Raw genomic sequence first — 461,373 nt, forward strand, 5'->3', positions numbered from 1 at the left:
CATACCTGCAATCATAAAGAGCATAATAGGTTCAATTGCTTCACTTAGACCATCAATAATAGCATCAAAGCGCATTTTATAGTATTCAGCTACTTTTTTAATCATAGAATCCAGTGTACCACTATCCTCACCTGCTCTAACCATTTGGATAATCATATTTTCAAATAGACCAGTTTCTTCAAGTCCCTTATTTAATGCACCACCTTTTTCAACTGTTACTCTGACTGATAAAAGTTTGTGTTTAAGTGGAAGATTATCAATCATGCTAATTGCAGTATCGAGCGCTTCAGCAATAGGAATTCCAGCACGTACTAGTTCAGAAAAAACAAGTGTAAATCTACTTAATGTTGAAAACATAATAAGGTTTTTAACTAAATATGTTCGGAGTAAAAACTTATGCCACTTAAATCGAATATGTTCATAGTTATTAATCATATATTTAAAAATAATAAATCCGATAAAGAGACCGAGTAAAATATAAGGACCATAAGTGTTGAATAAATGCTCTAAAGTTAATAAGATCTTTGTTGGTAAAGGGAGTTCTGCATTTAGCTTTTCAAACATATCTTTAAATTTGGGAACAACATAAGTGATAAGTATTGTAAAAGCAATAGCCATGGCAATCATAACATTTCTTGGATATGCCATTGCCTTTTTAAATTTTACAACGTTAGAACGGATCTCTTCTAACATATCGGCGAGTGAATATAATGCTTCATCTAAGTTACCTGTTTTTTCACCGAGTTGTACCATCGCAATAGTAAGGTTTCCTACTTCAAAGCGGAAGTTTTGCATCGAATTAGATAGAGATTGTCCAGAGTTAATATCATCAGCTACTTTTGAAAAAACTGTTTCTAATGCTTCATCAGCAGTAGCATTGGCAATCTCTGAAAGAGAATCGTGGATAGAGATACCGGCATTTGTCATAACTGCTAGTTGACGAATTGCTGCTATTAAAGAATCTGGTTTGATTTTCTTTTTTCTATAATTTTTTAAAAAGTCATGTTTAAGTCTTTTAAACTTATCTTCAAAAGGTTCGTCTGCTTCTGCAATCTTTATAATGATACCGGTAAATTTTAATTTAGCGTAGTTCATAGCCTCTTTTTTATCTGCAGCGTATAATCCTACTGTCTCTTTTTTCCCATGTTTTAATACTGTTGCTTCAAAGTACTTCATTCTTTTGCCACCTTTAATACTTCTTCAATACTTGTAATGCCATCAATAGCTTTTTGTATACCATTTTGGAAGATATTAACAAATCCCTCTTTTTTCGCTTGTTCAAGTATAGCATCTTTTGACGCTCCTTTTGCAATAAGTGTTGAAATTTCTTCTGATACATTTAATACTTCAGCAATCATCTCCCTACCTATATAACCGGAGTCATTACACTCTCTACAACCCTTTCCTTTATAAAACTTTGTCCCTGGAGGTACAATTCCATCGATCTCTTCAAATACTGAAGCGGAGAGCTCATCTTCAATTTTACAATGAGGACAAATTTTTCTTACAAGCCTTTGTGCTTGAATAGCAACTAAAGCCCCACTAATAAGATAATGCTCAATTCCCATATCTGCCATACGTGGAATGGCACTAATAGCGTCATTTGTATGGAGAGTCGAGATAACTAAGTGTCCTGTAAGTGCAGCTTTAATAGCAATCTCTAGTGTTTCTTGGTCACGAATCTCCCCGATCATGATTTTATCAGGGTCTTGACGAAGAATTGAACGAAGTGCATCTGCAAAACTAAGACCAACTTTAGCATTTACTTGAACTTGTTGGATCAGGTTCATTCTATACTCAACCGGGTCTTCAACAGTAATAACTTTATCCTCTACATTTCTTAACTCATTTAAGGCCCCATAGAGTGTTGTCGTTTTACCGGAACCTGTTGGACCAGTGACCAGAATAATTCCATATGGAGCTTTAAGGCCTTTAATCAGTTTATTATAACTTACTGGATCCATACCGGCATCTTCAAGTCTAACAAGAGCTTTTTGTTTATCTAAAACCCTCATAACAATCGATTCACCATATAAAATCGGTAAGGTTGATATACGAAAATCGTATTCTCTTGAACCGACAGTAGTAGAGAAACGACCATCCTGTGGTTTACGTTTTTCTGCAATATCTAAATTTGAAAGAAGTTTTAACCTTGATGCTAATGGTGGATAGATATCTTTTTCAAAGATAAACATCTCCGAAAGTCTACCATCTACACGACCTCGAACAACACAGTTTTTTTCAGTCGGTTCAATGTGAATATCACTAGCACGACCACTTATACATGTTTTTAAAATAACATCAATAAGTTGTAATATTGAAGATGCTTCTTGTTGTTCCTCTAAAGAGCTAATAGAGTTTAACTCCTCACGAATTCTTTTAACAAGCCCTTTAACACTGTCTTTTAGGCCGATTTTATAAAGGTATGATGAGACCTGTTTTTTTGTAGCAAGGGCAATTTTAAGAACTTTTCGAGGAAAAAGTCTTTGCATTGCTTCTTGTGCTTCAATATTTAAAGGGTCATTAATAGCAATTGTTACACTCATATCATCTTGTGAAATTGGTATAGCATTATGTTTTTGCAATTGTGAAAGTGAAACTTGTTCTGTAAGATAATAATCCATATCGATTGAATCAAGATCTACAAACATAAGATCAAGTTCATGCGCTAGTTTTTCCAGGACAACAGATTCAGGTATATAATCATAGTTATCTATAATTGAGAGATCATAAACTCCATCTCTTACCTGTTGGACAATAAAACGAACAAGTCTATCCATTGTCATAAAACCTGAAAGGGTAATATCTCTAAGGACTAGATTTTCACTAACACCTTTTGCAAGTAATCTATCTACTTGCCCTTTCATTATTGAACCGTTGGCAAGTAAATCGGTTGTTATTCTATCCATATTAAACCTCTACCAATATATATGACGCTTTATCAGCATTGTGTCATAATACTCTTCTATTACCATTTTTGATGTCTTATAATCTTTTTGCAAATAAAGTTTATAAGAAACTTTATTGTTATCAGGATCATCAAAAATATAGAGTGTTCTTCTATCATGTTTACCAAGTTCTGTATAAAATTCAAAAACTTTCGAAAGAATATAATCTGTTGAAGGTAAATTCAGTTCTGAAAGATCATAATCATCTACAAGTGCATGGTATAATAGTTTTTTTTGCATTAATATTATTGAAAAGTAAGCAGAATTAGATCTTGATTCTGGCGAAAACTTTAATTTAGCAATAGGTAAAGCCAGTCTGTCAATATAATCTGCTTTTAAACATGAAAAAGCATAAAGAGATAAAAACTCTTCATCTTTATTGTAGTGTCTAAAGTTATTAAAACCAATATTACAGGCAGACTCAAACTTTTTATTTTGATATAGATTTAGAATATCTTGCTTAACACTTGCAAATAAATTAATAGACAAAAGAATGACTAAAAGTGTTTTCATCGAAATTCTCCTGTTGTAATATCATCTAATAAAAGTTCAGCATTGCTGGAATGTGAAAATTTAATATATTCCTCTAAAGCTTTTTGAGCTAATTGTTTTTTACCAAGTTTTACCAGTGATTTTGAAAATAGAATCCAGCTATCTTCATTTTCTTTATCAAGTTGATTTGTTACAAGTGCATAGTTATAAGCTTTTGAATAATCACCAAGAGAATAATACTGTTTTGCTAAAAACAGACTCAAAGCAGGACTGTTATTCTTTTTAAATCTCATTTCAGCATCTTTGATGTCTTGTAAACTGGTCTTTCTAGCTATAACAATTTTGTTGTGATCTTTAGAAACAGTATCACTCTCTTCAACATCCATTTTTTCAACTTCTACAGTTGTTGATACTTTAGGTGTCTCAACATGTTTTTTCTTCGGAGCCTCACTTACATAAGATGTATTGAATGTTTGTTCTTGAGGAGTACTTTTGTAGTATCCATCAGTTGATTCTTGCATACTCTTCATAAAGTCCAAAGATGGTTGAAGTACAACTTTTCTGTTCTCTTTAGGAAGCACTTGTATAACAGGCTCTATTTTTGTATCTACTATATTGGCTATTGTAGGTATATGTGGTTGCTGTACTTTGTTTATAGATGTAGTTGTAGTTTCACTTGCAATCATAGTTGTGTTTTTTTTCTCTTTTGAAACTAATTTTTCTTGATCATCAGAAGAAAGATATACACTAACTGAAATAGAAATAATTATAACACTCACTGTAATTACGGCATGAGGTAAAAAAGATTTGATTTTATATCTTAACCATCTTCTTTCTAAATCTCTTGTATTAAGCATCTATTAGTCCTGTGTGAATTGCAGCCATTTCAATGAGTTTATTAGAAATTTGATCTGTTTTTACATCTTGAAGTTGATTGTTTTTTTCATAAGTGCTATATATATCAAATAGAGCATAAATAAGCTTATTTGTATCTCTATAGTTACCATGAGTTAAAGAACTGATTTTATTTACTGCTTTTTGCGTAAACATATTTGCACTGTCAAAACAGTTTGCTTTCATCAGTTTTTTTTGAATATAAATTTTGAGTTCTACATTTGAAGCATTTTCAAGCTCAATAGTTTCCCATATTCTAGTTTGAAAATGCTCCTTTGCTATTATATCTTCTTTCTCTGTCTTATGTAGTGTAATCACAAACTTTATAGTTCTACTATCGGAAAGAAGCCTTATTTTTTCCATGAGAGTCTCAGAGTAAAGTTGAGCCTCATCCAATAAAACAACAGGAACATGTTTCATCTCTTTTGTACTTACAATTTTCATAAACTGTGTGAAATTAAGTTCACCATTATATTTTGTATCAAAAATATCTTGAGCAAGAGTTTTATAAAATTCACTTTCATCTATGATAGGTGTTTGGTATAAATAGATATCTTGTGTTTCAAGTAAGTCTTTATAAAGTTTTGTTAAGAACATACTCTTACCGGTACCAGGTTTACCAAATAGTAAAATCATTTTGAGAGGTTTTTTGATAGAGTCTTTTAGTGACTGGTATATTGTCGAGACTCTATCTAACTGTATGTAATCGTTTGCATTGACAGTATCTAGAAAAACATTTCTGGACTTAACATAGATACTACTCATATATCTAAAATCCTAATTATTTTGCATCATCTGATGATGTAGTTTTTTTTGCAGAGTCTTTTTTAGAAATACTTGAACTTCTAGGAGCTGTTAAAAGCTCATTACTTAAACCTTCATATCCTAAATCAGATAAAGATACATTATTTTTATCTTTGTGAATAATATGTGGTTCAATAATAATAACCAGTTCTTGAATCTGTTTGATTTTCTCTTCATATTTAAAAAGATAGTTAATAACTGGAATATCACCTAAAATAGGTACTTTATTTGATTCCTGAGTATTCTTTGTATTTATAAGTCCACCAAGGATAATTCTATTTCCATCTTTTACGGTTACTACTGAAGAGAGTTGACGACGATTTAAATCAGGTGGAATGTCTCTACCAGTACTCGGTGCAGTAGAAATGTCCTGTGCTGTTTCAGATAAAGACGGATTGATTTTTAATGTTATAGTATTATCATTAGAAATTTCTGGAGTGATTGTTAATAATACACCAGCAAAAACAGAATTAATCTCTTCATTTTGCGCAGTTGTAGTAGAAGAAGTTGTTGTACTCGTTGATGATGTTATTTTATAAAAATATTCAGTTCCGGCAGTAATAAGTGCAGGTTGATTATTCAATGTTAAAACTTTAGGATTTGAAATCGAACTAACATCTCCTTGTGTTTGTAAAAATTTTACTACTTCATTTAACGTTCCACCAGCTTTAATACTTACTAAGCTAGCTGCACCGTTGATTGTGTCTGCAACACCTGGACCAGGGACTGCTGACTCAGTAATATTGATCTTTGTACCATCTACACTATCCCATTCTGTTACATTTTTATTATTTAAGTGATGTACACCTAATTCAATGTTTTGGAGTGCATAGAGTTGTTTCCAGTCAATACCTGTAGTTTTTCCTTCACTCATTGTAACTGCTAAGAGTTGTACATCAATAAGTACTTGAAGCTGAACTTTTTCTTGAAGCTTTTTGAGATATGATTCAAATCGTTTCATCTGCTTATTTGTCGCAGTAACGGTAATTAAACCAGCATTTTTATTAATAATAGGATGCGATGCTTTATATACATCGTGTGGACGATTAAGAACTTTTACAAACTCTTCATCTAATTGATCCCAGAATTTTACTTCATCAGTACTTTCAATTTTTATACCCGTATCAGAAGTTGATGAAGTTGCTGAATTACTAGTTCCAGAACCACTACTACTAGTCGTTGTAGTTCCTGTTGTAGTTGATATATTTGAGGTACCTGCAGATGAACTTAATGTAACATCAGTACTTCCTGTACTTTTTCGTTGAGATAAAATATAATCAATGTTATAAACTTTTGTCGTAAGATATGAAATTTTTAACAGATTATTCTCTAACGTGTATGTAAGGTTGTTCTCACTGAGTATTAGATTAAGAACTTCATCAATTGTTAGGTTTTTTAGATTAGTTTTATTTAGTTTCGTATCTAAAAACTTTTCCGCATAAGGATCAGTTACGACTATACTAAATCCACACTCATCACTTAATTGTTCAACAAAATCTATGATTTTTGTATTTTTAGCTGAACTAATACTAAAAAGTTCATACGAACAATCAGCAAAACTACTTGTTGATAATGCTGCAGTTAATAAAGCTGCGCAAATTGATGTTTTTATATGTTTCATATCCAATCCCTAGTTGTTGTTAAATTTTAGACTTTTATGTTGACTTTTTGTTGATAAAACGATGAGTTTTTTGTTTCTCTTCAAAAAAACCGTTTTACTACCCACTTTCTCTATCTTATAGCCTTGGACACTCTGACCCTCTTTATACCATCTACCATCAATTAAAACCGATTTATTAATAATCGCTTCAAGTGATAACTTCCCTTTAGATGATTTTGCATCTGAACCTCCTGTAAGATTTTGTGAAGAACTTTTCACTTTTCTTGAAGAAGTATAAGAACGAGAGCTTTTACCTTTTGTATTTTTTGTCTTATCTAAAAAAATAAATGGATCACTCATTGTTCCTAAATAAGAGTTTTTAGCTCCAACACGAGCAGGTTTGATAGCTTCAACTTGCTCATCAACCCACGATAATTCACTTGTGTTTACCATGACATTATCTGCTACAAGTCCAGTTGATACAAACAATGAGATGACTGTAATTATTGACTTTTTCATTAGTATGCAATCCCCCAAACTGATATATTTAGATCTGAATTGAGTTTTCTGTCTTTAGCAGTTATACTAAAATCATGAAGGTCAACTACTAATTCACTTTGTTCTAGTGCATTAATGAACTTCAAGGTGTTTGTATAGTTTCCAGTCCCTTTTACAGATATATCTAATACATGACCAAAAGATTTGTCTTTTTTAGCATATCTATTAGTAAACTCACTCAGTTTCATATTGTACTTTTGAGCATTTGTTGTGATAGAATCAAGATACTCACCCCAACTTTGTTCATCGTATATTAACGATGAGATAGTCTCAATTTTACTTTTAATATAGCTGTTACTCTCTTTTTTGAGTGCTGTTTTTTGATCAATATTTCTAATCTCATTATTAAGATTTGTAATTATCGATTCTGGATTTCTTTGCAAATACATCTCATCCGTATTTATTTTATTTTGCAAACTCACAACATTTGCTCGCGTTCTTTCAAAACTTTCAAAAGAACTGTCCCAAAATAAAAGATAAGAAAAAGCGAATATACCAGCTACTATAAGAATATAGATCATCTGTACATCTCTTTTTGGCTTATCTTTAAAAGCAGTGTCTATTTTATGTAAGTAATCTTCAATATTTATCTTCATTGCAGTTTCACCTTTAGTTCACTAAGATACATTTTAGAATTAGTATTTAAGAGAATTTTTTCTAATTCAAATGTATATTTGCCCTCATAGACTTTTGTTAGATGTTCAACAAGTCTAGTGATCTGTCTGTCTGTTTTAGCAGCCAACTTAATAACTAAAGTTTGTTGAGAATCTTTTTCATGATAATGAGTTTTAGTTGCTTTAACGTAAAATTTAGACATCTCTTTTGTAAATATAGCTAAAAGCTTTGCTTTCATAGGATAATCAACTTTTACCTGATGTATTTTAATTAAAGTATTCTTCTTCTCATCATACTCTTTTTCCTCTTTTGTTAAGAGTTTTAAAGACTTCTCTTTATCGGCTTGTCTGTTTTTTATAGTTGCTTCCCTTGTAACTCTTGTATTGTGCAACTCATTATATTTTTGTTGTAAAAGATCTTGTTGTAAAGTTTGAGCATAAGTTAAAACCCAATAAGTAATAGGATATGCAAAAGCTAATGCTAAAGAGGCAGCTACAACAGTAATAAGTCTACCACTATCTCTTTGGATAAAACGAGGAGGACGTTTATAGTCCGTAAAGTTACACTTATATCTGTCTTCATTTGAAAGGTTTGAGTAAAGATGCATTAATGCATGAAGCTGATCTATATATACATCATTGTTTTCAAAGCCGTAGTCAAAGTCAAATTGACTTGATTGGATATTTAGTTCAGCTTCAATCATCTCATCAAGTTGTGTAACCGTTTGAGTTTGTGAACCTATATATATATGATCAATTTTATCAATTTCAAAAGCTCTTTTTGTATATGTCAGAATATCATTAATATTCGCAAAAAGTTCTTTATATAGTTTGATAATGTAGTTTTTATATTCACTATCTGTCTCTTTAAGGTTTGTATGTGTAAAAAACTTTAAGAATTCATCATAGTCAATTCTCTCACCATAAAGTTCACAAAATCTTTCATGCATATCTATAAAAGAGTACTTTATAGATTTTGTATATAAAAACTCTTTTTCAGAATATAATGTTACAAAAGCATCATTTTCTTGAAAGTAAATATAACAATGAACACCAGAATTCTCAACGATCTCTTTTGCATACAAAGATTTGATTAAAAGAGGAACAGGGATAATTACATCAATGTATTTAACTGTCTCGACTACATGTGAAAATGTGTTTGTTATATCTAAAGGATCAACAATGAAAACATGAAAGTGACGATTCTCTTCATCTAAATTACTAAAAGTTTCAATATACTGAATTTTATACTCAACCGCTTGATCAAGTGCTAACTCATCATAAGCTTTATTGCTTAAAGCATCATATAAATCTTCATCGGGTATATTTTTACTAATTTCAATTTGAGCATTGATGAACTCTTTCGTATTTAAGTAAGAGATTACCAACTGTTCTTTAGAATATTCTGGTGCTTTCTCTTCACTTAGAAAACTAGAAACTCCTTTAAAGTAAGTTTCCTTATACGGATTAGCTGATAGTACACTTGAAAAAGTGTGTTGTTCTGATTTACTCATAAACTATAATCCTATTTAAATTCTGCCATAATCATGGCACAAAATTCATCTTTTTTATAAAACTCTATCCTGTATATATTATTACTTTTGTCGATAGAATAAAGTTTATTCATATCTTCTTTAGTAATAGTTACATTAGTTTCATCCTTTTGCTTATTAGATGAATAACCAATAATATTTACACGATATCCTTTTATATCTACAACCTTAAAATCGTCAGATACAAAAAATTTTGAAGTTTTTTTAATAAAGGATGATTTTCCATCTATTATAACTTCAAAACTTTCCGGACTTTCTTGACAGACCTTAAAGTACTGTGGTTTAAGTTTAGTGATAAGCTTGTTGCCTATATAAACTTTATAAACCCCCTTAGAGCTTTTAATTTTTCCCAATGGATGTGAAAAACTAAAATCGTTACTCCTTGATTTTATCGGAATAAACCTTAAAATTTTTTTTATATTATTTAAATCTAACAAAAAGTTGTTATTTATTGCTAAAACACCATAGTTTTGGATGGTTTTTTCTATATTTTTTATAGTGAGCTCAAAATCTCTTTTATAGCTAATACCCACAATTTTCATATATTCTTCAATTGCTAAGAGTTGATAAAATACTTTTTGTGCCAGAGAAGATAAGTTTTTACTTGTCTCAATAGCAAATGCAGGTTTGTTATGTGTTACGGCAAAATATGTAAGAGAAAGTTGCATAGCTTCATCTTCATATTTTGTTTTTGTGTTTTTAACATCAAATCTATGGTGTTTTGCTAATAACTTTTGGTTAACGTTGTTTTTTACTTCCATAGCAATTTGATTGAGATTACCAAAAGCTTGATTTTGTTTAAGTTGACACTGATCTATAACACATGTTTGTCCCCAGGCGTTAGGATTAAAGATACTTCCGTTATCCTCTTTTCTATAAAATCCATGCCCGTCATGTAAATTTAATACTAAACTTACATTCGGTGATAAGATAACTTCCTTTATCTCTTTTATTATCTCAGTATCTTTGTCATGTGGACGAATATAGGAAAATTTTCTATTCATATCTCCATTAATACCACGTGAATTATTGATAATACTCTCTTCATTTAGATTTGGTACAATCCATAAGTTTTGAGAAGTGATTTTATAGTGTGTAGCAAGTATAGAAGCTGCAAAGTATCCACCCGGTTCATTTCCATGGATACCGCCGATTACTAAAAGTGTTGTATTAGAGTCTGGATTTTCTTTTTTTATGAGTTGGATGTTTGAGCCAAAAAGAAAAGAAAAGCTCAGAAGATAGATGATAAAAAGCTGTTTCATCTATCTCTCTGTAATAATAGATATTTTTTGATCTTGTAGTTTAATAATTAATGTTTTATCCCCAATAAAAGAGAAAGAGTTTGATTGGTAGTCTTCTTTAAATGTTATTTGGTAGATATTTGGTGTATCAGGGTAGGGGATAACATTTAAGTTTGAAAAAATAATGGTTTTATCTTCTTGTTTATTAAATATTCTTGTTTTATACGTTGTGAATCTTTCTTTATCCATTCCGTCAAAACGTTTAAAAGTAGGATCATAGAAGTTAAGATAACTTTCTAAGTCATTATATATCCATGCTAGTCTCCATGCATAGAGCTGCGATAATATGATTGCTAAGTTCTTTTTTTGTATATCTGTCTTTACATTTGACTCATCAATAAGTAAAAGTGTTTTTTTGATATCTATATGTTTATCTAAACATTCAATATTTTGATTGTTTATTGCAATACAACCTTTTGTAAACTCATCACGTTCCTGATCAATCGGTAAACCGTGAATCCATATCCCTTGACCGGTTTTATTTCGATATTTATCATATGTGTTTGGATATGAGGTAACAAATGCTAATGGACCGTAAAAAGGGTCCACTTTATCTATTTTTTTTGTAAGTTCATAAATCCCTACAGGAGTTCGTAAATCTCCCTCTTTAACTTTATCGCCTTTTGCTTTACCTGTAAAAGCACTATACTCTTTCATAAGTTTATATGTAGAAGAGTTTTGATCTTTCATATATATATAAAGTTTTGAGTTCTTCTTATCGCAAGTAAGTATGTTACAGTATGATTCCAGGTAACCGAATTTTGTATCTTTATTTTCTAAAAACTCTTTCCAGTATTCTGTTGTAGCAAGTTTCTCATCGAGTCTTTTTTGTATATCTTGAATTCCGTGGATTCTATAGTTAGTGACTATATCCATATCAGATGAAAAAGCATTAATAGAAAGTATTAATAGTACAATAGCACTAAAAAAAGATCTATTTTTCATTATCATAACCTATCTCTTTTAGAAAGTTCTTGTTTTTAGACCATCCCTTTTTCACGACAACTTGGAGGTTTAGGTAGGCTTGTTGACCGCTAAGTTTTTCAATCTTCGCGCGTGCTGATTTACCGATACGCTTGATAGCTTCCCCACCTTTACCTATAATAATCCCTTTTTGGGAATTTTTTTCTAAAATGATTGTTGCATAGATTTTATCGATACCTTCATTTTCATAGATCTTGTCTATAATTACATCTGATTCATAAGGAACTTCATCACTGATGTTCTCAAAAATGGCTTCACGAACAAAACCGGCATAGATATCACGAACCAATTCGCTTGTTAAATCTTCCGGATCAAACAAAAAAGGTGATTCAGGTAGGTTTTTACTAATTGTGTCTAGTAGATCTTTATGACCCACTTGGCGAGGAATTGCTACAGGGATTAGCGCTTCAAATTTGTCTGCATATTGATTGTATTGTGCAATTTTTTTGAATAGTTTCTCTTGAGATACCTGATCGATTTTACTTAGTGCAACAATATGTTTAATATTCTTTTTATTGAGTGTTAAAAACTTTTCATAATGTTCTAAGGAATCAGTTACCGGTGCAAGGTAAACTATTAAGTCACAATCTCCCATCGCTTTTAGTGCTTCATCAAGCATAAACTGGTTTAATACCTTCTCTTTTTCGTGTAAACCCGGTGTGTCTATAAAAATAATCTGCGTGTCATTATGCATAACTATAGCATTAGAACGCTTTCTTGTAGCGTTGGCTTTTTGACTCACCATCGCAATTTTTTCACCTAATAGTGAGTTCATTAAGGTACTTTTACCCGCATTCGGTCTACCAATAAGTGAAACGAAGCCCGCTTTTGTCATTTAGTTCCTTTAAAGAATGTATCGAGAGAGATCATCATCTTCTACAACGATGTCAAGTTTTTCGTGTACTAAGTCACTTGTGACTCTAAACTCTTTTCCTGCATATTCATCTGCTTCAAAACTAATATCTTCTAGAATTCTTTCTAGAACAGTATGAAGACGTCTTGCTCCGATATCTTCTGCAGTTTCATTAGCACGATGTGCAAGTTTTGCCATTGCTCTGATCGCTTCATCCTCAAAAATCAATTCCATATCTTCTACACTTAGAAGTGCCTGGTATTGTTTAAGAAGAGAGTTCTGTGTCTGTGTAAGGATTTGATAGAGAGTATCCTCATCTAAACTCTCTAACTCAACTCTTAGTGGAAATCTTCCTTGAAGTTCAGGGATAAGATCACTCGGTTTGCTTACGTGAAAAGCTCCTGCTGCAATAAACAGAATATGATCAGTATTAATAGTTCCATATTTCGTAGAAACACTGCTTCCCTCTACGATTGGAAGCAGGTCACGCTGAACACCCTCTTTAGAAGGATCGTTTCTTCCTTGCGATTTTTCATTCAGAGCAATTTTATCGATCTCATCTAAAAAGATAATACCGCCGTTTTCTGCACGACGCAGAGCTTCACCGTTAATGGCATTCATATCTAAAAGCTTTGAAGAAGCTTCCTGACGAAGTAAAATTTTTGCATCTTTTACTTTGAGCTCTTTTTTCTTATCTTCTTTATTAATCGATGTAAAAAGTTTAGTAATTGATTCTTGTGCTTTAATCATCTCCGGTGGAAGGTTCGTATCTGCAAACTCTACCTGCAGTGAAGCACTGTCAAGTTCGATTTCAATTGTTTTGTCATCCATCTCACCTGATTCAACTCTTTTTTCCATAGCTTCTAAGAGTCTTTGGTAATCATCTTTTTTTGATTCGCTTGCACCCTCTGGAAGTGGTGGTAAAAGTTTTTCAACTATACGGTTAAGGATATAGTTTTCAATTTTTTCTTTATTTTCTGATTCTTGTTCTGCTTTCACAATACTAATCGAGTTTACTACCAGATCTCTGATCATCGATTCAACGTCACGACCGACAAAACCAACTTCAGTATATTTTGAAGCTTCCACTTTGATAAAAGGAACTTTCATCATCTTTGCAAGTCTACGGGAAATTTCAGTTTTCCCAACACCGGTTGAACCGATCATCAGAATGTTTTTCGGTTTGATCTCTTGACGCATCTCATTATCAAGTTGCATTCTTCTATATCTTGTACGAAGCGCTAAAGCTATAGTTTTTTTCGCATTTTTTTGACCAATGACATAATTGTCAAGATATTCGACTATCTGTTTAGGAGTCATATCCATTATTTATTATCCTCTAAAATGAGTGTTTTAATATTGTGGTTTGTATAGATACATAGATCTGCAGCGATTGACAAAGATTCTTTCACTAATTCCTCTTCATCAAGATTTGCATGTTTTTTTAGTGCACGAGCAGCTGAGATAGCATAGTTGCCACCACTTCCGATAGAGGCAATTTCACCATCTTCAGGCTCAACAACATCACCGTTTCCTGTTAAAATAAAGATATGCTCAGTGTTTAAAACGATCATCATCGCTTCTAGACGACGTAAAACTTTGTCTTTTCTCCAAGCTTTAGAGAACTCGATAACAGATTTTAAAATATCACCTTTTTTATTCTCTAAAAACTCTTCAAACATATCAAAAAGGTTGAAAGCATCAGCAGTACTTCCGGCAAAACCTGCAAGGATTTTACCATGGTGAAGTGTACGGATTTTCGTAGCATTCCCTTTTAATACACTGTCGCCAAAAGTTACTTGACCGTCACCACCGATTACAGCTTTATTTTTCCCTTTATAGGCAAGTATTGTTGTAGCGTCAAACATTGTTTACTTATTCCCCTTGAACATCTACATGTAATGTAGCATGAATACCGTGACCAAGTTTTAAATCAAGTGTGTGTTCACCAACACTTTTGATCGCAGTTTTGTCTGTAATATGTTTTTTATCAATTTCGATAGAGTGCTGTTTAACAAGTGCATCAGCGATCTCATCTTTTGTAACGGCTCCAAAAAGGTGACCGTTTTCACCCATTTTTTTTGTTATGATGATCTCTGCTTTATCAAGTTTTACAGCCATCTCTTTAAGTTTTGCAATCTCTGCAGCTTCTTCTGCTGCCAATCTTTTTTGTTCAGCTTCATGTTCAGCTAAGATCTCAGGTGTAGCAGGTTTAGCAAACCCTTTCCCTACAAGAAAGTTTTTACCGTAACCGTCTTTTACTTCTTTTACTTCACCCGCTTTTCCTAGGCTTTTTACATCCTTGATAAGTAATACTTTCATCCGATTATCTTTCTATATCACCAGGGTATGAAACGATACCGTGTGTTAAGTTTCCGATTTTTGTATATCCCATGTCTGTTAAAATTCTAGCAACGTGAGCAGAACGGCTACCAACATGGCAGTAAAGGATGATATTTTCGTTTTTATCAAGTTTTGCTTCATCTAAAGTTTGGAAAAAGCTACTTGTAGGAACAAGTTTATCCGCACCTTTGATGTGACCCATTTGCCACTCCATATGTTCACGAACGTCAACAATTTTAAAATTAACCATACCAAGATCACGTGCTTCAAGAAGTGCAACTAACTCGTCACCGTCTAGTTCACTTTTGTTTACTAAAGCTTCGCACTCTTCGTGAGTTAATCCTCTTGAGTGAGTGTGGGCAGCTTCCTCCATTCCCAGCTCAATTCTTTGTTTCGCTGCAAATTCAGGTGTACAGAAAATTCCACAGTGACATTTTCCGTCTTCAGGAATCTCTTTTTCAATTGCCGGTTTACAAGGACAGATACGATCATCTACACTTCTTGCTTTTCCGTCAACCTCTTCAACCATAAAACATGGACAAAATCTTTTGCCATACATCATTTTATTACGTGCAAGACCCATTTGCACGCCTTCGTTTACTTCTTCTTGAGGGTTATAAACCCAACCAAACTGTGCATTTACCTTGTCAGTAAATTTAATAGTTTTTTCCATCTCCGCGATAAATTCCGGAGAGTTCATATCGATTCTAACTATACTCATGTTTTTCCCTTTCTTAAGTTGTCGTTATTTGTTTCTTCTTGCTTTACCTTCAATGATAAAACGAAGTGCATTTAATCTGATGAAACCTTCTGCATCTTTTTGGTTATAAACATCATCAGCTTCAAATGTTGAGTGTGCTTCTGAGAATAAAGTTTTTGGAGAAGTACGACCCACTACCATTACATTCCCTTTGTAAAGTTTCAATCTTACATCACCTTCAACATGTTTTTGTGTATTGTCAATAAGTGCTTGTAGTGCTTCACGCTCTGGAGAGAACCACATACCGTTATAGATAAGTTTTGCATATTTTGGCATGATCTCATCTTTAAGGTGTGCAGCTTCACGATCTACTGTAATAGACTCGATTGCACGGTGTGCTTTTAACATAATTGTTCCACCCGGAGTCTCATAACATCCACGAGCTTTCATACCAACGTATCTGTTTTCAACAATATCGATACGACCAATACCGTGTTTATTACCGTAATCATTTAATGTTTTAAGAATTGTTGCTGGAGACATCTCTTCACCGTTAATTGCAATCGGATCACCGTTTTTGTAGCTGATTGTAATATACTCTGCTTCATCTGGAGCTTCTTCTGGTGAATTTGTCCATAACCACATAGAATCTTCAGGTTCTGCATTTGGGTTTTCTAAGTGAAGACCTTCGTAAGAGATGTGAAGTAAGTTAGCATCCATTGAATATGGACTTACTTGTGGATTACCATTTTCATCCATATGCTTTTGTGCGATCTCAATACCGTGCTCTTTAGCATATGCTAAAAGTTTTTCACGAGAGTTTAGATCCCATTCTCTCCAAGGTGCAATAACTGTAATGTCAGGATTTAACCCTAAGTAACCAAGCTCAAATCTTACTTGATCGTTTCCTTTACCTGTCGCACCGTGGCTAACTGCATCCGCACCCATTTTTTCTGCAATTTCAATCTGTTTTTTTGAAATTAACGGTCTTGCAATTGAAGTTCCTAAAAGGTACTCACCTTCATAAATTGTATTTGCTCTAAACATTGGGAAAACGAAATCTTTTACAAACTCTTCTCTAATATCAAGAATGAAAATATTTTCCGGTTTAATACCCATTTTAAGTGCTTTTTCACGTGCAGGTTCAACCTCTTCACCCTGCCCAAGATCAGCTGTAAAAGTAATAACCTCTGCATTATATTCATCTTGAAGCCATTTTAAAATAATACTCGTATCAAGCCCACCAGAGTAAGCTAAAACAACTTTGTTCACACTTTTTTTCATGTAAAAAACCTTTTGGTGATAAAATAATAGTGCAGATTGTATCTAATTGTAAGTGAGAATTTGCTTATAGTAAAAAAATAGATAGAACGGTTCAATGAAGCAGGCAAGAAGGAGGGAGAATTTTATCCTTTAGAATCGAATAAAATTCCATTTACTTCTTGCATTTTTGGTAAAACTATCTGTGCATCTTCAGCCGGAAATCTTCGTATCATTTTATTGCTTTTTGCTTCTATAACTGAAACATAAAATATATCTTGAGAATCAACTCCAAATTTGATATTTGTACTAATCGGCGCTAATGCTTCATTCAGTTGTTTTACAAGTCTTTCAACATCTTCTTTTGAGTTGAGTTTTTTTACTGAATCTACATTATTCTGTTGTACCTCTTTGACAATATCTTGTTGTTGTAATTGTGTTGACTGGTTTTGTTCTATACTTCGTCCCTGAAGCTCTTGCGCACCCATCTGAGTTTGTTGTTGTTTAGCAACATTTGCTATGCCATCCATGCCTTACTCCTTTTGTATTCACAATTAATATAGTAGCAACTAGATCGACTACATAAAAAAAATGTTTAGAAAAAAAACAAAAAATTTATAATTTATATGATAATCTTCCATTTATGAATAGCTATATACAACTTTTAAAGCAGGAAAAAATCTTACGTAGACTCTCCTTTATCCAGCTGATCTCTTATTTCGGTGCGTGGTTTAGCAATGTCGCTATCTACACACTTTTGCTTAAAATGGAAGTTTCTGCCGAAGTTGTTTCATTCGTGGCAATGCTTCATTTCTTGGCCGGTGTTGTTCAGGCTCCGTTTTCGGGTGCAATTATCGATATGGTAAAGCCAAAAAACTTAATGCTCTCTCTTATAGCTTTGGAGATAGTTGCTACTGCATCTTTGGTAATGGTAACGACCCACAATCATTTGTTATTATTATATGTATTGATCTTTGTGAAGATGGCGGCTGCATCGTTTTATTTTACGACAGAGATGTCACTACTGCCTAAAATTCTTGATGAAAAAGTATTACAAAAGGCAAATGAATTACACTCTATTATCTGGTCGCTTTCTTATACTTTAGGGATGGCTGTCAGTGGATTTGTAGTTTATCTTTTAGGGATTAAAATCGCGTTTATACTCGATGCACTTTTTTTCGTTGTTGCCTTTTACCTTCTTAGCGGTTTAAAAATCGAAGTAGATCTGCTTACTCAAAAAGAGAAACTTTCAGAGATGATGCGAGATACTTTCAGATATCTCAAACGCACACCTAAAGCATTTCACCTTATGGTTGTACACGCTTTTGTAGGACTTACCGCTTTTGATGCACTTGTAGCATTAATGGTAGATAAGTATTATGCCGGGATTATTGCAACTTCTTTAGCTCTGGGACTCCTTCACTCCGCCCGTGCAGTCGGTTTAGTAGTGGGACCGGTAGTTCTTGGAAAATTTGTAAATAACAAACGCCTTATTTACATTTTTATAGCACAAGCATTTGCCGTATTCTTATGGTCGTATGTGATGGAATATTTTTATCTTAGTTTAGTTGCAAGTGTAGTGGTGGGCTTTTTTACAACGACACTTTGGTCATACTCTTATACTCTGCTGCAAAAGAATATTGAGCAGAAGTATTATGGTAGAATAGTTGCCTATAACGATATGCTTTTTTTAAGCTCGGCGGCATTTACTTCGTATATGATCGGGTATCTGGCAACGGCAGATATATCGCTTGAAAATATAGCCAATATTATGGGGGCAGGATTTATTGTCGGAGCTCTCTATTATGGTTATGTGATTAAGACAAAAAAGATTAAAGAGATAAGTATATGAGTTTTGCAGTTTTAGGTGGTATTTTTTTAAATATAGGTGCATTCCTGACTTTTAAAGGAAAAATTTTTCAAGCTGTCATAGTGTATCTATTTGCTGATTTGTGCTGGGTGATTATGGCATATGAAAGAGATGATTTTTGGGGAATTATCTCTATAACAATTGGAGTTATCTTCGGGCTTTTAGCCTTTTATAAAATGAAAATCGGAGTACTGAGAAAAACATTAGAGAAGGAAGAGGATTGATATATAAGTCAAAAGAGGGTGATATAGACCTTGCACAATTAGTTAGACTTTACCCGGCAGTTGTTGTGGATATGCAAGGTGAAGTTGCCGAGATGAGTTTGGAGTGGATCGAGCTTTACGGCGATAAAGTAAAAGTTGTACATTATGTACTCGTATTTGATTCTACGCAAACGGGTGATGAAGAGAAGAACAGAGTAGTTTTAACTTACGAGACAAAAGATGAACTGATCCAAGAGATGCAAGAGGTAGCAAAATTATTCAACTAATTTCACAAGATACGAAAAAAGTATTTTCACTTGCCATTCCGGCAGCCTTAAAACATTTAGTAGATATACTGCAAGTTCTTATAGATATGCTGATGGTAGGTGCTGTGAGTACGGCTGCACTTGCAGCTGTTGGGATCAGTATGCAGTTTATGATGCTTATTAATGCGATCATAACACTTTACGTAGTGGGTGGAAATGCACTTATATCACGATTTATCGGAAGCGGTAGAAAAAATCGGGCTTCCTCTTTACTCTACGGGCTTGTTATCTTTGCCACAATACTCGGTTTTTTTGTTACGCTTATCGGCTATTTTGGAAGTGCAACTTTTTACAGTGCAATGGGTTCAACGCCTGATGTAATTCAAGCAGGGGAGGAGTACTTTAGCATTCTCTCTTTGGGGATTATTTTAATCTTTATAGATAATCTTCTTTACAATGCCCTTTCGGCTGCGGGAGATACGAAAAGTTCACTTTACATAAAACTGCTCTCGGCAGCACTCAACGCTTTTTTAAACTATGTATTGATCTTCGGGCATTTTGGTGCACCGGAACTTGGAGTACAAGGGGCAGCAATTGCAACTGTAATCGCATATCTGTTTAACGTTATAGCTTACTATATACTTATCAAAAAACTCAATGCCAAACTAGATTTTATTCCGATTGTGCGAAAAACAGATATTGTCCGTGCTATTAAGGTTGGGTATTCAGCCTTTTTAGATCGCGGAATTTCAAGTGCAAGTTTTTTGATCTTTGTCTCAATCATTACGGCATACGGTACGGCAGAGTTAGCAGGGTATCAAGTGGGTCTTAGAATTGAGGGGATCGCATTTATGCCAGGATTTGGTTTTGCGATCGCAGCTATGGCACTTGTCGGACAAAACATCGGAGCAAGAGATTTTGACAAAGCGTACAACATGGGGATAATTTCCGGACGTATAGCGTATGTTTTTATGGGTAGTGTAGGGGTTGTGATGATCCTTTTTCCTGAGTTTTTGGTTTCATTTTTTACAAAAGATACGCTTACGATCGTAGTAGCATCACAGTATCTTATTTTAGTGGGACTTGCACAAATCCCACTGGCACTTATGTTTGTCTACTCATCTGCATTAAGGGGAGCCGGAGCTACAAAAATAACTATGCGGGTGAATGTCGCATCGCTTTGGTTCTTACGTGTTGTCCCTTCCTATATAGCGTATGCGATGGGATATGGGATTATTGCTATTTTTATTATTATGAATATTGAAACGCTGATCAAAGGTGTTGTCTTCTGGTATATCTACTCCAGACGTACTTGGTTACATACGAAAATTTAATAAGGTAACGGTGAAAACGGTGCAGGTCGAAGACTTGCATAAATTGCAATACGTTGTGCTCCTGTTTTCGCTTCTCCTCTACAATGAAAACCTCGGGTGTCTGCAATAACTAAAGTATTTGCCTTTGGAGCAAAAGAGGTAGTATCGCTAAATCCCATATCTAAAAGTTCTTCTTTAGAAAGTCTAAATGCACCACCTTTAATGCTATGGTTAGGCTGAGAGATAGTTATACTTTTTGCATATTCCCATTTTAAACGTTTTAAGTTTATTTTATGGCTGCCTATACTGTACTTAAGTCCCTCTTCATCTTTAACATCTTCTAAAATAATCCACAATTTTATTGTTGAATGAAAAGTATCTTTGTGTATCTCTTTTTGAAGATCGTGTATAGTCTCTGAATCACCATGAACCATTTGATAAATTTTGAATTTATGAGGTTTATAATAATAGCTGGAAGATTTTTGACAAATATTTTTTAACTCAGGATTGTTGTAAATGTAGTCGTATAAGTGTGGTGTATCTATTTTATTTATGTCAATAAAACGGTTTAATGTTCCTCCGTCATATCGATCAAATCCACCTTTAAAGGGAGTTGGCTGTTGAAACCCAGGTATATCACCTAATTGTATCGGCTGTTGTTGTTCAAGCTCTTTTATTCTGTTTTGTACTTCTTTGCTAATAAGGGAAAAAGTTTCATTAGATATAAAGTTTGGTACGGTTAATACACCATCTTTAAATAAGGTTTTTAGTTGATGTTTGTTTTTGAAGTTAAAAAAAAACATTTTCCTTGTAGTGTAAAAAAGATCGGCAAGCTTAATTCTAAAAATATGTAATCCTATTTTGTTTAGCAAAGGATGTCCTATCCAATAAGCATCAAAACCTTTATAGGCAGTGAAGATTTTCAAAAAGCTGTTTTTGTTCATAGTATATTTCCAGATAAAAAATAATAAATTGTTTCGATAATTATACTGGAATTTATGGAGCTATGATAATATATTTTAATCTCAATCTGCTAAAATATCATCATGAATAATCAAGAGTATAAGCAAGCAGTAAAATTATTAAACAAATGGGCATACCATTACTATGTTTTAGATGATCCTATCATGACTGATGAGGGCTACGATAAACTTTACCATGAAGTTTTAGAGTATGAAGAAAATCATCAAGATGAAGTTTTAAAAGATTCTCCGACTCAAAGAGTGGGTGATATTGTAAGTGACGGTTTTACAAAAGAGAAACATCTTTCTCGTATGTGGTCATTAGAAGATATTTTCAATGAAGAAGATCTAGAGAAATGGCTAACAAAAACCTATAAATTAGACAGTAGAATTAGCTTTTACTGTGAGCCGAAATATGACGGGGCATCACTTGACCTTGTTTATGAAAACGGTGAACTGATTAAGGGAATTACTCGCGGGGACGGTGTAGAAGGTGAGCTTATTACCCAAAACGTAAAAACTATCCGTTCGGTCCCTTTAACTATTGAGCATAAGGGTCTGATCGAGATTCGCGGCGAGGTTGTTATCTTTAAAGATGAGTTTGATAAGATTAACCAAGAGCGTCTTAAAAACGGAGAAGCGGTTTTTGCAAACCCTAGAAATGCGGCAGCGGGAAGTCTGCGTCAGCTTGATCCGAGCATTACGGCTGCAAGAAATCTTGTTTTCTTACCTTACGGGCTTGGGGAGAATGAACTTCCTCAAAAACTGCTCCATGACAAGATGGATTATATCTACTCTTTAGGATTTAGAAAAGCCCCAGTAAGAGCAGTTTGCAAAAACAAAGACGATATCCAGGAGATATACAAAGAGATGGTTGCAAACAGGGACAGCTACTCTATGATGCTTGATGGGATGGTAATAAAAGTAGATGAGATCTCAAGCCAGATCGATATGGGGTATACCGTAAAAGTACCCCGCTGGGCTGTAGCGTATAAGTTTCCTGCGGTTGAGAAAATTACTACCGTTAAAGATATTTTGCTTCAAGTTGGACGTACCGGAGCTGTGACACCGGTTGCCGTTGTTGAGCCGACAGATATTGACGGGGTAGTGGTAGAGCGTGCAACGCTGCATAACTTTGATGAGATCGAGCGTAAAGATATCCGTTTGGGTGACAAGGTTATCATCCTTCGTAGCGGAGATGTTATTCCTAAAATCATCAAAGTGTTGACAAATGAGCGAACGGGTAGTGAAGTTGAAGTACATCGTCCAACTGATTGTCCCGTATGTGGCAGTGAACTTTTACAAGAAGATGTCCTTATCAAGTGTCAAAATCTTGAGTGTAATGCACGGGTAGTTAACTCTATTATCTATTTTGCTTCAAAACCGTGTTTAAATATTGACGGACTTGGAAATAAAATAGTTGAACAGCTTTTCAATGAACATCTTGTAAAGTCTGTCCTGGATCTTTTCTCTTTAACAAAAGAGCAACTCTTAGAACTTGAAGGGTTTAAAGAGAAAAAAGCGCAAAACCTTTTAGATGCTGTTGCAAATGCTAAAGGGAGTGAATTATGGCGTTTTATAAACTCTCTTGGAATCGAGCATATAGGTGAAGTCGCTTCAAAGATGATTGCAGAGAAATTTGGTTTTTCATTTTTAAATGCTACAAAAGAGCAGCTTTTGGAGATCGACGGTATCGGTGAAGAGATGGCGGAGAGCTTTTTAGAGTTCTTGCGTGTGAACGAGGAGACAGTTAAAGAGTTACTAGAGGTGATCGAACCGCTTGAACCGGAACTAAGAGAAGAAGCAGAAGAGAATCCTTTTAAAGCAAAAACGGTAGTTCTTACAGGAACTATGAGCGAATCTCGCGGGGCAATTAAAGAGATGCTGGAAAATCTCGGGGCTAAAGTTTCAGGCTCGGTAAGTAAAAAGACCGACTATGTGATCTACGGTGAAGATGCCGGTTCTAAGTATGACAAAGCTGTAAGTTTGGGTGTTGCTACACTTACAGAAGATGAGATGAGAGCACTCCTTTGAGACTCGATAGTTATTTAGTTGAACAGGGACTTGCAGAAACCCGTAATAAAGCACAGTCGATCATAAAAGAGGGACTGGTTTTAGTTGATGACAAAGAGATAAAAAAGCCCGCTTTTAAAGTTGAGGGTTCAATGAATGTGATTGTGAAAGAGCATAAAGCATATGTTTCCCGTGCTGCACATAAACTGGGAGATTTTATTGATGAGATCCATTATGATCCAAGCGGAAAATCGGCACTTGATATCGGTTCCTCTACGGGTGGCTTTACACAAGTACTGCTAGAAGCGGGAGCAAAAGAGGTAACTTGTGTAGATGTGGGAAGCGATCAGCTCCATCACTCTCTGCGCAATGATGAAAGAGTAAAAGTTTACGAGAACTGCGACATAAGAAAATTTGAGAGTGAGAAGCAGTTTGAGCTGATTGTAAGTGATGTGGCATTTATCTCGCTGCTGTATATTTTAGATGATGTCCAGCGGTTGGCAAGTAAAGATATTATCTTGCTTTTCAAACCACAGTTTGAGGTCGGACGTGAAGCAAAACGTGATAAAAACGGAGTGGTGTTAGATAAAAAAGCTATAGAAAATGGTATGATTAGATTTGAAGATGCATGTAAATTAAAAGGTTGGACTTTGCAGAGTAAAGCACCTTCAAAAACAACAGGAAAAGAGGGGAATCTTGAATACTGCTACTATTTTACAAAATAGCACAAGTATAGCTATAGGTGGATTTGACGGGATGCATATTGGGCATCAGGAACTTTTTCATCACTTAGATAAAAACGGTGTAATTGTCGTTATAAATACAGGATATGCAAATCTTACACCCTCCCATTTTAGAGAACAACATACAGACAAACATCTTTACTATTACAATCTAGAAGATATACGTCATCTAGACGGAGCGGGGTTTATAGCACTTTTAAAGAAAGATTTCCCAAAACTGCAAAAAATAGTAGTTGGATACGACTTCCATTTCGGAAAAGACAGAAGATACTCTTATGAAGATCTCAAAGAGCTTTTTCTCAAAGAGAATGAAAACGGAGAAGTTGTAATCGTAAAGGAAGTAAAACACCATAATGATGCGGTCCATTCCCATAAAATTCGCCATAAACTCTCGATCGGAGATATCAAAGGGGCAAATGAATTTCTTGGATATAACTACACGATTTGCGGGAACAAGATCACGGGACAGGGGATCGGAGCAAAAGAGTTGGTTGCAACGATTAACTTGCAGGCTAAAGAGTTCCTTGTTCCAAAAGAGGGTGTGTATGTAACAACTACACGCATAGATAATGAAGAACATTTCCATCCATCGGTTAGTTTTGTCGGGCATCGTGTAAGTACCGATGGAAGCTTTGCTATAGAGACCCATATACTTGACGGGATGGTAAAGTGTGATGAAAAAGCGGAGATCAGTTTCATAGCTTACATTAGAGAGAATCAAAAGTTTGAAACGATGGATGAGTTGCGTGAAGCGATCAATAAAGATATAGCTATAGCAAATAAAGAGCTAAAACATTTAGCATTATGAAAGAGAAACAAATGCAAAGAGAATATTTAGAAGATAAAGAGACCCTTTATTTTAAATTTGAACAAAATAAAGAGGACTTTATCGTAGATGAGATAGGGATAGATTTTAAAGGAAAAGGAAATTTTTTAATACTTCGTGTAAAAAAAGTGGAGCTTACAACGTGGGATATGATCGCAGAGTTTGCAAAATTTCTAGGAATTGAGGCACAAAAGATAGGCTACGCTGGTTTGAAAGATAAGCATGCGACTACGACACAGTATATTTCGATTGAAGCAAAGTATGAAAAAGCACTTAAAAAGTTTAAGCATCCTCAAATTACGATCATAGGTTCTACACATCATACACACTCGATTCGTATGGGTGATCTTAAAGGGAACAGTTTTACGATCAATCTTTTTGGTGTCAGTCAGATAGAAGCAGGGCAGATAGAAAAACGTGCGAGCAAAATTGCGAAAAACGGTTTGCCGAACTATTTCGGATATCAAAGATTTGGACGTGATGAAGACTCGCTGGACCAAGCTAAAGCGATGATCGCCGGAGAGCTGCATATCAACGATGCAAAACTCAAAAACTTTTTAATCTCTGTTTATCAGAGTCAGTTTTTTAACGACTGGTTGAAAGAGAGAGTTCTTTTTAGCAGAGAAAACAATAACGGTGAATTTGCTCTTTTAGAGGGTGATGTATATATGGATGATAAAGGGAAATTCTTTACCCCTAAAACAACCCAAGAGAAAGATTTTAAATCTCATAAAATAGTTCCTACAGGGCTTTTATGCGGTCGTGATGTATTTCGTGCACGAAGTGATGCAAGAAAGATCGAGGAAAAATATGATGATCAGTTTTTATATGAGAAAGGGTATCGTAGAGAAGCGGTAGTTTTTCCTAAAAAGATAGAGCTTGATTATAAAAATAATTTTGATATTTTAAATATCAGTTTTTCACTTCCTAAAGGTTCTTACGCTACGGTATTTTTAGAAGCGATTGCAAATAGAAACTACAAAGCTAAAAAGGTAAAGTAGGGGTTTTTACCACTGCTCTTCATCTTCATTGATCTCCGAATCATCATACGGATCCATATGTGTCAGCACATGTACTTTTTTATCTGGAAAAAGTGCAAGGATTTTGGCTTCTACCTTATCTGCTACAAGGTGCGCATCGTATAAAGAGATACTTACGTTAAATACAGCGTGATAAGAGATAAAGATGTGTGAACCAGACTCTCTTGTTTTTAAATAGTGGTAGTTTGTAATAGTTGGTTCACTTTTGATCGCTTGATCGATTTTCTCAATATCTTCTGTCGGTAAAGCGATATCAAGAAGCATTAAAATACCCTCTTTAATGATAGGAAATGCAGAATAGATCATATACCCTGCAATTGCGATACCTAAAATTGGATCGATAAGTTGTTCCCCCGTATAGCTAACTGCTGCTAATGCAAAAAGTACAGCACCGTTAGAAAGAAGGTCTGTTTTATAGTGCAGTGCATCGGCACGTATTACCATGTTTTTCGTTTTTTTAGCTACATGGATTAAAAACGCAACAAGCAGGGCGGTAATGATGATTGAAGCAAGCATAACGTAGAACGATTCCATCATATAGAGCATCTCATGTGGATGGATAATTTTTTCCAAAGCTTCATAAAGGATGAAAAATGCTGAAAAAGAGATCACACTTCCCTCTATAACAGCTGCAAGCGGTTCTATTTTACTTCTTCCAAAGTGAAAACTGTCATCGGGATTTTTCTCTGCATTGTGCAGAGCAAAATAGTTAAAGAGTGAAACCGTTAGATCTAAAAAGCTATCGATTGCCGATGCAAGAACAGCGATAGAACCGCTTAGAACTCCAACTGTCATTTTTAGTAGTACGAGTAGTCCTGCAACGGAAGTTGAAACAACTGTAGCCTTTTTCTCTAAAGTCATATAAAACCGATCCTTTTTTAGTTACAATTATATAAAAATTTTAAACTATTGAGCTTAAATGGACATACAAAAGATTAAAGAAGATAGAAAAAAGTGGATGAGTTGGAAAAATATTGCACCTCTTAGGGATGCTTTGGCTCAACTTGATGATGTACCTTGCGATGTCACTCTTGGAGATGTGGTTAAGATCAGCGGCGATTTTGACGAAGAGGCTATATACAACACTGCAAAAATGTTGATGCCTTGGAGAAAAGGACCTTTTGCAGTTGGTGAGACTTTTATCGACTCTGAGTGGAAGAGTAATATCAAATACAACCTTATTCGTAAACATTTTGATTTAAAAGGGAAGAAAGTTGCCGATATAGGGTGTAACAATGGCTACTACATGTTTAAGATGTTGGAAGAGGAGCCTAAGTTACTTGTAGGGTTTGATCCTTCACCGCTTTATAAAACACAATTTGATTTTATAAACCATTTTGTAAAGAGCGAGATTGTTTATGAACTTTTAGGTGTTGAGCACTTAGAGTTTTATGAAGAGAAGTTTGACACTATTTTTTGTTTGGGTGTTTTGTACCATAGAAGTGATCCAGTGGCGATGTTAAAGTCTTTGTATCGCGGACTTGAAAAAACAGGTGAGGTGATACTAGATACTTTCTATATAGACGGGGAAGATGAGATGGCGCTGTGTCCGGAGTCTAGTTACTCCAAAATACCGAATATCTACTTTGTTCCTACGATCAAGGCACTTAAAAACTGGTGTTTAAGAGCCGGTTTTTCCGAGTTTGAAGTATTAGAAACTTCGATCACCGATGAGGGTGAACAAAGAAAAACAGAATGGATCGAAGGGCAGTCTCTAGAGGACTTTTTAGACCCTGAAGATAAAACAAAGACCGTTGAAGGTTACCCTGCACCGCAAAGAGTATACGTACGATTAATAAAGGATAAAAAATAATGGCTGAAGAACTACTAGAACACGAAACAGATTTAGAGATAGAAGATTATAGGGATGACCAGGTTGTTGCAAAAACACATGACAGAATCAATGAAGATCTAAGTGGTGAGGTTACTAAACTTGAAGACGGTTATGTTGAGGTAAGACTTACAACAACAATCGATATGTTGGCTGATAACGTTGGTCTGATTCACGGCGGTTTTATTTTTTCTGCTGCCGATTATGCAGCTATGCTTGCCGTAAATGAAAGAAATGTAGTGTTAGTAGCATCTGATTGTCAATTTTTATCTCCTGTAAAACTACACGATGAAGTGAATATCGTAGCGCGTGTAAGACATAAAGAGGGACGAAAAAGAAATGTGTATGTAACGGGACATGTATTAGATGTAAAAGTATTTGAAGGGGAGTTTAAAACGGTTATTACCGAGAAACACGTTTTAAAGTTAAAGCTCCTTCATGACGAAGAAGCGTTAAACAGTGGAACTACACCACCTCCACCTGAAGGGAGTGTAGAATAGCTCTACACCTCTGCACTCAGCAGAAAGACTCCGAAATCTCTATGTGGTTTATTGATTGTATTAATATTTTCAAACGATACATTTTTAAAACCGCAATCCTCTACAATTTTACAAAGAGCCTCTTGTTCAAATCCAAAGTGATATACTCCGGTATTGTCTGAATGGAATGTACCGTCTTCACTCTCTAAATCTGCAATCGCTAAAAAACCGCCTTCATGTAAGTTACCTTTGATAGTTTGGAAAAACTTTGTAAGATCCTCAACATGGTGGAGTGTCATTGAACTGATAAGTCCGTGAAATTTCATATCTAACGGTGTTTCAACTATATCTTGATGGATTGCATCAATTGTAAGTTCCGGAGTGTTTTTCTCCTCTAACTTTTCAAGCATCCCTTTTGAAGTATCAACACCATACACTTTTTTTACTTTTTTTGCGATCTCAAAACCAAGCAGTCCCGTACCAACTCCAAAGTCCATTAAAACCATCTCGTTTGATAGATCAAATTTATTTTCAATAGCATCTGCTATAACCTTGGCACCATTAACTCTGATGTCGCCTTTATCCCAGTTTTGGGCACGTTTATCAAATTGACTCATAATATACTTATCCAATAATCTGAATTTTTTTGTTCCTGTTTTATAGTTGTTGTTCCGCCATGACCAGGATATACTGTTTTGTCATAATCTATCTGTTTAAATTTTTCCAGTGATTTTTTCATATCCTCGGGAGATGAATATGGGAAATCGGTTCTTCCGATACTGCGTTCAAAGATAAAATCTCCGCTAAACATAGCATCACCGATCTCAATTGTACTACATCCTGGACAATGACCGGGAAAGTGACGAAATTTTACTTTAACACCGTCAAAATCAAGCTCCTCATCACCTACTATCTCTACATCGGGAGTTGAAGGTGGAAGGTCAGGCATCCAACCGCTTCCCTGTAATAACATCACATCACCTTGCGGCGTGTAAAGTTTAACTCCCAGCTCTTTTTGCAGCTGGGCATTGCTCCATACATGATCAAAATGTCCATGAGTATTTAAGATCGCAACGGGATTAGTGACATTTTCTTTTACCCACTGTGTAGCATCCACACCAGGATCGATAATAAAATCTTTTCCATCAACCGTAACAATATAACAGTTTGTTTGATACGGTCCCATAGGTTGTACTTTTATTGTCATTTTTGCTCCAATTTAGAATATATAATGGTGTTACTATTCTTCTCTTTATGGGAGGAATTGTATAGTAATGATACTAATCAAACTCTTAATTATTTGTTCTTAACACAAATGTAAGATAGAAAAAGTATAATCTCCTCTTTTAAAAAATTATAAGGAGAAATTATATGGAAATCATGGTAGCTGTTTACGGTACTGCTTTAACGATCGCTTCAGGAATGTACGTATATTTTAATACAGGTGATCGTGCTCACTAAGCACTAACGGGTATGATACTTTTGTATCATGCTTTTTATCTACAAAACTTTTCTTTTAACAAAAAAATTACTACTAACTTCGTTTACTGTTTAAGAACAATCTTCTAAAAATAAATTCTCTTTTTTAAGAAAAGTTATACCATTATTCTTTTATGAATTTTTATAATGAACTTGAAGTGATATTGGAGATAAAAACTCCAAAAGAAAAACTGGAAAAATTTAGGGAATTTTACAAAGAATTTCAAAAACAAGAAATCGATTTTAATGCAACAGAAACGCCAAAAATATTTATCCAACCTGCTTATGAAGGTTTCTGTAAAGTTGTACCGCCTCAAAAAGTGCCTAAACGCTCAAACCTGACTACAAAAGAGGGACAGATTAATCTACTCCATGCCGTAGCACATATAGAATACTCTGCAATTGATTTAGCCCTTGATGCAGCATATAGATTTCGCGGACTTCCCGGAAAATATTACGAAGACTGGCTAGAGGTTGCCGATGATGAGGTTCGCCATTTTGAAATGCTTGAAACCCTGTTACATGAACTTGGAAGCGGATATGGAGAGATCGAAGTGCACAATTCGCTGTTTGAAGCGAGTTATAAAACACAAACACTGATCGAGCGGATGGCAGTTGTCCCTAGATATCTGGAAGCTAACGGACTTGATGCAACTCCCATGATTTTGGAAAAATTAAAAAAATATCCTAAAAACGAGATATTAGAAAAGATCAAATCTGTATTGACTATAATCTTGCAAGAAGAGATAGACCACGTAAAAAAAGGGGATGTCTGGTTTACATATGCTTGTGAATTGGAAAATCAAGATACTGGTATATTTTTCGAAATTATCAAAAAGTATTATCCAAGAGGTTTTTTACGTCCGGATGATCTCAATATTGACGCAAGAAAAGAGGCAGGGTTTAGTTGTAATGAACTGAAAATTATGGCAAATAAAGAGGTTTGTTAATTTTAAAAAGATATAATTTAAATAGTTAATATTTTTTAAAGGTTTAGTGTATAATTATGAGTAAGTATTCACAAATAACTGATTATCTCGTAAGTTTTTTGGATGAAGAAGTCAGAAAAACAGGGATAAAAAAAGTGGTAGTTGGTTTGAGTGGCGGACTTGATTCTGCTGTCGTTGCCGTACTTGCTCAAAAAGCATTCGGAGATGACCTTTTATGCGTCAAGATGCCCTCACAATACTCTTCACAAAGTTCACTTGATGATGCTGACGAGTTGTGTAAAGATTTTTCTTTGAGAAATGAGACGGTATCGATTGAGCCGATGTTACGTGCATATGAAGAGATGAATCCAAATCTTAACAATTTAAGAAAAGGGAACTTCTCCTCTCGTATGAGAATGTCGACACTTTTTGATATTTCGGCTCGTGAAGGAGCCTTGGTACTTGGTACGAGTAACAAAAGTGAACTGATGCTCGGTTACGGAACGCTTTACGGGGATTTAGCAAGTGCTATCAACCCGATAGGCGATCTTTATAAGAGTGAAGTTTTTGAACTGGCAGCCTATCTTGGTGTTACAAAAAGCATCATTGAAAAGCCGCCATCTGCTGATCTATGGGCAGGGCAGAGTGATGAAGCCGACTTAGGTTATACTTATGAACAACTTGACGGTGCAATGAAGCTCTATGTAGACCAAAGACTTTCAAAAGAGGAAGTGGTAAAACAAGGTGTGGATGAGAAGATGTTAGAGATGATCATTAAACGTATCTTTGCAAACCATTTTAAGCGTAAGATGCCTGTGATTGCAAAACTGACATCTAGGACGCTAAATCACGATTTTAATTATCCAAGAGATATAACTTTATAAAGGAAACAGTATGGAAATACCATTTAGCAAATATGAAAGTTCTCGTGCGGCACACTCGTATGTAAGTGATGCATTAGATGGTGAAGAGATCAATCAGGTTGAAGAGTTAGAAAATGAGTTTGCAAGTTATGTAGGAGCTCAGTATGCCCTTGCAACTTCGCATGGTACTTCAGCACTTCATTTAGCGATGTTGGCACTTGATCTAAAACGTGGTGATAAAGTTGTATGTTCTGTAAATGCGCATCCAAATGTACCCGAAGTAGTTCGCCACTTTGATGCTGAACCGGTATTTATAGATATCTGTGAAGATAATTATAATATCAACCTTGATAAACTTGAAAACTATTTAGAGGATAACAAGTCAAAAAAACTAAAAGCTGTAATTATCACACATATTGCAGGGACTACGGTTGATCTTGAACGTGTATACTCAATGGGTAAAATCTATAACGTCAAAATTGTAGAGGATGCATGTGATGCGTTAGGTGCTACATATAAAGGGCAAAAAATCGGTTCTACGGGAGCTGATATTGTTTGTTTTAACTTCTCTCCACATTTGAGAAAAAATATCTGTAACGGCGGTATGTTGGTAACGGATGATGATGAGATCATTGAGCGTGCAAGACTTTTAGCTAACCATGCCATCGTACGTGATGAAGATGCTTTAGAGTATATTTATGATGTTGTAGATATTGGAAACGATTACTCTTTAAGTCAGTTAAATGCAGCATATATCCGTGCGCAGATTGAAGAGCAAGATAACAACATTGCAAGACAACAAGAGATCGCACGTATTTACAGCGAAAAACTTGACGGTGTTGATCATATTACAATCCCGGATATGAGTAATGATGAACATCCGTTTAGTTTATATGTTATCAAGATAGATAAAAACCGTGACTCGTTTGCCGTAGAGTTAAGAGAGGAAGGGATCACTGCAGGACTGCACTATATTCCTCTGCACCTTTTAACATACTATAAATCAAAATACTCACTAAGAGTAAATGATTTTCCTGTAGCACTTCGTTCATATCAGCAGGTATTGTCACTCCCGATCTATGCAAATATGAGTGATGAAGATGTTGAAAATGTGATCGCAACAGTGAAAAAGATCGCAAAAACAAGAGTTTAATTCACTTGAAAAGAACGTTAGTATTTTGGGTTGAGGGGTATCTCTACAACCCAAATGTTTTCCAAAAACTTCTCTCCTATATTTTTCTTCCTTTATCGTTTTTATACTGTTTTATCATGTGGATACGTTTTCGTATTGCACAAGCGGAAGATTTCGGTATAGATATCATTAGTGTAGGAAACCTGGTAGTAGGGGGAAGCGGGAAAACCCCCTTTGTCACGGCTCTGGCACAGGATAAAAAAGATGTTGCGATCATATTACGCGGATACGGAAGAGACTCAAGTGGAATGATTGTGGTTAAAGACAGAGAAAATATCTTGGTAGATGTCTCTGTTAGCGGTGATGAAGCGATGATCTATGCAAAAAAACTCCCTTTTGCAATTGTAATCGTAAGTGAAGATCGAAAAATAGCAATAGACAAAGCAAAAGAGATGGGTGTAAAACAGATCTTTTTAGATGATGCTTATTCAAAACACTCCATTAAAAAAAGAGATATTCTCATCGATGTAAAAACAAAAAATAGTTTTTGCTTGCCTAGCGGTCCATATAGAGAAAAACTTTGGAGTGCTAAGGATGCACTGGTTGTAGAAGAGGAGAAAGATTTTAGCCGAAAAACAACTTTAAAAGATCCAACTGCCAAGATGTCTTTAGTGACTGCAATTGCAAGACCCCAAAGGCTTGATAAATATCTGCCTGAAGTTGTTGCAAAGCACTATTTTGAGGACCATCACAGTTTCACGAAAGAGGAACTTGAAACAATTTTGGAACAAGACAAAAGTGAGAGTTTGCTTGTGACTTTTAAAGATTATGTGAAGATTGAAAAGTTTGGACTCCCTTTGTCGTTGTTAGACTTGGAACTAAAGCTGAATTCTGCTAAAATTTCAAGATTATAATTTTAGGAAAAAATATTGAAAGCTAAAATAGAAACAGTAAAAACACTTCTTGATGCACTTCCGTTTATTCGGGAGTTTAGAAAAGAGATAGTTGTTATAAAATATGGCGGTTCAGCACAAACTTCCCCTGAACTAAAAGAGAAGTTTGCAGAAGATATTTTACTTATGTATTTAGTGGGAATCAAGCCTGTTATTATTCACGGTGGCGGGAAGAAGATCACAGATATGTTATCTGCACTCAATATTGGGACTGAGTTTATCGAAGGGCAGCGTGTAACTACACCTGATGTTATGCGTATTGTTGAGATGATACTCAGCGGTGAGATCAATAAAGAGATAGTTTCACTTTTAAATTCTCATGGTGCAAAAGCGATCGGTATAAGTGGTAAAGATGCTCATTTCATCAAAGCCAAACCAAAAGATTTTGAAAAATGGGGTCTCACAGGAAACATTACCGATGTAAATGCAGATGTTGTAAAAAACCTGATCGCTGAGAATTTTATTCCGGTAATCGCTCCGATTGCTGCTGGTGAAGAGATGGGACATCCTGGGTATAACATTAATGCAGACCTTTGTGCATCGCAAGTTGCAAAGGCGATTGGTGCAAATAAAATCATCTTTTTAACAGATACAGAGGGTGTATTAGACAAAGATAAAAACCTGATATCTAGCTTAACAAAAGCAGATGTAGAAAATTTAAAAGCAGATGAAACGATACATGGTGGTATGGTTCCAAAAGTCGATGCTTGTTTAGAAGCAATAGATGGCGGTGTACATAAAGCACATATTATTGATGGAAGGTTAGAGCATTCTATGCTGCTTGAGCTTTTCACATCAGAGGGTGTTGGTACACAGATTATAGAGAAAAAGGAAGAAGAATAATGAAATACGAAGCTTTATTTGAAGATGAAGATAATGTATTTGGTGGTTCACCAAAATCAAAATTTATGGATGTAGTGTTTACTGCTAATAATGACGTTGTAAGATACGACCTTGAGCAAATTATTCAAAAAATGGCAGCGATGGAATTGATGTTAGAGAAACATGTCGGTGAAGATATTGACAGAGCAGTTGAGCAGTTTGCATTTGAATACAGTGCAGAATGTGATATGAAAACAAAATCTTTATTCGTTGAGTTAACAGGTTCTATCGTTTCAAAAAGCGAATAAAACAACTTGAAAGTATTTTTACAGGTTTTTATCACACTAATATTATTTTTTAGTGTCTCTTTTGCCGATCAATACAAGGAAGTTCGCAAAATTTCCTTAAAAAAGGATCAGCAAAAGAAAATTCTTGTAAAATACGAAAACAAAGTCAAGCTCTTTACATTTAGATGGACGCTTTATGTAAACGGTGGTTTAGTTGTACTACGTTCTTACGATAAACAAGTTGCGCAAAACGTGCTAGAACTAAATCATAAAAATCAAAGCTTTCGAGTTACTGTCAAACCTCGAGGCGCTAGTAATTATAATGTTCCATATTTATTAGTAAAATTTAAAGAGTTTGATTATGAAAAAGATGAAGCAACTTTTGAACTTTATAATTTTAATAACAAAGTTCAAGTCACTTTAGAAGAGTTAAAAAACAGTTAAAGACGAGAGTAATGCATAGAGTAGAAGCCCAGATTGAGAGATTGATTCAAGAGATAAATTATGATGAGGTGAGTCGTTTATTTTCCATGCTTAGCGGTGGAAAACGTCTTCGTGCAAAGTTAGTACTAAAAATTGCAAATGAGCATGAAGATGCACCTTTATTAGCTGCCATTGTAGAGTTGATTCACGGTGCTTCACTTCTTCACGATGATGTGATAGATGAAGCGATGACTCGTCGTGGAAAAGCTTCGGTAAATGCAACAGAGGGGAGTAAAACAGCTGTAATGCTGGGTGATATTCTTTACTCAAAAGCGTTTACGGAACTTGTTCATTTTGACAAACTGGTCGCACAAACTATCTCAGCTTCTGTTACTGATCTGAGTAAGGGTGAGATGATGGATGTGAAGATGGCTGAATCATTCAACTCCGACGAAAAAAAATATCTTGATATGCTTTATTTAAAAACGGCAACACTCATAGAAGCTGCTGCAAAAGCGAGTGCGATTTTAGCGGGTAAAAATGCTGCAACACACGCTTTGTATGGAAGAAACCTTGGATTGTCATTTCAGATAATTGATGATATCTTAGATATCACGTCAGATGAAGCTACACTTGGAAAACCTGCTATGAATGACTTTGTAGAGGGAAAATGTACATTGCCTTATATCTATCTCTATCATGCTTTAGACGAACAAGATAAACACAGACTTGTCTCTTCACATGCTAAAGAGATATCAAGCGAAGAGAGTGCTTGGATTAAAGAGAATATGCAAAAGTACAACACTATTGAAAAATCTTTTGAATTAGCACTTAAACTTTCAAATGAAGCGCAAGAGGCAATGGCAGAGGATCCGGAACTTGTTGCCATTTTAGAAACCATGATAAAGAGAAGTTATTAACGATGCATTATTTAACAGTCAGTCTTTCACATAAAAATAGTGATGTAGCCCTCCGAGAGAAGTTTACTTATACGGATGAGCAAAAAGAGAACTGTTTACAAAATCTTTTACAATCTGAAGCGATCAGTGAAGCAATGATACTTGCTACTTGTAACCGTGTTGAACTTTACGGTTGTTGTAGTGATATAGACAGTGCACTTGAACATATGTTATATCTTTTAACTTCTAAGTCAGGTCTTACTAAAGAGTTCATTAAAGAAACAGCAGAGATTGTGGACGATAGTAGTGCTATTCATCACCTTTTTGCAGTTGCTAGCTCAATTGACTCTATGGTAGTGGGTGAAACGCAAATAGCAGGACAGCTAAAAGATGCTTTTAAATTTTCTCAGGAAAAAGGGTTCTCGTCACAAAAAATGTCTCGGGCAGTTGAGCATGCTTTCAAAACCGCTGCAAAGGTAAGAAACTTTACAGAGATATCTTCTAAACCTGTTTCAGTTGCTTCTGTAGCGATTGCACAAGTGAAAGAGAAGGTTTCAAACTTAGCAGGTAAAAAAGCTCTTGTAATCGGTGTAGGTGAGATGAGTGAGATATGTGCAAAGCATCTTATATCTGACGGTGTTGAAACATATATTACAAACAGAACAAAAGAGAAAGCAACGCATTTAGCAAATGCTTGCGGGGCTAAAGTGTATGAGTTTGGTGACCTTCACAAGGCAGTAAATGAGTTTGATATTATCTTTACAGCTACAAGTGCACAGTACCCTATCATTACAGATGATATGGTTGAGGATGTTGAGTTTGAGCGTTTTTGGTTTGACTTGGCGATTCCTAGAGATATAGAGATGACTCATAAAGAGAGTATCTATCTTTTTAGTATTGATGATATTAAAGATGTTGTAGATGCTAACCGTGCACAACGTGAACAAGATGTAAGAAAAGCACATGGAATTGTTGGACGTAGTGTAGTCGCTTTTTATGAGTGGTTGGATGCACTAAACGTAGAACCGATGATCAAAGAGATCTATCTTAAAGCGAACAAAGCGGTAGAAGCGGAGATGGCTAGAGCACTTAAAAAAGGTTTTATCCCTGAAGAGTGTGCTTATGAAGCCCAAAAAATGGCAAATCAGGCAATAAAAAGATTTTTACACGATATGACTAAAAAGATGAGAGCAGTCTCAACTGAGGCCAAAAGTGACAGCATGACAGGTGCAATGCAGTATATGCTTAACAGTGAAAATGATAATATTCCAGATAAATACAAACATTACATAAAAAAGGATTAATTTTTGAGACGAAGTAAAGCGTTTATACCTACATCTAAGGAAGTGCCAAACGAGGCGACACTCCCTAGTCATATATTTTTATCTCGTGCAGGCTTTATCTCTCAAGTTGCAGCCGGTCTTTATAACTATATGCCGCTTGCTAAAAAAGTGATCAAAAAGATCGAAAATGTAATCAATGAAGAGATGGAAGCTATCTCGGCACAAGAGGTTGAACTAAGTTTTGTTACGCCTGCTGATCTTTGGGCTGAAAGTGGACGTATAGAGAAGTTCGGAAAAGAGCTTTTACGTTTTCGCGATCGTAAAGAGAACCTTTTTGTATTAGGTCCGACTCATGAAGAGATGATGGTTGATCTAGTACGTAACCGTGTAACATCTTATAAAAACTTACCGTTAAATCTTTATCAGATTAAAACGAAATTCCGTGATGAAGCAAGACCGAGATTCGGTCTTATGCGTGGACGTGAATTTATCATGAAAGACGGATACAGTTTTCATAGCTCTTTTGAAGATTTAGATCGTGAATTTGATGCTGTTGAAGCTGCATACAAAAAGATACTTACTCGTTTAGGACTTGATTTTAGAGTGGTTGAAGCAGATAGCGGTGCTATCGGTGGAAGCGGTTCAAAAGAGCTGATGGTCCTTGCTGACAGTGGTGAGGATACGATCGCTGTATGTTCAAAATGTGAATACGGTGCAAATATCGAAGCGGCAAAAAGAAGTAAAAGAGGATCTATTCCTGAAGCTCCTGAAGCGGATTTTAACAAGTTCCAAACACCAGATACTAAGACAATTGAAGATTTAGCACAATTCTTCAAAGTCGATCCGTACTACACGATCAAATGTGTAGCAAAAAGAGTTATCTATGAAGATTCAAGCGAGATCGTACTTTTCTTTGTAAGAGGGTGTGACAATCTTCAAGAGGTAAAAGCTGTAAATGCTACAGATGCACTTGATATCGTAGATGTGACAGAGGAAGAGCTACAAGAGATTGGGCTAGTACCTGGATTTATTGGACCGTTAGACCAAGATAAAGCAAAACATGTTATCGATACTGATCTTAAAAATGCGGCAAATATGATTTGTGGAGCTAATGAAGTTGATTATCACTTTGTTGGCGTTGACTTAAGCGTAATTAGTGAAGTGGCTTATTTTGCAGATATCGCAGAGGTAAACGAGGGTGATACTTGTCCATATTGTGATGGTGAACTTTCGTTCACTAAAGGGATCGAAGTTGGACATATCTTTAAACTGGGAACTACTTACTCAGCTCCACTTAAAGCAGAATTTTTAGATGAAAACGGTAAAACTCAACCGTTTATTATGGGTACATACGGTATGGGTGTATCGCGTTTAGTTGCAGCTGTAGTTGAACAACACCATGATGAGAACGGTTGTATCTGGACAAAAGAGACAGCTCCTTATATGGTAAATATCATGGTAAGTAACATCAAAGATGATGAACAGGTTGCCCTTGGTGAAGAGCTCTATAGCAAACTTCAAGAAAGTAAAGTTGAAGTTATCCTTGATGATCGTAAAGATAGATTCGGCTTTAAAATGAAAGATGCTGAGTTAATCGGTTTTCCATATACTGTTATAATTGGTAAAGAGCTTGTAAACGGTAATGTACAAATATATAATCGTGCTACAACAGAAAAAACAGAGGTGAAAGCTGATGAAATTTATGAAAAGATTATGGAAATGATTTAATGGTATATTTTTTAATATATCTATTTTTAGAGGTATTGGTCTCAGTCAATATCTCTTCTGCTATTGGTGGCCTTGCAACATTCTTTGAAATTTTGGCAAGTGCTTTTATCGGTATAGCTATACTTGTAAACTTTCGAAATACACTTTTTGAAAACATGAAATCAGTTTCTTACAACTGTATAGATCTACAAGAGTTTCAAAGACTCAACCTATTTACCCTTTTTGGAGCTATTTTATTAATAATCCCCGGTTTTTTAACAGATATTTTAGGGATATTATTACAGTTTAGTGTCATAACGAGTATGATTGTTAACCGTTATAATGTAAAATCCAAAAGCTGTAAAACTTCAGCTTTTGAAGATGAAGAAAATTTTAAAAAGGATAAAAACGATGTTATCGACGTTGAGATTATTGAGCATAACAGTTCTACTAAGTAGTGTTTTATCGGCAAATACAAATGAAAAAATAGAAGAGTTCTTAACAGATAAGTTTGAAGAAAATAAAAGAATAGAATCGATTGAAGTAAAAGTTAAAGAGAGAGTTCCTTTAAAAGAGTTAAAGGGGTGGAGCGGTTATATAGTTGAAGTTGAAGCATATCTCAAAGAAGACCCAAAACGTCAAGTAAAACAAAGAATGGTATGGTTCTCTGACGGTCAAATGATCACAAAAGAATTGACAGATATGGAAAGCGGGCGTAGCCTTGTAGAAAAGGTAAAGCCGAAATTTGAAAACAGATTTTATAAAAAAGAGAACTTGATCTACGGAGATGCAAACTCTAAACATAAAGTAGCACTTTTTTCAGATCCTTTATGTCCGTTTTGTAAAGGGTTTGTGCCGGGCGCAATTAAAGATATGAAAAATGATCCTAAAAAGTTTGCAGTATATTATTACCATATGCCGTTAGAGAGAATCCACCCGGCTTCTGTTCATATTGTTAAAATGGCTGCGGCTGCTGAGCTAAAAGGTGTAAAAGATGTTACACTGAAAATGTATAACATTAAAGTTAATCCAAGAGAAAAAGATGTGAATAAAATATTAGAAGCATTTAACACAGCTGTTGGAACAAATTTAACACAAAAAGATATCAATGATCCAAAAGTATTACAACACGTAAATAGTGACTTTGATACGGCAAATGAATTAATGGTAGCAGGGACACCGACAGTTTACCTAGATGGAAAGCTTGATGAAACTAAAAAGGGATATAAAAAAGTTAAATAATGGAAAAATTAGTAATAGCAACAAGAGTATCAGACCTAGCACTTTGGCAAGCGTATCATATTAAAGAAAGAGTTGAAAAATCTTTTCCCGAGATTGAAGTTGAACTCAATAAGATTGTAAGTAACGGTGATAAGGTTTTAGATAAACCACTTGCATTAATCGGTGGAAAAGGGCACTTTACAAAAGAGTTAGAAGACCAAATGTTAGCAGGAAATGCTCATATGGCTGTACATAGTTTAAAAGATGTACCGACATATATTCCTGAAGGTTTAGAACTTGTTGCAGTTACTGAGCGTCAAGATCAAAGTGATGTGTTTTTATCACACACATACAGCTCTTTAGATGAACTTCCTCAGGGTGCAGTGGTCGGTACTACAAGTTTACGTCGCCGTATGCAGCTACTTGCAAAACGTCCAGACCTAAAAGTAAAAGATCTTCGTGGTAATGTAAATACACGTTTGAGAAAACTTGCAGAAGGGCAGTATGATGCTATTATCCTTGCTTTTATCGGTTTAAATAGACTTGATCTTTTAAAAGATATCCCTCATGTAGAAAAACTCTCTCTTGATATGATGATCCCGCCAATGGGTCAGGCTGCTCTTGGAATCGAGATCGTTCAAGGTGATCCGAAAGTTTTAGAGATTGCAGAGAGTTTAAAAGACATCAATACATTTATCTGTACTCAGATTGAACGTGATTTTATCTCTAAAATCGGAGCAGGATGTTCAGCGCCTGTTGCTTGTAATGCTGTAATAGATGGAGACAATGTTGTATTCCGTACTATGATCGGTTTTAGCGACGGTACAAATATTATGCAAGAGAAGATGATTAAGAAGATATCTGAGAGTCAAAATATGGGTCTTGAGATGGCAGAGCTTATGATCAACAACGGTGCATTGGAACTACTAAAAAAGGCTGAAGAGGTAGCATTTAAAGACGAGATGCCGCAAAGACTTTAAACAATGCCCTTAGATGCAAAAATAACAAATCAATCTTGGAGAGATGTTTTAGACAAGGAGCTTAAAGAACCTTATCTAAAAGAGCTAAAACAAACGCTTCTTCAAGAGAAACTACACCATACTATTTATCCCGAAGAAGAAAACATCTTTAATGCTTACAATACGACTGATTTTGATGATGTAAAGGTTGTGATACTTGGTCAAGACCCTTACCATGGAGAAAATCAGGCTCACGGGCTTGCTTTTTCTGTTTTAAACGGTGTAAAGCATCCACCTTCACTTGTAAATATTTTCAAAGAGTTACAGGATGATATAGGGTGTGAGTATCCAACTACAAGTGAGCTTACATCTTGGGCAAAGCAGGGTGTCTTTTTAATCAATGCAGTTTTAACGGTTCGAGCTGCCAATGCAGCATCACATAAAGCGATAGGTTGGGAAAAGTTTACAGATGCTACGATCAAGGCAATTAGTGAGAAAAAAGAGCATATTGTGTTTATTCTATGGGGAAAACCTGCACAGATGAAAGAGAAACTGATCGATCAAAGTAAGCATCTAATTCTAAAAGCACCACATCCCTCACCGCTTTCTTCTTACAGAGGTTTTTTCGGCTCGAAACCTTTTTCAAAAACAAATGAGTATCTGATAGCAAATAAGAAAACACCAATTAATTGGTGTTTAGAGTAAACTCGGCAACGACGGCTAAATGGTCTGAGTATCCTTTGGCTTTATGACGTCTTACTTTGCCTCGGCTCATTTGCCATCTATAGATATTTTTCCCTTTAAATAGGTATGGTTTTACAAAGCTGTGTAAAGAGTCTTCTTTATAATCTAACCCTTTGTGATCAAGCAATGCACCTGTTACCAGGATATTGTCAAGTGCTTCTTTTTTCCCTTTATATATATAGCTGTACCTATCATCTTTATCTATATCGTACCAGAGGTTGTAAAATTCATCTTCTTTGATTTTTAAAACAGGTGAGAGATCTGTTTGGTAGTTGATAGTCCCTAAAACATGATTAATCCCCGTTTTCCCATCAGTATCATTATGTTTTCTTTTACGTTTGAAAATTTTATACTCTTCATAATGGGAGTTAAAATCACCCAGAGCTATGATATTTTTATTACCTAGCTCCTGTACCCTTTTTTTGAGTGCTTTTGCATAAGAGATTCTTTGACTTTCAGGTCCCGCTTTTGACTTCCAATGATTGACAAAGATGTAGAGTTCTTCATTGTTTACTTTTAGTTTTACTTCCAGAATGTTTCTAAAAGCGTAAGCATAACCGACAACCAACTCTTTCGTATAAACAAACGGGACCTTGCTTAAAAGTGCAACTTTAATAGTAGTATTTTTAGCGTCGGCTATTTTTGCATACTGATAATAAAGTCCATCTCTTTTGAGTTGGTATCGTAAATCTTTAAACGCTTCACGAGATTCAATCTCTTGAAGAGCTATAATGTCGGCATCAATGTCTCGAATCACTTTAGAGAGGTTTTTTAGCTTTGTTTTATAGCTGTGATCGTCCCAAGCAGACTGAGAGTAGGGGATATATTCTACATATTCAGCCCCGCTTTTTTTGAGATCAAAAAGGTTTTCAACGTTATAGGTAGCTATTTTCAAATTATCACCTCCAAAAAGAGTGCTAACTACTAAAAAGATGAGTAAAAGGTTTTTCACACACCAATTCCATTTAGTCGTAGCAGTTGAGCAGTATCTGCTTCTCTACCCATCAGTTCAATGTATAAATCCTGCATAGATTTTGCGCCACCGCCGTGTAAAATAATATCACGGTATTTTAAAGCCGTTTGAGATTCAAATATACCCTCATCAACAACTGCATAAAAAGCATCTGCACTTAATACTTCAGCCCATTTGTAACTGTAATATCCTGCAGCATATCCACCTGCAAAGATGTGTGAAAATCCATTTTGAAACTTGTTGTAATCAGGAGTTGGAATCAGTGCTGTTTTTTCTCTGATCGAGTTAAGTAAGTTTTGAACTTCATCCCCTTTGTAAAGTTTCGTATGGAGTTGCAGATCAAAGATAGAGAACTCTAATTGACGTAACATCCCCATAGCTGAAAGGAAGTTCTTTGCACGAACCAGTTTTTCGATCATCTCATCACTCAGAACCTCACCTGTTTTATGGTGTTTTGCAAACATTTTCAGTACATGAGGCTCGTAAGCAAAATTTTCCAAAAATTGTGACGGGAATTCTACTGCATCCCACTCTACACCGTTCACTCCGCTTACCTCATTCTCATTTACGTTTGAGAGGAGGTGATGGATCCCATGCCCCATCTCGTGAAAGAGAGTTACAACATCATCATGTCTAAGGAGTGAAGGATTTGTATCACTTGATGGTGGAAAGTTACACACTATAAATGCAGAAGCCAGCTGTTCTTTACCTGCTTCATCACTGCAGTGTGCCTGCCAGTTACTCATCCATGCTCCGCCGCGTTTAGAATCTCTTGCTTCTAGATCGAAGTAGATTTTTGCTTTGAGTTTTTCATTCTCATAGATATGATATGCATACGCTTTTTCATGCCAGAGAGTTTCCTCTTGAAGTTCAAATTTAATAGCAAAAAGTTTCTCAAGAAAATCCATCATCCCGTTTACGACACTTTTTTGTTCAAAATATGGGCGGTATTCCTCTTCATCTATCTCATACTGTGCTTTTTTGAGAATTTCACTGTAATATGCAGTGTCAAAACTCTCTAATGTATGAGGTGCACTCTCTTGAAGTTGTTCTAACTCTTTTTTTGCCTGCTCTACAGAGTTGTCTAAAAGAGATTCTAAAAACTCTAAAGCTTTCTCAGGAGCCGGAGCCATTTTTGTAGCAAGTGAGTACTCGGCATAGTTATTAAAACCTAAAAGTTCACTCATCTCCTGACGCAATGCTAGAAGTTCATCGATGATTGCAGCGTTTTGCGGTGCACGAGATACATACGCTTCATATAGTTTTTGTCTGATCTCTCTGTTTTGACCGTAGGTCATATAAGCAATGTATGAAGGCATTTGTAGGGTGAATTTGTATTTTGTTTTTCCCTCTTCTTCAAACTTTGCACTTTCAAGATCGCTCGCAGGGATCCCTTTCACATCAGCTTCATCTTCAATGATGCATTCAAAAGCGTTTGTAGCATCAAGAATATTTTGAGAGAAGTCGTTTGAGAGTTCACTTTTTCGAATATTAATCTCTTGCAGACGTGCTTTTGTCTTTTCATCCAAATGTGCACCACTTAGTTCAAAATGTTGGATATTTAACTCTAAAACTCTTTTTTGTTCATAGTTCAGTGTAGTTTTTTCATTCTCAGCAATTGTTTTATATGCTTTGTAGATGGCAATATTTTGAGAAATTTTTGTAGAGTATTCTGTAATAATAGGGATCGATTGAGTATATACCTCTTGAGTCTTTTCTGAGTTGTTAACACTGTTTAGATGAGAAAGGGGTGTAAAAAAATGCTCCAGCTCCTCCTCCATCATCTGCAGAGGTTTTACAAAGTTTTTGTAACTTTTATTTTCCTGTTTTAAAAGTGTTTCTATTCTTTCATTGTTGTGTTGTAATTTTACTTGTAAATCATCTATGAATTTTTCCAAATTACAACTAAAAGTTAAAAATTTTGACATATAGGTACCCTTGGTTTTTAAGCGTATTATAGCAAATAACTCTTACTTCACTCATGATGAAAAAATAAAAAATTATGTTACAATTGTTGTAAGTATAAAATAAGGTAAGGGAAGAGGGGAAAAATAATGATGAATGAGTACTATATCTACGCTGGCATCGCTGTAATTTTGGTTTTAATCGCTTATATAATTCGGCTTCGAATTACAATAAACAGTATGCAGGAAGGTAAAGATAGATTAATAAAAGAGGCTTATTTTAACCCGGTAACCAACCTACCTAATAGAAAGAATATCAAATATGTTTTTGATGAGCAAATAGACAGAACTCTAAGACACAATCAAACATTTCTCATTTTGGCAATTAAGATGAATAACTACCATCAACTTGCAGAGCAATCTACAGAACTTGTAAATGAATTTATGTATGAAGCAAGTAATGTTATTATTAAATCTACAAGAAATGAAGATTTAGTTGCACATATAGAGGATGACACTTTTATAATTCTTTTTAATGAATATCTCAAAGAGGATAATTCCCATATAGTGATCGAAAGATTGCAAAAAGAATTTTTAGAGGATCCCGTAGATATCGATGCTTCATACGATATTTCAATAGGTCTTTGTAAATACCCTAATGACGGTACCGATAGCGATACTTTAATAGAAAAAGCTATTGCAAAAGCTGAGTCAAAGCAATTTTAAAGAGAATTTTTACTATAATACGCAGATTTTATAAAGAAGGTGTTACATGGCGCATAAACGTGTTTTGGTGAAGTTTTCAGGTGAAGCCCTTGCTGGTGAAGCTGGTCATGGTATAGATACTCAAATTCTTAAATTTATTGCACAAGAGATCAAGTCACTTGTTGATGCTGGTGTGGAAGTTGGAATTGTTATCGGTGGTGGAAATATCATTCGTGGTGTAACCGCTGCACAGGATGGTATCATAAAACGTACTAGTGGAGACTATATGGGTATGTTAGCAACGGTAATCAATGGTGTTGCAATGCAAGAAGCTTGTGAATATGCCGGTCTTGAAGTACGTATGCAAACGGCAATTAAAATGGAACAGATAGCAGAGCCGTATATTAATCGTAAAGCATGTAGACATCTTGAAAAAGGGCGCGTTGTTATTTTTGCAGCGGGTACCGGAAACCCATTTTTTACAACAGATACTGCAGCAACGCTAAGAGCGGTAGAGATTGGTGCTGAAGTGATTGTAAAAGCTACTAAAGTAGACGGTGTATATGATAAAGACCCTATGAAATATAGCGATGCAGTAAAATTTGATCAAATTGGTTATGATCAGGCTTTACAAGATCATATCAAAGTTATGGATGATACGTCTATCGCTTTAGCAAAAGACAACAAACTTCCAATTATTGTTTGTGATATGTTTAAAGAGGGTAACCTTTTAGATATTTTAAAGCATGGAAACATGCAAAACTGTTCTATAGTTAAATAAAGGAAATGTAGATGAAAATAGAAGAATTAACAGCAAAAGTTTTAAATGACAATCCAAGCATGGATCGTTACAAATTAGCAATCGCAGTTGCTAAAAGATCTGAAGAGCTTGATAACGGTGCTACAAGCAAATTAAGCGTAAGTACATCAAATATTAAATCTACTGATTTAGCATTAATGGAAATTGCTGAAGGCCTTGTAAACGTAAAAGGCTTTGAAGATTCTAAAAACTAAGAAGTCTCTACCTTGTCATTAAGTCCAGTTGATATCGAGAAAGTTAAGCATCTTCATGATATTGACTCGGCTACGGCTTATCTTTTCTCCCATATAATTCCTACCGATAAATTAAAACATGCCCTTGACTTTTCAAAAGAGGCACATAAAACACAGTTTAGAAAAAGCGGTGAACCTTATATTATTCATCCTATATTAGTTGCAGCAATTGTTGCTTCAATCACTAATGATGAAGCGATGGCTATTGCCGCACTTTTACATGATGTTGTAGAAGATACTCCGACAACTATAGAAGAGGTTGAAGAGCTTTATGGAAAAGATGTAGCTCATTTAGTATCGGGACTTACCAAGATAGACTCAATACGTGATAGTGAATTGATCCCTTCTAGTTCAAATGAAAGATTGATAGTATCCGCACTTTCATTTAGAAAGATGCTTTTAGCAAGTATTGAAGATGTCCGTGTACTGGTAGTAAAGCTTTGTGACAGACTTCATAATATGCTTACTCTGGATGCTTTGCCGCAACATAAGCAAAAGCGTATCTCGGAAGAGACTTTAGTCGTATATTCTCCAATTGCCCACCGTTTAGGGATCAGTTTTCTAAAAAATATGTTGGAAGATTTGAGTTTTTCATATCTTTTTGCAGAAGAGAAACACTATATAGATAATTATCTCGATACAAATTATCATGCCATTGAGATGCGTATTAATGATTTTAAACAGCGTGTTTCCGATATTTTAATCCATAATGGATTTTGTGAAGATGACTTTGAGATTCTCTCGCGTATAAAACACAGATACTCTATTTACTTGAAGATGCAAAGAAAAGGGGTGAGCATAGATGAAGTACTCGACCTTCTTGCAATTAGAATTTTAGTAAAAGATCCTATTAAATGTTATGATGCTCTGGGACTCATTCACCTTAATTTTAGACCGCTTGCATCAAGGTTTAAAGATTATATTGCAGTTCCTAAAGATAATGGATATCAGACTATCCATACTACTGTTTTTTACAATACGGCAATTTTTGAAGTTCAGATCAGAACATACGATATGCACCAAACTGCAGAGCTTGGAGTTGCGGCACATTGGAAGTATAAATCTGGCGGTAATAATATCAAGCTAGACTGGCTTGATAATCTTCAATATCAAAACGAATCTGTTGAGGATTTTTATGCCTTGATTAAAAACGATTTATATTCGGAAGATATCTCGGTTTTTTCTCCTACGGGTGATGCATTTACACTTCCTCGCGGTGCTGTAGTGTTAGATTTTGCTTACGCTGTGCATACGGATATAGGAAATAAAGCTATAAACGGTGTAGTAAACAAAAGTAAAACTTCACTGCTTACAGAGTTGCATAACGGTGATATCGTAAAAGTTATAACAGGTGATGATATTGAGACAAGATGTTCTTGGCTCGATGCGGTAAAAACTTCTAAAGCACAGACAAATATGAAAAACAACTGTAATGCAAGGATTCGTGAGATTAATGCAAAATCGGCTGTAAATATTATCTCTAACGTTATGAACTTAAATCATACAAGGGTACAGGAGTGGTTAAGTAAGAATAATTGTGAAAACCTTTCACATATTCCGACAGATTTAGAACATCTTAAGAACGTGTTACATAAATATATCAGTGATATTGCAAAAAACAACCGTTTTAAAAGATTTATCACGCGTCACAGATTTAAGTTAAAACCGTATGAAATTAGCGGTTTGGAAGTTTATTCAAACACAACGATCAACGATGTTGTTTTCGATTATTGTTGTCATCCGAAATTTGGTGATGAAGTGATGGCGTTTGTAGAGAAATCAAAAGCACATGTACACCATAAAATGTGTCAAAATGCGGCTAAACAACTTGAAGATAATGAACCTATGGTATTTGTAAAATGGGCAAAAGAGAAAGTGTTCAGATATAAACTTATCGCCTCGTTAACAAATGAAAAAGGTGCCTTAGCAGAGTTCTTGGCATTTTTGGCAAAGCAAAATATTGATCTGACTTCAATTGAGTTGGGTAAAGATGATTTAGACTATGTACAATATTGTGACATAGTTTTTCAATCCGAAGAAGCTGATATTAATACACTTCGTGCTAAAATTGAGTCAAAAATTAAAGTCGTTGATTTAGTTAGAAGTGATGACGCTTATAGAAACTAAAAAATTTAGAAAGAGAAAGTAGTAGATGATAGAAGAAGCTTTACGAGAAATTAGCCGTGGAACTGCGGAAATTATTGATAATGAAAGAATAGAAAAACTTTTAAAAGCTTATTTTGAAGAGGGGAAAGGCTATACTGTAAAAGCCGGTTTTGATCCAACAGCACCGGATTTACACCTAGGGCATACGGTACTTTTACAGAAGCTTGCAATATTTCAAAAATATGGTGCGCGTGTACAGTTTTTGATTGGTAGTTTTACAGCAACTATCGGTGATCCGACAGGAAAAAGTGCTACAAGAAAAGTGTTAACAAAACAAGAGATTATTCATAACATAGACAGTTATACTACACAAGCATTTAAGATTTTAGATGAAGAAAAAACTGATATCGTTTACAATGACGACTGGTTAGGAAATATGACTGCAGCAGATATGATTGCACTTGCTTCTAACTTGACTGTAGCACGTATGCTTGAACGTGATGATTTTTCAAAAAGATATGCATCAAATACACCTATTGCTGTAAGTGAATTTATGTATCCTTTACTTCAAGGGTATGATAGTGTACATCTTAAATCTGATATTGAGATAGGCGGTACAGATCAGAAATTCAACCTTTTAATGGGTAGACAGCTTCAAAAAGCATATGATGTAAAAAAACAACAAGCCGTTTTAATGATGCCTATTTTAGAAGGTCTTGACGGTGTTCAAAAGATGTCAAAATCTTTAGGAAACTATATCGGTGTAAGTGATGAACCAAAAGATATGTTTGGTAAAACGTTAAGTATCTCTGATGAGTTAATGTGGAGATATTATGAACTTCTTTCTGCAAAATCTCTGGATGAAATTGCAGCTTTAAAATCTGGTGTTGAAGATGGTTCTCTACATCCTAAAAAAGTGAAAGAGGAACTTGCTTTTGAAATTACAGCAAGATTTCATGATGAAGCAGCAGCGCAAGCAGCAAAAGAAGAGTTTGATAGAGTACATGCACAAAGTCAAATACCTACAGATATAGAGGAATTTACTGTTAACGCTGAATCTCTATGGATCGCTCAAGCCTTAGTTGATTGTAAGCTTGAACCATCTACTTCACAAGCACGACGTGACATTAAGCAAGGTGGTGTTAAAATAAACCAAGAAAAAGTTACAGATATGAACTTACAACTAAATAGTGGTGAATATTTGCTTCAAGTTGGAAAAAGAAAATTTGCAAAACTAAGGGTTGATTAATGAGTTTTAATTCTATTAAAATCGGAAAATATACTATCGAAAAACCTATCGTTCAAGGTGGTATGGGTGTTGGAATTAGTTGGGATCAACTTGCCGGTACAGTTTCAAAAGAGGGTGGACTGGGTGTTATCTCTGCTGTTGGTACTGGATATTATAAAGATAAAGAATATGCTAAAAAGTTAGTAGCTGATCGTCCACTTAGTGAAGCAAACTTTTATTCTAAAGAGGGATTGGCAGCACTAGTAGCTAGTGCAAGAGAGATCTGTGGAGACAAGCCTCTTGCAGCAAATATTTTATATGCAATTAATGACTATGGAAGAGTTGTAAGAGATGCATGTGAAGCGGGTATTGATATTATCATTACCGGAGCAGGACTTCCTACAAATATGCCAGAGTTCACAGAAGGGTATCCTGATGTAGCATTAGTACCTATCGTATCGTCTGCAAAAGCTTTAAAGTTGATTTGCCGTAGATGGGAAAAAAGATACAATCGTTTACCAGACGCAGTTATCTTAGAGGGACCAAAATCTGGCGGTCACCAAGGTTTTACATACGAGCAGTGTCTAATGGACGAATACCAACTAGAGAACTTGGTAGAACCGGTTGTTGAAGAAGCAAAAAACTGGGGTGATATTCCAGTTATTGCTGCGGGTGGTATTTGGGATAAAAAAGATATTGAAGAGATGATGGCTCTAGGTGCTAAAGGTGTTCAAATGGGGACACGTTTTATCGGTACGTACGAGTGTGATGCACATGCCAACTTCAAAAAAGTACTTTTAGATTCTAAAGAGGATGATATCAAACTGATGAGTTCTCCTGTTGGATATCCTGCACGCGGTGTTGTCTCAAATCTTACTAAGCTTGTAGAAAAACGAGAAGGGCCGGACATTAAATGTATCTCAAACTGTGTAGCTCCTTGTAATAGAGGTGAAGAAGCGAAAGTTGTAGGTTTCTGTATTGCTGATAGACTCAGTGACGCATATGAAGGAAATCTTGAAACAGGTCTTTTCTTCTCTGGAACAAACGGATACAGACTTGACAAGATCATATCAGTCAAAGAGTTAATGGAAAAACTGACAGAGGGTGAATAGAAGTTAGATGATTCGCTTTGTTGTAACGTTTTTTCTACTTTTTATTATTTCACTCTATGGTGCAGATGACTTTGAACTTTTAAAACGTGCCGACGGCTATGCAAAGTCTTCAACAAAAGCAAATCAGTTTCGTGCCTATAATGATTACAAAAACATCTATCTTCGTGCTTTAATGAACGAAGATCAGAAGTTAAAAATATGTGCACTTGAAGGTATAGTAAAGTGCGGTACAAAACTACATATAGATGTCTCTCAATATTCCGATGAACTCGAAAAACTACAAAAAGAATCCTCAACAGTAAAAAAACAAAAGAAAATCAAGCAAAAACAATCTTCAGATATTCGAGTCTCTTCTTCCCATAAACTGAAATCTATTCGTTGGAGAGATGGAAGACTTGTTCTAAGTTTCGATAAAAAACTGCGTAATAACCAAATCAACTATTTTAAACTATACGATACAAAGAAAAAAGTGTACAAGTATGTATTTGATATTCATGCCTCTATGTTGACAAAATCACAAACATTAAAAAAACAAAATATCGATAAAATTAAATTAGCACAATTTAACCCCACAACACTTCGCTTAGTTATTCAAGATAGTGCACAGGTAAGTATCTCGTTTAAAAAAGAGAACAAACAACTTATTGTTAACATGGTTCCTAAGGCGGGGAAAAAATATTCTCAAACTCCAGAAGCAAAAAGCGTAGTTTCACCTAAAAGACTCGATAGAAATAAAAGAATAGTGATAGATGCGGGACATGGCGGTAAAGATCCAGGTGCCATCGGCTATAAGGGGTATAGAGAAAAAGTTGTAGTACTTCAAATAGCAAAAGAATTAAACTCAATTTTAAAAGCTCGCGGATATACAGTTTTTATGACGAGAGATGATGATAAATTTATAAGACTGAGAAATAGAACAAAATATGCAAACCGTAAAAAAGCGGATCTTTTTATAAGTATTCATGCAAATGCCGTAAGTAAAAAACAGGCACATAAAGCGTACGGGATTGAGTGCTATTTTCTCGATAAGTCACGTTCAAGCCGTGCAAAAAAGGTAGCTGCACAAGAGAACTCTGCAGATATGAGCGAGATGGATTTCTATGGAAAACAAAGTTTTCTCTCAACACTCAACTCTCATAATATAGTTGCTTCAAATAAACTGGCTATTGACTTGCAAAGAGGTACACTTGCATCACTGAGAAAGAAATATAAGAATGTTAAAGATGCGGGTGTAAGACCGGCACCGTTTTGGGTGCTTGTAGGTGCACAGATGCCTTCAGTTTTAGTTGAAGTCGGATTTATTACAAATCCAAAGGAAGCAAAAAGACTGGTAGATAGACAATACCAAAAACGAATGGCTCTTGGACTTGCCAATGGGGTTGAAAGATACTTTTTAAATAATTAGAGATGGATGGTATCCAACTCTAGTTAGTCTTGTTTATATTCAAGCTTTCCGGCAACAGATTCTTTTTTATGTATAATAGACTCGATTTGCTCTTTCACTTTAGGGTAACGGAATTGCTCTTTAAATCCTTGAACTCTTCCTCCTGCTGCATTTGGATGTCCACCACCGTCAACCCATTCTTTAGCTATTTGTGCAACGCTTACGTTATTATTTGCACGCAGACTCATTGTCCCTCTGTAACTTACATCAACGATAAAGTCATATTCAGGATATTTTGTTAAAAAGCCGTTACCGATAATAGAAGTATTTCCAACACCGTAAGAGAGATACCCTTTGTAACCTTTATAGTAGATCGTTTTGTCAGCTTTGCTCTCTCCTAGAAGATCAACGATATATTCAGTTGCAAGATTATCTAAAGTATTGTCTGCATCTCTTCTAAAAAAATCTTTTTTAAGGGTATGGATCTTTTCATCCAGTACAATATGACCGTTTTCTTGATCTATGTAGTTTACAGCTTCATGTAAAAGAGCAAGTTTATACTCTGTATCTTTTTTTGCAAACATTACACGGTTTAACTCTCTAGTCTCTGTAACAAGACGCATAAAAACTTTTCCAAATTCAAAGTTTGCTTGCTCCTCTTGTTTCCAGAGATCAACTGCATTAACAATGTTAACATAGTGCTCCATCCATGACGGCTCATCAAATGTAAAATTCTCTTTCGCAAAGTCGTATATGATTTTTGTAGCATATCTTGCAGTGTCAAGATAATACCAGTCATATTTTTTTGCACTTTCTTCACCGCTGCCGTGGTGATCTAAAAGTTGAAGTTTTACATCTTTTTTATTTTCATTAAGTTTGTTTACTTCATGGTTTAACCATTTAGATTCATCAGCAGTTAAATTGAGATCTGAGATTAAAATATATGCACTGTTACTATCGTTTTGAATATTTTCTAAAATCTCTTCTAGTTTTGCTTTGACCTCTGCACCGTAGTTTGCATTGTAATTAAGCTTTTCATACGGTGTATATTTCATAACAAGTTGACAACTATACCCATCTAAGTCTATATGGGATAAGTGGTGTAGTGTTCTATTTTGCATCTGTTTCCTTAGAATTTAATTGTTTTGTTCCATAGAGATTGAACCAAGTACTTCAAAAGTTGCACTGGAATCTATCTCAGCATGTGAAAGTGTTACGATATCCAGAGAGAATTTTTCAAATATCTCTGCAACACCACGACGTATTTGCGGATCTACTATCACTATAACAGGTGAGATGTTTTTCTGTAATACTTCAGCCGCTTTTGTACTTACAGCTTGAATAAGGGCATTTATCTCACCGACATTAAGCATAATATTTCTCACTCCGTCTTGCTCTTGTGATTTTTGCAGTAACATCTGTTCAGTTTGCGTATCAAATGTAAGCAGTCTGATCACACCGTCATCTCCGGAATACATCTGTGTAATAACACGAGAGAGTTTTGCTCTTACCTGTTCAGTGAGCAGCTCTACATTTTTAGTATATTCTGCAATATCTGCAATTGTCTCTAAGATATTGAGCATATCTTTAAGAGGTATTTTTTCATGTAATAATGATTTTAATACTCTTTGAATTAAACCGATATTAGCTACTTTAAGTACATCATCTATAATAACAGGATAATCATCTTTAATTTTATCGATAAGTGCCTGTACCTCTTGACGAGTAAGGAGCTCTTCTGCATTACGCTTAATAAGCTCACTCATATGTGTAGAGATAACAGTAGCAGGATCAACTACCGTATATCCATGCATAATTGCATCCTCTTTATCATCAGGAGAGATCCACAGGGCATCAAGCCCAAATGCAGGTTCCTTTGTAGGCTTACCGTTAACGTGACCTGTAGCCATACCGCTATCCATAGCTAGAAAGTTATCAGGAAGTATTTCACCTTCACCTATTTCAACACCTTTTAAAAGCACTTGGTATTGTGTCGGTTGAAGATGGAGGTTGTCCCGAATACGAACCTGCGGCATTAAAAATCCGTAGTCACTCGCAATTTTTCGTCTCATTGAACGGATACGCTCTAAGAGATCTCCTCCTTGAGAAGAGTCTGCTAGTTTGATGAGCTGATATCCGAGTGTGAGTTCTAACATCTCTACTTTTAGGATATCTTCTAAAGCACTCTCTTCCTCTCTTTGGATCTCCTCTTGAGTCTTTTTCGGTTTAGCTTTTTCTTGAGCCTCTAACTCTTGTTTCGTTTTACTAGATAAGATGTTTTCAACATCAAGGATACTGAGTTCACCTCTTTCATATTTGTAGATTGACCAGCCAAGAAGTGCAAACAAGATACCGATAAGCCCCATTGAAGCAGTAGGAAGTCCCGGAACTAGTGCAAAGAGTGTCATGATCCCACCGACAATCATTAGAATCTTTGCATTTCCAACCATTTGGTTGATCGTACCCTCTGCAAAATTATCGCCGTCACTAGATGAACGGGTGATCATAATACCTGTAGCAGTTGAAACGATAAGGGCCGGAATCTGTCCCACCAAACCGTCACCGATAGTTAAAAGTGTAAAAGTTGATGCTGAATCGCTTACACTCATATCGTATTGGAAAACACCTATTAAAAATCCACCGATAATATTGATAAGAGTAATAATGATACCGGCAACGGCGTCCCCTTTAACAAACTTACTCGAACCGTCCATCGCTCCGTAAAAGTTTGCATCTTGTAAGATCTCTGCACGTCTTTGTTTCGCTTGGGCATCATCGATGAGTCCTGCATTAAGATCCGCATCGACTGCCATCTGTTTACCCGGCATAGAATCTAACACGAAACGAGCTGCAACCTCTGCAACCCTTGTAGAACCTTTTGTAACAACCATAAAGTTGATAATAACCAAGATTGCAAATACGATGATTCCGATTACATAGTTTCCACCCACAACAAAGTTACCGAAACTGGTGATAATATCACTTACCGCTTCAGGACCTTCATACCCATGACTTAAAATCATCCTCGTAGTCGCAATATTTAGTGCCAATCTAAAAAGGGTTAGAATAAGTATGAGCGTAGGAAATGTTGTTAGATCGGTCGGTTTGGGTATATAGAGTGAAATGAGAAGGATTAAAACTGCCATAGCCATCGATACCGTTAAGAAAAGATCTAAAACTGATGATGGAAGAGGTACGATAATAATGGCTAAAATTGCCATAACAAATATAACTACACTGAGATCTTTTTGTCCAAGTAGAAAATTTAAGCTGGTGCCGACTTGTTGTTTTAGTGTTAACTTCTTTTTAGCCAATGTAACTCATCTTATTATTTTTAATCTTTTAATATATCTGCAAGAGTCAGATTTTTTAAAAAATCATCTATCTTTATTTGCAGTTTATTTAAAAATGGCCAAATAGAACAGACATCAGCTCGATCGGATGGACAATCTTTTTCAGATGGGGAACAGTCAAATACTGCAGGTGCTTTGCTTTCAACATTTGAAAGGACATCTAACATATTGATCTCTTGAGGATCTTTATTGAGTGAGAATCCACCGTTTACACCTTTATACGATTTCAGTATTCCGGCTTTTGCAAGTGATTGAAGTATTTTAGCTAAGAAACTTTTTGATATAGCCAACTCTCGCGAGAGAGATTCACTATCCATAGGCTCTTTTGCTGATGATAAAACTATTAACGAAAGTATTGCATATTCACTTGCTTTTGTAATTAACATCTCTATATTCTTTATAACTATTATTTTGATGAATATTATAGCTAAAAACCCTTAATGGTAATATAAATAAAAATAAAGAAAAATTTGGATATAATTGCGCTTCAACTTTTCTGCAATTGCATTTGAGTTAGATTATTATACCTATCAGGAGGCTATTATGGCTTTAGATTCGGCTAAAAAAGCAGAGATTATTGCAAAATACGGACGTAATGAAAACGACACTGGTTCAAGTGAAGTTCAAATTGCACTTTTAACTACTAGAATTGCGGAATTAACTGAGCACTTAAAAGTGTTCAAAAAAGATCACGCATCTCGTCTTGGACTACTAAAATTAGTTGGTCAACGTCGTCGTCTTATGAAATACTTCAAAAGAACGAACAAAGATGGTTACCAAGCACTTGTAGAGTCTTTAGGAATCCGTGATAACATCTAATTAAACTTCTTAGCTTTATCCACCTCTTTTGAGATGGATAAGGTTTTGTTTCTTTCCCACTTTTATAAATCCTTTTTTTTTCAATCCAAAAATTTTTTGAAACTATTTTTACAATATTCTTATTTTTACTTTTCTATTCTGTTATCACTGTGTTAGGATAATATGGTATATTATTTCCTAATTAAAAAAATGAGGATATTTTATGAATGATTTTACATATTACAACCCGACTAAGATAGAGTTTGGTAAGGGTAAAGAGAAAAAGATAGGAACTTATATAAAAGAAGCAGGATATGATAGCGTTTTGCTTGTATATGGAACAGGAAGCATAAAAAAAGGTACGCTGTATGATGATACTATTGCTTCACTTAAAGAAGCAGGAGTTACATTTGAGGAGTTTGGCGGCATAGTTAGTAATCCAGTTCTTAGCAAAGTACAAGAAGGGGTGAAAATAGCCAAAGAGAAAAAAGTTCAAGCTGTCCTTGGTGTTGGCGGGGGTTCTGTCGCAGACTCTGTTAAAGCTATTGCCGCAGGTGCAAAATATGATGGAGATGTTTGGGACTTTTTTATTCAAAAAGCACAGATCACAGAAGCTCTTCCTGTATTTACCGTGATGACGCTTGCCGCAACTGCGAGTGAAATGAATGGAAACTCGGTTATTACCAAGGAAGATACACAACAAAAATATTCAATTTCATCTGTACTTGTAAATCCGGTAGTCTCGGTTATTAATCCTGAATTGATGGCAACGGTCAGTAAAGATTATCTTGCATATTCAGCGGTAGATGCAATTGCCCATACTATAGAGGTTTATTTTACTGCCACGTCTCATCCAAACTTCAACTCTAGAATTGTAGAAGCTATCATTAAAACTATTATGGAAACAACGGAAATCTTAATTGAGAATCCTAATGATTATGAGGCTAGAGGTGAGTTCGCATGGGCAGCAACACAGGCACTAAACGGTCTGACTCCGGCAGGAACACATGGCGGAAACTTTCCAAATCATATGATCGAGCATGCTCTTTCTGCTCTTTATAATGTACCTCACGGTGCAGGACTCTCAGTTGTTATTCCTGCATGGATGAAATGGTATAAAGAAAAAAATATTTCTCAGTTTGAACGTTTTGCAAAAGAGGTTTTTGATCTTAAAGATGCAGATGCGGGAATAACTGCACTTGAATCGTGGTTTGAGAAGATAGGTTCACCCGTTACATTAAAGCAAGCGGGGATACCTGAAGAGGGGATAGCTGAGATTGCTGATAATGCTGCAGAGTTAGCTGCACTTTGGGGAATAGGGGAACTCTATAACAGTGAAACGATCGCAGAGATTCTCAAAAAAGCATAAAAAAAGGTGCAATATTAGTGGTATTTGTACCACTTGCACCGTTTTTTATTTTTTATAGCATATATGTTATATGTAAATTTTCGTCCACAATCTTGACACTCAAAAGTAGCACGATTTTTTGCTTTGTTATATTTTACAAATAAAAAATTTCCTAGTTGATCGCCCGCTTTATAAACTGTTTTTTTATTTTGGGCATAAGATTCTTCAGCCAGTTTTGCATCTTCCTTTTGCTTCACTAGCCATGAGGGTTCTAGATCCTCTTCAAACTCATCTGTATCAACTGTATATTTATCCATTTGAGTGAAAAATTGTAGAGATTATTATAAAAATATCTCTATTGCTCTTTCTAAATCTTCTTTCGTATCGATTCCAAACCCTGTTGAAGCAACTTTTACCATTGTTATCTTTTTACCGTGATAAATAGCGCGTAGTTGTTCAAGTTTTTCTATGTCTTCGATCGGTGCATCACCTAAAGAACAAAACTCTTTTAAACTTTTTTTAGAAAATCCGTAGATCCCGATATGGCCAAAATATTGTGCCCCTCCGCCTGCATTATATGGAATTTTTGCTCGTGAGAAATAGATAGCGTTGTGATTTGCATCCAGAACAACTTTTACAAGGTTAGGATCTTGGGCCGCTTCATCATTGATAGCGTTGTAACAACTCCCCATGATAAAATCTTCACCGTTTTCTTGAAGAGATTTGAGTCGTTTTTGTAAAGACTCCACAACATCAGTTTCAATAAAAGGTTCATCGGCTTGTACATTAATGATAAGTTCATCATCGTCAAGATCTAAAAGAGTTGCACACTCATGGATTCTGTCTGTTCCGCTTTTATGTGTAGTAGATGTAAGCATCGCTTCTACGCCGTGTTCTTTACATATCTCCACTATCTTTTCATCGTCTGCAGCAACTACGACTCTATCTAGCTGGGCAACCCTTTTTGCCGTTCTTACAACCATAGGTAAACCACCTATATCTACTATAACTTTTTTTGGAAATCTTGTTGAGGCTAATCTCGCTGGAATAATTATCATTTTGTTTTAAATCCCTTTTGATATAATGCCACAATTATAACATAGTGCACATAAAGGAGTATAATGATTTTACACCAGCCGGAATCTGGATATTGCTACAACAGTGATTCTCTCTTCTTATACGATTTTATCGATAGTTTCAATCCTAAAGGGAGAGTCTTGGATGTTGGTGCAGGGTGTGGAATTGTTGGTCTTTTAGTTGCACGTGATAATGAAAAAGTTATTTTAGAAGCTGTTGAGAAACAAGAGGCTTTTGTCTCTTATGCAGAAAAAAATGCGCAAGAAAACGGTATAGAATATAAAGTCTATCATACTGATTTTACATCTTTGGAGGTGGAGGAGAAATATGATTACATCATATCAAACCCACCGTTTTATCCATCGGGTGCTCAAAAAAGTGCGAATGATATGTTGTTTCATGCAAGGTATGACGTAAATTTGCCGATGGAAGTGTTTTTTAAAAAAGTTTCACAACTTTTAAAACCGAAATCTCACTTTATCTTTTGTTACGATGCAACGCAGTTTGGGCGTGTATGTGCAGAGCTTGATAAAGTGAAGATGAGAGTGGTAGATGTACGTTTCGTACATCCAAAAGTAGATCGTGCAGCTTCTATTGTTATGATTCATGCTAGAAACGGTTCAAACTCTTTGATGAAAGTTTGGCCGCCGTTTATCAGTTTTGAGGGTAACGAGCAAAGTGAAGAATCAAAAAAAATTTATAAAAAAGCGTCAACACAGAGTATAAAATGTCAGATATAATAAAACAAGATGGATTCCCTTATGGTTTTACACCCTCAGCGTGTGAAACTTGTGAAGGGAGATGTTGTACGGGTGAGAGTGGATATATCTACGTCACAAAGAGTGAGATATTTGCGATCGCAGATCTTTTAGAGATGGATGTTAATGATTTTGCGATAAAATATCTCTTTAAAAAAGGGTATAAATACTCTATAAAAGAGAAAAAAGTCGGAGACTCTTACGAGTGTGTATTTTACGATAAAGAGTCTAACGGATGTCAGATCTATGAAGCACGTCCAACGCAGTGTAGAACTTTTCCGTTTTGGGATTATTTTAAAACAAGGGTGCAAGAAGTTAAAGATGAGTGCCCAGGGATAGTAGATGTATAAAATTTTTTTGCTTCTGTTTGTTTCAATCTTCTTTATCTCTTGTGCAACAACACACGAGAATAAACTTACACCAAATGAAAAAGCATTTGATGAAGAAGATACCTATATTATGTTCGCTTTACGTGCCGAGCAGGTAAAAAGTTATCAAACAGCAGCTAAACTTTTTGCTCAGTTGTATGACAAGTCACAAAAAAAAGAGTACTTGTATAGATCTGTGCAAAACAGATATCTTGCAAAAGATTACAATACTACTATCGAAATTATCAATCGTTATTTAGAATATGAACCAAACGATCGAAAATTGCAAAGATATAAGATAGGTTCTCTTGCGGAATCCGGAAATATATCTGAAGCGATCTCGTTAGCACTTCTCCTTTCAAAACAAACACAGCAACCTGATGATTATATCCTCACGGCAGATGTATATATTAAAAACCGTCAGTATGAAGAAGCGTTGCAGTATCTTGAGAGTGCTTATGCTAAAGAATATAATGAGAAGATATTAGATAAAATAGCGATCATATTATATGTAAACTTATCACGAAAAAAAGATGCTATAGCAGAGCTTGAAACACATTCAAGGATGCATGGATGTTCAGAACTGATTTGTAACAGACTCATTGGAATCTATAGTAATGAAAATGATATTGATGGATTATTGAGCGTATATAAACGTAAGTACTCTTTAGACAAAGAGAGTGAAGTAGCTAAAAAAATTATTCAGATATACGGTTATACAAGAGATTATGTTAAGTTGATGAACTTTTTGGAAGAGAGTGGTGAAGATGAGGAACTTTTACTACAACTTTATCTTTCGGCAAAAGATTTTAAAAAAGCATATCTTTTAGCTTCTAAACTCTATAAGAAAGAGAACTCTTTAGAGTATCTTGGTCAAAGTGCAATTTATGAGTATGAAGCAAATAAAGCAGACCTCAATAAAAAAGTTTTGAAGAGTGTAGTCTCTAAGTTAACTAAAGTGGTAGCGAATAAAAATGACACTCTTTATAAAAACTATCTTGGATATATCTTGATAGACCATGAGATAGATATTAAAAAAGGTATGAAGTATATCCGAGAAGTATTAAAAGTAAAACCGAAATCGGGATACTATTTAGACTCATTGGCATGGGGGTACTACAAACTTGGGCAATGTAAAAAAGCCAAAAAGTTAATGCTTAAGGTGAAAACTTTGGAGGGTGGAGATGATCCTGAAGTGGATCTGCACATGAAAAAGATAAATGAATGTTTAAAAAAACAAATTTTGAAGAGGAAAAAATAAAGAATGATTTTAGATGATATTATCAAAAAAACAAAAGAAGATTTAGAAAAAAGGGAAAAAGAGTTCTCTATGGATTGGTTAGGACGCTCATTGGCGTTTAATGCTAGACAACCAAGAGATGTTTTCCCATACCTTACTGCAACTGAGGAAGATCCGTATAGAATTATCTCCGAAGTAAAAAAAGCTTCTCCGTCTAAAGGTGTTATTCGCGAAGACTTCGATCCTTTAGCTATAGCTCAGGCATATGAGAGAGGGGGAGCTAGTGCTATCTCTGTACTTACCGAACCACACTTCTTCCAAGGAAGTTTAGATTATTTAGCTGGTATTAGAAGATATGTAGGGATTCCACTACTTAGAAAAGATTTTATTGTTTCAAAATATCAGATTTTAGAAGCGATGGTGTACGGGGCTGACTTTATCCTTTTAATTGCAGCTGCACTGTCTAAAAAAGAGTTAAAAGAGCTTTTAGCATACACAAGACACCTTGGTATGGAAGCGTTAGTTGAGGTTCATGATAAATCGGATCTTGTAAAAGCTATCTATGCGGGAAGTGATATCATCGGTATTAATCATAGAAACCTGCAAACTTTTGAGATGGATATGGAGCTTTCTTACAAACTTATTCCATTGATTCCAAACGGTAAAGTGATTGTAGCTGAGAGCGGTATCTATGAACACGGTCAGTTAGAAGATCTTAGCAAAGCTGGTGTAGATGCTTTCTTAGTTGGTGAGTCTTTAATGCGTCAAGATGATGAAGAGGCAGCTCTAAAAACACTTAAGTACGGTAGTACAGGAAAATAGTTTTGCAAATTATTGAATTATTTAAGTACCTGATCAATTCAAAAAGTGAAACTCCGGATGACGGTGGCTTATTACTTTTTATTGAAGATTACTTACCTGGTTTTACAGCTGTTAGAGTTGACGTCGAAGATGTAAAAAATCTTTTTATTTATAAAAAGTTCGGGGATGGCGATCATCTTTGTTTTGCAGGGCATGTAGATGTGGTTCCGGCAGGAAAAGGTTGGGATAGCGATCCTTATCAAGCTATGGAAAAAGACGGTTACATTTACGGTCGCGGTACACAAGATATGAAAAGCGGAGTAGCGGCATTTACACAGGCTGTAAATGAAGCAAGTAGTTTTAACGGGACACTTTCTCTGTTACTTACATCTGATGAAGAGGGTGATGCAATCAACGGAACCGTGAAAGTGTTGGAGTACCTAAGAGAAAAAGAGATGCTACCCGATTATTGTGTTGTAGCCGAACCGACATGTGAAGAGAACTTTGGAGATGCTATTAAAGTAGGGCGTCGCGGTTCGATCAACGGATACATCACTATTAAAGGGAAGCAGGGTCATGCCGCTTATCCTGAAAAAGCGATCAATCCGATTCATCAAATCTCACGTGTACTCGGTGAGATGGCCGGAGTAGATTTAGATAACGGTGATGAGCATTTTGCTCCTTCAAAGTTTGTAGTAACAGATATAAGAGCAGGTATGCAGGTTACAAATGTAACTCCAAATGAGCTTAATATGATGTTTAATGTAAGAAACAACACAAAAACAACTCAAGAAGAGATCAAAGCATTTGTAGAAAAATATTTAGGGGAACTTGATTACGAGCTCAGACTTACTCAAGGCTCTTATCCGTTTAAAACAGATACCGATACAAAAATTGTAAAGAAGATAGATCAAGCTATAGAAAATGTAACATCTATAAAGCCTAAACATTCAACGGCAGGCGGAACAAGTGATGCACGTTTTATCTCTGCGTTTGGAGTTGATGTGGTAGAATTTGGTGTCAAAAATGACACTATTCACTCAGTAAATGAAAGAACTTCAAAAAAAGAGGTTGAGGACTTATGTCAAGTTTTCAAAACTTTGATTGAAATATGGGATAAGTAATATGAAAAAAATAGTTTTAATTTTAGCCATAACCTATTCATTATTCGCTTCAGGAATTGACTGGCCACATGATTATAAACAAGCATTGGTAGAGGCAAAAAAATCAAATAAGCTTGTGTATGTACTTTTAACATCGGATAATTGTAGATGGTGTAGAAGATTTGAGAACACAACTCTTCAAGAAAAAGCTATACAAGAGAGATTGGCACAAGAGTTTATTGTTGTTCATATCTCCAGAGATCGTGATTTTGTACCAAAGAATTTTGAAACAACACCGGTTCCGAGACACTATTTTGTAAATAGCGACGGAGAGATTGTATATGAATCTTTAGGACACCGTGGTGTTGAATGTTTTGAAGCATTCATGGACGGTGCTCAAGATGAGATAAAAGTAAATAAATAAGGAGAAAAATAAATGAAATTTGTACAAACTAATAATGCACCTTCAGCGATAGGACCATACTCTCAAGCAGTAGCGGTAAACGGTATGGTTTACACTTCAGGGCAGATAGCCCTTAAACCGGATGGGAGTGATGAACTACTCAAAGAAGATGTAGTGGTTCAAGCTGTTCAGGTACTAAGAAACCTAGAGGCAGTTTTAACTGAAGCAGGAAGTGCTATGGATAAAGTTATTAAAACAACAATCTTTTTAGCAGATATGGATGACTTTGTAACAGTAAATGAGATCTATGCGGAAGCTTTCGGTACTCATAAACCGGCACGCTCAACAGTTGCGGTAAAAACTTTACCAAAAAACGCACTTGTTGAGATAGATGCTATAGCTTTATTAAACGATTAAACTAAACTTAAAGCTTAGTTGGGTATAATTCCGCACTTTTTGTAGAAATACATATATATAATTTAAGGACCATAGATGTACGCAATTATTAAAAATGGTGGTAAGCAATATAAAGTTCAAGAGGGTGATGTTCTAGATTTTGACAGAATGTCTCTTGAGCCAGAAGCTACTATTGAGATCAAAGAAGTTTTAGCAGTAAATGCTGGTGAGCTTAAAGTTGGAGCTCCATATGTAGATGGCGCTGTTGTAACTGCTGAGGTAATTAGTGAAGGTCGTGACAAAAAAGTTATCACTTTCAAAAAACGTCGTCGTAAAGACAGTAAAGTAAAACGTGGTTTCAGAAGAGATCACACTCGTGTTCGTATCACGAAAATCGCTGCATAAGCTTTAAACTAATAGAGGAGACGCAAGATGGCACATAAGAAAGGTCAGGGTAGTACACAGAATAACCGTGATTCAGCAGGTCGTAGACTTGGTGTAAAAAAATTTGGTGGTGAAAGTGTTGTTGCTGGTAACATCATTATTCGTCAAAGAGGAACAAAAGTTCACCCAGGTAAAAACGTAGGTATGGGTAAAGATCACACTATCTATGCTTTAGTTGACGGTGTTGTTACTTTTGAAAGAAAAGATAAGAAACGTAAACAAGTTTCTATCGTTCCTGCTGCATAATTCTACTTTTAATATTTGAGCTTCGGCTCAGATATTTTTTTAACTTCGGAAAATTTTCCAAAATACTCAAATTTAAAATATTTAATAATCTACTTTATAAACGTTTAGTGTATTGTTAAGTATTCGTTGGTTAATATTTGAAAAAAATATTGACTTTTTAAAACTAAATATTAATATTAGGAGTTCACTTGTTCACAGATAGTGTCGAATTAACAGTCTCATCGGGAAAAGGTGGTATGGGTTGTGTAGCTTTTCGTCGTGAAAAGTTTGTACTAAACGGTGGTCCAAACGGTGGTGACGGTGGAAAAGGTGGAGACATCTGGTTCAAGTGTGATAACAATACACACACACTTTCCCATTTTCAGAGAAAAATGCATATAAAAGCAGATAACGGTCGTCCGGGTGAAGGCTCAAATATGACGGGAAAATCTGGTGCCAAAAAGATTATTATTGTACCGCCGGGGACACAAGTTGTTGACACAGAAACAGGTGAAGTACTTCTTGACCTTGTAAAAGACGGTGAAGAGTTTAGATTTTTAGAAGGTGGAAAAGGTGGACTTGGTAATACACACTTTAAATCACCGACAAATCAAAGACCGACATATGCACAGCCTGGACAAAAGGGTGAAACTCGTTCTATAAAACTAGAGTTAAAACTGATCGCTGATGTTGGACTTGTAGGATTCCCTAATGTTGGAAAATCTACTTTAATCTCAACTGTATCAAACGCACGTCCAGAGATCGCAAACTATGAATTTACGACATTGACACCAAAACTGGGTCAAGTAAACATTGGTGATTATGAGTCGTTTGTTATGGCAGATATTCCTGGAATTATCGGTGGGGCTCATGAGGGGAAAGGTTTAGGGATTCAGTTCTTACGTCATATTGAAAGAACTAAAACACTTCTGTTTATGATTGATCTTGCTTCATACAGAGACTTAAAAGAGCAGATCGATGTTTTACGTCAAGAAGTGGCAGCATTTTCTGAAAAACTCGGTACTTCAAAATATGCTATCGCATTAACACGTGTAGATATTATTGCTCCGGATGATGTGAATGAACTTGTAAGTAGTTTTATAAAAATGATGGATCTTGAACCTAGTAAACATAGTGAATTTGATTTTGATAAAAACTTACCGTATTATATTCAAGAAACTGTTGATGAAACATTAGGGTACGATAGAGAAAAACCATACTTTATTTTACCGATATCTTCAGCAATCAATAAAAATATAGAGGGTTTAAAATACGCTCTATTTAATCTTGTACAAAGTGATAGAAAAGAGTAATGAAACGAATTGTAGTTAAGGTTGGTAGTGCAGTTTTAACACAAGATGGTGAAATCGCATTAAATAGAATGAAAGCTTTAGTTGCTTTTTTAGCGGAATTAAAAAAAGAGCATGAAGTAATTTTAGTCTCATCGGGTGCTGTTGCAGGCGGGTATACAAAACTAAAACTAGACAGATCTGTTTTGGCAAATAAACAAGCTCTTGCTGCGATAGGGCAGCCTGTACTCTTACAAAGATATGCACATAAATTTGAAAAGTACGGAATTATCACGGCACAAGTTTTAGTTACGGCTGCAAACTTGTCTCGTGAAAGTGAGATACAAAAAATTAAAAACACTGTTGATACATTAATAGCAAACGATGTCATTCCAATCGTGAATGAAAATGATGCTACAGCAACAGAGGAGCTTGAAGTAGGGGATAATGACCAACTATCAGCTTATATGACAAAACATACAAATTCAGATATGTTAATTATCCTTTCTGATATAGATGCATATTATGACAAAGACCCTAGAAAACATGATGATGCACAAAAACTAAAAGTTGTTCATGATATATCTGAAGAAGAATTGACAAAAGATGTAACACCAAACAATATTTTTGCAACGGGTGGCATAGTGACTAAACTTAAAGCTGCCTCTTATCTGCTAAACAGTGATATAGATATGTTTTTAGCAAGTGGGTTTGATCTTGGTGACGTTAAAAATTTTATGCTTGAAAAAAATCATATCGGTGGAACTTTATTTACAAAAGGTATATAATGAATGTAATTTTTATGGGAACGCCATCTTATGCAGATGAGATTCTTAAAGAGCTTATTGCTGATCAAGAGATTAATGTAGTAGCTGTATATACACAACCCGATAAACCGGTTGGTAGAAAAAAAGTTTTAACGCCCCCACCTGTAAAAGTTACAGCTGAACAAGCAGCTATTGATGTATATCAACCGACACGCTTAAGAGATGAAGAAACAGTAGAAGAGCTTTTAAAAATAGAATGTGATTACATAGTTGTCGCTGCTTATGGTCAGATACTTCCTAAAGCAGTTTTAGAACATGCTCCATGCATCAATCTACATGCTTCAATACTTCCACAGTACAGAGGTGCAAGTCCAATTCAACAAACCCTTTTAAACGGTGACAATAAAACAGGTGTTACTGCTATGCTTATGGATGAGGGGCTAGATACCGGAGATATTATCAAGATTGAAGAGATCGAAGTACCCGCTGATGAGATGGTAGAAACACTTTTTGAGCGATTAACTGAGACAGCAACCTCTTTAACTATAGATGTGTTAAAAAACTTTGAGAACTACCCAGCTGTAAAACAGGATGAATCACTTTCAACACACTGTACGAAAATTACAAAGGCTGAGGGAGAAGTCATTTTTGATGATGCACAAGTACTTTATAATAAATATCGTGCATTTACACCATGGCCGGGGATCTATTTAGAGAGTGGATTAAAACTCAAAAATCTTTCTTTAGTTGAAATAGAATCAACAAACGATTCAGGAAAAATATTAGAAGTTAAAAAAGAGAGCATTATTGTAGGATGTACTAAAGGTTCTTTAGAGATATTCAGTGTACAACCTCAGTCAAAAAAAGAGATGAGCGTAATCTCTTACATTAACGGTCAAAGGATAGGTGTTGAAGATACTTTATCTTGATGAAGTTGACTCTACACAAAAATATTTAAAAAAACTAATACAAAATTCTACACCTGATTTACCTATAGCAGTTTCATCTGAGAGCCAGACTAACGGTATAGGAAGTCGTAACAATTCATGGAGCGGTATTTCAGGCAATCTATTTCTCTCTTTTGCTCTTCCTTTTAAAGAGTTGCCGAATGATCTAAAACTTGAATCTGCTTCTATCTACTTTGCTTATCTTTTAAAAGAAACATTAGCCGAAAGTGGTTCAAAAGTATTTATAAAATGGCCTAATGATTTTTATCTCAATGAAAAAAAAATCGGGGGAATGATTACAACTATTGTAGAAGATTACTTGATTTGCGGTGTAGGATTAAACTTAGTGGCAGCACCGCAAGGGTTTGAAAAAATCGACATAAAGATAGAGAAAAAAGTGTTGCTTGAAAACTATTTCAAAAAAGTTGAAAAAAAAGTTTTATGGAAGAAAGTTTTTAGCAAATATAGGTTAGAATTTCACAAGAATAATAAATTTTTTGTGCATGTAAATGAGAAAAAAGTTTCTTTAAGTAATGCCATACTTGAAGCTGATGGAAGTTTAAATATTGATGGTGAGAGGATATACAGTCTAAGATGAGTGAAGTAATAGTAATAGCAAATCAAAAGGGTGGGGTTGGAAAAACTACAACTGCAGTAAATCTTGCAGCTTCACTCGCTGTTGCTGAAAAAAAAGTTTTATTGATCGACTCTGATCCTCAAGCAAATGCAACAACATCATTAGGGTTTCATAGAAATGATTATGAGTTTAATATTTATCATGTGCTTATTGGTGCAAAGAAACTCAAAGATATCATTTTAAAATCTGATCTTCCAACTTTACATCTTGCTCCTTCTAACATTGGTTTAGTTGGAATAGAGAAAGAGTACTATGATGCTGATAAAGCAAGAGGACGTGAGCTTGTTCTTAAAAAAGCTATCGCTCATGTTAAAAAAGATTATGACTATATTATTATAGATTCACCACCGGCACTTGGACCGATGACAATCAATGCACTTTCAGCATCAAACTCTGTAATTATTCCGATTCAATGTGAATTTTTTGCATTGGAAGGTTTGGCACAGTTATTAAATACTATTAAACTGGTAAGAAAATCAATCAATCCTAAGTTGAATATCAAAGGTTTCGTACCGACAATGTATTCATCGCAAAACAACTTGTCAAAACAAGTATTTGCAGACCTAAAACAACATTTTAAAGGGAAACTTTTTACTGATGATGAAAGTAAATATATAGTAGTTCCGAGAAATGTAAAACTGGCAGAGTCTCCATCGTTTGGAAAGCCTGCAATTTTATATGATGTAAAATCAATAGGTTCAATTGCATACCAAAATTTAGCGCAAGCAATAATAAAATAGAAAAAAGGGGAGTTCAAAAGTGAAAAGTCAAAAACTTGGTCGTGGATTAGATGCACTTTTAGGAGAGATAGATGAAGCTTATGAGAATGAAGGTTCTCATAGAGATGCAATCTTAGAAATTCCTGTTAAAAGTATCCGTCCTAATCCTTACCAACCAAGAAAACATTTTGATGAAGATGCTTTACATGAACTTGCCGATTCTATTAAAAACGATGGATTAATTCAACCAATCGTAGTAAAAGAAGATGATTTAGAAGGATATGTTCTTATTGCAGGAGAGAGACGTTTCCGTGCTTCCAAACTTGCAAAAATGAAAGAGATTAAAGCGATTATCTTAAATTCTGATGAATATAAAATGCGTAAGTTTGCTCTTATTGAAAATATTCAACGTGAAGAGCTTAACTCTGTAGAACTAGCAGAAGCTTACGGAGAACTTTTAAAACTTCATGAATTAACACATGATGAACTCTCTGGTATGATCCATAAAAGTAGAGCACATATTACAAATACATTACGTTTGCTGCAACTTTCAAAAAAAACACAAAAAGCTCTTATTGAAAAAAGTATCTCAGCTGGACATGCAAAAGTACTTGTCGGCTTAGATGATAAAGAGCAAGAATTAATTGTAAATTCTATTATCGGTCAGAAATTAAGCGTACGTGAAGTTGAATCTATGATTAAGAATAGAAAGCAAAATTTAGAGAAAAAGCCTACTACAACAGAAAAAATCTCGTATGACTTTTCTAATTTACAAGAAAAATTTGACACGTTTAATTTTAATTATAAAACTTCTGCAAATAAGCTAACTATCGAGTTTTCGTCCGAAGATGAGATTCGTGAATTTTTGTCACATTTATCGTAATTTCTGCAAAAAAAATATTTTTTTTATAAATTTAACTATCCTTTCAATTTAATAATAGTATAATCTCGCAACTTTTAGGAGGTGCTATGTTAGATATAAATCCAATGTTACTTTTGGCTACATTTGTTGTATTTGTTTCGCTTATAGCCGTTCTAAATAGTTGGCTTTATAATCCATTGTTTGGCTTTATGGACAAACGTGATGAAGATATCAAGAAAGACCTTGAAAAAGTAGGTTCGAATGATGCTGAAATCGCTGAGTTACAGGCAAAAGCTCAATCAATCATTATGAACGCTAAACTAGAAGCTGCGGCCCTAAGAGAAAAAGTTATTGCGGATGCTAAAGAGTTAGCAGAGAACAAGTTGGAAGCAAAACGTGCTGAACTTGCAGTAGATTATGTTGAGTTTAAGCAGTCACTTGCTCAATCTCAAGAAGAGTTGACTAAAGAGCTCATGGCTCAAGTTCCAATGTTTAAAGAAGCTGTTACAGCTAAAATAAGTCAAATATAAGGATGTAATGTGAGTAGAATTTTAGTGTTATTACTAATGGTATCAACTTATGCATTAGCATCTGAAGCAGGTCATGAAAGTACTGATATAGTTCAAAGAACTGTTAACTTTTTATTATTTGCTGGACTTATTTGGTACCTTGTAGCAGAACCGGCAAAAAATTACTTCGCTTCAAGAAGTAATGAAATTGCTGATGAATTAAACAAAGTTCAAGAGAAACTTAAAGAATCTGTAGAACTCAAAAAAGAAGCATTGGCTAAAATATCAGAAGCTGAAAAGTTTGCTGAAGATTTGGCTGCCGCGTCTAAAAAAGAGAACAAGATTTTAAACGACAATATTATGTCTCAATGTGATTCTGATCTTGAAGTTATTGCAAAACAACATGAGACGAAAAAAGATTTTGAAACAAGAAATATGGTTGTAGAAGTTGTTGAAGAAGTTATTTCTGAAACATTGAATCAAAGTTCTGAAATTTTTGATAGAGAAGCTATGGCTAACGTTATTTTAAAGAAGGTGGCATAGTAGATGGAAGAATTAATAGCAAAAAGATATGTTAAAGCCTTAAAAGATGGCGTTGATTTAGCATCTATAGAAGCAATTAGCGATGTTTTTTCTGCTTTATCTGATTCTTTTAAAGATGATAAATTTATCAAAATTGTTACTAACCCAGATGTAACAATTGAAGATAAATCTAATATCTTATTAGAAGCGGTAAAACCAGCAAACTCTGAAAAACTGAATAATTTTGTAAAACTTCTTGTTGAAAACAAAAGAATCGAAGTTATTCCGGCTATTTCAGTTGAGCTAAAAAAAGATATAGCAAACTCAACGAAAACTTATGAAGGTACTGTTTTTAGCGACAGTGAGTTAGATTCAAAAGTTATCAGTGATTTAAGCAGCGGACTTAGTAAAAAGTTTGACTCTACAATAACTCTTAATTTTGTTAAAAATGACTTTAACGGAATTAAAGTTGCAGTAGACGGACTTGGTGTAGAGATTAATTTTTCTAAAGATAGAATTGATAATCAAATTATTCAACATATAATTAAAGCAATTTAACTTCAAGAGAGGAGAAAAATAGTGGTAGCAAAAATCCAAGCTGATGAGATCAGCTCAATAATTAAAGAACGTATCGACAACTTTGAATTAAGTGTTGATATAAATGAAACAGGTAAGATTGTTTCTTATGCTGACGGTGTTGCAAAAGTTTACGGACTAAGCAATGTAATGGCAGGAGAAATGGTTGAATTCGAAGACGGTACTAGAGGTTTAGTAATGAACCTTGAGGAAGCAAGTGTAGGTGTTGTTATCCTTGGTTCTGGTGACAATCTTCGTGAAGGTATGAGTGTTAAGCGTCTTGGTAAACTTCTTCGTGTACCTGTAGGTGATGCTCTTCTTGGTCGTGTAGTTAATGCTCTTGGTGAGCCAATTGACGGTAAAGGTCCAATCGAAGCAACTGAAACTCGTTTCGTTGAAGAAAAAGCTCCTGGTATCATGGAAAGAAAATCTGTACATGAGCCTTTAGCAACTGGTATCAAAGCTATTGATGCACTAGTGCCAATCGGTCGTGGTCAACGTGAGCTTATCATCGGTGATAGACAAACTGGTAAAACTACAGTTGCTGTAGATACTATTATCAACCAAAAAGGTAATGGTGTTGTTTGTGTATACGTAGCAGTAGGTCAAAAAGAATCAACTGTAGCACAAATTGTTCGTCGTTTAGAAGAGCACGGTGCAATGGAATATACAATTATCGTATCTGCAACTGCTGCTGAAGCTGCTGCACTTCAATTCTTAGCTCCATATACTGGTGTTACAATGGGTGAATATTTCCGTGACAATGCTCGTCATGGTCTTATCGTATACGATGATTTATCTAAGCATGCGGTAGCTTACCGTGAAATGTCACTTATCCTTCGTCGTCCTCCAGGTCGTGAAGCATACCCAGGTGATGTTTTCTATGTACACTCTCGTTTACTTGAGCGTGCTGCTAAACTTTCTGATGAAGAGGGTGCAGGTTCTTTAACTGCTCTTCCTATCATTGAGACTCAAGCTGGTGATGTTGCTGCATATATCCCAACTAACGTTATCTCAATTACAGATGGTCAAATCTTCCTAGAAACAGACCTATTCAACTCAGGTGTACGTCCGGCGATTAACGTTGGTCTTTCTGTATCTCGTGTTGGTGGTGCTGCTCAAATTAAAGCTACTAAGCAAGTTGCTGGTACTTTAAGACTTGACCTTGCTCAATACCGTGAGCTTCAAGCATTTGCTCAATTCGCATCTGATCTTGATGAAGTTTCTCGTAAACAACTAGAGCGTGGACAAAGAATGGTAGAGGTACTTAAACAACCACCATACTCTCCACTTTCAGCTGAGAAGCAAGCAGCAATTATTTTCGCTGGTAACGCAGGTTTCTTAGATGATATGGACGCATCAGATGTTGTACGTTTTGAAGCTGAAATGTATCCATTTATTGAAGCATCTTATCCACAAATTTTAGAGAACATTAGCAGCTCTAAGAAAATTGATGATGACACAGATGCATTACTTAAAAAAGCACTTGAAGAGTTCAAAGCTAGCTTTATAGCGTCATAAGGGATACTTAATGGCAAACTTGAAAGATATTCAAAGAAAAATTAAGAGTGTATCAAGCACTCAAAAGACGACACGTGCGATGAAGTTAGTTTCAACGGCTAAACTTCGCCGTGCTGAAGAGCTTGCAAAACGCTCACGTCTTTATGCGGAGAAAATGAATCAGGTTATTGCCGAAATTGCTGGACGCATTAGTTGTAGTAAAGTTGGAGGATTAGACAATCGTTTCTTCGAAACAATTGAAAATCCAAAGATGGTTGACATCGTGTTTATCACTGCGGATAAAGGTTTATGTGGTGGTTTTAATATTCAAACTATTAAAGCTGTAAATAAACTGCTTCGCGAGTATAAAGAACAAAATGTTAAAGTGCGTTTACGTGGAATCGGTAAAAAAGGTATTGAATATTTTAATTACAACGAAGTTGAGATGCTTGACTCTGTTGTAGATTTAAGTTCAAAACCTAACAAAGAAAGATCTGATGATTTTATTGAAACTTCTATCATTGATTTTCAAGAAGGGAAGATAGATGCTTTACATGTAGTATATAACGGGTATAAAAATATGATTACTCAAGAGTTACATGTAAATCAAATCTTACCAGTAAATTCTGATGAATTTAATTGTGAAGAGGTTCAAAAGAATTCTACTATAGAAGTTGAAGCAGAAGATGAAGAGAAAATGTTAAACTCTTTAGTGTCTAAATATGTTAGTTATAACATGTACTACTCTTTAATTGACTCAGTTGCTGCTGAACATTCAGCACGTATGCAAGCTATGGATACAGCAACTAACAATGCTAAAGAGATGGTAAAAAGCTTAAATGTTGAATTTAATAAAGCACGTCAAGCTGCTATTACTACTGAACTTATTGAAATTATCAGTGGTGTAGAGAGTATGAAATAATGGAGAAAAATATGATTGGAAAAATTAGCCAGGTAATGGGTCCTGTTGTTGATGTTGATTTTGATGGTTATCTTCCGGTAATAAACGAAGCTATTGAGGTTAATGTTACTGTTGAAGGTAGTGAACATAAATTAGTATTAGAAGTTGCTGCTCACTTAGGTGATGGTCGTGTTAGAACTATTGCTATGGATATGAGTGAAGGTCTTGTACGTGGTATGGATGCAAAAGCTACTGGTGCTCCTATTAAAGTACCAGTTGGTGAAAAAGTTCTTGGACGTATCTTTAACGTTGTTGGTGATACAATTGACGGTGGTGAGCAAGTTGAAGGTGCTCCTGAGTGGTCAATTCACCGTGCTCCACCACCATTAGTTGATCAATCAACTACAACAGAGATGTTTGAAACAGGTATCAAAGTTGTTGACTTATTAGCACCATATGCAAAAGGTGGTAAAGTTGGTCTATTCGGTGGTGCTGGTGTTGGTAAAACAGTTATTATCATGGAGCTTATTCACAATGTTGCTCATGGTCACGACGGTTTATCAGTATTCGCTGGTGTTGGTGAAAGAACACGTGAAGGTAATGACCTTTACTACGAGATGAAAGAATCGAACGTACTTGACAAAGTTGCACTGTGCTACGGTCAAATGAGTGAACCACCAGGAGCACGTAACCGTATCGCTCTTACTGGTCTTACTATGGCTGAGTATTTCCGTGATGAGAAGAAACTTGATGTACTTATGTTCATCGATAACATCTTCCGTTTTGCTCAATCAGGTTCAGAGATGTCTGCACTTCTTGGACGTATCCCTTCAGCTGTTGGTTACCAACCAACTCTTGCTCGTGAAATGGGTGCTTTACAAGATCGTATTACATCAACTAAAAATGGTTCAATTACATCTGTTCAAGCTGTTTACGTACCGGCGGATGACTTAACTGACCCGGCTCCGGCTTCTGTTTTCGCTCACTTAGATGCAACAACAGTTCTTAACCGTAAAATTGCTGAAAAAGGTATCTATCCTGCAGTTGATCCACTAGATTCAACTTCAAGATTACTTGATCCACAAATTTTAGGTGAAGAGCACTATAACGTAGCTCGTGGTGTTCAACAAACACTTCAAAAATATAAAGACCTTCAAGATATCATTGCGATTCTTGGTATGGATGAGCTTTCTGAAGATGACAAAAATGTTGTTGAACGTGCTCGTAAAATTGAGAAATTCCTTTCTCAGCCTTTCTTCGTTGCAGAAGTATTTACAGGTGCTCCTGGTAAATATGTTTCTCTTGAAGATACTATTAAAGGTTTCAAAGGAATCTTAAACGGTGAGTACGATCATATGCCAGAGAACTCTTTCTATATGGTTGGTGGCATGGACGAAGCTATCGAGAAATACGAAAAAAGCAAATAAGCTTTTTTAATATAAAGGACTGTAATGGATAAGTTTAAACTTGAAATCCTAACGCCTAACGGTGAAATCTTTAACGGTGAAGCTGTTAGCGTAGTTCTTCCTGGTATAGAGGGAGAATTCGGTGTTTTAGCTGGCCATGCTGCACTAACAACATTGTTAGAAGCTGGTGTAGTTGATGTCGAAAAAGAGGATAAATCAGTCGAATCTATTGTTATTAACTGGGGCGTTGCTCATGTTAATGAAGAAAAAGTTGTTGTTTTAGTTGAAGGTGCTGCAGCTATTCGTGGTGAAAACGAATCTGAAATTGCTAATGCTATTGATGCAGCGAAAAAACTTATTAACGAAATTGCAGACTCTAGTGCTGCAATTGCTGCTGTATCAGCTAAAATTGAAACAGCTGCACAAAAGTTACTATAATAGATGATTAACAATATAATAGATTTTTATTTAAAATCTCATCCGGTTACTATTGGAGTACTCGCATTACTTGCAGTATATTTTATAGTTTTAAACTGGGTGTTTTTCTACCGCTATTTTTCTCTTAACACGTGGCTAAAAAATGAAAGTGCTTCACTTGAAGCACTTTTACTTGGTGCCACAAGAGTAAATGAGAACTCTTTTTTAAATAACTTTGTGAAATCAAGTAATTTTATTTCAAAAGAAGTTTTACAATTAGGCCAGTTGGCTGCCACAAAAGAAGCAACAAAAGGTCTTTCTATACTTTCTGTATTTGCTTCAACCACACCGTTTATCGGGCTTTTTGGTACTGTGGTTTCTATCCTTGATACTTTTACGCACATAGGGCAAACAACAGGAAGTATGTCTGTGATCTCAACAGGTGTATCAGATGCATTAATAGCAACAGCTGCAGGTATATTTGTGGCAATATTCTCTTACACATATCACCAAATTTTAAAACGATTATCTTATGATGTTATTAGTCATATACAGATGCAAAGTGATGCACTTTTAGCTCGTAAGGCTTAAGATATGTTATATGATTGGGATGAAAAACCTGAACTTAACATTACGCCACTTGTTGACGTAATGCTTGTTCTTTTAGCAATTTTAATGGTTATTGCTCCAAACATAATCTTTGAGGAAAATATAAAACTTCCTCAGGGTTCTACTACAAAACAGATATCTAAAATTCCACCTGTTCATATTACAATAGATGAAGAAAAAAATATACAGGTGAATAAAGAAAACTTTTTACTTAACGGTTTTCAAGACAATTTTTATCTATATGCAAACAAATTGGATAAAAAAGCAACTGTACTTATCAGTGCAGATGAAAGTTTAGATTATGGTATTGTTATGTCTATATTAGCAGCTGTAAAACAAGCTGGATTTACTGAGGTCTCTTTAGCTACCAATGGTTAGGGACGATAAATATTTTTATATCAGTGGTTTTATATCACTGTCTCTTTTTCTATTTTTTTTCGCTCTTTTTGCGATCCTTCTTTTTAGCGCATCACAAACAAAAAAATACGGTTTAAAAAAAGACAACTATGTCTCTATTTCACTCAATATACCTGTCGTTACAAAGCCTCATACAAAAAAGAAAGTTGAAAAAGCGCCATCAATAGTTACGGAGAGTAATGAAGTGACAAAAGATGTTGATGTAAATGATCTCTTTAGCGATGTATGGACACAGAAGATCGACCATACGCAAACGAAACCTAAAAAAATAAACTCTAAAAGAATACAAGAGATCTCAAAAAGAGTGAAAACAAGTAAAACAAATGAAGTTGAATCTATCTCTGAAAAACTTAAAAGTCTAGATGCTACAAACAATGATCAAGAGCAACAAAGCAGTTCAACTGCGGATGAAGTTAATGAATATTTAGCTAAAATTCAAGCAATAGTTTACGATAATTTCTCTCCCCCTATGAATTCAGAGGGGAATACTGTAAAGATCGTAATAGAACTTGATGCAATCGGTAAAATGTTAGATTTTAGAGTATTAACGTATTCATCTAATGAGGCTTTAAATCAAGAAGCTGATAAGATAAAAATGAGACTTGCTAACATTATGTTTCCTCAAAACCCCGATCATCATTCATTTAGAGCTATTATAAATTTAATTCCAGAAAACAAGGAGTAGTTTTGAAGTTATTATTTTCACTCTTAATTACATTTATATTATCATTTGCAAATGATGCGACAATAGATGTTGTAAAAAAAGTTGATTCTTTACCGTCATTGGCACTAGAAGATGCATCTATAAGTTATGATGACACATTTAAATTACAAGTGTTTAAATCATTGGTAGCTGACTTAAACGTTATATCTATTTTTAATGTTGATAGACACCATAGAATTGCAAGTTTTAATAATACAGATGTATTAGTTGAAAATAAAGATCAAAACTATGTTCTTAGATATATGATGCAAGAAGATGATAACGGGGCATTAAACTTATCTATAAAGCTCTTGAATAAAAATGAAGAAGTGTTTTCCAAGAACTACAAAGTAAGTAAGCAAAATCTGTATGTGTTTATCTCTCATGCTATAGCATATGATATTAACGAGTTTATGGGTGAGCCGTCAGTTGAGTGGATGAAAAGAAAAGTTATTTTTTCTCGTATTGTTGGACCTAAGAAAAGTGAAATAGTAATATCGGATTATACTTTAAGATATCAGCATGTAATCGTTAAGGGTGGTTTTAACGTTTTTCCTAAATGGGCTGATAAAAGACAAAAAGGGTTCTACTATACATCTTTAGATGCAAAACCTACTTTAAAATATGTGGATATTACAACTGCTAAAATAGAGAGTTTGATATCTTCAGACGGTATGTTAGTTTGTTCTGACGTTAGTACTGACGGTAAAACTTTACTATTGACTATGGCACCGAAAGGGCAGCCGGATATCTATACATATAACGTAGATAGCAAAAAATATAAAAGAGTTACAAAATACAGTGGTATTGATGTAAATGCACAATTTATGTCAAGGGATAAAATTGTGTTTATCTCATCACGTCTTGGTTATCCGAATGTTTTTTCAAAAAAACTTAATACTAATGAAGTAGAACAATTAGTTTATTACGGTAAAAATAACTCAGCTTGTAGTGCTCACGGTGAATATGTAGTATATAAAGCGCGTGAAAGTTCAAATAGCTTTAGTGAAAATACATTTAATTTACACCTTATCTCTACAAAATCTGATTTTATTAGACGTTTAACAGCAACCGGGATCAATGAATTTCCTAGATTTTCAAAAGACGGTGATGCTATTATTTTTATTAAAAACTATAAAAACCAAAGTTCGATCGGTATCATTAGATTGAAGTATAATAAAAATTATCTCTTCCCATTAAGATACGGACGTGTTCAATCGATGGATTGGTAACAATTAATATTTTTCTGGTATAATATTTCAAATTATAATTTCGAAGGATTTAAGATATGAAAAGTTTAGTACTTTCTAGCGTTGCTGTAGCACTTTTAGTATTTAGTGGATGTAGTTCAAAAGAGCCTGCTGTTGATTCAAAAGCTCAAGAATCTACTGAAAAAGTTGAAGAGGTGCAAGCACCGGCTACTGAGACTGTTGCAGGAGAGGAAAGTGTTGTAGACTCTAGCACAAATGAAATCTCTAGATTAAGTATGGATGAAGTAGAAAGTAAATTACCAACTATCTATTTTGCTTTTGATAAATTCAATATCTCGACTCAAGCACAAGAGAAAATCGTAACTGCTGCTGAACTTGGTAAAACAGGTGCAAAACCTTACTCTGTAAAATTAGAAGGTAACTGTGATGAGTGGGGAAGCGATGAGTATAACTTTGCTTTAGGTTTAAAACGTACGGAAGCTGTTAAAAACGCTTTAGTTAATGAAGGAATCGATGCATCTCGTATCTCAATGGTAAGTTACGGTGAAAGCAATCCTGTATGTACTGATAAAACTAAAGAGTGCTGGGCACAAAACCGTAGAGTAAACTTTAAACTTCTTCCATAAGTTTTATAGATGAAACGCACTACAATAATTTTATTACTTAGTGCTGCTGCATCTCTTTCTCTCAATTGTGCCGAGCCATCAGCGTTCGGTGCAGGAGATCTTTCAAGCGACAGTCCATACGGGCTTACTCCAGATGAAAAAGTTATATTAGAAACTAAGAAAAAACTTAAAAAAGTTGATCTTAGTACAAAAACTCATGCTTCACAATTGGACTCATTGAGAGAAAGAATTGATGGACTTCAAGATATTATAGAAGCACTAAGTAGAAAATCACATAACAATAAAATCGCATTAAAAGAGTTACAAAATAAAGATAAATTAGATGATGAAAACTCTAATGAATATCAGAAAAGACTCTCTGAAGTAGTACAACAAGATTCACAAAGCATTAAAACTTTACAAGAGCAGGTATTAGAACTATCTAAGCTTGTAGATCAGATAAATGCAAATTATGTTTCTAAACAAGAGTTTAATGATTTGGTAACAGATATTAATGACTTTAAAACTCTTGTAGCTAAAGAGCTAAAAAATGGATCGCACAAAGCTGCAAATACAAAAAAAGTAGCAAGTGCAGAGATTTACAATAGTGCAAAAAAGAATTTTGATAAAAAACTTTATATAAAAGCGATAGAAGAATATACTGAACTTATCGCTAGAAAGTATAAACCTGCATATTCACATTATATGCTGGGAGAGATCTATTATAAACGTAAAGATTACGGTAAAGCGATATCTTATTTTAAGAAATCATCTAATCTTTATGCAAAAGCGTCTTATATGCCAACGTTAATGTTACATACGGCAATATCGATGGAAAAGACGGGGGATAAAGGGCATGCACAATCTTTTTATCAAGCTATAATTAAAAAGTATCCAAATTCAAATGAAGCCAAAGAGGCGAAAAAACTTTTGAATTAATGTTTTTATGTTAAAATCTCGAAATTAATTAAATAAAGGTTATATAATGGCAATCGAAGCAAATCAAATCGTATCTATAGAATATGAAGTACGTGACGGAGATAAAGTAGTAGATAGTAATGTTGGTGCAAACCCATTAGTATTTATGTTTGGAAAAGGGCAAATCATTCCTGGTTTAGAAGATGGAATTAAAGGTATGTCAATCGGTGAAAAAGCTGACGTTCTAGTAAAACCAGCTGATGCATACGGTGAATACAATGCAGAAGCTACACAAGAAGTTCCAAAAGAGCAATTCGCTGGAATCGATTTACAAGAGGGTATGACACTTTACGGTCAAGGTGAAGATGGTTCAACTGTACAAGTTATCGTTAAAGAGATCAAAGATGCAGCTGTAATTATTGACTTTAACCACCCACTAGCTGGAAAAGATTTAATGTTCACTGTAACTATTAACAATATTAGAGAAGCATCTGCTGAAGAAGCTATGACTGGTATTCCAGAAGAAAATAAACCAGCAGAATCAGGATGTTGTGGAACTGGTGGCGGCAGCGGCTGTGGATGTCACTAATTTCGTAACAGCTTCTGAAGCGTCAAGCCAAGCTTTTAAAACAGCAACACTGTTAAAATCGCTTACTATAAACGCCCTTATTATGGGTGAAAATGGTGTAGGTAAAAGAACTTTAGCGTCTTTTATCTTACCAAACGCAACAGCAATAAATGGATCAAATTATGAAGAACTTTTACAAGCAATGGAAAGTTCTAATGAAATAATTATTACAGATATTGATACCTTCCCAAATATAAAACTTTTAATTGATACTATAAAAACAAACAAGGTCAGAGTTATTGCGACATCTAAACAGTCGTTTAGTAATGAATATCTTGATGATATATTTAGTGTAAAATTTGACATTCCTCCGTTATCGGCAAGAGAGGAAGATGTTCAAGAACTAATAGAAGTTTTTGTAAAAGATGCAGTAAAGTTATTTGGTGGTGAAAATAAGTTTAATATTAAAGACTTTAAACCGGATTTATCAGATAATGCTAATTCGTTAAGAAGACAAGTGATGATAAGTTACCTATTACAAGATATTGACGATAAAGAGTTGATGGATATTATAGAAAACTATCTGTTTGACAAATTAGGTTCAAACAGTGATTATAGAAACTATTTATATCTCTATGAAGTTCCTTTAATTCGAGCAGGGTTAACAAAATTTAAGTCGCAATTACAATTATCTGATAGATTAGGACTAAACAGAAATACATTAAGAAAAAAGATTTCTGATAATAAAGAGTATTTACAAGGAGAAAATGATGAGTAAAATAGCAATGATTTTTGCAGGACAAGGTTCACAAGCAGTTGGTATGGGAAAGGATTTTTATGAAAATTCTGAACTAGCACGTGAAATGTTCGAAAAAGCGGGTGAAAGAATAGGTGTTGATTTTAAAGCTTTAATATTTGAAGAGAATGAAAAGCTAAACGAAACTGCATACACACAACCTGCTATTTTATTAGTGCAAATGATTGCATACAAACTTTTTAAAGAGGTTTGTCCAGACACAAAAGCAGAGCTATTCTTAGGACACTCATTAGGTGAATTTTCAGCTTTATGTGCAAGTGGTGCAATTGACTACGTTGATGCGGTAGAGTTAGTACATAAACGTGGTTCTTTTATGCAAGAAGCATGTAATGAAATAGAAGCCGGTATGATGGCAATAGTTGGATTAGATGACGATGCAGTTGAGAAGATTTGTGCAGATGCACAAGCAGAAGGTAAAAAAGTTTGGCCAGCAAACTATAACCAAGACGGTCAACTAGTTGTTGCCGGATTAAAACCGGATCTTGCTTCATTAGAGCAAACATTTAAAGATGCAGGTGCAAAACGTGCATTACTTTTAAATATGTCTGTAGCATCTCACTGTGATCTTTTATCTCCTGCAGTTGAGAAACTTGGAGCTATTATGGAAACTATGGTAAATGATAGTTTTGAAGCACCAATCATTTCAAATGTTACAACACAACCGTATAGTTCAAAAGAGGAAGCTATAAAACTTTTAAAAGAGCAATTAACATCTCCTGTAAAATATAAGCAATCAATCGAAGCTGTTGCAGGTAACCTTGATATGGCTATCGAATTTGGAAATGGTGTAGTTCTTAAAGGTTTAAATAGAAGAATTGCAAAAGATCTTACAACTCTTAATATCTCTGATATGGCTTCATTAGAGAAAGTTAAAGAGGAAATCTGCTCATAAATGAGAATCACTTTAGCCCAAACATCTCCTAAGCTCAACAGAGGTAACCTACAAGAGGTTATCTCTGTAATAGAGAGCGTAAAAGAGAGCTCAGACCTGATAGTATTTCCCGAGTTAAGTTTAAGCGGCTATATGCTGCAAGACAAACTTTACGAGGATGCATGGAATGAAGATGAGCTTCAACTACTCAAAGATTTAAGTACTAAGATTGACATAGTTGTAGGTGCTGCTTTAAAAGACGGTAACGTTTTTAGAAATACTGCACTGTACTTTAGCGGTGGAGAATTACTCTCTAAACACATTAAAGTGCATTTACCGAACTATGGAATGTTTGAAGAAGCTCGTTATTTTGAAGGCGGAGACAAGTTTGAATCTTTTGAAGTAAATGGTAAAAAAATCTCTATGTTGGTATGTGAAGATGTATGGCATGATAATGTACATAAAGAGATTATCAAAATGGACCCAGATTTTGTTATAACACTTGTTGCATCTCCGGCAAGAGGCTTCAATGATAGTGGATTAGCTATTGAAGATAAATGGTATAAGATTATCAAAACACTCTCTCATGAATCAAACTCAAAGCTTATTTTTGTCAATCGAGTCGGTTTTGAAGATGGTTTAGGTTTTTGGGGTGGAAGTTGTATTGTTGACAACGGCAATATTGTGGCAAAATTGCCAAGATTTATAAAAAGTATAGAAACATTCGAGGTATAAAATGAAAATAGCAATAATGGGAGCAATGCCTGAAGAGGTAGCACCGATATTAGAAAAGTTAGGTAATTACACAACTACAGAGTATGCAGGAAACAAGTATTATGAAGCAAACTATAAAGGTGTAGATGTCGTAGTTGCGTATTCTAAGATAGGTAAAGTGTTTTCTACTTTAACTGCTACTACTATGATTGAGCATTTTGGATGTGAGAAACTACTTTTTAGTGGTGTTGCCGGTGCAGTAAACCCGGAACTTAAAGTAGGTGACTTAGTTGTTGCTACAAAACTTTCACAACACGATCTTGATATCTCGGCTTTTGGTCATCCGTATGGTTACGTTCCTGAAGGTTCTGTATATGTAGAAGCTGATCAGGAACTTATCAATCTTAGTAAAGAGGTTGCAAACTCTTTAGGTAAAAGTGTTCGCGAAGGTATCATTGCTACAGGTGATCAATTTGTTGCCAATGAAGAGAGAAAGAACTGGATTGGGACTACATTTAATGCTGATGCACTAGAGATGGAAGGTGGAAGCGTTGCCGTTGTTTGTAACGCTTTAAATGTACCGTTTTTTATTCTAAGAGCGATCAGTGATGCTGCAGATATGGACGCAAGTTTTTCATTTGACGAATTTCTAGAAACAAGTGCAGTTGAATCGGCAGAATTTGTTATGAAAATGTTGGATGAGATAATCAAATAATGGGGATCAAACTATCTAAAAAAATTATGTCTAAACTCGGTAAGACAAATGCCGAGTTTGGATTGATAGAAGAGGGTGATAAGATACTTGTCGGCCTTAGCGGCGGTAAAGACTCTTTAACACTTGTTCATGCCTTAAAAGAGCAACAACGTCGTGCACCGTTTAAATTTGAGTTTGTGGCCGTTACTGTTACATATGGAATGGGAGAAGATTATTCTAACTTAATTGCACATTGTAAAGAGCAAGAGATACCGCATGTACTTAAAGAGACGGAAACGTATGAGCTTGCAAAAGAGAAGATCCGTAAAAACTCGTCATTTTGTAGTTTCTTTTCACGTATGAGAAGAGGCTACTTATATACTGCGGCAAAAGAGTTAGAGTGTAATAAAGTAGCTTTAGGGCATCATTTAGATGATGCTGCAGAGAGTTTTTTCATGAACTTTATCTATAATGGTCAGCTTCGCTCTTTAGCACCTAAATATACTGCTGAAAACGGTTTAGTAGTTATACGTCCACTTATTCAAATGCGTGAACGTCAATTGCGTGCCTTTGTTGTTGAGAACGGTATTGAAGCAATAGGTGATGAGGCATGTCCTGCTATGCGTTTTGACGTTAAAATGCCATATGCAAGAGCTAATACAAAAGATATGCTTGAAAAGATGGAAAAAGAGCATCCTCAATTATTTACTTCACTAAATGCCGCTTTTAAAAATATAAGTATTGATAGTTTTTTTCTGAGTGAGAAAGAGGAAGAAAAAGTAGGAGTTTAAAATCCTACTTATAAATTTTCTTTAGAAAAATAGATTTCCTAAAGAAAGAGAAACTTTTGCTTAAGAAAAGCAGCTTCCTTAGAAACTAGAAAGTTTCTAAGGAAAGGGACATCTAATTAGAAGTCACCTTTAGCAGCACGCTCTGGAACTTTTTCCATTGCTTCTTTAACTTTTAATGCAGCTTCTAACATTTCAGGAGGAAGTGTTTTACCACCGTGGATAGCTAAAGTCATATCCATACTTACTAGGTATGCATCACCGTTTCCATATGAAACGTACATAATTCTACATGGCATGAAACCACCATAGTATCTTGAGTAGTTAAGGAATACTTTTGCAGTAGTTAAATTACATAAAGAGTAGATTCTTGCTTCTTTTACTTCATCTGGTGCAGCATCTTCTTTTGTGTACATTTTTACATAACCAGTAAGTCTCATGTTGTACTCTTCAGTAAGTGCTTCAATAGATTCTTTAACTTCATCACCAGTGATACCTTCAGCAACTTTCCACTCTAGCATCATTGCTCTTGCTGGATCACCATATTCTGTAACTTTAGTAAACATATTGTCATATGCTTCCATTGCTTTGTCATCAAGCGTATGTTGCTTAGTTACAGCTGTCCAACCCATATGCATTGTTGAACATCCTGACATTAAAAACGATAAACCAGCTGCTAATAATACAGCTCCTATACTTTTTTTCATAAATACCCCTGTTTGTAATTTTGGAAATTAGGAGTATATTTTACTATGATAATATAAAAGTAGTTTTAAAATATCACAAAGTTCTTACAAATTAATCTAATGTGTATATAACTACGGTATTAGCGAGCATATCGTGGAGAGATTGTTTATTTTTTGTAAAGATTATCATAAGAAAACCTAATCCAAAAAGGAGCGTTGAGGGAATATATCCTAAAGACCTTGTAATTGCTTGTTTATTAGAGATATCTTTCAGCGTTTTTGCATCAACAATTTTAATATTTACGATTTTCTTTCCTGGTGTAGCACCTTTGAATTGTTTCCAAAATATAATTGTGACAATCAAAACTGAGAGTTCAAAGATAAGTTCCCATGTAAAAGATGTTTGCGGTTGTGAGTTAAGAGCATTAGCATTACCAGCCATTGCCATTTGTAGATTTTGTTGATATTGGGAAAAGTCAAACCACTCTCCGCCGCTGATAAAATAGATAACGATACCAACGGGAAGAGCTAAAAAGAAAGTGTCTAAGAGTGAAGCTAAAAATCTGATACCAAAACCGGCATATTTTACTTCACTCATAGTGTTATATGTTATACGTGGTAGTTTGGAGCTTCTTGAGTGATGATTACATCATGAACATGAGACTCTTTTAAACCTGCAGATGTAATCTCTACAAATTCTGATTTATCCCAGAATACAGGAATACTTTCACTTCCACAGTAACCCATAGATGAACGTAGTCCACCCATCATTTGGTGAACGATACCTGCAATGCTACCTCTAAACGGAACACGCCCTTCGATACCTTCTGGAACAAGTTTGTCAGCAGCTGTACCTTCTTGGAAATATCTATCGTTTGAACCTTTTTGCATAGCTCCGATACTTCCCATACCACGGTATGATTTGTATTGACGACCTTGGAACATGATAGTCTCACCAGGAGATTCTTCAGTACCAGCTAATAGTGAACCTGCCATTACACAGCTTGCACCAACTGCAAGAGCTTTTGCAATATCACCAGAGTATTTAATACCACCGTCTGCAATAACAGGTACACCGTGTTTTCTTGCAGCTGTAGCACACTCATCGATAGCAGAGATTTGAGGTACACCAACACCTGCAACGATTCTTGTCGTACAGATTGAACCAGGTCCGATACCAACTTTTACACCGTCAGCACCAGCTTCAATTAACGCTTCAGTCGCTTCAGCAGTCGCAATGTTTCCTGCAATTACATCAACAGCTAGAGTAGCTTTAATCTCTTTAACAGTATCTAAAATACCTTTTGAGTGTCCGTGTGCAGAGTCAAGAACTAAAACATCAACACCTGCGTCAACAAGTGCTTTTGCTCTGTCCATTTGACCAACACCGATAGCTCCACCAACTACTAAGCGACCAAAGTCATCTTTGTTTGAGTTAGGGTATTCGATACGTTTTTTAATATCTTTAATCGTAACAAGACCTTTTAAGAAACCGTCATCATCGATAATTGGAAGTTTCTCGATTTTGTTTTGGTGCATGATATCTGCAGCATCATCTAAACTAATCCCTTGTTGTGCAGTGATTAGTGGCATAGCTGTCATCACTTCAGATACAATTTTTTTCATATTTTTTTCAAATCTCATATCACGATTTGTAAGAATACCAAGAAGTTTATTATGACCGTCTACAACAGGTACACCAGAGATTTTGAACTCATTCATAAGAGCTTCAGCATCAGCAAGTGTAGCATCTGGATGTACATAGATTGGATCGATAATGATTCCGCTTTCAGATTTTTTAACTTTTCTTACTTGTTGGCACTGAGATTCAATGTCCATATTTTTGTGGATAATACCGATTCCACCAAGTCTTGCCATTGCAATCGCTGCACGGTACTCAGTTACTGTATCCATTGCAGCTGAAACCATTGGAATTTTAAGTGATATATTACGAGTTAATTTAGTTTCTAGTGAGACTTCTTTTGGAAGAACTTCAGAATATTGTGGTACTAAAAGTACATCTTCAAATGTTAGAGCGCGTTTACGAATTCTCATGGTTTTCCTTTTGCAGAATTAAAATGGTTGTCAATTATTAAAAATTTTTGCATTATACCTTTTTTGTTGTTAAAAACAGGTAAAGAGGCTTACTTTTTCTTTCTAAAAAGATGATAATTTTCAGCTTCTAGCATCTCCTCTATATAGCCGACTACACACTTTGAACATTCTGTCCAAATTCCTGAAGGAAGTCTTACTTCTAGTTTTTTCTTTTCACGAAGTTTGATAATCTTTTTTGCTGAAAGTACTTTTGTTACAGGTGAGAAGTCAACGTCTGTTAAATCAACATCATTTTTATAAAAACATGTTTGTTTTTTAAAGTTACCCCAGCCCGGAACACCGTCTTCAGTGTATGGCACTTCATAACCGTTTTTAAACTTGACCATCATTTTATAATGAGATTCTTCAAAAACTGCTACAACTTTACCCGGTCCAAAAACAAGACCGTAGACTTTGTCCTTAACTTTTACATCATCAAAATACGCCATAAAACTGTCCTTATTTGTAGTTTAGTTCTTTTTCTAGGCTAAGTGCACCGTCAAAAAGTGTTTGTTCATCGTATGCTTTTGCAATTAGTTGTAATCCGATAGGCATACCCTCAGAGTTTTTCATAATCGGAAGTGAAAGACCCGGAAGACCTGCAAGATTTACGCTAATAGTGTAGATATCACTTAAGTACATATCCATAGGGTTTGCAAGTTCACCGAATTTCGGTGCAACTGTAGGAGCTACAGGTGAAAGAATAAGGTCTACATCTTCAAATACTCTTGCATACTCCTCTTTAATAATATGTCTTGTTTTTTGTGCTTTTACATAATATGCTTCATAGTATCCGCTGCTTAGTACGAAGTTACCAAGTAGGATTCTTCTTTTTACTTCGTCACCGAAACCTGCACTTCTTGTTTGAACAAAAGTATCTTCAAGGTTTTTACCCTCAACTCTGTTTCCGTAACGGATACCGTCATAGCGTGCAAGGTTTGTCGTAGCTTCTGCAGTTGCCGTGATGTAGTAAGCAGAGATATCGTATTTCGCATCCATTAGCTCTTTTTCAACGATCTCATGACCTGCAGCTTTTAGCGCTTCAGTTGCGAGTTTATATGCATTTTTGATATCTTCACTTGCATTTTCGATATATTTCGGAACTACAGCTACTTTTAGTTTTCTTGTTGGATCAAGGTTTGGTACAACTTTATCATCCATTTTTGCATTTGTAGAGTCTTTCTCGTCGCTTCCACTGATAATGTCATATAAGATAGCTGCATCTTCCACGTTTTGCGTCATAGGACCGATTTGATCAAGACTTGAAGCATACGCACCAAGACCGTAACGGCTTACTCTTCCGTAAGTCGGTTTCATCCCAACAATCCCACAATATGCAGCAGGTTGACGGATTGAACCACCCGTATCAGAACCTAATGCTGCGATCGCAAGACCGGCACCGACTGCAGCTGCACTACCGCCTGAACTTCCGCCTGGAACACGGTCTGATGCATGAGGATTTAATGTTTTACCGTAGAAACTTGATTCAGTCGTAGAACCCATTGCAAACTCATCCATATTTGTTCTACCAAATGGAGAAAGACCAGCATCAACCATCTTATTGATAACTGTAGCATTATATGGAGCTATATAGCCTTGAAGGATATTTGAAGCTGAAGTAACAGACCAATCTTTTACTTGAATGTTGTCTTTAACCGCGATAGGAATACCTTCGCCGAAATCGTTTACATCAATATATGCATTAATATCTTTGTTTGCTTCAATTTTTGCTTTTAATTCTTCTTTAAAACTTGCTAATTCTTCTTTTGAGAGTTGTAGGGCTTCTTTTAATGTAATCATTAAGTTTCCTATGAACGTAAAATTATTTTTTGTATTATACCTAAATGTGTTTATTTTTTCTTTAGAACATAACAATTATTGCTCTTACATCGTGGCAATGTTGAACACTTCTCGAAGAATATAAGCTGTTACATAAGCCAACGATGCTGCAGCACTTCCGGTTAAAAGTGTACGCAATCCGGATAAAAAAGAGGGCTTTGCACGTGTAATGTTTTTATACATACCGATTAAAAAGAACATAACTCCAGCCAGTAAAGCACTGAACATAAACTGTTCATTTATCTTTAGTGATGAAATTAAATAGGGGATAAGAGGGAAGGTGCCGACAAAAATAAATGCTAAAAAAGTCACTAATGCGGATCTATATGGTGAAGGGGATGTTTTACTGATTCCATGCTCTTCTGCTAGCATTACATCAAGCCAAATTTTTTCATCTTTTGTGATAGTCTCTATGATAGTGTCAAGCACCTCATTTTCAAAACCTTTCGCTTTAAAAATTTGTCTTATCTCCTCTTTTTCCCCTTCCGGAAACTCTTTTATATGCATCTTTTCAGAGGTTTTGACGGCATCGTTAAACTCCTGATCTGCCCGAATAGATTCGTAATTGCTCGTAGCCATGCTAAAACCGTCTGCAAAAAGATTTGCAAAACCGAGAATCACGGCTACGGAAGAGGGGAATCCAGCCCCGACAGATCCTGAAACTACGGCAAAAGTTGTTATACATCCATCGATACCGCCTAAAACTGCATCGGAGACATTATACTTTTGTTGTGTACGAGAAAGTCGTTCGCGAATCATTGCCGGCTGGTGTTCTTTTATGAGTTCTTCTTTATTTGGCTCTTGCATATTGTCTCTTATTCATAGTGTTTAGAGTGATTGCGGTTGATGGACAAAATAGCGCATATTTATATTTTGTAACTGTTTATTCCACCCGATAAAAAGAGTTTTCTCATCTGTTTTTATGGAGGTGAAATTATTGAGAAAATAGTGTTTCATAATCTTTGAAAGATCATGCTCATCGGTTACATCTGCAATCCAAATGAAACCTTTTGCTTTGAGTAGCGGTACCTCTTTTCTACTGCGCATAATGTTTCTAAGTTCAGTCTCAATCTCATGTTCCTCATCAAAATGGGAAAAATAGGAAACCTCAATAATTGCTTGTAAATCTTCATCATCTACAATTTTTTTCCAACGATCTTGAGGGTATTTTTCCGAAAAGTTAAAACTGGTGTAAGTTGATTTAGTAGAGATCCCAAAAGAGACACTTTGGATATATTCAGGTGCATTAGCGTGTAGAAATTTTATGGTTTTATCTGTATGCGTAGTGTTTGAAAAGCCTTCTTGATCGAAGAACTCTATCTCTTTGAGTGTTTCTAAAACAGCATTTTCTTTGACACGAGTTTGATCATGGACTATTTTTATAGGGTAGTTTTCTATGTAGGAGAGTGTTTTACCTGTAAGTAAGGTGTCTTTTATATGTTCAATTATCTTATCCATTTAGGTCTCCTTGTTTAATGGTGATGTTGAAGGGTATAAAACTTTTCCTGAAGGCACTACCAAAGAGGAACTGTTGAGGTGAACCTCCTGATCATCAAAAAAGATGTGCGCTTTAAAAGCTTTTAATATATTGCTTTTTTCAATCCCGCCTAGAAAAAATGCTTCATCGACATATACACCCCAGTGTCTGAGAGTTTTTATAACTCTGAGATCTGATGGGCTGTTTCTAGCCGTGACTATGGCAATTCTTACCGGAGAGTATTCAACTTTCATGGGAAGTCTCTCTTGCAGAGTAGAGAGCTTTTTTAAAAAACTTGCAAAAGGTCCTTCATTCATAGGAACATTCTGGGAGTTGTTTTCATTTTCATGAAATGCATCAAGCCCTTTTTCTTTGTATACAAGTTCACTTGATTCATCAAAAAGGACGGCATCTCCGTCAAAGGCAATTCTTACTTGATCGTCCGGAATGTCACATTTGTATTGTGGAGGGGTAGAGAGCACAGCGGAGGCACAAGCACCACTGTCAATCACCTTTTGTGCATCTTCTTCATTGGTTGTTAAAAAGAGATCTACATCAAAAGCCTCTAGATAATCGGCACTTGATTCACCTGCCGTAAAAGCTGAACGGGTGATGTTTAAATTGATGTTTCTAATGGTGTTTAAAACTCTGATTCCGGTTTCGGGAGAGTTTCTTGATATTACAACAACTTCAACAAGGGGCGCTGCATCTTTTTCTTGATACCTGTTGAGGTTTAGAAGTGCTTTTACAAGGGGAAAACCTATCCCCTCATCTAGAGGTTCTTCCTCATTTTCGAGCATATACTGTCTATATCTTTCGATCGCATGGTCGGGATCTTTTTTATACTCTTCTTGAAAAAGTTGATCCGACTCTGAAAGGTCAAATAATGCTGTTGCTGAGATGCCGATAACTAACGTGTCTTTTAAATTAAGTGGCACAGTTGTCCCTTCTCTTTTATATGCGTTTAGAAAAATTATAGCCAAAGTTAATTAAAGTTGAAAATATATTTTTAAATATTTAGCGTAGTTTAGTTAGTGATATAATTGCGCAAAAAAATCAGGTTGTGAGTAAGTGGAAAATTTTGTATTTATTGTTTTGATGATGTTTATAGGTTATTTTTTTAAGAAATTGCAGATCTTTGAACGTGACATAGCAACATCTCTAAACCAGTTTGTGATCTTTATTTCGCTTCCTGCACTTATACTTGTACAGATATCTCAGCTTACATTCTCTTTTGATATCTTAATTCCCGTTATTGTCTCTTGGAGCGTCATGACCGCTTCGGCACTAATCGTACTCGGGGTTGCAAAATTTATGGACTTTTCTAAAGAGATTACGGGTATGTTAATGCTTGTTGCAGTGCTTACAAACAGCTCCTTTTTAGGATTGCCGATCATTCAAGCGTATTATGGTGAAGAAGCATTACCTTACATTATGGTCTATGATCAACTCGGTGTCTTTTTGGCTTTGGCAACTTACGGTACTTTTGTAAGTGCTTTTTACAGTGCAACTACGAAAATCACCCCATCTATGGTGGTTTATAAAATAGTAACATTTCCACCGTTTATAGCATTGATCATAGCTCTGTTTTTAAATGGTATAACCTTTCCGTCTTCAATAGAATTAGCTCTAAATTCGCTCTCTGCTACGGTTATCCCTTTAGCTCTGGTTGCAGTTGGTTTGCAACTTGAGTTTAAACTCCCAAAACATGAGCTTAAACCATTTAGTGTAGCACTGATTATCAAGCTGATTATTGCACCGATGATTGCTATATTGGTTTGCTATATGTTTGCTTGGGATACTTTAGCGGCAAAAGTTTCCATCTTAGAAGCTGCAATGGCACCGATGATCACAGCTGCAGCAATGGCATCTATGGCAGGGCTCTCACCAAGGCTAAGCTCTGCTATTGTTGGATACGGGGTACTTATCTCTTTTGTTAGTAGTTATCTTTTTTATTTAGTCATATAAAGGTTTTTTACTTATATTCTAAACGGATAAACTCTTGTGCGTCGTTGTGTTGTCCAAAGGGGATGAGAAAGCGAAGGTTTTTGATCATCTTTTTGTCATGAAGTTCTTTTACAGCGTAAACATTCAGCGGCTCATCTTCTCTTTGCTCGAAATTAGATATTGTGTTGCTGTAAGCATAAAATATATGACACTCAAAAGGTTTGCCGTCACCATTGATGCCTGACATAATGCCACGCTGTTCCCACTCTAAGCAAAGTCCAGTTTCTTCCATACACTCACGATCCATAGCCTCCTTTGGTTCCTCTGCTCCTTCGATCTTTCCACCGATCCCGTTTAGAGAATTTTTCTGCCAGGCAGGACGTAATTTTTCTATGAGAAGAACATGCTCTTTATCTTCAGAGAATGCAAAACCGACAACGTAAGACTTCATAATATTGTTTCCTAATAAGAGTTAAAATTGAAAAAGCATTATATGGAGATATACTTGCAAAAAGATTATGAATTACTCTTTTTAGATAAAATAGTTGTTCTGATTTTTAAACGTATGGAGAGATAATGAAACTCAGCGCTTTTTTATTTGTAATGGTTTTTGGATGGAGTTTAAATGCTCTGACAATAGGTGAAGTACCTAAAAATATTGTACTAAGCGGAGCAAATGGTGGTCTTGTAAAAGATGGAAGCCAATGGAGTTCTAGCTCGCTAAAAGATAAAGTTTTAGTGATGTTTTATGTCGATCCAGATGAGAAAGACCTCAATGAGGAGTTTGCCGACACACTTAAAGCCAAGAAGTTTGATAAAGAAAAGTTTGGAAGTATTGCGATCATCAACATGGCGGCATCATGGAAACCGAATTTTGCTATACAAATGGCACTTGAAGCAAAACAGAAAAAATTTCCCCATACACTTTACGTAAAAGATATGAAAAGTGTAGTAGTAAAAGAGTGGGGCGTTGCAGACAATAATTCAGATATCTTGATCTTCTCAAAAAACGGTAAACTGCTTTTTAATAAAGACGGTAAGTTAAGTGCCGACGAGATCGCAGAAGCGATCAAGATCATTGAGAATAACATTTAGTTTCAGTCAAGTATTACCAAAGATAAAAACTAGACTTTTTATTCATTATGTTTAATTCAACATATTCATTACAATAAGATTGATGCACGCCATAGCAAACATGTAAAGGGAGTAAGTGTTCCTCCCTAGGATGGCAGTAGCGGGCATAAGGTGCACTTTCCCATTTTACCAACCTGTCTGTTCTTACAGTATCTGAAAGATCTTTGTTTGAGCATGTGTCAGACAGCCACTGTTCAAACTGCTCATTCATAGAGATAGTTTCGGCAGTGTCTTTTACAAAAAAAGCTCTCATATTATGAAAAGAAAAACCCGAACCAATGATTAGAAGATTATCATAGTTTATATCAGCTAAGGCAGAACCTATATTTATATGTTCGAGTGGATCAAGAGTGTTAAGTAAAGAGATCTCTACACAAGGGATGTCTGCTTCTGGATACATTATTTTTAGAGGTATAAAGAGACCGTGATCAAAACCATGATCTTCATTAAGTTCTGTTTCTATACCTGCATTTGTCAGTACTCTGTCAACTTCTCGAGCTAAAGAGGGCTCTCCATTACAAGGGTATTTGATATCATAAGATTCTTTTGGAAAACCGTAATAATCATAAATAAGTGAAGGATGTCTGGCTGAGGTGATGCAAACTAGTTCATCTTCCCAATGGGCACTAATGAGTAAAATAGCTGATGGTTTTGGAAGTTTTAAAGCTAAATCTTTGAGCTTCTCAACCATCTCTAAATGCCCTTCATCACCGAGTACTGGTAAAGGGCCACCGCCGTGAGATAGAAACAAGACACGAGGTTTTTGAGTATTCATAATTATTCCTTTTGAATAATAATCGCTGGATATTTTAAACTAACTCTTCAATCAAAAGGTATTATATAGCAACAATCTCAAAACACCAAATATATTTTAAATTCAATAGTTTTTTAATGAGGTGTTTAGTCTCCGTAGTGTGTCCACATTCTTAAAACTCTGACAACTTTTTCCTGCTCTTTTACTTCATAGATGATTCTATGGTGATGGTTGATTCGGCGTGCAAAAGTGTTGTGTAGATTGCCGATCAGCTTTTCAAAAGAGGGGTGTTGTTGAAAGGGATCTGTTTTTAGGAGCTCTATGAGCTTTTTCGTTTTCTCGGCAAGGTTGGAACCTGTGAGTTTTTTAGCATCTTTAAGTGCATGGTGTGAGAAGAGAACTTTGTAGTTTACCATTCGATCTCCTCACTAAAATCACTGTCGTCTAATTCCATCACTTCACGAATAGAAGCTATGAGGTTAGGTATGGAGTTGAGATATTCTACCTCTTTTAAAGCATTAGTATGTTCGCTCAGGTTTTCATCTTCTATATCTAATACTGAATCTAGAATATGAGTATCCATTTAGTTCCCTTCACTTTCAATATATTACTTTTTATTAGGAAGAATTATATATTGATTATCTTGATTTTAGCTAAATACACAGCTCCATTTTATAATCATCCATCACATATCCTTTTCCTATATCAGCACATACTTCAGCTGTTATTTGAAAGTTCATCTTTTGATATGCTGTAATTGTGTTTAAATTATGTTTGTTTACAGTAAGGGTGATTTTTGTTAATTCAAAAGAACGGGCTAATTGTTTTAAAAAATCGATACTTAATCTTCCAAAGCCATTTTTTCTGTATGAGAATAAAATATAGAATTTACTTAAAAAAAGTTTTTGTTCTTCTATATTGATTCCAATATATCCGATAGGTGTAGTATCTTTGATGATTAGGAAGTATTCATACCCTTTATTTTTGATCTCATTGGAGATAGTATCTTCGGAGTGAAAAGTTTTTAGCATATAGTCAACTTGCTCTGCACCGATAATGGGAGTGTAGTGCTCTTGCCATATTGTATTTGCCAATTGGGTTACTGTGTCAATTTGTTCGGTTGTTGTAACTTGTTCAAAACTTATTTTTATCATGATTTTATCGTTTCCAAGCCCTTATCGATCCAACCCCAGTTGATCCCGCCGTCTAATTCATAGACATTAGTATATCCAAGTTTTAGGCCCATTATTTCACCCACTATTTTTGTTCTGGTGGCATGGGCACATACTAAAATAAAAGGCTGTTCTTTATCTGCTACTACCTTTGTAAATTGCTCTAGGAACTGCTCAATATCAAACTGTCCCAATTGATCATAAAATGTGATCTTATAGCTCCCCTCAATAACACCGAAATCTTCCCACTCATCAGCTCTTCTTATGTCAATGACGGCAAAACCTTCTTCTCTTTTTTGTTGAAACTCTTTCGTTGAAAGAGATTTAAACGGTCCAAAATTTAACATCTACTTCCTTTTACAGACTGTTTGAAAGTGTATATGCATAAAGTGTACTTTATAGTTTTGTAGTTGTATTTATATAGGGGAAGAAAAAATGAGAGAAGAAAAAGCCTAAGAGTTTCTAGACTTTTTCCCAAGTTTTACAAGTGCGATCCCTACTGCGATTACAGCAAAGATGACACCGATTGTAGAGAGGATGAAGCTCATCTCTACAGGTTGTGTCATGTCAGGCATTATGCTACAACCTCTGCACATCTAGCACAAGTGCAGTCCTCTTTTTCAGCTTGGAATTTCCAACATCTTGGACATTTGTGTGCAGTCGCTTTTGCTACCGTGAAAGTATCGTCACCAACTTTAAATGAACCAAGTTCGTTCTCTTCAGGTTTGTCTTCGAAGATGCCGCTTACAACAAACCAGTCTTCAGCATCTGTTTCGTTCATATCTAAAACAGTTTTTGACTCAGTGTAGATGATAAGTTCTAGAGTAGCTTTGATAACTTTCTCTTTTTTCAGTGTATCTACAATCGCTCCGAAACCTTCTCTTGCTTTGTCCATGTAAGCAGCATCAAATGGTGCTTGAACTTCAGGTAAAGACTCATATGTAAAGTCGAAGATATCCTCTGCATCACCTTTGATGATTGCAGGTGCATTTTCTATGATCTCATCTGCCGTATACGTCAGAATCGGTGCTACAAGAAGCAGCATCGCTTTTGTGATCATAGCCATAGCACTTTGACTTGCACGACGGCGAGCAGAGTTTTTATCGTTACAGTAAAGGTTGTCTTTTGTCATGTCGATATACATACCGCTTAACTCGTTAACGATGAAGTTGTTAAGTGTATTCATACCGTTAACGAAATTGTACTCGCTAAATAGCTTGTGAACTTCATCAAAAGTTTCTTTTGCAACTGAAAGGATCCACTTGTCTAAGTCACCCATAGCATCAATGCTTACTAACTCTTCAAGATCGTTGATGTTTGCAAGCATGATTCTAAACGTATTTCTTAGTTTACGGTAATTTTCACTTGTCTGCTTTAAGATACCTTGAGAGATTTTAAGATCTCCTTGGTAATCTGAAGATGCTACCCATAAACGTAGGATCTCAGATCCGTACTCTTTAAGAACTTTATCTGGTGCGATAACGTTCCCTTTAGATTTAGACATCTTCTCACCTTTTTCATCAACTGTGAAACCGTGAGTAAGCACACCTTTATACGGTGCTTGATGTTCTATTGCAGTTGAAAGAAATAGTGAAGACTGGAACCAACCGCGGTGTTGGTCACTTCCCTCTACGTAAAGATCAGCCGGGTATTCTCCAGCATCATAGTTACGAGATTTAAGTACAGAGTACCAAGTTGAACCACTGTCAAACCATACATCTAAAATGTCATTTACTTTCTCTAACTCTTCAGCTTTGTAACCACTACCTGGGTAAAGAAGTTCTTCGATCGACATTGAGTACCAAGCATCAGATCCTTGCATTTCGAAGATCATCGCGACAAAGTTCATCACTTTCTCATCAAGTATAACCTCACCTGTAGCTTTTACTCTAAAGAATGCGATAGGCACACCCCAGTCACGTTGACGAGAGATACACCAGTCCGGGCGGTTTTCAACCATAGAGTTCAGTCTTTTTCTACCAGTTTCAGGGATGAACTTAGTTTTTTCAACTTCGCTAAGTGCAATCTCTCTTAAAGTCCTTGCTTCACCTTCAGGCGTTCCGTCAACAGAGATAAACCACTGTTTCGTAGCACGGAAGATAAGAGGAGTATGACTTCTCCAACAGTGTGGGTATGAGTGAGTGAACTTAGTTACTTTAAGAACTGCATCACCCATAAGCTCAATGATGTCATCGTTAGCTTTGAAGATGTGACGACCTAAGAAATCCTCAGCGTTAGGGATTAGCTTTTCACGTACGATTGTCTGATCGTAACAACCAGTCTCATCAACAGGCATAACTACGTCAAGGTTATAAACAAGGCCAACACGGTAGTCATCCTCACCGTGTCCTGGTGCCGTGTGAACACAACCAGTACCATTGTCAATTAATACGTGTTCACCAAGAACGATGCGAGAATCTCTGCCGTTAAGAGGGTTGATAGCTACTAGATTTTCAAATACAGTTGCATCGAATTCTTGAGCTATTGTTCCGCTGATAACTTCATTTTCAACATTTGCATTGTAAAGTTCTTTAGCAACGATGTAACCGTCAGTTGTAAGAACATACTTCTCATTTGGATTTAAAGAGATACCTGTATTTGCAGGGATCGTCCAAGGAGTAGTTGTCCAGATAACCGGAGCAGCTTTACCTGTAATGCCTAGTTTTGCTTTTGCATCGTCGTTTAATTCAAAGGCAATAAAGATAGAGTGAGACTCTTTGTCTTCATACTCAACTTCCGCTTCAGCAAGTGCAGTACGCTCAGCCCAAGACCAGTAAACCGGTTTACTACGCTCGATTAACAGACCTTTTTTTGCAACTTCACAAAGAGTTCTATAGATATTTGCTTCAAATTTAAAATCCATAGTTACATATGGGTTTTCCCAGTCAGCTAAAATACCAAGCTGTTTAAACTCACCACGTTGTATATCTACAAATTTTGCAGCATGTTCACGGCAAAGTTTACGGATTTCAGCAGTTTCTAACTGCTCTTTTTTCGCTTTACCGCCAAGTTTTTTCTCAACTTGTTGTTCGATTGGTAGACCGTGACAGTCCCAGCCCGGAGTGAAACGAACAGACTTCCCGTTGAAGTAGTTGTGTTTGATGATGATATCTTTTAAAACTTTATTGAGTGCATGACCGATATGAATATTTCCATTTGCATACGGTGGTCCATCGTGTAGTGTAAAGCTTTCTGCATCTTTACGGTTGATTTTCATTTTGTTGTAAACTTTTTTATCTTCCCAATCTTTGTATCTTAGGGGTTCATTATTGATCAAGTTACCACGCATTGCAAACGACGTTGTCGGTAAAAGTAATGTATCTTTATAGTCCATATTTGCCTCAAGTATTTAGATGTTTTTATCTGTATAATTGGGCGGATTATATCTTTTTTGCGTTTAAAAGTGTATAAAATGCTATAATAAGCCGATTTTAGTTTATAGTAAAAGGTAAGAGATCGATGAAATTGCACGTGATGTTTGTAGGAAGTAAATTTATTTATAACGAGTCATTAAAAGAGTATGTTATTAGACATATTCAAAAAACGTGTGATGAGATTGAACTTATAAGTTACTATAAAGATGGAGAAAATACTCTGTTTTTAGAGATAGAAAAAGAGCTTAATAATAAAAACAGACTTATTATAGTTACAACCAAACAAAACTTTTCAACGATAGGCAAACTTATCTCTACCGCTACGACAGATATACAGGTTTTAAAAGATGGGTTTTTAATGCCGCAAAAAGCTTTAGTATATGAAGAGGGGAGTTATCTTATAGAACATGACAAAACTCTTGTAAATGTACTTCAAGTAGATGAGTCGACAAATATCCCTCCCATACTTATGAAAAGTGAAACAACCAATGCAACTATTCATGTGTTTGATGAGGAAAAAGATACTTTAATTAATATACTTACTCCAATCGCACAAACATATGAAGTGACGTTTGAAGTTACAACACTTATAGACGGATGGCAAAGGATAGATATCTGTTCAAAAAGATATGGAGATATCTCTAACTTTATCAGTGCATCAAAAAAACTTCTTTCAAACAATTTGATACCGGCAAGTAATGTTCTTGAATACATTATAGAAAGACTCTCTTCACTTGGCAAAAAGATAACATTTGCTGAGAGTTGTACCGGAGGACTGCTCTCTTACTATCTTACAAAAAACAACGGAGCTTCAAAAATTCTCGAGGGCGCACTTATAACGTACTCAAATGATCTCAAAGATAACTGGTTAGCTGTTAGTGAAAAAACTTTAGAGGAGTTTGGAGCCGTCAGTGCTGAAGTTGTTCGCGAGATGAGTGAAGGGGCAATGGCCGTGAGTCATGCAGACTATGCAATAGCAGTCAGCGGTATAGCAGGAGACACGGGTGGAACAGATGAAAAACCTGTCGGAACTGTATATATTGGTGTTAGAGGCAAATCCGATCATAATGAAAAGCATCTTTACTTTAAAGGGGATAGAAACTTTGTACAAAATCAAAGTGCTCTTTATGCCATCAAAATGCTCTTACTTTTAGATAAAAAAACTTTTTTTTAAAAAATTGCAATTTTTTTCAAAAAACCCTTGACATATAATTTCAATTTGTCTATAATTCCAGCCTCTTAAATGAGAGAAACAAAATGTCTCGTTAGCTCAGCTGGTAGAGCACGTCACTTTTAATGATGTGGCCGATGGTTCGAATCCATCACGGGACACCATTTTTAAACTAAATGCGGTGGTAGTTCAGTTGGTTAGAATACCTGCCTGTCACGCAGGGGGTCGCGAGTTCGAGTCTCGTCCACCGCGCCATTTAGTATAAATGGGCGCTTAGCTCAGTTGGTAGAGCGCTACCCTTACAAGGTAGATGTCACTGGTTCGAGTCCAGTAGTGCCCACCATAACAATAACCCTTTGTTAACATAAGTGACCCTTTCGTCTAGTGGCCAAGGACACTATCACTTCATGGTAGTTACAGAGGTTCAAATCCTTTAGGGGTCGCCAAAATTTGGTGTTTTTAATTTTCCCATTTAGATGGGCGCTTAGCTCAGTTGGTAGAGCGCTACCCTTACAAGGTAGATGTCACTGGTTCGAGTCCAGTAGTGCCCACCATTTCTTTTTACATGCGCGGTGGTAGTTCAGTTGGTTAGAATACCTGCCTGTCACGCAGGGGGTCGCGAGTTCGAGTCTCGTCCACCGCGCCACTTCATTTTTAATAATTTTTTAAATAACATTTCTTTATAATGACCATCCTTCTACATATATTACTAACAAATAAGGAAAAACTTGATGTTATTTCTCAGTACTTTTAAATCCAGATTAATCCTCATGGCCGGGGTTTCTATTGTCTCATTTCTTATATTGGGTCTGTTCTTTTCTTACTCATCATCACAAGCTAAAGAGTTAGCTAAACTTAAATATGAAGTAACAAATATTGATAATACAATACTACAGTTACGCCGTAATGAAAAAGATTTTTTAAGTCGAAATGATTTGAAGTATCAAGAGAAATATCAAAAAAACTATCAAAAACTAGAAATACAACTTAATAACATTACTACAGAATTAGAAAACTTTGGAATCGATCTTACAAAGGTTCAAAATTTACGTACAATACTTGAAGAATATTCAAAAGATTTTAATGCTATCGTAGATATACAAAAAAAGATAGGTTTAAATCCAAAAGATGGCCTTTACGGTTCACTTAGAGATAGTGTTCACAATCTGGAAGCTTTACTCAAAAAAGATAATAATTATAAACTCTCTACTGATATGTTAATGCTTCGCCGCGGAGAAAAAGATTTTATGTTACGTAAAGATCTAAAGTACGTTGGGAAGTTTGACGCTTCACTAAAAACTATTCTCACACATCTTCAGGAAGAAGAACTCTCAGATAAAGCTTTGGCAACAAAATTCTTGGACAATTATAAGAAAGATTTTTATAATCTAGTTGAAGGGTATAAGATGATTGGGCTCTCTTCTCAAGAGGGTGCTTTAGGAAAAATGAGAGATACTATTCATCAAACAGATAAATCTTTGAATGAGGTACTCAATAGCGTAGATAATACAATTTTGGAAAAAGAATCACAAGTGCAGTTCTTATATATAACTATATTTGTTATTTTATTATTAATAGTAAGTGTACTTACATACATTGTAACAACAACGATCAATAAAAAAATAACAAATATCTCGCACTCTATTCACGACATAACAAACAGAAAAGATCTTTCTAAACACCTTACAGTAGAGGGTAAAGATGAATTGTCACAACTAGCAAAAGATTTAAACTATATGTTTCATGAGTTACAAACAGTTATCAATGATGCTAAAGCTAATTCTTTGGAAAACTCTTCTATCTCTCATGAGCTCTCCACAACGTCATTACAGGTAGGAAAAAATGTTGAAGAGTCTGTTAAGATTATCGACAGTGCTACAAAGCAAACATCTGAGATTATCAATACAATAATGGTAGCAATTGATGATGCAAAAAAATCAAAAGAGGAGATTCAAGAGGCTAACGGTATGCTTCTTGAGTCACAAGATGAGATTGTGAATCTTACAAACAGTGTCCACAATAGTGCAGAACTTGAAACTGAACTTGCACATACGATTGAGACACTTTCAACAGACATGGACCAAGTAAAAAATGTTTTAGAGGTTATCTCTGACATTGCAGATCAGACAAACCTTTTAGCGTTAAATGCTGCCATTGAAGCTGCACGAGCAGGGGAACATGGACGTGGGTTTGCCGTAGTAGCTGATGAAGTAAGAAAACTTGCAGAGCGTACACAAAAAACTTTGATGGAGATAGACAGTACGATTAACATGATCGTTCAAGCTACAAACTCAGCAAGTGAGCAGATGAATAACAACTCTCAACATATAAAAGAGCTTGCAGAGATCTCTACAAATGTTAAAAACAAAATAGAATTAACAAACGGCATTGTCTCCCAAGCGGCAAATGTTAGTGATAGAACCGTTACAGAGTTTGAAAATACTGGTAATAATATTGATAAAATTGCAACTATAATCGGCCAGATTAATAGCATTTCGACAGAAAATGCAAGAAGTGTGGAAGAGATAGCAAGTGCATCGGAACATCTAAATCACATGACAAGTTCATTAACAGGAAAACTTGAGCAATTCAGAACCTGAGACTTTTTTATTTTTATATAATATAAATTAACATTAGCTTTATCAAAAATTAATTCTATTAAGGATATTATTAATTAAAATTATATTAGAGGTAATAAAGATATGAAGATAACAACACTTAAAAATGCTTTTAGAGTCTCTATTTTTACAATTACAGTTAGTTTATTTATATTATTCTATTTTTTCTCCTCTTACATCTATAAAAATATCACGATCACAGAAATTCAAAAAGTCTCTGAATCCTTATCTAAACAAGTCTTTAATTCTATGTACCAAGTTATGAGAAAAGGGTGGAGCAGGGATGATCTCCAAGTGTTTTTAACAGAAACCCAAAACTCTTTTGAAAATAGTAACTATTCGGTAGAGATATATAGAGGGAAAAAAGTTGAAGCTCTTTTTGGAAAAATTGAACAAGGAGAGATGAATAATAACGTTCAAAAAGTTTTTCAAACAAAAGAAAAAATTTTGACTACAGAGAATGATACAACGAAGATAGTTACACCTATTATAGCGAAGCAAGAGTGTATACAGTGTCATATCAATACTCAAGAGGGAGATATCCTGGGTGTAGTTTCTGTAGAGTATGATTTTTCTGAAATTATTGAGAACAGTAAAAATGAACATCTTCTATTTTTTATTCTAATCTTGCCTTTGATGTTTATTGTAGTATATATCTTTTCAAAACTGTTTTTAAACAAGATAAATATCTCGTTAGATGCATTTCAAAAAAAGATACACAATATCAACAGTGTTAAAGATTTTAAAAACCTGAGTATAGTTAAAGATAAAAACACATACAAAGAGTTTGACCAGATACTCGAGGGTTTAGATATATTGAGTAAAAAGCTTAAAGATATTGCCGTAGATAAAGATATACTCGAGTTTGAAGTAAAACTACTTGATAAGATGGTTATCACTTCAGATGTGATCAAGGATTGGAAAGAGTATATAAAAGACCTTTTACACGAGATCAATTTTGTACTCCCTGTATATTGTTTAGTGACAATATTTAAAACAGAAGATGAGCAGTATGAGGTAGAAGTATTTTGGTACGGTAAGCCGGATAAAAAGCTTATGGAGCATCTTAATATAATTGCAAAAGAGATGATTACCGAGTACCATCATTCAGATCATAACGGTTCTAAAATCAATCATAATTTTAGTGAAGAAAATCTTTGTTTGACGGAACTTGCCATTGATGATATTGAGCATGAGGCGAAATCTTTATTACTTGAAACTCCAAAAATTGGTGGTATTGTAGGACTTGGTATACAAGCAAGAATGGAAAAAGACTCAATTCATTCGATCGTTATCGATTCAATTTTAACAACACTTTTAAATTTAGTAGGATCAATTAAAGCGATCAATAAATATACGGAACATTTAGAGTTTTATGCAACAAGAGATCCTTTAACGGGACTCTTTAGTCAAAGGGTATTTAGAGATCTCTTAGAGTATGAAGTAAAAAGGGCAGCAAGACATAAGTATGAGTTTGGGGTCCTTGTAATTGACTGTGATAACTTTAAACCTATAAACGACACATACGGGCATAGTTTCGGTGATGAATTTTTAAAAGCATTTGCAGAGCTTCTTGAAGAGTCAAAACGTGATGAAGATATCTTGTCTCGCTACGGTGGAGATGAGTTTACTTTGATTTTACCGGAGTCTGGAGATCAGGAGACTTTTACAGTAGCAAACAGAATCTTGGAAAATGTTGCCAACTTTGAACTTATTGCACCGGATGGGACACCGACAAGTATGACTGTTTCAATCGGAATCGCGATCTTCCCGGAACACGGAAAACAGCCTAAAGAGCTTTTCGATGTTGCTGATTCTATGATGTATAAGGCAAAATACGAAGGGAAAAACCTTGTTAAATATCCTACTGAGATTGATATTGAAGAGATAGCACAAAAAGCTCAAGATCAGTCGATTGTTGTTTTAGATGCAATCAAACAGAAAAAAATAATTCCACATTTTCAACCGATCATGGATGTTAAAACCAATAAGGTCGCGATCAATGAACTTTTAATGAGAATAGAGGTTGACGATGAAGTGCTTTCAGCGGGTCGCTTTATAGAAACAGCGGAAGCTTTAGGTGTAGTGCATCAAATGGATTACATGGTTATAGAAGCTGCTTTTGAAAAGATCAAAAAGCTTAACTATCAAGGGTTGTTATTTATAAACCTTTCTCCAAAAGCACTGATGATTGGGGAGTTTATCAATAAAATTGTTCTTTTAAGCTCACAATATGAGATCAAAAGAAGTAACATCGTATTTGAAATCACTGAGAGAGAAACGGTTAAGAGCTTTGCATTGCTTGAAAAATTTGTTCAAAATTTAAAACTGGAAGGGTTTAGTTTTGCAATAGATGATTTTGGTTCGGGCTTTTCATCGTTTCACTATATAAAAAGATTTCCGATCGACTATATAAAAATAGACGGTGACTTCATAATCAATATCCATCAAGATAAAAAAGATCTTGCATTTGTGAAATCTATTATCTCTCTTGCTAAAGAGTTGGGAGTAAAAACAGTTGCCGAATATGTGGAAAATGAAGATATCCTGAAATTCTTACAAGAGATAGATGTTGACTATGTTCAAGGATTTTACATAGGCAAGCCATCAGAAAAACTACTAACTATTTAGTAGTCTGACGAGCCTCTTTTCTGATGCTAGTGTTTACTTTTAAATAGTTCTTTTACCTGCTGTAGAAGAACTTTTGGAGATACGTTTTTACTCAGAAGCTTAGATATTGGATAGTCAATATTGTGTGGCTTTATCCCAAGTAAAATAATTTTTGGGGAGACAAGAATATATTTTTTGTAATATTTCAAAAAAATTTCTGCATTTAGGCGTGAAAGCTCATCCTCTATAATTAAAACTTTTATAGTATGCTTCATAGCCCATTTTAGTGCTGATTTTTCATCAATAAATGCTTTAACTTCATATGCAGAACCTAGTTTTTTCAATTCAGATTCGTATTCCATAGCATCTTGTGCTGAGCTTGATACTATCATCACCTGATCTTTATGTAAGGAGACGAGATAATTATAGAGTTTAACAAGTTGTTGGTTATCTTCACTGGTTTTATTGTCATCTAATGAATCAAGATAATATTTTAAATATGTTTTTGTATTTAATTCACCTTCAATATTAGATTGTTGAAAATGGGCTTTTATAGCTTTTGAGCTTTTTGCCTGTTTCCATAGTTGATCATCTAATAAAAAAGCTTGCACATTTAAAAGTTCTAACAAATCAATATGGTGTTGTTTTGCAGCTACACTAAACATATCACTAAATTCTTCTTTATACTCTTGTTCAAAAGTCTGCAAAAGTTGCATATCATGTTTGTATCTTTCATCAATTTCTGCCATCATATGAACAATATCAACATAGGCACCGTTTAAAGACTTTAGTTCATCTTGTAGAAGATCGAACTCTTCTGTTTGAATATTGTCTGAAAGTTCTTGCTTTTTCACTTTCAAAATAGTACCAATTTGCTCTTCACTGCTTCGTAATCGTGAAAGCTTTTCCATCATATCATGAGCACCTTTTGTGATCTTCATATATTCGTCTTGACACGCTAAAAAGACCTCTTGGTAAGCTAAAGCAGGGTATCTTGTTTTTCTTATAAAATCATCGTAAAGACGGCTGGTTAATTTTAGGTCATCACTTAACATTTTGATTTGAGGTGTGATAATATGAATATCAATTTCACTGAGATTATTATATGTTGTCCATAGAAAACGTCTAATTAGAAGATAATTGAGTTTTCCTTTTATTTTTTTATAACTATGTCTATTTATAATATGATTGTTAATAATATTAAAATAATTCTCTACAGCAATTTTGATATTAAGTGTCAATGTAACACTCTCTTCTCTTGGACCATATTCCTCCTCAAGATCATTCAAAAGTTCAATGTCCTCGTCATCTTCAAAATGTTTAGGGTCTGGTTCTTCCGTATTCTCTTCTTGAACGTCTTGCTCTTGGTCATCATTCTCAACAGCATCTTCATTATCTGTAGAATGTTTTTCTTCTACTTGAAGAGTGTCGTTTTCTGGTTTTATAGGAGTTTCATCATTGAGTTTGTCTTGAGAAGTTTCTTGAATGTTTTCTTCTGGAGTTTCATCAACTTCATCTTCTGCAGTTTCTTGAATAGTCTCTTCTGAAGTTTCAGAAATATTTTTTGTAGGCTGAGGTTCTGTTTCTATTTGGGAAGTTTCCTCTGGAACAGTTGCTGTTTCCAGTTGAGTGGTTCCTTCCTCTTCTATATCATCATCTTGTTTTGCAGCAATATTTTTTGCGGTTTCATCTATATAGTCAAATACTACTTCTAATCCTAATGCAGGCATAATCTCAAAGTCATCCCACTCCATTACATTAAATTGGAGCTTTTCTTTTTGAGAAGTTATAATAATACCACTGCCTTCTGTAGCATTAAAAAAAAGTACTTTACCATATTTCTTCATGGAACAATTCTATCTTGATTCTGCTTAAAAGAAACGTTCATTCTTATTTTTGTGTAAGCTTTTTTATTTTACTAACTATTTTATTATAAATATGAAGTTTTTCTAATACTTTTTGTAATATATACCTGTGGACTATACGAGTGATAGGAAAGATAGCTAATAAAATGACAAACATTAATCCTAAAAGAATTATAACGTGCATAGTCCCATCAGGGTCATTAGCAAAAAAGAGATTTTGGGTGTTCATACCAAAAAAACCTACAATAAGGTTGAGCGGTAAAAATATTCCCGAGAGGATTGTAAGTACATAGATGTTGTTATTTATTTTGTCGTTTTTTAAAGAGTTATAGTAGCTATATAAAGTGTCAAGTTTTATAGTATGTAAGTTTGCCAGTCTTTGATAACGCTGTATGTGTTCTAAAATATTAGAGAGGGAATCATCCGGAAAATTTTTATTTTCCGGTTGTTCGCTTTTGTACTCTTTTAAAACGATATCAATCCTTTCTAACATTCTGTCTATTCTAGTTAAGTCTTTTTTGAGATCAAACCACAGATCTAAAAAGATTGCAGGTATTTTACGGGAATACAAAGCATCTTCAAGGTTGTCGATTTCATCTAAATATCTTTTGACAAGTCTTTCCGCTTTTCCTAAATGAATACTTATAGAGTGAAGCATCTCTTCAATGTTATGGTATACCGAAAAACTGTTTGTTGTACGGTTGTATTTACAGATCAATTCATCTTTGATAATGTAGGGGATAGATACACCGCGAAGCTCATCCTCTTCAATTTCAAAAAATCTCACTATAAGAAGAACATAATTATCCGTAGGGAAGTAATAAGACGGATGATCGCTGTTTAATATATCTTTAACATGTAAAGGATCGAGTTGCTCTGTAACTGTTGCAAAATCTAGACTATTTGTTTTCATAGGTCAACCTTTATTAGAGAAAACTTTTTGTTCCCCGTTTATCGTACATATCTTTATATCTAAAAGTGATAAGGTTTTGCATAATAGCAAAGAGAACCATAAAGTTTAAGAAACTACTTCCCCCGTAACTAAACATAGGCAGAGGTACCCCCACAACAGGGGCAAATCCTATCGTCATGGAGATATTAACTCCCATATAGATAAATATCATAAAAGAGATCGCGACGGTAACAACTTTTATGTAGTAGTCTTTATTGAAAACACCGAGACTCAGCAGATGTAAAATGAGTACTACATAGATTAAAATGAGTAAGAGTGCCCCTAAAAATCCTGTTCTCTCAACCACAAAAGCAAAAATAAAGTCACTCGTTGCAATAGGGAGGAATTTCATTTGTGTCTGTGTAGCTTCCTCTTTGTTTTTTCCTGTCCACCCGCCTGAACCGATAGCGATGATCGACTGTTGCACATGGTACGACGGCTTTTCACTTAAAAAGTCTTTGATACGTACTTTTTGGTAATCGTGTAAGCCGTACTTGTAAGCAAGCGGTGAGATTAAAAGGATTGCTGCGGCAATAGTTGCAATTATTTTCCAGTAGATCCCGACAAAAAATAAAACACCGTAACCGATGAGCAGAAGTACTAAGGCAGTTCCAAGATCGGGTTCTTTTACGATTAAAATAAACGGGATGAGGATATAAACACTTATACGTATAAAATCTTTGAGTCGATAACCACCAACCGGAGGAGGGGTTTTGTCGATCAGATATGCAAGCATTAAAATAAGTGCAGGCTTTACAAACTCTGAGGGTTGGATAGTTGCATTTACAAAAGGGATGTCAATCCAACGCTGGGCACCCAGACGAGAGTGCCCAAAAAACTCAACCCCAAGGAGTAAAAGGATATTGAGCCAATAGATAAAAGGGATCACCCATCTCATCTTTCTAATAGGGAGTAAAAAGACACCTAAAGAGGTCATCAGTGCTACACCGACATAGGCAAGTTGTTTCTCTGCAAGTGCAGGAACCGCTTCCCCGATTAGCCAGTTGGACATAATAACGAGGGGTATGATAAGAATTATAGAAAAAAAGTCAAATTGTGATAAAATACTCTTATCAAATCTCCACAAGTTTGTAACTCCAAATAAAATTATTGTGATTGTAACATAAAGGTATATAATGAGAGATGTAAAAGAGTATATTTGTGAAAAATCAGAACGATTAGACACTTTTTTAGCTTCACAAATAGCTCAAACACGTTCACAAATAGCGCAACTGATTAAACAAGAAGTTGTATTTGTAGACGATAAGTTAGTAGCTCGTCCCGGTGTAAAGTTAAAAGCGGGACAAAAAATAAAAGTTGAATTTCCGGAATTGAAAATTGATGAGGTCAATACTAATTTGCTTGAAGAGGTTTCTTGGGCAAAAGATGTAGAAGTTCTTTATGAAGATGAAGATATTATGGTTATCAATAAACCAAGCGGAGTAACGGTCCATCCTGCACCAAGCGTAAAAGAGCCCACTCTGGTTGACTGGTTAAAGTTTAAAGGGATCCGACTCTCTACGATCAGCGGCGAAGAGCGTCACGGTATCGTGCACCGTCTTGATAAAGGGACATCAGGTGCGATGGTGATCGCAAAAACAAACGAAGCACATGAGTTCTTATCTCAGCAACTGCAAGACAAGAGTATGGGAAGATATTATCTTGCTATAATTGCACCACCGTTAAAAGAGGATGTGACTACTGTTGAGTCAAACATCGGTAGAAGCAGTTCAAACCGTCTAAAAATGGCAAGCGGATTAGAACACGGTAAATACGCCAAAACAATGTTTAAACAACTGCTGCTAAGTGATGATGAAAGAATGCAATTAATCGCATGTAAGCTTTTTACTGGAAGAACACACCAGATAAGGGTACACTTAGAGAGTTTGAACAGACATATCGTCGGGGAACACTTGTATGCGCAAAGCCCGAAAATGGAGAAATCGGAACGAATTTTGCTCCATGCGTACATAATATATTTTATACATCCAACAACAAAAGAGCTGCTCTCTTTTGAAGCAAAATATGATGAAAATATGAAAAGTTTTATAGAGAAAAAATTTGATATGGAGAAGGTCAATGAAGTTACTGAACTTGAGTACATTACTGACAGCTTCACTACTGACATTTAGTGCATGTAGTGGTGTGAAACCTAAGGTAGATGAAAAAACTGCCGTTGATGATACACTTCCTGTTATAACACTTACACAAAACGGGATCATCTCAGATATGACAAGTATCGCTTTTGAGTGGAGTAGTATTAAAGACCCGAGAGTAAAAGAGATATATGTCTATAGAACATCTCCAAAGTCTGAAAACAATAAAGAGATGCAATATTATGAGAGTGTAGACAGTCGTTTTAAAACACACTATGTTGACGACGATGTAACTCCTGATACTATCTACTCATACAGTTTTAGAGTTTTAGCAGAGGATACGCAGGGAAGACTTTCTCAAGTTTATAAGATAAATACAAAACCTGTTTTACAATCTGTTGCATGGATACACAGTATTACAGGGCTTCCAAGAAGTGCAAAAATTATTTGGCGTCCCCATTCAAACCAAAGGGTACAAAAGTATATTGTAGAGCGTAAAACACTTGAAGATACAGAATGGGAAACACTTGAGACTATCAATGACAGATTAAGTGCAGAGTTTTTAGATACTGATCTAAAAGATAATTATGTGTATATGTACAGACTCAGAGCAAAAACATATGATGGTATTATCTCAACACCTTCACAAATCGTGAAAGTAGTAACAAAACCTTTACCGAAAACTGTTACAAATATCAGAGTAAGTACAAATCTTCCAAAGCAGATCCAAATTGACTGGGATGCGACGACACAAAAAGATTTTTCAAGATACTATGTGTATAGATCTGCCAGTATAGACGGTAATTATGAACTGATCGCTAAACTTCATAACAATACGTTTACAGATAAGATCGATGAAGACGGCGCACGCTACTTTTATCGTGTAAGTGTTGTTGACAAAGACGGTTTAGAGAGTGAAAACGAAAAGAACAGCATCATGGGGATGACACTTGCAAAACCTGCGGCACCTGCAATTTTTAAAGCAGAAATTGTCGGTTCGGCTATAGAGTTAAACTGGTCAAAAGTTGATCCTAGATCAAGAAGTTATATCATCGTTAAAGAGACGCAAAAAGGTTGGCTTGATACTAAACGTGACGAGTTTAGAGATATTACAGGGACAAAATACAGCGATAACGTTGTAGATGCAGACACTACATACACGTATAGAGTTTACAGTTTAGATGAAAATAAGATTTTATCTGAATCTAGTGAGCCTGTAGTGGTTGTAACTCCGGAATCAACACAGTTTATTGAAGCTCCAAAAGCGCAAAAGGTACAAGAGCAAACGGTTAAAAAACCGGTTGAAGTGAAAACAGATGAAAAGGTGATAGCACCTGCAGAAGATTTAGATATGAACGAGTTATAATGCCACATTTACACATTAAAGAATTTAAACAGATCGATTTACCTCAAGAGATAGACGGGGTGAAATTTAATTTCCTAGCTGATAATGCTACTAGAGATGATGAACAGTTAATCTCGACAACAGTTGATGGTGAGAAGTTCTTTTTACTTGTTAAAGAGGATGAGGACAGAGTCCTTTTAAAAACAGATAAGCTTACACGCCCGGCGTCAATTTCAATCGTACATAAAGCACTTTTAGCGTATGCAAAAGGTGCCAAACTTGATGTACTGGCTTCAAATGTTGTGGAGAGAAAAAATATCCACCTTGAAGAATCAACAGCACTTAAAAAGATAGAGTACTTTGCAAAAGAGTTCCCTAAAGACAGAGAAGTGCGCATTGAGGTTGGTTTTGGTTCAGGGCGTCACTTGCTGCATCAAGCGGCAAATAACCCGGATGTGCTTTTCATCGGGATAGAGATCCACAGACCATCTATTGAACAGGTTTTAAAACAAGCCGTTATTCAAAAGTTAGACAATCTTTTAGTACTCGATTATGATGCAAGACTTTTTCTGGAATTAGTACCTTCAAATCTAGTGGGGGCTGTATATGTTCACTTCCCGGTTCCTTGGGATAAAAAGCCGCACCGCCGTGTGATCTCAACAGCATTTATTGAAGAGTGTAGACGTGCGCTTAAAGTTGGCGGTACATTAGAGCTTCGTACGGACAGTGAAAACTATTATGCTTACTCGTATGAAACATTTATAGCATTTCCAAAAACAACACTGCTTATCAATAAAAACAAAGATATCGCTGTTAGTTCAAAGTATGAAGACAGATGGAAGAAGATGGAGAAAAACATCTACGATGTTATTATGACTAATGACGAAGAGTCTGAACCTCTATCGATCGAGGGTAGTTTTGAGTTTGATGAGGTGAAACTCTCAAATGAGGAACTGATCTCTTTACACGGAACTACAAAAAGATTTGAGAGCGGTTTCATCCATTTTGAAAGAGTGTATAAAACAGATGAGGGTGTGATGCTGCGTACATCAATGGGAAGTTTTGACAGACCTGAACATCTTTATGTGATTGTTCGAGGAACATCTGCCGAGTATTATCCTGAACTCCCTTTACGCTCAAAAGCAAACCTGAGAGCACATCAATATCTAAATGAGGTTTTGAATGGATAAAGTTATAATCGCCGAAAATCTATCTCTGGCTTACTCGAGTGAAGAAACCATTATAAACAAAGCGAATTTTTCTATAGATTCAAGTAGTTTTGTTTTTATAACGGGTGCAAGCGGTAGTGGGAAATCTACACTGCTAAAATCTCTTTACGGTGCGTTAAAACCGAAAGAGGGTTCACTTGTTGTAGGTGGCGTTGAGTTAAGAAACGTATCTAACTCAAAACTTAACTTTCTACGAAAGCATTTAGGGATAGTTTTTCAAGATTATAAACTTGTAAAAGAGTGGACAATTGAAAAAAATATTATGTTGCCGCTGATCATCAACGGTTACGATAAAACGGTAACGCAAAACCAGGTAGACTCTTTACTAAAGCATGTCAGACTGAAACATCAAGCGGGAAAATATCCTCTTGAACTCAGTGGTGGGGAGCAACAACGTGTCGCAATGGCTAGAGCACTGGCACACAACCCGATCCTGATTTTAGCGGATGAGCCGACGGGGAATCTTGACGATTACTCCTCTCAACTGATCTGGAACCTTTTAGAGGGTGCAAATGAGCAATTAAAAACGACGGTTATTGTCGTAACGCACCACATACCGGAAAATCTGAAAGTGAATTATAAACATTATCATATTGAGTTTGGAGATATCCGTGAAGTCCTTTAAAAATCATATATCTTTAGTATTAGCTTTGCTTGGAATCCTTTTTGCCTTGCAGGTTTTTATGGTTGTTGAGCGTTCTATTGATAGTTATAAAGTAAATTTAGCAAACAATTACTCTTTAGTAGTAGTGAGTGAGAAATCTTTAGAGACAAAACAACTTCAATCGATCAATCCATTAATTGCTAAAATGGAGACTTTATCTCCTGATAACATCATTAAAAAACTAAATACCGGCATCAATAAAACGAACTTAGAGCTTTTAAAGTTAACATTGCCAAAGTTTTATAAAGTAAGCCTGCAACACTATCCAAGTCCCTCAGAACTTAAAACACTTACTCGAGAACTGTTGAAAAATAATTACATTACAAAAGTTGAAACTTTTGAAAAGACACACGACACTACATACAGACTTCTTTTACTGTTTAAAAATGTAATAACTGTTTTTGCTTTTACTGTTATAGTCGTAACGCTTCTTTTAATCTCTAAAGAGTTAAGAATATGGCAATTTAAACACAATGAACGTATGAGCATTATGGGATTGTTCGGAGCACCATCTTGGCTTCGTTCAGCTGTACTTTTTCGTCTTGCCATAGTGGACGCTTTGATCGCATCATTTTTAGCTTTTATACTGTTTGCATATATCAGTACATTACCGATGATTGCACAAGAGTTTGAGCATATTGGGATTAGTATAGTACTTTTTGATTATACGTATGACTTTTTACTTATGCTTGGAGTATCTATCTCTGTCGCTATTTTATTGGCCTCATTTGTTATGTTAGGTCATAAAGAAGAGGTATAATGATCAAAATATTTTTCTCTTTAGTTTTACTATTTGGTTTTGTTTACGGTGCAAATAATATTGATACAAAAATAAAAAGTACGAGTAAAAAACTTCATAGTTACAGTCAAGATTATTCTAAGATCAATAAAAAAATGGCACAAACGGCTAAGGCGATTTTAGAACAAAAAAAAGAGCTCTCAAAACAGGAAAAATATTTAGAAGAACTTAAAAAAGAGTTAGAGTCTAAAGCAACTAGCTATAAAGACAGCCGCGTTCAGCTTGATGAGCTCAGAGCAAAACAGATAGAACTAAAGAAAAAGCAAAATAAACTTGAGCAGGAACTTGTTTTTGTTATAGCACAAAGTGTCTCTTTATCGATCGTTTTAGAAGAGGATTTTAAAAGTGATGCAGACTCTTTGATCGAGCTGGAAGTGCTTGGTTCTATGTTGGAATCCTCAAGAAAAAAAGCGAAAGAGTTAAGTGAAAAGTTTTTGGCTAACTCTGAAGATATAGATTCTTTACGTCAGCATGCGACAACTTTAGAAAGTTCAATCAAAGAGATCGACGATAAACGTAAAAACGTATTGGTAACGCAAGAGGAAAATAAGAAGGCTCTAAAAAAACTGGAAATTGCAAAAGCATCTTATAAAAAAGAGCTGGAAAGCTTACTAAAAAGACAGAATGCTTTAAAAGATACACTTTCACATCTAAATATTATTAAAATCGATCAGCAGAAAAAAGCTCAAGAGGAAAAAGAGCGTAAAGCTGCTTTAGCGAAAAAAGAGATATATGTTGAGGATAAAAACCTGCCGACAGTAAAAAAACACGGCAGCTCTTATCAGGCAATGAAAACGATTAAGTATCGAGGAGCTAAAACTATAGCCCCATTAAACGGATACACGATTACGAAAAATTACGGGACTTACACAGACCCGATTTACGGAATAAAAATCTTCAACGAGTCAATCTCTTTAAAACCGAAAAAACCGGATGCAAAAGTAAGAACAGTCTTTAACGGTAAAGTTATATATGCAGATAAAACTGCGGTTCTTGACAATATTGTTATTGTTGAACATGACCATGGTTTACACACGATTTATGCAAACTTATCACAGATTGCTCCAAATATCAAAGTTGGTAATAAAATTAAAAAAGGGTATACAATCGGAAGGGTAAAAGATGAACTTATCTTTGAAGTTACCCAAAAAACATCCCATATCAACCCTATAAGATTATTTAGGTAGATTTGGGTATAATCGCGAAAAATTTTAGATTAGAGAAATGATATGAACTTTATACAAACTCGTGGCGTTGATCCGTCAAAACCTAAAACAGTTACTTTTTCACAAGCTATTTTAGACCCGATAGCATCTTACGGTGGACTTTATGTTCCTGAAAAACTTCCGGAATTAGGTCAAGCATTTTTAGATAAACACTTAAACTCTTCATATAAAGTGTTAGCAAAAGATATGTTAGATGCTTTTAATATCGATATAGAATCAGCTGTAATTGATGAAGCGTTAAACCTATATGACAAGTTTGATGATGCTTCTAACCCTGTACCGGTTGTAAAAGTAAAAGAAAATCTTTATGTAAGTGAGTTGTATCACGGTCCTACACGTGCATTTAAAGATATGGCACTACAGCCTTTTGGTATTGTTCTTTCATCTATTGCACAAAAAAAGAATGAAAACTATTTAATCTTAGCGGCAACAAGCGGTGATACTGGTCCGGCTGCATTAGAGACTTTTAAAAATCGTGCAAACGTAAGAGTTGCTTGTTTATACCCTGACGGTGGAACAAGTGATGTTCAAAGATTGCAAATGGTTACTGAAGATGCAGAAAATCTAAAAGTTATCGGTATAAACGGTGTATTTGATGATGCACAATCAGCTCTTAAAAGATTACTTGCATCAAGCGAATTCAAGTTTGCATTGTCTGAAAAAAATACAAAACTTTCAGCTGCAAACTCTGTAAACTTTGGTCGTATCATTTTCCAAATCATTTACCATATCCATAGTTATTTAGAACTTGTTCGTCAAAATGCAATCACTATGGGTGAAAAAGTTTACCTAAACGTTCCAAGTGGAAACTTCGGAAATGCTCTTGGCGGATACTATGCATGGAAAATGGGACTTCCTGTTGAGAAGATCATTATCTCTTCAAACGAAAATAATGTATTAACTCGTTTAATTAAAACAGGTAAGTACGATCTAAACGGTTGTGATGTAGTAAATACAACTTCACCTGCTATGGATATCTTAAAATCTTCAAATGTTGAAAGAATTCTTTTTGATATGTTCGGTGAAGTAAGAACGAAAGAGTTAATGCAAGACCTTGAAGAGAAAAATGTTTATGAGCTTACAGCAGATGAACTAGCAACTTTACGCACTTGTTTCGATGCAGATTTCTGTAATGGGGATGAAGGTAAAGCTTACATCAAAGATACATTTGATAATGACAATTATCTAATGGATCCTCATACTGCAACTTGTTTTAAATCATATGAAACGTGTAGTGATCCTAAAATAAAATCTATCATCTACTCAACTGCAGAGTGGACGAAATTCTCTCCTGTAATTGCAAACGCACTTACTGGTGAAGTAGATGCAGAAGATATTATCGCACTAGAGTCTATCTCTAAAACTGCGAAATTAGCAATCCCTGCTATGGTGAAAGAACTCTTTACTAAAGAGATAGTTCAAAAAACTATCATCAATAAAGAGGATATAGAAAAAGAGATTTTAGATTTTATCTAAAACTCTTTTCTTCCCTCCTAATCTCTCCGAATTCTTCTAAAATCAATATTTCTTATACTCTTTTATACTTGTTTAATAATTTATGTCATACAATGATAGTATCTTGTAATAGGATTGGTCATGGGTATAGATGAAGACTTAGAACACAAACGACACATGATGTATTATAATCAGCTTCTACAAACCGATAGAAGATCGAAGCTCAAAGGTGAAAAGAGTAAGAAAAAGAAAAAAGATAAGTTGAGCTTTGGATCACAAAAAGTTGATTTTAAAGACTACGTGTATGCGCCCGACGATTATGAATGGTTAGCATATCTTTTTTACTTTATAGCTATCCCTTATGTAACGGGGGCAGTGTTCTTATTTTTATTTATTGCCGGTGGTGATTTTGATAACTTTATGCTGCTTAATCTCAACTCATTCATTATTGTATGGTTGATCGGATATGAGATAGTTGCCGCATTTTTATTATTTTGGATTTTTATCATGTTCTTACAATATGAACGTGAAGATGATGAAGACCCTTACGGGTTTGGATGAGAGAGTTATCTTACTCTCATCTCTTTTGGAGCGTCTTTAGGTACAAGTCCGTATTTTGAAAGATCGACCATAATCTCTTCTCTTTTATCTTTAAGAAGTTTTTGCATAACAGGGTTTCGGTCCATTTTGTATGTCTCTGTTTTAACTACGTTACCTTTGTGATCGTAGTATTTTTTTAATCCCACTTTATAGTTGTTTTTATAATAAACCTCAGAGTAGAGATAACCCTCTATATCCCACTCTTTCATTACACCTTCACGTCTTCCCATAACATAGTTGACTTCAGAACCAAGTACTCCGTTGTCATAGAAGATCTTTTGTATATCGTGTTTTTGGCCATCTACATATTTTACAACGAGCTTTTTAGCTCCGTTATCGTAAAAAGATGTGTAAACTCCATTCTCTTTTCCATCTACAAAATTAACTTGTGATTTTACTTTACCGGTATCTGTATACCAGTATGTCATTCCGTTTCTTTTACAGTTTTTATATGTTGATGATTGAGTATTGTCTTTTTGAATGTATTCACTAGGATCGGCACAAAAAAACTGTGTATCATTGGCAAAAATAGCTGTAGAAAGCAATATTAAAGATAGAGACTTTAACATAATGATTCCTTATAAAAAAATTTTTAAAAATAATACCATATACTCATCACATTTTTATCAAGATAATTCTGTTGCACGTTTATAGGCAGTTTCAATAGCGTCTATACAGGCATTTCTGACATTGCCTTTTTCAAGTGCTCCGTATCCTGCAGCAGTAGTACCGCCCGGGCTCATTACGCCGTCTTTAAGTAGTGCAGGGTGGATATCTTGGATCAGTTTTCCAAAACCGCCGAAAAGTCCTCTCATAATTGCCATTGCATCATCACGCTTAAGTCCTTGTTTTACTGCTCCGTCAGTAAGTGCTTCAGCAATAAGCGCTAAATATGCAGGACCGCTTCCCGCTAAGGCTGTTGCGATATCAAGCTCTTTTTCACTTCCAAGCCATACAGTCGGTCCGATTGCGCTAAAGATCTCTATCGCTTCATCTTTAAATGTTTCATCACCTGTTAAAGTTGTCATAGAGTGGTGCACAGAAGCTGCCAAATTCGGCATAGTTCTTACAACTGCCTGTGTTGCAAAATTGTTTTTTAGTTTCTCTACAGTACTTCCCGCTAATACAGAGTATATAACTCTAGCTTTCCCTTTTAGCTGTTGAGACACCTCTTCGATATTGTACGGTTTAACACAAAGAATAATAGTTTTATCTTCAATATTAAAATCTTTAAGTAATGATTTTTCTGCTGTAATACCTAAATCTTTTTCAAACTTTTCTAATTTTGTAAGATCTCTTCCAACAACTTCTATTTTATATGTATCCTTTAAGCCTTGGGCAATGCTAAGTGCCATATTTCCGTTACCAATAAAAGTTATTGTTTTCATATTTCGTCCTCAAAATTTTTTATGTTATTATAGCATTAATATTTACGAGGGGATTTTTTAGTATGGAACAATTTTTAAAAAATGCAAAAAACGGCAGTAGAGTTTTAAATACATTAAGTGGAAAAGAAAAAAATAGAATTTTAAGAGAGATGGCTGAGGCTTTAAGAGCAAATACTATGAGTCTGATCGAAGCTAATGCTATAGATATGGCAAACGGTAAAGAGAATGACCTTAGTTCTGCACTTATGGATCGTCTTTTTTTAGATGAGAAAAGAATTGATGCTATGGCGATTGCAGTTGAAGAGATCGCAGCACTAAAAGAGCCGACTGGAAGAGTGCTTGAAGGTTGGGTAACTGAAGACGGTTTGAAGATCGAGAAAGTATCTATCCCTATCGGTGTAATAGGGATCATCTATGAGTCTCGTCCAAACGTTACAAGTGACACGGCAGCACTTTGTTTTAAAAGCTCAAACGTATGTGTGCTAAAAGGTGGTAAAGAGGCTGAAAACTCTAATCAGGCGATCGCAAAAGTACTGCAAGCGGTATTAGAGAAAAACAACTTGCCAAAAGAGCTTATTTCACTTTTACCGGACAGTTCACGTGAGGGTGTAGCTAAACTTATTAAGATGGATAAATATGTTGACCTTATCATTCCTCGTGGTGGTGAAGCGCTTATTCGTTATGTAAGTGAAAATGCTACGGTAAGTGTAGTAAAGCACGATAAGGGTTTATGTCATACATATATTGACAAAGATGCAGATCAAGAAAATGCGGTAAAAATTGCGATCAATGCAAAAGTACAACGTCCGGGTGTTTGTAATGCTATGGAGACATTACTTGTAGATAAAGCAGTAGCTGCAGAAGTTTTACCAAAACTCAAAAAGGAGTTTGATGCAGCAGGAACTGATCTACGAGGTTGTGGAGCTACACAAGAGATAATCAACGTTGCAAATGCAACAGATGAAGATTATGATACTGAGTATCTGGCAAATATCTTAAGCATTAAAGTTGTTGACGGTGTAGAGGAAGCGATTGAACATATTGTAAGATTTGGTTCTGGACACTCTGAAGCTATTATTACCGAAAACATTACAACTGCAGAGGAGTTTTTAAATAACATTGATGCAGCGGCACTCTATGTAAATGCAAGTACACGTTTTACTGATGGCGGGGCATTTGGTTTTGGAGCGGAAGTTGGGATCTCAACAAATAAACTTCATGCCAGAGGACCTATGGGAATCGAAGGTTTGACAACGTATAAATTTAAAATATACGGAAGTGGTCAAACAAGATAAACAGAGTATCTATTTTTGATACTCTTTTATATCTTCAAGTAAGATGTTTAGGTGGTGTTGGTACTGCTGCAATAGTGTGAGGTAGCTTTTCTCCTCATCATCTGCGATAGAATCTTTAATATATGTAGCAACATTATGTAGTTTTACAGCGCCGATATTTGCTGATACACCAATAATATCTAAAAGTAATTTATCTGCTTTTTTTAGCTCATTGTTTTCCAACAGACTAATTAATGTTTGATCTGAATCACTGTATGTCTCTAAGAACTCACTTAAAATTTCATGGTAAAAAGTTTCATCACCGCCACAAATTTCTAAACCTCTTTCACCGTCAAGTTCTCTTGTTGTGACAACATTAACCATATCTTCATCATCTGATGATTGTTCCTCTTGATTCCCTGAGTATGCATATAAAATATCATACAGAGCATCCATTTTAAGAGGTTTTTCAAGGTGTTCAGACATACCTGCTTCTGTCATCTTTCTAATATCGTCAGATGCAGTATCACCGCTTAGTGCCACAACTACGATATGATCGTATTCAGGTGTTGCACGTATACGGCGTGTAGCTTCAAAGCCGTCAATATTTGGCATATGTGCATCCATAAGGATAATAATAAAGTTGCTGTCATTTTGTAAAATGCTTAATGCTTCTTGTCCGTCATTTGCAACAATCACTTCTATACCGCTGTCTGCTAAAAGACCAAGTATAACTTTTTGGTTGATGAGGTTATCTTCAGCCAATAATATTCTTTGACCTGAGAACTCTTGGAAGCTATCTTTTGTAATCTTGCCGTGTGGCGGTACTTCTCTTTTTTGGATGGTTTTTGTTTGAGGAACTTCTTCTTCTGTTACAGTTTCCTCTTCAATAACACCGAAGTCACCCTCTTCAGAACCCATACCTTGAGGCTCTAGATCCATTAAATCTGTTTGTTTTTCTTCTGTTGGTTCTTCGGGAGTTACTCTCTCTTCTTGAACTGTTTCTTGCTGCTCGTCATATTCATCTTCTAAAAGAGCTTTTTCACCTATCTCATCTTCTTTTACTTCTTCTAAATCATCTTCGATTAACTCTTCTGATGATTTTTTAGAACTTATTTTATAAACTACAAATGCGACGATAAGTAGAAGGACAACGGCAATAGCAACCAGTTCAATATTATTTAGTAACTCTTCTAACATTTTTTTCTCTTTTGTGTTAATTTTACTAATAGTACACTAAGTAAAATTAAAGATAAATTATAGCCTTGAGACAATACTTTACAATTTTGGGGTATAATCTTAAGAAAATAATAGCTCAAGGAAAATTTTGGAAAACATCCCACATATACCAGTTTTATATAGAGAAGTTGTAAGTGCTTTTGATGATATTACAGATGGAATCATCATAGATTGTACAATGGGATATGGTGGACACTCAAGTCTGATTTTGGATAATAATCCAAACATAAAACTTATCGCTATCGATCAAGATCAAACAGCCATAGACTTTTCAACAAAAAGACTGGAGAAGTATGGCGAGCGTGTAGAGATCAGAAAAGGGCGTTTTTCCAATGTTATCAAAGATATTTTAAATGAGTATGATCCTCGTGACATAAAAGGGGTTCTTGCAGATATCGGTGTATCTTCACTGCAACTGGATCAAAAAGATAGAGGTTTCTCGTATGAGAGTGATAACCTCGATATGCGTATGGATAAAGATGCTCCGCTTAGCGCTTCAAATGTGATAAATGAATATTCTCAAAACGATTTAGAGATAATCTTACGCGATTACGGAGAGATGAGAAACTACAAAAAAGTAGCTTCGGTTATTATGCAAAACAGACCGTTTCACTCCGCTAAAGAGTTAAGCCAAAAACTGAACCCTTTTATGCCTAAAGGGAAAAAGATCCATCCCGCAACACTTTTAATGCAAGCTATCCGTATTGAGGTAAATGATGAGTTAGGGGAGCTTAAAAACTTACTTGCTGCTCTAGAGGATGCAAAACTCCCAAGTGCAAAAATTGCAATTATCTCATTTCACTCTTTAGAAGACCGAATAGTAAAACAAACCTTTGCTGCTTGGGCAAAAAGTTGTATATGCCCGCCTCAGGCGATGCGATGTGAGTGTGGAAATAACCACAACTTAGGAAAAATCATAACAAAAAAACCGATTACGGCTCAAAGTGATGAGCTCAAAGATAATGCTCGAAGCAGAAGTGCGAAACTGCGAGTATTTCAAATGGAACTGGAATGAATGATAAGACAGAACTTTTAGAAGAGTATGACAATCTAATTAAAGTTAAACAAAAGCTTGATTTTAATTATTTTTTATATATGCTTCTTGTGATTACCTTTATAGCTGTTTTTGCTTTTCCAAAGATATATATCAATCAGCAAATATACTATACAAGCAGGGATATTTCGAAGTTACAAGTAGAGTATGAAACCCTGCAAGAGGAAAATAAACTTATCCGATCATCGGTTGAGTCGATCAAGTTTAAGAATCAAGTTTTAGATACGATGTTTTAATAAGGGAATTAAGTGGTACGCAGTTTTATCAGGTTTTCTATAGAGAAACCTCTTTTAAATCATATACTTTTAATATTTATATTTATGCTCTCAATCTTTGCGTATATCAATATACCAAAAGAGATCTTTCCGCCTATGAACATGGACAAGATCGTAATTACCGGCGGATATAGTGGAACTTCCGCTGATGTCCTCGATAAGATGGTGGTGCAGACGATCGAAGACGATATGCAAAATATCGATGACCTTGAAGAGATCAAGAGTGATATCAAAAACGGTGCCTTTACAATCTCGGCAGATATCAAACCGGGTGCCGATAATATCTTGGTGCTTAATGATGTCAAAGATATAGTAAGCAGTGTTAAAAAAGACCTCCCTTCAGATATGAACGAACCCGTTGCAAAGATCAAACTTCACGCTTTCCCACTGGCTCTTATTGCACTCTCGGGCGATGTTTCTAAAGAGGAGTTGTTAGATAGAGCAGAAGAGCTAAAAAGCGAACTCTCAAACTTTAAAGACCTCAGTGACATCACTATCCGTGGTGATGCAGATGAAGAGCTTGATATTGTTTTAAATAACGACAAAATCAAAGCGTACGGACTCCAGCCTGCACTCGTGGTATCTGCGATCAGCAACATCAGCTCCATTTTTCCGATCGGTACGATCAAACAACAGGCAAACCACCTTTATATCTCAACATTTAACGGGGAAAAAACAAAAGAGGGTGTAGAAAATACCCTGATTGATGTAGGCGGTAAAAAACTGAAAATCAGTGATATTGCAGATGTCGATTTTACGCTGAGTGACGAGGCTGAACTCTCTCACTATAACGGTGTAAGAAACATCTCTGTCAATGTGACAAAAAGTAAAGACGGAAATGCCATAGCACTTGTAAAAGATATACGTGCGTTGTTAAAAGAGCTGCATCAAAAAAATCCGCAGTTCAATTACGATATCTATACAGATACATCGGTATGGATTAAAAACCGTCTTAATGTAGTTTTTTCAAACATAATGTTTGGATTGATGTTGGTATTTTTAGCAATGCTTATTTTCATCAACCGCGGGATTGCATTTGTTGTAGCCCTTGGTATTCCTGTGAGTTTTATGATCGGACTTATTGTAAGTGAATTACTTGGAGATAGTTTAAATATGCTCTCACTTCTTGGAGCTTTGATAGCCCTTGGGATGCTTGTGGATGAAGCTATCGTAGTAGCCGAGAATATCTACAGACACTTAGAGGAGGGGATGGAGCGTAAAGAAGCGGTAGTTCAGGGTGCAGTAGAGATGTTTCCGGCAGTTTTAACGGCAACGCTGACAACGGTATTTGCTTTTTTACCTATGCTTCTCATGAGCGGAGAGATGGGGATGTTCATTAAGATCATCCCTATTATGATCACTGTTTTACTTTTATCTTCATTATTTGAAGCGTTCTATTTTCTACCGCTTCATGCTTATGAATTTTTGAGAGTTTCCAAAGAGGGAAGTTTTACAAAAAATATGTGGGCGGGTATGTATGTCCGCTACAGTAAAGTGTTACACTTTTTCTTTAGAAGAAAAGTGATCTCACTCATCACTATGGTTTCTTTGATCCTTGGAGCTACCGTACTTTTTGTTTCACAACTAAAGTTTCAGTTGTTTCCAGATTTCGATACGACACAGGTGTATGTGTACGGCAAAGTAGATATTAACAATGAACTGACAGATACGGAACAATACGTTGCACAATTAGAGAAAAAGATTTTAGCAAAGATTGATCCTCAGGATGTCTCTTCAGTTACTTCGGTGATCGGTTTTAAGATGGATTCTAAAAACAATGCGGAGATAGGGGAAAATCTTTTTCATATCTTTGTTGATCTAAAAGAGAGAGCACCTGTAAATATGTTCGATACATATATAAGCCCGTATCTCTCGATCGAATACGATAAAGATATTAAAACACGGCAAAAGGACTCTAGAGATATCGCACAAGATATAAAAGAGCTTTTAAAAGATGAGTTTGCAAAATATGACGAGTTAGTTGTAAAAGTTCCGGGCGCGGGTGTGATTGCACACGATATTGAGATCGGACTTCGATCACAAGACGGCAGGGATGTCGTGCCGTACCTCAAAGAGCTTGAAAGCGAGATCGCAAAAATAAACGGTGTATTTAATATCTCCGATGATGCAACATTGGGGGAAAAAGAGTTAAAGCTTCGCATAAACAAGTACGGTCAAGAATTAGGTTTTAATGAACAAAGCATCTCAAACTCTTTACGTGCATATTATCTCAAAGGGGAGTACGGAAAACTCTTTAACAATAGTGGACTGGTACGTATAAAAATTGAAAGTAATATGAACGAAGATATAGACTCTTTAAAAGATCTAGAGGTGCAAATCCCTTCAACGAACCAGTATGTGCTGCTTAAAGATATAGCAGATTTTATCTATGTGCAAAGCTATGTGACACTTAAAAAAGAGGATGCAAAACGTATAAAAAGTTTTTATGCCTCTTTAGATAAAACAGTTATAACATCGTCTGAAGTTATGAAAAAGCTTCAACCGGTATTTGAGAAGCTTAAAAATGAAGGTATTTTAATCGATATCAAGGGTGAAGAGAAAGAGAATAAAAAGAATATCAGAGAGATGACACAGTCTGCTCTGATCGCATTATTTTTAATTTTTATTACGTTAGTATGGTTGTTTGATTCTATAAAGAAATCTTTAATTGTAATCAGTACAATACCACTTGTTTTACTTGGTGTGTTTGTCGGGCATTACGTGATGGGAATCAATCTGACAATGCCGGGAATGATAGGTATAGTAGGACTTGCAGGTGTTGTTGTAAATGACGGGCTTATTATGGTTGACTTTATCAAAAAAGCCAAAGATACGGAAGAGTTGATGTCAAGAGCAAAAACAAGACTCCGGCCAATTTTACTTACATCACTGACAACGGTACTTGGGCTTTTAACACTGATCTTCTTTGCATCGGGTCAGGCGATGATACTCCAGCCGATGGCGGTATCGCTTGGATTTGGTATAGCATGGGCTACAGTGTTGAATCTTATATATGTACCGCTTTTATATGCAGTGGCATATAGAATAAAAGCACCGCAAAATATTAATTAGGAGAGTTTATGAATTTTGATATAGCATACGGAGAGTTTGGTGTAAGACCCCCGGTTACAAAACCGATTCCTGAGTTTTTGATCGAAGTAGGGGAAGCGGGAATAAGAAAGTTAATTGATGAGCATTATGAGGCTATAAAAACGAGTGAGATAGCACATCTGTTCCCTATGGATCCTCAAGACCTAGAAAAAGCTAAAAAACATGCAGCCGACTTTTTTATTCAGATTTGCGGCGGTCCCGATTATTTTAATCAAAGCAGAGGTGCTCCTCAAATGGTAGGTCGTCATGCACGTTTTCGCATAGATGCTAAAGCAAGAGAAGTATGGTTGAGTCTATATATACCGCTCCTTGAAAAACTCAAAGAAGAAGGTGTTACAGAGACGTCGTTACAGTCATTTTGGAACTACTTAAATGTATTCTCTTTATGGATGGTAAATACACAGTAGATTTCACACAATATAGTAAGCTAATTCTAAGCAACTGATGAGTATAATTTCGCCCTACCAAAACAAAGTGGGTTCTTAGCTCAGTTGGTTAGAGCCCTCCGCTCATAACGGAGTGGTCCCGTGTTCGAGTCACGGAGAACCCACCACTTTTAATCCCAAAAATACGAACTTTTTAATTTTACCTAAGCTCTATTTAGATGTCTAATTGTACTAGTGTCACCCAAAGTGTCACCAGCCTTTTTAAACAACTCTATATTTGTAGCAACCTTTAAATGCTCATTTCTGATAAAACCTGCATAGTTTTTCATAATCATCTCTGGTGAAGTGTGTCCGACAATGGCTGCAATTTCCATTATTTTAAACTGTTCACTATTGAGCATTGCAGTGATAAAAGTGTGTCTTGTCGTATAGAGTTTTCTATAATTCATTCCACAATCTTTTACGAGCTGATGCCATCTTCTTTTAAAGAATGTAGCGTCTTTGATAAAGCTTCCATCAAACTCAAATAGATAAAGCGATTTACTTAGTTTTCGTTGGCTTTCAATATATGGCTTTACAGCATCAAACAATGGAATATCTCTAACACTTCCTAGTGTTTTAGGTGAAGTAACCCGACCTTTGGAAACTGAACGTCTAATGGTGATTCTATCTTCCAATATATCACTATGCATCAAACCTAATATCTCACCGCTTCTCATACCAGTATGTAAAGCAACACCTAAGTAGTTTCGAAACATGCCAGTTGAGTTTTCTAGCATTAGATTTACTTCTTGAACTGAAAAGGGTTCAATGGGAGCTTTCTCTTCTCTTTTAAACCTAATTCCAAAAGCAACATTACGCTCAATTGCATCATCATCAAGTGCAATATCTAATGTGCCTTTAATACATCCGAGATAATCTCTTTTTGTACCATTTCTTAGATTTAAAGATGCTAAGTATTCTTTAACGGTAAGAGGTTTTATTTTTGCAACATTCATATCTCCAAAGTAACGATTTACTTTGTTATAGATTCCTATTCTCGTATGATAGCTTTTATCTGTTTTATGAAGTTCAAGAAACTTTTTAAAATAGTAAGAAAACTTTTTAGACTCTTGCTTTTTGGCTTTGAGTTCTTCCATCTTCTTAGCTATCCAAACGGGTAAATATTTTGTTTGCATATATTTGAGAGTCTTTTCAGTCTTTAGAACTTTTGTACTCTCTTGACCAACTTTAACATCATCATTTTCAAATAACACTTGGTATTTCACATACCAAAATTTTCTGTTTCCTCGTGATAAAATAGAGGCTTTTATATCTTGCACTCTGTCTCCTTTTTTTACAAAGGATTTAGTATCACTTACAACTAACATGTTATTCTAACCTCTTCTAGCTAAAAGATTTTCAAGCTCATCATTTTGCTCATAACCTTTTAACCAGTTTTCAAGTGCTTCAATATCCCAAAGAACAGCTTTTTTAGTTTTAGAGTTAGTAGGCGGTATAAAAAAGTGAATACCTTTGATAAACTCTGTATGCATTCTTTGTTGGAAGTAATCAATTGACAAATCAAAAATTTCAGGAAGGTTTTTAGTTTGAAGGTATTTTTTCATACATTTTCCTTTCTAAAATGGATATTCACAAGGATTATCTAGTCCACGAGTTTTTAATTCAATATAAGCGTTCTCATACTTTTTAATGAGTACTTGTATATCTAAATCACTTGAACTATCTAAATCCTCTTTGAGTTTGAGAATATATTTTTGCAACTCTAAATCATCTAAATCTCTTGGATTTATTTGAGTAGTTACATTTTCATAAACGAGTTTGACACCTTGTTTATCTTTTATAGAGTTGATATGATTCTTTTTAAACTCATCTAGCACATCTTTGAAGAACATCTCATCTATTACACCACCATGTATATGAAACTTTCTAGCTACTGCGATAGTGTCTTTAATTGCTTCGACAATTGTATATTTATAGCTCTTTCTTTTAATACGTTCTATAGGAGCTTGAATCTCAAAGAACTCTTTTAATATATAACTTTTTTCAAGATGTTCCCATAGTGGATGAGTCTTAGCTCTATGTTTATTTTTCATCTCTTTAGTGTTATCTGTAATGGAGGATAAATCAACCATACGTATACCGTTTAAACACTCTTTGAATAACGCTTCAGCACCAGAGAGTAAATCATCTACAGTATCTATCTTAAATGTCTTTAGATAGTCTCTATGCATCTCAAATTCTATGTTGTATATATCTTTAGTTCTCTCAAACCCATTAGAGAGAAAATGAAAGTACATCATATCTTTTTTCTTTGACTTTTTAAGTTCAGCTCGTTTATCATAGAGTCTTAATAAAAAAGGGCGTTTACCTATATACAAAGTCTCTAATTTATGTTTATTTGCACGCTCTTTGATAAGTGTTTCATATTTACGTTTACGAGTTACAAACATTGTTTTATCTATCCATGATAAATCACTTTGCACAAAGATATTTAAATCAGCTCTTGTAATTGGTTTATGACCTGTAATATAATCAACTAGAATAGCATCTATATATTGAATTAAAAACTTAATACCTAGAAAATAAATCCCTCTTGCATCTAACTGGACTTGGATATCATTTAAACCTCTATTGGTTTTATAGTCCTTGAATCCTATAGTGAAATAACTATCAATGTGTGTAAACCAATAAAACCCTTGTGCCTTTCCATTGAAGAAAAAAGTTTGTTTATTGATGAGTACATTTATATCTTTGTTCTCATACTTTAAATCTCTCTTTTCAAACCTTGCTTTGCTTTCCTCGTATTGGTCTAATATATCTAGGAATAAATCATCATACTGTTCATTAGTTTCATAGAAGTAGTAAAGTGTATCTATACCGCTGATAGTTTTAGGAGTACTACCTAACTCTTGTGTCTCTAAATCTTTCAATCTTTTTTACCTAACAACCTCTTTGAGGTTTAGAAGGGGGTGTTACTAGACACCCCGAACAAAAAAGGTAGCTAACGCAATCTACGCTCGAAGTGGCAAAGCCACAACTCCGCTACTAATTGCTCGTAGCTACCGCCTCGTGTGAATATTTCTTTAGATATCTATATGTTTATGCTCGTTGGTAGACCTACGCTTTCAGCTACGGCCCTTTGAGAAAGCATTTTAGCTTTGCAAACTATACGAGTTCTAAGACTCTTATGTTTCTTTCATTAATGATGGTGGAAGTATGAAGTAATTTGGAGAAAAAGAATAGAAAAAAATTTCACATATTTCTTAGAATTTTTTATAAACTCCTAAAAGTTTGTAAATAGGTTGAAGGTCATCATCTAAATGTTCTTTGATTTTTTCTCTCCAAGCGATATTATCTTTGTTATTCTCTATTTGTTTGTTTAAACTCTCTGTAATTGCTTTGAGATTTATTATTGATTTAATATCATTTTTACCTGGATATGCAAAAATAAATAAGTCATTAACTATAGCTGTCACTATAGCATTATCAATTTTATTGATTTGGATTGTTGTCGGAATATCAAGTTGATAAAATAAATTTTCAATCAGTTCCTTAATTTGATATTTCTTTAAATTTGTTTGATTTAATATAAATTTATATAAAAGGATTGAAAGGGAAGTAGTAATCCCTTTTTCTGTCAGTGGCATATACTGAAAAAATTTAAATATATTTTTTAAACTTTGATGGGTATGATACATAGCTAAATATGTTGTTTCTTTATCATTTAACTCTGTTGCTTTCATTTTATTTTGTAAAGTTTTTATAGCCCATTGTAAATCTACATATGTCAAAAAATATGTATATGTATCACTTTGTAATTTAGTAAACTTTTCATAATCTTCCAAATATAGTTCAAACACATTTTTGTGAGTTTTCATCGTATAGCTATTGATTCTATCATTTAAGATGTCATAGTACTGTTGATTCTGTTTAAAGGCTGTAATGTATGGACGTAAACGTTCTTTATTTTCTTTTATTCTTCTTGTTTCTATCATATCTTTGGTGTCACCATTGATATATTGAATTAAATCAATATGCTTGGTATATATTTGATATATATCTTCACTTAAAGAGTTTATGTCTTTTTCATTAGTTTCAAGTTCTTTGAGTATATCTTGTATTATTCGTTTCTTCATAATATTAAAATTTGGCTACTTTATTGGAGAATATTTTACTCTAAAAAATTTAGGTAAGTGTATAAAAAAATTGTTTTTAATTTTCAATCTATATTGAATAATTTATATATTGGTTTTCAAGTTACATTTTATACATATATTAGTAGAATATTATAAACTGTTAAAGAAAACAAATCTTCTAAAAAAGAGAATATTTATGGATACTTCAATAAGAAAAAATGAAAAATGTATCATTGGTTTACCAAGTTGTGGTTATGTCTTTAATTCGACACAATCTTGTTTTATTGGATATGGTTTTAATTCTTCTCAATTGGAGGTAGACATTATCACTAATATTCTAGAAAAAGAACATATAGAACCAGTCGAAGCAAAAAATCATTCAACATATGCAGAAAGTGTTTTTTGCACGAAAATATGTTCTAAAATTATTACATCTCGCTTTTGTATTATTTTTGTCAATAATGATATTAAAGATGGAGTTTCAATGCCCAATGCTAATGTCAATATGGAATATGGACTAATGCTTGGTTTGAATAAACATATTATTCCTTTTCAAAAAGAAGAAGATAGTTTGGCTTTTAATATAGCTGGATTGGATACTGTAAAATATACTCAAGCTAATTTAAAAGAAAAAGCTACAAAAGCAATTAAAGAAGCTATTTTAAAGACAGCACAGCAAGAAATCTCAGACGAAGTTTCAAATGAACAAATCGAATTCTTTTTATTATCTAATGGCTTTGAAGTTACTAGTTTGGAAGATGTAGGGGAGCGAGTATTATATAAAATGGGAGCAGTTCTAAAGTTTTATTTAGCAACACATTTAAGTGGATTAGGTTATATGTATTTAGGGGATTTTAGAAGTTTAAGCACAGATACAACTGTTAAACGAATATCTAAACTGTTTGAAATACTTGCTATTAAATTAGAATCTATGAAAAAGAAACAGGAATTAAAAATTATACCATCAGATGATAAAGCTATAACAATTATGTTACATATCTTAAAAACTTTAAAAGTATGGATTATATGTGATAATCAAACATCAAAAAATGAAGTTGAAAAACAAATCAAAGATACAAAAATCCCAATACATTTAATAGAAGAATTAAAGGTTTTTGAATCAAGTGAAATACAAAGTGACCTTATGTAATTAGTATCTATAAAATTGGGGACATTCTATACTTATTATTTTTCAGTATTATAGGACTCAATTAAATTATCTAATTTTTTGTAGTCTAATCTGTATCTTTCCATGGCAAGTATATATGTCATAATTGCAAACATAATTATTAATGCTTGATAAAATGGACTCAAAATAAATATTAAAACTACACATGACACGAGAGAAACAAGTGTTATATTCCATAATTTATCTGAAATTTTATGTATTTCTCTTTGATTTTTTTTAAAATAAGATAATTTTCCATTTTTGTATATTAAGATTTCTGGAAACTTTTTCATATATTGAATAACACGGAAACACTTAGTATCTTTGGATAGATTTATAATTTCATCAGCATCTAAAATTAAATGATATGCACTATAAAATTCTTTTTGAAGAATACATATATTAGGAGTGTCTTTTTTTATTTCGTTATGCAGATTTTCTAAATGTGATGTTTTTATACGATGAACATAAAGAAAAACATCATTAAATAAAAATTTTATTATTTCTAATGTAACTTCTAGTATTTTTGTATACTTTTCAAACATATTTTCTACCTTATGATTCTAAGCTTTCAACGAATTCTATAACTAACAAGATTAAGATTTTGTTTGATATTGACTTCTTCTTATAATGTACACAGTTATTTTATCTAATTAATTGATTCAAAAATTGTCTACTTTATAGGAAGATTCCAAATTTCAAAATTTTTCATTATCTTTTGTACTTTTCTAATAATGCATTATTTTCTATTTGAGTTTTTATCACTTCAAATAATGCAATAATATCATTATGAAATTCATTATACAGTTTTAAATCAACTTGTAAATATTCACCGTGTGCAATATGATTTCGCATATCTACTAAATCATTAATTAAATCTTTTTTTGCACTAAAGGAAGATTCTTCCAAGTTTAAGATTAATAACATTTCTTGAAATACATCATATTTTAAATTAGATTTAGTATTAATGATTCCCTTTTTTGGTATATTAGATCTATTTGTATATTCATTAAATAATGTTTCGACAACTTTTGTTTTATTGATAATACTATTTACTTCTAGATCTCCAATTTTATTTTGTAATGATAAAGCTAAAAAAGAATATTGTAGTTTATCATTTGTAAGATGTTTACTTGATACATATTCTAGGTAGCAAGATAAAGTCACTTTTACAAAACCTTCCCAATGCGCATACAATAATGGAACTGCTGAACGTAAAAAAACTGATTGCATAGCATTTTTAGTAGTAGGAATTTTATTTTGTATAATTGTTAATTCTTTTCTTCTCCATCCAAGCTCTTCAGCTAATTTATTTGTTAAACCATCAAAAGTACGTAAATCTTTTGCCATTCCTTATTTCCTAAAATAAGTCTTTATAAATGGTAATAAGTTTGGAATTCTAGTTCTTGCATTTGTACCAGAACCTGTGTATTTTTTAAATTCGTCATCAGAATGTAAATTTTGAATTTTTTCTATAAGTAAATCATTATCTTGAGGGAATGAATAACTATCGATATTGTAAGCTACTCCAATAGAAATTGCTTCAAATGCTGATTCTAAAAATTTACCTTTAAACTTTGTTCCATCATATCTCTTAAATGTATTGTCATCAAGTATTGAATTTAGTATGCTAAAAGTACTAATAAACTTATCTTTAATCTTCTCATAGTCAAATTTATCTTCTAAAAGTATTTTTTCTGTAATATCATCAAAAAAATCTTTAATATCTTTTTTTGGAGTATATTCATAGTATAATAATGCAATATGCCGCAATACTAATTCTACATTATATTGTTCTTCATAAAGTCTATCACTGAGGGAGAGTGTATTTTGAAACTCTTTATTAGCAGCTAGTTCTATAAACCATTCATATGTTGGTTTATTAACCATTATCATAACACTATTTCTAACTTCCTGATCAGATGCATAAGAGCCACCTGTATTAAGTCTTTGAAAAACTTCAAACTTGGCATTTGCACCTGTATCTCCAATAATAATTGATAAGTTTAGTTTCACTCTTTTAAAATTCAATTTCACTGTATCAGGTATTTCATACTCTTTATCTTCTTCATTCTCCCATTTAAAATTTTCTAAATGTGGAAGATATTTTGTTGCTTGTAATGTTAAAGGTTCTTTACCTTCCAAAACACCCATAAACTGTAAAATAGTAGAAACCCTTTGTAATCCATCGACAATTTCCCAAATTCCATCTTCGCGTTGAAATACAAAAATAGATGGTAAAGGAATTCTCAGCATTATTGATTCAATTAATCTAGTTTTTTGAAGAGGTGACCATCGAAAAAATCTTTGAAAGTCAGGATTTATAACTACTTCCCCATTTATATATAAGTTTACAAGTTCTCCAATAGACATAGGGTAATTTTCATTTTTAAATTCTTCTCTTTTTACTTCAATTTCACGTATTAATGTTTCACTTGTAGTCATAAAATTTTTCCTATAAATTTAAATTCAAACATAAGTTTATATTTTATATAAGTATACTTTAAATAAATAAATATTTAGTGAGTTATACGCTGTGATAATATAAGAATAGCTTAAAGAGATATAGAAAGATTTATTGAGAGAACTGTTTTAGCTACTCAGTAGCTAAAATAGTGTTGTTGAGTAGCTTTTATTGATAGAAGAGAGAATTTAAAGTGGCTATTTTAAGGCTTTTTAGTTTATTTTAGACCCTCCAGTATTCGGAGCCTTTATAGTAATGAAATTGAACTTTATTAAGAGTTGAAAAAGTGTCACCAATGTGTCACCAAAATAGCAGAAATTATAGTTAATTGTAAGTGACTAAATCCATAAAATATCGTGTTTTAGGTACTTTAAAGCAGTCTCATAACGGAGTGGTCCCGTGTTCGAGTCACGGAGAACCCACCACTTTTAATTCCCAATACACGAACTTTTTATCAATTATAAGCTCTTTGAAATTACTTGATTCTCTTACTATTATTAAATAAAATTGTTTTATACATATTTTACACTGCAACACTATACTTCGATTTAAAAAAGTAAGTATTATGGAAAATTATATAGAAGATTTAAGTATTATTAATCTATGTGCATTTGCACTAGGCTTAATGTATGGATTAGTGGCTCAATACACTCAATTTTGTTTTAGCGGTGCAATAAAAGATTATATACAAATAAAATCTACAAGAAGAGCTAGTTCTATTTTAGTTGCTATTATTACAGCGGTAATCCTTTCTCAATCAATAGCTATATTTTTTCAAGTTGATTTTTCTAACACTATTTATTTGAAGGAAGAGATCAATTACATCGCTATCATAATAGGAGGCATCGTATTTGGAGCAGGTATGATGTTGGCTGATGGATGCAGTAGCCGACAACTGATCAAATTCTCTCAAGGCAATATCTACTCCTTAGTAACGATATTATTTATTGCTATTTTTGCTTATATAACCTCAAAAGGATTGTTTTCATACTTTACAAACTTGCTGAATCACAACGAATTGCTATTAAAACTATCATCATATTTGCCTAATATGCAATTGCCTATACTATTAGTTATTCCAGTTTTGTTATTTGTATTATGGAAAATGATACCAAACATAAAAAGCCTACTATTATGTTTAGATGGTGTAATTATTGGGATATTAGTCAGTTTAGCATGGGTAGTGACAGGAGTAATAAACGTAAATGAATTTGAAATATCAACTCTTGAAGGGTTGAGTTTTGTATATCCATCCGGCAAAGCTCTTGAATATCTGATGTTCTTTAGTGGAAGTACGTTGTCATTTGGTGTTAGTATAATATTTGGTCTATTGTTAGGTGGAACTGTTATGGCTTTTTTCAATAAAAAATATAGAGTAGTAAATTGTGCGTCAAATGATAAAGAGAATAAATTAAAAAACTCAATTATTGGTGGTAGTATGATGGGTGTTGGCGGCATCTTGACTTTAGGGTGTACAGTCGGTCAAGGACTTACCGGGATATCAACTCTTGCTTTTGCTTCTTTTATTGCTATTATCTCTATCGCCGTATCGGCTTACTTTACCGTTATATATCTGCATAAAAGAGATGCTTTAGCAAGTTGTTATCTTTTTGAATGGAATCAAAAATAAGCAAGTAAGTTTCTTTGTAGAGGTTTTGTTATAAATAAAAGATGGTACTTTGGATCTTCCTTAGAACGGAGTGCCCCCGTGTTCAAGTCACGGAACCTACCACTAAACTACGTTTTTAACCATTTTCAAAATTATCATATTAATATATTCCAGGAATCAGTTTATAGTGTACCTGTTGTGTATATTCTTTATACCCTTTTAGTTCTTCTTGAAGTGCTTTGTCTTCCAGTTCAGTTCTTATTACTGCAATTATTATCGCCATACCTACCGGAATCAATGTCCACAGAGAGTCTAAAGCAAGAACAATCCCCAAAAGTGCAAAAAGATTTCCTGCATAGCCTGGATGACGTACAATTCGATACGGACCGCTATTGCACACTTTATGTTCACCGTCTTTTAAGATACGTACCAAACTGAAAAAGAAACGGTTCTCGATCAGGGCCCATGAAGCAAAGGCATAACCAAAGGCGATCAGAATAAAGCCGAGTAGATTTACCCAAATCGGGAAATGGGAAGACCATGTAAAACGGTGATCAAGACCTGCTACTATCACAATGGGAAACGATATGCTCAACGCCATCAATGTTCCAAGCACTTTATCCCAGGACTTTACATCTTGGGCTTTAAAATATTTAGAGCGTTCAACCAGAATCCCAGGATGTCTTTGTTCTGCCAAAACACGACTCACTATGCCGGCTGTAACTATAAGCACTAAAAAGACCCACGCTTGCCACCAACTGAGATCCCATCCACAAACCAATAGAATGAGTGGTACAGAAAGGTAAGTTATGCTTACACCTAACCATTGTGAAGGTTGAAATTTATTGACAGATTTTTGGTTAATCATGGTCGATACCTCATTCTATTATTTATCTAACTAACATACTATCATCTATACATTTAAATTATATAAATAACAGATAGATTACAAAGCGTATGATTGACGAAAATTTCATCAGTTTTTTATGAAAAGTTGTTTAAATTTAAATATAATTTTTATAAATAAAAATTAGAGAGATTGCTACTTGTCTATTCAATAACCGACAGTATTCCGTCAGGACAAGAGTATAATAATTTCAAAAAGTTGTTTGTGATTCACTAGGAGAAAGGGTATTCATTGAAAGAAAAATATTTTGACGGTATTGAGTTAGATATTTATATACAAAGAAATGAACTCGATCTTCAAAAATTTTTATACATTGCCATAGAGTTATGTAAGGTTATAGAAAGTTCCCATAAACAAAATATTACTCTTAGAACTCTAAGCAGCTCTTCTATATTGATCGATGCTGAAAATGGTTTATCGGTTACGATAGTTCCTAACGATAAAGAGAATCAGGATAAAAAGAACCGTATCTACAGAGCACCTGAACAAAATGAGAGGATAAGTCTTACGATAGACCATTCTGTAGATATTTACAGTCTCGGCGTTATCTTTTACGAAATACTTTCTGAAAAACTTGAAGATGAGAGTAAAAACTCTCAAGACTTTTTTTACGAACTTTTTACTAAAGAGTTTCCCTCTTTACATGAACTGGATGCTTCGATCCCTATAACCATATCCAATATTATCGACAAAATGATGGCAAAAAACCGTAATGAAAGATATAGTGACATACTCTCAGTACATGTTGATCTTGCAAAATCTCTTCAACAACTGAAAGAAAACGGTAGTGTAGGTATTTTTCAACTCAATAGTTTTAAACCGTTTTTCAAATTTAACATGAATGGACTTATTTATGGCAGGGAAGTTCCTGAACAAGAGATCCAAAAGATCATCAGGGCAAGAGAACCGTTAAATACACTTATATCGGTTTATGGTAATTCAGGCGTAGGGAAATCCTTTTTTATGAATAAGGTGCTTCAAGATAATAAAGAATATTTTAGTCATATTCTTGAACTAAAACTAGAACGCTATCAACAAAATGCCCCTTATGAGATCCTTTATGATGCTTTGCGAAATTTTACCAAACAGATCCTTTCAGAAGATGAGAAAGTAGTAGAAGCTTACAGAAAGCAGTTGCAAAATATTTTAGGCAACGAAGCGCAGATACTTATCGATGTTATACCGGAAATTGAAGTTATTATCGGTAAGCAACCGCAAATTACAGATATTAGTCCTGTAGATAAAAAAGCGCGTTTTGATAGTATGTTATTTCATTTTATGGAACTTTTCTTTCAATCTGAAAAGCCGTTTTGTATCTATATTGATGACTTGCAGTGGGCAGATGAGGTCATTATCCAGTGGATACAAAACATCCTATTAAAGTTCAACAATCTTTTTGTATTTGTCACGTATCGTAATGAAGAGGTCAAAGAGGAACATGAGATTAGACAGATGTTTAAGAGACTCTACTCTTATGATGTAAAAATAGAAGAGATCCACCTCAAAGGTCTTCAAAAAGAGGACATTAAAGAGCTCTTATTTAACACGATGCAATTAGACCAAGTAGATGCAGTAGCAGAGATCATTGTACATAAAACGGATGGGAATGCTTTTTTTGTAAACCAGTATATTAAACAGCTCCAAGAAAACAATACGATCCGTTTTAGCCATGAGACTCTTGAGTGGTACTGTGACCTGCAAAAACTGCAGGAGATGCCTATCAGCGATAATGTGTTTGAGGTTTTGAGCAGAAGAATAGGACTGCTTGACGAGCATGTACGTAGTTTGTTGAATATCGCAGCCTGTTTAGGGAGCCATTTTACTTATACAGAATTGCAAAGCATCTATGCAGATGATACTTTATTTGAAGATGCCTTGGATGTAGCTGTAAAAGATGAGTGGATCATTTTACAGACAAACGCCGAGGAAAAAGGGTACAGTTTTTCTCATGACAAGATGCAAGAGGCAATCTACTCGAAACTTGATGATGAAACATTATCCCGTATCCATTATGAAATAGGGATCCAGATCCTTCAAAAGGAACATAAGCTTGAGAACAAGACGCTTATCTCTTGTGTAAATCATTTAAATATAGGCTATAAGCTGCTTCAAGATAGAGCTCCTCTTATAGACCTGAATGTCAAAGCCTCATTACATTCTAAAAAAAGCGGCGACTTTACAAATGCCTTGATTTATATTAAAAAAGCTATGGAATTTATCTTCAGCGAAACATCAAACATAACAGATGTTTCTATCCTTAAAGAGAGGGGAGAGTGTGAACATCTTTGCCATAATAGTGACGAAGCTGTATATTACTATGAACAAGCACTGCAGCTGAGTGATTCGAAGATACAAAAAGCACAGATATATGAACTCTTAATCAAGTTCTATTCCGATATTTCCGATTTTCAAAAAGCGTATGAAACGGGCCGTAAAGCAACGAAGCTTTTTGGATTTAATATGCCGAAAAGTTTTTTCCCGCCACAGTTCGTATTTGATTTTGTCCGTTTAAAAATAAAGCTTAAAGGGAAAAGTATCGATACGCTTTGTCAGCTTAGAGATGCAGAAGATGAAGAGTTTATCTATCTTGTTAAGCTTGCGGCTAATTCTCTACAGGCAGCGTACCAGATAAGACCGGAACTTTGTGTAGCCAATGCTATTAAAATTGTTACTCTTTGTTTGCAAAAAGGTTTGACAAAAGAGTCGGTGATCGCATTTACCGTTTTTGGTGTGATCTTTCAAGGCGGTATCTTGGGCAATCATACACTAGGGTTTGACTACTACCGTCTTTCGATCAATATGCTCCAAAGATTTGAAAATACTATACAGCATGCAGAGGTTAAGTTTGTCAGCGGTTACTTTGCAACTTCATGGAAACAACCTGCTTCTATGACGGAAAAGCTATGGGAAGAAGCTTATGAAAACGGTCTTGAGATCGGAGATTGGTTCCATACAGGGTGTGCAGCTGCGGGGATAACACAGAGTATGTTTATGCGGGGTGTCAACCTCTCTCTGATGTTGGAGAAGATAGAACATTTTTTAGTCGTACTCAAAAACATCGGAACCATGGAACAATATGGTGCAGTTTTGAGCGTTAAACAGGCAATACTCAATCTACAGGGAAAAACGGCTGAGTTTGACGAGTCTGATTTCATTCAATCTCTTGAGAACTATCATTCAAAACATTTCGCTCATTATTATTACATAAACAAGTTGAGTGTGCTTTACATACAGAAAGAGTATAAAAAAGCATTGGATCTATCCAACGAAGGGAAAAAATTTGCATCTGATTCAAAAGGGATGCTACACAATACAGAGCATATTTTCTATGAAGCACTGACAGTAGCCAAACTCTATGAATACGAAACCTTTGCCGTACAATTTAAGTATAAAAAAATTATTCAAAAAGCAAAGAAAAACTTTTACATGTGGTCTAAAGAGTGTGCAGAGAACTTTATGGCCAGAGCTTATCTTTTAGAAGCGGAACTCTATCGGCTTCAAGGAGATACAAACAAAGCTATAGAGCTTTATGAAGAAGCTTTAAATACTGCTATGATCTATATGCAGACAAACCTCATGGCAATTGCAAATAAGTTGACACAGGAGCTCTATGAAGAGCTCAATCAGAAAAAAGCTGCACATAGCTATGAAGAAGCATTTTTAGACAACCTAGTTGAATGGGGAATGGTAGAGAAAGGAGCTGAAGAAAGGATCGCAAAATTCGATATTGAAACGTTGATGAAAGCTTCGGAAATTATCGTAAAAGAACAGCGTCTTTCAAATCTTTTACAGGCTCTTGTGAAAATTATTATTAAAAATTCCGGAGCGCAAAACGTTTTTCTACTCTTAAAAGAGGAGGAAGAACTTTTCATAGAGGCTCAATACTCTATTGATGATAATGATACTAAAGTGATGCAGCATCAGCCTTATATGGAGTCACAAAAGATAGTACATCCGATAATTAACTATGTTTTACGCACGCAGAAATCTGTTGTTCTTGATAATCTCAATGAAAGCAAAATATTTTTTGATGTAAAAAATTTCCATAAACAAATTAAGTCCCTTCTTTGTGCACCGTTGATCCTCAAAGGGGAGATAAAAGGGATGATTTATCTGGAAAACAATTTACTTCCGGGTGTGTTTACCGATGATAAAGTGGAACTTTTACAGTATCTCAGCGGACAAATAGCGATATCGATCGAGAATGCCGTTGTGTATCATAATCTGGAAAAAGCAGTTGCCTTACGGACAAAAGAGCTGGAGATTGCAAATAAACAGCTTGAAAAACTTTCAACTATCGATCCTCTTACAAAAATAGCTAACAGACGTCAGTTTGAAACCCATATGCAAAACATCTGGAGCCTTGCGATACGTAAAGAGGTACCAACCTCTATTGTTATGTGTGATATAGACTATTTTAAAAAGATCAACGACACATACGGACATATTGTCGGGGATCATGTTTTAAAGAATATTGCTGATATTATTCAAAACTCTTTAAAACGCACCTCAGACCTTGCTGCTAGATACGGTGGTGAGGAGTTTATTATTGCGTTGTACGATACTGACCTTGAAGGGGCTAAAAGAGTGTGTCAAAGTATTGCAGACATCCTTAAAAATGATCAAAATAACTTTGTTATAGAGGGGGTTAAAATAGACCCATTTACCATCAGTTTCGGTGTATCTAGTCTCATACCTGAAAAAACACATAAATACCAACAGCTTGTAAAAAGTGCAGATGAAGCTCTTTATGAAGCTAAACGTAACGGTAGGAATTGCATCGTTAGCTATGTAGTATAGATATTTTATTGAAAAGTTGAGGTGAATTATTTGTATCACAAAAGTAGAGCAACCTATAGTAACATTTGAGTTGAGAAATCTCCTTATTGGCTGTTTCTTTCGTGTAAACTTGCAAAAATGATAAAATCTTGTATAATTTGATATGTTTTTTTTAGTTTAATAAAGTAAGGATTGCTTTGAATAGTTCTGATAAATATCCCTTTGAAGAGACATCGTTAAAAATTATTGAATCTTTGATAGATATGCAAAAAGATTTAGTATTTGTATATCATGATAACGAGCCGATACTCTTTAATAAAGCGAGTAGAAATTTCTTTGGGCTTGAGAGCCTTGAGCAATTTGCCAGAGAATACGGGACACTTGAAAATAGGTTTATGCCACATGATTTTTATTTCCATGCAGGCAAAATCGAAAATCAGCAAACTTGGCGAGAGGCAATTAAATCTTTAGATGAAGCTGACCGCATTGTGAGTATGTTAAATCATAAAATCAAACCGCATGCTTTTTCCGTAACTGTTGAAAATCCTTTAGACGGGTACGAATTGGTCTTTTTCCATGACATTACAACTGATTTGATCAAACGTATTATGACTGAAAACAAGACAAATCTCGACCCTGATACGGGAGCATATAATAGAAACTATTTTGAACATATCTCTCCAAGGCTCATAAGTGCTGCAACATTTAACGAAAAGCTTCTGGGTATCTGTTTAATAGAACTTGCAAGTGATGAAACAAGTTTAGTTCAAAGTGTTTCCCAAACTATTAAAGATAATATACGCCATGATGATATGCTTGTACGTTGGAATAAAAAAAGTTTTATGGTGATTTTTTTAGTCGGATCTCCAGAACATGCACAATTAGTCGGCCGTAAAATTGTCAATAATCTTAATCTATCTCAACCGGTTCAAACGAGCATGAGTGTGCAAGGTGATGAAGATAACATTCAAACAATTATACAACGTTGTGAAAATGCGCTCAGAGAGACAAACGATACCTTTTCAATTGTATAGACTTGTTTAGGCTACATCAAGATTGTATCTAATGATAGAACTTGGTTTGCCTATATAATATCCTTGAGAGTAGTCAATCCCTAAATTTTTTAAATAATTAAATATCTCAATGTTTTCAACATATTCTGCGATTGTTTTGAGAGAAAGCTCCTCACATAATAACTTGATATTTTTAACGAGTTTTTGCGCTTTTGGATCAGTGAGTATATCTCTGATAAGTGAGCCGTCAAGCTTTATGTAGTCGATATAATCACTTAAAGCTATAATGTGTTGAAAGTTTGAATAACCGCTTCCAAAATCATCAATAGCTACTCGACATTTGGCCTCTTTGAGGTTTTTTATAAATTTATAAAAGAATTGATAATCATTAATATTTTCCGACTCAACAATCTCTACAACCAGTTTGTTATGAACTTTATATTCCTCAATTTTGGAAAATAAAAAGGTTTGAAAAGTCTCATCTTGAACATCTTCAATACTTAAGTTGATCGAAAATTCAAACGGTTTATTTTGAAAATATGCAAATGATTGTTCCACTAACATACGTGTTAAAGATTTATACTTTTTTAACTCTTTGGCGATAGGGATAAATGTATCTGGATAGAGTAACTGCTCGCCGTTTTTAATTCTCATAAGTGTCTCATATTTTTCTATAATACCGGTTTCATTGTTGATAATAGGTTGGTAATGAAGTTCTAGTTTTTTATTGTCAATAGCTTGCTTTACACTTTGAGCTACTTTGAGATTTTTTTTGTTTGTTTCAACACTATGTGGATGAAGATTCCTATAGATGTAATAATCATGTTTTTGATCGATGGCATGTTCAAGTGCAACTTCTGCTTCTTTGAGTTCATCAATGTTGTTATTAAGTTGTTCCGGAGTACTCGCACCGATAGTGATATCGAGTAAAACTTCAATATCGTCTTCTACCTGGAATGTATGAGCTTCTAAATAGTTATGAATTTTACGTAAAAATTTTTTCATCATATCTAAGTTGTGATAATTATATTTTAATGCAAATCCTTCGTTATTGTAACGATACACTTTTGCTAAATGCTCCTCGGTACATTCACTAAGTGTCTTAGCAACCATTTGCATTAATTTATTTGCGATCTCATGACCGTAAATATTTTGAATTTTGATGTAATTATTGATATGTATCAACACGATCACAGATTGTTTAAATTCATGCTGTTGTAAATCAATAAAAAGGCAACGGCGATTTGGTATTTTTGTCAACTCATCAATATTTTTAGTATTGTTCATTCTTTTTTGCATAACTGCGGGGATTTTTGAGAAAAAATATACAACCGGTAAAAGAGCTATCGCTAAAAAAATTAAAAAATATATAAATTTATTTTGAATCGAATTGATATCTTGGCTTATCTGATCAAATTTTAAATCCATAATCATTTTTAGGTTTTGTCCGTTTTTTATATTGTCGATTTCAGCAGAATAAAATCTCTCTCCGTAATAGTAAGGTTGTGCAAGGAGTTCATCAGCTGTCTTTTTAGCAAAAGTATCAAAAATAGTTTTACTCTCAAACTGATCACCCTCTATACCCCCATGGTTATTATTATTAAGGATATAACGACCTTTATCATCTATGATATAGATATTATAGAACGTAGCTTCATTGAGTTTTTTGAACAATGTGTGCAGGGAGATGTTGTAGATCAGCATTCCACGTTGTACACCCTGATTGTCATACAAAACTTTTCCAAGACGTATTGTCGCTTTTTTAGGGAGTTCTATCTTATTGTGTTCTATATTTAAATCGATGTTCGATATCCCGATTTCACCTTGAGATAACCCTTTAAATTGTTCAAAATAATCTCTATGTGATTTATCTTGCAGTAAAGAGGTGGGAACAACATAATATTTGGTTTCTTTAGAGTTGGCATCACGGACTATACGTTCTATCCTTACTTTTTCAACACCGTCCATATCTAAAAGACGTATTTGAAAAATATCCGGAAAAGATTTTTCTATAGTTAAAAAGAGGTTTTCTACAATCTCTTTGTCATTTTGAGCATTAATGTATTTATTGAGATACACATTCTCAGAGAGAACATTTAAAGAGGAGATGTAAGAGTTGAAAAAATCGTTTATATACTCTTCTCTTTCAAGAAATTTGTTTTTGAAGTGCTGAATAGATACGGTTGAGACATCATTTTTATTTACTATGTTAAAGATACTTACCATGGCTACGATGAATATAAATGCACCCAAGAGATAAGCTATGAGATAGATTTTAGTATTTGTAAGTTGTGAAAACCATCTGTCTAAAATTCGTTCCTGCACTGTAAACTCCTTTCTTGTTTAATAAAAAAATTATTTTTAACTTTAAGTGCAATTTTAGTCTTTATAAATGGATTAAAAATGGATTTTTATCTTTTTTAGTGTAAAATAGCTGAAATAACGGAGAGATAATGAAAGTATTGATTGTTGATCGAGATAAAGAGCTTGCGAATGAATTACAAGAGTATTTCAGGAAGAAAAGTATTGAGATAGATCTATTATATTCATACGATAAAATTCTTGAAGAGTATAACCAGGTGAATCTTCATGAATATGACAGCTTTATTTTTGAGATAGATAATGAAAACCAACAGGCGCTAGATATACTGGATTATATGAATATTTTAGAGATAGACAAACCGGTGATCTTTATCTCTAAAGAGAAGGGGATAGATCTGCTATCTAAAGCATTTGCTATGGGTGGAGAAGATTTTATTACGAAGCCGTTTCATATAAAAGAGTTAGAGTTACGGATGCTCAAAGGTATTAGAAAAAAGATCTCAAAAGATGAGATTGAACTTCCCAATGAATATACTTACATATACTCAGAATACGCAGTTGCCAAACATCACTCCTATATCGATATGACAATGAAACAAAAACAACTGTTATATCTGCTCATTACAAATAAAAACAATTTAGTGACATATTCAATGATCGCGGATTATGTATATAACGGAAAAGAGTTTAGCAACAATGCAATTGCAACCCATATTCGAGATATTAGAAAAAAACTGCCAGGGATCCCTATTAAAGCTATCAAAGGTCATGGATATATCTTAAAGGTATAGCTCAAATTTACTATAGACAAAACTCTATTATGATACAATTGCCTTAAAACTATTATAGAGATTTTAGAATGAAAAATACTATTGCACTATTGCAAAAACATAATGAATTAAAAGTAATTGATACAGAATTAGATATCTATTTGGAGATCCCACACCTCGCTTATGCTGAGGTGAAAAAAGACGAAGCAGGCAAAGCACTTCTTTTTACAAACGTGATCGATAAAAAAACAGGACATAAGTTTGAAGAGCCTGTACTTATGAATGTATTTGGTTCATTTAAAAGATGTGAACTTCTTTTTGGTCGCAAGATCGAGAGCGTTGCTGATGAGATCACAAAACTGCTTCATATGAAACCACCTGCATCATTTCGTGAAAAACTTTCAATGGCAGGCGAACTGTTTCAATTAAAAAATATTTTTCCAAAACGTTTAAAATCAAAAGGTGCATGTCAAGAGATCATCCATCTTGAAAATGATATAGATCTTACAAAACTGCCGGTACTTACAACATGGGAACAAGACGGTGGACCTTTTATCACTATGGGGCAGGTTTATACACAGTCACTTGACGGCGAGATGGTAAATCTTGGAATGTATAGATTGCAAGTGTACGATAAGAACCATCTTGGGATGCACTGGCAGATCCATAAAGACTCTTCACACTTCTTCGATCAGTACCAAAAAGCGGGGAAAAAGATGCCTGTATCTATTGGAATCGGTGGTGATCCACTCTATACTTGGTGTGCAACTGCTCCGCTTCCTTACGGTGTAAATGAACTTTTAATGTACGGACTTATCAAGAAGCAACCGGCTGAGCTTGTAAAATCGATGACAAATCCGCTTTATATTCCAAAAGATGTAGATTACGTGATCGAGGGGTGGGTAGATCCTTCTACGTTAAAAGTAGAGGGACCATTCGGTGATCATACGGGATATTATACTTTAGAGGAACCGTATCCTGTTCTAGAAGTTTCTGCAATTACAATGAAGCGGGACAGAACTTTCCTGGCAACGGTTGTTGGTAAACCGCCGTTAGAAGATAAATATATGGGCTGGGCAACAGGAAAGATCTTTTTCCCGTTACTAAAAACTACAACACCTGATCTTATTGACTATCATATGCCTGAAAATGCAGGTTTTCACAATTTGATCTTGGCAAAGATGCAGCCGCTTTATAAAGGGCATGCAAAACAGTTTATGCACGCTTTTTGGGGAGCAGGGCAGATGAGTTTTGTGAAACATGCAATTTTTGTGGATGAAAATGCACCTTCGCTTGAAAACTATGAAGCGTTTGCAACATATGTGCTTAATCGTTTCACTCCAAAATCTATGTTTATCACAGAAGGGATCTTAGATGCACTTGATCACTCTTCACCAGAAGCGTTAGTAGGTGGAAAACTTGGAATCGATGCAACATCGGCAAACAAAGTGGAACCGCCACAGCTTCTTGGTGATGCAGAGTTGTTGGAAAAAGTAAAAGAGCTTATTCCGGATGCTGTAGATCTGCATCAGTTTATGAGAAGAACAAACAATCCTATAACAGTGATCAGTGTAAATAAAATGAAAAATGCCAAAGAGTATTTTGATGCCTTGTTACCGTTAAGTACAAATATCAGAATAGTAGTGTTTGTAGATGCTAAGAAAAATGATGTTCGTAATGCGTATATGCTTGTATGGAGAGTGACAAATAATATTGATGCACTTCGTGATATATACAAATCAGGGTTAATGGTAGGTATTGACGGAACAAACAAAAATGAACTTGACGGTTTTACAAGAGAATGGCCTGACGATGTTGATTGTACAATGTCGGTTGTGAATCATTTAAAAAATATTAGAGTTTGGGATCTTGATGAAGATTTATTCAAAAAGTTCCAATTGTTATAGGATTGTGATAGTTTTTATTAAATTGATTCAAATCTAAGCTTCATATAATAATTTCTAATGTAATATGACTTCTATTTATATTTTAAGGCTTGAAAATGACTAAATTTGTATTTGCTGCGTCGGCAGCTTTAATACTATTATTCTCGTCAGCTGATGCAGCTATTTATAAAGGACAAAAAGAGTTTGTCAAGAATTGTGTAAAATGTCATGATAGTGGGCAAACATTTGTAGCCAGTCATAAAATGAGATATTGGAAGAAAATGATGGCTAAAAAAGGGAAGCTGTTAGCAGAACTGCATTTGGAAAATCCAAAAGCGAAAAAGTCATGGAAGTACTTTCAAAGCAAAAAATATACAAAAAAGATTAAACATCTTAAACAGTTTCTAGTAGAGTATGCAAAAGATAGTGGAAACGTACCTGCTTGTAACTAAAATAGTATAAAATATAGACTTATAAAGCTTAAGTCTATATTTCCTCTTTGTAAAATCACCTAATTTCGGTAAAATATCAAACTTTTTTAAAAAATTTCAAGGAAACTCTTATGGATAAAATGTGGTCAGGTCGTTTTAGCGCAAGTGCATCAAGCTTATTAGACCAATTTAATGCTTCGATAATGTTTGATAGAAAACTATACTTAGAAGATATAGAAGGTTCATTAGCACATGCAACAATGCTAGAAAAACAAGGTATTTTAACAGAAGAAGAGTTAAAACAGATTACTGATGGTTTACATCAAGTAAGAGCTGAAATAGAATCGGGTGAGTTTGAGTGGAAAATCTCTGATGAAGATCTTCATATGGGGATTGAAAAACGTTTAACAGCTCTTATTGGTGATGCAGGGAAAAAACTTCATACGGCACGTAGTAGAAATGACCAAGTTGCGGTTGATTTCAGACGCTGGACACTTAAGAAGAACCTTACTTTAGTAGAAGCTCTAAAAGCTCTTATGAAAGAGGTTCTAGTTGTAGCTGAACAACATACAGAGACTTTAATTCCTGGAATGACTCACCTACAACATGCACAACCGATTAACTTTGGTTTCCATTTAGGTGCATACCTTTCAATGTTTAAACGTGATATTGAAAGATTTGAAAGCTCGTATGAAAGAAATAACGTTTCACCACTGGGATGTGCAGCATTAGCTGGAACTCCACATAATGTAAACCGTGAAACTACTGCTGATCTTCTTGGGTTTGACAGTGTAAGTGTAAACTGTTTAGATACGGTAAGTGACAGAGATTTTGCGTTAGAGATCTTATTTAATATCTCTACTATGATGATGCATATTTCACGTCTGAGTGAAGAGCTTATCATGTGGTCATCATACGAGTTCGGATTTGTTGAATTAAGCGATGAATACTCAACTGGTTCTTCAATTATGCCACAAAAGAAAAATCCTGACGTTCCTGAGCTTTTACGTGGAAAAACAGGGCGTGTATACGGATCACTTATGGGACTTTTAACAGTTATGAAAGGGCTTCCGTTAGCGTATAACAAAGATACTCAAGAGGATAAAGAGGGTGTTTTTGATGCAGTTGAAACTGCTGAAATCTCTTTAGAGATCTTAAAAGAAGCTATCAAAACTATGACTGTAAAACCGCATAACATGGAAAAAGCATGTGCAATCGGTCACTTAAGTGCAACAGATTTAGCAGATTATCTTGTAGAGAAATGCGATATTCCATTCCGTGAAGCGCATTTTATTACAGGTCGTGCAGTAGCTAAAGGTGAAGAACTAGGTGTAGACCTTAGTGCAATGGAGTTTAAATATCTTAAAGAGATTGATGAGAGAATCAATGAAGATGTAATGCCGTATTTAGCACTTCGCCACTCTATGAATGCAAGAACATCTCAGGGTGGAACTGCAACTGTAAGAACATTAGAGCAACTAGAGTTTTTTAGAGCTTATATAACAGAACAAAGTGAGGATTTAAACGTATGAAAATAACTGTATCACATCAAGATGCGATGAAGTTTGAAGCAAAGACTGAAAAGTCTAGCTTCATTATAGATTGTCCGACAATCTCACCAATTGAGTATTTTTTATCGGGAATTATTACATGTAGTGCGACGGATATCGTAATGATTCCGAAAAATCAAGGTAAAACTGTAACTGACTTGGTAGTTGACGGTGAAGTTGAACGTGCTGAGGATCATCCGAGAAAGTTCGTAAAACTGCATTTAACGTATAACTTTAACTCTGATGCAGATGACGATACTCAAGCTGCTCGCTGGGTAATGGCTTCGGTTGAGACATACTGTTCAACTATCAATACTATCCGTGATACAACTGAGATCTCTTACTCAATTACACACAATGGTAAACTTATCCGTGAAAATGAAAAAATGATTAGCGGTGGCGGTAGTAAGATAGATATGGGCGATATTGACGCTTGTTGTAGTTAATAGCTAGGGTTTCACCTAGCTACCCTGATAAACCTCTTCATAAACTTTCATTCTTTTTGTAACTCTTTTTAAATAATGTTTCGGCTCATCATATTTTAGATCTCTGAGAAGTCTATTATATACCTCATTTGGTGTAAGCTTGTTTATCACTTTTGCAGCAGAAGGTACACTGTTTGAACGTACAAAAGCACGTGCCACATTTCCAGCTCCCGTGTTATATGCTGCAATAGTACAATAAAGTCTGCTTTGTGGATTTTTTATATGTTTGAGATATTGATAGTATAAGATGTGTAAGTAGGCACTTCCAAGTTCAATATTGTTTTGTGAATTATAAAGATAACTTCCCGATACAAGTCTTTTTTGTTTATAGAGATAATTGTATGCATCAATTCCGGCTGTTCTTGGTACAATCTGCATCAATCCGTAAGCAGGAACGTGTGAACGTGCCATAGGGTTAAAGCTGCTTTCTGAGTGCATAATAGCGAATATTAAAGCAAGTGAAACATCTTGTCTTTTGGAATTTTTCACTACATCATTCAGGTATGTTCTTGAGCGTTTGTATGTTGTGTTTTTTGGAAGTTTTACTTCAACAAAATAGACTTTTTTTTGCTTTTTTGAAGTTTTTACTTGAATGTTTTTTGTATTTTTATCGACATAATCTACAACATCTTTTTTCTCCGGAGGCTTTGTAAAAACGATGTTTGCAAGTATTGGTTTTGCATCCGGTTTTGCACCTACAACGTTCTTCGGTTTAGCAATTTTTTCCAGTCTGTTTTGCAGAGGATCAAGCTCATATGCTTTTTTAGTATCGAGTGTTACAGCTTTTGCAAGGGCAACGTTAATCTTGGCTTTCGCCTCTTTTTCTGAAGATGCTAAGGTTTCGATTTTAATAGTTTCATTTTTAAAGTCAACATCTGTACGTGTTTTTTTGTCTTTTGTATAGCTTATCCATTGGGTTTTATTTGAAAGTTTTGGGTCATCCCAAAAAACACCCAGCTCTTTTTTATAATCTTCAAAAGCTTTTTGTTGTGCAGCCTTGTATTGTTCAAAGGCACTCTCTTGGGATTGTTTGTATTGTTGAAACTGTTTTAACTGGTCTGTATATGATTGCTCAGCAACAAGAAGTGTTGCTGAAGTGATAAGGGGAATAAATAGTTTTTTTAACATGAATTTAGATCATATTTTTAGGATCTGAATCGCTAAAGTGCCCCCATTTTAGTTTTGATCCGCCTAAAATATGAAAATGGAGATGTGCAACCTCTTGTCCACCGTTCTCGCCAACATTAGTAATTACTCTGTATCCACTTTTATCAATTCCAACTTTTTTAGCTACCTCTTGGATAAAAGCAGTCATTCCTGACATCATCTGTGGCGTTACTTCATTAAAACTGTCAACATGAAGTTTTGGAATAGCTAAAATATGAACAGGTGCCTTTGGATTGATGTCGTGAAACGCTAAAAAATCATCATTTTCTAATTCAATATTTGAGGGGATTTCTTTATTTACAATTTTACAAAATATACACATATATTATTCCTTATTTTTTAGTTATTGTAACACATAATTTGCCAAATGAAGCTATTTATAAATAATATTTGCTATAATCACTTTAAAATTTTATAACTTTGGGTGAACATATTGAAAGAGTGGTACGATAAGATAAACGAAGCACAGAATGTCGAGTCTCTTGAAGAGATCCGCATCGCTGTTTTTGGGAAAAAAGGTGTGTTGGCGCACGAGTTTGCAAAAATGAAATCGGCGTCTAATGAAGAAAAAGCACAGATAGCAAAAGATTTAAATACACACAAAGCAACACTTACAAATAATCTAAATGCGAAAAAAATAGAACTACAGACAAAAGAGCTACAAGAGAAGATGGAAGCAGAGTCTATCGATGTATCTCTTTTTAGTCAAAAAAGTTCAGCAGGTGCCTTGCATCCTGTTATGCAGACGATGGATAGAATTGTAGAGTATTTTGCTTCTATGAACTTTGCAGTAAAAACGGGAAATATGGTTGAAGATGACTTTCATAACTTTGAAGCATTAAACCTGCCAAAATACCACCCAGCTCGTGATATGCAAGATACTTTTTATTTTAAAGATGAGATGCTTCTTAGAACACATACATCTCCGGTTCAAATTAGAACTATGATGTCTACAAAACCGCCAATCCGTATGATCGCTCCGGGTGCGGTATTTAGACGTGACTATGACTTGACTCATACACCTATGTTCCATCAGATTGAGGGACTTTTAGTAGATGAAGAGGGGAAAGTTTCATTCGCAAACCTAAAATTCATTTTAGAAGACTTTTTAAAATATATGTTCGGCGAGGTAGATGTACGTTTCCGTCCATCATTCTTCCCGTTTACGGAACCTTCAGCTGAAGTTGATATCTCTTGTGTATTCTGTAAAGGTGACGGCTGTCGTGTATGTTCGCACACTGGATGGTTAGAAGTTCTTGGGTGTGGTATAGTTGATCCAAATGTATTTGAGGCGGTTGAGTACAAAGATGTAAGCGGATATGCATTTGGACTGGGTGTTGAGCGTTTTGCCATGCTTATACACCAAATTGGTGACCTACGTTCACTTTTTGAAGGCGATATAAAATTACTGGAGCAATTTCAATGATAGTTACAAGATCTTGGTTAAACGAGTGGATAGATTTAGACGGTATTTCAACAGAAGATATCGCAAAAACATTTAACTCTATAGGTCTTGAAGTAGACAGAGTAGAAGAGTTCCGTGTTCCAAAAAAAGTTGTATTCGGTAAGGTACTTGAGTGTGAAAAACATCCTGATGCCGATAAGTTAAATATCTGTAAAGTAGATCTTGGAACGGCAACACGTCAGATCGTATGTGGTGCTAAAAACGTAAGAGCCGGTTTAGATGTAGTAGTTGCTACGATCGGTGCAGAGCTTCCTGGCGGTTTAGTAATCAAGCCTGTAAAACTTCGCGGTGTTGATTCTGAGGGGATGATTTGTTCACCGGGTGAGATAGGACTGCACAGTTTTTGTGACGGTATTATGGAACTTGATGAGAGTATCGGTGAGTTTACTCTTGGTGAAGATGTATGTGAGAACCCATACTTTAATGATGACCTTATCGAGATCGAGCTTACTGCAAACAGAGGTGACTGTTTAAGTATTCGCGGTGTAGCACGTGATCTAAGTGCAGCGTTTGATCGTCCTTTAAAAGAGTACAACGTTACAGATAATGACGATATGCGTGGAATTGGAAGAATTTTATCTTTAGTACATGATAAAGATCTTGATGTAAATCTTCGCTATAAAGCTCTTGATTTAGACTCTTTAACTTTACCGTTTTTAGTAAAAATGAGACTTGCTCAGATTGAAGAAAACAGAGAGAGTGATGTAGAGTCTATTATGCTTTATGCTACACACTCAACAGGTGTAATTATGAGAGCATATTCTCACGAGTTTTTCGGAACTGATGATGAGAAGATGGCAAAAGTACATCTAAGCGAAGATGATAAAGGTTTTGCATGTATCAAGTCTGATGAAGGCAATGTCGCTTCAACAGTCGGTATTATCCAAATGCAAGAGTCTAAAGTAGCAACTGCTAACGGGATGATCCTTATTGAAGCTAGTTATATTCCACCAGATATTATCTCTAAAAAGATGGATGAAAACAAAGTTGAGTCTGGACCGATGTTTTACAGAACATCTCGCGGAAGTGAACCGGAATTAGAAGCTGGACTTTCATTTTGTATAGATATCATAGAGAAGTATTCTAACTCATCTACTTTTGGTGGAACAATTGAACTTATCAACTCTGTAAAAGAGAAGATTATCACTGTGTCAAAACAAGAGATCGATGAGATTATCGGTGCAAAAATAGATAAAGTTGTAATAACAAAGATCCTTAAAAATTTAGGTTTTAATACAGCAAAATCTACAGTAGATAATTTTGTTATCTCTGTACCGCAATATCGCCATGATATCTCAAACAAGCAAGATATCATCGAAGAGATTGTAAGAATGGTTGGGATTGATAATATCCCTGCAAAACCGTTTGTACTTACTGAAGATAATCGTTTAGAAGATAACTACTTCGAGTATAAAAAACGTACATATTTCAGACACCGTGCTGCACAAAGCGGATTTTTTGAGTCTGTACATTTCGTTTTTGATGAGAAAAAAGTACTTAACTCTTACGGTTTTGAGACGACACAAGAGGAGTTAGAACTTTTAAATCCTATTGTACAAACTTTAGATACGTTAAGACCGACATTGCTTACTAATTTACTTAAAGCTGCATCTGCTAATAAGAAAAACGGTTACAGCTCTGTAAGACTTTTTGAAGTTGGTTCTGTATTCTCACCTGATCGCAGTGAAACTCTGAAAATGGCATTCCTTTTCAGTGGTGCAAAAGAGGAGGAGTCTCTTCTAAACAGCGGTAGACCGGCAAAAGTTGATTTTGGAACTTTTGTACAGAAAATCTCTGACGTGATCGGCGATTTAGAACTTCGTAAATTTGAAACGACACATAAACTATCACACCCTTATCAGTGTGCAGAGGTTTTTGTAGAGGGCAAAAGAGTAGGGGAGCTTTTTAAAGTACATCCTGAAGTTGAGAACGATTATGACCTTGAAGATACTTATGTATGTGAATTAGATTTTACAGAACTTTCTCATGGACTAAAAATAGCTCAAAAAAGCTCTAAATATCAAGCTTCATTTAGAGATTTAAGTTTACTTGTTCCAAATGATGTTAGTTATGACAAAATTAAAACAGTTATAGACGAAAATGCAACAGATGAGTTAGTAAGATTTTACCCTGTAGATAAGTACAGTGATGACTCTTTAGGGGATAACAGCAGTTTAAGTTTACGTTTTGTACTTCAGTCTAATGAAAAAACACTTGAAGAAGAAGATATAACAAATGCTATGGAATCTATTCTAGCAGCATTAAAAGAGCAACTAGGAATAGGTCTGAGATGAGTTTAGTTGAAGTTTTACCTGCAGAGTCATTTTCACTCAATATTTCGGAGATCGCTCCGGATAAATCTATTTCTCATAGAAGTGTAATGTTTGCAATGTTGGCAGAGGGTGTGAGTGTAATTGAAAACTTTTTACGAGCGGAAGATACACTTAATTCTTTAGAGATTGTAAAAAATCTTGGCGCCGATGTTGAAGATGACGGTAAAACGATTAAAATATCTTCAAACGGGATACAAGAGAGTTTTGAAGTACTGGATTGTGGAAATTCTGGAACCGGAATGCGCCTTTTTTGTGGACTTTTAAGTTCGGCGGAAGGACATTTTGTTTTAACAGGAGATAAATATCTTCGTCGCCGTCCGATGAAAAGAGTTGCCGAGCCGTTAAAAAGTATCGGTGCAAAAATAGACGGACGTGACAATGGTAATTTAGCACCGCTTTCAATTCGTGGAGCTTCACTTAAAGCCTTTAATTATGAGAGTAAAATCGCATCGGCTCAAGTAAAATCTTGTATGATTTTAGCGGCATTAAGAGCTGATGGTGTATGTACATATAGTGAACCTGAACTCTCTCGTGATCATACGGAGAGAATGTTAAAGGGAATGGGTGCCGGTATCGAAGTTGACGGCTTAAAAACTACGATTAAACCGATGGAAAAACTTCTTTCACCACTCTCTATCAGAGTGCCTGCTGATCCGTCAAGTGCATTTTTCTTTGCCGTTGCTGCTGCTATTACAGAGGGAAGTGATGTTACGTTAGAAGGTGTTACACTTAACCCTACACGTATCGAAGCGTTTAAAGCGTTAGAAAAGATGGGTGCAAATATCACTTATACAATGACTGACAATAAGTATGAGCCGATAGGTGATATTAGAATAGAGTATGCTCCTTTACATGCTATAACAGTTGAAGATAATATCTCATGGCTAATTGATGAGCTTCCAGCTCTAAGCATTGCTATGGCTTGTGCTGAGGGTGAGAGCATTGTTAAAAATGCTGAAGAGTTACGTGTAAAAGAATCAGATCGTATATCTACTGTTGTAGAGGGACTTCGTGCTTGCGGTATTGAAGTAGATGAGTATGAAGACGGTTATAAGATCAAAGGTGCAAAACTCCAATATGCAAAAGTTGACAGTGATGGTGATCACAGGATTGCTATGAGCTTTATTATTGCAGGACTTAAGTGTGGTATGGAAGTAACTGACCTTGATTGTATCAACACTTCATTTCCAAACTTTTTTGAGATACTTCAAAAAATTACAAAAGTAGAATTTAAATAAAAGAGACAGACAATTATGAATATTGAGTTAGCGGAAAATTACGGTTTTTGTTTTGGTGTAAAACGTGCGATTAAAATTGCAGAAGAGAATCAAAATGCAGCAACTTACGGACCGCTAATTCATAATTCAAAAGAGATTGCTCGTCTTGAAAAAGATTTTAACGTTGGTTTAACGGATAATTATAAAATTTTTAAAGCCGGTGATAAAGCGATAGTTCGTACGCACGGTATCCAAAAACATGAGTTAGAAGACTTAGAAAAAAAAGGTGTTAATGTTGTAGATGCAACATGCCCTTACGTAACAAAACCTCAAGAGATCGCACAAGAGATGAGTGAAAAAGGGTATAGTGTCGTGATCTTCGGAGATGATGAACACCCTGAGATCAAAGGTGTAAAATCGTACGCTACAAAAGGTGCATTAGTTGTTACATCACCCGAAGAGTTAGAAGGTGTAAAACTTCACGAAAAAATTGCCCTTATAGCACAAACAACAAGAAAAGTTGAAGACTATATGAAAGTTGCAAATTATCTGATTCCTCGTTACAAAGAGGTTAGAGTATTTAATACTATATGTAATGCAACTTTTGAAAATCAAGATGCCGTGAGAAAACTTTCTAAAAAAGCTGATGTTATGCTAATTATCGGCGGGAAAAATTCATCAAATACAAAACAGCTTTTTAAAATTTCACAAGAAAACTGTCAGGATTCGTATCATATAGAGGATGAAAAAGACTTGGATTTTTCTTGGTTTGATAATAAAAACTTATGTGGTATATCTGCCGGTGCATCTACTCCAGATTGGATTATACAAAACGTCATCGACAATATAAAATCAAAAAATTCATAAAACTTCAAAAACTTCAAATATTTATATAAAAATAACCATATTTTCGTTATAATTGCACAATTTTTATGTAACAGAGGATAGGTAATGGCGTTCGATAACGAATCATTCGAAGAAGAAGAAAGTTTTGCAGAATTATTTGCTGCAAGTGAAAGACAACAAGAAACAAGTCGCATCGTAGAGGGTGAAATAGTTGAGATCCAAGCTGATGATAACAGAGCATTAGTTGGTGTTGGTGACAAGTTAGAAGGTATTATAAGCCTTGATGAAATTCGTGATACTGATGGTGAATTAAAATTCGGTACTGGCGATAAAATTAAAGTGATGATTACAGGATACTACAATGAGCGTCCTAAAATCTCTTATAAAAAAGTACTTGAGCAAGAGAAAACTATTGAATTTATCGATGCACACAAAGATGACTTTGAAGATTTAGTTGTTGAGGGTGTAATTACTAAGAAAAATCGTGGTGGTTATGTAGTAGAAGCTAACGATGTTTCATTCTTTATGCCACGTTCATTAGCTGCATTTAAAGACACTGATGATGTAGTTGGTAAAAAAATTAAAGCACAAGTTGTAAAAGTTGACGCAGAAGATAACTCAATCGTACTTTCTCGTCGTAAACTTTTCAATGAAGAGCGTAAAAAGAAAAAAGAGATCATCGACAAAATCATGGCTGACGACGTAATTGTTGACGGTGTTATCAAGAAAATCACAAGCTACGGTATGTTCGTAGATGTTGGTGGTGTTGACGGTCTAGTACACTACAACGAGATCTCTTATAAAGGTCCAGTTAATCCTGCTAAACTTTATAAAGAGGGTGATGTTGTAACTGTTAAAGCTATCGCTTACGATAAAGACAAACGTCATCTTTCACTTTCAATCAAAGCAGTTCAACCAGATCCATGGGCTGAAGTTGAGTCTGAATTAGATGAAGGTGATACAATCACTGTAACTGTTTCTAATATTGAAAACTACGGTGTATTCGTTGACCTTGGAAACGATATTGAAGGTTTCTTACATATTTCAGAAATCACTTGGGACAAAAACGTTAAAAACCCGGCTGATTACTTAGAAGTTGGTCAAGAGATCGATGTTGAAGTTATCGAGATTAACCCTAAAACTCATAAACTTCGTGTATCACTAAAAAGACTTCTTCCAAAACCATTTGATGAGTTTATGAAAAACTACCGTGAAGGTGATGTTGTAACTGGTACTGTTACATCATTAACTGATTTCGGTGCATTCGTTCGTATCAACGGTGTTGAAGGTTTACTTCACAATCAAGATATCTCTTGGGATAAAAACACTAAAGCGAAAGATGTTCTAAAATCTGGCGATGAAGTAGAAGTTAAAATTGCTAAAATCAATGAAGATGACCAAAAAATCTCTTTAAATAGAAAAACACTTTTAGAGTCTCCTATCGATAAGTTTGCTACAACTAATAAAGTAAACTCTGTTGTAAACGGTACTATCCGTGATATTAAAGATTTCGGTGTATTCGTATCTTTAGGTGACGGTGTAGATGCACTTATCCGTGATGAAGATTTAGCTCCTTTAAATAAAGAAGAGTTAGAAATTGGTCAAGAGATTGAAGCAGCAGTTGCAAATATTGATACTCGTCGTGACCGTATCCGTTTATCTGTTAAAAAATTAGACTACATTAAAAATCAAGAAATGTTAGAGGAGATCAATGATAATGAATCTCACTCACTTGGTGACTTGATAAAAGATCAAATTAAATAATATTTGATGCAAACTGTTCTAAAATGGCTAACTCCTACAATTGCGTTGGGAGTTGCTATTTTTATACTATTTTTTTTAATCTCTATAAACTCACAAGAGCCTATAGTTGAGGGTGAACCTTTAGCATTAGAGACTAATCTTGTTCAAAAAAATCCTGAGAGGATGTGGCTAAATCACTTTTCTGAATCAGAAAGAAAAGGGTACAGTTATCCTGTAAACGAAGTTTACGTAAAACTAGATCTAGATGAAAAAATAACTAAAACTAAAACCTATAAGTTGTCTGCAAAAGTAAAAGATCCTTATCAACTATTTTGTTTAAAAGAGGAATTACGGGGACATCAACTGAAGTATTATCTTAAAAAAGATAAGCAAGGGATAGATTTACTTATTTATTCACAAAATGTTGATAAATTAAATAACTTGGTAAAAGTTTTAAAAAATTATAAAATTCAAGCTCAAATAGGGCTATTTAAAGAGGAATATTAAAATGCAAAAATATACAATTGTAGTTTGTGACCATATCCATACAGCTGGTTTGGAGATGCTTCAAAACGATGAAAATATTAATTTTATTATGGCGGCTGATGAGCCGAAAGATAAACTTGTAAAAGAGATTATTCCACAAGCTGATGTTGCAATTACAAGAAGTTCTACAGATGTTGATGCATTCTTTTTAGAGAATGCAAAAAATATGAAAGCTCTTGTTCGTGCAGGTGTTGGTGTTGATAATGTTGATATTCCTGGATGTTCTAAACAAGGTATTATTGTAATGAACGTACCTACTGCAAACACAATTGCTGCAGTTGAGTTAACTATGGCTCATATGCTTTCTTGTATGAGAATGTTCCCATACTCTCATGATCACCTTAAAAACCAACGTATCTGGAAACGTGAAAAATGGTACGGGTATGAGCTTAAGGGTAAAAAACTTGGTGTAATCGGTTTTGGTAACATCGGTAGCCGTGTTGCAAAACGTGCAAAAGCTTTTGAAATGGATATTGTTGCATACGATCCGTACATCCACCCATCTAAAGTAACTGACCTTGATATGAAATATACTAAAAACTTTGAAGATATTTTAGCGTGTGACGTAATTACAATCCACACACCTAAAAACAAAGAGACTATCGGTATCATCGGTGCAGAAGAGATCGCTAAAATGAAAGACGGTGTAGTTTTAGTTAACTGTGCTCGTGGTGATCTTTATAACGAAGATGCATTATATGACGGACTGAAATCTGGAAAAATCCGTTTTGCTGGTATTGATGTATTTGGTAAAGAACCGGCAACTGATAACAAATTACTTGATTTAGATAATATTGTTGTTTCTCCACACTTAGGTGCAAATACATATGAGTCTCAGTACAATATCGGTACGCAAGCTGCTGAGAATGCTATTGCAGCTGCTAAAGGGATCTCTTATCCAAATGCACTTAACTTACCGATCGATGAGTCTAAAATACCATCATTTGTAAAACCATTCTTAGAGATGGGACAAAAAATCGGTTTCTTAGCATCTCAGATTAACAAATCTCAAATCGTATCTATCAAAGTTACTGGTAACGGTGAGATTGGTGAGTATGTAGATTCATTATCTACTTTCGTTACGGTTGGTGCTATGAGCCAAAGTTCTGACAAAATTAACTATGTAAATGCTGACTTTATTGCAAAAGAAAAAGGTATTAAGATAGAAGCTGAGAACTTAGGTGACTCTAACGTATATAAAAACCTTATCACTGCTAAATTAACAACTGCAGAGGGTACAACTACTATTAGTGCAACTATCTTTGATGACGGTGTTCAACGTATGGTAGCTATTGACGGTTTTGAGATCGAAGTAGCTCTAAAAGGTCATATGGTACTGTTTAAAAACTCTGATGTTCCTGGTGTTATCGGTAACGTTGGTATGACTTTAGCAAAAAACAATGTAAATATTTCTGACTTCTCTCTTGCTCGTAACGCAAATAAAGAAGCTCTTGCTGTTATCTTAGTTGATGATGCAGTAAATGAAACTACATTAAAAGAGTTAGCTTCATTAGACGCTTGTCTAAATGTTAGTTACGCTAGCATCTAAGCACTACATAGAATAAACTTTCCTCTTAAATTCTCAAGTGGAGCCTTTTAGGCTCTGCTTGATTTATTTATCAATCCCTTTCTTATAAACTCTAAAAGATTATTTCGTACAGAACTTACAGTTATAGTATAAAAAAGTGTAGAAAGTAGTTGGTAGTAGAAGTATATGTCTGAACATGAGCTTTGTTCATACACATGAAGAGCTATCTAAGGATTAGATAGCTTTTGTATTGTCCATAAGGACTGGAACGAAGATAAGCGATACGATAACGGCTACTACAGTTCCAGAAATGAGTGCAACTCCAAGGCCTCCAAAAACAGGATCGCTAGCAAGCAGTGAAGAACCTAAGATGATGGCAATCGCCGTAAGTAAAATAGGTTTGAGTCTTGTAGCACTTGCAATTGCAATAGCACGTTGTTTTTCAATACCGTTGTTCTTGATGAGATCTTTTGTAAAATCAACAAGCAATAAAGAGTTTCTTGAACTAATACCGATAAGTGCAATAAACCCAATCAAGCTTGTAGCTGTTAAGAAGAATACATCCTCAGTAAATAGATTAGCTACCCAGTGCCCTAAAATAACACCAATGATAGATAAGAAACTACCACCTAAGATAATACCGCTAATAGCATATGATTTATAATAGATAACCATAAGTAAAAAGATTAGTATCAGTGCAGCGATAAAAGCAGCTCCCAGGTCTCTAAAAGTATCAAGTGTTACTTTCATTTCTCCATCCCAACGAAGCAAGTACTCTTCGCCTGTCTTTTTATCTACTAGAGTTAAATCAAACATATATGTAGAGATACCAGGCTCTTTATTAACATCATATCCCTTTTGTGAAAAGTATTCGATCATCTTGTCTCTAGCATCTAAAAGAGGGTAGACCTGACTTTGGTTGTCTGTCTCTGCCGTAACATTGATCATCGTTTTTAAGTCTTTATGATAGATCGTTCTGTCCGATTTTACCTCTTTGATATCAACTACTTCTGTTAAAGGAATCATCATCCCTTTTGTATTCATAAGGTATAGTGAGCTTAATTTTGTTCGGAGAGATGCAAGTGAATTTTCATTAATATCTTTTGTCTCATTGCTCAGTGATACAAATATACCAACTTGATCATTAAGTTCAATTGTGTTTTTAACTGCAACTACCATCCCTTTAAATGCAAGGTAAAGGATCTGATTTACCTGTTCAACACTTAAACCGCTTCTAGCGATTTTTTCAGAGATAGGCATAAGTTTATACTTCTCATAAGGTGTTTCACTCATTACGTCAACATCTACAATCTTATCTGTTTGTTTTAAGACTTTTGATACTTCATTTGCAACACCTGCAACTTTTGTATTTGAGTCTCCATACACTTCTACAACTATAGAAGCCATTGTAGGCGGACCTGCAGGCATCTCAATCATTTGGAGTACAGTACCTTCTATTTTAGACTCACAACTGTTTTTAATAACAGGTCTAAGGCGTTGCACCATAATAAAAGATTTTTCATCACGATGGTGTTTATCGGTAAGGTTAACTACGATTTCAGCAAATCTTTCACCTTGTTTCATACCGCTTCCTTTTACAAGTCCGGCATAATCGAGAGGTGCACCTTCACCTATAAAGCTTTCAATATCAGTAACTTCTTTTTCAGGTTTCAATATATCTTCAACACATTGAACAACCTCTTTAGTCTGAGAGATAGAACTTCCATCAGGTGTTTTAACATAGATGCTGAATGTATTAGAACTTTTTCCAGGTAACATTCTGGCAAGTACAACTTCTGTCGGAAGCATTAAAATTGTTCCAAAAAGAGATAAAAAGATAAGTGCCGTAACTAAAAGTTTTTTTGAGCGATGTTGCAAAATATCATAAATAAAGTTTTCAAACTTTTTTCCCTGATGTTGATGTGACATTAAAGGCTCCCTTTATTGTTTTCTTTCGGATGGTGTGCACCATCATCTTTGATTTTTAAGAGTTTTTTACTTAAATACGGTGTAAAGATATACGCAACGATCAGTGATGCTATAAGTGCAACAGGAACATTAAGCGGAATAGGTTTCATAAATGCACCCATCATACCCCCTACAAATGCCATAGGTACCATTGTTAAGATGATCGCTAGTGTAGCAACATTTGTCGGTGCACCAATCTCATCAGTCGCTTTTACAACTAAAGTATCGATATCCTTATGTTCACTATCATGTGCATGTAAATGTCTGTGGATATTTTCAATTACGATGATTGCTGCATCAACAAGAAGTCCCAGAGAGAGTAAGAATGCAAACAGCGTCATTCTATTGATCGTTTGTCCACTTAAATAAGCTACAAAGAGTGTAGCTGCTAAAATAGCCGGTACTGTAAACATTACGATCATACTCTCTTTATATCCAAGGAAAAAGACGAGCATTACAGTAATGATAACGATTGTAATAATAAGGTGTTCAACAAGTTCGTTAACCGCTTCATTTGCACGCTGTCCATAATCTCTAGTGATCTTATATCCGATCCCCTTAGCTTTTAACTCTTCATCATATTTCTCAAGAAGTGCTTTAACATCATCTGCAACAAATACGGCATTAGAACCTGCAAGTTTTGAGATGCTGAGAGTTATTTGCGAGAATGTACTTTTCTCTTTCGTCTCATTGAGTGTTATTCTTGCTGAGAGTTTATCATTTGTATTGATCCCGTCCTCTACCTTTGCAACATCTTTAAGATAGATTGGAGAGCCCATATATTGTGCGATCATTATATTCTGAACATCTTCAACTCTCTCTATAACATTTTGTACACCAAACACAACAAGTTTTTCATCTTGCGTATTTGTATTAACATCCGGTGCTTTGATGGAGATCGCTTTAATCGCTTGAACTATTTGCCCTAAAGAGAGGTGATAGCCTTTGAGTTTACCCAGATCAACATCTACATTAAACTGTTGTTTATGCTCACCTTTTAGATCAGTTTTTGAAACATTGTCTATTTGTGCGATCTTGATTTTAAGGTCTTGGATTGTTTTTAAAAAATCAGAATATACAAGAGAGTTATTCGTTTGATAAAACGCGATATTTACAATGGGGATATCGATGTCAATATCAAAAGGTTTTACTAACGGCTGCATCACCTCTTTTGGCATAAGATCCATATTCTGCATAACTTTATCGTAAAGTTTGAGGTTTGATGCCTCTCTGTTTTGCCCGATATAGTACATTACATTGATAATACCTACATTTTCCATACTCATAGAGTAGATATGCTCAACACCGCTAATCTCGCGAATCTTTTGCTCCAGCGGTTGCACAACAATTTTTTCAACCTCTTTTGGAGAGAGTCCCGGTGCAGCGACAACTATACTACCGCCACTTAGTGCTATTTGCGGATCTTCTTCACGGGGCATAACCTCTAAAGAGATATATCCGATCGCCAGTAAAAAGACTGCTAAAATAGCTGTTAGTGGATTGTATAAAAACGATTTTGCAAGTTTCCCTGCAGTATCGGTAACTACTATGTTCCTTATATCCTTTTCACTCATAATTATTTTACCTCAATGCCGATTGTTGTATACATACCAGGATAGATGTTTTTATTTTTCTTATCTATAGAGATTTTGATCTTGAATGTATGTGTCATAGGGTTTGAACTTGGGATGATAGCTGATATTTTACCTGTTGTTTGAATCTCTAAAGATGGGATGCTGATAGTTACTTTTTTCCCGATAAAGATACTTTTCATATCTTGTTCTGCAACTTCGATTTCAATTTTCAGATCACTTAGATCAGATAATACGATTGCTGGCATACCCGGTATTGCCATCTCGCCCACTTTAATATTTTTAGAGATGATCACACCTGAATTCGGTGCTTTAATAATAAGGTATTGGTATTGGTTCTCTACCTCTTGAAGTCTTGCTTTTGCAATATTGATCATATCTTTGAGGTTTTTTTCTGCAAGTTCCAGCTCTTCAACTTTGTACTTTGCCACCATATCTTTTTCAAAAAGTCTTTTATGACGCTCAAGGTTCATAACAACGTTTGAGTATTGGTTTTCATACATTTGCAGTGCTGATTCCGCTTGACGTTTCGCAGAGTCTATTTCACGTGAGTCGATAGTGTAAAGCACCTGACCTCTGTTTACTCTATCACCTTCACTTACATTAACATTTGTAACAAATCCCATAAAACGACTTGTGATCATCTTTTGGTTATCTGATATCACCGTACCAGACAGTGTTAATGTTTCAGCAACAAGAGATGTTGCCAGTGCGATTAAAGCGAGTAGTTTTTTCATTATTTTTCTCCGTTTGCTAGTTTTTCAAGTTCAAATATTTTTTCATTTCTCTTATTTTTTGCTACTAAAAGTTGTAGTATTTTTTCTATTTGAGAAGATTGTTTTATTATAACATCATTCATAGATACAAGCTTCTCTTTATATCTTGCTTCATAGTTTTCATAGATCGCATTTGCCAACTCTAATTCTTTTGTAAGAGAGTTGATCTCTTGGTTGGCACTTTTAATCTCTGTTTTTATTTTTGCAAGCTGTAAAGAGATCCCTTTTTTTGCAAGTTGTACCTGTGACTGCATTTTCAGTTGTTCAATCTTCGCTTTTTCAACTTTCGCACCGTCAATACCACCGTTAAAGATATTCCATGTAAGTCTTGCACCGACCGTATATGCTTTATGGTCATTTGCTTCGCCCAGGAATGTATTGTCTGCAGTTGCTACTTCTGCAAATGCACCTACAGTTGGATAATAAGCAGCTTGACTGGCATCTAACATACTTGCTTTTACATCTAAAGCAGTAGTTGCTTTTTTGATATCTAAGTTTCTTGTAAGTACGTCATCATCAGTGAAGTTTGGTTCAGCTATTTCACTTGTCGGAACTTCGATGTCGTCCACTTTTTCATTTAATAAAAAGCTGATGTAGTGGTAAAGGAGTTCCTCATTTGCTTTCATCTGCACAAGAAGTCTCTCAACATTCCCTTTTTTCGCTTTTACTTCCAAAAGGTCAACTTTCTTTGCATAACCAACTTCGATCATAGTTTGCGTCGTATTTTCAAGTGCATTGATATTGCTTAGAATCTTTTCCATGTTTTTAATAGATGATTCCAAAAGAGCCATATCGTAGTAACTTTTTTTAAGTTGAAACACTTTTTCACTAAGTACTTTCTCTTTATCAAGTGCCTTGATATTTTTTACACTCTCCATTACACTTGTATAACTTGAGATTGCAAAGCCTGTAAAAAGAGGCACTTCATATTTTAGTTTTGACTGGAAAAAGTTTCTGTCTTGCGGATAGTTTAGATCGTGTGGTTCTACAGTTAGGATGTTAGGATTTGTCATACTAAAGTCAGAAAATCCAAAATCTCCAAAATTTGCTTCACGAGACGTCAGTTTAAAACCGAAAACATTCCCCGCATCGTTTGACCTGGCAAAATCTTGAGTAAAATCAAGTTTACCCCAATGCAGACCGCTTGTTTGGTCTATATCTTCCTCGGCACTTTTTACCTCTAAAGAAGCTGCTTTTATCTCTAAATTTTTATTTTTTAATATTTCGAGTGCTTCGCTTAATGGCAGCGAATTACTAGATGCAGATAAAAACAATGGTAAAAAAAGTGCACTTACTACTTTTTTCATTTGTTGTCCTTTGTTGTCATTAGTTTATAAATATAGGTGTGATTTAACTCTAGATTATAACATATATTTCATTAGATTATATCGTAAAGTTATCAAATTTGATAGTATAGAAAAAAATTCTGGGGATTCAATTATAAGAAAAAAATATAGTTAAACTTTAAGGAAATGTGATTAAAATTTGATAATCATTTTAAAGAAAGGTATTTTATGTCAAGTGCATGTCCATTAAACTTTGAGAGAGTTGACTCCAATGTAACAAGGTTTTCAGCTTTATTGGTCGCGTCATTAGTAGGACTTTATTTATATACGAACAGTGTTTATATCTTATACTTTTTAGCTTTTGATTTTATTATGAAACTTTTTATAAACAGAGGAATATCTCCTGTCAGTATGTTTGCAGAATTTTTAAAAGGGATGTTCAAAATAAAAGATAATTTAGTAGACGGCGGAGCAAAAAGATTAGCTGGAATTTTTGGTTTTTTATTTGTTGTTTTACTGATCGTTGCACACTATTTTGATATATGGAGTTTTTCTTTAGGCGTAGCAGCCGTTTTTTTAGCATGTTCTTTACTTGATGTGTTCTTTGGTTTTTGCATCGCGTGTAAAATATACTTTATAATTAAAAAAATCTATCCAAATTTTATGAATAACCTTTAATTTTTATCATTGTCGTAGTACAATAGCTTAAGACAATTTGATTAAAGGATATATAATGGATGCTGTCATCAAAGATCTACTCTCCAGAAAAGATGAAATACAATCGGAAATTGAAACAATTTTCAAAGCAAATATGAAATTTACCGATTGGAATGTTCCCGAAGCCGATGATAAAGAGGCTGCAAAGGTAATTCTTGATATGATTCAAGAAAAATTAGATAAAATCAAAGCTGATGTTGCAGCCGGGCAATACGACTATTATTAAGGATAATTATTATGAGTCATAAATTAAAAGATCATTTAGAAAAGATTAAAGAGGAAGTTTCAAAAACAGATCTTCTTAATGAGAGTCAAAAAACTGACAGTGTGAAAAGAATAGAGGAGTGGGTTTTAGAAGATAAAGCTTTTGGAACTCTAAAAAACGAACTGACAGAGATGAGTATCTTCTTTGAAAAACTTTTTGCCGAGCTCGGTATTGAGTAAGGATTTAGTATAGATATGCAGATGGTTGTAGATTCTCTTAGACATAAGGGGAAGATATTCAAAAAGATGCAAGAGGTAAATCCTAAAGATTTAAAGATCAGAAATAAGATCAAAATGTTTGTTGCAACCGATATGAACGGTTACTATTGGGCTATCTTTGCAGTAAGCCAAAAAAGTAGACTCCTTATGAAAGATGTCCATAAATTTGAAGAGATTTATGCGAAACTTACACTTTTTTGCGATCATAACTTTAAACAAAAGGTACTTTTTATAGACGCACCTCTTTGTTCGAAAGCGCAAAAAGCATTTAAAGAAGTTGGCTGGAAGATCCAGTAATGCTTCTTTGTGATATTGGTAATACCTCGTACCATTTTAACGAAGGTACAAAAGATTTTAAAGAGTTTGCGGACTCTTTTGAACCCCAAACGATAAAACAGCCCACTTATTATATCTCTGTAAATCAAAACGTAAAAGAAAAGCTAAATGATCTAGATAACTGGATTGATCTTGAAACTTTTGTAGAGAGGGAAGATTATTATGCAACTATGGGGATAGATCGCATAGTAGCACTAGCGACAATTACTGATGCAGTGGTTATAGATGCAGGAAGTGCCATAACAGTAGATGTAGTTAGAAACGGCGTTTTTGAAGGGGGATTTATATATCCAGGTATCAAAGCTATGCAGGAATGTTATAGAAATATCTCCAATGCACTTGATTACTCATTTAACTTTGAGGTAGATTTGGGTAAAATGGCGAAAAATTCTCCAGATGCGATCAGTTACGGGTATCTTAAACCATTTGTTGATGAGATTAAGAGTAAAAATTTACCTATTATTTTAACTGGTGGTGATGCGTCAGAGTTTAAAAAACTATTTCCTGATGCAAGGCTCGATCAAGAGTTGATTTTTACGGGAATGAAAAAGATTATGAAAAAGGCTGGTTTATGCTAACAGTTGCACTTCCAAAAGGGCGTATAGCAAAAGAAACACTAGAAATATTTGAAACTATTTTTGGAGACAGTTTCAAATTTGACGACAGAAAACTTATTTTAGAGACTCCAAAATTCCGTTTTTTACTTGTAAGAAACCAAGACGTAGCAACTTATGTATATCATCAAGCAGCAGATATCGGTGTAGTTGGACTTGATACTTTAGAAGAGCAGGGGCTTGACGTTGTGCGCCTGCTAGATCTTAAACGCGGCGTATGTAAAGTAGCTATCGGGATGAAAAAGGGTGAGAAGCTAGACCTTAGTAAGCCTGAGCTAAAAGTAGCATCAAAGATGGTAAACATCACAAAAAAATATTTTGAAGAGCGTGCTGTAAGTGTTGAGATCATTAAGCTTTACGGTTCTATTGAACTTGCACCTCTAATCGGTCTTGCAGATATGATCGTAGATATCGTTGAAACTGGTACGACAATGAAGCAAAACGGTTTAGAAGTTGTTCAGGATATTATGACAAGTTCGACATATCTTATCGCAAATAAAAACTCATACATCTCTAAAAAAGATGAAGTTTTAGATATCTACGAGAAGATCAATAAAGTTATTAAAGCTGAGCAAGAGGCTTAATGACAAACCTAGACTTATATGCAAAAGCGGAACACCTTTTAGGGATCGAAGATGCGACAGAAGCGCTTTACGATCTTTACCGTTCAGAGTTGGAAGATTATAAAGTAAAAACTTTACTTGACGTGGGTTGCGGACGCGGCGGTTTTATGCGTCGTATGATAAGCGACGGAGTAAAGTGTAAAGGTGTAGATCTCAGTTCTGTGATGGTGCAGGAGTGTCAAGAGATTGGTCTTGATGCAGAGTGTAAAGACCTTAGTGAAGTTGAAGGGACATATGATGCTATTGTGAGTATCTTTGATGTACTTAACTTTATGGATAAAGACTCCCTTACTAAGTTTTTAGATGCTGCAGCTCAAAAACTAAATGATGACGGGATATTTATAGCAGATATCAATACTATCTACGGCTTTAAAGATGTAGCTGAGGGGAGTATGAGTAACGATACCGATGAAGAGTTTTTAAGTGTAGATGCTATATTTGAAAACGATGAACTTCATACAAAGTTTACACTCTTTGAAAAAAATGATGACGGAAGATATACAAAGTACCAAGATACTATTGTTCAGTACTTTCATAAGATCAAGTTTTTTCAAAATCTTAGTTCACTAAAACTGGTAGATAAACAAACGTTTTCTCTCTACGATACAGAGGATAAGACGCTTTTAATATTTAAAAAGCGTTAATTTAAATTTAAAAAAGGAATAAAATGAGTAAACACAAAACAAAATTAGCAAAAATCTTCGAGCATCCAATCTCTGGAAACATCGATATTACAAAATTAACGCATGCGTTAGAGCACTACGGAGTGGAAGTTGATGTTTCTAAAAAACATCGTTTATTATTACATTTTGCAGGTAAAGAGCATTCTGTATCTTTATCACATAACAATGAATTACATAAAGATGCTGTAGTAGCATTACGCCACTTTTTAGAAGAAGTTAATTTAACTCCTGAAAAATTAGACTAAAAGAGCATCGCTCTTTTAGTTTTTAGTTGATATCCGGTAATGGAGTTTTATCAGTCGAAGCTGGTAAAATCGGCATTGTGATATCTGGTTTTCTACCATCTAAAGCTTTTAAGAAAGTTTCAATCTCCTGAACTTGTTTGTCTGAAAGATCTGCACCTAATTGTACACGTCCCATCTCTTTAATAGCAGCCGGAAGCGTTTTCATCATACCGTTATGGAAGTATGGTCCTGTTTGATCAATGTTTCTTAGTGTCGGTACTCTAACCATACCGTTTGCATCACCTTTGAAATCACCTACATCGTTATATTTGTATTTATTTACTACGTTAAATACATTAAGCTCACCACCAAGTGCTACACCATTATGACATGTTGTACAACCAACTTGGATAAATGTTTTAAGACCTTGCTGCTCTGCTGCTGTAAGTGCTTTATTATCACCGTTTAAGAAGTCATCGTATCTTGATGGAGTTACAAGAGTTCTCTCAAATACTGCAATAGTATCTGCTACTTTTGCTAAAGTGATTTTTACATCGTTACCGTAGATCTTTTTAAAAGCATCTACGTAAGCAGGCATAGATGATACTACCGCTGCAACATGCTCTTTTGTAGCTGCCATTTCTGGTGCCGCTTGCATAGGGCCTTGCGCTTGATCTTCTAAGTGTGGACTTCTTCCGTCCCAGAATTGAATAGAGTTAAAAACAGAGTTATATACTGTCGGTGAGTTTAAGTGGTGTGGATTTACCGTCCATTTATGACCTATTGCAGCCTCTAAGCCGTCATCACCGCCTTCACTTAAGTTGTGACAAGAGTTACAAGAGATAAAACCGCTTTTAGAAAGTCTTGGGTCAAAGTAAAGTTTTTTACCAAGTTCAACTTTTGCGTCTGTAATAGGATTCTTTGGATTGTCGATTAGTTTCATTAACTCTTTTTGAGAGTTTGGGATAGGTTTTAAACCAGCTTCTTCAGCTTGTTTAGCTACGCTACTTGCCATTAAAGAAGTAGTGACAGCGATAGATAACAACATAGTCTTTTTCATTTTAAACTCCAAGAAAAAATATTAAAGGAAAAAAATTATCCTTTATAGATGGCAAAATTATAACCTCTAATTCTTAAGTATATCTTGTAGTTATTTAATTATTTATAAAACTTAATGCAGATTTTATTCCGTTGAGATAGCTAAGGGTATTTGCCTTGTTCTTATATGCGATATCAAATGCTGTACCGTGGTCAACAGAGGTTCTGATAATAGGAAGATTTAAAGAGATATTTACACTCTCGTCAAAATGAAGAGCTTTAAGTGGTGCTAATCCCTGATCGTGGTACATTGCAACATAATAGTTGAAGTTTTTTCGAAACGAAGGTGTAAAAGCTATATCCGGAACTACAGGACCGCTAAACTGCTCAAAACCTATTTTTTTGTTTGCACTTTTAATCGCTTTTGTAATAATAAGTTCTTCATTACCCAATACACCATTGTCTCCAGCATGAGGATTTAGTCCTAGTACTGCGATTTTTTCTTTTTCTATTGAGTTGTGAAGATCTAGAAAAAATTGTTTGAGTTTTTTGTATTTGATAGAGGATGCTACTTCTTTAAGCGGTATATGTTCAGTAAAAAGTGCGACAAACATCTCAGGACATCCAAGCATCATAATAGCTTCTTTATTGAAATGTTTACGAAGTAGATCAGTATGTCCTACAAAATGAAGATCTGCTAGTTTCCATGCTTCTTTATGGATAGGCATTGTAACAACAGCATCAGCCTTTTTTGTTTCACATAATGCAATTGCATCCATAAATGAATTGTAAGAGTATAGACCGCTCTCTTTACTTACAACACCCGGTTCTATTGCAAATTCACCTTCAACTTCGTGTAGTTCTAAATCTTCGGGAAGGGTAACATCTAAAAGTTTAGCCGCCTGTGCTAACATTGTATGGTTTATACAATATACAGGTGTACAGATTTTAGAGATTGTTTCGTGAGATTTTAGTGCGATCTCAATCCCTACGCCGTTTAGATCACCGACGCTGATGGCAATTTTCGGTTTCATCTTTGTGTGAGTCTTTTCATCTCTTTAACAGCATTGTCTAAACCGCTAAAAACACTTCTGGCGATGATACTTTGTCCAATGTTTAACTCAGTAATCTCATCAATAGCTACCATCTCATTAACGTTATGGTAATTAAGACCGTGTCCTGCAGCAACTTCAAGTCCCAGTTCAACGGCAGCTTTTGCAGCTTTTTTAAGTTCTTCAATCGAAACTTGGAGTTGTTGCGTTAACTCTGCACGTGAAAGCTCCAGCTCTTTTACCGAGTGGTTAGAGTAGGGGAGTGAAGAGTTGAGCATTGCAAATAGGTTTGCAAAGTGTCCGGTATGGAGTTCAACCATCTGTGCACCGAGTTCTTTTGATTTTTTCATAGCTTCAAGTGTAGGATCGACAAAAAGTGAGACAGGGATCTCTGCATCATTGAGTTTTTTGATAGCCGACTCTATCGCATCACTGTTTGAAAACAGATCAAGCCCGCCCTCTGTAGTAACTTCTTGACGTTTCTCAGGTACCAAAGTCGCACGGTGGGGTTTGTTCTTACATACGATATCTATAATGCCCGGTTCAATTGCACACTCCAAGTTTACAGGTACTTTTGAGAAGCTGATGATGTTTGTAACGTCAATATCTTGTATGTGGCGTCTGTCTTCTCTTAAATGGATAGTTATCTGATCTGCACCATTTTGACACGCTACATATAAAGCTTGTAAGATATCTGGATCGTTGATCTCTCTCGCTTCACGCAGTACCGCTACGTGGTCAATATTTACACCGAGTTTCATTAGTTTTTACCCTTTTGAAGAGATTGTTTGTAGTGAGTGATATATTTTTCTTCCAAGTTTGTATAATCAACAATATCACCGATGTGTACTTTTACTTTGTATTGCTCTTTAAAAGGGGAAGCTTTAAACACTTTTTCAAGTTCATCATTGATAAAAACAGGTACTACTTTTAGGTTATTTGCTTTTGCAATTTTCTCTGCACCGCTTTGGAACTCTTTGATACCTGCTGCTTTATGTCTTTCACCTTCAGGAAAGATATAGAGATTCATATTGTCAACTTTAGAGAAAGTTTTTTTGATAGTTTTAAAAAAGCTTACAAGTCCTCTTTTTGTTTCGAGATCAACACTGATACAGCCGCTGTACTCAAAAAATTTTCCGTAAAAACTGTCAAAAAGCTCTTGTTTTGCTATCCATGTACCGTTTTTATTGTGCTGGGAAAATATATGCTCCATAACGATAATGTCTAAAAGTGATCTGTGGTTGATAGCATAAAGGATTTTATCCTCTTTAGGAAGCTCTCCGTCAACTTCTACCTCTATATTTAAACGTTTAAGTACTTTGTTAGAGTAGGCTTGACGAGCTTTTGAAAGCTCTTCGTAAGCATGTTGCAGAGAGATATAAGGGTGAAAGAAAATCTTTTTGAAAATATAGATATATCTATATCCAAGTCTAATCATAAATGCATATTTTCTAAGATCTTTTACCATAATCACCTCATAAATTTTAAAAGGAGATTATAGCTAAAAAAAATTAATTTGATGACTCTCTTATCGTCATTTCATTCTCCATTGTTTTGATCTCTTCCCCCGCTGGGATTGTGATTGTATTATCTGCAATGAAATGTTCTTTTTTTATTTTATTCGGATATTCAAAGTTGCTAAGGATGTGTTTGATGGTATTTATCCTTGCTTGTTTTTTATTATTTGAGCGAATAATTGTCCATGGAGCATGTTGGGTATGTGACGCAAGAAGCATAGAATACTTTGCAAGGGTATATTTATCCCACAGCTCCTGAGATTTTTGATCGACAGGAGAGAGTTTATACTGTTTGAGAGGATCGGTCCTTCTTTTTTCAAAACGTTGTTCCTGTTTCTCTTTTGAAACGGAAAAGTAAAATTTAAACAGTTTTATATCGGAATTGATAAGCATCTTCTCAAATTCTGGAACCTCCTGCAAAAACTCTTTATGTTCCCTCGGCGTACAAAATCCCATAACCGGTTCAACTCCTGCACGGTTGTACCAGCTTCTATCAAACAGAACTATTTCGCCGGCAGCGGGAAGGTGGTGAACATAGCGTTGAAAATACCATTGAGTCTTTTCAATGTCACTCGGTTTATTCAGTGCAACTACGCGGGCTCCACGGGGATTGAGATGTTCAATAATTCTTTTTATCGTTCCACCTTTTCCTGCAGCATCGCGCCCTTCAAAGATCATTAAAACCTTCTCACCTGTATCTTTGATATGGTTTTGCATCTTTAAAAGTTCGATTTGGAGTTTTTTGAGTTCACTTTCATATTGAAGTACCTCTTTTTTTACCCAAACAGGAACTCTCTTTTTCTTCCCTTTTCTGCGCTCTTCTTTTAGATTTTCCTCTTTAGTTTTTCGTCGATCGTTGTGAACTATCTCTTCTAAAACACTTCCGTCAAGTATCTCGTCGGCTACCATATTTCTTTTTCTGCTCATAAAACCACCTTTTAAATAGTGTCTAAAATAAGTTGTCCAAGCTTGTTTACATCATCTGTATTGGCAAAACAACTTTTCTCTCCACATACCATAAACCCTTGATCTTCACTTGCTTTTAAAAGTGTAAAAGGATATTCGATACCTTTTAGTGTAGCGCTATTTTCTTTTAGGTTTGTTAAATTCGATTTAATTACACGATCCCCTTTGATATATCTGAGTGCCTGTGAAAGCAGGTACGGATAGTAGATCGGGCGTCGTCCAAGATCATAAGAGTTGTATTCCATTGTTTTAAAAGCAAAGTGTGTGTACTTTTCATCTTCTAGTAACATCCCCAGAGTTAAAAGCACATCTACCATAATGCTTACACTGCTTGTATAAGTGTTGTCGGTTACTTCCGCTTTTGTTTGAAACTCACCTACGCTGAAGTTCCATAACCCTTTGTCATAGAAGTTTTCTAGTGCTTTATTTGCCATTCTTTGCGCCTGAATGAGATAAAGGTCATCTTGTGTAGCTTTGTAGCCGCTAAGAAGAGCTTTTGCTAAAAATGCATAGTCCTCTAAAAATGCTTCAACTTTCGGTGTTTTATCTACAAGTGCTGAATGGTAGAGTGTATCGTTAACGTACATTTTATTTAAAAGTGCCTCAAGTGCATCTACGGCTTTGCCTAAATATACGTTGTCTATCATCCCCAGTTGAAAAAGGGAATGGATCATCATTGCAGACCAAGAAGTTTGCACTTTTCTATCTATAAACGGATATGTTCGTTTTGCACGAAGTCCTTGGAGTAAGATTTTAACATCGCTGAACCAGTCAGGAACTTTTTCATCAAAACGGATGATGTTTTTCCCCTCAAAGTTTCCATCCGGTGTTACATTCATCTCTTGACACATCTTCCCAATGTTCTCATAAGCGTTTTGTTCTAAAAGGGCATAAACCTCTTCGTATGTGTATGTAAAGTAAGTTCCCTCTTCACCCTCGCTGTCAGCATCGCTTGCACTATAGAAAAGATTGTCTTCAGACATGAAGTTAAACCAAAAATCGGCAATCTCTTTTGCAGTTTGTAAGTAGTTTTCATCTTTATAGGCAAGGTATCCATCAAGATAGTTTTCACAAAGCAGGGCGTTATCGTACAACATCTTTTCAAAGTGGGGCACTAACCATTTCTCATCAACCGAGTAGCGGCAAAATCCGCCGTCAATAAGATCGTACATTCCACCTTTTTTCATCTGATCGAGCGTATTTGTAAGCATCGCCGTGATTGCTTTGTCGTGATAGAGATTATCGATCACTTGAAGTGTTTTTAGAGTAGAAGCATGGGGAAACTTTGGTTTTACAGAGAAACCGCCGTAATTTGGTTGATAATTGCTTTTAGCTTGATTCACAAATGTAAGGTGAAATTCCTCTTTTAAAACAGTTGCTTCTTTAGGGTGCTCAACATGGTTGATAAACCCCTCGACTTCATCGGCGTTTTTGTAAAGTTGGGGATCATTCTCTTCAACTTTTGTAGCTATAAGAGATGTCAGTTCTTTAAAACCCATCCCTTCAACACTACCTTCATTAGATTCAGGAGCAATGTAAGTTCCCGCAAAAAACGGTTTGTTTTGCGGTGTACAGAAGATAGATGTCGGCCATCCGCCTGCACGACGGTTAAGCAGTTGATACACCTCTTGGTAGTGTTTATCGATGTCGGGACGCTCTTCACGATCTACTTTGATCGCAATAAAGTTTTTGTTTAAAATCTCTGCACATTCATCATTTTCAAAAACCTGTTCCTCCATCACATGGCACCAATGACATGATGAATAACCGATGCTTATAAAAATAGCTTTATTCTCTTTTTCGGCTTTCTCGAATGCTTCATCACACCACGGCCACCAATCAACAGGGTTGTTTTTATGTTGTTGTAGATAAGGTGAATCCTCTTTTTCTAATCTATTCGCCATAAAATCTCTCTTATTATTTTTTCTGTAGGGTATGATAAAGAGGCTAATTTTGTCCTTAAAGAAATAGACTTCTTTCATCACTATATAAAGTATGAGCAAAAAGCGAAGCAATTTAATCAAGGCAGATGTTCCTAAGCGTAGCTGTAGCTACGGTTAGGGTTATCTAACGCAGAGTAAAGCAGCTTATCTTTTTGCCCTTTGGGAAGAATAAAAAGAGGCAATCTAGCACAAAAAAATTATTTCACCTTAACTGCGGTTAGGCTGAAAAATTTGTTTTGCACTATTTTACCTCTTTTTATACTTCTCATATCTTTGTATAGTTATGAAAGAAGTCTAATAAATGCTACAATAATAAAAAAAATATTTAAAAATGGGAAATTTTATGAAAAAGATCTATATTGCCGGACCTGATGTTTTTGAAAAAGACTCGATAGAGAGAGGAAAAAAACTTGTGGAAATATGCGGAAAATACGGATTTGAAGGGTTGTACCCTTTAGATAATGTAGTAGATTTTTCTCAAGAAAAACATAAAATAGCCCGAGACATATACGAAGCAAATGTGACAATGATACAAAAAGCAGACATCGTGATAGCAAATCTAAACACCTTTAGAGGTAAAGAAGCAGATAGCGGTACCGTATGGGAGTGTGGCTATGCAAGCGGTCTGGGTAAAGAGGTATATGGTTATATGGATACAAAGAGTAACTATATTCAAAACTTTGGGGATGATGAAAAGTTTGCACGTGAGGGATATTATGTTGATAGTAAAGAGCGAATGATCGAAGATTTTGATCATCCAATCAACCTTATGATAGCGTGCTCGGTAAAAAAGATTATAGCCGGAGAGTTCGAAGATGTTTTAAAGGCAATCGCATAATGATAAAAGCTTTATTGATTTTGTGTTTGTTTGTACTCTCTTTATACGGATATCCTACGGAGGATAAAGATCTTGAAAAAGTCTCTTTACAGTTACACTGGAAATATCAGTTTGAATTTGCCGGCTTTATTGCTGCAAAAGAGAAGGGATTTTATAAAGATGTAGGATTAGATGTTGAGTTTAGAGAGTATAGTAGAGGTCTTAATATTGAAGAGAAAGTATTAAATGGAGATGCAACATACGGTATTTACAACTCATCAACCTTGATCGATTATCTCAGAGGGGAACCAATAAAATTAGTAGCATCATTTTTTAAGCGTGCCGCCTTGGTAATGATCACAAAACCGGATATTAAAACTCCCCAAGATTTAAAAGGCAAAACAATTATGGGTGCATCAAAAGAGGATTTTATACTCAATTTTAAACCCTTTTTAGATCTTTACGGTGTAAGTGTTGACGATATAAACTTGGTACCCCATACATACTCTTTAGATGATTTTATAAATTCCAAAGTGGACGGGATAAGTGCTTTTGTATCTGATCAGGTGTATAAACTAGATAAAAGAGGGGTTAAGTATAATATTTTAGACCCGAGTAATGATAATCTCTATGTTTTACAAATGGAGCTTTTTACTTCGGATAATGAGGTGAAAAACCATTCAAAAAGAGTGATCGACTTTAGAAATGCGACGATCAAAGGGTGGCAGTATGCTTTAAAACACAAACAAGAGTTAGCGGAGATTATTCATACAAAATATGCTCCCCATATATCAAAAAGCGATCTTCTTGATGAGGCAAAAGGGATAGAGAAACTTATATTGCCATATACATACGATATAGGCTCTATAGATAAAAACTTTTTAAACAAGCAGATGGAGTTTTTTAAAAAACAATATCAACTCGATCCCTCTAAAGAGCTTTCAAATTTTATTTTTAACTATGAATATATAGATAAGAGTTTATGTTTAACTAGCGAGGAAAGGAACTATATAAAAAAACATCCTGTTATTGATGTATGTATTCATAATGAACAGTTTCCAATCGATGGAGTCGATAAAGGGAAAATGACGGGTGTTATGTCCGATATTTTCAATGATATCTCTCAGACAACATCTCTTAGTTTTCGAGCAATTGTTAGTGGTTCGCATAAGGAGTTAAATCAAAAACTCAGCAGCGGTGAATGTCAAGTTTTATCAATCTACGCAACAAACAGTAAAGATCATGCAAGTGTAGAGCCGACTAGCCCTTTTATGAATATCCATTTTACCTTGCTTGGCAGACTCGATAAATCATTTGTATTGCATCCTGATAATCTTCAGGGAAAAAAGATTGTTGTACAGATGGACTCGTATAAAAACTATCTGCTCTCTTTATACCCGCATCTTGATATTATTGTAGAAAACGATAAAAATAAGATGGTAAAGATGGTACTCTCATCAAAGGTGTATGCTCTTGGAGCTTTAGATTTTCAAGCAGATTACCTGATCGATAAATATGGGTACGGAAAGTTGAAAATTACCGGATTTTTAGCTAAAAATCATCCAATCTCAACAAGTATAGGTGTACAAAAAAATGAGCCTGTTTTAGCCTCTATTATTGAAAAAGGTTTAGCGCAAATCTCTAAAGACAGGATAGACAACATACTTAACGAATGGAGAATTACAAGATACCATAAAAGTATAGACTATACCCTTGTTTTTGCAACTATTGTTATTATGGGACTCATCTTACTGGTGATGATCTATTATCAAAGAAAGCTGAAATATTTTAACAGAGAGCTTGAAAATCAAGTGGCTGAGCAGACAAAACTATTAAGGGAATATAACCATTCATTAGAGGAGACCGTTGAAGAAAAAGCGCAGGAGTTGATTAAAAAAGACGAGCTTTTAACAAGACAGTCTAAGCAGGCTGTTATGGGTGAGATGATCTCTATGATCGCTCATCAGTGGAGACAACCGCTTAACACTATTACACTGCAGATCTCAAATATACAGCTGAAATACCTTATGGAAGATAAACTCGATAAAGATGAGGTGATGAAAACATTTGAAACTATCAACTCTACTATTCTCTACCTCTCTGAAACTATAGATGATTTTAAAACATATTTTCGAAAAGATAAAGAGTTGGTTGAGGTGAGTCTAAAAGAGTTGATTGAAAAGGCTCTGAATCTTATTCGTCCTAGATTAAAAGATGTGCAGGTACATCTGTATATTGCAGATGAGATACACGCAAAAGTATACTTTAATGAACTGGTACAAGTTATACTTAACATCTTAAATAATGCCATAGATGCATATGAGACGTGTCAAACATGTTCAAAAGAGATACATATCTCGGTAAAACAAAAAGAGAATATGAATGTGATCCATATTGAAGATAATGCAGGGGGAATAAAGCCGGCGCATTTAGAAAAACTTTTTGAGCCTTATTTTAGTACAAAAGGGAAAAACGGGACGGGGCTGGGACTCTATATGTCCCAGATGATTATAGAAAAACAGTTTGGAGGTTTTTTAAAAGTTGAGACCTATGATGACAGAACAAATTTTAAAATTTATCTGCCTATAACTTACCCTGTTTTACCATAGACAATACCAATGGAATGTTGATTCCATCGTTATTGAATCCTTCATCGTGGCAAGACTCACACTTGTCACCCATTGGACAATCTTGATTGTCTAAAATCTCTTGGAATGTTTGAAAATTGTTTTTTTTAATACACTCTGCAATATCTTTAGCAGTTAAAGAGTTACATATACAAACTTCAGTATTTGGATCGATCATTTAATTTCCTAGTAAACAGTTTTAAGATGTGTTAAAAATTTTTGAGGCTCAGTAAAACCTACGATAGTTTTCGCATTTATAGGGTTGAGCTCTTTGTCAAAAAAGATGAGTACCGGAGGACCGAATACTCCATATTTTTTATTTAATGCTTTTGTATTATCATCGTTTGCCGTTACATCTGCGCGTACTAAAACAAAATCTTTGAGTGCATCCATAACTGCAGGGTCTCTAAAAGTTATTTCATCAAACTCTTTACACGCTACACACCACTCAGCCGAGAAGTCCAGCATGATTTTTTTCCCTTTGTTTTGTTCTAAAACAGCATCTAATTCATCTAATGATGTAACAACCTCAAAGTGAAGCTCTTCGCTTTGAACCGTTTGAGCAACTACACCGTTTCCGGCTAAAAATGAAAGGGGTTGTGTCATATTTGCTTTTCCGGCTAAAAAGCTTAAAAAGAGTGAGAGTGAATAGATAAAAAGGATAACGGAAACACTACGTTTAAAGATATGACCCTCATTGTTAAACGCACCCAGATACAGAGCAAAACTAAGACCTAAAAGTCCATATAGAAGAATAGCTACTTCTGCAGGAATCACTTTCTCAAGCATCCATATAGCAACCCCTAGCATGATTACGCCGAAAGTAGCGTTGACCATAGTCATCCAAGCACCAGGTTTTGGCATAAACTTACCTGCACTTACACCTACTAAAATAAGTGGAAGTCCCATACCGATACTCATACTAAACAGTGCTGCCGCACCTAAGAATGCATCTCCCGTTTGCCCAATATATACAAGAGCACCGGCTAATGGAGCAGCTACACAAGGACCAACGATAAGAGCTGATAAAAATCCCATAATTGCTACACCGACAAAACCTGTTTTAGATGAGTTTTGGCTTACTCTTGAAACGATAGCATCTGGAAGTTTTAATTCGTAAAATCCAAACATAGACATTGCAAGGGCTACAAAAACACCCGCAAACGAATATACTACCCATGGAGTTTGCAGTGCAGCTTGAAGGTTTGATCCAAACAGACCTGCTAAAACACCTGCGATTGTATATGCTATAGCCATTGCAAGTACATATACCACAGAGAGCACAAACGCTTTTTTTGTTGTTAAACCTTCACCTTGAGAGATGATAACACCGGAAATGATAGGAATCATAGGAAATACACACGGTGTCAAAGAGAGAAGGATTCCAAATACAAAAAATGTTGCAAGTATTACAAAAAATCCGCTGTTTTTGATAGTGTCTGAGATTAGATCTGTTTCAGACTTTGCAGTTGTTTCAGCTTTTGTTTCTTCTTGTCCTGAAAGTTTAGATGTATCAACTTGCAAGTCAAACTCTTTAGTATAAGGCTCATAACATAAACCCTGTTCTGAACACCCTTGGTAAGAGATTTTTAGTTTTATATCTTTTACCCCGAGATCTGTTGAACTGTCTTGAAGCGTGAGGATATATTTCGGTGACTCCAGATATACTGCATCACCGTGATGATCTACCGGTGTCGGTTTGTGAATCTTTGTAATTGAAAGCTCTTTTGTATCAAGAAGTTCCATCTTTAGTTGTTTTTCATAAAGATAGATATCTTCGCCGAGTGTAATACCTGCTTCTATCTCCATTTTCTCATTAACTTTTGCATACGGTTGAAATGCCTGATCGGGCATTAAAAACCCTGCAGCGTTTATAAAGCTGGAAAATGAGAGAAAAACAAGTATAAGTTTTAGAAAAAATTTCATATTGTCCCTATTGTTATTGAAATGATAAAAAAGTATAACATAGAATTGTATACCTAAAGCGTAAAGTTCTACTTTATGTTATTGTTTTATGATTTGTGCTACTCTTTTGGAAGAACCATGTTGGAGATACTCCCGTAATAGTTTAGAGTTTTGTAGAAAATTATCTCTTTTATAGTTATGAAAACTTGTCAGTAAATTCTCTTTTGTCACATCATCTTGTAAAAATTCAGGATGCAGAGAAGTGTTATTGTACTTTTGCAGTAAAATATTGCCTAGTCCTACATAGTCAAGTTTTACAAGTCTGCTCCCTATGAAATAATCAAGTGCTTTTGCTTTATAGACGAGTACAAACGGAGTTCCGATCAAAGATGCTTCAAGTGTAGCGGTTCCGCTGCATACAAATGCAAAGTCAGCATTGTAAAGCGTTTCATGCGTATCGTGTGAGACAGTTATATGGCTGAGATCACCGTAAAGTTCTTCTACCTCTTCTTGTGAAAAATGTTTTGGAATCACAAGTGTCGCAGGGATATCTAACTCTTTGATGAGTTCACGAAAAATCGGCATCAACCTTCTGATCTCACTCTTTCTGCTTCCCGGAAGATAAGCAATGGAGTTTACTTCCACAGAGAGCTCATCTTTAAAGCAGGTGATCTGATCGAGCAGGGGATGTCCTACGTACTCTATGTTTGCCTCTTTTGGATAATAAGAAGGCTCAAAAGGTAAGATAGATGCCAGTTTATCTATTGTTTTAGCCAAGACGGGAATTCTTTTTTTCTTCCATGCCCAAGCTTGCGGAAGGATGTAGTAGATGATCTCTTTATCGGGATATCTCTTTTTGATCTTTTTTGCAAGGGGGAGATGAAAACCGGAAGAGTCGATCAAAAGTACCTTATCGGCATCAGCTGAGAGTTCAACCATCTGATCTGCAAGTTTAAAGAAAAAGCGCAGTTTTTTTAGTGCATCAACGATCCCCATAATAGCGAGTGATTGTAGGTCTATGATCGGGTTACCCAGTTTTTTGTCAAATATACCAATAAACTCGACATCATCGCCAAGTTCCTTTTTTAGTGATGCCAGATGCACGTTTGCTGAGTGCTCAAGTGCCGATACAAGTAGTTTCATGAACCGCCGTCTCCCCATGTTTGATAACTGTCGTCATAACGTTCACCATTTGCTTCGTCATGATAGTTTTCGAAAAAATTTGTTAAGTTGTCTATATCTTTATCGCTGAGATCACTTGTAAAACTGATCATAATCTCTTGTGCCTGGGTATCTGCTTTTCCACTTCTGAAGCGTTTGAGTTTGTAGGTTAAAAAACCTTTTGAACGGTTTGCAAGAAACGGAGCGCGTTGTATCCCTTCGGCTTTGTGACCATGGCAGGTAAAACAACCTTTTTGCATATAAAGCTCTTTTCCTTTTTCATAAGAAGTTTTCCCAAAAAGAAAAGAAGAAAGTAAAAAAATTAATAGTATAAAACGCAACTCTTAAGCCTTTTTTCTTTATAATACCGTAATTATATCAGAATCAGAGGTGGTGTAAGAATGGTTATTACAAATGCAATAGTTTGTGATGTTGAGGGTTGTAAAGAGTTAGATGTAAAGATTGAAGAGGGCAAGATAGTTGAACTTGGAACATCTTTAACAGATGAAGAGGTTATTGATGCCAAAGGTGCATATCTTCTTCCTGCATTAGTAGATAAAAACGTAAGTCTGCTTGATGCTACACTCAATGCAAAAAATATTAATGCAATAGCGGCAGAAGCGAAAAAAGGTGGGATAGGAAGAGTTGTGCTCAATCCCCATTCAACACCGGCAATTGATAATGAAATTGTTTTAGAATATGCAAAAAACAGTATTAAAGATATCGACGATGTACGTATTGACCTTATGCTCAATACTTTACAAGATGACTTAAGTCTTTCAAACATCGCTATTCTTTTGAAAAAAGGTGCATCATCACCATATATGAGCACTATCGCAAAAAACAATATTGCAATTAAAATTGCAGAGTATGTGAAGATGTACGACACTACACTCTATTGTAAAGCTGAAGACAATTCATTGATCCACTCAGGTGTGATGTTTGATGGAGACGTAAGTTCAAACTTAGGTCTTTCAGGTATTCCAGAACTTAGTGAAGTATTACACGTTTCTAGAATGATCGAGATCGCAAGATATTTTGATATCAAGATCCTTTTTAAATCTATTGCATCACCTAGAAGTATAGAGCTTATCTCAAAAGCAAAACAAGAGGGTGTACAGGTTTCTTGTGAAGTGTCTATCCATCACCTTATGCGTTGTGACGAATCGTGTAGAGATTTCAATACAATTGCAAAGATTAACCCGCCGCTTGCTTCAAAAGATGATATGCATAAACTGCAAGAACTACTTAGAAACGGTGAGATCGACAGACTTACAACATTGCACCAGCCAAATTCACCTGTAAACAAAGAGGTTGCTTTTGACGATGCAGCGTATGGATGTTCTGCACTTGCAGATGCCTTACCTCTGTACTACACAAAACTTGTAAAAAGTGAAATGATCGACATCTCTACACTTTTACAGCTGACTACTGACAATGCTAAGATCGAAGTAGGGGCTTCAGCAGAGCTTGTGTTATTTGACCCGACACAAAGCTATACTGTAAACAATGTAGACTCTCTATATAACTTCGAAGAGCTTTTTGGAATCGTTACGCCGCTTTAAATAGTGGGTGACGGTTCAAAAAACAGATACCCCTGAAACTCATCTATACCTAACGCTTTACAAACTTCAAACACATCTTGAGAGTGTACAAACTCGGCAATTGTAGTTATATTTGACTCTTTTGCAAAAGTTATGATCGATTTTACAACTTGTTGTGCTCGCAGATCGGTATCTATATTTTTAATAAGGGAACCGTCTATTTTTAGAAAATTAGGTTCAATGTTTAGAAGCTGGGAAAAGTTAGAGTAGCCCGTTCCAAAATCATCAATGGCAATTTTTGCCCCTAAGAGTTTTATCTCTTGAAGGAATTTTTGAACCTCTTGTAGACTATATATCTCTTCAGATTCTAAGATCTCAAAAACGGCATGATGAGCATTGTGAGAGTTTCTCAACTGCTCTTTGATAAATTTGTTTGTTTCTTCATGGAGAATATCACTTGCACTTAAGTTGATAGAGAATAAAGACTCTTTGCCTTCAAACTGTTCAAATGTTTTCGTAATTACCGCTTTTGTAATACTTGGATAGTACTTCGTTTTTTGAGCAATTTCCAGGAAGAAGTACGGAGATAAAACCGTATCACCGTCTTGGAGTCTTACAAGTGCTTCATATTTTTTGACCTTTTGATTTTTATCGACAATACCTTGAAAATAAACAAGTATGTTGTCAGTTTCAACGGCCGTTTTTATTTTATTGATCGTATTGAGGTTTTGTGTATGGAGAGTTTTCTCCGTATCGTTTTCGTTGTAAACTACATAGTCTTTATTTTGGCGTTTTGCTTTTGTGAGCGCCATCTCAGCTTTGGCAAGCTTACTCTCTTTATCAAAACAGATACCCGCATACATCTCTACTGAGACACTTATGTCATTATCTGTATGAATCGTATCGGTCTCTATGCAGTGCATGATTTTTTGAATGAAACTAATGAACTCCTCTTGCTCCATCAGAACATTGTTTTTGATAATGAACCTGTCACTGCCGATACGGTAAATATTATAGTAATACCCTGTAATCTCTGAGAGTGATGTTTTTGTGACCTGTTGTAAAACCAAGTTTCCGATCTCAAAACCAAAAACATCATTGATCTGTTTAAAGTCTTTAATATCAAGAAGGGCAATAAAGCTTCTCGGATCAAATTTCAGATCTTCAAAAAGTTTATTTCTATTTGGCAGTTTTGTTAGTGTATCGTAATAGAACTGCTTGAAAAGCTTTTGATCTTTCTCTTTGTTCTCCTCTTTTAGAAGGTTGTAGCTTTTTTCAAGTTCCAGTCCCATAGTAATGACATTGTTTTGCAGTTCCCATAACGAGTTGTCATTTTTTGCAAGCGGAATCTCATGCAACTTTGTAAAATCTTTATTTTTGATCTTATTAGTAAGTTGTTTTATGAAACTAATCTTTTTTAAGATAGTCATGGTTCTTCGTCTTGTAAGATAAAAGATAATGAACGCGGTTGTAAAGATAAGAAGAAAACTTTTTACAAGATCGATCTCAAATTTTTCAAAAAACTGATCCAGAGTTGAGAGTGTACATACATATCCCATCGTGTTTTTATTGAAATCTACGATAGGGTAAATGTTGAGAAAATATGTTTTTTCATTGATCTCTATCTCTTGAATTTTCTTTGTAAAGTCTATCTCTTGAATCTTTTTTGCAGGAAAGTTGATCGTTCGATCGCCTAAGATGTAGTTGCCAACGATCTCTTTATCTTCTATAAAACTGTTGTAGTACTTACTGACTAGAGTATTTGTTGCATTTTTTTCATAAACTAAAAAACTGTCATGGTGTGAGTTCTCTTTTAAAACACCGGGAATCCAGTCTATCTTTTTACCTAACGACAATCCACCGAGAATATTTCCGTAGTTGTCAAAAATAGGTTCAGTTGCACGAAGCCCGGCATACGATTTACACATTAACAGATGGGTGCTCGGTTTAAATGAAGATGTTACCCATTGGATGTCTGATCTGACATCGGAAACATCGGTTCCGATGGTATTAAAGTTTGAGAAATTGACAAAAGAGACGGCAGGGGGTTTGAAAAAGTGGATCTCATATGTCAATTTTTCATGACGCACTTTATTCCAGATAGGTGCAATATGTCTTTTTATTATCTCAGGATTATTCTCTTTATAGCCCTTGATTACGAACTCATTCGCAGATAACAGATCAGATAAGATCTTTACATTTTCAAGTTGAGCTTTCATCAGGTTGTCCAAGATAATTTTATCTTTTTGATAGATAGCCTGCTTCTCTTTTTCTATCCCGAACCATAAGGATGAGAGTTCATTAAGTATGAAAAAAGTGATTGCCGTAATTGCAATCAAATAGAGTGATTTATTTAAGTTCGTCATAAAAAAATTTTATCTTTTTATCACGAAAGAATTACTTAAAAATGTTTTTTATTGTCTTTTTTGATAAAAATCTACTTTAAACTCGGCAAATCTGTCTTCTAAGATAGCTTCACGACACTCTTTCATAAGGTTCAAATAGTAGTGAAGATTATGAATAGTTGCTAATCTAAAGTAACTGATCTCACGGCTTCTAAAAAGATGGTTTATGTATGCACGTGAGTATGTTTTACAAGTGATACATTCACATTCCGGATCGATTGGAGCTTCATCCTCTTTATATTTTGCACCTTTGATGTTTAGCTTACCGAATGATGTAAAAAGAGTACCGTTTCTTGCATTTCTTGTCGGCATTACACAGTCAAACATATCGATCCCGCGCTCAATATTTTCGATCAGGTCTTCCGGAGTTCCTACACCCATAAGGTAACGCGGTTTGTCTTCTGGCATATACTGAGTCGTATGTTCTACCGTATCGTACATATCTTGGTTCGCTTCACCGACTGAAAGACCACCGATCGCAAAACCGTCATAAGGGAGTGCACATAATTCCTGAGCACTTTTTGTACGGAATGCTTTGTCAGTTCCCCCTTGGATGATTGCAAAAATGTTTTGATCAACACCGACACCTTCAGCTTGTTTAGCGCGGAAATACTCGATCGACTCCTCAGCCCATTTCGTAGTACGTTCAATACTTAGTGCTATACGCTCTTGTGTATTTGGCAGTGCAACCAAATCATCCAAGATCATCATGATGTCTGAGCCGAGATTTAACTGGATGTCTATAACTTTTTTCGGTGTAAAGAAGTGTTTGCTTCCGTCAATGTGTGAGCGGAATTCGATCCCGTCTTCTTTAGGTTTAGAGTTGTCACTAAGTGAAAATGCCTGAAAACCGCCGCTGTCTGTCAAGAAGCTTTTTGGATACTTTGTAAAACCGTGGAGTTTCCCCATCTTTTTAACTGTTTCATCACCAGGACGTAGGTACATGTGGTAAGTGTTTGCAAGGATGATCTCAGCTCCTAACATATCTAAAACATCATGTACGTCAAGAGATTTGACACTTCCAACCGTTCCAACAGGCATAAATACAGGTGTTTTGATCGTAGAGTGTGCCGTTTTTATAGTACAGGCACGAGCCTTGCCACTTTTTGCTTCGAGGGTAAATTCCATAAAATAATTCCTAAAATTGCTAACTTTTAAGGGAATTATACCATTTGCATACTTATGTAACTAAAGTAGCAAAAAAAAATTTATTTACTTGCAATAATACTGTTCTAAAAAACATAAATTCGCATATAAGGAGTTAGTCATGTATTTAACTGCGTTTGATCCGTATAGGGATTTTAGAGCTTTAGAAAAAAGAATGATGCAACCATTCAATGTGAAAGAAAAAGAGGGTGGCATCAGTTCATTTACACCGAGTGTAAACACGCGTGAAGGTGAGTTTGCCTACCATGTTGACGTTGACCTGCCGGGTGTTAAAAAAGAGGACATCAAGGTAGATGTTAAAGACGGAGCTATTACGATCTCGGGTGAGCGTAACTTCAAAGAGGAAGTAAAAGAGGAAGATTACTACAAAGTTGAAACAAGCTTTGGAAAATTTTCAAGAAGTTTTTCTCTTCCTGATGATGTAGATACTGAAAATATCACTGCAACTGCCGAAAACGGTGTACTGGAAGTTGTGATCCCAAAAGTTGATGCATCGGTAAAAACGAAAAGCATCGAAGTTAAGTAACAACCTTTTTCCCCTTTTCCCAATTCTCCTTGACATTCCCATTTCCCCTAATGGGAATGTCAGTTTCTATTTATATCTTTTCAAAATCCCTCTTCATTTAGATAAATTTCAAGCTTAGTCAATATATAATGCATAATAAAAGCAAATTAACGGAGTATTTTATGAAAAATATAATCCTAAAAAAAGCTTTGACATACTTCGCAATTGTCTTCGGCATGGGTTTTATTCTTGGGACTATCAGGGTTTTATGGTTGGAGCCGATGCTTGGTACCAGAATGGCAGAACTCAGTGAGATGCCTATCATGCTTGTTACAATGATCCTTGCGGCAAATTTCATTATGAAACGGGGGCAGCAGCTCACTAAAAGTGTAGATGCACTAGGTGTCGGTGTGATCGCTTTGCTTCTTCTTTTGAGCATCGAGTTTAGCGTAGTGTTATGGCTGCAAAATATCTCATTTCAGCAATATCTTGACTCCAGAGACAGTGTCGCATTTACGGCATACATAATCTCACTGCTACTTTTTATGTTGATGCCGTATTTAATAAACAAGCGATCTTAAAATCGTTTGGAAACTACACACTAAAAAACTACAACTAATATAAAAAATCATTATAACTTCTTTAGCTTTTTAGATTAAAAAAAACTGCAGACCGTTTTTTAGAAAAACTTGTTCTATAACTCCGCCTCAGGAGTTTAGATGATAAAAAAGATACTTTTACTTACACTTTTTGCCACACTTGTTTTTGGGGCTAACGAGTCATTTAGCAAATCAAAAAAGATGTTAAAGCAGATCTACAAAGGGCATCAGTTTACAATCTACTGTGAGTGCAAATACAACTATAAAAACAAAAACAATATGATAGAGAGAGACTCATGCGGATATATTCCCCGCAACGAGTACACAAAAAAAGGAAAACGCAATGAAAGAGCCAGACGTATAGAGTGGGAGCATCTCATACCTGCGGAAAACTTCGGACGTCAGTTTGCTTGTTGGCGTGAAGGCAATGCTGAGTGTGTAGGGAAAAACTCTAAAGGTTACAAGGGGAGAAAATGTTGTGAGAAAGTGAATCAGCAGTACAGAATTATGCAGGCTGATATGCATAACCTTTTTCCCGCCGTTGGAGAGCTAAACGGTGACAGAAAAAACTTCCGTTTTGATTTTGAAGAAGCGAGCGGGGGACAATACGGAGCGTGCAAGTTTGATGTCCTTTTTAAAGAAAAAAGAGCTAAAGTAAGAGAGGAACTAAGAGGGGTTATAGCCAGAGATTATCTTTATTTTAACAAGCGTTACGGGATGAAACTCTCAAAACAGGAACTCAAAAAGTTCACTGCATGGAACAAACTCTATCCTCCGAATGAGTGGGAAAAAGAGAGAAATGAAAAGATTGAAAAGATGCAGGGTAATGGCAACCCGTTTATACTTAAACTTTTACATTAGCTTTTAAAAACTGCCAAGCTTTAAAGCAATAGGTGGTATAAAAGGTACTTATATCCTTGTAGAAAGGAGCTATCATGAAAAGAGTTATTAAGATGTATACTGAACATAAAAACAGTATACAGTTTTATATTCGCAATGTTTTACAAAATTTCCAACCCCCTAGTAAAGACATAGATGCTTTACGCCATTTTTTTGACTCTGAAAAATCTGCTGAATTTATCTATAGTGTCGATCAAAGTTTTACGCAACAAACACCAACTATCGCCAGAAAAGAGATCTATGAAGATCGGGACGGGACAGATAAATCGTTTTATTTTAAATGGATAAGTTTCAAAGAAGAGAGTATCCATGTTAGTAATCCCTATCTTCACCATAAAACAGGTCAACCCATGCTTACAGCTGCAAAACAGCTTGGTGATGAGTATCTCGTAATTGATTTTGATATCTTAAAGCTTTTAAGTGAGTTGCGATTAATTGAATACAATAGCGCGTTTAATAAAATAAATACTGTCATTATGGCCGGCGGGGCATTACTCTTAGGGATAGTTTCCGTGTTTTTGATTTTGTATGGCGGGTATATATTTGTAGATATGTTATTTTCCGGTGCTAAAGGGGAGGATGTGATGCATGAGATCTTTACATCGATCATCTCGATCACTATCGGACTGGCTATTTACGACTTGGCTAAAACGATCATAGAAAATGATGTGCTGTTTAAAACATTGAGTTTTGAGAGTGATTTACAAAACAAAACGCTAATAAAATTTTTAACATCGATCATCGTAGCACTTTCAATCGAATCGTTGATGGCAGTATTTAAAATAGTTTTAGACGATTACAATAAACTGATAAATGCTTTTTACCTGGTAGTTGCGGTGACGTTTTTCATCATTGGGACAGCCATATTCAATAAGTTGTCATCTCATAAAAACTGACCCATATAGTTGTGTATATTAATAAGTTACAATACTTTTACGAGAGTATGAATTAAAAGCTCTGTTTTGCTCAATAACTTCTAAAACACCGTCCCAAAACTTGATTCGAGCCTTGATCGCATCGATCGCAGCTTGTTTTGCTTCTTCGATCTTTTTTGGATCATCCTCGCACAGTATCTCCAACATCTTCAGCGACATTGGTCCATGATGGTCACTGTCTAGTTCTATATGACGTTCAAGATAGTAGTGAAACACTTGGGTGTCTTCACGTTTGATCGCCATTTTTTCTAAAAGAGCGCGAAACATTTTAGGGATGATGTGTTCACGTCCGAGCGCAAATGCCGCTGCGATAAGGTGCGGTTTGTCGCTGTTTATAAAACCGAAAGTTGTTTGCATAAATTCACAAGAAGCCAGAGGTGCTATCTCTGTTTGAAGAGTCGTCTCTACAGATGTTCGTTGAACATTTTCTAAAAAGGCATATACGTTCTGAGAACTTCCTATGCTTACCTCTTCCATCGCCTGAGTATAGAGTTCAAAATGACTTGAGTATGTTTGTGTGCCGTCGGCAAGCGGTAGACCGAGGTCTGTTTCCTCTTCTAAGATGATATCGTTTATAAATCTTTGTACGTCGGTATTGGCTCGTGGCATCCAAGGTGTTTGTGAGGGTGCGAAACAGTTTTGCAGGTACTTTGCCAAAGACATAAAGTCCCAAACGGAATAGACATGATGCTGCATAAATACAGTTAAATCATCCATGTTTTGTACAGCTGCATAGACGGGATGCTGTGCTAGTTTTTCTCTATATTCTGCGATTTCTTCTAGTGGAAAAGTTGACATTATAATTCTCATTCAAATTTTTGATGTTATTGTAGCAAAACTATTTAAAAACTTTATCTCTTTTCTCAGCACTTCACTCTATGCTACAATTCTGGAAACAAATAAATGAGAAAGTGTGAGCAAATGTATAAAAAAGTTTTATTTTTAAGTGCAGTGTTTCTAGGTTTTAGCGGGTGTTCCATGCCGGAGACTCAGACACATAAAGAGCAAGGGCCTCAGTTGCAGTTTATAATGCGTGATCTAAATACCATAGTCGGGAACAATCAAAAAAGTGAGCTTGAACGTGAGGATGAACGCAGACGTTATGCACTGAACCTTGTTGATGCTATTAAAAATTTTTCAGCCAAAGCACATGACAAAACAACGAAGTTTAGAACTAAGTACATAAATGAAAATAACATTGGGGCATTTAACACACATCTAGAAGAGATAGAAAAGAAATCTCAAGAGATAGAGGTAATCGCAAAAAACTATGAACTAGAACAGCTTGATGATAAGATCGCAGAGTTGGGTGCCATTTGTGCATCGTGCCATAAAGATTTGGGAGTGACACATGTTCAAAAGCTGTTCTAGAGTTGCATTGGCAGCCCTGATCTCTACGCAACTTTTTGCCGAAGCATCACAAGAGGATGTTGAAAAACGTTTGGCAAACTTAGAGAGCTGGATGCAGGAGAGCAAACAACAAAAAGGCTCTTTGGAGTTAAAAACAGAAAAAACTGTTTTGAGTGTCGGCGGTAGGGTTGAACTTTTAGTTCGCGGTGCTGCTCCTACATCTAAAAATATTGCAGGCAGTATTTTAAAGGCGGATAGCGAAGAGAACATGCATCTTAATTTCGATGCTACAAACAGCAGGGTGTGGGTAAAAACAAAAACACCTTCAAACTACGGGATGATAAGAACCTTGATCGAGACAGATTTTGCAGGTTCGGTAACAGGTACACAGGCAAATACTAATTCAAGCGGTTTACGACTGCGTCACGCTTACGTGCAGGTTGGAAACTGGACGGTTGGGCAGACCAACTCCGCATTTAACAGTGTTGTGACACTCGACATTATAGAGCTACCGATCAACGATATGCTCGTAAGACAGCCCCTGATCAGATACACGATCGAGGATAAACTTCTAAGTTACGATATCTCGTTTGAGCAGCCTGAAACAACTTTGCGTGATCAAAACGGTACTATGATCGCTCCCGGGGATGACATACTCCCAGACCTTGTGCTTCGCGCACGTTACTATCCGACATGGGGAGAGGCTGGAATCGCTTTTCTTGGAAGATACATCAACCAAGAGGAGATAGGAAAAGATAGTGCCTTTGGATGGGGTGCAAACATCTCCGCAAAGTTGAATGTAGGTTCTGACGATATCCGCATCGGGGGACAATACGGTGTGGGTCTTGGAAGATACATAGCATACAACTCTTATGCTGCGGGTTCAATGGATGCAGCAGGGAACATTAAACTCCAAGCTACATACGGAGGGGATATAGGGTATCGCCATTGGTGGACGCGTGAGTTGCGCTCTACGATCTCATTTGCATTCAGCGGTACGCAAAACAACGCTGAAGTACAAAAGCTCGATACAAATACAAAAGAGGCATACACTTCAACTGCAAACCTTTTATGGAGTCCTGTTTTAAACTCTTTAGTGGGTCTTGAATATACAAAAACAAAACTCAAAGCACAAAGTGGATTAAAAAGCGATCTCGATGCTCTGTTGCTTTGCTTACGCTATGATTTTTAATCTAAAGGTTATAATATGAAAGAGCTTCAAACACTCTCTAAAAAAATGGATCTTACTATCGACGCTCCCCTGACAGTTGAACTTATAGAATCGTATTTCAAGCAACTTCTTGAATCAAAAAAAACGGATGGGCTTCTTCTTGGTTTAAGTGGAGGAATAGATTCTTCTGTTTTGATTACACTGGCTGTTAGAGCAGTTGGAAAGGAAAAGGTTCATGCCTCTTTTCTGTTTGATCGAGACAGTGAAAAAAGTTCCCAAAGAAAAGCAGCTCTTATGGCTAACTGGCTGGGTGTAAAGCTTGAGAGTACCGATATCTCTCCAGAGATGAAGAAGAGAAATATTTATGCACCTTTGATTATGAAACTGATACCGTATTCAGCACTATTTAACCGTATGATTCAATACACATATAAGCTTCTGACAGGAGAAGTGCCGTTTAAAACAACTCTCAAAATAGGAAGCGGTGAAGAGGAGTGTTCATGGTTTAAGTATTTTTTGTATAACTTTACAATTCGACATATCGAGAGAGGGTTTTCAGAACGTCATAAATATAGAAGAGAGGTATTGGAACAAAAAGCCAAAGAGGAAAATTTAACTCTCATAGGTGCTGCAAACCGTTCCGAATCTGAAATAGGATGGTTTGTTAAAGATGGAATTGATGATTTGCCGATTCAACCCATGACAGGGCTTTATAAAACACAGGTATGGCAGCTTGCGTCTTATTTGAAATTGCCGGATGAAATTCAGGGACAGACAGCTTCTCCAGATATGATGTTTGGGATCAACGATGAGTTTGGAATTGGTCACAACTATCGACGCTTAGATGTTATTCTCAATATGATAGAGCAAAAGTTGACAGACGAAGAAATTATAGAAGCGGGGATTAGTCAAACTGAACTCGACGATGTCCGTGAACTCAAAAGAGTTTCTGAGTGGAAACGTGCATCTGAACATAAGTTACCGCCAGTAGACGGTGGAATTGAAGGGAATGTTCGTTTGATAAATTGATTACTTGCATCACTTTAATAATTTCTTTTATCAAAGTGGTGCTATAATTTCTATAAAGACGTATATATGGATGGTTTAAATGGATAAAAAAATAATTGGGCGTAGGGAAAAAATTTCAATACTTGATTTGGAACTGTTTGATCTTGATGCAAAAGTAGACACGGGGGCGGATTCCAGTGCTTTGCATTGTGATCATATAGTTGTAGAGGATGAGACGGTAAGTTTTACTCTATTAGACGATGTTCATGAAGCATATAACAATAAACGTTTCTCTTTGCCTATTTATAAAATAAAAAAAGTAAAAAGTTCAAATGGTGAGTTACAAATTAGACCATCTATAAAAGTACAAGTAGATTTTTTCGGGAAAAAATATACGAGTGTTATATCTTTAACAGATAGAAAAGATATGAAGTTTCCAATGCTTATCGGCAGAAAGTTTTTAAAAGATAAATTTTTAGTAGATGTAGCACAAGAGTACATAGCAAAATAAGAAAGGGCAGTATGAGAGTATATATTTTATCGAGAAATGCGGATTTGTATTCAACAAAAAGACTTGTTGAAGCGGCAGAACAAAAGGGGTGGGAAGTTAAAGTTATCGATTACCTCAAATGTTCTATTGAAATTATGAAAGGTGAACTAAAGATCAACTATCAAGGTAAAACACTTCCTGTTCCCGATGCTATCATCCCACGTATAGGGGCAAGCCGTACATTTTACGGAACTGCAATGGTAAGACACTTTGAGATGATGGAGGTGTTTTCTACATCAGGTTCTCTTGCTATTAAAAGAAGTAGGGATAAACTTCGTTCGCTTCAGATACTCTCAAAAAACGGCGTAGATATGCCTAAAACTGTTTTTGCATCAAATAAATCGAGTGCAAAAGACGTTATCGCACTCAGCGGCGGTGCTCCTTTAGTACTTAAGATCTTAGAAGGTACTCAAGGGGTCGGAGTGGTTCTTGTAGATAGTGAAAAAGCTGCAAAATCGGTTCTTGATGCATTCTACGGTATGGATGTAAACTTGCTTGTTCAAGAGTACATTGAAGAAGCGGGCGGTGCAGACATTAGAGCATTTGTAGTTAACGGTGAAGTGGTCGGTGCTATGCGTCGTCAAGGTGCAGAGGGTGACTTTAGATCAAACCTGCATCAAGGTGGAAGTGCAGTAGCACACAAACTTTCACGTAAAGAGCGTGCAACAGCTCTTGCAGCTGCAAAACATATGGGACTTGGTATCTGTGGTGTTGATATGATCCCATCAGCTCGCGGTCCACTTGTAATGGAAGTGAACTCTTCACCGGGACTTGAAGGGATAGAAAAGTCCACGGGGATAGATATTGCCACAAAAATTATGGAATATATTGAAGGCAACGTAACGCCTGATCCAAGTAGTATGAAAAAGAAACGATTCAAAAAAGACAACATTGGAGCGTAGATAGTTGGAAAATGAATATTTGAAAATTGGCGGTGTTGAGATAAGAAAAGGGACTACTACAACTATAAACATCCCTTTGCCAAAACTCTATAACACTCCGACAAATCTTCTTTTAAATGTAATTCGCGGAAAAAAAGACGGACCGGTAGTTTTTATAAGTGCAGCTATTCACGGTGACGAGCTAAACGGGATAGAAGTTATTAGACGTCTTAAAAAGTTAAGTATCTTAAAAAAGATACGTGGAACATTGATCCTGGTACCCGTTGTAAATGTTTACGGCATGATGAACCTCTCTCGTTATTTACCCGATCGAAGGGATTTAAACAGAAGTTTTCCGGGGAGTTCAAAAGGTTCGCTTGCAGCACGTATTGCAAAGATATTTTTTGATGAGGTTGTATTGAAATGTTCTTTGGGAATTGATCTGCATACCGGTTCTATTCATAAAACAAATTTGCCACAGATTCGTACAAACTTAGACAATGAATATACTGCAAAACTTGCAAAGGTTTTTGAAGCACCTGTTGTACTACATGCCGAACTTCGGGACGGTTCGCTTCGGGCTGAAGCACAAGAGAACGGGGTACCTATCTTACTGTATGAAGCAGGGGAGGCTTTGCGTTTTGATGAAAGTTCTATTCGCATCGGTGTTAAAGGGATCATAAACGTACTGCGTGAAAACGGTAATTTACCGAAGATAAAAGAGAAAACTAAAAAAAAGGTACCGATTATTACAAGAAGCAGTAAATGGATCCGATCAAACAGCAGTGGTGTTTTAAGAACGATCAAGGCTCTTGGAGACACTGTGGAAAGAGATGATGTACTGGCGTATATCGATGACCCGCTCGGGGGTGAATCTACAGAGATTTTATCCCCTTTTAGAGGCGTGGTTATAGGAAAATCACAAATCCCTCTAGCACAGGAGGGGGATGCTGTTTTTCATATTGCCAATATATCCAATATAAATGTAGCGGAAAACAAAATCGAGTACTTTAGTGAAGATGCTATTGAGGAAAGTGAGTTTTTCGAACTTAACAATGAAGAGATAATCGAGTAGTTATGAAAACATTTTTTTTACTTTTTTCACTCGTTGTTTTTCTTTTGGGAGCCGAAGAGGAAAAAAATGTATGGGGAAATGACAACATATGGATCAAAACATATACCAATGCAAAAAACTATAAGATTATCATCAACAACATTGTAAAAATAGAGAATAAGATAAAGCGTGCAAAAAATAACCCCGTTCTTTTAGATGAGTTAAACCAACGCCTTGAACTGCAAAAGTCAAAGCTCGATCTGTATGAACAAAACAAAGGGTTTGACACTCTGTTATACCCTTACAAATTTACAATGCCAAACGTCAATCTTTACGAGTACTTATCTAATAAAACACGCAATGAACTTGATCATAAAATAGAGCGTTACATAGTACTTAAAAACGATTTTTATCTTGCTATTTCTATGTTGAAAAATGATGCGAAAAAGCATAAGGATGTTTCGAAAAAAGATATTGCGTATTTTGAGGATTTTAAAGAGAATGTAGATAAAACATATCTCAATTTACTGGATGCAAAAGTTGAACTGCAAAACAGATACAAAGAGTATGAAACACAAAGTTTGCAAAAGCATCTTATCACCCTTATCGTCTTTATAATCTCCTATCTGCTCTATAAAACTGTTTTCTGGTTGACACATAAAAGAAATCGTTTTATTACCGTTGTATACGTTGTCTTTCTTTTGGGCTTTTTAGTGCTTCGTTATATTGATGATCTCCTTTACTTTATAACCTTTTTAAGTGTTGCGGCAGCTGCACTTACACTTGCACTTCGTGAAGTTATTTTAAATCTTGCGGCATCTGTATATATCCTCTTTAGCAATGTGATAAGAATCGGCGATAGAATCATGGTGCAGTTTGAAACAAAACACACAATCGGCGATATTGTAGATATTTCGCTTATGAAGATAAAACTGCATGAAATAGGGGACTATACAAATTTAAAAGAGATCAAGAATGTCGGGCGAACTATCTATTTGCCAAACAGTTATATCTTTACAAAAGTATTTTATAACTACTCAAGAAAAAAAGACGGGTTTATTAACAATCTTGTTGAGTTTGAATTTTCAGTGGATAGTGATTTTGATCGTATTGAGAGTGTAACGCATGAGGTGATGGATGAACTGGGACTCACTCATACTATTGCATTCTCTTTAAACAACTTAAAAACTGGTGTGGTGGCAATGATATCGTATGAAACGAACTACCAAATGGCTTCACAAAACAGAGGAGAGATATCTATAAAACTGTTACGTGCATATAAAAATGATGAGGCTATTATTTTGAAAGCTGCAAAATCTCCGGCAAAAAAAGATTCTGAAAACGCTAGTGAGTAGGCGTTTTCTCTTTAGATTTTTTTGCCAGTTTTACGATAGGTTTTTGTAAAAACAGATTGTTTGGATAGAGGATGATATTGTGCTCATCATCCTCTATCTCAATTTGAAATGGTGTGATCTCTTTTATCTCTCCGGTAATAGAGTCATCTCCGTCTAGCACTTTTACACGGTCACCCACACGAGCGGGAAACGTAAAAAATATAATGATGCTTGATGTCAGATTACTTAAAATCGACCACTGAGCGAAAAGTGCAATACCGATCACTGCAAATATAGAAGATAAAAAGACCATGAGCCCGTTAAATTTTACACCCCATATAGTGGCAATCACTATAAAAAGGGAGATATATATCATAATGTTAAAAAACTTAATAATATAAAAAAGTCGTCTTCTGCTTACCCCTTTAACGTCTGCAATTTTTCCGATTGAAAAAGAGATCGTTTTAACCAGCATAAAGGTAAGAACAATGGTGATGACTGTGTAAAAAATATTTGTAGACATAATCTCCGTCTTTAGTGTAATTGTTTATAGAGTGAGTTTAAGTCACCTAAAACATTGATAGAAACTATTTTAGAGTTTTTAAACTGAAAAAATGCTGCACCTGAATAATTAAACTTATTTCCGCTTGCTTCATACTCTAAAATTTTTCCTATATGTTTACCCGTATAAGTTACGTATACCGCTGCTAAAGAGTTCTCAACAACCGTGATCTCAACTGCATGATAAAGGTCTCCAAATGCCTTTGTAAGCATCGTTGCATACTCTTGAAACTCTTTAAGGCCGTGAGCCGTAATGTCTAGTGAACCTCTAAAACTGATATTTTCATCTAAAATTTCAGATGCTTTATCAAACTCTTTTTTGTTCCACATATCGTAGTATTTTCTGATAAGTTCTTTGTTTGTTAACATAGTACTTGCTCCTAAATAAAAAAAAGGTACATAAGCTTGTCCTTTAAGACTCAAAGTTAGGGCTAGATGTAGAATGAAATTATACATCATAAAATCTCTTTCTAAGCAGTTTTTTAATACAATGCAAAAAAATTTCTAACAAGGTGTTTTTATGGCAACAATTGGTATGGGTGATATCAAAAAAAATGTACGTCTTATCATTGGTGAAGTACCGTACAAAGTTGTAGAATTTCAACATGTTAAACCTGGTAAAGGTGCTGCATTTGTTCGTATGAAAATCAAAAGTTTCTTAAACGGTAAAGTTGTTGAGAAAACTGTTCACGCTGGTGATAAGTTTGAAGTACCTGAAATTACATATAAAACTATGCAATTTCTTTACGATGACGGTGAGATGTTCCAATTTATGGACAATGAAACTTATGATCAAATTGGTCTTACGCATGATCAATGTGATGATGCATCAAAATGGTTCAAAGATGGTATCAGTGTAGATATCATTTTCTATAAAGGTGATGCAATCAGTGTTACTGCACCTGAAACAATGGAGCTTGTAGTTGCTGAAACACCGCCAAACTTCAAAGGTGATACTTCAAGTGGAAGTAAAAAACCTGCAACACTTGAAACTGGTGCGGTTATCCAAGTACCTTACCACGTTTTAGAGGGTGATCTTGTAAAAGTAAACACTGTTGATAGTGAATACTTAGAAAAAGTAAAATAGGTTTTGCCTATTTTACACTCCTCGTTTTAAACAAACTTTCTTACCTCTAATTAAGTCAATTTGACTATAATCCTTTTATATATTTTAGCTACTATTTAAAGGTCTCGATTTTGTCAAAATATCCTTTTACCCACTTACATTTACATACAGAATATTCACTGCTTGATGGAGCAAATAAGCTTACAAACTTAGTCTCTCGCGTTAAAGAGCTTGGTATGACATCTGTTGCTATGACAGATCACGGAAACATGTTTGGAGCCATCGATTTTTATAAACAGATGAAAGGTGCAGGGCTAAAGCCTATCATCGGAATGGAAGGGTATATCCATAACGGTGAAACGATGGATGATAAATCTACAAAACAGAGATTTCATATCTGTTTATATGCAAAAAACAGAAAAGGGTACGAAAATCTTATGTACCTCTCTTCAAAAGCATTTATTGAAGGGTTTTATTACTTTCCCCGTATCAATAAACAAGAGCTTCGTGAACATAGTGAAGGGCTCATCTGTACAAGTGCATGTCTGCAGGGTGAAGTAAACTGGCATCTGAATTTAAGTGAAAGAAATCTCAAAAACGGTGCTAAAGGGTACGATGAAGCTAAACGTATAGCACTTGAATATAAAGAGATCTTCGGGGATGATTTTTATCTAGAACTTATGCGTCACGGGATTGGTGATCAGCTCAACATCGACGAGCAGATCTTACAGATCTCAAAAGAGACAGATATTAAAGTTGTCGCTACAAACGACACTCACTATACATATCCTGATGATGCACAGTACCACGAGGCGTTTATGTGTATCGGGATGAATAAACTTTACGATGATCCAAACCGTATGCGTCACTCTGTTCATGAGTTTTATATCAAATCACCTGAGCAGATGGCAAAGCTGTTTGCAGATATTCCAGAAGCGTTGTTCCATACTCAGGAGATCGTGGATAAGTGTGAAGAGTTTGAACCGATCGTAAAAACACCGACACCGCCTAACTTCAAATTTACAAAAGAGTATGCAAAAGAGGAAGGTTTAGATATAGACTTTCAAGACGATCCTCCGTTACCTGCAGATGCTAGTGATGAAGATAAGAAAAAGTGGCTGGGGGCAGCTGACAAAAACGATGCAGAGTACTTTGCATATAAATGTCGTGAGGGGCTCGAAGAGCGTCTAAAGATTGTGCCGCAGGAGCGTCATGAGGAGTACAAAGAGCGTCTTGAGTATGAGATAGATGTCATTAACTCTATGAAGTTCCCTGGATATATGATGATCGTTTGGGACTTCGTAAAAGAGGCTAAAAGAATGGGTGTAGCCGTTGGCCCGGGACGTGGTTCTGCTGCGGGGTCATTGGTTGCGTACGCTTTGGAGATTACAGATATTGACCCGATGAAGTATGACCTGCTATTTGAGCGTTTTCTAAACCCTGAACGTGTATCAATGCCCGATATCGATATGGACTTTATGCAGGCACGCCGTGGGGAAGTGATCGATTACGTAACACGTAAATACGGTCGTGACCAGGTAGCTCAGATCATTACATTCGGTTCACTGCTGGCTAAAGGGGTTATTCGTGACGTTGCGCGTGTACTTGATATGCCGTTATCTCAAGCCGATAAAATGGCAAAACTTATCCCTGACGAGCTTGGAATTACCCTAAATGGGAAGATGAAAGGTGGAGAACTTGTCGAGGGTGCTTTTCAAAAAGAGCCGAAAATTCGTGAACTTGTTGAAACCGATCCGCAAGCTGCCCGTGTTTGGGAATTTGCTAAAAAACTTGAAGGTCTTAAACGTAACTCGGGAATGCACGCAGCAGGTGTTGTTATCTCCAATGAAGAGTTATGGAAAAAGACACCTATCTACAAACCTTCCGGTGAGGATACATTTGTAACACAGTACTCGCTGAACTATATGGAAGATGTTGATTTAATTAAATTCGACTTCCTTGGTTTGAAAACACTTGATGTTATCGATAATGCGAAAAAACTTGTAAAGATCAGATATGGTCGTGAGGTTGACTGGACACAGATCGATGAGAACGATCAAAAAGTGTATGAGATGATCCAATCGGGTGATACGGTCGGGATGTTCCAGATAGAGTCTTCAGGGATGCAGGATTTAAATAAACGTCTTAAACCTTCAAACTTCGAGGATTTAATCGCCGTACTTGCACTTTATCGTCCGGGACCGATGGAATCGGGGATGTTGGATGACTTTATTGAGCGTAAACATGGACGTAAAGGGATCTTTTATCCGTTTGAGGAAGTAAGTTTTGATATGCTTGCCGATACACTCGGGCCAACATACGGGATGATCGTATACCAAGAACAGGTTATGCAGATCGTACAAACTATCGGTGGTATGAGTCTTGGCGGTGCGGACATTGTACGTCGTGCGATGGGTAAGAAAAAAGTTGAGGAGATGGAGAAGTATAACAAGCTTTTCTCTCAGGGTGCGGCTGATCAAGGACTTGATTACGAAAAAGCGAGTAAGCTGTTTGACCTGATTGAGAAGTTTGCGGGATACGGTTTCAATAAATCTCACTCGGCAGCCTATGCGATGGTAACTTTCCAAACTGCATGGCTTAAGACGTACTATCCAAATGAGTTCATGGCTGCACTTTTAACGTCGGATAAAGACAATACTGAAAAAGTTGTCCGTTACATCGATGAAGTAAAACGTATGGGGATTGAGCTAAGCCCTCCTGATATTTGTGATTCACTTTTAGAGTTCTCTGCAACTGAGAAAGATGGGCAGGATGTTATTCTTTTTGGACTTGGTGCTATTAAAGGTGTTGGCGGTGCCGCGATTGAATCGATGCTAAAAGAGCGTCGTGAAAACGGGGATTATAAAACGCTTCAAGACTTTGTGAACAGAATTGACCCGTCAAAAGTAAATAAACGTGTTATCGAGAGTGCTATAAAAGCGGGTGCCTTTGATAGATATGGATTCTCAAGAAAAGCTTTGCTTGATCAGATCGAAGAGATTGTAGAGACTGCAAAAAAAGCAAGTGAAGCGAAGAAAAATGCGATGGGCAGTCTTTTTGGCGATGATGCAGAGATCACAACGGTTGAACTCCATCTTAAAAACTCTGAAGAGTATGAACTCAAAGAGATTTTAGAGTTTGAGAAAAATACTTTAGGTTTTTACGTTTCAGGTCACCCGATGGATGATTATCGTGAAGAGTTGGAGCAGTTGAAGTACTCACTCTCATCTGAGATAGAAACTATTAAAGACGGTTCATTTGCTATTTTTATTGGAAAAGTGGAAGAGATTCAAAAGAAGATCTCTAAAAAAGGGAATCCGTTTGGAATCGTAAACCTTATGGACTTCCACGGAAATATCGATATTATGCTTTTTGAAGATAAACTCAAAGAGCTTGAAGAGATGGATCTTGAAGAGCCTGTTGCATTTAAAGTAAAGATTACACATACAGAGATGTTTACTCGTATCGGCGTAACAAAAATTATGTCGCTTAAAGAGGCTAAAAAAGAGTGTAAAAAGGTTAAAACTGAGATACAAGAGACACCGTTAGAACCTATAAACTTGGCAGTCAGACTGAGTGAAAAGATGGATGTATTAGAAAAACTCTATTCACTTATTCGACAAAATCCGGGAAATAGAGAACTAAAAGTAACAATCGTTTCAAAGCTTCACAATGTAGTGATTGAGTCTTCAATAAGAGTAGGGACCTCACTTATTAGTGCGCTTGACGGCAATGAATTTATAGATATTTTGTAAAGGGTTAAAAAATGACAAAACAGGATTTTAATGAGGGATTATTAGGGTTTTTAGATGCTTCACCGACACCGTTTCATGCTACGCAAAATATGGCTGGAATGTTTTCTAATGCCGGTTTTATAGAACTTGATGAGAAAATAAAATGGAATCTTGAAGCGGGAAAAAAATATTTTGTTACAAGAAATGATTCCTCAATCATAGCTTTTACATACCCTAAAGATGCAAAAGAGTACTTAATGGTAGGATCACACACAGACTCGCCAAATCTAAAACTCAAGCCAAACCCGATTGTAAAAGAGCATGGAATCGTTAAATTTGCAGTAGAGCCGTATGGAGGATTACTTTTAAACCCTTGGTTTGATCGTGATCTTGGACTGGCGGGACAAGTAAACTTTAGTGATAGTTCCAAAGCAATTAAAAGTGCATTGATAAATATCAATAAACCGATTGCGATGATCCCTTCACTTGCAATTCATCTTGACGATAAAGCAAATCAAGAGAGAACTATCAACAAGCAAACAGATATTTCACCTGTAATTTCAACTAACGAAGATTTTGATTTTGAGCTTTTTATTAAAAATGAGTTAGAGAAAACAGGGCTTAAAAATATCGAAGAGATCTATGCTTATGAGCTGAGTCTGTACGATACGCAAAACGCTTCTTATGTAGGTCTAGAAGATGAGTTTATAGCGAGTGCAAGACTTGATAACCTGCTTTCATGTTATGTCGGAATGCTCAGTATCTGTAGCATCTCTAATGATAAACCTATGCTCTTTATTGCTAACGACCATGAAGAGGTTGGAAGCGATTCAACGAGTGGAGCAGGGGGAAGCTTTTTAGAATCTACGTTAAAAAGAATGTTTGTAGAGTTTGATGATTATGTAGCAATGGCTAGAAGTTCCATGATGATTAGTGCTGACAATGCTCATGCTATCCATCCAAACTATCCGGATAAACATGAACCAAATCATGCTCCATATATAAACGACGGTGTAGTAATCAAAGTCAATGCAAACCAGAGATATGCTTCAAACTCTAAGACTATCTCTACATTCTTGGCAAATGCAAAAAAAGCTGGGGTACAAACTCAAAAATTTGTAACTCGAAGCGATATGGGATGCGGTTCAACGATAGGGCCGATTACTGCTACAAAAATAGGAATAGAGACAATCGATATTGGACTTCCGACTTGGGGAATGCATTCTATCCGTGAAATGTGCGGAAGTGACGATGCCTATGAACTATATAATATCTTAGTAGGGTTTAGTATCTAATGTCTGAGAGCATTACTGTAGAAGAACTGAACTTACTGATAGAACAGACCTATAAGGTTGAAAAGGAGTTCACAGAGCTTAAAGAATCTTACACACATCTGCAAAACACTGTAGAGAAGGTTGTGGAGTTTCTCCCTAATGCTATCTGGATATTAAATGATGATAACAGTGTTTTTCTACAAAACTCAAAGGCAAGAGAGTTATGGAATTTACTGAAGCTTATCGAGTATCAAGAGGATGATTATGAGATCCTTTTTGAAAACCGTTCATACATTGTAAAAAGTTCGACCTATAAAGATAAGATGATGCTCAGTGCTACCGATATTACCGAGCAAAAGAGAAAAGAGAATCTTGCTACAATGGGGCAGATGGCGGCACACCTTTCCCATGAGATTAGAAATCCGATCGGGGCTATCTCTTTGATGAGTTCAACGCTTAAAAAAAAGGTAATCCCTGAAAATATTCCCATAGTTGAAGAGATACAAAAATCGGTTCACAGAATCGACAGGATTATAAAAGCTACTTTGATGTTTTCAAAAGGTGTAGATGCTAAAAAAGAGAGCTTTTACTTTAGTGAGCTCAAAGATGCAATGGATACATCTTTAGAGTATTACGAACACTCTAAAGAGATCAGATTCGTCTTTCCCCAAAATGATTTTTTGATCAATGGAGATAAAGATCTTTTAGAGATGCTTTTTTCAAACTTCATCGTCAATGCAATCGATGCGATTGAAGAGGATGAAAACGATGAAGGTGTTATAGAGATCGAGTATATCGAAGATGAGAACTTTCATAAATTTCACATAAGTGATAGCGGTGTAGCTATTAGTGATGAAGAAAATCTTTTTGAAGCATTTAAAAGTACTAAATTAAAAGGGAACGGCTTAGGACTGGTGCTCTCAAAACAGATTGCTCAGGCACATGGCGGCGATGTGTCTTTTTTAGACGGGGATAATAAAACCTTTGAAATCAAACTATCAAAATCTTAATATGGAATAACATTTGCTAATATCTTAAAAAATAGATGGAGTATTGAGATGCCGATAATACATGATAAAATTCTTTCTTTGCTTGAATATGTAAAAATTGATAGTGCTTCTATTGTTTGTCATTTTAGATGTAAAGAGTCAAATAAAGAGGTGATTTCGGAACTTGCATTTGAACCGTATGATGGGAAAATTGAGATCACTTGGAAAGAGATGTTATTGCATCCAATCGAATCTTATAATAGATATTATCACACTCCAATTGTAATATATTCTCACGATACGCACGAAACAATTGTTTTAAAAGCATTTAAAAAAGTTGCTAGTCATTTTAAATGGAATTCAGAAAAACAACAGTACGTTTGTAACGATTAGTTTAATAAACCTCCCAAAATCCCTCTTCTTTTACTTATTTAAACATCTCTTTTTTTTGTTTTTATCCTAGTATGCAAAAAATAAAATATATGTAATTATCAAAGCTCTTTAGGCTACTTTTATTAACTATTTCTATACAAGTTATAATCTGTAGTTAAGTTGATATCACATAAATATCACACAAAAGTTTTTGTGATAGGGAAAAATGTGATATATAAGAAAATCTTACTTTTTTAAAGTTCAATTAAATAATTAAATGTAATACTTAAAACGAATTTTAATATAGGGGAGAAAAGAGAGAATGAATAATAAAAAATTATTAGTATCTCTAGCTGCGTCTGTTGCATTTATGTCAATGACTGCGACTACTGCTATGGCTTATGACAAGAACCCACCGTTCAAACTCAATAAGCTAAAGAAGTATACAGAAGTTGATGCAAATGGAAAGAAAACAGTTGGTTATGAACCAAAAAATGACTACAATGTATTCATCAACTACGAACTCGGTATGCACTGTGTTGGTTTTGCTATGGATTACTGTTGTGTGATTCCACCATACAACTCAATCCAAGCTCAAGCTGTTTCATCAGGAAAGGCTGGAAAGTTACCAAAACTTTTAAGTCCGGATGATGATGTTAAATTATATTACTACACTAAAGATAACTCTTATAGTGAAGGTAATAAAATGAGATACTGGAACGTGCCGAAAGATGCTGACATGGATGGTCACTTAGATTCTGCAGGCGATAACGTTGCAAACTATGTTTGGACACACCTTTTTATCTATAAAGATTTAGCAGGTACTATCCCAACTGGTGCTACAGATAAAGATCGTTTACGTGTAGGTATGCAGATCCCTGTAAATATCGATGCCGGTCCTTCTGGTATGCCAATGTCTGGCGGATACCTTGAGTACGCAGGTAAAGATGGTGGTAACGTTGTAATGACTGACACACTTGTTCCACCTGTTAAAAATGTTAAACTTGTTCTTACTGCTTCACATCTTTGGGATGCACTAGGTCTTCCTTTAACTGCATTTAACGACTCTACAAGAAGAGGTACAATCCGTTCTGTTACTGAAAAAGATTTCCAACCGTTCCAATACTCTACTGTAGAGATGCACGATAGAACTGGTAAGGGTGTTAAAAACACTGACGGTACTGATGTTTCTTATTTCGGTACAAACCCTGTAGATATTCCTAACTGTTACGCTTGTCACTCAAGAAACGGTAAAGCTGCTCAAATGGCAAGAGATGAAGGTATTACACAATCTGATGCTGAGTACAACTACTGGAAGGGTTATCCTGATGAGAGTGAATACATGGCGAGACTTTCTGAAGCAAGTATTAATATCCTTGGACTTCATGATGCTCACCACGGTACAACTTTCTTAAGTGATTACAACTCAAAAGCTTCTGGTAACAGACTTGGTAAGACTGGTATGGTAAACTGTACAGACTGTCACGGTGATAACGTTTCTGGTAACTTACAAGAGCCTCGTCCGACTGCAACTGGTTATAAAGCTGTTAAAGCTAAGCCTCTTTCTGAAGCTATTCACGGTTTCCACTTAGCTATGGTTCCAATGCCTGACGGTGCTGGTCGTTCACAAGCATGTCAATCTTGTCACCCGACTCACTTCCAAAACCCTAACATGAATGATGACTCTAATCCGTTTAGAGTAACAGACAGATACGGTGAGGGACGTTTTTCTAAAGGTGATATCAGAAACTCTGGTGGTGGATGTTATGTACGTCGTGATGCTCACTCTAATCCAAACGCTAAACCTCCTTTCTTCTTAAATGATTACGGTAAATGGCAATATAAAAATGTTGCTGTTAAAGATGAACATGGTAAAGACGCTGGTGAGTTAAGAGGTCTATATTGTACAAACTGTCATACAAAAGTTGCTCAAGGGTTCCAAAACTATGACAATTTAACAAACGACTCTAAACAAGAGGGTAAAACGCTAAGAAACAAATCTCTTAAAGAGATGATCGATGCTCTTGCTGGTGGTGATGCGAAAAAATTCGCAGCAATGGCTGACCCTAAATCAACTGGTGATAACGAAGTATTAAAATACTACACTGAACACAAATCAGCTACTTTAGTTAAAAATGCTGGTAAAGACGGTAAACTTGATCTTAAACCTTGGAATCATCCAGAGGGTGGAGATGTTCCGTATATCGCAGCTTCTGGTGGTAATGACTGGTGGTTAGCAGCATCTGAACCTCACTGTGCGGACTGTCACATGGCACCGTTTGTTGAGCAAGATACTGGTGGTAAATACTTCCCAATCGATTTACCGAACAAATATTCACTTTATAGATACTCTAAAGCACACGGAGATATCGCATGTCAAACTTGTCACGAGTCTACACACGGACTTTACTCTACAAGATATGACGGTAAAGAGCGTTCTGTTGACGTAACTACACACGAACAAGCACTTCAATACTCACCGGATGGTGAATATGCTGGTCCTGTTACTTGTGCTGCATGTCACACAGTAAACGATAAAGGTGTTCCAATGCAACTTAAAGATACTGAGTATGAAAATGATTACTGGGCTTCAGTAACATTAGCACACTTCATGAGAGGTGGAGATCAAAAACTATCTGTTAAACAGTTAGTAGAAAAATATCCATACGACAAATCTGCTAAAGTTGTAAAAGACGGGTGGAAATAATCCACTCCTCTTAAAACTATCCCTCTCTTGGGATAGTTTTATTTTAATTAAAGTGTATGTTTATTTATATATTTTAACTAGAATAAAATCTCCATTACGAAACAATCAAGGAAAACATAATGAATAAATATTTAAGTGCATTACTAGTAGTGTCTAGTTTAAGTAGTATAGCTTCAGCAGAGCTGGTAAAGAGTTATTTTAAAACAGGTGGACTCAAAGCAGAGACAAACTATAGAGACGGTACACGCACTGAGACAAGAGAGGGTGTAAAGGATGGAATTGAAAAGATATATTATGAAGAGGGACCGCTCGCTTACAGTGTAAACTATATTGATGGAAAAAGAGACGGTAAACTTACTTGGTATGATAAACAAGGACGTTTACTTGCCGAGATGTTTTACGATCACGGGAAAATGGAAGGTATAGAGAAAGCTTACTATGTAAACTCTCAGATAAAGCACCAGGTAAAATATATTAATGATAAAAAAGAGGGTGTACAAAAAGAGTATTTTGACAATGGTCAGTTGGCACTTACCGTGAATTATAAAAATAATAAAAAAGAGGGTGTGCAAAAAGAGTACACAGAAGAAGGAAAACTCTATAGTGAAGTTACATATAAAAATAACTATAAAGAGGGATACAAAAAATGGTATGATGCCTCTGGAAATGTCATTAAAAAAGAGTTTTTTAAACAAGACAGACCTGTAGATCTTATGAAAAAAGTTCAAGCAAAAAAAGATGATCAAACAGAAATTTTCATTAAAGACATAGACTTCTCTCCTCAAAAGGCAAGATAGGCTGATTTAAAGCCATTTTGCTACCATCCGTTATCTTTACTTTATTAGAATAACTTTTTTAAAAGGATAAAAATATGAAACAGATTTTATCGTTCATGGGCTCCATGAAAACCATGGCAGTACTTATGTTGATTTTTGCATTTTCTATCGGTTATGCAACGATTATAGAAAATGATTTTGGAACTATGACAGCGAAAGCTGAAATATATAATGCAAAATGGTTTGAATTACTGCTGGGCTTACTGGCATTTAATCTTCTGCTAAACATGATTAACTACAGAATGTTTAGTGTTAAAAAAGCACCCATCTTTATTTTTCACTCTGCATTTTTTGTGATCTTACTTGGTGCTGCGATTACTCGTTTTGTAGGTTTTGAAGGGACGATGCATATTCGTGAAGGATTGACATCTAGTTCAATCCTCAGCTCAGAAATCTATTTTGATGTGAGTGCCAAACAAGAGAGCACATCTGTTTCATCTACTCAAAAAGTATATCTTTCAAAAAGAGCAGAGAATCATCTAAACAGCAGTTTAGAAGTTAACGGGAAAAACGTTGATGTAAAACTTGTTGAGTATATCCCTGATGCGATAGAGTCTATTGTAGAAGATCCAAACGGTAAACCTATGTTAAACCTGATGATTACGGGCGGGGGACAAGGGAAGAAAGTGGCTTTAGCAGAAGGAAGCTACTACGATGCAGGTAATTTTGTACTTGATTTTACAAGCGGAGTAAAGTTTAATAAACCGACGATTGGTATCTTTGTAAAAGAGGGTACATTATATATGAATCACGAGATGAATCTCTCTTACTTCAGAATGGCTGACCGTGCAAAAGGGGAACTTGCTGCAAGCGAGAACGAAGTGTTTAACCAAAGAGTTCTATACAGTACAGATTTAGGGAGTTTCGTTTTAAGACAGTTCTTGCCAAAAGCAGTGAAAAAGATTGTTAGCGATCCAAATGCAAAAGCAAAAATGGCGGGACTTGACGTACTTCGTTTTAATGTAAGTGTAGGGGATAAAAACAAAGAGGTTTTACTTTACGGAAGACAGGGTGTAGAAGGTGTTGTTGAACACCTTAACCTTGATGGTATCGATGTAAGTTTACGTTACGGTGCAAAAGAGATTCCTGTACCGTTTAGCATTACATTAAAAGATTTCCAACTCGACAGATATCCTGGTTCAATGTCTCCTGCATCGTATGCAAGTGAAGTGCAACTGGTAGATAAAGCAAATGGAGTAGATATGCCGTACAGAATCTATATGAACCATATTTTAGATTATCAGGGATATAGATTCTTCCAAGCATCTTATGACCGTGATGAAAAAGGAACAGTACTATCTGTAAATCATGATCCGGGTACATTACCTACATACATTGGGTACTTCTTATTGGCACTTGGAATGTTCTGGTCACTTTTCTCTAAACAAAACAGATTTGCAAAACTTGGAAACAAAGCAAAAAAAGCAGCTGAGTGCCAACTTGTTCCTGCAATTATTGCAACGTTTTTAGTTTTTGGTCTGACTACAACTGCAAAAGCGGATGTAGATCCTGCTATCAAGACGATTCTTGCTTTTGACAAGGTACATGCAGACAAGTTTGGACAACTGATCGTTCAAGATACACAAGGGCGTATGAAGCCTTTAGATACACTCTCAACAGAGGTTTTAGCAAAGGTTCATAGAAGTGCAACATTAAAAGTAGGAAGTGAAACACTTACTGCAAATCAAGTGATTGTAGGGATGATGATCAGACCAGATATCTACAGAGATGTGAAGCTGATCCGTACGGGTGATCCGAAAGTAAATGAGATTATCGGTGCTGCGTCTGATGCAAAATATGTATCGTTTTCTCAGTTTTTCCATGATGCAGAAAATATGCGTGGATATAAACTTGCAGAAGTTGTTGATGAAGCTACAAGAAAAGCACCAAAAGATAGAAACAAGTTAGATAAAAAAGCATTAGAGATTGACGAAAAAGTAAATGTAGTATATATGGTGTTTACTGGTTCTCTTATTAAAATTTGGCCAAAACCGGATGATGCAAACAATAAATGGCTAGCTACGATCGAGGCACTGGAGACGTTATCTCCGGAGTACGGTTTTATGATCAAAACTTTAGCGTTTGATTATTTTACGGCACTTGATCGTTCAACGCAAAGCGGTGACTGGAAAGACTCTGATGCTGCTTTAAAACACATTGCAGATTTTCAAAAGAAATTCGGTGCAGCGGTGTATCCGAGTGAGAACAGTGTAAAAGCTGAAGTTTTTTACAACCATGCAAATATCTTTGAAAGATTGTATCCGCTCTATCTTGTAATGGGATTTGTATTATTGATCCTTAGTTTTATCAAGATTGTTAAACCGAAATTTAAGATGGATATAGTTGTAAAAGGTTCTTTACTTCTTTTAATAGTTTTCTTTATTGCACATACTATCGGTTTAGGACTACGCTGGTATATCTCGGGACACGCTCCTTGGTCAAACGGATATGAGTCTATGATCTACATCGGTTGGGCTACGGTTCTTGCAGGATTTATATTCTCTAAGCGTTCACCGATTACACTAGCTTCAACTTCTATACTGACGGGTCTTATCTTGTTTGTAGCGCACCTAAACTGGATGAACCCGCAAGTAACAAACCTTGTACCGGTTCTTAACTCTTACTGGTTAAGTATCCATGTATCTATGATTACGGGTTCTTACGGTTTCTTAGGTCTTGGGGCTTTACTTGGATTTATTACACTGTTACTTTTTATCTTTAAAACAGATGCAAACGAGAAACAGATCTCGCTTTCTATTAAAGAGTTAAATGCGATCAATGAGATGAGTTTAATGATCGGACTTGCAACACTTACGGTAGGAAACTTCCTTGGCGGTGTATGGGCAAATGAGTCTTGGGGACGTTACTGGGGCTGGGATCCAAAAGAGACATGGGCACTTGTAACTATTTTAGTATATGCGGTAGTTGTACACTTGAGATTTATCAAGTCGATCTACAACGAGTTTAACTACAGTGTTATCTCTCTTTTAGCATTTACATCAGTTCTTATGACATACTTTGGAGTAAACTATTACCTAGCTGGTATGCACTCGTATGCTAAAGGTGATCCGGTTCCTATCCCTGATTTTGTGCCAGTAACGTATGCGATCATCTTTATCGTAATCGCACTGGCATTTAGAAACAGAAAAGTCGCATAGGAGATTCTTTGGAATTTTCCGGCTTTAGCGAAAAGACATTAGCGTTTTTAGAGTCTATCAGGCAAAACAATAACAAAGAGTGGTTTGAGGCTCATAAGTCTGAGTACACAGACCTAATCCTAAACCCGTCTCGTGCTTTTGTAAAGGAGATGGGTGAACACCTTATGGCTTTAGAGCCTACAATCAATTTTGCACCTAAAATTAATCAATCCCTTTTTAGAATTTATCGCGATACAAGACGTATGGGTGCTAATAAGCTTCCGATTAAACACCGTATCGGTATCATATTTTGGCAAGGCAATGCCAAACGCTTACAGAGCTCGTCTTTTTATCTCCATTTTTCACCCGATGAACTTTTTGTAGCGGTTGGTGTAAGATGGTTTGAAAAGCCGATGCTTGATGCCTATCGCGGTTACATCAAAGATGATGATAAAAGAGAAGAATTAGCCGAGATCTTAGAGACAATTACTGCCAAAGGGTACAGCATAATTGAGAAAGGGTATAAACGCTATCCAAGAGGTTTTGATAAAGAGATGGAGAATGTAGAACTCTCTTTATATAAAGGGATGGCGACATATAAAACGCTTAATCCACACTTGATCGAAGACGGTGAGAAATTTATAGATACTCTTTATAAGATTTATGAAGATATGCTTCCTTTACAACAGTTTATGTATGAAGTGAGTCTGCGAGTAAAAGATGAGTAGTAAATTTTTTGATTACACTTTACCGGAACTCGATAGTGAAAATTTTACAACGCTTCTTGAACATAAAAATGTTAAAATTAGCCGTATAATAAGTAATACCTTAAAAACTGAACAGACATTTCTCAGTGATAAAGATGAATGGGTAATAGTTCTGCAAGGGTGTGCAAAGCTTGAGATGAACGGCAGCGTTCATAAACTTACAAAAGGGGAGAGTTTGTTTATCCCTGCAAATACGGAACACAAATTACTAAAAACAAAAAAAGTGGTCATTTGGCTGGCAGTTTATATCGATTAGGAAAGAGATGAAAAAAGAAGCACTATTATTACTGAACATGGGTGGGCCTAACAACCTTGAAGAGGTTGAAGTTTTTTTAAAAAACATGTTTAATGATAAAAACATTTTAACGATGAAGAGTGACCTGCTTAGAAAGTTTATCGGTGGGATGATCACATTTACAAGAACAGAGAGTTCTCAAGAGATATATAGAGAACTCGGTGGAAAATCTCCAATTGTCGGACATACAAAAAATCTTGTCAATAAACTTCAAGAGAAGCTTGGTGAGGGTGTGATCGTAGATTTTGTAATGCGTTATACCCCGCCGTTTGCAGATGAAGTGATCGAGCGGTTAAATAAAGAGGATGTGGATAAGATCTATCTTATCCCTATGTATCCACAGTACTCGACTACTACGACAAAGTCATCTTTAGAGGATTTTGAAGAGACATATCACGACAGCGAAGGTGATGCTCTTGTAGTTGAGATCAAACACTACTTTGAAAATGAAAAATACAACCAAGCGGTTTTAGAGAAGATCAAAGAGAGTGTAGGAAATGATGACTATAAAGATTTTGATATTATTTTCTCGGCACACGGACTTCCTCAAAAGATCGTAGATGCAGGTGATGTGTATGAAAAGCATGTAAATCGTCATGTAGCAATTTTAAAAGAGATGATGGCAAAAGAGGGGATGGATTTTCATGAAGTGCATCTCGCATACCAGTCAAAAGTGGGTCCTATGAAGTGGCTGGAACCATCTTTGGAAGATAAACTAAAAACTGTGCGTAACCGTGGTGTTATCATCTATCCTATCGCCTTTACGATCGATAACTCTGAAACTGATTTTGAGCTAGATATTGAGTATAGAGAGATAGCTGAAGAGTTGGGTTTTAAAGAGTATAGAGTTGCCAAATGCTTAAACGACAGTGACTTGTTCGTAGAGGCACTTTTAGAGATCTATGAGAAGATGAAATAATGCAAAAGATAGTTATATTCGATATGGACGGAACCTTGATAGATTCCAAAAAGGATATCACTATCTCGATCAACTATGTTCGAGAACTCAACCATGGTCTTGAACCGCTTAGTGAAGCCTTTGTAGTAGATGCTATAAATGCACACGAGCGAAACCTTGCAAAGATGTTTTACAATACGGAGCTTTACGAAGATCGTGATCGTGTGATCTTTGAAAAACACTATAAAGAGCAGTGTATCCAGAATCCATACCTTTATGAAGGGGTAGAGGAGCTGCTTTATAACTTAAAAGAGAATGAGGTGAAGTTATCGGTAGCGACCAATGCACCCACTATTTTTGCACAAACGATGCTTGAATCATTGAAAGTAAAAGAACTTTTTGATGTAATTATAGGTGCTGATAAAGTAAAAAAATCAAAACCCCATCCCGAGATGTTACACCATATTTTGGAAAATTATAACTACATGAACATGAGAGATCGTGCTTGGATGATAGGAGACAACTCAAAAGATATAGAAGCGGCAACCAATGCACAAATTGATGCTATATTTGCAGCATGGGGATTTTCAAGTTTTGGAAGCCATGATATTGTCGCAAAAACACCGCAAGAGGTGGCATCTATAGTTTTATAAAAAATTATGATAGAATAAGTGACACAATACAACGATATAAGGCTTATTATGTTGTCCACAGATTTTTTAGTAAGTTTTGGTTTTATGGCTTTACTCTTTTTACGACAAGTGTATATCCTCAAACAGCCAAACAAGATAAACTATGCCCCCTTAATGCTTTCCATAGGCTTTATAGCTACTATATTACATATTATTACCTCTCCTGAAGACTCAGATACTTTTACACTGTTTCGTGAATCACTCTTTCCCCTTTTAGTTTCCTTAGTACTGTTTGTGATTATGAATATTATGCACCAAACACAACAATCTACGGTTGCTAAAAATCAAGAACACTTTATAAAGGTTTTAGGAAGTGAACTCTCAGAGTTAAAGTCTTTCATCCTTGAACTGGAAAAAAGGATGACGCTTGCACAACAGGAGGATAGAACCATTCAAGAACAAAATATCGAGAAGTTTAAAAAAGATCTTGTTGCACTTGATAAGATTCAGTCCAATCAGATGAAGTTTGTAGATATGTTCGGGGATGTTGAGAACTCCTTAGGTGATGTAAAAAAAGAGTATAAGTATTTTAGTGAAGTGCAATTGCCGGAACTTGATCGCGTTGTGCATAAACATATAGATATTTTACGTGTAGCGGAGCAGGAACACTACAACAATCTAAAGTCTATTATCGAGCAGGATAAAGAGAATAAAACTAATTTAGCGCAAGATATCGAGCAAGTAAAACAAACGTTAGAAGGTTTAAAAAGTATCTCCGGCGAGATTGCAAACTCCATTATAAAACAGACTCTCTCACAACTCTCAGGCGTTACAAAGTCATATGAATCACAAATAAACTTACTAAGAACACACTCTGAAGGGATTAAGACATCGCTTAGCGAAGATGATGCCATCCTCTCAAACATACGTTCACAAAGTGAACTTTTATTGCAGCAGATAAGTTTAATGGCACGTAAAATGGCTGACTTCCAAGAAAAACAGATGGTTTTTAGCGATGTATATAAAAACATAGAGGGGTTAATCAGTGATATAGAAGCGATTAAGTCCGATTATGTAAAAGCGCAGTCTCAACTCTCTAATATCTCTTTAGAGCTTCTTGAAACAAAGGATCAAAAAGTATATGAGATGAAGAAAAACTTAGATGAGTTAAGTGAAGTTATCTCAAAGAAAATAGATGAGTCTTTAGAACAACTGCATGAGCATTATCATATAGCAAGTAAAGATATTACCCAAAGTGTACAGATGTTAACTAAAAGAGCACAGATTCAAAAAGGGTATGGAGAGAGTTAAAGTGACTTGAGAGTCACTTTAAAAATAGTTACTTTGTTTGTTCAGTATTATTTTTGTATTCAAGAAGCATCTGATCAAGAATATTAAAGAGATTTTCACTTGAATTTTCCATTTTAACAAACTCATCAATGATTGCAGAATTGTTTTTCTCATTATAGCCACCTTCTGCAATTTCTGCAGCTCTGTTTGCAGCTTCGTGTACAGTTTTATGTAAGGCTTGGAGTTTTGAAAAGGCAGATGTAGTACCACCGAATTTTGATTTAGCATCTTCTGCTTTCCAATGTGTTAAACGGCATGAACTGTGTTCACGAAGACCTTTTGGTCCATTATGTGAAATAACATTGCTAAATGCATCAGATTTAAAGAGAATATGATCGATTTTAACAAGAATTACCATTAGATTACTTTCTAGATCTTGAGAACCTTGTTTCATTGAGTTGGCATTAAGGTTAACGTTGTCCAGAACACTTTTAAAACTTTCAATCATTTGTGTAGCTTCATCAGATATAACATTCATAGTTTCTGCAGAGTCTGAAATAGAACCTGTTTCTTGTTGAAGTGTTTGTATAGAGATACTGATTTCACTTGTCGCTTTTTGTGTACGTTCAGCCAGTTTTCTAACTTCATCGGCAACTACGGCAAAACCGCGTCCGTGTTCACCTGCACGAGCAGCTTCAATAGCGGCATTTAAAGATAAAAGGTTTGTTTGTTCCGCAATATCTTTAATTAGGTTGATCACTTCACCGATCTCATTTGTTCTATGTTGGAGTGAATCAACAGCCTGATTATTGTTGTCGATCGATTCTGTTAAAATTGAGAGTTTATCGATAACTTCATTTGCTTCTTTAATACTTTGGTTTGATGCAATTGCAGTTTCATCAGCTTTCTCAGCAGTTTCATTTAATTGCTGTACACCTTCGGCAAGCTGGCTTTGAATCATACCAAAGCTTACATTTAAAGGTTTACCGGTTTTACCAAGTTCTGAAGCAAAGTTTTTTTGCTTTTGTAAAACATACTCTTGTTCCATTGCATCGATAGCTGCGTTGATCTTATCTGCCGTTTTATGGAAAGTATAGTTTAAACCGTTTGCATCGACTCTTCTAAAATATTTGTTTTTTGAAGCGTAATCGATAGCTGTATTAACTTCTCTAACAAATACTTCTAATTGATCCATAAAATAGTTTACGTCCCATGCAAGTTTACCAAGAATACCTTTTTCATCTATATTGGTAACACGGATCTCAAAATCACCCTCTAATCCGTTTTGAAAAACTTCTTGAGTATGGTGAAGAGATTTTTCCACTTTATTTAAGTAGAAAAAGATAAAGATTGCTAACAAGATATTTAAAACATTAAATGTCATTGTTAATATATGAAATTCATACATAAACGATGTGATCGCTGTTGTCGCGAAAACAGTTATTAAAATGGCAATATTTGCGTAATGGATCTTAGAGAGAGAGGATAAATTCTTCATAACTCACTCCTTTTTTTTCTAGTAAATCTGTTAAATATTTATATGATGCTTCTACACCGCTATTGTTTTCGATTTGCAGCATCTCTGAATAAAGTTTCGAAATAAACTCTATAGCTGATTTTGAAGGTTTTCTACGTACTGAAAAATAACCTATTATCTTGTCATTTTTGTCATATGAAGGTGTTACATTTGCTAAAACCCAATAGTAAGAACCGTCTTTACACAAGTTCTTAACATAAGCATTTAATTCCTCTTTATCCTGAATCGTATTCCATAAAAGTTTAAAAATAGCACGAGGCATATCGGGATGTCTTAAAATATTATGGGGTTTACCTAAAAGTTCTCCCTCTTGATAACCACTCATACGTATAAATATTTCATTACCGTAAGTAATAACCCCTTTTGGATCTGTTTTTGAAACAATGATCTCATTCTCCCCAAAGGTGATCTCATTGTTTTTAGGTATCGGTCTTGACAATTCTGCCTCCTAAATTACTTCTAATGCTGTTATTATAACATTTTTTAATATTGTTGGCGTATGGTAGACAATAATAACTAACAATGTACTTAAAGTGGTATATGCAATAAATTCTTAATATTCTTTAAAGTTGCATATGCTACTATTTTGAATATGTTTATTTTGGAGTATTGATGTCTTATAAATTAGAAAGTTCTATAGGCTACCAAACGAATTTGGTAGCTACAATTTTAAAAACAAGCTTTACCAAGTTGATTCAACCGAGGTTTGGGATTGCAGCAGAGCAGTTTGCAACCTTGAAAATAATTAACGAAGAGCAGGATGTGACGCAGACTAAAATTGCAGATCTTTTAGGTAAAGATAAAACAACTGTAGGGCGTTCTATAGAATCACTTATTAAAAAAGGTCTTTTAATCAGGGAAGAGAGTGTTATGGATAAACGCGCAAACAGAGTTTTCTTAACTCCTGAGGCAAAAGAGATTTTAGCGGGTGCCAATAAGATAGGACTTCAATACAATGAAGCATTAAAAGAGAAGATCAGTGAAAAAGAGTTAGAGGTTTATTTTAAAGTTTTAAAGACTATTTTACAAGAGAGTAAAAATATTGAACTCAATATAGAAAGAGGAAAATAAGAATGAAGTATCAATTAACAAAAGTATCTTTAGCAGTGAGTTTGTTGTTTGCAACTGCACTGACGGCACAAGAGGCAACAAAACCGGCTGCACCGGCACCAAAAGTGGATGTATATGTGGTAAAAGAGGCTAAAGAGGCTCCCGTTTCGTTAGAGTATCCAGCGCGTATAACATCTGCAAAAGAGGTAACTATTACGGCTAGGGTATCTGGTGTGTTAGAGAAGCAACTCTATACAGAGGGTTCGAAACTCTCTAAAGGTACGCCAATGTATAAAATTGAGCCTGATATCTATGAGGCGGAAGTGGCAAGTAAAAAAGCAGATTTAAATGTTGCAACTGTGCAACTTGAAAAAGCGCAAAAAGATTGGGAACGTGCAGAGGGATTATACAGCGAAAAAGCGATTAGTGAGCAGGATAAAGATACTGCATATTTCGCGTTTCTTTCGGCAAAGGCAAACGTTGATACAGCACGTGCAGAGTTACAAAAAGTGCAGGTGAATTTAAACTATACAAATGTAGTAGCGACAATCAACGGTGTTGCCGGTATGAGAATGGTTGATGCAGGCGATTATGTAACTGTAGGGACACCGCTGGTAAAACTTACACAAACAGACCCTTTATATGCCGAATTCTCTATCCCTGAGATAAGTAAGTTAAAACAGAAGTATTCACTAGTTAACGGCTCTTGGAAAGAGTTGCAAAATGCAAAACTTCAAGCTCTGCTTGTTGTAGATGGGAAAGAGTATGCAGAGAAAGGGCGTATAGATTTTATAGATACGAGTGTAGACAATGCTACTTCAACACTTAAAGCTCGTGCAGTGTTTAAAAACAAAGATGCACAGCTAATTGCGGGAGAGTTCGCAAAGTTAAAACTAATAGGTATTGTTTCAAAAAATGTACTCTTTGTACCTCAAAAAGCGGTATTGCAAAACCCTTTAGGGACAATTGTATTTGTAGTAGTTGATGGTAAAGTAGCCGTGAGACCTGTGAAGATTATTGAAGCTTCAGGGGATAAGTTTATAGTTTCAGGTGTACAACCAAAAGATGTTGTGATTGTAAACAACTTTTTTAGAATCAAGCCTAACAGCCCTGTAACTGTAGATAAAACTATTAATTCTCAGGAAAAATAATGTTTTCTAAATTCTTTATAAATAGACCGATATTTTCGGCAGTTTTATCGATCGTGATAATAATTGCCGGTTTTATCTCTATAAAATCATTACCGGTTCAAGCGTATCCGAGTGTTGTGCCTGTTCAGATCAATGTTCAAGCAGTTTACCCGGGTGCAGATGCACAGACACTCTCTAAAACAGTTGCCGCACCGCTTGAAGAGGCTGTAAACGGTGTAGACAATATGATCTATATGACATCAACGGCTTCACCGAGCGGTATCGTTACATTAAGTGTCCTCTTTAAGATAGGAACAGATCCCGATCAGGCAAACGTAGATGTAAATAACCGTGTGCAGTTAGCAATCTCTAAGCTGCCTCAATCGGTACGCGATCAAGGGGTAAGTGTAAGAAAACGCTCCCCTGATATGTTAAAAGTTTTAGCTTTTACCTCTGAGGGAGAAAAGCACGATACGATTTATATCTCTAACTACGTACTTGTAAATGTTTTAGATGATATCAAGCGTATTCCTGGAGTAGGGGATGCATATATCTTCGGAAGTAAAGATTATGCTATTCGTGTATGGATAGACCCAGACAAACTGGCAAACTATAACTTAACTATTACAGATGTAGTAAATGCTATTAAGAGTCAAAACAACCAATATGCTGCGGGACAACTAGGGCAAGAGCCAATAAACTCTCATCCTGTATATACGTATACGGTACGTGCACAAGGAAGATTACAGTCTCCAGAGCAGTTCTCAAACATTATTTTACGCTCAAATGCTGACGGCTCAGCCTTAAGACTTAAAGATGTCTCTAACGTAGAACTTGGATCTGAGTCGTACTATTTCCAAGCGACGTTTAATAAAGAACCGATGATGCCTATGGGTGTTTTCTTGGCACCGGGAGCAAACGCGTTAGAGGTTTCTGCAGCACTTGATAAAACTTTAGAGGAGCTTTCAAAAAAATTCCCTGAAGATATCAAGATAAGTGTCCCTTACGATCCGACTGAGTTTGTTGAGCAGTCGATCGAAGAGGTTATCTTTACATTGATTCTTTCAATCATTTTGGTTGTAGCTATTATTTATCTGTTTTTGGGAAATTTCAGAGCGACAATTATTCCAGTGCTTGCTATTCCGGTTTCAATCATCGGAACATTTGCAGGTTTTTACGCGATGGACTTCTCGATCAACCTGCTGACACTTTTTGGACTTACTTTGGCGATCGGACTTGTAGTTGATGATGCCATCGTTGTTATTGAAAACGTTGAAAGGATATTAAAAGAGAATAAACACCTTAGTGTTAAAGAGGCAACGACAAAAGCGATGCAGGAGATTACAGGCCCTGTAATCGCTATTGTCCTTGTTTTATCGGCTGTATTTATTCCGGCTGCATTTATGGGTGGATTTAGTGGAAAACTGTATCAGCAGTTTGCCATCACGATCGTAATTTCGGTAATGATTTCTGGAATTATCGCTTTAACATTAACACCGTCGTTATGTGCACTCTTTTTAAAACATGAAGAACCGACACCGTTTTGGCCGATCCGTAAATTTAACGAGTTTTTTGAAAAAGCGACACAGAGTTTTACATCGGGTGTACAGCGTGTTTTACGTTATAGTGTGCTCAATATTCTTCTTTTCTTTGTGATGATAGGTGCAGCGTATATGATCATGCTGCGTCTGCCGACGGGACTTGTTCCAAATGAGGATCAGGGAACTATTATGGTTATTCAAAACATGATGCCCGGAGCTTCACTTGAGCGTACAAAAGCTGTAACGGATGAAGTGAACAATCAGCTTTTAGCTGATCCGCAAGTGACAAAGTCGGCAGGACTTTCAGGACTTGATATTACAACATTTGCGTATAAAACCGACTCTGCGATCTCTTTTGTACACCTGACAGACTGGGGTGAGAGAAAAGATCCTGCATCTTCGGCTCAGGCGATTGCGGGAAAATATATGGGAATATTTTCACAAAATAAAGAGGCATTTTTATTCGCAGTAACACCGCCTCCTATCCGAGGTATGAGTACTACGGGCGGATTTGAGATGTATGTACAAGATAGAACAGGCGGCGAGCTTACAACACTTAACGGTTATGTTCAAGAAATTATCCAGCAAGCTAATAGTCGTCCTGAACTGATGGGGGTCAGAACTACACTTAACACAAACGTGCCGCAGTATATGATCACGGTAGATGAGGAGAAGGCAAAAGCACTCGGTGTAAGCGTATCTGATATCTTTACGACTTTGCAGGCGAATTTCGGGCAAAAATATGTAAACGATTTTAACCTTTTTGGACGTACATACCATGTTAATATCCAAGCCAAAAGCGAGTACCGTGAAGGAGTTGAGGATTATAAAAACGTTTTTGTAAAAGCACTCGGCGGGGCATTGATCCCAATTAGTGAGATGGTAGATATTAAACGAATTGTGGGACCTAGCATTATCCAAAGATTTAATATGTTCGACTCGGCGAAGATCTCGGGAATGGCGAAGCCTGGATTTAGTTCGGGTGATGCACTAAAAGCTATTGAAGAGGTAGCTAAAGATGTACTTCCTGAAGGTTATAGCATAAGCTGGGCAGGTACTTCATACCAGGAGAAAAAGTTAGCGGGGACTACAAATCTGGCATTTGTATATGCGATCATCTTTGTATTTTTGATTCTTGCGGCACTTTATGAGAGCTGGAGTATTCCGTTCGCCGTTATTTTAGCGGTTCCTTTTGCGTTCTTTGGAGCAGTTCTTGGGCTATGGCTGCGAGGACTTGAGAGCGATATCTATTTTCAGGTGGGACTCATCACCCTTGTGGGGCTTGCGGCAAAAAATGCAATTCTTATGGTAGAGTTTGCTATGCAGCGTCTGCGTAGTGGCTATACTCTTTTAGAAGCAACGATAGATGGTGCAAAGGTGCGTTTTAGACCTATTATTATGACTTCGTTTGCATTTATTATGGGGACATTGCCTTTAGCTCTAAGCATTGGTGCAGGGGCGAACAGTCGCCATATTATAGGGACAACTGTAGTTGGGGGTATGGTAGTACTGACTCTGATCGGTATCTTTTTCGTACCGCTGTTTTACTATCTTATTATGAGTGTAAAAAGTAAATTTTTCAACAAAGGGGACTCAGATGAAAACTAAAGTTTTACTGGCTCTTAGTGCTTCAGTTGTGCTCTTCTCGGCATGTTCATTGGCACCGGAGTATAAAAAGCCCGAGCTATCACTTCCTAGTTCACAAAAAGAGATAAATGTAAATGCCCAGTGGTTCAAAACTTTTAACGATAAAAAGCTTGACTTACTTATTGCAGAAGCGCTTAAAAACAACGATGACCTAAAACTTGCAGTGGTAAACGTTCAAAAAGCACGTGCAGAGTATGACATTAGCGATGCCGATCTTTATCCGAGTTTAGATCTTAGCGCCTCAGCGTTGAGACAAAAAAGAAGTGTCAATGCTTATCCAGGATTTTTCGGAGGTTTGTATAATGACTTCAGTATGAGTGCAAGTATGTCTTATGAGTTTGATTTCTGGGGTAAAAACTCTAATCAAAGAGATGCAAATCTGGCAAACTTTTTGGCAGTAGATGCAAATAAAGAGACACTTCGCATCTCACTCATTACAGATGTAGCGACTTACTATTTTAACCTTGTAGCTGTAGAAGAGCAACTTCAAATTGCACAAGAGAATCTAAAAAACTATGAAGCCACACTTGCTTACAGAGAAAAACAGTACAAGTACGGTGTAGTAGACGCACTGGTAGTAGCTCAGTCAAAAGCAGAGGTAGCTTCTGTAAAAACTGCCATAGATGCTCTAAACGTTACGAAAGTGAAGTCTCAGAGTGCTTTGGTGATATTACTGGGGCGTTCACCTAAAGAGATCTTTGAGAGTAGTATAGACACAAAAACAGAGTTACCGGAGTTTGTAGAGATCCCGACAACATTGCCGACAAACCTTTTACAAAACCGTCCCGACGTAAAAATAGCGGAGGAGAATTTAAAAGCAAAAACCGCACTCATCGGTGTTGCCAAAGCTGCATATTTCCCGAATCTTTCAATTACGGGTAGTTACGGTTTTCAAAGTCAGAAGCTAAGTAATCTGGCAAACAGCAACTCTCAAGTATGGGGGATCGGACCTAGTTTATATATGCCGCTATTTGACTTTGGAAGGATAGAAGCTGCTGTCAAAGTTACCAATGCGGAACAAAAAGCGGCTCTGATAGCATACGATAAGACTGTGAAAAATGCCTATAAAGAGGTGTTTGATTCACTACAATCAATTAAAGCTATTAAGTCAAAGAAAGATTCTATGGAGCAACAAGTTGATGCATATAACGAGGCCTATAGAGTAGCAAAACAAAAGTATGCAAAGGGAACAACCAGTTATTTGGATGTGTTAATAGCACAAAGTTTACTGTTGAACTCGCAACTGACATATGTAACGACAAAATCTGAACTTCTGATCGAAGAAGCGACACTTTACAAAGCACTCGGCGGCGGTTGGAGAAGTGTAAAAGATTAGTAACTTTTAAGAGTAACTTCTCTATACTAGAGTTAACTTAACTTTAGGAGAGAGAGCAGATGAGACAGTATGAAACATATAAATGCAGTGTTTGCGGGAACGAAGTAGAGGTGCAGCATGTAGGCGGCGGAACATTGGTATGTTGTGGGAAGCATATGGATTGTATTACTGATGATCTCACTGCAGTAAATCTTATGAAAGCGTTTGCTGGAGAGTCTCAGGCACGTAATAAGTATGAGTTTTTCGGTGAACTTGCTCGTGAAGCGGGATGGCATGCGATCGCGGATCATTTTGCAGAAGCTGCCATGAATGAAAAGTATCATGCAAGAGCGGAGTATGAGGCTTATAACAAACTGATGTATGGCATAGAGATGCATGAAACGCTTAAAAATCTCGATATTGCCATAGAGGGTGAGCACTACGAACACACTGAGATGTATCCGAACTTTGCCAAGATCGCAGAGGAAGAAGGGCATAAAGATATTGCGCGTCTGTTAAAAGCGATCGCAAAAGTGGAAGTGGAACATGAACGTGAATATGCCGAGCTGAAAAAGGCACTAGAGGCTGAAGGATTTTTTAACAGCAGCGAAGATGAGTACTGGGTTTGTGAAGTGTGCGGCCATGTCCATCGAGGGAAAAAACCGCCAAAAGCGTGTCCGCTTTGTAAAGTACCCCAAGAGTACTTTAAAAGGGAACATCTTTATTAAAAGCGGTAAGTTCCTTGCAAAATGATGTTTTTAATTAAAACATTTTCATTTTGTATAGGGATTTCTGTCGCTCTTTGGTAGATATATTTTGCCTGAAGAGAAAATGGATTGAAATCTTTTGTAACTCCTGCCATATAGGTTTTATTTATCTCCATAGCGTGATGTTGTACCCGAAATCCGTCATCCATAACAGCAAATACTCTTTTTCCAAACAATGCTCCGGCTCCAAAATGAAATGTTTCATACTCTGCATGTAGTTTTATACCCGCAGTAAAATACTCTTTTTGTGCATTTTTTGTAAAAGGGTTACTGTCTTTGTTATCCAAGTAGATATATTTTCCAAGAATGATCATGTTTGTACTGAAATTATCAAATCTCTTTTTTAATTTATACTGCATATCTGTTTGGTACACATTGAAATTTTTATAGTCGCTTAGATACTGGGTGATTTTAAAGGCGTTGTACTGATACCCTAAAGAGTATATGTGTCCGTTATCCACCTCCATCATAATGTTGTCATCAATATAGATATAACCGAATGAAAAACTGTTGTGATTATCTAGTTTATATCCGTATTTTGCAAAATATTTATGCACTATAAGATCTTTGTCTAAAGGGGGCTGAAAAGTATTTGTATGGGTTTTTTCATACATCACTTTGAAGTCGTGAACCTTTTTTGTATATCCTAAATATGTTGAGTATCTTGAACCTCTCTCTTTTTTCTTTGAATTCTCAAACATAAAAGTATCGTAAGTTAGTTTTAGTGTTGTATTCTGGGCAAAAAGTGTTGCACTTAAAAAGAATACAACAAGCAGAATGCTTAGTTGTTTCATAGTTGTTTATTCCTCTGTATTTATAAAAATGTTAATTTGTATTGATTAGATTAGAGGAGAAGCAGGGGGTGCGGTGCTGAAAAAGCCTTTGAAGTTTACAGCTAGAGCAATAGAAATTTCAGGCTCGATTAGCTCATAATGAAACGGGATAAAAACCGGACTGTTTTCGGAAGTATCTAAAGAGATGTTTTGAAAGTTTTTTACAACGATACAGATATCACAATCTGTATCGTCACAACTATTGTCTAAGTGAACGTGTGAAGCACTAAGGTATGATGACGCAAGAAAAAATACTAATACTATTTGAGAAATTAGTGTTAGAAACGTTTTTTTCATCATCTATCTATATAGCTTATTTTACCGGTGCGTTTTTTACGCTGTTTGCAACTGCAAGTGCTGCAATCCCGCCTTTGACAATTTGGATGTTTTTAAAACCTATTTGTTGTAATCCTGAAGCAGCAAGAAGCTCACGAGCCCCTGAATGACAAACTATTACAATCGGTTTATCAGTTGGAAGTTTATTTAGGTTTTTTTCATTAAAAAGATTTTCTAGCGGGATCTTCACAGTATTATTCGTTACAAGGCTAACAACTGAAGTTTCAGCTTCTGTACGTACATCAAGCAAGATAAAATCTTTTTTCTCACGTAACATCTTCATAACTGCATCTGCACTGACAGTAAGTTTAGACTTTGCCAGTGCTTCTTGTGTCATATTCGAATAAAATCTATCTAACTGTTTTGCTTGTGTGTTATCAAATGCCATTGCACTTACTGAAAGTGAAGCGACGGCTAAAAGTGTAATTAATCTGTTCATTGTATATTTTCTCCTTATGAAAATTATAATGTAATTATATACTCTAATGCTGTTTCATTACTTAAAGAAAATGTTTAGAGATCATTGACTACAATTCGCTAAATTTTTTAAAGGGGCTTGATGCGTTTTTTTCTTTTGTTAGTAAGTTTAGTGTCATATGCATTCTCGGTAGTTACAATTGCACCGGTTGAGATAGGAAGTAAACCGGGAGTCAGTGGATTAGTAGAAGTTTCAGTACAAAATGCTCGCGGAAATACCGATAAAGACGAATACAAAGGTGGTCTGAAAGTTCAGTATGACAATAACAGCTCTTATGTAACATGGTTACAAGCAAGTGCAAACTATGCAGAAGTTGAAGGCGTTAAAAATACAAATAAAACATATGTACATCTTCGTTATATCCATACGTTTTATAATAACAAAGATATTAACTATGAATTTTTCGGGCAGTCTCAAACAAATGAGTTTACAAAGATAAAGCACCGCTATTTATTGGGTGGCGGGTATCGTTTTCATATCTTCCATCAAATGATGGGGAAAGTGTATGTGGGAGCAGGTGCATTCGGTGAGCATATCAACTACACAACGCAGATCGATCCTCGTGAAAGTAATGCAAGAGCAAATATTTATATCTCTTATACAAACAAGTTAAGCAACGATGCAAGAATTAGTTATATCGGGTATTATCAGCCAAAAGTTGATGAGTTGAGCGACTATATAGTGACAAACGCATTGGAGTTAGAAGTAAATGTATATAAAAAGCTTTTTGTCTCTTTGAAAGTGAACTTCGATTACGATTCAAACCCTGCTCAATTTGTTGAGAAAAGAGACTTTACACAGGCAACAAGTTTAGTGTATAAATTTTAATTTATAATCTCTAGCATGTATCCTTCACCCTTTACATTACGTATGTTTTGAGACCTAAAAATTGTTTTTAGGTTTCGCATAGTCGATAAAATTGTACTATGCGAGATATCTTTTCCTTCCCATACATAGTCCCGCAGCATCTCGAAACTAACCAGGGCATTTTTATGCTTTACTAAAATATATACAAATCTCTTTTGTGTAACTGAAAGTTTTTGTATTTGTCCGTCAATATAGAGTTCTCTTTTCTCATAATCATATTCCGAAAAATTGTTGAGTTTTATTTTTTGTGTTTCAGTAACTGCTGATGCTATACGCAACATTCTGAGTTCAAGTTCAACAAACTCAAAAGGCTTTTTGAGGTAGTCTCCGGCACCGAGTTCAAATCCTCTTAAAACTTTTTGAGCATCTGTCAGTGCACTGATATAAAGTGCGGGGGTATTGATGTTGTTGTTGCGAATATATTCCAATACTTCAAATCCGTCAATTTCGGGAGTGTTGATATCGAGAATCATACAATCATAATCAGCAGGATTAGCATCTTTTAAAAGCTCTTCACCATTCTCATAGGCATCTACATCATGTCCCTTGATTGTAAAGTATTTTGTTATGTTGTTTCTTAGATGCAATTCATCTTCTAATAATAATATTTTCATATCGCCTCTTTTAGAAGCATAGAGATACAAAAAAGTTCATCTCTATACTCTGCACCGATGTAGATCTTGTTTTTTTTACAAAGGGACTGTACAAGTGCTAAACCGATCCCCATACCGAATACTTTCTCATTCTCTCTGTAGTATTTTTGAAAAATCATCTCAACATCAATATTTTGATCAACGCTGTTACATACACTGAGTTCCCAAGAAGATTCTATTTGTTCTAGGATGATTGAAACTTTTTCATTTTCCTGAGAGTATTTTAAAGCATTGGAAATTAGATTGTCTAAAACTCTTTCAATCTCTTTTTTATTGATATGTATCGTAAACTTTTCAGGGAGTGTTGTTGTAAGGGTTAATCCTCTTGATTCGGCTATAAGTTGAAAGTAGTTTACACGCTCTTGTATAAATTGAGCTAGATCAAACGTACTGACCTCTTTATCTTGATGTGCATAATCGATAGAGTAGTACATATCGTCATAAAGATTTTGGAGTGTTCTACATGCTGCTAAAGTCATCTGGGTATAGCTGTTTTTTTCATACTCCAACTCCTGCATCTGCATAGCGGAGCTGATGACACTCAAAGGTGTATAGAGTTCATGAAAAGTGTGCTCCATTACCGTTTTTAGGTTTGATAAGAGGTTTGCTTTAGCTAAATGGGTGTTGATGCGTGCTACCATCTCTTTGGGATGAAAAGGTTTTACCATATAGTCAACTGCACCTGCTTCAAACCCCTCTATAATATCTTCGGTACTATTTTTTGCAGTTAAAAAAATTACCGGAATATCTTGTGTCACTTTCTCAGCTTTGATCTTTTTGAGTGTCTCAAAACCGTTTAGATCAGGCATCATAACATCAAGTAAAATAAGATCGGGATGAAAGTGTTTTAAAGAGTTAATAGCATCGTGACCGTTTGTAGCGATACTAAGATCATAGTTATAGGGGCGTAAAACATTGGTAAAGAGTTGAAGGTTCTCTTTATTGTCATCTACAAGCAGAATTTTCGGGTTTGATGTTTCCATATAGATTAATTACTTCTTTGAGTAGCCCAATGTACAATCTCATCAAATGCAAATATGGAAGTTTTTGCTTCTAAAAAGCTTGCTAAAGGCTCTTCAACTGTTTTAATAATAGACTCTAAACAAGAGATGCGTCCCAGTTGTGCACAAGAGATTATCTTCTCCATGAGTTCAGATGAGATATCTATCTCATCATGAGAAGGGATATAAAGTGGCGCATCTTGAACTAATTGTTCTGTAGTTTCTGTTTGATAAACAGGAGTAACCTTGCCTACAATAAGTTCGCGTAATTTTAAAGCACTGCGTTCAATAGAAGCAACCATCTTGTTTTGTTCTGTTGAAAGTTCTTCATCTTGTAACATCTCGGCATAACCTAAAATAGTACCGAGTAGATTTTTCATGTCGTGTCTATGTTTTGTTTCCAAAAAAAATCCTTCTCTATTTTTAAAACGAAGAATTGTAATACATATTTTTTAAATTGCAAAACTTTTTGCATTAAAATTAGTTTTTTTGCATTCTTTTTGCATTCTTTTTGCATTCTTATCTGTTTTAATGTCGAAAATGAATTAAAAAAGAGAGAGAATGAATACTATTAAACTTCTAATCGTAGATGATGATGAAGATAATCGTTTAGTGTTAAATGCTATATGTAAAAAGCTTGACGGCTTTACGATACAAGAAGCAACAAATGGTTTAGAAGCAATAGAAACAGTAGAAGCTTGGAGTCCCGATATTGTCCTCATGGATATTATGATGCCGGAGATGGACGGGTATGAAGCATCTAAAATTATTCAAAAAATGTATCCAAATACTACCATTATCGCTATTACGGCATCAAACGATGTAAACATCCAAGCAAGAATGTATGACGTTGGGATCAATATTTATATTAATAAACCGGTTGACAGATCACTTATCCGCTATAAACTACAGAGCTTGGCATCAACTCTCAGAAAAAAAAGAGGTATCACCGAAGCACTCTCAACAAAAGATGCCCTTAACCCTTTTAACTCCGATATCCGTGCATTTAAAACTATTTTTGATATTAGCAATACGGCAGCAATTATGGATTTTGGTATGTGGCTGTTTGACCAGTATCATGACAAAACAGTAACCGGCTCTCAGAGATATGATCAAGTTTTGGAAGTGCTCTATAAATTGATGACACATGCACATCAAAACGATGAAGCGGTTACGTTAATTATTGAAGAGAGTCATGATGAGTTCTATATAAACGTACAGTTTAACAACTCTGTTTGTATCAATCCTGAAATGACACCTATGATGCAACAGCTTGGTGAAAGTTTCATCGTACATGATCAAACACTTTCATTTAAACTGAGTAAGGCGTATGAAAATGTAGAACAACAGATGATGCAAGTTAATACAATTGAAGAAAAAACGGTAACGGAAATACCGACAAAAACCTTAGAACAGGAGGTTATGACTGAGGAAATAGAGACTAAAGAAACAAGAGTTGTAAATTCTAGTGAAACAGAAATTTTACGTCAAAGCTTTGTAAATAAAACATCGGCAGCTGATTATGTAAGTGAATTGGGTGGTGATGTTTTTGAAGAGATCATGGAACTAGCCAGTGTAGATGAAGAGTGGCAGTCTCAACTAATTATTATTGAAACTGAAAAAAGCATAGAGTCTTTAACGTACTTCACAGATGTAGTATTTAGTGCTTACATCCGTGTAATCAATAATCTATTTGAGTTTAACGGGCTTGCGTATGCTCTTTCTTCATTAAGTGTGTTCTTTAATGACCATGTCGAAGATATCGTTGCAGATGAAACAAAGCTAAAAACATTAGTGATGTTGTTAGAGCATCTAGGTGAAGACTTGCGTTCATGGAAAGAGCATATCTTTGAAACACAAAGTACGGCAGATATCCATTATCTGGACAGTTCATTTTTTAGTTCATGTATGCAGATTGAAAGTATCGTTGGTGACAAAAGTCTGAGTACAGATGATGATGACGATATAGAGTTTTTTTAATAATTAAAAGGAGAGAAAAATGGGAAAAAAAGTAATTATTGTTGATGATTCCAGAGCAGTTATAGCAACTGCTGAATTAGCATTGGATGAGATTATAGGTTCGGGATTAATAGAGTTTAAATCGTATTTAAACCCTTTAGAATTATTAGAAGCATTACAAAACGGCACTGAAGATTTTGATCTGTTGATTAGCGATGTAAATATGCCTCAACTAAACGGGCTTGAGTTATCACGTCAAATCAAAGCAGATGCACGTTATGCAAATAAACCAATCATTATCTTGACAACGGAGAGCTCTAATGAGATGAAGATGACAGGAAAAGAGATAGGTGTGACAGGATGGATGGTAAAACCTTTTAATAATGAGAAATTGGTTAAATCAGTCAAAATGATTTTAGGAGTATAGATATGAATGAAAATGAAAACGGTGCGCAATCAAAAAGAGAGCGTTATCTCACTTTCTATTTGGAAAAAGAGCAGTACGGTATAGGGATCGAAAAGATTAAAGAGATTATCGCCATGATGGAGGTAACTAACGTACCAAAAACACCTGAGTATATGACGGGTGTAATCAACCTAAGAGGGACTATCATCCCTGTAGTAGATACGAGAATCCGTTTTGGGATGGAGTATCGAGAACCTGATATGCATACGGCAATTATCATCGTTGAGGTTGAAAAGGTAAGCATAGGTTTTATCGTGGACAGGGTAGAGGAAGTTTCTTCAATAGACTCTTCAAACCTAAGTGAACCGCCGAGGTTTGGAAATCAAGTAGATACGGACTTTATATGTTCTGTAGCACAGATTGAAGATAACGTAGTGATGATACTAGATGTATTAAAACTTTTTGAAGCTGACGAATTAGTTAGTTTAGAACAAATGCAACAACTTACTGAAGGAGAGTAAAAATGAATTTTTTAAATAACATGATATTACAAACAAAGTTGATCATATTAACAGCTATTATGATCTTGGCAATGGCAGCACTAACATGGATGGGATTTAACTCAATCGCAAAGTGGCAGGCAAACAATGTTGAAGTGGGTGAGGTTCGTGTACCATCATTAGTTAGTATGGGGACGGCAAGAAACGGTATTAAAGATGTTGTTACTCAACAAAACAGGGTAAGAGGTATTAATGCACATCCTAGAGTAAAATCTATTATGCAAGATGCTTCAAGTAAGATTGTAGCAGGTTTTGAGCGTTGTGAAAAAGGTCTTGCTATTTATGCACCGTTACCGCAAACACCTGAAGAGGCTATACAGTGGAAAATTTTTGAAGAAAAATATGCAATCTTCAAACAAAGAAGTTTAGATATGAAAACAAGTATTATTGACAGACTGGTAACAGAGAATGATCCTGTTGTAAGAGACCAGCTATTTGTACAGATGACAACGTTCCTTGAAGGGATCAGAGGTGTTCGCGGTGAGATGTTTACAGCACTTCAAAATATTTACGATATCAATAAACAAGTTGTAGCAGATACAAATAAAAATGCAAAAGAGACATCAGAGTCTTATAAACAGATGTTTATCCTTGTAGCTTTAATCTCTATAGTAGTGGCTATCTTATTAGCATGGGCAATCATTAGATCAATTACAAGATCAATTACACAAAGTGTATCTAGTATTCGTGACGGTGCAATGCAAATTACATCGGCAAGTGATCAAGTTGCTTCTTCTTCATCTTCGTTAGCGCAAGGTGCAAGTGAACAAGCTTCAAGTGTAGAGCAAGTTAGTGCAACACTAGAGCAAAGTACATCGATAAATACTCAAAATACAGACAATGCACTACAAGCTGATATCTTAGCTAAAAATGCGAATGATTCTGCACGTGCAGGATATGAAAAAGGTGAGCAGCTTTCAACATCTATGCATTCTATTACTGAGTCTGCGGCAAAAATTTCTGGAATTATCAAAGCTATCGATCAGATCGCATTCCAAACAAACTTACTTGCATTAAATGCAGCAGTTGAAGCAGCACGTGCAGGTGAACACGGTTTAGGTTTCGCGGTAGTTGCAGATGAGGTTAGAAATCTTGCACAACGTGCAGCAGCAGCGGCAAAAGAGACTTCTGAGATTATCGAAGAGGTAGTTGATCAAATTAAAGAGGGTAATGAGATTGCAGAAGCGACACATACATCTTTCCAAGATATTGTAGAGCAGTCTAAAAAAGTATCTGACCTTATCGGTGAAATCTCTATTGCAGGGAAAGAACAAAGTGAAGGTATGGCACAAATCAACCAGGCTATGGGACAAGTTGACCAAGTTACACAACAAGTTGCGGCAAATTCAGAAGAATCTGCAGCAGCAGCTGAAGAGTTAAATGCTCAAGCTACATCAATGATGGAAACTGTACAGATTCTTGCACAAATGGTTGGTATGCAAACTGATACTCATATGATGGCAGCACCGAAAAAACATGTTAGCAATAACATAGCTGCAATACCGAAATCATCTAAAGCAGCAACAAGCACGAAAGCTGCTAATAACGCTGATGAGATATTTCCTTTACACGAAGACGATTTGAAAGAATTTTAAAATGGAATTTAACGGTGATGTATTGACGATAGATTCAGATATGACTATCGATGGAATAAAAGAGTTTGAAGAGTTTATCCGTCCTAGAATTGAATATATCGAGACTATCGAAGTGGAAGATGAAAATGGACTTACAAGCAGTGCGTTACTTTCGATTTTAGCAAGTTTGAAAAAAACTTATCCTCAATTAGAGATACCTTTTTTAGAAAAAAGGGTAGCTCGCTTTGAAGGACAAGGTACAATAAATTGGATATGTCATGACTAAACAAGAACAAGTTAAAGCAATATTTATTGAAGAAGCGGGTGAGATCATTGAGAAACTCGATATTGATATTATTCGCTTTGAAGAGAACTCAAGTGATTTTGACCTCTTAAATGAGATCTTTAGAGGTGTACATACTTTAAAAGGGAATGCAAACGCTTTTGGGTTTACCCGTTTAGGAGAGTTTGTACACCATTTCGAAGATATGCTTGATTACTATCGAAATACTCGCGAGCATATTGAATCGCACTATCTTGACCTTTTTGTAGAGGGTGTAGATGTCACTAAAGAGGTGATGGAGTGTGAACTTGACAACAGCGAGCATTTACCTGCTAGTTATCAAGAGTGTCTTACTCAGATTAAAGAGCTTCTTGCGATGAAAAAAGGGGAAGCTGCTCCTGTTGCAAGCGGTGAAGCAGAAGGGCTTGCCGATCTCGCATCTGAATTTGGACTTGATTGCGAAGATGATATTGCAAACGATATCTATAAGTCAATAGAAACACATCAAGCTATGCAAACAGAGGGAGTAAACCTTTTTAAAATTGATTTGGAACTTGATGTAGATTGTTATAAACGTGGTTTTGACCATGTTGTATTTATAAAAAATCTTGCTGAAAAAGCAGTCTCTTTAGAGAGCTTTTTTAACCTGCAAAATGTTAAAACACTTGATGATGGGTTTGCAAGTGATCAAAATGATATCCCTCAAGTGAATATTATTGTTTTAACTCCGTTGACACTTCAAGAGGTTGAAGAGTTTTTTGAATTCTTATTTGACGAAGAGTATCAAGTAACTGCGATCGAACCTAAAAAAGAGGAAGTGGTTGTAGTTGAAGAGAAAAAAGAGGTTGTTGCTAACGAAGCAAGCAGCTCAAGCAGTATAAGACAAAAGTCAACGTTAAAAATCGATACTTTTAAACTAGACGAGCTTTTTGACTCTGTAGGTGAACTTGTAATTGCACAGAACTTTATAGCACAAAATGAGAAGATCCGCTCAATTGAGGATGACTCAATCACAAGAACGATCGAAACACTTTCAAAGATTACAAAAAGAATTCAAGACAGAGTTATGAGTCTTCGAATGGTTGCTATTAAAGATACGTTTGACAAGATGAAACGTGTAGTACGCGATACGTCGAAAAAAACGGGTAAAGAGGTAAACCTTGTAGTTCAGGGTGAAGATACTGAGATCGATAAAACTATGATTGACAGTCTATCTGATCCTTTGATCCACATCATCCGTAACGCAATTGATCACGGACTTGAAGCAGATGCTGTAGAGAGAGAAGGTGTTGGAAAAGCGGTAGAGGGTAATATTACACTCAAGGCGTTCCATAAAAGCGGAAATATCGTTATCAGCGTAAGTGATGACGGAAGAGGGATCAATAAAGAGAAAGTACTTCAAAAAGCTATTGACAGAGGTATTATCAACGGTGATGAGAATTTAACAGATTCACAGATTTTCGGTCTTATTATGCAACCCGGTTTCTCAACTGCTGAGAAGATTAGTGATCTCTCAGGAAGAGGTGTCGGTCTTGATGTTGTAAAAACTTCTATTGAGAAGTTAAGAGGAAAAATAGAGATCGATTCAGAGGAAGGCAAAGGTACAACTTTCTCAATGATCTTACCTTTAACACTTGCTATCATTGACGGAATGCTTGTAGAAGCAGCAAATGAGATCTACATTATCCCTACTTTAAGTGTTGTAGAGTCGTTTAGACCTGAACAAGAGATAGTTCATGCAGTAAAAGATCAAGGGGAATTTGTAAGCCTACGCGGACAACATATTCCGATCATCAGACTATGTGATGTATTTGAATTAAATGCACCTAAAGTTGCACCTTGGGAAGGGATACTGGTATGTGTTGAAACAGAAGCGGGAAGAATTGCCATTATGGTAGATGAACTCGTAGGTCGTCAACAGGTAGTTATTAAAACTCTTGGAAAATCTCTTGCAAAATTAAAAGAGATCTCGGGTGGAGCTATTTTAGGTAACGGCGATATTGCACTCATTTTAAATGTTGATGAATTACGCCCGACAATCGAGGGAACTCATGTTTGAGATCGAGCTGAGTCCTGAAGAGTTTAAACTTTTTCAGGATTATATCTATCACAAGGTAGGGATCTCCCTCTCTGCACAAAAAACAAGTTTAATCAAAGGGCGTCTAAACAAACGTTTACGTGAATTAAACTTAAATTCTTTTAGAGAATATTATGACTATCTTGTTGATGAAACAAGCGGTGATGAACTCACTTTTTTTATTAGTGCTATCTCAACAAATGTTACTTCATTTTTTAGAGAGAGTGCCCAATGGAGATGGCTTGAGGGTTATCTTGAAGAGTTAAAAGCATTAAAACAACACAGTAAAAAGTTGCGTATATGGTCAGCGGGATGTTCTAGCGGTGAAGAACCTTATACAATACTCATGTTTTTGCTCTCTCAACTTGATGATTTTCATGAATGGGATATTAAGATACTCGCAACTGATATCTCTACAAAAGTTTTAAAACACGCTATTGCCGGAGAGTATGCAGCCAAAAATGTGGAACAACTTCCTAAAGCCATGGTACACAACTCTTTTGAAAAGGTACGTAATGGTGAACAAACATCATACGTAATACGTCCTTTTTTAAAAGAGAAAGTATTGTTTAGAACTTATAATCTGATCACCGATCCGTTTTTCTTTAAAAATGAGTTTGACATGATCTTTTGTAGAAACGTAATGATATATTTTGACGATAAAAACAGACATGATTTAGTAGAGCGTTTTGCCTCTTTATTACCAAAGGGGGCACCTCTGCTTTTAGGTAGTTCGGAATCTCTTACTACACACAAAGCTAAGTTAAAGCTTTTAGGCTCTTCTATATATAAAAAAATTTAAGGATATATCGTGCTAGAAGAAAATACTGCGACAGTAATGAAAGAATCCAAACTGGATTTAAATGAGATGTTCTTCTCAATCACAAAGCATGATAGTACAATTGAGTCGGGAAACGATGTATTTGTCCATATCAGTGGATATGAAAAAGAGGAACTGATAGGGCAGTATCACAATATTATTAGAGATCCTGACATGCCTAAAGTGATCTTTAAAGTATTTTGGGACTATTTAAATGCCAAAAAACCTATTGTGGCATATGTAAAAAACAGAACAAAAGAGGGTGGCTTTTACTGGGTTTTAAGTATTGTTTTCCCTTTGGATGAACATTATGTTTCCATCCGAATTAAACCAAATACTGAAATTTTTGCAACCGTACGTGAACTCTATTTTAGACTTTTGATGTCTGAAGCAAAACATAATATGGAAGCAACAGAGGAGTTGTTATATCAACTTTTAAATGAACTCGGTTATGAAGATTATGACCAGTTTATGAATGAGGTTTTACTCTCAGAGTTATTACTTAGAAAAAAACTACAGACTCAGCAAGAGGGCGCTTCTTATAAAAGAGATATCTTAGCGCAAGAAAAATCGCTTCAAAACGAGGTAATTGCAAATCTTTTTGAGATCAGTACGCAGTTATCACAAAGATATACTATATGGTTTGAAAAAATTGAACTTTTTACAAAAATGAAGTGTGACTTTGAAGCAAAAGGGCAAGGTTTGCTTGTCTTAGCAAGAGATATAGTGTTTCTTTCCCTAAACGCTTCGGTATCTTCATATAAAATGGAACAAAACGGTGAAACTTTCGGTGTATTGGCAAGTGATATCAGAACAAATGCCAAAGAGAACGATATCTTGATTGAAAAAATTCATACTGAAGTTGAAATATTGACAGAGGCTATTAATGAAGTTATTTTTATGGCCTCTTATGTGAGTTTACAGATAGAGATGGTTACCTATTTTATTCAAGAATTATTGGAAAAAAATGATCCCTCTCTATATGAAAATATAGATACACTTTTTGAACTTGTAGGTATCTATAACGATAAGTTGATGCAGCAGCCTAAGATTATAGATAAAACGGTTAGAGAGATAGCCGTTTGTCTTGATGAACTTGAACAGCAGGTTATGTATCTAGGGTATATACAGGTGTACGGTTTCATAGAATCTGCACGCTGTTTGGAAAACGGACTGGGGTTTACGGAGATCTTTTCTCAACTGAAAACTTTGATCGCGACAACCTCTGATGAGATTTTAATGATGAAAAATATGGCTGATAATTTTGTAAAAGAGAACAATAGGTTGGTAGAACAATCGGGAACTATTTACAAGATGTTAGACAATTTTGAGCAAGAAACAAAAAAGTTAAGTTAAGGGTATGGGTGTTTTGAAAGAATCTGAAAAAAAAGTTTATGAAGACGAGATCTCGTTTTTAAGTAAAAAAATATTGGAATTAAACAAGAAACTGATCGAGAGTGAAAAAGCAAAATCAAGATTCCTCTCGTTAGTAGCTTATGAACTAAATAATCCAATGACGGTTCTTATGGGACTTATCCCACATTTGGAACTTCAAAAGTGTGATAAAAATGAAGAGTTGCTTTTTCTTGTCAGCAAGGAGTTAATGAACCTTGATTATAAAGTGATGAATCTGGTAGCTGCGGCACAAATTGAAAACGGTAAAATGGATATAAGTTACTTCTCCGTTAATCTGCCTACTCTTATTGAAGAAGCAATAGGGTTTTTTAAGTACATGAGTATAGAGAAAGATATACACTTTGTTTTAGACTGCGACTTTGAAGATGATATTGCCATAGAACCTCAGTTTTTAGACATTATTTTAAAAAATCTTATTGCAAATAGTTGTCAATACGGTGAGCAACATTCAGAAGTAAATATCTGTTGTAGCGGAGATGATACTCATTTAAAAATATCTATTACAAATAAAGGCAAAGGTCCGAAAATTGAGTTTAAACCTGAGGTTTTTACTAGATTTTCCGTATCTCCAGAGAATGAACACGGACTTGGAATAGGTCTGAGCATTGTTAAAGAGTTGTGTACTTTGTTGGATGGAGATGTAGATTATAATGTAGCTGATGGATTTGTTACATTTGAAGTTACTATTTGTTTGAACGATAAGGGTGTCATGGCACATGCCTGTAGTTCTAATGAGTTTTTATTTGATTCGTTTGAAGGTGCAATAGAACTATGATAATGGACGGCAATGCAACTTTTATTCATGTTGGACAATTACATGTTGACAGAACACCGGCAAAGATCTCTACGGTACTGGGTTCATGTGTAGCTGTTTGTCTGTATGATACGAAAAATTGCATTGGGGGTATGAATCATTACCTCCTTCCATTTTGGAATGGAAATGGACTACAATCACCTAAATTTGGTAACATTTCTATCCCAAAGTTGATCGAGAGTATGATTGAGAGAGGTGCCGATACAAAAACAATGCAGGCTAAAATATTCGGCGGGGCCGCATTAAATATAAACGCAACAAACAATATGCTAATTGGTGAAAAGAATATTATGGTAGCTAGAGAGATTTTAAAAGAGTATAAGATAGCTATTGTTGCCGAAGATGTCGGGAAACAACAAGGAAGAAAAATTCAATTTGATTTAGAGCAGGGGAAAGTGTATTTAAAATACACTACATACTCTTGTGGATAATGGAGAAAAAATGGCAATTCGTGTATTGATCGTTGATGACAGTGCTACTGCACGTGCAGTTTTACGAGATATATTGGAATCGGATCCGATGATTGAAGTTATAGATACGGCTTCAGATGCTTATGTCGCTAGAGATAAAATAGTTAGTTTAAAACCTGATGTGGTATGTCTGGATGTTGAGATGCCTAGAATGGATGGCATAACGTTTTTGAAAAAGTTGATGCATTATATACCTATCCCTGTAGTGATGGTTTCATCTTTGACGCAAAGCGGTGCAAAAACTACGTTAGAAGCACTTGAGGCAGGTGCTGTAGATTTTGTTCCTAAACCTCACTCGCACATCTATGACGGGAAGGATGAGATGCGTGATGAGCTGCTTGCAAAAATTAAAACGGCTGCAAAGGCAAAAGTATTTAAAAAAGAGCTCTCAAAGCAAACCGTTAACAATGTAACCTCCTTAGCAGAAACAACCCATAAAATTTTGGCGATCGGAGCATCAACCGGTGGTACAGAGGCCTTAAAAGAGGTGTTGATAGGATTACCGAGAAATGCACCGGGAACGGTTATAGTACAACATATGCCGGCAAACTTTACGGCGGCTTTTGCTCAGAGACTCAACTCTATATGTGCTATGGAGGTACGAGAGGCTCGAAGCGGTGACTCGATCACTCCTGGTGTAGTTTTAATAGCACCGGGAGACTACCATATGGTTATAAGACGTTCGGGTGCCAGATATTATGTAGAGATCGGCAGCGGTGATAAAGTATCGGGACACAGACCATCTGTTGATGTTTTATTTAACTCGGTTGCTAAAATTGCCGGTGCCAATGCAATAGGTGTCATCCTTACTGGAATGGGATCAGATGGTGCAAAAGGGTTACTCTCAATGCGTAAAGCGGGTGCTCGCACGATCGGTCAGGATGAAGCAAGTTCCGTTGTGTACGGAATGCCAAAGATCGCTTTTGAAAACGGTGCCGTTGAGAAACAGTTCCCTTTACAAAAAATTAGTACTAATATATTGGCAAGTATTTCATAATAAAGGAGAAGAAGGTGAAAATATTTTTAGCAGAAGATAATGAAGACAACTATTTAATTATAAAATCAAATCTTCGAAAAGTTCAAGAAGACGTAGAGCTTATATGGGCAAAAGACGGTAAAGAAGCGATGATGTTACTTGATAATATCGAAGATGTATCCCTTTTTTTGTTAGATATTGAGATGCCGTTCATTAAGGGAAATAAAATAGCAAAATGGATCCGTACAAAAGAGAGGTTTAATAATGTGCCGATTGTAGCTGTTACGGCATCAGTATTTGCAGAGATGAAAAAAATATATCTAGAAGAGGGTTTCGATGCAATTTTAGAAAAACCTTTTTCAAGAAAAGAGTTCTTAGGGATTATAGAAGAGGTATGTCATATCTCATAATACCGGACTTTGGTATTACTTTATATTGAAGTATAATATTGTAAATATAAAAAAAAATTATAGGTGAATTATGAAATTAAGCTCTATTGTATTTAAGATAACCTTACCGTTGTTACTTATTACAGCTATTGTTACGGGAACAACTTTGATTGTTATACAAACATATATTAAAAAAACGGTTGAAGATGTGTTTATTAAAGAGCATGCTGAAAATATTAAAAATATATATACACTTAGAATTGAAAATATTATCTCAAATGTTATTAGAAACGGTATGAGTATCTCTAGCTCTTATGAGATACACAAGTTTTTAGAAAGTTCGGAGTTCAAAAAGAAGATATTGACTTCGGAAGTGGCATCACAATTTAAAGCGTTTAAAGAAGCTTTTCATTTAGATACTATAGATATTACAGATAGAGAGAACAGATATAATTTTAACGAACGTGGTTTTCAAAATGTTATAGATACGAACGAAAGTGGAAATGAATGGTTTTTAAAAACATTAGAGGGAAAACAGAAATATCAAATCAATACAGATAGCGATGAACAAGGAAAACTATACATATGGATAGATACGCTTATTGGTGATGTAGAAAACCCTGTCGGTATTGTTGGCGGAAGGATAGATGTAAGCGGTATGTTATCACTCCTATTAAAGGAGTTTGAAGAAGATGATGCAAGTGCACTTATTATCAATAATGAAAATATCATCCAATACGCTTCATATAATCAAGAGAATATTAATAAAAATATTGCTTATGCAGATATGATAAGAGAAAAAAAAGATGCATTTCAAAGAGCATTACAAATTCGACAAGAACTCATCATGTACACGTTTGAAGATCAAGAAAGGTATCTTCTTTTTATCCCTGTTGATGAACTCAACTGGACAGTTGTCGTAGACTTTTCAAAGGAGCGTTTTTTAACATCTTTAAGTGGTGTTTACAAGAGAATCATCATAGGGGGAAGCATTTTGCTTTTCCTCCTCTTCTTATTTGTCGGATGGGGATTTTCCCTGATGATCGCAAAGCCGTTGCAAATATTGGCAAAAATGGTGGACGAATACGATTTTATGTCGGATTTTCATTCACCGATATGTACCAAAAGAGGGTATGAGATCGGTATGATCTGTAATGCTTTAACAAACAGTGCAAAGATGTTGCGTTTAACAATCAAACAATATCGAGAGAGTGAAGAGTTGATGCGCAGTCTCATAAATGCTACCGATGATTTAATTTTTTATAAAGATACAAATTCAAACTATTTAGGGTGTAATATTGCCTATGAAAAATGGAGTGATAGAACAAGCGATGAAATTATCGGTAAACGGGACATCGATTTTTACCCTTTAGATATTGCACATGAACGTATACGTATCGACAAATTAGTTATGCAAGAGAGAAGAACGATAGTAACAGAGGAGCGTTTTCAAAAGTCTGATGGTAATTATGTTGTTCTTCAAGTGAAAAAAAGTCCTTTTTATGACGATAGTGGCGAGATCAAAGGGGTTGTGGTTATTGCACGTGATATGACTAAGTTTAAAAAGATGGAGTATGAACTTCGTACTTTAAACAGTTCGTTAGAGTCTCACGTACAACAAAAAACAAAAGAGCTGCAAGTTAACCAAAATGCACTTGAAAAATATATTTTAGAACTTGAAAAAGCGAATGAACAATTGGTTAAAGTGGGTGAAGAAGCGATGCAAGCCGCTCAGGCACGTTCAAACTTCATAAGTAGTATCTCTCATGAGTTACGAACACCTTTAAATGCTATTATAAACTTTACCGATCAGGTGATTGAAGATTTTGATGAGATGCTTGAAGATAAAGAGTTACAAGCTGATACTCAAATTTTTCTATCCCGCGTAATGGTAAACTCTAAACATCTGTTACAGTTGATCAATGATCTGCTGGAGTTTACAAAAGCAGAAGCCGGAAAAATGGACTATAGTATTGAAGTACAAGATATTAATAATATTTTGATGAGTGCTTACAGCAATACATACTCTCTTTTAAAAGCAACAGATATAGACTTTAGAATAAAAACTACTTCCGTTCCTCCGCTGATCGCAGCTGTTGATAAAAGAAGGTTTTTACAAATTTTGTTAAATCTATTATCCAATGCTATTAAGTTTACTGAGAAAGGTTATGTAGAGTTACGAGCATTCAGATACCCTAATAAAATCATAGTAGAGATAGAAGATACCGGAAAAGGGATCCCCGAAGATAAACAAAAAACTGTTTTTGATCCGTTCATTCAAGTTGACAATCAAGACTATGGTACGGGACTGGGTCTTGGACTTGTTAAAAGTATGTGTGATGATATGGGAATAGAGATCAATCTTCATTCAGTTGAAGGTAAAGGAAGCACTTTTCAATTAGTACTTACCGAAATGTCTCTTTCAGAAGAGGCAGAATAGAACATTTTAGATAAAGTACGTGTTAAGAGGTCCTTTTCTTGATTAATTCTATATTTTTCAATAAAATAGCACCTACAAGGGGATGGATTTTTTTATCTTTTTCAATAAACTATATATAAAGTGAATGACATGAAATACATTTTTTTAGTATTTTTTCCTTTATTGCTGCTCTATGCCGAGCAAGAGAGTGACTATAAAATAGGTAATGGATATTCATTCGGTAAGATGCTCAGAGTCGGCGGCTATTTTTCAACTGAGTATGAACATAGTGAACTAGACAGAACATTTAAAATAGATGATGTTGCTGTAATGGGATACGGTGAGATTACTCCGCAGTTAAACTATATGGTAGAGTTTGAAGCTGTTAATTTTTATATCCATGATTTTAAAGAAAACACTGATAAAACCGATACAAAACTCCATGCAGAGCGGGTCTATGTAGATTATCGCTATTCGGATTATATAGGTTTTCGTATAGGAAAACAGATCACTCCGATTGGGTATTGGAATCTTCAACCTATTAATGTTCTCCGCGATACAACTTCAAACCCTTTATATTCACGCTATCTCTTTCCAAAATTTCTTACCGGTATCACAGCAAGTGGTTATATTGGGGACTCGTTTGAGACGTCGTATCATCTGTTTGTACAGGAAACAAGAGATTTAGATGAATCTTACATTAATATCTCAACTGATCATTTTGTAGGGGGTACGATAGAACATGAACTCTCATTGGAAAGTTCAATAGGAGGGGGAATAGGGCAGTTTAGAACACTGCAAAACGAAACCTTTAATTTTGCAGTTGCCAATGCTAAATATACAGGGGAAAGTGTTGAATTAACTACAGAGTTTATGTGGAGAAAAAACTCTTCAGAGCATCTCAAAGACGATATCTCAATGGGTGGTTATCTGCAACTGCTGTATCGATCTTCTGAAGAGCATGCGTTTGTTTCTCGTTATGAATATTTTGATGACAATGACCTCATTGGAAAAGATCAGATTTTCCTTTTTGGATATAGCTACAGACCGATCTATCCTGTTTCTTTAAAAGCGGAATACCAGTGGCATGAACAAAGTGATCAAAATAAATTTTTAGCTTCATTTTCGGTACTTTTCTGATGTTTACAAGAACTGTTTTTCTCATCTCTTTAACGATTGCATTATTACAATCCGCAGAGTATGCGGTAGTTGTTAAGGCAGATTCGCAGGTCAACAGTATATCCCAAAATGAGCTTTGTAATCTTTATCTGCGTCGCCAGAACTTTATTGATAATCAAAAAATAATCCCTATCAATACCTTGGCCGACAATAAAGGGCGTATTGAGTTTGAGCAGCATGTGTTACAAATGCAACGAAGGAAGCTTAGTAAGTACTGGATTACACAACACTTTAAAGGTATCACTCCGCCTTCAACGGTTGCTTCATTTGATGCAGCGCTTTTGTTTGTAAATAATGTAGAGGGAGCGATTGCTTACATACCTGTAAATATGGTCAATAAAACTGTGAAGGTGCTTTATGAGTATTAGAATAAAAACGATTTTGTTCTTGTTATTAATCAGTTTAGTGCCTTATACGGTGACGATGTTTTTCTTTGGTTCATCTCTACAACAAGAGCAATTCAAAAGTATTACCAAAGAGCTTGAAACACAGTTAAATATGACGATTGATCGAATAGATCAGCACATAAAAAATATTCAAGACGATCTCTCTTTTATTGCTAAATCTGAAATAATGACTGATATATTTACCGAAGACCTCGATCGCAGAATTAGCCGCCTCTTACAAAATAAAAAGCAGGATCTACACCTCGTGGGAGACCTCTACATTGTAAATCTCTCAGGAACTATTGTAGCGTGTAGCGATTTTGCCCAGATAGGAGAGCAGTTTCACGATACGCCTATATACCATATTGATGTCCATTCCCCTTTTGATCACTCTAAAATTGCCGTACTCTATTTAGAATATGAACTGAGCAATTTGCAAACCTATTTTAACAATACTGCTTCACGTCAGTATTTCATCGTTAATGGTGAGGGAAGTACCCTTTTTAGACCGTATAAGTTTGATGAAGAGATTGCTGTAAAAAAAGCATTGACAACGCTTCCTTCAATTACTATAGTATTGGAAGAGGATAAAAACGAAGCCTATAGTATTATAGAGAAATATCGTTTCATATTTTTTATTACTCTGGCAGTGGGCGGCTTGATGATCGTATTGTTTGCTCTTTATTTTGCGAACTCCCTCATCAGACCGTTAAGCCGTTTATCTAAAACTGCCCGCGATATCACGTTTACTCAGGATTATACGAAGCAGGTTGTTGTTAAAAGCAGCGATGAGATAGGGCAAATGGGTGCGTCTTTTAATACGATGATCTCCAGTATGAAAGAGGCGATGGATGAGATCAAAGCGCTTAACAAAGAGATAGAAGATACGCAACGTGAAGTAGTTTTTACCATGGGTGCTATCGGTGAGAGCCGCTCAAAAGAAACGGGTAATCATGTAAAACGTGTTGCAGAATACTCCCGTATTTTGGCGTATCACTACGGACTAAGTGTAGATGAATCAGAGATGCTTAAACAAGCATCACCTATGCATGATATAGGTAAAGTTGCAATTCCGGATGCCATCTTGAACAAACCGGGTAAATTTACCGATGAAGAGTTTGAAAAAATGAAGGAACATGCACGACTAGGATACGATATGCTTAACAGTTCCAATAGACCGCTTCTAAAAGCTGCAGCCATCGTTGCACATGAACATCATGAAAAGTGGAACGGCAAAGGTTATCCGCGAGGCTTGCAAGGTGAAGAGATCCATATATATGGACGTATTACCGCTCTAGCGGATGTATTTGATGCCCTGGGGAGTGATCGTGTTTATAAACAAGCATGGCCTGATGAAAAAATCTTTACATTGATTGAAAAAGAACGCGGTGAACATTTTGATCCGGAGCTGGTCGATATCTTTTTTGAATATCTGGACGAGTTTCTAGCAGTTCGTGAAAAACTAAAAGATACTTTTTAAGAGTTACGCAGTTTCCATATTACTATCATAAATGAAAATAGTGCAAAAAGGGCACCTGCGTAAAAGGTAAAAGAGGAGTTGAAGCTTTGCCAGAGCCATCCTGCAAATATGCTTGAAAGCAGCATAGAGAGACCGCTAAAAAGGTTAAAAAATCCAAAAGCACTTCCCCGTTTCTCTTTTGGAGCTGTATCTGCAACCATAGCCGTGAGTATGCCTTGAGAAAACCCCATGTGAATTCCCCACAAAAAAGCTCCCAAAAGGATAACTGCATAGGATGAGGCAGTTGCTAAGATTAGATCGGAGATCATAAGAAATATAAGCCCTAATGAGAGCATATGTTTGCGTTGCAGTCTGTCACTAAGTACTCCTGCAGGGTATGCGCTAAAGACATATGCAATAGACATTACAACCATCACGAGAGGTACAAGCTCTATTTTAAAACCAGCTTCTTGTGCTTTTAAAATTAAAAATGCTTCACTAAAACGTGCAAGCATGAAAAGGGAACCGATAGAGACTACTACCCAAAATGAAGAGGGGAAAGAGCTCATAATGGAGAGTGAAAATATCTTTTTTTGTTTTATTGCTTTTTTGACATGTGTGGGTTCTTGGATCTTAAAAAAGATAATATACATTGTAATGAGTGCAGGGATAAAGGCAAACCATAAAGCAACGCGGATATCATCCAACAGAAATAGTAGTGCAACTGCAGCAAGAGGACCGATAACAGCGCCTATTGTATCCATAGACTGGCGTAGTCCGTAACTAGCTCCCGTTATATCCTTTGGGGTTACATCTGCTATGAGTGCATCTCTGGGAGCATCTCGTACCCCTTTACCGATTCGATCGGCAAATCGTGCAAAAAATACAGTCTCCATATGTTGTGCAAGAGGGAATAAAGGTTTAGAAAATGTAGAAAGACCATATCCTATGAGTAAAAGAACTTTTCTTTTTCCTATGGCATCACTTATTGTTCCGGAAAATACTTTTATTATCAAAGCAGTAGCTTCGGCAACCCCTTCAATAATACCGACCTCTAACATACTTGTATGTAATACATTGACCAATAAAAGAGGTAAAAGACTATGCACAAGTTCTGAGGAAAAGTCCATAAACAATGAAACAAAGCCAAGCATAAATACTGTTGTCGGGATATTGTTTTTCATTTTTATCTAGCCTATAAATTATTATTGAGTTATATATAGCTTATATATTATATCTTTTTCTACATTGAGCTGTGAGATAAAGTATCAGTATAAAAATCCACAGTGTCAGGAGTAATCGATTCTTATTGTTGTATAATGAAGAATTACGTAAAAAAGAGGAGTAGAGTATGCTAAGGTTAAATCTTGTTCATAAACTATTATTTGCTATTTTAATTCCTATTTTACTCTCATCATGTTCTTACACATATGGGCAACCACCCGAGACGTCAGACCCGTGGAAACTAATAAGAAATGCTCGTGTATGGATTAACGAGGGTCGACCAAGAGGTGCTTTACCTAGTATTAACAAGGCATTGGAAGAAACTGAAAAACTAGATAAAAAAAGTAAACATTATCAACATACAAAGGCAGCTGTTTATAATGAGATGGGAAGAGTTTTTATCATGCTTAATGATATGAATAGTGCTGAACAATATCTAAAAAATGCAAATAAACTCAGTCTTCAAGTAGGGTATAGAGCTCTGCAACTTGATATAAATTATAATTTATCAACATTATATGAGATGAAACATGATGAAAGAACAGCTTGCAACTATCTTGCTAAAGTAGTTGATTTATATAAAGATTTATATGAAAAACCGGCTGACTATCCAGATGGATATGGTGTAATAGGAACAAAAGAGTTCCTAGAAGGTTTTGCACGTCCAAGAATAAATGCTAAAAGTAAAAAAATGAATTGCAGCTTGAAGATTTAGAAAATATCTAATTTGTCTGCATAGTACGAAATAAAGCTCTTTCTATCAATCAACTTTCCCAAAAATTAGGAGTAAAGCGAAGTTTAGTGTCCGGTTTTGTGACCATTTATGTTCCAAAATCCACAATAAAATGAACTTCATGATAGTATTGATATGGATAGTAAAGATACAGTATACTTTAATTTTAATTTAGTATGAAAGACAGGATAGATGAAAAAGATTTTATTAGTTTTATTGTTTGTGGTTTTGGTGTTTGCTGGTGATCAGTGGCCTTTTATTCATCCGATTGGGAAGACACCTAGTGCAGTATTAATGCCAAATGGAAAGGGATTTTATACGTATCAAGATGGCAAAGTCACAAAATGGCAACTTAATCCCATCCAACCTATAGAGTCCTTTAGGATTCAAAAAAAAGATAGAAGAGGCACTGGATTTTTACGAGAAAATATATTCATTACCAAAGATAATAAACGGTTGATTTTTAAGTCGAGAGAGGTAATACAGTTATGGGATTTAGAAAACAAACAATTAATTAAACAGCTTAAGCCTAATCCTATTTATTGGTTAGCTACTTATTCAGATTACGGATTTATCCTACTGGATTATGATAGTAACTTGCAACTATTGGACGATAAATCTTTTCAAGTACTAAAGCAAACTAGCATACCTAGAAATAAAGATTATCAAAAGGTTGCTGATTATAGATATTATCCTCATAATATGATTGTTGGGCAAAATATCTTACATATAAATTATGCTATTGAATCATATTATATTGATCTCAAAACATTGAAAACAATAGAATCTTCAGAAACAAATTCCGAAGATAGAATATGGCTTGAGAACGCAATAAATCGAAATAGAAAATCTATACTTGCTGATTTAAGAAATAATATTACTACACAATTAAGTATACCTCCAAATCGAATAACATATTTTCAAAAATATAAGGATAACTTCAATCCTAGCATATGGGAGAATTTTATGAAATTTACATGGAAATGGGGTACTTTTTACTCTACATTATCAGCATGTCAGATTGATTCATCAAGTTTTATTACTTTATATAAAGTAACTGATCATGTTTCATATACGCTTGAATATACTAAAACATCTTTAAATAATGTTGTAGAAACTTCTAGATATAAAATTTGGCAATATGGTGATTCTTGGTATGTGGAAGATGAAAATCATTTTTTTAATGCATCAGAAGATATCAAAAAATATTTGTATCAAGAAGACTCAAAAGGTCATAGAACTGTAATAGATAATGAGATATTTGATCGTTATAAAAAAAATTATAAAAAAACACTAAAGATAAAGGAATAACATGGCTCTTTGGAATGTATTACTAGACACCATTTAATTCTACAATCTCTTACATTTGGAACACCGTTAGCATTTATTATGCTTTCCGTGTTCCAAAAAATATTCAAAAAGTTAAAAGTTTAAATTTTCTCGAATTTTAAGACTTTTTTGAACACTATATAAATAAGATAACTATCTGATTAAGTACACTTTTGGAGAGAATCAAAATATTATCTTCAAACCTACAGGGTAATTGTCTTTTGTAGCATCTTCAAACAATTTCATAAAAATTTATAGATGTTAGATTTTCTTGTCCAAAAATGTGTAAAATACACATAATTTATAAAAGTTTAGGAAATCTTATGGCAATTATTGGAAATTTATATAAGGTGGAGTCTCTCTTTAAAGAGAAAAAATTTGCTGTAGTATTTGATTATTTTAAACAAGTATTGGACCCTGATAATAAAATACATAAAAGGCTTAAAGCTCTTTCAAGCGGTTCGTGTGAAAAATATATGTTAAATGATGATATATTTGTACTTGAACAGGTTTTTTATACAAAAAATCGATCTGAATGTTTTATAGAATCACATAAAAAATATGTTGACTTTCAACTGATTGTATCTGGTGCAGAACAGATGGAATATATAGATATTGATAAAGTTGCTGTTGATCAAGAGTATGATGAAGCTACAGATTTTATCACCTATAAAATAGTTGATAACACTTCAAAGTTTCTCCTTGAGAGTGGAGACTTGGCTGTATACTTTCCTGATGACGGTCATGTAGGCTTGGCAATGTATGAAAAGCCTCTATTAGTTCATAAAGCAGTTATTAAAGTACCGGTTACACTTTTTGATTAAAATTGATTTTAGGAGAAACCTATAAAAGTAAATATAATAATAGATGTATTGCGTGCCTTTACAGTTGCACATTTAGCTATGATGCAAGGTGTAGAACGGATTTATCTTGTCAGTTCTATCGATGAGGCTTTTGATTTTAAAACAAAACATCCGGAATATCTTCTGGCAGGGGAAAAAGATGGACTTGCAATAGAGGGGTTTGATCTTGATAACTCTCCGGCAGCACTTTTGTCACATGATCTAAATGGAAAAACATTGGTACAAAAGACAAGTAATGGTACAAAAGCAACATTGGAAAATCTTGATGCCGATAAAATCTTTGTTACAGGATTTAGTAACAGCCGTCAGTTGGTCAATTATCTACATACTTTAGCCATTCAAACATTACAGGTTATCCCTTCTCGCTTGAAAGATGATGATTTTGCAGTGAAAGACTATATTCAGGCACTCTATGATCAAAAAGAGACTTCACAATTAGATATTATTGGGCGAATTGTTCATAGTGATGTGGCGGAAAAGTTTTTTACAGACAGCCGTTTTAATCCAAAAGACGTTATCTATGCTACTAGTGAGATCAAATGTGACTTTGTGATGGAAGTGAAAAATATCGGTACAAATAACGTTTATATAGAGAAGTGCTTTATAGAATAAACTATGAAGTTAAACATAACTCATCAATAACTGCAACATCCCTTTAATAGCTGAAATAGAAGCTGTTTCATTTGCCGTATGGTAGTCTGTTGTAGGTATTTGTAACGTAGTACCGTTGATCTCACCGTTCGTTGCAGCAGCAATACGTCCTAGTTCTGTTCGTCCTAGAGGATAAGGTTGTTCCCGTACCTTGTTTTGTTCTTCGATATATTCATCTTTAAAACTATATGTTAAGCCAAGAGTTTTACAACGCTCTACAAGTTCATTGGTCATCTCTTTAGAGAACTCACCATTGGCATCTTTATGACGTAATGTAATCTGCTGAGCATCAGCATCTTCACGTGTTGTATATGGGCTTGTATCGAGCACTACCAAGCGCTGTGTACTGATCTGTTGACGCTGAAACCACGATAGTGTAAAACGCCAACTACGACCGCACTCCTCTTGGGCACTAAAAAGTGCCGTTCCCTGAAAACCTTTTCGATACATATAGATAATTAAAGCTGCACTCACCACATTATCAAGCTGACAGGAGATGAGATCATTATCTATAACCAATCTATCAAGGAAAGCGATAGGAGTACCAGGTTCCAAATATGCAAGCCCATCTACTTCAAATATAAGGTTTTTTCGACGTGGACAGATATATGAGTTGGTAATGGTTCCCTGACCGATATATGTACCGACATAAGGAAGATGTGCTTGAACACGTTGTCCCTGGAAACGGTTTTCGATCTGGCTAACCATATAGCTTGAAACTGATTCAAGCATATTCTCACCCTGGTTTGCGGTGATAAAAGCGGCATATTCAAATTCATTTGGACCTGTACACAATAGACCGTGGCGATCAATATGTGCAGAGAGATAGAAATCGTCAGGACGAGTTCCTTGTGCTACAAGTACACCGTGAAACGACTCCACCTTAATGCCAACCTCCTCGAGTTCACGCCGTAAAATTCTAAAAAAACTATGTTCATGACCAACGACAGATGGTTCACGTATAAGATGTTTAAGAATGTCGAAAAACTCATGAAGCATAGCTTCTTCGTTGATGTCGTGCAGCATAATTATCGCTCCTAGTCTAATATAGCAGTTAACAAGAAAGGATGTTTATAGTATCCTCTTTTTTTGGCACTAGGCATAAAAATTCATAATCCTCTTCGCCAAGCGTTTCATACATATGGGCAACACCTGCTGGAATATAAAGAATATCTCCTGCTTTTGCCTCAAAAATCTCATCTCCTACCGTTACTTTTGCTTTGCCTTTTAAAACATACTGTTCATGCTCAACACTGTTTGTATGAAGTGGCATATGGCCGTGTGCTTTTATACAAAATTGTCTCATAGCAAAATTGGAAGCTTCTTCAGGAGATAAAAGCATTTTCATAGATACCCCTTCACCCGCTTGTTGATCGACAGACTTTACATCTTCAATAGATTTTTTTATCATAGTTTGAACCTTGAAAAGAATTTTAATTTATTTATGAATTGTATACTATTTTGCTGAAGTTTCTAGATAAAATAATAATTAATATAAGATATTAGTAAAACAACGTTTCCGTATCTTCTTATCTTTGTACAAAAAGCAAATCAAAGAATTGTAGAAACTTCACATTTAGTAGTTGTTTTCAGTACAATTACACCAATAAATAAAAAGCTTTAAAAATCTGTAAAATAGGAGGGATTAGAATGCAAATAAGGGTCTATTACGAAGATACAGATACGGGTGGGATTGTATATCACTCAAACTATTTAAATTTTTGTGAAAGAGCCAGAAGTCAGGCTTTTTTTGACAAAGGTTTAATGCCGTATCTCGAAGATGGACATTTTGTCGCTCGAAAAATTATTGCAGACTATTTAAAAAGTGCAAAGCTAGGTGATGTTTTAGAGGTTAAAACAGAACTGACACAGATGAAAGCTGCTTCTTTTACACTTAAGCAAGCAGTGTATAAAGAGGATGAAAAGTTGTTTGAATTAGAGATACTCTTAGCACATATCTCTTTTGAAGGGGCACCTAAAAAGATCGATAAAAAGACGAAAGAGTTAATCCTCTCTCTCTTCTAACTCCCTTGAGAGTGGTATATATTTTGCAAACTTTGTTCGCATTGGTTGTAAGAGTTCAATATCATATATCACTTGCTCATTTTCAATCGCCATATCATAAACTCGAGCTTCTCCAGTAACGAGCGAGTAAAAATAATCTACACCGATAATAGTCGCATAGTTAATCCAGTCATACTTGATGTCATTACCGATCAGTGAATTCATCTCTATTTGCATATTATCCTGTTTTGTTATAGAGTTTGCAATGATCATATTCTCTCTATCTCTGTATTGTGTCATAGAGAGGAGCAGGGGATTGTAGTTGATCTGAGTTGAGAGTACATTTGTCGCATTTGTATCATAAAGTGTAAGTTGCGACATAATCATTCCCGTTTTGATAATAGGAGTGTTGATCATAAATGAACCTTCAACAATATCTTCATTCTCTTTGAGGTAGTTTTCAAGGTTTGTCGTACGTGTAGAGATGTAGTACTTCAATACTTTTTTATTCTCATCACTTGGTGGTGTTTGGACCGTATGCTCATCTGAAAATGCACTTGGTTCCGCACCCTCTACAACTGGATGTAAAAATCTACCTTCTTGATAAAGGGCTAGTTTTTTTCCTGTGTCAGATGTATCTGAAAAGATAATTAAAGGAGAGATAGCCTCTTTTAATAGGAGGTCACTCTGTGCAGAGTAATCAATTCCCCCAAAGCTGAGATAAGGTGAGTTTGTTTCAACATCTTTTTTATTTGTTGTCGGAAAGTAGATATTTAATTCGGGATCGATGTTGATAATATTTTCTACCCCTTCACGAGTTAAAGGAGCGATCACGTACTCTATACCGTCTGCTTCTATCTGTTGCAGGGCAGTCTCAATCGTATCGTGATTTTCATCTTCGATCTTATAGCTCTTCATGTTAAACGGTGTACTTTTAGTCATAAGGTAAGCAAAAACAGCATTTGTCGTTGATGTTGCATATTTCCCGATGCGTTTATATGGAAGCAGGAGTGCGATTTGGAAGTTGCCGTTTGTATTGAATACTCCGATATTAAAGATTGCAGCATTGATCATTCTTGCTTCTTCAAGCTCTTTATTTGGCAGTTTTCTTTGTGCATGCGATAAAAATGAGAAGATTTGTTCATTATCTAAAAACTCTTGTAAACAATCTTCATCACATTCGTAAGGATCAAGATCTAACACGTAGGTCTTTGGAAGAGGGATATCTGAGACGAGATAACTTTGTGCAAAAACAGCAAACGGTAATAGTAAAATTAAAAATATTTTTTTCATAGGCAACTCTTTATAGTCTTTCTAAAATCTATTATATATCCATATTTTATGAAGTTTTAATGATTTTTTTATCCATACTTTTTGTTGTATTTCTCTATTTTTAGTATGGATTTTTATAATAAAGATATTATATCAAATTAACATGAAGTTAAAATAGAATGTTCTTAGATAGTGGAACTATTTAGTTTTTACCAAACAGTTCCACTATAATATTTTCAAAATCTGTTGAATCTATAGGTTTGTTTAAATAGAAGTCTGCTCCAGACTCAGCAAATTTTTCCTGGTCTCGCTCTTGAGGTTTTGCACTGAGAATAACTATGGCAAATTTTTTCAACTCTAAAGAGTTGATATGTTCTATTGTCTCGTAACCATCCATCTCAGGCATCATTATGTCCATAAAAACGAGATCGAGTTCTTCCGATTTTATTATCTCAAGAGCCTCTTGCCCATTAAAAGCAGTCATGATATCAACATCGGAATCACAATAGCCTTCAATGAGACTAGACAATGCAAATACATTACGGATGTCATCATCTACTATTAATATTCTTTTTCCGCTAATGAATTTAGTAATATTTTGTGCGTTAGTTTGTTTATTGTCTTCTATTATGCTGCTATTTATATGTTGTTCCATAGTATCTTCAGGAATATTATTCTGGACTGCCCCTTCTTTATATCTTATACTTTCTTTATCTATACACTCTATTAGACCATTGTCTATATCTTTTCTATCGATAGTTTTAGGCAAATAGAGTGTGAACTTAGAGCCTTTGTTTATAATTGACTTCAGAATGATTTTCCCTTGAAGTATGTGAGCCAGTTTATTAGAAATCGCTAATCCTAAACCTGTACCGCCATATTTTCGACTTGTAGTTCCGTCAACTTGTTCAAAGCTGTTAAACACACTCTCTATTTTATCTTCCGGAATTCCTATACCTGTGTCTTCAACAGAAATAGCCACACTATATTCAGGTTTGTCACTAGAAGAGATAGTTACATTTACTTCTCCGTTAGTATGTGTAAATTTGAGTGCATTTGAAATAAAGTTGCGAATGATTTGCATAACTTTATGCGTATCGGTGTAAATTATTGTATCGATATCGTTAGAGATTTGTATGCCCATAGCTATATTTTTCTCTTGTGCAACCGGTTGAAAAAGTTGGTTTAGAGAATTTACTAAATCCTGAAAAATTAAATTATTAAGATGTAATGAGGTCTTATTAGCTTCTATTTTTGATAAATCTAAAATATCATTTATTAAGAGTAAAAGGTCATTACCTGCATGATGTATTACATTGAGTTGTTCTAGCTGCTTGCTTGTTAAGTTATTGTTTGAATTATGCATTAATAATTCAGAGAGAATATTTATTGAATTAAGGGGTGTTCTTAGCTCATGTGTCATGTTTGCTAGAAACTGGCTTTTTGATATATTTGCTTTTTCTGCTTTCTCTTTTGCTCTATGAAGATTTTCTTCATATTGCTTTCTCTCTGAAATATCACGCCATAAACATAATAATGTAGTACTGTCTTTATCTCCAATCAAGCCCAAACTGACTTCAATATCTACAATGTTACCACTAGGATCGAGATGTTGCCATTCAAAAAGTCTAGATATTCCATTTAATGCATCTTCATTTTGTGATAGCACTTTTTCTAGTGAAAGTGTTCCGTCTTTTTGTTGTAAAGGAGAGATTTGATCTGGAGATTTTCCAATAATATAATCCTTCTCACATCTGAGCATCTGCAACGCTTTTTCATTACATGAAGTAAAAACTCCATTTTCTATAATAAGGATGCCATCATTAGCTTGTTCAAAAATTCTACGAAATTTTAGTTCATTTACTTTCAGGTCATGATGAGCTTTACTGAGTTCAGTGATATTTTGTACAACAGACCAGATATATTCATCACCATCATTATTTACATTCTTTACACCGTTTAGCAATACTGGAAAACGGTGGCCGTCTTTATGGATATACTCCTTTTCATATGGACCATATTTTCCTTCTACTCTAAGAGATTCTAACTGGAGGGCTTCTTGTTCTTCATATTCAATAGGTGTAAGATCCCAGTATGACAGTTTTGTAAACTCCTCTTTTGTATAGCCGCACATTTCATGTAGTGTACTGTTTACATCTATAAACTCTCCACTCATTTTATTTAGAGCAATCCCTACCGGTGAAATATCAAAAAGTTCTTTATACCATCTATTTCTTTGCAAAAGCTCATTTTGAGTAGCAGCTAAATTTATAGCGTTATTTAAAGACTCTTCTCTTTCTCTGAAAATAGTTATCATAAGTAAAATTATGACTGATAGAAAACCGATAAAACTTTGTAATAGTAATAACGACTGGTTTGGTTCAGTACGTAAAAATGGTCCATACTCCAATATAGTTCCATAGATTGCAACTAGACTGATATACAATAACATAGAAACAGAGATTACAGTTGTAAATCTAAATACTCCCCATATAAGTGGTAATAACAAAAAATACACAACAGGATATTGAACTGTATCGAATAACTCCAGAGGTCCAAAAAATATTAAACTGCTTGTTACCAATAACAGAAGCAGTGATATCCCCTCTATAGAAAATAGATGTTTAAATGGTTCCTCTTCTGAAAATATGGATATAACAAGTGAAGTAATTAATAAAAATCCTATAAGATCACCTAAAAACCATGACGACCATACATTCATAAAAGCTTGTGTCGTTATGAATTGATGCAACAATAGTGTAAAAGAACCACTAAGAGAAGTAACAAGTGAAGCAACAACTATGGCAACAAAAAATAAAAGCATAGATCTAAGAGATGTAAATATCTTTTTATCAGTAAATTTATTTAAAATCCAAAATCCTATTAATGGCCCAATAGTGTTAGTTATTGCAATCTGTATGGATGGTAGTAAAGGTGTTAGAGTTAAATTTAAAATCAATGCCCCAATGAAAATTCCCGGCCAAATACGATATCCAAAAATTATTAAAGCAGATAATGCGATTCCGGTAGGTGGCCAAATTGCAAAGACACTTTCACTCTCAACTAAAGATAGCATTGAAACTGATTTTGCTGACCAATAATAAAGGATAGAGACAAAAAGAATTTTCAATATTAACGAAATCATATACAACACCTATTGTAGTGGTAATTTTATTGTAAAACATGCACCTTCAGAATTATTGACAACTTTGATAGAACCTTTACAATGTTCTTCAATAATCGTTTTACTCATGTATAAACCAAGTCCTGTTCCATTTTTCGATTTTGTCGAGAAGTAAGGGTCAAAAACATTATTGATTATTTTCTCGGGTATTCCACCTGCATTATCTTCTATAGTAAGAACTGCATAATTATTTTCTTGTTGGAAGATTTTTATTAAAATTTTTCCATTGAGTGTATCAGTTTCTTTAAGAGCATCAATTGAATTCCACAAAACATTTAAAAAAACATGCATAAGCTCATTTTTATAACTATATATCTCTATGTTTTTTTCTGCAATAATTTTAAAATCAATCCCATGCAGCTGTGATTCTATCATATGTTTAGTGGCATTTACGGCATCTGCTAAAAGAAATTTTTCTTTATTTTTTGCCGGCTTAAAAAAATTTCTAAAATCATCAATCGTATTTGAAAGCTGTTGTGTCGTATCAGACATCTCATTTAGTTTTTCAAGTAAATAATCTTTTTCAAGTTGGTCAAGTTCAGCGTCGATAACAAGAATACCTATGACTGAGGATATGGATGCCAAAGGTTGGCGCCATTGGTGTGCTAGCATAGAGATCATTTCACCTATTTGGGCTAATTTAGATTGTTTTATTATATGATCTTTATGTTCTTTTAGTGTTTTATATTGCTGTTGTAATTGTTTATTGGCCAGTTCTAGACTTTTCTTTGTCTCGTATAAATTGATAAAAACTTTTAGTTTAGATGTAAAAATAGACAAGTTTATAGGCTTTACTATATAGTCAGATGCCCCAAGTTTTAAACCTTTTTGTATAGACTCATCGTTTATATTCATAGCCGTTATAAATATAAATGGGATATCCTTATATTTTTTATTTCGTTTTAGTATTTTAATAAACTCAAAACCATCCATTACGGGCATCTGTACATCTGAAAGTATCAGGTCTACTTTGTTTTGTACTATAGCTTTGAGTCCCTCTTCACCATTCATCGCTTTTATGATGTTTACGTCAAAATATTCTAAAATTAATGCCTCAACAGATAAAAGGTTTCTCTCTATATCATCTAATAATAAAATTGTAAATTTATTGATATTCATATTGATCGTTGATGCTCCTCATTGTTGTTAGGATAGTTCTTTCGTAATTGTATTGAATATCATAATATATAAATATTTATTATTTATTGAAATTTTTTTTAGAGTCATAATAATATGATTATATAAAAGAAATATGATATGATAGTATCAAAAATATCTGATATTTAAAGTAAATTATGAAGTTTCAATTGGAAATACTGCTTCAATACTCAAATGGACTTAATATAATTATTCAAGGAGAAGTGTATGGAAACAATGATGAAAACAATATTGACATTTTCAAAAAATCTTCGTTTGCTATATATAGAAGACAATGAACAATCACGTACTTTTACATTGGAACTACTTACACGTTTTTTTGATGATATTATAGTTGCTAAAGATGGTTTTGAAGGATTACAAAAGGTTCAGGAAAATTTTATCGATCTTATTTTGACAGATATTAATATGCCTAATTTAGATGGTATAAAGATGACTTTGCAAATAAAGTCAATGAATAAAAATATTAAGGTTTTTGCTCTTACTGCACATAATGAAGATGATATAAAAGAAAGTTCCTATAATGCCGGTATAGATGTTTACTTGGAAAAACCGCTCCGTCTTAATCAGTTTATAGAAGCTATATATACATTTGTAACAGAGAACAATAATTTATCTGATGTTGAAAATGGGAAGTAAAGGAAAAGAGCAAGAAAAGATATATTAAAGATTTATAAACAACTCTTTATAGTTTTTAAATCATTTAGTGTGATCTTTTTAGATTCGGGATTTCTCAGGAGATATTGAGGGTGATAGATAGGGATGAGTTTATATCCTTTAAAGTCTATTACATGCCCTCTGACACTCTCAAAGTTATTTGTATCACCTGTGAGGTGGATATATGCATCTTCCCCTAGCGTGACTATAATTTTCGGTGCAACAAATTCAAGCTGAGAAAAAAGGTAATGTTTGCAAGAACTCCATTCAGATTCCGATGGTTTATTACTTTGAAGCGGTTTACATTTGATCGCATGTGTCATATAGATAGAATCGGTACTCAGCTCCAGTACATTTTCAATCATCTTTTTTAAAGTCTCTCCGCTTCTGCCTGCAAAGTAGTTGTTCGCCGTATCCTGAGCTTGGGAAACGACATAGTCGAGTATAAACAGCGAAGCGTTTTGATTGCCGAAACCACTCATACTTTGCGTTCTTGATTTGCTGAGATCGCAAAGATAACAGGAACGAATGTTTGAAACGAGTTCCTCTAAAGTTCTTGCTTTCTCGTAGTTTTTTTTCTCATTTACTTCAAAATGGTCAATATATTCAAACCCAATATGTTTTAATCTGTATAGATTTTGTAATAAAACAAGATTTTGGAAAGATTTCAATGTTACCACCATACACGTAAAAAGATTTTATAGAGTATATAGAAACTGCTATTAAAATATACTTTGATATTTTTAGAAATATGTTATGATTACAAATCGATAGGGACATTTATGGCAAAAACAAATGAAAAATTAAAATTAAATCGTTTTAAGATCAAATCCTCGACGGAAGTAATGGATGTGATCGATGAAGTAAAAAGGTGTTGCAACACGGTACCGTTGTTTCATATCACCTCATATATACATAATACTGTTTTAGTACAAAACTTAATTCGGGAACTTGATAAAAACTTTCCAGATGCCAAAGTTGTTCTTTTAAAGCATGATGATAGAAATACAACAAACTTGAGTGTGTATGATTATGATGTAAAAGATAGCGAGCATAGTAGTGATGAGATTTTAGATGAACTATATACCATGTACGATAAGACACACAACAATATTGACGAGTATAGAAACCAACTCTTTTTAAGATATTTTACAGATCATTTAACTAATCTTCCAAACTTATATCAACTACGAAAAGATCTTCAAAATGATGATGATAATAACACTTTAGTACTTATAAAAATCGATAATTTTCAAACGATCAATAATTTTTACGGTTTTGTAGTCGGTGATTATGTGATCGAGTATGTAAGTACATTTTTAAAAGAGATTTTTGAAGAAACTTCGATATATAGACTTTCAGGAACAGAATTTTCGGTAATTTTAGACGATACGTACGATTTTTACAGATTAAAAACCTACTTGAACGACCTCTATAAATCTTTACAAAATCTGATAATTACATATCAAGATATTCATATCTTTGTTAACTTTACTTTGTCATCTTCAGTCTCACAAGATAACACGAACCTTTTTTCAAAAGTATCTATGGCATTAAAATATGCAGAAGACCATTCACTGCCGTTTTGGATCTATGAAGACTCTATGAACTTTGAAAATGAATATGAAAAAAATCTACAACTTTCACAAGTTGTACGAGAAGCAATCTATAACAATAGAGTCGTGCCATATTATCAAGCTATTTATGACAACAATCAAGGGGTTGTAAATAAGTATGAGTGTTTAGCTCGTTTAGTAGATAAAGATAATAATGTTATCTCTCCTCAGGTCTTTATACCGGTTGCCAAGAGTTTGAAGATCTATAACAGAGTAACAGAAATAATAATCGAGAAAGCTTTTAAAGAGTTTGAAAACAATGATCATGAGGTGAGTATAAATCTCTCAATAGAAGATATTATGAACAATGAAGTTTTTGAATATATTGTTGAAAAAATTAAAAATTTCCCTGAACCGTCTCGAATCACTTTTGAACTTTTAGAATCAGAAGCTATTTTGGATTTTAGAAAAGTTGGCAGATTTATAGAGGAGATTAAAAGAAGAGGGGCTAAAATCGCCATTGATGATTTTGGAAGCGGGTACTCTAACTTCTCACACATTATTAATCTCAAAGTCGATTACATCAAAATCGACGGCTCTTTAATTGAAAAAATAAGTACAGATAAAACTTCTCTCATTGCAGTTGAAACTATCGTAGCACTTGCTAAAAAGCTTGGTGTACAAACAGTAGCCGAGTATGTAGTTTCCAGTACTATTTTTACACAGGTAAAAAATCTCGGTATTGATTATTCTCAAGGTTTTTATATTGATCGACCGTCTCTTACTTACGCGGAGGCTTCACCGGTATAGATAACACTGGATTTTAACTTTTTTAGTTATTTTATGATACAATGGGTGCAGCTCTACATATAAGAAGATGCACATGTTGAGATTTAAGTCCTTAAAAAATAATTTAATCGTCAGTATGATCTTATTGTTTATCCTTATGGGGATAACTATCGGTGCAAAAATATTGTCTGATGCAAAAAACACTTTGATACAACAAAGGTATCAAGAGCTGGAGATTGCAACGCAGATAAAAAAAAGTTCTATAGAACGTTATATAAAATTTAAAGCAATTGAGTTAGAACTTCTTACCAAAAACACTCAACTTACAGATTTTACTTCATCTCTTTTAAATACCCCTTCAAAACAAACAAACAATCTATATGAAGAAAATGATAGCTATTTCAAAAATTATACACGTTTGCATGAACTCTACGATCTTTTTATAATCGATGCCAAAGATGGACAAATTGTATATACTGCTCTTAAAGAATCGGATTTGGGTAAAAATGTACTTTCTTCTTCCGCTTTAAAGACTACAAAGCTTGCAACGGCATACATACAGGCATTAGAGACAAAAAAAGTTTATATGAGTGATATGGGGATATATACTATTAGCGGCAATAGACCTTTTCTTTTTTGTGCAATGCCTGTAATTGATAAAGATGGAAAAAACTTAGCAGTAGTCGTTATGCAAATATCGTATGAAAATATTTCACGTTTTGTGAATATTGTCGGAGATGAACTGATCAGTAAAGAAGCATATCTGGTAGGTGAAGATTATGTAGTAAAAAGTTCCACACTTCATAATGGAGCCCAGTCCTCTCTTTTTAATACTTTTGGTAAAGCAAAAAATTTTAAAATTCATTCTGAGATTGTTGAACAGGCAGTAAAAAGTGAAAGGCTGAAGTTAATACGGGGTCTAGATTATGATTATCAAGAGGTTATAGCTGTCAGTGTGCCTGTTAATGTACTGGGATTACATTATCACCTGATCACAAAAGTGGACCTTGATGAAGTTTTAACTCCATATCATAATGATGTCAAAAAAGTTGTTCTTCTAATTTTTCTTACTATTTTAGGTGCAACCTTTTTAATGACTATGATCGTAAATGAGATCATGAAAAATGTTTCATATATTAATGAAAATGCCAAAAATATTTCACAAGGGAATTTTACAACTAAGAGCCCTCCAAAGCTTTATATGGAACTAGAACCGATAAATGAAATGCTTCTTCATCAGAGAGATGTACTGCAATCTCTTACAAATTCTGTAACAGAGATAAAAAATGCTATTGAAGAGTTGGAGTATGAAAAACGGATAGATTCCAGAGGATTTGAAGGTGCATATGCCGAGACGGTGGAGACAATAAATGTACTTTTAGAAAAACTATACGACGCTATATGGTTTCAAAGCGGTGTTGCAAATATGATGAATGAAACAGCCTTGGTTGAAGATGTAGAGAGCATCTCAAAAACCGCTTTAGAGTTTTTATCCTCTTATCTCAATATCCCGATGGCGGCACTCTACATTTATGACGACGTAAATGAAATTCTTACACTTAGAGCTTCTTATGCTTATCAAAAATCATCATATTTTAAAGAGTTTTTTGAGTTAGGTGAGGGGAGTGTCGGCGAGAGTGCTTTAGAGAAAAAACGTTTAACGTTACATATAGACGATATAAAAAGTTTAAAAATAAATACTGCAATACTCTCTGTAACTCCAAGAACTATTCTTTGTGAACCGATTATCTATAAATATCAACTGATTGGAGTGATAGAGTTTGCTTTACTTGAAGATCTATCGCACCGTGAGTTGCATTTTTTATCTGAAGCTATACACTCTTTTGCTTCGCTCTTGTATCCGGCTATACAATCCGATCTCACAAAAGAGCTGCTTGCTCAGACACAAGACCAAAAAGCGGAATTGCAAAACCAAAGCGAAGAGTTAAAACAGTCCAATGTAATGTTGGAGGAACAACAACAAAATCTTGAGGTTTTAGCACAGGATTTACAAATTAAAAATGGTGAATTGCAACAAACACAAGATCAACTCTTATTTAAAAATACTGAACTAGAGCGTGCAAATCGTTATAAGAGTGAATTTTTCGCAAATATGAGTCATGAGTTACGTACTCCGCTTAATGCAATTATATTGTTGTCAAAACTCCTTAGCGATGATCTTAAAGCTACTGAGGATGAAGAGGTTGTTAAAAAAATAGGGATAATTCATAAGTCCGGAAATGATCTGCTTCGCTTAATCAATGATATTTTAGATTTTGCAAAGAGCGAAGCCGGAAAACTGGAACTTCACAATAGTGTTTTTACAATTGATACTCTTGTATCTGAATTGCATCAAGAGTTTGATTATTTGGCACAAGAAAGATCGCTTGAATTTTCAGTCTCTAATGAGTATGAAGGCGAGTTTGAAGCTGATTATGACAAACTTCTTCAGGTGTTGCGTAATTTACTCTCCAATGCATTCAAATTTACAGAGAAGGGTTCGGTATCTGTAACTATACTTCAAGATGAAACTCGAAAGAATTTAGTATTTTTGGTCACAGATACGGGGATAGGTATCTCTAAAGAGCAGCAATATATTATTTTTGATCCGTTTCGTCAAGCGGATGGTTCAAGTAGTAGAAAGTATGGAGGTACAGGATTAGGTCTTTCAATCAGTAAAGAGTTTGTTGCTATGATGGGTGGTGAGATTATACTGGAGAGTTCATCAGAACAGGGGAGTCAGTTTAAAATCACAATTCCATTGCAACAAATCAAAACAACTTCAATCCCATTAACAAATAGCTCTGAAAACAGCTTTGAGAAAAACATAACCGAAACGACTATACTTGAAAAACCTGGTCAGAAAAATCCTAAAGCATCTGTCAATCTAGTGGGAAAAAATATTTTAATTGTTGATGACGATGTTAGAAATATTTTCGCACTCTCAGCCCTCTTTGAAAAAACAGGTGCCGGTGTTAAAAATGCTTTTAATGGTACAGAGGCTTTAGAGGTTCTCAAAAAAGAGAAAATAGACCTTGTATTGATCGATATTATGATGCCTGAAATGGATGGGTATGAAACGGTTAAACAGATTCGTAAAGAGTTGGGACTTGAAACTTTGCCGATTATAGTTATTAGTGCTAAGGCTATGAAAGAGGACAGGGAACGTGCCCTTGAAGTTGGAGCCAATGATTATCTGGCAAAACCGATAGAGTTTGAGAACTTAGAGCGTATGGTTGAAAGCTGGTTATACAAAAGATGAAAACGATGTTCCTTAATAGATGTGATGATGAGACACATAAAGTGGTTATCAAGGGTGAGATAGATGAAGAGACAATCTCACAATTGGATATATTTTTAGAAACAACGTGTATAGACCATAAAATAGAGTTGATATTTGAGAATGTTTATATTGTACCGCGAGAAATGGTGGAGTGGTTGAAAAAGTTATTTGCTACAAAAAAATATCCGATCATCAAAGTAGATGTAACACAAGAGAGACTTTATTCATATCTACACTCTTTAGGTATTAAGGTGAACATCTTCTGTGATAAGGAGGGGTATAGCGATATTAAAGTTATAGCTTTGGGTGGGAGTGCCGGAAGTACGTCTATGTTTCAAAAAATGCTTTCATGCATAGTATCTACCGATGTGAGTGTTTTTCTTGTGCAACATGCTAGTTATGAGGGAGAAAGTTTACTCCCTAGTGTCTTACAACGTTTTACCTCTTTAGAAGTTATATCTCCAAAACATTTGCAAAAAGTAGAAAAGGCAAAAGTGTATGTTGCTCCTCCAAACTATCATATGAAAGTTGAAAATGGACATATTGTGCTGGACCAAAGTGCAAGAGTCAATTACTCTAGACCCTCGGTGAGTGTACTTTACAAATCAATCGCACAAGAGTATGGCCCGCATGCCGTATGTATAACAAGTTGTGGATACGGACATGACGGAAGTGACGTTGTTGAGGATGTATTATCAAAAGGGACTTATATAATTGCACAGGAACCTCTGGAGTGCGAAGCAAGGCTCATGCCCTCAAGCATCTCCCAGTCAGGAAAAATTTCCCATATCTTATCTGTAGATGTGATATGTGAGCTTTTAAGAATTTTAAATGACAGTAGCTTTGTAAACAAAGAGCTCCTGTTTTTTAGATTGCTTAAAAAAATTTACGGATACGATTTTACCCATTATAATCTTCAAAGCCTTAAACGACTTCTCAATATTGAGATACAAAGATGTACTAAGGAGAATGAAAATGGTTTTTACCATAGTGTGATTTTGAATAAAGATCGTTTTGAAAAGCTTTTGTTCGCATTAACAGTGAATGTCACGGAGTTTTTTAGAAAACCACACTCTTTTAAAGGTTTAAATCGATTTATACAACAGGAACAAAGCGTCTCTCCTCATTTAAAATTTTGGGTTGCAGGGTGTGCAAGCGGTGAAGAAGCATACTCGTTAGGGATGATGTTGCATGAAGATGAACTCTTGGAAAACTCATTAATCTATGCAACCGACATCAACGAGATGATGGTTCAGATCGCCAGAAACGGTTTATATTCTGTAGAACATCTTGCTACAAATCGTTTAAATGCTCAAGCAGTGCTGCAAAATAAACCTTTTGATGAAAATATACAACTTGAAGATACATTTTTTTCTATCAAAGAGGAGATTAGAAGAAAGATACTGTTCTTTCATCATAACCTCGCTACAGATAGTTCGTTTAATGAGTTTAACTTTATTTTATGTAAAAACGTACTAATATATTTTGATGATGAATTGCAAAATCAAGTTTTTCAACTATTTTACGATTCTTTATCTTTAGGCGGTTATTTACAATTAGGTACAAGTGAAACATTATTATTTGAGTTTAGGGACAGGTTTAAAGTTGTTGACATAGAGAGCAGGATTTTTCAAAAGGTAGTATAAGATGAAAAAGTATCATTTATTATGTGTTGATGATGATGAGGTAAATCTTATTTCCCTGAGAGCTGTTCTTGACAAAGTACCTGAGTTTGAAATCCATTGTGCAAAGTCTGCGCAAGAAGGATTGAAATGGCTTTTAGAGCATAAAGTCGATCTCCTCTTACTCGATATTATGATGCCGGAAATCGACGGATTTGAGATGGCATCTTTAATCAGAAAAAAGCCCTCCTTATCCCATATCCCAATAATCTATGTAACTGCAAGAGATGATGATACGGTTGTCAAAGAAGCCTTTAACAGAGGTGGGAACGATTATGTATCAAAACCTATCCGAACAGAGGAATTAATAGCCCGTATCTGGATGCAGATACGGCTGATGACAAAAAAGCAAGAGATTCGTCAAAAGTTAAGTTTGATCGAATATATGATGGAAATACAACCCAATATGGTTATTGTTACGGACGGTCATAAACTCATTAAAGCAAATAAGCCTTTTTTTGAGTGTTCAGGTTATGATTCTGAAGAGAGTTTTAATATTCACTATCATGATATCTCATCTTGTTTTGATGAACACGGAGACTCTCAAGAGTCCTTGTCACAATTTATAGAAAAAACAAGAGAATCTAAACATGCTTCTACCATTATGAATCTGAAGTTTGAACAACAAGAAGAGTCGATAACGGTCAAAGCAGATGCCGTATGCATGGGAAATGACAATGATGTTTTAATAACTTTTACAGATATAAGTGAGCTCCAAGAAGAGAACGATATGTTATGGCATGATGTTCTACACGACTCGCTTACGGGACTTTATAATCGCCGTAGATGTAATGAAGAGTTACAACATCAATGTGCTCAGGCAAAAAGGTATGGACACACTTTTTCGGTACTCTTTTTTGATATCGATAATTTTAAAGATGTAAATGATACCTACGGACACCCAAAAGGGGATGATGTTTTGCGTACTATAGCAAAAAACATCAGCTCATTAAGACAAAGTGATTTAGTATGCCGTTTCGGTGGTGAAGAGTTTTTAATTATACTACCGCAGACACACCTTAAAGATGCTGTCTCGGTGGCTCAAGAGATTCGAAAAAGTATTGAAGGTGATACTTCCCATGGACTTGAACGTGTTACATGTAGTTTTGGAGTTGTCGAGTATCAAAAAGGGGATACACCTATTACTTTGTTGGAAAAAGTAGATAAAGCTTTATATCAAGCGAAATCCCGTGGAAAAAATTGCGTGGAACATCTATGAAAAAGCATCTCTATAATATACTGTGTATTGATGATGTGGAAGATAACCTCTATGCATATGAGTTGATATTGTCTAAAATAGAGGAGGTTAAAGTATTTAAGGCCTCTAGCGGAAACGATGCACTCAAAATGTTGTTACGCCAAGAGATTGACCTTATACTCTTAGATATTCAAATGCCTGAGATGGATGGGTATGAGGTTGCTAAACTTCTTAAAAGTACACATCAAACGCAACATATCCCTATTGTATTTATTACAGCGGTTTTTAAATCTGAAGAGTTTATTGCAAAAGGGTTTGAAGTAGGGGCAGTGGATTATCTTACAAAACCTTTGGATGACAACTTACTTATAAACCGCATCTATCTTTACCTCTCAATCTTTAAACAAAAAAGACAGGCTGAAGAAAATCTTGAACTGTTTTACATGATCGCTCAAGGGATAGGTGATGGGCTTTATGTAACTAACAAAAACGGAATTTTAGAGTTTATCAATGATACAGCGCTCGATATTTTAGGGTATACACAAGAGGAGCTTTCAAACCTCTCTATACATGAGAAAATACATGCCTACGATATAAGGGGACATAAAGTCCCGCAATCTGAATGCCCTATACATAGTGTTGGACTTATTAACGGTGTAAGCAGAATAGATGAAGATATCGTTCGCACTAAAAATGGGACTTTACTACCGGTGATGAGCATCTCCTCTATAATACAAGGCTCGGATCATCAACCAAAGATAGTGACACTCTTTCGTGATCGAACAAAAGACCTTGAATATAAAAACTTGCAGAAGCATATAATAGATTCTAAAAATGAGATGCTCTGGATGCTTATCGATGCCATAGATAAACGCGATCCTTATACTGCCGGACATACAAAACGTGTAGCCATCTACTGTGAACTTATAGCAAAAGGGATGGATTACTCAAAAGAGGATATTGACTTACTTATAGATGCAGCCCATTTACATGATATAGGAAAGATATCAACTCCTGATGTTATCTTGTTAAAGCCTACACACTTTGAGGCTGACGAATATGAGATAATGAAACTGCATTTGCAAACCGGATATGAACTTTTAATGCAAACCGATGATTATAAAGAGATTGCCGAAGTGATGAGATATCATCATGAGCGGTGTGACGGGACAGGGTACCCAATGGGGATCTCAGGAGATGCAATACCGCCACTTGCCAGAATAATGATGGTTGCAGATGCATTTGATGCAATGACGACTAATAGAATCTATAAAAAGTCTAAAAGTGTCTCAGAAGCATTAGCTGAAATCAAACAGTGCTCAGGTAAACAGTTTCATCCAGAAGTGGCGGAAACTGCCCAAAGAGTCTTAAAAGATATAAATATACAGCAGTATCATGATCAAACGCCTAATACACCTATAGAAGAGAAACGTTTTGCATTCTTTTACCATGACAGGTTAACGGGGAGTTATAATGCCGAGTATCTTCCTGTTGTTCTTGAAAGTGATTATGTAGATCAAAAAGTTTATATTTATAAACTAAATACACATAAGATGAATCAATACAATAGAGAGCATGGTTGGGAAGCGGGGAATTTGCTTTTAAAATCTCTATGTAATGAAATCGTAAAAAAATTTAAACATAAACATGTTTTTAGAATCTCCGGAGATGATTTTTTGGTGATATCAAAAGAGAACGATATTAATGAGATTTTATCTTTAAGTGCATACTTGAAGAAACAAGCTCTTTATCTTGAGATATCTTTAGCAAAATACACTCTTGAAAAAGAGGATAGAGACTATTCTAAACTGCTTTTAGAATTACAGTAACGTTATCTTGTTTCTTCCATCACTTTTAGATTGATATAAAGCAGTATCTGCACGTTTAATAGCTGTATAAATATTTTCATCATCTTGCAGTAATGTTGCCCCTATACTACATGTAATTTGCCCGGCAGTTGTAAAACTGTAGTTTTTAATGGCATTTCTTAGTTTTTCAAGTACTGTAGTGATAAGTGAGCTCTCCTGTAAGGAGATAATTAAAATAAACTCTTCTCCACCCCAACGTATGAGTGTATCGCTCTCTCTTATAGAGTTTTGGATAACTTTAACAAACTCTTGTAAAATAACATCCCCTACATCATGTCCATAAGTATCGTTCACTTTTTTAAAGTAATCAATGTCTAAAAAAGCGACTGCTTTGAGCATATCATTATGGCGATTGTTTTTTGTAAATTTATCGATATTTTGATGAAAATAGGTACGATTATATGTTCCCGTTAAAGGGTCATGCGTTACTTGTTCTTCAAGAAGTCGCTGCTGCTCAATAGATTCTGTTATGTCATTAAAATCGATGATAAACATTTTCGAAGCTGCTATTGATTGTACAGATACTTGGAATATAGTTAGTTTGTCATCTTTAGAACGAATCGCTACATTTCTCTCTTTTTGAGGAAGTTTTTGAATATCTTCTATCCATTTTGAATTTTCATCAGGACCTGGATAAAAGACCCCTTTAATATTGACAAAAGTATCACAGATGCATGAAAAATGTTTAAAAAATTGATCACTGTCTCCAAAATTAAAAAAATCTAAGCCGGTTTTATTAATGAATGTGAGATCCTCGCCGTCACTAAGCACAATAATAGTAGATTGCATATTGAGCATCATCTCTAGAAATTTTTGTAACTGGTGTACATGAAGGTGGGTCTGTACCCTTGCTATAAGCTCTTTGGGATTAAAAGGTTTAGTAATATAATCATTTCCCCCTACATCAAATCCTGTAACGATGGAGTCCTCATTTTTTTGAGAGGTAAGAAATATAATAGGGATGTGATCGTATTTTTTTTGTTCACGAATCTTCTTTGCTACTTCAAAACCATTTATACCGGGCATTTGAATATCTAGGAGTATAAGGTCTATATCAAACTTTTCGACTGCCATCAGTGCTTTTGTACCGTTATGTGCAACACGGAGATCATATCTGTCGGTTAAAATATTTGAAACAATATCCACATTTGTTTGTTCATCATCTACAACAAGAACAATGGGTTTATTATCCATTTGAGATCTCCTTTGCTATTTCCGGTAAAGCTGTCTGTAACTCTTCTTCGTTAAATGTCTCAAAAAGTTTTTTAATATGTTCGGTTTTGTTTTCTGAAAGATAGAATTGTAACGTATTTAATAAAGTCGTAATCTCTTTTTGATCTATATATTGCATCTTTTCAATCTGTTTTGTGATTTTATTGATCAGCTCTAGCACCTCATTTTGAGTTAATTTTTCTCTATCTGTAGTAGTTACAAGAGGTATGATCTTTGTTTTTATCTCATATAAAACATTTTGGAGCGTATCGATGTATGTTGATACACGTTCGGAAGTCACTCCTGCTTCTTCAATATCTACAGCTTGTTGATAGAGTGTATCTATATGAAGATTTCCACTTGCTCCTTTGATTTTATGTATCAAAGCATAGAACTCAGTAAGGTCATTTTTATAAAGCTTCTCAATGATTGTAGGCGTATTTTCATAGGAGTTATAAAAATTTTGGTAGAGAGAATAAAGAGTTGACGTATCTATTGTAAGCGTTTGTTGGAGTTTCTCAATATTGATCCCCTCAAGTTGCAGTGCCGGTTCCTCTTGAATCTCCTCCGGTGCTTTCGTATTTACCGAAAAATAGAGTTTAACTATATTGTCAAGTGCTGTTTTATCTATCGGTTTTGCAAGGTGTCCATTCATACCGGATGTAAGTGTTAACTCTTTGTCTTTTTCTAAAACAGCAGCACTTAGGGCAATAATCGGTGTAATAAAATCAAATGTTCGTATCTTTTTAGTAGCATTAAACCCATCCATAACAGGCATCTGTAAATCCATAAAGATAATATCATAGTGATTTGCTTTTGCCATTTCAACAGCTTCTGCACCGTTATTGGCTATAGTAACGTCAAAGCCGTACGCTTGTAGGTAGATAGAAGCAACAAGCTGGTTTACTTGATTGTCCTCTACAAGTAAAGCGTTTTTTGGAGTATTGAGTTTTAACTGAAGATTGTTAAGATCTTTTTGTTGTTGAGCAGCAGTTTTTATATCATGAACAGTATTCTCTTGATCTAGCTCTTCATGATATTTAAAAGTGATGATAAAGTAAAAACTACTTCCTTCATTCTCATGGCTTTCTACCCATATATCTCCGCCCATGAGTGATACTAATCTTTTACAGATCTTAAGTCCTAGTCCAGTACCTCCATATTTTCTTGTAGTAGAACTATCCCCTTGCTCAAATGCTTTAAAAAGTTTTGATTGGTGCTCTTCAGGGATCCCTATACCGCTATCTTGGATGATAAACTCAAGGGTAATATCGCTATCTGTTTTGTTGAGATTTTTAATATCTAAACGTATAAAACCTTTAGGCGTAAACTTTATTGCATTACCGATTAAGTTATTTAGTACTTGTGTAAGTCTTAGTGAGTCACCGATAAGATGATTTGGAATATCTTCATCTATATTAACTATAAAATTTAAACCTTTTTCATGTATCTGTAAACTGAAAAGATCGCTAATAGTTTTGAGCAGTGTATTTAGTTGGAAATCAACCGGTAATATATCTACTTTACCCGCTTCTATTTTTGAGTAGTCCAAAATATCATTAATAACATGTAAGAGTGCATGAGATGAAGAGTGCACTTTATTGAGATAATCCCGTTGCGTATGATTTAGATCTGAATTTAGCACAACATCAGTAAGTCCGATGATACCATTAAGCGGCGTACGGATCTCGTGAGACATATTTGCTAAAAATTCCGATTTTGCCTGATTGGCTTTATCTGCAGTTTGTTTTGCTTGCAGGAGTGCTATCTCACCCTCTTTTTGTTCTGTTACATCTGTAATATAGCCGATAAAGTGAGTTATATTTCCCTCTTTGTCTTTTTGTGTAACAGTATAGTCAAGTACCCAGCGGATCTCTCCTGACTTTGTAATGATACGGTAAGGTTGGTGCCTAAAGAAATCAAGGTTTTTTTCGACAGCTTCTTTTACTTCATCAGTTACTCTTTGTATATCCTCTTTATGGATACATTCTGCATAAATAATATCGTTGGCCAAGAAGTTCTCTTTATCGTATCCAAGGAGTCGTTTAACATTTTCTGAAGCATATACGATACTCCACGATTTATCGTTTTCCCATTTAAAAAGAACAGAGTCCCCTTTGTCAAAAAGTGAAAGTAAAGAGTTCTGTTCTGCAAGTAATTCCTCTTGTTGTTGTTGTAGTCTCTTCTCTTGTGTAATATTTCTTGCGGATGCATAGATATAATCTTGGTTATCAATATGGATCTTTACCGCAGAAATAGATGCGAGATAAGTAAAACCGTCTTTTCGTGTATGTGTTCTTTCAATGTTGATAGGTGTTGTACTAAGTTGTTTAACTATCTCTTGAAATTGTTCCATAGTAAAGTCTTTATCCCAATCAAAGACAGTTAAGTTTTGCATCTCTTCATCACTATACCCAAGTAGTTTTTTGCTGACCTCACTATACTGTAACAGTTTTCCCGTCTCAACATCAAGAATGAAAATCCCGTCGGATGCTAAATCCATAAGACTTTTATAACGGTTTCTTTCTTGATTAATCTTGTTTGTTAACTCTTGAATGTATGAGATGTCATATACAGTTCCAAGAGAACGTACAGGGTTGCCTAATGTATCATACTCGGTATCACATTGTTCTTGAACGTATTTGACTTTTCCATCACTAAGTAAAAGGCGGTGTTCAATTTTATAACCTTTTTTATTCTCTAAAGATTGGATGTATGCATTGTTTACCCGCTCTCTGTCATCTGGATGGATAATTTCTAAAAAGGCTTCGTAAGAGGGTTGAAACTTCTCTTTGTCTAATTCAAAGATATCATATATCTCATCAGACCATGTCAACTCGTTTTTAGCGATATTGTATTCCCATATACCCAGTTTTGCTATCTTTTTTGCTTGGGAGAGTTGGTCAAGGGCTTTGTTTAGCTTGATCTTGTTTTCTTTCTCTTGAGTGATATCTATAATGATCGAAAAGAGCAGTTCACCTATGTCTGTTTTAATAGGGGAAGAGTGAACCTCTACAGTCCGAATCTCACCTGATTTTAGTTGATGCTCAAATATGAAAAAGTTTTCATCATTATTATAAGCTTCGTTTTGTTTACGCTTTATATGATCATCACTTAAAGTATTTATTTGTCCTATGCTCATACTGCAGAGTTCATCATGTTTATATCCGTAAAAACTTTCTGCACTTTTATTTGCATCTATAATCGCTCCGTTTGTTGGATCGATAAGGAGCATAACAGCGTCATGGTTTTGGAACATATTGTTAAAACGTTTATTGAGTTGTTGGAGTTTACCTTGCAGTTTTTTATCATCATCTATATCAACATGTGTTCCGGCAATAAGTAAAGGACGGCCGTATTCATCTTTTGTAATCATTTTAGCACGTGAAAGGATCCATTTGTAACTACCGTCTTTACATCGTAAACGAAACTCTATCTTAAAGTCTGTCGTAGCATTTCGAGCCAGCTTCTGTGCCTCTTCTTTAGCAAAACTATCATCAGGGTGTAAAAGTTCTTCCCATACACTGAAGTTGTTGTCAATCTCATCATCTTCATAGCCAAGCATCGCTTTCCAAGAGGGACTGAAATAAACTTCATTTGTTTGTAAGTTCCACTCCCAGTAACCGTCTTTTGTAACGGATAGTACATTTTGCAGGCGGTTAAGGGTTGTCTCCGTTAGATCATTTGAGCGCATAACGGTTTGCTCCAGTGTGTACCTTTCGGTAATATCGATATGTGTACCCGTCACTAAGGTAACATTGCCATCTTTATCTGTTTGAGCAATTTGTCCGCGATCGAGTAACCAGGCATATGTACCGTCTTTACGCTGGACTCTTATCTCGGAATGATAGTGTGGTATTTTCCCCTCAAGCATAGAGACAAATTGTTTCGAGGCTTTTTCAAAATCTTGCGGATGGACGATTTTTTTCCATAAAGTAAGATCAAGTAGAATTTCATTCGGCTTATATCCGAGAATTTTATATATCTGGTCAGAGATGTAAAGTTTTTGCGTTGTCGGATAAAACTCCCAGTAAGTATCACCGTTAGCCTCCATAAACTGAATCATTTTTTTTGTTGCTTCTGAAAAATTAGGAGGGGTGTTTTGGTTATCCATGATTATATTTCTCTTTTATCACTTTTTATATACTATTTATTATACTCAGTGTTTTTATAAATGTTATATTCTGTGGAAGTGTTTTGGAGGATTTATCACAGAGTAGGATTTAATGTAGCAAATTTTCCCACTTGTGCATTTAATTCCTCTTTTAATAGAAGATAGTTGAGTTTGTATTGTAAAACTTTTTTCTTTATCTCAAGAGTCTGTATCTCCCTTTGATTGAGAACAAAAAGGTTGCTGCTGCCTACAAGATATTTTTTATTTTCCGCATTTTCAAGCTGTGTAGCGAGAGTAAGTTCTGTTTGTGCATTGTCTATATTTTGTTTGAGCAGATTTAAAGAGTTGATAATATTTGTTAAAGAAGTTTTAATTTCACGCTCTTTTTGTTGTTGGAGCTTTTCTATGTTTGTTAAAGATTTTCCAATAGTTCCCAGTTGCGCTTTGTATCTGTTTCGCTCGATAGGAAAAGCAAGATCGAAAGAGAGTTTAAAACCGTTGTCGTATTTAAAATCATGTACACCGTACAAAGCGACATTAACCTCCGGGTATTGCAGCAGATTGGCATTCTTTTTTTCTAAAAACAGTTTCTCTTTCTCATACTCCAACATTTTTAGATCGGGTCTGTTCTGTTTAGCCTCATTGATCGCATTACTCAGCAATATATTTTCAACAGGTGTTTTTAGAACATCAACAAAATCGTATTTTTGCAAAAATGTTTCTTTTGAGATATTGAGATATTTTACAAAGTTTTCAAAACTGTTCTCATACTCTGTACCAATTGCCAGATACCTCTGTTTTCTATTTATAAGCTGTTGCTCCGCTTCGATCAGAGCTATCTTTGGAAATAAACCGGAATCTATCTTCTGCTCTATAAAGCTTTTTCGTTTTTGTGCTTTTTGTAAAAGCTCTTTTTCATACTTAACAAGAAGTTTATTGTAAAGTACACGATGGTAGTTATTTAAAACTTTGAGGTAAAAGAGGCGTAGATTATTGTTTGAACTATATTCTGTCCTTGAACTCTCAATCAGTGCCAGATCCAAGTTTGTCTTTTTTGTATTGGTGCCTTGGAGCAGGGCGTTTATCGGCATTTTAACACCAACTAAAACCTCACCCTCATCACCTGTTTTGATATTGTTATACTCTTGAGTCCCTTCTGCTTTTCTGTATGTAGCTATAAACTCCATCCCATTCTCGATCGGTTTTTTTACCGCAATATCATAGTACTCTCCGGTACTTGCAGGGTATTCTTTATGATCGTACTTTGCACTTAGTGTCGTATCGAACGCACTTTGGTGATAGTTCACTCTCTCTTTTGCTACATACTCCTGGTTTAAGAGCGGGTAGACAAAAGGGTTTGTCTCGTTGAGATATTGTGTAATAGTCGTAGATTTAAAGAGCTCTTTTGCATCTAAAAAAGAGATAGCGACTAAAAAAAGTAGTAATCTTCTCATTAGTACTTCTCTCTATCCGGGTGCACCATCTGTGGCGGCAGGGCATTCATTAAACGCCATAACTGATACCAAATAGGCACTGTTGAGAGTCTCACCCATGCACTTGCTTGTGTTCCGATGCGCAGCTCATCACCTTTTGGCCAAGGCTCTTTTGGATCTTCAACTACATATGCGTAGTAGTACCCTTGTTCGTGAGAGATATGCTCAACTTTTTTGACAATTCCGCTAAATGAACCAAACTGTATCTTCGGCCATCCGCTGATCTGCAGTGCAGGCCAACCGTAGAACATAATTCGGACAGGCAGACCCTCTTTGATCAAAGGCATATTAAAGTCAGATACTTTTAACCGGAGTGCTTTTTGTGTCACGCTCGGAGAGAAGTGTAGAATCTCTTCCCCTTTTTTAAGATATCTGTTTTTGTCATTTTTAAATACTCTTACAACATAGCCGTCTTTTTGTGCGATTACTTCTGCATTTTTATAACGTTCTATGGCAATCGATTGTGTACTAAGCTGTTGGTTGAGATTTTTGAGCTTACTTTTTACCGTTAACGTCGTGTTCTCAATTGTATGGAGCTTATTAGTTGTTTGACTGAGAAATTTTGCTTTCTCTTTTTCTAATATACCCATATTTTTTTTCTCAATCTCAATATCGAGATCGATTTTTTTGAACTCTGCATTTGCTTTTATATAGCTGTTTTCAACCTTTTCAAAAGTACGTTTAGACTCTATCCCCTCATTATAAAGAGTTTTAATTCTCTCATAGTTTGCTTTTTCGATCTCATGGTTTTTTTCCAGAGATACTTTTTTAAACTCCAAGCTCTTTATCTTGTTTTGAACCTGTTTTACCTTCTCTTCATAAACCTCTAAACCATGCTCAAGGTAGTTTTGGGTTTGATGGTGTTGTTTTTCAAGGTTTTTGATCTCAAATGTTGTGTTTTCTATCTGATGCTCTAAATTTTGTTCAATCTGTTCAAGTTTATGTAGATAGTTTGTATCGAGATCCACCATCTTAAAAAGGGACTCACCTTTTTTTACAAACTGATTCTCCCCAACATAAAACTTCTCTACAAAACCGTCAACAGGTGCTAAGATCGAGTAATCTCTTTGTGTTGGGTCTAGGGCGATTATGCTCCCTTTGCCTTTTACCGTTTGTTGCCAAGGTAAAAAGAGCATAGAAAAAAGGATGAGTACTATAGTAAAACTAAATATCCATATCTTTTTAACAACAGGGCTGAGTTCAACTTTATTGACAACGTTAAACTGATACTTATCCATTTTGCTGCTCACTTAACGATAAAGATAGTTTGTCTACTTTGTAGAGACCTTCAACGATGTCGTAAATATAGTCTATCTGTTTTACAAATCCTTTGAGGGCATTTGTAATAGAGACTACAATAATTTCAGCCGCTACAAATTCACCAAGGGGTAAATGACCGTTGATTACCAGATAACCACCTAGAATCAGGAAACTGCTAAATACGATTCCCTCCATAATAAATGTGAGTGTAAGTTGTCTGATAATCACTCTAAACATATTGATTCTTGAATCTACAAAATCACTAAGATAGCCGTCAAACTCTTCTAGAACCTCTTTTGGAGTTCCCTCTTTGTATGGAATATGCTGAAGATAGTAGATCGAAGAGTGTTTTGCATCTGAACGGGCAATAGCATAGTTAATCCCGTTACGTCCAAGCAGAATAATCAGCACAAAAAATAGAAAAAATAAAAAAAATCCTGCACTAAAAAGGTAGGGATTAAAAGCAAGAAGTAGCAGTAAACTTACTATTACTTTAATAATAAGACCTGTTCCGTCAAGGAGTAAAACCGGGAAAACCTTTTGGATTGAAGTGATGTCAAAAAAGTAGTTCATCAGTTTATCCATAGAGTGCTTTGTCTCCAGCGCCGCTTTTTGCAAAGCAGTAGCCATTGTAGATATCTTTATACCGCTGCTGACAAAGATTTTTTGTTGAAACTTTTCAATGATGTACTCTTTCATGATTTGTAACATCGTTGTAAGTATAAAAATTACAATTACGATCAAACCTAGTATAAATACGGAAATAGAACTATGTGCTAACACGCTGTTGATGATAAACACGGATGCAAGGGGAATTGATAAAACCAAAATTGCTTCAATAGCAGAATAGTATAAAAGATAAAATATATTTTTTTTATCTTGGGTAACTATTTCGGCAATATTTTTGAAAATTTTTTTTTCTATACTCATTTAGTATACAACCTTTAAAAAAGTTTATTATTATATTGTCAAATAGAAAATATCATTTAAACAAATGGAACTATTATGATTTTTTAAAAATAAAATGAACTTTAAAAATTGTAGCATAAATACAGAGTGTATATTTGTTAATAATAATTATTTTTAATAAAAATAAAATAAAAATGTGATACCATTCAAGCGAAAATTTTTACGGAGTGTATTGATAAATGTTATTTGGAAACAGTAAAGAGCTTGAATTAGAGTTGGCCAAAAAAGAGAATCGAATTAAAGAATTAGAGTTAGCCTTGAAAAAGTCAGAGACTCAGATAGAGGAGTTAAAATATAAAGCGAATAACTCCGAAACAGACAAAATAATGAATGAGTTGATAAAGTCATTGACGGGTAATCTGACTGAAGGGTGTAACAGAGATCTTCATTATCTGCAAAATGACTTGACAGACAATGTATCGGCACTCGAAGATATCACGGTGAAAAATCAAGAAAGTTTGGATTTTACTTCAGAGTGTTCTACTGAAATCGACAAGCTTGTTGAGATTTTACATACTTTGCTTGAACATATTACACATACCTATACACAAGTTGAGACACTTAACAATAGTGTTGAAAATATTACAGATGTTATTAACCTAATTAAAGATATTTCCGATCAAACAAATCTCTTAGCACTTAATGCTGCTATTGAAGCTGCTCGTGCCGGTGAACACGGTCGTGGTTTTGCCGTGGTTGCCGATGAAGTAAGAAAACTGGCTGAGCGTACGCAAAAAGCAACTTCAGAAGTAGAAATTACCGTTCAGGGACTTAAACAAAACACTCAAGAGGTACATGAACACTCTCGTGCTATGGAGACGTTATCACACCAGTCAAATGATCAGATGAACCTTTTTCAGCAAAAAATGGTGCACCTAAAAGAGAATGCAACGGTGATAGAACAAGAAACAACTGATGTTACATATGCCATCTTTACAATCCTTAGTAAACTCGATCATCTTCTGTTTAAAGCAAACGGTTATAAAACGGTATTTAGACAAGAGGTTCATACAGATTTTGCAAGTGAAAAAGAGTGTAGACTTGGAAAATGGTATGACAACGGTATCGGATTTGAAAAATTCAGTAAGTGCCCGAGTTATGCACAAATGGCAGAGCCGCATAAAGAGGTACACGATAGTATTAAAAAAGCTGTTGAGTGTGTAGAAAAAGGAACTTGTACGCAAGAATCGCAAAATGTAATGACATATTTTAATCAAGCTGAAGAGGCAAGTAAAAAGGTTATAGAACTCTTAACAAAGCTTCTAAAAGAGGAAAAAAGTATAAGACATACCCTTTAATCACTTTTTAAACAAATACTTAGGATAATAGGCACATATCAAGTAGAGAAGAAAGGTATCTAATGCATATTATTCGATATTTAATTATTCTTGTGATAATCAGTGCATTAAATGGTAATGAGCCTCAAAAAGTATCTCAAAATAAAAAGATAGCTTATTTAGTATCTGATTTAAAAATCCCTTTTTGGGATATTATGAGAAAAGGGATTGTATACAAAACAAATACACTCGGTTATGAACTTCAAATATATGATGCTCAAAACAGTTTAGAAAAAGAGTTGAAAAATACCGTAAAAGCAATTAAAAGCAAAGTAGACGGTATTATTGTTTCACCTCTAAACTCCTCCTCCTGCGTCACAATTTTAAAACTGGCAAAGCGTGCAAATATTCCGGTAGTTATCTCTGATATTGGAACCGACAAGGGGGAGTATGTCTCCTATGTCGCATCGAACAATCAGCAGGGTGCTTATGCTATAGCAAAAGTTTTAGTTAAACAGATGAAAGCATTGGGCTGGGAAAATGGAACTGTCGGCATTATAGCGATTCCTCAAAAACGTTCAAACGGAAAAGCCAGAACAGCAGGCTTTTTAAAAGGACTTTACGAAAACAACATCAGAAGCAGCAGTCTAAAACAGCAAGTAGATTTTTCTTACAAAGAGACTTACGATTACACTATGCAAATGATAAAAGCAGATCCAAACTTAAGAGCTATATGGCTCCAAGGATCAGATAAGTACACGGGAGCACTCGATGCTATCAAAGATGCGAGAAAAAGTGGTGAAATTTTACTCGTTACATTCGATGCCGAGCCTGTCTTTTTAGAGTTGATACCAAAAGGTGTAGTGATAGGTGCAGCTATGCAACAGCCATTTTTAATGGGTGAGAAAGCGATGTCTTTGTTAGATAAACACCTCAAAGGCAAGGTTGTTAAAAAGAGCATAGAATTACCGGTACTTGCAATTTCTAAAGAAAATATAGGTGCAAAGTTAGATGTAATAAAGAGAAATGTTTTAGGATTAGATTCAGATGATAGATAGGTTAAGATTTAATTCATTACATGTACACCTGAGTATCATTATTGTTGTAACTGTTTCGATCTTCTTTGGTTTTTACTCTTTATACCTTTATTCGCAAACAAAAGAAGAGGTTGATCACCAGATGAAGAGTGAGCTTACCAGAAACATTGAGTCCGTTTCTGGAAGTATTGCAAGGTATATGGATGCATATTCTCCAAATGAGTATCAAAAAATTGTTATTGATTTAGTCAAAAAGCAAAATATTGCAGCAATAATTATTGATGATTATAAGATGAAAAAGATTCTAGGGGAAAAAGATTACAAAGTGGGGTATATTAAAGAGAAAAATGTAACTGCTGAGATAGATTTTAACGATCGTAAGCAATTATCCTTACTTAATCATCCATATTATAAAGAGACTATTGAACTTAAAAATATAAATGGTCAAAAGCTGGGAGAGATCACTTTTTTCTTATCGAATGAGGTGATAAAAAAAGAGATTGAAAAGATTATTGAACAAAATCTTTTTTTAGCTATTTTAACTTCCCTATTTATGATCTTTATACTTTTTATCTCTATCAAGTATTTTATTTTAAATCATTTAACACGTATAGTTGATGTTATTAGTTACTATGACCAAGATGGTATCCCTATCGGTGAAATAGAGAGTGAAGGCTCTTTTGAGATCCGTTATATTATTGACAGAATCAATACAATGATTAAATTGATCAAGAAATCGCGAGAAGAACTTCAAACAAACTATGAACTTTTACAAACTGAAAAAGATAGATTTCAGCTCACTATTAAAGCTACAAATGACGGTATCTGGGATTGGAATCTTAAAACTGATGAAGTGTTTTTTTCAAAACGCTGGAAAAGTATGTTAGGTTACTCTGAAGATGAGATTACCAACGATGTAAACGAGTGGGAGAAAAGAGTCCACCCTGATGATCTGGAAAAAGCACTCTCTGACCTTGATGCACATCTTAACGGCAAGACACCTGTATATGAAAATGAGCACAGAGTACAGCATAAAGATGGACACTGGTTATGGATTCTAGATAGAGGGAAAGCTTTATTTGATGAAGAGGGTAAGCCATATAGAATGTTGGGGTTTCATACCGATATGACACAACGCCATAAGTTTATAGAGTCTTTAAAGGTGGAGCAAGAAAGATATAAAAGCTTACTTGAGTTATCGAGTGACGGGATCCATTTAATCGATCATGACGGTAAGCTGTATGAGTATAGTGAGTCATTTTTGAAAATGTTGGGATATACAAGAGAGGAAGCAAAAAATTTAAATGTGAGTGACTGGGATGCTAAAATCCCTAAAGAAGAGATCAAAGCATTTATTCAAAAACTAATAAAAGAACCTCAATCTTTTGAAACGATACATAAACGTAAAGATGGTTCAACATTTATTGTCAGTATCAATGCTAAAGGGATAGAAATAGGTGGGGAACAATATATCTATGCATCTGCAAGAGATGTCACAAAAGAGAAACAGCATCAACTGGAGATAAGAAGAAAATTACAAAGGTTCGTAGATACTCAAAGTTCTATTGTAATTTTAACAAACGGTAAAGATTTGAAATTTGCCAACAATACTTTCTTAGACTTTTTCGGTTGTAAAAATATTGAAGAGTTCTTAGAAACATATAGATGTATCTGCGATAAATTTATAGAACAAGAGAAGTTTTTTCATTTAGGAAAAGTACAAGAAGGTGAGAAGGATTGGATAGATAGCTTATTGCATCTTAGCGGCAGACAAAGAGTTGTTGCCATGAAAAACAGTGAAGGTGTAATACATGCATTTAATGTTGCAATTAATAAGTATGAAGGTGATGAGTATATTGTAAACTTTACAGATATTAGTGACACTATGAGTGAAAAATTTGAATTAGCACAACAAGCATCTGTAGATACACTGACAAATGCGTACAATAGAATGTATTTTAATCAAAATATAGAGTATATAGTAAACCATCATACAAAAAATAATATGAATACCGGCATTATCATGTTCGATATCGATAAGTTTAAAGATGTTAACGATACATATGGGCATGACGTAGGTGATTATGTATTAAAAACATTAGTACAGATAGTACAAAGATATACAAGGACAAACGATAAAGTGATCCGTTGGGGTGGTGAAGAGTTTATTATTGTATGTGCTACAAGCGGAGAAGATACGTTAGAGAAGATAGCCGAGTATCTCCGCAGTACAATTGAAAACTATAAGTTTGACTATGTTGAGAAAGTTACGTGTAGTTTTGGTTGTGCCGTTCATGAACTTGACAGAGATATATTAAAAACTATCAAAGAAGCGGACCAAAAACTTTATCAGGCAAAAGAGCAGGGTAGAAACAGGGTTGTATGTTAAAACGATTGTAGGGAAAAAGTAAAAAAGAAAGATTCTGCAGAAGCTAAAGGCCTCTACAGATTCGAAATAAAAGAGCGTATAGCTTATTCAGCTACTTCAACAACAACTGGAGTTGATTCCCAGATACCGTGTTTAGTACAGTAACCGTGAGCAACTAGGTTTAGTTTTTTACCCATTGGACGGATGTTGAAAGTTACTTCAGCGTGAGATTTTTCATTTCCTAATGTACCTGGTACGAAAGAAGCAGAAGCTAATTTAGTTTCACCGTTGAAAAGAGTGATAGATTCGATGAAGTGATCGAAATCATCAGGGTGAGTATATTCTTGACCCATTTTTACATTTACTGCAAGCATTTCACCTTTTTTAGCTTCACCTTCTACTGTGATGAATGGAGAGTGACGATCAATAAGGTCTTTTTTCGCTTCTCTTTCTACTGTATCAATATCAACATATTTGTTAATTGTTGGCATTTTCTATCCTTTTTTTAATTTAATTGTAGTATTGTAACCATAAAAACTTTTAGCAAAACATAAATAAGAGTATATTTGTCTTATTTAAGTCTTTTTTTATTTTTTAAAGTTACTTTCCTCTATTATAACAGGATAAAAGTAACCGTATCCAAAATCTTTATCTTTTTCCAATTTTCCCGATGCATACACAATATCTCCGGGTTTAGGTGTATTTTGTGTTGTTGTAAAGACAAGGTCATCCATATTTTTAAATCTGCTGCCATCTTGGATATGTACCCAGTTTTTTCCCATAATTCCCGAAGAAACTTTAGTGACTTTTCCCCTTACGGTTACCTTCTTAGCTACATATTTCTCACGGTTTTTAAACATTTCAGCTACTGTAAGCGTGTTTTTCATTTTGTATTGTGATGTCAAAATATCGGGTTTAAATTGGATTGTTTCTTGTGTATGTCCGGAAGTCGAAGTATCCCCTGCAAACAAGATGTTGTCAAAAGTACGGTTGAGTGTTTTTGAGTGAAAGTTTTTCATCCACCCTTGTTCAGTAAAAGAGATCTTAGAGCCTTTTTTGACGTCTCTTTGTGTCATTGCGATCCAGTAAGTGTTTTTTCCGTCATCAACTTTCATGTATGTATAGCCGCCGCTATTCATACTCTCTAGTACTTTTGCTGTGTGTGGAGTTGCAGCATAAAGTGAAACCCCAAGCAGCAGGGCAAGTGCAATCTTTTTCATCTTTTAAACCTTTTTTATTAAATTGTACATCAGTTTGAATAACAGGTGTACAATATAAGTATTTAAAATATTAAATAGGTAAAAAATGGGTGAAGAAAAGGTTACATTATATCTCCACCACATTGTAACTCTTCAAACCATGTTAGAAACTTATTTACATCTTCCCCTTTAAAAACTGCACCGTGTTGGGGAGCGATCATATCTACGTCATATTTTCGTACATTGTGGACCCATTTTTTTGTGAAGTGGTTTCCTGCCATATAGCGTTTATGAAATGCTTCAAGAAGTGTTAGGTGACTTTCAAAGTCATTAACCTCTTTGTAAATATCGTGTACCGGCATTACGGCCGCACCTATATCTCCGCTAAAGAGAATTTTTGAACGACTGTCGTATACTGTGAAGTTCCCCGGTGAATGGAGAAAGTGTGCCGGTATAAATTGCAAATAGTTTTCACCAAAACTAATTTTTGCGCCAGGATCAGGTAAAGGCATAATACGCTCTAAGTCCATAAGTCCGTAATGACTCATAAATCTACTCCAAAGACCTGAAATAATTATTTTTGCCGTAGATGATACACTCCATTCTGCAATGGAACCTGCAACATCCGGATCTTGGTGAGAATAAAAAACATATTTTAGTTTATCTACACCTAAATGGCGTTCTACTGCATCATACATCTCATTAAAAGCTGACTGACTTCCCGGATCGATTAAAATACCGCTGTTGTTTTGAATGATCAAAAACTGGTTAACTGCAAGATAACTTTCTTCTTGTTCTTCGTCATCAAAACTAAACATAATGCACTTATGCACACCGTCATCGTAAAGTATTGTTTCATTTTCCATATTGTAATCCTTTAAATTCTCTGATTAACGCCATTTGACGTTTTGATAAATAGTTAATCAAATTTTTTTGTGTAGTAGGCTTTGGCTCAAGTTTAACCACGACGTGAAATTCATGCTTCTCCTCTGTAATGTACAGTATCTTACCTTCACAGTTTATGATCAACGGTTGTCGTCCTCCGGAAGTAAAAACCATATCAACAATCACTTTCTCTTCCGATTTAAAACCTGCAGGGAGTGAAAGAAGAGCAAGACGTGCAGCATCTACAGAGATATTGAGTATTTTGACGTTGTCGCCAAACTTATGTCCTTCATAAAAAAGTGAAACTTTATGATCATCTTCCGGAGTAAGACGGATCGATTTACGTTGTGTAGGGGATGCTGTTAAAAATTTGAAACTAGCGACACTTATACTTTGTTCTTCATAATTGACACTTTTTATTGACTGACAGAGAATATCTGCAGGGAATAGAGAGTGTGAAAGTATTAACTTACCTTCATGATGGGCACATCTTTGTTGCAGGTATGTAGTTTGAAGAGCAACTCTGTTCTCATCAGCCTGTACAATAATCCCCTTATTTGTTACGGTCAGACCCTTATACAAATTAAACAATTTTATCTCTGTATGGTTTCTTTGTATAGATTGCAATAGATTGATGAATGTTGATTGGTTTGTTTCCTCTTCGTCAAGCTGGGACTGCTTTTCATCAAAAAGTTTTAACAGATTGAGATCGGTAATATCATCTAAAGAGACAAGGTAGTAATTGTCCTGACCTTCAATTTTCGTCATTCTAAAAACAAAATGGTGAAATTCATGTTCATGATTGATCAACTTAACATGATAAAGCTTATTTAGATTTTCAAGAGCTTCTTCGTACCAGCTACGCTCTTGCGTATTGTAAAGAAAGTTTTTATGTTCAAGAAAAGTATCTCCAATAGAATGGTGCTCTATGTTAAAACTTTCTATATCATCAACTTGGAAAAAATTTAAAAACGTTTCATTAACAATGATAGGCTGGTCTTCTTTATAAAGCATAAGGAGATTATGTTGAGAGTTAAAAATAGTCTCTACATAAAAGTCAAAGAGCTTTTGCTCTGTTAGAAGTTTGACCTCATTCAGGGCATCCAAAAGTGCTTGAAGGAGTTTATCAGTAGCAAGCGGTTTTTTTAAAAAACGATAAACACCAATATCCAAAGCTTTGTGTAAAGTTTCAGAATTTTCATTAGGAGCTGTTACAATAACCTTTGTATGGGGTGCTAGCTTATGAATACTGCTTGCCATCTCAAAACCGTCCATATAGGGCATTTCAATATCTGTCACTACAATAGACGGATGAATAGTACGAAAAGTTTCTAATCCTTCTTTGCCATTACCGGCAGTATAAATTTCATCGAAGAATTGTTCAAAAAAATGGGTTGCTTTCTCACGTAAACGTTGGTTATCCTCTACGTATAACAACTTTACGTTTTTTGTCAGTTCTTTAAGTTCCAATAACTTATGTTTATCTATATTCAAACTCATGTGATAATCATATCAAAAAAATCTTCAAAATTTTACTCAAAACAGCATCCGGTTTAATATAAGTTATCGTAATAACGTAATTAGTTTATTTACATAGTTTTCATTTATTTCGCTGGACATCTTTTTTTTCATTATCATTAATGCATCAAAGCTTGAATAGTTTTCTCTAAAAGTTCTTTTCGTTGTTAATGCATCAAAAATGTCACATACACATAAAATCTGTGCATAGATAGAGATCTGTTGTCCAATGAGATAATTTGGGTACCCGGTACCGTCTAATTTTTCATGATGAGATTCAATAGCTTGTAAAATCTCTCTCTTTTTAATCCCTAACTCCTTAACAAGCTCTACACTTTTAAGCGGATGGGATTGCATCTCATCGATCTCATTTTGCTGTAAATCAGACGGTTTATCTAAAATCTCTTTGGCAATATTTAGTTTACCGATATCGTGTAAAACAGCAGCCATTGCGATCTCTATTAACTGTGAATGTTGCATTCTCAGCTGACGTCCTAAGAGAACTGAAAGTACGCAAACATTTACATTATGTGATGCAACCGTATAGGTGTCTTGAAACAGACTGATAAGTTTCCCTATAGAGATGTTTGATTGCTCTATGGTTGAAACAAGTTCTTCAGCCCAATGAAGCAACTCCTCTTTTGTAATACCTGAAATCCCCTGTGCAAAAAAAGAATCCATCAGTTTTACACCTTCTTTATAAACTTTTTTTAGTTCAAGGTGAGATGTTTTTTGAAGAGTGCTTTTTACCTTTGCTTGTATGATAGATGAAGCAAAAGGTTTGACAATATAGTCATACGCACCTAGTGATAACGCTTTTTTTACCGATTCTACTTCATTGGATCCGGAGACAAAAATAATTGGAATTTCAAGTTCAAGTTCCTTATTTAAATATTCGGCAACTTCAAAGCCGTTTTTATCAGGCATCCGAATATCGAGTAATATCAAATCGGGGTGTATTGATTGTGCAGATTCAATTGCTTTAGAAGCATTATCTGAAAGGTAAACATCATAGTCATTTCCCAGGATTACATTTAAAAAGTGTAAGTTAGTACTTTCATCATCGACAACAAGGATCTTTTTTTGTGTATATTTCATTAACTGTTGAACTCTTCTAGTTTTAATCTAATATGAGTTAATTGTATCATATATTTGAATCCCCTATGATTAATTAACGAGAGTTTAACCAACAAAAGGGTAAAATCGCGGTAATTTAATAAAAGAGTATGGATTATGTTAAAAACTTTACTAATTGAGATAGGTGTTGAAGAGCTTCCGGCTGTTCCACTGTTAAAAGAGCTTAAAAATATAGAGAAAAAATATGCTGATATTTTAGAGAAAAACAATCTTTTATGTGAGTTTGAATTTTACTATACACCTCGCCGTTTAGTACTTTGGCACAGAGAGTTTAAAACATCTCAAGACGATTCGGTTGAAGAGTTTTTCGGTGCACCTTTAGCTGTTGCATATAAAGATGGTGAACCTACACCTGCGGCAAACGGTTTTGCAAAAAAATGCGGTGTTTCTTTAGATGAGTTAACTACGGCTGACAAAGACGGTAAAGAAGTACTTTACTATAAAAAAGACGTACAGGGAAAACCTTCTACTGAATTACTTCCTGAAATTATAGATACTTGGATCAAGTCACTTGATTTCGGTAAGTCTATGAGATGGGGTTCGCTAGATGAGAGTTTTATCCGTCCTATCCGTTGGGTAAATGTACTCTTGGGTGATGAGCTTGTAGATATGGAGCTTTACGGTGTAAAATCTTCTAAAACTACATTTGTACACCGTATTGCAAACTTTGATGCTATGGCAATTGAAGGGGCAAAAGACTACTTTAATAAGTTAGAGACAAACGGTGTCCTTCTTTTCCAGGAAGAGCGTGCGAAAAAGATCTTAAATGACATCAAAACACTAGAATCAGACAATGGTATTACTGTTGAGATCGATGAGGAATTATTTGATGAAGTTGTTGCTATCAACGAACATCCGACTGCACTTTTAGGTTCGTTTGATGAAGAGTTCTTAGCACTTCCTCCTGAGGTTATCATCACTTCAATGAAAGAACATCAAAGATATTTCCCAGTATTTAAAGATGGGAAGCTGACAAATAAATTTGTAGTAGTTGCAAACGCTTATACAAATGATTTTTCAGATGTAATCGCAGGAAACGAAAGAGTACTTCGTCCGCGTTTAGCTGATGGTATGTTCTTCTGGGAAAACGATCTTAAAAATGGTCTGAGCACTGCCGGTTTAGAGAAGATTACATTCTTCAAAGGTCTTGGAAGCGTAGCTGATAAGATCCAAAGAGAAGCTAAAATCGCTTCAGTTTTATTTGACAAGTTTGCTCTAGATGCTTCTAAAGAGGACTTAACTACAGCTGTTGAGCTTGCAAAAGCAGATCTTATGAGTGAAATGGTGTATGAATTTACTGAGCTACAGGGGATTATGGGTTACTACTATGCACAAAAAGGTGGATACTCTGACGCAGTTGCAGTTGCGATCAAAGAGCAGTATCTTCCAGACGGTGAAGAGAGTGAGCTTCCATCAAATCCGCTTAGTGCTGTAGTAGCACTCAGTTTAAAACTAGATACTCTTTTAGCACTCTTTAGCATTGAGCAGATTCCGACAGGTTCACGTGACCCGTTTGCACTTCGCCGTGCGGTAAACGGGATCGCAAGAATTGTAAATGAGTTTGGATTCAACTTTGATATCGATACAGACATAAAAGAGTTAGCTGCGATCTATGAAAAACAGATTGATTTTGAAAAACTTGAGGGCTTTATCTTAGAGCGTATTAAACGTTACTACAAAGTAAATCCTTCGATCATTGAAGCTGTACTGGCTTCTGGTGAGAGAGAACTGCTTGCACTCGGACAAAAAATCGATGCACTGAACAACCTTGTAAACTCTGACGGATTCTCAGAGGTTAGTTCAACATTTAAAAGGGTTGCAAACATCACTAAAGATGTTGATATGTCTGAAGAATTTGCGATCAATGAAGCATTATTTGAAGATGATAGCGAAAGAAAATTATTGTCTCGTTTCAATGAAGTAAGTGCAAAATCTTACGAAAACTACGAGTATGAACTTGATGCTCTTTTAGGATTAAAACCTGAACTAGACAAGTTCTTTGATTCTGTTATGGTAAACGCTGAAGATGAAGCGGTTAAAAACAACCGTAAAGCTCTTGTAAGTGCAATCTACAAAGCTATCTTCAAAATAGCAGATATTAAAGAGGTAAGTATATAAAACTATGCCGACATATGATATAGCGGTAATTGGAGCTGGAATAAACGGCTGTACAACCGCATATCATCTTCATAAGGCAGGTAAAAAAGTTGCTATCTTTGACAGTAAAGGCATAGCATCTGGCGGCAGTGGAGCTGCCGGTGCTTTTTTATCACCGAAATTTGCAAAAGGCGGGGAGTTAAAAGAGCTTATAAACTCTTCGCTTGATATTGCACTTGATTTCTACACAACAAACTTTCCCGAGCATATAAATCATCATAACCTTTTACATATTGCAAAAGAGGAGAACGATGCAAAAATTCTTCACTACTTTAAAGAACACACTGATATTGAGCTTTTAGATAATCCTCCGTTTATTCCTGAAAATGAATATGTTTATACCTCAAAAAGTGCCCTTGTAGATGCACAAAGTATGTGTAAAGCATTGATCGAGGGAATTGAATTTTATACTCAAGAGATAGACTCTTTAGAGTTTCAAGATGGTGTATGGATTTTAAATGAGAGTTTCAGAGCTAAAAAGGTAGTGATTGCAACCGGTGCCTATGAGCATCAGTTTTTTACACAGCCATATCAGATGCTTCGAGGTATCTGGGGGCATCGTATAGATATAAAAACTTCTACAAAAAATGACATTTCAATCCATCAGTTTGTTTCCATCTCAGCTGCAACTAACAGAATGTTGTCTATTGGTGCGACACACAATGTGCACTATCATCCCCAAAGAAGTAAAGAGCCTTACAACTTGGAAGAGGGGAGAGAGGAACTGCTTGAAAAAGCCTCTCGAACTTTGGAACTTCAAGATGTAGAGGTTATTAAAGACTATGTGGGGCTTCGCAGCGGGAGTTTTGATTATCTTCCGATCGTAGGTGAAGTTGTAGATATTGAACAATCTTTAAAGCTGTTGAATAAAAAAGATATCTATCAAAAAAAGCCCGATCTCAGCAAAGCGATCGCATTTGAAAATCTGTACATGATCAACGGGAGTGCAGGGTATGGATATGTACTAGCCCCTTATCTGGCGCAAACACTGGCAAAAAATATTTTAGAGGAAGAGAGTATCCCATCTTCATTAAATCCTGCGAGATTTTTTTTCAGATGGGCAAAGGGTGAGAGAAAAGATTAAGGAAGTCTCACCATTTTTGGTGTACCGTCTGCAAATATCTCTTTAAAAGCGTTTGCAACAAGTTCTCTGTTTTTTCCACCCATAAGCGGAGAGATAAAGTAAGCGATATCCATCGCCTCGTCAATATCATGATTTCTATCGTAGATAAAAACTATCTGCTTATCAAGTTTTTTGATATGTTCTGTTAAATCTCTTGCATAATAGTTTATAGCAGTGTGTTCTCTCTCATACTTGTGACCAATACCGAAATATACAAATTTACCGCTGAGGCGGATATTTGGAATATCTATGTAGTTAAGCTCTTTATCGTGGCGTGTAAGCTGCATAGATTTTACTTTTTCAAGATCTTTTTCAAACTCGTCAAATACAAAGCTCGGAGCATTCTCTCTATTGTAATTAAAAAGATATCTAATCTCTACAAGTTTCCCTTTATATGGGTGTTTGAGCCCTGCATTTAAAACATGGCTTATAGGATTATCGTTTAATTCTACAAACTCGTCATATTGCTCAAAACCCTCTTCTTGCAAAAATTTGCTTGGTTTAAACCCTTTTGGTGATGTTTCAGGGTGGTATAAAAAGATAGTTCCTGCAACAGTTTTTCTTTTTTTCTTTAACATGTTTTCAAGATCTTCTACCGTGATAGATTCACCCTCTTCATTAAAATAAATATAATGCTCTACAAGATAGTCCATATCGAAGTTTGTTTTATATTTTCCAAATATTTGCATTATAATTCCTTGATCGTCGTATTGTTTAGCGAATTATACTAAAATAACGTTATGATTTATATAGCATTTACCCTCTTTACATTTTTTATCCTCTTTTTTGTATTTTATCAGTGGCAATATTTCCTGATCTTCTCCCCTACATATATAAAAGAGAGACGTTTATGCGATCAGTGTGAGCCTTTAGAGATAGTAACAAATGACGGTATCTCTTTAGAAGGTGTAGTCTATGAACCTAAAGAGTTTCAAGCAACGCTTCTGTTTTTTGCCGGAAGAAGTCATGACAGCGTAGCACTGATCCAAAAGCTTCAAGCTACTTATCCAAAAAGCAGAATCATCACTTTTAATTACCGTTCTTACGGAAGAAACAAGGGAAGTGTCACTGAAAAAAATATGCTTGAAGATGCTTTGCATATTGCAAAAATAGTAGAAAAAAATTATGGGGAATTTTACCTTTTAGGGTTTTCTATAGGCTCATCGCTTTGTGCCTATATCGCTTCACAGATGAAAGTAAAAGGGGTGTTTTTAATCGGAGCATTTGATTCTATCCCTTTAATTTCTCAGAGAAAATTTAACCTCTCAATTCCGGATATTTTCATAAAATACAAATTTCCGACAATAGAGTTTGTGCAAAATATAGAGAGTGCTACTTACATCTTTTTAAGTCAGGATGATGAGATAACTTACATAGAAAACGGACGTAACTTATCTAAAAGTGTTAAAAATCTCACTTTTTACAAAGAGTACGAAAATCTTTCCCACAAAGAATTGTTATGGGATGAAGAGGTTGTAGGCTATATTAACGGGGTGGTAAACAGATGAGTTTTGGATTGTTAATAAAAAAGTTCATAAGCTTCTTTTTTGAGCCTATAGGGATAGTGACAACACTGCTTCTTTTAGGACTCTATTATCTTTACAGAAAAAAAGAAAAAAGAGCAAAGAATTTTTTTCTTGGAACTGTTGTAACTCTCCTGTTTTTTTCCTATCCTCCCTTTGCAAACTTTTTAATAAGTAACTTGGAAAACCGCTATCAAAAGTATGACTATACACAAGAGATACAATATATCCATATTCTTGGAAACGGACACACTACAGATCAAACACAGCCCATATCTTCTCAAATTTCCAATGATGGAACAAAGAGAGTTTTAGAAGGGGTAATACTGCATAGAAACATTCCTGATTCTAAGATCATTTTTACAGGGTTTGCAGGACGGACAGATACGCCAAATGCGATTATGAATGCAAAACTTGCTTTGGCTTTAGGTGTAGATGAGAACTCTACGATCGTGAATTCTCTACCCGAAGATACAAGAGAAGAGGCGGAATTTACAAAAACAGTTGTGGGAGACAAACCATTTGTTCTAGTTACATCGGCATCACATATGCCCCGTGCTATGATGCTGTTTGAATCACTCGGTATGCATCCCATAGCAGCACCTACGGCTTTTTATAAAGATGATGCTATCAGTTGGCTCAAAGCACCGAGTGCTCATGCATTTTTTGTTTCAACATTAGCAATGCATGAGTATGTCGGCATCCTATATGCAAAACTTAAAGCAGTTTTTTCATAAGTTCGATGTGGTAAGATTCCTGGAAGTTGATAAAGTCGAAAAACTTACTCAGTTTCTCATCTTTGATAGCGTTACTTAACTCTTTACACATCTCTTTTGCAGCTTCCTCCTCCTCTATACCGTCATGAACAAACTGTTCAAGGTCTTTTACAATATAAGTTAGTTCGTGAAGTTGACGAGGCAGTGCTAGTATGCCGAGCTTTGCCATCATATTTCCAAACGATTTGAGATGGAAGTGTGACTCATCTATAAGGTCTTGAAACACATTGAAATGTAGAGAATTATTCGTACGTGCTTGCATATAGGCATAGACTAAAATAAGCTCATACTCTTTGTATGACTCTTCAAATAAAAAGAGTGTTAAAGCATCTAAACTAGCTTGGTCAAGAGCATCCCATTTACGCTCTTTATTAAAAGCAGTAATCTTTTGGTCATTTGAAAAATCTGCCAGAAGCTGTTCAAGATATTCTAACAGGTAAGCATCATCAGTTTTTAGACGTTCACCCAAGATTGAAGCAGGGTAGTGTTGTATTGTAGTGATTGCTTTATTTTTTATATTGTTGAGTACTTCAAAAACTGTTGTATGTTGTAACAGTTTTAATTCTCGATCGTAGTTATAATCATCCCCACTTGCTAGAATATCACTCCCCAGCCATTTCATATGGCGAAATGCTATTTGAGAAAAGTCATAGAGGCGTGATTTAATTGCTTCATCGTTGATCGCAAACGAGCCAAAGAGTATTACCAGCCAGAGTTCATGTTTTTGTTGATATATTTTATTCATCCTCTTGTACCTCACAACTATCTTTCATTTTCAGAACATGCAGCTCTTCATCTGCCCCATTAAGTCTGTTTTCATAGTTTTTGATCGAAGCAATAAAAGCAGAAAAAACGATCTCTGCACATACTTTTTGCTGCGGAGTCATAGCTCCCAGTTTTTCGTTCATTTTTTGAATTGCTTTGTTTGCATATTCGATATCATTTGTTTTGATCATCTCAGAGTACATAGAACCAATAACAACGGTGTCTTGACAACCGTTAGTCGCAAAACGTACATCAGTGATAGTTTCACCCTCAAGCTTTGTATAGAAGACCACATACTCTTTTGTTTTCTCATCAAGTGCTACACCTACACCGTCTGCATCATCAAGTTTCCCATAGTTTTTCGGGTCCATTAAATGCTCCAGTGTTTCAGGGTTTACACCCTCAGGCATCTTTACATCTTCAAACATTACAACTCCTTTTTAATATTTTACTTTCGCCAGATAAAGCCCGTTTGCAGGAGCGGGTTTGAGTCTATGGTTTTTTGTACACTCAAGCTTCTCTATAATCTGCTGCGCACTTAAATCCAGAAGTGCACCTGCCATAAAACGAATCTGTGTGCGTAAAAAACCGTTTGCTTCAAAGTTGAGGACAATCAGATCTTTATGTTGATATGCAAACGCTTTATAGATCTCCCTGACACTGCTTTTGGTATCGCTTCCCATTTTCATAAAGTTTGCAAAATCGTGTTCACCGATAAAGAGCTTGATGTTTTGTTGGAGGGTGTTGAAGTTTACCTGATCTATAAAGGTGATGAAATCGTTCTCAAAAGGGTTTGATTCACCCACTTTGATCACGTATCTGTAAACTCTCGATTTTGCTCCATAGCGGGCATGAAAATCATCTGCGACCCGGAAGATACGTTTGACGTGTATTGTTTTTGGAAGCATCTCATTAAGAACCCGTTTGAGTTTTGTAAGATCATCCCAAAAAGGGGGCAGATCAAAGTGTGCTACCTGGTAAGAAGCATGTACACCTTTGTCTGTTCTCCCGCTTGCAACAGTTTTAGAGGTAATTCCCAGTTGCTTTAACACATTTTCCAGCTGTCCGAAGATAGTATTTTGAGAGCTTTTTTGGATCTGTGAACCCAGAAAGTGGGTTCCGTTATAAGAGAGAACTACAGCAACCCGCATCTAAAATCTTTTGGCTATAGTTTTTCTGTAGATAAGGTAGGTACTAAGTATCCAGGCAAGAGCTACTAGATAGATAGTATGGTATCCGAGTGTACGGTGCAGAGACATGGCCGCACCGTAGTAGATGATGATTCCTAAAAATATATAGAGATAAATTTTAGACTTTTGATGTCTTGCATGAACCACCCCGATAGATACAATCAAAAAGATAGAAAGGAGTGGAAACAGACTTAAAAGAGTATCTGTTATAAGGAGTCTGTCTTTTTTCTTTCTTCCCTCGTCATTACTCCAAAACTCTAATGGCATCTGGTATGTTTTCAGGGATGCTTGGAGTGTATCGTAGATAGTCATCTCTTCAAAGTTGATCTGAGTAAACTTATCTTTTGAGTAGCTGTACCCCTCACCGTTTTTAAGCTCTAGCTGCAATACACCGCCGTCATTGATTACATTTGCTTGTTGTGCAGAGATTAGGATCTCTTCATCGTTTTGTTTGTTAAATAAAAAGACATCTTCGTAGCGCTTTTTCTCTTTATCCTCTTTACCGATGTATAAAAGCCAGTCTCCGAAATTATTTCCAAATTCGCTTGCGGAAAGGTTGAATTTCGCTTCACTTTTTTTCTGATCTATAAAGTTGTCAGAGAGGTTGTCCGTATGCGGGTACAACATAAAAAAGTTGATAAACAAAAGCATAGAGAGTAGAAATGCCGGAACAAAAAGTGTTTTTACTAAAAATGAAGGCTTTATCCCAAGGGCAAAAATAACTACGATTTCATTATCGTTTGAGAGTTTAAAAATAGACAAAACGGCTGCAATGAAAAAAGAGATAGGCAGGGTATAAAACAGGATGTCCGGCAATACAAACATATAGAGTTTTACCATGTCTAAAAGTGAGAGTTTAATGATCGCCGTATAGGTTGCTAGCTTGATCGAGAAGATCATTGACGCAATGACAAACAGCGGTAAAAACATCGATAAAAATACCGATGAAAGGTTTGAAAGTATATAACGTCTAAGTTTATTCATTAAAAGTTTGCCTCAATATATGCATAAATTTGTGTGTCGTAAACAAAAGTGATAAGTGTTGCAAGTGCCAAAAACGGTACGAAAGGGACACGTTGTTCCTCTGCCGGTCTGTTTAAAAGCAAAAGCATAACAGGGAGTGCTAAAAGTGCCGATAAAAATACAGCAAAAAGTCCAAGCTTGATCCCTAAAAGTGCACCCATAGTAGCTGCAACCATAATGTCGCCTTCACCCATCGCTTCGATCATAGGTGTACGATCGTAGTGTTTGTTCCATGATGTTTTAGATTTCAGTCCTGCACGATATACCGATGATGTAAGGTAGTATGAAAGGGCAAAACGAAGCAGGGTAAAACCACCTGCGAATAAAAGAGCATTTTGGGCATTTTCTAAAAATGAAGGGATTGAAAAAGCTCCGAAAATTGCAAAAATGATCGCTAAAAGGTTCAGTGAATCGGGAACCATTTTGTACTTAAAATCGATCATAGAAAGAGCCAGTAGCATTAAAAAACTCATAGCTACCGAAAATGCAGGGAAATTAAGCCCATATTTGAGTGCTACTAAGAAAAATATCGCTCCGGATGCAAGCTCAATTAAAGGGTACTGAATCGATATTTTTGTTTTACAATAAGCACATTTTCCGCCAAGAAAAAGCCACGAAAATAAAGGGATGTTATGCCAAGGTTTTAGAGGTGTGTTGCATGATGTACAGTGTGAAGGGGTAAAAACGACACTTTCACCTTCTGGGATACGTAAAATGACAACATTTAAAAATGATCCAAATAAAATTCCAAACAGTGATGCTATGAGTAACTCTATCATTTTAGTCCGCCAAATCGTCTTTCAACTTTTTTAAATTTTTTGATTATTTTATCCAACTCTTTTGCACTGAAATCCGGCCAGAGTGTATCTGTAAAAAAGAGTTCGGCATACGCTGCCTGCCATAGTAAAAAGTTGGAGAGTCTGTGATCTCCCCCTGTTCTTATAAGCAGATCAACATCTGTTTTACAATCGAGTGCATTTTCCAGCATCTCCTGTGTAATGTCGCCATCAGACTCTTTTAGGGAATTAAAAGCACGAAGAATCTCATCCTGTGCACCATAATTAAGTGCCAAAGATTGTACCAAGCCGTCACAGTGTGCAGTTTTTTCTTTTACCGATTGGATCGTCGTTTGGAGTTGTTTTGAGAATGCTCTTAAATCTCCGATCGGTTCAAAGCGTATATTGTGTTGCAGATATGTTTCTAATTCCTGCTTGAGATATTTATCGAGCAGTTTCATCAAAAATTCAACCTCTAAACGCGGACGTTTCCAGTTTTCAGTTGAAAAAGCATATAGGGTTAAACGCTCAATCTCTTCATGAGCTGCACAAAAAGATGTGATCTCACGCACGATCTTTGCTCCGGCTTCATGACCTGTTGAACGTTTTTTCCCACGCTCTTCAGCCCATCTGCCGTTGCCGTCCATAATGATCGCTATATGCCCAAGTTTATTCATTTGCAGTTTCTAACTCTTTCGCATTTTCTAAAATATCAAACGATAGATCAAGTTTTGCTGCTCTAGGTAATAATGTTGCATCTTCTTTTGTAATAAACTCTATCTCGTTCGTATCTGTCCCGAAACTAGAAGAGTTTTTTAGGATGTTTAAACAAACGGCGTCTATCCCTTTGTTGTTTAACATATTGGTTGCATTTGCTTTTGCAGTTTGTGGATCCATCTCAGCTTTAAAGCCTACAACTTTGATCCCCTCTTTGTTGATTGAACCCAAAATATCTACATTTTTCTTTAATGAAAGTTCCCACTCATCACCCAATATATCTTTTTTTAGTTTCCCGCTTTGTGTAAATGCCGGGATATAGTCGCTTACTGCTGCAGCCATAAACAGATAAGGTGTCTTTTCAATACGATGGATATGCTCGTCACGCATTAAGGTCGCTTTAGAGATTTTCCCTTTTTTCGCAATGCGGATAGAGTCTACTAGATACTCCATCATCTCTGCACTATCTTCAACGTGAATTTTATGCATATTTTTCGGCAGATCAGCACTCAGTTTTGTTGCAATCAGGTTGACATCCGCACCTTTTAAATAGAGTGCAGTTGCAACAGCTGAAGCCATCTTTCCGCTTGAAAAGTTAGAGAGATAACGTACATCATCGATCTTCTCGATAGTACCGCCGCCTGTAACCATCACCATGCGATCACTCCAGAAATCATCTTTTAAAAGCTCGCGAGCCGTTGCGTAAAAGATATCGAGCGGTTCAGCCATAGCACCGTCACCCGTTGTTTTACATGCGAGTTCTTTTGTCTGTGTATCTACCATTGTAAAGTTAGCTATAGCAAGCATTTTCAGGTTCGCCTGGCTAATTGGATGTTGCAGCATATTTGTATTTGCCGAAGGAGCTAGGATCTTAACATCAGGATAGGCAAGGGCTACTTGAAGCAGGATATTGTCAGCTATAGCGTTAGCGAGTTTTGCAATCGTATTTGCAGTTGCGGGTGCAATCACCATAATATCTGCCCATTGTGCAAGTTTTATATGGTTGTGATCATTAGTCCAGTCTTCGTTAGTATCGTCAAGAACTTTGTTTGAAGTGAGTGTCTCAAATGTAAGAGGTGTTACAAACTTCTTTGCAGCTTCACTCATCACTACACGAACTTCTGCACCCGATTTTACAAACAGACGTGCAAGTTCAAGTGACTTATAGACTGCTATTGAGCCAGTGACCGCTAAAATGATTTTTTTATTTTTTAGTAAATTTTGTGAAATTTCCATATTTTATCTTTAGTATTTATAATTTTATGTATTTTACCCTAAAATGCTTATAGTTTTTAGAGTTTATTTTTTCCCAAAAAATTTATAATAAAAATCTTTTACAAGTCTCATCTTTGTACGACTGATAACTAAGTTGCCACTTGTAATCTCACCGCTTGTTACCGTAGTTCCAGCTGCAATCATCACATCATCTTCTATAGTAACAGGGGCTACAAGTTGTGAGTCACTCCCTACAAAAACGTTTTTCCCTATTTTTGTTTTATACTTTTTAAGACCGTCATAGTTACATGTAATAGTTCCCGCACCGATGTTCGTACCCTCATCGATCTCTGCATCTCCAAGGTAGCTTAGATGTCCTGCTTTTACACCTTTAAGTGTCGCTTTTTTTACCTCTACAAAGTTACCTATATGGGTATCTTCGATCGAAGAAGCCGGACGGAGGTGTGCAAGTGGTCCAACATCGGAATTTTTAACAATGCTATCTTCAATTACCGAATGTGCTTTGATAATAGAGTTTATAATTTGAGAATTTCCTGTGATTCTTACACCGTTTTCTAGGGTACATTCCCCTTCAAATACAACATCATCTTCTATATAAACAGTTGAAGGCAGCTGCATACTGACACCTGCATTCATCCATTTTGTTCTAATACGATCTTGCATAATCGCCTCAGAATCGGCTAAATCTTTTTTAGAATTTACCCCTTTAAAATGTTCTTCGTCAACTAAAAGAGGTGATATTGTAAGTCCATCTTTTTTTGCCATAGCAATCAGGTCTGTAAGGTAGTACTCCTCTTGGGCATTATCGTTTGAAAGAAGGGGGATATATTTTTCTAAAACATCTTTTTTAAAGGCATAGATACCTGCATTTACTGTTGTAACGTTAAGCTCGGCACGATTTGCGTCTTTTTGTTCAACAATGTATTGCACTTCATTATTGTCGATAACAACACGCCCGTATCCGTTTGGATCTTGTAAGTCAAAGATACTCATGATGATATCTGCATCGTTATGTAAAAATCCGTGAAGCGATTCTGCAGTAATTAAAGGCATATCCCCGTTTAATACCAATACTTTTTCATTCTTCGGTGCTACATTTTTCATTGCACCTCCGGTTCCAGGAAAATTTACGGCATCTTGCTCAACAAAAGTAATATCATCAAAATAGTTTTGCATCGTCTCTTTTACTTGCTCTTTTTGGTGTGCAATAACTACAGATACATCGTTTGAGAGTTCTTTAGAGGCTTTTATAATATGGTAAAGCATCGGTTTTCCTGAGATCTCATGTAAAACCTTTGCCTTGTTTGATTTCATACGGCTACCTTTTCCCGCCGCTAATATCACTATACTAATACTATTTAAATTCATTATAATTTTCACTTTCTGTTTAATTTCAAAATTTTACCATAAATGTTAATTTAATTTGTGGTATTATAATGTGTTTATAAAATTTTATAAGGTTTGTGATGGATTTAGGTACGGTCATTGGTCTAGTGTTGATTTTGGCTCTTTTATTTGGAGCTATGGCGATGGGTGTTGGTATCGGTGCCTACATAGATATTCCTTCTGTTTTAATTGTTATCGGTGGTTCAATAGGTTCATTAATGATCGCTTTTAAACCGGCGCAGATGAAAAAGTTTACGAAAATTTTCATGATAGCTGTTAAGCCGACTGAAGAGGATGTAAACGATCTTATAAAAAAACTGGTCGAATTTGCGACAAAAGCTAGAAAAGAGGGGATCCTCGCTTTAGAAGGTGATGTTAATAACGAAGAGAACGAGTTTTTAAGAAAAGGCCTCTCTATGGCAATTGACGGGAGTGAACCCGATACTATTCGTGATCTTTTAGAGATAGATATGGAGCAAACAAGTACACGCCATAAGTCGTATGCTTCTATATTTTCAACATGGGCGGGGCTTGCCGGAGCAATGGGTATGATCGGTACACTTATCGGTCTGGTTGCGATGCTTTTAAATATGGCTGATCCTTCAGCGATTGGTCCGTCTATGGCAGTTGCTTTACTTACGACAATGTACGGTGCGATGATCGGAAATATTTTCGGTGCACCGATTGCGAATGTTTTAAATATTAGAGATGATGATGAAACAATGGTTAAGCAGATTGTTTTAGAGGGTATTATGTCTATTCAAGCGGGTGATGCTCCAAGAGTTTTAGAAGCAAAACTTCTTGCATACTTAGCTCCGTCTGAGCGTTCAAGCCAGTTTGATTAACGGATAACTGATGGCAAAAAAGCATAAGTGTCCTGAATGTGAAAAGTGTATGCCGGCATGGCTAGCTGCCTTTGGAGACTTAATGTCTCTGCTCCTTTGTTTCTTTGTTCTGCTTCTCTCTATGTCAAGTATGGATGCAAAAAAGATCTCTGAAGCTATCGGATCTCTTAGCGGTGCGATGAGTGTTCTAGAGGGTGGGGTAAAAACCGAAATCTCTAAGCAGCGTATTCAAGAATCAACTCCGATTGAAACAAAAGATGAAACAAGCCAGACGGTAAATAGAATTCAGCAAGCGATAGCTGAAGCTAATGAGATGGTTAAAAAAGAACAGGGCCCTGAGATTACATTAGAAGAAGCACAGGAAGGTTTTGTGATTAAACTTCCTGCTACACTGTTATTTAAACCGGGAAGTGCAACTATAGATAATCAAGATGCATTACTTTTCCTTAAACGTATGTCTCTTCTAATTGATGAGATGCCAAACGATGTAGAGATGAGTGTTCAAGGTCATACTGACGATACAGGACCCGGTGTAAACTCTCCTTTTAAAGATAATTGGGAACTCTCAACTGCAAGAGCCATTTCAGTACTTAAAGAGTTGGTAATTGACGGTGTGGATCCAAAACGGATGAATGCAACAGGATATGCAGAGTTTAGACCTGTCGCTACCAATGTAACTAGATTAGGTAGAGAGCAAAACCGTAGAGTTGAACTCCATTTCTTTGGTGCAAAGAATAAACCTGCAAAAGAGAAGAACTCTATACTAGATAAGGCAGAGATGTAAATAATGGTAAAATTTTTTACATTATTTGTGCTTTTTGTAGCTACATCATTCGGAGCAGAAAGTGTAACTATACCTACGGTTAATTTATCCCTTTCTGCTCCTGATACTCCTCAGCAGTTAGTATCTTCACTCAATGTTTTACTTGTTTTAACATTACTGTTTTTAGCACCGTCAATGGTGATGGTAATGACTACTTTTACACGTTTTGTAATTGTATTTGGTTTTTTAAGACAAGCTCTTGGTACACAGCAAGTACCACCTACACAGGTTTTAGTATTACTGGCAATGATTCTTACGTTCTTTGTAATGGAACCTGTGGGAACTAAGGCATATGAGCAGGGAATTAAGCCTTATGTAGAGGAAAAAATAGGTTATGAAGAGGCATTTGAGAAAACAACATTGCCTTTTAAAAACTTTATGATTAGAAACACAAGAGAGAAAGACCTCGCTTTGTTTTTAAGAATACGTGAGATGGAAAACCCTCAAACAGTTGCAGATGTACCACTTTCAGTTGTAATTCCTGCTTTTGTTATTAGTGAGTTAAAAACTGCATTTGAGATAGGTTTTTTGATCTTCTTACCGTTTTTGGTAATAGATATGGTAGTCGCATCTATCCTTATGTCGATGGGTATGATGATGTTACCGCCTGTAATGATATCCTTGCCGTTTAAGATACTTATATTTGTCTTGATAGACGGCTGGAATCTTTTAATTGGAAATTTAATAGCGAGTATAAAATAGGATAAAGATGAATTGTAAACATTTTGGTGAGTGTGGTGCTTGTAGAGTATATGAAGGTGGTTATGAATCACAATTAAAACAAAAAGTAGATATAAATCAAGAGCGCTTTGTAAAGTTTTTTAGCAACCCGATAGAGGTGTTCGAATCTCCTACACAAAATTACCGTTCAAGAAGTGAGTTTAAAATCTGGCATGTGGGTGATGAAATCCATTATGCAATGAACCATATTGAGCATAAAGGTGTAGTACTGATAGACACGTGTCCACAGGTAAACACTTACATAAATGAACTTATGCCAAAGCTTATAAAAGCTATAGATGAAAAAGGGTTGGGGTTTAAACTTTTTGGAGCCGACTTTTTAAGTTCTAGCAACGGAGAGATAGTTGTATCGCTTCTCTACCACAGACAGCTCGATCAGGCGTGGCAAGATACAGCTGCTGAGATTGCTAAAGATCTTGGGATCTATATAATAGGGCGTGCTAGAAAACAAAAGCTTGTAATTGGGCAGGACTATATAACAGAAAAATTAGATATAAAAGGGCAAAATTATATATTTAACTATATAGAAAATTCTTTTACACAGCCAAACTCAAGAGTCAATGAAAAGATGATTGCATGGGCTATGGATGCCTTTAGTGATCACAAAGGTGATCTCTTAGAGCTTTACTGTGGTGCAGGAAACTTTACAATCCCTTTTGCAAAAATATTTGACAAGGTCTTAGCTACGGAGATATCTAAAAGCTCTATTAATGCGGCAAAAGCGAATATGGCACTTAACAGTGTAGAAAACATCGAATTTATCCGTATGAGTGTTGAAGAGTTTGTAGATGCTTTAAACGGTGTTCGTGAGTTTAATAGAATGCAGCATATAAATATAGAGGATTACAACATAAACTCTATCTTTGTTGATCCGCCTCGTTCTGGTATGGATGAGTTTACTTGTAAATTTAGTTCTCAGTTTGATAATATTGTATATATATCTTGTAACCCTGAAACATTAGCAAGAGATTTAGATATACTCACTCAAACACATGAGATCAAATCTATGGCACTTTTTGATCAATTCCCATATACACATCATGCAGAGATGGGTGTAAAACTTGTAAAAAAGGTTTAGGATGAAGTTAGTTTTATCTTTATTTATTGTTTTATCTTTAAGTAATGCCGATGAGATGCAGAGGCTTGATTCTATTGTTAAAGATATTGAAAACCTAAGAGTAAACTATGACCATTCACAAGAGAAGCTTCAAGAGTGTCAAGTAAAACTTTTAGATGAACAACAAAAAGCTGCATTATTACAGACGGAATTAAAAAACAGCGGTTCTCAAAATAAAGAGAACAAGAACTATGTTGACAAGATAAATAATTTGGAAAACCAAATAAAATATATGAATAGTATATTGAAAGACAAAGAAAAAGAGATAGCAAGATTAAAGCTTCCAAAAAAAGAAATAGTAAAAACCAAAATAAATGATAAGTGTAATTTGGAAAGTCAAATAAATCCTTTTCCAGAATTAAAAATGAGAGAATCTGGACAAAGAACTACAAAAGCGACTACTTACAGACTAAAACAAGAGAGTGTCATCTACTCAGATATAAATGGAAAAGAGATAGCCAGATGGGAAAAACTCACCTCTTTTACATCAACGTTAGCTGTAGAGGGTTGGATCAAAATTACCGGGTATTTTGTAGATAGGAAGTGGCAAAAAGCAAAAAGATCGATGTGGATAAAAGCTTCACACGCCTTGAAAAGAGACTAAACAATGAAAAAGATACTGATTATAAGCGACGGCATAATAGGACAACACTTTATCCAAAGGGTAAGTGAAACATATACTACCGAAAATATCTATTATATTGTTCAAACAAAAGCTCTCACTTATGAAGGTGTCAATCCTGCAAGATTTAAATTTTTTGAATTTGATCCGACAAGTTTTTACAAGTTGGCCAACATTTTAAAAATGGAGTTTATCCAAGTTGTTATAGCTATGGATAATCAGGCTGATGTTGAAAATACTATCAAAAATATCCGAAACATTAAAAAACAGTTGCGTATTATTGTTTTAAATCAGTGGAACATGATCAATCATGATGCCAATGTGGTTTTGGTAAACTCAAATGAGATTTTAGCTTCCCGTTTACAAGATTATCTTCCAAATGTTCCCGTAATCGCTCAAAACGTTGGAATAGGTGAGGGTGAAATTATGGAAGTGCTCGTCCCTTTTGGAAGTTCTTTTGTATATCGTCATATGGGTGTTATTGAGCAGAAAAACTGGCGTATTGTTGCGATCTATAGAAACAGAAAATTGATCATGCCTTCGCGCCGTAGAATGATTCAGCCAAATGATTTATTATTACTTGTTGGTGAGCCTGCCGTACTGAAGTCTGTATACCGTGCGATTAAACAGGAGCTCGGACAATTCCCTGAGCCGTTTGGTTCAAATATTTTACTTTTTATCGATATGAATATCGTAGCAAAAGAGAACATTAAAAAGTTGGTACGCCGTGCGATTTACGTTCATAACAAGCTCAAGCACAATCTCGTCATTAAGATTGTAAACCCATCAGATATAGAACTTTTACAGTATATAAAAGATTACAGAAGTATGGATGTTTCAATAGAGATAGACTATGAGAGCGTCGATCTGAAACAAAATTTTCTTTCCGATATAAAAGCATATCATGTCGGTTTAGTACTTGTTGCAGGTGAGATGTTTGCCGATTATTATGTTAGAAAAGCCCTCTATGAAGCACATGTACCTGTTTTAAAACTTGCAAATCGGGATTTCAGTACACTTAAAGATGCTTCGCTGATCTTGTCTGACAATAGAGACCTTGAAAAGATCTCGGCAACTATTTTCGATATCTCCGAGCAGATGAACTTCAACCTTGAACTTTACAACTATCTCCAAGAGCACCAAGATGATAAAGAACAGGTTATTGAGCATTTTAATAACCTTTCAACTATCTTCTCAAAATCGATTAAAGTGTTTAAAGAGAAAGAGAATCCGATCAAAGTATTAAAGCAAAAAGAGAACTTTATTCAGATCCTTCCGTTTACGGCAAAACTTACAAAACACCGTATGAGTTCTTTGTTCTCTACAGATAGCGAAAGACTCTATTTTAAACTTGATGATTATCATCAAATATTTATCCCGGTACAGCTCTAAAATTTACTCAATTTAGCGCTTTTTTAGTAAAAATTAAGTATTATCTAACATAATTAATAATTTTGGATAGATAATGCAAGTAAACATACCCCTTAAACAAGTAATAGACAACTCTTACTCAATCACAATTGATCAATTACCGCAAATTGAATTAGATACAAAAGTAGCGATTGTTACCAATCCAAAGGTAGCAGGATTACACCTTTCGTACCTTCTTTCAAAGATCTCTGCAAAAGAGTTATATATCATCACGGTTCCAGACGGTGAAGAGTATAAAAATCAAGCAAGTATAGATACTATTTTAGAATCACTTTTTAACCACCGTTTCAACAGAAAATCGATGTTAATAGCTTTTGGCGGTGGTGTTATTGGAGATATGGTTGGTTATGCAGCGAGTATCTACCAAAGAGGGATCGATTTTATTCAGATTCCTACAACACTTTTATCTCAAGTTGATGCAAGTGTAGGCGGAAAAACAGGTATGAATAATAAATACGGTAAAAACCTTGTAGGTGCTTTTCACCAACCAAAAGCGGTTTATATCGATCCTCACTTTTTAACTACACTTCCAAGTCGTGAATTTGGTGCAGGTGTTGCCGAGATAGTGAAGATGGCAGTAACGTTTAATAAAGAGTTTTTTGAGTATCTGGAGAGTGCTGATCTTAAAGATCCTAAAGTACTGCAAGAGGCAATTAAGCAGGCAGTAGAGACGAAAGCTTCGGTAGTAGCTCAAGATGAAAAAGAGCGTGGTCTTCGTGCAGCACTTAACTACGGGCATACTTTCGGGCATGTAATTGAAAATGAAACGCAGTATAAAACATATCTCCACGGAGAAGCTGTAGCTATCGGGATCATTATGGCAAATCAACTCGCTATAAAACTTGGACTTATGAGTGAAGATGAAGCATTAAGAGTTGCAAATGTACTTAAAAAGTATAACCTCCCGACAAGTTATCCTATCAGCAATACAGAGGCTTTTTACGAAACATTCTTTTTAGATAAAAAAAGTTCAGATGCAAATATAACTTTTATCTTGGCTGATGGTATCGGCGGGGTACAAATGCTTGATGATATTGCTAAAGAAACTGTAGTAGCAGTTTTAGAACAATTTGGAGCTCGCTAATGAAAAAAAGTTTATTGTTCTGTAGTGTATTATTACTATTACAAAGTGTATTAGTTAGTGCAGATAATGTGACTGTTCCAACAACCAATATTCAGGTACAAGGAGAAGAGGTCTCTGAGAATGGTATGACCCTTGATAAGGAACAACAAATCTTAAACTACGAGCAAGAACTTAAAGATTTGGACTCTTCAATCTCAGATGCCAATGTTTGGATCAAAAGTTATGCAACATATCTTGCAGCGCTTCGGGTAAAAGATGACTTGGATAAAATCAAACAGAGAATCAAATGGCTCTCTAAAAATGCAAAAAGTGCAAAAGAGAGAGATGAGCTTAACGGCCTTATTGCAAAAGAGAGTATCTTAACAAGTCAGATCGGACAACTCAAAGATGAACACTATACACCGTTTTCAGAGTTAATTACACCTCCGAAGATAGAAGAAATTCCTGAGATCAACAACCCGTTTGATATCTTTACGGGTTTATCGCTTATTAAAACACTCAATAATAACCTAGACGAGTATAAAAAGAAAAAAGAGAATCTCTCAGAACTTATTACAATTTTGAAAAAAGAGGTTGAAATTCATCAGAAACTTGCAGAGGTTGGTAACCAAGAGTATCGGGATGAACTAAAAGAGATTCAACTGCAGCTTTTACGATTTGAGCGAGCACTTGATACAATGAGCTCTACACTTGAAGTGTACCAAAAACGTTTAGATATTACGGCAGTTAATATCAATAAGTCTGTAGAGACTCAGGTATACAGACTTGCAAAAATCGGTATTGCTATTTTAATTGTCTTTTTTATCTTTTTTGTGTTGAAGTTAATCGTTAAAAAATATATCACTGACAATGAACGATTTTATATGGCAAATAAGATCATTACATTTACAAACTTTACGATTATTCTTTTGATCGTATTTTTTAACTATATTGAAAATGCTTCTTATCTTGTAACTATCCTAGGTTTTGCCTCAGCCGGTATCGCCATTGCGATGAAAGACTGGTTTATGAGTATCCTTGGATGGCTTGTGATCGTATTTGGAGGTAGTATCCACGTAGGCGACAGAATCCGTGTAGATATGGACGGGATGCAGTATGTCGGAGATGTACTTGATATTTCACTTTTGCGTATAACAATACTCGAAGATGTGACGTTAACATCTGTAATGACAAACAGACGTGCGGGAAGAATTATCTTCATTCCGAACAACTATGTATTTACAAAGATGATTGCAAACTATACGCACAACTCTTTAAAAACTGTTTGGGACGGAGTTAAAATCACTATCACTTTTGATTCAAACCATAAAAAAGCGATGTACCTGGTAAAAGAGATCACAAAGAAATACTCAAAAGGGTATACTGATATTACAAGAAAACAGTTAAACAGACTGCGTCAGCACTATAGTCTGAAAAACACGAATGTTGAACCGAGAATCTACTCTTTTATAGCAGATAACGGTTTAGAGGTAGAAGCTTGGTACTTAACAAATGCATATGCGACGTTAACGTTAAGAAGTGTGATCTCAACAGAGATAGTTGACGCTTTTAATAAAGAGGATGACATTACTATTGCATACCCAACACAAAAACTACATGTAGATATGAGAAGTGCTAAACCGACAGCTCTACATGAAAATGAGTTAGTATAATGAAAAAAGTTTATTTTAAAACATTTGGATGTAGAACAAACCTTTACGATTCTCAGGTAATGATGAGTGCTTTAAAAGAGTATGAGATTACGGAAAATGAATCTGAAGCAGATATGATCGTAATCAACTCTTGTACCGTTACAAACGGGGCAGATACACATGTGCGCTCATATATCTCTCAAGTGGAAAAAAGCGGCAGCGGTGCCAAACTTTTTTTAACTGGTTGCGGGGCGCACACAAAAGGGGAATCTCTTTTAAAAGAGAACCGTATCCACGGTGTTTTTGGACAGAGTGAGAAACAAAAGATCGATTTTCTACTTAACCAAGAGCAGCCTTTTTATGAGAAGGGTGATCTAAATCATATTGATGATGCCGTAGTTGGTGAATTTGTAGGAAAATCTCGTGCATTTATCAAGATCCAAGAGGGGTGTAACTTTAGATGTTCTTACTGTATCATCCCTTACGTTCGCGGTGATGCAAGAAGCATGGATGAAGAGCGTATTATTGAACAGGTTTCAAAACTGGCACTCAACGGTTTTGGAGAGTTTATCTTAACGGGGACAAACCTTGGCTCATACGGACAAGATACAAAAACATCTTTGGCAAAACTGCTAAAGCGTATGGGAATGATCAGAGGTGTAAGACGCATCCGTTTAGGAAGTGTGGAACCAATTCAAATCACAGATGAGTTTAAAGAGATTTTGGATGAACCTTGGTTAGAGAGACACTTGCATATCGCTCTGCAACACACGTCACCTCAAATGCTGAAAATTATGAACAGACGTAATGTATATAAACAAGACAAAGAACTTTTTGAGTTCTTAAGTGATAAAGGGTATACAATAGGGACTGACTTTATTACAGGGCATCCAGGAGAAAGCGCTGAGCTATGGAAAGAGGCGATGGAGAATGTAAAAAATCTTCCTTTAACTCACCTGCATGCGTTTACATACTCTAAACGTGACGGTACACCTTCAGCTACAATGAAACCGGAGGTAAACGGTAAAATTGCCAAAGAGAGACTTCATGAGTTGGAGAGCTTGGTAAATCAAAAAAATTACGATTTTAGAAAAGCTTTTAACGGCGAGCTTGACGTTCTTGTAGAGTCTTTTAAAGATGGATATTATCACGGGCTTGATCAACACTTCAATAAAATTGTGATAGACTCAGATGAAGATCTGCTTGGTAACTGGATCACTGTGAGCGATTATCAAGTAAAAGAGGAGTTTAATTTTGCTAGAGTCTAAAAAAAATCGTATAGCACTTTTTGTTTCAGCATTTTTTATTATTGCCTTGGTTCTTTTTGCAATCCTTCGTGATAATGCTGATAGTATCACACTCTCACAAGCTACACAACTTTTACAGGATAGAGATGTAACAAAAGTTGTAGCGACAGAGGAGTATGTGTACCTAAAAACAGATAGTGGATACTTTAAAATAGCCTCTTCGCAAGTTACCCCTCAAATGTTTACAGATTATAGAGTGGAAGTGGGAAGCGAATCAAACATACTGATCTACATTCTCTTCTTAGTTCTGTTTTTAGGTCTGGGAACTATGGGATTAAGATTTTTACAAAAAAGGGATGGATTTCAGATCTCCAAAGAGGGGATAAGTCGTAACACATCTAGCAAACCTGAGATCTCTGCACCGATAGAAGCGATAAAATCGGATGTAAGTTTTGATGATATCGGCGGAATCAGCGATGTAAAGATTGAACTTGAAGAGATCATAGACTTTATGAGAAATCCGAAACGCTATAAAAGTTTCGGTGCACGCCTGCCTCGCGGTGTATTACTTGTAGGACCTCCTGGTGTGGGTAAAACTATGATCGCAAAAGCTGTGGCAAATGCTGCAGGTGTACCGTTTTACTACCAAAGTGGTGCATCGTTTGTACAGATCTATGTGGGAATGGGTGCAAAACGTGTTCATGAACTCTTTGCAGCTGCGAAGAAAAATGCTCCAAGTATCATCTTTATAGACGAGATAGATGCCGTTGGGAAAAAGCGTGACGGACAGAGAAACGATGAAAGGGAAGCGACACTTAACCAGCTTTTAACTGAGATGGACGGTTTTGAAGCTTCAAGCAGTGTAATAGTTATTGCCGCAACAAACAACATCGGTGTACTTGATCCTGCACTTCTTCGTGCCGGACGTTTTGATCGTAGAGTTTTTGTTGAACTCCCAACTAAAAGAGAGCGTGCGTCTATTTTAGAGAAATATCTCTCAAAAGTACCTCACAGTGTAGACACACTGCAAGTTGCAGATATGACTGTAGGTTTTAACGGTGCAGCTTTAGCCGCTTTAGTGAATGAAGCGGCACTTTTAGCACTTCGTCAAAATGAGTTTCAGGTAAATATCGAGCATTTTTATCAGGTAAAAGATAAGGTGATGTTTGGAAAGAAAAAGTTACAGATGCTTAACGATAAACAAAAGTCGTATCTCGTAACATATCAAGCAGGAAAAGCATTAATAGCGACATATTTTGATCTTCCGTTTGAGAAGTTAATGCTTTCAAATGAAAAGCTTTTACCTGTTAGCAATGAAGCTTTTTTACAACAAGATCTTGAAGCGCAGGTGAAGATGCATTTAGCAGGTGTAGTAACATGTGATCTAAAATATCAACAACATGCAAGCAGTGCAAAGCAAGACCTTGATGAAGCAAAAGAGCTTGTAAGAAAGATGTGTGATGAGTACGGTATGAGTACATCTATCCTTGGTGATGCAAACGAGCAGCAAAATGTTTTAGACAGACTTTATGGAGAGTGTAAAACACTTTTAGAATCAAACAGTGACTTGATCGAGCAGATAGAGAGTGTTTTATATGAGAGAGAAAGCATCACTAAAAATGAGATCAAAAAGTTATTTCGTTAGGTTTATATGAAGTTTTTTAGTGGTTTTTCGCTGCAAAATGAGCAGTATCTTTTTTCACCTTTTATCAAAAAGAGTGAAGTTTGTGTATGTGGTTTTAGTTACGGTGCTATAAAAGCGTTTGAGTATACTCAAAAGTGTTTAAAAGAGAGCAAAAGAGTAGATACTCTACAACTTTTCTCACCCGCTTTTTTTCAAACAAAAGATGAGAAGTTCAAGCGTTTACAGCTAATGTCATACAAAAAAAACAAAGAGTTATATTTAGAGAATTTTATAAGCTCTTGTTTTGCTCCTTATGAGAAAAAAATAGTTGAGCTAAATGACTATGACACGATCGATGATCTTCAAAAGTTACTTGAGTATGAATGGGATTTAGAAGAGTTACAAAAGATTGTAGATGCAGGCGTTGTAATTGAAGTCTATTTAGGATTTGAAGATAAGATCATAGATGCAGAGGGTGCTTACCAGTTTTTTAGACAAGTTGCGAATGTGACTTCATTTAAAAAAGCAAATCATTTTTTACAGCTGTGTTAAGTAATTTTTAGAGTCAAAATTCCGAGGACAAATCCTCCCTGCGGTCTGAGCCTCTCCATTTAGACTCTAAAAATTTATGGGCTGTGTATTTATATTTTTAAAACGTAGAAGCTCAGAGCGAAGCGAGGATTCGTCTTCGGAGTTTTAATAATATAAATACATATAAATTTATCTGAAGGAAACAATATATGAGTGAAATAAAAATAGGTGTTATAACGGCTAGTGACAGAGCTAGTAAAGGGATTTACGAAGATATTTCAGGTGTAGCTATTCAAGATACTATGAAAGATTATTTAAAAAGCGAATTTGAGATCGTTTACAGATGTATCCCTGATGAACAAGATCATATTGAAGCGACAATGAAAGAGTTGTGTGATGATGAAGGGTGTTGTTTGGTTGTAACTACAGGTGGAACTGGTCCAGCACTTCGTGATGTAACTCCGGAAGCTACTGAAAACGTATGTCAGAAGATGATGCCAGGTTTTGGTGAATTAATGCGCCAAGTGAGTCTTCAGTATGTTCCAACGGCTATTTTATCTCGTCAAACGGCAGGGATTCGCGGAAAGTCTTTAATTATTAATTTACCGGGTAAACCAAAGTCTATTCGTGAGTGTTTAGATGCAGTTTTTCCTGCTGTACCGTATTGTATTGACCTTATTGAAGGACCGTACATTGAAACAAACGAAGACGTGATCAAAGCATTTAGACCAAAGGCAAAATAATGGTATATGCAAAGTCGGAGTTTGCTAAAGATGCTTTAGCGGTAGTAGAAGAGTTACAAAGTTATTTTGCAACGAAACTAGGAGATGTAAGTAAGCAGTTTGGCAGCGATAAACCGTTTGAAAGAGTTGAATGGTTAAGAGATAACGGTGCTCACGGTGGCGGAAGCCGTTATGAAGCACGTGATGAAGAGATCTTTAACCGCGGGTCTGTTAATGTCTCTCAAGTACATTATGATGACGATGCAACGAAAAAGCTGAGTTCAGCAACGGCTATCTCTACGATTATCCATCCAAAAAATCCTCGTGTACCTTCAATGCATATGCATATCTCACTTACAGAGATGAGAGATGGGAAGATGTACTGGAGATTGATGGCAGACCTTAATCCTTCGATCGTAAATGAAGCCGATCAAGAAGCTTTTGATACAATGCTTCAAGATGCTAGCGGTCCGTTTTATGAAGAGGGGAGTGCTCAAGGTGATCGTTACTTTGCAATCCCTGTTTTAAATAGAACACGCGGAGTAAGTCATTTCTATCTTGAAAACTTTAGCAGCGGTGACTTTGTAATAGATAAAAACTTTGCTCTTTCATTTGGAAAAAAGGTAATAGATAAATATATTGAAATTATCTCAAATGCTATACAAAACAATCCGGAAGTATCTGAGGAAGATAAAAAAGAGCAGCTGGCATATCATACAACCTATTTATTCCAGGTTTTAACGCTCGATCGCGGAACAACTTCGGGACTTTTGGTACATAACCAAAACGATGTGGGTATTATGGGTTCTATTCCTGCTCAAATAGATGTAGAGCTGTTAAAAAGCTGGATAGAGTTAATGCCAAAACCACAAGATCAACTTGTTGAGAATCTTGTAGAAGCATTAGGGGGCAGTGGTATTGTTGATGTCGACGAAACAGTGAAAACTAAACTGGCAAATGCAGTACGCGAACATTATAAGAAAAATCCTGAAGCTATCTCAATGCAAGCTTCAGGTGCAATTATTCCTCCAACCGTTGCAAATCACGGATCGCTGTTAAATTAGCGTAAAAATTTTGTAACCCTTGGGTTACGTTTAATTGCTTCCTGCTTTGCTTCCTCTGTTGCATTAATGATGTTTTTAATAACAAACGGATTCACTTTTACCGCTTCTAATTGTACTTTGTCTGAAGGATAAGGGATAAACTGAATAATTTGAGGATTATGTTTTACAGCAGCTATTTGCGCTTCTTCAGTAAATGTATTTATCAATTTAGTTAATGCTATATTAAAACTGCCGTCTTTCATAATTTTATTAACTGCAAGAACCTGGATCTCTTTAGTTGGATTGTTAATCTCTTCAATAGCTCTTGGAGAACTTTCCAGTGCTGCTTTTTGTACATTATAAGAAGGGTCCTGTATAAATTGCACTTTCCACCAGTACTCTGTAACTGCTTTAATTTGTTCCTCTTCACTTAGTGCAGAATAGTATTTTGTTTTTTGTTCTATCTGCTGGGAATAAGAAAGGTTTTTTTGCTGAGTACATCCAAAACTGAATAAAGTTATAGACAAAGCAATAAGAAGGTTGATTAAAGGTGCCATAAGTAACTCTCTTCTTCCTGCCAACCATCAATCTCATCGATAATCTGCCCGCTAGGAGCGTCTATAATGTATGTGACTGGTTCAAACGGTCTTACTAGGTTTTTAGGATAGTTTTTATCTGTATCTTTATTTATAATAAGTTTGATATATTTTTTGTTGATATATTCTCGTATCTCTTTTTTTGTAAGTATTGTATCTACAAGACGGTGACAAAAAGGGCAACCATCGCTTACTAAAATTACGAGAAGATCTTTCTTCTCTTTTTTAGCAATGGTAATTGCTTTATTGTAATCTCTTTCATATCCCATATATTTTGCAAAAAGGTTATAATCATCCCAATAATTGGCATATAAAGAAATTGACAATAATGGTAATAATAATAGTTTCTTATAAAAATTCATATTTGCATTGTATCCTAAAATTATAAATTAAACTTAATATGTAATAACTGTACAAAACTATCAGTTATTTACTTATTGGTCTCGATCTCTTCTTTAAGAGCTTCTCTTAAAAATTCATACGTCGAACGGTTAAAGATATACTCTTTTGCATTAAAGAGTGTCTCAAACATAATTTTCCACAACAAAGAGAAGTTCTCCTCAGTTTTTATATTACAAAGAGTTTTTTGCATCTTTTGTTCAAGTTTTGCAATCTCTTTAGCATGTTTAATATACTCTTTTAAGATCTCGTAATCTAAACCAACCTCTAAGAAGTATTCAGCCAGTGTTATGATTGAAGCATCTTTTTTTGTAAAACTGTCTTCCTGAGCAGGGATAACGATACCGTCAGCCAATAATTTATCTAATAACTCTGTATCAATCTCAAAGTTTTCTATGAAGTCTTGTTTAGTGTAGTGCTCAAGCCCATTGTCACCGCTGAGTGTACTCATAAGGGGTGCTAGCATAGTGTATGAACCTGAGAATGAGTCATTTTTCTTCTCTAGGGCTAGTTTAATCTCTTCTATTGAGCTTCCCATGCTCTCTTGCATATATTTAATGTATTTGATCAGTTCTATATGTTCATCGTTATATTTATGTACATTAGCTTTAATCTTTTTTGCTTCGGGAAGTAAACCCTCTTTAATATAATATAAAATAGTTGACTTAGGAACATTGGTTTTTGCAACCACTTCAGAGATCTTATACTCCATACACTGCCTTTAAATAAAAGTTAAGAATTATAGCATATAATTTTATCGTTAAGTGTAACTTGACACTTTTTATTTAAAAATGATTTGAAAGGAGAAAAATGTCTTATATAGATTTACCGGAATTTGAAGATATGAGTCCTAAGATTCAAGACAAAGCAAGACCTATTTTAGAAAAAACAGGAAGCTTAGGTGAAATCTTCAAACTTCTAGCGATAGATGAAAAGATCTATTTTGCGACAGATGCAATGGTGCAGGGGTACCTTTTAGATGAAACATATTTAAGTTATGACGTTAAAGAGGCTATCGCACTACTTATCTCTCAAGAAAATAGTTGTAAAATGTGCGTCGGAGTTCATAAAAACATCGCAAAAATGTTGGGTGTGAGTGAAGAGAAGATTGAAGCTGTTTTAAACGGCATTGACACTATGCCTGTTGATCAGAAAGAGAAAGATTTATTACATTTTTGTGTAAGAGCTTCTAAAAAAGACAACTACAAAATGCAACAAGAAGATCTTGAGAAACTGTTTCAGCTTGGCTGGAGTAAAAATGAGGTGATCGAGGCTGTTGCGATAGTAGGGTATTTTAATTACATCAATACACTTTCAAATGTTTTTGGTTTAGGAGAGTAAATATATGCTGAGAAAGTTTGCGGCCGTTTTTCTTGTATTTAGCGCTATTGCTATGAGTGCACAAGAGAGTTATGTAGTGGACAAAAAGCATGACTTGATGTGGCAGGATAGTGATGAAAAAGTTATAGATATTTGGAAAATGGCTAGAAGTCATTGTTCGCAGTTAACTCTAGGTGGGTATGACAACTGGAGATTACCTACCAAATGGGAATTAGTAGAGTTATCTAAAGACAGTAAACTGAAACAAACTTTTCAATATATGAAGCATAATGTCTTTTGGAGTTCAGATGATGATCCAAAAGACCATTTTAATGCGATTACCGTTTATAGCGGTAACGGATTTATCTCCAGCAGTGACAAGTGTGAAGAGTATGCTACGATATGTGTAAGAACAAACAGATAGTTTCTCTTACACGCTTGTTATTTTAACAAACTTTTCAAATAGAGAGAATCTTCATCTCTATGGAAAACAAATACTACATTTCTAATATAACGACATTTTTCTAACACTTCAGCCACCGTTACATATGCTATCTCGGCAGCTTCTTTTTTCGGATAACCGTATATACCTGTAGAGATTGCAGGAAATGCAATAGATGTACATTTATAGCTATCGGCAAGGAGTAATGAGTTTCTATAGCAAGCGCTTAATGATTGTTTTGGATCTGCATCATTACCGTAGATTGGTCCGACGGTATGGATTACATATTTTGCTTTTAAACGACCCGCTGTTGTTATTACCGCTTCACCGGTCGCAAGACCGTTTGGATACTCTGTATCTCTTAGCGTTTTACACTCTTTGAGTATCTCCGAGCCTCCTGCTCTATGGATAGCCCCGTCAACGCCTCCGCCACCAAGCAAAGAGGAGTTTGCAGCATTCACTATTGCATCCGTATCGAGTGTTGTGATGTCACCTATGAAAATATCTATTTTATTATTTGCCATCTACTATGATATTTCATACTAAATAATAATTAGCTTACAGAAGTAAGTTGTGTTTTTCTTAATTTTACATATTTGTAGGTTTCATGAGAAACTAGGACGAGTAGAGGGAAGGGTAAAAGGATCCATAAATCGGCAAGCGGTATATATGCAGTGTTAAAGATTTTTTGTATTGCTGTAACATTGAGCATCGCCCATATCCATACAAAAACTGCAACATTAGAAAAGATCAGCATCTTGTTTGAAGTTAAACTCATACTCCAAATATTAAAATCCCAACTTCTCATAGTCCATACATTAGCCAGCTGGCTCGTTACCGCTCCAAGAAGAGTCATCGTCATCGCCTGGGCGTGAAACACAGGATCGTCTAAATGCACCTCTCCATATTGCCAACCGTGGGCAAGTAAAAAAGTAATAAAGGCAAACATAGCGGCACTCGCTTCGATAATACCTACAAAAAAGTAACCGCGTTTAAATACTTCCCAATCGAGTATTTTCTCATTCTTTCCGACAGGTGGACGTTTCATGATATTTTTTTCCGGCTTTTCACTTCCAAGTGCTAGTCCCGGAAGCATATCTGAACCGAGATCGATGGAGAGAATTTGTATAACCGATAAAGGGTTTGGAATTTTTAGAAAAAAGGAGAGAATATAAGGGACGATCTCGGGAACATTGGAAGAGAGGATGTAGGTAACAAACTTTTTAATATTAAAATAAACAGTTCGTCCCTCCTCAATGGCTGCTACGATCGAGTTGAAATTATCATCGAGTAAAACCATATCACTTGCTTCTTTGGCTACATCGGTTCCGCTTCCCATAGATATGCCGATATCGGCTCTTTTAAGTACAGGCGCATCGTTGACGCCGTCACCAGTCATCGCAACCACTTCACCGTTTGCCTGAAGAGCATCTGCTACTTTTAGTTTCTGATTACTCGCCATTCTGGCAAAAATATATGTTTTTTCCAGAAGCAGTTTTTGAAGCTCTTTATGGCTGAGTGTCGCGGCTTCATCTCCACTTATAACCCCGTCAAAACGTAAACCTATCTGTTTTGCAATAGCTGCAGCGGTATTTGGATTGTCTCCTGTGATCATAATGGTTCGAATCCCTGCACTGTAACAGGTCTCAAGTGCTTCTTTTACTTCAGGGCGGGCAACATCCATAATAGCACTTAGTCCCAAAAGAGTTAAGTTCTCTTCATCGTTTTTGTCATTGATGGCAATAGCTAAAACTCTGTAAGCTTTGTTTTCCAGTTTTTCTAAAGCTTGCTCCATTACTTGTTGAGCATTTTGATCAAAAGGCTTCACTCCGTCACTGCTTCTGTAGTGGGAACATTTTTCAAAAACAATCTCTGCAGCCCCCTTAACAAAAAGAAGCTCTTTTGAGTCCACTTGCCCAAAAGTGGACATCATTTTTCGCTCACTCGTAAAAGGGTTTTCTGCTACTTTTTGAAATCTGTATTTGAGATTGTATTTGTGTGCAGCTACTACAAGTGCAAGTTCCGTAGGATCGCCTATAGGTTGATCTTCTTCTATAGTGGCACGCGAGTTAAACCAGCAGGCCTCTAGAAAATCTTTTAAAAGCTCTTTGGAGTTCTCTTTTTCGTTTTCGATTGCAAAATCCCCTTGAGTACTATAGCCGCTGCCGCTGATAGCAATCTCTTCACCGCTTGTTAGATAGATCTCCTGTAAAGTCATCTCGTTTTTCGTTAAAGTTCCGGTTTTATCGGTACAGATGGTAGTAACACTGCCGAGTGTTTGCACGGATGCGAGGTTTTTAATAAGAGCATTGCGTTTTGCCATACGCTGCGAAGCTAAAGAGAGAGAAAGGGTAATGGTTGGTAAGAGTCCTTCGGGAACGTTAGCAACGATCAAAGAGAGAGCAAAGATAGCTGCAATTAACATCCCTTTTTCTGAAAATACTCCGAGAATAAAAAATATGACTCCTGCAAACAGGGCTAATGCTGTTAAGATTTTGGTCATATTTATCACCTCTTTTTCAAGAGGCGTGAGCCCTTTTTCAATAGTTCCCGTCATAGTTGCGATTTTTCCAAACTCGGTTGCCATCGCTGTAGAGATAACTACTGCTTCACCGCTTCCGCTGACAACGCTCGTACCTGCAAAAACCATGTTTTTTGCTTCAATCGCACGGTTTGCATCGGTATTGGGATGGAGTTCTCTTTTTGAAGGTTTTGATTCTCCGTTAAGCGAAGATGTATTTATATAGAGTTCAGCAGCTTCAAGAAGTACCGCATCGGCTGCTATCTTGTCACCTTCTTCTAAAACTATAATATCTCCGGGTACGATCTCACTTGCATCAATCTCCTGTAATGTACCTTCTCTTCGGACCTTTATAATTGTGGGCATCAGTTTGAGCAACGCTTCCATCGCTTTATCGGCTTTGAAGTTTTGCCAGAAGGTAAAAGTGGCATTTATAAAGACTGCACCAAATATTGCAAAGCCTAAAATATTGTTTCCTTCATTAGGCTGGTAATGGTGTGCAATAAAAGCGAGTATACCTGCAAGCTCAAGTAAGATAGGGAAAAACTCTATATATTGTTTAAAATATTCATGAACATAGTTTTTCTCTTTCTTTGTTTTTATAAGATTTTTGCCAAACTCATTAAGCCTTTTTGAAACCTCAGAATTGCTAAGTCCTTCTCTCTGTGTTCTGAACTGATGCAGAAGTGTTTCATGTGAGAGCTTAAAAGGTAACATCACTTTTCTTCATAGGGGATAAAATAGACGGTGTTTATTAGCGGGTCTTCAAATAAAGTATCGATCGGATGGGAAAAGAAAAAACTTGAGCTAGTATGTGCTCCTACAATTGTCAAGTCAAATCTGTTTCGGCCAATATGGGAACGAACCATCTCTCCCTCACCGTAAGCAAAGTCATGCTTGAGAGATAATTTAAAGTTAAGCATATTGGCAAGTCTGAAATAGTGTCTGAGATGAAATATGAGCTCTTTTAAGCGTGTTGTTTCTTTCTTTTCAAAAAAACTTGATTTGTATATTTTATCTATAGAGTAGATCTCCGCTTTTGCATTGTATGCTAAGACGAATGTGGAAAACAGAGTGAATTTTTTTACTGAGAGTTTTGAGCTTCTGATCGGTAAGACGACATTTTCTACACGATTTGCATAGCCTGTGTTTAACACCTTTACAATAGCAAAATCTACTTTTAGTTTTTTATGGATGAGTGTTTGAACGAAGGAGGGGTCAAAGAGTGCATGTCTGTATCGTGTTGAGCAAAAGATCATATCTATATCTTTTTGTTCTATAAAGGTTGTAAGTTCCTCAAGTGTATCAAAGATAGTAAAGTTTGATTCTACATCTTTCTCTTGCGCTAAAGCAAACAGATCATCGGCACTTTTTTGCACCTCTTCAAGAGAGTCTTTCCCTTTGACATGAAGAATATAAAGAGGAAGGTTTGATTGTTTTGCATAGTTTAGGGCATATATGGAGGAGGTTTGAGAACTTAACGAACCGTTTATAAGAGTGATAACGTGCATAGATATATCCCCTTTAAAAAGCATATCTGTCTATTGTACACAAATTTTAGATAATTTGTGTCGTACGATCTTTAATTAGATGTTTTTATAGCTTATCATCTTCTACCTTTATTTAAATATAGAAGAGTTTTTGATAAGTAAGTTATGTCTTAATGTTAGTTTTGAAAATGGAACTTTCTTGTTTATTAGTTTTACAGTTTCATCATTCATGGGTATAGCCAAAACTATTTTATCATCATTTAAAATATAATATTTTTTAAATTTAAAAAATTGAATAATAAAATAAACAGATAGAAAAATCATGTTTAGTAGGGATTGACCAATAGTACCAATGAAGGACTCAACTTTATTATTCAATGTTTTTTTCTTGAGTTTTATTTTTTCTATTTCTCCGAAAATAGGAAAATAACTCCAACCAATATTTATTTTATTTAATTGCATAATATATTTATCAATGTCTCCATTATTTAAAACAAAGTCATAAGATAAACTTTCTTTATCAATCAATATATATTGTGTTGATGATAGTAGTTTATATAATTGTTTATATCCATAAAAAAATGATGAGAAAACACCGATGATACTTGTAACTAATCCCGCTTTATACATAAGTAAATCAAGACTATCTTTTTCTATAGCTATTTTTTGTATCAAAAAATACAATAGTAAAATGAATATAATTAGTGAAAATATTCTTAGTGTTAATTCAGATTTTAACAAGTAGTCATTCTTGATTGTAATTTCTATCATTGTTCCTTTGTCATCTAACGTTTGAAATGAGCAATCAAAAAGCCGCCCGCGGGTTTTTGATTGGTCTCCTCTGGTTTGTTAGGCTTTTGGAGCTTTGTAGTCTTTACGAACATATGTATATCCTAGAAGTACAAAGATTAGACCTACAATTAACTGAACTGCTGTCATCATCAGGGCTTCATTTCCATAAAAACGCGGTAATGTTGGTTTTAACTGGAATGAAATAGTGCCTGTTTCAAAATATGCCAATATAGCATCTATAGAAATGTATACAAGACCTAAACCCATAAGAACAAAAATGATAGCTAGTAATATTCTTGTCTTTTTTTCTTTCACTTTATGTGCCTAACTATTTATTCAACAAACATTATATATAGATTAGCTTGACATTAGCTAAATAAATGAACACTAAAAATGTTAATTTAAATGATATAGAAGGTGTTAAAGAGCTATTTTAATCCCGACAGGGCAGTGATCAGAGCCTTCTATATGATCGAGTATAAAAGCATCCTCAAGGTTTTCAGCTAAGTCTTCTGAGATAAAGAAGTAGTCTATTCTCCAGCCGACATTTTTAACTCTTGCACTGAAACGGTATGACCACCAGCTGTAACGATCAGCTTCATCGCCGTTTACATATCTAAACGTGTCTATATAGCCGTGATCAAGTAGTTTATCGATCCATGCGCGCTCGATCGGAAGAAATCCTGATGTTTTAGAATTTGCTTTTGGATTTTTAAGATCGATCTCACGGTGGGCAGTATTAACATCACCGCAGATGATGATACTTTTCCCTTCTTCTCTTAGCGCTTCACAATGATCTAAAAAACGATCGTAGAACTCCATTTTATAGTTCAAACGATCTTCATCTTTTTGCCCGTTTGGAAAATAGACGTTAAAGAGGACTATGTCATCAAAATGGGTTTCAATAATGCGCCCCTCATTCATGATATCTATATCTTTGCAATATGAAACATTTTGGCTTTGAAGTGTAGAGAACGTTGCCGTACCGCTGTAGCCTTTTTTCTCTGCCGAATTAATATGGCGTTCTAAGTAAGGTTTTTCAAAAAGGTTATCAGGAATCTGTTCTTCGAGTGCTTTGATCTCTTGTAGACATAAGATGTCTGGATGACGTTCATCGATCCATTTGAGGGATTCTTTATTTGCTATTGCACGGATACCATTGACATTCCATGAGATTATTTCGATTGAATCTGACATTTATAACCTTTGAATTTGAAGTAAGAGAGAAAAAAGAAAAGGGGTTTACTAAAGGAAAAATCCTTTAGTAATTAAAAGAGTGGACTTCTATACAAAGTCCACTTTAGCAACGTGGTGTTTTAAACCAAGCTCAGCCGGAGTACATCCAAGAGCAAGACCTACCATTTGTTGCATATGAAGTACAGGAAGTTGTACGTCACGACCGATTGCTTCAGAAGCATGGTGAGTTTGTGTATCTAGTTTTAAGTGACATAATGGACATGGAGTTACCATCCAGTCAGCATCAGCATCCATAGCACCTGCAATTGCATTACCAGTTAAAATAGCTGCAGTTTTTGGAGCTTGAAGCTCAACGTGGAAACCACAACATTTGTTTTTTTCTTCATAATCAACATTTTTTCCACCACACGCGATGATTAGATCATCTAGTGAAGTAGGGCGGTATGCCGATTCAGGAGATTTATGAGTTTCATTTTGAAGCTCTGATGGACGGATATTGTGACATCCATAGAAAGGCGCAATATTGAATTGGCTTAGTGGAGTTACAACCATCTCTTTAATTTTATCTAGACCAAAGTCATCAATGATAGCATATAGGAAGTGAGTGATTTGAGATGTACCTTTGTACTCTAAACCAACTTCAGCAAGTTTTTCATTTACTCTAGCTTTAAGATCAGCATCGTTATCTAGTTTATGTTTTGTCATAGCTGTGTTTAATTGACACGTATTACAGATAGTTACCATAGTAAGACCGTGTTTTTCAGCATATGCAATATTTCTAGCATTTAATACTAAAGATAAAAATTCATCATAATCTTGTAAGTGAGAAGCTCCACAACAAGAAGCTTCCGTTAGTTCAACTAGTTCTATTCCAAGTTTATCTGCAACAGCAAGAGTTGACATCATTTGCTCTGGCGTACTTTGTTTAGCAGTACAACCAGTAAAAAGTGCATATCTTAATTTTTCCATATTATTGTCTCCTAAAACTTCGCAGTTGTAGATGATTTAACAAGTGCTTTAATCTCATCCATATTATCTGATTTCGGTAATTGCCACGGCATAGGGATTTTACCTTTTGTAAACATTTTAAATGCTACCGGTAAATGTTTTACGATTGCCGGACCTTCAGAGTAAAGTACTAAGCCACCTTCATCAAGTACACCGCGTTTTGCGATCGAGTGGATAAATCCAACAGCGTGACGTGTAGCAACGTTAGACTCTGCTTTTCCTTCTTGGAAAAGTTTTTGGTGAAGTTTAGTGATTTTACCGATTGGATCGATCTCTTTAGGACAAACCTCTCTACATTCGAAACATTTAACACAGTCCCAAACACCTTGACCCATTTGGTTAACATCCATAAGTCTTGTTTCAGACTCATCACGAACATCAGCTTCAAATCTATATGCAGCAGCAAATGCAGCAGGTCCAAAGAAGTCATCATTTACTTCAACAGCAGGACATGCGTAGTGACATGCACCACATTGGATACAAAGATCAGCTTCATCAAGAGCTTCAGCATCATGAGGTGATACAAGGTTTTCCATCTCTGGAGCTTCATCTACATCTGTAACAACATAAGGTTGTATAGCAGCATGTTTCTCCCAGAAGTCAGATTTGTCAATGATCATATCTTTTACAGCACGTTTTTTACTTAATGGCTCAATAACTAACTCGCTACCAAATAGATCTACCATGTCATTCATGCTCTCTTTACAAGCAAGAGTAGAGCGACCGTTTACTTTAATAGCACATGCACCACAGATACCGTGACGACAAGATCTTCTATAAGAGAAACTTCCGTCATGATCCCATTTGATTCTGTTTAAAATGTCTAAAACAACCTCTTCAGAAGTTACTTCCATCTCATAATCATCATAATATGGAAGATAATCCTCTTCAGCATTGAAGCGGAATACTTTAAACTTTACTTTTTGTGTAGTAATTGTATGTTCCATAAGTTATCCTTAGTAGTTTCTTGCTTTTAATTCATGTTTGCCAAGAACAACATCCATGTAGTCTAAAGAGATGTTACCATCTTTGTCCATATATGCCATTGTGTGTTTTAACCAATCTTGATCATCACGCTCTTGGAAATCTTCTCTATAGTGTGCACCACGGCTCTCTTTACGAGGAAGTGCAGATTCAACGATAAATAGTGAGTAGTCTAACATGTGACCAAGCTCAATAGCTTCTTGAAGCTCAGTGTTGAATACTTTTGATTTGTCTTTTATACGAATATTTTTAAATCTTGCTCTTAGTTCTTTTACTTTTTCAATAGCAAGTTTGATAGTCTCTTCAGTTCTGAATGCACCAGCGTTTGCAGTCATAGCTTGTTGTAACTCTTCACGAAGTTCAGTTACTGTTTCATCTCCGTTATTGTTAATGATGAAATCAACTTCAGCTAAAGCTGTTTGTGCATCTTCTACAGTTGCAGGACGAAGTTCAATGTTATCGATCTCTTCAACCATAGTTTTACCAACAAAACGACCAAATAGTAATGCTTCAAGAACAGAGTTTGCACCAAGACGGTTTGCACCGTGAACAGATACACAAGAACACTCACCGGCAGCATAAAAACCTTCGATAAGTTCATCATTGTTTTTACGAACGTTACCAGCAATATTTACCGGAATACCACCCATAGAGTAGTGAGCAGTCGCAGAGATTAAGATCGGCTCTTTGATCATGTCTAAACCTAAGAATGTGATAGCAAGTTCACGTAACTCAGGAAGTTTTTGCATAATAAGATCTTTTCCAAGGTGTGTTACATCTAGATACACAGCATCTTTTCTTGGACCAACACCACGACCTTCTCTGATCTCGTTTAAGATAGCACGAGATACAACGTCACGAGAAGCTAGTTCTAATGCGTTCGGAGCATATTTCTCCATGAAACGCTCACCTTTAGAGTTGAACAGACGTCCACCCTCACCACGAGCAGCTTCAGAGATTAAAACACCGTTTCCTGAAAGTCCAGACGGGTGAAATTGTACGAATTCCATATCTTCTAGAGGGATACCGTGACGAGCTACGATAGAAAGACCGTCACCTGTATTTGCATGAGCATTAGAGTTGATCTTATAACAACGAGCATATCCACCAGTAGCGAACATTACAGATTTTGCATTGAAGATAGCCATTTGCATATCACGAATGTTAAATGCAACTACACCAGATACTTTACCATCTTTATAGATGATGTCTGCTGCATACCACTCATCCCAGAACTTAACACCAGAACGGTCAGCTTGCTCATAAATAGTTTGTAATAATGTAAGACCAGTTCTGTCTTTTGCAAAACAAGCACGTGGTGAAGATTGTCCACCAAAAGGTCTTTGAGCGATTTTACCGTCTTCAGTACGGCTAAACGCCGCACCCATTCTTTCAGCCCAGCGAATAGTCTCTGGAGCATTTTTACACATAAACTCAACAGCATCTTGATCTGCTAAGTAGTCTGCACCTTTAACTGTATCGAACTCATGAAGTTCAACACTGTCAGCATCACTAAAAGCGGCATTAACACCACCTTGAGCAGCACCTGAGTGACTTCTTAAAGGGTGAAGTTTTGTGATTACGGCAACTTTTTTGCCTGCATTTTGCAGTTCTCTCGCTGCTGCACATCCCGCAAGACCTGCACCAACAACAACTGCATCGTAAGTATAAATAGGAATACTCATTAAATTTCCTTCGTATAAAGAACTAAAATAATGCTGATTATATCTCAAAAAGGCTTATGCTAGATTAAATGTTGGATATATGGCGAAGAAGATGGAGAATGTTACAATTTTGGACACAAAAAGAAATATGTGTTACGATATTTCTCTATGTACATCTTTTTGTGCTAGGTCTCTTGTTTGGAAAATTTTATTTTTTCCTGTTGTTTTTGCGTAGTTTAATACCTCTTTAGCTTGTTTAATAGCTTCTTCAAGATTTGTATTATTTGGTTTGATCACATGTCCACCTGTTACAGTGATACGTTCCGTACCGACATCAGGAACATTAAATTTCAGATCAGCGATACTTTCACGGATCAGTTGAGCATCTTTATAACATTGCTCTTTTGTCGGACGAGACAGGATAATAGTATACTGGTTGTAATCAGTTCTGGCAATTACATCAACAGGTTGTTCATATAAAGATATAGTGTAAGCAATCTTTTTCAAAATGCTTTGTGTAATATCTTGAGGATACGGTCTGTGTGTTTTTGAAAAATTGTCTACATCTAAAACCGTTACAGAGGTAAAGTTGCTGTCTTTTAAACCTTTTTTATGAGAGTAAGAGTTTAACATACCCTTGTAGTTATTAATTCCCGTTACTTTATCAAGCATAGTAGGGTTGTCACTACTTACAGTTTTTCTATTCATTCTAAGGGCAATAGCGTCCGCTTCTATTGAGAATATCTCATACCCTTTTTTATCTTTATCTATTTGATATAAAAATTCAATGTCGTTATAGATTTTGCTGAGTCTGCTTCTATACCAGAACGTAAAGAACAGTACAATGATAAAAAGCCCATAAGATATATTTTTAATTACGTAGAACTTTGTCTCATCATAATCGATATGTTTTAAAAGCATACTGTTAATGTGCTGCGTTACAGCAGTTAACGAGTTCTCTAAAGTCTCTTTTGCTTTTATCTCTTCTTGTGAATGTTTTAAACTCTTTTTATTTTTCAGAATATCTTCATAGTATACGTGTGCCGCATTATTGAAGTTGTCTATCAATCTAGAAAGATGATTAATATCAGAACTGTATTCACTTGCATTGCCAAGAAGGTAACGTTCTGTAACATTATATTTATAGATCATCATAAGCTTATCTATATCTTGGTGCAGCTGTGTACTTTTACCGTTAAATTGAATCAATGCCAACTCCACATCATTTTTATCAAGTTGTGTAAGTTTATGAACAATGTTTTTTTGTTTTTGAAGATTGTCTATCTTTTGAGTTGAGAGGTCATGCTCGAAAACGAATAGAATTAAGACTGTAACCATTAAAAATAAAAAGACGAGATAAGTCTTTAAGCTTTTAAATATTTTTTTAATTGAACTTTTCATACTTTTTCCTAAAAATGTTATAATATCACTACGTAGCTATTTTATATCGGCAGACGTTAATATATCCTTAATATGAAGAAGTTTTATTGAATTTAGAAAATTATTTTATAGCGCAATTTCACAATAAACATATTGGGGATGACGGGGCGGTAATAGGAAAGTATGTATATTCAAAAGATGCTTTTTTCGAAAATATCCACTTTAAACGAGACTGGCTGAGTTTTTACGACATTGCAAAACGTGCAATGCTTGTAAATATTTCAGATGCTTTGGCAATGGGTGCGACTCCAAAATACGCACTTTTAAGTGTGGCAATGCCAAAAAATATGAACAGAGCCGATATGAAAAACTTGGCTGATGGTTTTAAAGCTGTAGCTGCACAATATAATGTAGAGATTATAGGCGGAGACACTATAAGCAATACAAAATTGGATATAACGATAACGATTATATCTGAAGTGAAGCGCACTTTACACAGAAAAGGGATCAAAAACAATTATCTTTTTGCATATACGGGTGTTTTAGGACATTCGGCAAAAGAGTTGAAGAAGTTGTTGAACCTTGGAAAAATCCATCAAAAATCTAAGTTTATAGATATACAATTGCGACAACAGTTTTTAAAAAGATCTTCAAAAGTTTTAAAAGCGGGCATGGATATCTCTGACGGACTTTACAGCGATCTGGAAAAACTAACGTCTACCAATAAACTCGGTGTACATTTTTTTAAACAGATCCCTAAACGTATCGGATGCAGCGGTGAAGAGTACGAGATGTTGGTAAGTTTCGCTCCACAAGACAGAAAAAAAATGGTTCGCCTAGCACAACTTTCAAGAACAAAGCTTACTGTTTTTGCAAAAGCGACAAGAAACAGATATACAAACAGATGTAAAGCACATCATTTTTAGGAAAAATATGGACAGATTTTATTCACTGGCACATGCTAGTATAGATTTTCACTTTAAGCAGTCACCACGAGATTTCGTAGTTGATGAGATACCTCTTTACGAGTTTAGCGGCGATGGTGAACATCTAGTGCTTCACGTACGAAAAAAAGGGCTTTCAACTACAGAGATGGTTGGCAGTATCGCAAGATATTTAGGGATAAAAAACAAAGAGATTGGTTATGCCGGCCTTAAAGATAAAAATGCGATGACAAAGCAGTATATCTCTTTGCATAAAAAGTATGAAGAGGCGTTGGAAAACTTTACACACGATTCAATTAAAATCCTCTCAAAAACATACCATAACAATAAGATCAGAGTAGGGCATTTAAAGGGAAACAGGTTTTTTATCCGTTTGAAAAAAGTGAATCCTACAAGTGCGGCAAAGATTGATGAAGCTCTTAAAAATATTGATAAGCAGGGACTTCCTAACTTTTTTGGCTACCAGCGTTTCGGTAATGACGGAGACAACCATATCCTTGGTGAAAAGTTGGCAAAAGGGGAAGCTAAAGAGCGAAATCCCCGTGTGAAGAAACTTTTGATTAATGCGTATCAGTCACACCTTTTTAACCTGTGGCTCTCAAGAAGATTGGAGATTAACTCTTTGGTGTCAAGTTTTGGCGTGGATGAACTTGCCCCTTTACTAAACCTGCCAAAGCAGGAGCTTCAAAAAATGAAGGCGCAAAAACATCCGTTTAAACTTATAAGCGGTGATTTGATGGAGCATTATCCACATGGAAGAGTGTTTGAGTTTAGTGGTGATGCACATGACCTAGAGCGTTTTGATGAACGAGACATCAGTGTGACAGGACTTTTACCGGGTAAAAGAGTAAAAATCACATCACAGTTTGCTCGTGAGATTGAGAAAGATTTTGACGATGAACTCAAAGAGGATGGTGCACGCCGTTATGCATGGGTATATCCAACTGACATAGAGGGAAGATTTAACCCTGTTGAAGCGCAGTATGAGATGAATTTTACGTTGCCGAAGGGTTCTTATGCAACGGTATTGATCGAGGAGATTGCAAAGCGTAAGCTTGTTTAATGCAGAGGGATTAATCTATCCCTCTTTTTTATGTTTTATTTGAAAACTTCGTACATATATTGATTCATAGGAGTATCTTCTTGGTTACCCCATTGTTTCATAGAAGCATCGTAAAGTCTTACTTGTTTATATCCTAGTACACCTGAGAGTACAAAGTAGTTATATGAAGTCTCTAACCCACCCGTACAGTATACTAAAACCTCTTTGTTTTTATCGAGTTTGTAACCCTCTTTAAAGAGTGTATCAAGCGCTTTTTTCGATTTGAGTGTGTAGTCTTTATTTACAGAATAGTTCCATGAATAACTCATCGCCCCTTGAATATGCCCGTTACGTTTTACAGTAGCCGTCGGTGTAATTCCAAGATACTTGTCACTCGGTCTTGCGTCGATCATAGGGATTTTTCCTAGATGTTGTTTTACGTATGTAATATCTGCAATTTTAGCAGGATTGATAGTAGCTTGAAAATCACTTTTTTGAACTTTTTTCACTTTGTCTGTCAGCTCGTAACCTTGTGCACTCCAGTTGTTCTCACCACCGTCAAGTAAAGAGACGTTTGTAATCCCTACATAGTTCATAGCCCAGTAGATATAAGTAGCTTTTAGGTAGTCTTTAGGAGTTTTTACAGATGCGTAAAGGACAACGTGTGTATCTTTAGTAATCCCTAGATTTTGGATCTCTTGTTGGATCTCTTCGATCGAGCGAATTGTAAGAAATGTTCCGTTGTTGATTCTCCACTTATTTATAGATGTTGGCACAGCACCGCTAATATGTTGTTCTGAAAAACTGGCCTGATCGGAGACCTCTACAATACGTAAATCTTTCTTGTTAAGATTGTTATGTAACCACTCGGGAGATACGAGTGCTTCAGAGGCAAAGAGAGATAAACTACATAAAAGAGTAAGAAGTAGTTGCTTCATTATAATATCCTTATTTAAAATTGTTTCATAGATTGTACCAACTGGATTAAGATCTATTATTGAGAAAAAAAACTAGCTATTTAATTTTATACATTATTTATTTAGGGATAATAATTTTCTTTTGAATCTACATAGTTGCAAAAGTTAATAGACTTTTCATCGATAATTCAATACAATTTCATTAATAAAATAGAGGGTAAAATGGAAAAAAGACACATAACAAGTTTAATTTCACAAAATTTCGGCAAATTCGCCGGCAAAGAGTTTCCACACTGGTTTCAAAAAATAGTTAATAATTCATACGTAAAACTGATGGGACTTGATATGGGTGAGTTTCATGCACCCGAAACATACAAAAGTTTAAATGCACTTTTTACAAGAACACTAAGAGAAGATAGAGCATATTCTCGTGACGGAGATGATTTTATATCACCTTGTGATTCTTTTATCTCTGAATGCGGAAAAATCGAAAACGATTATGCACTTCAGATTAAAGGGATGCGCTATAAAGCGAGTGAACTGATAGGTTCTGAGTTTAGTGATGAAGAAAAAGCGATAGTAGAGGGTGGAGATTTTATAAACTTCTATCTTTCTCCAAAAGATTACCATCGTTACCATATTCCGACAAATTTAAAAGTTTTAAAAGCTGTACATATCCCTGGAAAATTTTATCCTGTAAATATGCCTTCGTTGAAAAAACGTCTTAATCTTTTTATAGAGAACGAAAGGGTAGTGCTTTTATGTGAAACCACAAACGGTAAAAAGTTTTATATGGTACTTGTAAGTGCTTTAAATGTCGGTGTTATGAAAGTAAATTTTGAACCGGCTATACAAACAAATGCTACAAAAGATTTAAAACCGAGAGTGTATGAGTTCCATGAACTTTATTTAGATAAAGCTAGTGACTTCGGATGTTTTGAGATGGGTTCTACGATCGTGATACTTTCTGAAAAAGATCTATTTAAAGAGGTAGATGTAAAAGCAGGTGAACACGTAAAATACGGACAGACTATAGCTAAACTGTAGTAGCTCTTTTTACAATATTACTTTAAAAAGTAATAGACTAAAAGACATTACGCCCATTCCAAGGGCGATCCCTATAATGGTCGTATGTGCATTTCCATACAACCTTGCTGCGGGTAAGAGCTCATCAAATGAGATATAAATCATTATACCCGCAACTACTCCAAATGTAACTCCAAGTGTGATATCACCCATAAGTGGAAGAAGCAGAAAAAAACCAATGAGTGCTCCTACAGGTTCGGCAATGCCGCTTCCAATTGCATAGTAAAAAGCCTTTTTCTTATCCCCTGTTGCATGATAAATTGGTAACGATACAGCCATTCCTTCTGGAATATTATGAATAGCGATAGCAAGTGCGATCGGTATGCCCAGCATCAAGCCATCTAAAGCAGAGATAAAAGTTGCAAAACCTTCAGGAAAATTATGAACGCCAATTGCAATAGCTGTAAAAATACCTGTACGTTTTAATGAGTGTTTTTGAAGGCTATTGTCATATTGTTGCAGTTCTTTTAGTTGTGTATCGCTTTTTAGTTCATGAGGATTGACATCACCGGGAACTAAATAATCAATTAAAGCAGAAAGAGCAAAGCCGCCAAAAAAAGCAAGAAGAGTGAATGCTTCACCCTGAATCTCTCCGTATATTGTCGAAAAGTTATTTTGTGCTTTTATAAGTATCTCGCCAAAAGAGACGTATATCATAACACCTGCTGAAAAACCCATCCCGACAGAGAGAAACTTATGATTATTTGTATGCGAAAAAAAAGCTAAGCTTGCGCCGATACCTGTAGATAAACCAGCTAATAGAGTTAGAAGAAATGCTGAGTAAAACGCTGTAGTATCGGTAATTTCCATGTTTCAATCATACATCGCACCTTCTTATAGAAAAGTTAAAATAATTTATTCATTATAAAATATTATGAAATGTAGTATAATGATTGGATGAAACGTTGCAAAACAACTGATACATATCAGCATCATACTCTTGAGGAATCAGAGAGAACATTAAATGCTATTCTTGATATTGTTGTTGAAGGCACATGGGATTGGAATGCAAAAACCGGTCATGTGACTCGAAGCCCAAACTGGTACAGAATGCTTGGGTATGATGTCGGTATATTTAGCGAAGATGTTTTTACATGGGAAAACATTATCCACCCTGATGATTATCCAAAAGTAATGGAACATTTTGAATCATATATCAATGGTAAAATTGATAAGTATGAGGTGGAATATAGATGTAAAAAAGCTGACGGTAGTTATATCTGGATTGTAGACACCGGACAGATCATCGAATGGGATGATGATGGAAATGTGCTACGGATGATAGGCGCTCATGAAAATGTTCATGAACGTATAATGTTCGAAGCTGAACTCATAAGAAATTACAAGCTCCTGCAAGAGGGCAATGCAACACTACAGAAACTCCTCGAAGAAAAAAACAAAGAACTCCAAAAAACCAATCAAGAACTAGAAAAAAAAGTTGAAGAGATCGATTCTATTTCAAAAACAGATACTTTAACAAAAGTAGCCAATAGAAGAAGTTTTGAAGAGGAGATCATAAAAGAAGTAGAACGTGCTAAAAGATATAAGCACCCTTTGTCTTTTGCCATGTTTGATATTGACTTCTTTAAAGAGGTAAATGATGAATACGGACATGGTGTAGGAGATGCTGTCTTAATAGAACTGAGTAGTTTAGTAAAACAAAACTTGAGGATTCATGATTCTATTGCAAGATGGGGTGGTGAGGAGTTTATCTTACTTTTACCAAACACAAATCTTCTCGGTGCTATCCATTTTATTGAAAAGATAAGAGAGCTTATCGCTACGACCAATTTTCATAAAAATATATCTATAACTTGTAGTTTCGGTCTTGCAGAGTTTAGTGAAGAAGAATCGGTGGAGGAGTTTTTTAAAAGAGCAGATGATGCTCTTTATACGGCAAAAAACTCCGGTAGAAATCAATTGGTTTTTTAAACGTTAAATCTAAAGTGCATTACATCGCCGTCTTGAACGATGTACTCTTTTCCTTCTAGTCTCATTTTCCCTGCTTCTTTAGCACCTGCTTCACCGCCGCAAGCGATAAAGTCTTCATAGCTGATAACTTCGGCACGGATAAAACCTTTTTCGAAGTCGTTGTGGATTGCTGCAGCTGCACGTGGAGCTGTTGAGTTTTGGCGGATTGTCCAGCTACGAACCTCTTTAACACCTGCAGTGAAGTAGCTCATAAGTCCAAGTTTCTCAAAACCTTTGTGGATGATCTGCTCTAGACCAGATTCAGTTACACCGAGTTCATCTAAGAACTCTTTTGCTTCCTCTTCTTCAAGACCGATTAGTTCCTCTTCAACTTTTGCACAAAGCTTGATAAGTTCACAGTTGTTTTTTGCAGCGTGTTCTTTAAGTGCGATTACATACTCATTATCTTCTAAAAGACCGTCTTCATCTGTGTTTGCACCGTACATAATCTCTTTGTCAGTTAAGAAACGAAGTTCACGAGCAAGTTGTTTGTACTCATCTGTATCTGCTTTTTCAAAGTTACGAGCTAAATTCCCTTCACCAAGGTATTCTAAAAGTTCACTAGCAACATCAACAAGTCCTTGAGCAGATTTGTCTGCTTTTGCTTGTTTTTTAAGTCTGTCGATTCTGTTTGAAAGTACTTCAATGTCAGCTAAAATAAGCTCACCTTCAATGATCTCAACGTCACGAAGCGGATCGATGCTTCCTTCATTATGAACAATGTTTTCATCTTCAAAACATCTCACAATTTGTAAGATAACTTCTGTTTCACGGATGTTTGATAGGAACTTATTTCCTAGACCTTCACCCTTACTCGCACCTTTTACAAGACCTGCAATATCTACGAAGTCTAATGTCGAGTACTGAATTCTCTCAGGATTAACAATCTTTGCAAGTTCCCCTAAACGTTTGTCAGGTACCGGCACAACTGCTTTATTTGGTTCTATAGTACAAAACGGATAATTTGCCGCTTCTGCGTTTTGTGCTTTTGTTAAAGCGTTGAATGTTGTTGATTTACCTACGTTTGGAAGTCCTACTAAGCCTATTGCTAATCCCATATCTTACCTTTAAAAAACTTTTTGTGGAATTATATCTAAGAAAAGCTAAAATTATACATGCTAGAATTGCATCAAAAATTAGATAAGGTATATTTTGAAATTTAGTGAGAAGAAACTTATAATATTTGATTTTGACGGAACACTCATTGACAGTGTGCCTGATCTGGCAGCTTCAGTAAATTTTATGTTGAGAAAATTAAATAAAAAACTATATAGTATAGATGAGATAAGGGAGTGGGTCGGCAACGGTGCACAAACACTTGTAAAGCGTGCTTTGACTGGGAAAAAAGATTTCCAAGAAGAGGAAGTCAATAAAAATCTTTATAAGCAGGGTCTGCCTATTTTTCTTGAAAGCTATGAAGAGAAACTTTGTGAACATACTTATCTCTATGAAGGTGTAAAAGAGACGTTAGAAGATCTCAAACAAAGAGGGTATAAAATGGCGATAGTGACAAATAAGCCTTATAAGTTTATATTGCCCATCTTAGAAGCACTGGAGATTGAAGGGTATTTTGAGTTATTACTCGGAGCTGATTCACTGGCTAGTAAAAAACCCTCAGCGGAACCGTTATTGCATGCAATGAATCACTTTGAATGTAATGAGAAAGAGTGTGTAATGGTAGGGGATTCTAAAAACGATATTATCGCTGCAAACAATGCAAATATGCATAGTATCGCTGTTAGTTACGGATATAACTACGGTGAGGATATCTCAGTACATCAGCCGAGTATTATTATCGAAAATTTTGCAGATATTATAAAACACCTGGAAGTGTAATGGATACAACTAAGAAGATAGCGATCGTAGGTGGTGGAATAGCAGGAGCTTCCGTTGCACTTTATTTGGCAAAAACAGGTCTTAGCATTACACTTTTTGATAAGGAGAAGTCTCTTGTAAGCGGTCCGCCTATGTGTCACTTGCATGCAGGGGGGAACCTTTACAGAGAGATAGATGACAATCAGTGTAAAATGCTTTTACAGCAATCGATTGAGTTGTTGCGGTTTTATCCTTATGCGATCGACTTTCGCCCGACGGTAATAGCAACTCCTACCACTGATGAGTCTGAGCCTAGTGATCTTTTCCCACGATTAAAGATGTTACAAGCTGAGTACCGGCATCTAATAGAGCTTGACCCCAATAATGAAGTACTGGGTAAAAGCGAAGAGTATTTTAAATGTTTTTCAAAAGAGGAGATGCTCTTACTTAAAGAAAAAGAGAGTGTACAACATCCTCAAACCTTAGATGAATGGATGATCCCCGTTGCAAAAAACATAGAGCTTGAAAAAATAAAGTATCCGCTTATCATGGTTCAAGAGTATGGACTCAATGTTTTTCGTATCTCGGCAAGTGTAACGCTCGGTTTAGAAAAACAAGAAAACGTAGGGTTGAAAACTGAGACTGAAGTTCTTGATATTAAGAAATATGAAACTTCATTTAAAATCACTTACAAGCACGATGATGAAGTAGTTACAGAGGATTTTGACTACCTCATCAATGCTGCAGGTTTTAGAAGCGGTGAGATCGATGATATGCTTGGAATCAAGCGCGATCGTTTAGTAGAATTTAAAGCGGCATATGTAACAAAGTGTAATAAGTACGATACTCTGTGGCCTGAGGTTATCTTTCACGGCAAGCGTGGAACACCTCAAGGGATGGCTCAGTTTACTCCTTATCCTGACGGTTATTTTCAACTCCATGGAATGACAAAAGATATTACCCTTTTTGATAATGGACTTGTTCGTAGTAATGCATTAAGTGCCCAGCCGAAACTCGATGATATGTTTATAAAAAAGATCGATCAAGGGTGGTGTTTTACGGTAACACAGAGCCGTACGCAAGCAGCTATTGAACACCTTGCTCAGTATATACCGGCATTTAAAGATGCAAAGGTTGCTTCAAAACCTCTTTACGGTGCGCAGCAGATACCCGGAGATGATGCAGACCTTAGAGCTTCTGAAGTTTCATTTGAAGGGGAGAGATATGCAAGATGCGAGATCGTAAAAGCGTCCTCTATCCTTACTATGGCTGATGCGATTGTAAAAAAACTGATAGGACTTGGTTTTGTCGATAGGGAGTTTTACGGGCAAAGAGACTTTACGACAGCCCAAACTCTTAAAAAAGAGGACGTAGATCGTTATGCCGAACTGACTTGTAAAGAGAGGGAGTATCCAAGCTCACTTGCATATGTAAGCAACTCTTATTAAATTCGTAGTATAATAGGTTACTATTTCCGTGTATAGGAGTGACTTGTTATGCAGTATATTAAGTATTTTGACCAGATAGGGATAGACGATGTAGAGAGTGTAGGCGGGAAGAATGCCTCACTAGGAGAGATGTATCAAAACCTCTCAAACAGCGGAGTGAAAATTCCGTACGGTTTTGCTATTACAGTTGATGCCTATAACTATTTTTTAGATGCAAACGGCTTGCTGGATAAGCTTCATGAACAGTTAGATACCCTAGAGCCCGATAATGTGGCCCAACTGCAAGAGAGAGCAAAAATATGTCGGGAGCTTATTTTAAATGCCTCTATTCCCGATGAGCTTCAAGCTGAGATACTTCAAGGGTATAAAACACTTCAACAAAGATATGACACCTCTATCACTTTAGCTGTACGATCATCCGCTACGGCCGAAGACTCACCTGAAGCCTCTTTTGCAGGACAGAACGAAACCTTTTTAAATATCTCCAATAACGAAGAACTCCTAAATGCATACAAACAGTGTATAGCATCAAACTTTACAGACAGATCGATCCACTATAAGTACGATAACGGTTTTGAGTACTTAAAGGTATACCTGAGTGTAACGGTTATGAAAATGGTTCGCAGCGATTTGAGCGCCAGCGGTGTAATGTTTAGTATAGATACAGAGAGCGGTTTTGAAGACGTAGTTCTTATAAACGGTGCATACGGACTAGGTGAGAATGTAGTGCAGGGGAGTGTCGATCCGGATAACTTCTATGTGCATAAACCTACATATTTAAAAGGTTTTCGGGCTGTATTACAAAGAACACTCGGAAGCAAGAAGATTAAGATGAATCGACACTCAGAGAATGTTGATGTCCCAGAGGAGGATCGTAAACGCTATTGTGTAAGTGATGAAGATATATTACAGCTGACTGATTATGCTATTAAGATCGAGGAACATTACTCTGCTAAAGCGGGATATAAAAAGCCTATGGATATAGAGTGGGCAAAAGATGGTGACGACGGTGAGATCTATATAGTGCAGGCCCGCCCTGAAACGGTAGAATCACATCACAATAAACTTACATACGAGAGTTATAAACTAAAAGAGAGCGGGGAGTTACTGGTAAGCGGTAGTGCAGTTGGAAGAAAGATAGCCTCGGGAAAAGTAAGACGTGTAAAAGAGCTCTCTGAGCTGACAACATTTGAAGCTGGAGATGTACTTGTAGCTGAAACCACTACACCTGACTGGGAACCTGTTATGAAGATAGCTGCTGCCATTGTAACAAACAGAGGGGGGCGAACATGTCATGCTGCTATTATCTCACGTGAGCTTGGTATTCCTGCTGTTGTAGGGTGTGACAATGCTACCGAGGTACTTCAAGATGGAGATTTGGTGACGGTAAGCTGTGCAGAGGGTGAAGTTGGCTTTGTCTATAAAGGGCTACTTGATTTTGAGGTTGAAGAGAGTGACCTTAGTGACGTTAAAGAGACAAAAACAAAAATTATGATGAATCTGGGTAACCCCGATCTCGCATTTTCACTCTCTGCCTTACCGGTAGACGGGATAGGACTTGCCAGAATGGAGTTTATTATTAACCAGGCTATCAAGGTACACCCTATGGCACTTATCCATCCTGAAAGATTGGATCAAGCTACAACAGAAGCGGTCAATAAACTCAAAGGTGATGAAAATGGAGAAGAGTTTTTTATCCGTCATTTGAGTGAGGGTGTTGCTACCATCGCATCAAGTGTATATCCAAAGCCTTGTGTAGTACGTATGAGTGATTTTAAAACAAATGAATATGCAGATCTTCTAGGGGGAGCGTTCTTTGAACCTGTAGATGCAAACCCTATGATAGGTTTCCGTGGTGCGGCACGATATTCGCATCCTGCATATGAAGAGGGTTTTGCCCTGGAGTGTAAAGCGATGAAGCGCGTACGTGATGAGATGGGCTTTACAAACGTCATACTTATGATCCCTTTTTGTAGACGAGTAGAAGAGGGTGAAAGAGTTATAGCTACCATGGAGAAGTACGGACTTAAACGTGGAGAGAACGGACTTGAGATCTATGTGATGTGTGAGATCCCTAATAATGTGATAAGTATAGACGGTTTTAGTAAAAGTTTTGACGGTTTTAGCATAGGGAGTAATGATTTAACGCAACTTACCCTAGGGGTCGATCGTGATTCCGAGATTGTCGCTTTTGATTATGATGAGAGAGACGAGGGTGTGCTGAAGATGATCGAGATGGCCGTAGAGGGTGCGAAGAGAAATAATCGCCATAGCGGTATATGTGGTCAGGCCCCTTCGGATTATCCTGAGATGGCAGAATTTTTGGTACGTCTTGGAATAGATTCTATCAGTTTAAACCCCGACAGCGTGATAAAAACTCGTCAAAATGTTGCAGAGTTGGAGGAGAAACTCAGAAAGTAAAATAGCTTTTTTTAACAAACGATAAATAAAGTAGCTGATGAGGTAATGGATATATAAAAACAGAGCTCTAATTGTCTATATTTAGAGCTTTTGTAATACTATTCATAAGTGTTTATTAAACAGATTTTGATATAATCCGTTTTATGAATAAGTTTATATTATATACATTATTATTTTCAGAATTTCTTTTTTCAGCAGAACTTATTACTCCTATACCCACAAATGTAGATGTAGATCAAGCAAAAGCGACATTAGGTAAAGAGTTGTTTTATGAAACAAAACTTTCTAAAAACAATACGGTCAGTTGTGCTAATTGTCATCAATTATATAGCGGTGGAGATGATGATTTAGTTGTTTCTCAAGGAATAAACGGTGCAAAAGGTTCTATAAATGCACCTACGGTTTATAATGCCGTTTTTAATTTTCGTCAGTTTTGGGATGGCAGGGCAAAAACATTAAAAGACCAAGCTTTGGGCCCTATTGAAAATCCTATAGAGATGGGGCATGATTTTGAAGCATTAATCCCGGAACTTAATCAAAGTGATTATAAAACAAAGTTTGATGCACTTTATGAAGATGGGATTACAAGAGATAATATTGCCGATGCAATAGCCGAATTTGAAAAAACATTGATCACTCCAAATGCTCCGTTTGACCTCTATCTCAAGGGGGACGTCACTGCATTAAACCAAGAGGAAAAAGAGGGATATAAACTCTTTAAAGCAAAAGGGTGTATTGCATGTCACCACGGGATCAATATCGGTGGAAATTCCTATAATAAATTTGGTATTTTTAGTGATAGTAACAGTTCTGATTTAGGGCGTTATAATGTGACACACAGAGAGCGTGACAAATTTTACTTTAAAGTGCCTTCTTTAAGAAACATCGAAAAAACGGCACCGTACTTTCATGACGGTCGTACAGATGATTTGGATGAGGCAGTTCTTTTAATGGCAAAGTATCAGCTTGGTCGTAAAATCACCAAAGATGAGTTAAAGAAAATTGTTGCTTTTTTAAAGTCTCTTAACGGTGAACTACCGCAAGATATCGAGCCATAGATGAAAAAAATAAAAAATATAGATTCTGTAAGTGCATTGTTAATGCTTTTTATCTTTTTACTCTCATTTCTATTTTATTATCTCTATATGATAGAACAAAATGTAGAAAACTATAACAAGAATCACAATAAACTGATAGATATGCAACTGTTAAACAAAGGGTTTGATGATTTTTCATTAAGCTCAAGTGAATTGAGTAACTATAATCTAGTGAATGATGAAATTGAGAATTTCACCAGGCTGTTTATAGAGTTGAAAAACAACATAGATCTAAATTATCCAGAAGATAAAGTTTTAGCTCAAAAAATAGCAGTGATTCAAACGCAGTTTGAAAAAAAAGCAGAAGATATTGAGTACTTTAAATCACTCAACTCAGCTTTAATAAGCGGTTCACATTTTCTTTTCGACCTTCAAAGAAGTATCTCTGAGTCAAAAGAGATCTCAGGTGATACGAAAAGTTTAGTTAATGAAGCACTCTTTTATCTATTTCAATTTACCAAGAGTGACTATATAGACAAGTCCTATGTTTCAAACAAGCTTTCAAAGGTGCAACAACAACTTGATAAGAAAAAGATAGTTTTAGTAGCGAATTTTTATAATCAATCCACAGTATTACTTGATACGCTTACTTCATATAGAAATATCTCTAGTGATATCCGAGCTAATGAACTCGGTTCACTTTTAGATGAACTAGAGAACAACCTTGATGAGAAGTACGAATATTATCTAGTTGAACAACAAGTGATCGTGTCTTTCTTTTTTATTTTTACAATTGTTATTTTAGTATCACTCATCTTTTTCTACATACGTTCATTAAAAACAAAAAAAGAGCTGTTGGCATTTAATTATGCGGTACAACACAGTGATAATGCAATAGTGATGACAGACCCGGATAAAAATATAATTTTTGTAAACGAAGTTTTTGAAAAAACTACCGGTTATAGCAGTGAAGAGGTGATGGGAGAAAATCCTCGTATATTAAAATCGAATCAACAAGATGAACAAACCTATGTTGATATGAAAGAAAGATTGGCAAGCGGAAAAAGTTGGGAGGGTGAGCTTATAAACAAAAGAAAAGATGGAACTCTATTGTATGAAAGAGCTTCTATTATCCCTATTTTCTCAAATGAGAAGTTGATTAACTACCTTGCAATAAAACTGGACATCACTGAATATATAGAACAAAACATGAGACTGCAGCAAGCTGCAAGTGTTTTTGAAAATACCGAAGAAGTTATCATCATTGCAGATAAAAATGCTGAAGTGGTAACTGTAAATAAAGCCTTTACAGATATCTACGGATATACTATAGATGAGATAAAAGGTACTAATCTTAGTGTGCTGCATTCAGGTGCTCAAGACAAAAACTTTTATCTGCATATGTGGGACAAAATTCTTCATTATGATTTCTACCGTGGAAAAATCATCAATAAGACAAAAAGCGGAGAAGAGATACCTGTATGGGTTACTATAAAAGCTATTAGAGATAAATCGGGGCAAATTATTAATTATACTGCTGTACAAACAGATTTAAGAGCTATAGAAAACTCTGAAGCAAAAGCAGAGTACTTGGCTTATCACGATCCGTTAACAGGTTTGTACAACAGAGTTAGTTTTGAAGAGTATTTAACGCAAACATTAACCGTAGTAAAAAGACAAGAGAAAAAGTTAGCAATACTCTTTATAGACCTTGATAGGTTTAAGATCATTAACGATACTTTAGGGCATGATATCGGAGATGAAGTACTTATAAGTGTTACAAAAAGATTGAAACATATCCTCAGAGAAAGTGATTACATATCAAGATGGGGCGGCGATGAGTTTGTCGTTATTCTTCAAGATGTAATGTCCGATACACTTGTTGCAACTGTTGCTAGAAAAATCATTGACAGCATTAAAGAACCGATCCATATCGGGTATCATAACTTTAATATCACTGCAAGTATAGGTATCTCTTTATATCCTAATAACGCTGATGATGCTAAAACCTTAATAAAATATGCAGACAGTGCTATGTACCTTGCAAAAGAGAACGGCAAAAACAGTTTCCGTTTCTATACTACAGAGCTCTCTTTGGAAACGGAAGAGAGACTTAACATCGATATTGCATTACATAGTGCTTTAGAAAAAAATGAGATTTATGTAGTGTTTCAACCACAGTACAATTTAGCGACGAAACAAATTGTATCTGTAGAAGCATTAGTACGATGGGAAAACGAGACATTAGGTTTTGTACCACCGGATAAGTTTATACCGATTGCGGAAGATAACGGCTTTATCGTTGAACTGGGCTACTTTATTTTTGAAGAATCGTGTAAAGCACTCAAGAAGATGAAAACTGCCGGTTTAGAATTGCAAAGAATTGCTATCAATGTTTCTAGTATTCAGTTTAAAGAGCCTAATCTTATTGAAGCACTACTTTCAATTGTCAATAGACATGAACTGGATCCTTCAGAGATTGAGATAGAGATCACCGAACGCTTTTTAATGGAAAATACAACCAAAAATATAAGAACATTACAAAGTTTCAGGGATTACGGTTTTAAGATATCTATTGATGATTTCGGTACCGGGTATTCCTCTATGTCTTATCTTAAGCAACTTCCGATCGATACGATCAAGATAGATAAGTCTTTTGTTGACGATATAGGTGAAAACAGTTCAGATAATGCAATTATAGAAGCGATCATCGCACTTTCAAAAACATTAAACTACTCTATCGTAGCTGAGGGGATAGAAACAGGAGCTCAAGAGCAATTTTTAGCAGATATAAACTGTGATATCGGTCAAGGATATCTTTTCTCACGTCCTATTTTGTTAGAGGAAGTTATAGCACGCTTTGAGTAAACTAGAAGTTTAAGCTCATCTTTGTTTTCATTTGTTAGAATTTCGCCTAAAAACAAAATGGACAATATATGAAAAAAATTTTATCTCGGATGGTTATTGGTGCAGCGACACTTTTTACAACTTCAAACCTTTTGGCAATTGAAGAAATTACGATAGATACCTGGTCGGAGTACTCAAACGGTTCAGAGTTCGATGTTGTGATGCAAGGCCTTATTATGGAACTTGAATGGACTAAGAAGTTTTCTTTAGTAGCGGCAAGTGCAGCAGGGATGCAAATTGAAGAGAGTAGTGGCGAAAAAAAATCAACTGCAAAAGATTTAGCAATTTATCCAAAATATGATTTTTTTGATCCAAAGCAAAATGGAATGCCCGGCTTTTCATTGATGGCCGGAGGTGTTTTTCCAACAGGGCATAATTTTTTAAGTTCTCCAAATAGAGCCTATCTGGCTATTGCAATGTTCCCTATGAAACTTTTTAACGACAGAGTTGCTTTAGAAGCACAACTAGGACATCGTTATATTGATGTAAAAGATGAAAAAGATATTAATCGTTTACATTGGGGCATATTTGTAGAAGCTAATATGGTTGATGATTATAATATATTTACTAACTTTTATTCAGGGACACAGTTTGATATTGACGTTCCTTCATTGAGTCAGGAATATGGCCTTAGTTACGAGTATAGTGATACTTTCAAGTATAAAATGCTTTTTGGTATTCAACCAGAGCTAGAGGGCAGAGGAGATGCAGACGCAACAGAATATTGGGGCGAGCTTGGAGTTGAAATACATTTTAGTGAATTTGACTAAATAATTATATCTTTTATGTCCAATTTAATTAGAAAAGGTTATAAAAAAATTTAAATAGGGTACAATACATTAGCACTTCATCTAAAGTCATAACTAGGAAATGGAGGATATAAAATGTTAAATTTTACGCAAATGTTTTATACTCAATTAGTAGATATCGCTTATAAACAATTGAAGTTTTCTTCTTTTGCAAGTATCATAAATGCTGCGGTACTTAGTTTTATCCTCTACCCTTATGTCAATGGCGTATATCTTGGGCTTTGGTTTGAGTTTGTTTTTGCTATCTCGCTATATAGATATTTTATGGCAAAGAGTTATCAAAACAATCCACAAAAACATTCAGTACAAAAATGGAAAAAACGTTTTGTAGAGACATTGATTATAGCAACTCTTTTATGGGCTGTTCCTCCGTTCTTGTTTTTCATGGAAGATAATTATATGGTGCAAGCTGCAATCATAATAGTCTATGCAGGACTGAGTGCAGGTGCTATAAGCTCGCTTTCTTCTCTTACTAAAACACTACATATCTTCTTGGTTCTGTTTTTACTCCCTCTTATCATAGTACTCTTTTTACAACAAACACAACTTCATACTGCCATGGCATTTTTAGTAAGTTTGTATCTGGGACTTTTAATAGTAATTGGGAATAAGTTTCATCAAAACTACAAAGAGATCTTTAAAATCAGTATGATGTATGAACATGAAAAAGAAAAATTCAGTGTATCAAAAGAACGTTTTGAAATCATTTTTCAAGGTGCACCGGTCGGATTTGTATTTTACGATAAAAACTTGGTCATTAGAGAAGTTAATCAAAAACTTGTAGATTTTTTAGAAGCACCAAGAGAGTTCTTAATTGGACTTGACCTGCATAGTATTCCCGATCAAAGAATAATTCCGGCACTAAAAAATGCTCTTGCTAATAAAAATGGAACGTATGACGGCAAATATATTACAAAATATAAAAATAAAGATATGTTCATCTCTATGCAAACATCCCCGATCCGCGATAACACAGGAAAAGTTATAGGGGCTATAGGGATTGTAAACGATATAACAGAAAAGATGCAGGATCAAAAAAAGATAGAAAGACAAGCGAAGTATGATATTTTAACCGATATACCAAACCGTCTAACACTAAATGAACAAATAGAACATGAAATTATCCGTTATAAACGACATCGAATTATTTTTGCAGTACTTTTTTTAGATCTTGATCATTTTAAAAATATTAATGATTCTCTCGGACATGCCATAGGTGATAAACTGTTAATCGAAATTGCTCATAGATTAAGAGAAATCATTCGTGATGAAGATATTGTAGCTCGGTTGGGTGGTGATGAATTTGTTATATTGTTGCCTGATTTGTCATTAGAACAAAAAAGTGCTGCAAATAAAGCTGAGCATGTCTCTAAAAAGATATATGAGAGTTTGGCAAAACCTATTATACTTGATGGACACACGCTTAATATCTCTACGAGTATAGGGATCACTTTAGTAAACTCTGAAAATAATAATGCAGATGATATCTTAAAACATGCAGATATAGCGATGTATCAGGCAAAAAAAGATGGAAGGGGCGTGAGCCGTTTTTATCAACAACAGATGGACATCTGGATCAAACGAAGATTGGAACTTGAAAATGGTTTGAGAGATAGTTTATTTAATGGTGAACTGCAAGTTTATTTTCAACCTATAGTAGAGTTTAAAAGTGGAAAAATTATTGGTGCTGAAGCGTTACTGCGATGGAATTCAAATGAGTTTGGTCCTGTTTCTCCCGAAGAGTTTATCCCCGTAGCAGAAGAGAGCGGTTTGATTGTACAAATCGGAGACTTTGTGATGACAAAAGCTTTTGAGCAGTTTGTAAAATGGAAAAAAGAGTCTAAAGGTGCAGAGTCATTACAAAAAATTGCGATCAACATAAGTGTACGTCAGTTTAATAGAATCGATTTTATTGCAAATATTAAGAGATCGATAGAGGCTACTACAATTGCTCCTGAAAATGTGGAGATTGAAATTGTCGAATCAATTATTATAGATGACGTAAAAATAGCAAAAGAGAAGATGCAGGAGCTTCGTTCATTAGGTATAAAACTCTCTATAGATGATTTCGGTACAGGTTACTCTTCATTATCATATTTAAAGCAGTTACCGTTTACAACATTGAAAATTGATAAATCTTTTGTTAAAGATATAAATATAGATGTAGAAGATAATGAGTTAATTGAAACAATCTTAAATATTGCAAAAAGATTTAAACTAGAAGTGGTTGCAGAAGGGGTAGAAACGTATGAGCAGTCTCTCTTCTTATCAGAAAAAGAGTGTGACTTCTTTCAAGGGTATTATTGTTCAAAAGCAGTGAACGGTGAGGAGTTTACAAAACTACTCAATAATAAAGAAGGTTGCTTTACTACAATTAAAAAAGTTTAGTAGTATCTTTTTTTGAAAAATATTTTATATCTCTTTTGATATAGTGACGAAAATTTAAAAATATAAGGAATAGTATGAGCGTACTTTTAGAGTTTGCAATGTTCCCGACAAGCGATAACTGCCGTGAGGGTTCATCTGTTTCAAAACAGGTCGCAAAGATCATAGATGCTATCGACAAGAGCGGAGTGATATATAAACTCACGCCGATGGGAACGATTGTGGAGACACAAACGATGCGTGAAGCGTTAGATGTTATAGAACTTGCATATGAGCAGGTAAAAGATTGTGAGCGTGTATACAGCTCTTTAAAGTTTGATATTCGACACGATAGTGATGACAGACTCAAGACGAAGATCAAATCGGTTGAAACACATTTAGACAGAGAAGTTAAAAAATAATAACTTTTAATATTTAATGCTATATAATTCCATTAATTTTTTATAGGAGAATTATATAGTGTCAAACCTTTTTGCACCCAAGTTCTTTTCACTTTTAAAACAAGGTATCTCTAAAGAGCAGATATTTGCAGATATTATGGCAGGTATCATTGTCGGTATTGTTGCCTTGCCGCTTGCCATAGCTTTTGCAGTAGCTTCTGGTGTTTCACCTGAAAAAGGGATTATAACGGCAGTTGTTGCCGGATTTATCATCTCCTTTTTAGGTGGAAGCAGGGTACAGATCGGCGGTCCTACGGGAGCATTTATCGTTATACTCTATGCAATTGTGCAGGAGTATGGATATGATGGTCTTCTGATCTCAACTATTATGGCGGGGATTATCTTAATTATTTTCGGACTTTTACAGTTTGGAGGACTCTTACGCTACTTTCCGCAACCTTTGATTGTCGGGTTTACAAGTGGTATAGCCGTTGTTATCTTTTCTACACAGATTAAAGATGCTCTGGGGCTAGATATTCAAAATATGCCATCAGATTTTTTCGAAAAATGGACACTCTATTTTGAAAGTCTGGGAACTGTTAATATCTATGCAGTAGCACTCACCCTTGCCACTATACTCATTACTATCTATGCAAAACATATCACTACAAAGATACCGGGTTCTTTCATAGCCATTGTAGTACTTACTTTTGTTGTGGCTTTTTTTGAACTTCCTGTAACTACGATCGAGACTTTTTTCGGTGAGATAAACGGTACGATAGAGTTCTCTTTACCTCATTTTGAATGGAATAATCTAAGTACCTATATAGTCCCTGCATTTATCATTGCTCTTTTAGGCGGTGTAGAGTCTTTACTCTCAGCCGTTGTAGCAGACGGTATGATAGGGAGTAAACACAGATCAAACACGGAACTCATAGCTCAGGGTGCGGCAAATATAGTGACACCGTTTTTCGGCGGGATTGCCGCAACGGGTGCGATCGCAAGAACTGCAACAAACGTAAAAAACGGTGGACGTACACCAATAGCAGGGATGATGCATGCGGTTGTACTCCTGTTTATAATGCTCTTTTTTATAGACTATGCAAAACTTATCCCTATGTCAGTGTTGGCGGGAATACTTATAGTAGTTTCATTTAATATGAGTGAGTATAAGGCCTTTATCTCTATACTTAAAGGTTCGTACTACGACTACATCGTTTTACTCTCTACATTTATTTTAACTGTTGTGGTAGACCTGACTGTCGCTATTGAAGTGGGAATAGTACTCTCTTCACTTCTTTTTATGAAAAGGATGGCAAGAGTTGAGGGGAATTCGTTTGAGAAAAGTGAAGATATAGATGACATAGACAACTATGAAAAGCTTCCTGCATGCGTATCGGTATATGAGATAGGGGGGCCGCTTTTTTTCGCTTCTGCAAAACAGTATGCTCAACAAATTCAAGAAAGCGGAATCGCTTGCAGTGTTTTAATCATCCGTATGCGATATGTTAGTTTTATAGATGCAACGGCACTACATAACTTTAAAGAAGCGATAAGGATGTTGCGGGAAAACGGTACGGTAATCATCACTTCTGGTACAAACGATGAAGTGTTTAAAGACCTCTCAAAACATAATGTCGTAGAGATGATAGGGGAGAATAGCATGCATAAAACATTTCCACGGGCCGTGGAACATGCTAATAATATAATTCAAAAGATGGAACTATAAAAGTTCCATCACGTTTTTTATGAAAGTGATTTAATAAACTCACTCATCATTCTTACACCTGCACCTGTTCCACCGTGAGGGTTAACATCCCATGGAGACTCAGTATATGCACTTCCTGCAATGTCAAAATGCAGCCACTTATCTTTGTTTTCCTCTTTGATGAAGTTATCTAAGAAAAGCCCGGCTGTAATAGCACCGCCGTATGGTTTGTTTGAGATATTACAAATATCTGCGATCTCACTTTTGAGCTGTTTTCTCAGGTGTTTGTTAAATGGAAGAGATCCTATTAATTCCCCTGAATTGTTTGCAGCATCATAAAAAGCGTGTTTAAGCGCATGAGAATTTCCCATTACACCAGTAGTGTATTGACCAAGAGCTACCATACAAGCTCCTGTTAGTGTTGCAAAGTCAAAGATGTAGTCTGCTTTTACTTTCTCTTGAGCATAGTCTAAAACGTCAACGAGAACTAAACGACCCTCTGCATCAGTATTACGTACTTCGATTGTTTTACCGCTTCTACTTACGAGTACATCATCAGGTTTATAAGCATCTCCGCCGATCATATTCTCAACTGCACCTACAAAAGCGTGTACTTCAACATCAAGTTTTAGCTCGCTTACCGCTTTGATAATACCTAAAACGGCACAAGCTCCTGCTTTATCCATCTTCATAGTTACCATAGAAGCACCAGGTTTAAGACTTAGTCCACCAGAGTCGTATGTTAAACCTTTACCTACTAGTGTAATCACTTTTTTAGGTTTTTTCTTCGGTTTATACGCAAGGTGGATCAGTTGTGATTCGTGACGAGATGCACGCCCAACTGCCAGCATCGCTCCACACTTCTCTTTTTTCAGTGCTTTTTCACCTAGAATATTACACTCTAACTCATTCTCTTTTGCAAGATTACGTGCAAGTTTTGCTAACGTTTCAGGGTGGATATCTTCAGGGATAGTGTTAACGATATCACGTGTAAAACAAGTCGCTTCAGCTACGATAACCGCCTCTTCAAAATCTTTCATTAGTGCTTTGATATCATCACATTTCAGATCAATTCTTTTAAGAGTAGATTTTTTCGGTTCTGACTTATATCTGTTAAACTCGTAACCGCCTAAAATAAGACCTTCAATAACAGCTTTAATCGTCTCTTTTTTTACATCAAAAGAAGCAGATTTAGCATTTGAAGCTTTGAGTGCTTTGATAGCACTTGCAGCAGCAGTTCTGATGTTTTCATTACTCTCATCTTCAATACCTACTGCAAGTAGATCTTTGCCGTATAAAAAACAAGTAGTGTCTTGTGCAGCTTCAAAAGCAGCTTTTTTAAGTGTTTTTTTGTAAGGATGTTTAGCAATTTCATCTTTTGTTATAAATGAAACAGTAACATCAGTTTTTGTATCTTTTACTAATTCTATTTTCATAATTTTTATCCTTTTTAAAATTTTATTTTTAAGCTATAAATCCAGCTGTTATAGTCAAGATTCCTAATACTAAAAGAAAAACACCGCTGAGCATACCCGCTTTGTTTTTTGAAAACAGATAGGCATAGAGTGCTTTTAAGATATTGTTACTTCCCGTAGCTATTAAGATAGCTGTTGCCACACTCTCGACACTCACTCCAAACTTAGAAGAGAGAAGCGATAAAACGAATGGATCAATGTCTGTAAAACCGACAATGAACGATAAGATGTTTAGACCTAAATCTCCATATTGACTCAGTACAAAATGGGTTAGTATCGCCATCACAATGAATAAAAATGCAAATAAAAATGCAGTACCGAGTTCAAGAGGGTTTTTATCCTCGTTCTCCCCTAAAGTATCCGCTTTTTCATGTTTAGACTTATTATACAATACTAGTACAATAACACCACTTATGAGAGTAAGTATTATAAAGGGAATAAGAAGTTTATATGCTATTTCTGTATTAAAAGCAAATGCAATCCCTAAAAGTCTTAAGTACATTAAAGTAGTCGCAACAACGATGGATGAGGCAAAGAGATACGGTGTTGCATTTGAAGATGCTTTTTTTGCCAGTACCAATGTTGTCGCAGTACTTGAATATATTCCTCCGAGTATCCCTGTTACAAGGTAGCCTTTGTCGTTAAAGATATATTTTTTAAGCACATAACCGACATAAGAAAACAGTGATACGATAACCACTGCCAGCCATACTTTAAAGTATGAGACAGGGATTATCTCAGATATCTGTTCTTGAGGGAGCAGAGGTAAGATAACGCCGCTTAAAAGGAGTAGTTTTGCAAATGTCTCTATCTCTCTTTCATCAAAGATTGTATAAAAATGCTGGAGTCTTTTATCTAAATTTGAGATAAATACAACGGCAACAAAAATGATAAGTAAGAACCAGATGTTATAGGTTACGACTACTATTCCGAAACTATATACAAGGGTGGATAGAAGAAAAAGGATCATTCCACTGCGGTTACTTTTGAGTTTAAAAAAGTAAAAGAGGGAAAGATGGGTGAGTATTGCTATATAACCTACCATATAGAGGTAAAGATTCATCTTTGCAAAGATGTAGCCAATAAGTGATATAAATGCAAAGGTTCTTACACTTCCTATCTCTCTGTGAGATTCGGTATGTATCCTATGAGCTTTGATCTCAAGACCTATTAAAAATCCTGCGATCACAACAAAAATAAGCTCAACCCATGGTGCGTGTAAGAGGTTTTCCAACATCAATATATCCTAGTTTTTTTGATCCTTAGTCAAAATGAAGTAAATCTTTTGCCTGGATCATATCTTTATCACCACGACCTGAAAGGTTAACGATGATAAGTTTGTCTTTAATATCCGGCAGTTTTTTCAGATATGCTACAGCATGTGATGATTCAAATGCCGGGATGATTCCCTCTTTACGACTTAACCATACGAAGGCATCTAGTGCCTCTTCATCTGTAATATAGTCATATTTTACACTCTCATTGTCGTTATGAAAAGCGTGTTCAGGTCCGATACCCGGATAATCTAGTCCCGCAGAGATCGAATGAGCCTCTAGTATTTGACCATCTTCATCTTGAAGCAGGTAAGACATTTGACCGTGAAGTACTCCCGGACGACCTTTTTTCAAAGAACATCCATTTTTATCATCGATTCCAAGACCACCTGCTTCGATACCTATACACTGTACCTCTTCATCTTCTAAAAAGTGTTGAAACATACCGATAGCATTACTACCGCCGCCGATACATGCGATTACGTGATCAGGTAAACGGTTCTCTTTCTCTAATATTTGAGCACGAGCTTCCCAGCCGATGATCGCTTGAAAATCACGTACCATTAACGGATACGGGTGAGGGCCTGCAACAGTACCGATGATGTAGAAAGTATCTCTTGCATTTGTAACCCAGTGACGGATAGCATCATTCATCGCATCTTTAAGTGTACGGCTTCCGCTCTCAACGGCATGAACCTTAGCACCGAGAAGTTTCATACGAAAAACATTTAGCTCTTGACGCTCAACATCTTTTGCACCCATAAAGATCTCACACTCTAAACCGAGAAGGGCTGCGATCGTAGCAGTTGCCACACCATGTTGTCCTGCACCCGTTTCAGCAATAACTTTCTTATATCCAAGACGTTTAGCCATAAGTCCTTGTGCGATAACATTGTTTACTTTATGCGCACCCGTATGATTTAAATCTTCACGTTTAAAGTAAACCTTTGCACCAAGCTCATTAGAGATATTCTCTGCAAAATAAAGTGGAGAAGGGCGACCTACATAATCTTTTAAATAGTAATCAACTTCCGCCCAAAAATCTTTATCGAAACGAATTTCATCATACTCTTCGCGCAGCTTTAAAAGTGCCGGCATAAGCGTTTCTGGAACATATCTTCCACCGAAGATACCGAAGTGACCATTCTCATCTGGATCAAATTTTGAAGCAGTTGGTATATACATTAATTAACCTCTATTACACTATAAACTTGAGTTTTCTCTTTTAGATTTTTCATACCGTCTAAAAATGTCAACCCTATAATAAAACAACATTCTACACATTGTGCACCTGACTGATTTACAAGAGTAGCTGCTGCACCTGCAGTACCACCGGTTGCAATCAGATCATCAATAACAAGTACCTTAGCACCTTTTTGGTCGCCAAAAGCATCTATATGTACCTCAATCTCATCTACACCATACTCTAAAGAATACTTTTCAGAGATAGTCGTATATGGAAGTTTCCCTTTTTTACGAATTGGAACAAAGCCGATCCCTAACATCTGTGCAAGTGCTGCACCGAAAATAAACCCACGAGCATCTATCCCGGCGATATAATCAAGATTATATTCTTTATATCTATGATAGAGATGATTCATTAAAACACCGTAAGCTTCTTTATCGTTTAAGAGGGTAGTGATATCTTTAAAAACAATTCCAGGTTGTGGAAAATCTTTAATGTCTCTGATCGAGCTTTCAATAATCTTTCTTTCTGTTTGAGAGAGTGTAATCATATCTTAGTCCTTATAGTAATGCATCTATACGACCCTCAAGGGCTTTAATTTTAGAGTTGAGGCGATCGACTTCTTGTCTATGTTTTGAGTTTCTTGTTTTGAGCACTTTTAACTCGTTTCTTAGTTTCGATAACTCTTCCGTTAAAATATCTACATTTCCCAAAGCACGTTGTAGTTGGATCTGATATTTTCTGATCAATATCTCCGCTTCTTGAAGTGTTAACTTCATTAAATCGTTACTACGTTGCTCTTTATTTGTAATACTTTTGAAGTAAAACATCTTAACAAAAAGATATATTGAAACTAACGAAAGTATAGTTAAAAGTGACCATTCCCAAAACATAACACAATTCCTTTAATTTATTTCATAAATTTAAGGGAACCTTTTCCCTCTCATTTATGACGGAGCTGGAAGTAATTCCATCTCCTACGCTAACGCTAGGTTTCCCTTAGCGGGAAGCTCAATTGCACTTGTGCAATTTTTCTGCTTAACGTATTAAATTTTAGCTTATAGCTCTATTTTTTCAACACGTTGGCAGTGTCTACCACCGTCAAAACCACTTTCTAGCCAAGAGTTGATGATAGACTCTGCAACACCAAGACCAACAATTCTTTCTCCAAAACATAGTACGTTTGCATCGTTATGACCACGAGCAACCATAGCTGTATAAGCATCGTGACAAAGTGCTGCACGGATACCTTCGTGACGGTTTGCAGCCATACTCATACCGATCCCGCTGCCACAGATAAGGATACCTTGACTCCCTGCATCTTCTAAAACACTTGTAGCTACTTTATGAGCATAATCAGGGTAATCCACTCTCTCTTTTGAAAATGGACCAAGGTCAACAACTTCATGACCTTTCTCTTTTAAAAATTCAACTGTCCAGTTTTTTAGATCTATTCCAGCGTGGTCTGTTGCTACGTAAAATTTCATATGTTTCTTCTCCTTTAAGATAATAATAAACCGATAATAGTTTGTACCGGTAAAAGTATAAGATAGTGACTTAGCGGTGTCATTAAAATAATAAGTACCACAATTATGCCATATCTTTCATTTTTATAAAAAAATTCTGCGATCTCGTTTTTTCTCAACTTCAGTGCCAAGTGTGCAATAAAATGTGCACCGTCAAACTGTGGAATAGGGAGGATATTAAATACTCCTAAAACCACATTGATAACAAGTAGTTGAAAAACAAGCAGATATGTAAAAATATATACAACACCGTCTGCCGTTGTCGGTGAATCCATCGCTGTAAGTGCGATCGCTGCGAAAGCTGCTAATGTAAAGTTATAAACAATCCCCGCAAGGTCTACCTGCATAGCCGCATTGTATCCGCCGCGACTGATAACTGTTAAAGTGTTGATAGGTACCGGTTTTGCCCAACCGAATAAAAATCCACTATCAGCGCCCATTAGTACAGGTAAAAAATACATCATTAACGGCACTAAAATAGTTCCAACTAAATCAACATGAGCTATAGGGTTGATTGTAAGACGACCTGCATTTTTTGCAGTTGTGTCACCGTACATATAGGCAACCCAACCGTGCATGATTTCATGACCGATAATAGCGATAGCTAAGGCTACGACAGCAGCACCGATTTTTAAAAAATCAAGTAATTCCATAATAGTCTTTGTCTTGTTCTTCTCTCTCTTTAATTGCTCTGTCAATATAAGGAGATTGCTCTAAGTCAGTTGGAGTTTTACCTATACGATCCCATCTAATTTGCCAGTTTTTATCGATCGAGAAGTAGATAAACCAAGGTGTACCCTCTAAATTTTCATACGGTACGCTTCCCCAAAAACGGCTGTCATTTGAGTGGTCACGATTATCACCCATCATAAAGTAATGGTCATCTTCAACCGTAATAAGCTCTGTATTGAAAACAGGCGGTATTAGAAGATGTGTCGGTGCTATTCTCTCATCCGATTTTAGTTGCAGTGTTGAAAGTTCATTTGATTTTACAGACTTTTTAATCTGACCGTTTAGATCAACAATAGTTAAAGAATCGAAAGCCATTTTATCATCGTGATGGATCCCTTTATGATCTTTCATATATGGATTTACTACCCATAGTTTTCCATCAAGTTCAACTATCTCATACCCTTTATAGTTCTCTTGAATCCAAGCATTCCCTTCGCTAGGGTGAAGATAAAGGTCTTTATCTTTTACAAACAGCATATCGCCCGGTAAACCTACACAACGTTTTACAAAGTGTGTTTCCGGTTTATGCGGTGGACGGAAGATTACAATATCTCCGCGTTTTGGAGTATCTCCATCGATCAGTTTAAGATCATCACTCCAAGGCATGATAGAAAGCTCTAAAAAAGGGATATGCGGCATAGGGATACCGTAGGCAAATTTTTTACCAAATAAGTGATCACCTACTAAAAGAGAATCTTTCATACTCCCGCTTGGGATTCTAAATGCTTGTGCAATAAAAAAGATCACAAACAGAACGATAATAATCGTTCCGGTCCATGAATTTGAAAATTTATATGCTTTATATAAGGCGTTTTTCATTAAGACTCTTTTGTCTCAGCCAAATTTTTAGCATTTATTTTTGCTGCTTTTAGAGTATTACTAAGAAGCATTGCAATAGTCATCGGTCCAACTCCGCCTGGACTTGGTGTAATGTATGAGCTTTTTTTGCTAACATTTTCAAAGTCAACATCGCCGACAAGTTTTCCCTCTTTAGTTCTACTTACACCGATGTCGATGATAACTACGTCATCTTTAACCATATCTTCTGTGATAAGGTTGATAACACCAACTCCACATAAGACAATGTCTGCATTTAAAGTGTGTTTTTTAAGATCATCTGTAAATATATGACAAATTTCAACGGTAGCATCTGCATTTAAAAGAAGAGCTGCCATAGGTTTTCCAACGATGTTTGAAGCTCCTACTACACAACAGTTTTTCCCTTTAACATCGATATCATATTCTTTTAGGAGTTCCATAACTCCAAGGGGTGTACATGGTACAAAACCATCAAGGTTTGTTACTAAACGGCCAACATTGTATGGATGGAAACCATCAACATCTTTTGCTGGATCAACAAGCTCTAGAAGTTTAGTAGTATCTATATGGCTAGGAAGCGGAAGCTGAATTAAGATTCCATCTACATTTGAATCGTTATTTAGTCCAATTATAGTTTTTTCAATTGCTTCTTGAGAGATAGTTTCAGGCATTTCATGCGTAATAGAGTAGAAACCAACTCTATCACAAGCTTTTTTCTTCATATTAACATACGCTGCACTAGCAGGGTCTTGTCCAACAAGTACAACAGCCAAGCCTGGCGTACATCCACATGTAGATTTTAATTCTTTTACTTCATCACTAACTTTTTGTTCTATTTTTTTTGAGAGAGCTCTACCATCTAATAATTGCATTTAAACCCCATAAATAAATTTTTTGTTATTATACCTTTTTAAAATAATATTAGGCTAATAATGAAATATATACTCTTTTTAATTCTTGCAGTTTCTCTATTTTCTGAGAGTAATTTTATCACTCCTATGGAGTATGCATCATCTTTATATAAAAATCCAAGAGGGATCGGATGTAACAAGTGTCACGGGGAAAACGGCGAGGGAAAGTTAATTGCGAACTATATTCATAAGGGGAAGAAAAAGTCCTTTGAGGGTCCAGTAATCAATACTGTGGCGTATGCAAAATTTTATAAAGCACTTAACAAAAGAAAAAAAGGGATGCCGAGATATTTTTTAACAGATAACGAGATCGAAGCACTCTACCTTTATCTTCATAGAAACGATAAAAAAGAGAAGAAAAATGTTAAATGAGATTATAGGTTTGCACTAAAAAATCTCTATTAACACTAAATTAACAAATAGTTAAATAGAATACATATATAAACTATAAAAAACAATAAAGATTATATATGTCTCTTTTAAAACTCTTTTCAATTTTAGTAGTTATTTTTACTCTTATGATCTCAGGATGCAGCAGTGAAGATGAAACATCAACACCTGAACAACCGTCAACAGGAGTTACACTAAAACTTACCGTAGATACTAATGCTCTTGAAGTAGATACAAATACAACTCTAAAAGTTGTAGCTACTTACGATCAAGAACTTATGAGTAAAGCTTCAGATATTAATAGTTCTACAGAAGATGTAACAGATAAAGTAGAATGGATTATAAACGATAAAGATGCTTTAGAGATAAAAAAACACATACTTCACACAAAAAAAGATAAACTTATAACTATCCAAGCAAAATATAAAAACACTCTTTCAAATCCTGTAACTATAGAGATCTATAAAGTAATAAACGGACATAGATTACCACCTGAACCAGACGAAACACTCAACAACTCAACACTACTAGGAATAGACTCAAATAACAATGGTGTTAGAGATGATGTGGAAAGATGGATATTTGTAGAGTATGATCACCCGATAGTACAAGCTGTTGCTATGCAAAATACCAGAGCATTTCAAATAATACTAGCGGATCCTTCTAAGGCGAGGGAGACTACTAAGTTTATGGAAAATCAAACAGATTGTGAACTATATTATATCTTTCAAGATCCAAGAAAATTGATTACACGAGATATGGATCTTTATAAGGAGTCTAGACCACTTATACTAAATACAAAAGAACGTAATCGTGCTTATTATGAATATAATCAAGCCTTAAGTGGAGGAGTGTATCCTGGTAGAGATAGAAATACTCATAAAACAAGATGTGATTTTAATGAGAGTAAAATCCTTCTAGGGGATTGGGAATGAAAAAAATTATGATACTAAAAAAATAATATTATTAAACAAAATATAAGAATTTTTATCATAATATGGGTTACTTTATAACAAAAAGGTATATTATGAAATATTTTGGTTTTGCAATAAATATTTTACTTCTAACATTCTTAATGACATTTACTGCATGTGATGAAGAGTCATTAATTGTAGATAATAACATATCAGCTGTAAGTGAAGAACAAGTAGTACTAAAAGCTAAAGGTAGTGCGGCATATAGTTGGAAACAAGTTTCCGGCATACAAGTTCTTCTAGTGAATTCTCATTCAAAACATGCAAAATTTATAGCTCCTGTAGTGGCTTCAGAAGAGATCCTGACATTTGAATTAGAAGCTATAAAAGATGATAAAGTAGTTAAGGCACAGGCTACAGTCACAGTTAGACCAAAAGTAGTAGATCAACTAAAAGAAAAAACAACTTTAAAACTTACATTAGATAATACTTCTTTAAATGTAGATACCAATACAACACTTCATGTAACTCTAAAACACGGCAATAATAAAGAAAGGGATGTTACAGAGCAAGTTGAATTGATAGTGAGTGATAATGATGCAGTTCAGATTACGGGAAATATTCTGCAAACAAAAAAAGAGACAAATATAATCTTGCAGGCAAAATACAAAAAATTTACTTCAAATTCAGTAAGTCTAGAGATCTATAAAGTAATAAACGGACATAGATTACCACCTGAACCAGACGAAACACTCAACAACTCAACATTGCTGGGAATAGATACAAATAACAATGGTGTTAGAGATGATGTGGAAAGATGGATATTTGCAGAGTATGATCACCCGATAGTACAAGCTGTTGCTATGCAAAATGCCAGAGCATTTCAAATAATTCTGGTAGACCCTTCCAAGGCTAGGGAGACGGTAAAGTTTATGCATAATCAGACAGATTGTGAACTTTATTATCAAAGACTAGCTGAAGACTATAATGAAACTTTAGTTATTTCAAGAAGTACAAATCTTTATAAAGAGTCTAGACCACTTATACTAAATACAAAAGAGCGCAATCGTGCTTATTATGAATATAATCTAGCCTTAAGTGGAGGAGTGTATCCTGGTCGTCCATGGGATACTTTCAAAAATAGCTGCGATTTTAATGAAACTAAGGTTCTAAGCGGAGAATGGGAATGAGAAAGCTACTTTCAGTTTTTCTTCTTTGTTTCTTCAGTATAACTACTCTTTATGGAAAAGCAGATATTTATCTTGCAACTGGAGTTCTGACTACTGAAAAAGATACAGATGGTGCAAGAACTCAACTAGAAATAGACCTTAAAAAATTTAACCCAGAGATCTACGGTAGTGAACCTTTCAAATCTGCCTACAACACCACTCACGGTTTTTGGGATTTTATAGAATCAGCGGCACAACTCTTTGAACAAAATGGTTGGAGTATTTATTGGGACAGTTTTATAACTTTGACACACAACAGATTAACCTAACACTATATAGACTATTTTAGTGGGGTGAGTGAAAACCATGATGTTGATTTGACTGAACAGATTAAAAACTATAGAACAAGTATCAATGCAGGTAATCAGGTAATAGTCATTGCTCATTCACAAGGAAACTTTTTTACAAACGAGGCTTACAATGCACTAAGTCCATGTGAACAAAAGTCATTTTATATGCTGGGGACTGCAAATCCTGCTAATCATGTAAGTGGGATGGATGAAGGAAGAGGTGCTTTAGCTACTTTAGATAATGACCCTATTACTTTTGTACCGACTAGTATGGGTCCCAATATTATAAATGATGATACCTTTGTCATTGAAGGGTATAGTTTAAAACTTCAAAAGTATCATTTATTTGATTACTATCGATACAATAACAATGTTACACAATCTAAAATAGATACATTTCCAGAGTATGCTATCAGTCATTATAATGAAAACAATCCTCATATATCTGTACCTATAGGAGGAATCATAGATATTAAGCTATCTTGGGGAAATCCTAGCATACACATGAATCTTAGCTCTGAAATCGGAACAAAAGATATCTCCTCTTCAGAGTGCAGGCCTTTTGAGCATTACTATGTAAAAAGTGAAGAGGATGTAGAGCCTGGTAGATACGGTGTTTATGTATCTAACACAGAAGGGGTTGACGAGATTTATTTGCCGCAAAGTGTCAACTTAAATATCCACGCACCCGGAGCAGTAACAGTATTTGATTTTAATATTACAGCAGCAGATATGCTCAATCTTGGGCATGTTGCGGATATTGTCATTACCGAAAACAAACAACCTACAGTTATCCCCAAAACTGGGATTAGTAATAATGTGGGTAATGTCAAAATAAAATGTTATGGTGATTGTAAAAATTCAGAATATGCAAGCGGAACTTATCAAGAGTATCTTTATGAGATACAATCAAAATTAAAACAAGCCCTCTTAGGTCCTCTTAGTGATGCAAATGTTACTCTTACAAAAGCAGAAAACTTCATGAACAATATATCGTTTTATGAGAGTTCTACGAGTGGAGGTAATTCACTGACGACAAGTGGAGTATTTTACTTTACAAATGAAGTGATAGGTACTTTAGAGTCTAATACTTATTATGTAACAAGTATTATAGGCGGAGATGATATAGATGCCAATGATGATGGAGAATTAGATGCTATTCCGACACTTAACACAGGAACTCTTCACGCTATAGTTAATACAGACATAATTGCTAATGAGAACTTTAAAGTCAATATTCTTACCGAAATCGCTTTTCAACTCACACAAGAGATGTTAAATGAAGATCTAAATAGTACAGCACTTCAAAATAAACTTGATAATATAGCCACAAAACTTCTTAAAGAAGATGTTAACGGTGATACAGAGATAGATTATGATGATCTTTTGGCATGGGTACCGATAGGTGATAAAGATAAACTGGTTTTTGACTATGAGCAGAAACTGCAACCGATCGTTGAAAAAATCTATAAAAATGAAGATATATATTTTGATGTATATAAGTTATTACGTGAAGACAGTATCATTGAAATAGACTATCTAAAAAGCACAAATAATATTGAAATCTCTCTTACTCCTACTACAGATATTGAAAAACTGCAAAAGAGTGAGTTTACCCTTACTGACAATAATGGTATAAATTTAGAATTTACCTTTAATATTATAGGTGAAAAGCTTGTTATTTCTCCTCTAGAAGAATTTATTGAGGGTAAAGAATATACACTTTCATATAAATTAGAGGTTGAAAATATGAATGGAGATGTTTATATTGATCAACAAGAATATATTTTTGCAGTTCCAGATACTACACCGCCTAAGATCATTGAGAATACTATATATTTACTTGAAAATAACAAAAATCTAAAGTTAAATATCTTTGATCCAAGTTCTCCATTAAAATACACTATTAATGACGGATTGGATAAAACTTTTTTTAACTCTTTGGATGCAGAAGGTCAGTTTTCTTTTAAAAATCCTCCAAATTATGAAAATCCTCTAGATCATAATCAAGACAATATATATGAATTAAATATTAGTATTGCAGATAGTTTTGAAAACATCACAACACAAACTATTCAAATAGTAGTTACAAATCTTGTAGAAGAGCCTGTTTTAGAATCTACAGAGATGTTTATTGATGAGAATGTGCCAATAGGTACTTATGTTGGAAGTGTAACTGTTATTGATTACGGTGATGGAAATATAACAGAGTTTTCGATAAACAGTAATGCTTTTAGGATTGATAACAAGGGGAATATCTATACAGAGGAAACACTAGATTATGAACGGCAAAATCAATATATGTTTTTAACTGTCAGGGCTAAAAATAGTACAAGTATTTATGGAGGAACTGCTCGGATCAAAATATATGTAAATGATACTTATGAAGCAGTGCCACAAATCTATCCTTTTACAGGCAGTATGGATGAAGAAGCTTCTGTTGGAAAAGTGGTTGGTCAGCTTTATATCTATTCAGATCTTAAAGAAAATATTAATGTTGAACTTTTTGGAGAAGATGCTGAACATTTTGATATAAACTCATCTGGATATATTACTGTTTCAGGTAATGCCCAATTAGATCATACAAAACGGAAGAGGTATGACTTAACAGCAGTTGCAAAAAATAGTGCTGGAGAGAGTGAAGAGGCAAATGTTACGATATATATTAACGAATGGACAAAACAAAGTAATAAATTTGGCTTAAGAATGTTTATTGATGGACAGAATAATATATATACAGTAAAAGAGATAGATGATGGTGTGAAAATTTATAAATTTAATACTAATGGTGAAATGTTATGGGAAAAAGAGTATTTAGGTCTCGACAATTTATCTGTAAATTCCATGATAGTTGATGTAAATGCAACAATTTATTTGGCTTGTACACGTAATAGATCTTCTGCTGTACTTGTGGCATTGTCCTCCTCAGAATTACTATGGTCTACAGAAGTAGGTTTAAGTTCATCCGATAATTATAGCTTTAAAAAAATCATTTTAGACAATAGTAATAATATTGTTGTAGCTGGAGAAACAAATGGTGCTTTATCTGGATTTGCCAATAATGGGCGTCAAGATACATTTTTAATGAAAATTTCAAATATGGGAGACATATTATGGAAAAAACAATACGGTTCAGTTGATTATAATTATGTAGGAAATTTAAGATTAAATTCACAAAATAAGTTATATTTTTTAACAGATAGTGAATTGATGGAAATCGATCAAACAAATGGGGATATATATTGGAAAAAACGATTATATTCATTATATGAAAATTATTGGTTTTATTGTTATGACTTTGTATTTGATAGCGAAGATAATATATATATTGCAGCACAACAAGAAGAGAAAAAAGGGGATATATATGATAATGATATACGTTTTATAAAATTGGATAACAACGGTGTAATTGTTTGGGATAAGCTTTATGGATCGAAGAGTTATGATGAAGCAAATACGCTTACTATTTCTTCTAATAATATTTTGTATTTAGGAGGACTAACATTAGGAAGTTTATATGGGAATTATAATAAAACCCCTTATCTAATAACTGATGAAAGAAGTGATTTTTTTCTTATTTCTACAGATACGGATGGTAATATGATAGAATCAAAACAATACGGTTCTGTAAGTTGGGATTTTTTAAAAAATATGGCTATAGATACAAAAAATAATATATATCTTATGGGAATAGTTGAGGAAGCTCTTGATGGAAACATGATTACAGAAGAAGAAAATTATAATAATGAATTTCTTATAAAAGTGCCTTATTAAATAAACTTTAGTGAAAAAATTCTCTTAACATTTTGTTAAGTATTTTTCCATATAATTCAAAACGTTAAGTATAACTTTACAATTTTATTATTGGATATAATAAATAGTAAAATATATACTTCAACCGTTTAGGAAACCATAGAATATGATAGATGAAATAATAAAGAGTTATGAACAAAGAGATTTGGAAGCTTTAGACCGTTTAGCCGTACCGAGATACAGAGAGTTAAACAAAACAAAGAAGTTCCGCTCAGCACTTATGCTTTCATGTAACAATATCAAGCACCTCTCAAAGATTGAATCGCTTGAAGCTGATTGTATTATGCTTAATCTTGAAGATGGAGTGAGTAAAGAGGAGAAACCTTTTGCACTTGCGCTGTGTGCTATTTTCTTATCACGTCTGCAAAAGTGCGATAAAAAACTTGTCGTACGTGTTAATGCTTTGGATGAGGGTGGGTACGAAGAGATCACTTATCTTAATCAGTTTATGCCCGATGCTATTCGCGTGCCGAAGATAAAAACACCTGAAGAGGTTAAAGCCGTACATGCTCTTTTAAAAGATGAGATCGAACTGCACCTCTCGATCGAAACAGCCGAAGCATGGGCTAATTTAGCGCAGCTTTCAGTTAATGAGAGGGTAAATACTTTTTATCTTGGAATACTGGATCTCTTTGCAGATATGGGGCTTTCTCAAGGTCTCATTGATCTGAATAATCCTACTATGCATTATATGTTAAGTCATTTTCTCATTACTTGTAAATCTATCAGAGTAAAACCGGTGAGTTTTGTGTTCCAGGATTTTAGAGATCTTGATACATTTTCAAAATGGATCGAGCTTGAAAAATCGATGGGGTATGATGCAAAAGGGTGTATATCTCCAAATCAGGTACAACTTGCAAATAAAATGTTTGTCGATAAAGAAGAGGAGATCAAACGTGCCAAAGTGATCGTAAAACTTTTTGAGATGCACCAAGAAGAAGGTATTACTGGCTTTGTAGATGAAGAATACGGTTTTATAGATGAACCGATATATAAAGGTGCATTAAAATTATTAGAGGAAGAAAATTGAAAAAACTATTTGTAATATTGATTTTAGTAAGTGGTTTAAGTGCCAGCACGATGTTTACCCTCAGTGGTATTAAAAAAGTATATCCTGTTGTAGAGATAAGCGGTAAAGATCTGCCAAAAGAGTTTAAAGCAACTGCACAAGAGGAGATTAGAACTATTCTTGATGAACTCGGTATCAGTTATAAAGGGTACGATCAAAGAGCTTTAGCACTTTTAATAAGTTCTAGATATATTGAAAATACTTTGTTAATTACTATGAAACTTGAGATAGGTGAGCAGGTTCTAAGAGTAGATTCAAAACAAAAAACATTTGCTATCACTTATGAGAGTGCAGAGAGTATACCTGTACGTGATAAAGAGGAGATAGCAGATCAACTAGAAGACGGTTTAATGGTACTTTTAGACAGATTTAGCGAGCAGTATATTGAAGAGAATAAAAAGATCGTAAAAGTAGATCTTAAAAATGACGACTTTTCTAAACTTGGATATGAAACAGATTATAATGCAGCCGTTAAAAAAGCACAAAAGTTAAAAAAGCCTATCTTGCTTGTACTTGTGGCAAATTACTGCCCATGGTGTAGAAAATTTGAAGAGAACGTACTTCGTAAAAAAGATGTAAACGAACTGATTCAAAGTAAATATGTTCCGTTGATTATAAATAAAGAAAAAGGCGGCTTTCCAAAAGAGTTAGACATCTCTTTTACACCTATTACACACTTTATTAATTACAAAACATTAAAAAGTGAAAAAATGATCGCAGGTTATAACAATAAAGATGAATTTTTGTATACTTTAAGGAACTTTACTTCAAAATAAACTCTAAGGAGTTTTACTATGAAACATCACAATGACACCATAGATGCAAATGAGGCGGTGGCACAAGTTGCTTATAAGATAAACGAAGTTATCGCAATTTATCCGATCACTCCTGCATCTGTTATGGGAGAGTTGTGTGATCTTTATGCTTCTCATCAAGAAAAGAACATCTTAGGCACAGTCCCCGATGTTATAGAGATGCAAAGTGAAGGGGGGGCCAGCGGTGCAGTTCACGGCGCTCTTCAAAGCGGGGCACTTACAACTACATTTACGGCCTCTCAAGGGTTACTTTTAATGATGCCAAATATGTACAAAATAGCAGGGGAATTGACACCTACTGTTTTTCATATAGCGGCACGCTCGATCGCTGCACAGGCTCTCTCTATTTTCGGTGATCATAGTGATGTTATGAGTGTTCGTCAAACCGGTTTTGCGATGCTTTGCTCCAATTCCGTTCAAGAAGCGCATGACATGACTTTGATCTCCCAATCCGCAACCCTTAAATCGCGCATCCCTTTCTTACACTTTTTTGACGGTTTTAGAACCTCTCACGAAGTGGATAAAATAGAGTTGCTTGACGATGCAACTATCAAATATATGCTTGATGATACTCTTATTCAGGCTCATAGAGAAAGAGCACTTACCCCTGACCACCCTTTTATCCGCGGTACTTCGCAAAACCCTGATGTTTACTTTCAAGGGCGCGAGAGTGTTAACAGCTACTATGAGATAACTCCCGAGATTGTTCAAGAGTGTATGGAGGAGTTTAAAACGCTTACAGGAAGAGAGTATCATCTCTTTGATTATGTAGGTGCAGAGGATGCCGAGCGTGTGATCATCTTAATGGGTTCAGGTGCTGAAGCTGTACATGAAACGGTAGAGTATTTAACTAAGACTGGCGAGAAAGTGGGTGTGCTTAAAGTAAGACTTTACCGACCGTTTTCAATCAAACACTTTATAGATGCTTTGCCAAATACAGTGAAATCGATTGCCGTGCTCGATCGTACCAAAGAGGCGGGTTCAGTGGGTGAGCCACTTTATCTTGATGTGGTTGGTGCATTTAACGAAGCCAAAGAGGATGGAAGTTTAACCTACGAGACTCCATTTATCATAGGTGGACGTTACGGGCTCTCTTCAAAAGAGTTTACACCTGCTATGATCAAAGCTATCTATGATGAAATAAGCAAAGAAAAACCGAAGATCCATTTTACGATCGGGATTAACGATGATGTGACACATACGTCACTAGAGTACGATCCAGACTTTGCATTGCCGAAAAACGGCACTTTTGAAGCTATCTTTTTTGGTCTCGGATCTGACGGTACGGTGGGGGCAAATAAAAACTCGATCAAAATCATTGGGACACAGACAGATAATTATGCCCAAGGCTATTTTGTATACGATTCTAAAAAGTCCGGTTCTATGACAACATCGCATCTGCGTTTTGGTCCAAACCCGATCCATTCAACATACTTGATAGAAAAAGCTGATTTTGTAGCGTGTCATCAAAGTGTATTTATGGAGAAGTTTGACATCCTGCAACATGCTAAAGAGGGGGCGGTCTTTTTATTGAACTCTCCGTTTGATAAAGAACATGTATGGGATCATCTCCCTCGCTCGATCCAAGAGGAGATGATCCAAAAGCGTATCAAATTTTATGTGGTTGACGGATACAGGGTAGCAAAAGAGAGCGGGATGAAGCGACGCATCAATACGGTGATGCAAACCTGCTTCTTTGCAATATCTGGAGTACTCGAACCTGATGAAGCGATAGCACAGATCAAAAAGTATATAGAAAAAACATACGGGAAAAAGAGTCAGGAGTTGGTGGAGCTGAACTTCAAAGCAGTTGACAGTGCACTCTCCCATCTTTTTGAAGTGCAACTCCCTAAAGAAGCAACAGGAAAAAGGGAATTTATCTCTCCTGTAAAAGGGAAAATAAGCAAGTTCGTCGCCGATGTAACGGCAAACATTATAGAAGGTCACGGAGATGCTATTCCTGTGAGTATGATACCTTCAGACGGAACCTGGCCAACCTCTACGACACAGTTTGAAAAAAGAAATATTGCTTTAGAGATTCCGGTTTGGGATCCAAGCAGTTGTGTACAGTGTAACGAGTGTGTACTTGTCTGTCCACATGCGGTAATCCGCTCAAAATTAGTTGACGATGCACACTTGCAAGATGCACCTGAAGGTTTTAAAGCAGTGAAAACAAAAGGGAAAAGTTATCTCGAAAACGGTAATTTTACACTCCAGATCTCGGCTGAGGATTGTACGGGATGCTCACTTTGTACAGAGGTGTGTATAGGGCTCAATAAAGAGAGCGAAGAGTTAAAAGCTATCAATATGACACCGACTTCTCAAATAGACAAAGACAAAGAGGAAAAAATTTGGGAATACTTTTTAGAGATTCCCGAATTTGATCGCGGGCAACTCAACCATGCAAAAGTAAAAGACTCACAGTTTTTACAGCCTCTTTTTGAGTTCTCGGGAGCGTGTCCGGGATGTGGTGAGACACCTTACATAAAACTTGCAACGCAGCTTTTCGGTGATCGCATGATTGTGGCAAATGCAACAGGATGTTCATCGATCTACGGAGGAAATCTCCCTACAACCCCTTGGGCAACAAACAAAGACGGACTAGGACCTGCCTGGTCTAACTCACTTTTTGAGGACAATGCGGAGTTTGGGCTTGGATTTCGTCTGACAATAGACAAACATGAGGTTCAAGCTAAAGAGCTTGTAAATGAACTTCGTAAGGAGATAGGCGAAGATCTCAGCGATGCAATTTTAGGTGCTACACAAACGCTTGAAGCAGATATTTTTGCACAAAGAGAGCGTGTAAAAGAGCTTAAAAGCAAGATTGAAAAACTAGATAGTGAAGATGCGTGTAATCTCATTAGTTTAGCCGATTATCTGGTAAAAAAATCGGTTTGGATTATAGGCGGTGACGGCTGGGCATATGATATCGGTTACGGCGGGCTTGATCATGTTCTGGCAAGCGGGAAAAATGTTAATATCTTGGTTCTTGATACACAGGTGTATTCAAATACCGGGGGACAACAATCTAAAGCAACACCTGAGGGTGCAGTGGCGAAATTTGCAGCCAGCGGGAAGCCTTCAAATGCAAAAGATTTAGCTCTTATGGCTATGTCATATGAGAATGTATATGTAAGTCGTGTAGCGATGGGTGCCAACTATTCTCAAACAGTAAAAGCGTTTGCCGAAGCGGAAGCGTACGAAGGGGTTTCGATAATCATTGCCTATTCCCACTGTATAGCTCACGGCTACGATCTGAAATATGGAATGGATCAGCAAAAACTTGCAGTTGATTGCGGGCTGTGGCCGATGTTCAGATATAACCCAGAGCTCTTAAAAGAGGGAAAAAATCCTATGCATTTAGATTATAAGGGGCCGAAAATTCCTGTAAAAGATTATATGTACAACGAAACACGATTCTCTATGGTACATCAGGCAGATGCTCAAACAGCGCAAGAGTTCTTAAATGCAGCAGAACAACATGCACAAGACCTATTTAAAAAGTATTCAAAATTGGCTGAGGATTAGATGATGGATTATCAAAAAATATTAGAGGAGATAGCCGCGGAGGTAAAACCACTGTTGCATAAAGGTAAAGTGGCTGATTATATCCCGGCGCTCTCAGAAGTAAATCCTGAACATTTTGCATTTTCTATAACACTCTCTGACGGGACTCAGTATCATGTAGGAGACTCGCAAACCCTTTTTTCTATACAAAGTATCTCCAAGGTTTTTACTTTTATTCTTTCCTTGAAGGCTTACGGTACACATATGTATGATCGTATAGGAGTTGAGCCCTCAGGTAATCCGTTTAATTCACTGGTACAGCTTGAGTATGAACATGGCAAGCCTCGTAATCCTTTTATCAATGCGGGTGCCGTAAATGTTACAGATGCTCTTGTAAGTCACTACGGCAGCTGCGAAATAACAATTTCAGAGGTACTAGAGTTTATCCGCTCTATAGCAGATGACAATAGTATCGGCTTTAGTGAGAGGGTAGCTGCTTCAGAGATGGAGCATGGGTTTAGAAACATGGCTTTAGCGAACTTGATGAAAAGTTTTAATAATTTTGATAATTGTGTCGAAGAGGTTGTAAAAACATATTTTAAACATTGTGCTATTGAGATGAATACCGATATGCTCTCACGTGCTATGCTTTTTCTATCAAACTATGGAAAAGACCCGATCAATGGAAAAACCTATATAACTCCGCAACAGGTTAAAAGGGTTAATGCCGTGATGCTTACCTGCGGTCATTATGATGCTTCGGGTGATTTTGCTTTTCATGTTGGACTTCCCGGGAAAAGTGGTGTCGGAGGGGGTATTGTTGCTGTAATACCTGATGTGATGGGTATTGCTGTTTGGTCACCGGGATTAAATGCTCAAGGTAATTCTCTGGTGGGGACAAAAGCCTTGGAGCTTTTTACGACAAAAACAGGACTCTCTATCTTTTAATAATGGGCTAAATGATAGTAAACATTGTAACGGATAAGAGTCTTCTCTTTCGGGCGAGGATACTTACTATATGCGTACTCGATCGTCTCTTTAGTCGTATCATCTAAAATATAATAACCACTCTTGCTTAAAAATTTAAAGTCGCTTATATCTCCGTTTGGATGGAGATAAAACTGCACAACATTGTTTCTGTTTACATTGAGATTGCGTTTGATGTTTACACGTGCTACACGGTTAAGTACCTGTTGCGTGATACGTCTCATAATCTCTTGATTATCTAAGATATATTGCTGTTGTCCGGGAGTGAGTTTTCCAAACTCTTCACCGTAAAGCTCTTTAATGTTTTGAGAGATATTTCCGCCGTTTGCATAGCTTTTTTTCTTCTGTTTTGATTCCTCTTTAGATTTGTCTTCATAGAGCCAAGCCATCGATTCTTTAGGTTTTTGAGTCTCTTTTGTCTGGTTACGATCTTCCTGTTTTGCTAAAAGGGGAATATAGGGTTTTTTCGGTGGTAAAAGCTCAATTTTCGGCTTTTGTACCTCCGGTGCTTTTTCCACTTTTTTAGGCTTGTTTAAAACAGGTTTTTTGAGAGGTTGTTTCGGTTCAAACTTTACAGGGGGCTGTTTAACGATTTTCTCTAACTGTGAACCTTTTGGCATCGGCGGAGCCTCTTTAGGATCAGGCAGTTTCTTTTTTGTAAGCCCTGAGTCTTTATGTTTTTTAGGTAGCTCTTTTAAAGAGATCTTGATCTTGTTTTCTTCTACAGGTTTTGTTTTTTTAAGCTCAGGAGAGTATAGGGAGAGTAACCAAAAAAGCAATAGTATAAGAAGATGCACTAAAATAGCAACGAAAAGTGCAAAAGTAGACCTGTTCAAGAAAATCCTATAGTTGTTTATTTATTGCAGGATTATAACAAATCAATATTAATACAACTTCGATATAATAAGAAAAATATTTATAGAAGGCGATTGTAAATGGGTACACAAACATCTAAACAAGCATTTGAGGAAGCACAAGAACTTATACCTGGCGGTGTAAATTCTCCCGTGCGTGCATTTAAAAGTGTTGGAGGGACTCCAATCTTTATCACTGAAGGTGAGGGTGCGTATCTTAAAGATGTAGATGGTAATAAGTATGTTGATTATGTACAAAGCTGGGGGCCGTTAATTTTCGGTCATAGAGATGAGAGTATTGAGAGTGCTGTAATTGAAGCGGTAAAACACGGACTAAGTTTCGGAGCTCCTACTCAAGCAGAGACTGAACTAGCAAAACTTGTGGTAGGTCTTTTTGATTCGATCGATAAAGTAAGATTTGTTAGCAGCGGTACGGAAGCGGTTATGAGTGCTATCCGTTTAGCGCGTGGATATACAAACAGAGACGACATCGTAAAATTTACGGGTTGTTATCACGGGCACAGTGACTCACTTTTAGTTGAAGCGGGAAGCGGTGCGGCAACTTTCGGTTCTCCAAGTTCTCCGGGTGTACCTGCTGACTTTACAAAACATACACTTTTAGCTGAGTACAACAACATAGAGAGTGTAAAAAAATGTTTTGCAGACTCTGACAATATCGCATGTGTGATCATTGAACCAATCGCTGGAAATATGGGACTTGTACCTGCTGATAAAGAGTTTTTACATGAACTAAGAAAGTTATGTGATGAAAATGGTGCACTTCTGATTTTCGATGAAGTTATGTCAGGATTCCGTGCTACAGTAAACGGTGCAGAGTCAATTACGGGTGTAAAACCTGACATCGTAACACTTGGAAAAGTGATCGGTGGCGGTATGCCTGTTGGTGCTTTTGGTGCAAGAGCTGAGATTATGGCACAACTTTCACCTGAAGGTCCTGTATATCAAGCAGGAACACTAAGCGGTAACCCTGTTGCTATGGCAGCAGGATATGCGGCACTTTCAAAACTAAAACAAAATGCAAGAGTGATCGATGTTCTTAACACTAGAGCAAAAAGACTTGTTGAGGGTATGCAAGCAGCTGCACGCGAATGCGGTATAACAATGCAGATCGACACGCGTGGAAGTATGTTCGGCTTTTTCTTTAATGAAAACCCTGTTAAAAACTTTAACGATGCTACGAAAACGGACGCTGAACTTTTCGCAAAATTTCATGCAGGAATGTTAGCAGAGGGGTATTACTTCGCTTGTTCACTGTATGAAACAGGTTTCATCTCAACTGCCGTAACGGATGAGATGATTGAAGACACAATTAAAGCAAGTGCAAAAGTACTAAAAGAGATTACAAATGGATAATAAAAATCAAGAAGAACAACCTCGTTTTAAACCCCTTATAGAAGCAGCGGATCATCTCTCTTTAGGGATCTCGATCGTAGTTGCCGTACTTATGGGTGTAGGTATAGGATGGCTGCTACAACGTTGGACAGGTGTAGCTTGGACAATGTTTATCGGTGTATTTATCGGTATAGCTGCGGCAATTCTTAACGTATATAAAGCGTATTCAAAACAATACAAAGAGTATGAAGAGCTTGCAAAAGAGAGAAGTGAGCGTATGAAGCCTCATTTTGACAAAGATGAAGATGATGAGGACTATGGTGAGAAAAACTATTAGTCTTTTTCTGATTGCTCAAGGTCTTATTTTACTTACGTTTTTATTTTCTTACGAAGCTTTTATAAACGTAGAAGTAGCATTTTTTAGCTCTTTTTTAATTATTATAGGCTCATCATTAGCATATAAAAATATGGTAAAAAAAGATCTTGCATCGGGTAAGTACGAAGAGAAGCGTGATCTACTTGATGAGATCGATGACAAGTATGAACTCTACGATGATGAACCGATCAATGAAGCTCCTGCTGAAGAGCTGGATCTTAAAGAGATCGTAAAAGAGGAGAAAGCTAAGATCAAAACTTTTAGCCTGAGCTCTATGAAGTACGGTACAAAAGGGGGCTTTTCCCTTTTAAGACTTGTACCGTATATATTTTTAATACTAGGCTTTATTGCCTTGAAAAACAATGAGATACTAAATCTCGCCTTTTACCTTCCTGCACTTGCATTTGGTATAGTTATCGCCTCTTTAATCTCCAAAGAGACGGTAGCTAAATAATTCTCTAAAAAATTATAATGCTCCATAACAATGGAGCAGATTCTATCTCATATTAATTCTTTTAATAATATACTAAGAGGAACTAAGTTAGATTGCATAATAACTCTAACTGTTTTGGAGGTTAGTATGGAAAAGAATCTATGGCATAGCATGGAACTTGATGCTGTTTATACAAAGATAAATACAACTGAAAACGGCTTGAGTAGTTCCGAAGCTCAAACGAGATTGGAGCTTTACGGACCAAATAAGCTTCAAGAACAAAAGAAACAAAGTGTATTTGTACGGTTTATTTTACAATTTCATAATCTCCTTATCTATGTACTTATATTAGCCGCAATATTGACATTTTTCCTCGATCATACAATAGATTCCATTGTTATTATAAGCGTAGTTATAATCAATGCAATAATAGGATTTGTACAAGAAAACGGAGCGCAAAATGCTTTAGAGTCGATTCGAAAAATGCTTGCATACACTGCAGTTGTATTTCGTGACGGAAAAAAACAAAAATGCAACAGCGAAGATCTGGTTATTGGTGATATCGTTCAGCTTGAAGCAGGAGATAGAGTGTTAGCAGATATACGTATAACCCAGGCACATGGACTTAGTGCCGGGGAAGCTATCTTAACCGGAGAATCCGATACTGTTGAAAAGAATCCAAAAAGTGTCGACAAAGATGTGATGATCGCCGATCGAAGCTCTATGGTGTTTGCAGGAACTACAATAACCAGCGGAATAGGGCGCGGAGTTGTAGTTGCCACGGCAAATAAAACGGAACTCGGACGAATAAACAAGATGCTTAGCAGTGTACAAGTACTTACAACACCTTTAGTTGAACAGATGGATAAGTTGGCAAAATGGCTGACTTTGTTTATATTACTCTTTTCTATCACCATATTATATATAGGTTACTATATAAAAGATATGCCGTTTAATGAGATATTTATTGCCGTTGTCGGTTTGTTTGTTGCCGCAATACCCGAAGGTTTACCGGCAGTTTTGACAATAACTTTAGCCGTGGGTGTTCAGGCAATGGCAAAAAGAAATGCCATTGTCCGTCAGTTACCTGCAATTGAAACAATAGGTTCGGTTTCTGTGATATGTTCTGATAAGACGGGTACACTGACTCAAAACGAGATGATGGTACAAACGATTCAAAGTGCAACGGCACAATATATCGTAAGCGGTTCAGGTTACGATCCGACAGGTGTTATACATACGGATAAAAATGAAGAGATAGACCTACAAGAAGATTATTTTATCAAGATGATGGCGAAATGTTCAGCACTCTGTAGTGACGCTAATTTATATAACAACAATGGACAATGGAGCGTGGATGGAAGTCCGACAGAAGGAGCATTGGTTGCATTCTCCCACAAAGTAGGTTTAGATGCCGATAAGATCCGTTTAGAGTATTTCAGAGCTGATTTTATACCCTTTGATTCCAAGCACAAGTTTATGGCAACACTCAACCATAGTCATAAAAATGGTTCTTTAATAGTTGTTAAAGGGGCGGCAGAAATTATTTTAAAGATGTGTAAGTTTCAATATGTAAATGATCTGCACAAAAAAGATTTAGATGAAACTTTTTGGGAAGAGATGGCGGAAGATATGGCAAAAAAAGGACAAAGGATTATTGCCATAGCATATAAAAATGTTCCACAGGAACAATCTTCATTAAGTTTTGGTGATTTGGATGATGGACTTATATTAGTAGGCTTTACAGGGATCATAGATCCTCCTAGAGTTGAAGCTATTGAAGCGATTAAAGAGTGTTACAATGGCCATATAGAGGTTAAAATGATTACGGGCGATCATACAACAACCGCTTCAGCTATAGGAAAAGCGATAGGGCTTAGAGCTTCGGAGAATGTACTAAGCGGAAAAGATATTGAGCATCTTAGCGATGAAGATTTACAAAAAGCAGTTTTAACAACAAATATTTTTGCACGAACAACCCCCGAACATAAGTTGCGTTTGGTAAAAGCACTCCAAGAACATAATCAAATTGTTGCAATGACAGGTGACGGTGTAAACGATGCTCCGGCACTAAAACGCGCTAATATCGGTATTGCTATGGGTAAAAAAGGCACCGAAGCAGCGAAGGAATCAAGCGAATTTGTTCTTACAGATGACAATTTTGCTTCAATTGTCGATGCTGTAAGAGAGGGGAGAAAAGTATATGATAACATCAAGAAGGTTATCAGCTGGACACTTCCTACAAATGCTTCTGAGGCCTCTGTAATTATCATGGCAATAGTGTTTGGAATGGCGATGCCTATTACACCTATTCAAATACTTTGGGCAAACATGATAACTGCCGTAACTTTAGGGATAGCATTAGCATTTGAAAAGGAGGATAAAAATATTATGAAAAGAGCTCCCCGTTTACTGAGTGATGCTATTTTAAACAAAACCGTTATCTGGCAGATTTTATATGTGACTCTATTGTTCTTAACAGCAATATTTGGAATTTATACATATGCAATAAGTAAGGGTGTAGAGATTGAGTATGCTCAGACATTGGCTTTTAATACACTTATTTTTATGGAGATATTTTACCTGTTCTACGTTAGGAATATGAATACGCTTACAAAAAGTTTGACAGAGATTGTAAATACTCCCGTAGCATGGATAGCGGTGAGTGTTGTGGTTCTCGCTCAGGTAATTGTGACATATATCCCGTTTTTTCAAAAAGTTTTTACCACTAGGGCACTCTCGTTGTCTGAACTTTCTTTGATTATGTTGGTAGGGTTTATAATGTACGGTTTGTTGGAATTGGAGAAGTATATTCGAGTGAAAATTCTCTATAAAACATCATAAAATTTTTTTTATGATGTTATCATAGGAATATTGATAGTAATTGCAGTTTTACTTGCATCAAGATAGAAGTTGTAGTTCTCGGCAACTGCTTTTAACTCTGCTTCTTTTGCAAGATTTACATTATCTCCCGTTATCTCGATAGAGAAGATACTGTACTTTTTCCCGTCAAATTTAATATGCTCACCGATTCTATAAAATACTTTTGTATCTATAGTTTCACTTTCAGAAAAGTATGCATATGTTTTATTGAGAAGTTTGATGATTGAGTTTGATTCTAAGATAACTTCCGGAATAGTCGGGTCGTACGTTTTTGTATAGTTTACACTACTGTTTATAGAGTTAGATGAGATACATAAATCTAAAATAGTATATATGTTTGTCAACTGACCATCCGGTTTTTTTGCGTCAAGTTTATACGATGGAGCCTGATAAAGTTTTATACCTATCTGTTCCTCATCCTCATACCCGACAGTGATACCGAAAAATCTGTATCTTCCGTACTCTAACTGCACAAATGTAGTTTTAAAGCCAAAACTTATGCTTGCATAAGTTTGTGCTAATTCAAAAAGTTCATTCGGGTTTGCAATCCCGAGCAGAAACTGAGCTTCTGCATTTAAAGAGATTATTTTACCATTTGCATTAAATAGTATAAATGGATTGTAATCATATTCAATCCAACTTTGCTCAAATGTCATTTATTTTTACTCTTCGATATAGTTTTTCAGTCTACGACCAACTTTAGGGTGTTTGAGTTTCTTGATCGCACTTGATTCGATCTGACGAACACGCTCACGAGTTACACTTAACTCTTTACCGATCTCTTCAAGTGTTCTGTCACTCTCATCATCCATAATACCAAAACGAAGTTTGATAACCGCTTTTTCACGCTCGTTGAGTTGTTCAAGAACTTGCTCAATCTGAATTTTAAGGTCATCTTTGAGTATCGCTTCAGAAGGTGAAAGTGAAGTTTTATCTTCAATAAAGTCACCGAAACGTCCATCCTCTTCACTACCGATTGGTGCTTCAAGAGAGATAGGCTCTTTTGTAATCTTAATAACGTTTTTAACTTTCTCAACAGAAAGACCAACTTCAGCTGCGATTGTATCAACATCCGGCTCTTTACCGTTTTCTTGGAGGTGTTTACGCATAATTTTATTGATACGGTTAATCGTTTCAATCATATGGATAGGGATACGGATAGTTCTTGCCTGATCAGCGATCGCACGAGAAATAGCCTGACGAATCCACCAAGTAGCGTATGTTGAAAATTTATACCCTTTTTGATATTCGAACTTATCAACGGCTTTCATAAGTCCGATATTCCCTTCTTGGATTAGATCTAGGAAAGGTAAACCTCTGTTTGTATAACGTTTTGCAATAGAAACAACTAGACGAAGGTTTGATTTCGCCATTTTTGTTTTTGCAGTTTCAGAGATATTTTTACCACGTTTGATCTGCTCTAGAATATCTGCAAGTTTTTCAGGTTCCATATCGAAACTGTTTTTACTCGCTTCTTTTGTTTGTACAAGCTTTTTAATCTCCATATATGTAGAAACCATAGTAGCTTCTGGAACCATATTGATGATATCTTCTTTATTTAGGTCTTGGATCTTCTCTACAAGAACTTTATGGTTAGCACGAAGTGTTGCATTGAATAGAGGAAGTTTATACTCAAGACGTTTTAGTTCTTTATCGTACCCTTCATCAGATTTTAGTGCAGTCTCCATAGCTTTTACAAGTTCATTGATTAGCTTAGATGTTGGTCCTAAATCTAAAAGTTTCTCTTTTAAAACAGCTTTTTTGAAAGTAACTGAAAGTTGATACATTACAATCTCTTCAGTAACCTCTGCATCTAAATCTTCAGGAGCTTTTTCTGTCAGTTTTACCCACTCTTTTTTCGCTTTTTCCAAAGCTTTAAAGCTGGTTGTAACTTTTTCTACACGAGATTTGTCTTTTGCAGATAATGTTTTTAAACTGTTTTCATTATTTTCATCATCGTCGTCATTGTCATTATCATCGCTATCATCATCTTTGTCATCTTCAAAGCTTTTAAATAACTCTTTAACACGACGTTCACGGTTAATAAGCGGTTCTTTATAGTCTAAAATGAAATTGATAAGATATGGAACCGAACAAATAGCATCGATGATAATGCTTTCACCAGTCTCTATCTGTTTTGAGATATCTATCTCTTCCTCTTTAGTTAAAAGCGGGATTTGTCCCATTTCACGTAAGTACATACGTACAGGTGAATCTGAACGTGACCATTCAAGAAGTTCGTGTTCTTTTAAGATATCGAATTCATCGCCATCACTATCTTCGATCATTTTACGTTGAGCTTCTCTACGAGCCTCAGCTTCTTGATCGTTTAGTTTCTTTGCATGTTCACTTGAAGTGTAGATACATCTGTTGTGTTTGTTTAAAAGCTTGTATATGTTTTTTGCTTGAGCTGCAGTAGGTTGTTTGTCAAATAAATCTATAATAGACTCATAAGTAAGACAATCTTTTGACTTATGCTCTTCAAAAAAGGTTTCTAGTGCTTGATTGAGTTCTTTTGCCGTCATATCGGAGTGTGCTCCACATCTTTTTAGTTTAAGGATTTTGAAAGGTGGATTATACCGAAATTTTATTAATCTAAGCTTTTTCCGCTTTTACGAAAAATATACTTTTTATTGTTGGAACACTGTTTGCTTTAACCAGGAAAATATTGAATAAATCATGAGGAAAGTGTATGCAAACAGGATACTACAGTTCTGCTGCGGGTATGGTTACACAGTTTAACAGACTAGATACAATCGCAAATAACTTAGCAAATGTAAATACAGCCGGTTTTAAAGAAGATACTTTAATAGTTGGTGATTTTATGCGTGTATTAAAAGAAGCACGCGATGAATTGCCAAATGCAAACCAAACAAAAGAGGGTGCAGCTTTTTTAAATCGAACGCTTACAAAAGCTCCACAGGTTGTAGACAGCTTTACAGACTTTTCTGTGGGCGATCTTGCAAAAACTTCCAATACTCTTGATTTTGCACTCTCTAAAGATGATCTCTTTTTTGCAGTAAAAACGCCTCAGGGGATCAGGCTTACTCGTGATGGTTCATTCCTTTTAAATGAAGAGGGAAAACTTGTTAATAAACAAGGATATGAAGTTTTAGCGCAAGATTATAAAACTTCAAATCAGGGGATTGCATTCGCTCAAGAAGATACGGTTATAAAAGCTGATAAAAACGGGCAAATCTATACAAATGTTCCCGGTGCTTTAAATATGGTCGCAGGACAAAAACTTTTAGTAGTACAACCCGACAACATTAAAGAGTTAAAAAAAGATGGTGATAATCTTTATAAATTAGAGAATTTAGATGGTTTAGAGGTTGTGGATAACAGTGGTGCGGTAGCACAGGGATTTGTTGAAAAAAGTAATGTTAATGCAGTACAGATGATGACAGAGCTAATAGAAGCAAACAGACTTATTGGGATGTATCAAAAAGCTATGGACACGCAAATGAATGACATGAACAAAGATGCAATTGAAAAAATTGCTAAAAGAGCTTAATTTAAGGTAAGGGGAAAAAGATTATGATGCAATCATTACACACAGCTTCTACGGGAATGCTGGGGATGCAATTACAGATAGATACGACAGCGAATAATATTGCCAATGTAAACACGATAGGGTTTAAAAAATCTCGTGCAGAGTTCGCTGATCTTATGTATCGTACAATGGAGTACGCGGGAACTGCTACAAGTGATACGACACAAAGTCCTACAGGGATTGAAGTGGGGCTTGGTGTTCGTCCAACTGCGGTAAATAAGATCTTTACAGAGGGTTCGTTAAAACAAACTGACAATCCTCTTGACATCTCGATCACAGGAAACGGTTTTTTCAAGCTTGAACTTCCTGACGGAACTGAAGTATATTCAAGAAACGGTGCATTTAAACGTGATCAAAACGGTACGATTGTAAACTCTGACGGGTATAAACTTATCCCTGAGATCGTTATCCCTGAAGATGCGACAGATATCAGTATCGGTACAGATGGAACTGTAAGTGTTGTTCAAGCTGGTCAAACACAGGCAACTGTAGTAGGGCAGATCAATACTACCGCTTTTATTAATCCGGCGGGTCTTCACTCAATGGGTGATAACCTTTATGTAGAAACTGATGCATCAGGTCAACCGGTTGACGGTACTCCGGGACAAAATGGTCTGGGTGTGATTCGTCAAGGTTTTGTAGAGCTGAGTAATGTTGAACTTGTAGTTGAGTTAACAGACCTAATTACAGGTCAAAGAGCGTACGATGCTAACTCAAAAATCATCACAACTAGTGATGAAATGTTGCAAACTGTAAATAATTTAAAACGTTAATAAACCCCTAAAATAGCATTGATACTTTTTAATATCAATGCTCCTTGCACAAATTTAATACAAAAGTTTAAAGAACTTACAATCACATTTTCGGTATAATCGCGAAATTATTTAACTAAAATAGTAGGAATTTATATGCAAAAAGCAAACATAAATGGAAAAGTTTGGAGATTTGGTAAAGATATCGATACAGATTTAATTATCGCTGCGCGTTATCTAAATACTTCAGATCCGAAAGAACTTGCAAAACATGTTATGGAAGATGCAGATCCAGAATTTGTAAATAAAATGAGTGTTGGCGACGTTATTGTAGCTGATGAAAACTTTGGTTGTGGAAGTTCTCGTGAACACGCACCAATCGCACTAAAAGCTGCTGGAGTTGCTGCAGTTGTTGCACCGACATTTGCAAGAATTTTTTATCGTAATGCTTTTAATATGGGACTTCCTATATTTGAATTACCTGAGGCAAGTGAAATTAATGAAGGTGATAAGATCTCTATCGATATGGATAAAGGGACTATTACAAATGAAACAACAAACAAAACATATAACTTCACTCCAATCCCACCGTTTATGCAAGAGTTAATCGATGCAGGTGGACTTATGAGTTTTGCACAAAAAGAGATTGAGGAAGGAAAATAATGAAATCTTACAAAATAGCACTAATCAAAGGTGACGGTATCGGTCCTGAGATTGTAGATGAAGCTGTAAAAGTTTTAGATGCAGTAGCTTCATGTTCAGGTTTTAGTTTAACATATGATGAACTTTTAATGGGTGGTATTGCTTACGATATTACAGGTGATCCTTTACCGCAAGAAACTATCTCTGGTTCATTAAACTCTGATGCTGTACTTTTCGGTGCAATCGGTGGAGAAAAATGGGACAGCCTTCCTCGTGAAAAACGCCCGGAAAGCGGTCTTTTACGTTTTAGAAAAGAGCTTGGTGTATATGCTAACTTACGTCCGGCAGTTGTATATGATGAACTTGCAAATGCATCTTCACTTAAACCTGAGATCGTAAAAGGTGTTGATCTTATGGTTGTTCGCGAACTTATCGGCGGTATCTACTTCGGTGAGCCTAAAGGTCGTGATGAGAACAAAGGGTGGAACACTATGGTGTACACGAAAGATGAGATCGTTCGCATCGCTCATCAAGCATTTAAAATCGCTATGACAAGACAAAAAAGAGTTTGTTCAATCGATAAAGCAAACGTACTTGATGTTTCTCAACTTTGGAGAGAGACTGTAGAAGAGGTAGCAAAAGAGTACCCAGAGGTAGAACTTTCTCACATGTACGTAGATAATGCCGCTATGCAGCTTATCCGTGATCCAAAACAGTTTGACGTAATGTTAACTGGAAATATCTTCGGAGATATCTTATCTGATGAAGCAAGTATGCTTTCTGGTTCTATCGGTCTTTTACCTTCAGCTTCTGTTGGTGCAAAAATCGGTGTATATGAGCCGATTCACGGTTCAGCTCCAGATATTGCAGGTCAAGGGATCGCAAATCCAATCGCTACAATCGCATCTGCATCTATGATGTTAAGATACGCTCTTGGTGAAAATGATGCTGCGGATAAAGTTGATGCAGCGATTAAAAGAGCTCTTAGCGAAGGGTACAGAACTGGCGACCTTGCTCAGTTTGATGCAAAAGAGGTTTGTTCAACTTCAGAGATGGGTTCTATCATCGCTAACTATATAGTAAAGTAAATAGTAAATGCAGACATTAACTTTAGCAAACATCTATGAATTGCAGGGTTTAAAAGAGGAAGCTTTAGAGATCTATAAAGAGATACTCAAAAAAGATCCCTCTAATTCTGAAGCAAAAATTGCTATAAGAAGATTGTCTGGTGTAAGAAAAAAATTTTTAAAAGTAAATACTCAAATGAAAGAGTTCTTTGTAAAAATGGATACTGATGTTGAGTTTAAAGAGTTTGAAAGGTGGTTACTAAAAGCATGGAACTAAAAGATATGATATTATCAACTTTAGAAGAGATAGAGGAAGAAGTTTCACCTATCGATGCTCTAAAACAAGAGGAAACTGCTTATAGAACCTTTGAACCGACAGAAAATGTAACTTCTGTTAAAGAGATGAACGAAGCAAGTTCTACGAAGATGAATGTTGTAGATAATGAGTTATTCTTTTTAAAATCTATTAGAGAGAGACTGTTAGTTTTATTTGAAGGGTTTCAGGCTCCAAACAATGCCAATATAGAAGCAAAGATAGATATGACGCTTAACTTTTTAGAGTATACCCTTGCAACTATAGACGAGAGAGTAAAAGTTTTAGAAAAGGATAAAATATAAAATGAAATATCGCGTTTTAATAGATGCAAATGATGAAAAAGGTTTGGTACATAAAGTATCGAGTGTCTTTTTCAATTACGATTTAAATATTTTATCAAATAGCGAATTTGTTGACAAAGAGAGCAACAAGTTTTTTATGCGTAGCGTTGTTGACGGTGACGTAAATAAAGAAGAGCTCTCTCGTGCAGTTAAGGAAGTTTTACCGGAAACTGCAAGCGTTAGAGTAATTGAACCGAAAAAGAAAAACATTGTCATCATGGCAACAAAAGAGTTGCATGCACTTGGTGATATTTTGGTTCGCCATGAAGCAGGGGAGTTAGAGGCAAATATTTTAGGTGTCGTATCGAACTACGATTTACTAGAGCCTTTTGTTTCTAAATTTGACATTCCGTATATCACTGTTTCCCACGAGGGATTAGAGCGTGCCGAGCATGAGACTAAGATCATTGAAGCTATCAATAGTTTTGAAGATGTTGACTATATTGTTTTAGCAAAATATATGAGAATTTTAACTCCAAGATTTGTAGAAGAATTTGAAGACAAGATTATCAATATTCACCACTCTTTCTTACCTGCATTTATCGGTGCAAACCCATATAAACAAGCATATGACCGTGGTGTAAAAATTATTGGTGCAACGGCACACTTTGTAAATAACAATCTTGATGAAGGGCCGATCATCGCTCAAGATACTATTCATGTAAACCATGCACATAGTTGGAGAGATATGCAAAAAAACGGTAGAGATGTTGAAAAAGTGGTACTTTCTCGTGCACTAAAATTAGCGTTGGAAGATCGTATCTTTATCTACGCAAACAGAACGGTTATCTTTTAATGGGTTTTAATTTAGTTCTCGTTCATCCACAGATCCCAAACAATACAGGTGCAATCGGTCGTCTTTGTGTAAATGCCGGTGCAAGTCTGCATCTTATTAAACCGATAGGTTTTGATATTGATGAAAAAGCGGTACGTCGTGCAGGACTTGATTACTGGGATAAGTTAGATCTGCATGTTTGGGAATCATTAGAGCATTTTTTTGAAAATAATGAGATTACGGATAATGCTTACTTTGCAACTACAAAAACAGATAAGCCGTATTTTGAAGCAACATTCAAAGATGGCGATTATATCTTTTTTGGTAGTGAAACAGCAGGTATACCGGAAGATATATTAAACAAATACAAAACTCAATGTGTAACTATCCCTATGACAAAAGATGGAAGAAGTTTAAATCTTGCTATTAGCACAGGTATCGTTTTATACGATGCTATTAGACAAACATACGACACTTTCCCTAAGGCTTAAGAGATGACTATTTTAGATACTATAATGGTTATAGCTTTTATCGGCTTTATGGTATTTATATTTGGCGGTTACCACAAAACAAAATTTAAACAAAGAGAAGAACAAGAGAAAAAAAAGAAAGATTCTTAAAATATCTTCTCTGCCCATACTTCCATTTTATTTTCAAAACGCTCAAAAAAACTTTCTGCTCTTTTTATTATTACAGACATTTTAACCCCCTTTTTGGTGTAAACATTCTTGACGAGCAAACATTTGAATGTTTAGCCGGAAAGAAATCATGTTTACTCTATTTTTTGATATGAATTAAAAAAATATTACATCACTGAGAAATAAAAATATAAAAATATGTCAATTTGTCATAAAAATATTGATTTTTTTGAAAAAATTCAATATACTACTCCTATATAAATCAAAAAGGAGTCATTATGAATAGTTTTTCTGACATAGTAGAAGAGATTAAAAGTATATTATCTTCAGAATTCTCTCCAAAAAAAGTTTTTGATAAAGATGTTGCAGAATCTATAGGAATTTCTCAAATGAACTTTGCAACAATGAAAAGACGTAATAAAATACCTTTTGGTGAATTACTGGACTTTTGTGCAAGAAGAAGTATCTCTATTAACTGGTTGCTTTACGGACAATCACCTGAAAGTTTAGTGGGGCCGACAAATAACTATATGATTAAGTACTTCACAGATATAAATGCAAGTGCCGGTGGTGGTAGCGATAACGAATTTGAAGAGGTGGAATCGTTAGAGATCCCACAACAGTTTGTTTTCATGCTTGGCGGAGAAAGAGAACTGCAATATATAGAAGCAATTAACGTAAGCGGTGATTCTATGGAGCCAACTTTTAGCTATAATGATATAGTATTTATTAATAGAAACAAAACAGATATTAATCGTGGCGGTATCTTTACTATAAGAACAGAAGCAGGATTATTTATTAAACGTATTCAAAAAAGAATTGACGGGAAAATAGATGTTATTTCAGATAATTCTGTTTACAATACACAAACATTAGATCCTCAAGAGATTGAAGTAATTGGGCGAGTTGTAAGCCGTTTTGGGGATGTTGACTAGGAGATTTTCTTTGAACTATATTTATTCTGTTGTTGCAGTGATGTTACTCAGTGCCTGTGCACAAAAAGTGGAAGTTATTCAAGAAAAAAAGGTCGATAATACACAACAAAAAGAGATAGTTCAAGAGCTTGTAGAGATTCCTCAAAATGCAGGTTTTTATACTTCCACTCTTCAAGAAAAAAAGCTTGGAGACATAGAAGAGTTTGTAAATAAATATTTTCGGGCTTGGAATATAGAGAAGATCTCTATAACACAAGATCAGGCAAAGTGGGCTTATGTATATGATAACAACAATAGCTACGGCTATACACTCCAACCGATAACACAAAATTTTTTTCAAACGATAGATGAAAATTCAAACTATGAAGCATTTTCGACTTTAAACAGATACGCACTTACCCTAAAACTTCTTAATGTCAGAGCACTTCCCACAGATAAGCCTGTATTTTTAGATCCTAGCAAAGCAGGTGAGGGGTATCCGTTTGATTACTTGCAAAATACCTCTATAGCTCCAAACAAACCTATATTTGTTTCACACTATTCTAAAGATAAAAAATGGGTTTTTATAGAATCCAGTTTTGGTTTTGGCTGGGTAAAAACAGAAGATATAGTCTTTATTGACAAAAAATACACTCTCTTATGGCAAAAAGCCCAGCAAGTATTTTTAACTAAAGACAATGTAACGATTTACGATCAAAACGGTAATTATCTTTTTGGTTCTCGTGTAGGGATGGTACTTCCGCTGATTGATGAGGATGAAGAGAGCTATACAGTTCTCACTGTAGCTAAATCAAAAGAGAATCAACCTCTGTTTTTACATTCAAAACTATCTAAAGAGATAGCGCATAAAGGTCTACTCGATTTTAATAGCGATAATGTTGTAACCATTATGGATGAACTACAAAAAGGAAGATATGGATGGGGTGGTATATATGGACAACGTGACTGCTCTTCAACACTTAGGGATTTTTACGCACCTTTTGGTCTATGGCTTCCTAGAAACTCTTCTGTTCAAAGCTCTATGGGAGATGTAAAGAAACTAGATTTACTCTCTAATGAAGAAAAAGAGATTTTTATTAAAGAACAAGCAGTCCCTTTTGAAACACTAGTATACAAAAAAGGGCATATTGCATTGTATGTCGGTACATATAACAATCAGGCTATTATTTTTCAAAATGTTTGGGGTGTTAAAACGAAAAAAGATGAAACTGAAGGAAGATTTTTAATAGCAAAACCGGTTTTTAGTACTTTAGAAGTTGGAAAAAATCTTAAAGAGTTTGATCCCGATGCTTCAATGCTTAGCAAACTTCAAAGCATCAACCACCTTGTAGAGTAGGTTATGCTTTGATGTCGAGTAGAGTTCCCATTACATCGTCTTGAGCTTTGATAGCTACAACATTTGCTTCTGTTGAGCGTTGTGCCACCATCTCATTTGGAATTTCACGAGAGAGATCTGTTTGACTTTTCTCTGAACCAGTATTGTCCGCTTGACGTGTTTGCGCTGTCACACTACCGCTTTGATCATTCGTTGCTATAGTACTGCTAGGAACAAATCCATCCGTATTTACATTTGCAACATTATTTGCAGTTGTATTTAAGAGTGTTTGACTTGTTTGAATTGATGAGATGTTATTTGAAATATTCATGATACACTCCTTCTTAGTACAATTATAGTACTAAGAAGATAAAAGTTATCTAACAAGAAAATATTAGTGAAGATCAGCGTTAAGCTTGATCTCTCTTGTTGAGCGAGATGCAGTAATCTCTCCAGTAAGAGAGTTTTGTCTGAAGTGAAGACCGTTTAGACCTGCTAGTTGTTTCCCTTTGAAAACTTCACCGTCAAGTGTTACACCAGAGTTAACTTCATTGATTTTTGCAAGTTGTTCAGGATAGATACCAACTTTAGTTCCTTCTAAAATAGCAATACCTGCATCGATGATACATGCATCACCTAATGGGATACCACATACAGAGTTAGCACCTAAAAGACAGTTTTTACCAACAGAGATTGGGTTACCATCAGTTCCGCTAAGAACACCAAGGATAGAAGCACCACCACCAACGTCAGAACCGTCACCAACGATAGCAGAAGATGAGATACGTCCTTCAACCATAGATACACCAGTTGTACCTGCATTGAAGTTGATGTATGAAGCACCAGGCATTACAGTAGTACCTGCTGCAAGCTGTGCACCAAATCTTACTTTTGAAGTATCTAAGATACGAGTATTGTCAGCTGGAATGATGTGTTGTAAGAATCTTGGGAATTTATCTACGAAATCTACGTGTGGATATTCACCTGCAAGTTTTAATTCGATCTCAAACTCTCTTAGGTAGTCAAGTTCGATTGGTTTACCGTTTGACCAAGCAACGTTTGGTAATGCACCAAATGCTCCGTTTAAGTTGATGCTACGAAGTTCTACTTTTGCTAAACTCATTGCATAAAGTTTTAGGTAAGTTGCTTCAACACTCTCTAAAGCAGCATCTTCGTAGATAAAACATACTTTGAATTCACCGTCTTTATAACCGTCATTGATCATTTGGTTATAAAGTGCAGATACTACTTGAATGTTTTTGTGTGCATCACCGTAAGCTTCGTCGCTGTATGGTGTAAATGCATTTAAACAAGATTGTAAGAAATCTAAGTTGATGTCAAAAACTTGCTCGTTTTGAGAAAAATCTACACTTAGACCTTGATCAGCTAATGCTTGAACAAAAATTGCAGCACTACCGAAGTTCTCATTCCAGTTTACTACCGGATATGTTGCTTGTAATGCTTTGTCTGGATTTAACTGCCCTAAATCTACTCTTGCAATACCAAATGCCAAAGGATCTTTATACCCCTTTGTATCCTTTTTAATGTTCTCTATCAATGCTTTAAAAGCATCAGTTGTTTCAATAACTTCCATATGAATTCTCGCTTAATTAATTTATTGGTGCAATTATAATTAAAAATTACTAATGAGAATTGATATATACTTTTAGCATGAATAGTAAATGGACAGAATTATTAAATAATGACGATTATCTTGGTATAAAAAAATATCTAAAAACAGACGGTGATATCACCGAAGTAAATGATTCAGGAGAGGGTGTTCTTGCATGTGCCATTCGTGCACACTGTGATTTTGACACGCTCATGCTTTTGATCGAATTTGGAGCAGACCCGTTTGACTTTGACGATGAGGGTGTAAGTGTATTTGATATAGCTATCACTTACGACAACAAAGAGATGGTGAATTATCTGATCGAAAAAGGTCGAGATGTAAACCAGACAAACAGAAGAAGCGGTTTTACACCGTTGATGGCTGCTGCGTGTTACGGAAGGGCAGAAATAGCAAAAATATTGGTACAAAACGGTGTCGATCAAAATGCTAAAGATTCTAAAGGATTTACGGCAGCTGATTTTGCGCGTAAGATGAATAAAAAATCTGTTTTAGAAGTTCTGGAATATGATGAGAACTCACCGAAAAATACTAACTACGCAAGGTAATAAATAAGGGAAAAATGTGTTCGCACAAATTAAGAAGTGGGCTAAGAGTTTAAAGCACTATCTTTATGCACTGTATCTGGCATATCATCATAAAGATGTCCCGCTTTTGGCAAAGATAATTATAATTATTGTAGTCTCATATGCACTTAGCCCAATTGACTTAATTCCCGATTTTATTCCCGTTATAGGTTATCTTGATGATTTTATTTTATTACCGCTTGCGATAGCACTTGCTATTAGGTTGGTACCTGAAGAGATCTGGAGTGAGTGTAAAACAAAAGCACACCACTCAACTTTAAAATCTCTTCCTCGCTCAAAAATAGCTGCATTGGTAGTAGTTCTTATCTGGATAGTGTTGGCAGTTTTGCTTTATAAATTGTTTTTTTAAAAGTTTGAGTAGATAAAACTACTCAAAAAACTTTCCTTGTTTTTCATTGTCAAGGGGCTTTCTTTTCTCTTTGATTAGCCACTCTTGTAAAAGTGATTCGATCACTTTACTTAGACTCATTTTATATCTTACACGAGAATATTTCATGGCATCATCCCATGTTTCTCTATCTATAAGCAGACTTCGAGTCACTTCATCTTTTGGTTTCAATAATACTCCTTTTATATTTCTTGTAATAGATTGATAAAGTTTTTGTAGCTATCTACAATTTTTTGATTTTTTTGATTTGCAATATAAAACTCTATTGCTTTTTTACCAAGTCGCGGGATCTCATTTTTTACAGCCCAACTTGAAACTGTCCCCTCCGGTACTTCAAGGATTTCAGCTAATTGTTTTTGCGTAATGTTTAACTCTTTACATATGTCCTTTACAATATTTGACTTTTGTTTTGTTTGTTTTTTAGTTAAGTTTTTTATAGGTTTTTTTACAGGTTTAGTCTCTTTGGTTTTAGTATCAGAATTTTTAAAATCAGTACAATTTTTTTCGATCCATTGTAACACTTGCGATGCACTGAGTACCCAGTCTCGTGTATTTAAACTTTTTACAACATCTTTTGTATATTGTTGAGCATACATCTCGGCTAATTTTTCATCGCTAAGCTGAGCCAGTATAGAAAAGGAAAGTTGCATTGCACCTTTACTTTGATTGCCCCAGTCAAATCCATTTTTAGATTGTTGGTATTGTTCATACCTTGTTGGAAGTTCTAGTTCACCGTATGTGACGAACTTATTTCCAAGCAGTGTTCTATGCCCTTTAAAGACATGATTGTTCATCGTTATTGCCATTTACTTCTCTTATATTTTAAAAGTATAATTATGTTTATGATCCTTATGTTCTTCAACTTCATCAGATAAAAAAACAACTCTATAAACAACATACGCGAAAGCGAATAGCAAAAAAAGTACCAATAACCAAACTAACATGATAAAATTCCTTGACTAATGATACTTTTAATATCGGTAAGTCTCAGATTTACATTAATTTATAGTTTATATTTTGTTCCTCTAAAAGCTGTGTAAACATCTCAAAGTATCTTTGGACATCAACTGCTTCCTCTCCGATTAAAGAAAGTTCAACATTTGGTTTATTATCTACAAAGACGGGAAGTGATGAGAGTTCAATATGATTTGGAACTTGTTTCATAACCGAAATTAGGGTGTTTTCACTTGTATCTGCATAGAGGGTTTTTCTATATCTTTCTCGAACATTTGAAAAATGTTGTTTGATCGCATCACTTAGCATAGGGTGTGCCATAGAGGGAAAACCTGGTACAAAGAAATAGCGATCATCTAGTGAAAAACCGGACATATTATTTACCGGATTGAAAAGTAGATCAGAGTTTGGTGGAAGATCTGCCATGTGAATACGGTGCGGATACGCTTCATCACCAAATCTTTCAATAATATCGGCTAAAAACTTTTGATGTGCTTGTGTCGGTGCATCGCGAAAGACTTTAGATGCGATACTGCGTGTGAGATCATCGGGAGTAGAGCCGATCCCTCCAAAAGAGAACATAATCCCATTTGGATCTTCTTGAATCATTTTGTATGTGTTTGTGATTAATGTCTCATCGTCTTTAATAATCAAAGAGGCAAACAGTTCATGTCCGAACTGAGAGAGTTCCTGTTTTAAAAATTCGAAATGTTTATCTACTCTTCGACCGTTTAAGATCTCTGTTCCAATTATAACTGCATAAAAATTCATGGAGCAATTATAATCTAAAAGAGGTTTTATTGCAAAGAATCGATCTGTTTGTTGTGAAATTTGGTAAGAGTAACAAGAGCTAGGATACCACCTAGAAGGGCATAGGCCATATCTGACTGTGTATCCCACACATACCCCTGTGTCCCTAAAAAGGCTTCGGCATTTTCCCCTGTAGCTAATGCAACCCACCATTCAACTAGTTCATAAAAACTACTAATTGCCAGGATGATTGAGAGTACTATAAAATGTAACCAAAGCCCGTTTTGCACTACATTTTTACGTAGCAGTATCTCCCTGGCTACCATAGCCGGGACAAAACCTTGAAAAATATGTCCTATCTTGTCATAATCGTTTCTCTGCGCACCAAAAAAATCTCTTATAGTATCGAACAAGGGTACCTCTGCATAGGTATAGTGTCCCCCAACCATTAAGATGATACAGTGTGCTAATATTAAATAGTATAAAATAGGTGTTAAACGAAAAGAATTATATGTAAGGAGTAATACTAAGCCGCCAATTAGGGCAGGGGTGACTTCAAGTACCCAGGTAAATTGATCTTTAGGATTGATCAGAGACCATATTAACACAGTAAGGTAGGTGAGTATCCAGAGATATTTATTCATAGAACAATTATAGCAAACTTCCTTGGAAACAAATCAGTAACAATTATGTTTCTAAGTAACTTTCTAAGTGAAATAAAAGTATAATTTCAAAAACAAACAAAAGTGAGCATAATATGTCATACGCACAAAAACTAGAAGAGCTACTTACACAAAGTGTAATTCCGGATATTAATGATAGACTTGATGAGATATTTGAAGAGATTGCAGATACAAAAGATGCGACTGATGAAGCAAAAGAAGAGATTGAAGAGCTTCGTGAATTTAAAAGTGACCTTGAAGATGTATTAGAAGAGATCCATATGGGTGAAATTGATGAAGAAGAGTGTAAAGAGCTTATCGAAGATATTCAACAAGCACAAAGTCATTATGAAGATGATGACGAAGAGTAACGATCATATCTTTTTTTAAACTCATTTATATATAATTGCAACTATAAAAAAATTAGGACGAAAAACATGAGAATTATACTACTTGGAGCTCCTGGTGCCGGTAAAGGTACACAAGCTCAATTTCTTACAAAAAAATACAATATCCCTCAAATCTCTACTGGAGATATGTTAAGAGCAGCTATTAAAGCTGGTACTGAGATGGGTAAACTTGCTAAAGAAGCTATGGATGCAGGTAAACTTGTAACTGATGAGATCATCATCGGTCTTGTAAAAGACAGAATTGCTGAAGATGACTGTAAAAACGGTTACCTTTTAGATGGTTTTCCACGTACATTAGCACAAGCTGATGCAGTTACTAATGCAGGTATCTCTATAGATGCTGTTATCGAGATTGATGTAGCTGACGAAGAGATCGTAAAAAGAATGAGCGGACGTCGTGCTCACCTTGCAAGTGGTAGAACATATCATGTTGTTTTCAATCCACCGAAAGTTGAAGGAAAAGATGACGTAACAGGTGAAGATCTTGTACAACGTGATGATGATAAAGAGGAAGTAGTTCTTGATCGTCTTAAAGTTTACCACGATCAAACTGAACCGTTAATCGGTTACTACAAAGAGCAAGCAAGCAAAAATGCAGCTATAAAATACATCACAGTTGACGGTACTGCAGATATCGCAGATGTTGAAAAAGCTATTGTAACAGGTTTAGCAAACTAAATATTTTTATGAAAAAAGATATAGCTCTTTATCTTGGTAGCGGCGGGGCACGCGGATATGCACATATAGGCGTAATTCGTGAACTTGAACGCCAAGGCTACAATATAAAGTTTATATCGGGTTCATCTATGGGTGCGCTCATAGGTGGACTTTATGCTTCAGGAAAACTCGATCTATATGAAGAATGGGTTTTAAACCTTGATCCCCTTGATGTTCTTAAACTTGTAGACTTTAGTTTCAAGAAGGGTGGTATCATCGAAGGTGAGAAGGTTTTTAATGTCATAGCAGATATGATAGGTAAGCCCAATATCGAAGAGTTGTCCATCCCTTATGTTGCTATCGCAACAGATATCAAATCAAAACAACCTTACTACTTTACAAAAGGTTCTCTCGTTGAAGCTATACGCGCTTCTGTAGCAATCCCGACACTTTTTACACCTGTTATGAAAGAGGAGATGATCCTTGTTGACGGTGGAGTTTGTAACCCTTTAGGTATAGTAGAACCTAATGACAGTTCTCTTTACACTATTGCTGTAGATCTAAGCGGTGATGAGGGGATAAACCAAGAATTTCAACTGCCAAACGGTGATAAAAACCAATTTGTAAAAAAAATACGTGATTATTTTCAATCGAAAAAAGTTGCAAGTCAAAAAATAAATTCTGTACAAATTATTCAAGATTCAATAGAGACAATGCAAAAAATAATTGCTGATGCACATTTAGAAAAGGTAGAACCCGATTTAACGATCTCTATACCGGGAAATTTATGTGAGTTTTATGAGTTTCATAAAGCAGAAGAGGTGATCCATTACGGAGCACAATCTGCTAAATTCTCGCTTTTATAAAGCTTTCCATTTCAGAAACTATCTCTTCTATAGTTCCTTCGCCTGAAATCACTTTTAGTAAGTCTTTTTCTTTGTAGAAAGTACGAATCTCATCAAGAGGCTCAGTGTATACTTTCATACGGTTGTCAAACACTTCATTGTTGTCATCTTCACCGCGAGCACGTCCTAAAACCCTGTCACGAGCTGTTTCTTCACTTACTTCAACTTCGATCACACTTGTCAATCTTACATCAGGAGTATTTTGCAGGTATGTATCTAACTCCATCATCTGCTCAATACTTCTAGGATATCCGTCAATGATAACAAGATCGTTTTGAGAGTCTTTAATAGCATTTACGATAGTTTCTATAACGATTTTTATAGGAACTATCTCACCTTTAGAGATATATTTGTTTATCTCTTGACCTCTAGGAGTATTACGTGCTACTTCAGCTCTTAACATATCTCCCGTAGAGTAGTGTGATATCTGCTCGTTATTTTTTGCAATAAGTTCAGCATCAGTTGTTTTACCAGAGCCTGGAGCTCCGATAATTAGAAACAGTTTTTTCATTACGCTTTAGCTTGTTCGCGGATTCTGATATGTAAGTCTCTTAATTGATCGTTGTCAACTTGAGACGGAGCTTCAGTTAAGATACAAGAAGCTTTTTGTGTTTTAGGGAATGCAATAACGTCACGAATAGATGATTTTTTAGTAATAAGCATCATAAGTCTGTCAAAACCGATTGCAAAACCACCGTGTGGAGGTGCACCGAATTTTAATGCATCTAGTAAGAAACCGAATTTCTCTCTTGCTTCTTCATCAGAGATACCAAGAAGTTTAAAGATCTCAGCTTGTACTTCCTCTTTATGGATACGGATAGAACCACCACCAAGTTCAACACCGTTAAGTACGATATCGTAAGCGATAGACTCAATCTCTTCAACATCATCTTTATCAGTGTCTTTTGGCATTGTAAATGGGTGGTGAAGTGCTTTAACACGTCCATCTTCAACTTCAAACATAGGGAAGTCTACTACCCATAGGAATTCATACTTATCAGGATCTACAAGATTCATTTTTTCGTGTTCAGCGATGAAAATTCTTAGTCTTCCCATATAGTCCCAAACAACTTTTTTCTCACCGGCACCGAAGAATACTACGTCACCAACTTCCATACCTAATCTGTCGATTAATAGTTGAATATCCTCTTCGCTGAAGAATTTGATAAGCGGACCTTTAAGACCGTCCTCTTTCATTTGGAAGTATCCAAGACCCTGAGCACCGAATTTACGTACGAAATCTTCAAATGATTTCATTTCACGTTTAGAGAATACTAAATCAGCACCAGGAACTTTAAGCGCTTTAATACGGTTTACATGTGGTTTTTTAGCGATGTTTGTAAAGATTTCATTATCACATCTCTCGAAAATATCGATAACGTCAACCATTTCAAGACCATATCTCATATCCGGTTTGTCTGAACCGTATTTCTCCATAGCTTCACTGTGTGGCATACGGTTAAACGGTGCTTTTACTTCGATGTCACACGCTTTGAACATTGCAACGATTAAGTCTTCAGCAACTTTAATAACATCTTCTTGATCACAGAAGCTCATCTCAACGTCTATTTGAGTAAATTCAGGTTGACGATCAGCACGTAAATCTTCATCACGGAAACATTTAGCGATCTGGAAGTATCTGTCAAATCCACCAACCATTAGAAGCTGTTTGAAAAGCTGCGGTGATTGTGGAAGTGCATAAAATTCACCATGGTGTACACGAGACGGTACTAGATAATCTCTTGCACCTTCCGGAGTAGATTTTGTAAGAATCGGTGTTTCAACTTCTAAGAAACCGTTTTCATCTAAGATGTTTCTTGCTGCGATCGCCGCTTTAGAACGAAGACGGAACGCTTCATACATAGATTGATCTCTTAATTCTAAGTAACGATACTTAAGAGTTGTCTCTTCACCAACTTTTTTATCTCCGATCACAAATGGAAGTGGAGCTGACTTGTTTTCAATAATAAGTTCATCAACAACTATCTCTATAGCACCAGTTTTAAGACGTGGGTTTGTTAAACCTTCACCACGAAGACGTACCTTACCTTTAGCTACTAAAACATACTCGTCTCTTACGCTATCAGCAACTTTATGAGCTTCTGCGCTATCCTCTGGATCACATGTAAGCTGGATAAGTCCAGTCTTGTCACGTAAATCTATAAATATAATACCACCGTGGTCACGGTAACTGTTTGCCCAACCAACAACAGTAACCTCTTGACCGACATTTGTTTCGTTTAAATCTGTACAGTAATGAGTTCTCAACATAGAGTCCTATCTAAAAAATATTTTCGCGATTATATCGAAATAGTGTATAATATACAAAATTATTTATAAAAAGAGTCCCCTTGCAAACAAAAATCATAAAAAAAGTTGGTGTAATCTTACGACCGTCTACTCCAGAACTTAAAGATGACTTTTTTAAATTGAAGTCTATTTTTGAGTCACATAACATGGATGTATACATAGAAAGTATAAGTGCCGGTATGATAGATGTAATGGGTATGGATTTTGAGCTATTATGTAAGCAGTGTGACGTTCTCGTTACATTAGGGGGTGATGGAACACTGATCTCTGTTGTAAGACGCAGTTTTGATTACGATATACCGGTTTTCGGTATCCATGCGGGTAATCTTGGATTTTTAGCCGATGTGGGTATGGATGAGCTTGATACTTTCGTAGCAAATCTGGAGAAGGGCAAATTTCGTATAGATGAGCGTGCAGTACTAGAAGCTACTGTCACTAAAAACGGTGAAGATGTAACAATGTATGCATTTAACGATATAGTTTTAACTCGTCCTTCGATCTCAAACATGATCCATATAGAGACATTGGTTGATGGAAACGCTTTTAATACCTATTATGGTGACGGTGTCATCGTCTCAACTCCTACAGGTTCAACGGCATACAATCTTTCAGCGGGCGGACCGGTACTGTTTCCGCTTACTGAAGTGTTTACCCTGACACCTATCTGTCCCCATTCATTGACACAAACACCGGTTGTCCTGCCGGGAAAATTTCAAATAGAGATGAAGTCTACGGATAAACGTGCTTTAATCATTATAGATGGGCAAGATATGCATGAGTTAGAACAAAACGAGAGTATACATATAAAGTTAGCATCACAAACAGCTAAACTGCTTCACAGAGAAGAGTTTAACTATTTTGACGTATTAAAACAAAAACTAGGGTGGGGTGATTAAGCCTTTTTCCCAGTTCCAGGAAGAATTCTAAGCTTTGTAAGTATTGTAGAGGCAATTATAGAAACCAATAAAAGTACAAGTCCGTAATCTTCACCAAACTTTCCTGCAATTTCAGCACCATCTTCCGGATTTGCAAGACCTATAAAAAAACCAATCATAAATAATGAAACAAACCATAATACTATAGACCAACCGAGTCCTACAAAAAAGAGTGTTACCGAATTTGTTTTCGTTGATGAAACATTTTGCGGTGCACCGCAATGGGGACAGAATTCTGCACTTTCATGAATCTCTTTACCGCAACCTCTACAATAAACCATGATTTCATCCTTTTTATCTATCTCTGTGTATTCTAGCATATTTGTATCTTTGAGTAAACTATAAAAATATCTTCTTGTCATTTCATAAAATATAAGAAATTTGAGCCAGTAATAAAAAAAGATATATATTATATGATAGAACGTAAAATTATTACTTATTGCAATAGATAATAAGATGAGATTAATTGCTCCAAATATTTTCCATGAAATATCAAACACCTTTTTAGGATCTTTTACTTCTAAGTTTTTATCTATATAAGAGAGGGAGTATTTTAATGATAAAAACAACATGGATAGTGCTATAGCATCACTTAAAATAGGGATATTTAGAAAATATCTGGTAGTTATATATGATAATAACATACTAAAAAATGGAAAGATTATAACTGTATAAAGTAAGATAGTAAAAACTATACTGCTATTTGATTTTTCTTTTTTCATAGAACTATTCTATACTATTTTCTCTAAAATAACAATTGACAAATCGTTATGTAAAAAGATATACTACGGTCGTTATGTAAAATAATATATATTGAAAATCGGGAGAAAATTAAAATGAAAAAACTATTATTATCGTTTTTGCTTGGTTGTTTAACACTGAGTGCAGATCAGATAAATATTGCAGTTGCAGCAAATGTAAGTTATGCTATTGATGAGTTAAAATCAGAGTTTGCTAAATTACATCCGGATACAAAAGTGATAGTGACACTTGGTAGTAGCGGTAAACTCACGGCACAAATAAAAAACGGCGCACCTTACGGTCTTTTTATGGCTGCAAACATGAAATATCCTCAGTCGCTTTACAATGATAAGATTGCTATTACAAAGCCTGTAGTATATGCACAGGGTGCTTTAGCTTACTTAAGTGATACAAAACAGGATTTTTCTAAAGGCATTGATCTACTTGCAGACAAAAAGATCAAAAAAGTTGCCGTAGCAAATCCTAAAACGGCACCATACGGAAAAGCTGCTATAGAAGCTATGAAAAATGCAAATATATATGATAAGATAGAACAAAAGTTTGTTTTTGCAGAATCGATTTCTCAAACTGTTACATATGCCGTTACAGCTGCAGATATCGGTTTAATCGCAAAATCTTCACTTTTCAGCAGTAAAATGAAGCAGTATAAAAAAGGGGTTAACTGGGTAGCTGTTGATCCTAAACTTTATACACCTATTAAACAAGGAATCGTTTTGTTAAAAGATGGAGCTAAAAACCCGGAATACAAACTATTTTATGACTTTATCTTAAGTAAAAAAGCAAAAGATATTTTCAAATCCTACGGTTACATTGTGGAGTAATAATGCGCTTATCAGACCATGAACTTTGGGAATATATTCGTGAAGACATTCCCTATTTTGATCTAACGACTCATCTGCTTGATCCTGAAGTTCAAAATAAGCAGGCCATTTTAAAGATCAAAACACGAGAAGATATTGTAGTAGCTTGTATAGAAGAGGCTGCACGTATAGGGGAGCTTTTAGGATGCACGGCAACTTATAACATAAACTCTGGAACTTTGATCAAAGAGGGGAGCAGTTTTTTAGAACTTCAAGGGGATGCAAAAACACTTCATCAAGCATGGAGAGTAACACAGATACTTTTAGAATACTCTTGTGGGATGGCTACGGCTGCATATAAGATGGTTCAAGATATTCGAGAAGTAAACGACACTTGTGAAATATTTGTTACACGTAAAAGCTTTCCGTTTGCAAAACGTTTTGTGATGCGCTCATTGGTTTGTGCTGGTGTCTTACCACATAGATTGGGTTTATCTGAGTCTGTTCTTATCTTTGATAATCATAGAGCACTTTACAATACACCTGATGAGTTTGAAGCAGCAATTCCAAAGATCAAAGAGCGTTGTGTAGAGAAAAAACTGGTGATCGAATCAGATTCGCTTGAAGATGCACAAAAAATGCTCTCTTTAGGTGCAGACGTAATTCAGATGGATAAAATTACACCGAAACTCTTACAGCAGCTAGTGGAGCATAAAAACGAACATTATCCTCAGGCAAAAATTATTGCTGCCGGAGGCATTAATAAAAAAAATGCCAAAGAGTACGCTGCTACAGGCATTAATGCCATTGTTACAAGTTCACTTTACTCTGCAGGACTTTGTGACCTCACAAGCGATTTTACAACTTTATAAAGAAATATGACATTTTGTCATATTCTTTTACCATTGTCTAAAAATAAGTTAGAATTTTTCAAAATTAGTAAGAGGGTATTACTGTGATAGAAAGATTTTACTTAAAAGACTACCTTAGTTTTAAAAAGACAGAACTGAATCTCAATCATGGACTTATTGTATTTTCTGGACCGAGCGGTAGCGGAAAATCTATATTAATGGAGTCTATTCTCTCCTCTGTGGGTCTTAGCTCATGTGATGCCAGTATATGTGAAAGCAGTGTAACATGGGATATAGATGAGGAGGAAACAGGACTTGAAAATGATGAAATCAATGTATTTAAACATACAAAAAAAGAGAAATCACGATACTTTATAAATAATCAGGCGATCTCTAAAAAATCTATCAACTCCCTTACAGGTAAATACCTGAAACACTTAAGCCTACGAGATTTTAGTGATTTTGAAAATGAGGGACTTTTATCTATACTCGATCATAAAATAGGCTCTAAAGCTTTAAAATGTAAAGAGGAATATCAAGAAACTTACCGTGAATATATAAGTGTAAAAAAAGAGCTCGAAGTTATTGAAGATGAGGAGAAACGGATTGTTGAGCTTAAAGAGTTTGCACAGTTTGAGATAGACAAAATCGTAAATGTAAACCCTAAAGCAGGCGAAGATGAAGAGCTTTTAGAGATCAAAAAAGAACTCTCTAAAAAAGAGAAAGCACTTGATGTAATTGGAAATGCCAATGAGATCTTTAATTTCGAACATTTAGTTTCTTCGGCACTTGATACTTTAGATGTTGAAAGCTCATTTTTTGATGATGCTATGAATGAGCTTCGATCAGTATTAGAGAGTGCTGAAGAGCGTTTTTCTGCTCTTGATGAAGTGGATGTAGAGGATGTTCTAAACAGGATAGAAGAACTAAGTGAACTTAAACGCAGATACGGTTCTATAGAAGAAGCCTTGGAGTATAAAGAGCAAAAACTGCAAGAGCTGGAAAAATATGAAAATATAGAGGTTCAAAAAGGGGATCTGCAACAACGGTTTGAAAAGCTAGAACAGCAGGTCTATACTCTTGCGGATACATTAAGTAGTTTAAGGGAAAAAGCGCTTAAAAACTTTACAAAAGAGCTAAATAGCTACTTGAAACAGCTTTACCTCAGAGATGCAGAGATCAGCTTAACAAAAGAGAAATTGACACCAAACGGACAAGATATACTGAGTATAAGACTCAACAATACTGAACTTTCAAAAATCAGTACGGGTGAGTTTAATAGACTTCGCTTGGCAGTACTTGCTCTTAAATCTGAAAGTATAGAAAATTTAGGCGGAGTGTTGATGCTTGATGAGATAGATGCAAACCTTAGTGGAGAAGAGTCTATGAGTGTGGCAAAAGTACTCAAAAAATTGACAAAAAACTTCCAAATATTTGTTATTTCTCACCAACCGCAGCTTACATCTATGGGTGATCAGCACTTTTTAGTCTATAAAGATGGTAATATTTCAAAAACAAAAGAGTTAAACTTTGAAGAAAAAGTTGATGAGATAGCTCGTATCATAAGCGGTGATACTATCTCTAACGAAGCAAAAAGTTTTGCTCAAGAATTACTAGAGGCAAATATATGATTATAGATACACATATACATTTAGACAACGAACGCTATGATGAAGATCTCGAAGAGGTTTTAGCACGTGCCAGAGAGGGTGGGGTAAAGAAGTTTATCATCCCTGGTGCAGATCCTGCGACACTTGACAAAGCGATAGAAATAACAAAAAAATATGAAGATGTTTATTTTTCGGTTGGTGTACATCCTTACGATATGGAGAGCTTCAGCGAAGATATTTTTCATAACTATCTAGGTCATGAAAAGTGTGTAGCTGTCGGTGAATGCGGATTGGATTACTTCCGTTTAGAGGGAAGTGATGAGGAGAAAGATCTCATCAAACAAAAGCAAAAAGAGGTGTTCGTAGCCCAGATTCGTCTCGCTCGTGAGTATAAAAAACCTTTAATTGTACACGTTCGTGATGCTTCTAACGATTCAAAAACAATTCTTTTAGAAAACAAAGCCGGAGAAGTTGGTGGAGTGCTACACTGTTTTAATGCCGACGAGCAGCTGCTATCCCTTGCAAAAGAGAACTTCTATTTTGGTATCGGTGGTGTACTTACTTTTAAAAATGCCAAAAAGCTTGTGAATGTTTTACCAAAGATTCCGCAAGAGAAACTTGTGATCGAGACTGACGGTCCATACCTTACTCCAACTCCACATAGAGGTGAGAGAAATGAACCGCTTTATACTAATTTTGTAGCACAAAAGATGGCGGAATTGTTAGAAGTAGATATAAAAAGTATTGAAGAACTTACAACAAATAATGCCCAAAAACTCTTTCATATTTAACAATATGAATAATTTTTAAAAGGCTCTATGGAAATTTTTAACAACTTTTGGATAAAATAAAAAAAATTTAATTACAAAAGTTGTTTATGATCAAATATTTTTTATCTCTTTTAATACCGATATTTTTATCTGCAAATTTAACATATGATGTAAATTATGACAAAGAACTTAATGTTCTTAGCTCATTTGATATAGATGGTTCTTTTCTTTATGATCCGATTATGAATAACATGAAGAACAGAACTCTCGCAAAGGATAAGCACTTCTTTAAAGCGATGGAGAATGCATATCTTTTTATCCCTGCGATTAAAAGTACACTCTCAAAATACAATGTACCTCAAGAGTTTTTATATCTTGCAATGGCGGAGTCAAATTTTAGAACAAAAGCCTACTCAAACAAAAGAGCAGCAGGGTTATGGCAGTTTATGCCTGGTACTGCAAAGCACTTTCAACTTCACATAGATGAATATACGGATGAGAGACGCGATCCGATAAAATCAACTGAAGCGGCAGCAAAATATCTCTCATCTTTACACAAACGTTTCGGTAAGTGGTATCTCGCTGCCATTGCATACAACTGTGGTGGAGGAAGACTTAGCCGTGCTATTAAAGATGCCGGGACAGATGATCTTAATGTACTCCTTGATGAAGAGAAGAAATATATCCCTAAAGAGAGTAGATACTACATTAGAAAGATTGTTGCTTTATCACTTATTGGGAGTGATGAATACTATCTTTTAAAAAGTGAATACGAGTATCTTTTAAACAGAGCAAATGCTTATTCTCTTGCTACTATTAAACTCTCTAGCGGTGAGTCTTTAGAGCGTATTTCTAAACTTTTAGGGCTCCCTTTAGCAGAGTTAAAAAAGCTTAACAGACACCTGAAGTATGACTTTGTTCCCCCTTATGCAAAAGGGTATGATATCTATATTCCGTATATCAAACTTTCGGAATTTAAACAAAAGTATCAATCTGAACCGATTAAAAACATCTATAAAGTTCACAAAGTGACAAAAGGCGACAACCTTTCATACATTGGGAAAAAATACGGTGTATCATATAAGGTTATTAAAGATTTTAACAATCTGAAAACTTCTAGTTTACGTATAAACCAGAAACTGATTATCCCAATACCGAAAAGAAGTTCTAAACAAAAAATAGATACAAAGCACTACTATATAGTGAAAAAGGGTGATTCTTTAGAGTCAATCTCTAAAACACATAAGATTAGTATCCAAAATATACGTTCTCAAAATAATATTAGCGGTTCACTAATCAAAATCGGCGATAGGTTAAAATTGTATGAATAAAAAATATCTTTATCTTTTATTATCTGTGGGTATAGTTTTCGCAGGGTGTAGTACAAGAGGAAAGGGTGCTTACAGAAGTACAAACTTCACTCCGGTACAAAACTACTCGGCAAACAGCAGCAGCTATAGTGCAAACCCTAGTCAAAAAACATATACACACCCAACAATGAGACCCTATGTTGTTAGAGGTATTAAATACTATCCGAGCGTTGTAAGTGTAGGTGACGACTTTATCGGTACTGCAAGCTGGTACGGGCCAAATTTTCACGGTAAACTCACTTCAAACGGTGAAACTTACAATATGTGGGATATGACGGCTGCACATAAAACACTGCCGATGAACACGATTGTAAAAGTAACAAACAGACGTAACGGTAAAGTGACGGTTGTAAGAGTAAACGACAGAGGACCTTTTGTAGATAACAGAATCATAGATCTTTCAAAAGCAGCGGCAAACAAGCTAGATATGATAGGTACAGGAACTGCACCTGTAAAACTTGAAGTTTTAGGCTTTGCCGGTAAGGGTACAAAAAGAACTCCTGCAACGAAAAAAGAGCTCGATTATGAGTTGAAAAACTCTCCAAAAACAATGGATATGGATAATTTCTCGTTACAGATCGGCTCATTTTCAAAGATAGACGGTGCACTCAAAACACAAGAGAAGTTTGATAATACGGACGGTTATCATACACTGATAAAAGATGTAGATACACAAAACGGCAGAATATTCAAAGTAGTACTTAGCGGATTTAAAAGTGAACAAGAAGCAAGGGACTATAAAGCCCTTGGGAAATTTGAACATGCATTTATATTAAGAGAGGATTAGATGATTACAAAAACAAGAACAACAAAAGAGACAGATATTACTATCTCGTTAGAGTTAAACGGTACAGGGAAAAGCAAAATAGATACAGGTGTAGGGTTCTTAGACCATATGCTTGAGAGCTTTTCAAAACACTCTTTAATAGACTTAGAGATAAGATGTAAGGGTGATACTCATATTGACGATCACCACAGTGTAGAAGATGTAGGGATCGTACTTGGTGCACTTATTGCAGAAGCTATTTATCCTGTAAAAAACATGGAGCGTTTTGGAAGTGCGAACATTGTTATGGATGAAGCGTGTGTATCTTGCGACCTTGATCTTAGCAATCGCCCGTTTTTAGTATATGAGCTTGACGTAGTGGGTAAAGTAGGGCACTTTGATACGGAACTTGTTGAAGAGTTTTTTAGAGCGTTTGTACTTAACTCTAGAATCAGTGCACACATCATCGAGCTTCGTGGTAAAAACAAACACCACATTATCGAAGCAGCTTTCAAATCTGTTGCCGTAGCGATTCGTCGTGCAACTGCAACAAATGAGAGAGTCGGTATACCAAGTACAAAAGATGTTCTATGATCAAACTTTTAGTTCTCGATGTTGACGGTTGTTTAACAGACGGTAAGATCATCTACTCTAGCGACGGTGTAGAGAGTAAGAACTTCAATGTAAAAGACGGTCTTGCTATCACATCTTGGATCAGAATGGGTGGCCAAGTTGCAATAATCACGGGGCGTAACTCTACGATCGTTGAAAGAAGAGCAAAAGAGCTTGGAATCCAGCATCTTTTTCAAGGTGTTAAAGATAAAGCTACACTTTTAAAAGAGCTGCTTGAAGAACTTAAACTGCAATCTTTTGAGGTAGCTGCTGTGGGTGATGACTTTAACGATTACGAGATGCTGAACTTTGTAGGCAGAAGTTTTACACCTAACGATGCACCTAAAGACATTCAAGCGCTTGTTGATGTTGTACTCTCTCGCAAAGGCGGAGATGCAGCTGTAAGAGAGATGATAGATATGATCATAGAACAAAATGATCAAAAAGAGCAATTTTTATCTTTATGGATTAAAGGATAAACCATTAATATAAATCTTTTTTTTATCTTAGTCATCACTATATTATTGTCAATCTTTTTTTTCTTTCAACCTCAAAAGATGACTCAAAAAAAATTTGATGATGTACCGTTATTGCACATTAAAGATTTCACAATGTATGAGCTTAACCCGGCCGGTGTGAAGACATTGATGCTTGGAAGTGAAGCTTTTAGATATAATGACAGGTATACCGTAGATAACATCGATCATACCGATAAATCTACAAACCATATATCAAATCTCAGAGCAGATTTCGGTGTATATAAAGATAATAAACTAGATCTAGACGGCAATGTTACTTTAGTACGTGACGACGGTCTGAGTTACAAGACACAAAAGGCATTTTATTATAAAGATAAAGCACTTTTTGTTACAGATACTGATTATGTTCTCTCCCAGGGAAAGAATATACTTCGCGGGAGTTATCTGGATCATAATAATTTAACTGGTAAAATACATTCTAAAAATATAAATGCAACATATCATATAAAAGAGGCAAAATGAGATATATAATTTTCTTTACAATTTTAATACAAACATTTTTAAATGCTGAAGAGTTACAAATCAAGGCAAATAGTTTTTATGCAGATGAAAAAGCCGGACTATCTGTATTTGAAGGTTCTGTAAACATCTTAAAAGGGTACGATGAGCTTAATGCATCTAAAGTGACTGTATATATCGATAAAGAAAAAACACCTACAAAATTTATCGCTGAAGGTGATGTGTCATTCAAAGTAAAAACGAAGGATGATGTAAAGTACGAGGGGATAGCACAAAAGGCTATTTATCTTCCGGGTAAAAAAGAGTATAACTTTTATAAAAATGTCCATTTAAAACAGCTTGGAGATAAAAAAGAGATCCAGGGTGATGAAGTGGTTCTAAACATATCGGACAACAAAGCTTATGCAAAAGGTGCTGAAAAAGAGCCTGTAATTATGATCTTTGAGTTTAAAGAAGAGAAGAAAGAAGAAGAAAAATGATAGAGATTGTCGATGCAAAATTTATAACTTCAGCACCTACGGTAAAAGAAGCGCCACCTTCAGATGAACAAAATGAAGTGGTATTTATGGCAAGAAGTAATGTAGGTAAAAGTTCCCTTTTAAATGCATTAACAAACCACAAAGGTTTAGCGAAAGTATCGTCTACACCGGGTAAAACAAAGCTAATCAACTATTTTGACGTTACGTTTATGGATAGAGATACATCTGAAAAAAGTATTGCAAAGTTTGTCGATCTCCCTGGTTTTGGATATGCAAAAGTTTCTAAGTCTATGAAAAGCGATTGGGAAAAGAATCTTACGGACTATATTTCTCAAAGAGAGAATATCAAGATCTTTATTCATCTTATAGATTCAAGACATCCCCATCTAGACATAGATGTAGATGTAGGTAATTTCCTTATTTCCAATGCTACTGCAGACCAGTACATTATACAGATATTTACAAAGATAGATAAACTCAACCAAAAAGAGCAAAATGCACTCAGACGCGAATTTCCAAATGCATTAATGGTATCTAGTTCAAAAAAACGGGGGATTCACAAAATAGTAGACCTTGTTTATAAAACTTTAAATGAGAACGTAAATGAAGATTGATTTTAGAAAAGCAACACTTGCCGATATCCCTAAAATGAGAGAATTGGTAATGCCTGAAGTGCAAAGCGGTGTTATTCTTGATAGAAGTGAAGATGAGATTGCGACAAATATCCGATCTTACACTTTGGCATTTCATGAAGATGAACTTGTCGGTTTTTGTGCACTGCATATCCATACATCGTATCTAGCAGAGGTACGTTCACTTATCGTAAAAGATGGATACCGCGGACAAAAAATAGGTGAGGAGCTTATTAAAAAGCTTCTTGACGAGGCAAAATCACTCGGTTTACAAAAAGTACTGAGTTTAACGTATAAACAATCATTTTTTGAAAGACTTGGTTTTGTAGAGATTCCAAAAGAGACCCTCCCAGAGCATAAAATCTGGGCTGACTGTATTAAATGTAAACATTTTCCGATATGCAACGAAGTATCACTTATCAAAACTCTCTAACTACATTTTTGTATGTAGTAGCCTATATTCTCTATAGTTCTATAGCTACTATATACCCATTTTTACCACCGATGTTTGCGGTACTTTTTGTACTTTTTTTAAAAGCATTGGAGGAGCAAAACTTTTTAAATTTGGTTCTGGTTTCATTTTGTTTATTAATCTTTGAAGCAAACAACAGCTACATACTTTTTAGCTCTCTTACCTATTTTTATATACTCTATAAACTTGTTATGCCGAAAATTTACACAAGCTTTTCCTGTGCTAACTGTATAAAAGTATCTTACATACTTTTATCGTACATTGGATATTTTTTCTTTTTATCATTTTTGGGGAACATCTTTTTATTTCCTTTACCTGATATAGATTACTATATAATTTACTATATAGTAATCGAGTTTTTTATAGTGAGTATATTATGAAAGTAAAATTTATTATTTTTGTATTTGCTTCTATTTGGTTGATGTTAATTACTCGTGTATTTTTTCTCGCTATTCAGTCAAATAATTATTATAGTGAGCTTTCTCAAAACAATACCATAAAGGTTGAACAGATCGCACCTGTAAGAGGGGAGATCTTAGATCTGCACAATAACCCTGTCGCGATTAATAAACTAGGGTTCAAGATCTCTCTTGCACCCCATCTGCTTTCTAAAAAACAGAAAAAAAACTTTGAAGCGGAGATCGACTTAATAACAGAACTTCTCCCTTCACTTGATCGTAAAAAAATTGAGAAAAACTATAGAAAGAAAGACTCATTTTACAATCATAACTTTATCGAGGTTGTTCCTTTTATCCCTTATGAGGAGATGACACCGGTATACTCTGTTTTAAATTTAAGAAAAAACATCAAAATTACTGCCGCGCCAAAACGTTTTTATCCATATAAAAATATTGCTGCACATATGATCGGTTACGTTGCACGTGCAAATAAAAAAGATATTGAAGAAAATCCTTTGGTAGACCTCATAGGCTATACGGGAAAAACAGGGATAGAGAAGTACTATAACGAGTACCTTCAAGGGACACCGGGAAAAAGAAAGATCAAAGTAAATGCCAACAATCAAGAGATAGAACAACTGAGCTTCACACCTGCAGATGAGAACAGAAAACTAACGCTTAGTCTCGATATGGAACTCCAACAATACATCTCAAAACTCTTTGACGGTAAGGTTGGGACATATGTTGTTATGCATGTAGACGGAGCTATTCTATCAGCAGGAAGTTTCCCTAACTATGATCTCAATATTTTTGTAAACGGAATGTCTCATCAGATGTATGACGACCTTTCATCAAGTTTAGATCACCCCTTTACAAACAAACTTGTTCACGGACTTTATCCACCGGGTTCTACTATTAAACCTGCGCTTGGACTTTTATATATTACAAATGATCTCAATGAGCGCTGGAGCGTTGACTGTAAATCAAAACTTCCACTGGGAGGACGTATATTTAGATGTTGGAAACATCAAGGGCATGGACATACGGAGATTGTCAAAGCGATACGCGAGAGTTGTGATGATTACTTTTACAAAGGGAGTTTAGTCCTTGGTAATCAAAAAATGAGTGCAGGACTCAAACGTTACAATTTAGGGGCAAAGACAGGTGTTGATCTCCCTAATGAGTTTATCGGTGTAGTCCCTTCTCGTGAATGGAAATACAATAAATATAAAAGAATTTGGAATGTAGGTGAAACATTAAATATGTCTATCGGACAGGGTGATTTTCTAACTACACCTATGCAAATAGCACAAGTTACGGCATTGATGGCTACTGGAAAACTGCCAAAGCCACACTTTGCAAAATTTATCGGTGATCAAGAGATCAAAGCTGAGTATCAAGAGGTGCTTACTCAAAAAGAGTTGGCTAAACTTCCTGTTATCCGTAAAGCGATGTATCAAGTGTGTAACAATCCTCACGGTACTGCTACACAGTATCTTCATTCAAAGGTAACTCTAGCAGGTAAAACAGGTACTGCACAGGTTATCGGGATCAAACAGGACATTAAAAAGCGTAAATTAGAGCATGAGATGTCATACTACAACCGTTCTCACGCATGGTTTACAACTTACGGCCCTTATAAAAAACCTCAATACGTTGTTATGGTTATGATTGAACACGGTGGACACGGTGGATATGCAGCGGGAAGTATTACATCGAAGATATACAACAAGCTCTTAGAGCTTGGGTATATTAAAAAATAGTTTTTATACTATGTAGTGTTGCAGCAGAAGTGCTAAGACAGTAAGTAGAAAAATTCCACCCGCTTTATTATAAAGTTTATTTGCAATTATAAATAATAATACAAGAGAAGCTGCTGTTAAAACAATAAGATCAAAAGAAGTTTTTTCAATATCGATCACTAGCGGATTTACCAGTGCAGCAGTTCCTAAAACCATAGAGAAATTTGCAACGTTTGAGCCGATAATATTACCGATACTCATCTCTGCATTACCTTTTTTCACAGCAACTATAGAAACCATTAATTCAGGTAAAGATGTTCCTAGAGAGATTAAAAACAGACCGATAATCCATTCACTTACATCTAAAGCTCTTGCGATATTTGTTCCGCTCTCTACAACAAAATGAGCACCACCTATAGTTAATGTAAAACCTACAACTAAAAGAACAATAGATTTAAACCATCCAAACTTCTCTTTCTCTAAATCTTCATCGATCTCACCTTCAAGATCCTCTTTAGAAGTTTTAAATAAAAAGAATAGATACGAAACCATCATCAGTACAAATAAAATACCGTCAAAACGACCGACTACACCGTCTTGAACCATAACTATAAAGATTATAACCGGGATAATAACCCATGCACTGTCAATTGCGAAAAGATCACGTTTTGGTTTCATAGCCTTGGCAATTAAAAAAACAATACCTAAAACCAATGTAATATTAAAGGTAACGCTACCGACAACATTTGCGACTGCCATATCGATTTTACCGTAATATGAAGCCATTACAGAAGCTGCCATTTCCGGTAAAGATGTTCCAAAAGCCACTAATGTAGCACCGATCACGAAGTGTGAAATCTTATAGTGTAATGCTATTCTTTCCGATTCTTTGATAATAAAATCGGCACCGTATATTAAAGCTGCCATTGCAACTAAAAAAACTATATAATCCATTGTTATCCTTCTGTTCTAACTATTAAACTTGCGGGGAGTGAAAACTTTTTAATGAGCTTCTCTTCCATCTCTCTCATCTCTCCGTTATCCACTTCATGATCGTAACCTAGGATATGTAATAATCCATGGATAAATAAAAGTGTAAATTCATCTTGTATGCTATGGCCAAGTTCATTTGATTTTTCTTCTACAAAATTTTTGGAGATCACTATACTGCCAAGAGGGGAGAAAGGCATATCTTCGTAGGGGAAACTAAGTACATCAGTGGGATAATCTTTATCTCTGTACTGTTTGTTGATTGTTTGGATATCGTCATTATCGGTAATGATAAGCTCTATCTCTTTTTCTGTGAGAGATTTTAAGATAGTTTCTAACTTTGAGAAATCTATCTCTAAATCTGTTTTATTTTCTATATCTATCATAAACGCAATTATAGCAAATTACGCTTTGATATCTAGATTTTTTCCTATACCTGCAAGTGCAGATGATGAAGTTTGTTTTGTTTGTTGCGAAGAACTCTCTAAAACACCTAAAATACTTTTAGCAGCAGCATCTTGTGACTTTTTCATCACATCTACTTGAATAGAACCCATAGTAGAACCAGAACTGATTGTTGACATAAAAGCTCTCCTTATTTTATATATAACGTAGTATAACATTAGATAAATTTAAAAAAAATTAAAATATATGTTAAGATTGCATCATGAAAGAAACTATAAAAAAAGCAGTATGTATTATGAGCGGAGGGATGGATTCAACCCTTGCCGCTTATATGATGAAAAAAGAGGGCTATGAGATCGTAGGGGTTCATTTCAACTACGATCAAAGAACACAGGCAAAAGAGTTAGAGTGTTTTGAAGCAATCGCTAAAGAGCTTGATGTACAGGAAAAGTATGTACTTGATCTTGATTTCTTTGCAAAATTAGGAGCTTCTGCGCTTACAGATAAAAATATAGATGTACCCACTTCAGGAATAGAAGAGGGTGTACCTGTAACTTACGTTCCGTTTAGAAACGGTATTTTTCTCTCAATGGCAGCAGCAATTGCGGAAAAAGAGGGTGCGAGTGTAATAGCTATCGGTGTAGTGGAAGAGGACAGCAGCGGATATCCTGATTGTCGTGAGAACTATATCGAAGCGATGCAAAAGGCCATTAATCTTGGAACAAAAGATGAGACAAACATAGAGATCAAAATGCCTCTGGTACATCTTAAAAAATCTGAAATAGTTCAAGAAGCGGTAAATCTCGGTGTAGCGTTAGAGCTTACTTGGAGCTGTTATAAAAATGAAGATGCAGCATGTGGCGTATGTGACAGTTGTAGATTACGACTAAACGGATTTCTTAAAGCCGGAGTAACAGATCCCATAAAATATGCATAATACTAAACAATATGAGATAGAATTAATAATCAATCCGAAACTAAAACATAGCTATATATCTATCTCAAAAGATAAGAAGGTTATTGTAAAAACACCTTCTCGATCGCAAAAATATGTTGCAAATATTTTAGAAGAGAAAGCCTCCTGGATCGCAAAAAAACTACAACAAGTAGAATCTATAAAGCTTTTAGATGAAGCACCTTTACATAGTTTAGAGTTTTTACAAAGTAGGGTGGAGCACTATAGTGCTTTAATGGGTCTGCAATACTCACAGCTTAAATTTAGAAAGATGAAAAGAAGATGGGGAAGTTGTAGTTCTCAAAGGGTTATAACACTTAACAAAGAGCTTTTAAAGCTTGAACAAAGGCTTGTAGACTATGTAGTTGTACATGAGCTGGCTCATTTAACACATATGAACCACTCAAAGGCGTTTCATGCTTTAGTTGAAAAGCATTTGCCCTCTTCACAAACTCTTAGACGAGAACTGCAAACAATCCGTATAGGATAAACTATTTTAAAATCTCGAAATCGTATTTGCTTGAAGGGGACCAAAGCATCCAGCCGTTTGTGTGAGTCTCATCAGCAGCTTTGATCTGCGCTTGAATCTCCTCTTTTTGATAATAAACTTTTGAATGAGTATAATCTTTAAAGTATTGTAACCAAGGTCTAACTCTCTTAGGCGATATCTTGTACTCTATGTGCTTGATACTTCTGTATATTACTATATACGGGTGTTTTGCAGGATATTTTTTTCCAAATGATCCACTTGCAAAGCCTGATGGATAAAGCATTGGAGCAATATAATCAGCGTGTTTTGCTAAAGAATCTATCGTTTGACCTATCCCGTTATCATCTTTACTCCAACATACGTTACCGTAGATATCTACCGAAATAAAAACACCATACTTTCGAAGTCTCTCTTGTGCCAGATCGAGAAAGTTCCCTATCGCTTTAATGCGGTTTTCTTGAGTATTTTTTTGAGATAAACAAAGTCCCGCTTTAGCCGGAAAACGTACATAGTCAAAATTGATCTCGTCAAATCCTACCTTTGCAGCTTCCTCAGCCATCCTTATAGCATACTCATGACTTCGTTTATCGTATGGATCAACCCATGCCATCTCATCATGGTTTCTCCAGATAGTTTTATTTGCATCATTTTTTTTGATCGCATACTCGTAGTTGTTTGAAGCTTGGAGTTCATCTTTAAAAGTTACAACTCTTGCTATCGTATAGATATTTTTCTCTTTCAATAGCTTCATAAACTTTTCAATATCACGGTTTGTTCTTTTAAGATGTGCACCGTAGCTGTTTGCCTGCTTGAACTTTGTCCAAAAGAGGGTAGAGCCGTATTCGTTCTTTACATCTACAACTACGGCATTTACATCTGTTTTTTCTATAAGCTCTAACGCTTTTTTAAATCTTGGCGAATTGTTAGAAGCACCCCAGAATGTTAGATACAAAGCCTTTACACGTATAGACTTGAGAGAAACAATCGAATTGTTTGTATCTTGAGATAATGCTGCGGGTCTATACCCGTATGCTTTTATATGGAGCACTTTTTCATCTGTATCGATCGAAAAAGTTCCATTACTGTCACTCCTTACAGAGTGTTTTGAATCACTGACAATAGCATCAATAACAGGATTGGAACTATTTTGATCAATTAATGTCCCATCCCAACCATGCAGCGCTGCCGCTGCTGCAAAAAATAAAAAAAATCGTTTCATGTACTACTTATCTTTGATTTAAAAAATATCCTAAACTTACATCGCTCCACGCTTTAGAAAGGTTTAGGTAGTTATCTATAGAGCTATAAACTCTTGCAAAATCTTTATTTGCTCCACTTTGTTCTGCAAGTACCTCTTTAAGGGCTTTTTTACCGGCATCCATAACATCTTGCGGAAACTGAGAAAGTTTTACATCTAACTCTTTTAACTGCTGTAATGCTTTTATATTCTCAGCATGAAACTCATGCGTCATATTTGAGTTGAGTTCAGTAGAAGCTACTTCGATCATAGATTTGTGTTCAGATGCAAGCTTTTCCCATGACTGTTTGTTAAATGTAAGCTCCAAAACTGAACCCGGCTCATGCCATCCAGAATAATAATACGGAGCAACTTTATAAAATCCCATCTTAATATCTAACGCAGGGCCTACCCATTCGGTCGCATCGATCACGCCACGCTCTAAAGATGTATAGATCTCACCCGCAGGTAATAAAACAGGATTTACCCCAAGCTTGGCAAACACTTCACCACCAAGACCCGGTATACGCATCTTTAGACCTTTCATGTCTTCTAAAGACTCGATCGGCTTTCTGTACCATCCACCCATCTGGATGTTTGTATTACCCCCTAAAAAAGGGTAAAGATTGTACTTTGCATAATACTCACGCCAAAGTTCAAGTCCGCCGCCGTAAGTCATCCAAGAGTTTACCTCTTCAGCCGTAAAACCAAAAGGGATTCCGCTAAAAAGAGAAAAAGCTGAGTTTTTTCCTTTCCAATAATACGGTCCTGAATGAAAAGCATCGATCTGTCCGCTAGAGCACGCATCAAATACGGCCAGGGCAGGGATCAGTGTGTTTTTCGGATACAGTTTAATCTCTAAACTTCCCCCACTGATCTCTTTTATTCTTTGAACAAAGTGCTCAACACCCGTACCCATGATCGGAAAATGCGCAGGCCAAGATGTAGCTAACTTTAAAACGGTTTTTTTGGCTCTGTTGATATGAACAGATTTATCACCGATGCTTTTTTGAGGGTGTTTAGAGTAGTCTATTGCCTGACGATTACTCTCGTTACAACCGTTTAAAGCGAGTGCACCCGATGTTACTGCCGCTGTTGTTAAAAAATCTCTTCTATTCATCTCTCTATCCTAATTATGCAAAATCAAAAAGCGTAGTTTGCGGACTCAAATTGATTGGTTGCGATAATATCGACTTATCGGTTCCAATGATCAATGCAAAATGAAAACTATGCTCTTTTAAGATATTTCGTATCTCGTTTTTATTTTTATATGTCACTATGTTGTAAGTGTCTCTAAAAGCTTCATCTAAAGTATTAAACTTGATTTGTGGCAAGATATAGAGTACTCGCGCCCAATATGCCTGTTTATGGAGATACTCGATCTCGCTTTTTACAAAACTCTCGCTTGTTTCAAAGATCAGAACCTTATCACTTGTACCAAATTCTTTAATTTCAAAGTTTTTATTGGTAAATACTGCTTCAAAGTGATCGATAGGTGTAAATTTTCGTAGTCGAAAGTTGATCTTCAAACTTTTAAAAAGATGTAGTAACTGCTCCAAATAAGGGAGAAAGAACGGTGATATCAACTGTCTTTCATAAAAAATATCATCATAGATAAAAGAGCTTTCAAACAGTGTCTGCTCAACAATATTGATATGCTCTACAACATTCGTCGGAAGAGGCTTGATCTTTGTAAAAATATCTGCCGATGTAATTTGCGGGCAAAAAAGTACGACACCGCCGTCTTCTATGTTGTCTAGTGATTGAAATATGGACTTAATATCTCCATCAAGTGCTAAAAACTTTGTTTCGGTAACAACTTGCAGTGCTAACTTTAAGATAATCTCGTTTGATTCATAAACAATAATATTTTTATCGATTAGTTTAAAACGTAGGAGTCGTTTTAACGATTCATCTAAATCTTTAACTTTGATCCAAGCGATCTCAGTATCACTGATTTGTGTAGGCTTGTTAAAGATAATCCCGTAAGCACCGTTAAAAATAGCTTCATCTATAGAGTTTTCATCATATGCAATAAAAAGATCGCCTCTCTTTACATGCTTTGCATCAAAAACTATATGATTAAATTCACTTACAAAAGGGGAGTTTATAAGCTCTCCGTGTGTAAGTGCTAAGATATTTTCAAGTCTCATCCAATAGGTGTACCTGCTTTTTTAGATTTTTCCGGTCTTACTAAACATAATCCGTCTTCATCTTTTGCAGCAAGAAGCATTCCCTCACTCATCATACCCATAAGTTTTGCAGGTTTTAGGTTTGCTACTACACAAACTTGAGTATTTACCAGATCTTCTGGAGAGTAGAACTCTTTGATACCGGCAACTACTTGACGGTTTCTCCCTTCACCGAGATCTACTTGAAGTTTTAAAAGTTTTTTACTTTTTGGAACCTCTTCAGCCTCTACAACAGTACCCACTTTGAGTTTTGTTTCAAAGAATTGACCAATTTCGATCAGGTTGTCTGTTTCCTCTTCTGCTTTAGATTCCTCTTTTTTAGCCTCTTTTGGAGGATTTGGTTCAGCTTTAGGAGCTTCCGGCATTAAAGGCTCTTCAATACGTGGGAAAAGTGGTGGAACTTTTTTGATATTAAATACTTTTAACAGTTTTTTATCGATAATTAGCTCATTATAGCTTTCGTTATTGATCGTAAAATCAAGTGCATCTGCAATCGTAGCAGTCGTTTTCGGCATAATAGGGTGAAGCATAACCGCTGCTTTTGCTAATACATTTGCCACAAGTGCAACAGTTGCAAGGGCCTGATCTTTTTGATCATTTTTCATTTTTACCCACGGCTCATGCTCTGCAATTGCACCGTTTCCGATCGAAAAGAGTCTCCATAACTCTTCAAGGTATCTGTGCGGTTGTAGATTTTCCATAAAAGTATCTAATGAATCGATAATCTCATTCATTTGAGCAAGCTCTTTAGCATGGTATTTTTCAACATCTACACTGTCGATCTCAAAGTCGCTGTATTTTCCACTCATACCTATAATACGGTTTAAAAGGTTCCCAAGATCGTTGCTAAGCTCTGAATTGATACGATCGATGAAAGCTCTTTGAGAGTAATCCCCGTCTTGTCCGAAAGGTACTTCACGAAGCATGAAATATCTTAGGTTCTCAGCTCCATAAACGTCTGCTACCTCTTTAGGTGAAACAACATTTCCTTTAGATTTACTCATCTTCTCACCGTCACGTGTCCACCAACCGTGTGCACCGATGTGTTTTGGAAGAGGGAGATCTAAACTCATTAAGAATGCCGGCCAGTAAATAGCATGGAAACGTAAGATGTCTTTTCCTACAAGTTGGATGTCTGCAGGCCAGAAATCTTCCATTTTAGCATCACCGTTACCGTATCCAAGAGCCGTAACGTAGTTGAGTAAGGCATCTAACCATACATACATAACGTGTTTATCGTCATTTAACTCTTCTGGCATCTGAACACCCCAAGTAAACGACGTACGTGTAACAGAAAGGTCTCTAAGTCCGCTTTTTACAAAGTTAATAACTTCGTTTGCACGTGATTTTGGCATAATGAAGTCAGGATTTTCTTCATAATGTTTTAAAAGTGCATCTTCATATTTTGATAGTTTAAAGAAGTAACTTTCCTCTTTAACGATGTTTGTACTTCTACCGCAATCCGGGCAGAACTCTCCGTCGATCAGTTGAGTTTCAGGGAAGAAAGCTTCACAACTTACACAGTAGTGACCCTCATATTCCCCTTTATATACATCACCTTTTTCATACATCTTCATAAATGCGTGCTGTACACCTTTTTTATGGTCAGCATCAGTTGTACGGATAAACTTGTCATAACTGATCTCAAACTCATCCCAAAGGTTTTTAAACGTAGCACTAATCTCGTCTGCAAACTGTTGTGTCGGCTTATTGTTTTTCTGTGCAGATTCTTCTATTTTTTGACCGTGTTCATCAGTACCTGTTAAGAAGAAAGTTTTCTCATTTTTCAGTCTGTAGTATCTTGCTAATGAATCAGCTATAAAAGTTGTATATGCGTGCCCGATGTGAGCCTCTCCATTTACGTAGTAGATCGGTGTTGTTATATATTTACTCAATTTGTTATCCTGTTAAAATTATTGTTGATATTTTATCAAATTTGTCTTAAAACTCAAATCCGCCCGTATCACCTTTACTCATAGAGTTGTATACAGCATTTACATATTCTTTTCTAAGTTCACACCCTATATAGTGCTCACATTTGCTGCAACTCTCGGTATTGTGATCGTTTTGGCAGTTTTGCAGTTTTATGATCATCTCATCAAGATAGATCTCAAATCTATCTTTTTCTTGATTATCCATTTTGAGAATAAACCTCTTTAACTCTTGCTATCTCATACTTTGAACCAAAGAAACATGGAGATGTATCGTGTAGGTGTCTATAACCTAACTCTAAAAGTCTGCCTTTTCCATCGATCGCTTCACCGCCTGCTTTTTCATACACAAAAGCAAAAGGGAATACTTCAAATAAACGGCGAAGTTTACCTTCGGGTTTATCGCTAGTTCCCGGGTAGCTGAATAGTCCGCCACCTTTAAGCAGGATCTGGTGAAGGTCTGGAACCATTCCACCTGAGTAACGAAGACGGTAACCCTCTTGAAAGAAAGAATCTACCATCTCTTTATGGTACGGTTCCCAGTTTTGCTGTGTACCGCCCGGAGCGTTAAGTTTCCCTTTTTCTGTAAGTCTGATCTCTTTAACATATTCAAAATCACCAGCTTGAAGAAGGTAAAGTTTTACTTTGTTTTGTGCAAATACCATCTCAACTCTAGGACCGTATACTACATAACAAGATGCAACCATGTTCTCAGCACCGAAACCGCCTTCGTAGATACCGAAAATTGAACCAACACTCAAGTTTACATCTACTAAAGATGAACCGTCAAGCGGATCGTAAGAGATGAAATATTTCCCGTTTGCATGTAACTCTTCAGCGTGTTCTTTCTCTTCAGAAGAGATTGTATGTACTGCAGCTACTTTTGAAAATTCCTCTTCAATGATCATGTCACATTGAATATCCAGCTGTAATTGAGTTTCTCCTGAAGAGTTCTCTTGTTGTGAGTACCCGATATCTTTAATATCTATAGCGTTCTTAATTCTTTTTGCACTTCTTTGTATCGCATCAAATACTTGATTCATCTTTTTTCCTTTGTTTAAACTTGTTTTGCGTTTTTAAATATCCAAGATATCACTTCGTCTGGATCATTAAGATTTAGCATATCTACATCACTAGGCACTTTATAATCAACAATATTAATACTATCGTCAATCGCCAAAGCATTCATGAAAGGGAAGTAGTCCTCATCAATAGTGTTTCTAAAGACACTTATCCTTGGGAGTGGTAAGCCTTTTAATCCTTCAACGAGTAAAACATCGAAGTGATTAAAAAGTCTGATCATCTCATCCAAAGAAGATTCTCTTTGAGAAAAGTAAGTTGTTCTGTTTGAAGAGGTTACGATCACTTCAGCACCCGTGTCGCTGAACTTGTAACTGTCTTTTCCCTCAACATCGAACCTAGCTTTATCTTTTGGATCGTGCTTGATAATTGCAACTTCCAAACCATGTTCATGGATCAGTTTTCTTGCAACTTTAAGTATTAATGTAGTTTTTCCGCTATTAGAAGGTCCTGTAAAACCTACTGCTAATCTTTTTTCCATTGTCGACTTTTTAAAATTTTTAGTAATTATACAGAAGATGAGTTTAAATAAGCTATAATTTCGGCATGAAAATAATAGTAAGTTCCCTAATTGTAATAAGTTTATTTACATCGTGTGTCGATAAAAACGGATTTGACAACTTTAATTTTACCCCGGCTCAAGAGCAGTGGGAAAATAACCAGATAAATTCCAGAATCAATGACGATAAAGAACTACAAGGGACAGTTACTGCCGTATATCTTAATAAAGTAATGCCAAATCTTTATAAAGAGGGTGAATACTTTTACATATCACTTTATCTAAAAGACGATTCTCAAGAGGTCTCTTTTACATTAAACGATCAGCCCTCTATATATCAAGAAAAACTGCCTAATAATGATGAGTTTAAAAAGTTTACAAACAGTACAAATAAATGGAATAAATACTATCTGGTAGGGTTTTTAGAACAAAAGGGTGTTGATACACTAAGTTTAGAAGTTAAAAACGATAAAGTGTTTTCAAATAAGATGGCTTTTAAGAAAGATGAATAAGACACCTCTTAGAGATGTCTTAAAAGTGAACTAAGTATAACTATTACTACTTGTAGTGCTATGATAATTACTAGCGGTGCTAAGTCAAGCCCATTAAAATTTGTAGGAATATATCTTCTTACAAGCGCATAGGCAGGATTTGTGATTCTATATAAGAACTGTACAATCGGATTGTACGGATCAGGATTTACAAAACTAAGTAACGCCGCAATAATAATCACCCATATATAAACATTAATAAGCGATATTAAAATACCGCCTAAACCTTGAATTATTTCAAATATCATTGTACAAACTCCCCAATATAATTTTTCAGATACTTATATATCTCCGCTAACTCCGGACCTTCTTGTGCATTTGAGAGTAAAACTCTTAAAGGTTTAAGGATTTTTTCTTCTGTTAAACCTGTTTGTTCTACTATATAGTTTTGTAAATAGTCAAACTCTTCAAAATGCGGTGCATTTTTTATACATGATTTTATAGAATTATACTCTTCTTGAATCTCTTTTGGTACAACTCTCTCTTCAAAAATAGGTGCAATTTTTGTTTTTAACCCTCTAGTAGTTTCCACTTCATCTACATAAAGGCGTGCAAGTTCTCCGATCTCCGCATCTGCGAAACCAACATAACGTGAGAGTTCTTTTGCATCCATCTTTTTAAGGTGTGTTTTGTTGACCTCTCCCAGTTTTTCAAGATCAAATACTATAGGCAGTGGCGAGAGTTTTGCAAGATCAAACTGTTCTACGGCATCTTCGAGATCCATTGAAATTAAATAGTTTGTAATCGCTTCGGGAAGGTAACCTTGCTCTAAAAGTGATGTTACACTTGGGATATCATCACCTGTAAGAGGCGGGATATGCGCGTATTCTACTTTTTTATCATACTGCAGGGCATCTCTCACGTAGATCTGTTTTGGTGCAGATTCTATGTGATCTTGATCTTGGATAACTAAAGAGATGTCGTTTAGCATATCATCAATTGCACTGGCAAAATCAGCCATAGGAGTTTTGTCCTGCTTTAGGATCATAAAACTGTCGATCGTATCGGCTTTAAATGTTAAATCACCTTGTAAATAATCTTTTACTATAACATCGTTTTTAGGTCTATGGATACGTACAGTAAATGGGTTTGTATTGTCTATTACCAGCTCAGCAGGCAAGTTAGCACACGCATCGTCATAAAGGTACGGTTTCTTTGCAGCTTCTGCCTCATCCATCTTGCCTTGGATCCAGTCCGGTGAACAGAAACAGCTAAACGCTTTTCTCTCGTGCATAAGTTGCAGAGCCATAGCAGTGTGAAAACGGAAGTTTTGGCTTTCATGGATCGTTTGTGTGTATCTGATCCCGAAAAGGTCAAGAATGTCTAGGTACTCTTTATCTTTCCCTTCTATATTGTTTCTTGTACTTGTGTCGTCAACTCTTACTATTAAGTCTTCTTTACGCTGCTGGGCAACTATAAAGTTTATGAGAGCAACTCTTAAGTCCCCAAGCTCCATATCGCGAGTAGGGCTGAAAGCAAATCTTAACATCTATATTCCTATATAAATTTTTCGCGATCTTAACAAATTTTACCTAATAGGGTAATAAATGGAGAATGTTAGAGTTCTAAAATAGCTTTTATATGATTGAAAAATAATATTTTGAGTGTTACTTTATTTAGCTAATATCAAGCCAATTTATATATAATGTTCATTGAATAAATAGCTACTTCTGAATGTTATGTATCCAATATAATGGCGGTACGGGTATTTAAGCCTGCAACAACCGTAAAAGGGAAATTATTGAATATTTGTGAAAAAATGATATTCAACTTTGCAAAAAGATATCAAAGAAAGAAAATTTATCCTGCAACTGTAATTTGTGCTAATTATAATAGAGAGTTTGTGATTGATAAAAGTGGGGCTGTTCCTATAAATTTAGCTAATCAATTAAAAATTCAATTATCTACTTTAGGCACTATAGGAGAACGAAATTCAAGTGGTAATTTCATAGGAAGGTGTTCAGAGGTTAGAGCCTCTAATCCTATTCTTAATCATAATCCTCATTTAAGAACTCAACAAGTCCATTTCTCAAATGCATATAGACCACGAACAATGCAAATGATACCTACGTGCTCAAATTGTACAAGGACATTTTAATATGCCTTATCCTTTAAGCTCTCAATTAACCAAAGATATTGATTATTTTATATTAGATAAGAACAACAATATATTTCATTTTGCCTCTGCAGGAACATTATTACCAGAAATAGTAATTCAAAACTACAAAGAAAATAGAAAAATACATTCAAGTATGTTAACTACAGAAAATTTATATGAAGTAGAAATAAATCCAAACCTAAATGAAATTATCCAATTTGAAAATGATTTAATGAGAGAACTATATTTAAGGGATTTTATTTTTTATGCTCAAAGAGGTTGTTACTCATATGATAAAACGTATATCACAGATTTTAATGACCCTCGGTACCATCTAGTTGCAAGTCCAATAATTACTAAAAGTTCTAAAAATCAGGAACATAAATCATTATTTGAAAAGTTATGTATTAATAGCGTATTAGATCAAACTATGACCATCGACATCAGAAACTTAAAATGATATAACTAATTTGAGGAGTCAAAGAACTGCTCTTTGAGCAATTTATGGACTCACTTTAAACATTAAATATACACCTCTAATCTAGGAATAGAATCCGCAGCTCCTTTTCTTGTTACACAAATACTTGCAGCTTTCACAGCTGCTTTTAGACATTTTTCTATTTTTATTCCGCGGGAAAGCTCAGCTAAAAAGTAACCTATAAAAGTATCACCGGCTCCCGTAGTATCTACTGCTTTAACTTTTAAAGCATCTACTTTTATAACTGTTTTACCTTCAGAGTAGAGCACACCTTTTTTGCCAAGGGTTAAAACAACGGCACTTTTTGGATAAAGCTTACCCATAGCTTTTATGATCTTCTCAGGCTTACTCTCACCGCTAAGTGCTTCACCTTCTGTCTCGTTTATGATGAATATATCTACAAGTTCAAGGGGATACTCTTTCACGGCGTCTGTCATCGGGGCAGGGTTAAATACAACTTTAAGATCTTTATCTTTGGTGTGCTTTAGGATTTTATCGACGGCGTTTATCTCATTTTGTAAAAGTACAATGTCTCCTGCTTCTGCAGTTTTGAGTGCTTTTTTGATGTCAGCAGATTTAAATGTCTCATTAGCCCCGCCGTGGATGATTATGGCATTTTCACCTTCAGAGTTTACCTGTATAACGGCATGTCCAGTAGGTGCTTTAACTATTTTGACAAGATGTGTATCTATACCTTCTTTTTCCATCTTCTCTTGCAGCCAAATACCGTCTAATCCTATTTTGCCGACATGCACTACATCTGCATTAGCACGTGCCAAGGCTATGGACTGATTTGCCCCTTTACCGCCGCTAAAAACAGCGTAATCCTTACTGCTGAGCGTTTCACCGGGACGAACAAAATGATCTACACTATATACATGGTCTATGTTAATAGATCCGAAATTGATTATCTTCATAACAATACTATAACAAATTTATACCTAGCATATTATAAGCTCCATTTTGCTAGAATACTTCTCTTATAAAAAAGCATCATTTTCAAAAGGTTTAACAAGAATGAGTGAACACAAAGATTTTTTACGTACTATAGTTGAAAAAGATTTAGAATCAGGCAAATATGAAGAGATTATTACAAGATTTCCACCAGAGCCAAACGGCTTCCCTCACATTGGACATGCTAAATCTATCGCTATAAACTTCGGTATTGCACGTGACTATAATGGCCGCTGTAACCTTAGAATGGACGATACAAATCCTACTACAGAAGATACAAAATACGTTGAAGCACTTCAAGATGCCGTAGAGTGGCTTGGATTTAAGTGGGATAACCATGTACGTTATACATCTGATTATTTTGATAAACTGTACGAGTACGCAATAGAGCTTGTTAAAATGGGTAAAGCCTATGTTGATTCACTTGATGAAGAGACTATACGTGAGTACCGCGGTACTGTAACAGAACCGGGAAAAAGAAGTAAATATGCCGAGCGTTCTGTTGAAGAGAACCTCTATCTTTTAGAGAGAATGAAAAACGGTGAGTTTAAAGACGGTGAACACGTTCTACGTGCTAAGATCGATATGTCTGCGGCAAATATGAAGATGCGAGATCCTCTTTTATACCGTATTCGTCATGCTCACCACTACAGAGCAGGGGACAAGTGGGCTATTTACCCTATGTATGACTTTGGTCACTGTCTGTCTGACTACATCGAAGGTGTAACTCACTCGATCTGTACACTGGAGTTTGAAAACAACCGTGATATTTACGACTGGGTACTTGACACTCTAGGTCTTGAACCGCCACGTCCATACCAACATGAGTTTGCTCGTCTTGGCATCAACTACACGGTTATGAGTAAGAGAAAGCTTTTAGAGTTAGTTGAAGGGAACTACGTAAACGGTTGGGACGATCCACGTCTACCTACGATCGCAGGATACAGAAGAAGAGGGTATACACCTGAGTCTATTTTAAACTTCTGTGATTCAATAGGTATTGCAAAAGCGAACTCTACGGTTGATGTTGCACAACTTGAATTTGCCATTAGAGATGATCTTAACACTAAAGTACCTCGTGTAATGACGGTACTTGATCCGCTCAAAGTAACAATCGATAACTATGAAGGCAGTGAAGAGCTTGAAGCTTCATACTATCCGGAAGATGTACCAAAAGAGGGTTCAAGAAAGATTCCTTTCTCTAAAACTATCTACATTGAGCGTGAAGACTTCTCAGAAAATCCTCCAAAAGGCTACTTCCGTCTAACACCGGATCAGCCGGTACGTCTAAAGCATGCTTACATCATTACTTGTAAAGAGGTTATAAAAGATGCTGAGGGCAACATCACGGAGATCATTGCTGAGTACAATCCTGAGTCTAAAAGCGGTTCTGACACTAGCGGTATTAAAGTAAAAAGCGCTATCCAATGGGTAGATGCTAATAGTGCTAAAACTGTAGAAGTAAGACTATATGACAGACTATATAAAAATGAAGCACCTGAAGGTTTAGAAGATCTTAATCCTGATTCATTAAAAGTTATTAAAAATGCTCTGATCGAGCCTGCTGTAATCACAGAGAAACCTGATGAGAGATTTCAGTTTGAGAGACAAGGGTATTTTTACGCTGATCCAATTGACTATACAGATGAGAATCCGGTATTTAATAAGATCGTAGGTCTTAAAGACTCTTATGCAAAAAAAGAAAAAGCACCAAGAGCTGAACGTAAACCACAAGAGAAAAAAGTGCAAATTGACGGTGAAGTTGAACCTATGACTGAAGCAGAGAAGGCACTTTTTGACAAGTATACATCTCAGCTTCAACTCAATAGCACGGTTGCTGATATTTTAGCTCGTGATAAACAACTTTCAAACTTCTATCTTGAAGCAATAAGTTTATCTACAGTAAATCCAAATCCGGTTGGATTAGCTAACATTGTAACGAATGAAGTAGCCAGAGAATTAAAAGATAAATCAAAAGATGAATTAAAATTCAATCCTGTACAAATAGCTGAACTCTCAAAAATGGTTGATGATGAAACTATCTCAAATAAGATTGCTAAACAGGTTTTTGAAGAGATGGTTAAAAACGGAGAAAATCCAGCTCAGATAGTTGAATCTAAAGGACTTGTACAGATCAGTGACCCTGCTGTAATCGAGCCTATTATTGATGATATTATAGAGAAAAATCCAGATAACGTAGAGAAGTTTAAAGCGGGTAACAATAAGCTACTGGGCTTCTTTGTAGGGCAGGTTTTAAAAGCAACAGGCGGTAAAGCAAATCCACAAGTTGTAAATGAGCTTGTAGCAAAAAAGTTAAAATAACTTAACATATAGACTAGTATAAATCTAGTCTATAAAAAGAGGTAACCCTAAGGTTACCAAAATGCATATTGCCAATTTGACTTGATGCAAATCTAAGTATGTAAAATTTCCTAAATATTTTGGAATTTTATCAAAACTTTTTATTTAAATAAATTGAAATTTGATTTGTTTTAAAAGGAGAATGTTGGTGACCCCACGGAGACTCGAACTCCGGTAACATGGATGAAAACCATGGATCCTAACCGCTAGACGATGGGGCCAAAAGGCTCAACTGTTTTGTTGAGCCGAAATTATATAGATAATATACTTAAAAAACTCTTAAATATCTACTATTTTTAATATTAATCGTAAAAACTACGTAAAGCTCTAATAATCACTGCATTTTTAGAGATACTTTCAGCTTTAGCGTTATCGTTTACAGTTTCATATAGATCTAAAGGAAGTGAAATTGAGAAAGTTTTTGTCTCAATTTTTTTCTTTTTAGCGATCATAGCTACTACATTTCCAAGTAACTCAATAATTTTCTTAGTATCAATTGGTTTTTGGATAAAGCTGTTTACACCAACTTCGATTGACTCAGAGATTTTTTCCATATCGTTACTTGCAGAGATTACGATGATGATTTGATCTTTATTCATCTCTCTGATTTTACGAGAAAGTTCTATACCATCCATTCCAGGCATGATGATATCAACAAATACAACATCCGGTTGTTGTTTTTCATATAGTTTTAAAGCACTCTCACCGTCAAAGCAAGATTCAACACCTGAAAAAAAGTTTTTAAATGTTGAACTTAACAGTTCGTTTGTAACTTTCTCATCTTCAACTACTAAAGCAGTTAACTTTTTTGTTTGTTCCGTTAATTTAATTAAATCCATATTGTTCATAATCAATTCCTCACAAAATATTTCTATTATTGTAGCAAAAAATTGGTAAATGTTATTAACAAAATGAAACAACTTTTTATTTTGTTTTAAATTGTTCTAACCATTTTGTGTCAACTTCTTTTGAATCCTCTTTCTGATCAAGGAGAGAATCTATAATCATGATAAGCGTTTCTTCATCCATAAATTCTAAAAGAGCAGGATTGATCGATGTTTGTGATACACCTTCATAAGTATTGAGTAGATTTTGTATATCTTTTATAAGCTCTTGCTTTCTTTTGGTCATAAAATTAATCCCTTTTAATAATTTGTTCGTATTTTACATAAAAAACTATTAGATACACAAACTCTGCACATTTCCTTATTATAATGGAATAAGAATCTTAGAAAAACCGAAGTAAGGATTTGTAATGAATGAGCAAAGAAATGTAGACGGCAACAGCTATACCTGTCCTATGCATCCTGAGATCATACAAGACCATCCAGGCAGTTGTCCCAAATGCGGAATGGCTTTAGAGCCAATCATTGTTGAAGCAACAGATGAAAGTAACAGCGAATTAAACTATATGGAACAACGCTTCTGGATCGGCTTACTTTTCACCTTACCTGTTTTTACCGTGTCTATGCTCAATGATTTAGCTCCTAAGTACTTACCGCAAAACATTACAATGTATCAAATACAATGGTTTTTATTTCTTTTATCTTCTCCTGTCATACTTTGGGGTGGATGGCCGTTTTTAATAAGAGGGTATGAATCTATAAAAACACTAAACCTCAATATGTTTACCCTGATCGCAATCGGTGTCATTACTGCCTATCTTTATAGTATAGTAGCTTTGTTTTCTCCTGAACTCTTTCCACCTCTTATGAGAACAAAAGAGGGCTTGGTACATGTCTATTTTGAAGCGGCAGCGGTTATTACAACCTTAGTACTTTTAGGACAAGTCTTAGAACTACGAGCTAGAAATAAAACAAACTCTGCTATTAAAACCCTGTTAAACCTTGCACCAAAACAGGCTCATCGTATAGTCGATGAAGCAGGTAATGAAGAGACCATAAGTCTTGATCTTATTCAAGTAGATGATATGCTGAGAATTAAACCCGGGGAAAAGATCCCTGTAGACGGTGTTGTGCTAGAGGGGAAAAGTAATGTTGACGAATCAATGATTACCGGAGAACCTATACTGGTTTCAAAAAGCATGAATGATCCCCTGATTGGTGCTACACTAAACAAAAACAGCACATTAGTGATGAGAGCTGAACGTATAGGAAGTGATACTATGCTTGCACAGATCATACATATGGTAGCTCTTGCCCAACGTTCACGTGCACCTATTCAAAAATTAGCAGACACGGTATCTGGTTATTTTGTACCTACGGTTGTAGCAGTGGCAATTTTCGCTTTTTTTGGATGGTGGTTTTTCGGTCCTGAACCTCGTTTAGCTTATGCTATTGTATCGGCAGTCTCGGTTTTAATCATTGCCTGTCCATGTGCACTGGGTCTTGCAACCCCTATCTCCATTATGGTTGGAACAGGTAGGGCAGCCCTTTCCGGAATACTGATCAAAGATGCAAAAAACCTTGAAACAATGGAGAAAATCGATACATTAGTTGTAGATAAAACAGGGACACTCACAGAAGGAAAGCCTAAAGTTACCAGTTTTATTCTGGCTAATGATCTATTTAATGAAAGCGATCTGTTTAAGTTTGCTGCCAGCATAGAGCTTTTGAGTGAGCATCCGCTGGCAGAAGCGATTGTCGAATATGCTAAAGAGAAAGCGATTAACCTCTCTGGTGTAGATAAATTTCAAGCTATCGCCGGTAAAGGTATCCAAGGTATAGTTGAGAATAAAATGGTTGTTTTAGGGAGTGAAGAGTTCTTAAATTCTCTGGGTATTGAAACCACAATGCTCACAGAACAAGCTGATAACTTGCGAAAAGAGGGCAAAGGTGTCATGTTTTTAGCTATAGATTTTCAATTTAGTGCCATTATAGGTATAGAAGATCCGATCAAAGAAACATCTATAGCAGCTATTAAACAGCTAAAAGAGGAGGGGATAAAGATTGTCATGCTCAGTGGAGACAATGAGACCACGGCCAATGCAGTAGCCAAAAAACTAAACATCGATACAGTTTACGCGAAAATTATGCCTGATGGCAAAGCAAAAGTGATCCAAAAGCTGCAAGAGGAGGGGGCGGTTGTCGCTATGGCGGGTGATGGGATAAACGATGCACCTGCTCTTGCTCAAGCAGATATAGGTATTGCTATGGGTACGGGGACAGATGTCGCTATAGAGAGTGCCGGAGTGACATTAATCAAAGGTGATCTGCTTGGCATAGTAAAGGTATTAAAACTCAGCCGTGCCACGATGCAAAACATTAAACAAAATCTCTTCTTTGCTTTTGTTTACAATAGTATAGGCGTCCCGATTGCTGCAGGGGTTCTTTATCCGTTCTTTGGAGTTTTACTCTCACCGATTATTGCAGCAACGGCAATGAGTTTTAGTTCTGTATCTGTTATTGTTAATGCTTTGCGTTTAAAAAACATAAAGATATAAAGAGAATCAGTGTTTTAGATTCTCTTTCATTCGTTGATACTCTTCATCATCTATTTCGCCGTTAGCATATCGTTTATCTAAAATATCTCTTGCTGAAGGTTCTTGATTCTTATTTTGCATATTATTTACAAAATAAAACAATACAACCGCCAAAAGTATTAGTCCTATCCATCCAAATCCCATCATAAACCCCCATTCGTTCATATCAAACCCATGCATAGCTTTCTCCTTGAGTTTGTGTTTTGAGATATTATACTATTTGTTTGTGTTGTATTTGTGTTGGAAGGAGTGTTGATACATTACTATACACTTTGGTTAACATAATGTATATTCTCTTGAAAATATTATTTACTCAGTCTGGGGATATATCCACTGCTATTTTTGAGCAATTGATCTAATATTATGTTTTTCTCACTCCATGTCGTATCTATATATAGTTTTGGATTAGAATACACATCTGCTAAACTCTGTTTATTATATAGTTTACTATTTAAAGTGCCGTTACTTATAAGATCTAAAACTTTATAATAAAACTCTTTATCTGTTCCATAGAACAATTTAATTCTCTTTTTGTTTTGATTTTCTACTATTAAGTACAAATTGCTGAGTTTCCCGTTTTTACTTTTAAGAGTAAAGAAGCTCATATCTCCTTTAGAAAACTCTTTAGTGTATATATGGTTACTAAAACCTGTTCCGACAATATTTGCAACACTACCGTCAAATTGATAACCTGTAGCTGCATATAACTCTTCGGTAGTTAAAATAGCTTTAGTATCTAGTTTATAAACCTTTTGCCCTATTCTAATATTAGTTAATTTTAATTCAGCCTTGTAAAGTAACTGTGCTGAATAGTCTAAAACAACGCTCTTATCGTCCAATAGTTGTATTTGATTGTTATGAGAGTTTATATGAAATGAACTGCAAGATGTAAAGAATATGAAGATAGATAATAAAACTGTTTTAACGTACATAGTATGCATTATCCTTTTAAAAGCATAAGAATAAGCCGAGTTTTGTATCGATAGCATTAATCTACTACACAATTTACATCGTGTCTCTAGCGAAGCAATAGCAATTGTAAGACGCTAACCATCTGCTTCTTGCTGCCATGTTGGGTTTACAAGCTCTCTATGTTGCCATAAAGACTGGTGGTCTCTTACACCGCCTTTTCACCTTTACCACTAAGTGGAAGTAATATTTCTGTTGCACTTTCCCTCGTATTACTACGGCCATTCGTTAAATGGAACATTGTCTTACAGCAGCTCGGACTTTCCTCTTGAGTTTAACCCCAAGTCACTATCTTCTTATGCTTGCAAAATGATACTCAAATTTAAATTTAAATGCGCTTATTTTTAATATGAACAACTGTTCTTTTTATATTTTATCTATATGAACAGTTGTTCTTTTTAAACTAAGCATAAATTAACAATTGTTCATATATAATTTTAACAATATTAACAAATGTTCACATAATAAAAAGGAGCTATAAATGCCTGAAAATAGGGATATAGTAAAAAGAAGCGGTACAAAAGAAAAAATACTCAAAGTAGCAAATACCCTCTTCTCTAACCATGGTTATAAGGCTACAAGTGTTAGAAAAATTGCTGCAGAAGTAGGTATTAGAGAGAGTGCTTTGTATAATCACTTTAAAAATAAAGAGGCTATCTTTTTAGAGGTTGCAAAGAGTATATTTAACTCCCCTTTTTCATTTCGTGATGATGAGATTAAAGAGCTTGCAACAAGAGGAAAACCATTCTTACAAAAATTTGCCATGCAGTATAAGATGCTTACGTTTGATAAAAAGAGCGAAAGTATGTTTAAACTACTCATCATAGAGCTAATGCAAAATGAGCAGCTTAGAGAGCAGTTTATGACTCAATTCCACCACAATAACATTAAAACGCTCTCAGAGGCATTCTTTATCATGATGCAAAACAATCTAATCAAGTCGAACGATCCGATGATGATATCTTATGAGTTCTTATCCACACTGTTTTATATTAGATTTCAGATCACCCTGCTTCGATTTGATTCTAAATCTGTCGATTCTTTATCGACTCAGTTTGAAAGACATGTAGACTTTTTCTGGGAAAGTATTAAAAGTAACTAATATTAGATATTATATAATATTAGTTACTTGGATAAAAAAAAGCAGCCCTATTCCTAGAGCTGCTGAGTTAAATAAATTGAATTATTTAGCTATTGCTTCTTGAGCGTATTTTTCACCTAGGTCATAAGCTTTTTTATTTGCTTCATGAACTTTAGCAGGTACTTTAGAAAGCATAACATCAATTAAGTGATTTCTATCTAAAGGTTTAATGATAGTATTAGCAATTGCAAGAGCAACAACAGATTGAGTAATAACATTACCAACCTCTTCTTTTGCAATAGTAATAATAGGAATCTCAATGATTCTCCATTTTTTTCTATCTTCTTCAGTTGGGTGAACAAGGTTTGGATCGATAACAATTGTTCCACCTGGAGTTACACCATCTTTAAATAGGTTATAACTTGCTTGTGCAACAGAAAGCATAAAATCAATTTCACCATCATTTGCATATGGGTAGAAGATCTCATCATCATCTAAAGTAATATCAACAACTGTTGGACCACCACGTACCTGTGAAGTATACGTAGCAGTTTTTAGTCCGTGTCCACCAGCTTTAATTTTTGCAGCAGCAAAAATCTCTCCAGCAAGAAGAACACCCTGTCCACCAACACCTGTAAATCTCATTATTTGTCTAGCCATTGTGTGTTCTCCTTATTATATTTTCTTAGCAAAGTCGTCTTGAGTGATTACTTTACGTTTACCTTGATGTACAGCGATAATATCTGCATACATATCACAGTATTCTCTAACTTCTTTGTCTTCTTTTAAGATACCAGTTGGGAAAATGTTTAGTTTTTCTTCTTCCGGTAATGCATCATATTTTTTCTTAGGCATAGTGATGCTATCAATCCACTCTAGGTTTTCCATAGCAGATTGCATTTTGTTTTTACGACCAAGGTTAATATGACAGTTAGACATAATATCTAAGAAAGAGAAACCTCTATGCTCTAAAGCTTTTACGAAAACTTTTTCAAGTTTCTTAGGATCTAACATAGTCTCACGTGCAACAAAAGAAGCACCAGCAGCGATACCAAGATCACAAGCATTGAAAGTTGGATCGATATTACCAGCTTTTTGAGAAACAGTCCACATACCCTGAGGAGTAGTTGGAGATGTTTGTGAGTTTGTTAAACCATAGATGAAGTTATTGATAATAATTAATGTAATATCAATGTTTCTTCTAGCACCGTGAATAGTATGGTTACCACCGATAGCAAGTGCATCACCGTCACCAGCAACACAAACAACATATTTGTCTGGGTGAACAAGTTTAATACCAGTAGCAAAAGCAACTGTTCTACCGTGAGTTGTATGTACTGTGTTGAAATCTACATAAGATGAGAAACGTCCAGAACAACCAATACCAGAAACTACACAAATGTCATCTTGACTAATACCAAGCTTATCTACTGCACGGATAAAAGCCTTTAAGATAACACCGTCACCACAACCCCAACACCATAGTGTTGGCATTTTTTCAAGTCTTAAATATTTATCATAATTAAATGCCATCTTAGAATACCTCTTTTACTTTGTTTACAATTTCATATGGAGAGATAGCTCTACCATTAACTTTGTATAGACCTTCAATGTCAAGTCTACCAGATACACGCTCTACTTCTTCAGTATATTGTCTGATATTTAACTCAACACAAAGAACATTTTTGATTTTGTCTGTATACTTTTTCATAGTATCAGCTGGACTTGGCCATAAAGTAATTGGTCTGAATAAACCAGCCTTGATTCCATCTGCTCTTAAGTGACGAATAGCTTCTTTTGCTGCAAGAGAAACAGAACCGTAAGCGATGATAAGTACTTCACCCTCTTCTCCAGTTAAGTCATCTAACATAAACTCTTCGTTGTGTTCGATCTCATCTGTATGCATCATAACTTTGTCTTCAAGTCTTTGAATCAGTTTACGACAAGTTTCGATCTCTTCAGTTGGGAATCCCATTGCATCATGGTGAAGACCTGTAAAGTGGTATCTGTAACCTTGGAACATTGGGTTAAGAACCGCTGGTTGATCAGCTTCACACTCATATGGTCTATAATCTTCCGGAGCACCGTCGAAAGTTTTACGAGGAACGATTCCAGCTTGAACATCTTCAACAGTTGGAAGCATAGCTTTACCATGCATGTGACCGATTGTTTCATCTAGTAATACAAATACAGGTTGCATGAAACGGTCAGCTAAGTTGAATGCACGAACAGTTTCAGTATAACATTCAGCTAAGTTACCAGCACATAAAGTGATTGAACGGTAGTCACCATGAGATGGGTTTTTCGCTTGACGAACATCACCTTGAGATACACGAGTTGGAAGACCAGTTGATGGACCACCACGCATAACGTTTACAACAACTAAAGGAACTTCAGCCATTTGCGCAAGACCAAGGTTTTCAGCTTTTAATGAAATACCAGGACCTGAAGTAGCTGTCATAGTACGAACACCAGCCATACCAGCACCAGCAGCCGCAGCAACACCAGCGATCTCATCTTCCATCTGAATTGCAGTACCACCAACAGCCGGTAATAAATCAGAAATTGTATGCATTACTTCTGATGAAGGAGTAATTGGATACCCTCCGAAAAATCTACATCCAGCATCAACTGCTGCGATTGCAGCTAAGTCATTACCAGTTGAAATTACTTCTCTTAATGCCATTATTTAACTCCTTGTTCTAGAGACATATAGTTGTTTGCCACGATAGCTGCCTGACGTTCTTTAGCTTCATCAGTTAACTTAGCAAAACTTTTGCCTGCTTCTTTTAAATCAGCTTTATTTGCTACATAAATAGCAAAGTCCGGACACGTAAGTTCACACTCATTACATCCAATACAAGCTTCAGGGTGATCAATAGAGATCATCGCACCTAAAGTTGAAGTTGAATCGTATTTCATACCTAATACACCTGATGGACATACAGATACACAAATATCACATGCTTTACAGTTAGCAGTATTTACCCATACTGGTGCATTATTAACATTTTCAGTCATACTAGCAGTTGCCATTTATTCTCCTCATTATAAAAATACAAATCTAATTCGTATGTTACTCTTAGTAATCTAAAAGTATCTAAGTTTTATTAACGTTTCTATTAAATGTGCTCATATCGCTCTCTAATGTATAAAATAGTTACACATTATAGAGCTCACACAAGAAAATGTTACTTACTTAATACTTCCGCTACAGCTTTACCGATTTCAGCAGGTGAAACAACAACTTTAACACCAGCAGCCTCTAAAGCATCCATTTTCTCTTTTGCAGTTCCAGCTGAACCAGATACGATTGCACCAGCGTGACCCATACGTTTCCCTTTAGGAGCAGTTTGACCAGCGATGAATGCAACAACAGGTTTTGTGATGTTTTCTTTAATGAAAGCAGCAGCTTGGATTTCAAGATCTCCACCGATTTCACCAATCATAACGATCGCTTCAGTTTCCGGATCTGCTTCAAACATTGGTAAAAGCTGTTTGTAAGAAAGACCGATAATCGGGTCTCCACCAATACCAACTGCAGTTGTAATACCAAAACCTTCGTTACATACTTGGTTTGCACCTTCGTAAGTTAATGTACCAGACTTAGAGATAAGCCCTACATTACCTTTTTTGAAGATCATACCAGGCATGATACCTATCTTACACTCTTCAGCTGTGATAATACCAGGACAGTTTGGCCCGATAGTTTTCATGTTGTGTTTAGTAGCATATGCTTTTGCAGCTTGCATGTCACGAACCGGAGCACCTTCAGTAATAACTACTGCAAGTTCAATACCAGCATCAGCAGCTTCCATTACAGCATCTGCAACAAATGCAGGCGGAACGAAAATCATAGACACAGTAGCACCAGTTGATGCAACTGCTTCTTTAACTGTATTAAATACAGGTTGACCTAAATGTTCTTGGCCACCTTTGTTTGGTGTAACACCACCAACGATTTTTGTACCGTATGCCATACATTGCTCAGCGTGAAAAGAACCCTCTTTTCCTGTAAAACCTTGTACAATTACTTTTGTATCTTTATTTACTAAAATACTCATTTAAATTATTCTCCTTTCGCTGCTGCTACTGCTTTTGCAGCACCATCTGCTAAATCATCAGCTGCAATAACATTATCGATGTTTGCATTTCTTAATATCTCTGCTGCTTCCGCTGCATTTGTACCGTCAAGACGAACAATAACCGGTACATGTACATCAGTAAGTTTAGTAGCTTCTAAGATACCGTTTGCAATACGGTCACATCTAACGATACCACCGAAAATATTTACAAAGATAGCTTTTACATTTGGATTTTTAAGAATAATCTCAAAACCTTTTGCAACAGTCTCAGCGTTAGCCGAACCACCAACGTCAAGGAAGTTTGCAGGTGTACCACCCATATAGTTAATTGTATCCATAGTACCCATAGCAAGACCTGCACCGTTTACCATACAACCGATTTCACCATCAAGAGATACATAAGAAAGACCGTAACGGCTAGCTTCTCTCTCATCAGGATCCTCTTCAGAGATATCACGCATATCTTCGATATCCGGGTGACGTCCAAGAGCAGAGTCATCAAATCCCATTTTACCGTCAAGTGCTAAGAATTCACCTGCACCAGTTTTAATAAGTGGATTGATCTCGATCATCTCAGCATCATTGTCCATATACACGTTGTATAAAGCTTTTGCAAATTTTAAAAAGTTCTTTTGCTCAACGCTGTCAGTGATACCTAAACCGAATAATAATTCTCTACCATGGAAACCTTGAAAACCGATAGCTGGATCAACTGCAACTTTTACAATTTTTTCCGGAGTCTCTTCAGCTACTTTTTCAATCTCCATACCACCTTCAGTAGAAGCCATGATTACAGGCATCTCTTTAGCACGGTCAAGTACTACACCAAGATATAACTCATCTTTAATGTCAGCACCCTCTTCGATGTAAACTTTTTGAACCAGTTTACCCTCTGGTCCAGTTTGGTGAGTTACTAATTGCATACCTAAAATTTCAGAAGCTAAAGTTTTTACTTCTTCTAAAGACTTAGCAAGTTTTACACCACCGCCAAGACCACGTCCACCAGCGTGAATTTGAGCCTTAACAACCCAAATATTTCCACCAAGTTCTTGTGCATTTAAAAAAGCTTGTTCAGGCGTGTTTGCCACTATACCTCTTGGTGTTGGTACACCATATTTAGCAAAAATTTGTTTTGCTTGATATTCATGTATATTCATTTATTCTCCTTGTTTTAAAGTGGACGTCTACGCTTTTGGCGCAATCATCTCTTCTGGTTTTACATATTCATCAAACTGCTCTGCAGTTAAAAGACCAAGCTCAATAGCCGTAGCTTTTAGAGTTGAGTTGTTCTTGTGTGCAGTTTTTGCAATTTTTGCTGCATTTTCATAACCGATATATGGGTTAAGTGCAGTAACTAACATAAGTGAGTCATGTAAGAAATGATCAATTTTTGCTTCATTTGGCATAATTCCAACTGCAGCATTGTCATTAAATGAAACGATAGAATCACTTAAAAGTCTTACTGATTGTAAGAAGTTGTAAGCGATTACCGGTTTAAATACGTTTAACTCAAAGTTCCCTTGAGATGCAGCAAAACCGATAGTTGCATCGTTACCCATTACCTGACAAGTAACCATAGTTACCGCTTCAGATTGAGTCGGGTTTACTTTACCAGGCATAATTGACGAACCAGGCTCATTTTCAGGAATAGAGATCTCACCAAGACCACATCTAGGACCTGAAGCTAACCATCTAACATCATTAGCAATTTTCATCATATCAGCAGCTAAAGCTTTTAATGCACCGTGAGCGAATACAAGTGCATCATGAGAAGTTAAAGCATGAAATTTATTTGGAGCTGTAATAAAATCATGACCAGTTAACTCTGAAAGTTTTTTAGCTACTCTTTCACCTAATTCAGGGTGAGCATTAAGACCTGTACCAACAGCTGTACCGCCAAGTGCTAGCTCACGAACTGCTTCTAATGAATCTTTAGCCATCTTTTCAGACTTAGCAAGCATCTCTACCCATCCGCTGATCTCTTGACCAAGTGTAAGTGGAGTAGCATCTTGAAGGTGTGTACGACCTATTTTTACGATCGAGCTAAACGCTTCAGATTTTGCTTGTAATGTTGCTTTTAATTTAGCGATAGCCGGTAAAAGTCTCTCTTCAACTGCAATAACAGAAGCTACGTGTAAAGCTGTCGGGTACGTATCGTTTGAACTTTGAGATTTATTTACATCATCATTTGGATGTACTAATTTCTCTTTTCTAAAGTCACCGCCTAAAATTTCAGTAGCACGGTTTGCAAGAACTTCATTATTGTTCATGTTTGATTGCGTACCTGAACCTGTTTGCCATACAACAAGAGGATAGTTTCCATCAAGTTTTCCAGCAAGCATATCATCAGCAGCTTGTGCGATAGCATCAGCTTTTGCAGCATCAAGTTTTCCAAGATCTTTGTTTACTAAAGCTACTGCTTTTTTAAGATATGAGAATGCTCTTGTAATCTCATACGGCATTGTTTCTTCGCCGATTTTAAAGTTTTGAATAGATCTTTGTGTTTGTGCAGCCCAGTAAGCGTCTACCGGAACTTGCATTTCACCCATTGTATCTTTTTCTATACGTGTACTCATTAGTTATTATTTCCCTTCAAAAAAGTTATTTTTATTTAAAGTATCAATTAGCGTTTGTACTGAATCGCAAGATTTTTTGAACATTGCTTTCTCTTTTTCATCTAAAGTTACTTCAATAATTTTTTCTGCACCTTTAGCTCCAAGCATAACAGGCACACCAGATACAACATCGTTATATCCGTATTCACCGTCAAGATACACTGCACATGGATGGATCTGTTTTGTATCTTTTAAAATTGCTTCTACCATAATAGCTGTAGATTTCGCCGGAGCATAGTATGCTGAACCAGTTTTTAAATAACCTACGATCTCAGCACCACCGTGACGAGTTCTATCTACAATCTCATCAATCTCATCTGAACTTAATACATCTGAAAGAGGTACACCAGCAACAGTTGAGTATCTTGGTAACGGAACCATGTCATCACCGTGACCACCCATAACTGAAGCACGAATTTGTCCTCCACCGTATCCAAGTTTTTCTTGAATAAACGCTGCCATTCTTGAACTATCTAAAATACCAGCCATTCCAATTACGCGGCTTCTGTCAAAACCACTCTCTTTTAATGCTACATATGTCATTGCATCTAACGGATTAGATACCATGATAATTACTGCATTTGGAGAATATTTTGCTATTCCTTGAATAACATCCTTTGTGATATTTGCATTAATCATAAGTAGATCATCTCTACTCATTCCAGGAAGTCTTGGGCTTCCTGCAGTTACAACTACTACATCACAATCAACTAGATCTGACATCTCTTCTGCAACACTAACAACTGTATGACTTCTTACAGCCGATGCAGCTTGAGACATATCTAGAGCTTTACCTTTAGCTACTTCAATCTTATTGTCACGTAAGATTATTTCATGACAAGATCCAAGCATTGCAAGAGAGTAAGCTACTGTTGCTCCAACATTACCAGCTCCTACTATTCCTACTCTTTTACCTTGATTCATTTACGCTCCTTGATATTATTTACTATGACACACATTTAGATACACTTAAACAATATGTGCGAACACACAACACTTAAGTATACTACGTGCCATATTAAGGTGAGGTTATTTTTCACCTTTTATATAAAACAACCTTCGGTGTTTCATATAAAAAGTGAAAGCTACATGCAAAAAGCATGTAGTTTTCTCAAACGATATTATATAGCGTCAATAATAGCGTTTAATGTAGCAGATGGACGCATTGCAGCTTCAGCTTTAGCATCATCTGGATGGTAGTAACCACCGATATCTTGAGCTTTACCTTCAACAGCCATAAGCTCTTCCATAATTTTTGCTTCATTTTCAGTTAATGCAGCAGCAACCGGAGCAAATTTAGCAGCTAATTCAGCGTTGTCAGATTTAGCAAGAGCTTCTGCCCAGTATTGAGCTACATAGAAGTGAGAAGCTTTGTTATCTGGCTCACCAGCTTTTCTACCTGGAGCTTTATTGTTTCCAAGGTAACCGTCATTTGCAACATCTAATGCAGCAGTAACAGCAGCTAATTTATCAGAGTTATGTTTTTGAGCAATAAATCTTAAAGACTCAGCAAGTGCTAAGAACTCACCAAGTGAATCCCAACGTAAGTGACCCTCTTTTAAGAATTGTTCAACGTGTTTTGGAGCAGAACCACCAGCACCTGTTTCATATAATCCACCACCAGCTAATAATGGTACGATTGATAACATTTTTGCAGATGTTCCAAGCTCTAAAATTGGATACATATCAGTTAAGTGGTCACGTAAAACGTTACCAGTTACAGCGATAGTATTTTCACCTCTACGGATACGCTCATTTGTAAAACGTGTAGCAGATGTGATATCCATAATTTGAATATCTAAACCATCAGTATCTAACTCTGCAAGGTATTTGTTTACTTTTTTGATCATTTCAGCATCGTGTGCACGGTTTTCATCTAACCAGAATACTGCTGGATAACCTTCAATACGAGTTCTTTCAACTGTTAAACGAACCCAGTCTTTGATTGGGATATCTTTAGCACGAGACATACGCCAAATATCACCAGCTTCACAGTCAAAGCTCATTAATTCTGTACCGTCTTCAGCAGTTACAGTTACTTTACCAGCTTCTTTAAGTTCGAAAGTTGTTGGGTGAGAACCGTATTCTTCAGCTTTTTGAGCCATAAGACCGATATTTTGCATAGTACCCATAGTTGTTACATCGTATTGACCGTTTTTAACACAATCAGCTACCATTTCAGCATGGAACATTGCATAAGTAGAATCTGGAATAACAGCTAAAGTTTCTAAAGCATCACCGTTACGATCCCATTGTTTACCACCTTCACGAACAACAACCGGCATAGACGCATCGATAATGATGTCGTTTGAAGCGTTGAAGTTTGTAGTACCTTTATCAGAGTCAACCATAGCAATTTTTGGAGCATCAGCTTCTACAACTGCTTGGAAAGCTGCTTTGATCTCAGCTTCTTGAGCATGACCAGCGATTTTTTTCTCTAAGTCTGACATACCAAGGTTAGGATTTACACCTAATTCTTTGAAAAGATCAGCATATTTAGTGAAAACTTCTTCGAAGAAAATTTCAAAACCGTGACCAAACATAATTGGATCAGAGATTTTCATCATAGTAGCTTTTAAGTGAACTGACCAGATAAGACCTTCAGCTTTTGCTTCATCGATAGTTTTTCTATAGAATGCACGTAATGCTGCAACAGACATGAAAGTACCGTCAAGGATTTCACCCTCTAATGCATCGATAGTTTTAAGTTCTTTACCATTTAAAGCGATAGTAACTTTTTGTGTTTTATCCATAGTAACAGATTTCTCATTACCATAGAAGTCACCGTTTCCAGCCATGTGAGCTACACGAGCTTTAGAGTTTTCAGCATACGCTTTAAGTCTATGTGGATTGTTTTGAGCGAATTTTTTAACTGCTTTCGCCGCACGACGATCTGAGTTACCTTCACGTAAAACAGGGTTAACAGCTGAACCTAAACAAACACTATATTTAGCTTGAATTTCTTCTTCTTCAGCATTTGCTGGATTTTCAGGGTAGTTAGGAATATCATAACCTTGCCCTTGAAGTTCAGCAATACAATCTTTTAACTGACCTACAGAAGCAGAAACATTTGGAAGTTTAATAATGTTTGCATCATCTTGAAGTACAACTTCACCAAGTTTAGATAATTCATCTTCTGCTAGACCCATTGCAGCAAGCACACGACCTGCAAGAGAAATATCACTAGTAACTACTTCTACACCAGCTTCTTTTGTGAAAGCATTAACTATTGGTAATAGAGAATAAGTAGCTAAAGCCGGAGCTTCATCAATTTTTGACCAAATAATTTTTGACATATCATGTCCTTGTGTTTATTTTAATCCACATATCTTATGGATTTTACAAGTTTAATGATAGCACTAAGATTGGCAATTTGTGTAAAGCTTCAAAAAACATTGCGGTTTATTTTCAAAATGTTTCATTTTGTAGCATTATGTATGTTACGTATGTGTGTAGAATAGTTACAACTAAAGTCATGAACCCCGTTTTTAGACTTCATAAAGTATAAATAGTTAGTTTTAGCAGGGAATATGGCTGCACGTATTGCTTCGAAGCTTACATTGCAAATGGGAATTTTTGGAACACCTTTATGTATATAAGTGTTGTATAGAGACGTATCGTTTCTAATTCTACTCGGTGTTACTTTTAGGTGCGAGTACTTTCCGTAGTTTAAACTACCGTCCATTTGTAACTTCATTCCCCTCTTTAATCTATTGTATACTACAGAGCTTACTAAAGGCATCTCTTCATTATTTGCCGACTCTTTTTGTATCACTGATGCTATAGATAAATAATGAAACCATTTTTTTTCATTATATGTACCAAACACTTTGTAAGAATACTCTTTCATCTTTTGAATTGAGAGTTTCAATAAAAGAGAGATCAGCTCCTTTTCTGTAATACCTATAGGGATCTTATAAGTATTTGGAACCAATATACCCTCCTCTATAGGAGATTGTTTTAAAAACTCCTCTTCAAGCGTATTAAAATCCAATCCTAGATTCTCAGAGAGTTGTTGTAGAAATATATATGTAGTCTCACCCGGTATGAGTGTTACATTTTGTAGTGCCGCTTTTGCTTTTGTTAACTTATATAGAAAATCTGCTTTTGTATTTATAGTATCACCCATATCGATCCAGCCGCTTTGAGGTGAACCTATGATTCGTAACATATATGAATCAAGTTTTGAAATATCATAAGTGTTCTGGTGTAAATGTGATATAATTTGGTTTATAGAGCCCTTTGGTATATATAGCACTCTGGGCGTTTGAATAGGCTTGTTTAGGTAATAAATGAAAGATACAATAATAATTAATACTATATCTAAAATCCATTCTGCGATCATAAGCTTTCTATCTTTTGTCATTTTCACTCTTATATTTGTTTTTATAGTTCTTCAAAACGGTTTATACCTTGAAGACGTTTCGGTGTCAAATATTAATATAAAAAAGCTTTATATAAAATGGGATCAGAGATTAAATCTTTATGTTGATCAACTGCAGATAGCTCCAAGCACGAAACAAAACACAGATTTCACTGCTAATGATGAGTTGACACGCTACACAAAAAACTTTTACCACCTTATCACTCTTTTTGATTCTATTGTTATCAGCCACTTACACTATAAAGAGTTCAAAGGTGAACTGCAGTACAAATTTAACAAACAATTACAAATAAAGCTTGATTCTGCAAATACGCATCTTAATGCCAATGTCTCTTTTAACGAAAAGTTGGCAAATATACGCGTAAAAGAGTTTCAATCAAACAACTTTACAGCCAATGGAAATATTTATCTCAATATGTTTACATTAGATACATTTTCAAAAATGGATCTTCATATAAATAATGATGCAAATCTTACATTATATACATCTGCAAATACGTCACAACTAAAGTATAAACTCTTTTCTCATAATAAAATTCAGGACGTAAAGAAAATAATCCACCAAATTCCGCTTCCTAAAGAGGTACACTACTGGGTTTTTGATGCTATTGAACTTGAAAACTTTGAGATCTACAGCCTCAACGGTTTTATAGATTTTAGCGATCTGCCAAACGCTTACAAAAAGTTACATGTAACAGCCTCGGCAAATAAACTCAACTATACATACAATCCTAAACTTGATGCTGTACATACGGATCACACCGATTTAGAGTTTAAAGAGGGTGTTTTATACATCAGACCCAAAGAAGCACTCTCTTATAGTTTCGATATGCAAGAGAGTTGGCTTAAAATTGATTTTACAAAGAAAGAGGAGCTCTTAACGCTCTTTCTAAAGTTTTCACCGCAACTCAATGATGATATTCTTACAGTATTAAAAACATACAAGATCTCTTTGCCTATGAAACAAAACTACGGTGCTGGTGTAGATACAAACTTAACCTTGGCAGTGGGGCTAAAATCTATAGATGTGGATGCAAAGGGAACTTTTTACAATAAAAAAGGAAATTTTCATTATCTTGGTCAAGATATCGATATAAAGGATCTAAAACTCTCCCTTGATAACTACGACATAAAAGTAAAAGATATGTCTGCAAGCTATAAAAATATCATAGATGCAAAAGTAGATATTACATACAATGCAAAAGAGGCTAAAGGGGATGTTCAACTAAAAATCATTAAAGCACAACTGCAAAAGCAATTAAAACTTGCACAAAAGCCGCTTAATGCTACATACTATATAGATAAAAAACAAGACATACTTTCTATAGACAGTTCCTCTTGGCTCTATAACAATACACCGATCAAGATCGATAAGATAGATATGCCTTTAGATCTTAATAGTTTTCAACTCCATATACCAACCTCTTATTTCCGCGTCAAAGATATTTCAGACGGATTCTTTTCGGGAGATATCGATCTTAAAAAAATAATAGCTGATCTTGAGATCGATATTTTGAACTTTCAATATAACGGTATCAAATCTACACAGTCAAATACGCCGTTTAAACTACAGTACAAAAATAACATTTTGACGATAAATGCCCTTGACGATATCTTTTTACAGGCAGTTAGCAGTGAACTAAAACTCTCAAAACTGAGTTTGAAACTAGATGAGCAGAACCTTTATATAAAAAGTCCCCTCCTCTCTTTTGGGAAATTTACACAAGCAAGGGTAAATACAAAGTACGATCTAACAACAAACAAAGCACATTTTAGTTTAAACGACTTAAGTATTAAAAACCCTAAAAACAATAAACTGATCTATAAAAATAACAAGGTGTTACTCAATGCCTCGATCAAAGATGACAAAATCCGCATAGCTTCAACAGAACTGCGCTCTACGTTTTATCTTGATAACGAACAGTGGTCACTTAGACTCCACTCATTAGAAAATCTCTATAGAAAATCTGATCTTATGCAAAAGTATCATCTTACAAACGGTAGTGTAAAAATATATAAAAAGCTAAATGAGGAGATAACAAGGTTTAAAGCACAGATTGACTATCCGTATAAACTACTATATGAAAACAATAAACCTGTGGATCTTTACAATATTGAAGGGAATTTGACAACTAATCAAAATGTTTATATTCAAGTAAACAACGCTGTAGATATAGCAGTTGAAGAGAATGTCAACATTAATATAGATAAGAGTAACATATCTTTACCTCAGACGATTGAGTTTCTTTCAAGTATAGACAATAATGACTCTAACAACTCTAATGAGCCTGCACACATTAATATTACGGCATTAAACTCCAATATCTACCTTGGGGATAACAGATACGCTATAGCAGACGATCTAAAGATTCAGTACCATGATCATATTTTAACTGCCCAGCTCAAACATCTAAACGGTAAAGCAGGATTCAAACTCGAAAATAATCAGTTTCATCTATATGGAGAAGGTTTTAACGATCAGTTTATGGATAAACTCTTTACGTTTTCAAAATTTAAAGATGGAACTTTCGATTTTAATGTAAATGGTTCTTTAGATAAATACAGCGGAGTTTTTTTGATCGAGAAAAGTACCCTGCTTGATTATGTACTGCTAAACAATGTACTGGCATTCATAAACACTGTCCCTTCACTGATCACTTTTTCCGTGCCCGGTTACAGTCAAAACGGTTTATATATGAACCACTCATATTTGAAATTTGACTACGATAACGGGGAATATACGGTTAATGAGATGTACATGGACTCAAAAGAGCTCAAGATATCTGCAAACGGAAAAGTGAATATTAAAAAAGACAGCGTAGATATGGAGATGAACCTGCAAACAGACCTTGCAAGTGACGTCTCACAGATACCGCTTGTAGGTTATATTATTTTTGACGGTAAGGCAATTTCGACAAGTGTGAAGATTACAGGGAAGTTAAGTGATCCGAAAATCAATTCGGCGCTTGCAAAAGAGGTGATTGTTGCTCCTTTAAATATAATCAAAAGAACACTCAAACTCCCTTTTAAGATATTTGAATAGGTTTTAAAATCCTATTCGTTACGCAGTACAGTTAAAATATCTACCTCGCTCGCTTTTTTAGCAGGATAGTAAGAAGATAATACAACAATTACAAACGCACCGGAAACGATCATAAAAAAGTCGCTCATATTCAGATCAAGCGGAAGTGTTGCCGTTGGATAGACATCTTTTGGAAGATCGATAATATCAAACGTTCCAAGCACCCATATACCGCTAAGACCTAAAACTACACCTGCGATAATTCCACTAATTCCTATCACTATACCTAAATATAAAAACACTTTTTTGATCTCTGCAGTTGTAGTACCGAGCGAAAGTAAAAGTGCTATCTCCCCTCTTCTGTTCATTACAGTCATAAGGAGTGATGAGATAATGTTGATTGATGCGATCAGGATGATAAGCATCAATACGATAAATAAAGATGTTTTTTCCATCTCTAAAGCGGCAAAGAAGTTCACATTATCCTGCCACCACCCTTTTATGCTCACACTAACCGGTAACTCCTCTGCAATACGTGCTATGTCCTCTCTAGGATGATCAGAGTAGATATGGATACCGTCGTACATGTCTGAAGGCATATGCAACAGTGTTTGCAGTGCTGCTAAAGATGTATAGTGATACGCTTTGTCATACGCTGAAAGTCCTGAGTCAAATGTAGATTTTACACGAAATCTTTTGAGTTTCGGTGTAACGCTAAAACCACCCGGTTCGACGTTTGTAAAGATATACATCAGTTTATCACCCTGAGAGAGCATATACTCCTCTTGCAGCGATTTGCCGACAATGACATCAAACTTGTTAAACTTTTGCTCTCCGATAGCTTTTTTAAGAACACTGTTTACATTTGCTTCATCTTGAAAATCAACACCGAATATATAGCCGCCCTCTAGCTTTGAACCGCTTTTTGAGATCACTGCCGATTGTACATAGGGACTAAAATGTAAGTTTGGAAATTTTGATTCTAATTCAATGAGAAGATCTTGATTCACAGAACCGTAGAACTTTGGCAAGACTGTTAAAGGATAGTTCATAATAGTGAGTTTCTTTTTAAACTCATTATCGAAGCCATTCATAAGTGCCATGGCAATAAGTAGTACCATAACACCTAAAGTGATACCTAAAAAAGCAAGCAGTGCAGAGATAAAGATAAAAGGTTGTTCTTTATCAAAGCGCAGGAACTTTTTTACTAGATATGTAACTAAATTCTTTTTCAAGATGCAAATACACCTTTTTTAGGACCGCTTTTACCACAACACTGTTTGTACTTTTTACCGCTGCCACATGGACACGGATCATTTCTTGCCGGTTTTTTCGACGTTACACTTTCATCATCACTACCACTGCTTGAAAGATTCAGTTGTGCTAATGCATCCTGTTGTTTCTGACGTTCAGCCAACTCCTCTGCAAGTCTTGCAGCCTCTTCTTCAGCAGAATCAACTTTAAACTGAATAATTTGTAATGTTTTGATTACATTTAATTTCAGGCTTTGAGTAAGTTCCGTAAACAGGTTATACGCCTCTTTTTTATACTCAACTAAAGGATCTTTTTGGTTGTATGCACGTAAACGTATACCTGTTTTCATACCATCCATAGCATAAAGATGATCTCTCCACGCATTGTCTAGCTCTCTTAGATAAAGTTCTCTTGCAACATCGTTTCTTGTCTCTTCATCTAAAATTGACATCTTTTCATCATACGATGCTTTTATACCTTCTAAAAGATGAGTATAGAGTTTTTCATACTCTAAAGATTTTAGAGATTCTGCATCAACAAAAGTATTGATCTCCTCTTGTAGAAGTTCAGCAAGTGTTTCAAGGTTATAATCCTCTTCAGGAAGTCCCTCATAGATGCCAGCCTCACCAAGTAAGTATGCGATATATTCTTCTCTGATCTCATCCACTTTTGAAGCGATGTCGTACTCGTTATCAAGAAGCTGATTTCTAAATCTGTAGATAATTTTTCTCTGCTCATTTGCAACATCATCATACTCTAGAATATGCTTACGACCTTCGTAGTGCATATTTTCAACTTTTTTCTGCGCTTTTTCAACTGCACGAGTTACCATTTTAGACTCTATAAACTCACCGTCTTCAACACCGAGTCTCTCCATAATAGACTTGATCTTGTCACTACCGAAGATACGAAGTAAACTATCTTCTAATGAAAGGTAAAATTGAGTCTTACCAGGATCACCCTGACGACCTGAACGCCCGCGAAGCTGATTATCTATACGGCGGTTTTCATGTCTTTCAGTACCGATGATATATAAACCTCCAAGAGCTTTTACTTCATCGCTTACTTTAATGTCAACACCACGTCCTGCCATGTTTGTTGCAATTGTAACAGCACCCTTTTTACCTGCATCTTTAATGATCTCACCCTCTTGTTCATGGTTCTTAGCATTAAGTACAGTGTGTGCAATCTTCTCATTTTTAAGGAGTTGGTGTAACACTTCAGATTTTTCAATCGATGCAGTACCGATAAGTACTGGTTGACCTGCCTTTTGTAACTCTCTAATCTTTTCAATTACGGCATTGAATTTTTCGATCTCTGTTTTATAGATAAGGTCGTTTAAATCCTCTCTTGCAACCGGGATATTTGTCGGGATAGATACAACATCAAGAGAATAGATCTGAGCAAGTTCAGTCGCTTCAGTTTCCGCAGTACCAGTCATACCTGCAAGTTTGTTGTACATTCTAAAGTAGTTTTGGAAAGTGATGTCTGCAAGTGTTTGTGTCTCTTCTTTAATCTCTACACCCTCTTTTGCTTCTAACGCTTGGTGTAAGCCTTCAGAAAAACGGCGTCCTTCACTTAAACGTCCTGTAAACTCATCTACGATCACTACTTCATTGTTTCTCACAACATAGTCAACATCTTTTTCAAAAAGATAGTTTGATTTAAGTGCCTGATCAAGGATGTGAGACAGTGATGAGTTCTCAACACTGTAAAGGTTTTCAACACCGAAAAGCTCTTCAGCTTTTGTAATACCCTCTTCAGTAATTAAAACAATTTTATCTTTTTCATCTACAGTAAAGTGCGTATCTTTTTCCATATTTAAGGCAACAGAGTTTGCACGAAGATAGTCTTGCATCTTGTGGTTAGTTGGACCTGAAATGATTAAAGGTGTTCTTGCTTCATCAATTAAGATAGAATCGACTTCATCGATTACGACAAAGTTATGTTCACGCTGAACTTGATTCTCTTTAGAGTAGCTCATGTTGTCTCTTAGATAGTCAAATCCAAACTCATTATTTGTACCGTAAGTGATATCGGCATCGTATGCAGCTTTTTTCTCTGTAGCATCGTGCATATCTTCAAGTATAGTACCGACACTGTAACCTAAGAAGTTATAAAGTGGAGACATCTCAGAAGAATCCCGTTTTGCAAGGTAGTCATTAACTGTTACAAGGTGTACACCCTTACCTTCCATAGCGTTAAGAATAATCGGAAGAGTTGCAACAAGTGTTTTCCCCTCACCTGTTTTCATCTCAGAGATTTTACCGTCATGTAAAACCATACCACCGACAAGCTGTACATCAAAGTGTCTCATACCGAGGACACGCTTTGATGCCTCTCTAGTGATAGCAAAAGAGTCGTTTAAAACATCATCAAGAGTTTTTTCACCGCTTAATACTGCATCTTTTAAATCGTTAAATGCCGACTTTAAAGCATCATCGTCTAAAGCCTCATATTGTTTTTCAAGTTCGTTTATATTTTTTACACGTTTTAGATATTTTTTTAATTCTCTATCGTTAGCTGTACCGATAATCTTACCAAATAATGCTTGTAGCATCTCCAACCTTATATAAATCACTATATAGTAAGCTATATAGTGATTTGAAATTGCTATAATTCTATCACAGAAAAGTTTACAGAAAGTATAAATAGCTTCTCTGCTATAATTAAAAATCATATAAATATAGGAATACTAATGAAATTCAACCTCTTGCTTCTCCTTTTGAGTTCGTACACTTTTGCAAATATTACAGATTTGACAAGTTTTCAAGCTGACTTTGAACAAAGCATTACCGATGAGAAAAATAAAAAGATTGTTTACAAAGGAGATATTAAAGCTTCTAACCCACATTACGCACTATGGCAATATAACAATCCGATAGAAAAAACTGTTTATGTTCTAAAAAACAGAGTGATCATGATAGAGCCTGATCTAGAGCAGGCAATCATAAAAACAATCGATAGTAATTTTGATTTTTTTGCTTTAATGAAAAATGCGAAAGAGATTAAAAAAGATACATATACGGCAACTTTTAACAACATAAAATACACTATATATACAAAAGGTCTTACAATTGAGTCAATCGCTTATGTTGACGAGTTTGAAAATGAAGTAAATATTGTGTTTAAAAATCAGAAAGTGAATGAAAAAATAGATTTAAATATCTTTAATCCCTATATTCCACAGGGGTTTGATATTATCAGAGATTAAGAGCAAAAAGCTCTTAATTCTTTAGGCTACAAACTATGCTAGTTTGTAGTCTTGGATTAGGTTGAAGTTTAGATACTTATAGATATCTGCTTCTTTACCTACAATTTTCTTCGTTAAGTTTAAGTACTCTTCTTTTGTTGGAATTTTTCCAAGAAGTGAACATACAGCCGCTAACTCTGCAGAACCAAGATAAACTTGAGCACCTTTACCTAAACGGTTGTCGAAGTTACGAGTAGATGTTGAGAATACAACAGCATTATCAGCAACACGCGCTTGGTTACCCATACATAATGAACATCCTGGGATCTCTGTTCTAGCACCAGCAGCACCAAATAGAGCATAGTAACCCTCTTCAGTTAATTGTTTCTCATCCATTTTTGTCGGAGGACATACCCATAGACGACCTGGAACAGCACCTTCACCTTTAAGAACCTCACCAAGTGCACGGTAGTGACCGATGTTTGTCATACAAGAACCAACGAATACTTCATCAATGTTAGTCGGTCTATCAGAAGCAAGAACTTCACTTAATGTAGCAACATCATCCGGATCGTTAGGACAAGCTAAGATTGGCTCAGTAATTTGATCTAAATCAATTTCGATTACTGCAGCGTATTCAGCATCAGCATCCGGCTCCATTAATGTTGGATTTGCTAACCACTCTTCCATTTTCGTAATACGACGAGCAAGAGTTCTGTGATCTTCATATCCAGCGTCAATCATAGATTGAAGAAGAACGATGTTAGATTTTAAGTACTCAATTACAGGCTCTTTGTCTAGTCTTACAGTACAAGCAGCAGCTGAACGCTCAGCAGAAGCATCAGAAAGCTCAAATGCTTGCTCAGCTTTTAGAGTTGGTAAACCTTCGATCTCTAAGATACGACCAGCAAAAATGTTTTTCTTACCTTTTTTCTCAACAGTTAAAAGACCCTCTTTAATAGCTTGGTGAGGGATAGCATTTACAAGGTCACGTAAAGTGATACCCGGTTGCATTTCACCTTTGAATCTTACAAGTACAGACTCTGGCATAGTAAGTGGCATAGAACCAGTAACACCAGCAAACGCAACGATACCAGAACCACCAGGGAAAGAGATACCGATTGGGAAACGTGTATGTGAATCCGCACCAGTACCAACTGTATCTGGAAGAACCATTCTATTTAACCAAGAGTGGATAACACCGTCACCTGGACGTAAAGCAACACCTGAACGGTTAGCGATAAAGTCTGGTAAAGTGTTATGCATTGTAACATCTGACGGTTTTGGATATGCCGCAGTGTGACAGAAAGATTGCATTACAAGGTCAGCATTGAATCCAAGTGCAGCAAGCTCTTTAATCTCATCACGAGTCATTGGACCAGTTGTATCCTGAGAACCAACTGTACTCATCTCAGGCTCACAGTACATACCTGGACGAACACCTTCCATACCACAAGCTTTACCAACCATTTTTTGTGCTAAAGTGTAACCTTTACCATTGTCAGCCGGTTGCTCAGCAGTTAAGAAGATATCAGTTGAACCCATACCAAGTACTGAACGAGCTTTTGAAGTTAAACCACGACCGATGATTAATGGAATACGACCACCAGCACGAACTTCGTCAGTAATAGTGTTTGGACGAAGGTTGAAAGTTGCGATACACTCACCGTTTTTATGAGCTTCACCTTTGTATGGGTAAATATCTACAACATCACCTGTTTCCATATTTGTAACATCTAACTCTAATGGTAATGCACCAGAATCTTCACAAGTAGCGAAGAAAATCGGAGCGATGATACCACCAAGAACTACACCGCCAGTTCTTTTGTTTGGAACACCCGGAATATCTTCACCCATGTGCCATTGAACAGAGTTAACACCAGACTTTCTAGAAGAACCAGTACCAACAACATCACCAACGTAAGCAACTGGGTGACCTTTAGTTTTTAACTCTTTAATAGTTTCGATCGGGTTATCCATCTTAGCAGCAAGCATAGAGTTTGCATGTAAAGGGATATCTGAACGAGTAAACGCTTCAGATGCAGGAGATAAATCATCCGTATTTGTTTCACCAGGAACTTTAAATACAGAAACAGTAATTTTCTCAGCTAATTCAGGTTTTGAAGTAAACCATTCAGCATTTGCCCATGAAGTCATAACCTCAGTAGCAGCAGCGTTACCAGCTTTGTGTAACTCTTCTACATCATTAAATGCATCATAAACAAGTAAAGTATGAGAAAGTGCTTTAACAGCAGCTTTTACAACAGCTTCATTTTTTGAACTTAATGAGTTTACTAATGGTTTCACATTGTAACCACCAAGCATTGTTCCTAACATTTCAACTGCTTTTTCAGGAGCAATTGAAGCTACGTGATGCTCTTCCATCGCAAGTTCATTTAAGAAACCAGCTTTTACGTAAGCAGCATCATCAACACCCGGAGAAACACGGTTTTCAAGAAGTTCTAACATCTCTTCAACATATTCACCAGTTTTGATAAATTCAATAACTTCTTCTGTTTGTTTAACAGTAAGTGGTAGTGGAGGAACGCCTAAAGCTTCTCTTTCTGCTACGTGAGCAGCATATTCTTCTCTAAATCCCATTTCGATTTCCTGTTTTTGGTTTAAATTTAAAAAATTATAACCAATAAAAAAAGAACATACTACACACTGTTACCAATCGATACAGAAAAATGTTACTTTTCGAAAAATATGTTTATTTTTGTAACATATCGCTCTCTAACTTGATGGAATGCTCCACTTGCAGGAGCTGATCTTGATACCATTTGGTACTTTCCAGCTTTGGAAATGTATCTGACATTACTTTTAGTGGCGTATCTTCCCACTCACTAGAATCTTGTGCAATATTCCAGCCAAGTTGATTTAATACGTATGAAAATATCTGATTTAAAATATTGTAAGAAGATTGTATCGCTTCTTTATCATTGCTCTTTTCATTTTGTAAAATGTTTTTTACGATCTGCTTACGCAAATCTCTATTGTACTGCTCTTTTAAGGATTGAACTATCTCTTCTGGTTTCATCTTAGTCCCTTTATTTTGTTGTTTTATTTGAATAGTGTGTAGCGCTTACAATATCACCAATAATTGCTCTGTGATACTCATACGGTCGTTTAATGTTTCTGATCACGTAACGCCCTCCTGAAGTTGTTAAAACCTCTAAAGTACCCACATCTAAAAATTTTGAAATCGGTTTGATATATATAGTACGAATCTCATCAAGTTTTATAGGAAAAATCTCCGGAGTTTTTTTCCCTTTTAAGATCACTAGGCGTTCGTTTGTAAGGAGGCAGTGGTAAGAGGCTTTCTCTTTTATCTCTTGCAGATGTACGTAAAAAGTTCGGATAATAAGGACGATGCCGATAACACCGATTTCGAGTTCTTGACCTATAAACAAGAGTACAGCACCTAAAAGATATAAAGATATTATTCCATTGTAGTATGTCTTAGATATCTCGGCTTGTACCTGAATCTCTTCATCTTTATGTAAAGTCTTTGTAAACTCTTTCACTTATACTATCTCTCTTATCCCTTTTGCATTTGGAGCGGACAATATCCCCTCTTGTTCAAGCTGTTCTATCACTCTTGCCGATCTGTTGTAGCCGATTTGCAGCTTTCTTTGAAGGTAAGAGATCGATGTTTTACGATCGTTAAGCACTACGCTTTTTGCTTCTTCAAAAAGTGGGTCCAGCTCTTCAAATACTTCACTTCTTTCAGATGAATCAGAACTGTCTTCTACTAAAAAGCTTTTATCGTAGTTTGGTTCTCTTTGAGACTTAATAAACTCTACAATCTCCTCGATCTCCTCTTCCGTACTCCATGGAGCATGAAGACGTACTAAACCGGTAGCACCAGGAGGTGTAAAGAGCATATCTCCGCGTCCAAGTAAAGATTCTGCACCCATTTGATCTAGGATGATTTTAGAATCAACTTTTTGCCCTACTCTGTAAGAGATACGTGATGGAAGGTTCGCTTTAATAAGCCCCGTTACAACATCAACAGAAGGTCTTTGCGTTGCAACAATTAAGTGAATCCCCGAAGCTCTTGCCATTTGTGCAAGTCTTGCGATTGAGTGTTCAACATCTTTTCCGCTTGTCATCATAAGATCTGCCAACTCATCGATGATTACAACGATGTAAGGGAAAGGATCATATCCGCCTTTTTTCGCTTTTTCATTATAGTTTTCAATGTTTTTCGTACGTGTATCAGCCATTGCTGCATAACGGCGTTCCATCTCGTTTACCATGTTACTTAACGCTGCAATCGCCTGTTTCGGTTTCGTAATTACAGGAGTAAGAAGATGCGGAATATCATTGTAGATCGAAAACTCCAGCATTTTCGGGTCAATCATAAGCAGACGCAGCTGATCAGGTGAGTTTTTATAAAGTAATGAAAGGATCATCGCATTGATACCGACAGACTTACCACTTCCCGTTGTTCCTGCAATAAGTAAGTGTGGAAGCTTTTTAAGGTCAGTTACAAACGGTTTTCCGACAATATCTTTTCCAAGTGCAATAGTAAGCGGTGAAGATGAATTTTGAAACAGTTTATCATCTAAAAGTTCGCGAAGATAGATAGTCTCTACAGTATCGTTAGGTATCTCGATCCCCACTACATCTTTACCCGGAATCGGTGCCTGGATACGGATCGTCTCAGCTGAAAGTGCCATAGCAAGGTCATCTTGTAGGTTTAGAATCTTACTTACTTTTACATTTGCAGCCGGTTTAAACTCAAAAGTAGATACTACAGGCCCTGCATAGGTACGAACAACATCACCTTCTATTTTAAAATGTCCGAGTTTTTCTATAAGATCACTAATTTTCCCGTCAAGTTCACTCTCGTCAACTGCTTTTGAAGATTTTTTAGGTTTTTGTAAAAAGTCGAGTAAAGGGAGCTTGAAGTTTTTCGGCTTTTCAGTTTTTCCGATCTCAATGTCAGCTAAAAGCTTTTTATTTTCCTCTAGTTCATCTACAATTACCGTATTTTTTTGCTCTTTGATCTCATTTGCAAGTTCTAAAATATTTTGTTTATTTTTTGTATCTTGTCTTAAAAATGCCGGTTTATCGATCTCTTCTTCTATATTTTCGTCAAGCTCATAGTGTGGGATAGTATTTTCTTTAACCGGTGTTTCTACAACCTCTTCAACACTCTCAACAGTAGTATCAGTCTCATCTTCAACTACTGCTTCTTCTACAGTGTTGTCTATAGTGCTCTCTTCTACAAAACTGTTTTGCTCAGGGATCTCTTCAAATGATTGTGGAGAGGTTTGTTTGCGTCGTAAAGATGCCATTAGATGAGATAAAAGCTCCGATGTATCTTTTTCAAAAACAATTACTATGGCAACAAGTGTAATTACAAACCAAAAAACCCATAAACCAAAGATACCTATGTAAGGAGAAAGAAAATCTACAAAGTCACCGCCGAATTTTCCTCTAAATTCATCTTCGATCAAAAGAGCTTGTGCTAAAAGTGTAGAAAAAAGGATCAAAAAAGAGGCTATGCTGATTTCAGCCTTGCGAACATCAAAACTAATATCTTTGTAGAGCTTGTAAAGCGGGTAAAGTAAAACGAAAAGGTACACATACGATATGTAACCGAAATATTGATGGTTAAATGATGCAAAACTTACACCAAAACTTCCCATCAACGACGTAGTTCCTAAAATAGTAGCAAAACCTAAATAAACTAAAACACCAAATACAAATATAAAAAAAGTATCCCTCAAACTAACTAACCTTTAAAATGTATAAAAATTTTAAAAGAAGTATAGCCAAAAACGTTCCAATTATACATAGTTAACTAGACTTAATTCCGAAACTTTTCCTACAGTTGAGAGCATCGCTTGGTAGTTGATGGTTAATTGTTGTAATCTTAAAGATGCTTCAGCCAAGTCGGTATCTATAACTGATGAACGCAATGTCTGTGTCGTAACATCTAAAACCTGAGCTCTCTGTAAAGACTGATCAAGCGTGTTAGATTGTGCACCTACCCTTGCATGCATACTGAAAAAATGGTCTTGAAGAGCATCCATACGTGCTATCGAGTTTTCCATCCCTAGATTTCTCTCTGTCCCCGTAGTTGCATCCGGATTGATTTTATACTCTTCAACAGACTGTATCATCTCATCAAGCGATTTAAAAAAGTCATTTTTCGGATCGCGAACCGTCAATGTATTGTTTGAGTTAAAAGTTATTACAGAAGGATCAGCAGTAAAGTCCCCGCTATTTACATCATGTAAAGCCATTGTTGCTTGCGTATTACCATTTGTAAGGTCTTTAAAGGCTATCTTACCGTCGTATGAAAGGTACGAATCGCCGCTTAGACGTGAATCTGCTATTGCAGTATCGTAATCTGCATCGGTAGCACCTGCAGGAAGATTGTTTGTTACCGCCATGTTGACAACATCAAGCAGTTGCTGGTATGTTACTTCATCAGCATCCGTTGCCGCTCTACCTGCTGTGTCCATATTAAATATACTGTAAGTGTTACCGCCAATATTGTCTACAAACGTTGATCCTGCACTATCTAAATTGATCGTGATATCATAAGGGTTTACACCATCGATCATAGTACCAGTTAAACGTAACTTTGTACCGTCAAGCGTGCCTGCAGTCCCTTTAGAAAGATCAAACACTTCCGATAGTTTCGTCGCAGGTTCAGCAAAAGCATTTGTATCTTTGATGATTTGCGGTACATTTGATGAGATCGTTGAACCTTCAACGCTAAAAGACGTACGATCATAAACCAAACCTTCAATATTTGTCGGAGCACCACTCGCTGAAGTAAATCCTGACTTCGTAAACTCTTTTACAAAAAGGTTTGGATTTGCAGCTGTTGATGTAGCGTTCATGATGTTGTCAAAACTACTTTCACCACTATCTAAAGCGTCAACAGTCGTAACATCTGCTGCTACACCGCCACTGAAATCTACCGCACCAACCATATGAAAGTCTATGTTTGACGAACCGTTTATTTTATCTTGAATAACAATCTCGCCTGTGCTGTTTAAAGAAACACTAACAACTTGTTTAGCACCTGTATTACCGTACAGTTTTCCGATCTCATCAAGTAGATCACTTACCTTGTCGTTATCTGTTAATGAGATTTTACTACTGAAACTAGTACCGTCACTCTTTGTCCCACGCATATAAAAATAGTATGTATTTGCAGGGACACTGCTATTGTCAGTATCACCCATAAACTGTCTCATATCACTAGATGCTGATAAAGTCTCACCATCTGCGGCAGATGCTTGTAAAGCCGGATATTTTATGAGAAGGTTTGCATTTCCTACATTTGTCGTTATTTGACGGTTTACAGAGGTATTTTCACCTAAAAACAGATCAACCCCGGACATATTGAACTGTTGCTTGTTGTTTGAGCCTACAAACGCATCAAGTCTGTCACCGTTTCCTTGATAGATACCGTTGTCATCGATCGGCTGAACATCAAGTGCCGAGCCTGAGAACAGATACTTTCCGTTGATCGAAGTGTTTGCCAAGCTTCTTAAGTTCTTCTCAATACCTCTTAACTCACTTGCGATCGAGTTTCTTGCAGTTTCATCGTTGGTATCGTTTGATGCTTGGATCAGTAGCGTTCTAAAACGATTCATAAGATCACTAAACTCATTCATAATTGAATCTGTTTGGTTTGCAACTTTATAACCGTTTTCCGTACTGAGCTTCACTTGCGAGAGGATCGTGATCTCATTGTCCAAACGCATTGTTTGAGCAAATACTGGTACATCCTCTTGTGCGTACTGGATCTTTAGTCCGGATGATATCTGTTTATTAACATCAAAAAGTTCTTTATTTAGGTTTGAATTGTTCTTTTGATATATACTGTTGTAATACATACTTGGTGTTACACGCATAACAGACCTCCGACTTATTTATTCATAATAATAGCTACTTAGCAATAAAAGTACCATAATGGGACTATATCGGCAAAAATTATTTACTTTTAAGTAACATATGATTATTATTTCAGGGAATTAAGCCAGCGTGGTGGAATGGTAGACACGACGGATTCAAAATCCGTTATCTTCGGATGTGGGGGTTCAAGTCCCCCCGCTGGTACCACTCGTAAGACAGGTGCTTTTAGAGCCTTTCCTATTTCTTTAAGAAACCCTTAAAAAAAATTTTACTACAAACAGTTCCTTTTTTTCTAAATTTTTTTAGTTTTTTATTATTTGTAACACTTTATATTCATTAAATAAATGTAAAAGTTAGTAAATTCAACATCAACTGCCTTACAAGTTCAAATCCAGTATCTGGATCCACCCTAAATACTCAAATTTCTAGCAATTATTTTTACTTTGTATGTCTATATTGTGCTAAAACATATCTATTTAGATATCCATCAAAAATGTAGCTATTTTTGTTTCTATATTTAGCATACATCTGTAAAGTTATAGGAGGTATTTTGTGTGATGTACACGAAGAAAAATTATATGTAAAAGTGAAAGTAATACAACTGCTATTAGACATGTTATTTCAATGAACCTTAAGTACTAGTAAAATTTTATAAAGTTCCTAAAATTTGCTCTAAAGATATATGTTGTTTTTTAGCATATTGTTTTAATTGATTTATCAAAGATAAAGTATCTGAAGATTTATGAAACTTGGTAGGACTGAAGTATGTAATAATATAATCTTCAATTAAGTTTCCTATTTTATACTTTTTTTCTAAGAACATTGCATAACCTATAAATTCACTTTTATCATTATCAAAAAGATTAAGATATTCAAATGCTAAATTTTTCCAGAATTTTTCATTTTTAGAACTCTTTTTACCTTCAACTAATAATTGAGTAACATTTTTATACGATTGAAAAACTTTATATCTCTGATTACAAAGGTATCTTCTATTTAACCCTAGTAAGTTAATAGTTGTCATTGCTTTAAGTCTTGTACTTCTAGGTGCATTAGGATTTACTTTAATTTTAATATGACAATCCGGTTTTTCATAATCTTTATATATAAATAATTCTTCCGGATTATCCTGAAATGGATTAAATAGTAAAGGTTTTTCAGAATCAATTGTGCTTATGTATAATAAACCTTTTCTTGTATCAAGTTGTTTTTTTAAACTAATAGGGAAAAAGTTTTTTTTTCCATAAGGGATATTATATAAAATTTGATTTGAAACATATACTCCATTCTTTCCTTGACCTGTATTACAAGCTTCACATGATGGCAATAAGTTTTTTGAATCATCTCCCCATAAAAAATAACCATAATGGCAAATATCTCTATCTTGCTTGAATTTTGACTGAATATTCATATATTGATATTTGTAACAATCATTATCTAAAAATTCTAATTTAGCTTTAGGTCGATAGTGTTCAACTGTTATTGTCTGATTTCCTATCCTTGCCCCACAGTAAGCACAACAACCATTAGCTAATTTTCTTATAAAATTTTTATTTGCATCATTTGCATAACCATTGAATGATAAGGAACCAGTTGAAGATAATATATTTAACATATTATTAAAACGAAACCTACGATTTATGGAACTTGTAAAATTAAGATTATCAGGAATTGGACTTAAATATTTAATCTTTTTCATATTCTTGATCCATTTTTCTTAGTATATCTTCAATTTTTTCTCTATTTGGTAATTCTTTACGTGCTAAAAACATATCTACTGTTGATAAAGCTATAAGTTCCCTATATGATTTTCCAAAAAAACCTGAATTAGCTAATTTTTCAACTTGTTTTTCTACTGTTTCCCATTCTTTATTATTTAAAGCATCATAATAAATTTTAAAATTTTCATCATTATCAGATATTGTAGATAGTCCGAATATAGGACTTGTAAGAATCTGTTCAGTAGTCAAATTTTTAACTGAAGGTATGTTATTTTCAATATAAGTTTTGTCAGCTTTTTTGTTAAGGACTAAAACTTGATCATTTACTATAGATTTTAGAACTAAAGGATCATGAGTTGTAATAATAAACAATATTTCTGGAAAAACTTTTTTTAAAGTACTTATAATTTCTTTTTTAAATTTTGGATGAAGATGAAGCTCAATTTCATCTATAAGAACTATAGTTGAAGATAGCTTACTAAAGTTTAAATCATAATCATTATTGATATTTTCTTCTAAAAGAATACTTTTTAATATTTTATAAAATATAGTAATCAAAGAAGTGTATCCACTACTAAAATGCTCAAAATATACTCTATCTTCATGAGAATTATTTGTATACCAATAAACATTATTATGTGAAAGATAAAGCAGATAATTTTGTGGTAAACTTAATAAAATTTTTAGTTGACGTACAATCCAATCAATTAAATTATGATTATCTTGGTAATCTTGAAGTAAAGATTCAAAATCTCTAATAGGCTTTTTTGAAATTCTATATTCTGATATTTCTATAAGATTATAAACTATTTTAGTTCCATTTCTATGATATCGATGAATATTTTTATCCAGACTAAGGGAATATTTTTCTCCATCACTATATTCGATTTCAAATGAAATAAAATCCATATTTTTATCTATTAGATTTCCTAATAAATAATTTCTGCTTTTTAATATAATTTTGAATAATTCTAAGAGTGTAGATTTACCTACACCATTTTCGCCAAGTATGATTAAATTATTTTTACCATGAAATGTTATCTCTTGAGAAAGTTCAAAATTTCTTAAACCATTGATTTTTATATGTGTAATACTTGGTAAATCAATCTCATAGCATTCTCGAAGGATTTTTGTATTGAAAAAATGTTTCTCTCTTTGAAAAGTTTTTGTTAATGCAAGTATTTCACGATCTTGATAATAAAGGTTATTTAAATTTTTAAATAGCTTTGCGAATGATAGAAAATTATTATCATTTTCGAATTCAACTTCATTCTCAAAAGTTAAAAAAAATGTATCAAAAAAATGTTCTTTATTCGTAATATTTACATACAGATCACTTATATCTGTATAGCGTACATTTTTCATTAGATTTAAAAATTCTACTCTTCTTTCAACTAGTTCTTTTCTATTTAAGGAAAATTTATTGATCG

The 461,373-nt window shown here is 35.6% G+C and carries 444 protein-coding genes, 9 tRNA genes, 1 other RNA gene and 3 pseudogenes (2 of these 457 only partly in view); 266 read left to right on the top strand and 191 right to left on the bottom strand.

Annotation, left to right across the window (positions count from 1 at the left end; all coding sequences use genetic code 11):
* The 18 genes from QWY88_RS00525 to QWY88_RS00610 form a co-directional block, all read right to left on the bottom strand.
* Positions 1-1,176, bottom strand: the 5' portion of a protein-coding gene (locus tag QWY88_RS00525; protein WP_304542935.1) for a type II secretion system F family protein. It extends 69 nt beyond the left edge of the window; only the first 1,176 of its 1,245 coding nucleotides appear in the window; the start codon lies at positions 1,174-1,176; its stop codon lies off the left edge, out of view.
* Entirely contained in the window at positions 1,173-2,909 is a 1,737-nt protein-coding gene (locus QWY88_RS00530; protein ID WP_304542937.1) for a GspE/PulE family protein, read from the bottom strand. The genes QWY88_RS00525 and QWY88_RS00530 overlap by 4 nt, the downstream gene beginning before the upstream one ends.
* A 9-nt stretch (positions 2,910-2,918) precedes the next feature.
* Positions 2,919-3,461, bottom strand: a complete 543-nt coding sequence (locus QWY88_RS00535) for a hypothetical protein (protein WP_304542938.1) — start codon at positions 3,459-3,461, stop codon at positions 2,919-2,921.
* A complete protein-coding gene (locus QWY88_RS00540) occupies positions 3,458-4,297 on the bottom strand; it encodes a CDC27 family protein (protein WP_304542940.1) in 840 nt (279 codons plus the stop codon). The genes QWY88_RS00535 and QWY88_RS00540 overlap by 4 nt, the downstream gene beginning before the upstream one ends.
* Positions 4,290-5,099: an ATP-binding protein gene (locus QWY88_RS00545; protein ID WP_304542942.1), complete on the bottom strand. Its 810-nt coding sequence runs from the start codon at positions 5,097-5,099 to the stop codon at positions 4,290-4,292. The genes QWY88_RS00540 and QWY88_RS00545 overlap by 8 nt, the downstream gene beginning before the upstream one ends.
* Before the next feature lie 16 nt (positions 5,100-5,115).
* Positions 5,116-6,759: a pilus (MSHA type) biogenesis protein MshL gene (gene mshL, locus QWY88_RS00550; RefSeq protein WP_304542944.1), complete on the bottom strand. Its 1,644-nt coding sequence runs from the start codon at positions 6,757-6,759 to the stop codon at positions 5,116-5,118.
* Between the two features lie 9 nt (positions 6,760-6,768).
* Positions 6,769-7,257, bottom strand: a complete 489-nt coding sequence (locus tag QWY88_RS00555) for a hypothetical protein (RefSeq protein ID WP_304542946.1) — start codon at positions 7,255-7,257, stop codon at positions 6,769-6,771.
* Complete coding sequence (gene pilO / locus QWY88_RS00560) at positions 7,257-7,892, bottom strand: type 4a pilus biogenesis protein PilO (RefSeq protein ID WP_304542948.1); 636 nt, start codon at positions 7,890-7,892, stop codon at positions 7,257-7,259. Before pilO ends, QWY88_RS00555 begins: the two co-directional genes overlap by 1 nt.
* Entirely contained in the window at positions 7,889-9,424 is a 1,536-nt protein-coding gene (locus QWY88_RS00565) for a hypothetical protein (protein ID WP_304542950.1), read from the bottom strand. The genes pilO and QWY88_RS00565 overlap by 4 nt, the downstream gene beginning before the upstream one ends.
* Before the next feature lie 11 nt (positions 9,425-9,435).
* Positions 9,436-10,725 carry a M99 family carboxypeptidase catalytic domain-containing protein gene (locus tag QWY88_RS00570; protein ID WP_304542952.1) on the bottom strand — a complete coding sequence of 430 codons (1,290 nt, stop codon included), beginning with the start codon at positions 10,723-10,725 and terminating at the stop codon, positions 9,436-9,438.
* Positions 10,726-11,709: a L,D-transpeptidase family protein gene (locus tag QWY88_RS00575; RefSeq protein WP_304542954.1), complete on the bottom strand. Its 984-nt coding sequence runs from the start codon at positions 11,707-11,709 to the stop codon at positions 10,726-10,728.
* Positions 11,699-12,583: a GTPase Era gene (gene era, locus QWY88_RS00580; protein WP_304542956.1), complete on the bottom strand. Its 885-nt coding sequence runs from the start codon at positions 12,581-12,583 to the stop codon at positions 11,699-11,701. Before era ends, QWY88_RS00575 begins: the two co-directional genes overlap by 11 nt.
* A 9-nt stretch (positions 12,584-12,592) precedes the next feature.
* Positions 12,593-13,927 (bottom strand): ATP-dependent protease ATPase subunit HslU, encoded by a 1,335-nt coding sequence (gene hslU, locus QWY88_RS00585; protein WP_304542958.1) that lies wholly within the window; start codon positions 13,925-13,927, stop codon positions 12,593-12,595.
* Positions 13,927-14,469, bottom strand: coding sequence for an ATP-dependent protease subunit HslV (gene hslV, locus QWY88_RS00590; RefSeq protein ID WP_304542960.1), 543 nt, complete (start codon positions 14,467-14,469; stop codon positions 13,927-13,929). The genes hslU and hslV overlap by 1 nt, the downstream gene beginning before the upstream one ends.
* A 7-nt stretch (positions 14,470-14,476) precedes the next feature.
* The gene (gene rplI, locus QWY88_RS00595; RefSeq protein ID WP_304542963.1) at positions 14,477-14,923 is read right to left on the bottom strand and encodes a 50S ribosomal protein L9; all 447 of its coding nucleotides are present in this window, start codon (positions 14,921-14,923) and stop codon (positions 14,477-14,479) included.
* 4 nt (positions 14,924-14,927) lie between these two features.
* Positions 14,928-15,665, bottom strand: a complete 738-nt coding sequence (locus QWY88_RS00600; protein ID WP_304542965.1) for a ferredoxin-thioredoxin reductase catalytic domain-containing protein — start codon at positions 15,663-15,665, stop codon at positions 14,928-14,930.
* A gap of 24 nt (positions 15,666-15,689) precedes the next feature.
* Positions 15,690-16,928, bottom strand: a complete 1,239-nt coding sequence (locus QWY88_RS00605; RefSeq protein WP_304542967.1) for an argininosuccinate synthase — start codon at positions 16,926-16,928, stop codon at positions 15,690-15,692.
* Positions 16,929-17,050: 122 nt separating this feature from the next.
* Positions 17,051-17,434 carry a flagellar protein FlaG gene (locus tag QWY88_RS00610; protein WP_304542969.1) on the bottom strand — a complete coding sequence of 128 codons (384 nt, stop codon included), beginning with the start codon at positions 17,432-17,434 and terminating at the stop codon, positions 17,051-17,053.
* Between the two features lie 113 nt (positions 17,435-17,547).
* Here QWY88_RS00610 and QWY88_RS00615 point away from each other — a divergent pair, with 113 nt between their 5' ends.
* The 4 genes from QWY88_RS00615 to QWY88_RS00630 are packed head-to-tail and all read left to right on the top strand — an operon-like array spanning position 17,548 to position 20,577.
* Complete coding sequence (locus QWY88_RS00615; protein ID WP_304542971.1) at positions 17,548-18,756, top strand: MFS transporter; 1,209 nt, start codon at positions 17,548-17,550, stop codon at positions 18,754-18,756.
* Positions 18,753-18,998 (top strand): hypothetical protein, encoded by a 246-nt coding sequence (locus tag QWY88_RS00620; RefSeq protein ID WP_304542973.1) that lies wholly within the window; start codon positions 18,753-18,755, stop codon positions 18,996-18,998. Before QWY88_RS00615 ends, QWY88_RS00620 begins: the two co-directional genes overlap by 4 nt.
* Complete coding sequence (locus QWY88_RS00625) at positions 18,995-19,264, top strand: hypothetical protein (RefSeq protein WP_304542975.1); 270 nt, start codon at positions 18,995-18,997, stop codon at positions 19,262-19,264. Before QWY88_RS00620 ends, QWY88_RS00625 begins: the two co-directional genes overlap by 4 nt.
* 35 nt (positions 19,265-19,299) lie before the next feature.
* A complete protein-coding gene (locus QWY88_RS00630) occupies positions 19,300-20,577 on the top strand; it encodes an MATE family efflux transporter (RefSeq protein ID WP_304544145.1) in 1,278 nt (425 codons plus the stop codon).
* Here QWY88_RS00630 and QWY88_RS00635 read toward each other — a convergent pair.
* Positions 20,574-21,500, bottom strand: a complete 927-nt coding sequence (locus tag QWY88_RS00635) for a hypothetical protein (RefSeq protein ID WP_304542977.1) — start codon at positions 21,498-21,500, stop codon at positions 20,574-20,576. The two genes, QWY88_RS00630 and QWY88_RS00635, sit on opposite strands and share 4 nt — an antisense overlap.
* Positions 21,501-21,602: 102 nt before the next feature.
* Between QWY88_RS00635 and ligA the strand changes: the two genes are divergently transcribed.
* From ligA to QWY88_RS00655, 4 genes are read left to right on the top strand one after another with little or no spacing between them, the layout of a single operon-like run.
* Positions 21,603-23,552, top strand: a complete 1,950-nt coding sequence (ligA, locus tag QWY88_RS00640; RefSeq protein WP_304542979.1) for an NAD-dependent DNA ligase LigA — start codon at positions 21,603-21,605, stop codon at positions 23,550-23,552.
* Positions 23,549-24,256, top strand: a complete 708-nt coding sequence (gene tlyA, locus QWY88_RS00645; RefSeq protein WP_304542981.1) for a 23S rRNA (cytidine-2'-O)-methyltransferase TlyA — start codon at positions 23,549-23,551, stop codon at positions 24,254-24,256. Before ligA ends, tlyA begins: the two co-directional genes overlap by 4 nt.
* On the top strand, positions 24,228-25,082 hold the full coding sequence (locus tag QWY88_RS00650; protein WP_304542983.1) for a bifunctional riboflavin kinase/FAD synthetase: 855 nt from the start codon (positions 24,228-24,230) through the stop codon (positions 25,080-25,082). The genes tlyA and QWY88_RS00650 overlap by 29 nt, the downstream gene beginning before the upstream one ends.
* Positions 25,083-25,093: 11 nt before the next feature.
* The gene (locus tag QWY88_RS00655) at positions 25,094-26,101 is read left to right on the top strand and encodes a tRNA pseudouridine(13) synthase TruD (protein ID WP_304542985.1); all 1,008 of its coding nucleotides are present in this window, start codon (positions 25,094-25,096) and stop codon (positions 26,099-26,101) included.
* A 6-nt stretch (positions 26,102-26,107) separates the two neighbouring features.
* On the opposite strand, the gene QWY88_RS00660 is transcribed toward QWY88_RS00655, so the two are convergent.
* Positions 26,108-27,001 (bottom strand): cation diffusion facilitator family transporter, encoded by an 894-nt coding sequence (locus QWY88_RS00660; RefSeq protein ID WP_304542987.1) that lies wholly within the window; start codon positions 26,999-27,001, stop codon positions 26,108-26,110.
* Between the two features lie 58 nt (positions 27,002-27,059).
* Here QWY88_RS00660 and cmoB point away from each other — a divergent pair, with 58 nt between their 5' ends.
* Both cmoB and QWY88_RS00670 read left to right on the top strand, forming a co-directional pair.
* A complete protein-coding gene (cmoB, locus tag QWY88_RS00665) occupies positions 27,060-27,953 on the top strand; it encodes a tRNA 5-methoxyuridine(34)/uridine 5-oxyacetic acid(34) synthase CmoB (RefSeq protein ID WP_304542989.1) in 894 nt (297 codons plus the stop codon).
* Positions 27,953-28,471 carry a PaaI family thioesterase gene (locus QWY88_RS00670; protein ID WP_304542992.1) on the top strand — a complete coding sequence of 173 codons (519 nt, stop codon included), beginning with the start codon at positions 27,953-27,955 and terminating at the stop codon, positions 28,469-28,471. Before cmoB ends, QWY88_RS00670 begins: the two co-directional genes overlap by 1 nt.
* 2 nt (positions 28,472-28,473) lie before the next feature.
* On the opposite strand, the gene QWY88_RS00675 is transcribed toward QWY88_RS00670, so the two are convergent.
* Together QWY88_RS00675 and QWY88_RS00680 are read right to left on the bottom strand one after the other, a co-directional pair.
* A complete protein-coding gene (locus QWY88_RS00675) occupies positions 28,474-29,067 on the bottom strand; it encodes a class I SAM-dependent DNA methyltransferase (RefSeq protein ID WP_304542994.1) in 594 nt (197 codons plus the stop codon).
* Complete coding sequence (locus QWY88_RS00680) at positions 29,064-29,657, bottom strand: MBL fold metallo-hydrolase (protein ID WP_304542996.1); 594 nt, start codon at positions 29,655-29,657, stop codon at positions 29,064-29,066. The genes QWY88_RS00675 and QWY88_RS00680 overlap by 4 nt, the downstream gene beginning before the upstream one ends.
* A gap of 406 nt (positions 29,658-30,063) precedes the next feature.
* Between QWY88_RS00680 and QWY88_RS00685 the strand changes: the two genes are divergently transcribed.
* Genes QWY88_RS00685 through ung form a run of 14 tightly spaced genes read left to right on the top strand, consistent with a single transcriptional unit; the run spans position 30,064 to position 42,112 of the window.
* Entirely contained in the window at positions 30,064-30,879 is an 816-nt protein-coding gene (locus QWY88_RS00685; RefSeq protein WP_304542998.1) for a ferritin-like domain-containing protein, read from the top strand.
* A 56-nt stretch (positions 30,880-30,935) separates the two neighbouring features.
* Entirely contained in the window at positions 30,936-31,742 is an 807-nt protein-coding gene (locus QWY88_RS00690) for an NAD+ synthase (protein ID WP_304542999.1), read from the top strand.
* Between the two features lie 10 nt (positions 31,743-31,752).
* Complete coding sequence (locus QWY88_RS00695; RefSeq protein WP_304543001.1) at positions 31,753-32,874, top strand: DegT/DnrJ/EryC1/StrS family aminotransferase; 1,122 nt, start codon at positions 31,753-31,755, stop codon at positions 32,872-32,874.
* 5 nt (positions 32,875-32,879) lie between these two features.
* Positions 32,880-33,767, top strand: coding sequence for a tetraacyldisaccharide 4'-kinase (locus tag QWY88_RS00700; protein WP_304543003.1), 888 nt, complete (start codon positions 32,880-32,882; stop codon positions 33,765-33,767).
* 15 nt (positions 33,768-33,782) lie between these two features.
* Positions 33,783-34,649 carry an acetylglutamate kinase gene (gene argB / locus QWY88_RS00705; RefSeq protein ID WP_304543005.1) on the top strand — a complete coding sequence of 289 codons (867 nt, stop codon included), beginning with the start codon at positions 33,783-33,785 and terminating at the stop codon, positions 34,647-34,649.
* Entirely contained in the window at positions 34,649-34,936 is a 288-nt protein-coding gene (locus tag QWY88_RS00710) for a DUF2018 family protein (protein WP_226962177.1), read from the top strand. Before argB ends, QWY88_RS00710 begins: the two co-directional genes overlap by 1 nt.
* A gap of 6 nt (positions 34,937-34,942) precedes the next feature.
* Positions 34,943-35,359, top strand: coding sequence for a hypothetical protein (locus QWY88_RS00715; RefSeq protein WP_304543009.1), 417 nt, complete (start codon positions 34,943-34,945; stop codon positions 35,357-35,359).
* 11 nt (positions 35,360-35,370) lie between these two features.
* A complete protein-coding gene (locus tag QWY88_RS00720; protein WP_304543011.1) occupies positions 35,371-36,258 on the top strand; it encodes a polyprenyl synthetase family protein in 888 nt (295 codons plus the stop codon).
* 2 nt (positions 36,259-36,260) lie between these two features.
* Complete coding sequence (hemA, locus tag QWY88_RS00725; protein ID WP_304543013.1) at positions 36,261-37,541, top strand: glutamyl-tRNA reductase; 1,281 nt, start codon at positions 36,261-36,263, stop codon at positions 37,539-37,541.
* 3 nt (positions 37,542-37,544) lie between these two features.
* Positions 37,545-39,248 carry a proline--tRNA ligase gene (locus QWY88_RS00730; protein ID WP_304543015.1) on the top strand — a complete coding sequence of 568 codons (1,704 nt, stop codon included), beginning with the start codon at positions 37,545-37,547 and terminating at the stop codon, positions 39,246-39,248.
* Complete coding sequence (locus tag QWY88_RS00735; RefSeq protein WP_304543017.1) at positions 39,248-39,685, top strand: FxsA family protein; 438 nt, start codon at positions 39,248-39,250, stop codon at positions 39,683-39,685. The genes QWY88_RS00730 and QWY88_RS00735 overlap by 1 nt, the downstream gene beginning before the upstream one ends.
* A complete protein-coding gene (locus tag QWY88_RS00740) occupies positions 39,639-40,469 on the top strand; it encodes a DsbA family protein (protein WP_304543020.1) in 831 nt (276 codons plus the stop codon). Before QWY88_RS00735 ends, QWY88_RS00740 begins: the two co-directional genes overlap by 47 nt.
* On the top strand, positions 40,469-41,428 hold the full coding sequence (gene hemC, locus QWY88_RS00745; protein WP_304543022.1) for a hydroxymethylbilane synthase: 960 nt from the start codon (positions 40,469-40,471) through the stop codon (positions 41,426-41,428). Before QWY88_RS00740 ends, hemC begins: the two co-directional genes overlap by 1 nt.
* Positions 41,429-41,431: 3 nt before the next feature.
* Positions 41,432-42,112 (top strand): uracil-DNA glycosylase, encoded by a 681-nt coding sequence (gene ung / locus QWY88_RS00750; RefSeq protein ID WP_304543024.1) that lies wholly within the window; start codon positions 41,432-41,434, stop codon positions 42,110-42,112.
* Here ung and QWY88_RS00755 read toward each other — a convergent pair.
* Positions 42,093-43,046 carry an endonuclease/exonuclease/phosphatase family protein gene (locus QWY88_RS00755; RefSeq protein WP_304543026.1) on the bottom strand — a complete coding sequence of 318 codons (954 nt, stop codon included), beginning with the start codon at positions 43,044-43,046 and terminating at the stop codon, positions 42,093-42,095. The two genes, ung and QWY88_RS00755, sit on opposite strands and share 20 nt — an antisense overlap.
* A 53-nt stretch (positions 43,047-43,099) precedes the next feature.
* The gene (locus QWY88_RS00760; protein ID WP_304543028.1) at positions 43,100-45,052 is read right to left on the bottom strand and encodes a M3 family metallopeptidase; all 1,953 of its coding nucleotides are present in this window, start codon (positions 45,050-45,052) and stop codon (positions 43,100-43,102) included.
* 126 nt (positions 45,053-45,178) lie between these two features.
* Here QWY88_RS00760 and QWY88_RS00765 point away from each other — a divergent pair, with 126 nt between their 5' ends.
* The 7 genes from QWY88_RS00765 to QWY88_RS00795 are packed head-to-tail and all read left to right on the top strand — an operon-like array spanning position 45,179 to position 52,637.
* Positions 45,179-45,754 (top strand): GGDEF domain-containing protein, encoded by a 576-nt coding sequence (locus QWY88_RS00765; RefSeq protein ID WP_304543030.1) that lies wholly within the window; start codon positions 45,179-45,181, stop codon positions 45,752-45,754.
* A gap of 46 nt (positions 45,755-45,800) precedes the next feature.
* Positions 45,801-46,514, top strand: a complete 714-nt coding sequence (gene pyrH, locus QWY88_RS00770) for a UMP kinase (protein ID WP_304543032.1) — start codon at positions 45,801-45,803, stop codon at positions 46,512-46,514.
* Between the two features lie 11 nt (positions 46,515-46,525).
* Complete coding sequence (gene rpoZ, locus QWY88_RS00775) at positions 46,526-46,747, top strand: DNA-directed RNA polymerase subunit omega (protein ID WP_304543034.1); 222 nt, start codon at positions 46,526-46,528, stop codon at positions 46,745-46,747.
* Between the two features lie 12 nt (positions 46,748-46,759).
* Positions 46,760-48,913 (top strand): RelA/SpoT family protein, encoded by a 2,154-nt coding sequence (locus QWY88_RS00780; RefSeq protein ID WP_304543036.1) that lies wholly within the window; start codon positions 46,760-46,762, stop codon positions 48,911-48,913.
* 25 nt (positions 48,914-48,938) lie between these two features.
* Entirely contained in the window at positions 48,939-50,141 is a 1,203-nt protein-coding gene (tyrS, locus tag QWY88_RS00785; RefSeq protein WP_304543038.1) for a tyrosine--tRNA ligase, read from the top strand.
* Complete coding sequence (locus QWY88_RS00790; protein WP_304543040.1) at positions 50,141-51,232, top strand: nitronate monooxygenase; 1,092 nt, start codon at positions 50,141-50,143, stop codon at positions 51,230-51,232. Before tyrS ends, QWY88_RS00790 begins: the two co-directional genes overlap by 1 nt.
* Before the next feature lie 7 nt (positions 51,233-51,239).
* Positions 51,240-52,637: an N-acetylmuramoyl-L-alanine amidase family protein gene (locus tag QWY88_RS00795; RefSeq protein WP_304543042.1), complete on the top strand. Its 1,398-nt coding sequence runs from the start codon at positions 51,240-51,242 to the stop codon at positions 52,635-52,637.
* 23 nt (positions 52,638-52,660) lie between these two features.
* Here QWY88_RS00795 and QWY88_RS00800 read toward each other — a convergent pair whose 3' ends face one another.
* The 3 genes from QWY88_RS00800 to QWY88_RS00810 all read right to left on the bottom strand — a co-directional run bounded on the left by QWY88_RS00800 (position 52,661) and on the right by QWY88_RS00810 (position 56,355).
* The gene (locus QWY88_RS00800; RefSeq protein ID WP_304543044.1) at positions 52,661-53,737 is read right to left on the bottom strand and encodes a DHH family phosphoesterase; all 1,077 of its coding nucleotides are present in this window, start codon (positions 53,735-53,737) and stop codon (positions 52,661-52,663) included.
* A gap of 15 nt (positions 53,738-53,752) precedes the next feature.
* Entirely contained in the window at positions 53,753-55,837 is a 2,085-nt protein-coding gene (flhA, locus tag QWY88_RS00805; RefSeq protein ID WP_369811207.1) for a flagellar biosynthesis protein FlhA, read from the bottom strand.
* A 113-nt stretch (positions 55,838-55,950) separates the two neighbouring features.
* Positions 55,951-56,355, bottom strand: a complete 405-nt coding sequence (locus QWY88_RS00810; protein ID WP_304543048.1) for an RrF2 family transcriptional regulator — start codon at positions 56,353-56,355, stop codon at positions 55,951-55,953.
* A 157-nt stretch (positions 56,356-56,512) separates the two neighbouring features.
* On the opposite strand from QWY88_RS00810, the gene rpsO reads away from it, so the two are divergent.
* On the top strand, positions 56,513-56,788 hold the full coding sequence (rpsO, locus tag QWY88_RS00815) for a 30S ribosomal protein S15 (RefSeq protein ID WP_304543050.1): 276 nt from the start codon (positions 56,513-56,515) through the stop codon (positions 56,786-56,788).
* Between the two features lie 202 nt (positions 56,789-56,990).
* Positions 56,991-58,136, top strand: a complete 1,146-nt coding sequence (locus tag QWY88_RS00820; protein WP_304543053.1) for an iron-containing alcohol dehydrogenase — start codon at positions 56,991-56,993, stop codon at positions 58,134-58,136.
* A gap of 14 nt (positions 58,137-58,150) precedes the next feature.
* On the opposite strand, the gene QWY88_RS00825 is transcribed toward QWY88_RS00820, so the two are convergent.
* Together QWY88_RS00825 and kdsB are read right to left on the bottom strand one after the other, a co-directional pair.
* Entirely contained in the window at positions 58,151-58,432 is a 282-nt protein-coding gene (locus QWY88_RS00825; RefSeq protein WP_304543055.1) for a hypothetical protein, read from the bottom strand.
* Positions 58,433-58,456: 24 nt separating this feature from the next.
* Positions 58,457-59,173, bottom strand: coding sequence for a 3-deoxy-manno-octulosonate cytidylyltransferase (kdsB, locus tag QWY88_RS00830; protein ID WP_304543057.1), 717 nt, complete (start codon positions 59,171-59,173; stop codon positions 58,457-58,459).
* 63 nt (positions 59,174-59,236) lie between these two features.
* Between kdsB and QWY88_RS00835 the strand changes: the two genes are divergently transcribed.
* From QWY88_RS00835 to QWY88_RS01000, 34 genes are all read left to right on the top strand, one after another.
* Complete coding sequence (locus tag QWY88_RS00835; RefSeq protein WP_304543059.1) at positions 59,237-59,932, top strand: tRNA1(Val) (adenine(37)-N6)-methyltransferase; 696 nt, start codon at positions 59,237-59,239, stop codon at positions 59,930-59,932.
* Positions 59,920-60,300 carry a YkgJ family cysteine cluster protein gene (locus tag QWY88_RS00840; RefSeq protein ID WP_304543061.1) on the top strand — a complete coding sequence of 127 codons (381 nt, stop codon included), beginning with the start codon at positions 59,920-59,922 and terminating at the stop codon, positions 60,298-60,300. Before QWY88_RS00835 ends, QWY88_RS00840 begins: the two co-directional genes overlap by 13 nt.
* Positions 60,293-61,579, top strand: coding sequence for a tetratricopeptide repeat protein (locus tag QWY88_RS00845; RefSeq protein WP_304543063.1), 1,287 nt, complete (start codon positions 60,293-60,295; stop codon positions 61,577-61,579). The genes QWY88_RS00840 and QWY88_RS00845 overlap by 8 nt, the downstream gene beginning before the upstream one ends.
* Positions 61,580-61,582: 3 nt before the next feature.
* Positions 61,583-62,380: an indole-3-glycerol phosphate synthase TrpC gene (gene trpC, locus QWY88_RS00850; RefSeq protein ID WP_304543064.1), complete on the top strand. Its 798-nt coding sequence runs from the start codon at positions 61,583-61,585 to the stop codon at positions 62,378-62,380.
* Positions 62,381-62,382: 2 nt separating this feature from the next.
* Complete coding sequence (gene dapE, locus QWY88_RS00855) at positions 62,383-63,483, top strand: succinyl-diaminopimelate desuccinylase (protein ID WP_304543066.1); 1,101 nt, start codon at positions 62,383-62,385, stop codon at positions 63,481-63,483.
* Between the two features lies 1 nt (position 63,484).
* Entirely contained in the window at positions 63,485-63,886 is a 402-nt protein-coding gene (locus tag QWY88_RS00860; RefSeq protein ID WP_304543070.1) for a thioredoxin family protein, read from the top strand.
* Positions 63,887-63,898: 12 nt separating this feature from the next.
* Positions 63,899-64,282: a RidA family protein gene (locus QWY88_RS00865; protein ID WP_304543072.1), complete on the top strand. Its 384-nt coding sequence runs from the start codon at positions 63,899-63,901 to the stop codon at positions 64,280-64,282.
* 75 nt (positions 64,283-64,357) lie between these two features.
* Positions 64,358-64,666 carry a 50S ribosomal protein L21 gene (gene rplU, locus QWY88_RS00870; RefSeq protein ID WP_304543074.1) on the top strand — a complete coding sequence of 103 codons (309 nt, stop codon included), beginning with the start codon at positions 64,358-64,360 and terminating at the stop codon, positions 64,664-64,666.
* A 27-nt stretch (positions 64,667-64,693) separates the two neighbouring features.
* The gene (gene rpmA, locus QWY88_RS00875; protein WP_304543076.1) at positions 64,694-64,951 is read left to right on the top strand and encodes a 50S ribosomal protein L27; all 258 of its coding nucleotides are present in this window, start codon (positions 64,694-64,696) and stop codon (positions 64,949-64,951) included.
* A 188-nt stretch (positions 64,952-65,139) separates the two neighbouring features.
* The gene (gene obgE, locus QWY88_RS00880; protein ID WP_304543078.1) at positions 65,140-66,243 is read left to right on the top strand and encodes a GTPase ObgE; all 1,104 of its coding nucleotides are present in this window, start codon (positions 65,140-65,142) and stop codon (positions 66,241-66,243) included.
* Positions 66,243-67,007 (top strand): glutamate 5-kinase, encoded by a 765-nt coding sequence (gene proB / locus QWY88_RS00885; protein ID WP_304543080.1) that lies wholly within the window; start codon positions 66,243-66,245, stop codon positions 67,005-67,007. The genes obgE and proB overlap by 1 nt, the downstream gene beginning before the upstream one ends.
* Entirely contained in the window at positions 67,007-67,915 is a 909-nt protein-coding gene (gene fmt / locus QWY88_RS00890; protein WP_304543082.1) for a methionyl-tRNA formyltransferase, read from the top strand. The genes proB and fmt overlap by 1 nt, the downstream gene beginning before the upstream one ends.
* Positions 67,896-68,531 carry a biotin--[acetyl-CoA-carboxylase] ligase gene (locus tag QWY88_RS00895; protein ID WP_304543084.1) on the top strand — a complete coding sequence of 212 codons (636 nt, stop codon included), beginning with the start codon at positions 67,896-67,898 and terminating at the stop codon, positions 68,529-68,531. The genes fmt and QWY88_RS00895 overlap by 20 nt, the downstream gene beginning before the upstream one ends.
* Complete coding sequence (locus QWY88_RS00900; RefSeq protein ID WP_193114408.1) at positions 68,528-69,310, top strand: ParA family protein; 783 nt, start codon at positions 68,528-68,530, stop codon at positions 69,308-69,310. Before QWY88_RS00895 ends, QWY88_RS00900 begins: the two co-directional genes overlap by 4 nt.
* A 19-nt stretch (positions 69,311-69,329) precedes the next feature.
* Positions 69,330-70,172: a ParB/RepB/Spo0J family partition protein gene (locus QWY88_RS00905; RefSeq protein WP_304543088.1), complete on the top strand. Its 843-nt coding sequence runs from the start codon at positions 69,330-69,332 to the stop codon at positions 70,170-70,172.
* A 104-nt stretch (positions 70,173-70,276) separates the two neighbouring features.
* Positions 70,277-70,681, top strand: coding sequence for a FoF1 ATP synthase subunit B' (locus QWY88_RS00910; protein WP_369811201.1), 405 nt, complete (start codon positions 70,277-70,279; stop codon positions 70,679-70,681).
* A gap of 9 nt (positions 70,682-70,690) precedes the next feature.
* Positions 70,691-71,203, top strand: a complete 513-nt coding sequence (locus QWY88_RS00915) for a F0F1 ATP synthase subunit B (RefSeq protein ID WP_304543092.1) — start codon at positions 70,691-70,693, stop codon at positions 71,201-71,203.
* A 3-nt stretch (positions 71,204-71,206) separates the two neighbouring features.
* The gene (locus QWY88_RS00920) at positions 71,207-71,740 is read left to right on the top strand and encodes a F0F1 ATP synthase subunit delta (protein ID WP_304543094.1); all 534 of its coding nucleotides are present in this window, start codon (positions 71,207-71,209) and stop codon (positions 71,738-71,740) included.
* A gap of 21 nt (positions 71,741-71,761) precedes the next feature.
* Positions 71,762-73,279, top strand: coding sequence for a F0F1 ATP synthase subunit alpha (gene atpA / locus QWY88_RS00925; protein WP_304543096.1), 1,518 nt, complete (start codon positions 71,762-71,764; stop codon positions 73,277-73,279).
* Positions 73,280-73,289: 10 nt separating this feature from the next.
* A complete protein-coding gene (gene atpG, locus QWY88_RS00930; protein WP_304543098.1) occupies positions 73,290-74,180 on the top strand; it encodes an ATP synthase F1 subunit gamma in 891 nt (296 codons plus the stop codon).
* Positions 74,181-74,191: 11 nt separating this feature from the next.
* Complete coding sequence (atpD, locus tag QWY88_RS00935) at positions 74,192-75,586, top strand: F0F1 ATP synthase subunit beta (protein ID WP_304543100.1); 1,395 nt, start codon at positions 74,192-74,194, stop codon at positions 75,584-75,586.
* Between the two features lie 24 nt (positions 75,587-75,610).
* Positions 75,611-76,003, top strand: a complete 393-nt coding sequence (atpC, locus tag QWY88_RS00940) for an ATP synthase F1 subunit epsilon (protein ID WP_304543102.1) — start codon at positions 75,611-75,613, stop codon at positions 76,001-76,003.
* A gap of 3 nt (positions 76,004-76,006) precedes the next feature.
* Complete coding sequence (locus QWY88_RS00945; protein WP_304543104.1) at positions 76,007-76,573, top strand: MotA/TolQ/ExbB proton channel family protein; 567 nt, start codon at positions 76,007-76,009, stop codon at positions 76,571-76,573.
* Between the two features lie 3 nt (positions 76,574-76,576).
* Complete coding sequence (locus QWY88_RS00950) at positions 76,577-76,969, top strand: ExbD/TolR family protein (protein ID WP_304543106.1); 393 nt, start codon at positions 76,577-76,579, stop codon at positions 76,967-76,969.
* Entirely contained in the window at positions 76,962-77,693 is a 732-nt protein-coding gene (locus QWY88_RS00955; protein ID WP_304543107.1) for a TonB C-terminal domain-containing protein, read from the top strand. Before QWY88_RS00950 ends, QWY88_RS00955 begins: the two co-directional genes overlap by 8 nt.
* Before the next feature lie 2 nt (positions 77,694-77,695).
* Positions 77,696-78,943, top strand: a complete 1,248-nt coding sequence (tolB, locus tag QWY88_RS00960; RefSeq protein WP_304543110.1) for a Tol-Pal system protein TolB — start codon at positions 77,696-77,698, stop codon at positions 78,941-78,943.
* Between the two features lie 56 nt (positions 78,944-78,999).
* Positions 79,000-79,548 (top strand): OmpA family protein, encoded by a 549-nt coding sequence (locus QWY88_RS00965; protein WP_304543112.1) that lies wholly within the window; start codon positions 79,000-79,002, stop codon positions 79,546-79,548.
* A 9-nt stretch (positions 79,549-79,557) separates the two neighbouring features.
* Positions 79,558-80,466 carry a tetratricopeptide repeat protein gene (locus tag QWY88_RS00970; RefSeq protein WP_304543116.1) on the top strand — a complete coding sequence of 303 codons (909 nt, stop codon included), beginning with the start codon at positions 79,558-79,560 and terminating at the stop codon, positions 80,464-80,466.
* 46 nt (positions 80,467-80,512) lie between these two features.
* Positions 80,513-81,034 carry an FKBP-type peptidyl-prolyl cis-trans isomerase gene (locus tag QWY88_RS00975; RefSeq protein WP_304543118.1) on the top strand — a complete coding sequence of 174 codons (522 nt, stop codon included), beginning with the start codon at positions 80,513-80,515 and terminating at the stop codon, positions 81,032-81,034.
* Complete coding sequence (locus QWY88_RS00980; RefSeq protein ID WP_304543120.1) at positions 80,997-81,791, top strand: DNA-binding transcriptional response regulator; 795 nt, start codon at positions 80,997-80,999, stop codon at positions 81,789-81,791. Before QWY88_RS00975 ends, QWY88_RS00980 begins: the two co-directional genes overlap by 38 nt.
* Complete coding sequence (fabD, locus tag QWY88_RS00985) at positions 81,784-82,722, top strand: ACP S-malonyltransferase (protein WP_304543122.1); 939 nt, start codon at positions 81,784-81,786, stop codon at positions 82,720-82,722. Before QWY88_RS00980 ends, fabD begins: the two co-directional genes overlap by 8 nt.
* Positions 82,723-83,436: a nitrilase-related carbon-nitrogen hydrolase gene (locus QWY88_RS00990; protein ID WP_304543124.1), complete on the top strand. Its 714-nt coding sequence runs from the start codon at positions 82,723-82,725 to the stop codon at positions 83,434-83,436.
* 1 nt (position 83,437) lies between these two features.
* On the top strand, positions 83,438-84,130 hold the full coding sequence (locus QWY88_RS00995; protein ID WP_304543126.1) for a 5'-methylthioadenosine/adenosylhomocysteine nucleosidase: 693 nt from the start codon (positions 83,438-83,440) through the stop codon (positions 84,128-84,130).
* Positions 84,130-84,900 (top strand): tRNA 2-thiocytidine biosynthesis TtcA family protein, encoded by a 771-nt coding sequence (locus QWY88_RS01000; protein WP_304543128.1) that lies wholly within the window; start codon positions 84,130-84,132, stop codon positions 84,898-84,900. Before QWY88_RS00995 ends, QWY88_RS01000 begins: the two co-directional genes overlap by 1 nt.
* 116 nt (positions 84,901-85,016) lie before the next feature.
* On the opposite strand, the gene QWY88_RS01005 is transcribed toward QWY88_RS01000, so the two are convergent.
* The 8 genes from QWY88_RS01005 to QWY88_RS01040 form a co-directional block, all read right to left on the bottom strand.
* On the bottom strand, positions 85,017-85,604 hold the full coding sequence (locus tag QWY88_RS01005) for a DUF302 domain-containing protein (RefSeq protein ID WP_304543130.1): 588 nt from the start codon (positions 85,602-85,604) through the stop codon (positions 85,017-85,019).
* 91 nt (positions 85,605-85,695) lie between these two features.
* The gene (locus tag QWY88_RS01010; RefSeq protein ID WP_304543133.1) at positions 85,696-86,181 is read right to left on the bottom strand and encodes an RDD family protein; all 486 of its coding nucleotides are present in this window, start codon (positions 86,179-86,181) and stop codon (positions 85,696-85,698) included.
* Between the two features lie 11 nt (positions 86,182-86,192).
* Positions 86,193-87,638, bottom strand: a complete 1,446-nt coding sequence (gene guaB, locus QWY88_RS01015; protein WP_304543135.1) for an IMP dehydrogenase — start codon at positions 87,636-87,638, stop codon at positions 86,193-86,195.
* A gap of 89 nt (positions 87,639-87,727) precedes the next feature.
* Complete coding sequence (locus QWY88_RS01020) at positions 87,728-88,126, bottom strand: hypothetical protein (RefSeq protein WP_304543138.1); 399 nt, start codon at positions 88,124-88,126, stop codon at positions 87,728-87,730.
* Between the two features lie 10 nt (positions 88,127-88,136).
* The gene (gatA, locus tag QWY88_RS01025; protein WP_304543140.1) at positions 88,137-89,477 is read right to left on the bottom strand and encodes an Asp-tRNA(Asn)/Glu-tRNA(Gln) amidotransferase subunit GatA; all 1,341 of its coding nucleotides are present in this window, start codon (positions 89,475-89,477) and stop codon (positions 88,137-88,139) included.
* Between the two features lie 84 nt (positions 89,478-89,561).
* Positions 89,562-90,323, bottom strand: a complete 762-nt coding sequence (locus tag QWY88_RS01030) for a VIT1/CCC1 transporter family protein (RefSeq protein WP_304543142.1) — start codon at positions 90,321-90,323, stop codon at positions 89,562-89,564.
* A gap of 21 nt (positions 90,324-90,344) precedes the next feature.
* The gene (locus QWY88_RS01035) at positions 90,345-90,974 is read right to left on the bottom strand and encodes a hypothetical protein (protein ID WP_304543144.1); all 630 of its coding nucleotides are present in this window, start codon (positions 90,972-90,974) and stop codon (positions 90,345-90,347) included.
* Positions 90,975-91,931: a 5'-nucleotidase gene (locus tag QWY88_RS01040; protein WP_304543147.1), complete on the bottom strand. Its 957-nt coding sequence runs from the start codon at positions 91,929-91,931 to the stop codon at positions 90,975-90,977. It lies immediately after the preceding gene.
* Positions 91,932-92,064: 133 nt separating this feature from the next.
* On the opposite strand from QWY88_RS01040, the gene QWY88_RS01045 reads away from it, so the two are divergent.
* On the top strand, positions 92,065-92,961 hold the full coding sequence (locus tag QWY88_RS01045; protein WP_304543150.1) for an AEC family transporter: 897 nt from the start codon (positions 92,065-92,067) through the stop codon (positions 92,959-92,961).
* Positions 92,962-92,968: 7 nt separating this feature from the next.
* Here QWY88_RS01045 and QWY88_RS01050 read toward each other — a convergent pair whose 3' ends face one another.
* A complete protein-coding gene (locus tag QWY88_RS01050; RefSeq protein WP_304543152.1) occupies positions 92,969-93,391 on the bottom strand; it encodes an NUDIX domain-containing protein in 423 nt (140 codons plus the stop codon).
* A gap of 125 nt (positions 93,392-93,516) precedes the next feature.
* Between QWY88_RS01050 and QWY88_RS01055 the strand changes: the two genes are divergently transcribed.
* A complete protein-coding gene (locus tag QWY88_RS01055) occupies positions 93,517-94,035 on the top strand; it encodes a YtfJ family protein (RefSeq protein ID WP_304543154.1) in 519 nt (172 codons plus the stop codon).
* 13 nt (positions 94,036-94,048) lie between these two features.
* Here the strand turns inward: QWY88_RS01055 and QWY88_RS01060 are convergent, their stop codons facing one another.
* The 7 genes from QWY88_RS01060 to ileS all read right to left on the bottom strand — a co-directional run bounded on the left by QWY88_RS01060 (position 94,049) and on the right by ileS (position 99,334).
* The gene (locus QWY88_RS01060; protein WP_304543157.1) at positions 94,049-94,849 is read right to left on the bottom strand and encodes a DODA-type extradiol aromatic ring-opening family dioxygenase; all 801 of its coding nucleotides are present in this window, start codon (positions 94,847-94,849) and stop codon (positions 94,049-94,051) included.
* Positions 94,850-94,974: 125 nt separating this feature from the next.
* Positions 94,975-95,244 carry a Txe/YoeB family addiction module toxin gene (locus QWY88_RS01065; protein WP_304543159.1) on the bottom strand — a complete coding sequence of 90 codons (270 nt, stop codon included), beginning with the start codon at positions 95,242-95,244 and terminating at the stop codon, positions 94,975-94,977.
* Entirely contained in the window at positions 95,238-95,411 is a 174-nt protein-coding gene (locus tag QWY88_RS01070) for a hypothetical protein (RefSeq protein ID WP_304543160.1), read from the bottom strand. Before QWY88_RS01070 ends, QWY88_RS01065 begins: the two co-directional genes overlap by 7 nt.
* A 70-nt stretch (positions 95,412-95,481) precedes the next feature.
* Positions 95,482-95,982: a GNAT family N-acetyltransferase gene (locus QWY88_RS01075; RefSeq protein ID WP_304543163.1), complete on the bottom strand. Its 501-nt coding sequence runs from the start codon at positions 95,980-95,982 to the stop codon at positions 95,482-95,484.
* Positions 95,979-96,347 (bottom strand): rhodanese-like domain-containing protein, encoded by a 369-nt coding sequence (locus QWY88_RS01080; RefSeq protein ID WP_304543165.1) that lies wholly within the window; start codon positions 96,345-96,347, stop codon positions 95,979-95,981. Before QWY88_RS01080 ends, QWY88_RS01075 begins: the two co-directional genes overlap by 4 nt.
* A 105-nt stretch (positions 96,348-96,452) precedes the next feature.
* On the bottom strand, positions 96,453-96,575 hold the full coding sequence (locus QWY88_RS01085) for a hypothetical protein (RefSeq protein WP_304543168.1): 123 nt from the start codon (positions 96,573-96,575) through the stop codon (positions 96,453-96,455).
* Complete coding sequence (gene ileS / locus QWY88_RS01090) at positions 96,575-99,334, bottom strand: isoleucine--tRNA ligase (RefSeq protein ID WP_304543170.1); 2,760 nt, start codon at positions 99,332-99,334, stop codon at positions 96,575-96,577. Before ileS ends, QWY88_RS01085 begins: the two co-directional genes overlap by 1 nt.
* 125 nt (positions 99,335-99,459) lie before the next feature.
* Here ileS and QWY88_RS01095 point away from each other — a divergent pair, with 125 nt between their 5' ends.
* The 9 genes from QWY88_RS01095 to QWY88_RS01135 all read left to right on the top strand — a co-directional run bounded on the left by QWY88_RS01095 (position 99,460) and on the right by QWY88_RS01135 (position 105,794).
* Positions 99,460-100,548, top strand: a complete 1,089-nt coding sequence (locus QWY88_RS01095; protein WP_304543172.1) for a CinA family protein — start codon at positions 99,460-99,462, stop codon at positions 100,546-100,548.
* Between the two features lie 85 nt (positions 100,549-100,633).
* A tRNA-Lys gene (locus tag QWY88_RS01100) sits at positions 100,634-100,709 on the top strand.
* A 14-nt stretch (positions 100,710-100,723) separates the two neighbouring features.
* Positions 100,724-100,800: transfer RNA gene (locus tag QWY88_RS01105), tRNA-Asp, on the top strand.
* A 12-nt stretch (positions 100,801-100,812) separates the two neighbouring features.
* Positions 100,813-100,888, top strand: a tRNA-Val gene (locus QWY88_RS01110).
* A gap of 27 nt (positions 100,889-100,915) precedes the next feature.
* A tRNA-Glu gene (locus QWY88_RS01115) sits at positions 100,916-100,991 on the top strand.
* A gap of 32 nt (positions 100,992-101,023) precedes the next feature.
* Positions 101,024-101,099, top strand: a tRNA-Val gene (locus tag QWY88_RS01120).
* Positions 101,100-101,114: 15 nt separating this feature from the next.
* Positions 101,115-101,191 (top strand) — tRNA-Asp (locus QWY88_RS01125).
* A gap of 85 nt (positions 101,192-101,276) precedes the next feature.
* Positions 101,277-103,145 carry a methyl-accepting chemotaxis protein gene (locus tag QWY88_RS01130; RefSeq protein ID WP_304543174.1) on the top strand — a complete coding sequence of 623 codons (1,869 nt, stop codon included), beginning with the start codon at positions 101,277-101,279 and terminating at the stop codon, positions 103,143-103,145.
* A gap of 102 nt (positions 103,146-103,247) precedes the next feature.
* Positions 103,248-105,794, top strand: coding sequence for a putative bifunctional diguanylate cyclase/phosphodiesterase (locus QWY88_RS01135; protein WP_304543176.1), 2,547 nt, complete (start codon positions 103,248-103,250; stop codon positions 105,792-105,794).
* A 26-nt stretch (positions 105,795-105,820) separates the two neighbouring features.
* Here the strand turns inward: QWY88_RS01135 and QWY88_RS01140 are convergent, their stop codons facing one another.
* From QWY88_RS01140 to QWY88_RS01150, 3 genes are read right to left on the bottom strand one after another with little or no spacing between them, the layout of a single operon-like run.
* Positions 105,821-107,620, bottom strand: coding sequence for a hypothetical protein (locus QWY88_RS01140; RefSeq protein ID WP_304543178.1), 1,800 nt, complete (start codon positions 107,618-107,620; stop codon positions 105,821-105,823).
* Between the two features lie 43 nt (positions 107,621-107,663).
* Positions 107,664-108,551 (bottom strand): magnesium transporter CorA family protein, encoded by an 888-nt coding sequence (locus tag QWY88_RS01145; protein ID WP_304543180.1) that lies wholly within the window; start codon positions 108,549-108,551, stop codon positions 107,664-107,666.
* Positions 108,552-108,564: 13 nt separating this feature from the next.
* On the bottom strand, positions 108,565-109,677 hold the full coding sequence (locus tag QWY88_RS01150) for an FtsW/RodA/SpoVE family cell cycle protein (RefSeq protein WP_304543182.1): 1,113 nt from the start codon (positions 109,675-109,677) through the stop codon (positions 108,565-108,567).
* A gap of 49 nt (positions 109,678-109,726) precedes the next feature.
* Between QWY88_RS01150 and QWY88_RS01155 the strand changes: the two genes are divergently transcribed.
* From QWY88_RS01155 to QWY88_RS01190, 8 genes are all read left to right on the top strand, one after another.
* Positions 109,727-110,722: an RluA family pseudouridine synthase gene (locus QWY88_RS01155; protein WP_304543184.1), complete on the top strand. Its 996-nt coding sequence runs from the start codon at positions 109,727-109,729 to the stop codon at positions 110,720-110,722.
* The gene (locus QWY88_RS01160) at positions 110,670-112,052 is read left to right on the top strand and encodes a fibronectin type III domain-containing protein (RefSeq protein ID WP_304543186.1); all 1,383 of its coding nucleotides are present in this window, start codon (positions 110,670-110,672) and stop codon (positions 112,050-112,052) included. The genes QWY88_RS01155 and QWY88_RS01160 overlap by 53 nt, the downstream gene beginning before the upstream one ends.
* Complete coding sequence (gene trmB, locus QWY88_RS01165; protein WP_304543188.1) at positions 112,052-113,221, top strand: tRNA (guanosine(46)-N7)-methyltransferase TrmB; 1,170 nt, start codon at positions 112,052-112,054, stop codon at positions 113,219-113,221. Before QWY88_RS01160 ends, trmB begins: the two co-directional genes overlap by 1 nt.
* Complete coding sequence (locus QWY88_RS01170) at positions 113,214-113,885, top strand: cell division ATP-binding protein FtsE (RefSeq protein ID WP_304543190.1); 672 nt, start codon at positions 113,214-113,216, stop codon at positions 113,883-113,885. The genes trmB and QWY88_RS01170 overlap by 8 nt, the downstream gene beginning before the upstream one ends.
* Positions 113,872-114,684: an ABC transporter permease gene (locus QWY88_RS01175; protein WP_304543193.1), complete on the top strand. Its 813-nt coding sequence runs from the start codon at positions 113,872-113,874 to the stop codon at positions 114,682-114,684. Before QWY88_RS01170 ends, QWY88_RS01175 begins: the two co-directional genes overlap by 14 nt.
* Positions 114,684-115,910, top strand: coding sequence for a murein hydrolase activator EnvC family protein (locus tag QWY88_RS01180; RefSeq protein ID WP_304543195.1), 1,227 nt, complete (start codon positions 114,684-114,686; stop codon positions 115,908-115,910). Before QWY88_RS01175 ends, QWY88_RS01180 begins: the two co-directional genes overlap by 1 nt.
* A 42-nt stretch (positions 115,911-115,952) precedes the next feature.
* Complete coding sequence (thrC, locus tag QWY88_RS01185) at positions 115,953-117,425, top strand: threonine synthase (RefSeq protein WP_304543197.1); 1,473 nt, start codon at positions 115,953-115,955, stop codon at positions 117,423-117,425.
* 120 nt (positions 117,426-117,545) lie between these two features.
* Positions 117,546-117,965 carry a hypothetical protein gene (locus QWY88_RS01190; RefSeq protein ID WP_304543199.1) on the top strand — a complete coding sequence of 140 codons (420 nt, stop codon included), beginning with the start codon at positions 117,546-117,548 and terminating at the stop codon, positions 117,963-117,965.
* 5 nt (positions 117,966-117,970) lie between these two features.
* Here QWY88_RS01190 and QWY88_RS01195 read toward each other — a convergent pair whose 3' ends face one another.
* A complete protein-coding gene (locus QWY88_RS01195) occupies positions 117,971-118,573 on the bottom strand; it encodes a toxin-antitoxin system YwqK family antitoxin (RefSeq protein WP_304543201.1) in 603 nt (200 codons plus the stop codon).
* Positions 118,574-118,630: 57 nt separating this feature from the next.
* A complete protein-coding gene (locus tag QWY88_RS01200; protein WP_304543203.1) occupies positions 118,631-119,392 on the bottom strand; it encodes a pyrroline-5-carboxylate reductase in 762 nt (253 codons plus the stop codon).
* A gap of 62 nt (positions 119,393-119,454) precedes the next feature.
* Here QWY88_RS01200 and QWY88_RS01205 point away from each other — a divergent pair, with 62 nt between their 5' ends.
* Positions 119,455-120,687: a glutamate-5-semialdehyde dehydrogenase gene (locus QWY88_RS01205; protein ID WP_304543205.1), complete on the top strand. Its 1,233-nt coding sequence runs from the start codon at positions 119,455-119,457 to the stop codon at positions 120,685-120,687.
* A 9-nt stretch (positions 120,688-120,696) separates the two neighbouring features.
* Here the strand turns inward: QWY88_RS01205 and QWY88_RS01210 are convergent, their stop codons facing one another.
* Positions 120,697-121,866: a response regulator gene (locus QWY88_RS01210; RefSeq protein ID WP_304543207.1), complete on the bottom strand. Its 1,170-nt coding sequence runs from the start codon at positions 121,864-121,866 to the stop codon at positions 120,697-120,699.
* Between the two features lie 127 nt (positions 121,867-121,993).
* On the opposite strand from QWY88_RS01210, the gene rsmH reads away from it, so the two are divergent.
* The 5 genes from rsmH (at position 121,994) to QWY88_RS01235 (ending at position 126,898) form a co-directional block, all read left to right on the top strand.
* Positions 121,994-122,920: a 16S rRNA (cytosine(1402)-N(4))-methyltransferase RsmH gene (gene rsmH / locus QWY88_RS01215; RefSeq protein WP_304543209.1), complete on the top strand. Its 927-nt coding sequence runs from the start codon at positions 121,994-121,996 to the stop codon at positions 122,918-122,920.
* Positions 122,917-123,195 carry a hypothetical protein gene (locus tag QWY88_RS01220; RefSeq protein WP_304543211.1) on the top strand — a complete coding sequence of 93 codons (279 nt, stop codon included), beginning with the start codon at positions 122,917-122,919 and terminating at the stop codon, positions 123,193-123,195. Before rsmH ends, QWY88_RS01220 begins: the two co-directional genes overlap by 4 nt.
* A 12-nt stretch (positions 123,196-123,207) precedes the next feature.
* Positions 123,208-126,306, top strand: coding sequence for an efflux RND transporter permease subunit (locus QWY88_RS01225; RefSeq protein ID WP_304543213.1), 3,099 nt, complete (start codon positions 123,208-123,210; stop codon positions 126,304-126,306).
* Between the two features lie 8 nt (positions 126,307-126,314).
* Positions 126,315-126,752 (top strand): globin domain-containing protein, encoded by a 438-nt coding sequence (locus QWY88_RS01230; RefSeq protein WP_304543215.1) that lies wholly within the window; start codon positions 126,315-126,317, stop codon positions 126,750-126,752.
* A 69-nt stretch (positions 126,753-126,821) separates the two neighbouring features.
* Positions 126,822-126,898, top strand: a tRNA-Ile gene (locus QWY88_RS01235).
* A 36-nt stretch (positions 126,899-126,934) separates the two neighbouring features.
* Here QWY88_RS01235 and QWY88_RS01240 read toward each other — a convergent pair.
* From QWY88_RS01240 to QWY88_RS01255, 4 genes are all read right to left on the bottom strand, one after another.
* Complete coding sequence (locus QWY88_RS01240) at positions 126,935-128,053, bottom strand: tyrosine-type recombinase/integrase (protein WP_304543217.1); 1,119 nt, start codon at positions 128,051-128,053, stop codon at positions 126,935-126,937.
* A 54-nt stretch (positions 128,054-128,107) separates the two neighbouring features.
* On the bottom strand, positions 128,108-128,338 hold the full coding sequence (locus QWY88_RS01245) for a hypothetical protein (RefSeq protein ID WP_304543219.1): 231 nt from the start codon (positions 128,336-128,338) through the stop codon (positions 128,108-128,110).
* Between the two features lie 12 nt (positions 128,339-128,350).
* The gene (locus QWY88_RS01250) at positions 128,351-129,664 is read right to left on the bottom strand and encodes a hypothetical protein (protein ID WP_304543221.1); all 1,314 of its coding nucleotides are present in this window, start codon (positions 129,662-129,664) and stop codon (positions 128,351-128,353) included.
* A 333-nt stretch (positions 129,665-129,997) separates the two neighbouring features.
* Positions 129,998-130,870, bottom strand: coding sequence for a hypothetical protein (locus QWY88_RS01255; RefSeq protein WP_304543223.1), 873 nt, complete (start codon positions 130,868-130,870; stop codon positions 129,998-130,000).
* Between the two features lie 196 nt (positions 130,871-131,066).
* On the opposite strand from QWY88_RS01255, the gene QWY88_RS01260 reads away from it, so the two are divergent.
* Positions 131,067-132,020, top strand: coding sequence for a hypothetical protein (locus QWY88_RS01260; RefSeq protein WP_304543225.1), 954 nt, complete (start codon positions 131,067-131,069; stop codon positions 132,018-132,020).
* A 35-nt stretch (positions 132,021-132,055) separates the two neighbouring features.
* Here QWY88_RS01260 and QWY88_RS01265 read toward each other — a convergent pair whose 3' ends face one another.
* The 3 genes from QWY88_RS01265 to QWY88_RS01275 form a co-directional block, all read right to left on the bottom strand.
* Complete coding sequence (locus tag QWY88_RS01265) at positions 132,056-132,583, bottom strand: hypothetical protein (protein WP_304543227.1); 528 nt, start codon at positions 132,581-132,583, stop codon at positions 132,056-132,058.
* A gap of 166 nt (positions 132,584-132,749) precedes the next feature.
* A complete protein-coding gene (locus QWY88_RS01270) occupies positions 132,750-133,388 on the bottom strand; it encodes an MAE_28990/MAE_18760 family HEPN-like nuclease (protein WP_304543228.1) in 639 nt (212 codons plus the stop codon).
* A 3-nt stretch (positions 133,389-133,391) separates the two neighbouring features.
* A complete protein-coding gene (locus QWY88_RS01275) occupies positions 133,392-134,483 on the bottom strand; it encodes a DUF262 domain-containing protein (protein ID WP_304543232.1) in 1,092 nt (363 codons plus the stop codon).
* Positions 134,484-135,067: 584 nt separating this feature from the next.
* Between QWY88_RS01275 and QWY88_RS01280 the strand changes: the two genes are divergently transcribed.
* A complete protein-coding gene (locus tag QWY88_RS01280; RefSeq protein WP_304543234.1) occupies positions 135,068-136,132 on the top strand; it encodes a YeeE/YedE family protein in 1,065 nt (354 codons plus the stop codon).
* Between the two features lie 139 nt (positions 136,133-136,271).
* Here QWY88_RS01280 and QWY88_RS01285 read toward each other — a convergent pair whose 3' ends face one another.
* Positions 136,272-136,979 carry a methyltransferase family protein gene (locus QWY88_RS01285; RefSeq protein ID WP_304543235.1) on the bottom strand — a complete coding sequence of 236 codons (708 nt, stop codon included), beginning with the start codon at positions 136,977-136,979 and terminating at the stop codon, positions 136,272-136,274.
* A 270-nt stretch (positions 136,980-137,249) separates the two neighbouring features.
* Here QWY88_RS01285 and QWY88_RS01290 point away from each other — a divergent pair, with 270 nt between their 5' ends.
* Together QWY88_RS01290 and QWY88_RS01295 are read left to right on the top strand one after the other, a co-directional pair.
* On the top strand, positions 137,250-141,818 hold the full coding sequence (locus QWY88_RS01290; RefSeq protein ID WP_304543237.1) for a diguanylate cyclase: 4,569 nt from the start codon (positions 137,250-137,252) through the stop codon (positions 141,816-141,818).
* Positions 141,819-141,994: 176 nt separating this feature from the next.
* Positions 141,995-142,831, top strand: a complete 837-nt coding sequence (locus QWY88_RS01295) for a nucleotidyl cyclase domain-containing protein (RefSeq protein WP_304543239.1) — start codon at positions 141,995-141,997, stop codon at positions 142,829-142,831.
* A 6-nt stretch (positions 142,832-142,837) separates the two neighbouring features.
* Here QWY88_RS01295 and QWY88_RS01300 read toward each other — a convergent pair whose 3' ends face one another.
* Positions 142,838-145,135, bottom strand: a complete 2,298-nt coding sequence (locus tag QWY88_RS01300) for an EAL domain-containing protein (RefSeq protein WP_304543241.1) — start codon at positions 145,133-145,135, stop codon at positions 142,838-142,840.
* Between the two features lie 128 nt (positions 145,136-145,263).
* On the opposite strand from QWY88_RS01300, the gene QWY88_RS01305 reads away from it, so the two are divergent.
* From QWY88_RS01305 to QWY88_RS01325, 5 genes are all read left to right on the top strand, one after another.
* Entirely contained in the window at positions 145,264-145,923 is a 660-nt protein-coding gene (locus tag QWY88_RS01305) for a response regulator transcription factor (RefSeq protein ID WP_304543243.1), read from the top strand.
* 68 nt (positions 145,924-145,991) lie between these two features.
* Positions 145,992-147,809, top strand: coding sequence for a menaquinone biosynthesis decarboxylase (locus tag QWY88_RS01310; RefSeq protein ID WP_304543245.1), 1,818 nt, complete (start codon positions 145,992-145,994; stop codon positions 147,807-147,809).
* Positions 147,810-147,904: 95 nt separating this feature from the next.
* The gene (locus QWY88_RS01315) at positions 147,905-148,240 is read left to right on the top strand and encodes a cytochrome C (protein WP_304543247.1); all 336 of its coding nucleotides are present in this window, start codon (positions 147,905-147,907) and stop codon (positions 148,238-148,240) included.
* Between the two features lie 110 nt (positions 148,241-148,350).
* Complete coding sequence (gene argH, locus QWY88_RS01320) at positions 148,351-149,751, top strand: argininosuccinate lyase (protein WP_304543249.1); 1,401 nt, start codon at positions 148,351-148,353, stop codon at positions 149,749-149,751.
* Entirely contained in the window at positions 149,748-150,215 is a 468-nt protein-coding gene (locus QWY88_RS01325) for an OsmC family protein (protein WP_304543251.1), read from the top strand. The genes argH and QWY88_RS01325 overlap by 4 nt, the downstream gene beginning before the upstream one ends.
* 15 nt (positions 150,216-150,230) lie before the next feature.
* On the opposite strand, the gene QWY88_RS01330 is transcribed toward QWY88_RS01325, so the two are convergent.
* Complete coding sequence (locus QWY88_RS01330) at positions 150,231-151,382, bottom strand: transglycosylase SLT domain-containing protein (RefSeq protein WP_304543253.1); 1,152 nt, start codon at positions 151,380-151,382, stop codon at positions 150,231-150,233.
* A 4-nt stretch (positions 151,383-151,386) separates the two neighbouring features.
* Complete coding sequence (locus QWY88_RS01335; RefSeq protein WP_304543255.1) at positions 151,387-151,743, bottom strand: histidine triad nucleotide-binding protein; 357 nt, start codon at positions 151,741-151,743, stop codon at positions 151,387-151,389.
* 111 nt (positions 151,744-151,854) lie between these two features.
* Here QWY88_RS01335 and pheS point away from each other — a divergent pair, with 111 nt between their 5' ends.
* The 7 genes from pheS to serA all read left to right on the top strand — a co-directional run bounded on the left by pheS (position 151,855) and on the right by serA (position 161,120).
* Positions 151,855-152,847, top strand: coding sequence for a phenylalanine--tRNA ligase subunit alpha (gene pheS, locus QWY88_RS01340; protein WP_304544147.1), 993 nt, complete (start codon positions 151,855-151,857; stop codon positions 152,845-152,847).
* On the top strand, positions 152,844-155,180 hold the full coding sequence (pheT, locus tag QWY88_RS01345) for a phenylalanine--tRNA ligase subunit beta (RefSeq protein WP_304543257.1): 2,337 nt from the start codon (positions 152,844-152,846) through the stop codon (positions 155,178-155,180). Before pheS ends, pheT begins: the two co-directional genes overlap by 4 nt.
* On the top strand, positions 155,177-156,457 hold the full coding sequence (gene aroA / locus QWY88_RS01350) for a 3-phosphoshikimate 1-carboxyvinyltransferase (protein WP_304543259.1): 1,281 nt from the start codon (positions 155,177-155,179) through the stop codon (positions 156,455-156,457). Before pheT ends, aroA begins: the two co-directional genes overlap by 4 nt.
* A 15-nt stretch (positions 156,458-156,472) precedes the next feature.
* Entirely contained in the window at positions 156,473-157,303 is an 831-nt protein-coding gene (locus QWY88_RS01355; RefSeq protein WP_304543261.1) for a 4-hydroxy-3-methylbut-2-enyl diphosphate reductase, read from the top strand.
* A gap of 84 nt (positions 157,304-157,387) precedes the next feature.
* A complete protein-coding gene (locus tag QWY88_RS01360; RefSeq protein WP_304543263.1) occupies positions 157,388-159,046 on the top strand; it encodes a 30S ribosomal protein S1 in 1,659 nt (552 codons plus the stop codon).
* A gap of 6 nt (positions 159,047-159,052) precedes the next feature.
* Positions 159,053-159,532, top strand: coding sequence for a hypothetical protein (locus QWY88_RS01365; protein WP_304543265.1), 480 nt, complete (start codon positions 159,053-159,055; stop codon positions 159,530-159,532).
* Position 159,533: 1 nt separating this feature from the next.
* Positions 159,534-161,120 (top strand): phosphoglycerate dehydrogenase, encoded by a 1,587-nt coding sequence (gene serA, locus QWY88_RS01370; protein ID WP_304543267.1) that lies wholly within the window; start codon positions 159,534-159,536, stop codon positions 161,118-161,120.
* A 213-nt stretch (positions 161,121-161,333) separates the two neighbouring features.
* On the opposite strand, the gene QWY88_RS01375 is transcribed toward serA, so the two are convergent.
* Genes QWY88_RS01375 through QWY88_RS01390 form a run of 4 tightly spaced genes read right to left on the bottom strand, consistent with a single transcriptional unit; the run spans position 161,334 to position 166,742 of the window.
* Positions 161,334-163,028: an efflux RND transporter permease subunit gene (locus tag QWY88_RS01375; protein ID WP_304543269.1), complete on the bottom strand. Its 1,695-nt coding sequence runs from the start codon at positions 163,026-163,028 to the stop codon at positions 161,334-161,336.
* On the bottom strand, positions 163,028-164,641 hold the full coding sequence (locus QWY88_RS01380) for an efflux RND transporter permease subunit (RefSeq protein ID WP_304543271.1): 1,614 nt from the start codon (positions 164,639-164,641) through the stop codon (positions 163,028-163,030). Before QWY88_RS01380 ends, QWY88_RS01375 begins: the two co-directional genes overlap by 1 nt.
* Positions 164,642-164,643: 2 nt before the next feature.
* On the bottom strand, positions 164,644-165,396 hold the full coding sequence (locus QWY88_RS01385; protein WP_304543273.1) for an efflux RND transporter periplasmic adaptor subunit: 753 nt from the start codon (positions 165,394-165,396) through the stop codon (positions 164,644-164,646).
* On the bottom strand, positions 165,396-166,742 hold the full coding sequence (locus tag QWY88_RS01390; RefSeq protein WP_304543274.1) for a TolC family protein: 1,347 nt from the start codon (positions 166,740-166,742) through the stop codon (positions 165,396-165,398). The genes QWY88_RS01385 and QWY88_RS01390 overlap by 1 nt, the downstream gene beginning before the upstream one ends.
* A 207-nt stretch (positions 166,743-166,949) precedes the next feature.
* On the opposite strand from QWY88_RS01390, the gene QWY88_RS01395 reads away from it, so the two are divergent.
* From QWY88_RS01395 to QWY88_RS01430, 8 genes are read left to right on the top strand one after another with little or no spacing between them, the layout of a single operon-like run.
* Entirely contained in the window at positions 166,950-167,399 is a 450-nt protein-coding gene (locus QWY88_RS01395; protein ID WP_304543275.1) for a DUF4395 domain-containing protein, read from the top strand.
* A 55-nt stretch (positions 167,400-167,454) separates the two neighbouring features.
* The gene (locus QWY88_RS01400; protein WP_193114502.1) at positions 167,455-167,664 is read left to right on the top strand and encodes a hypothetical protein; all 210 of its coding nucleotides are present in this window, start codon (positions 167,455-167,457) and stop codon (positions 167,662-167,664) included.
* An 11-nt stretch (positions 167,665-167,675) separates the two neighbouring features.
* On the top strand, positions 167,676-167,882 hold the full coding sequence (locus tag QWY88_RS01405) for a hypothetical protein (RefSeq protein WP_304543279.1): 207 nt from the start codon (positions 167,676-167,678) through the stop codon (positions 167,880-167,882).
* A gap of 15 nt (positions 167,883-167,897) precedes the next feature.
* The gene (locus QWY88_RS01410) at positions 167,898-168,218 is read left to right on the top strand and encodes a hypothetical protein (protein WP_304543281.1); all 321 of its coding nucleotides are present in this window, start codon (positions 167,898-167,900) and stop codon (positions 168,216-168,218) included.
* The gene (locus tag QWY88_RS01415; RefSeq protein WP_304543283.1) at positions 168,218-168,835 is read left to right on the top strand and encodes a type III pantothenate kinase; all 618 of its coding nucleotides are present in this window, start codon (positions 168,218-168,220) and stop codon (positions 168,833-168,835) included. The genes QWY88_RS01410 and QWY88_RS01415 overlap by 1 nt, the downstream gene beginning before the upstream one ends.
* Positions 168,829-169,455 carry an ATP phosphoribosyltransferase gene (gene hisG / locus QWY88_RS01420; RefSeq protein ID WP_304543285.1) on the top strand — a complete coding sequence of 209 codons (627 nt, stop codon included), beginning with the start codon at positions 168,829-168,831 and terminating at the stop codon, positions 169,453-169,455. Before QWY88_RS01415 ends, hisG begins: the two co-directional genes overlap by 7 nt.
* Entirely contained in the window at positions 169,455-170,138 is a 684-nt protein-coding gene (locus QWY88_RS01425; RefSeq protein WP_304543287.1) for an SAM-dependent methyltransferase, read from the top strand. Before hisG ends, QWY88_RS01425 begins: the two co-directional genes overlap by 1 nt.
* A gap of 23 nt (positions 170,139-170,161) precedes the next feature.
* Positions 170,162-170,422, top strand: a complete 261-nt coding sequence (locus QWY88_RS01430) for a hypothetical protein (RefSeq protein WP_304543290.1) — start codon at positions 170,162-170,164, stop codon at positions 170,420-170,422.
* Positions 170,423-170,444: 22 nt separating this feature from the next.
* Here the strand turns inward: QWY88_RS01430 and QWY88_RS01435 are convergent, their stop codons facing one another.
* From QWY88_RS01435 to QWY88_RS01460, 6 genes are all read right to left on the bottom strand, one after another.
* Complete coding sequence (locus QWY88_RS01435) at positions 170,445-171,461, bottom strand: cytochrome-c peroxidase (RefSeq protein WP_304543291.1); 1,017 nt, start codon at positions 171,459-171,461, stop codon at positions 170,445-170,447.
* 94 nt (positions 171,462-171,555) lie between these two features.
* Entirely contained in the window at positions 171,556-172,473 is a 918-nt protein-coding gene (gene pdxA / locus QWY88_RS01440; protein ID WP_304543294.1) for a 4-hydroxythreonine-4-phosphate dehydrogenase, read from the bottom strand.
* Positions 172,470-173,252, bottom strand: a complete 783-nt coding sequence (locus tag QWY88_RS01445; RefSeq protein WP_304543296.1) for a pyridoxine 5'-phosphate synthase — start codon at positions 173,250-173,252, stop codon at positions 172,470-172,472. The genes pdxA and QWY88_RS01445 overlap by 4 nt, the downstream gene beginning before the upstream one ends.
* The gene (locus QWY88_RS01450) at positions 173,252-173,959 is read right to left on the bottom strand and encodes a lysophospholipid acyltransferase family protein (protein WP_304543299.1); all 708 of its coding nucleotides are present in this window, start codon (positions 173,957-173,959) and stop codon (positions 173,252-173,254) included. The genes QWY88_RS01445 and QWY88_RS01450 overlap by 1 nt, the downstream gene beginning before the upstream one ends.
* A gap of 43 nt (positions 173,960-174,002) precedes the next feature.
* Positions 174,003-174,935 (bottom strand): polyphosphate kinase 2, encoded by a 933-nt coding sequence (gene ppk2 / locus QWY88_RS01455; protein ID WP_304543300.1) that lies wholly within the window; start codon positions 174,933-174,935, stop codon positions 174,003-174,005.
* Positions 174,936-174,946: 11 nt separating this feature from the next.
* Positions 174,947-176,878, bottom strand: a complete 1,932-nt coding sequence (locus QWY88_RS01460; protein ID WP_304543302.1) for a thioredoxin domain-containing protein — start codon at positions 176,876-176,878, stop codon at positions 174,947-174,949.
* Positions 176,879-177,260: 382 nt separating this feature from the next.
* Between QWY88_RS01460 and QWY88_RS01465 the strand changes: the two genes are divergently transcribed.
* Entirely contained in the window at positions 177,261-177,755 is a 495-nt protein-coding gene (locus tag QWY88_RS01465; protein ID WP_304543304.1) for a nucleoside 2-deoxyribosyltransferase, read from the top strand.
* A complete protein-coding gene (locus tag QWY88_RS01470; RefSeq protein WP_304543306.1) occupies positions 177,755-180,343 on the top strand; it encodes an ABC transporter substrate-binding protein in 2,589 nt (862 codons plus the stop codon). Before QWY88_RS01465 ends, QWY88_RS01470 begins: the two co-directional genes overlap by 1 nt.
* Here the strand turns inward: QWY88_RS01470 and QWY88_RS01475 are convergent.
* The 4 genes from QWY88_RS01475 to QWY88_RS01490 form a co-directional block, all read right to left on the bottom strand.
* Positions 180,318-180,539 carry a (2Fe-2S)-binding protein gene (locus QWY88_RS01475; RefSeq protein WP_304543308.1) on the bottom strand — a complete coding sequence of 74 codons (222 nt, stop codon included), beginning with the start codon at positions 180,537-180,539 and terminating at the stop codon, positions 180,318-180,320. The two genes, QWY88_RS01470 and QWY88_RS01475, sit on opposite strands and share 26 nt — an antisense overlap.
* 8 nt (positions 180,540-180,547) lie before the next feature.
* Positions 180,548-182,287, bottom strand: a complete 1,740-nt coding sequence (gene dsbD / locus QWY88_RS01480) for a protein-disulfide reductase DsbD (RefSeq protein WP_304543311.1) — start codon at positions 182,285-182,287, stop codon at positions 180,548-180,550.
* A gap of 78 nt (positions 182,288-182,365) precedes the next feature.
* Positions 182,366-183,409: a lipid-A-disaccharide synthase gene (gene lpxB, locus QWY88_RS01485; RefSeq protein ID WP_304543313.1), complete on the bottom strand. Its 1,044-nt coding sequence runs from the start codon at positions 183,407-183,409 to the stop codon at positions 182,366-182,368.
* Positions 183,406-183,768: a c-type cytochrome gene (locus tag QWY88_RS01490; RefSeq protein WP_304543315.1), complete on the bottom strand. Its 363-nt coding sequence runs from the start codon at positions 183,766-183,768 to the stop codon at positions 183,406-183,408. Before QWY88_RS01490 ends, lpxB begins: the two co-directional genes overlap by 4 nt.
* Before the next feature lie 60 nt (positions 183,769-183,828).
* On the opposite strand from QWY88_RS01490, the gene QWY88_RS01495 reads away from it, so the two are divergent.
* Complete coding sequence (locus tag QWY88_RS01495; RefSeq protein WP_304543317.1) at positions 183,829-184,992, top strand: amidohydrolase family protein; 1,164 nt, start codon at positions 183,829-183,831, stop codon at positions 184,990-184,992.
* Here the strand turns inward: QWY88_RS01495 and QWY88_RS01500 are convergent.
* Positions 184,989-187,337, bottom strand: coding sequence for an EAL domain-containing protein (locus QWY88_RS01500; RefSeq protein ID WP_304543319.1), 2,349 nt, complete (start codon positions 187,335-187,337; stop codon positions 184,989-184,991). The genes QWY88_RS01495 and QWY88_RS01500 overlap by 4 nt on opposite strands.
* Positions 187,338-187,385: 48 nt before the next feature.
* On the bottom strand, positions 187,386-188,504 hold the full coding sequence (gene tgt, locus QWY88_RS01505; RefSeq protein WP_304543321.1) for a tRNA guanosine(34) transglycosylase Tgt: 1,119 nt from the start codon (positions 188,502-188,504) through the stop codon (positions 187,386-187,388).
* A 139-nt stretch (positions 188,505-188,643) separates the two neighbouring features.
* On the opposite strand from tgt, the gene QWY88_RS01510 reads away from it, so the two are divergent.
* From QWY88_RS01510 to QWY88_RS01525, 4 genes are all read left to right on the top strand, one after another.
* The gene (locus QWY88_RS01510) at positions 188,644-189,069 is read left to right on the top strand and encodes an Hsp20/alpha crystallin family protein (RefSeq protein ID WP_304543323.1); all 426 of its coding nucleotides are present in this window, start codon (positions 188,644-188,646) and stop codon (positions 189,067-189,069) included.
* A gap of 161 nt (positions 189,070-189,230) precedes the next feature.
* Positions 189,231-189,629: a hypothetical protein gene (locus tag QWY88_RS01515; RefSeq protein ID WP_304543325.1), complete on the top strand. Its 399-nt coding sequence runs from the start codon at positions 189,231-189,233 to the stop codon at positions 189,627-189,629.
* 138 nt (positions 189,630-189,767) lie between these two features.
* Positions 189,768-190,508, top strand: a complete 741-nt coding sequence (locus QWY88_RS01520; RefSeq protein WP_304543327.1) for an endonuclease — start codon at positions 189,768-189,770, stop codon at positions 190,506-190,508.
* Between the two features lie 74 nt (positions 190,509-190,582).
* Positions 190,583-191,443: a hypothetical protein gene (locus QWY88_RS01525; RefSeq protein ID WP_304543329.1), complete on the top strand. Its 861-nt coding sequence runs from the start codon at positions 190,583-190,585 to the stop codon at positions 191,441-191,443.
* An 18-nt stretch (positions 191,444-191,461) separates the two neighbouring features.
* Here QWY88_RS01525 and QWY88_RS01530 read toward each other — a convergent pair whose 3' ends face one another.
* Positions 191,462-192,280: a DUF3050 domain-containing protein gene (locus QWY88_RS01530; protein ID WP_304543331.1), complete on the bottom strand. Its 819-nt coding sequence runs from the start codon at positions 192,278-192,280 to the stop codon at positions 191,462-191,464.
* A 123-nt stretch (positions 192,281-192,403) separates the two neighbouring features.
* Here QWY88_RS01530 and QWY88_RS01535 point away from each other — a divergent pair, with 123 nt between their 5' ends.
* The 7 genes from QWY88_RS01535 (at position 192,404) to QWY88_RS01565 (ending at position 198,851) form a co-directional block, all read left to right on the top strand.
* Positions 192,404-192,853: a hypothetical protein gene (locus QWY88_RS01535; protein ID WP_304543333.1), complete on the top strand. Its 450-nt coding sequence runs from the start codon at positions 192,404-192,406 to the stop codon at positions 192,851-192,853.
* Positions 192,834-194,024: a DcaP family trimeric outer membrane transporter gene (locus QWY88_RS01540; protein WP_304543335.1), complete on the top strand. Its 1,191-nt coding sequence runs from the start codon at positions 192,834-192,836 to the stop codon at positions 194,022-194,024. The genes QWY88_RS01535 and QWY88_RS01540 overlap by 20 nt, the downstream gene beginning before the upstream one ends.
* 15 nt (positions 194,025-194,039) lie before the next feature.
* A complete protein-coding gene (gene nadE, locus QWY88_RS01545) occupies positions 194,040-195,032 on the top strand; it encodes an NAD(+) synthase (protein WP_304543337.1) in 993 nt (330 codons plus the stop codon).
* 79 nt (positions 195,033-195,111) lie between these two features.
* Positions 195,112-195,522 carry an ATP-dependent zinc protease family protein gene (locus QWY88_RS01550; RefSeq protein WP_304543339.1) on the top strand — a complete coding sequence of 137 codons (411 nt, stop codon included), beginning with the start codon at positions 195,112-195,114 and terminating at the stop codon, positions 195,520-195,522.
* An 11-nt stretch (positions 195,523-195,533) separates the two neighbouring features.
* Positions 195,534-196,463, top strand: a complete 930-nt coding sequence (gene rimK, locus QWY88_RS01555; RefSeq protein WP_304543341.1) for a 30S ribosomal protein S6--L-glutamate ligase — start codon at positions 195,534-195,536, stop codon at positions 196,461-196,463.
* A 4-nt stretch (positions 196,464-196,467) separates the two neighbouring features.
* Positions 196,468-197,517: a succinylglutamate desuccinylase/aspartoacylase family protein gene (locus QWY88_RS01560; RefSeq protein ID WP_304543343.1), complete on the top strand. Its 1,050-nt coding sequence runs from the start codon at positions 196,468-196,470 to the stop codon at positions 197,515-197,517.
* A gap of 2 nt (positions 197,518-197,519) precedes the next feature.
* A complete protein-coding gene (locus QWY88_RS01565; RefSeq protein WP_304543345.1) occupies positions 197,520-198,851 on the top strand; it encodes a mechanosensitive ion channel family protein in 1,332 nt (443 codons plus the stop codon).
* Here the strand turns inward: QWY88_RS01565 and QWY88_RS01570 are convergent.
* Positions 198,841-199,353 carry a mechanosensitive ion channel domain-containing protein gene (locus QWY88_RS01570; RefSeq protein WP_304543347.1) on the bottom strand — a complete coding sequence of 171 codons (513 nt, stop codon included), beginning with the start codon at positions 199,351-199,353 and terminating at the stop codon, positions 198,841-198,843. The genes QWY88_RS01565 and QWY88_RS01570 overlap by 11 nt on opposite strands.
* 11 nt (positions 199,354-199,364) lie before the next feature.
* Complete coding sequence (locus tag QWY88_RS01575; RefSeq protein WP_304543349.1) at positions 199,365-199,760, bottom strand: ester cyclase; 396 nt, start codon at positions 199,758-199,760, stop codon at positions 199,365-199,367.
* 151 nt (positions 199,761-199,911) lie between these two features.
* On the opposite strand from QWY88_RS01575, the gene efp reads away from it, so the two are divergent.
* From efp to QWY88_RS01640, 13 genes are all read left to right on the top strand, one after another.
* Positions 199,912-200,478, top strand: coding sequence for an elongation factor P (efp, locus tag QWY88_RS01580; protein WP_304543351.1), 567 nt, complete (start codon positions 199,912-199,914; stop codon positions 200,476-200,478).
* Positions 200,479-200,588: 110 nt separating this feature from the next.
* Positions 200,589-204,212, top strand: coding sequence for a DNA polymerase III subunit alpha (gene dnaE / locus QWY88_RS01585; protein WP_304543353.1), 3,624 nt, complete (start codon positions 200,589-200,591; stop codon positions 204,210-204,212).
* Positions 204,213-204,223: 11 nt separating this feature from the next.
* The gene (locus tag QWY88_RS01590) at positions 204,224-205,486 is read left to right on the top strand and encodes a M18 family aminopeptidase (protein WP_304543355.1); all 1,263 of its coding nucleotides are present in this window, start codon (positions 204,224-204,226) and stop codon (positions 205,484-205,486) included.
* On the top strand, positions 205,486-206,475 hold the full coding sequence (locus tag QWY88_RS01595; protein ID WP_304543357.1) for a sensor histidine kinase: 990 nt from the start codon (positions 205,486-205,488) through the stop codon (positions 206,473-206,475). Before QWY88_RS01590 ends, QWY88_RS01595 begins: the two co-directional genes overlap by 1 nt.
* Positions 206,476-206,523: 48 nt before the next feature.
* Entirely contained in the window at positions 206,524-206,847 is a 324-nt protein-coding gene (locus QWY88_RS01600; RefSeq protein ID WP_304543359.1) for a hypothetical protein, read from the top strand.
* A 301-nt stretch (positions 206,848-207,148) separates the two neighbouring features.
* Positions 207,149-209,533: a hypothetical protein gene (locus tag QWY88_RS01605; protein WP_304543361.1), complete on the top strand. Its 2,385-nt coding sequence runs from the start codon at positions 207,149-207,151 to the stop codon at positions 209,531-209,533.
* Between the two features lie 119 nt (positions 209,534-209,652).
* Positions 209,653-210,330, top strand: a complete 678-nt coding sequence (locus QWY88_RS01610; RefSeq protein ID WP_304543363.1) for a toxin-antitoxin system YwqK family antitoxin — start codon at positions 209,653-209,655, stop codon at positions 210,328-210,330.
* Between the two features lie 74 nt (positions 210,331-210,404).
* Positions 210,405-213,527: a cytochrome c biogenesis protein gene (locus QWY88_RS01615; protein ID WP_304543364.1), complete on the top strand. Its 3,123-nt coding sequence runs from the start codon at positions 210,405-210,407 to the stop codon at positions 213,525-213,527.
* A gap of 8 nt (positions 213,528-213,535) precedes the next feature.
* A complete protein-coding gene (locus tag QWY88_RS01620; RefSeq protein ID WP_304543366.1) occupies positions 213,536-214,234 on the top strand; it encodes a DUF2461 domain-containing protein in 699 nt (232 codons plus the stop codon).
* Positions 214,227-214,529: a cupin domain-containing protein gene (locus tag QWY88_RS01625; protein WP_304543368.1), complete on the top strand. Its 303-nt coding sequence runs from the start codon at positions 214,227-214,229 to the stop codon at positions 214,527-214,529. The genes QWY88_RS01620 and QWY88_RS01625 overlap by 8 nt, the downstream gene beginning before the upstream one ends.
* 7 nt (positions 214,530-214,536) lie before the next feature.
* Positions 214,537-215,487: a ferrochelatase gene (gene hemH / locus QWY88_RS01630; protein ID WP_304543370.1), complete on the top strand. Its 951-nt coding sequence runs from the start codon at positions 214,537-214,539 to the stop codon at positions 215,485-215,487.
* Positions 215,487-216,119 carry an HAD family hydrolase gene (locus tag QWY88_RS01635; protein WP_304543372.1) on the top strand — a complete coding sequence of 211 codons (633 nt, stop codon included), beginning with the start codon at positions 215,487-215,489 and terminating at the stop codon, positions 216,117-216,119. Before hemH ends, QWY88_RS01635 begins: the two co-directional genes overlap by 1 nt.
* A gap of 48 nt (positions 216,120-216,167) precedes the next feature.
* Positions 216,168-217,409 carry a hypothetical protein gene (locus QWY88_RS01640; RefSeq protein WP_304543374.1) on the top strand — a complete coding sequence of 414 codons (1,242 nt, stop codon included), beginning with the start codon at positions 216,168-216,170 and terminating at the stop codon, positions 217,407-217,409.
* Between the two features lie 28 nt (positions 217,410-217,437).
* On the opposite strand, the gene QWY88_RS11710 is transcribed toward QWY88_RS01640, so the two are convergent.
* The 3 genes and pseudogenes from QWY88_RS11710 to QWY88_RS01650 all read right to left on the bottom strand — a co-directional run bounded on the left by QWY88_RS11710 (position 217,438) and on the right by QWY88_RS01650 (position 219,364).
* Positions 217,438-217,896 carry a CZB domain-containing protein gene (locus QWY88_RS11710; protein ID WP_425474712.1) on the bottom strand — a complete coding sequence of 153 codons (459 nt, stop codon included), beginning with the start codon at positions 217,894-217,896 and terminating at the stop codon, positions 217,438-217,440.
* Positions 217,897-218,886, bottom strand: a pseudogene (locus QWY88_RS01645) (methyl-accepting chemotaxis protein); the annotation flags it as partial. It lies immediately after the preceding gene.
* The gene (locus QWY88_RS01650; RefSeq protein WP_304543378.1) at positions 218,861-219,364 is read right to left on the bottom strand and encodes a PAS domain-containing protein; all 504 of its coding nucleotides are present in this window, start codon (positions 219,362-219,364) and stop codon (positions 218,861-218,863) included. The gene QWY88_RS01650 and the pseudogene QWY88_RS01645, both read right to left, overlap by 26 nt.
* 173 nt (positions 219,365-219,537) lie before the next feature.
* Between QWY88_RS01650 and QWY88_RS01655 the strand changes: the two genes are divergently transcribed.
* The 5 genes from QWY88_RS01655 to QWY88_RS01675 are packed head-to-tail and all read left to right on the top strand — an operon-like array spanning position 219,538 to position 226,336.
* Positions 219,538-219,996, top strand: a complete 459-nt coding sequence (locus tag QWY88_RS01655; RefSeq protein WP_304543380.1) for a MarR family winged helix-turn-helix transcriptional regulator — start codon at positions 219,538-219,540, stop codon at positions 219,994-219,996.
* Between the two features lie 2 nt (positions 219,997-219,998).
* Entirely contained in the window at positions 219,999-221,126 is a 1,128-nt protein-coding gene (locus tag QWY88_RS01660; protein ID WP_304543382.1) for an efflux RND transporter periplasmic adaptor subunit, read from the top strand.
* Complete coding sequence (locus QWY88_RS01665; RefSeq protein ID WP_304543384.1) at positions 221,126-224,254, top strand: efflux RND transporter permease subunit; 3,129 nt, start codon at positions 221,126-221,128, stop codon at positions 224,252-224,254. The genes QWY88_RS01660 and QWY88_RS01665 overlap by 1 nt, the downstream gene beginning before the upstream one ends.
* Positions 224,244-225,629 carry an efflux transporter outer membrane subunit gene (locus tag QWY88_RS01670; RefSeq protein ID WP_304543386.1) on the top strand — a complete coding sequence of 462 codons (1,386 nt, stop codon included), beginning with the start codon at positions 224,244-224,246 and terminating at the stop codon, positions 225,627-225,629. The genes QWY88_RS01665 and QWY88_RS01670 overlap by 11 nt, the downstream gene beginning before the upstream one ends.
* Positions 225,630-225,688: 59 nt before the next feature.
* Positions 225,689-226,336: a ferritin family protein gene (locus QWY88_RS01675; RefSeq protein WP_304543389.1), complete on the top strand. Its 648-nt coding sequence runs from the start codon at positions 225,689-225,691 to the stop codon at positions 226,334-226,336.
* Here QWY88_RS01675 and QWY88_RS01680 read toward each other — a convergent pair.
* From QWY88_RS01680 to QWY88_RS01690, 3 genes are read right to left on the bottom strand one after another with little or no spacing between them, the layout of a single operon-like run.
* Entirely contained in the window at positions 226,333-227,169 is an 837-nt protein-coding gene (locus QWY88_RS01680) for a hypothetical protein (protein WP_304543391.1), read from the bottom strand. The genes QWY88_RS01675 and QWY88_RS01680 overlap by 4 nt on opposite strands.
* A gap of 45 nt (positions 227,170-227,214) precedes the next feature.
* Entirely contained in the window at positions 227,215-227,505 is a 291-nt protein-coding gene (locus tag QWY88_RS01685) for a hypothetical protein (RefSeq protein WP_304543393.1), read from the bottom strand.
* A 16-nt stretch (positions 227,506-227,521) separates the two neighbouring features.
* The gene (locus QWY88_RS01690; RefSeq protein ID WP_304543395.1) at positions 227,522-227,983 is read right to left on the bottom strand and encodes a rhodanese-like domain-containing protein; all 462 of its coding nucleotides are present in this window, start codon (positions 227,981-227,983) and stop codon (positions 227,522-227,524) included.
* Between the two features lie 120 nt (positions 227,984-228,103).
* On the opposite strand from QWY88_RS01690, the gene QWY88_RS01695 reads away from it, so the two are divergent.
* Positions 228,104-228,850 (top strand): DUF481 domain-containing protein, encoded by a 747-nt coding sequence (locus tag QWY88_RS01695; protein ID WP_304543397.1) that lies wholly within the window; start codon positions 228,104-228,106, stop codon positions 228,848-228,850.
* Here the strand turns inward: QWY88_RS01695 and QWY88_RS01700 are convergent.
* From QWY88_RS01700 to QWY88_RS01710, 3 genes are read right to left on the bottom strand one after another with little or no spacing between them, the layout of a single operon-like run.
* Positions 228,847-229,503 (bottom strand): response regulator transcription factor, encoded by a 657-nt coding sequence (locus tag QWY88_RS01700; RefSeq protein WP_304543399.1) that lies wholly within the window; start codon positions 229,501-229,503, stop codon positions 228,847-228,849. The two genes, QWY88_RS01695 and QWY88_RS01700, sit on opposite strands and share 4 nt — an antisense overlap.
* Positions 229,500-230,525 (bottom strand): ATP-binding response regulator, encoded by a 1,026-nt coding sequence (locus tag QWY88_RS01705; protein ID WP_304543400.1) that lies wholly within the window; start codon positions 230,523-230,525, stop codon positions 229,500-229,502. The genes QWY88_RS01700 and QWY88_RS01705 overlap by 4 nt, the downstream gene beginning before the upstream one ends.
* A gap of 5 nt (positions 230,526-230,530) precedes the next feature.
* Entirely contained in the window at positions 230,531-230,947 is a 417-nt protein-coding gene (locus QWY88_RS01710; protein ID WP_304543403.1) for a histidine kinase dimerization/phospho-acceptor domain-containing protein, read from the bottom strand.
* Positions 230,948-231,104: 157 nt separating this feature from the next.
* On the opposite strand from QWY88_RS01710, the gene QWY88_RS01715 reads away from it, so the two are divergent.
* From QWY88_RS01715 to QWY88_RS01790, 16 genes are all read left to right on the top strand, one after another.
* Positions 231,105-232,523 (top strand): response regulator, encoded by a 1,419-nt coding sequence (locus tag QWY88_RS01715; protein WP_304543405.1) that lies wholly within the window; start codon positions 231,105-231,107, stop codon positions 232,521-232,523.
* Positions 232,524-232,542: 19 nt separating this feature from the next.
* The gene (locus tag QWY88_RS01720) at positions 232,543-232,929 is read left to right on the top strand and encodes a response regulator (RefSeq protein WP_304543407.1); all 387 of its coding nucleotides are present in this window, start codon (positions 232,543-232,545) and stop codon (positions 232,927-232,929) included.
* A 2-nt stretch (positions 232,930-232,931) separates the two neighbouring features.
* Positions 232,932-233,429 carry a chemotaxis protein CheW gene (locus tag QWY88_RS01725; RefSeq protein ID WP_304543409.1) on the top strand — a complete coding sequence of 166 codons (498 nt, stop codon included), beginning with the start codon at positions 232,932-232,934 and terminating at the stop codon, positions 233,427-233,429.
* Between the two features lie 2 nt (positions 233,430-233,431).
* A complete protein-coding gene (locus QWY88_RS01730) occupies positions 233,432-235,063 on the top strand; it encodes a methyl-accepting chemotaxis protein (protein ID WP_304543411.1) in 1,632 nt (543 codons plus the stop codon).
* Position 235,064: 1 nt separating this feature from the next.
* On the top strand, positions 235,065-235,328 hold the full coding sequence (locus tag QWY88_RS01735) for a hypothetical protein (RefSeq protein WP_304543413.1): 264 nt from the start codon (positions 235,065-235,067) through the stop codon (positions 235,326-235,328).
* Positions 235,321-237,384 (top strand): chemotaxis protein CheA, encoded by a 2,064-nt coding sequence (locus QWY88_RS01740; RefSeq protein WP_304543415.1) that lies wholly within the window; start codon positions 235,321-235,323, stop codon positions 237,382-237,384. Before QWY88_RS01735 ends, QWY88_RS01740 begins: the two co-directional genes overlap by 8 nt.
* A complete protein-coding gene (locus tag QWY88_RS01745; RefSeq protein WP_304543417.1) occupies positions 237,377-238,204 on the top strand; it encodes a CheR family methyltransferase in 828 nt (275 codons plus the stop codon). Before QWY88_RS01740 ends, QWY88_RS01745 begins: the two co-directional genes overlap by 8 nt.
* Positions 238,205-238,213: 9 nt before the next feature.
* Positions 238,214-239,578, top strand: a complete 1,365-nt coding sequence (locus QWY88_RS01750; RefSeq protein WP_304543419.1) for a PAS domain-containing protein — start codon at positions 238,214-238,216, stop codon at positions 239,576-239,578.
* Positions 239,579-239,591: 13 nt separating this feature from the next.
* The gene (locus QWY88_RS01755; protein WP_304543421.1) at positions 239,592-240,413 is read left to right on the top strand and encodes a sensor histidine kinase; all 822 of its coding nucleotides are present in this window, start codon (positions 239,592-239,594) and stop codon (positions 240,411-240,413) included.
* Positions 240,410-240,883 (top strand): chemotaxis protein CheD, encoded by a 474-nt coding sequence (locus QWY88_RS01760; RefSeq protein WP_304543426.1) that lies wholly within the window; start codon positions 240,410-240,412, stop codon positions 240,881-240,883. The genes QWY88_RS01755 and QWY88_RS01760 overlap by 4 nt, the downstream gene beginning before the upstream one ends.
* A gap of 10 nt (positions 240,884-240,893) precedes the next feature.
* Positions 240,894-241,919: a protein-glutamate methylesterase/protein-glutamine glutaminase gene (locus tag QWY88_RS01765; protein ID WP_304543429.1), complete on the top strand. Its 1,026-nt coding sequence runs from the start codon at positions 240,894-240,896 to the stop codon at positions 241,917-241,919.
* A 14-nt stretch (positions 241,920-241,933) separates the two neighbouring features.
* Complete coding sequence (locus QWY88_RS01770) at positions 241,934-242,308, top strand: response regulator (RefSeq protein ID WP_304543431.1); 375 nt, start codon at positions 241,934-241,936, stop codon at positions 242,306-242,308.
* A gap of 70 nt (positions 242,309-242,378) precedes the next feature.
* Positions 242,379-244,727 carry a sensor histidine kinase gene (locus QWY88_RS01775; RefSeq protein WP_304543434.1) on the top strand — a complete coding sequence of 783 codons (2,349 nt, stop codon included), beginning with the start codon at positions 242,379-242,381 and terminating at the stop codon, positions 244,725-244,727.
* Between the two features lie 129 nt (positions 244,728-244,856).
* The gene (locus tag QWY88_RS01780; RefSeq protein WP_304543436.1) at positions 244,857-245,846 is read left to right on the top strand and encodes a hypothetical protein; all 990 of its coding nucleotides are present in this window, start codon (positions 244,857-244,859) and stop codon (positions 245,844-245,846) included.
* Complete coding sequence (locus QWY88_RS01785; RefSeq protein ID WP_304543438.1) at positions 245,846-246,253, top strand: hypothetical protein; 408 nt, start codon at positions 245,846-245,848, stop codon at positions 246,251-246,253. Before QWY88_RS01780 ends, QWY88_RS01785 begins: the two co-directional genes overlap by 1 nt.
* The gene (locus QWY88_RS01790; RefSeq protein ID WP_304543440.1) at positions 246,243-247,751 is read left to right on the top strand and encodes an HD domain-containing phosphohydrolase; all 1,509 of its coding nucleotides are present in this window, start codon (positions 246,243-246,245) and stop codon (positions 247,749-247,751) included. Before QWY88_RS01785 ends, QWY88_RS01790 begins: the two co-directional genes overlap by 11 nt.
* Here QWY88_RS01790 and QWY88_RS01795 read toward each other — a convergent pair.
* Positions 247,748-248,914 (bottom strand): MFS transporter, encoded by a 1,167-nt coding sequence (locus QWY88_RS01795; protein ID WP_304543441.1) that lies wholly within the window; start codon positions 248,912-248,914, stop codon positions 247,748-247,750. The two genes, QWY88_RS01790 and QWY88_RS01795, sit on opposite strands and share 4 nt — an antisense overlap.
* A 167-nt stretch (positions 248,915-249,081) precedes the next feature.
* Here QWY88_RS01795 and QWY88_RS01800 point away from each other — a divergent pair, with 167 nt between their 5' ends.
* The 4 genes from QWY88_RS01800 (at position 249,082) to QWY88_RS01815 (ending at position 252,491) form a co-directional block, all read left to right on the top strand.
* Positions 249,082-249,669 carry a tetratricopeptide repeat protein gene (locus QWY88_RS01800; protein ID WP_304543443.1) on the top strand — a complete coding sequence of 196 codons (588 nt, stop codon included), beginning with the start codon at positions 249,082-249,084 and terminating at the stop codon, positions 249,667-249,669.
* Positions 249,670-249,879: 210 nt separating this feature from the next.
* Positions 249,880-250,998 carry a hypothetical protein gene (locus tag QWY88_RS01805; RefSeq protein ID WP_304543445.1) on the top strand — a complete coding sequence of 373 codons (1,119 nt, stop codon included), beginning with the start codon at positions 249,880-249,882 and terminating at the stop codon, positions 250,996-250,998.
* Positions 250,999-251,339: 341 nt separating this feature from the next.
* Entirely contained in the window at positions 251,340-251,840 is a 501-nt protein-coding gene (locus QWY88_RS01810) for a NanQ anomerase/TabA/YiaL family protein (protein ID WP_304543447.1), read from the top strand.
* Positions 251,841-251,876: 36 nt separating this feature from the next.
* Entirely contained in the window at positions 251,877-252,491 is a 615-nt protein-coding gene (locus QWY88_RS01815; protein ID WP_369811208.1) for a 2-phosphosulfolactate phosphatase, read from the top strand.
* 9 nt (positions 252,492-252,500) lie between these two features.
* Here QWY88_RS01815 and QWY88_RS01820 read toward each other — a convergent pair whose 3' ends face one another.
* On the bottom strand, positions 252,501-253,556 hold the full coding sequence (locus QWY88_RS01820; protein ID WP_304543449.1) for a peptidase M42: 1,056 nt from the start codon (positions 253,554-253,556) through the stop codon (positions 252,501-252,503).
* A 28-nt stretch (positions 253,557-253,584) separates the two neighbouring features.
* Positions 253,585-253,941 carry a cupin domain-containing protein gene (locus QWY88_RS01825; protein ID WP_304543451.1) on the bottom strand — a complete coding sequence of 119 codons (357 nt, stop codon included), beginning with the start codon at positions 253,939-253,941 and terminating at the stop codon, positions 253,585-253,587.
* A gap of 239 nt (positions 253,942-254,180) precedes the next feature.
* Here QWY88_RS01825 and QWY88_RS01830 point away from each other — a divergent pair, with 239 nt between their 5' ends.
* Entirely contained in the window at positions 254,181-254,555 is a 375-nt protein-coding gene (locus QWY88_RS01830) for a YbgC/FadM family acyl-CoA thioesterase (protein ID WP_304543453.1), read from the top strand.
* On the opposite strand, the gene QWY88_RS01835 is transcribed toward QWY88_RS01830, so the two are convergent.
* From QWY88_RS01835 to QWY88_RS01845, 3 genes are all read right to left on the bottom strand, one after another.
* Positions 254,535-255,827: a hypothetical protein gene (locus QWY88_RS01835; RefSeq protein WP_304543455.1), complete on the bottom strand. Its 1,293-nt coding sequence runs from the start codon at positions 255,825-255,827 to the stop codon at positions 254,535-254,537. The two genes, QWY88_RS01830 and QWY88_RS01835, sit on opposite strands and share 21 nt — an antisense overlap.
* 181 nt (positions 255,828-256,008) lie before the next feature.
* Complete coding sequence (locus tag QWY88_RS01840) at positions 256,009-258,951, bottom strand: MASE1 domain-containing protein (protein WP_369811202.1); 2,943 nt, start codon at positions 258,949-258,951, stop codon at positions 256,009-256,011.
* 9 nt (positions 258,952-258,960) lie between these two features.
* Positions 258,961-260,109, bottom strand: coding sequence for a hybrid sensor histidine kinase/response regulator (locus tag QWY88_RS01845; RefSeq protein WP_304543457.1), 1,149 nt, complete (start codon positions 260,107-260,109; stop codon positions 258,961-258,963).
* A gap of 246 nt (positions 260,110-260,355) precedes the next feature.
* Here QWY88_RS01845 and QWY88_RS01850 point away from each other — a divergent pair, with 246 nt between their 5' ends.
* Positions 260,356-260,787, top strand: a complete 432-nt coding sequence (locus QWY88_RS01850) for a response regulator (protein ID WP_304543459.1) — start codon at positions 260,356-260,358, stop codon at positions 260,785-260,787.
* A 32-nt stretch (positions 260,788-260,819) separates the two neighbouring features.
* Here the strand turns inward: QWY88_RS01850 and QWY88_RS01855 are convergent, their stop codons facing one another.
* Positions 260,820-261,488 carry a uracil-DNA glycosylase gene (locus QWY88_RS01855; RefSeq protein ID WP_304543461.1) on the bottom strand — a complete coding sequence of 223 codons (669 nt, stop codon included), beginning with the start codon at positions 261,486-261,488 and terminating at the stop codon, positions 260,820-260,822.
* Positions 261,489-261,587: 99 nt separating this feature from the next.
* On the opposite strand from QWY88_RS01855, the gene QWY88_RS01860 reads away from it, so the two are divergent.
* The 5 genes from QWY88_RS01860 to QWY88_RS01880 all read left to right on the top strand — a co-directional run bounded on the left by QWY88_RS01860 (position 261,588) and on the right by QWY88_RS01880 (position 271,142).
* Positions 261,588-263,171, top strand: coding sequence for an EAL domain-containing protein (locus tag QWY88_RS01860; protein ID WP_304543463.1), 1,584 nt, complete (start codon positions 261,588-261,590; stop codon positions 263,169-263,171).
* Positions 263,172-263,286: 115 nt separating this feature from the next.
* Positions 263,287-266,412 carry a response regulator gene (locus QWY88_RS01865; RefSeq protein ID WP_304543465.1) on the top strand — a complete coding sequence of 1,042 codons (3,126 nt, stop codon included), beginning with the start codon at positions 263,287-263,289 and terminating at the stop codon, positions 266,410-266,412.
* The gene (locus tag QWY88_RS01870; RefSeq protein ID WP_304543467.1) at positions 266,409-268,079 is read left to right on the top strand and encodes a CheR family methyltransferase; all 1,671 of its coding nucleotides are present in this window, start codon (positions 266,409-266,411) and stop codon (positions 268,077-268,079) included. The genes QWY88_RS01865 and QWY88_RS01870 overlap by 4 nt, the downstream gene beginning before the upstream one ends.
* Position 268,080: 1 nt before the next feature.
* The gene (locus QWY88_RS01875; protein WP_304543469.1) at positions 268,081-269,334 is read left to right on the top strand and encodes a diguanylate cyclase; all 1,254 of its coding nucleotides are present in this window, start codon (positions 268,081-268,083) and stop codon (positions 269,332-269,334) included.
* Positions 269,331-271,142: an HD domain-containing phosphohydrolase gene (locus QWY88_RS01880; RefSeq protein WP_304543471.1), complete on the top strand. Its 1,812-nt coding sequence runs from the start codon at positions 269,331-269,333 to the stop codon at positions 271,140-271,142. The genes QWY88_RS01875 and QWY88_RS01880 overlap by 4 nt, the downstream gene beginning before the upstream one ends.
* Here the strand turns inward: QWY88_RS01880 and QWY88_RS01885 are convergent.
* From QWY88_RS01885 to QWY88_RS01905, 5 genes are all read right to left on the bottom strand, one after another.
* A complete protein-coding gene (locus QWY88_RS01885) occupies positions 271,134-272,375 on the bottom strand; it encodes a diguanylate cyclase (RefSeq protein WP_304543473.1) in 1,242 nt (413 codons plus the stop codon). The two genes, QWY88_RS01880 and QWY88_RS01885, sit on opposite strands and share 9 nt — an antisense overlap.
* Positions 272,368-276,507 (bottom strand): PAS domain-containing protein, encoded by a 4,140-nt coding sequence (locus QWY88_RS01890; protein ID WP_304543475.1) that lies wholly within the window; start codon positions 276,505-276,507, stop codon positions 272,368-272,370. Before QWY88_RS01890 ends, QWY88_RS01885 begins: the two co-directional genes overlap by 8 nt.
* 95 nt (positions 276,508-276,602) lie before the next feature.
* Entirely contained in the window at positions 276,603-277,961 is a 1,359-nt protein-coding gene (locus tag QWY88_RS01895; RefSeq protein WP_304543477.1) for a TolC family protein, read from the bottom strand.
* The gene (locus QWY88_RS01900; protein ID WP_304543479.1) at positions 277,961-279,238 is read right to left on the bottom strand and encodes an HlyD family secretion protein; all 1,278 of its coding nucleotides are present in this window, start codon (positions 279,236-279,238) and stop codon (positions 277,961-277,963) included. The genes QWY88_RS01895 and QWY88_RS01900 overlap by 1 nt, the downstream gene beginning before the upstream one ends.
* Positions 279,231-280,190: an ATP-binding cassette domain-containing protein gene (locus tag QWY88_RS01905; RefSeq protein ID WP_304543481.1), complete on the bottom strand. Its 960-nt coding sequence runs from the start codon at positions 280,188-280,190 to the stop codon at positions 279,231-279,233. Before QWY88_RS01905 ends, QWY88_RS01900 begins: the two co-directional genes overlap by 8 nt.
* 365 nt (positions 280,191-280,555) lie before the next feature.
* Here QWY88_RS01905 and QWY88_RS11635 point away from each other — a divergent pair.
* From QWY88_RS11635 to QWY88_RS01920, 4 genes and pseudogenes are all read left to right on the top strand, one after another.
* Positions 280,556-281,095: pseudogene (locus tag QWY88_RS11635) on the top strand (methyl-accepting chemotaxis protein); the annotation flags it as partial.
* A complete protein-coding gene (locus tag QWY88_RS11640; RefSeq protein ID WP_369811209.1) occupies positions 281,096-281,527 on the top strand; it encodes a CZB domain-containing protein in 432 nt (143 codons plus the stop codon). It begins immediately after the preceding pseudogene.
* A 62-nt stretch (positions 281,528-281,589) separates the two neighbouring features.
* Entirely contained in the window at positions 281,590-282,564 is a 975-nt protein-coding gene (locus tag QWY88_RS01915; protein WP_304543485.1) for a substrate-binding domain-containing protein, read from the top strand.
* Entirely contained in the window at positions 282,554-284,932 is a 2,379-nt protein-coding gene (locus QWY88_RS01920) for a sensor domain-containing diguanylate cyclase (protein WP_304543487.1), read from the top strand. The genes QWY88_RS01915 and QWY88_RS01920 overlap by 11 nt, the downstream gene beginning before the upstream one ends.
* Before the next feature lie 83 nt (positions 284,933-285,015).
* Here the strand turns inward: QWY88_RS01920 and QWY88_RS01925 are convergent, their stop codons facing one another.
* From QWY88_RS01925 to QWY88_RS01945, 5 genes are all read right to left on the bottom strand, one after another.
* Positions 285,016-285,402: a class II SORL domain-containing protein gene (locus QWY88_RS01925; RefSeq protein WP_304543489.1), complete on the bottom strand. Its 387-nt coding sequence runs from the start codon at positions 285,400-285,402 to the stop codon at positions 285,016-285,018.
* Between the two features lie 96 nt (positions 285,403-285,498).
* Positions 285,499-286,131 carry an OB-fold nucleic acid binding domain-containing protein gene (locus tag QWY88_RS01930; RefSeq protein ID WP_304543492.1) on the bottom strand — a complete coding sequence of 211 codons (633 nt, stop codon included), beginning with the start codon at positions 286,129-286,131 and terminating at the stop codon, positions 285,499-285,501.
* A gap of 101 nt (positions 286,132-286,232) precedes the next feature.
* On the bottom strand, positions 286,233-286,976 hold the full coding sequence (locus tag QWY88_RS01935) for an oxygen-binding di-iron domain-containing protein (protein WP_304543494.1): 744 nt from the start codon (positions 286,974-286,976) through the stop codon (positions 286,233-286,235).
* Positions 286,966-288,495, bottom strand: coding sequence for a response regulator transcription factor (locus QWY88_RS01940; protein WP_304543496.1), 1,530 nt, complete (start codon positions 288,493-288,495; stop codon positions 286,966-286,968). The genes QWY88_RS01935 and QWY88_RS01940 overlap by 11 nt, the downstream gene beginning before the upstream one ends.
* Before the next feature lie 63 nt (positions 288,496-288,558).
* Positions 288,559-289,611 (bottom strand): response regulator, encoded by a 1,053-nt coding sequence (locus tag QWY88_RS01945; RefSeq protein WP_304543498.1) that lies wholly within the window; start codon positions 289,609-289,611, stop codon positions 288,559-288,561.
* Positions 289,612-289,746: 135 nt separating this feature from the next.
* Between QWY88_RS01945 and glyS the strand changes: the two genes are divergently transcribed.
* Positions 289,747-291,768 carry a glycine--tRNA ligase subunit beta gene (gene glyS, locus QWY88_RS01950; RefSeq protein WP_304543500.1) on the top strand — a complete coding sequence of 674 codons (2,022 nt, stop codon included), beginning with the start codon at positions 289,747-289,749 and terminating at the stop codon, positions 291,766-291,768.
* 4 nt (positions 291,769-291,772) lie between these two features.
* Positions 291,773-292,891, top strand: coding sequence for an NAD(P)/FAD-dependent oxidoreductase (locus QWY88_RS01955; protein WP_304543503.1), 1,119 nt, complete (start codon positions 291,773-291,775; stop codon positions 292,889-292,891).
* Here the strand turns inward: QWY88_RS01955 and QWY88_RS01960 are convergent.
* Positions 292,888-293,619, bottom strand: coding sequence for a hypothetical protein (locus tag QWY88_RS01960; protein WP_304543505.1), 732 nt, complete (start codon positions 293,617-293,619; stop codon positions 292,888-292,890). The genes QWY88_RS01955 and QWY88_RS01960 overlap by 4 nt on opposite strands.
* Positions 293,620-293,670: 51 nt before the next feature.
* On the opposite strand from QWY88_RS01960, the gene QWY88_RS01965 reads away from it, so the two are divergent.
* The gene (locus QWY88_RS01965; RefSeq protein ID WP_304543507.1) at positions 293,671-294,438 is read left to right on the top strand and encodes an alpha/beta hydrolase; all 768 of its coding nucleotides are present in this window, start codon (positions 293,671-293,673) and stop codon (positions 294,436-294,438) included.
* A complete protein-coding gene (locus QWY88_RS01970) occupies positions 294,435-295,190 on the top strand; it encodes an ElyC/SanA/YdcF family protein (RefSeq protein WP_304543510.1) in 756 nt (251 codons plus the stop codon). Before QWY88_RS01965 ends, QWY88_RS01970 begins: the two co-directional genes overlap by 4 nt.
* Here QWY88_RS01970 and QWY88_RS01975 read toward each other — a convergent pair.
* From QWY88_RS01975 to glmU, 8 genes are all read right to left on the bottom strand, one after another.
* Positions 295,171-295,974 carry a protein kinase family protein gene (locus QWY88_RS01975; RefSeq protein WP_304543511.1) on the bottom strand — a complete coding sequence of 268 codons (804 nt, stop codon included), beginning with the start codon at positions 295,972-295,974 and terminating at the stop codon, positions 295,171-295,173. The two genes, QWY88_RS01970 and QWY88_RS01975, sit on opposite strands and share 20 nt — an antisense overlap.
* Positions 295,967-296,422, bottom strand: a complete 456-nt coding sequence (locus QWY88_RS01980; RefSeq protein WP_304543513.1) for an iron-sulfur cluster assembly scaffold protein — start codon at positions 296,420-296,422, stop codon at positions 295,967-295,969. The genes QWY88_RS01975 and QWY88_RS01980 overlap by 8 nt, the downstream gene beginning before the upstream one ends.
* A 12-nt stretch (positions 296,423-296,434) precedes the next feature.
* Positions 296,435-297,145 carry a tRNA pseudouridine(38-40) synthase TruA gene (gene truA / locus QWY88_RS01985; protein WP_304543515.1) on the bottom strand — a complete coding sequence of 237 codons (711 nt, stop codon included), beginning with the start codon at positions 297,143-297,145 and terminating at the stop codon, positions 296,435-296,437.
* Positions 297,146-298,168, bottom strand: coding sequence for an LptF/LptG family permease (locus tag QWY88_RS01990; protein ID WP_304543517.1), 1,023 nt, complete (start codon positions 298,166-298,168; stop codon positions 297,146-297,148). It lies immediately after the preceding gene.
* Positions 298,168-298,986 carry a prepilin peptidase gene (locus QWY88_RS01995; protein WP_304543519.1) on the bottom strand — a complete coding sequence of 273 codons (819 nt, stop codon included), beginning with the start codon at positions 298,984-298,986 and terminating at the stop codon, positions 298,168-298,170. The genes QWY88_RS01990 and QWY88_RS01995 overlap by 1 nt, the downstream gene beginning before the upstream one ends.
* Complete coding sequence (locus tag QWY88_RS02000) at positions 298,983-299,660, bottom strand: di-trans,poly-cis-decaprenylcistransferase (protein WP_304543521.1); 678 nt, start codon at positions 299,658-299,660, stop codon at positions 298,983-298,985. The genes QWY88_RS01995 and QWY88_RS02000 overlap by 4 nt, the downstream gene beginning before the upstream one ends.
* Positions 299,653-300,936, bottom strand: coding sequence for a bifunctional phosphopantothenoylcysteine decarboxylase/phosphopantothenate--cysteine ligase CoaBC (coaBC, locus tag QWY88_RS02005; RefSeq protein ID WP_304543523.1), 1,284 nt, complete (start codon positions 300,934-300,936; stop codon positions 299,653-299,655). Before coaBC ends, QWY88_RS02000 begins: the two co-directional genes overlap by 8 nt.
* A gap of 63 nt (positions 300,937-300,999) precedes the next feature.
* Positions 301,000-302,304 (bottom strand): bifunctional UDP-N-acetylglucosamine diphosphorylase/glucosamine-1-phosphate N-acetyltransferase GlmU, encoded by a 1,305-nt coding sequence (gene glmU, locus QWY88_RS02010; RefSeq protein ID WP_304543525.1) that lies wholly within the window; start codon positions 302,302-302,304, stop codon positions 301,000-301,002.
* Positions 302,305-302,402: 98 nt separating this feature from the next.
* Here glmU and QWY88_RS02015 point away from each other — a divergent pair, with 98 nt between their 5' ends.
* The 13 genes from QWY88_RS02015 (at position 302,403) to QWY88_RS02075 (ending at position 315,804) form a co-directional block, all read left to right on the top strand.
* Complete coding sequence (locus QWY88_RS02015; RefSeq protein ID WP_193114597.1) at positions 302,403-303,167, top strand: motility protein A; 765 nt, start codon at positions 302,403-302,405, stop codon at positions 303,165-303,167.
* Positions 303,168-303,177: 10 nt separating this feature from the next.
* Positions 303,178-303,951, top strand: a complete 774-nt coding sequence (locus tag QWY88_RS02020; protein WP_304543529.1) for a flagellar motor protein MotB — start codon at positions 303,178-303,180, stop codon at positions 303,949-303,951.
* A gap of 3 nt (positions 303,952-303,954) precedes the next feature.
* Positions 303,955-304,692 carry a flagellar type III secretion system pore protein FliP gene (gene fliP / locus QWY88_RS02025; protein ID WP_304543531.1) on the top strand — a complete coding sequence of 246 codons (738 nt, stop codon included), beginning with the start codon at positions 303,955-303,957 and terminating at the stop codon, positions 304,690-304,692.
* Between the two features lie 7 nt (positions 304,693-304,699).
* The gene (gene trmA, locus QWY88_RS02030; protein WP_304543533.1) at positions 304,700-305,809 is read left to right on the top strand and encodes a tRNA (uridine(54)-C5)-methyltransferase TrmA; all 1,110 of its coding nucleotides are present in this window, start codon (positions 304,700-304,702) and stop codon (positions 305,807-305,809) included.
* 1 nt (position 305,810) lies between these two features.
* Positions 305,811-306,452 carry a hypothetical protein gene (locus tag QWY88_RS02035; protein WP_304543535.1) on the top strand — a complete coding sequence of 214 codons (642 nt, stop codon included), beginning with the start codon at positions 305,811-305,813 and terminating at the stop codon, positions 306,450-306,452.
* Between the two features lie 3 nt (positions 306,453-306,455).
* Positions 306,456-307,862 (top strand): COG3400 family protein, encoded by a 1,407-nt coding sequence (locus QWY88_RS02040; RefSeq protein ID WP_304543537.1) that lies wholly within the window; start codon positions 306,456-306,458, stop codon positions 307,860-307,862.
* A gap of 73 nt (positions 307,863-307,935) precedes the next feature.
* Positions 307,936-308,985 carry a 3-dehydroquinate synthase gene (gene aroB, locus QWY88_RS02045; RefSeq protein ID WP_304543539.1) on the top strand — a complete coding sequence of 350 codons (1,050 nt, stop codon included), beginning with the start codon at positions 307,936-307,938 and terminating at the stop codon, positions 308,983-308,985.
* Positions 308,985-310,637 carry a mechanosensitive ion channel domain-containing protein gene (locus tag QWY88_RS02050; protein ID WP_304543541.1) on the top strand — a complete coding sequence of 551 codons (1,653 nt, stop codon included), beginning with the start codon at positions 308,985-308,987 and terminating at the stop codon, positions 310,635-310,637. The genes aroB and QWY88_RS02050 overlap by 1 nt, the downstream gene beginning before the upstream one ends.
* Complete coding sequence (gene mtaB, locus QWY88_RS02055) at positions 310,637-311,884, top strand: tRNA (N(6)-L-threonylcarbamoyladenosine(37)-C(2))-methylthiotransferase MtaB (protein ID WP_304543543.1); 1,248 nt, start codon at positions 310,637-310,639, stop codon at positions 311,882-311,884. Before QWY88_RS02050 ends, mtaB begins: the two co-directional genes overlap by 1 nt.
* Complete coding sequence (locus tag QWY88_RS02060; RefSeq protein ID WP_304543546.1) at positions 311,871-313,508, top strand: AAA family ATPase; 1,638 nt, start codon at positions 311,871-311,873, stop codon at positions 313,506-313,508. The genes mtaB and QWY88_RS02060 overlap by 14 nt, the downstream gene beginning before the upstream one ends.
* 6 nt (positions 313,509-313,514) lie before the next feature.
* A complete protein-coding gene (gene bioV / locus QWY88_RS02065; RefSeq protein ID WP_304543548.1) occupies positions 313,515-314,039 on the top strand; it encodes a pimelyl-ACP methyl ester esterase BioV in 525 nt (174 codons plus the stop codon).
* Positions 314,040-314,227: 188 nt separating this feature from the next.
* Positions 314,228-314,761 (top strand): molybdopterin adenylyltransferase, encoded by a 534-nt coding sequence (mog, locus tag QWY88_RS02070; protein ID WP_193114607.1) that lies wholly within the window; start codon positions 314,228-314,230, stop codon positions 314,759-314,761.
* Positions 314,761-315,804, top strand: coding sequence for a coproporphyrinogen III oxidase (locus QWY88_RS02075; RefSeq protein ID WP_304543551.1), 1,044 nt, complete (start codon positions 314,761-314,763; stop codon positions 315,802-315,804). Before mog ends, QWY88_RS02075 begins: the two co-directional genes overlap by 1 nt.
* Here QWY88_RS02075 and QWY88_RS02080 read toward each other — a convergent pair.
* The 3 genes from QWY88_RS02080 to QWY88_RS02090 form a co-directional block, all read right to left on the bottom strand.
* Positions 315,801-316,340, bottom strand: a complete 540-nt coding sequence (locus tag QWY88_RS02080) for a hypothetical protein (protein WP_304543553.1) — start codon at positions 316,338-316,340, stop codon at positions 315,801-315,803. The genes QWY88_RS02075 and QWY88_RS02080 overlap by 4 nt on opposite strands.
* Positions 316,328-316,741, bottom strand: coding sequence for a thioredoxin fold domain-containing protein (locus tag QWY88_RS02085; RefSeq protein WP_304543555.1), 414 nt, complete (start codon positions 316,739-316,741; stop codon positions 316,328-316,330). The genes QWY88_RS02080 and QWY88_RS02085 overlap by 13 nt, the downstream gene beginning before the upstream one ends.
* 68 nt (positions 316,742-316,809) lie before the next feature.
* On the bottom strand, positions 316,810-317,490 hold the full coding sequence (locus QWY88_RS02090) for a MerR family transcriptional regulator (RefSeq protein WP_304543557.1): 681 nt from the start codon (positions 317,488-317,490) through the stop codon (positions 316,810-316,812).
* A 98-nt stretch (positions 317,491-317,588) separates the two neighbouring features.
* Between QWY88_RS02090 and QWY88_RS02095 the strand changes: the two genes are divergently transcribed.
* Positions 317,589-318,119: a carboxymuconolactone decarboxylase family protein gene (locus QWY88_RS02095; RefSeq protein ID WP_193114611.1), complete on the top strand. Its 531-nt coding sequence runs from the start codon at positions 317,589-317,591 to the stop codon at positions 318,117-318,119.
* A 4-nt stretch (positions 318,120-318,123) separates the two neighbouring features.
* Positions 318,124-318,522 carry an Lcl C-terminal domain-containing protein gene (locus tag QWY88_RS02100; RefSeq protein WP_304543560.1) on the top strand — a complete coding sequence of 133 codons (399 nt, stop codon included), beginning with the start codon at positions 318,124-318,126 and terminating at the stop codon, positions 318,520-318,522.
* A gap of 17 nt (positions 318,523-318,539) precedes the next feature.
* Here QWY88_RS02100 and QWY88_RS02105 read toward each other — a convergent pair whose 3' ends face one another.
* From QWY88_RS02105 to QWY88_RS02150, 10 genes are all read right to left on the bottom strand, one after another.
* Positions 318,540-319,064 (bottom strand): O-acetyl-ADP-ribose deacetylase, encoded by a 525-nt coding sequence (locus tag QWY88_RS02105; protein ID WP_304543562.1) that lies wholly within the window; start codon positions 319,062-319,064, stop codon positions 318,540-318,542.
* Positions 319,065-319,093: 29 nt separating this feature from the next.
* The gene (locus tag QWY88_RS02110; protein ID WP_304543564.1) at positions 319,094-321,778 is read right to left on the bottom strand and encodes a cation-translocating P-type ATPase; all 2,685 of its coding nucleotides are present in this window, start codon (positions 321,776-321,778) and stop codon (positions 319,094-319,096) included.
* A complete protein-coding gene (locus QWY88_RS02115; protein WP_304543566.1) occupies positions 321,778-322,572 on the bottom strand; it encodes a hypothetical protein in 795 nt (264 codons plus the stop codon). The genes QWY88_RS02110 and QWY88_RS02115 overlap by 1 nt, the downstream gene beginning before the upstream one ends.
* Before the next feature lie 108 nt (positions 322,573-322,680).
* A complete protein-coding gene (locus QWY88_RS02120; RefSeq protein ID WP_304543568.1) occupies positions 322,681-323,322 on the bottom strand; it encodes a hypothetical protein in 642 nt (213 codons plus the stop codon).
* 78 nt (positions 323,323-323,400) lie between these two features.
* Complete coding sequence (locus QWY88_RS02125; protein WP_304543570.1) at positions 323,401-323,610, bottom strand: hypothetical protein; 210 nt, start codon at positions 323,608-323,610, stop codon at positions 323,401-323,403.
* 153 nt (positions 323,611-323,763) lie between these two features.
* Positions 323,764-324,540, bottom strand: coding sequence for an exodeoxyribonuclease III (locus tag QWY88_RS02130; RefSeq protein WP_304543572.1), 777 nt, complete (start codon positions 324,538-324,540; stop codon positions 323,764-323,766).
* Between the two features lie 87 nt (positions 324,541-324,627).
* Positions 324,628-325,509, bottom strand: coding sequence for a CoB--CoM heterodisulfide reductase iron-sulfur subunit B family protein (locus QWY88_RS02135; protein ID WP_304543574.1), 882 nt, complete (start codon positions 325,507-325,509; stop codon positions 324,628-324,630).
* An 11-nt stretch (positions 325,510-325,520) separates the two neighbouring features.
* Positions 325,521-326,495, bottom strand: coding sequence for a succinate dehydrogenase/fumarate reductase iron-sulfur subunit (locus QWY88_RS02140; protein ID WP_304543576.1), 975 nt, complete (start codon positions 326,493-326,495; stop codon positions 325,521-325,523).
* A 9-nt stretch (positions 326,496-326,504) separates the two neighbouring features.
* Positions 326,505-328,217: a succinate dehydrogenase flavoprotein subunit gene (sdhA, locus tag QWY88_RS02145; RefSeq protein ID WP_304543578.1), complete on the bottom strand. Its 1,713-nt coding sequence runs from the start codon at positions 328,215-328,217 to the stop codon at positions 326,505-326,507.
* A gap of 132 nt (positions 328,218-328,349) precedes the next feature.
* Complete coding sequence (locus QWY88_RS02150; RefSeq protein ID WP_304543580.1) at positions 328,350-329,597, bottom strand: diguanylate cyclase domain-containing protein; 1,248 nt, start codon at positions 329,595-329,597, stop codon at positions 328,350-328,352.
* Between the two features lie 86 nt (positions 329,598-329,683).
* On the opposite strand from QWY88_RS02150, the gene QWY88_RS02155 reads away from it, so the two are divergent.
* Positions 329,684-330,502 carry a thiamine-phosphate kinase gene (locus QWY88_RS02155; protein WP_304543582.1) on the top strand — a complete coding sequence of 273 codons (819 nt, stop codon included), beginning with the start codon at positions 329,684-329,686 and terminating at the stop codon, positions 330,500-330,502.
* 7 nt (positions 330,503-330,509) lie between these two features.
* The gene (truD, locus tag QWY88_RS02160) at positions 330,510-331,583 is read left to right on the top strand and encodes a tRNA pseudouridine(13) synthase TruD (RefSeq protein ID WP_304543583.1); all 1,074 of its coding nucleotides are present in this window, start codon (positions 330,510-330,512) and stop codon (positions 331,581-331,583) included.
* Between the two features lie 35 nt (positions 331,584-331,618).
* Here truD and QWY88_RS02165 read toward each other — a convergent pair whose 3' ends face one another.
* Positions 331,619-332,500 carry a sulfurtransferase gene (locus QWY88_RS02165; protein ID WP_304543586.1) on the bottom strand — a complete coding sequence of 294 codons (882 nt, stop codon included), beginning with the start codon at positions 332,498-332,500 and terminating at the stop codon, positions 331,619-331,621.
* A gap of 201 nt (positions 332,501-332,701) precedes the next feature.
* Between QWY88_RS02165 and QWY88_RS02170 the strand changes: the two genes are divergently transcribed.
* Complete coding sequence (locus QWY88_RS02170; protein ID WP_304543588.1) at positions 332,702-333,526, top strand: phosphatidylserine decarboxylase; 825 nt, start codon at positions 332,702-332,704, stop codon at positions 333,524-333,526.
* A 9-nt stretch (positions 333,527-333,535) separates the two neighbouring features.
* Here QWY88_RS02170 and zupT read toward each other — a convergent pair whose 3' ends face one another.
* Positions 333,536-334,375: a zinc transporter ZupT gene (zupT, locus tag QWY88_RS02175; RefSeq protein ID WP_304543590.1), complete on the bottom strand. Its 840-nt coding sequence runs from the start codon at positions 334,373-334,375 to the stop codon at positions 333,536-333,538.
* An 87-nt stretch (positions 334,376-334,462) separates the two neighbouring features.
* On the opposite strand from zupT, the gene QWY88_RS02180 reads away from it, so the two are divergent.
* On the top strand, positions 334,463-335,497 hold the full coding sequence (locus tag QWY88_RS02180; protein ID WP_304543592.1) for a sensor domain-containing diguanylate cyclase: 1,035 nt from the start codon (positions 334,463-334,465) through the stop codon (positions 335,495-335,497).
* Here the strand turns inward: QWY88_RS02180 and ychF are convergent.
* Complete coding sequence (gene ychF / locus QWY88_RS02185) at positions 335,494-336,594, bottom strand: redox-regulated ATPase YchF (RefSeq protein WP_304543595.1); 1,101 nt, start codon at positions 336,592-336,594, stop codon at positions 335,494-335,496. The genes QWY88_RS02180 and ychF overlap by 4 nt on opposite strands.
* A gap of 94 nt (positions 336,595-336,688) precedes the next feature.
* On the opposite strand from ychF, the gene QWY88_RS02190 reads away from it, so the two are divergent.
* From QWY88_RS02190 to QWY88_RS02230, 9 genes are all read left to right on the top strand, one after another.
* On the top strand, positions 336,689-337,372 hold the full coding sequence (locus tag QWY88_RS02190) for a phosphoglycolate phosphatase (RefSeq protein WP_304543597.1): 684 nt from the start codon (positions 336,689-336,691) through the stop codon (positions 337,370-337,372).
* Entirely contained in the window at positions 337,372-338,799 is a 1,428-nt protein-coding gene (locus tag QWY88_RS02195) for an FAD-dependent oxidoreductase (RefSeq protein ID WP_304543599.1), read from the top strand. Before QWY88_RS02190 ends, QWY88_RS02195 begins: the two co-directional genes overlap by 1 nt.
* A gap of 48 nt (positions 338,800-338,847) precedes the next feature.
* On the top strand, positions 338,848-341,220 hold the full coding sequence (ppsA, locus tag QWY88_RS02200) for a phosphoenolpyruvate synthase (protein ID WP_304543601.1): 2,373 nt from the start codon (positions 338,848-338,850) through the stop codon (positions 341,218-341,220).
* A 143-nt stretch (positions 341,221-341,363) separates the two neighbouring features.
* Positions 341,364-342,278, top strand: a complete 915-nt coding sequence (locus tag QWY88_RS02205; protein ID WP_304543603.1) for a cytochrome-c peroxidase — start codon at positions 341,364-341,366, stop codon at positions 342,276-342,278.
* Positions 342,279-345,125: an EAL domain-containing protein gene (locus QWY88_RS02210; RefSeq protein ID WP_304543605.1), complete on the top strand. Its 2,847-nt coding sequence runs from the start codon at positions 342,279-342,281 to the stop codon at positions 345,123-345,125. It begins immediately after the preceding gene.
* A gap of 68 nt (positions 345,126-345,193) precedes the next feature.
* Complete coding sequence (locus tag QWY88_RS02215) at positions 345,194-345,934, top strand: transporter (protein ID WP_304543607.1); 741 nt, start codon at positions 345,194-345,196, stop codon at positions 345,932-345,934.
* Between the two features lie 114 nt (positions 345,935-346,048).
* Positions 346,049-348,361, top strand: coding sequence for an EAL domain-containing protein (locus QWY88_RS02220; RefSeq protein ID WP_304543609.1), 2,313 nt, complete (start codon positions 346,049-346,051; stop codon positions 348,359-348,361).
* 74 nt (positions 348,362-348,435) lie between these two features.
* Complete coding sequence (locus QWY88_RS02225) at positions 348,436-348,759, top strand: MTH1187 family thiamine-binding protein (protein WP_304543611.1); 324 nt, start codon at positions 348,436-348,438, stop codon at positions 348,757-348,759.
* Between the two features lie 58 nt (positions 348,760-348,817).
* On the top strand, positions 348,818-350,467 hold the full coding sequence (locus tag QWY88_RS02230) for a SulP family inorganic anion transporter (RefSeq protein ID WP_304543613.1): 1,650 nt from the start codon (positions 348,818-348,820) through the stop codon (positions 350,465-350,467).
* 17 nt (positions 350,468-350,484) lie between these two features.
* Here QWY88_RS02230 and QWY88_RS02235 read toward each other — a convergent pair whose 3' ends face one another.
* From QWY88_RS02235 to folD, 9 genes are all read right to left on the bottom strand, one after another.
* Positions 350,485-351,882, bottom strand: coding sequence for a leucyl aminopeptidase (locus tag QWY88_RS02235; RefSeq protein ID WP_304543615.1), 1,398 nt, complete (start codon positions 351,880-351,882; stop codon positions 350,485-350,487).
* Between the two features lie 28 nt (positions 351,883-351,910).
* A complete protein-coding gene (locus QWY88_RS02240; RefSeq protein WP_304543617.1) occupies positions 351,911-353,158 on the bottom strand; it encodes an MgtC/SapB family protein in 1,248 nt (415 codons plus the stop codon).
* 25 nt (positions 353,159-353,183) lie between these two features.
* Positions 353,184-354,380, bottom strand: a complete 1,197-nt coding sequence (gene trpB / locus QWY88_RS02245) for a tryptophan synthase subunit beta (protein ID WP_304543619.1) — start codon at positions 354,378-354,380, stop codon at positions 353,184-353,186.
* Positions 354,380-354,931 carry an adenine phosphoribosyltransferase gene (locus QWY88_RS02250; protein ID WP_369811203.1) on the bottom strand — a complete coding sequence of 184 codons (552 nt, stop codon included), beginning with the start codon at positions 354,929-354,931 and terminating at the stop codon, positions 354,380-354,382. Before QWY88_RS02250 ends, trpB begins: the two co-directional genes overlap by 1 nt.
* 10 nt (positions 354,932-354,941) lie before the next feature.
* A complete protein-coding gene (locus QWY88_RS02255) occupies positions 354,942-355,274 on the bottom strand; it encodes a hypothetical protein (protein ID WP_304543621.1) in 333 nt (110 codons plus the stop codon).
* Positions 355,275-355,439: 165 nt separating this feature from the next.
* Positions 355,440-355,868, bottom strand: a complete 429-nt coding sequence (gene rpiB, locus QWY88_RS02260) for a ribose 5-phosphate isomerase B (protein WP_304543623.1) — start codon at positions 355,866-355,868, stop codon at positions 355,440-355,442.
* Between the two features lie 14 nt (positions 355,869-355,882).
* Positions 355,883-356,560: a site-2 protease family protein gene (locus QWY88_RS02265; protein WP_304543625.1), complete on the bottom strand. Its 678-nt coding sequence runs from the start codon at positions 356,558-356,560 to the stop codon at positions 355,883-355,885.
* Positions 356,547-357,458 carry a signal peptidase I gene (gene lepB / locus QWY88_RS02270; RefSeq protein WP_304543627.1) on the bottom strand — a complete coding sequence of 304 codons (912 nt, stop codon included), beginning with the start codon at positions 357,456-357,458 and terminating at the stop codon, positions 356,547-356,549. The genes QWY88_RS02265 and lepB overlap by 14 nt, the downstream gene beginning before the upstream one ends.
* Positions 357,458-358,330, bottom strand: a complete 873-nt coding sequence (folD, locus tag QWY88_RS02275; protein WP_304543629.1) for a bifunctional methylenetetrahydrofolate dehydrogenase/methenyltetrahydrofolate cyclohydrolase FolD — start codon at positions 358,328-358,330, stop codon at positions 357,458-357,460. The genes lepB and folD overlap by 1 nt, the downstream gene beginning before the upstream one ends.
* A 60-nt stretch (positions 358,331-358,390) precedes the next feature.
* On the opposite strand from folD, the gene QWY88_RS02280 reads away from it, so the two are divergent.
* The 9 genes from QWY88_RS02280 to QWY88_RS02320 all read left to right on the top strand — a co-directional run bounded on the left by QWY88_RS02280 (position 358,391) and on the right by QWY88_RS02320 (position 371,344).
* Positions 358,391-358,741, top strand: coding sequence for a c-type cytochrome (locus tag QWY88_RS02280; protein WP_304543631.1), 351 nt, complete (start codon positions 358,391-358,393; stop codon positions 358,739-358,741).
* Between the two features lie 98 nt (positions 358,742-358,839).
* Positions 358,840-359,694, top strand: a complete 855-nt coding sequence (locus QWY88_RS02285; RefSeq protein ID WP_304543632.1) for a hypothetical protein — start codon at positions 358,840-358,842, stop codon at positions 359,692-359,694.
* A 92-nt stretch (positions 359,695-359,786) separates the two neighbouring features.
* Complete coding sequence (locus tag QWY88_RS02290; protein WP_304543635.1) at positions 359,787-360,863, top strand: hypothetical protein; 1,077 nt, start codon at positions 359,787-359,789, stop codon at positions 360,861-360,863.
* On the top strand, positions 360,860-361,171 hold the full coding sequence (locus tag QWY88_RS02295) for a hypothetical protein (RefSeq protein ID WP_304543637.1): 312 nt from the start codon (positions 360,860-360,862) through the stop codon (positions 361,169-361,171). Before QWY88_RS02290 ends, QWY88_RS02295 begins: the two co-directional genes overlap by 4 nt.
* Before the next feature lie 24 nt (positions 361,172-361,195).
* A complete protein-coding gene (locus QWY88_RS02300; protein WP_304543639.1) occupies positions 361,196-364,966 on the top strand; it encodes a cadherin repeat domain-containing protein in 3,771 nt (1,256 codons plus the stop codon).
* 145 nt (positions 364,967-365,111) lie between these two features.
* On the top strand, positions 365,112-366,035 hold the full coding sequence (locus QWY88_RS02305; protein WP_304543641.1) for an HpcH/HpaI aldolase/citrate lyase family protein: 924 nt from the start codon (positions 365,112-365,114) through the stop codon (positions 366,033-366,035).
* Positions 366,032-366,850 carry a thioredoxin family protein gene (locus QWY88_RS02310; protein ID WP_304543643.1) on the top strand — a complete coding sequence of 273 codons (819 nt, stop codon included), beginning with the start codon at positions 366,032-366,034 and terminating at the stop codon, positions 366,848-366,850. Before QWY88_RS02305 ends, QWY88_RS02310 begins: the two co-directional genes overlap by 4 nt.
* Positions 366,851-366,868: 18 nt before the next feature.
* Positions 366,869-370,417 carry a pyruvate:ferredoxin (flavodoxin) oxidoreductase gene (gene nifJ / locus QWY88_RS02315; protein WP_304543645.1) on the top strand — a complete coding sequence of 1,183 codons (3,549 nt, stop codon included), beginning with the start codon at positions 366,869-366,871 and terminating at the stop codon, positions 370,415-370,417.
* A 3-nt stretch (positions 370,418-370,420) separates the two neighbouring features.
* Positions 370,421-371,344 carry a glutaminase gene (locus QWY88_RS02320; protein WP_304543648.1) on the top strand — a complete coding sequence of 308 codons (924 nt, stop codon included), beginning with the start codon at positions 370,421-370,423 and terminating at the stop codon, positions 371,342-371,344.
* On the opposite strand, the gene QWY88_RS02325 is transcribed toward QWY88_RS02320, so the two are convergent.
* Positions 371,341-372,219, bottom strand: coding sequence for an energy transducer TonB (locus QWY88_RS02325; protein WP_304543651.1), 879 nt, complete (start codon positions 372,217-372,219; stop codon positions 371,341-371,343). The two genes, QWY88_RS02320 and QWY88_RS02325, sit on opposite strands and share 4 nt — an antisense overlap.
* A gap of 99 nt (positions 372,220-372,318) precedes the next feature.
* On the opposite strand from QWY88_RS02325, the gene hemL reads away from it, so the two are divergent.
* The 4 genes from hemL (at position 372,319) to QWY88_RS02345 (ending at position 377,243) form a co-directional block, all read left to right on the top strand.
* Entirely contained in the window at positions 372,319-373,611 is a 1,293-nt protein-coding gene (gene hemL / locus QWY88_RS02330) for a glutamate-1-semialdehyde 2,1-aminomutase (RefSeq protein WP_304543653.1), read from the top strand.
* Complete coding sequence (locus QWY88_RS02335; protein WP_304543655.1) at positions 373,604-373,927, top strand: AtpZ/AtpI family protein; 324 nt, start codon at positions 373,604-373,606, stop codon at positions 373,925-373,927. The genes hemL and QWY88_RS02335 overlap by 8 nt, the downstream gene beginning before the upstream one ends.
* Positions 373,911-374,420, top strand: a complete 510-nt coding sequence (locus QWY88_RS02340; RefSeq protein WP_304543657.1) for a hypothetical protein — start codon at positions 373,911-373,913, stop codon at positions 374,418-374,420. Before QWY88_RS02335 ends, QWY88_RS02340 begins: the two co-directional genes overlap by 17 nt.
* Before the next feature lie 126 nt (positions 374,421-374,546).
* Positions 374,547-377,243 carry an HAD-IC family P-type ATPase gene (locus QWY88_RS02345; RefSeq protein ID WP_304543659.1) on the top strand — a complete coding sequence of 899 codons (2,697 nt, stop codon included), beginning with the start codon at positions 374,547-374,549 and terminating at the stop codon, positions 377,241-377,243.
* Positions 377,244-377,251: 8 nt separating this feature from the next.
* Here the strand turns inward: QWY88_RS02345 and QWY88_RS02350 are convergent, their stop codons facing one another.
* Both QWY88_RS02350 and rpoD read right to left on the bottom strand, forming a co-directional pair.
* Positions 377,252-377,938 carry a hypothetical protein gene (locus QWY88_RS02350; protein ID WP_304543661.1) on the bottom strand — a complete coding sequence of 229 codons (687 nt, stop codon included), beginning with the start codon at positions 377,936-377,938 and terminating at the stop codon, positions 377,252-377,254.
* Positions 377,939-377,944: 6 nt separating this feature from the next.
* Entirely contained in the window at positions 377,945-379,807 is a 1,863-nt protein-coding gene (gene rpoD, locus QWY88_RS02355) for an RNA polymerase sigma factor RpoD (RefSeq protein WP_304543663.1), read from the bottom strand.
* A 167-nt stretch (positions 379,808-379,974) separates the two neighbouring features.
* Between rpoD and QWY88_RS02360 the strand changes: the two genes are divergently transcribed.
* The 11 genes from QWY88_RS02360 to QWY88_RS02410 all read left to right on the top strand — a co-directional run bounded on the left by QWY88_RS02360 (position 379,975) and on the right by QWY88_RS02410 (position 387,637).
* Positions 379,975-380,796 (top strand): flagellar hook-basal body protein, encoded by an 822-nt coding sequence (locus tag QWY88_RS02360; RefSeq protein ID WP_304543664.1) that lies wholly within the window; start codon positions 379,975-379,977, stop codon positions 380,794-380,796.
* Between the two features lie 23 nt (positions 380,797-380,819).
* Positions 380,820-381,608, top strand: coding sequence for a flagellar basal-body rod protein FlgG (gene flgG / locus QWY88_RS02365; protein WP_304543665.1), 789 nt, complete (start codon positions 380,820-380,822; stop codon positions 381,606-381,608).
* 135 nt (positions 381,609-381,743) lie between these two features.
* Positions 381,744-382,250 (top strand): 3-isopropylmalate dehydratase small subunit, encoded by a 507-nt coding sequence (locus QWY88_RS02370; protein ID WP_193114660.1) that lies wholly within the window; start codon positions 381,744-381,746, stop codon positions 382,248-382,250.
* Positions 382,250-383,317: a 3-isopropylmalate dehydrogenase gene (leuB, locus tag QWY88_RS02375; protein ID WP_304543669.1), complete on the top strand. Its 1,068-nt coding sequence runs from the start codon at positions 382,250-382,252 to the stop codon at positions 383,315-383,317. Before QWY88_RS02370 ends, leuB begins: the two co-directional genes overlap by 1 nt.
* Before the next feature lie 7 nt (positions 383,318-383,324).
* Positions 383,325-383,573 (top strand): tetratricopeptide repeat protein, encoded by a 249-nt coding sequence (locus tag QWY88_RS02380; RefSeq protein ID WP_193114662.1) that lies wholly within the window; start codon positions 383,325-383,327, stop codon positions 383,571-383,573.
* Positions 383,564-383,914, top strand: a complete 351-nt coding sequence (locus QWY88_RS02385) for a CiaD-like domain-containing protein (RefSeq protein ID WP_304543672.1) — start codon at positions 383,564-383,566, stop codon at positions 383,912-383,914. The genes QWY88_RS02380 and QWY88_RS02385 overlap by 10 nt, the downstream gene beginning before the upstream one ends.
* 1 nt (position 383,915) lies before the next feature.
* Positions 383,916-384,749, top strand: a complete 834-nt coding sequence (gene purU, locus QWY88_RS02390) for a formyltetrahydrofolate deformylase (RefSeq protein WP_304543674.1) — start codon at positions 383,916-383,918, stop codon at positions 384,747-384,749.
* On the top strand, positions 384,749-385,219 hold the full coding sequence (locus QWY88_RS02395; RefSeq protein ID WP_304543676.1) for a tRNA (cytidine(34)-2'-O)-methyltransferase: 471 nt from the start codon (positions 384,749-384,751) through the stop codon (positions 385,217-385,219). Before purU ends, QWY88_RS02395 begins: the two co-directional genes overlap by 1 nt.
* A 3-nt stretch (positions 385,220-385,222) precedes the next feature.
* Positions 385,223-385,348 carry a hypothetical protein gene (locus QWY88_RS02400; protein WP_304543678.1) on the top strand — a complete coding sequence of 42 codons (126 nt, stop codon included), beginning with the start codon at positions 385,223-385,225 and terminating at the stop codon, positions 385,346-385,348.
* 296 nt (positions 385,349-385,644) lie between these two features.
* Positions 385,645-386,301: a LexA family transcriptional regulator gene (locus tag QWY88_RS02405; RefSeq protein ID WP_304543680.1), complete on the top strand. Its 657-nt coding sequence runs from the start codon at positions 385,645-385,647 to the stop codon at positions 386,299-386,301.
* Between the two features lie 10 nt (positions 386,302-386,311).
* A complete protein-coding gene (locus QWY88_RS02410; RefSeq protein WP_304543681.1) occupies positions 386,312-387,637 on the top strand; it encodes an SH3 domain-containing C40 family peptidase in 1,326 nt (441 codons plus the stop codon).
* Position 387,638: 1 nt separating this feature from the next.
* Here QWY88_RS02410 and QWY88_RS02415 read toward each other — a convergent pair whose 3' ends face one another.
* Both QWY88_RS02415 and QWY88_RS02420 read right to left on the bottom strand, forming a co-directional pair.
* Positions 387,639-387,947 carry a flagellar basal body rod C-terminal domain-containing protein gene (locus tag QWY88_RS02415; protein ID WP_304543682.1) on the bottom strand — a complete coding sequence of 103 codons (309 nt, stop codon included), beginning with the start codon at positions 387,945-387,947 and terminating at the stop codon, positions 387,639-387,641.
* Positions 387,948-388,010: 63 nt separating this feature from the next.
* Positions 388,011-389,210 carry a tetrahydrodipicolinate N-succinyltransferase N-terminal domain-containing protein gene (locus tag QWY88_RS02420; RefSeq protein WP_304543684.1) on the bottom strand — a complete coding sequence of 400 codons (1,200 nt, stop codon included), beginning with the start codon at positions 389,208-389,210 and terminating at the stop codon, positions 388,011-388,013.
* A 77-nt stretch (positions 389,211-389,287) separates the two neighbouring features.
* Between QWY88_RS02420 and QWY88_RS02425 the strand changes: the two genes are divergently transcribed.
* Both QWY88_RS02425 and QWY88_RS02430 read left to right on the top strand, forming a co-directional pair.
* Entirely contained in the window at positions 389,288-389,794 is a 507-nt protein-coding gene (locus QWY88_RS02425) for an ankyrin repeat domain-containing protein (protein WP_304543686.1), read from the top strand.
* Between the two features lie 16 nt (positions 389,795-389,810).
* Positions 389,811-390,182, top strand: coding sequence for a YkvA family protein (locus tag QWY88_RS02430; RefSeq protein WP_304543689.1), 372 nt, complete (start codon positions 389,811-389,813; stop codon positions 390,180-390,182).
* An 18-nt stretch (positions 390,183-390,200) separates the two neighbouring features.
* Here QWY88_RS02430 and QWY88_RS02435 read toward each other — a convergent pair whose 3' ends face one another.
* The 4 genes from QWY88_RS02435 to QWY88_RS02450 all read right to left on the bottom strand — a co-directional run bounded on the left by QWY88_RS02435 (position 390,201) and on the right by QWY88_RS02450 (position 392,569).
* Positions 390,201-390,392, bottom strand: a complete 192-nt coding sequence (locus QWY88_RS02435; RefSeq protein ID WP_304543691.1) for a hypothetical protein — start codon at positions 390,390-390,392, stop codon at positions 390,201-390,203.
* Positions 390,393-390,403: 11 nt separating this feature from the next.
* On the bottom strand, positions 390,404-391,027 hold the full coding sequence (locus QWY88_RS02440) for a DUF6166 domain-containing protein (RefSeq protein ID WP_304543692.1): 624 nt from the start codon (positions 391,025-391,027) through the stop codon (positions 390,404-390,406).
* Positions 391,028-391,214: 187 nt separating this feature from the next.
* Positions 391,215-391,946 (bottom strand): competence/damage-inducible protein A, encoded by a 732-nt coding sequence (locus QWY88_RS02445; RefSeq protein WP_304543695.1) that lies wholly within the window; start codon positions 391,944-391,946, stop codon positions 391,215-391,217.
* A 26-nt stretch (positions 391,947-391,972) separates the two neighbouring features.
* Entirely contained in the window at positions 391,973-392,569 is a 597-nt protein-coding gene (locus QWY88_RS02450; RefSeq protein WP_304543698.1) for a DUF2238 domain-containing protein, read from the bottom strand.
* 113 nt (positions 392,570-392,682) lie between these two features.
* Between QWY88_RS02450 and QWY88_RS02455 the strand changes: the two genes are divergently transcribed.
* From QWY88_RS02455 to QWY88_RS02465, 3 genes are all read left to right on the top strand, one after another.
* Positions 392,683-392,958 carry a hypothetical protein gene (locus tag QWY88_RS02455; RefSeq protein WP_304543701.1) on the top strand — a complete coding sequence of 92 codons (276 nt, stop codon included), beginning with the start codon at positions 392,683-392,685 and terminating at the stop codon, positions 392,956-392,958.
* A 66-nt stretch (positions 392,959-393,024) separates the two neighbouring features.
* Positions 393,025-393,675: an adenylate kinase gene (gene adk, locus QWY88_RS02460; protein WP_304543703.1), complete on the top strand. Its 651-nt coding sequence runs from the start codon at positions 393,025-393,027 to the stop codon at positions 393,673-393,675.
* 8 nt (positions 393,676-393,683) lie between these two features.
* Positions 393,684-394,520 carry a patatin-like phospholipase family protein gene (locus QWY88_RS02465; RefSeq protein ID WP_304543705.1) on the top strand — a complete coding sequence of 279 codons (837 nt, stop codon included), beginning with the start codon at positions 393,684-393,686 and terminating at the stop codon, positions 394,518-394,520.
* Here the strand turns inward: QWY88_RS02465 and QWY88_RS02470 are convergent.
* Together QWY88_RS02470 and aspS are read right to left on the bottom strand one after the other, a co-directional pair.
* Positions 394,501-395,070, bottom strand: a complete 570-nt coding sequence (locus QWY88_RS02470) for an adenylate kinase (RefSeq protein ID WP_304543707.1) — start codon at positions 395,068-395,070, stop codon at positions 394,501-394,503. The two genes, QWY88_RS02465 and QWY88_RS02470, sit on opposite strands and share 20 nt — an antisense overlap.
* A complete protein-coding gene (gene aspS, locus QWY88_RS02475) occupies positions 395,070-396,827 on the bottom strand; it encodes an aspartate--tRNA ligase (protein WP_304544155.1) in 1,758 nt (585 codons plus the stop codon). The genes QWY88_RS02470 and aspS overlap by 1 nt, the downstream gene beginning before the upstream one ends.
* Before the next feature lie 83 nt (positions 396,828-396,910).
* Here aspS and QWY88_RS02480 point away from each other — a divergent pair, with 83 nt between their 5' ends.
* Complete coding sequence (locus QWY88_RS02480) at positions 396,911-397,765, top strand: NAD(+)/NADH kinase (protein WP_304543709.1); 855 nt, start codon at positions 396,911-396,913, stop codon at positions 397,763-397,765.
* On the opposite strand, the gene QWY88_RS02485 is transcribed toward QWY88_RS02480, so the two are convergent.
* Positions 397,762-398,526 (bottom strand): zinc ribbon domain-containing protein, encoded by a 765-nt coding sequence (locus QWY88_RS02485; protein ID WP_304543711.1) that lies wholly within the window; start codon positions 398,524-398,526, stop codon positions 397,762-397,764. The two genes, QWY88_RS02480 and QWY88_RS02485, sit on opposite strands and share 4 nt — an antisense overlap.
* Positions 398,527-398,640: 114 nt before the next feature.
* On the opposite strand from QWY88_RS02485, the gene modA reads away from it, so the two are divergent.
* The 13 genes from modA to mrdA all read left to right on the top strand — a co-directional run bounded on the left by modA (position 398,641) and on the right by mrdA (position 410,087).
* On the top strand, positions 398,641-399,387 hold the full coding sequence (gene modA / locus QWY88_RS02490; RefSeq protein WP_304543713.1) for a molybdate ABC transporter substrate-binding protein: 747 nt from the start codon (positions 398,641-398,643) through the stop codon (positions 399,385-399,387).
* Positions 399,388-399,389: 2 nt separating this feature from the next.
* Positions 399,390-400,238, top strand: coding sequence for a ModD protein (gene modD / locus QWY88_RS02495; RefSeq protein WP_304543715.1), 849 nt, complete (start codon positions 399,390-399,392; stop codon positions 400,236-400,238).
* 83 nt (positions 400,239-400,321) lie between these two features.
* Positions 400,322-401,848 carry an AAA family ATPase gene (locus QWY88_RS02500; protein WP_304543718.1) on the top strand — a complete coding sequence of 509 codons (1,527 nt, stop codon included), beginning with the start codon at positions 400,322-400,324 and terminating at the stop codon, positions 401,846-401,848.
* On the top strand, positions 401,845-402,618 hold the full coding sequence (locus QWY88_RS02505) for a TatD family hydrolase (RefSeq protein WP_304543720.1): 774 nt from the start codon (positions 401,845-401,847) through the stop codon (positions 402,616-402,618). The genes QWY88_RS02500 and QWY88_RS02505 overlap by 4 nt, the downstream gene beginning before the upstream one ends.
* A gap of 86 nt (positions 402,619-402,704) precedes the next feature.
* The gene (locus tag QWY88_RS02510; protein ID WP_304543722.1) at positions 402,705-403,928 is read left to right on the top strand and encodes a lytic transglycosylase domain-containing protein; all 1,224 of its coding nucleotides are present in this window, start codon (positions 402,705-402,707) and stop codon (positions 403,926-403,928) included.
* Complete coding sequence (locus QWY88_RS02515; RefSeq protein ID WP_304543724.1) at positions 403,921-404,754, top strand: septal ring lytic transglycosylase RlpA family protein; 834 nt, start codon at positions 403,921-403,923, stop codon at positions 404,752-404,754. Before QWY88_RS02510 ends, QWY88_RS02515 begins: the two co-directional genes overlap by 8 nt.
* Positions 404,755-405,327 (top strand): imidazoleglycerol-phosphate dehydratase HisB, encoded by a 573-nt coding sequence (gene hisB / locus QWY88_RS02520; protein ID WP_304543726.1) that lies wholly within the window; start codon positions 404,755-404,757, stop codon positions 405,325-405,327.
* The gene (locus tag QWY88_RS02525; RefSeq protein WP_304543728.1) at positions 405,324-405,824 is read left to right on the top strand and encodes a KdsC family phosphatase; all 501 of its coding nucleotides are present in this window, start codon (positions 405,324-405,326) and stop codon (positions 405,822-405,824) included. Before hisB ends, QWY88_RS02525 begins: the two co-directional genes overlap by 4 nt.
* Before the next feature lie 24 nt (positions 405,825-405,848).
* Positions 405,849-406,346: an LPS export ABC transporter periplasmic protein LptC gene (gene lptC / locus QWY88_RS02530; RefSeq protein WP_304544157.1), complete on the top strand. Its 498-nt coding sequence runs from the start codon at positions 405,849-405,851 to the stop codon at positions 406,344-406,346.
* Entirely contained in the window at positions 406,343-406,822 is a 480-nt protein-coding gene (gene lptA, locus QWY88_RS02535) for a lipopolysaccharide transport periplasmic protein LptA (RefSeq protein ID WP_304543730.1), read from the top strand. The genes lptC and lptA overlap by 4 nt, the downstream gene beginning before the upstream one ends.
* On the top strand, positions 406,819-407,436 hold the full coding sequence (gene yihA, locus QWY88_RS02540; RefSeq protein WP_304543732.1) for a ribosome biogenesis GTP-binding protein YihA/YsxC: 618 nt from the start codon (positions 406,819-406,821) through the stop codon (positions 407,434-407,436). The genes lptA and yihA overlap by 4 nt, the downstream gene beginning before the upstream one ends.
* Positions 407,426-407,887, top strand: coding sequence for an N-acetyltransferase (locus tag QWY88_RS02545; RefSeq protein WP_304543734.1), 462 nt, complete (start codon positions 407,426-407,428; stop codon positions 407,885-407,887). The genes yihA and QWY88_RS02545 overlap by 11 nt, the downstream gene beginning before the upstream one ends.
* Positions 407,888-408,302: 415 nt before the next feature.
* Positions 408,303-410,087: a penicillin-binding protein 2 gene (gene mrdA / locus QWY88_RS02550; protein ID WP_304543736.1), complete on the top strand. Its 1,785-nt coding sequence runs from the start codon at positions 408,303-408,305 to the stop codon at positions 410,085-410,087.
* A gap of 3 nt (positions 410,088-410,090) precedes the next feature.
* Here mrdA and QWY88_RS02555 read toward each other — a convergent pair whose 3' ends face one another.
* The 3 genes from QWY88_RS02555 to QWY88_RS02565 are packed head-to-tail and all read right to left on the bottom strand — an operon-like array spanning position 410,091 to position 411,640.
* On the bottom strand, positions 410,091-411,020 hold the full coding sequence (locus tag QWY88_RS02555) for a calcium/sodium antiporter (protein WP_304543738.1): 930 nt from the start codon (positions 411,018-411,020) through the stop codon (positions 410,091-410,093).
* A 2-nt stretch (positions 411,021-411,022) separates the two neighbouring features.
* Complete coding sequence (gene ybeY / locus QWY88_RS02560; RefSeq protein WP_304543740.1) at positions 411,023-411,442, bottom strand: rRNA maturation RNase YbeY; 420 nt, start codon at positions 411,440-411,442, stop codon at positions 411,023-411,025.
* An 18-nt stretch (positions 411,443-411,460) separates the two neighbouring features.
* Positions 411,461-411,640, bottom strand: coding sequence for a hypothetical protein (locus QWY88_RS02565; protein ID WP_304543742.1), 180 nt, complete (start codon positions 411,638-411,640; stop codon positions 411,461-411,463).
* An 83-nt stretch (positions 411,641-411,723) separates the two neighbouring features.
* On the opposite strand from QWY88_RS02565, the gene queC reads away from it, so the two are divergent.
* The gene (gene queC, locus QWY88_RS02570; protein WP_304543745.1) at positions 411,724-412,398 is read left to right on the top strand and encodes a 7-cyano-7-deazaguanine synthase QueC; all 675 of its coding nucleotides are present in this window, start codon (positions 411,724-411,726) and stop codon (positions 412,396-412,398) included.
* Positions 412,391-412,906: a M48 family metallopeptidase gene (locus tag QWY88_RS02575; RefSeq protein WP_304543747.1), complete on the top strand. Its 516-nt coding sequence runs from the start codon at positions 412,391-412,393 to the stop codon at positions 412,904-412,906. The genes queC and QWY88_RS02575 overlap by 8 nt, the downstream gene beginning before the upstream one ends.
* A gap of 1 nt (position 412,907) precedes the next feature.
* On the opposite strand, the gene QWY88_RS02580 is transcribed toward QWY88_RS02575, so the two are convergent.
* The 7 genes and pseudogenes from QWY88_RS02580 to mobB form a co-directional block, all read right to left on the bottom strand.
* Positions 412,908-414,125 carry a putative glycoside hydrolase gene (locus QWY88_RS02580; protein WP_304543749.1) on the bottom strand — a complete coding sequence of 406 codons (1,218 nt, stop codon included), beginning with the start codon at positions 414,123-414,125 and terminating at the stop codon, positions 412,908-412,910.
* Between the two features lie 7 nt (positions 414,126-414,132).
* Positions 414,133-415,263 (bottom strand): TRAP transporter substrate-binding protein, encoded by a 1,131-nt coding sequence (locus QWY88_RS02585; protein WP_304543751.1) that lies wholly within the window; start codon positions 415,261-415,263, stop codon positions 414,133-414,135.
* A gap of 13 nt (positions 415,264-415,276) precedes the next feature.
* Positions 415,277-416,296, bottom strand: a complete 1,020-nt coding sequence (locus QWY88_RS02590) for a hypothetical protein (RefSeq protein WP_304543753.1) — start codon at positions 416,294-416,296, stop codon at positions 415,277-415,279.
* A complete protein-coding gene (gene metG / locus QWY88_RS02595) occupies positions 416,293-418,230 on the bottom strand; it encodes a methionine--tRNA ligase (RefSeq protein WP_304543755.1) in 1,938 nt (645 codons plus the stop codon). Before metG ends, QWY88_RS02590 begins: the two co-directional genes overlap by 4 nt.
* A 46-nt stretch (positions 418,231-418,276) precedes the next feature.
* Positions 418,277-418,474 (bottom strand): hypothetical protein, encoded by a 198-nt coding sequence (locus QWY88_RS02600; RefSeq protein ID WP_304543757.1) that lies wholly within the window; start codon positions 418,472-418,474, stop codon positions 418,277-418,279.
* Positions 418,467-419,312 (bottom strand): annotated as a pseudogene (locus QWY88_RS02605) (class 1 fructose-bisphosphatase); the annotation flags it as partial. The gene QWY88_RS02600 and the pseudogene QWY88_RS02605, both read right to left, overlap by 8 nt.
* 11 nt (positions 419,313-419,323) lie before the next feature.
* Complete coding sequence (mobB, locus tag QWY88_RS02610; protein WP_304543759.1) at positions 419,324-419,827, bottom strand: molybdopterin-guanine dinucleotide biosynthesis protein B; 504 nt, start codon at positions 419,825-419,827, stop codon at positions 419,324-419,326.
* Positions 419,828-419,892: 65 nt separating this feature from the next.
* Between mobB and QWY88_RS02615 the strand changes: the two genes are divergently transcribed.
* Positions 419,893-420,357 (top strand): hypothetical protein, encoded by a 465-nt coding sequence (locus QWY88_RS02615; RefSeq protein ID WP_304543761.1) that lies wholly within the window; start codon positions 419,893-419,895, stop codon positions 420,355-420,357.
* An 8-nt stretch (positions 420,358-420,365) separates the two neighbouring features.
* On the opposite strand, the gene QWY88_RS02620 is transcribed toward QWY88_RS02615, so the two are convergent.
* Complete coding sequence (locus tag QWY88_RS02620; protein ID WP_304543763.1) at positions 420,366-420,644, bottom strand: YggT family protein; 279 nt, start codon at positions 420,642-420,644, stop codon at positions 420,366-420,368.
* Complete coding sequence (locus tag QWY88_RS02625; RefSeq protein WP_304543765.1) at positions 420,641-421,885, bottom strand: glutamate--tRNA ligase; 1,245 nt, start codon at positions 421,883-421,885, stop codon at positions 420,641-420,643. The genes QWY88_RS02620 and QWY88_RS02625 overlap by 4 nt, the downstream gene beginning before the upstream one ends.
* A 204-nt stretch (positions 421,886-422,089) precedes the next feature.
* Here QWY88_RS02625 and QWY88_RS02630 point away from each other — a divergent pair, with 204 nt between their 5' ends.
* Both QWY88_RS02630 and QWY88_RS02635 read left to right on the top strand, forming a co-directional pair.
* Positions 422,090-422,494, top strand: a complete 405-nt coding sequence (locus QWY88_RS02630; RefSeq protein WP_304543767.1) for a hypothetical protein — start codon at positions 422,090-422,092, stop codon at positions 422,492-422,494.
* 1 nt (position 422,495) lies between these two features.
* Positions 422,496-422,954 carry a hypothetical protein gene (locus tag QWY88_RS02635; RefSeq protein WP_304543769.1) on the top strand — a complete coding sequence of 153 codons (459 nt, stop codon included), beginning with the start codon at positions 422,496-422,498 and terminating at the stop codon, positions 422,952-422,954.
* Positions 422,955-423,016: 62 nt separating this feature from the next.
* Here QWY88_RS02635 and QWY88_RS02640 read toward each other — a convergent pair whose 3' ends face one another.
* Complete coding sequence (locus QWY88_RS02640) at positions 423,017-423,889, bottom strand: ribokinase (protein WP_304543771.1); 873 nt, start codon at positions 423,887-423,889, stop codon at positions 423,017-423,019.
* 100 nt (positions 423,890-423,989) lie between these two features.
* Here QWY88_RS02640 and QWY88_RS02645 point away from each other — a divergent pair, with 100 nt between their 5' ends.
* A complete protein-coding gene (locus tag QWY88_RS02645) occupies positions 423,990-426,248 on the top strand; it encodes a glutamine--tRNA ligase/YqeY domain fusion protein (protein ID WP_304543773.1) in 2,259 nt (752 codons plus the stop codon).
* Positions 426,249-426,433: 185 nt separating this feature from the next.
* On the opposite strand, the gene QWY88_RS02650 is transcribed toward QWY88_RS02645, so the two are convergent.
* The 3 genes from QWY88_RS02650 to QWY88_RS02660 all read right to left on the bottom strand — a co-directional run bounded on the left by QWY88_RS02650 (position 426,434) and on the right by QWY88_RS02660 (position 427,418).
* Positions 426,434-426,508: transfer RNA gene (locus QWY88_RS02650), tRNA-Glu, on the bottom strand.
* A gap of 81 nt (positions 426,509-426,589) precedes the next feature.
* A complete protein-coding gene (locus tag QWY88_RS02655; RefSeq protein WP_304543774.1) occupies positions 426,590-427,135 on the bottom strand; it encodes a response regulator in 546 nt (181 codons plus the stop codon).
* Between the two features lie 76 nt (positions 427,136-427,211).
* Positions 427,212-427,418, bottom strand: coding sequence for a hypothetical protein (locus QWY88_RS02660; RefSeq protein WP_304543776.1), 207 nt, complete (start codon positions 427,416-427,418; stop codon positions 427,212-427,214).
* A 124-nt stretch (positions 427,419-427,542) separates the two neighbouring features.
* Here QWY88_RS02660 and QWY88_RS02665 point away from each other — a divergent pair, with 124 nt between their 5' ends.
* Positions 427,543-429,690, top strand: a complete 2,148-nt coding sequence (locus tag QWY88_RS02665; RefSeq protein ID WP_304543778.1) for a copper-transporting P-type ATPase — start codon at positions 427,543-427,545, stop codon at positions 429,688-429,690.
* Positions 429,691-429,696: 6 nt separating this feature from the next.
* Here the strand turns inward: QWY88_RS02665 and QWY88_RS02670 are convergent, their stop codons facing one another.
* The 3 genes from QWY88_RS02670 to rnpB all read right to left on the bottom strand — a co-directional run bounded on the left by QWY88_RS02670 (position 429,697) and on the right by rnpB (position 431,002).
* Complete coding sequence (locus tag QWY88_RS02670; protein WP_304543780.1) at positions 429,697-429,909, bottom strand: SHOCT domain-containing protein; 213 nt, start codon at positions 429,907-429,909, stop codon at positions 429,697-429,699.
* 125 nt (positions 429,910-430,034) lie between these two features.
* Positions 430,035-430,661, bottom strand: coding sequence for a hypothetical protein (locus tag QWY88_RS02675; protein WP_304543782.1), 627 nt, complete (start codon positions 430,659-430,661; stop codon positions 430,035-430,037).
* 16 nt (positions 430,662-430,677) lie between these two features.
* An RNA gene (gene rnpB / locus QWY88_RS02680) (RNase P RNA component class A) lies at positions 430,678-431,002 on the bottom strand.
* 177 nt (positions 431,003-431,179) lie between these two features.
* Here rnpB and QWY88_RS02685 point away from each other — a divergent pair.
* The gene (locus QWY88_RS02685; RefSeq protein WP_304543784.1) at positions 431,180-431,800 is read left to right on the top strand and encodes a TetR/AcrR family transcriptional regulator; all 621 of its coding nucleotides are present in this window, start codon (positions 431,180-431,182) and stop codon (positions 431,798-431,800) included.
* A gap of 81 nt (positions 431,801-431,881) precedes the next feature.
* Here QWY88_RS02685 and QWY88_RS02690 read toward each other — a convergent pair whose 3' ends face one another.
* From QWY88_RS02690 to mltG, 10 genes are all read right to left on the bottom strand, one after another.
* Positions 431,882-432,439: a 2-oxoacid:acceptor oxidoreductase family protein gene (locus QWY88_RS02690; protein ID WP_304543787.1), complete on the bottom strand. Its 558-nt coding sequence runs from the start codon at positions 432,437-432,439 to the stop codon at positions 431,882-431,884.
* A gap of 15 nt (positions 432,440-432,454) precedes the next feature.
* Positions 432,455-433,312 (bottom strand): 2-oxoglutarate ferredoxin oxidoreductase subunit beta, encoded by an 858-nt coding sequence (locus QWY88_RS02695; RefSeq protein ID WP_304543792.1) that lies wholly within the window; start codon positions 433,310-433,312, stop codon positions 432,455-432,457.
* 1 nt (position 433,313) lies between these two features.
* Positions 433,314-434,465: a 2-oxoglutarate synthase subunit alpha gene (locus tag QWY88_RS02700; RefSeq protein ID WP_304543794.1), complete on the bottom strand. Its 1,152-nt coding sequence runs from the start codon at positions 434,463-434,465 to the stop codon at positions 433,314-433,316.
* Positions 434,465-434,815 (bottom strand): 4Fe-4S dicluster domain-containing protein, encoded by a 351-nt coding sequence (locus QWY88_RS02705; protein ID WP_304543795.1) that lies wholly within the window; start codon positions 434,813-434,815, stop codon positions 434,465-434,467. Before QWY88_RS02705 ends, QWY88_RS02700 begins: the two co-directional genes overlap by 1 nt.
* Before the next feature lie 155 nt (positions 434,816-434,970).
* Positions 434,971-435,843: a succinate--CoA ligase subunit alpha gene (gene sucD / locus QWY88_RS02710; RefSeq protein WP_304543797.1), complete on the bottom strand. Its 873-nt coding sequence runs from the start codon at positions 435,841-435,843 to the stop codon at positions 434,971-434,973.
* A gap of 5 nt (positions 435,844-435,848) precedes the next feature.
* Complete coding sequence (sucC, locus tag QWY88_RS02715) at positions 435,849-437,021, bottom strand: ADP-forming succinate--CoA ligase subunit beta (RefSeq protein ID WP_304543798.1); 1,173 nt, start codon at positions 437,019-437,021, stop codon at positions 435,849-435,851.
* 27 nt (positions 437,022-437,048) lie between these two features.
* Positions 437,049-438,440, bottom strand: a complete 1,392-nt coding sequence (gene fumC / locus QWY88_RS02720) for a class II fumarate hydratase (protein ID WP_304543800.1) — start codon at positions 438,438-438,440, stop codon at positions 437,049-437,051.
* 6 nt (positions 438,441-438,446) lie between these two features.
* Positions 438,447-439,403: a malate dehydrogenase gene (gene mdh, locus QWY88_RS02725; RefSeq protein ID WP_304543802.1), complete on the bottom strand. Its 957-nt coding sequence runs from the start codon at positions 439,401-439,403 to the stop codon at positions 438,447-438,449.
* Between the two features lie 197 nt (positions 439,404-439,600).
* Positions 439,601-441,775, bottom strand: coding sequence for an NADP-dependent isocitrate dehydrogenase (locus tag QWY88_RS02730; protein WP_304543805.1), 2,175 nt, complete (start codon positions 441,773-441,775; stop codon positions 439,601-439,603).
* A gap of 122 nt (positions 441,776-441,897) precedes the next feature.
* On the bottom strand, positions 441,898-442,845 hold the full coding sequence (mltG, locus tag QWY88_RS02735; RefSeq protein ID WP_369811204.1) for an endolytic transglycosylase MltG: 948 nt from the start codon (positions 442,843-442,845) through the stop codon (positions 441,898-441,900).
* Here mltG and QWY88_RS02740 point away from each other — a divergent pair.
* The gene (locus QWY88_RS02740; RefSeq protein ID WP_304543807.1) at positions 442,772-445,906 is read left to right on the top strand and encodes a YhdP family protein; all 3,135 of its coding nucleotides are present in this window, start codon (positions 442,772-442,774) and stop codon (positions 445,904-445,906) included. The genes mltG and QWY88_RS02740 overlap by 74 nt on opposite strands.
* An 11-nt stretch (positions 445,907-445,917) precedes the next feature.
* On the opposite strand, the gene QWY88_RS02745 is transcribed toward QWY88_RS02740, so the two are convergent.
* Together QWY88_RS02745 and secA are read right to left on the bottom strand one after the other, a co-directional pair.
* Positions 445,918-447,120 (bottom strand): ABC transporter permease, encoded by a 1,203-nt coding sequence (locus QWY88_RS02745; protein ID WP_304543809.1) that lies wholly within the window; start codon positions 447,118-447,120, stop codon positions 445,918-445,920.
* Positions 447,117-449,699 carry a preprotein translocase subunit SecA gene (secA, locus tag QWY88_RS02750; RefSeq protein WP_304543811.1) on the bottom strand — a complete coding sequence of 861 codons (2,583 nt, stop codon included), beginning with the start codon at positions 449,697-449,699 and terminating at the stop codon, positions 447,117-447,119. The genes QWY88_RS02745 and secA overlap by 4 nt, the downstream gene beginning before the upstream one ends.
* 138 nt (positions 449,700-449,837) lie before the next feature.
* Between secA and lolA the strand changes: the two genes are divergently transcribed.
* Complete coding sequence (gene lolA, locus QWY88_RS02755; RefSeq protein ID WP_304543813.1) at positions 449,838-450,353, top strand: LolA-like outer membrane lipoprotein chaperone; 516 nt, start codon at positions 449,838-449,840, stop codon at positions 450,351-450,353.
* Between the two features lie 33 nt (positions 450,354-450,386).
* Here the strand turns inward: lolA and acnB are convergent, their stop codons facing one another.
* The 5 genes from acnB to QWY88_RS02780 all read right to left on the bottom strand — a co-directional run bounded on the left by acnB (position 450,387) and on the right by QWY88_RS02780 (position 458,221).
* On the bottom strand, positions 450,387-452,933 hold the full coding sequence (acnB, locus tag QWY88_RS02760; RefSeq protein WP_304543815.1) for a bifunctional aconitate hydratase 2/2-methylisocitrate dehydratase: 2,547 nt from the start codon (positions 452,931-452,933) through the stop codon (positions 450,387-450,389).
* A 112-nt stretch (positions 452,934-453,045) separates the two neighbouring features.
* Positions 453,046-453,372 (bottom strand): hypothetical protein, encoded by a 327-nt coding sequence (locus QWY88_RS02765; protein WP_304543817.1) that lies wholly within the window; start codon positions 453,370-453,372, stop codon positions 453,046-453,048.
* 10 nt (positions 453,373-453,382) lie between these two features.
* Positions 453,383-453,859 carry a hypothetical protein gene (locus QWY88_RS02770; protein ID WP_304543819.1) on the bottom strand — a complete coding sequence of 159 codons (477 nt, stop codon included), beginning with the start codon at positions 453,857-453,859 and terminating at the stop codon, positions 453,383-453,385.
* Positions 453,860-456,073: an FtsK/SpoIIIE family DNA translocase gene (locus tag QWY88_RS02775; protein WP_304543821.1), complete on the bottom strand. Its 2,214-nt coding sequence runs from the start codon at positions 456,071-456,073 to the stop codon at positions 453,860-453,862.
* A gap of 60 nt (positions 456,074-456,133) precedes the next feature.
* Positions 456,134-458,221: a flagellin N-terminal helical domain-containing protein gene (locus QWY88_RS02780; protein ID WP_304543823.1), complete on the bottom strand. Its 2,088-nt coding sequence runs from the start codon at positions 458,219-458,221 to the stop codon at positions 456,134-456,136.
* A 124-nt stretch (positions 458,222-458,345) separates the two neighbouring features.
* Between QWY88_RS02780 and QWY88_RS02785 the strand changes: the two genes are divergently transcribed.
* Positions 458,346-458,429, top strand: a tRNA-Leu gene (locus tag QWY88_RS02785).
* 442 nt (positions 458,430-458,871) lie between these two features.
* Here the strand turns inward: QWY88_RS02785 and QWY88_RS02790 are convergent.
* Complete coding sequence (locus QWY88_RS02790) at positions 458,872-459,921, bottom strand: HNH endonuclease (protein WP_304543825.1); 1,050 nt, start codon at positions 459,919-459,921, stop codon at positions 458,872-458,874.
* Positions 459,908-461,373, bottom strand: the 3' portion of a protein-coding gene (locus QWY88_RS02795; RefSeq protein ID WP_304543827.1) for an AAA family ATPase. The gene runs 454 nt beyond the window's last position; the window shows 1,466 of its 1,920 coding nt (coding positions 455-1,920); its start codon lies off the right edge, out of view — the gene reads right to left on this strand; it ends in the stop codon at positions 459,908-459,910. Before QWY88_RS02795 ends, QWY88_RS02790 begins: the two co-directional genes overlap by 14 nt.

The organism is Sulfurimonas sp. hsl 1-7 (assembly GCF_030577135.1).
Classification (GTDB): Bacteria; Campylobacterota; Campylobacteria; order Campylobacterales; family Sulfurimonadaceae; genus Sulfurimonas; species Sulfurimonas microaerophilus.

What these genes read in the sequence shown, in the direction of transcription:
- QWY88_RS00530 (WP_304542937.1), bottom strand. Translation starts at nt 2,909, where the DNA reads ATGGATAGAATAACAACCGATTTACTTGCCAACGGTTCAATAATGAAA.
- QWY88_RS00535 (WP_304542938.1), bottom strand. Translation starts at nt 3,461, where the DNA reads ATGAAAACACTTTTAGTCATTCTTTTGTCTATTAATTTATTTGCAAGT.
- QWY88_RS00540 (WP_304542940.1), bottom strand. Translation starts at nt 4,297, where the DNA reads ATGCTTAATACAAGAGATTTAGAAAGAAGATGGTTAAGATATAAAATC.
- QWY88_RS00545 (WP_304542942.1), bottom strand. Translation starts at nt 5,099, where the DNA reads ATGAGTAGTATCTATGTTAAGTCCAGAAATGTTTTTCTAGATACTGTC.
- mshL (WP_304542944.1), bottom strand. Translation starts at nt 6,759, where the DNA reads ATGAAACATATAAAAACATCAATTTGCGCAGCTTTATTAACTGCAGCA.
- QWY88_RS00555 (WP_304542946.1), bottom strand. Translation starts at nt 7,257, where the DNA reads ATGAAAAAGTCAATAATTACAGTCATCTCATTGTTTGTATCAACTGGA.
- pilO (WP_304542948.1), bottom strand. Translation starts at nt 7,892, where the DNA reads ATGAAGATAAATATTGAAGATTACTTACATAAAATAGACACTGCTTTT.
- QWY88_RS00565 (WP_304542950.1), bottom strand. Translation starts at nt 9,424, where the DNA reads ATGAGTAAATCAGAACAACACACTTTTTCAAGTGTACTATCAGCTAAT.
- QWY88_RS00570 (WP_304542952.1), bottom strand. Translation starts at nt 10,725, where the DNA reads ATGAAACAGCTTTTTATCATCTATCTTCTGAGCTTTTCTTTTCTTTTT.
- QWY88_RS00575 (WP_304542954.1), bottom strand. Translation starts at nt 11,709, where the DNA reads ATGAAAAATAGATCTTTTTTTAGTGCTATTGTACTATTAATACTTTCT.
- era (WP_304542956.1), bottom strand. Translation starts at nt 12,583, where the DNA reads ATGACAAAAGCGGGCTTCGTTTCACTTATTGGTAGACCGAATGCGGGT.
- hslU (WP_304542958.1), bottom strand. Translation starts at nt 13,927, where the DNA reads ATGGATATGACTCCTAAACAGATAGTCGAATATCTTGACAATTATGTC.
- hslV (WP_304542960.1), bottom strand. Translation starts at nt 14,469, where the DNA reads ATGTTTGACGCTACAACAATACTTGCCTATAAAGGGAAAAATAAAGCT.
- rplI (WP_304542963.1), bottom strand. Translation starts at nt 14,923, where the DNA reads ATGAAAGTATTACTTATCAAGGATGTAAAAAGCCTAGGAAAAGCGGGT.
- QWY88_RS00600 (WP_304542965.1), bottom strand. Translation starts at nt 15,665, where the DNA reads ATGAGTATAGTTAGAATCGATATGAACTCTCCGGAATTTATCGCGGAG.
- QWY88_RS00605 (WP_304542967.1), bottom strand. Translation starts at nt 16,928, where the DNA reads ATGAAAAAAAGTGTGAACAAAGTTGTTTTAGCTTACTCTGGTGGGCTT.
- QWY88_RS00610 (WP_304542969.1), bottom strand. Translation starts at nt 17,434, where the DNA reads ATGGATGGCATAGCAAATGTTGCTAAACAACAACAAACTCAGATGGGT.
- QWY88_RS00615 (WP_304542971.1), top strand. Translation starts at nt 17,548, where the DNA reads ATGAATAGCTATATACAACTTTTAAAGCAGGAAAAAATCTTACGTAGA.
- QWY88_RS00620 (WP_304542973.1), top strand. Translation starts at nt 18,753, where the DNA reads ATGAGTTTTGCAGTTTTAGGTGGTATTTTTTTAAATATAGGTGCATTC.
- QWY88_RS00635 (WP_304542977.1), bottom strand. Translation starts at nt 21,500, where the DNA reads ATGAACAAAAACAGCTTTTTGAAAATCTTCACTGCCTATAAAGGTTTT.
- ligA (WP_304542979.1), top strand. Translation starts at nt 21,603, where the DNA reads ATGAATAATCAAGAGTATAAGCAAGCAGTAAAATTATTAAACAAATGG.
- QWY88_RS00655 (WP_304542985.1), top strand. Translation starts at nt 25,094, where the DNA reads ATGCAAAGAGAATATTTAGAAGATAAAGAGACCCTTTATTTTAAATTT.
- QWY88_RS00660 (WP_304542987.1), bottom strand. Translation starts at nt 27,001, where the DNA reads ATGACTTTAGAGAAAAAGGCTACAGTTGTTTCAACTTCCGTTGCAGGA.
- cmoB (WP_304542989.1), top strand. Translation starts at nt 27,060, where the DNA reads ATGGACATACAAAAGATTAAAGAAGATAGAAAAAAGTGGATGAGTTGG.
- QWY88_RS00670 (WP_304542992.1), top strand. Translation starts at nt 27,953, where the DNA reads ATGGCTGAAGAACTACTAGAACACGAAACAGATTTAGAGATAGAAGAT.
- QWY88_RS00675 (WP_304542994.1), bottom strand. Translation starts at nt 29,067, where the DNA reads ATGAGTCAATTTGATAAACGTGCCCAAAACTGGGATAAAGGCGACATC.
- QWY88_RS00680 (WP_304542996.1), bottom strand. Translation starts at nt 29,657, where the DNA reads ATGACAATAAAAGTACAACCTATGGGACCGTATCAAACAAACTGTTAT.
- QWY88_RS00685 (WP_304542998.1), top strand. Translation starts at nt 30,064, where the DNA reads ATGAATTTTTATAATGAACTTGAAGTGATATTGGAGATAAAAACTCCA.
- QWY88_RS00690 (WP_304542999.1), top strand. Translation starts at nt 30,936, where the DNA reads ATGAGTAAGTATTCACAAATAACTGATTATCTCGTAAGTTTTTTGGAT.
- QWY88_RS00695 (WP_304543001.1), top strand. Translation starts at nt 31,753, where the DNA reads ATGGAAATACCATTTAGCAAATATGAAAGTTCTCGTGCGGCACACTCG.
- QWY88_RS00710 (WP_226962177.1), top strand. Translation starts at nt 34,649, where the DNA reads ATGAAATACGAAGCTTTATTTGAAGATGAAGATAATGTATTTGGTGGT.
- QWY88_RS00720 (WP_304543011.1), top strand. Translation starts at nt 35,371, where the DNA reads ATGCATAGAGTAGAAGCCCAGATTGAGAGATTGATTCAAGAGATAAAT.
- hemA (WP_304543013.1), top strand. Translation starts at nt 36,261, where the DNA reads ATGCATTATTTAACAGTCAGTCTTTCACATAAAAATAGTGATGTAGCC.
- QWY88_RS00735 (WP_304543017.1), top strand. Translation starts at nt 39,248, where the DNA reads ATGGTATATTTTTTAATATATCTATTTTTAGAGGTATTGGTCTCAGTC.
- QWY88_RS00740 (WP_304543020.1), top strand. Translation starts at nt 39,639, where the DNA reads ATGTTATCGACGTTGAGATTATTGAGCATAACAGTTCTACTAAGTAGT.
- hemC (WP_304543022.1), top strand. Translation starts at nt 40,469, where the DNA reads ATGGAAAAATTAGTAATAGCAACAAGAGTATCAGACCTAGCACTTTGG.
- ung (WP_304543024.1), top strand. Translation starts at nt 41,432, where the DNA reads ATGCCCTTAGATGCAAAAATAACAAATCAATCTTGGAGAGATGTTTTA.
- QWY88_RS00760 (WP_304543028.1), bottom strand. Translation starts at nt 45,052, where the DNA reads ATGTCAAAATTTTTAACTTTTAGTTGTAATTTGGAAAAATTCATAGAT.
- QWY88_RS00765 (WP_304543030.1), top strand. Translation starts at nt 45,179, where the DNA reads ATGATGAATGAGTACTATATCTACGCTGGCATCGCTGTAATTTTGGTT.
- pyrH (WP_304543032.1), top strand. Translation starts at nt 45,801, where the DNA reads ATGGCGCATAAACGTGTTTTGGTGAAGTTTTCAGGTGAAGCCCTTGCT.
- rpoZ (WP_304543034.1), top strand. Translation starts at nt 46,526, where the DNA reads ATGAAAATAGAAGAATTAACAGCAAAAGTTTTAAATGACAATCCAAGC.
- tyrS (WP_304543038.1), top strand. Translation starts at nt 48,939, where the DNA reads ATGATAGAAGAAGCTTTACGAGAAATTAGCCGTGGAACTGCGGAAATT.
- QWY88_RS00790 (WP_304543040.1), top strand. Translation starts at nt 50,141, where the DNA reads ATGAGTTTTAATTCTATTAAAATCGGAAAATATACTATCGAAAAACCT.
- QWY88_RS00795 (WP_304543042.1), top strand. Translation starts at nt 51,240, where the DNA reads ATGATTCGCTTTGTTGTAACGTTTTTTCTACTTTTTATTATTTCACTC.
- QWY88_RS00800 (WP_304543044.1), bottom strand. Translation starts at nt 53,737, where the DNA reads ATGCAAAATAGAACACTACACCACTTATCCCATATAGACTTAGATGGG.
- flhA (WP_369811207.1), bottom strand. Translation starts at nt 55,837, where the DNA reads ATGGCAATTTTAGCCATTATTATCGTACCTCTTCCATCATCAGTTTTA.
- QWY88_RS00810 (WP_304543048.1), bottom strand. Translation starts at nt 56,355, where the DNA reads ATGTTAATTACAAAAGCAAGTGAATATGCAATACTTTCGTTAATAGTT.
- rpsO (WP_304543050.1), top strand. Translation starts at nt 56,513, where the DNA reads ATGGCTTTAGATTCGGCTAAAAAAGCAGAGATTATTGCAAAATACGGA.
- QWY88_RS00820 (WP_304543053.1), top strand. Translation starts at nt 56,991, where the DNA reads ATGAATGATTTTACATATTACAACCCGACTAAGATAGAGTTTGGTAAG.
- QWY88_RS00825 (WP_304543055.1), bottom strand. Translation starts at nt 58,432, where the DNA reads ATGGATAAATATACAGTTGATACAGATGAGTTTGAAGAGGATCTAGAA.
- kdsB (WP_304543057.1), bottom strand. Translation starts at nt 59,173, where the DNA reads ATGATAATTATTCCAGCGAGATTAGCCTCAACAAGATTTCCAAAAAAA.
- QWY88_RS00835 (WP_304543059.1), top strand. Translation starts at nt 59,237, where the DNA reads ATGATTTTACACCAGCCGGAATCTGGATATTGCTACAACAGTGATTCT.
- QWY88_RS00840 (WP_304543061.1), top strand. Translation starts at nt 59,920, where the DNA reads ATGTCAGATATAATAAAACAAGATGGATTCCCTTATGGTTTTACACCC.
- QWY88_RS00845 (WP_304543063.1), top strand. Translation starts at nt 60,293, where the DNA reads ATGTATAAAATTTTTTTGCTTCTGTTTGTTTCAATCTTCTTTATCTCT.
- trpC (WP_304543064.1), top strand. Translation starts at nt 61,583, where the DNA reads ATGATTTTAGATGATATTATCAAAAAAACAAAAGAAGATTTAGAAAAA.
- QWY88_RS00860 (WP_304543070.1), top strand. Translation starts at nt 63,485, where the DNA reads ATGAAAAAAATAGTTTTAATTTTAGCCATAACCTATTCATTATTCGCT.
- QWY88_RS00865 (WP_304543072.1), top strand. Translation starts at nt 63,899, where the DNA reads ATGAAATTTGTACAAACTAATAATGCACCTTCAGCGATAGGACCATAC.
- rplU (WP_304543074.1), top strand. Translation starts at nt 64,358, where the DNA reads ATGTACGCAATTATTAAAAATGGTGGTAAGCAATATAAAGTTCAAGAG.
- rpmA (WP_304543076.1), top strand. Translation starts at nt 64,694, where the DNA reads ATGGCACATAAGAAAGGTCAGGGTAGTACACAGAATAACCGTGATTCA.
- proB (WP_304543080.1), top strand. Translation starts at nt 66,243, where the DNA reads ATGAAACGAATTGTAGTTAAGGTTGGTAGTGCAGTTTTAACACAAGAT.
- fmt (WP_304543082.1), top strand. Translation starts at nt 67,007, where the DNA reads ATGAATGTAATTTTTATGGGAACGCCATCTTATGCAGATGAGATTCTT.
- QWY88_RS00900 (WP_193114408.1), top strand. Translation starts at nt 68,528, where the DNA reads ATGAGTGAAGTAATAGTAATAGCAAATCAAAAGGGTGGGGTTGGAAAA.
- QWY88_RS00910 (WP_369811201.1), top strand. Translation starts at nt 70,277, where the DNA reads ATGTTACTTTTGGCTACATTTGTTGTATTTGTTTCGCTTATAGCCGTT.
- QWY88_RS00920 (WP_304543094.1), top strand. Translation starts at nt 71,207, where the DNA reads ATGGAAGAATTAATAGCAAAAAGATATGTTAAAGCCTTAAAAGATGGC.
- atpG (WP_304543098.1), top strand. Translation starts at nt 73,290, where the DNA reads ATGGCAAACTTGAAAGATATTCAAAGAAAAATTAAGAGTGTATCAAGC.
- atpD (WP_304543100.1), top strand. Translation starts at nt 74,192, where the DNA reads ATGATTGGAAAAATTAGCCAGGTAATGGGTCCTGTTGTTGATGTTGAT.
- atpC (WP_304543102.1), top strand. Translation starts at nt 75,611, where the DNA reads ATGGATAAGTTTAAACTTGAAATCCTAACGCCTAACGGTGAAATCTTT.
- QWY88_RS00945 (WP_304543104.1), top strand. Translation starts at nt 76,007, where the DNA reads ATGATTAACAATATAATAGATTTTTATTTAAAATCTCATCCGGTTACT.
- QWY88_RS00950 (WP_304543106.1), top strand. Translation starts at nt 76,577, where the DNA reads ATGTTATATGATTGGGATGAAAAACCTGAACTTAACATTACGCCACTT.
- QWY88_RS00955 (WP_304543107.1), top strand. Translation starts at nt 76,962, where the DNA reads ATGGTTAGGGACGATAAATATTTTTATATCAGTGGTTTTATATCACTG.
- QWY88_RS00965 (WP_304543112.1), top strand. Translation starts at nt 79,000, where the DNA reads ATGAAAAGTTTAGTACTTTCTAGCGTTGCTGTAGCACTTTTAGTATTT.
- QWY88_RS00970 (WP_304543116.1), top strand. Translation starts at nt 79,558, where the DNA reads ATGAAACGCACTACAATAATTTTATTACTTAGTGCTGCTGCATCTCTT.
- QWY88_RS00975 (WP_304543118.1), top strand. Translation starts at nt 80,513, where the DNA reads ATGGCAATCGAAGCAAATCAAATCGTATCTATAGAATATGAAGTACGT.
- fabD (WP_304543122.1), top strand. Translation starts at nt 81,784, where the DNA reads ATGAGTAAAATAGCAATGATTTTTGCAGGACAAGGTTCACAAGCAGTT.
- QWY88_RS00990 (WP_304543124.1), top strand. Translation starts at nt 82,723, where the DNA reads ATGAGAATCACTTTAGCCCAAACATCTCCTAAGCTCAACAGAGGTAAC.
- QWY88_RS00995 (WP_304543126.1), top strand. Translation starts at nt 83,438, where the DNA reads ATGAAAATAGCAATAATGGGAGCAATGCCTGAAGAGGTAGCACCGATA.
- QWY88_RS01000 (WP_304543128.1), top strand. Translation starts at nt 84,130, where the DNA reads ATGGGGATCAAACTATCTAAAAAAATTATGTCTAAACTCGGTAAGACA.
- QWY88_RS01005 (WP_304543130.1), bottom strand. Translation starts at nt 85,604, where the DNA reads ATGAAAAAAAGTATAGGAGCTGTATTATTAGCAGCTGGTTTATCGTTT.
- QWY88_RS01010 (WP_304543133.1), bottom strand. Translation starts at nt 86,181, where the DNA reads ATGAGTGAAGTAAAATATGCCGGTTTTGGTATCAGATTTTTAGCTTCA.
- guaB (WP_304543135.1), bottom strand. Translation starts at nt 87,638, where the DNA reads ATGAGAATTCGTAAACGCGCTCTAACATTTGAAGATGTACTTTTAGTA.
- QWY88_RS01020 (WP_304543138.1), bottom strand. Translation starts at nt 88,126, where the DNA reads ATGGCGTATTTTGATGATGTAAAAGTTAAGGACAAAGTCTACGGTCTT.
- gatA (WP_304543140.1), bottom strand. Translation starts at nt 89,477, where the DNA reads ATGATTACATTAAAAGAAGCCCTACAACTCTCAAAAGAAGAATTAGCA.
- QWY88_RS01030 (WP_304543142.1), bottom strand. Translation starts at nt 90,323, where the DNA reads ATGCAAGAGCCAAATAAAGAAGAACTCATAAAAGAACACCAGCCGGCA.
- QWY88_RS01035 (WP_304543144.1), bottom strand. Translation starts at nt 90,974, where the DNA reads ATGGATAAGATAATTGAACATATAAAAGACACCTTACTTACAGGTAAA.
- QWY88_RS01050 (WP_304543152.1), bottom strand. Translation starts at nt 93,391, where the DNA reads ATGAAGTCTTACGTTGTCGGTTTTGCATTCTCTGAAGATAAAGAGCAT.
- QWY88_RS01055 (WP_304543154.1), top strand. Translation starts at nt 93,517, where the DNA reads ATGAAACTCAGCGCTTTTTTATTTGTAATGGTTTTTGGATGGAGTTTA.
- QWY88_RS01060 (WP_304543157.1), bottom strand. Translation starts at nt 94,849, where the DNA reads ATGAATACTCAAAAACCTCGTGTCTTGTTTCTATCTCACGGCGGTGGC.
- QWY88_RS01065 (WP_304543159.1), bottom strand. Translation starts at nt 95,244, where the DNA reads ATGGTAAACTACAAAGTTCTCTTCTCACACCATGCACTTAAAGATGCT.
- QWY88_RS01070 (WP_304543160.1), bottom strand. Translation starts at nt 95,411, where the DNA reads ATGGATACTCATATTCTAGATTCAGTATTAGATATAGAAGATGAAAAC.
- QWY88_RS01075 (WP_304543163.1), bottom strand. Translation starts at nt 95,982, where the DNA reads ATGATAAAAATAAGTTTTGAACAAGTTACAACAACCGAACAAATTGAC.
- QWY88_RS01080 (WP_304543165.1), bottom strand. Translation starts at nt 96,347, where the DNA reads ATGTTAAATTTTGGACCGTTTAAATCTCTTTCAACGAAAGAGTTTCAA.
- QWY88_RS01085 (WP_304543168.1), bottom strand. Translation starts at nt 96,575, where the DNA reads ATGCCTGACATGACACAACCTGTAGAGATGAGCTTCATCCTCTCTACA.
- ileS (WP_304543170.1), bottom strand. Translation starts at nt 99,334, where the DNA reads ATGGACTATAAAGATACATTACTTTTACCGACAACGTCGTTTGCAATG.
- QWY88_RS01095 (WP_304543172.1), top strand. Translation starts at nt 99,460, where the DNA reads ATGAAATTGCACGTGATGTTTGTAGGAAGTAAATTTATTTATAACGAG.
- QWY88_RS01130 (WP_304543174.1), top strand. Translation starts at nt 101,277, where the DNA reads ATGTTATTTCTCAGTACTTTTAAATCCAGATTAATCCTCATGGCCGGG.
- QWY88_RS01135 (WP_304543176.1), top strand. Translation starts at nt 103,248, where the DNA reads ATGAAGATAACAACACTTAAAAATGCTTTTAGAGTCTCTATTTTTACA.
- QWY88_RS01140 (WP_304543178.1), bottom strand. Translation starts at nt 107,620, where the DNA reads ATGAAGAAATATGGTAAAGTACTTTTTTTTAATGCTACAGAAGGCAGT.
- QWY88_RS01145 (WP_304543180.1), bottom strand. Translation starts at nt 108,551, where the DNA reads ATGAAAACAAATAGTCTAGATTTTGCAACAGTTACAGAGCAACTCGAT.
- QWY88_RS01155 (WP_304543184.1), top strand. Translation starts at nt 109,727, where the DNA reads ATGAGAGATGTAAAAGAGTATATTTGTGAAAAATCAGAACGATTAGAC.
- QWY88_RS01160 (WP_304543186.1), top strand. Translation starts at nt 110,670, where the DNA reads ATGAAGTTACTGAACTTGAGTACATTACTGACAGCTTCACTACTGACA.
- trmB (WP_304543188.1), top strand. Translation starts at nt 112,052, where the DNA reads ATGCCACATTTACACATTAAAGAATTTAAACAGATCGATTTACCTCAA.
- QWY88_RS01170 (WP_304543190.1), top strand. Translation starts at nt 113,214, where the DNA reads ATGGATAAAGTTATAATCGCCGAAAATCTATCTCTGGCTTACTCGAGT.
- QWY88_RS01180 (WP_304543195.1), top strand. Translation starts at nt 114,684, where the DNA reads ATGATCAAAATATTTTTCTCTTTAGTTTTACTATTTGGTTTTGTTTAC.
- thrC (WP_304543197.1), top strand. Translation starts at nt 115,953, where the DNA reads ATGAACTTTATACAAACTCGTGGCGTTGATCCGTCAAAACCTAAAACA.
- QWY88_RS01190 (WP_304543199.1), top strand. Translation starts at nt 117,546, where the DNA reads ATGGGTATAGATGAAGACTTAGAACACAAACGACACATGATGTATTAT.
- QWY88_RS01195 (WP_304543201.1), bottom strand. Translation starts at nt 118,573, where the DNA reads ATGTTAAAGTCTCTATCTTTAATATTGCTTTCTACAGCTATTTTTGCC.
- QWY88_RS01200 (WP_304543203.1), bottom strand. Translation starts at nt 119,392, where the DNA reads ATGAAAACAATAACTTTTATTGGTAACGGAAATATGGCACTTAGCATT.
- QWY88_RS01205 (WP_304543205.1), top strand. Translation starts at nt 119,455, where the DNA reads ATGGAACAATTTTTAAAAAATGCAAAAAACGGCAGTAGAGTTTTAAAT.
- QWY88_RS01210 (WP_304543207.1), bottom strand. Translation starts at nt 121,866, where the DNA reads ATGTTAGAAGAGTTACTAAATAATATTGAACTGGTTGCTATTGCCGTT.
- QWY88_RS01220 (WP_304543211.1), top strand. Translation starts at nt 122,917, where the DNA reads ATGAATGATAAGACAGAACTTTTAGAAGAGTATGACAATCTAATTAAA.
- QWY88_RS01230 (WP_304543215.1), top strand. Translation starts at nt 126,315, where the DNA reads ATGAATTTTGATATAGCATACGGAGAGTTTGGTGTAAGACCCCCGGTT.
- QWY88_RS01245 (WP_304543219.1), bottom strand. Translation starts at nt 128,338, where the DNA reads ATGAAAAAATACCTTCAAACTAAAAACCTTCCTGAAATTTTTGATTTG.
- QWY88_RS01255 (WP_304543223.1), bottom strand. Translation starts at nt 130,870, where the DNA reads ATGAAGAAACGAATAATACAAGATATACTCAAAGAACTTGAAACTAAT.
- QWY88_RS01260 (WP_304543225.1), top strand. Translation starts at nt 131,067, where the DNA reads ATGGATACTTCAATAAGAAAAAATGAAAAATGTATCATTGGTTTACCA.
- QWY88_RS01265 (WP_304543227.1), bottom strand. Translation starts at nt 132,583, where the DNA reads ATGTTTGAAAAGTATACAAAAATACTAGAAGTTACATTAGAAATAATA.
- QWY88_RS01270 (WP_304543228.1), bottom strand. Translation starts at nt 133,388, where the DNA reads ATGGCAAAAGATTTACGTACTTTTGATGGTTTAACAAATAAATTAGCT.
- QWY88_RS01275 (WP_304543232.1), bottom strand. Translation starts at nt 134,483, where the DNA reads ATGACTACAAGTGAAACATTAATACGTGAAATTGAAGTAAAAAGAGAA.
- QWY88_RS01280 (WP_304543234.1), top strand. Translation starts at nt 135,068, where the DNA reads ATGGAAAATTATATAGAAGATTTAAGTATTATTAATCTATGTGCATTT.
- QWY88_RS01285 (WP_304543235.1), bottom strand. Translation starts at nt 136,979, where the DNA reads ATGATTAACCAAAAATCTGTCAATAAATTTCAACCTTCACAATGGTTA.
- QWY88_RS01305 (WP_304543243.1), top strand. Translation starts at nt 145,264, where the DNA reads ATGAAAGTATTGATTGTTGATCGAGATAAAGAGCTTGCGAATGAATTA.
- QWY88_RS01310 (WP_304543245.1), top strand. Translation starts at nt 145,992, where the DNA reads ATGAAAAATACTATTGCACTATTGCAAAAACATAATGAATTAAAAGTA.
- QWY88_RS01315 (WP_304543247.1), top strand. Translation starts at nt 147,905, where the DNA reads ATGACTAAATTTGTATTTGCTGCGTCGGCAGCTTTAATACTATTATTC.
- argH (WP_304543249.1), top strand. Translation starts at nt 148,351, where the DNA reads ATGGATAAAATGTGGTCAGGTCGTTTTAGCGCAAGTGCATCAAGCTTA.
- QWY88_RS01325 (WP_304543251.1), top strand. Translation starts at nt 149,748, where the DNA reads ATGAAAATAACTGTATCACATCAAGATGCGATGAAGTTTGAAGCAAAG.
- QWY88_RS01330 (WP_304543253.1), bottom strand. Translation starts at nt 151,382, where the DNA reads ATGTTAAAAAAACTATTTATTCCCCTTATCACTTCAGCAACACTTCTT.
- QWY88_RS01335 (WP_304543255.1), bottom strand. Translation starts at nt 151,743, where the DNA reads ATGTGTATATTTTGTAAAATTGTAAATAAAGAAATCCCCTCAAATATT.
- pheT (WP_304543257.1), top strand. Translation starts at nt 152,844, where the DNA reads ATGATAGTTACAAGATCTTGGTTAAACGAGTGGATAGATTTAGACGGT.
- aroA (WP_304543259.1), top strand. Translation starts at nt 155,177, where the DNA reads ATGAGTTTAGTTGAAGTTTTACCTGCAGAGTCATTTTCACTCAATATT.
- QWY88_RS01355 (WP_304543261.1), top strand. Translation starts at nt 156,473, where the DNA reads ATGAATATTGAGTTAGCGGAAAATTACGGTTTTTGTTTTGGTGTAAAA.
- QWY88_RS01360 (WP_304543263.1), top strand. Translation starts at nt 157,388, where the DNA reads ATGGCGTTCGATAACGAATCATTCGAAGAAGAAGAAAGTTTTGCAGAA.
- QWY88_RS01365 (WP_304543265.1), top strand. Translation starts at nt 159,053, where the DNA reads ATGCAAACTGTTCTAAAATGGCTAACTCCTACAATTGCGTTGGGAGTT.
- serA (WP_304543267.1), top strand. Translation starts at nt 159,534, where the DNA reads ATGCAAAAATATACAATTGTAGTTTGTGACCATATCCATACAGCTGGT.
- QWY88_RS01375 (WP_304543269.1), bottom strand. Translation starts at nt 163,028, where the DNA reads ATGTCACATCAACATCAGGGAAAAAAGTTTGAAAACTTTATTTATGAT.
- QWY88_RS01380 (WP_304543271.1), bottom strand. Translation starts at nt 164,641, where the DNA reads ATGAGTGAAAAGGATATAAGGAACATAGTAGTTACCGATACTGCAGGG.
- QWY88_RS01385 (WP_304543273.1), bottom strand. Translation starts at nt 165,396, where the DNA reads ATGAAAAAACTACTCGCTTTAATCGCACTGGCAACATCTCTTGTTGCT.
- QWY88_RS01390 (WP_304543274.1), bottom strand. Translation starts at nt 166,742, where the DNA reads ATGAAAAAAGTAGTAAGTGCACTTTTTTTACCATTGTTTTTATCTGCA.
- QWY88_RS01395 (WP_304543275.1), top strand. Translation starts at nt 166,950, where the DNA reads ATGTCAAGTGCATGTCCATTAAACTTTGAGAGAGTTGACTCCAATGTA.
- QWY88_RS01400 (WP_193114502.1), top strand. Translation starts at nt 167,455, where the DNA reads ATGGATGCTGTCATCAAAGATCTACTCTCCAGAAAAGATGAAATACAA.
- QWY88_RS01405 (WP_304543279.1), top strand. Translation starts at nt 167,676, where the DNA reads ATGAGTCATAAATTAAAAGATCATTTAGAAAAGATTAAAGAGGAAGTT.
- QWY88_RS01410 (WP_304543281.1), top strand. Translation starts at nt 167,898, where the DNA reads ATGCAGATGGTTGTAGATTCTCTTAGACATAAGGGGAAGATATTCAAA.
- QWY88_RS01415 (WP_304543283.1), top strand. Translation starts at nt 168,218, where the DNA reads ATGCTTCTTTGTGATATTGGTAATACCTCGTACCATTTTAACGAAGGT.
- hisG (WP_304543285.1), top strand. Translation starts at nt 168,829, where the DNA reads ATGCTAACAGTTGCACTTCCAAAAGGGCGTATAGCAAAAGAAACACTA.
- QWY88_RS01425 (WP_304543287.1), top strand. Translation starts at nt 169,455, where the DNA reads ATGACAAACCTAGACTTATATGCAAAAGCGGAACACCTTTTAGGGATC.
- QWY88_RS01430 (WP_304543290.1), top strand. Translation starts at nt 170,162, where the DNA reads ATGAGTAAACACAAAACAAAATTAGCAAAAATCTTCGAGCATCCAATC.
- QWY88_RS01435 (WP_304543291.1), bottom strand. Translation starts at nt 171,461, where the DNA reads ATGAAAAAGACTATGTTGTTATCTATCGCTGTCACTACTTCTTTAATG.
- pdxA (WP_304543294.1), bottom strand. Translation starts at nt 172,473, where the DNA reads ATGAAACCGAAAATTGCCATCAGCGTCGGTGATCTAAACGGCGTAGGG.
- QWY88_RS01445 (WP_304543296.1), bottom strand. Translation starts at nt 173,252, where the DNA reads ATGAAACTCGGTGTAAATATTGACCACGTAGCGGTACTGCGTGAAGCG.
- QWY88_RS01450 (WP_304543299.1), bottom strand. Translation starts at nt 173,959, where the DNA reads ATGGTAAAAGATCTTAGAAAATATGCATTTATGATTAGACTTGGATAT.
- ppk2 (WP_304543300.1), bottom strand. Translation starts at nt 174,935, where the DNA reads ATGAGCAGAAAAAGAAATATGGTAGCCGACGAGATACTTGACGGAAGT.
- QWY88_RS01460 (WP_304543302.1), bottom strand. Translation starts at nt 176,878, where the DNA reads ATGGCGAATAGATTAGAAAAAGAGGATTCACCTTATCTACAACAACAT.
- QWY88_RS01465 (WP_304543304.1), top strand. Translation starts at nt 177,261, where the DNA reads ATGAAAAAGATCTATATTGCCGGACCTGATGTTTTTGAAAAAGACTCG.
- QWY88_RS01470 (WP_304543306.1), top strand. Translation starts at nt 177,755, where the DNA reads ATGATAAAAGCTTTATTGATTTTGTGTTTGTTTGTACTCTCTTTATAC.
- QWY88_RS01475 (WP_304543308.1), bottom strand. Translation starts at nt 180,539, where the DNA reads ATGATCGATCCAAATACTGAAGTTTGTATATGTAACTCTTTAACTGCT.
- dsbD (WP_304543311.1), bottom strand. Translation starts at nt 182,287, where the DNA reads ATGAAATTTTTTCTAAAACTTATACTTGTTTTTCTCTCATTTTCCAGC.
- lpxB (WP_304543313.1), bottom strand. Translation starts at nt 183,409, where the DNA reads ATGAAACTACTTGTATCGGCACTTGAGCACTCAGCAAACGTGCATCTG.
- QWY88_RS01495 (WP_304543317.1), top strand. Translation starts at nt 183,829, where the DNA reads ATGGTTATTACAAATGCAATAGTTTGTGATGTTGAGGGTTGTAAAGAG.
- QWY88_RS01500 (WP_304543319.1), bottom strand. Translation starts at nt 187,337, where the DNA reads ATGACGAACTTAAATAAATCACTCTATTTGATTGCAATTACGGCAATC.
- tgt (WP_304543321.1), bottom strand. Translation starts at nt 188,504, where the DNA reads ATGGAATTTACCCTCGAAGCAAAAAGTGGCAAGGCTCGTGCCTGTACT.
- QWY88_RS01510 (WP_304543323.1), top strand. Translation starts at nt 188,644, where the DNA reads ATGTATTTAACTGCGTTTGATCCGTATAGGGATTTTAGAGCTTTAGAA.
- QWY88_RS01515 (WP_304543325.1), top strand. Translation starts at nt 189,231, where the DNA reads ATGAAAAATATAATCCTAAAAAAAGCTTTGACATACTTCGCAATTGTC.
- QWY88_RS01520 (WP_304543327.1), top strand. Translation starts at nt 189,768, where the DNA reads ATGATAAAAAAGATACTTTTACTTACACTTTTTGCCACACTTGTTTTT.
- QWY88_RS01525 (WP_304543329.1), top strand. Translation starts at nt 190,583, where the DNA reads ATGAAAAGAGTTATTAAGATGTATACTGAACATAAAAACAGTATACAG.
- QWY88_RS01530 (WP_304543331.1), bottom strand. Translation starts at nt 192,280, where the DNA reads ATGTCAACTTTTCCACTAGAAGAAATCGCAGAATATAGAGAAAAACTA.
- QWY88_RS01535 (WP_304543333.1), top strand. Translation starts at nt 192,404, where the DNA reads ATGTATAAAAAAGTTTTATTTTTAAGTGCAGTGTTTCTAGGTTTTAGC.
- QWY88_RS01540 (WP_304543335.1), top strand. Translation starts at nt 192,834, where the DNA reads ATGTTCAAAAGCTGTTCTAGAGTTGCATTGGCAGCCCTGATCTCTACG.
- nadE (WP_304543337.1), top strand. Translation starts at nt 194,040, where the DNA reads ATGAAAGAGCTTCAAACACTCTCTAAAAAAATGGATCTTACTATCGAC.
- QWY88_RS01550 (WP_304543339.1), top strand. Translation starts at nt 195,112, where the DNA reads ATGGATAAAAAAATAATTGGGCGTAGGGAAAAAATTTCAATACTTGAT.
- rimK (WP_304543341.1), top strand. Translation starts at nt 195,534, where the DNA reads ATGAGAGTATATATTTTATCGAGAAATGCGGATTTGTATTCAACAAAA.
- QWY88_RS01565 (WP_304543345.1), top strand. Translation starts at nt 197,520, where the DNA reads ATGAAAACATTTTTTTTACTTTTTTCACTCGTTGTTTTTCTTTTGGGA.
- QWY88_RS01570 (WP_304543347.1), bottom strand. Translation starts at nt 199,353, where the DNA reads ATGTCTACAAATATTTTTTACACAGTCATCACCATTGTTCTTACCTTT.
- QWY88_RS01575 (WP_304543349.1), bottom strand. Translation starts at nt 199,760, where the DNA reads ATGTTAACAAACAAAGAACTTATCAGAAAATACTACGATATGTGGAAC.
- efp (WP_304543351.1), top strand. Translation starts at nt 199,912, where the DNA reads ATGGCAACAATTGGTATGGGTGATATCAAAAAAAATGTACGTCTTATC.
- QWY88_RS01590 (WP_304543355.1), top strand. Translation starts at nt 204,224, where the DNA reads ATGACAAAACAGGATTTTAATGAGGGATTATTAGGGTTTTTAGATGCT.
- QWY88_RS01595 (WP_304543357.1), top strand. Translation starts at nt 205,486, where the DNA reads ATGTCTGAGAGCATTACTGTAGAAGAACTGAACTTACTGATAGAACAG.
- QWY88_RS01600 (WP_304543359.1), top strand. Translation starts at nt 206,524, where the DNA reads ATGCCGATAATACATGATAAAATTCTTTCTTTGCTTGAATATGTAAAA.
- QWY88_RS01605 (WP_304543361.1), top strand. Translation starts at nt 207,149, where the DNA reads ATGAATAATAAAAAATTATTAGTATCTCTAGCTGCGTCTGTTGCATTT.
- QWY88_RS01610 (WP_304543363.1), top strand. Translation starts at nt 209,653, where the DNA reads ATGAATAAATATTTAAGTGCATTACTAGTAGTGTCTAGTTTAAGTAGT.
- QWY88_RS01615 (WP_304543364.1), top strand. Translation starts at nt 210,405, where the DNA reads ATGAAACAGATTTTATCGTTCATGGGCTCCATGAAAACCATGGCAGTA.
- QWY88_RS01625 (WP_304543368.1), top strand. Translation starts at nt 214,227, where the DNA reads ATGAGTAGTAAATTTTTTGATTACACTTTACCGGAACTCGATAGTGAA.
- hemH (WP_304543370.1), top strand. Translation starts at nt 214,537, where the DNA reads ATGAAAAAAGAAGCACTATTATTACTGAACATGGGTGGGCCTAACAAC.
- QWY88_RS01635 (WP_304543372.1), top strand. Translation starts at nt 215,487, where the DNA reads ATGCAAAAGATAGTTATATTCGATATGGACGGAACCTTGATAGATTCC.
- QWY88_RS01640 (WP_304543374.1), top strand. Translation starts at nt 216,168, where the DNA reads ATGTTGTCCACAGATTTTTTAGTAAGTTTTGGTTTTATGGCTTTACTC.
- QWY88_RS11710 (WP_425474712.1), bottom strand. Translation starts at nt 217,896, where the DNA reads ATGATTGAAAGTTTTAAAAGTGTTCTGGACAACGTTAACCTTAATGCC.
- QWY88_RS01655 (WP_304543380.1), top strand. Translation starts at nt 219,538, where the DNA reads ATGTCTTATAAATTAGAAAGTTCTATAGGCTACCAAACGAATTTGGTA.
- QWY88_RS01660 (WP_304543382.1), top strand. Translation starts at nt 219,999, where the DNA reads ATGAAGTATCAATTAACAAAAGTATCTTTAGCAGTGAGTTTGTTGTTT.
- QWY88_RS01665 (WP_304543384.1), top strand. Translation starts at nt 221,126, where the DNA reads ATGTTTTCTAAATTCTTTATAAATAGACCGATATTTTCGGCAGTTTTA.
- QWY88_RS01670 (WP_304543386.1), top strand. Translation starts at nt 224,244, where the DNA reads ATGAAAACTAAAGTTTTACTGGCTCTTAGTGCTTCAGTTGTGCTCTTC.
- QWY88_RS01675 (WP_304543389.1), top strand. Translation starts at nt 225,689, where the DNA reads ATGAGACAGTATGAAACATATAAATGCAGTGTTTGCGGGAACGAAGTA.
- QWY88_RS01680 (WP_304543391.1), bottom strand. Translation starts at nt 227,169, where the DNA reads ATGAAACAACTAAGCATTCTGCTTGTTGTATTCTTTTTAAGTGCAACA.
- QWY88_RS01685 (WP_304543393.1), bottom strand. Translation starts at nt 227,505, where the DNA reads ATGAAAAAAACGTTTCTAACACTAATTTCTCAAATAGTATTAGTATTT.
- QWY88_RS01690 (WP_304543395.1), bottom strand. Translation starts at nt 227,983, where the DNA reads ATGAACAGATTAATTACACTTTTAGCCGTCGCTTCACTTTCAGTAAGT.
- QWY88_RS01695 (WP_304543397.1), top strand. Translation starts at nt 228,104, where the DNA reads ATGCGTTTTTTTCTTTTGTTAGTAAGTTTAGTGTCATATGCATTCTCG.
- QWY88_RS01700 (WP_304543399.1), bottom strand. Translation starts at nt 229,503, where the DNA reads ATGAAAATATTATTATTAGAAGATGAATTGCATCTAAGAAACAACATA.
- QWY88_RS01705 (WP_304543400.1), bottom strand. Translation starts at nt 230,525, where the DNA reads ATGGAAACATCAAACCCGAAAATTCTGCTTGTAGATGACAATAAAGAG.
- QWY88_RS01715 (WP_304543405.1), top strand. Translation starts at nt 231,105, where the DNA reads ATGAATACTATTAAACTTCTAATCGTAGATGATGATGAAGATAATCGT.
- QWY88_RS01720 (WP_304543407.1), top strand. Translation starts at nt 232,543, where the DNA reads ATGGGAAAAAAAGTAATTATTGTTGATGATTCCAGAGCAGTTATAGCA.
- QWY88_RS01725 (WP_304543409.1), top strand. Translation starts at nt 232,932, where the DNA reads ATGAATGAAAATGAAAACGGTGCGCAATCAAAAAGAGAGCGTTATCTC.
- QWY88_RS01730 (WP_304543411.1), top strand. Translation starts at nt 233,432, where the DNA reads ATGAATTTTTTAAATAACATGATATTACAAACAAAGTTGATCATATTA.
- QWY88_RS01735 (WP_304543413.1), top strand. Translation starts at nt 235,065, where the DNA reads ATGGAATTTAACGGTGATGTATTGACGATAGATTCAGATATGACTATC.
- QWY88_RS01740 (WP_304543415.1), top strand. Translation starts at nt 235,321, where the DNA reads ATGACTAAACAAGAACAAGTTAAAGCAATATTTATTGAAGAAGCGGGT.
- QWY88_RS01745 (WP_304543417.1), top strand. Translation starts at nt 237,377, where the DNA reads ATGTTTGAGATCGAGCTGAGTCCTGAAGAGTTTAAACTTTTTCAGGAT.
- QWY88_RS01760 (WP_304543426.1), top strand. Translation starts at nt 240,410, where the DNA reads ATGATAATGGACGGCAATGCAACTTTTATTCATGTTGGACAATTACAT.
- QWY88_RS01765 (WP_304543429.1), top strand. Translation starts at nt 240,894, where the DNA reads ATGGCAATTCGTGTATTGATCGTTGATGACAGTGCTACTGCACGTGCA.
- QWY88_RS01775 (WP_304543434.1), top strand. Translation starts at nt 242,379, where the DNA reads ATGAAATTAAGCTCTATTGTATTTAAGATAACCTTACCGTTGTTACTT.
- QWY88_RS01780 (WP_304543436.1), top strand. Translation starts at nt 244,857, where the DNA reads ATGAAATACATTTTTTTAGTATTTTTTCCTTTATTGCTGCTCTATGCC.
- QWY88_RS01785 (WP_304543438.1), top strand. Translation starts at nt 245,846, where the DNA reads ATGTTTACAAGAACTGTTTTTCTCATCTCTTTAACGATTGCATTATTA.
- QWY88_RS01790 (WP_304543440.1), top strand. Translation starts at nt 246,243, where the DNA reads ATGAGTATTAGAATAAAAACGATTTTGTTCTTGTTATTAATCAGTTTA.
- QWY88_RS01795 (WP_304543441.1), bottom strand. Translation starts at nt 248,914, where the DNA reads ATGAAAAACAATATCCCGACAACAGTATTTATGCTTGGCTTTGTTTCA.
- QWY88_RS01800 (WP_304543443.1), top strand. Translation starts at nt 249,082, where the DNA reads ATGCTAAGGTTAAATCTTGTTCATAAACTATTATTTGCTATTTTAATT.
- QWY88_RS01805 (WP_304543445.1), top strand. Translation starts at nt 249,880, where the DNA reads ATGAAAAAGATTTTATTAGTTTTATTGTTTGTGGTTTTGGTGTTTGCT.
- QWY88_RS01810 (WP_304543447.1), top strand. Translation starts at nt 251,340, where the DNA reads ATGGCAATTATTGGAAATTTATATAAGGTGGAGTCTCTCTTTAAAGAG.
- QWY88_RS01820 (WP_304543449.1), bottom strand. Translation starts at nt 253,556, where the DNA reads ATGCTGCACGACATCAACGAAGAAGCTATGCTTCATGAGTTTTTCGAC.
- QWY88_RS01825 (WP_304543451.1), bottom strand. Translation starts at nt 253,941, where the DNA reads ATGATAAAAAAATCTATTGAAGATGTAAAGTCTGTCGATCAACAAGCG.
- QWY88_RS01830 (WP_304543453.1), top strand. Translation starts at nt 254,181, where the DNA reads ATGCAAATAAGGGTCTATTACGAAGATACAGATACGGGTGGGATTGTA.
- QWY88_RS01835 (WP_304543455.1), bottom strand. Translation starts at nt 255,827, where the DNA reads ATGAAAAAAATATTTTTAATTTTACTATTACCGTTTGCTGTTTTTGCA.
- QWY88_RS01840 (WP_369811202.1), bottom strand. Translation starts at nt 258,951, where the DNA reads ATGATTTCGTTAATATTGAAAATTCTTTTTGTCTCTATCCTTTATTAT.
- QWY88_RS01845 (WP_304543457.1), bottom strand. Translation starts at nt 260,109, where the DNA reads ATGAATATCAATAAATTTACAATTTTATTATTAGATGATATAGAGAGA.
- QWY88_RS01850 (WP_304543459.1), top strand. Translation starts at nt 260,356, where the DNA reads ATGGAAACAATGATGAAAACAATATTGACATTTTCAAAAAATCTTCGT.
- QWY88_RS01855 (WP_304543461.1), bottom strand. Translation starts at nt 261,488, where the DNA reads ATGGTGGTAACATTGAAATCTTTCCAAAATCTTGTTTTATTACAAAAT.
- QWY88_RS01860 (WP_304543463.1), top strand. Translation starts at nt 261,588, where the DNA reads ATGGCAAAAACAAATGAAAAATTAAAATTAAATCGTTTTAAGATCAAA.
- QWY88_RS01865 (WP_304543465.1), top strand. Translation starts at nt 263,287, where the DNA reads ATGATCTTATTGTTTATCCTTATGGGGATAACTATCGGTGCAAAAATA.
- QWY88_RS01870 (WP_304543467.1), top strand. Translation starts at nt 266,409, where the DNA reads ATGAAAACGATGTTCCTTAATAGATGTGATGATGAGACACATAAAGTG.
- QWY88_RS01875 (WP_304543469.1), top strand. Translation starts at nt 268,081, where the DNA reads ATGAAAAAGTATCATTTATTATGTGTTGATGATGATGAGGTAAATCTT.
- QWY88_RS01880 (WP_304543471.1), top strand. Translation starts at nt 269,331, where the DNA reads ATGAAAAAGCATCTCTATAATATACTGTGTATTGATGATGTGGAAGAT.
- QWY88_RS01885 (WP_304543473.1), bottom strand. Translation starts at nt 272,375, where the DNA reads ATGGATAATAAACCCATTGTTCTTGTTGTAGATGATGAACAAACAAAT.
- QWY88_RS01890 (WP_304543475.1), bottom strand. Translation starts at nt 276,507, where the DNA reads ATGGATAACCAAAACACCCCTCCTAATTTTTCAGAAGCAACAAAAAAA.
- QWY88_RS01895 (WP_304543477.1), bottom strand. Translation starts at nt 277,961, where the DNA reads ATGAGAAGATTACTACTTTTTTTAGTCGCTATCTCTTTTTTAGATGCA.
- QWY88_RS01900 (WP_304543479.1), bottom strand. Translation starts at nt 279,238, where the DNA reads ATGGATAAGTATCAGTTTAACGTTGTCAATAAAGTTGAACTCAGCCCT.
- QWY88_RS01905 (WP_304543481.1), bottom strand. Translation starts at nt 280,190, where the DNA reads ATGAGTATAGAAAAAAAAATTTTCAAAAATATTGCCGAAATAGTTACC.
- QWY88_RS11640 (WP_369811209.1), top strand. Translation starts at nt 281,096, where the DNA reads ATGGTGCACCTAAAAGAGAATGCAACGGTGATAGAACAAGAAACAACT.
- QWY88_RS01915 (WP_304543485.1), top strand. Translation starts at nt 281,590, where the DNA reads ATGCATATTATTCGATATTTAATTATTCTTGTGATAATCAGTGCATTA.
- QWY88_RS01920 (WP_304543487.1), top strand. Translation starts at nt 282,554, where the DNA reads ATGATAGATAGGTTAAGATTTAATTCATTACATGTACACCTGAGTATC.
- QWY88_RS01925 (WP_304543489.1), bottom strand. Translation starts at nt 285,402, where the DNA reads ATGCCAACAATTAACAAATATGTTGATATTGATACAGTAGAAAGAGAA.
- QWY88_RS01930 (WP_304543492.1), bottom strand. Translation starts at nt 286,131, where the DNA reads ATGAAAAAGATTGCACTTGCCCTGCTGCTTGGGGTTTCACTTTATGCT.
- QWY88_RS01935 (WP_304543494.1), bottom strand. Translation starts at nt 286,976, where the DNA reads ATGGAAAATGAAACAATACTTTACGATGACGGTGTGCATAAGTGCATT.
- QWY88_RS01940 (WP_304543496.1), bottom strand. Translation starts at nt 288,495, where the DNA reads ATGAGTTTGAATATAGATAAACATAAGTTATTGGAACTTAAAGAACTG.
- QWY88_RS01945 (WP_304543498.1), bottom strand. Translation starts at nt 289,611, where the DNA reads ATGAAATATACACAAAAAAAGATCCTTGTTGTCGATGATGAAAGTACT.
- glyS (WP_304543500.1), top strand. Translation starts at nt 289,747, where the DNA reads ATGTTAAAAACTTTACTAATTGAGATAGGTGTTGAAGAGCTTCCGGCT.
- QWY88_RS01955 (WP_304543503.1), top strand. Translation starts at nt 291,773, where the DNA reads ATGCCGACATATGATATAGCGGTAATTGGAGCTGGAATAAACGGCTGT.
- QWY88_RS01960 (WP_304543505.1), bottom strand. Translation starts at nt 293,619, where the DNA reads ATGCAAATATTTGGAAAATATAAAACAAACTTCGATATGGACTATCTT.
- QWY88_RS01965 (WP_304543507.1), top strand. Translation starts at nt 293,671, where the DNA reads ATGATTTATATAGCATTTACCCTCTTTACATTTTTTATCCTCTTTTTT.
- QWY88_RS01970 (WP_304543510.1), top strand. Translation starts at nt 294,435, where the DNA reads ATGAGTTTTGGATTGTTAATAAAAAAGTTCATAAGCTTCTTTTTTGAG.
- QWY88_RS01975 (WP_304543511.1), bottom strand. Translation starts at nt 295,974, where the DNA reads ATGAATAAAATATATCAACAAAAACATGAACTCTGGCTGGTAATACTC.
- QWY88_RS01980 (WP_304543513.1), bottom strand. Translation starts at nt 296,422, where the DNA reads ATGTTTGAAGATGTAAAGATGCCTGAGGGTGTAAACCCTGAAACACTG.
- truA (WP_304543515.1), bottom strand. Translation starts at nt 297,145, where the DNA reads ATGCGGGTTGCTGTAGTTCTCTCTTATAACGGAACCCACTTTCTGGGT.
- QWY88_RS01990 (WP_304543517.1), bottom strand. Translation starts at nt 298,168, where the DNA reads ATGAATAAACTTAGACGTTATATACTTTCAAACCTTTCATCGGTATTT.
- QWY88_RS01995 (WP_304543519.1), bottom strand. Translation starts at nt 298,986, where the DNA reads ATGATAGAGTTACTCATAGCATCACTGTTTGGAATTTTATTTGGATCA.
- QWY88_RS02000 (WP_304543521.1), bottom strand. Translation starts at nt 299,660, where the DNA reads ATGAATAAACTTGGGCATATAGCGATCATTATGGACGGCAACGGCAGA.
- coaBC (WP_304543523.1), bottom strand. Translation starts at nt 300,936, where the DNA reads ATGGAAATTTCACAAAATTTACTAAAAAATAAAAAAATCATTTTAGCG.
- glmU (WP_304543525.1), bottom strand. Translation starts at nt 302,304, where the DNA reads ATGAATTTAAATAGTATTAGTATAGTGATATTAGCGGCGGGAAAAGGT.
- QWY88_RS02015 (WP_193114597.1), top strand. Translation starts at nt 302,403, where the DNA reads ATGGATTTAGGTACGGTCATTGGTCTAGTGTTGATTTTGGCTCTTTTA.
- QWY88_RS02020 (WP_304543529.1), top strand. Translation starts at nt 303,178, where the DNA reads ATGGCAAAAAAGCATAAGTGTCCTGAATGTGAAAAGTGTATGCCGGCA.
- fliP (WP_304543531.1), top strand. Translation starts at nt 303,955, where the DNA reads ATGGTAAAATTTTTTACATTATTTGTGCTTTTTGTAGCTACATCATTC.
- trmA (WP_304543533.1), top strand. Translation starts at nt 304,700, where the DNA reads ATGAATTGTAAACATTTTGGTGAGTGTGGTGCTTGTAGAGTATATGAA.
- QWY88_RS02035 (WP_304543535.1), top strand. Translation starts at nt 305,811, where the DNA reads ATGAAGTTAGTTTTATCTTTATTTATTGTTTTATCTTTAAGTAATGCC.
- QWY88_RS02040 (WP_304543537.1), top strand. Translation starts at nt 306,456, where the DNA reads ATGAAAAAGATACTGATTATAAGCGACGGCATAATAGGACAACACTTT.
- aroB (WP_304543539.1), top strand. Translation starts at nt 307,936, where the DNA reads ATGCAAGTAAACATACCCCTTAAACAAGTAATAGACAACTCTTACTCA.
- QWY88_RS02050 (WP_304543541.1), top strand. Translation starts at nt 308,985, where the DNA reads ATGAAAAAAAGTTTATTGTTCTGTAGTGTATTATTACTATTACAAAGT.
- mtaB (WP_304543543.1), top strand. Translation starts at nt 310,637, where the DNA reads ATGAAAAAAGTTTATTTTAAAACATTTGGATGTAGAACAAACCTTTAC.
- bioV (WP_304543548.1), top strand. Translation starts at nt 313,515, where the DNA reads ATGAAGTTTTTTAGTGGTTTTTCGCTGCAAAATGAGCAGTATCTTTTT.
- mog (WP_193114607.1), top strand. Translation starts at nt 314,228, where the DNA reads ATGAGTGAAATAAAAATAGGTGTTATAACGGCTAGTGACAGAGCTAGT.
- QWY88_RS02075 (WP_304543551.1), top strand. Translation starts at nt 314,761, where the DNA reads ATGGTATATGCAAAGTCGGAGTTTGCTAAAGATGCTTTAGCGGTAGTA.
- QWY88_RS02080 (WP_304543553.1), bottom strand. Translation starts at nt 316,340, where the DNA reads ATGGCACCTTTAATCAACCTTCTTATTGCTTTGTCTATAACTTTATTC.
- QWY88_RS02085 (WP_304543555.1), bottom strand. Translation starts at nt 316,741, where the DNA reads ATGAATTTTTATAAGAAACTATTATTATTACCATTATTGTCAATTTCT.
- QWY88_RS02090 (WP_304543557.1), bottom strand. Translation starts at nt 317,490, where the DNA reads ATGGAGTATAAGATCTCTGAAGTGGTTGCAAAAACCAATGTTCCTAAG.
- QWY88_RS02095 (WP_193114611.1), top strand. Translation starts at nt 317,589, where the DNA reads ATGTCTTATATAGATTTACCGGAATTTGAAGATATGAGTCCTAAGATT.
- QWY88_RS02100 (WP_304543560.1), top strand. Translation starts at nt 318,124, where the DNA reads ATGCTGAGAAAGTTTGCGGCCGTTTTTCTTGTATTTAGCGCTATTGCT.
- QWY88_RS02105 (WP_304543562.1), bottom strand. Translation starts at nt 319,064, where the DNA reads ATGGCAAATAATAAAATAGATATTTTCATAGGTGACATCACAACACTC.
- QWY88_RS02110 (WP_304543564.1), bottom strand. Translation starts at nt 321,778, where the DNA reads ATGTTACCTTTTAAGCTCTCACATGAAACACTTCTGCATCAGTTCAGA.
- QWY88_RS02115 (WP_304543566.1), bottom strand. Translation starts at nt 322,572, where the DNA reads ATGCACGTTATCACTCTTATAAACGGTTCGTTAAGTTCTCAAACCTCC.
- QWY88_RS02120 (WP_304543568.1), bottom strand. Translation starts at nt 323,322, where the DNA reads ATGATAGAAATTACAATCAAGAATGACTACTTGTTAAAATCTGAATTA.
- QWY88_RS02125 (WP_304543570.1), bottom strand. Translation starts at nt 323,610, where the DNA reads ATGGGTTTAGGTCTTGTATACATTTCTATAGATGCTATATTGGCATAT.
- QWY88_RS02130 (WP_304543572.1), bottom strand. Translation starts at nt 324,540, where the DNA reads ATGTCAGATTCAATCGAAATAATCTCATGGAATGTCAATGGTATCCGT.
- QWY88_RS02135 (WP_304543574.1), bottom strand. Translation starts at nt 325,509, where the DNA reads ATGGAAAAATTAAGATATGCACTTTTTACTGGTTGTACTGCTAAACAA.
- QWY88_RS02140 (WP_304543576.1), bottom strand. Translation starts at nt 326,495, where the DNA reads ATGGAACATACAATTACTACACAAAAAGTAAAGTTTAAAGTATTCCGC.
- sdhA (WP_304543578.1), bottom strand. Translation starts at nt 328,217, where the DNA reads ATGAGTATTCCTATTTATACTTACGATGCAGTTGTTGTTGGTGCAGGT.
- QWY88_RS02150 (WP_304543580.1), bottom strand. Translation starts at nt 329,597, where the DNA reads ATGAAAAGTTCAATTAAAAAAATATTTAAAAGCTTAAAGACTTATCTC.
- truD (WP_304543583.1), top strand. Translation starts at nt 330,510, where the DNA reads ATGGACAGATTTTATTCACTGGCACATGCTAGTATAGATTTTCACTTT.
- QWY88_RS02165 (WP_304543586.1), bottom strand. Translation starts at nt 332,500, where the DNA reads ATGAAGCAACTACTTCTTACTCTTTTATGTAGTTTATCTCTCTTTGCC.
- QWY88_RS02170 (WP_304543588.1), top strand. Translation starts at nt 332,702, where the DNA reads ATGGAAAAAAGACACATAACAAGTTTAATTTCACAAAATTTCGGCAAA.
- zupT (WP_304543590.1), bottom strand. Translation starts at nt 334,375, where the DNA reads ATGGAAATTACCGATACTACAGCGTTTTACTCAGCATTTCTTCTAACT.
- QWY88_RS02180 (WP_304543592.1), top strand. Translation starts at nt 334,463, where the DNA reads ATGAAACGTTGCAAAACAACTGATACATATCAGCATCATACTCTTGAG.
- ychF (WP_304543595.1), bottom strand. Translation starts at nt 336,594, where the DNA reads ATGGGATTAGCAATAGGCTTAGTAGGACTTCCAAACGTAGGTAAATCA.
- QWY88_RS02195 (WP_304543599.1), top strand. Translation starts at nt 337,372, where the DNA reads ATGGATACAACTAAGAAGATAGCGATCGTAGGTGGTGGAATAGCAGGA.
- ppsA (WP_304543601.1), top strand. Translation starts at nt 338,848, where the DNA reads ATGCAGTATATTAAGTATTTTGACCAGATAGGGATAGACGATGTAGAG.
- QWY88_RS02205 (WP_304543603.1), top strand. Translation starts at nt 341,364, where the DNA reads ATGAATAAGTTTATATTATATACATTATTATTTTCAGAATTTCTTTTT.
- QWY88_RS02210 (WP_304543605.1), top strand. Translation starts at nt 342,279, where the DNA reads ATGAAAAAAATAAAAAATATAGATTCTGTAAGTGCATTGTTAATGCTT.
- QWY88_RS02215 (WP_304543607.1), top strand. Translation starts at nt 345,194, where the DNA reads ATGAAAAAAATTTTATCTCGGATGGTTATTGGTGCAGCGACACTTTTT.
- QWY88_RS02220 (WP_304543609.1), top strand. Translation starts at nt 346,049, where the DNA reads ATGTTAAATTTTACGCAAATGTTTTATACTCAATTAGTAGATATCGCT.
- QWY88_RS02225 (WP_304543611.1), top strand. Translation starts at nt 348,436, where the DNA reads ATGAGCGTACTTTTAGAGTTTGCAATGTTCCCGACAAGCGATAACTGC.
- QWY88_RS02235 (WP_304543615.1), bottom strand. Translation starts at nt 351,882, where the DNA reads ATGAAAATAGAATTAGTAAAAGATACAAAAACTGATGTTACTGTTTCA.
- QWY88_RS02240 (WP_304543617.1), bottom strand. Translation starts at nt 353,158, where the DNA reads ATGTTGGAAAACCTCTTACACGCACCATGGGTTGAGCTTATTTTTGTT.
- trpB (WP_304543619.1), bottom strand. Translation starts at nt 354,380, where the DNA reads ATGTATATACCAACTGCTTCAAAATTTGATCCAGATGAGAATGGTCAC.
- QWY88_RS02250 (WP_369811203.1), bottom strand. Translation starts at nt 354,931, where the DNA reads ATGATTACACTCTCTCAAACAGAAAGAAAGATTATTGAAAGCTCGATC.
- QWY88_RS02255 (WP_304543621.1), bottom strand. Translation starts at nt 355,274, where the DNA reads ATGTTTTGGGAATGGTCACTTTTAACTATACTTTCGTTAGTTTCAATA.
- rpiB (WP_304543623.1), bottom strand. Translation starts at nt 355,868, where the DNA reads ATGAAATTTTACGTAGCAACAGACCACGCTGGAATAGATCTAAAAAAC.
- QWY88_RS02265 (WP_304543625.1), bottom strand. Translation starts at nt 356,560, where the DNA reads ATGGAATTACTTGATTTTTTAAAAATCGGTGCTGCTGTCGTAGCCTTA.
- lepB (WP_304543627.1), bottom strand. Translation starts at nt 357,458, where the DNA reads ATGAAAAACGCCTTATATAAAGCATATAAATTTTCAAATTCATGGACC.
- folD (WP_304543629.1), bottom strand. Translation starts at nt 358,330, where the DNA reads ATGCAATTATTAGATGGTAGAGCTCTCTCAAAAAAAATAGAACAAAAA.
- QWY88_RS02280 (WP_304543631.1), top strand. Translation starts at nt 358,391, where the DNA reads ATGAAATATATACTCTTTTTAATTCTTGCAGTTTCTCTATTTTCTGAG.
- QWY88_RS02285 (WP_304543632.1), top strand. Translation starts at nt 358,840, where the DNA reads ATGTCTCTTTTAAAACTCTTTTCAATTTTAGTAGTTATTTTTACTCTT.
- QWY88_RS02290 (WP_304543635.1), top strand. Translation starts at nt 359,787, where the DNA reads ATGAAATATTTTGGTTTTGCAATAAATATTTTACTTCTAACATTCTTA.
- QWY88_RS02295 (WP_304543637.1), top strand. Translation starts at nt 360,860, where the DNA reads ATGAGAAAGCTACTTTCAGTTTTTCTTCTTTGTTTCTTCAGTATAACT.
- QWY88_RS02305 (WP_304543641.1), top strand. Translation starts at nt 365,112, where the DNA reads ATGATAGATGAAATAATAAAGAGTTATGAACAAAGAGATTTGGAAGCT.
- nifJ (WP_304543645.1), top strand. Translation starts at nt 366,869, where the DNA reads ATGAAACATCACAATGACACCATAGATGCAAATGAGGCGGTGGCACAA.
- QWY88_RS02320 (WP_304543648.1), top strand. Translation starts at nt 370,421, where the DNA reads ATGGATTATCAAAAAATATTAGAGGAGATAGCCGCGGAGGTAAAACCA.
- hemL (WP_304543653.1), top strand. Translation starts at nt 372,319, where the DNA reads ATGGGTACACAAACATCTAAACAAGCATTTGAGGAAGCACAAGAACTT.
- QWY88_RS02335 (WP_304543655.1), top strand. Translation starts at nt 373,604, where the DNA reads ATGGATAATAAAAATCAAGAAGAACAACCTCGTTTTAAACCCCTTATA.
- QWY88_RS02345 (WP_304543659.1), top strand. Translation starts at nt 374,547, where the DNA reads ATGGAAAAGAATCTATGGCATAGCATGGAACTTGATGCTGTTTATACA.
- QWY88_RS02350 (WP_304543661.1), bottom strand. Translation starts at nt 377,938, where the DNA reads ATGACATTTGAGCAAAGTTGGATTGAATATGATTACAATCCATTTATA.
- rpoD (WP_304543663.1), bottom strand. Translation starts at nt 379,807, where the DNA reads ATGACGGCAAAAGAACTCAATCAAGCACTAGAAACCTTTTTTGAAGAG.
- QWY88_RS02360 (WP_304543664.1), top strand. Translation starts at nt 379,975, where the DNA reads ATGCAAACAGGATACTACAGTTCTGCTGCGGGTATGGTTACACAGTTT.
- flgG (WP_304543665.1), top strand. Translation starts at nt 380,820, where the DNA reads ATGATGCAATCATTACACACAGCTTCTACGGGAATGCTGGGGATGCAA.
- QWY88_RS02370 (WP_193114660.1), top strand. Translation starts at nt 381,744, where the DNA reads ATGCAAAAAGCAAACATAAATGGAAAAGTTTGGAGATTTGGTAAAGAT.
- leuB (WP_304543669.1), top strand. Translation starts at nt 382,250, where the DNA reads ATGAAATCTTACAAAATAGCACTAATCAAAGGTGACGGTATCGGTCCT.
- QWY88_RS02380 (WP_193114662.1), top strand. Translation starts at nt 383,325, where the DNA reads ATGCAGACATTAACTTTAGCAAACATCTATGAATTGCAGGGTTTAAAA.
- QWY88_RS02385 (WP_304543672.1), top strand. Translation starts at nt 383,564, where the DNA reads ATGGAACTAAAAGATATGATATTATCAACTTTAGAAGAGATAGAGGAA.
- purU (WP_304543674.1), top strand. Translation starts at nt 383,916, where the DNA reads ATGAAATATCGCGTTTTAATAGATGCAAATGATGAAAAAGGTTTGGTA.
- QWY88_RS02395 (WP_304543676.1), top strand. Translation starts at nt 384,749, where the DNA reads ATGGGTTTTAATTTAGTTCTCGTTCATCCACAGATCCCAAACAATACA.
- QWY88_RS02400 (WP_304543678.1), top strand. Translation starts at nt 385,223, where the DNA reads ATGACTATTTTAGATACTATAATGGTTATAGCTTTTATCGGCTTTATG.
- QWY88_RS02405 (WP_304543680.1), top strand. Translation starts at nt 385,645, where the DNA reads ATGAATAGTTTTTCTGACATAGTAGAAGAGATTAAAAGTATATTATCT.
- QWY88_RS02415 (WP_304543682.1), bottom strand. Translation starts at nt 387,947, where the DNA reads ATGAATATTTCAAATAACATCTCATCAATTCAAACAAGTCAAACACTC.
- QWY88_RS02420 (WP_304543684.1), bottom strand. Translation starts at nt 389,210, where the DNA reads ATGGAAGTTATTGAAACAACTGATGCTTTTAAAGCATTGATAGAGAAC.
- QWY88_RS02425 (WP_304543686.1), top strand. Translation starts at nt 389,288, where the DNA reads ATGAATAGTAAATGGACAGAATTATTAAATAATGACGATTATCTTGGT.
- QWY88_RS02440 (WP_304543692.1), bottom strand. Translation starts at nt 391,027, where the DNA reads ATGGCAATAACGATGAACAATCATGTCTTTAAAGGGCATAGAACACTG.
- QWY88_RS02445 (WP_304543695.1), bottom strand. Translation starts at nt 391,946, where the DNA reads ATGAATTTTTATGCAGTTATAATTGGAACAGAGATCTTAAACGGTCGA.
- QWY88_RS02450 (WP_304543698.1), bottom strand. Translation starts at nt 392,569, where the DNA reads ATGAATAAATATCTCTGGATACTCACCTACCTTACTGTGTTAATATGG.
- QWY88_RS02455 (WP_304543701.1), top strand. Translation starts at nt 392,683, where the DNA reads ATGTCATACGCACAAAAACTAGAAGAGCTACTTACACAAAGTGTAATT.
- adk (WP_304543703.1), top strand. Translation starts at nt 393,025, where the DNA reads ATGAGAATTATACTACTTGGAGCTCCTGGTGCCGGTAAAGGTACACAA.
- QWY88_RS02465 (WP_304543705.1), top strand. Translation starts at nt 393,684, where the DNA reads ATGAAAAAAGATATAGCTCTTTATCTTGGTAGCGGCGGGGCACGCGGA.
- QWY88_RS02470 (WP_304543707.1), bottom strand. Translation starts at nt 395,070, where the DNA reads ATGAAAAAACTGTTTCTAATTATCGGAGCTCCAGGCTCTGGTAAAACA.
- QWY88_RS02485 (WP_304543711.1), bottom strand. Translation starts at nt 398,526, where the DNA reads ATGAAAAAAGAAAAATCAAATAGCAGTATAGTTTTTACTATCTTACTT.
- modA (WP_304543713.1), top strand. Translation starts at nt 398,641, where the DNA reads ATGAAAAAACTATTATTATCGTTTTTGCTTGGTTGTTTAACACTGAGT.
- modD (WP_304543715.1), top strand. Translation starts at nt 399,390, where the DNA reads ATGCGCTTATCAGACCATGAACTTTGGGAATATATTCGTGAAGACATT.
- QWY88_RS02505 (WP_304543720.1), top strand. Translation starts at nt 401,845, where the DNA reads ATGATTATAGATACACATATACATTTAGACAACGAACGCTATGATGAA.
- QWY88_RS02510 (WP_304543722.1), top strand. Translation starts at nt 402,705, where the DNA reads ATGATCAAATATTTTTTATCTCTTTTAATACCGATATTTTTATCTGCA.
- QWY88_RS02515 (WP_304543724.1), top strand. Translation starts at nt 403,921, where the DNA reads ATGAATAAAAAATATCTTTATCTTTTATTATCTGTGGGTATAGTTTTC.
- hisB (WP_304543726.1), top strand. Translation starts at nt 404,755, where the DNA reads ATGATTACAAAAACAAGAACAACAAAAGAGACAGATATTACTATCTCG.
- QWY88_RS02525 (WP_304543728.1), top strand. Translation starts at nt 405,324, where the DNA reads ATGATCAAACTTTTAGTTCTCGATGTTGACGGTTGTTTAACAGACGGT.
- lptA (WP_304543730.1), top strand. Translation starts at nt 406,343, where the DNA reads ATGAGATATATAATTTTCTTTACAATTTTAATACAAACATTTTTAAAT.
- yihA (WP_304543732.1), top strand. Translation starts at nt 406,819, where the DNA reads ATGATAGAGATTGTCGATGCAAAATTTATAACTTCAGCACCTACGGTA.
- QWY88_RS02545 (WP_304543734.1), top strand. Translation starts at nt 407,426, where the DNA reads ATGAAGATTGATTTTAGAAAAGCAACACTTGCCGATATCCCTAAAATG.
- mrdA (WP_304543736.1), top strand. Translation starts at nt 408,303, where the DNA reads ATGAAAGTAAAATTTATTATTTTTGTATTTGCTTCTATTTGGTTGATG.
- QWY88_RS02555 (WP_304543738.1), bottom strand. Translation starts at nt 411,020, where the DNA reads ATGGATTATATAGTTTTTTTAGTTGCAATGGCAGCTTTAATATACGGT.
- ybeY (WP_304543740.1), bottom strand. Translation starts at nt 411,442, where the DNA reads ATGATAGATATAGAAAATAAAACAGATTTAGAGATAGATTTCTCAAAG.
- QWY88_RS02565 (WP_304543742.1), bottom strand. Translation starts at nt 411,640, where the DNA reads ATGTCAACAATCAGTTCTGGTTCTACTATGGGTTCTATTCAAGTAGAT.
- queC (WP_304543745.1), top strand. Translation starts at nt 411,724, where the DNA reads ATGAAAGAAACTATAAAAAAAGCAGTATGTATTATGAGCGGAGGGATG.
- QWY88_RS02575 (WP_304543747.1), top strand. Translation starts at nt 412,391, where the DNA reads ATGCATAATACTAAACAATATGAGATAGAATTAATAATCAATCCGAAA.
- QWY88_RS02580 (WP_304543749.1), bottom strand. Translation starts at nt 414,125, where the DNA reads ATGAAACGATTTTTTTTATTTTTTGCAGCAGCGGCAGCGCTGCATGGT.
- QWY88_RS02585 (WP_304543751.1), bottom strand. Translation starts at nt 415,263, where the DNA reads ATGAATAGAAGAGATTTTTTAACAACAGCGGCAGTAACATCGGGTGCA.
- QWY88_RS02590 (WP_304543753.1), bottom strand. Translation starts at nt 416,296, where the DNA reads ATGAGACTTGAAAATATCTTAGCACTTACACACGGAGAGCTTATAAAC.
- QWY88_RS02600 (WP_304543757.1), bottom strand. Translation starts at nt 418,474, where the DNA reads ATGGATAATCAAGAAAAAGATAGATTTGAGATCTATCTTGATGAGATG.
- mobB (WP_304543759.1), bottom strand. Translation starts at nt 419,827, where the DNA reads ATGGAAAAAAGATTAGCAGTAGGTTTTACAGGACCTTCTAATAGCGGA.
- QWY88_RS02615 (WP_304543761.1), top strand. Translation starts at nt 419,893, where the DNA reads ATGAAAATAATAGTAAGTTCCCTAATTGTAATAAGTTTATTTACATCG.
- QWY88_RS02620 (WP_304543763.1), bottom strand. Translation starts at nt 420,644, where the DNA reads ATGATATTTGAAATAATTCAAGGTTTAGGCGGTATTTTAATATCGCTT.
- QWY88_RS02625 (WP_304543765.1), bottom strand. Translation starts at nt 421,885, where the DNA reads ATGTTAAGATTTGCTTTCAGCCCTACTCGCGATATGGAGCTTGGGGAC.
- QWY88_RS02630 (WP_304543767.1), top strand. Translation starts at nt 422,090, where the DNA reads ATGGCGGTACGGGTATTTAAGCCTGCAACAACCGTAAAAGGGAAATTA.
- QWY88_RS02635 (WP_304543769.1), top strand. Translation starts at nt 422,496, where the DNA reads ATGCCTTATCCTTTAAGCTCTCAATTAACCAAAGATATTGATTATTTT.
- QWY88_RS02640 (WP_304543771.1), bottom strand. Translation starts at nt 423,889, where the DNA reads ATGAAGATAATCAATTTCGGATCTATTAACATAGACCATGTATATAGT.
- QWY88_RS02645 (WP_304543773.1), top strand. Translation starts at nt 423,990, where the DNA reads ATGAGTGAACACAAAGATTTTTTACGTACTATAGTTGAAAAAGATTTA.
- QWY88_RS02655 (WP_304543774.1), bottom strand. Translation starts at nt 427,135, where the DNA reads ATGAACAATATGGATTTAATTAAATTAACGGAACAAACAAAAAAGTTA.
- QWY88_RS02660 (WP_304543776.1), bottom strand. Translation starts at nt 427,418, where the DNA reads ATGACCAAAAGAAAGCAAGAGCTTATAAAAGATATACAAAATCTACTC.
- QWY88_RS02665 (WP_304543778.1), top strand. Translation starts at nt 427,543, where the DNA reads ATGAATGAGCAAAGAAATGTAGACGGCAACAGCTATACCTGTCCTATG.
- QWY88_RS02670 (WP_304543780.1), bottom strand. Translation starts at nt 429,909, where the DNA reads ATGCATGGGTTTGATATGAACGAATGGGGGTTTATGATGGGATTTGGA.
- QWY88_RS02675 (WP_304543782.1), bottom strand. Translation starts at nt 430,661, where the DNA reads ATGTACGTTAAAACAGTTTTATTATCTATCTTCATATTCTTTACATCT.
- QWY88_RS02685 (WP_304543784.1), top strand. Translation starts at nt 431,180, where the DNA reads ATGCCTGAAAATAGGGATATAGTAAAAAGAAGCGGTACAAAAGAAAAA.
- QWY88_RS02690 (WP_304543787.1), bottom strand. Translation starts at nt 432,439, where the DNA reads ATGGCTAGACAAATAATGAGATTTACAGGTGTTGGTGGACAGGGTGTT.
- QWY88_RS02695 (WP_304543792.1), bottom strand. Translation starts at nt 433,312, where the DNA reads ATGGCATTTAATTATGATAAATATTTAAGACTTGAAAAAATGCCAACA.
- QWY88_RS02700 (WP_304543794.1), bottom strand. Translation starts at nt 434,465, where the DNA reads ATGGCATTAAGAGAAGTAATTTCAACTGGTAATGACTTAGCTGCAATC.
- QWY88_RS02705 (WP_304543795.1), bottom strand. Translation starts at nt 434,815, where the DNA reads ATGGCAACTGCTAGTATGACTGAAAATGTTAATAATGCACCAGTATGG.
- sucD (WP_304543797.1), bottom strand. Translation starts at nt 435,843, where the DNA reads ATGAGTATTTTAGTAAATAAAGATACAAAAGTAATTGTACAAGGTTTT.
- sucC (WP_304543798.1), bottom strand. Translation starts at nt 437,021, where the DNA reads ATGAATATACATGAATATCAAGCAAAACAAATTTTTGCTAAATATGGT.
- fumC (WP_304543800.1), bottom strand. Translation starts at nt 438,440, where the DNA reads ATGAGTACACGTATAGAAAAAGATACAATGGGTGAAATGCAAGTTCCG.
- mdh (WP_304543802.1), bottom strand. Translation starts at nt 439,403, where the DNA reads ATGAATCAAGGTAAAAGAGTAGGAATAGTAGGAGCTGGTAATGTTGGA.
- QWY88_RS02730 (WP_304543805.1), bottom strand. Translation starts at nt 441,775, where the DNA reads ATGTCAAAAATTATTTGGTCAAAAATTGATGAAGCTCCGGCTTTAGCT.
- QWY88_RS02740 (WP_304543807.1), top strand. Translation starts at nt 442,772, where the DNA reads ATGAAAGATACAATAATAATTAATACTATATCTAAAATCCATTCTGCG.
- mltG (WP_369811204.1), bottom strand. Translation starts at nt 442,845, where the DNA reads ATGACAAAAGATAGAAAGCTTATGATCGCAGAATGGATTTTAGATATA.
- secA (WP_304543811.1), bottom strand. Translation starts at nt 449,699, where the DNA reads ATGCTACAAGCATTATTTGGTAAGATTATCGGTACAGCTAACGATAGA.
- lolA (WP_304543813.1), top strand. Translation starts at nt 449,838, where the DNA reads ATGAAATTCAACCTCTTGCTTCTCCTTTTGAGTTCGTACACTTTTGCA.
- acnB (WP_304543815.1), bottom strand. Translation starts at nt 452,933, where the DNA reads ATGGGATTTAGAGAAGAATATGCTGCTCACGTAGCAGAAAGAGAAGCT.
- QWY88_RS02765 (WP_304543817.1), bottom strand. Translation starts at nt 453,372, where the DNA reads ATGAAACCAGAAGAGATAGTTCAATCCTTAAAAGAGCAGTACAATAGA.
- QWY88_RS02780 (WP_304543823.1), bottom strand. Translation starts at nt 458,221, where the DNA reads ATGCGTGTAACACCAAGTATGTATTACAACAGTATATATCAAAAGAAC.
- QWY88_RS02790 (WP_304543825.1), bottom strand. Translation starts at nt 459,921, where the DNA reads ATGAAAAAGATTAAATATTTAAGTCCAATTCCTGATAATCTTAATTTT.